422 protein-coding genes, 2 tRNA genes, 3 rRNA genes, 4 pseudogenes and 2 riboswitches (2 of these 433 cut by a window edge) are annotated in these 457,981 nt (G+C 69.3%); of the genes and pseudogenes, 279 read left to right on the forward strand and 152 right to left on the reverse strand.

The window, feature by feature from the left end; translation table 11 throughout:
• Positions 1 to 375 carry the 5' end (the start) of a bifunctional diaminohydroxyphosphoribosylaminopyrimidine deaminase/5-amino-6-(5-phosphoribosylamino)uracil reductase RibD gene (ribD, locus tag QNO11_RS03310; protein ID WP_285169690.1) on the reverse strand. Its footprint begins 696 nt before the window's first position, so only the first 375 of its 1,071 coding nucleotides appear in the window; the start codon lies at positions 373 to 375; its stop codon lies off the left edge, out of view.
• Between the two features lie 60 nt (positions 376 to 435).
• Positions 436 to 578, reverse strand: a riboswitch (FMN riboswitch).
• A 127-nt stretch (positions 579 to 705) separates the two neighbouring features.
• On the opposite strand from ribD, the gene QNO11_RS03315 reads away from it, so the two are divergent.
• Complete coding sequence (locus QNO11_RS03315) at positions 706 to 2,430, forward strand: glycerol-3-phosphate dehydrogenase/oxidase (RefSeq protein WP_257509311.1); 1,725 nt, start codon at positions 706 to 708, stop codon at positions 2,428 to 2,430.
• Positions 2,415 to 3,953, forward strand: a complete 1,539-nt coding sequence (glpK, locus tag QNO11_RS03320) for a glycerol kinase GlpK (protein WP_257509312.1) — start codon at positions 2,415 to 2,417, stop codon at positions 3,951 to 3,953. Before QNO11_RS03315 ends, glpK begins: the two co-directional genes overlap by 16 nt.
• A 5-nt stretch (positions 3,954 to 3,958) precedes the next feature.
• On the opposite strand, the gene QNO11_RS03325 is transcribed toward glpK, so the two are convergent.
• Both QNO11_RS03325 and QNO11_RS03330 read right to left on the reverse strand, forming a co-directional pair.
• On the reverse strand, positions 3,959 to 4,834 hold the full coding sequence (locus QNO11_RS03325) for an Fpg/Nei family DNA glycosylase (protein ID WP_257509313.1): 876 nt from the start codon (positions 4,832 to 4,834) through the stop codon (positions 3,959 to 3,961).
• Between the two features lie 39 nt (positions 4,835 to 4,873).
• Positions 4,874 to 5,440, reverse strand: a complete 567-nt coding sequence (locus QNO11_RS03330; protein ID WP_257509314.1) for a GNAT family N-acetyltransferase — start codon at positions 5,438 to 5,440, stop codon at positions 4,874 to 4,876.
• A gap of 310 nt (positions 5,441 to 5,750) precedes the next feature.
• Here QNO11_RS03330 and QNO11_RS03335 point away from each other — a divergent pair, with 310 nt between their 5' ends.
• A complete protein-coding gene (locus QNO11_RS03335) occupies positions 5,751 to 6,605 on the forward strand; it encodes a type IV toxin-antitoxin system AbiEi family antitoxin domain-containing protein (protein WP_257509315.1) in 855 nt (284 codons plus the stop codon).
• Between the two features lie 69 nt (positions 6,606 to 6,674).
• Here QNO11_RS03335 and trpS read toward each other — a convergent pair whose 3' ends face one another.
• The 7 genes from trpS to sdhC all read right to left on the reverse strand — a co-directional run bounded on the left by trpS (position 6,675) and on the right by sdhC (position 13,427).
• On the reverse strand, positions 6,675 to 7,679 hold the full coding sequence (gene trpS / locus QNO11_RS03340; RefSeq protein ID WP_257509316.1) for a tryptophan--tRNA ligase: 1,005 nt from the start codon (positions 7,677 to 7,679) through the stop codon (positions 6,675 to 6,677).
• Positions 7,680 to 7,725: 46 nt separating this feature from the next.
• On the reverse strand, positions 7,726 to 8,574 hold the full coding sequence (locus QNO11_RS03345; protein ID WP_257509317.1) for an exodeoxyribonuclease III: 849 nt from the start codon (positions 8,572 to 8,574) through the stop codon (positions 7,726 to 7,728).
• Between the two features lie 54 nt (positions 8,575 to 8,628).
• Positions 8,629 to 9,852, reverse strand: a complete 1,224-nt coding sequence (locus QNO11_RS03350) for a YihY/virulence factor BrkB family protein (RefSeq protein WP_257509318.1) — start codon at positions 9,850 to 9,852, stop codon at positions 8,629 to 8,631.
• 65 nt (positions 9,853 to 9,917) lie between these two features.
• Positions 9,918 to 10,688: a succinate dehydrogenase iron-sulfur subunit gene (locus tag QNO11_RS03355; RefSeq protein ID WP_257509319.1), complete on the reverse strand. Its 771-nt coding sequence runs from the start codon at positions 10,686 to 10,688 to the stop codon at positions 9,918 to 9,920.
• Positions 10,689 to 10,690: 2 nt separating this feature from the next.
• A complete protein-coding gene (sdhA, locus tag QNO11_RS03360; RefSeq protein ID WP_257509320.1) occupies positions 10,691 to 12,496 on the reverse strand; it encodes a succinate dehydrogenase flavoprotein subunit in 1,806 nt (601 codons plus the stop codon).
• Positions 12,497 to 12,537: 41 nt separating this feature from the next.
• On the reverse strand, positions 12,538 to 12,993 hold the full coding sequence (locus QNO11_RS03365) for a succinate dehydrogenase hydrophobic membrane anchor subunit (protein WP_257509321.1): 456 nt from the start codon (positions 12,991 to 12,993) through the stop codon (positions 12,538 to 12,540).
• The gene (gene sdhC, locus QNO11_RS03370; RefSeq protein WP_257509322.1) at positions 12,993 to 13,427 is read right to left on the reverse strand and encodes a succinate dehydrogenase, cytochrome b556 subunit; all 435 of its coding nucleotides are present in this window, start codon (positions 13,425 to 13,427) and stop codon (positions 12,993 to 12,995) included. Before sdhC ends, QNO11_RS03365 begins: the two co-directional genes overlap by 1 nt.
• A gap of 182 nt (positions 13,428 to 13,609) precedes the next feature.
• Here sdhC and QNO11_RS03375 point away from each other — a divergent pair, with 182 nt between their 5' ends.
• The 9 genes from QNO11_RS03375 (at position 13,610) to QNO11_RS03415 (ending at position 23,848) form a co-directional block, all read left to right on the forward strand.
• On the forward strand, positions 13,610 to 14,725 hold the full coding sequence (locus tag QNO11_RS03375; protein ID WP_257509323.1) for a mannose-1-phosphate guanylyltransferase: 1,116 nt from the start codon (positions 13,610 to 13,612) through the stop codon (positions 14,723 to 14,725).
• Positions 14,726 to 14,863: 138 nt separating this feature from the next.
• Positions 14,864 to 15,979 carry a BMP family lipoprotein gene (locus QNO11_RS03380; protein ID WP_257509324.1) on the forward strand — a complete coding sequence of 372 codons (1,116 nt, stop codon included), beginning with the start codon at positions 14,864 to 14,866 and terminating at the stop codon, positions 15,977 to 15,979.
• Between the two features lie 118 nt (positions 15,980 to 16,097).
• A complete protein-coding gene (locus QNO11_RS03385; protein ID WP_257509325.1) occupies positions 16,098 to 17,612 on the forward strand; it encodes an ABC transporter ATP-binding protein in 1,515 nt (504 codons plus the stop codon).
• Positions 17,609 to 18,925, forward strand: coding sequence for an ABC transporter permease (locus tag QNO11_RS03390; RefSeq protein ID WP_257509326.1), 1,317 nt, complete (start codon positions 17,609 to 17,611; stop codon positions 18,923 to 18,925). Before QNO11_RS03385 ends, QNO11_RS03390 begins: the two co-directional genes overlap by 4 nt.
• Entirely contained in the window at positions 18,922 to 20,205 is a 1,284-nt protein-coding gene (locus tag QNO11_RS03395) for an ABC transporter permease (protein ID WP_257509327.1), read from the forward strand. Before QNO11_RS03390 ends, QNO11_RS03395 begins: the two co-directional genes overlap by 4 nt.
• Positions 20,206 to 20,207: 2 nt before the next feature.
• Positions 20,208 to 20,609 (forward strand): cytidine deaminase, encoded by a 402-nt coding sequence (locus QNO11_RS03400; protein WP_257509328.1) that lies wholly within the window; start codon positions 20,208 to 20,210, stop codon positions 20,607 to 20,609.
• Entirely contained in the window at positions 20,606 to 21,904 is a 1,299-nt protein-coding gene (locus tag QNO11_RS03405; protein ID WP_257509329.1) for a thymidine phosphorylase, read from the forward strand. Before QNO11_RS03400 ends, QNO11_RS03405 begins: the two co-directional genes overlap by 4 nt.
• Before the next feature lie 27 nt (positions 21,905 to 21,931).
• A complete protein-coding gene (locus tag QNO11_RS03410) occupies positions 21,932 to 23,047 on the forward strand; it encodes an adenosine deaminase (protein ID WP_257509330.1) in 1,116 nt (371 codons plus the stop codon).
• 360 nt (positions 23,048 to 23,407) lie between these two features.
• A complete protein-coding gene (locus QNO11_RS03415) occupies positions 23,408 to 23,848 on the forward strand; it encodes a hypothetical protein (protein WP_257509331.1) in 441 nt (146 codons plus the stop codon).
• Between the two features lie 27 nt (positions 23,849 to 23,875).
• On the opposite strand, the gene QNO11_RS03420 is transcribed toward QNO11_RS03415, so the two are convergent.
• The 9 genes from QNO11_RS03420 to QNO11_RS03460 form a co-directional block, all read right to left on the reverse strand.
• Positions 23,876 to 24,850, reverse strand: coding sequence for an SDR family oxidoreductase (locus QNO11_RS03420; RefSeq protein ID WP_257509332.1), 975 nt, complete (start codon positions 24,848 to 24,850; stop codon positions 23,876 to 23,878).
• Complete coding sequence (locus QNO11_RS03425; protein WP_257509333.1) at positions 24,847 to 25,812, reverse strand: bile acid:sodium symporter family protein; 966 nt, start codon at positions 25,810 to 25,812, stop codon at positions 24,847 to 24,849. The genes QNO11_RS03420 and QNO11_RS03425 overlap by 4 nt, the downstream gene beginning before the upstream one ends.
• Entirely contained in the window at positions 25,809 to 27,149 is a 1,341-nt protein-coding gene (locus tag QNO11_RS03430; protein WP_257509334.1) for a flavin-containing monooxygenase, read from the reverse strand. The genes QNO11_RS03425 and QNO11_RS03430 overlap by 4 nt, the downstream gene beginning before the upstream one ends.
• 134 nt (positions 27,150 to 27,283) lie before the next feature.
• Positions 27,284 to 28,435 carry a mannitol-1-phosphate 5-dehydrogenase gene (locus tag QNO11_RS03435; RefSeq protein ID WP_257509335.1) on the reverse strand — a complete coding sequence of 384 codons (1,152 nt, stop codon included), beginning with the start codon at positions 28,433 to 28,435 and terminating at the stop codon, positions 27,284 to 27,286.
• Positions 28,432 to 28,872 carry a PTS mannitol transporter subunit IIA gene (locus QNO11_RS03440; RefSeq protein WP_257509336.1) on the reverse strand — a complete coding sequence of 147 codons (441 nt, stop codon included), beginning with the start codon at positions 28,870 to 28,872 and terminating at the stop codon, positions 28,432 to 28,434. The genes QNO11_RS03435 and QNO11_RS03440 overlap by 4 nt, the downstream gene beginning before the upstream one ends.
• Before the next feature lie 169 nt (positions 28,873 to 29,041).
• Positions 29,042 to 30,601 carry a PTS mannitol transporter subunit IIBC gene (locus QNO11_RS03445; protein ID WP_257509337.1) on the reverse strand — a complete coding sequence of 520 codons (1,560 nt, stop codon included), beginning with the start codon at positions 30,599 to 30,601 and terminating at the stop codon, positions 29,042 to 29,044.
• A complete protein-coding gene (ptsP, locus tag QNO11_RS03450) occupies positions 30,598 to 32,271 on the reverse strand; it encodes a phosphoenolpyruvate--protein phosphotransferase (RefSeq protein WP_257509338.1) in 1,674 nt (557 codons plus the stop codon). The genes QNO11_RS03445 and ptsP overlap by 4 nt, the downstream gene beginning before the upstream one ends.
• Before the next feature lie 17 nt (positions 32,272 to 32,288).
• The gene (locus QNO11_RS03455) at positions 32,289 to 32,564 is read right to left on the reverse strand and encodes an HPr family phosphocarrier protein (protein WP_257509339.1); all 276 of its coding nucleotides are present in this window, start codon (positions 32,562 to 32,564) and stop codon (positions 32,289 to 32,291) included.
• On the reverse strand, positions 32,561 to 32,878 hold the full coding sequence (locus QNO11_RS03460) for a PTS sugar transporter subunit IIB (protein WP_257509340.1): 318 nt from the start codon (positions 32,876 to 32,878) through the stop codon (positions 32,561 to 32,563). The genes QNO11_RS03455 and QNO11_RS03460 overlap by 4 nt, the downstream gene beginning before the upstream one ends.
• 143 nt (positions 32,879 to 33,021) lie before the next feature.
• Here QNO11_RS03460 and QNO11_RS03465 point away from each other — a divergent pair, with 143 nt between their 5' ends.
• Entirely contained in the window at positions 33,022 to 34,935 is a 1,914-nt protein-coding gene (locus tag QNO11_RS03465; RefSeq protein ID WP_257509341.1) for a BglG family transcription antiterminator, read from the forward strand.
• A gap of 172 nt (positions 34,936 to 35,107) precedes the next feature.
• Here the strand turns inward: QNO11_RS03465 and QNO11_RS03470 are convergent, their stop codons facing one another.
• On the reverse strand, positions 35,108 to 36,061 hold the full coding sequence (locus tag QNO11_RS03470) for a hypothetical protein (RefSeq protein ID WP_257509342.1): 954 nt from the start codon (positions 36,059 to 36,061) through the stop codon (positions 35,108 to 35,110).
• Positions 36,062 to 36,342: 281 nt separating this feature from the next.
• Positions 36,343 to 36,921: a GNAT family N-acetyltransferase gene (locus QNO11_RS03475; RefSeq protein ID WP_257509343.1), complete on the reverse strand. Its 579-nt coding sequence runs from the start codon at positions 36,919 to 36,921 to the stop codon at positions 36,343 to 36,345.
• A 133-nt stretch (positions 36,922 to 37,054) separates the two neighbouring features.
• Between QNO11_RS03475 and QNO11_RS03480 the strand changes: the two genes are divergently transcribed.
• From QNO11_RS03480 to QNO11_RS03500, 5 genes are all read left to right on the forward strand, one after another.
• Entirely contained in the window at positions 37,055 to 38,623 is a 1,569-nt protein-coding gene (locus QNO11_RS03480) for an ABC transporter substrate-binding protein (RefSeq protein WP_257509344.1), read from the forward strand.
• An 86-nt stretch (positions 38,624 to 38,709) separates the two neighbouring features.
• Positions 38,710 to 39,669 (forward strand): ABC transporter permease, encoded by a 960-nt coding sequence (locus QNO11_RS03485; protein WP_257509345.1) that lies wholly within the window; start codon positions 38,710 to 38,712, stop codon positions 39,667 to 39,669.
• Complete coding sequence (locus QNO11_RS03490; protein ID WP_257509346.1) at positions 39,666 to 40,511, forward strand: ABC transporter permease; 846 nt, start codon at positions 39,666 to 39,668, stop codon at positions 40,509 to 40,511. Before QNO11_RS03485 ends, QNO11_RS03490 begins: the two co-directional genes overlap by 4 nt.
• Complete coding sequence (locus QNO11_RS03495; RefSeq protein WP_257509347.1) at positions 40,508 to 41,320, forward strand: ABC transporter ATP-binding protein; 813 nt, start codon at positions 40,508 to 40,510, stop codon at positions 41,318 to 41,320. The genes QNO11_RS03490 and QNO11_RS03495 overlap by 4 nt, the downstream gene beginning before the upstream one ends.
• A complete protein-coding gene (locus QNO11_RS03500; RefSeq protein WP_257509348.1) occupies positions 41,313 to 42,206 on the forward strand; it encodes an ATP-binding cassette domain-containing protein in 894 nt (297 codons plus the stop codon). Before QNO11_RS03495 ends, QNO11_RS03500 begins: the two co-directional genes overlap by 8 nt.
• Positions 42,207 to 42,209: 3 nt before the next feature.
• Here QNO11_RS03500 and QNO11_RS03505 read toward each other — a convergent pair whose 3' ends face one another.
• From QNO11_RS03505 to QNO11_RS03515, 3 genes are all read right to left on the reverse strand, one after another.
• Positions 42,210 to 43,607, reverse strand: a complete 1,398-nt coding sequence (locus tag QNO11_RS03505; RefSeq protein WP_257509349.1) for an MFS transporter — start codon at positions 43,605 to 43,607, stop codon at positions 42,210 to 42,212.
• 61 nt (positions 43,608 to 43,668) lie between these two features.
• Positions 43,669 to 45,345: a phospho-sugar mutase gene (locus QNO11_RS03510; RefSeq protein ID WP_257509350.1), complete on the reverse strand. Its 1,677-nt coding sequence runs from the start codon at positions 45,343 to 45,345 to the stop codon at positions 43,669 to 43,671.
• Complete coding sequence (locus tag QNO11_RS03515) at positions 45,342 to 46,175, reverse strand: purine-nucleoside phosphorylase (RefSeq protein WP_257509351.1); 834 nt, start codon at positions 46,173 to 46,175, stop codon at positions 45,342 to 45,344. Before QNO11_RS03515 ends, QNO11_RS03510 begins: the two co-directional genes overlap by 4 nt.
• 80 nt (positions 46,176 to 46,255) lie before the next feature.
• On the opposite strand from QNO11_RS03515, the gene QNO11_RS03520 reads away from it, so the two are divergent.
• Positions 46,256 to 47,707 (forward strand): NAD(P)H-quinone dehydrogenase, encoded by a 1,452-nt coding sequence (locus QNO11_RS03520; RefSeq protein ID WP_257509352.1) that lies wholly within the window; start codon positions 46,256 to 46,258, stop codon positions 47,705 to 47,707.
• A gap of 179 nt (positions 47,708 to 47,886) precedes the next feature.
• Here the strand turns inward: QNO11_RS03520 and QNO11_RS03525 are convergent, their stop codons facing one another.
• Both QNO11_RS03525 and QNO11_RS03530 read right to left on the reverse strand, forming a co-directional pair.
• Positions 47,887 to 49,650, reverse strand: coding sequence for an acetyl/propionyl/methylcrotonyl-CoA carboxylase subunit alpha (locus tag QNO11_RS03525; protein ID WP_257509353.1), 1,764 nt, complete (start codon positions 49,648 to 49,650; stop codon positions 47,887 to 47,889).
• Positions 49,651 to 49,728: 78 nt separating this feature from the next.
• Positions 49,729 to 50,370 carry a Maf family protein gene (locus tag QNO11_RS03530; protein ID WP_257509354.1) on the reverse strand — a complete coding sequence of 214 codons (642 nt, stop codon included), beginning with the start codon at positions 50,368 to 50,370 and terminating at the stop codon, positions 49,729 to 49,731.
• A 47-nt stretch (positions 50,371 to 50,417) separates the two neighbouring features.
• Between QNO11_RS03530 and QNO11_RS03535 the strand changes: the two genes are divergently transcribed.
• From QNO11_RS03535 to QNO11_RS03550, 4 genes are read left to right on the forward strand one after another with little or no spacing between them, the layout of a single operon-like run.
• Positions 50,418 to 51,779, forward strand: coding sequence for a class I SAM-dependent RNA methyltransferase (locus QNO11_RS03535; protein ID WP_257509355.1), 1,362 nt, complete (start codon positions 50,418 to 50,420; stop codon positions 51,777 to 51,779).
• Between the two features lie 10 nt (positions 51,780 to 51,789).
• Entirely contained in the window at positions 51,790 to 52,455 is a 666-nt protein-coding gene (locus QNO11_RS03540; RefSeq protein WP_257509356.1) for a response regulator transcription factor, read from the forward strand.
• Positions 52,445 to 53,695: an ATP-binding protein gene (locus tag QNO11_RS03545; RefSeq protein ID WP_257509357.1), complete on the forward strand. Its 1,251-nt coding sequence runs from the start codon at positions 52,445 to 52,447 to the stop codon at positions 53,693 to 53,695. Before QNO11_RS03540 ends, QNO11_RS03545 begins: the two co-directional genes overlap by 11 nt.
• Positions 53,692 to 54,768, forward strand: coding sequence for a hypothetical protein (locus tag QNO11_RS03550; protein ID WP_257509358.1), 1,077 nt, complete (start codon positions 53,692 to 53,694; stop codon positions 54,766 to 54,768). Before QNO11_RS03545 ends, QNO11_RS03550 begins: the two co-directional genes overlap by 4 nt.
• A 205-nt stretch (positions 54,769 to 54,973) precedes the next feature.
• Here the strand turns inward: QNO11_RS03550 and QNO11_RS03555 are convergent, their stop codons facing one another.
• Both QNO11_RS03555 and QNO11_RS03560 read right to left on the reverse strand, forming a co-directional pair.
• Positions 54,974 to 55,204: an acyl-CoA carboxylase epsilon subunit gene (locus QNO11_RS03555; protein ID WP_257509359.1), complete on the reverse strand. Its 231-nt coding sequence runs from the start codon at positions 55,202 to 55,204 to the stop codon at positions 54,974 to 54,976.
• Positions 55,201 to 56,790, reverse strand: coding sequence for an acyl-CoA carboxylase subunit beta (locus QNO11_RS03560; RefSeq protein WP_257509360.1), 1,590 nt, complete (start codon positions 56,788 to 56,790; stop codon positions 55,201 to 55,203). Before QNO11_RS03560 ends, QNO11_RS03555 begins: the two co-directional genes overlap by 4 nt.
• A 99-nt stretch (positions 56,791 to 56,889) precedes the next feature.
• Here QNO11_RS03560 and QNO11_RS03565 point away from each other — a divergent pair, with 99 nt between their 5' ends.
• From QNO11_RS03565 to QNO11_RS03590, 6 genes are all read left to right on the forward strand, one after another.
• Positions 56,890 to 57,684 (forward strand): biotin--[acetyl-CoA-carboxylase] ligase, encoded by a 795-nt coding sequence (locus QNO11_RS03565; RefSeq protein ID WP_257509361.1) that lies wholly within the window; start codon positions 56,890 to 56,892, stop codon positions 57,682 to 57,684.
• A gap of 57 nt (positions 57,685 to 57,741) precedes the next feature.
• Positions 57,742 to 58,323: a PH domain-containing protein gene (locus tag QNO11_RS03570; RefSeq protein WP_257509362.1), complete on the forward strand. Its 582-nt coding sequence runs from the start codon at positions 57,742 to 57,744 to the stop codon at positions 58,321 to 58,323.
• A 56-nt stretch (positions 58,324 to 58,379) separates the two neighbouring features.
• Positions 58,380 to 59,516 (forward strand): 5-(carboxyamino)imidazole ribonucleotide synthase, encoded by a 1,137-nt coding sequence (locus tag QNO11_RS03575; protein WP_257509363.1) that lies wholly within the window; start codon positions 58,380 to 58,382, stop codon positions 59,514 to 59,516.
• Positions 59,517 to 59,708: 192 nt separating this feature from the next.
• Complete coding sequence (purE, locus tag QNO11_RS03580; RefSeq protein ID WP_257509532.1) at positions 59,709 to 60,176, forward strand: 5-(carboxyamino)imidazole ribonucleotide mutase; 468 nt, start codon at positions 59,709 to 59,711, stop codon at positions 60,174 to 60,176.
• Complete coding sequence (locus QNO11_RS03585) at positions 60,173 to 61,627, forward strand: LCP family protein (protein WP_257509364.1); 1,455 nt, start codon at positions 60,173 to 60,175, stop codon at positions 61,625 to 61,627. Before purE ends, QNO11_RS03585 begins: the two co-directional genes overlap by 4 nt.
• Before the next feature lie 3 nt (positions 61,628 to 61,630).
• A complete protein-coding gene (locus QNO11_RS03590) occupies positions 61,631 to 62,743 on the forward strand; it encodes a glycosyltransferase (RefSeq protein WP_257509365.1) in 1,113 nt (370 codons plus the stop codon).
• Positions 62,744 to 62,778: 35 nt separating this feature from the next.
• Here QNO11_RS03590 and QNO11_RS03595 read toward each other — a convergent pair whose 3' ends face one another.
• The 4 genes and pseudogenes from QNO11_RS03595 to rfbB all read right to left on the reverse strand — a co-directional run bounded on the left by QNO11_RS03595 (position 62,779) and on the right by rfbB (position 67,062).
• Complete coding sequence (locus QNO11_RS03595; protein ID WP_257509366.1) at positions 62,779 to 64,899, reverse strand: LGFP repeat-containing protein; 2,121 nt, start codon at positions 64,897 to 64,899, stop codon at positions 62,779 to 62,781.
• Positions 64,896 to 65,420, reverse strand: a complete 525-nt coding sequence (locus QNO11_RS03600; protein WP_257509367.1) for a hypothetical protein — start codon at positions 65,418 to 65,420, stop codon at positions 64,896 to 64,898. The genes QNO11_RS03595 and QNO11_RS03600 overlap by 4 nt, the downstream gene beginning before the upstream one ends.
• A 92-nt stretch (positions 65,421 to 65,512) precedes the next feature.
• Positions 65,513 to 66,061: pseudogene (locus QNO11_RS03605) on the reverse strand (dTDP-4-dehydrorhamnose 3,5-epimerase family protein); the annotation flags it as partial.
• A 2-nt stretch (positions 66,062 to 66,063) separates the two neighbouring features.
• Complete coding sequence (rfbB, locus tag QNO11_RS03610) at positions 66,064 to 67,062, reverse strand: dTDP-glucose 4,6-dehydratase (RefSeq protein ID WP_257509368.1); 999 nt, start codon at positions 67,060 to 67,062, stop codon at positions 66,064 to 66,066.
• 91 nt (positions 67,063 to 67,153) lie between these two features.
• On the opposite strand from rfbB, the gene rfbA reads away from it, so the two are divergent.
• The 4 genes from rfbA to QNO11_RS03630 are packed head-to-tail and all read left to right on the forward strand — an operon-like array spanning position 67,154 to position 72,402.
• Positions 67,154 to 68,020, forward strand: a complete 867-nt coding sequence (gene rfbA / locus QNO11_RS03615; RefSeq protein ID WP_257509369.1) for a glucose-1-phosphate thymidylyltransferase RfbA — start codon at positions 67,154 to 67,156, stop codon at positions 68,018 to 68,020.
• Positions 68,021 to 68,055: 35 nt separating this feature from the next.
• The gene (locus tag QNO11_RS03620) at positions 68,056 to 70,005 is read left to right on the forward strand and encodes a rhamnan synthesis F family protein (RefSeq protein WP_257509370.1); all 1,950 of its coding nucleotides are present in this window, start codon (positions 68,056 to 68,058) and stop codon (positions 70,003 to 70,005) included.
• A complete protein-coding gene (locus QNO11_RS03625; RefSeq protein WP_257509371.1) occupies positions 69,998 to 71,200 on the forward strand; it encodes an acyltransferase family protein in 1,203 nt (400 codons plus the stop codon). Before QNO11_RS03620 ends, QNO11_RS03625 begins: the two co-directional genes overlap by 8 nt.
• The gene (locus tag QNO11_RS03630) at positions 71,197 to 72,402 is read left to right on the forward strand and encodes an alginate O-acetyltransferase AlgX-related protein (protein ID WP_257509372.1); all 1,206 of its coding nucleotides are present in this window, start codon (positions 71,197 to 71,199) and stop codon (positions 72,400 to 72,402) included. Before QNO11_RS03625 ends, QNO11_RS03630 begins: the two co-directional genes overlap by 4 nt.
• Here QNO11_RS03630 and QNO11_RS03635 read toward each other — a convergent pair.
• Positions 72,396 to 73,235, reverse strand: coding sequence for an NAD-dependent epimerase/dehydratase family protein (locus tag QNO11_RS03635; protein WP_257509373.1), 840 nt, complete (start codon positions 73,233 to 73,235; stop codon positions 72,396 to 72,398). The genes QNO11_RS03630 and QNO11_RS03635 overlap by 7 nt on opposite strands.
• Positions 73,236 to 73,406: 171 nt before the next feature.
• Here QNO11_RS03635 and QNO11_RS03640 point away from each other — a divergent pair, with 171 nt between their 5' ends.
• The 3 genes from QNO11_RS03640 to QNO11_RS03650 are packed head-to-tail and all read left to right on the forward strand — an operon-like array spanning position 73,407 to position 76,869.
• The gene (locus QNO11_RS03640; RefSeq protein WP_257509374.1) at positions 73,407 to 74,318 is read left to right on the forward strand and encodes an ABC transporter permease; all 912 of its coding nucleotides are present in this window, start codon (positions 73,407 to 73,409) and stop codon (positions 74,316 to 74,318) included.
• 2 nt (positions 74,319 to 74,320) lie between these two features.
• Positions 74,321 to 75,520, forward strand: coding sequence for an ABC transporter ATP-binding protein (locus QNO11_RS03645; protein WP_257509375.1), 1,200 nt, complete (start codon positions 74,321 to 74,323; stop codon positions 75,518 to 75,520).
• A complete protein-coding gene (locus QNO11_RS03650; protein WP_257509376.1) occupies positions 75,517 to 76,869 on the forward strand; it encodes a hypothetical protein in 1,353 nt (450 codons plus the stop codon). The genes QNO11_RS03645 and QNO11_RS03650 overlap by 4 nt, the downstream gene beginning before the upstream one ends.
• Positions 76,870 to 76,872: 3 nt before the next feature.
• On the opposite strand, the gene QNO11_RS03655 is transcribed toward QNO11_RS03650, so the two are convergent.
• From QNO11_RS03655 to QNO11_RS03665, 3 genes are all read right to left on the reverse strand, one after another.
• Positions 76,873 to 77,616: a polyprenol monophosphomannose synthase gene (locus QNO11_RS03655; protein WP_257509377.1), complete on the reverse strand. Its 744-nt coding sequence runs from the start codon at positions 77,614 to 77,616 to the stop codon at positions 76,873 to 76,875.
• A gap of 63 nt (positions 77,617 to 77,679) precedes the next feature.
• Positions 77,680 to 78,738: a lysylphosphatidylglycerol synthase transmembrane domain-containing protein gene (locus QNO11_RS03660; protein WP_257509378.1), complete on the reverse strand. Its 1,059-nt coding sequence runs from the start codon at positions 78,736 to 78,738 to the stop codon at positions 77,680 to 77,682.
• Positions 78,735 to 81,041: a glycosyltransferase gene (locus QNO11_RS03665; RefSeq protein WP_257509379.1), complete on the reverse strand. Its 2,307-nt coding sequence runs from the start codon at positions 81,039 to 81,041 to the stop codon at positions 78,735 to 78,737. Before QNO11_RS03665 ends, QNO11_RS03660 begins: the two co-directional genes overlap by 4 nt.
• A gap of 61 nt (positions 81,042 to 81,102) precedes the next feature.
• Between QNO11_RS03665 and QNO11_RS03670 the strand changes: the two genes are divergently transcribed.
• The 6 genes from QNO11_RS03670 (at position 81,103) to QNO11_RS03695 (ending at position 88,646) form a co-directional block, all read left to right on the forward strand.
• On the forward strand, positions 81,103 to 82,008 hold the full coding sequence (locus QNO11_RS03670; protein WP_257509380.1) for a glycosyltransferase family 2 protein: 906 nt from the start codon (positions 81,103 to 81,105) through the stop codon (positions 82,006 to 82,008).
• Positions 82,008 to 83,855 (forward strand): glycosyltransferase, encoded by a 1,848-nt coding sequence (locus QNO11_RS03675; RefSeq protein ID WP_257509381.1) that lies wholly within the window; start codon positions 82,008 to 82,010, stop codon positions 83,853 to 83,855. Before QNO11_RS03670 ends, QNO11_RS03675 begins: the two co-directional genes overlap by 1 nt.
• Positions 83,856 to 83,929: 74 nt before the next feature.
• Entirely contained in the window at positions 83,930 to 85,066 is a 1,137-nt protein-coding gene (glf, locus tag QNO11_RS03680; protein WP_257509382.1) for a UDP-galactopyranose mutase, read from the forward strand.
• Position 85,067: 1 nt separating this feature from the next.
• Positions 85,068 to 87,101, forward strand: coding sequence for a DUF6541 family protein (locus QNO11_RS03685; RefSeq protein WP_257509383.1), 2,034 nt, complete (start codon positions 85,068 to 85,070; stop codon positions 87,099 to 87,101).
• A gap of 10 nt (positions 87,102 to 87,111) precedes the next feature.
• Positions 87,112 to 87,903 (forward strand): ABC transporter permease, encoded by a 792-nt coding sequence (locus tag QNO11_RS03690; protein ID WP_257509384.1) that lies wholly within the window; start codon positions 87,112 to 87,114, stop codon positions 87,901 to 87,903.
• Positions 87,903 to 88,646: an ABC transporter ATP-binding protein gene (locus tag QNO11_RS03695; RefSeq protein WP_257509385.1), complete on the forward strand. Its 744-nt coding sequence runs from the start codon at positions 87,903 to 87,905 to the stop codon at positions 88,644 to 88,646. Before QNO11_RS03690 ends, QNO11_RS03695 begins: the two co-directional genes overlap by 1 nt.
• Before the next feature lie 16 nt (positions 88,647 to 88,662).
• On the opposite strand, the gene QNO11_RS03700 is transcribed toward QNO11_RS03695, so the two are convergent.
• The 4 genes from QNO11_RS03700 to QNO11_RS03715 all read right to left on the reverse strand — a co-directional run bounded on the left by QNO11_RS03700 (position 88,663) and on the right by QNO11_RS03715 (position 93,659).
• Positions 88,663 to 89,799 carry an NAD-dependent epimerase/dehydratase family protein gene (locus tag QNO11_RS03700; protein ID WP_257509386.1) on the reverse strand — a complete coding sequence of 379 codons (1,137 nt, stop codon included), beginning with the start codon at positions 89,797 to 89,799 and terminating at the stop codon, positions 88,663 to 88,665.
• 111 nt (positions 89,800 to 89,910) lie between these two features.
• Positions 89,911 to 90,909: a glycosyltransferase family 2 protein gene (locus QNO11_RS03705; RefSeq protein ID WP_257509387.1), complete on the reverse strand. Its 999-nt coding sequence runs from the start codon at positions 90,907 to 90,909 to the stop codon at positions 89,911 to 89,913.
• A 12-nt stretch (positions 90,910 to 90,921) separates the two neighbouring features.
• A complete protein-coding gene (locus tag QNO11_RS03710) occupies positions 90,922 to 92,259 on the reverse strand; it encodes an O-antigen ligase family protein (protein WP_257509388.1) in 1,338 nt (445 codons plus the stop codon).
• Positions 92,256 to 93,659, reverse strand: coding sequence for an O-antigen ligase family protein (locus QNO11_RS03715; RefSeq protein WP_257509389.1), 1,404 nt, complete (start codon positions 93,657 to 93,659; stop codon positions 92,256 to 92,258). Before QNO11_RS03715 ends, QNO11_RS03710 begins: the two co-directional genes overlap by 4 nt.
• A 61-nt stretch (positions 93,660 to 93,720) precedes the next feature.
• Between QNO11_RS03715 and manA the strand changes: the two genes are divergently transcribed.
• From manA to ahcY, 7 genes are all read left to right on the forward strand, one after another.
• Positions 93,721 to 94,860, forward strand: a complete 1,140-nt coding sequence (gene manA / locus QNO11_RS03720; protein ID WP_257509390.1) for a mannose-6-phosphate isomerase, class I — start codon at positions 93,721 to 93,723, stop codon at positions 94,858 to 94,860.
• A 166-nt stretch (positions 94,861 to 95,026) separates the two neighbouring features.
• Entirely contained in the window at positions 95,027 to 95,350 is a 324-nt protein-coding gene (locus QNO11_RS03725) for a WhiB family transcriptional regulator (protein WP_257509533.1), read from the forward strand.
• 68 nt (positions 95,351 to 95,418) lie between these two features.
• Positions 95,419 to 98,268 carry a glycosyltransferase gene (locus tag QNO11_RS03730; protein WP_257509391.1) on the forward strand — a complete coding sequence of 950 codons (2,850 nt, stop codon included), beginning with the start codon at positions 95,419 to 95,421 and terminating at the stop codon, positions 98,266 to 98,268.
• Positions 98,265 to 99,662, forward strand: coding sequence for a DUF5719 family protein (locus QNO11_RS03735; RefSeq protein ID WP_257509392.1), 1,398 nt, complete (start codon positions 98,265 to 98,267; stop codon positions 99,660 to 99,662). The genes QNO11_RS03730 and QNO11_RS03735 overlap by 4 nt, the downstream gene beginning before the upstream one ends.
• Positions 99,663 to 99,699: 37 nt before the next feature.
• Entirely contained in the window at positions 99,700 to 100,140 is a 441-nt protein-coding gene (locus QNO11_RS03740; RefSeq protein ID WP_257509393.1) for a metallopeptidase family protein, read from the forward strand.
• A gap of 55 nt (positions 100,141 to 100,195) precedes the next feature.
• Positions 100,196 to 100,402, forward strand: a complete 207-nt coding sequence (locus tag QNO11_RS03745; RefSeq protein ID WP_257509394.1) for a DUF3499 family protein — start codon at positions 100,196 to 100,198, stop codon at positions 100,400 to 100,402.
• A 39-nt stretch (positions 100,403 to 100,441) separates the two neighbouring features.
• On the forward strand, positions 100,442 to 101,899 hold the full coding sequence (gene ahcY / locus QNO11_RS03750) for an adenosylhomocysteinase (RefSeq protein ID WP_257509395.1): 1,458 nt from the start codon (positions 100,442 to 100,444) through the stop codon (positions 101,897 to 101,899).
• Positions 101,900 to 101,905: 6 nt separating this feature from the next.
• Here the strand turns inward: ahcY and QNO11_RS03755 are convergent, their stop codons facing one another.
• A complete protein-coding gene (locus tag QNO11_RS03755) occupies positions 101,906 to 102,748 on the reverse strand; it encodes an RDD family protein (protein WP_257509396.1) in 843 nt (280 codons plus the stop codon).
• 16 nt (positions 102,749 to 102,764) lie between these two features.
• On the opposite strand from QNO11_RS03755, the gene QNO11_RS03760 reads away from it, so the two are divergent.
• From QNO11_RS03760 to katG, 3 genes are all read left to right on the forward strand, one after another.
• On the forward strand, positions 102,765 to 103,760 hold the full coding sequence (locus QNO11_RS03760) for a stage II sporulation protein M (protein ID WP_257509397.1): 996 nt from the start codon (positions 102,765 to 102,767) through the stop codon (positions 103,758 to 103,760).
• 48 nt (positions 103,761 to 103,808) lie between these two features.
• The gene (locus QNO11_RS03765; protein ID WP_257509398.1) at positions 103,809 to 104,240 is read left to right on the forward strand and encodes a Fur family transcriptional regulator; all 432 of its coding nucleotides are present in this window, start codon (positions 103,809 to 103,811) and stop codon (positions 104,238 to 104,240) included.
• 62 nt (positions 104,241 to 104,302) lie between these two features.
• Positions 104,303 to 106,579, forward strand: coding sequence for a catalase/peroxidase HPI (gene katG / locus QNO11_RS03770; protein WP_257509399.1), 2,277 nt, complete (start codon positions 104,303 to 104,305; stop codon positions 106,577 to 106,579).
• 57 nt (positions 106,580 to 106,636) lie between these two features.
• On the opposite strand, the gene aqpZ is transcribed toward katG, so the two are convergent.
• The 6 genes from aqpZ to QNO11_RS03800 form a co-directional block, all read right to left on the reverse strand.
• Positions 106,637 to 107,365, reverse strand: a complete 729-nt coding sequence (aqpZ, locus tag QNO11_RS03775; protein ID WP_257509534.1) for an aquaporin Z — start codon at positions 107,363 to 107,365, stop codon at positions 106,637 to 106,639.
• A 158-nt stretch (positions 107,366 to 107,523) separates the two neighbouring features.
• Complete coding sequence (locus QNO11_RS03780) at positions 107,524 to 108,840, reverse strand: DUF58 domain-containing protein (RefSeq protein ID WP_257509400.1); 1,317 nt, start codon at positions 108,838 to 108,840, stop codon at positions 107,524 to 107,526.
• Between the two features lie 89 nt (positions 108,841 to 108,929).
• Positions 108,930 to 109,859: an AAA family ATPase gene (locus QNO11_RS03785; protein ID WP_257509535.1), complete on the reverse strand. Its 930-nt coding sequence runs from the start codon at positions 109,857 to 109,859 to the stop codon at positions 108,930 to 108,932.
• 59 nt (positions 109,860 to 109,918) lie between these two features.
• Positions 109,919 to 111,091, reverse strand: a complete 1,173-nt coding sequence (locus QNO11_RS03790; protein ID WP_257509401.1) for a DUF4350 domain-containing protein — start codon at positions 111,089 to 111,091, stop codon at positions 109,919 to 109,921.
• Entirely contained in the window at positions 111,088 to 111,747 is a 660-nt protein-coding gene (locus QNO11_RS03795; protein WP_257509402.1) for a DUF4129 domain-containing protein, read from the reverse strand. Before QNO11_RS03795 ends, QNO11_RS03790 begins: the two co-directional genes overlap by 4 nt.
• Complete coding sequence (locus QNO11_RS03800) at positions 111,732 to 113,000, reverse strand: glycerophosphoryl diester phosphodiesterase membrane domain-containing protein (protein WP_257509403.1); 1,269 nt, start codon at positions 112,998 to 113,000, stop codon at positions 111,732 to 111,734. The genes QNO11_RS03795 and QNO11_RS03800 overlap by 16 nt, the downstream gene beginning before the upstream one ends.
• 165 nt (positions 113,001 to 113,165) lie before the next feature.
• Between QNO11_RS03800 and mtrA the strand changes: the two genes are divergently transcribed.
• From mtrA to hpf, 5 genes are all read left to right on the forward strand, one after another.
• On the forward strand, positions 113,166 to 113,846 hold the full coding sequence (gene mtrA, locus QNO11_RS03805) for an MtrAB system response regulator MtrA (protein ID WP_257509404.1): 681 nt from the start codon (positions 113,166 to 113,168) through the stop codon (positions 113,844 to 113,846).
• A gap of 38 nt (positions 113,847 to 113,884) precedes the next feature.
• Positions 113,885 to 115,522, forward strand: coding sequence for an MtrAB system histidine kinase MtrB (mtrB, locus tag QNO11_RS03810; RefSeq protein WP_285169722.1), 1,638 nt, complete (start codon positions 113,885 to 113,887; stop codon positions 115,520 to 115,522).
• Positions 115,519 to 117,204 (forward strand): LpqB family beta-propeller domain-containing protein, encoded by a 1,686-nt coding sequence (locus QNO11_RS03815; RefSeq protein ID WP_257509406.1) that lies wholly within the window; start codon positions 115,519 to 115,521, stop codon positions 117,202 to 117,204. The genes mtrB and QNO11_RS03815 overlap by 4 nt, the downstream gene beginning before the upstream one ends.
• Before the next feature lie 92 nt (positions 117,205 to 117,296).
• Positions 117,297 to 117,944, forward strand: a complete 648-nt coding sequence (locus tag QNO11_RS03820) for a ComF family protein (RefSeq protein WP_257509407.1) — start codon at positions 117,297 to 117,299, stop codon at positions 117,942 to 117,944.
• An 88-nt stretch (positions 117,945 to 118,032) separates the two neighbouring features.
• On the forward strand, positions 118,033 to 118,695 hold the full coding sequence (gene hpf, locus QNO11_RS03825) for a ribosome hibernation-promoting factor, HPF/YfiA family (protein WP_257509408.1): 663 nt from the start codon (positions 118,033 to 118,035) through the stop codon (positions 118,693 to 118,695).
• 78 nt (positions 118,696 to 118,773) lie between these two features.
• On the opposite strand, the gene QNO11_RS03830 is transcribed toward hpf, so the two are convergent.
• On the reverse strand, positions 118,774 to 120,105 hold the full coding sequence (locus QNO11_RS03830) for a hypothetical protein (protein WP_257509409.1): 1,332 nt from the start codon (positions 120,103 to 120,105) through the stop codon (positions 118,774 to 118,776).
• 177 nt (positions 120,106 to 120,282) lie between these two features.
• Between QNO11_RS03830 and secA the strand changes: the two genes are divergently transcribed.
• From secA to QNO11_RS03845, 3 genes are all read left to right on the forward strand, one after another.
• Complete coding sequence (gene secA / locus QNO11_RS03835) at positions 120,283 to 123,087, forward strand: preprotein translocase subunit SecA (RefSeq protein WP_257509410.1); 2,805 nt, start codon at positions 120,283 to 120,285, stop codon at positions 123,085 to 123,087.
• Between the two features lie 169 nt (positions 123,088 to 123,256).
• On the forward strand, positions 123,257 to 124,483 hold the full coding sequence (locus QNO11_RS03840; protein WP_257509411.1) for a pyridoxal phosphate-dependent aminotransferase: 1,227 nt from the start codon (positions 123,257 to 123,259) through the stop codon (positions 124,481 to 124,483).
• 33 nt (positions 124,484 to 124,516) lie between these two features.
• Entirely contained in the window at positions 124,517 to 124,870 is a 354-nt protein-coding gene (locus QNO11_RS03845; protein ID WP_257509412.1) for a hypothetical protein, read from the forward strand.
• Between the two features lie 3 nt (positions 124,871 to 124,873).
• On the opposite strand, the gene QNO11_RS03850 is transcribed toward QNO11_RS03845, so the two are convergent.
• Positions 124,874 to 125,305, reverse strand: a complete 432-nt coding sequence (locus QNO11_RS03850) for an Rv3235 family protein (RefSeq protein WP_257509413.1) — start codon at positions 125,303 to 125,305, stop codon at positions 124,874 to 124,876.
• A gap of 127 nt (positions 125,306 to 125,432) precedes the next feature.
• Here QNO11_RS03850 and QNO11_RS03855 point away from each other — a divergent pair, with 127 nt between their 5' ends.
• Positions 125,433 to 126,029, forward strand: a complete 597-nt coding sequence (locus QNO11_RS03855; RefSeq protein ID WP_257509414.1) for a hypothetical protein — start codon at positions 125,433 to 125,435, stop codon at positions 126,027 to 126,029.
• A 4-nt stretch (positions 126,030 to 126,033) separates the two neighbouring features.
• Here the strand turns inward: QNO11_RS03855 and QNO11_RS03860 are convergent, their stop codons facing one another.
• Positions 126,034 to 126,315 (reverse strand): helix-turn-helix domain-containing protein, encoded by a 282-nt coding sequence (locus tag QNO11_RS03860; protein WP_257509415.1) that lies wholly within the window; start codon positions 126,313 to 126,315, stop codon positions 126,034 to 126,036.
• 97 nt (positions 126,316 to 126,412) lie between these two features.
• On the opposite strand from QNO11_RS03860, the gene QNO11_RS03865 reads away from it, so the two are divergent.
• Genes QNO11_RS03865 through QNO11_RS03875 form a run of 3 tightly spaced genes read left to right on the forward strand, consistent with a single transcriptional unit; the run spans position 126,413 to position 129,831 of the window.
• Positions 126,413 to 127,042, forward strand: coding sequence for a CpaB family protein (locus QNO11_RS03865; RefSeq protein ID WP_257509416.1), 630 nt, complete (start codon positions 126,413 to 126,415; stop codon positions 127,040 to 127,042).
• Positions 127,039 to 128,313 carry a CpaE/TadZ family protein gene (locus QNO11_RS03870; RefSeq protein WP_257509417.1) on the forward strand — a complete coding sequence of 425 codons (1,275 nt, stop codon included), beginning with the start codon at positions 127,039 to 127,041 and terminating at the stop codon, positions 128,311 to 128,313. Before QNO11_RS03865 ends, QNO11_RS03870 begins: the two co-directional genes overlap by 4 nt.
• Positions 128,314 to 128,337: 24 nt before the next feature.
• Positions 128,338 to 129,831 (forward strand): sensor histidine kinase, encoded by a 1,494-nt coding sequence (locus QNO11_RS03875; RefSeq protein ID WP_257509418.1) that lies wholly within the window; start codon positions 128,338 to 128,340, stop codon positions 129,829 to 129,831.
• Positions 129,832 to 129,913: 82 nt separating this feature from the next.
• Here the strand turns inward: QNO11_RS03875 and QNO11_RS03880 are convergent, their stop codons facing one another.
• Positions 129,914 to 130,162 (reverse strand): WhiB family transcriptional regulator, encoded by a 249-nt coding sequence (locus QNO11_RS03880; protein WP_191718336.1) that lies wholly within the window; start codon positions 130,160 to 130,162, stop codon positions 129,914 to 129,916.
• 257 nt (positions 130,163 to 130,419) lie between these two features.
• On the opposite strand from QNO11_RS03880, the gene QNO11_RS03885 reads away from it, so the two are divergent.
• Entirely contained in the window at positions 130,420 to 130,827 is a 408-nt protein-coding gene (locus QNO11_RS03885; protein ID WP_257509419.1) for a histidine kinase, read from the forward strand.
• A gap of 9 nt (positions 130,828 to 130,836) precedes the next feature.
• Here the strand turns inward: QNO11_RS03885 and bcp are convergent, their stop codons facing one another.
• From bcp to aroA, 3 genes are read right to left on the reverse strand one after another with little or no spacing between them, the layout of a single operon-like run.
• Positions 130,837 to 131,304 (reverse strand): thioredoxin-dependent thiol peroxidase, encoded by a 468-nt coding sequence (gene bcp / locus QNO11_RS03890; RefSeq protein ID WP_257509420.1) that lies wholly within the window; start codon positions 131,302 to 131,304, stop codon positions 130,837 to 130,839.
• A 35-nt stretch (positions 131,305 to 131,339) separates the two neighbouring features.
• Positions 131,340 to 132,389 carry a ribosome small subunit-dependent GTPase A gene (gene rsgA, locus QNO11_RS03895; RefSeq protein ID WP_257509421.1) on the reverse strand — a complete coding sequence of 350 codons (1,050 nt, stop codon included), beginning with the start codon at positions 132,387 to 132,389 and terminating at the stop codon, positions 131,340 to 131,342.
• Between the two features lie 22 nt (positions 132,390 to 132,411).
• Complete coding sequence (aroA, locus tag QNO11_RS03900) at positions 132,412 to 133,761, reverse strand: 3-phosphoshikimate 1-carboxyvinyltransferase (RefSeq protein ID WP_257509422.1); 1,350 nt, start codon at positions 133,759 to 133,761, stop codon at positions 132,412 to 132,414.
• 109 nt (positions 133,762 to 133,870) lie between these two features.
• On the opposite strand from aroA, the gene QNO11_RS03905 reads away from it, so the two are divergent.
• Both QNO11_RS03905 and QNO11_RS03910 read left to right on the forward strand, forming a co-directional pair.
• Complete coding sequence (locus QNO11_RS03905) at positions 133,871 to 134,470, forward strand: sigma-70 family RNA polymerase sigma factor (RefSeq protein WP_257509423.1); 600 nt, start codon at positions 133,871 to 133,873, stop codon at positions 134,468 to 134,470.
• Positions 134,467 to 134,709, forward strand: coding sequence for an alpha-ketoglutarate decarboxylase (locus QNO11_RS03910; RefSeq protein ID WP_257509424.1), 243 nt, complete (start codon positions 134,467 to 134,469; stop codon positions 134,707 to 134,709). The genes QNO11_RS03905 and QNO11_RS03910 overlap by 4 nt, the downstream gene beginning before the upstream one ends.
• Before the next feature lie 68 nt (positions 134,710 to 134,777).
• On the opposite strand, the gene QNO11_RS03915 is transcribed toward QNO11_RS03910, so the two are convergent.
• Positions 134,778 to 138,470 (reverse strand): multifunctional oxoglutarate decarboxylase/oxoglutarate dehydrogenase thiamine pyrophosphate-binding subunit/dihydrolipoyllysine-residue succinyltransferase subunit, encoded by a 3,693-nt coding sequence (locus QNO11_RS03915; RefSeq protein ID WP_257509425.1) that lies wholly within the window; start codon positions 138,468 to 138,470, stop codon positions 134,778 to 134,780.
• Between the two features lie 174 nt (positions 138,471 to 138,644).
• Between QNO11_RS03915 and guaB1 the strand changes: the two genes are divergently transcribed.
• The 3 genes from guaB1 to QNO11_RS03930 all read left to right on the forward strand — a co-directional run bounded on the left by guaB1 (position 138,645) and on the right by QNO11_RS03930 (position 142,761).
• Positions 138,645 to 140,114 (forward strand): GMP reductase, encoded by a 1,470-nt coding sequence (gene guaB1 / locus QNO11_RS03920; protein WP_257509426.1) that lies wholly within the window; start codon positions 138,645 to 138,647, stop codon positions 140,112 to 140,114.
• Between the two features lie 273 nt (positions 140,115 to 140,387).
• Positions 140,388 to 141,713 (forward strand): hemolysin family protein, encoded by a 1,326-nt coding sequence (locus tag QNO11_RS03925; protein WP_257509536.1) that lies wholly within the window; start codon positions 140,388 to 140,390, stop codon positions 141,711 to 141,713.
• Positions 141,706 to 142,761: a hemolysin family protein gene (locus QNO11_RS03930; RefSeq protein WP_257509427.1), complete on the forward strand. Its 1,056-nt coding sequence runs from the start codon at positions 141,706 to 141,708 to the stop codon at positions 142,759 to 142,761. Before QNO11_RS03925 ends, QNO11_RS03930 begins: the two co-directional genes overlap by 8 nt.
• 50 nt (positions 142,762 to 142,811) lie before the next feature.
• On the opposite strand, the gene QNO11_RS03935 is transcribed toward QNO11_RS03930, so the two are convergent.
• Positions 142,812 to 143,894 (reverse strand): NADH:flavin oxidoreductase/NADH oxidase, encoded by a 1,083-nt coding sequence (locus QNO11_RS03935; protein ID WP_257509428.1) that lies wholly within the window; start codon positions 143,892 to 143,894, stop codon positions 142,812 to 142,814.
• A gap of 30 nt (positions 143,895 to 143,924) precedes the next feature.
• Here QNO11_RS03935 and QNO11_RS03940 point away from each other — a divergent pair, with 30 nt between their 5' ends.
• The 4 genes from QNO11_RS03940 to QNO11_RS03955 are packed head-to-tail and all read left to right on the forward strand — an operon-like array spanning position 143,925 to position 147,064.
• Positions 143,925 to 144,764, forward strand: a complete 840-nt coding sequence (locus QNO11_RS03940) for an ADP-dependent NAD(P)H-hydrate dehydratase (RefSeq protein WP_257509429.1) — start codon at positions 143,925 to 143,927, stop codon at positions 144,762 to 144,764.
• A gap of 43 nt (positions 144,765 to 144,807) precedes the next feature.
• Positions 144,808 to 146,064: a glycosyltransferase 87 family protein gene (locus QNO11_RS03945; protein WP_257509430.1), complete on the forward strand. Its 1,257-nt coding sequence runs from the start codon at positions 144,808 to 144,810 to the stop codon at positions 146,062 to 146,064.
• A gap of 15 nt (positions 146,065 to 146,079) precedes the next feature.
• Positions 146,080 to 146,388 (forward strand): thiamine-binding protein, encoded by a 309-nt coding sequence (locus tag QNO11_RS03950; RefSeq protein WP_257509431.1) that lies wholly within the window; start codon positions 146,080 to 146,082, stop codon positions 146,386 to 146,388.
• Positions 146,375 to 147,064, forward strand: a complete 690-nt coding sequence (locus QNO11_RS03955; protein WP_257509432.1) for an NUDIX hydrolase — start codon at positions 146,375 to 146,377, stop codon at positions 147,062 to 147,064. Before QNO11_RS03950 ends, QNO11_RS03955 begins: the two co-directional genes overlap by 14 nt.
• A gap of 1 nt (position 147,065) precedes the next feature.
• Here the strand turns inward: QNO11_RS03955 and metX are convergent, their stop codons facing one another.
• Positions 147,066 to 148,271 (reverse strand): homoserine O-acetyltransferase MetX, encoded by a 1,206-nt coding sequence (gene metX, locus QNO11_RS03960; RefSeq protein ID WP_257509433.1) that lies wholly within the window; start codon positions 148,269 to 148,271, stop codon positions 147,066 to 147,068.
• A 71-nt stretch (positions 148,272 to 148,342) separates the two neighbouring features.
• Between metX and QNO11_RS03965 the strand changes: the two genes are divergently transcribed.
• A complete protein-coding gene (locus QNO11_RS03965; RefSeq protein ID WP_257509434.1) occupies positions 148,343 to 149,284 on the forward strand; it encodes a hypothetical protein in 942 nt (313 codons plus the stop codon).
• A gap of 8 nt (positions 149,285 to 149,292) precedes the next feature.
• Here the strand turns inward: QNO11_RS03965 and QNO11_RS03970 are convergent, their stop codons facing one another.
• Positions 149,293 to 150,291 carry a DUF2332 domain-containing protein gene (locus QNO11_RS03970; RefSeq protein WP_257509435.1) on the reverse strand — a complete coding sequence of 333 codons (999 nt, stop codon included), beginning with the start codon at positions 150,289 to 150,291 and terminating at the stop codon, positions 149,293 to 149,295.
• A gap of 17 nt (positions 150,292 to 150,308) precedes the next feature.
• Positions 150,309 to 151,631: a bifunctional o-acetylhomoserine/o-acetylserine sulfhydrylase gene (locus tag QNO11_RS03975; RefSeq protein WP_257509436.1), complete on the reverse strand. Its 1,323-nt coding sequence runs from the start codon at positions 151,629 to 151,631 to the stop codon at positions 150,309 to 150,311.
• A gap of 121 nt (positions 151,632 to 151,752) precedes the next feature.
• On the opposite strand from QNO11_RS03975, the gene QNO11_RS03980 reads away from it, so the two are divergent.
• Positions 151,753 to 152,535 carry an SDR family oxidoreductase gene (locus QNO11_RS03980; protein WP_257509437.1) on the forward strand — a complete coding sequence of 261 codons (783 nt, stop codon included), beginning with the start codon at positions 151,753 to 151,755 and terminating at the stop codon, positions 152,533 to 152,535.
• Between the two features lie 31 nt (positions 152,536 to 152,566).
• Here QNO11_RS03980 and QNO11_RS03985 read toward each other — a convergent pair whose 3' ends face one another.
• On the reverse strand, positions 152,567 to 153,928 hold the full coding sequence (locus tag QNO11_RS03985; protein ID WP_257509438.1) for an HNH endonuclease signature motif containing protein: 1,362 nt from the start codon (positions 153,926 to 153,928) through the stop codon (positions 152,567 to 152,569).
• 264 nt (positions 153,929 to 154,192) lie between these two features.
• Between QNO11_RS03985 and QNO11_RS03990 the strand changes: the two genes are divergently transcribed.
• Positions 154,193 to 154,900 (forward strand): uracil-DNA glycosylase, encoded by a 708-nt coding sequence (locus QNO11_RS03990; RefSeq protein ID WP_257509537.1) that lies wholly within the window; start codon positions 154,193 to 154,195, stop codon positions 154,898 to 154,900.
• A 5-nt stretch (positions 154,901 to 154,905) separates the two neighbouring features.
• On the forward strand, positions 154,906 to 155,529 hold the full coding sequence (locus QNO11_RS03995; protein WP_257509439.1) for a GNAT family N-acetyltransferase: 624 nt from the start codon (positions 154,906 to 154,908) through the stop codon (positions 155,527 to 155,529).
• Here QNO11_RS03995 and QNO11_RS04000 read toward each other — a convergent pair.
• From QNO11_RS04000 to QNO11_RS04030, 7 genes are read right to left on the reverse strand one after another with little or no spacing between them, the layout of a single operon-like run.
• On the reverse strand, positions 155,489 to 155,824 hold the full coding sequence (locus tag QNO11_RS04000; protein ID WP_257509440.1) for a protealysin inhibitor emfourin: 336 nt from the start codon (positions 155,822 to 155,824) through the stop codon (positions 155,489 to 155,491). The two genes, QNO11_RS03995 and QNO11_RS04000, sit on opposite strands and share 41 nt — an antisense overlap.
• Complete coding sequence (locus tag QNO11_RS04005; protein WP_257509441.1) at positions 155,808 to 156,869, reverse strand: M4 family metallopeptidase; 1,062 nt, start codon at positions 156,867 to 156,869, stop codon at positions 155,808 to 155,810. Before QNO11_RS04005 ends, QNO11_RS04000 begins: the two co-directional genes overlap by 17 nt.
• Before the next feature lie 9 nt (positions 156,870 to 156,878).
• Positions 156,879 to 157,700 carry an ATP-binding cassette domain-containing protein gene (locus QNO11_RS04010; RefSeq protein ID WP_257509442.1) on the reverse strand — a complete coding sequence of 274 codons (822 nt, stop codon included), beginning with the start codon at positions 157,698 to 157,700 and terminating at the stop codon, positions 156,879 to 156,881.
• Positions 157,697 to 158,485 (reverse strand): ATP-binding cassette domain-containing protein, encoded by a 789-nt coding sequence (locus QNO11_RS04015; RefSeq protein WP_257509443.1) that lies wholly within the window; start codon positions 158,483 to 158,485, stop codon positions 157,697 to 157,699. Before QNO11_RS04015 ends, QNO11_RS04010 begins: the two co-directional genes overlap by 4 nt.
• On the reverse strand, positions 158,482 to 159,399 hold the full coding sequence (locus tag QNO11_RS04020; RefSeq protein ID WP_257509444.1) for an ABC transporter permease: 918 nt from the start codon (positions 159,397 to 159,399) through the stop codon (positions 158,482 to 158,484). Before QNO11_RS04020 ends, QNO11_RS04015 begins: the two co-directional genes overlap by 4 nt.
• Complete coding sequence (locus tag QNO11_RS04025; RefSeq protein ID WP_257509445.1) at positions 159,396 to 160,346, reverse strand: ABC transporter permease; 951 nt, start codon at positions 160,344 to 160,346, stop codon at positions 159,396 to 159,398. The genes QNO11_RS04020 and QNO11_RS04025 overlap by 4 nt, the downstream gene beginning before the upstream one ends.
• Complete coding sequence (locus QNO11_RS04030; RefSeq protein ID WP_257509446.1) at positions 160,343 to 161,851, reverse strand: ABC transporter substrate-binding protein; 1,509 nt, start codon at positions 161,849 to 161,851, stop codon at positions 160,343 to 160,345. The genes QNO11_RS04025 and QNO11_RS04030 overlap by 4 nt, the downstream gene beginning before the upstream one ends.
• Positions 161,852 to 162,008: 157 nt before the next feature.
• Here QNO11_RS04030 and QNO11_RS04035 point away from each other — a divergent pair, with 157 nt between their 5' ends.
• The 3 genes from QNO11_RS04035 to QNO11_RS04045 are packed head-to-tail and all read left to right on the forward strand — an operon-like array spanning position 162,009 to position 163,717.
• Entirely contained in the window at positions 162,009 to 162,485 is a 477-nt protein-coding gene (locus tag QNO11_RS04035; RefSeq protein WP_257509447.1) for a carboxymuconolactone decarboxylase family protein, read from the forward strand.
• On the forward strand, positions 162,482 to 163,207 hold the full coding sequence (locus tag QNO11_RS04040) for a tyrosine-protein phosphatase (protein ID WP_257509448.1): 726 nt from the start codon (positions 162,482 to 162,484) through the stop codon (positions 163,205 to 163,207). Before QNO11_RS04035 ends, QNO11_RS04040 begins: the two co-directional genes overlap by 4 nt.
• Positions 163,208 to 163,255: 48 nt before the next feature.
• Entirely contained in the window at positions 163,256 to 163,717 is a 462-nt protein-coding gene (locus QNO11_RS04045) for an SIP domain-containing protein (RefSeq protein WP_257509449.1), read from the forward strand.
• A 6-nt stretch (positions 163,718 to 163,723) separates the two neighbouring features.
• On the opposite strand, the gene QNO11_RS04050 is transcribed toward QNO11_RS04045, so the two are convergent.
• The 4 genes from QNO11_RS04050 to QNO11_RS04065 form a co-directional block, all read right to left on the reverse strand.
• On the reverse strand, positions 163,724 to 164,179 hold the full coding sequence (locus QNO11_RS04050) for a Fe-S oxidoreductase (protein ID WP_257509450.1): 456 nt from the start codon (positions 164,177 to 164,179) through the stop codon (positions 163,724 to 163,726).
• Positions 164,176 to 164,991, reverse strand: coding sequence for an arginase family protein (locus QNO11_RS04055; RefSeq protein WP_257509451.1), 816 nt, complete (start codon positions 164,989 to 164,991; stop codon positions 164,176 to 164,178). Before QNO11_RS04055 ends, QNO11_RS04050 begins: the two co-directional genes overlap by 4 nt.
• A 125-nt stretch (positions 164,992 to 165,116) precedes the next feature.
• Positions 165,117 to 165,857 (reverse strand): PspA/IM30 family protein, encoded by a 741-nt coding sequence (locus QNO11_RS04060; protein WP_257509452.1) that lies wholly within the window; start codon positions 165,855 to 165,857, stop codon positions 165,117 to 165,119.
• Between the two features lie 68 nt (positions 165,858 to 165,925).
• Positions 165,926 to 167,935, reverse strand: coding sequence for a TPM domain-containing protein (locus QNO11_RS04065; protein ID WP_257509453.1), 2,010 nt, complete (start codon positions 167,933 to 167,935; stop codon positions 165,926 to 165,928).
• A 174-nt stretch (positions 167,936 to 168,109) separates the two neighbouring features.
• Here QNO11_RS04065 and QNO11_RS04070 point away from each other — a divergent pair, with 174 nt between their 5' ends.
• The 8 genes from QNO11_RS04070 (at position 168,110) to QNO11_RS04105 (ending at position 175,727) form a co-directional block, all read left to right on the forward strand.
• Positions 168,110 to 168,946: a DUF3097 domain-containing protein gene (locus tag QNO11_RS04070; RefSeq protein ID WP_257509454.1), complete on the forward strand. Its 837-nt coding sequence runs from the start codon at positions 168,110 to 168,112 to the stop codon at positions 168,944 to 168,946.
• A gap of 53 nt (positions 168,947 to 168,999) precedes the next feature.
• Positions 169,000 to 169,761, forward strand: coding sequence for a tRNA (guanosine(46)-N7)-methyltransferase TrmB (gene trmB / locus QNO11_RS04075; RefSeq protein ID WP_257509455.1), 762 nt, complete (start codon positions 169,000 to 169,002; stop codon positions 169,759 to 169,761).
• Positions 169,758 to 170,630 (forward strand): CPBP family intramembrane glutamic endopeptidase, encoded by an 873-nt coding sequence (locus QNO11_RS04080; protein WP_257509456.1) that lies wholly within the window; start codon positions 169,758 to 169,760, stop codon positions 170,628 to 170,630. The genes trmB and QNO11_RS04080 overlap by 4 nt, the downstream gene beginning before the upstream one ends.
• A 57-nt stretch (positions 170,631 to 170,687) precedes the next feature.
• A riboswitch (guanidine-III (ykkC-III) riboswitch) is annotated at positions 170,688 to 170,750 on the forward strand.
• A 10-nt stretch (positions 170,751 to 170,760) separates the two neighbouring features.
• On the forward strand, positions 170,761 to 171,081 hold the full coding sequence (locus QNO11_RS04085) for a DMT family transporter (RefSeq protein ID WP_257509457.1): 321 nt from the start codon (positions 170,761 to 170,763) through the stop codon (positions 171,079 to 171,081).
• 244 nt (positions 171,082 to 171,325) lie between these two features.
• Positions 171,326 to 171,401: transfer RNA gene (locus QNO11_RS04090), tRNA-Arg, on the forward strand.
• 225 nt (positions 171,402 to 171,626) lie between these two features.
• Positions 171,627 to 171,749: a hypothetical protein gene (locus QNO11_RS04095; protein WP_257509458.1), complete on the forward strand. Its 123-nt coding sequence runs from the start codon at positions 171,627 to 171,629 to the stop codon at positions 171,747 to 171,749.
• 51 nt (positions 171,750 to 171,800) lie between these two features.
• The gene (locus tag QNO11_RS04100) at positions 171,801 to 174,743 is read left to right on the forward strand and encodes a DEAD/DEAH box helicase family protein (protein WP_257509459.1); all 2,943 of its coding nucleotides are present in this window, start codon (positions 171,801 to 171,803) and stop codon (positions 174,741 to 174,743) included.
• Positions 174,744 to 174,908: 165 nt separating this feature from the next.
• Positions 174,909 to 175,727 (forward strand): hypothetical protein, encoded by an 819-nt coding sequence (locus QNO11_RS04105; RefSeq protein WP_257509460.1) that lies wholly within the window; start codon positions 174,909 to 174,911, stop codon positions 175,725 to 175,727.
• A 96-nt stretch (positions 175,728 to 175,823) separates the two neighbouring features.
• On the opposite strand, the gene QNO11_RS04110 is transcribed toward QNO11_RS04105, so the two are convergent.
• From QNO11_RS04110 to QNO11_RS04125, 4 genes are all read right to left on the reverse strand, one after another.
• Positions 175,824 to 176,315 carry a hypothetical protein gene (locus QNO11_RS04110; RefSeq protein ID WP_257509461.1) on the reverse strand — a complete coding sequence of 164 codons (492 nt, stop codon included), beginning with the start codon at positions 176,313 to 176,315 and terminating at the stop codon, positions 175,824 to 175,826.
• Between the two features lie 24 nt (positions 176,316 to 176,339).
• Positions 176,340 to 176,774, reverse strand: coding sequence for a DUF7144 family membrane protein (locus QNO11_RS04115; protein ID WP_257509462.1), 435 nt, complete (start codon positions 176,772 to 176,774; stop codon positions 176,340 to 176,342).
• 53 nt (positions 176,775 to 176,827) lie between these two features.
• Positions 176,828 to 178,213: a hypothetical protein gene (locus QNO11_RS04120; protein ID WP_257509463.1), complete on the reverse strand. Its 1,386-nt coding sequence runs from the start codon at positions 178,211 to 178,213 to the stop codon at positions 176,828 to 176,830.
• 95 nt (positions 178,214 to 178,308) lie between these two features.
• The gene (locus tag QNO11_RS04125; RefSeq protein WP_257509464.1) at positions 178,309 to 180,894 is read right to left on the reverse strand and encodes a winged helix-turn-helix domain-containing protein; all 2,586 of its coding nucleotides are present in this window, start codon (positions 180,892 to 180,894) and stop codon (positions 178,309 to 178,311) included.
• 132 nt (positions 180,895 to 181,026) lie between these two features.
• Between QNO11_RS04125 and QNO11_RS04130 the strand changes: the two genes are divergently transcribed.
• A complete protein-coding gene (locus tag QNO11_RS04130; protein WP_257509465.1) occupies positions 181,027 to 181,242 on the forward strand; it encodes a DUF8691 family protein in 216 nt (71 codons plus the stop codon).
• A gap of 83 nt (positions 181,243 to 181,325) precedes the next feature.
• Here the strand turns inward: QNO11_RS04130 and QNO11_RS04135 are convergent, their stop codons facing one another.
• The 4 genes from QNO11_RS04135 to QNO11_RS04150 all read right to left on the reverse strand — a co-directional run bounded on the left by QNO11_RS04135 (position 181,326) and on the right by QNO11_RS04150 (position 183,712).
• The gene (locus QNO11_RS04135; protein WP_257509466.1) at positions 181,326 to 181,484 is read right to left on the reverse strand and encodes a hypothetical protein; all 159 of its coding nucleotides are present in this window, start codon (positions 181,482 to 181,484) and stop codon (positions 181,326 to 181,328) included.
• 72 nt (positions 181,485 to 181,556) lie between these two features.
• A complete protein-coding gene (locus tag QNO11_RS04140; protein WP_257509467.1) occupies positions 181,557 to 181,988 on the reverse strand; it encodes a glucose-6-phosphate dehydrogenase in 432 nt (143 codons plus the stop codon).
• Between the two features lie 40 nt (positions 181,989 to 182,028).
• Complete coding sequence (locus tag QNO11_RS04145; protein ID WP_257509468.1) at positions 182,029 to 182,832, reverse strand: SDR family oxidoreductase; 804 nt, start codon at positions 182,830 to 182,832, stop codon at positions 182,029 to 182,031.
• A gap of 79 nt (positions 182,833 to 182,911) precedes the next feature.
• Positions 182,912 to 183,712, reverse strand: a complete 801-nt coding sequence (locus QNO11_RS04150; protein ID WP_257509538.1) for an SGNH/GDSL hydrolase family protein — start codon at positions 183,710 to 183,712, stop codon at positions 182,912 to 182,914.
• A 107-nt stretch (positions 183,713 to 183,819) separates the two neighbouring features.
• Between QNO11_RS04150 and QNO11_RS04155 the strand changes: the two genes are divergently transcribed.
• The 11 genes from QNO11_RS04155 to QNO11_RS04205 all read left to right on the forward strand — a co-directional run bounded on the left by QNO11_RS04155 (position 183,820) and on the right by QNO11_RS04205 (position 197,617).
• The gene (locus QNO11_RS04155) at positions 183,820 to 184,656 is read left to right on the forward strand and encodes a transglutaminase-like domain-containing protein (RefSeq protein ID WP_257509469.1); all 837 of its coding nucleotides are present in this window, start codon (positions 183,820 to 183,822) and stop codon (positions 184,654 to 184,656) included.
• 38 nt (positions 184,657 to 184,694) lie between these two features.
• Complete coding sequence (gene argS / locus QNO11_RS04160) at positions 184,695 to 186,362, forward strand: arginine--tRNA ligase (protein WP_257509470.1); 1,668 nt, start codon at positions 184,695 to 184,697, stop codon at positions 186,360 to 186,362.
• A gap of 1 nt (position 186,363) precedes the next feature.
• Complete coding sequence (locus tag QNO11_RS04165) at positions 186,364 to 187,200, forward strand: LmeA family phospholipid-binding protein (protein WP_257509471.1); 837 nt, start codon at positions 186,364 to 186,366, stop codon at positions 187,198 to 187,200.
• A 154-nt stretch (positions 187,201 to 187,354) separates the two neighbouring features.
• On the forward strand, positions 187,355 to 188,767 hold the full coding sequence (lysA, locus tag QNO11_RS04170) for a diaminopimelate decarboxylase (protein ID WP_257509472.1): 1,413 nt from the start codon (positions 187,355 to 187,357) through the stop codon (positions 188,765 to 188,767).
• A complete protein-coding gene (locus QNO11_RS04175) occupies positions 188,764 to 190,113 on the forward strand; it encodes a homoserine dehydrogenase (protein ID WP_257509473.1) in 1,350 nt (449 codons plus the stop codon). Before lysA ends, QNO11_RS04175 begins: the two co-directional genes overlap by 4 nt.
• A gap of 1 nt (position 190,114) precedes the next feature.
• Positions 190,115 to 191,200 carry a threonine synthase gene (gene thrC / locus QNO11_RS04180; protein WP_257509474.1) on the forward strand — a complete coding sequence of 362 codons (1,086 nt, stop codon included), beginning with the start codon at positions 190,115 to 190,117 and terminating at the stop codon, positions 191,198 to 191,200.
• The gene (gene thrB / locus QNO11_RS04185; RefSeq protein ID WP_257509475.1) at positions 191,197 to 192,165 is read left to right on the forward strand and encodes a homoserine kinase; all 969 of its coding nucleotides are present in this window, start codon (positions 191,197 to 191,199) and stop codon (positions 192,163 to 192,165) included. Before thrC ends, thrB begins: the two co-directional genes overlap by 4 nt.
• 167 nt (positions 192,166 to 192,332) lie before the next feature.
• Positions 192,333 to 194,513 carry a transcription termination factor Rho gene (gene rho, locus QNO11_RS04190; protein WP_441338259.1) on the forward strand — a complete coding sequence of 727 codons (2,181 nt, stop codon included), beginning with the start codon at positions 192,333 to 192,335 and terminating at the stop codon, positions 194,511 to 194,513.
• A 26-nt stretch (positions 194,514 to 194,539) separates the two neighbouring features.
• The gene (gene prfA / locus QNO11_RS04195; RefSeq protein ID WP_257509477.1) at positions 194,540 to 195,619 is read left to right on the forward strand and encodes a peptide chain release factor 1; all 1,080 of its coding nucleotides are present in this window, start codon (positions 194,540 to 194,542) and stop codon (positions 195,617 to 195,619) included.
• Positions 195,620 to 195,646: 27 nt separating this feature from the next.
• The gene (locus QNO11_RS04200; protein WP_257509478.1) at positions 195,647 to 196,057 is read left to right on the forward strand and encodes a hypothetical protein; all 411 of its coding nucleotides are present in this window, start codon (positions 195,647 to 195,649) and stop codon (positions 196,055 to 196,057) included.
• 216 nt (positions 196,058 to 196,273) lie between these two features.
• Positions 196,274 to 197,617 (forward strand): HNH endonuclease signature motif containing protein, encoded by a 1,344-nt coding sequence (locus QNO11_RS04205; RefSeq protein WP_285169734.1) that lies wholly within the window; start codon positions 196,274 to 196,276, stop codon positions 197,615 to 197,617.
• 34 nt (positions 197,618 to 197,651) lie between these two features.
• On the opposite strand, the gene epsC is transcribed toward QNO11_RS04205, so the two are convergent.
• The 3 genes from epsC to cysK (QNO11_RS04220) form a co-directional block, all read right to left on the reverse strand.
• Positions 197,652 to 198,245: a serine O-acetyltransferase EpsC gene (epsC, locus tag QNO11_RS04210; protein ID WP_285169735.1), complete on the reverse strand. Its 594-nt coding sequence runs from the start codon at positions 198,243 to 198,245 to the stop codon at positions 197,652 to 197,654.
• Positions 198,242 to 199,195 (reverse strand): cysteine synthase A, encoded by a 954-nt coding sequence (gene cysK / locus QNO11_RS04215; RefSeq protein WP_257509479.1) that lies wholly within the window; start codon positions 199,193 to 199,195, stop codon positions 198,242 to 198,244. Before cysK (QNO11_RS04215) ends, epsC begins: the two co-directional genes overlap by 4 nt.
• A 62-nt stretch (positions 199,196 to 199,257) precedes the next feature.
• Positions 199,258 to 200,196, reverse strand: coding sequence for a cysteine synthase A (gene cysK / locus QNO11_RS04220; protein ID WP_257509480.1), 939 nt, complete (start codon positions 200,194 to 200,196; stop codon positions 199,258 to 199,260).
• 148 nt (positions 200,197 to 200,344) lie between these two features.
• Here cysK (QNO11_RS04220) and prmC point away from each other — a divergent pair, with 148 nt between their 5' ends.
• The 13 genes from prmC to QNO11_RS04285 all read left to right on the forward strand — a co-directional run bounded on the left by prmC (position 200,345) and on the right by QNO11_RS04285 (position 211,387).
• Positions 200,345 to 201,232: a peptide chain release factor N(5)-glutamine methyltransferase gene (prmC, locus tag QNO11_RS04225; protein WP_257509481.1), complete on the forward strand. Its 888-nt coding sequence runs from the start codon at positions 200,345 to 200,347 to the stop codon at positions 201,230 to 201,232.
• 38 nt (positions 201,233 to 201,270) lie between these two features.
• The gene (locus QNO11_RS04230) at positions 201,271 to 201,981 is read left to right on the forward strand and encodes an L-threonylcarbamoyladenylate synthase (RefSeq protein ID WP_257509482.1); all 711 of its coding nucleotides are present in this window, start codon (positions 201,271 to 201,273) and stop codon (positions 201,979 to 201,981) included.
• The gene (locus tag QNO11_RS04235; protein ID WP_257509483.1) at positions 201,978 to 203,132 is read left to right on the forward strand and encodes an MraY family glycosyltransferase; all 1,155 of its coding nucleotides are present in this window, start codon (positions 201,978 to 201,980) and stop codon (positions 203,130 to 203,132) included. The genes QNO11_RS04230 and QNO11_RS04235 overlap by 4 nt, the downstream gene beginning before the upstream one ends.
• Entirely contained in the window at positions 203,129 to 203,617 is a 489-nt protein-coding gene (locus QNO11_RS04240; protein ID WP_257509484.1) for a Cg1360 family ATP-synthase-associated protein, read from the forward strand. Before QNO11_RS04235 ends, QNO11_RS04240 begins: the two co-directional genes overlap by 4 nt.
• A 125-nt stretch (positions 203,618 to 203,742) precedes the next feature.
• A complete protein-coding gene (gene atpB / locus QNO11_RS04245; protein WP_257509539.1) occupies positions 203,743 to 204,549 on the forward strand; it encodes a F0F1 ATP synthase subunit A in 807 nt (268 codons plus the stop codon).
• 43 nt (positions 204,550 to 204,592) lie between these two features.
• Positions 204,593 to 204,829 (forward strand): ATP synthase F0 subunit C, encoded by a 237-nt coding sequence (gene atpE / locus QNO11_RS04250; protein ID WP_019181238.1) that lies wholly within the window; start codon positions 204,593 to 204,595, stop codon positions 204,827 to 204,829.
• 28 nt (positions 204,830 to 204,857) lie between these two features.
• On the forward strand, positions 204,858 to 205,409 hold the full coding sequence (locus QNO11_RS04255; RefSeq protein ID WP_257509485.1) for a F0F1 ATP synthase subunit B: 552 nt from the start codon (positions 204,858 to 204,860) through the stop codon (positions 205,407 to 205,409).
• The gene (locus tag QNO11_RS04260; RefSeq protein ID WP_257509486.1) at positions 205,409 to 206,200 is read left to right on the forward strand and encodes a F0F1 ATP synthase subunit delta; all 792 of its coding nucleotides are present in this window, start codon (positions 205,409 to 205,411) and stop codon (positions 206,198 to 206,200) included. The genes QNO11_RS04255 and QNO11_RS04260 overlap by 1 nt, the downstream gene beginning before the upstream one ends.
• A 63-nt stretch (positions 206,201 to 206,263) precedes the next feature.
• Entirely contained in the window at positions 206,264 to 207,904 is a 1,641-nt protein-coding gene (atpA, locus tag QNO11_RS04265) for a F0F1 ATP synthase subunit alpha (protein WP_257509487.1), read from the forward strand.
• Between the two features lie 20 nt (positions 207,905 to 207,924).
• Positions 207,925 to 208,827, forward strand: coding sequence for a F0F1 ATP synthase subunit gamma (locus QNO11_RS04270; RefSeq protein ID WP_257509488.1), 903 nt, complete (start codon positions 207,925 to 207,927; stop codon positions 208,825 to 208,827).
• Positions 208,828 to 208,847: 20 nt separating this feature from the next.
• On the forward strand, positions 208,848 to 210,293 hold the full coding sequence (atpD, locus tag QNO11_RS04275) for a F0F1 ATP synthase subunit beta (RefSeq protein WP_257509489.1): 1,446 nt from the start codon (positions 208,848 to 208,850) through the stop codon (positions 210,291 to 210,293).
• 1 nt (position 210,294) lies between these two features.
• On the forward strand, positions 210,295 to 210,555 hold the full coding sequence (locus QNO11_RS04280; protein WP_257509490.1) for a F0F1 ATP synthase subunit epsilon: 261 nt from the start codon (positions 210,295 to 210,297) through the stop codon (positions 210,553 to 210,555).
• A 79-nt stretch (positions 210,556 to 210,634) separates the two neighbouring features.
• On the forward strand, positions 210,635 to 211,387 hold the full coding sequence (locus tag QNO11_RS04285) for a YaaA family protein (protein ID WP_257509491.1): 753 nt from the start codon (positions 210,635 to 210,637) through the stop codon (positions 211,385 to 211,387).
• Here the strand turns inward: QNO11_RS04285 and QNO11_RS04290 are convergent.
• Complete coding sequence (locus QNO11_RS04290) at positions 211,384 to 211,884, reverse strand: DUF4282 domain-containing protein (RefSeq protein WP_257509492.1); 501 nt, start codon at positions 211,882 to 211,884, stop codon at positions 211,384 to 211,386. The genes QNO11_RS04285 and QNO11_RS04290 overlap by 4 nt on opposite strands.
• Positions 211,885 to 212,022: 138 nt before the next feature.
• On the opposite strand from QNO11_RS04290, the gene QNO11_RS04295 reads away from it, so the two are divergent.
• The 8 genes from QNO11_RS04295 (at position 212,023) to QNO11_RS04330 (ending at position 224,340) form a co-directional block, all read left to right on the forward strand.
• Positions 212,023 to 212,844 carry a large exoprotein gene (locus QNO11_RS04295; protein ID WP_257509493.1) on the forward strand — a complete coding sequence of 274 codons (822 nt, stop codon included), beginning with the start codon at positions 212,023 to 212,025 and terminating at the stop codon, positions 212,842 to 212,844.
• A gap of 64 nt (positions 212,845 to 212,908) precedes the next feature.
• Positions 212,909 to 213,898, forward strand: a complete 990-nt coding sequence (locus tag QNO11_RS04300; protein WP_257509494.1) for an aldo/keto reductase — start codon at positions 212,909 to 212,911, stop codon at positions 213,896 to 213,898.
• Between the two features lie 110 nt (positions 213,899 to 214,008).
• A complete protein-coding gene (locus tag QNO11_RS04305; RefSeq protein ID WP_257509495.1) occupies positions 214,009 to 215,739 on the forward strand; it encodes an ABC transporter ATP-binding protein in 1,731 nt (576 codons plus the stop codon).
• The gene (locus QNO11_RS04310) at positions 215,736 to 217,724 is read left to right on the forward strand and encodes an ABC transporter ATP-binding protein (RefSeq protein ID WP_257509496.1); all 1,989 of its coding nucleotides are present in this window, start codon (positions 215,736 to 215,738) and stop codon (positions 217,722 to 217,724) included. The genes QNO11_RS04305 and QNO11_RS04310 overlap by 4 nt, the downstream gene beginning before the upstream one ends.
• A 57-nt stretch (positions 217,725 to 217,781) precedes the next feature.
• Positions 217,782 to 218,666 (forward strand): PP2C family protein-serine/threonine phosphatase, encoded by an 885-nt coding sequence (locus QNO11_RS04315; protein WP_257509497.1) that lies wholly within the window; start codon positions 217,782 to 217,784, stop codon positions 218,664 to 218,666.
• Between the two features lie 66 nt (positions 218,667 to 218,732).
• A complete protein-coding gene (locus QNO11_RS04320) occupies positions 218,733 to 221,504 on the forward strand; it encodes an FtsK/SpoIIIE domain-containing protein (protein WP_257509498.1) in 2,772 nt (923 codons plus the stop codon).
• A gap of 48 nt (positions 221,505 to 221,552) precedes the next feature.
• Positions 221,553 to 223,112: an APC family permease gene (locus tag QNO11_RS04325; protein WP_257509499.1), complete on the forward strand. Its 1,560-nt coding sequence runs from the start codon at positions 221,553 to 221,555 to the stop codon at positions 223,110 to 223,112.
• A gap of 7 nt (positions 223,113 to 223,119) precedes the next feature.
• Positions 223,120 to 224,340 carry a saccharopine dehydrogenase family protein gene (locus tag QNO11_RS04330; RefSeq protein ID WP_257509540.1) on the forward strand — a complete coding sequence of 407 codons (1,221 nt, stop codon included), beginning with the start codon at positions 223,120 to 223,122 and terminating at the stop codon, positions 224,338 to 224,340.
• A gap of 70 nt (positions 224,341 to 224,410) precedes the next feature.
• Here QNO11_RS04330 and ald read toward each other — a convergent pair whose 3' ends face one another.
• Together ald and QNO11_RS04340 are read right to left on the reverse strand one after the other, a co-directional pair.
• Positions 224,411 to 225,526 (reverse strand): alanine dehydrogenase, encoded by a 1,116-nt coding sequence (ald, locus tag QNO11_RS04335; RefSeq protein WP_257509500.1) that lies wholly within the window; start codon positions 225,524 to 225,526, stop codon positions 224,411 to 224,413.
• Positions 225,527 to 225,563: 37 nt separating this feature from the next.
• A complete protein-coding gene (locus QNO11_RS04340) occupies positions 225,564 to 226,553 on the reverse strand; it encodes an asparaginase (protein WP_257509501.1) in 990 nt (329 codons plus the stop codon).
• Between the two features lie 52 nt (positions 226,554 to 226,605).
• On the opposite strand from QNO11_RS04340, the gene QNO11_RS04345 reads away from it, so the two are divergent.
• Positions 226,606 to 227,079 carry an OsmC family protein gene (locus tag QNO11_RS04345; RefSeq protein ID WP_257509502.1) on the forward strand — a complete coding sequence of 158 codons (474 nt, stop codon included), beginning with the start codon at positions 226,606 to 226,608 and terminating at the stop codon, positions 227,077 to 227,079.
• 14 nt (positions 227,080 to 227,093) lie between these two features.
• On the opposite strand, the gene QNO11_RS04350 is transcribed toward QNO11_RS04345, so the two are convergent.
• Positions 227,094 to 227,765 (reverse strand): lysophospholipid acyltransferase family protein, encoded by a 672-nt coding sequence (locus QNO11_RS04350; protein ID WP_257509541.1) that lies wholly within the window; start codon positions 227,763 to 227,765, stop codon positions 227,094 to 227,096.
• 228 nt (positions 227,766 to 227,993) lie between these two features.
• On the opposite strand from QNO11_RS04350, the gene QNO11_RS04355 reads away from it, so the two are divergent.
• Together QNO11_RS04355 and dxr are read left to right on the forward strand one after the other, a co-directional pair.
• Positions 227,994 to 228,953 carry an FKBP-type peptidyl-prolyl cis-trans isomerase gene (locus QNO11_RS04355; protein WP_257509503.1) on the forward strand — a complete coding sequence of 320 codons (960 nt, stop codon included), beginning with the start codon at positions 227,994 to 227,996 and terminating at the stop codon, positions 228,951 to 228,953.
• Positions 228,954 to 228,969: 16 nt separating this feature from the next.
• A complete protein-coding gene (gene dxr, locus QNO11_RS04360; protein WP_257509504.1) occupies positions 228,970 to 230,055 on the forward strand; it encodes a 1-deoxy-D-xylulose-5-phosphate reductoisomerase in 1,086 nt (361 codons plus the stop codon).
• On the opposite strand, the gene pflA is transcribed toward dxr, so the two are convergent.
• From pflA to QNO11_RS04395, 7 genes are all read right to left on the reverse strand, one after another.
• A complete protein-coding gene (gene pflA, locus QNO11_RS04365) occupies positions 230,045 to 230,848 on the reverse strand; it encodes a pyruvate formate-lyase-activating protein (RefSeq protein WP_257509542.1) in 804 nt (267 codons plus the stop codon). The two genes, dxr and pflA, sit on opposite strands and share 11 nt — an antisense overlap.
• Before the next feature lie 14 nt (positions 230,849 to 230,862).
• Complete coding sequence (pflB, locus tag QNO11_RS04370) at positions 230,863 to 233,133, reverse strand: formate C-acetyltransferase (RefSeq protein WP_257509505.1); 2,271 nt, start codon at positions 233,131 to 233,133, stop codon at positions 230,863 to 230,865.
• Positions 233,134 to 233,554: 421 nt separating this feature from the next.
• Positions 233,555 to 235,174, reverse strand: coding sequence for a Mur ligase family protein (locus tag QNO11_RS04375; protein WP_257509506.1), 1,620 nt, complete (start codon positions 235,172 to 235,174; stop codon positions 233,555 to 233,557).
• A gap of 101 nt (positions 235,175 to 235,275) precedes the next feature.
• The gene (gadC, locus tag QNO11_RS04380) at positions 235,276 to 236,847 is read right to left on the reverse strand and encodes a glutamate/gamma-aminobutyrate antiporter GadC (protein WP_257509507.1); all 1,572 of its coding nucleotides are present in this window, start codon (positions 236,845 to 236,847) and stop codon (positions 235,276 to 235,278) included.
• Between the two features lie 8 nt (positions 236,848 to 236,855).
• Complete coding sequence (gad, locus tag QNO11_RS04385; RefSeq protein ID WP_257509508.1) at positions 236,856 to 238,232, reverse strand: glutamate decarboxylase; 1,377 nt, start codon at positions 238,230 to 238,232, stop codon at positions 236,856 to 236,858.
• 216 nt (positions 238,233 to 238,448) lie between these two features.
• Entirely contained in the window at positions 238,449 to 239,135 is a 687-nt protein-coding gene (locus tag QNO11_RS04390; protein ID WP_257509509.1) for a YcnI family copper-binding membrane protein, read from the reverse strand.
• Between the two features lie 75 nt (positions 239,136 to 239,210).
• On the reverse strand, positions 239,211 to 239,783 hold the full coding sequence (locus QNO11_RS04395; protein WP_257509510.1) for a hypothetical protein: 573 nt from the start codon (positions 239,781 to 239,783) through the stop codon (positions 239,211 to 239,213).
• Positions 239,784 to 239,859: 76 nt separating this feature from the next.
• Between QNO11_RS04395 and QNO11_RS04400 the strand changes: the two genes are divergently transcribed.
• Positions 239,860 to 241,164, forward strand: a complete 1,305-nt coding sequence (locus tag QNO11_RS04400; protein ID WP_257509511.1) for a M50 family metallopeptidase — start codon at positions 239,860 to 239,862, stop codon at positions 241,162 to 241,164.
• A gap of 31 nt (positions 241,165 to 241,195) precedes the next feature.
• Here the strand turns inward: QNO11_RS04400 and QNO11_RS04405 are convergent, their stop codons facing one another.
• Entirely contained in the window at positions 241,196 to 243,157 is a 1,962-nt protein-coding gene (locus QNO11_RS04405; RefSeq protein WP_257509512.1) for an anthranilate synthase family protein, read from the reverse strand.
• A 200-nt stretch (positions 243,158 to 243,357) separates the two neighbouring features.
• Between QNO11_RS04405 and ispG the strand changes: the two genes are divergently transcribed.
• Positions 243,358 to 244,509, forward strand: coding sequence for a flavodoxin-dependent (E)-4-hydroxy-3-methylbut-2-enyl-diphosphate synthase (gene ispG / locus QNO11_RS04410; RefSeq protein ID WP_257509513.1), 1,152 nt, complete (start codon positions 243,358 to 243,360; stop codon positions 244,507 to 244,509).
• Between the two features lie 94 nt (positions 244,510 to 244,603).
• Here ispG and QNO11_RS04415 read toward each other — a convergent pair whose 3' ends face one another.
• From QNO11_RS04415 to QNO11_RS04465, 11 genes are read right to left on the reverse strand one after another with little or no spacing between them, the layout of a single operon-like run.
• Positions 244,604 to 245,656 (reverse strand): acyltransferase family protein, encoded by a 1,053-nt coding sequence (locus QNO11_RS04415; protein ID WP_257509514.1) that lies wholly within the window; start codon positions 245,654 to 245,656, stop codon positions 244,604 to 244,606.
• 49 nt (positions 245,657 to 245,705) lie between these two features.
• Positions 245,706 to 246,266: an acyltransferase gene (locus QNO11_RS04420; protein WP_285169753.1), complete on the reverse strand. Its 561-nt coding sequence runs from the start codon at positions 246,264 to 246,266 to the stop codon at positions 245,706 to 245,708.
• The gene (locus tag QNO11_RS04425) at positions 246,263 to 247,162 is read right to left on the reverse strand and encodes a glycoside hydrolase family 16 protein (protein WP_257509515.1); all 900 of its coding nucleotides are present in this window, start codon (positions 247,160 to 247,162) and stop codon (positions 246,263 to 246,265) included. The genes QNO11_RS04420 and QNO11_RS04425 overlap by 4 nt, the downstream gene beginning before the upstream one ends.
• Positions 247,159 to 248,400 (reverse strand): hypothetical protein, encoded by a 1,242-nt coding sequence (locus QNO11_RS04430; protein ID WP_257509516.1) that lies wholly within the window; start codon positions 248,398 to 248,400, stop codon positions 247,159 to 247,161. Before QNO11_RS04430 ends, QNO11_RS04425 begins: the two co-directional genes overlap by 4 nt.
• An 8-nt stretch (positions 248,401 to 248,408) precedes the next feature.
• Positions 248,409 to 249,392: a polysaccharide pyruvyl transferase family protein gene (locus tag QNO11_RS04435; protein WP_257509517.1), complete on the reverse strand. Its 984-nt coding sequence runs from the start codon at positions 249,390 to 249,392 to the stop codon at positions 248,409 to 248,411.
• Positions 249,389 to 250,975, reverse strand: coding sequence for an oligosaccharide flippase family protein (locus QNO11_RS04440; RefSeq protein ID WP_257509518.1), 1,587 nt, complete (start codon positions 250,973 to 250,975; stop codon positions 249,389 to 249,391). The genes QNO11_RS04435 and QNO11_RS04440 overlap by 4 nt, the downstream gene beginning before the upstream one ends.
• A 3-nt stretch (positions 250,976 to 250,978) precedes the next feature.
• Positions 250,979 to 252,751, reverse strand: coding sequence for a hypothetical protein (locus tag QNO11_RS04445; protein ID WP_257509519.1), 1,773 nt, complete (start codon positions 252,749 to 252,751; stop codon positions 250,979 to 250,981).
• The gene (locus QNO11_RS04450; protein ID WP_257509520.1) at positions 252,748 to 254,352 is read right to left on the reverse strand and encodes a glycosyltransferase family 2 protein; all 1,605 of its coding nucleotides are present in this window, start codon (positions 254,350 to 254,352) and stop codon (positions 252,748 to 252,750) included. The genes QNO11_RS04445 and QNO11_RS04450 overlap by 4 nt, the downstream gene beginning before the upstream one ends.
• The gene (locus tag QNO11_RS04455) at positions 254,349 to 255,674 is read right to left on the reverse strand and encodes a polysaccharide biosynthesis protein (RefSeq protein WP_257509521.1); all 1,326 of its coding nucleotides are present in this window, start codon (positions 255,672 to 255,674) and stop codon (positions 254,349 to 254,351) included. Before QNO11_RS04455 ends, QNO11_RS04450 begins: the two co-directional genes overlap by 4 nt.
• The gene (locus tag QNO11_RS04460) at positions 255,671 to 256,615 is read right to left on the reverse strand and encodes a glycosyltransferase family 2 protein (RefSeq protein WP_257509522.1); all 945 of its coding nucleotides are present in this window, start codon (positions 256,613 to 256,615) and stop codon (positions 255,671 to 255,673) included. Before QNO11_RS04460 ends, QNO11_RS04455 begins: the two co-directional genes overlap by 4 nt.
• On the reverse strand, positions 256,615 to 257,433 hold the full coding sequence (locus QNO11_RS04465) for a glycosyltransferase family 2 protein (protein WP_257509523.1): 819 nt from the start codon (positions 257,431 to 257,433) through the stop codon (positions 256,615 to 256,617). Before QNO11_RS04465 ends, QNO11_RS04460 begins: the two co-directional genes overlap by 1 nt.
• A gap of 440 nt (positions 257,434 to 257,873) precedes the next feature.
• Here QNO11_RS04465 and QNO11_RS04470 point away from each other — a divergent pair, with 440 nt between their 5' ends.
• Together QNO11_RS04470 and QNO11_RS04475 are read left to right on the forward strand one after the other, a co-directional pair.
• Positions 257,874 to 258,044 (forward strand): hypothetical protein, encoded by a 171-nt coding sequence (locus QNO11_RS04470; RefSeq protein WP_285169758.1) that lies wholly within the window; start codon positions 257,874 to 257,876, stop codon positions 258,042 to 258,044.
• A gap of 58 nt (positions 258,045 to 258,102) precedes the next feature.
• Positions 258,103 to 259,857 carry a proline--tRNA ligase gene (locus QNO11_RS04475; protein ID WP_257509524.1) on the forward strand — a complete coding sequence of 585 codons (1,755 nt, stop codon included), beginning with the start codon at positions 258,103 to 258,105 and terminating at the stop codon, positions 259,855 to 259,857.
• Between the two features lie 6 nt (positions 259,858 to 259,863).
• On the opposite strand, the gene QNO11_RS04480 is transcribed toward QNO11_RS04475, so the two are convergent.
• Positions 259,864 to 260,685 carry a DUF1206 domain-containing protein gene (locus QNO11_RS04480; RefSeq protein ID WP_257509525.1) on the reverse strand — a complete coding sequence of 274 codons (822 nt, stop codon included), beginning with the start codon at positions 260,683 to 260,685 and terminating at the stop codon, positions 259,864 to 259,866.
• Positions 260,686 to 260,743: 58 nt separating this feature from the next.
• Here QNO11_RS04480 and QNO11_RS04485 point away from each other — a divergent pair, with 58 nt between their 5' ends.
• From QNO11_RS04485 to rbfA, 5 genes are all read left to right on the forward strand, one after another.
• Positions 260,744 to 262,600 (forward strand): lipase family protein, encoded by a 1,857-nt coding sequence (locus QNO11_RS04485; RefSeq protein ID WP_257509526.1) that lies wholly within the window; start codon positions 260,744 to 260,746, stop codon positions 262,598 to 262,600.
• 101 nt (positions 262,601 to 262,701) lie between these two features.
• Positions 262,702 to 263,691, forward strand: a complete 990-nt coding sequence (gene nusA, locus QNO11_RS04490) for a transcription termination factor NusA (RefSeq protein WP_257509527.1) — start codon at positions 262,702 to 262,704, stop codon at positions 263,689 to 263,691.
• A gap of 54 nt (positions 263,692 to 263,745) precedes the next feature.
• Complete coding sequence (locus tag QNO11_RS04495; protein WP_257509528.1) at positions 263,746 to 263,997, forward strand: YlxR family protein; 252 nt, start codon at positions 263,746 to 263,748, stop codon at positions 263,995 to 263,997.
• Positions 263,998 to 264,090: 93 nt separating this feature from the next.
• Positions 264,091 to 266,877, forward strand: a complete 2,787-nt coding sequence (gene infB, locus QNO11_RS04500) for a translation initiation factor IF-2 (RefSeq protein WP_257509529.1) — start codon at positions 264,091 to 264,093, stop codon at positions 266,875 to 266,877.
• A 57-nt stretch (positions 266,878 to 266,934) separates the two neighbouring features.
• Complete coding sequence (rbfA, locus tag QNO11_RS04505; RefSeq protein WP_257510212.1) at positions 266,935 to 267,366, forward strand: 30S ribosome-binding factor RbfA; 432 nt, start codon at positions 266,935 to 266,937, stop codon at positions 267,364 to 267,366.
• Positions 267,367 to 267,430: 64 nt separating this feature from the next.
• Here the strand turns inward: rbfA and QNO11_RS04510 are convergent, their stop codons facing one another.
• The gene (locus tag QNO11_RS04510) at positions 267,431 to 268,297 is read right to left on the reverse strand and encodes an iron-sulfur binding domain-containing protein (protein ID WP_257510211.1); all 867 of its coding nucleotides are present in this window, start codon (positions 268,295 to 268,297) and stop codon (positions 267,431 to 267,433) included.
• Positions 268,298 to 268,391: 94 nt separating this feature from the next.
• On the opposite strand from QNO11_RS04510, the gene QNO11_RS04515 reads away from it, so the two are divergent.
• From QNO11_RS04515 to QNO11_RS04535, 5 genes are read left to right on the forward strand one after another with little or no spacing between them, the layout of a single operon-like run.
• Positions 268,392 to 269,045, forward strand: coding sequence for a nucleoside/nucleotide kinase family protein (locus tag QNO11_RS04515; protein ID WP_257510210.1), 654 nt, complete (start codon positions 268,392 to 268,394; stop codon positions 269,043 to 269,045).
• Complete coding sequence (truB, locus tag QNO11_RS04520; protein WP_257510209.1) at positions 269,045 to 269,932, forward strand: tRNA pseudouridine(55) synthase TruB; 888 nt, start codon at positions 269,045 to 269,047, stop codon at positions 269,930 to 269,932. Before QNO11_RS04515 ends, truB begins: the two co-directional genes overlap by 1 nt.
• Positions 269,929 to 270,297 (forward strand): hypothetical protein, encoded by a 369-nt coding sequence (locus QNO11_RS04525; RefSeq protein WP_257510208.1) that lies wholly within the window; start codon positions 269,929 to 269,931, stop codon positions 270,295 to 270,297. Before truB ends, QNO11_RS04525 begins: the two co-directional genes overlap by 4 nt.
• Positions 270,298 to 270,335: 38 nt before the next feature.
• A complete protein-coding gene (locus QNO11_RS04530; protein WP_257510207.1) occupies positions 270,336 to 270,779 on the forward strand; it encodes a hypothetical protein in 444 nt (147 codons plus the stop codon).
• On the forward strand, positions 270,776 to 271,753 hold the full coding sequence (locus QNO11_RS04535) for a bifunctional riboflavin kinase/FAD synthetase (protein WP_257510206.1): 978 nt from the start codon (positions 270,776 to 270,778) through the stop codon (positions 271,751 to 271,753). Before QNO11_RS04530 ends, QNO11_RS04535 begins: the two co-directional genes overlap by 4 nt.
• 3 nt (positions 271,754 to 271,756) lie before the next feature.
• Here the strand turns inward: QNO11_RS04535 and deoC are convergent, their stop codons facing one another.
• Positions 271,757 to 272,473, reverse strand: coding sequence for a deoxyribose-phosphate aldolase (gene deoC / locus QNO11_RS04540; protein ID WP_257510205.1), 717 nt, complete (start codon positions 272,471 to 272,473; stop codon positions 271,757 to 271,759).
• A 125-nt stretch (positions 272,474 to 272,598) separates the two neighbouring features.
• Here deoC and QNO11_RS04545 point away from each other — a divergent pair, with 125 nt between their 5' ends.
• From QNO11_RS04545 to QNO11_RS04560, 4 genes are all read left to right on the forward strand, one after another.
• A complete protein-coding gene (locus tag QNO11_RS04545) occupies positions 272,599 to 273,498 on the forward strand; it encodes a glycerophosphodiester phosphodiesterase (RefSeq protein WP_257510204.1) in 900 nt (299 codons plus the stop codon).
• Positions 273,499 to 273,864: 366 nt separating this feature from the next.
• The gene (locus QNO11_RS04550) at positions 273,865 to 276,018 is read left to right on the forward strand and encodes a DEAD/DEAH box helicase (RefSeq protein WP_257510203.1); all 2,154 of its coding nucleotides are present in this window, start codon (positions 273,865 to 273,867) and stop codon (positions 276,016 to 276,018) included.
• Positions 276,019 to 276,118: 100 nt separating this feature from the next.
• Positions 276,119 to 277,147: a 6-phosphofructokinase gene (locus tag QNO11_RS04555; RefSeq protein ID WP_257510202.1), complete on the forward strand. Its 1,029-nt coding sequence runs from the start codon at positions 276,119 to 276,121 to the stop codon at positions 277,145 to 277,147.
• Positions 277,148 to 277,506: 359 nt separating this feature from the next.
• The gene (locus QNO11_RS04560) at positions 277,507 to 278,343 is read left to right on the forward strand and encodes an endonuclease domain-containing protein (RefSeq protein ID WP_257510201.1); all 837 of its coding nucleotides are present in this window, start codon (positions 277,507 to 277,509) and stop codon (positions 278,341 to 278,343) included.
• Between the two features lie 144 nt (positions 278,344 to 278,487).
• Here QNO11_RS04560 and QNO11_RS04565 read toward each other — a convergent pair whose 3' ends face one another.
• Positions 278,488 to 280,623 carry a S9 family peptidase gene (locus QNO11_RS04565; RefSeq protein WP_257510200.1) on the reverse strand — a complete coding sequence of 712 codons (2,136 nt, stop codon included), beginning with the start codon at positions 280,621 to 280,623 and terminating at the stop codon, positions 278,488 to 278,490.
• A 194-nt stretch (positions 280,624 to 280,817) separates the two neighbouring features.
• Between QNO11_RS04565 and QNO11_RS04570 the strand changes: the two genes are divergently transcribed.
• From QNO11_RS04570 to QNO11_RS04590, 5 genes are all read left to right on the forward strand, one after another.
• Positions 280,818 to 282,086, forward strand: a complete 1,269-nt coding sequence (locus QNO11_RS04570; protein ID WP_257510199.1) for an inorganic phosphate transporter — start codon at positions 280,818 to 280,820, stop codon at positions 282,084 to 282,086.
• Positions 282,083 to 282,418 carry a peptidase gene (locus QNO11_RS04575; protein WP_257510198.1) on the forward strand — a complete coding sequence of 112 codons (336 nt, stop codon included), beginning with the start codon at positions 282,083 to 282,085 and terminating at the stop codon, positions 282,416 to 282,418. The genes QNO11_RS04570 and QNO11_RS04575 overlap by 4 nt, the downstream gene beginning before the upstream one ends.
• Before the next feature lie 50 nt (positions 282,419 to 282,468).
• On the forward strand, positions 282,469 to 283,374 hold the full coding sequence (locus tag QNO11_RS04580; RefSeq protein ID WP_257510197.1) for a metallophosphoesterase: 906 nt from the start codon (positions 282,469 to 282,471) through the stop codon (positions 283,372 to 283,374).
• An 86-nt stretch (positions 283,375 to 283,460) separates the two neighbouring features.
• Complete coding sequence (locus QNO11_RS04585) at positions 283,461 to 284,924, forward strand: aspartate ammonia-lyase (RefSeq protein ID WP_257510196.1); 1,464 nt, start codon at positions 283,461 to 283,463, stop codon at positions 284,922 to 284,924.
• A gap of 80 nt (positions 284,925 to 285,004) precedes the next feature.
• Entirely contained in the window at positions 285,005 to 285,475 is a 471-nt protein-coding gene (locus tag QNO11_RS04590; RefSeq protein ID WP_257510195.1) for a serine incorporator domain-containing protein, read from the forward strand.
• 53 nt (positions 285,476 to 285,528) lie between these two features.
• Here the strand turns inward: QNO11_RS04590 and QNO11_RS04595 are convergent, their stop codons facing one another.
• Positions 285,529 to 286,395 (reverse strand): fumarylacetoacetate hydrolase family protein, encoded by an 867-nt coding sequence (locus QNO11_RS04595; protein ID WP_257510194.1) that lies wholly within the window; start codon positions 286,393 to 286,395, stop codon positions 285,529 to 285,531.
• A gap of 54 nt (positions 286,396 to 286,449) precedes the next feature.
• On the opposite strand from QNO11_RS04595, the gene QNO11_RS04600 reads away from it, so the two are divergent.
• From QNO11_RS04600 to QNO11_RS04615, 4 genes are all read left to right on the forward strand, one after another.
• Entirely contained in the window at positions 286,450 to 287,631 is a 1,182-nt protein-coding gene (locus QNO11_RS04600) for a PrsW family intramembrane metalloprotease (protein WP_257510193.1), read from the forward strand.
• Between the two features lie 166 nt (positions 287,632 to 287,797).
• Positions 287,798 to 288,166, forward strand: a complete 369-nt coding sequence (locus QNO11_RS04605; RefSeq protein WP_257510192.1) for an FKBP-type peptidyl-prolyl cis-trans isomerase — start codon at positions 287,798 to 287,800, stop codon at positions 288,164 to 288,166.
• Positions 288,167 to 288,321: 155 nt separating this feature from the next.
• Positions 288,322 to 289,374, forward strand: coding sequence for a DUF2776 family protein (locus tag QNO11_RS04610; RefSeq protein WP_257510191.1), 1,053 nt, complete (start codon positions 288,322 to 288,324; stop codon positions 289,372 to 289,374).
• Between the two features lie 122 nt (positions 289,375 to 289,496).
• Positions 289,497 to 290,066: a YceI family protein gene (locus QNO11_RS04615; RefSeq protein ID WP_257510190.1), complete on the forward strand. Its 570-nt coding sequence runs from the start codon at positions 289,497 to 289,499 to the stop codon at positions 290,064 to 290,066.
• A gap of 29 nt (positions 290,067 to 290,095) precedes the next feature.
• On the opposite strand, the gene QNO11_RS04620 is transcribed toward QNO11_RS04615, so the two are convergent.
• Complete coding sequence (locus QNO11_RS04620; RefSeq protein ID WP_374113827.1) at positions 290,096 to 291,067, reverse strand: DMT family transporter; 972 nt, start codon at positions 291,065 to 291,067, stop codon at positions 290,096 to 290,098.
• 218 nt (positions 291,068 to 291,285) lie between these two features.
• Between QNO11_RS04620 and rpsO the strand changes: the two genes are divergently transcribed.
• Positions 291,286 to 291,555, forward strand: coding sequence for a 30S ribosomal protein S15 (gene rpsO / locus QNO11_RS04625; RefSeq protein WP_257510189.1), 270 nt, complete (start codon positions 291,286 to 291,288; stop codon positions 291,553 to 291,555).
• Positions 291,556 to 291,679: 124 nt separating this feature from the next.
• On the opposite strand, the gene QNO11_RS04630 is transcribed toward rpsO, so the two are convergent.
• On the reverse strand, positions 291,680 to 292,870 hold the full coding sequence (locus QNO11_RS04630; RefSeq protein ID WP_257510188.1) for an acyltransferase family protein: 1,191 nt from the start codon (positions 292,868 to 292,870) through the stop codon (positions 291,680 to 291,682).
• A 161-nt stretch (positions 292,871 to 293,031) separates the two neighbouring features.
• On the opposite strand from QNO11_RS04630, the gene QNO11_RS04635 reads away from it, so the two are divergent.
• From QNO11_RS04635 to QNO11_RS04645, 3 genes are all read left to right on the forward strand, one after another.
• Positions 293,032 to 294,231, forward strand: coding sequence for an LLM class flavin-dependent oxidoreductase (locus QNO11_RS04635; RefSeq protein WP_257510216.1), 1,200 nt, complete (start codon positions 293,032 to 293,034; stop codon positions 294,229 to 294,231).
• A complete protein-coding gene (locus tag QNO11_RS04640) occupies positions 294,228 to 294,890 on the forward strand; it encodes an FMN reductase (protein ID WP_257510187.1) in 663 nt (220 codons plus the stop codon). The genes QNO11_RS04635 and QNO11_RS04640 overlap by 4 nt, the downstream gene beginning before the upstream one ends.
• Before the next feature lie 79 nt (positions 294,891 to 294,969).
• Positions 294,970 to 296,121, forward strand: a complete 1,152-nt coding sequence (locus QNO11_RS04645; protein WP_257510186.1) for a N(5)-(carboxyethyl)ornithine synthase — start codon at positions 294,970 to 294,972, stop codon at positions 296,119 to 296,121.
• A gap of 30 nt (positions 296,122 to 296,151) precedes the next feature.
• On the opposite strand, the gene QNO11_RS04650 is transcribed toward QNO11_RS04645, so the two are convergent.
• The gene (locus QNO11_RS04650; protein ID WP_257510185.1) at positions 296,152 to 296,337 is read right to left on the reverse strand and encodes a DUF5302 domain-containing protein; all 186 of its coding nucleotides are present in this window, start codon (positions 296,335 to 296,337) and stop codon (positions 296,152 to 296,154) included.
• 310 nt (positions 296,338 to 296,647) lie between these two features.
• Between QNO11_RS04650 and QNO11_RS04655 the strand changes: the two genes are divergently transcribed.
• The 7 genes from QNO11_RS04655 to QNO11_RS04685 all read left to right on the forward strand — a co-directional run bounded on the left by QNO11_RS04655 (position 296,648) and on the right by QNO11_RS04685 (position 305,558).
• Positions 296,648 to 298,918: a polyribonucleotide nucleotidyltransferase gene (locus QNO11_RS04655; protein ID WP_257510184.1), complete on the forward strand. Its 2,271-nt coding sequence runs from the start codon at positions 296,648 to 296,650 to the stop codon at positions 298,916 to 298,918.
• A gap of 253 nt (positions 298,919 to 299,171) precedes the next feature.
• Positions 299,172 to 300,206, forward strand: a complete 1,035-nt coding sequence (locus QNO11_RS04660; RefSeq protein WP_257510183.1) for an aldo/keto reductase — start codon at positions 299,172 to 299,174, stop codon at positions 300,204 to 300,206.
• Positions 300,207 to 300,272: 66 nt separating this feature from the next.
• Positions 300,273 to 300,872: a histidine phosphatase family protein gene (locus QNO11_RS04665; protein ID WP_257510182.1), complete on the forward strand. Its 600-nt coding sequence runs from the start codon at positions 300,273 to 300,275 to the stop codon at positions 300,870 to 300,872.
• Between the two features lie 110 nt (positions 300,873 to 300,982).
• Positions 300,983 to 301,954 carry a hypothetical protein gene (locus QNO11_RS04670; RefSeq protein WP_257510181.1) on the forward strand — a complete coding sequence of 324 codons (972 nt, stop codon included), beginning with the start codon at positions 300,983 to 300,985 and terminating at the stop codon, positions 301,952 to 301,954.
• A complete protein-coding gene (locus QNO11_RS04675; RefSeq protein ID WP_257510180.1) occupies positions 301,955 to 303,586 on the forward strand; it encodes an efflux RND transporter periplasmic adaptor subunit in 1,632 nt (543 codons plus the stop codon).
• Entirely contained in the window at positions 303,583 to 304,260 is a 678-nt protein-coding gene (locus QNO11_RS04680) for an ABC transporter ATP-binding protein (RefSeq protein ID WP_257510179.1), read from the forward strand. The genes QNO11_RS04675 and QNO11_RS04680 overlap by 4 nt, the downstream gene beginning before the upstream one ends.
• Positions 304,260 to 305,558, forward strand: a complete 1,299-nt coding sequence (locus QNO11_RS04685) for an ABC transporter permease (protein WP_257510178.1) — start codon at positions 304,260 to 304,262, stop codon at positions 305,556 to 305,558. Before QNO11_RS04680 ends, QNO11_RS04685 begins: the two co-directional genes overlap by 1 nt.
• A 94-nt stretch (positions 305,559 to 305,652) precedes the next feature.
• Here QNO11_RS04685 and QNO11_RS04690 read toward each other — a convergent pair whose 3' ends face one another.
• Entirely contained in the window at positions 305,653 to 306,120 is a 468-nt protein-coding gene (locus QNO11_RS04690; RefSeq protein WP_257510177.1) for a GNAT family N-acetyltransferase, read from the reverse strand.
• Positions 306,121 to 306,151: 31 nt separating this feature from the next.
• Between QNO11_RS04690 and dapB the strand changes: the two genes are divergently transcribed.
• A complete protein-coding gene (gene dapB, locus QNO11_RS04695; protein WP_257510176.1) occupies positions 306,152 to 306,967 on the forward strand; it encodes a 4-hydroxy-tetrahydrodipicolinate reductase in 816 nt (271 codons plus the stop codon).
• Entirely contained in the window at positions 306,964 to 307,446 is a 483-nt protein-coding gene (locus QNO11_RS04700) for a hypothetical protein (protein ID WP_257510175.1), read from the forward strand. The genes dapB and QNO11_RS04700 overlap by 4 nt, the downstream gene beginning before the upstream one ends.
• On the opposite strand, the gene QNO11_RS04705 is transcribed toward QNO11_RS04700, so the two are convergent.
• The 4 genes from QNO11_RS04705 to QNO11_RS04720 form a co-directional block, all read right to left on the reverse strand.
• A complete protein-coding gene (locus tag QNO11_RS04705) occupies positions 307,443 to 308,354 on the reverse strand; it encodes a TIGR01777 family oxidoreductase (RefSeq protein WP_257510174.1) in 912 nt (303 codons plus the stop codon). The genes QNO11_RS04700 and QNO11_RS04705 overlap by 4 nt on opposite strands.
• Complete coding sequence (locus QNO11_RS04710; protein WP_257510173.1) at positions 308,354 to 308,779, reverse strand: OsmC family peroxiredoxin; 426 nt, start codon at positions 308,777 to 308,779, stop codon at positions 308,354 to 308,356. Before QNO11_RS04710 ends, QNO11_RS04705 begins: the two co-directional genes overlap by 1 nt.
• A gap of 85 nt (positions 308,780 to 308,864) precedes the next feature.
• Positions 308,865 to 309,452 (reverse strand): DUF4395 domain-containing protein, encoded by a 588-nt coding sequence (locus QNO11_RS04715; RefSeq protein WP_257510172.1) that lies wholly within the window; start codon positions 309,450 to 309,452, stop codon positions 308,865 to 308,867.
• Positions 309,445 to 309,882, reverse strand: coding sequence for a TlpA family protein disulfide reductase (locus QNO11_RS04720; protein WP_257528611.1), 438 nt, complete (start codon positions 309,880 to 309,882; stop codon positions 309,445 to 309,447). The genes QNO11_RS04715 and QNO11_RS04720 overlap by 8 nt, the downstream gene beginning before the upstream one ends.
• A 118-nt stretch (positions 309,883 to 310,000) precedes the next feature.
• Here QNO11_RS04720 and QNO11_RS04725 point away from each other — a divergent pair, with 118 nt between their 5' ends.
• From QNO11_RS04725 to QNO11_RS04735, 3 genes are read left to right on the forward strand one after another with little or no spacing between them, the layout of a single operon-like run.
• Positions 310,001 to 310,810 (forward strand): thymidylate synthase, encoded by an 810-nt coding sequence (locus QNO11_RS04725; protein WP_257510170.1) that lies wholly within the window; start codon positions 310,001 to 310,003, stop codon positions 310,808 to 310,810.
• Positions 310,807 to 311,316, forward strand: a complete 510-nt coding sequence (locus tag QNO11_RS04730; protein WP_257510169.1) for a dihydrofolate reductase — start codon at positions 310,807 to 310,809, stop codon at positions 311,314 to 311,316. Before QNO11_RS04725 ends, QNO11_RS04730 begins: the two co-directional genes overlap by 4 nt.
• 9 nt (positions 311,317 to 311,325) lie before the next feature.
• Complete coding sequence (locus QNO11_RS04735; RefSeq protein WP_257510168.1) at positions 311,326 to 312,090, forward strand: SDR family NAD(P)-dependent oxidoreductase; 765 nt, start codon at positions 311,326 to 311,328, stop codon at positions 312,088 to 312,090.
• Here QNO11_RS04735 and QNO11_RS04740 read toward each other — a convergent pair whose 3' ends face one another.
• Positions 312,091 to 312,630, reverse strand: coding sequence for an NUDIX domain-containing protein (locus QNO11_RS04740; RefSeq protein WP_257510167.1), 540 nt, complete (start codon positions 312,628 to 312,630; stop codon positions 312,091 to 312,093).
• A 47-nt stretch (positions 312,631 to 312,677) separates the two neighbouring features.
• Between QNO11_RS04740 and dapA the strand changes: the two genes are divergently transcribed.
• From dapA to dapF, 13 genes are all read left to right on the forward strand, one after another.
• Positions 312,678 to 313,655 (forward strand): 4-hydroxy-tetrahydrodipicolinate synthase, encoded by a 978-nt coding sequence (dapA, locus tag QNO11_RS04745; protein WP_257510166.1) that lies wholly within the window; start codon positions 312,678 to 312,680, stop codon positions 313,653 to 313,655.
• Positions 313,652 to 315,331 carry a ribonuclease J gene (locus tag QNO11_RS04750; RefSeq protein ID WP_257510165.1) on the forward strand — a complete coding sequence of 560 codons (1,680 nt, stop codon included), beginning with the start codon at positions 313,652 to 313,654 and terminating at the stop codon, positions 315,329 to 315,331. Before dapA ends, QNO11_RS04750 begins: the two co-directional genes overlap by 4 nt.
• A 276-nt stretch (positions 315,332 to 315,607) precedes the next feature.
• Positions 315,608 to 318,259: an FtsK/SpoIIIE family DNA translocase gene (locus QNO11_RS04755; RefSeq protein ID WP_257510164.1), complete on the forward strand. Its 2,652-nt coding sequence runs from the start codon at positions 315,608 to 315,610 to the stop codon at positions 318,257 to 318,259.
• Positions 318,260 to 318,283: 24 nt separating this feature from the next.
• Positions 318,284 to 318,862, forward strand: a complete 579-nt coding sequence (pgsA, locus tag QNO11_RS04760) for a CDP-diacylglycerol--glycerol-3-phosphate 3-phosphatidyltransferase (RefSeq protein WP_257510163.1) — start codon at positions 318,284 to 318,286, stop codon at positions 318,860 to 318,862.
• Positions 318,859 to 319,410 (forward strand): CinA family protein, encoded by a 552-nt coding sequence (locus QNO11_RS04765; protein ID WP_374113826.1) that lies wholly within the window; start codon positions 318,859 to 318,861, stop codon positions 319,408 to 319,410. The genes pgsA and QNO11_RS04765 overlap by 4 nt, the downstream gene beginning before the upstream one ends.
• Before the next feature lie 138 nt (positions 319,411 to 319,548).
• Positions 319,549 to 319,863: a helix-turn-helix domain-containing protein gene (locus QNO11_RS04770; RefSeq protein WP_257510162.1), complete on the forward strand. Its 315-nt coding sequence runs from the start codon at positions 319,549 to 319,551 to the stop codon at positions 319,861 to 319,863.
• Positions 319,864 to 319,870: 7 nt separating this feature from the next.
• Positions 319,871 to 320,095, forward strand: a complete 225-nt coding sequence (locus QNO11_RS04775; protein WP_257510161.1) for a DUF3046 domain-containing protein — start codon at positions 319,871 to 319,873, stop codon at positions 320,093 to 320,095.
• Between the two features lie 276 nt (positions 320,096 to 320,371).
• Positions 320,372 to 321,424, forward strand: coding sequence for a recombinase RecA (gene recA / locus QNO11_RS04780; RefSeq protein WP_257510160.1), 1,053 nt, complete (start codon positions 320,372 to 320,374; stop codon positions 321,422 to 321,424).
• Positions 321,424 to 322,206 carry a regulatory protein RecX gene (locus tag QNO11_RS04785; protein WP_257510159.1) on the forward strand — a complete coding sequence of 261 codons (783 nt, stop codon included), beginning with the start codon at positions 321,424 to 321,426 and terminating at the stop codon, positions 322,204 to 322,206. Before recA ends, QNO11_RS04785 begins: the two co-directional genes overlap by 1 nt.
• 201 nt (positions 322,207 to 322,407) lie before the next feature.
• Positions 322,408 to 323,958 carry a tRNA (N6-isopentenyl adenosine(37)-C2)-methylthiotransferase MiaB gene (miaB, locus tag QNO11_RS04790; protein WP_257510158.1) on the forward strand — a complete coding sequence of 517 codons (1,551 nt, stop codon included), beginning with the start codon at positions 322,408 to 322,410 and terminating at the stop codon, positions 323,956 to 323,958.
• Positions 323,951 to 324,868 carry a tRNA (adenosine(37)-N6)-dimethylallyltransferase MiaA gene (gene miaA, locus QNO11_RS04795; protein WP_257510157.1) on the forward strand — a complete coding sequence of 306 codons (918 nt, stop codon included), beginning with the start codon at positions 323,951 to 323,953 and terminating at the stop codon, positions 324,866 to 324,868. The genes miaB and miaA overlap by 8 nt, the downstream gene beginning before the upstream one ends.
• Complete coding sequence (locus tag QNO11_RS04800) at positions 324,865 to 325,290, forward strand: GNAT family acetyltransferase (RefSeq protein WP_257510156.1); 426 nt, start codon at positions 324,865 to 324,867, stop codon at positions 325,288 to 325,290. The genes miaA and QNO11_RS04800 overlap by 4 nt, the downstream gene beginning before the upstream one ends.
• A 48-nt stretch (positions 325,291 to 325,338) precedes the next feature.
• Positions 325,339 to 326,214 (forward strand): diaminopimelate epimerase, encoded by an 876-nt coding sequence (gene dapF / locus QNO11_RS04805; RefSeq protein WP_257510155.1) that lies wholly within the window; start codon positions 325,339 to 325,341, stop codon positions 326,212 to 326,214.
• Between the two features lie 53 nt (positions 326,215 to 326,267).
• On the opposite strand, the gene QNO11_RS04810 is transcribed toward dapF, so the two are convergent.
• Positions 326,268 to 326,909: a class I SAM-dependent methyltransferase gene (locus QNO11_RS04810; protein ID WP_257510154.1), complete on the reverse strand. Its 642-nt coding sequence runs from the start codon at positions 326,907 to 326,909 to the stop codon at positions 326,268 to 326,270.
• 84 nt (positions 326,910 to 326,993) lie between these two features.
• Here QNO11_RS04810 and hflX point away from each other — a divergent pair, with 84 nt between their 5' ends.
• Positions 326,994 to 328,544: a GTPase HflX gene (gene hflX, locus QNO11_RS04815; RefSeq protein WP_257510153.1), complete on the forward strand. Its 1,551-nt coding sequence runs from the start codon at positions 326,994 to 326,996 to the stop codon at positions 328,542 to 328,544.
• 74 nt (positions 328,545 to 328,618) lie between these two features.
• Here the strand turns inward: hflX and QNO11_RS04820 are convergent, their stop codons facing one another.
• On the reverse strand, positions 328,619 to 330,526 hold the full coding sequence (locus tag QNO11_RS04820; RefSeq protein ID WP_257510152.1) for a S9 family peptidase: 1,908 nt from the start codon (positions 330,524 to 330,526) through the stop codon (positions 328,619 to 328,621).
• Between the two features lie 149 nt (positions 330,527 to 330,675).
• Positions 330,676 to 331,374, reverse strand: a complete 699-nt coding sequence (lexA, locus tag QNO11_RS04825) for a transcriptional repressor LexA (protein ID WP_257510151.1) — start codon at positions 331,372 to 331,374, stop codon at positions 330,676 to 330,678.
• A gap of 256 nt (positions 331,375 to 331,630) precedes the next feature.
• Between lexA and QNO11_RS04830 the strand changes: the two genes are divergently transcribed.
• The 6 genes from QNO11_RS04830 to QNO11_RS04855 are packed head-to-tail and all read left to right on the forward strand — an operon-like array spanning position 331,631 to position 335,942.
• Entirely contained in the window at positions 331,631 to 331,990 is a 360-nt protein-coding gene (locus QNO11_RS04830) for a LysM peptidoglycan-binding domain-containing protein (protein WP_257510150.1), read from the forward strand.
• A gap of 28 nt (positions 331,991 to 332,018) precedes the next feature.
• Positions 332,019 to 333,104 (forward strand): histidinol-phosphate transaminase, encoded by a 1,086-nt coding sequence (locus QNO11_RS04835; RefSeq protein ID WP_257510149.1) that lies wholly within the window; start codon positions 332,019 to 332,021, stop codon positions 333,102 to 333,104.
• Positions 333,101 to 333,712: an imidazoleglycerol-phosphate dehydratase HisB gene (hisB, locus tag QNO11_RS04840; RefSeq protein WP_257510148.1), complete on the forward strand. Its 612-nt coding sequence runs from the start codon at positions 333,101 to 333,103 to the stop codon at positions 333,710 to 333,712. Before QNO11_RS04835 ends, hisB begins: the two co-directional genes overlap by 4 nt.
• Positions 333,709 to 334,371, forward strand: a complete 663-nt coding sequence (hisH, locus tag QNO11_RS04845; protein ID WP_257510147.1) for an imidazole glycerol phosphate synthase subunit HisH — start codon at positions 333,709 to 333,711, stop codon at positions 334,369 to 334,371. The genes hisB and hisH overlap by 4 nt, the downstream gene beginning before the upstream one ends.
• Positions 334,372 to 334,426: 55 nt before the next feature.
• Complete coding sequence (gene priA, locus QNO11_RS04850) at positions 334,427 to 335,173, forward strand: bifunctional 1-(5-phosphoribosyl)-5-((5-phosphoribosylamino)methylideneamino)imidazole-4-carboxamide isomerase/phosphoribosylanthranilate isomerase PriA (RefSeq protein ID WP_257510146.1); 747 nt, start codon at positions 334,427 to 334,429, stop codon at positions 335,171 to 335,173.
• The gene (locus QNO11_RS04855) at positions 335,157 to 335,942 is read left to right on the forward strand and encodes an SseB family protein (protein WP_257510145.1); all 786 of its coding nucleotides are present in this window, start codon (positions 335,157 to 335,159) and stop codon (positions 335,940 to 335,942) included. Before priA ends, QNO11_RS04855 begins: the two co-directional genes overlap by 17 nt.
• 156 nt (positions 335,943 to 336,098) lie before the next feature.
• Here QNO11_RS04855 and QNO11_RS04860 read toward each other — a convergent pair whose 3' ends face one another.
• A complete protein-coding gene (locus tag QNO11_RS04860) occupies positions 336,099 to 336,509 on the reverse strand; it encodes a DUF1844 domain-containing protein (protein ID WP_257510214.1) in 411 nt (136 codons plus the stop codon).
• A gap of 297 nt (positions 336,510 to 336,806) precedes the next feature.
• Between QNO11_RS04860 and infC the strand changes: the two genes are divergently transcribed.
• From infC to pheT, 10 genes are all read left to right on the forward strand, one after another.
• Positions 336,807 to 337,796, forward strand: coding sequence for a translation initiation factor IF-3 (gene infC, locus QNO11_RS16290; protein WP_502883236.1), 990 nt, complete (start codon positions 336,807 to 336,809; stop codon positions 337,794 to 337,796).
• Between the two features lie 71 nt (positions 337,797 to 337,867).
• Entirely contained in the window at positions 337,868 to 338,062 is a 195-nt protein-coding gene (gene rpmI, locus QNO11_RS04870; protein WP_257510144.1) for a 50S ribosomal protein L35, read from the forward strand.
• A 30-nt stretch (positions 338,063 to 338,092) separates the two neighbouring features.
• Positions 338,093 to 338,473: a 50S ribosomal protein L20 gene (gene rplT, locus QNO11_RS04875; RefSeq protein WP_257510143.1), complete on the forward strand. Its 381-nt coding sequence runs from the start codon at positions 338,093 to 338,095 to the stop codon at positions 338,471 to 338,473.
• Between the two features lie 110 nt (positions 338,474 to 338,583).
• Positions 338,584 to 339,384 (forward strand): TrmH family RNA methyltransferase, encoded by an 801-nt coding sequence (locus QNO11_RS04880; RefSeq protein WP_257510142.1) that lies wholly within the window; start codon positions 338,584 to 338,586, stop codon positions 339,382 to 339,384.
• 85 nt (positions 339,385 to 339,469) lie between these two features.
• On the forward strand, positions 339,470 to 340,264 hold the full coding sequence (locus QNO11_RS04885; protein ID WP_257510141.1) for an amino acid ABC transporter ATP-binding protein: 795 nt from the start codon (positions 339,470 to 339,472) through the stop codon (positions 340,262 to 340,264).
• Positions 340,265 to 340,322: 58 nt separating this feature from the next.
• Complete coding sequence (locus QNO11_RS04890) at positions 340,323 to 341,237, forward strand: glutamate ABC transporter substrate-binding protein (protein WP_257510140.1); 915 nt, start codon at positions 340,323 to 340,325, stop codon at positions 341,235 to 341,237.
• Positions 341,238 to 341,313: 76 nt separating this feature from the next.
• Positions 341,314 to 341,961 carry an amino acid ABC transporter permease gene (locus QNO11_RS04895; protein ID WP_257510139.1) on the forward strand — a complete coding sequence of 216 codons (648 nt, stop codon included), beginning with the start codon at positions 341,314 to 341,316 and terminating at the stop codon, positions 341,959 to 341,961.
• A complete protein-coding gene (locus tag QNO11_RS04900) occupies positions 341,958 to 342,866 on the forward strand; it encodes an amino acid ABC transporter permease (RefSeq protein WP_257510138.1) in 909 nt (302 codons plus the stop codon). Before QNO11_RS04895 ends, QNO11_RS04900 begins: the two co-directional genes overlap by 4 nt.
• Before the next feature lie 60 nt (positions 342,867 to 342,926).
• Entirely contained in the window at positions 342,927 to 343,967 is a 1,041-nt protein-coding gene (gene pheS / locus QNO11_RS04905; RefSeq protein ID WP_257510137.1) for a phenylalanine--tRNA ligase subunit alpha, read from the forward strand.
• Positions 343,967 to 346,477 carry a phenylalanine--tRNA ligase subunit beta gene (gene pheT, locus QNO11_RS04910; protein WP_257510136.1) on the forward strand — a complete coding sequence of 837 codons (2,511 nt, stop codon included), beginning with the start codon at positions 343,967 to 343,969 and terminating at the stop codon, positions 346,475 to 346,477. The genes pheS and pheT overlap by 1 nt, the downstream gene beginning before the upstream one ends.
• A 169-nt stretch (positions 346,478 to 346,646) precedes the next feature.
• On the opposite strand, the gene QNO11_RS04915 is transcribed toward pheT, so the two are convergent.
• Positions 346,647 to 347,771 carry an AAA family ATPase gene (locus QNO11_RS04915; protein ID WP_257510135.1) on the reverse strand — a complete coding sequence of 375 codons (1,125 nt, stop codon included), beginning with the start codon at positions 347,769 to 347,771 and terminating at the stop codon, positions 346,647 to 346,649.
• A gap of 131 nt (positions 347,772 to 347,902) precedes the next feature.
• On the opposite strand from QNO11_RS04915, the gene QNO11_RS04920 reads away from it, so the two are divergent.
• The 30 genes from QNO11_RS04920 to der all read left to right on the forward strand — a co-directional run bounded on the left by QNO11_RS04920 (position 347,903) and on the right by der (position 381,020).
• The gene (locus tag QNO11_RS04920; RefSeq protein WP_257510134.1) at positions 347,903 to 348,880 is read left to right on the forward strand and encodes an NAD-dependent epimerase/dehydratase family protein; all 978 of its coding nucleotides are present in this window, start codon (positions 347,903 to 347,905) and stop codon (positions 348,878 to 348,880) included.
• 294 nt (positions 348,881 to 349,174) lie between these two features.
• Positions 349,175 to 350,245 carry an N-acetyl-gamma-glutamyl-phosphate reductase gene (argC, locus tag QNO11_RS04925; RefSeq protein WP_257510133.1) on the forward strand — a complete coding sequence of 357 codons (1,071 nt, stop codon included), beginning with the start codon at positions 349,175 to 349,177 and terminating at the stop codon, positions 350,243 to 350,245.
• On the forward strand, positions 350,242 to 351,399 hold the full coding sequence (argJ, locus tag QNO11_RS04930) for a bifunctional glutamate N-acetyltransferase/amino-acid acetyltransferase ArgJ (protein WP_257510132.1): 1,158 nt from the start codon (positions 350,242 to 350,244) through the stop codon (positions 351,397 to 351,399). The genes argC and argJ overlap by 4 nt, the downstream gene beginning before the upstream one ends.
• Positions 351,396 to 352,295: an acetylglutamate kinase gene (gene argB, locus QNO11_RS04935; protein ID WP_257510131.1), complete on the forward strand. Its 900-nt coding sequence runs from the start codon at positions 351,396 to 351,398 to the stop codon at positions 352,293 to 352,295. The genes argJ and argB overlap by 4 nt, the downstream gene beginning before the upstream one ends.
• Positions 352,292 to 353,524 (forward strand): acetylornithine transaminase, encoded by a 1,233-nt coding sequence (locus QNO11_RS04940; protein WP_257510130.1) that lies wholly within the window; start codon positions 352,292 to 352,294, stop codon positions 353,522 to 353,524. Before argB ends, QNO11_RS04940 begins: the two co-directional genes overlap by 4 nt.
• Positions 353,521 to 354,444: an ornithine carbamoyltransferase gene (gene argF / locus QNO11_RS04945; RefSeq protein WP_257510129.1), complete on the forward strand. Its 924-nt coding sequence runs from the start codon at positions 353,521 to 353,523 to the stop codon at positions 354,442 to 354,444. Before QNO11_RS04940 ends, argF begins: the two co-directional genes overlap by 4 nt.
• Positions 354,423 to 355,520 carry a heparan-alpha-glucosaminide N-acetyltransferase domain-containing protein gene (locus QNO11_RS04950; protein WP_257510128.1) on the forward strand — a complete coding sequence of 366 codons (1,098 nt, stop codon included), beginning with the start codon at positions 354,423 to 354,425 and terminating at the stop codon, positions 355,518 to 355,520. The genes argF and QNO11_RS04950 overlap by 22 nt, the downstream gene beginning before the upstream one ends.
• 9 nt (positions 355,521 to 355,529) lie before the next feature.
• Entirely contained in the window at positions 355,530 to 356,963 is a 1,434-nt protein-coding gene (gene argH / locus QNO11_RS04955) for an argininosuccinate lyase (RefSeq protein WP_257510127.1), read from the forward strand.
• A gap of 48 nt (positions 356,964 to 357,011) precedes the next feature.
• Entirely contained in the window at positions 357,012 to 357,656 is a 645-nt protein-coding gene (locus tag QNO11_RS04960; protein WP_257510126.1) for a SatD family protein, read from the forward strand.
• Positions 357,657 to 358,127: 471 nt separating this feature from the next.
• Positions 358,128 to 359,649, forward strand: a 16S ribosomal RNA gene (locus tag QNO11_RS04965).
• Between the two features lie 424 nt (positions 359,650 to 360,073).
• Positions 360,074 to 363,177 (forward strand): 23S ribosomal RNA (locus tag QNO11_RS04970).
• A 104-nt stretch (positions 363,178 to 363,281) separates the two neighbouring features.
• Positions 363,282 to 363,398: ribosomal RNA gene (gene rrf, locus QNO11_RS04975) — 5S ribosomal RNA — on the forward strand.
• Together the 16S, 23S and 5S rRNA genes form the textbook arrangement of a ribosomal RNA operon.
• A gap of 163 nt (positions 363,399 to 363,561) precedes the next feature.
• On the forward strand, positions 363,562 to 365,106 hold the full coding sequence (locus QNO11_RS04980; RefSeq protein WP_285169771.1) for a primosomal protein: 1,545 nt from the start codon (positions 363,562 to 363,564) through the stop codon (positions 365,104 to 365,106).
• Positions 365,106 to 366,149: an HAD-IIA family hydrolase gene (locus tag QNO11_RS04985; protein ID WP_257510218.1), complete on the forward strand. Its 1,044-nt coding sequence runs from the start codon at positions 365,106 to 365,108 to the stop codon at positions 366,147 to 366,149. The genes QNO11_RS04980 and QNO11_RS04985 overlap by 1 nt, the downstream gene beginning before the upstream one ends.
• Before the next feature lie 29 nt (positions 366,150 to 366,178).
• Positions 366,179 to 366,364, forward strand: coding sequence for a hypothetical protein (locus QNO11_RS04990; RefSeq protein WP_374113828.1), 186 nt, complete (start codon positions 366,179 to 366,181; stop codon positions 366,362 to 366,364).
• On the forward strand, positions 366,361 to 367,161 hold the full coding sequence (locus QNO11_RS04995) for a TlyA family RNA methyltransferase (protein WP_257510219.1): 801 nt from the start codon (positions 366,361 to 366,363) through the stop codon (positions 367,159 to 367,161). Before QNO11_RS04990 ends, QNO11_RS04995 begins: the two co-directional genes overlap by 4 nt.
• Positions 367,158 to 368,087, forward strand: coding sequence for an NAD kinase (locus tag QNO11_RS05000; protein WP_257510220.1), 930 nt, complete (start codon positions 367,158 to 367,160; stop codon positions 368,085 to 368,087). Before QNO11_RS04995 ends, QNO11_RS05000 begins: the two co-directional genes overlap by 4 nt.
• A gap of 28 nt (positions 368,088 to 368,115) precedes the next feature.
• On the forward strand, positions 368,116 to 369,819 hold the full coding sequence (gene recN, locus QNO11_RS05005) for a DNA repair protein RecN (RefSeq protein ID WP_257510247.1): 1,704 nt from the start codon (positions 368,116 to 368,118) through the stop codon (positions 369,817 to 369,819).
• Positions 369,820 to 369,825: 6 nt separating this feature from the next.
• Entirely contained in the window at positions 369,826 to 371,520 is a 1,695-nt protein-coding gene (pyrG, locus tag QNO11_RS05010) for a CTP synthase (RefSeq protein WP_257510221.1), read from the forward strand.
• Positions 371,513 to 372,127, forward strand: a complete 615-nt coding sequence (locus QNO11_RS05015) for an NUDIX domain-containing protein (RefSeq protein WP_257510222.1) — start codon at positions 371,513 to 371,515, stop codon at positions 372,125 to 372,127. Before pyrG ends, QNO11_RS05015 begins: the two co-directional genes overlap by 8 nt.
• 1 nt (position 372,128) lies before the next feature.
• Positions 372,129 to 373,052, forward strand: coding sequence for a site-specific tyrosine recombinase XerD (gene xerD / locus QNO11_RS05020; RefSeq protein ID WP_257510223.1), 924 nt, complete (start codon positions 372,129 to 372,131; stop codon positions 373,050 to 373,052).
• Between the two features lie 172 nt (positions 373,053 to 373,224).
• Positions 373,225 to 373,824, forward strand: coding sequence for a vitamin K epoxide reductase family protein (locus tag QNO11_RS05025; protein WP_257510224.1), 600 nt, complete (start codon positions 373,225 to 373,227; stop codon positions 373,822 to 373,824).
• 98 nt (positions 373,825 to 373,922) lie between these two features.
• Positions 373,923 to 374,444, forward strand: coding sequence for a septum formation family protein (locus tag QNO11_RS05030; protein WP_257510225.1), 522 nt, complete (start codon positions 373,923 to 373,925; stop codon positions 374,442 to 374,444).
• A gap of 97 nt (positions 374,445 to 374,541) precedes the next feature.
• Positions 374,542 to 375,423, forward strand: a complete 882-nt coding sequence (locus tag QNO11_RS05035) for a ParA family protein (RefSeq protein WP_257510226.1) — start codon at positions 374,542 to 374,544, stop codon at positions 375,421 to 375,423.
• Between the two features lie 67 nt (positions 375,424 to 375,490).
• Entirely contained in the window at positions 375,491 to 376,285 is a 795-nt protein-coding gene (locus tag QNO11_RS05040; RefSeq protein ID WP_257510248.1) for a segregation and condensation protein A, read from the forward strand.
• Complete coding sequence (scpB, locus tag QNO11_RS05045; protein WP_257510227.1) at positions 376,275 to 376,913, forward strand: SMC-Scp complex subunit ScpB; 639 nt, start codon at positions 376,275 to 376,277, stop codon at positions 376,911 to 376,913. Before QNO11_RS05040 ends, scpB begins: the two co-directional genes overlap by 11 nt.
• Positions 376,910 to 377,722 carry a pseudouridine synthase gene (locus tag QNO11_RS05050; RefSeq protein WP_257510228.1) on the forward strand — a complete coding sequence of 271 codons (813 nt, stop codon included), beginning with the start codon at positions 376,910 to 376,912 and terminating at the stop codon, positions 377,720 to 377,722. The genes scpB and QNO11_RS05050 overlap by 4 nt, the downstream gene beginning before the upstream one ends.
• The gene (locus QNO11_RS05055; protein ID WP_257510229.1) at positions 377,719 to 378,831 is read left to right on the forward strand and encodes a prephenate dehydrogenase; all 1,113 of its coding nucleotides are present in this window, start codon (positions 377,719 to 377,721) and stop codon (positions 378,829 to 378,831) included. The genes QNO11_RS05050 and QNO11_RS05055 overlap by 4 nt, the downstream gene beginning before the upstream one ends.
• Positions 378,824 to 379,507 (forward strand): (d)CMP kinase, encoded by a 684-nt coding sequence (cmk, locus tag QNO11_RS05060; RefSeq protein WP_257510230.1) that lies wholly within the window; start codon positions 378,824 to 378,826, stop codon positions 379,505 to 379,507. Before QNO11_RS05055 ends, cmk begins: the two co-directional genes overlap by 8 nt.
• Positions 379,497 to 381,020: a ribosome biogenesis GTPase Der gene (gene der / locus QNO11_RS05065; RefSeq protein ID WP_257510231.1), complete on the forward strand. Its 1,524-nt coding sequence runs from the start codon at positions 379,497 to 379,499 to the stop codon at positions 381,018 to 381,020. Before cmk ends, der begins: the two co-directional genes overlap by 11 nt.
• A gap of 116 nt (positions 381,021 to 381,136) precedes the next feature.
• On the opposite strand, the gene QNO11_RS05070 is transcribed toward der, so the two are convergent.
• Together QNO11_RS05070 and QNO11_RS05075 are read right to left on the reverse strand one after the other, a co-directional pair.
• Positions 381,137 to 381,865 (reverse strand): anaerobic ribonucleoside-triphosphate reductase activating protein, encoded by a 729-nt coding sequence (locus QNO11_RS05070; protein ID WP_257510232.1) that lies wholly within the window; start codon positions 381,863 to 381,865, stop codon positions 381,137 to 381,139.
• Positions 381,855 to 383,699, reverse strand: a complete 1,845-nt coding sequence (locus QNO11_RS05075) for a ribonucleoside triphosphate reductase (RefSeq protein ID WP_257510233.1) — start codon at positions 383,697 to 383,699, stop codon at positions 381,855 to 381,857. Before QNO11_RS05075 ends, QNO11_RS05070 begins: the two co-directional genes overlap by 11 nt.
• A 235-nt stretch (positions 383,700 to 383,934) precedes the next feature.
• Between QNO11_RS05075 and QNO11_RS05080 the strand changes: the two genes are divergently transcribed.
• Entirely contained in the window at positions 383,935 to 384,843 is a 909-nt protein-coding gene (locus QNO11_RS05080) for an NUDIX domain-containing protein (RefSeq protein WP_257510234.1), read from the forward strand.
• Positions 384,844 to 384,902: 59 nt separating this feature from the next.
• Here the strand turns inward: QNO11_RS05080 and QNO11_RS05085 are convergent, their stop codons facing one another.
• Entirely contained in the window at positions 384,903 to 386,396 is a 1,494-nt protein-coding gene (locus tag QNO11_RS05085; RefSeq protein WP_257510235.1) for an MDR family MFS transporter, read from the reverse strand.
• Positions 386,397 to 386,551: 155 nt separating this feature from the next.
• On the opposite strand from QNO11_RS05085, the gene QNO11_RS05090 reads away from it, so the two are divergent.
• Both QNO11_RS05090 and QNO11_RS05095 read left to right on the forward strand, forming a co-directional pair.
• Positions 386,552 to 387,211, forward strand: coding sequence for a TetR family transcriptional regulator (locus tag QNO11_RS05090; protein ID WP_257510236.1), 660 nt, complete (start codon positions 386,552 to 386,554; stop codon positions 387,209 to 387,211).
• Between the two features lie 105 nt (positions 387,212 to 387,316).
• Positions 387,317 to 388,663, forward strand: coding sequence for an HNH endonuclease signature motif containing protein (locus QNO11_RS05095; RefSeq protein WP_257510237.1), 1,347 nt, complete (start codon positions 387,317 to 387,319; stop codon positions 388,661 to 388,663).
• 7 nt (positions 388,664 to 388,670) lie between these two features.
• Here QNO11_RS05095 and QNO11_RS05100 read toward each other — a convergent pair whose 3' ends face one another.
• From QNO11_RS05100 to QNO11_RS05110, 3 genes are read right to left on the reverse strand one after another with little or no spacing between them, the layout of a single operon-like run.
• Positions 388,671 to 389,054, reverse strand: a complete 384-nt coding sequence (locus QNO11_RS05100; protein ID WP_257510238.1) for an RNA-binding S4 domain-containing protein — start codon at positions 389,052 to 389,054, stop codon at positions 388,671 to 388,673.
• On the reverse strand, positions 389,051 to 389,782 hold the full coding sequence (locus QNO11_RS05105) for a lysoplasmalogenase (protein WP_257510239.1): 732 nt from the start codon (positions 389,780 to 389,782) through the stop codon (positions 389,051 to 389,053). Before QNO11_RS05105 ends, QNO11_RS05100 begins: the two co-directional genes overlap by 4 nt.
• Before the next feature lie 24 nt (positions 389,783 to 389,806).
• Entirely contained in the window at positions 389,807 to 390,388 is a 582-nt protein-coding gene (locus QNO11_RS05110) for a GNAT family N-acetyltransferase (RefSeq protein WP_257510240.1), read from the reverse strand.
• Positions 390,389 to 390,539: 151 nt separating this feature from the next.
• Between QNO11_RS05110 and QNO11_RS05115 the strand changes: the two genes are divergently transcribed.
• The 4 genes from QNO11_RS05115 to QNO11_RS05130 all read left to right on the forward strand — a co-directional run bounded on the left by QNO11_RS05115 (position 390,540) and on the right by QNO11_RS05130 (position 391,819).
• Positions 390,540 to 390,613: transfer RNA gene (locus tag QNO11_RS05115), tRNA-Pro, on the forward strand.
• A 182-nt stretch (positions 390,614 to 390,795) separates the two neighbouring features.
• A complete protein-coding gene (locus QNO11_RS05120) occupies positions 390,796 to 391,035 on the forward strand; it encodes a helix-turn-helix transcriptional regulator (RefSeq protein ID WP_257510241.1) in 240 nt (79 codons plus the stop codon).
• Between the two features lie 77 nt (positions 391,036 to 391,112).
• Positions 391,113 to 391,520 carry a site-specific integrase gene (locus QNO11_RS05125; RefSeq protein ID WP_257510242.1) on the forward strand — a complete coding sequence of 136 codons (408 nt, stop codon included), beginning with the start codon at positions 391,113 to 391,115 and terminating at the stop codon, positions 391,518 to 391,520.
• A gap of 137 nt (positions 391,521 to 391,657) precedes the next feature.
• Positions 391,658 to 391,819 carry a 2-oxo acid dehydrogenase subunit E2 gene (locus tag QNO11_RS05130; RefSeq protein WP_257510243.1) on the forward strand — a complete coding sequence of 54 codons (162 nt, stop codon included), beginning with the start codon at positions 391,658 to 391,660 and terminating at the stop codon, positions 391,817 to 391,819.
• A 41-nt stretch (positions 391,820 to 391,860) separates the two neighbouring features.
• On the opposite strand, the gene QNO11_RS05135 is transcribed toward QNO11_RS05130, so the two are convergent.
• Both QNO11_RS05135 and QNO11_RS05140 read right to left on the reverse strand, forming a co-directional pair.
• Positions 391,861 to 392,922: a COG1470 family protein gene (locus QNO11_RS05135; RefSeq protein ID WP_257510244.1), complete on the reverse strand. Its 1,062-nt coding sequence runs from the start codon at positions 392,920 to 392,922 to the stop codon at positions 391,861 to 391,863.
• Between the two features lie 134 nt (positions 392,923 to 393,056).
• Positions 393,057 to 394,907: an alpha/beta hydrolase gene (locus QNO11_RS05140; protein ID WP_285169778.1), complete on the reverse strand. Its 1,851-nt coding sequence runs from the start codon at positions 394,905 to 394,907 to the stop codon at positions 393,057 to 393,059.
• Positions 394,908 to 395,149: 242 nt separating this feature from the next.
• Here QNO11_RS05140 and QNO11_RS05145 point away from each other — a divergent pair, with 242 nt between their 5' ends.
• The 10 genes and pseudogenes from QNO11_RS05145 to QNO11_RS05190 all read left to right on the forward strand — a co-directional run.
• Positions 395,150 to 397,066, forward strand: coding sequence for a hypothetical protein (locus QNO11_RS05145; protein WP_285169779.1), 1,917 nt, complete (start codon positions 395,150 to 395,152; stop codon positions 397,064 to 397,066).
• 199 nt (positions 397,067 to 397,265) lie between these two features.
• Positions 397,266 to 398,174 carry a transporter substrate-binding domain-containing protein gene (locus tag QNO11_RS05150; protein ID WP_257510270.1) on the forward strand — a complete coding sequence of 303 codons (909 nt, stop codon included), beginning with the start codon at positions 397,266 to 397,268 and terminating at the stop codon, positions 398,172 to 398,174.
• 23 nt (positions 398,175 to 398,197) lie between these two features.
• Positions 398,198 to 399,121, forward strand: coding sequence for an amino acid ABC transporter permease (locus QNO11_RS05155; RefSeq protein ID WP_257510269.1), 924 nt, complete (start codon positions 398,198 to 398,200; stop codon positions 399,119 to 399,121).
• Complete coding sequence (locus tag QNO11_RS05160) at positions 399,118 to 399,939, forward strand: amino acid ABC transporter ATP-binding protein (RefSeq protein ID WP_285169781.1); 822 nt, start codon at positions 399,118 to 399,120, stop codon at positions 399,937 to 399,939. The genes QNO11_RS05155 and QNO11_RS05160 overlap by 4 nt, the downstream gene beginning before the upstream one ends.
• Positions 399,936 to 401,072, forward strand: coding sequence for a CapA family protein (locus tag QNO11_RS05165; protein WP_257510268.1), 1,137 nt, complete (start codon positions 399,936 to 399,938; stop codon positions 401,070 to 401,072). Before QNO11_RS05160 ends, QNO11_RS05165 begins: the two co-directional genes overlap by 4 nt.
• Positions 401,069 to 402,310, forward strand: coding sequence for a CaiB/BaiF CoA transferase family protein (locus QNO11_RS05170; RefSeq protein WP_257510271.1), 1,242 nt, complete (start codon positions 401,069 to 401,071; stop codon positions 402,308 to 402,310). The genes QNO11_RS05165 and QNO11_RS05170 overlap by 4 nt, the downstream gene beginning before the upstream one ends.
• Complete coding sequence (locus QNO11_RS05175) at positions 402,307 to 403,347, forward strand: 2-hydroxyacyl-CoA dehydratase family protein (RefSeq protein WP_257510267.1); 1,041 nt, start codon at positions 402,307 to 402,309, stop codon at positions 403,345 to 403,347. Before QNO11_RS05170 ends, QNO11_RS05175 begins: the two co-directional genes overlap by 4 nt.
• On the forward strand, positions 403,344 to 404,597 hold the full coding sequence (locus QNO11_RS05180; protein ID WP_257510266.1) for a 2-hydroxyacyl-CoA dehydratase family protein: 1,254 nt from the start codon (positions 403,344 to 403,346) through the stop codon (positions 404,595 to 404,597). The genes QNO11_RS05175 and QNO11_RS05180 overlap by 4 nt, the downstream gene beginning before the upstream one ends.
• Before the next feature lies 1 nt (position 404,598).
• Positions 404,599 to 405,792 (forward strand): MFS transporter, encoded by a 1,194-nt coding sequence (locus tag QNO11_RS05185; RefSeq protein WP_257510265.1) that lies wholly within the window; start codon positions 404,599 to 404,601, stop codon positions 405,790 to 405,792.
• A 114-nt stretch (positions 405,793 to 405,906) separates the two neighbouring features.
• A pseudogene (locus QNO11_RS05190) lies at positions 405,907 to 406,507 on the forward strand (integrase core domain-containing protein); the annotation flags it as partial.
• A 13-nt stretch (positions 406,508 to 406,520) separates the two neighbouring features.
• Here QNO11_RS05190 and QNO11_RS05195 read toward each other — a convergent pair.
• The 3 genes and pseudogenes from QNO11_RS05195 to QNO11_RS05205 all read right to left on the reverse strand — a co-directional run.
• The gene (locus QNO11_RS05195) at positions 406,521 to 407,057 is read right to left on the reverse strand and encodes a MarR family winged helix-turn-helix transcriptional regulator (protein ID WP_257510264.1); all 537 of its coding nucleotides are present in this window, start codon (positions 407,055 to 407,057) and stop codon (positions 406,521 to 406,523) included.
• Positions 407,058 to 407,324: 267 nt separating this feature from the next.
• Positions 407,325 to 407,468 carry a hypothetical protein gene (locus tag QNO11_RS05200; protein ID WP_257510273.1) on the reverse strand — a complete coding sequence of 48 codons (144 nt, stop codon included), beginning with the start codon at positions 407,466 to 407,468 and terminating at the stop codon, positions 407,325 to 407,327.
• A 61-nt stretch (positions 407,469 to 407,529) separates the two neighbouring features.
• Positions 407,530 to 407,661: pseudogene (locus QNO11_RS05205) on the reverse strand (hypothetical protein); the annotation flags it as partial.
• A 427-nt stretch (positions 407,662 to 408,088) separates the two neighbouring features.
• Here QNO11_RS05205 and QNO11_RS05210 point away from each other — a divergent pair.
• A complete protein-coding gene (locus QNO11_RS05210) occupies positions 408,089 to 408,409 on the forward strand; it encodes a hypothetical protein (RefSeq protein WP_285169782.1) in 321 nt (106 codons plus the stop codon).
• Between the two features lie 55 nt (positions 408,410 to 408,464).
• Here QNO11_RS05210 and QNO11_RS05215 read toward each other — a convergent pair whose 3' ends face one another.
• The 3 genes from QNO11_RS05215 to QNO11_RS05225 form a co-directional block, all read right to left on the reverse strand.
• Entirely contained in the window at positions 408,465 to 408,803 is a 339-nt protein-coding gene (locus QNO11_RS05215) for an immunity protein CdiI family protein (RefSeq protein ID WP_257510279.1), read from the reverse strand.
• A gap of 488 nt (positions 408,804 to 409,291) precedes the next feature.
• Positions 409,292 to 411,082 (reverse strand): patatin-like phospholipase family protein, encoded by a 1,791-nt coding sequence (locus tag QNO11_RS05220; protein WP_257510278.1) that lies wholly within the window; start codon positions 411,080 to 411,082, stop codon positions 409,292 to 409,294.
• Between the two features lie 335 nt (positions 411,083 to 411,417).
• Entirely contained in the window at positions 411,418 to 412,086 is a 669-nt protein-coding gene (locus QNO11_RS05225) for a VOC family protein (RefSeq protein WP_257510277.1), read from the reverse strand.
• Positions 412,087 to 412,194: 108 nt separating this feature from the next.
• On the opposite strand from QNO11_RS05225, the gene QNO11_RS05230 reads away from it, so the two are divergent.
• From QNO11_RS05230 to QNO11_RS05245, 4 genes are all read left to right on the forward strand, one after another.
• Complete coding sequence (locus QNO11_RS05230; RefSeq protein ID WP_257510257.1) at positions 412,195 to 412,422, forward strand: hypothetical protein; 228 nt, start codon at positions 412,195 to 412,197, stop codon at positions 412,420 to 412,422.
• A gap of 119 nt (positions 412,423 to 412,541) precedes the next feature.
• Positions 412,542 to 412,922 carry a hypothetical protein gene (locus tag QNO11_RS05235; RefSeq protein ID WP_257510260.1) on the forward strand — a complete coding sequence of 127 codons (381 nt, stop codon included), beginning with the start codon at positions 412,542 to 412,544 and terminating at the stop codon, positions 412,920 to 412,922.
• A gap of 130 nt (positions 412,923 to 413,052) precedes the next feature.
• On the forward strand, positions 413,053 to 413,421 hold the full coding sequence (locus QNO11_RS05240; RefSeq protein ID WP_257510276.1) for a VOC family protein: 369 nt from the start codon (positions 413,053 to 413,055) through the stop codon (positions 413,419 to 413,421).
• A gap of 74 nt (positions 413,422 to 413,495) precedes the next feature.
• On the forward strand, positions 413,496 to 413,891 hold the full coding sequence (locus tag QNO11_RS05245; RefSeq protein WP_257510275.1) for a hypothetical protein: 396 nt from the start codon (positions 413,496 to 413,498) through the stop codon (positions 413,889 to 413,891).
• A gap of 293 nt (positions 413,892 to 414,184) precedes the next feature.
• On the opposite strand, the gene QNO11_RS05250 is transcribed toward QNO11_RS05245, so the two are convergent.
• Entirely contained in the window at positions 414,185 to 414,307 is a 123-nt protein-coding gene (locus QNO11_RS05250) for a hypothetical protein (RefSeq protein WP_257510274.1), read from the reverse strand.
• A gap of 116 nt (positions 414,308 to 414,423) precedes the next feature.
• Here QNO11_RS05250 and QNO11_RS05255 point away from each other — a divergent pair, with 116 nt between their 5' ends.
• Complete coding sequence (locus QNO11_RS05255; RefSeq protein WP_285169783.1) at positions 414,424 to 414,849, forward strand: hypothetical protein; 426 nt, start codon at positions 414,424 to 414,426, stop codon at positions 414,847 to 414,849.
• A gap of 353 nt (positions 414,850 to 415,202) precedes the next feature.
• On the opposite strand, the gene QNO11_RS05260 is transcribed toward QNO11_RS05255, so the two are convergent.
• A complete protein-coding gene (locus QNO11_RS05260) occupies positions 415,203 to 416,003 on the reverse strand; it encodes a class I SAM-dependent methyltransferase (RefSeq protein ID WP_257510263.1) in 801 nt (266 codons plus the stop codon).
• Positions 416,004 to 416,140: 137 nt separating this feature from the next.
• Between QNO11_RS05260 and QNO11_RS05265 the strand changes: the two genes are divergently transcribed.
• The 4 genes from QNO11_RS05265 (at position 416,141) to QNO11_RS05280 (ending at position 418,433) form a co-directional block, all read left to right on the forward strand.
• Positions 416,141 to 416,920, forward strand: coding sequence for a helix-turn-helix transcriptional regulator (locus tag QNO11_RS05265; RefSeq protein WP_257510262.1), 780 nt, complete (start codon positions 416,141 to 416,143; stop codon positions 416,918 to 416,920).
• 99 nt (positions 416,921 to 417,019) lie between these two features.
• Positions 417,020 to 417,448: a hypothetical protein gene (locus tag QNO11_RS05270; protein ID WP_257510261.1), complete on the forward strand. Its 429-nt coding sequence runs from the start codon at positions 417,020 to 417,022 to the stop codon at positions 417,446 to 417,448.
• A 105-nt stretch (positions 417,449 to 417,553) separates the two neighbouring features.
• Positions 417,554 to 417,934, forward strand: a complete 381-nt coding sequence (locus tag QNO11_RS05275) for a hypothetical protein (protein ID WP_257510260.1) — start codon at positions 417,554 to 417,556, stop codon at positions 417,932 to 417,934.
• Between the two features lie 130 nt (positions 417,935 to 418,064).
• A complete protein-coding gene (locus QNO11_RS05280; RefSeq protein ID WP_257510259.1) occupies positions 418,065 to 418,433 on the forward strand; it encodes a VOC family protein in 369 nt (122 codons plus the stop codon).
• A gap of 116 nt (positions 418,434 to 418,549) precedes the next feature.
• Here QNO11_RS05280 and QNO11_RS05285 read toward each other — a convergent pair whose 3' ends face one another.
• Positions 418,550 to 418,672 (reverse strand): hypothetical protein, encoded by a 123-nt coding sequence (locus QNO11_RS05285; protein ID WP_257510258.1) that lies wholly within the window; start codon positions 418,670 to 418,672, stop codon positions 418,550 to 418,552.
• A gap of 121 nt (positions 418,673 to 418,793) precedes the next feature.
• Between QNO11_RS05285 and QNO11_RS05290 the strand changes: the two genes are divergently transcribed.
• From QNO11_RS05290 to QNO11_RS05310, 5 genes are all read left to right on the forward strand, one after another.
• Positions 418,794 to 419,021, forward strand: a complete 228-nt coding sequence (locus QNO11_RS05290) for a hypothetical protein (protein WP_257510257.1) — start codon at positions 418,794 to 418,796, stop codon at positions 419,019 to 419,021.
• A gap of 294 nt (positions 419,022 to 419,315) precedes the next feature.
• A complete protein-coding gene (locus QNO11_RS05295) occupies positions 419,316 to 419,543 on the forward strand; it encodes a DUF1653 domain-containing protein (protein WP_135117471.1) in 228 nt (75 codons plus the stop codon).
• A 136-nt stretch (positions 419,544 to 419,679) separates the two neighbouring features.
• On the forward strand, positions 419,680 to 420,228 hold the full coding sequence (locus QNO11_RS05300) for a hypothetical protein (RefSeq protein WP_257510256.1): 549 nt from the start codon (positions 419,680 to 419,682) through the stop codon (positions 420,226 to 420,228).
• 181 nt (positions 420,229 to 420,409) lie between these two features.
• Positions 420,410 to 420,787: a PH domain-containing protein gene (locus QNO11_RS05305; protein WP_257510255.1), complete on the forward strand. Its 378-nt coding sequence runs from the start codon at positions 420,410 to 420,412 to the stop codon at positions 420,785 to 420,787.
• A 446-nt stretch (positions 420,788 to 421,233) separates the two neighbouring features.
• A complete protein-coding gene (locus tag QNO11_RS05310; protein WP_257510254.1) occupies positions 421,234 to 421,758 on the forward strand; it encodes a hypothetical protein in 525 nt (174 codons plus the stop codon).
• A 416-nt stretch (positions 421,759 to 422,174) separates the two neighbouring features.
• Here QNO11_RS05310 and QNO11_RS05315 read toward each other — a convergent pair whose 3' ends face one another.
• Positions 422,175 to 423,680 carry a M81 family metallopeptidase gene (locus tag QNO11_RS05315; RefSeq protein WP_257510253.1) on the reverse strand — a complete coding sequence of 502 codons (1,506 nt, stop codon included), beginning with the start codon at positions 423,678 to 423,680 and terminating at the stop codon, positions 422,175 to 422,177.
• Positions 423,681 to 424,001: 321 nt separating this feature from the next.
• Here QNO11_RS05315 and QNO11_RS05320 point away from each other — a divergent pair, with 321 nt between their 5' ends.
• Complete coding sequence (locus tag QNO11_RS05320) at positions 424,002 to 424,802, forward strand: SDR family NAD(P)-dependent oxidoreductase (protein ID WP_257510252.1); 801 nt, start codon at positions 424,002 to 424,004, stop codon at positions 424,800 to 424,802.
• 98 nt (positions 424,803 to 424,900) lie between these two features.
• Positions 424,901 to 426,001 carry a CaiB/BaiF CoA transferase family protein gene (locus tag QNO11_RS05325; RefSeq protein WP_257510251.1) on the forward strand — a complete coding sequence of 367 codons (1,101 nt, stop codon included), beginning with the start codon at positions 424,901 to 424,903 and terminating at the stop codon, positions 425,999 to 426,001.
• A gap of 74 nt (positions 426,002 to 426,075) precedes the next feature.
• On the opposite strand, the gene QNO11_RS05330 is transcribed toward QNO11_RS05325, so the two are convergent.
• On the reverse strand, positions 426,076 to 428,685 hold the full coding sequence (locus tag QNO11_RS05330; RefSeq protein WP_257510250.1) for a CaiB/BaiF CoA transferase family protein: 2,610 nt from the start codon (positions 428,683 to 428,685) through the stop codon (positions 426,076 to 426,078).
• 265 nt (positions 428,686 to 428,950) lie between these two features.
• Here QNO11_RS05330 and QNO11_RS05335 point away from each other — a divergent pair, with 265 nt between their 5' ends.
• The 14 genes from QNO11_RS05335 (at position 428,951) to QNO11_RS05400 (ending at position 445,738) form a co-directional block, all read left to right on the forward strand.
• On the forward strand, positions 428,951 to 429,991 hold the full coding sequence (locus QNO11_RS05335; protein ID WP_257510249.1) for a LacI family DNA-binding transcriptional regulator: 1,041 nt from the start codon (positions 428,951 to 428,953) through the stop codon (positions 429,989 to 429,991).
• Between the two features lie 341 nt (positions 429,992 to 430,332).
• The gene (locus tag QNO11_RS05340; RefSeq protein WP_285169784.1) at positions 430,333 to 431,892 is read left to right on the forward strand and encodes an ABC transporter substrate-binding protein; all 1,560 of its coding nucleotides are present in this window, start codon (positions 430,333 to 430,335) and stop codon (positions 431,890 to 431,892) included.
• Between the two features lie 35 nt (positions 431,893 to 431,927).
• Entirely contained in the window at positions 431,928 to 432,857 is a 930-nt protein-coding gene (locus QNO11_RS05345) for an ABC transporter permease (protein ID WP_257510116.1), read from the forward strand.
• A 17-nt stretch (positions 432,858 to 432,874) separates the two neighbouring features.
• Entirely contained in the window at positions 432,875 to 433,735 is an 861-nt protein-coding gene (locus QNO11_RS05350) for an ABC transporter permease (protein WP_257510115.1), read from the forward strand.
• 5 nt (positions 433,736 to 433,740) lie between these two features.
• Positions 433,741 to 434,754, forward strand: coding sequence for an ABC transporter ATP-binding protein (locus QNO11_RS05355; RefSeq protein ID WP_257510114.1), 1,014 nt, complete (start codon positions 433,741 to 433,743; stop codon positions 434,752 to 434,754).
• A 14-nt stretch (positions 434,755 to 434,768) separates the two neighbouring features.
• A complete protein-coding gene (locus QNO11_RS05360; protein WP_257510113.1) occupies positions 434,769 to 435,779 on the forward strand; it encodes an ABC transporter ATP-binding protein in 1,011 nt (336 codons plus the stop codon).
• On the forward strand, positions 435,776 to 436,705 hold the full coding sequence (locus tag QNO11_RS05365; protein ID WP_257510112.1) for a hypothetical protein: 930 nt from the start codon (positions 435,776 to 435,778) through the stop codon (positions 436,703 to 436,705). Before QNO11_RS05360 ends, QNO11_RS05365 begins: the two co-directional genes overlap by 4 nt.
• 75 nt (positions 436,706 to 436,780) lie before the next feature.
• On the forward strand, positions 436,781 to 437,632 hold the full coding sequence (locus QNO11_RS05370) for an enoyl-CoA hydratase-related protein (RefSeq protein ID WP_257510111.1): 852 nt from the start codon (positions 436,781 to 436,783) through the stop codon (positions 437,630 to 437,632).
• 202 nt (positions 437,633 to 437,834) lie between these two features.
• A complete protein-coding gene (locus QNO11_RS05375; RefSeq protein WP_257510110.1) occupies positions 437,835 to 439,136 on the forward strand; it encodes a CaiB/BaiF CoA transferase family protein in 1,302 nt (433 codons plus the stop codon).
• Between the two features lie 12 nt (positions 439,137 to 439,148).
• Complete coding sequence (locus QNO11_RS05380; protein WP_257510109.1) at positions 439,149 to 440,708, forward strand: ABC transporter substrate-binding protein; 1,560 nt, start codon at positions 439,149 to 439,151, stop codon at positions 440,706 to 440,708.
• An 8-nt stretch (positions 440,709 to 440,716) separates the two neighbouring features.
• Complete coding sequence (locus QNO11_RS05385; RefSeq protein ID WP_257510108.1) at positions 440,717 to 441,775, forward strand: SDR family oxidoreductase; 1,059 nt, start codon at positions 440,717 to 440,719, stop codon at positions 441,773 to 441,775.
• A 25-nt stretch (positions 441,776 to 441,800) separates the two neighbouring features.
• Positions 441,801 to 442,205, forward strand: coding sequence for a Zn-ribbon domain-containing OB-fold protein (locus tag QNO11_RS05390; RefSeq protein ID WP_257510107.1), 405 nt, complete (start codon positions 441,801 to 441,803; stop codon positions 442,203 to 442,205).
• The gene (locus tag QNO11_RS05395) at positions 442,205 to 443,359 is read left to right on the forward strand and encodes a thiolase C-terminal domain-containing protein (protein WP_257510106.1); all 1,155 of its coding nucleotides are present in this window, start codon (positions 442,205 to 442,207) and stop codon (positions 443,357 to 443,359) included. The genes QNO11_RS05390 and QNO11_RS05395 overlap by 1 nt, the downstream gene beginning before the upstream one ends.
• An 81-nt stretch (positions 443,360 to 443,440) precedes the next feature.
• Positions 443,441 to 445,738 (forward strand): CaiB/BaiF CoA transferase family protein, encoded by a 2,298-nt coding sequence (locus QNO11_RS05400; RefSeq protein WP_257510105.1) that lies wholly within the window; start codon positions 443,441 to 443,443, stop codon positions 445,736 to 445,738.
• Positions 445,739 to 446,041: 303 nt separating this feature from the next.
• Here the strand turns inward: QNO11_RS05400 and QNO11_RS05405 are convergent, their stop codons facing one another.
• Entirely contained in the window at positions 446,042 to 447,529 is a 1,488-nt protein-coding gene (locus QNO11_RS05405) for a CoA-acylating methylmalonate-semialdehyde dehydrogenase (protein ID WP_257510104.1), read from the reverse strand.
• A gap of 376 nt (positions 447,530 to 447,905) precedes the next feature.
• On the opposite strand from QNO11_RS05405, the pseudogene QNO11_RS16295 reads away from it, so the two are divergent.
• Positions 447,906 to 448,004: pseudogene (locus QNO11_RS16295) on the forward strand (ABC transporter ATP-binding protein); the annotation flags it as partial.
• A 44-nt stretch (positions 448,005 to 448,048) separates the two neighbouring features.
• On the opposite strand, the gene QNO11_RS05410 reads toward QNO11_RS16295, so the two are convergent.
• Positions 448,049 to 448,909, reverse strand: coding sequence for an alpha/beta fold hydrolase (locus QNO11_RS05410; protein ID WP_257510103.1), 861 nt, complete (start codon positions 448,907 to 448,909; stop codon positions 448,049 to 448,051).
• Positions 448,910 to 449,002: 93 nt separating this feature from the next.
• The gene (locus QNO11_RS05415) at positions 449,003 to 450,115 is read right to left on the reverse strand and encodes an NAD(P)-binding domain-containing protein (protein WP_257510102.1); all 1,113 of its coding nucleotides are present in this window, start codon (positions 450,113 to 450,115) and stop codon (positions 449,003 to 449,005) included.
• Positions 450,116 to 450,392: 277 nt separating this feature from the next.
• On the opposite strand from QNO11_RS05415, the gene QNO11_RS05420 reads away from it, so the two are divergent.
• Positions 450,393 to 451,235, forward strand: coding sequence for an alpha/beta fold hydrolase (locus QNO11_RS05420; RefSeq protein WP_257510101.1), 843 nt, complete (start codon positions 450,393 to 450,395; stop codon positions 451,233 to 451,235).
• A gap of 36 nt (positions 451,236 to 451,271) precedes the next feature.
• Here the strand turns inward: QNO11_RS05420 and QNO11_RS05425 are convergent, their stop codons facing one another.
• From QNO11_RS05425 to QNO11_RS05450, 6 genes are all read right to left on the reverse strand, one after another.
• Positions 451,272 to 452,132 (reverse strand): alpha/beta fold hydrolase, encoded by an 861-nt coding sequence (locus QNO11_RS05425; protein ID WP_257510100.1) that lies wholly within the window; start codon positions 452,130 to 452,132, stop codon positions 451,272 to 451,274.
• A gap of 158 nt (positions 452,133 to 452,290) precedes the next feature.
• On the reverse strand, positions 452,291 to 453,778 hold the full coding sequence (locus tag QNO11_RS05430; RefSeq protein ID WP_257510099.1) for an asparaginase domain-containing protein: 1,488 nt from the start codon (positions 453,776 to 453,778) through the stop codon (positions 452,291 to 452,293).
• Between the two features lie 238 nt (positions 453,779 to 454,016).
• Positions 454,017 to 454,718 (reverse strand): TetR/AcrR family transcriptional regulator, encoded by a 702-nt coding sequence (locus tag QNO11_RS05435; protein WP_257510098.1) that lies wholly within the window; start codon positions 454,716 to 454,718, stop codon positions 454,017 to 454,019.
• Positions 454,715 to 455,647, reverse strand: a complete 933-nt coding sequence (locus QNO11_RS05440; protein ID WP_257510097.1) for a shikimate dehydrogenase — start codon at positions 455,645 to 455,647, stop codon at positions 454,715 to 454,717. Before QNO11_RS05440 ends, QNO11_RS05435 begins: the two co-directional genes overlap by 4 nt.
• Entirely contained in the window at positions 455,644 to 455,946 is a 303-nt protein-coding gene (locus QNO11_RS05445) for a Dabb family protein (protein WP_257510096.1), read from the reverse strand. Before QNO11_RS05445 ends, QNO11_RS05440 begins: the two co-directional genes overlap by 4 nt.
• Complete coding sequence (locus QNO11_RS05450; protein WP_306817458.1) at positions 455,943 to 457,817, reverse strand: bifunctional sugar phosphate isomerase/epimerase/4-hydroxyphenylpyruvate dioxygenase family protein; 1,875 nt, start codon at positions 457,815 to 457,817, stop codon at positions 455,943 to 455,945. Before QNO11_RS05450 ends, QNO11_RS05445 begins: the two co-directional genes overlap by 4 nt.
• A 105-nt stretch (positions 457,818 to 457,922) precedes the next feature.
• Here QNO11_RS05450 and QNO11_RS05455 point away from each other — a divergent pair, with 105 nt between their 5' ends.
• Positions 457,923 to 457,981, forward strand: partial view of an IclR family transcriptional regulator gene (locus tag QNO11_RS05455; protein ID WP_257510095.1) — the start only. The gene runs 700 nt beyond the window's last position; only the first 59 of its 759 coding nucleotides appear in the window; the start codon lies at positions 457,923 to 457,925; its stop codon lies off the right edge, out of view.

Below are 457,981 nucleotides of genomic sequence, written 5' to 3' on the forward strand. Positions count from 1 at the left end.
GACCTCGACGCCGGCCGCGGCCAGGCGCGCGGCGCCACCGGAGGATGCCTCGCCGGGGTCGGCGACGGCGTAGACGACGCGGGCGACGCCCGCGGCGATGAGGGCCGCGGCGCACGGCCCGGTGCGACCGGTGTGGTTGCAGGGCTCCAGCGTGACCACGGCGGTCGCGCCCCGGGCGGCGCCGGGGGCGAGTTTGCGCAGCGCATCCACCTCGGCGTGGTCTGTGCCGGCGCCGCGGTGCCAGCCTTCGGCCAGCACCGTCCCGTCGGGGGACAGCAGCACGGCGCCCACCTGCGGGTTCACCCCGCGGGGGCCGCGCACGGCCAGCGCCAGCGCACGGCGCATGGCGTCGCGTTCGCGGTCTGTCGCGGTCATCCGTCGTCCTCCGGTAAGAACTCCGGGGGTGGACTGCCGTCGACGACGCGCGTGGCGTCGTTCGTGCTGCCTCCCATCCGGACTAGCGACATCTGTCGCATCACCGTCGGTCCCGGAATTTCACCGGGTCAACCCTTGCCGTAAGGCGCGGGCTCGCGGACTGTCACCGCCGGTTCGGATTCTCACCGACCCCGGAGCACGTAATTGCTCTCGAGTCTAGTCAAACGCGGCATCCGGTGGATCATTCCCGTGCATATTTCTCGCTTGAGTCGTGTCTGCGGCCGGAGCATGACAGGGTGGAATCAGCGAACGCGAGGGAGAGCCGCACGGATGCCGACTGCCGACGAGAACCCCGGATTTGCGGCGCTCGCCGCCCGAGCACATGCGGATGTCCTCATCCTGGGCGGTGGCATCAACGGCCTCGCGGCGTTCCGGGACCTCGCGATGCAGGGCGTCGATGTCGCCCTGGTCGAGCGCGCCGACTATGTCAGCGGCGCCTCGGCGGCCTCCTCGCACATGATCCATGGCGGGGTGCGCTACCTCGAGAACGGGGAGTTCCGCCTGGTGCATGAGGCGGTCACCGAGCGCAACGCGCTGCTGAAGGATGCACCGCACTACGTGCGACCGCTGCAGACGACGATCCCGATCTTCTCCACCTTCTCGGGGCTCCTCTCGGCGCCGCTGCGTTTCCTGCGCCACGGCAAGGGCAAGCCGCGGGAGCGCGGGGCCGCGCTGATCAAGATCGGCCTGGTCATCTACGACTCGTTCTCGCGTGGCGGGGGGCAGGTTCCCCGGCACACCTTCTACGGTCGCAAGCGGTCACTTCGACAGCTGCCCGAGCTGAACCCGCGGGTGAAGTACACCGCCACGTACTGGGATGCCTCGGTGCACGACCCGGAACGACTCGCGATCGACGTGCTGCGCGACGGCATCAGCGCCGGCGGTGACCGTGCCCGCGCGGCCAATTACACCGCCGCGGTGGGAGCCGCCGGCGGCGGCATCGTGCTGCGCGACGAGGGGAGCGGGGCGGAGACGGTCTTCACGGCATCCGTCGTCGTCAACGCCACCGGCCCCTGGGTGGATCTCACGAACGCCGCGCTGGGGGACCGGGCACCGCGGATGGGCGGTACCAAGGGCTCGCACATCGTCGTCGACAGCCCCGAGTTGCTGGCGGCCACCGGCGGCCGGGAGCTTTTCTTCGAGAACGAGGACGGCCGCATCGTCCTGATCTACCCGTTGCAGGGTCGGGTGCTCATCGGCACCACCGACCTCGAGCACGACATGCGCGAACCTGCCGTGTGTACCGAGGCGGAGGTGGACTACTTCATCGATCTCGTGGCCCAGGTGCTCCCGAGCGTCCGCGTCGACCGCTCGCACATCGTCTACCGCTTCTCCGGCGTGCGACCGCTGCCCCGCCACGACGAAGTCGCGCCCGGATTCGTCTCCCGCGACTACCGCATCGACGCCACTCGCATCGACGGGACCCCGGCAGTGGTGCTCAGCCTCGTCGGCGGCAAGTGGACCACATTCCGCGCCTCCGCCGAGCGCCTCGCCGACACCGTGCTGACCCACCTCGGCGTCCCGCGGCGGCGCTCCACCAAGAGCGTTGCGATCGGGGGTGGCCAGGGGTTCCCGGCGACCCAGCGCGCCCGCGTGCAGTGGGTCGCCGACCACACCGGGGCGCTGCCGACCGCGCGGGTGGATAGGCTGCTCTCCCGCTACGGCACCGTCGCGACGGAGGTGATCGCCGCCATCGTCGGCGACCCGGGCGACGCACCGCTCACCTTGGCGCCGCAGTACAGTTCGGCGGAACTGCGCCATGTGGCCGCCACCGAGCACGTGCGTCACCTGGACGACGTGCTGATGCGCCGCACGAGCCTGGCGTTCATCGGCGCCGTCACACCGGACGCGGCGCGCGAAGTGGCCGAGGTCATCGCCCCGGTCCTCGGGTGGGACGATGCACGTGTGCGGCACGAGATCGACCGGGGACTGCGCGCCGTGCGCGCGGCAGAGCCGGCACCCGAGAACGAGGAGACGCCGTGGCCGACCACGTGATCGCGATCGACCAGGGAACGACGTCCACCCGGGCCATCGTGTTCGACTCGACGGGCAGCATCGTCACGACAGCGCAGCGCGAACACGCGCAGATCTTCCCGCGTGCCGGGTGGGTCGAGCACGACCCGATGGAGATCTGGACCAACACCGAGTGGGTGCTGTCTTCGACGATGTCGCGTGCCGGCCTGAGCGCCGGGGACATCGCCGCGATCGGCATCACGAATCAGCGCGAGACCGCGATGCTGTGGGATCGCCGCACCGGCCGCCCCGTCGCCAACGCGATCGTGTGGCAGGACACCCGCACACAGCCGCGCATCGACCAGCTGGCGGCGCAGTCGGACGCCGGCAGCCAGCGCTTCGCGGAGCAGACCGGGCTGCCGCTGGCGACCTATTTCTCGGCGTCGAAGATCGCCTGGATCCTCGACAACGTCCCCGGGGTGCGCGCCGCCGCGGAAGCCGGCGACGTGATGTTCGGCACCCCGGACACCTGGCTCATCTGGAACCTCACCGGCGGCAGCCGGGGCGGCATCCACGTCACCGACGTCACCAACGCCAGCCGCACCCTGCTGATGGACCTGCGCACGCTCGACTGGTCCGACGAACTGCTGGCGGTGTGGGACATCCCGCGTGGCATCCTCCCCGAGATCCGCTCGTCGTCCGAAGTGGTCGGCGAGGTCTCGGTGCCCGGGATCGCCCGTGGCGTGCGCATCGCCGGCATCCTCGGCGACCAGCAGGCGGCGACCTTCGGGCAGGCCGCGTTCGACGCGGGGGAGTCGAAGAACACCTACGGCACCGGCAACTTCCTGCTGGTGAACACCGGCACCGAGCTGGTCCGATCGCAGCACGGCCTCATCACCACCGTCGCCTACCGGTGCGGGGAGGAACCCGCGCGGTACGCGCTGGAGGGCTCCATCGCGGTGACGGGGTCGCTCGTGCAGTGGCTGCGCGACAACCTCGGCCTCATCCAGCGGTCCAAGGACATCGAGGCGCTCGCGGCATCCGTCGACGACAACGGCGGGGCGTATTTCGTGCCCGCCTTCTCGGGGCTGTTCGCCCCGTATTGGCGGCCCGACGCGCGCGGCGCCCTGGTCGGAATGACCCGCTACGTCACGCGAGGGCACATCGCCCGGGCCGCGCTGGAATCCACCGCGTTCCAGACCCGTGACATCGTCGAGGCCGTCGCCGCCGACACCGGGGTCGCCCCGGACGAGTTGCGGGTGGACGGCGGCATGACCCGCAACGACTTGCTGATGCAGTTCCAGGCCGACATCCTGGGCATCCCGGTGGTGCGTCCGCGGGTCGTGGAGACCACCGCGCTGGGTGCGGCGTACGCGGCAGGGCTCGCCACCGGCGTGTGGACGGGGCGCGACCGGCTGCGGGAGCACTGGCGCGAAGACGTGCGCTTCGAGCCGCGGATGGAGCCCGACGAGCGCGAGCGCCGCTATCGGCTCTGGCGCAAAGCGGTGACGAAGTCGTTCGACTGGGTCGACGACGACGCGCGCATCCTCATGGACACCGTGTAGCGGCGCTACTTCAGCAGTCGGGAGAGCCGGCGATCGGCGAGGATCTTGCCGCCGGTCTGGCAGGTGGGGCAGTACTCCAGCGAGTTGTCGGCGAAGAACACCGACCGCACCTCGTCGCCGCACACCGGGCAGGCTTCGCCCCGCCGGCCGTGCACCTGCATGCCGCGGCGTTTGGCGTCCTTCAGATCGGCGGGGGGCTTGCCGGATGCCGTCGCGACGGCATCCGCGATCGTCTCCCGCAGCGCAGTGTAGAGCCGGTCGATCTCGGCGTCGTCGAGGCCTGCGGCCAGGGCGTACGGCGAGATGTGAGCGGCGTGCAGGATCTCGTCGGAGTAGGCGTTGCCCACGCCCGCGATGATCGACTGGTCGCGCAGCACGCCCTTGATCTGGGTGCGCCGGCCGGCGAGCAGGGCGGCGAACGCGTCGCGGTCGAAACCGCGGCCGAGCGGGTCGGGCCCCAGCCGGGCGATGCCGGGAACATCGTCGGGGGTGCGGACGACGTACACCGCGAGGGACTTCTTGGTGCCGGCCTCGGTGAGGTCGAAACCGGAGCCGTCATCGAAGGCGACGCGCAGCGCGATCGGGGTGCGGCCGGGCTTGATGACGGTCGCCGGCAGCGCGTCGTACCAGCGCAACCAGCCGGCCTTGGCCAGGTGGAACACCAGGTGCAGCGGGTCGCCGGCCTCGGTGCGGGCGGTGAGGTCGACGAACTTGCCGTGGCGGCGGGCGTCGAGGATCTGAGCGCCCTTGAGCGCCTCCACCGGCGGGTCGTACGTCTTCAGGGCAGCGATGTTCGCGACCGTCGCACGGGTGATGTGCAGCGCCGCGGCGCGCGCATCGAGGAAGTCGACGAGTCCCTGTACCTCGGGCATCTCCGGCATACCGGCATCCTGGCACGAACCGGCGACCTCGGGGTCAGGTCAGACCGAGAGGATCGGCCAATCCGCGGGGGAGCGGTCGTCGGTGGGCAGCAGACCGGCGACCCAGCCGTCGTCCCGCCCGCGCGGGTTCACCAGCTTCTGGCGCATCGTGCCCTCGTAGCGGAAGCCGAGGGTGCGCGCCGTGCGGGCCGAGGGGATGTTGCCGACAATCGCCTGCCACTCGATGCGCTTGAGATCCAGCGGTTCCGCGGCGAACGCGAAGTCGATCACGGCGCGGGCTGCCTCAGTCAGGTAGCCGTTCGCGCGTGCGTGCGCGGCCAGCCAGAACCCGATCTCGGCGTCGCCGCCGACGTGCAGGTGCTGCAGGCCGATCATCCCGATCCACGCGCCGTCGAGTCGGATGGCCCAGGTCAGCTCGGTCTCGGCAGCCCACCACTGCGCGGCCTTGGCGATGAAGTCATCGGCGTGCGCGCGCTCGTACGGGAAGGGCAGCGTCGTCCACCGCGGGACCTCAGGGTCCTGCGCGGCGGCCGTGATCGCGTCGGCATCCGCCTCCGTCGGGATCGACAGCTCGAGCCGAGCCGTGCGGAGGGTCACAGTTTGCATCCCTCGAGCCTAACCGCGCCCCGTCCCTACCCCCGCCCCACCCCCGCCGTGCACAACGTCGGCAATTCACCCCGTCCCCGCCTCGAGCATGCCGTTCCGGAGAGTCTCAGGGCCGGTTTAGCGACGTTGTGCACGCGCCGGGCGGGAGACCCCAGCATCCCGGCGCCTCCTCCCCAGCCAGGGACACGCGGGGATTGTCCCCGATCCGGCAGTTCGGCACGCCCATCGTCGCCCGGACCGGTCCACCATCGGGACGATGTACAACCACCGTCTTGCAGCCGCAGAGTCCCCACCCGCCCCACCGTCAGATGTGGCTGTCACCATCCGATACGCGGAACTGCGCGCGCAGGGCGCCACGCACCGCCGGATCGAAGCCGCCGTCGCCGCCGGCGACTTGATCCGCGTGCGTCGCGGGGTCTACGTCGGCGCGCTCTGCCCACCCGCCGCCCTGGCCGCTGCGCGCCACGGCGGACGGGTCGACTGCCTCACGCTGTTGGCGAGTCTGCGAATCTTCGTCCTGGCGAACCGGGTCCTCCACGTGCAGATGGACTACGGATCCACGCGTGTCCCCGCGCGTAGCGATCGTGTCGTGCGGCACTGGCGCTCCACCGTCGCGCACCCGGCCGCGCTCATGGCCCCGATGATCGAGGCGCTGGCTCAGGCGTGCCGGTGCCAATCGCCGAGGGCGGCCATCGCCACACTCGACAGTGCCTGGCACTTGGGGTTCGTGGACGAAGCGGGGATCGCTGAGGTCTTCCGACTTCTGCCGCATCGGTTCGCCGTCCTGCGTGCGCTGGTGGACCGACGTTCCGAGTCGGGCCCGGAGACGTTCATGCGCCTGCTGCTGCGTGCACAGGGTTGGCATGTGGATGTGCAGGTCCAGATCCGCGGGGTGGGGCGGGTGGACCTCGTCGTCAACGGGTGGCTCATCATCGAGTGCGACAGCGAAGCATTCCACGGCGACTGGGAGACGGGAAAGCGGGATCGTCGACGCGATCTGCAGGCAGCGCGACAGGGCTATGTCACGCTGCGCCCCATCGCTGAGGACATCCTGTTCCGAACCGACGAGGTGCTCGCGGCCATCCGCGACGCCGTTGCCCACCATGACCAGCGCGTGCACAACGTCGCCAATCCGCTGCGCCGCGGCGGCAACGGCATCCGCTGAGGCTCACTACCGCGCCGATTGGCGACGTTGTGCACGCTCGCGGCGGCGCCAGGCGCCGGGCGCGCGGGGTCAGACGCGGCGGAGCAGGCCCATCTTGTCGTACACGTCGCCGAGGGTGCGGTCGGCGACCTCGTCAGCACGCGCGGCGTTGGCGGCGAGCACGCGGTCCAGCTCGGCCGGGTCGTCCAGCAGCTCCAGGGCGCGCTCGCGCACCGGAGCGAACTCGGCGACCACGGCCTCGGCGAGACCCTTCTTGAAGTCGCCGTATCCGCGCCCGGCGTACTCGTCCTCGATCGAGGGGATCTGGCGACCGGTCACGGCGGCGTAGATGACCAGCAGGTTCGACACTCCCGGCTTGCTCTCGCGGTCGAAGCGCACCGAGCCCTCACTGTCGGTGACGGCGCGCATGACCTTCTTCACGGTGACCGCCGGGTCATCCAGCAGCCACAGCACACCGGCATCGGACTCCGCCGACTTCGACATCTTGGCGGTCGGGTTCTGCAGATCGAAGATGCGCGCGGTGTCCTTCTGGATGACCGGCATCGGCACCTGGAACGTCTGGCCGTAGCGCGAATTGAACCGCTCCGCGAGATCGCGCGTCAGCTCGACGTGCTGCTTCTGGTCATCGCCGACCGGCACGATGTTGGTCTGGTACAGGAGGATGTCCGCGGCCATCAGCACCGGGTAGGTGAACAGGCCGACCGAGGTCGCATCGGCGCCGTAGCGCTGCGACTTGTCCTTGAACTGCGTCATGCGACCGGCCTCGCCGAAGCCGGTGATGGTGGACAGGATCCACGCCAGCTCGGTGTGCGCCCGCACGTGCGACTGCACGTACAGGGTCGATCGCGACGGCTCGATGCCGGCGGCGATGTACTGCGCCGCGGTGCGACGGGTCTTCTCGCGCAGCTCCGCGGGGTCGTTCGGCTGGGTCAGCGCGTGCAGGTCCACGACGGAGAAGAACGCCTCATACGACTCCTGCAGGTCGCGCCACTGCATGAGCGCCCCGATGTAGTTGCCGATCTGAAGGGAGTCGGCGGAGGGCTGCATTCCGGAGTAGAGACGGGGTCTGGTCACCCGTCCAGTCTATTGAGCGGATGCCGCGGCCCCCGCCGCGCCCGCATCACGCCCCGATCGTGTAATCAGCGATGACCGGCGCGTGGTCGCTCCAGCGCGTGTCCCACGACGGCGCCCGCACCACGCGGTAGTCCACGACCCGTCCGCCCAGGGCAGGGGAGGCGAGGTGATAGTCGATGCGCCAGCCGGTGTCGGTGTCGAAAGCCTTGCCGCGGTTGGACCACCACGTGTAGGGCCCGTCGACTTCGCCGTGGAACGTGCGCCCCACGTCGACCCAGCCGAGGCCCGTGCCGGTGGAGCCGTCGACGCACGTCACGGTCTGGCCCGCCCCTGCGGTGAACCGGTCGAAGTACGCCCGCTCGCGGGGGAGGAACCCGGCCTTCTTGATGTTGCCCTTCCAGTTGCGGATGTCCAGCTCGCGGTGCCCGACGTTGAGATCACCGGTGATGACAGCGAGCGATCCATCGGATGCCAGCTGCGGCATACGAGCCTCCATCGCGTCGAGGAAGGCATACTTGGCCACCTGCTTGTCGGTGTCGGCCGCGCCGGTGAAGACGTACGCGCTGACGACGGTGACCTGCTCGCCGTCGACGTCGATCTCCGCCTCGACCCAGCGTCCCTGGGAATCCAGCGTGTCGTCGCCCAGGTCGGTACGCCACACCTCCAGCGGGGAGCGGGCGGCGATGGCCACCCCCGCGCGGCCCTTGGCGAGGGCTTCGTCGTTGACGACGTGCCAGCCGGGCAGGGCGGCGGCGAGATCGGATGCCTCGGCGCGCACCTCCTGCAGCGTCAGGATGTCGACGCCGGCCGATTCCAGCCAGGGTTGCATGCCCTTTCGGGCGGCGGCACGGATGCCATTGACGTTGACGGAGGCGATGCGAAGCGTTCGGGGCACGACGAAAAGCCTAACCAGCGCCGCCGACGCCGAACGCGCGACCGACCCCCGGCGTCAGCCCAGCCGCCGCCCGCCCGCGCGCGCCGCAGTAAGCCCCGCCTGCGCGTCGTCCAGCGCCTGCTCCGCCTCGCGCACCTCCCGCTCGGCGCGCCAGGCGCGCCACACCTGCCACCACCGCGCCCGTTCGCGTTCGGCCAGGGCCGCGCGCAGTCGCTGCTCCGCCCCCACCACGAGGGCGTGGGCCTCGGCGACGCGGCGTTCGTGCTCCGAGGCGGGGCCCAGCGGAATGTCGCGATCGGCGGCGACGACGGCGATCCACGACGCCGCCACCAGGATCACGATCGCAATCAGACGGAACCACACCAGGAACGCGATGAACACCGAGAACGTCGCCAGCAGTGGGTTGGACGGGGTGTACACCAGCAGCAGCCCGGCGCTGATCTGCAACACGCCGATGGCCGCCCCGCCCAGCAGGGCGCCGGGCCAGATCGTCGGCCACGGAGCGGCCGCACCGGCGAGGAAGCGGAACAGCAGCGCCAGCGCGGTGGAGTTGATCGCGAACGCGACGAGGATCGACAGCACCCGCCCCAGCACGTACAGCCACTCCGACGAGTCGGCCCAGCCGAGCAGGTGGAACAGCAGGTCGACGGCGCCGGATGCCACCGCGCCCAGCCCCGCGCCCAGCAGCAGTGCGATGCCGAACAGCACCGCCGCGACGAAGTCACGCGCCTTCAGCAGCACGTACCCGCGGCCGTCGAAGGGGAGCCCGAAGATATCGCGCACGGCCCGGCGGGTGAAGGTCACGAACCCGATCGCCGTCCACACCGCGACCAGGAATGCCGCTGCGCCGGTGACGGCCAGCGCGCCGGTGCTGGACTGGGCGACGTCGGTGACCTCCTTCGGTGAGATCGGGCCGGTGTCGGAGATGAGGTCGGGGATGTAGGAGTTGACGACCGAGATGACGGCCTGGACAGCCTCGGTGCTGCCGCCGAGCCAGACCCCGGCGATCGCGAACGCGACGTACACCACCGCGAACATCGCGAACAGCGACTGGTAGCTGATGCTCGCCGCCAGCAGGAATCCGTTGCTGCGCAGGAAGTGCCGCCACACCCGCACCGGGAACCACGCCATCGTGCGCCGGGTCAGCGCCGTGGCGTGCTCGATCGGCTCGTCGAAGCGTTGCCGCAGCGATGACTGCGTGCTCTCCCAGCGTGCGCGCCAGTTCTCGTCCGGCTCGCGCGCGGCGCCCGGAGGCGGATCGGGACGGTCGACGCTCACGCGTCAACAGTAGCGAGGGGGATGCCGCGACTGGCGGCATCCCCCGTCACACTGTCACTCGGGTGCTACTTGCGCAGGATCGCCTGCTTGACCTCGGCGATGGCCTTGGTGACCTCGATGCCACGAGGGCACGCCTCGGTGCAGTTGAAGGTGGTGCGGCAGCGCCACACGCCTTCCTTGTCGTTGAGGATGTCCAGACGCGCGTCGCCGGCGTCGTCGCGGGAGTCGAAGATGAACCGGTGCGCGTTGACGATCGCGGCGGGGCCGAAGTACTGCCCGTCGGTCCAGAACACCGGGCACGACGAGGTGCACGCGGCGCACAGGATGCACTTGGTGGTGTCGTCGAAGATCTCCCGCTTGGCGATCGACTGGATGCGCTCTTTGCCCGGCTCCGGCTTGGAACCGGCGATCAGGAACGGCTGCACCTCGCGGTAGGAGGCGAAGAACGGCTCCATGTCGACGACGAGGTCCTTCTCCAGCGGCAGGCCCTTGATGGCCTCCACGTAGATGGGCTTCGAGATGTCGAGGTCCTTGATGAGGGTCTTGCACGCGAGCCGGTTGCGGCCGTTGATGCGCATCGCGTCGGACCCGCAGATGCCGTGCGCGCAGGAGCGGCGGAAGGTCAGTGACCCGTCGACCTCCCACTTGATCTTGTGGAGGGCATCGAGCACACGGTCGGTGGAGTACAGCTCCACGTCGTAGTCGACCCAGCGCGGCTCGGCATCCTGTTCGGGATCGAAGCGCCGGATGATGAACGTGACGAGGAACGACTGGATGCCGGTGTCGTTGCTCGGCGCGGCGGCGAGAGCCTCGGCCGGGGCGATCGCAGTGGCCATGCCTAGTACTTCCTCTCCATCGGCTGGTACCGGGTGATGACGACGGGCTTCCAGTCCAGCCGGATGTGGTCCTCGGGGTGCGAGGACTGCGCGTCACCCGACAGGTAGGCCATCGTGTGCTTCATGTAGTTCTCATCGTCGCGCTTGGGGTAGTCGTCGCGCATGTGGCCGCCGCGGCTCTCCTTGCGGTTGCGGGCGGTGACGACGACGACCTCGGCCAGGTCCAGCAGGAAGCCGAGCTCGACCGCCTCGAGCAGGTCGGTGTTGAACCGCTTGCCCTTGTCGTCGACGTGGACGTTGCGGTAGCGCTCGCGCAGGTCCGCGATGACGTCCATCACTTCGGAGAGCGACTCGTCGGTGCGGAAGACCTGGGCCTTGCGGTCCATCTCGTCCTGCAGCGTCTTGCGCAGCACCGCGATGCGCTCGGTGCCGGGGTTGTGGCGCAGCGTCTCGAGCATGTCCCGCACATCCTTTGCGGGGTCCTCCGGCAGCGGCACGAAGTCGGCGGTCTGCACGTACTCGACGGCGTTGCGGCCGGCGCGCTTGCCGAACACGTTGATGTCCAGCAGCGAGTTGGTGCCGAGGCGGTTCGAGCCGTGCACCGACACGCACGCGCATTCGCCGGCGGCGTACAGTCCCGGCACGACGGTGGTGTTGTCGCTGAGGACCTCGGCGTTGACGTTGGTGGGGATGCCGCCCATCGCGTAGTGCGCGGTGGGCATGACCGGCACCGGCTCCACCACCGGGTCCACGCCCAGGTAGGTGCGGGCGAACTCGGTGATGTCGGGGAGCTTGGTCTCCAGCACCTCGGCGCCCAGGTGCGTGCAGTCGAGGAAGACGTAGTCCTTGTCGGGTCCGCCGCCGCGACCCTCGGCCACTTCCTGCACCATGCAGCGGCTGACGATGTCGCGCGGGGCGAGGTCCTTGATCGTGGGCGCGTAGCGCTCCATGAACCGCTCGCCGGAGGCGTTGCGCAGGATCGCGCCTTCGCCTCGGGCGCCTTCGGTGAGCAGGATGCCGAGACCGGCCAGGCCGGTGGGGTGGAACTGGAAGAACTCCATGTCCTCCAGCGGCAGCCCCTTGCGCCAGATGACGCCGACGCCGTCACCGGTGAGGGTGTGGGCGTTGGAGGTGGTCTTGAAGATCTTGCCGAAGCCACCCGTGGCGAAGATGACCGCCTTGGACTGGAACACGTGCAGGTCACCGGTGGCCAGCTCGTACGCCACGACACCGGCGACCTGGGTGGAGCCGTCCTCGGCGGTGACCGTGACGAGGTCCAGCACGTAGAACTCGTTGAAGAAGTTGATGCCGAGTCGGACGCAGTTCTGGAACAGCGTCTGCAGGATCATGTGGCCGGTGCGGTCGGCGGCGTAGCAGGCGCGACGCACCGGGGTCTTGCCGTGATCGGCGGTGTGGCCGCCGAAACGCCGCTGGTCGATCTTGCCCTCAGGGGTGCGGTTGAACGGCAGCCCCATGTTCTCGAGGTCGATAACGGCGTCGATCGCTTCGCGGGCGAGGATCTCCGCGGCATCCTGATCGACGAGGTAGTCGCCGCCCTTGACGGTGTCGAACGTGTGCCACTCCCACGAGTCCTCTTCGACGTTGGCCAGCGCCGCCGCCATCCCGCCCTGCGCCGCACCGGTGTGCGACCGGGTGGGGTACAGCTTCGTGATCACGGCGGTCCGCGCGCCGGGTCCGGCTTCGATCGCCGCCCGCATGCCGGCGCCACCGGCGCCGACGATCACGATGTCGAACTGGTGGTAGTGGACGCCGTCCTTGACGACGGTGCCTGTGGTGTCGGTACTCACGTGTCAGATGCCTTCGTTCTCTGCGCCGTCGCGCGACGTCACTACGCCGCGCACTTTTCGATCAGCCACTCGGTCGTGCTGTTCTCGATCCCGAGGCAGGGATCGAAGGTGAACACGACCAGTGTGCCGAGGACGATCATCAACCCGGCCGACAGCCACAGCGCCCACACCAGCACGCGGCGCGCGGTGGCGCCGGCGACGTAGTCGTTGACGATCGTGCGCATGCCGTTGGCGCCGTGGATGAAGGCCAGCCACAGCATCAGCACGTCCCACCACTGCCAGAACGGCGAGGCGAACTTGCCGGCGACGAACGCGAAGTCGATGCCGTGGATGCCGTCGCCCAGCATGAGGTTGACGAAGAGGTGACCGAAGATCAGGACGACCAGCAGCACGCCGGAGGCGCGCATGTAGATCCAGCCCCACTTCTCCAGGTTCGCGCCGCGCTTGCGGGGCGTGGTGTGGGGAGTGCGGGGGGCGGCGAGGGTGTCGGCGGTCATCAGTGGCCCCCTCCCATCTCGGAGAAGACGTTCATGAGGTGGCGCGGTGTGAAGCCGAGCATCGTCACGGCCCACAGGCCAATGACCCCCCACCACAGCTGTCGCTGGTAGCGGGCGCCCTTGGCCCAGAAGTCCACGAGGATGATGCGCAGCCCGTTGTAGGCGTGGTAGGCGATCGCGGCGACCAGCACCACCTCACCGAGCCCCATGATCGGGTTCTTGTAGGTGCTCATCACCGCGTCGTAGGCCTCGGGGGCCACGCGGATGAGTGCCGTGTCGAGCACGTGCACCAGCAGGAAGAAAAAGATCGCAACGCCGGTGATGCGATGCAGAACCCACGACCACATACCCTCGTTGCCGCGGTACAGCGTGCCGCGCGGGGTCTTGGAAGTGGTTTCGGTCGCCGAGGGCGTGACGCGTGCAGCGGCTGCCACTATCGTCCTCCATGGTCGAATCGTCAGGCGGGCCGCACACACGAGGGGCGGCGTCCGCAGTGCGTCACAGGGGCGCAACCTCCATCCTATTCCGGCGAATCGGAGGTGGGCGACACGAGCACCCGTCGACCCGTCGGCGGGGGCGTCGGGGGAGGGCTGTCGCGAGTGGATAGCCTGGGGGCATGGACGATACCCTCCCGGATTTCTACGCCGTCATCCCCGCGGGGGGCATCGGCAGCCGTCTGTGGCCGCTGTCGCGGGCCGATGCGCCGAAGTTCCTGCACGACCTGACCGGATCCGGTCAGACCCTGCTGCGCGACACGTGGGACCGACTGGAGACGCTCGCCGGCGCGGATCGGATCGCTGTGGTCACCGGCCGCGCGCACCGGTCTGCGGTGGAGGAGCAGCTGCCGGCCATCCCCGACCGCAACGTCATCCTCGAGTCGGAGCCGCGTGAATCCGCCGCCGCGATCGGTCTGGCCGCCGCGATCCTGGTGCGCCGCGAACCGGACGTGATCATCGGCTCGTTCGCGGCCGACCACGTCATCCGCGGCACCCGCACGTTCGAGTTCGCGGTGCAGCAGGCCGTCGCCGTGGCGCGAGCCGGGTACATCTGCACGATCGGCATCCAGCCGTCGGAGCCGTCGGTGGGCTTCGGCTACATGAAGAAGGACGGCGAGCTGATCGTCGACGGCGCCCCGGAGGCGGCCCTGGTCGAGCGGTTCGTGGAGAAGCCCGATCTCGAAACCGCGAAGGAGTACTTCGCCGACCGGTCGTATCTGTGGAACGCGGGCATGTTCATCTCGCGCGCCGACGTGCTGCTGGCCGAGATCGCCGAGAACGCCCCCGAGCTGCACGCCGGGCTCATCGAACTGGCCGAGGCGTGGGACGACCGCGATCGCCGCGGGCCGGTCGTTGACCGCGTGTGGCCGGGTCTGCCGAAGATCGCCATCGACTACGTGGTGGCCGAGCCTGCGGCCGAGAAGGGCCGTCTGGCCGTGATCCCGGGCCACTTCGACTGGGACGACGTGGGCGATTTCGCGAGCCTGGCCAAGCTCAACTCGCACGGCCGCAAGAACGATCTGGCGATCCTCGGCGAGAATGCACGAGTGCTGTCGGATGCCGCCAGCGGCATCGTGGTGAGTCAGACCAAGCGGGTCATCAGCCTCATCGGAGTGAAGGACATCGTCGTGGTCGACACCGAGGATGCGCTCCTGGTGACCACGAGCGAGCACGCCCAGCGGGTGAAGGGCGTCGTGGACGCGCTCAAGCTCAACGGGCGCGGCGACGTGTTGTGACCTGCTGCGTGACGGGTTGATTGCGTCTTTGTAACCATTCCCGCGTGGGGACCCTGGGAGCGTGCACAGCCGTCGTCATCATCGGTAACGTCGGTCTTATATCGCGAAATTCGCGAGGTCATCAACGTGGAGGCTGCATTGCCCATCTCGACCACCAAGAAGGTCCTCGGCGTCACCGGGGCAGCGGCGCTGCTCGTGGCACTCGCCGGCTGCGGTTCGGCACCCGAGGAAGACACAGCCGGCAGTGCGGCCCCCGAACCCGCTGACGACTTCCTCCCCTGCCTGATCTCGGACGAAGGCGGCTGGAACGACCGCTCGTTCAACCAGGCGGCCAAGGAGGGCATGGATCGCGCGCTCGAAGAGCTCGACATCGAGGGCATCGAAATGGAGTCGACGACTCCGAACGACTACGCCCCGAACCTGGAGACGCTCGTCTCGGAGGGTTGCACGTTCATCGTCTCCGTCGGCTTCAACCTGTCGCCGGCGACGGTGGAGTCGGCTCTGGCAAACCCTGAGATCGACTACGCGATCATCGACGACTGGGCCGACAATGACTTCGACGGCGCCACCGACGCCCCGAACATCAAGCCCCTCGTGTTCGACACCGCCGGCGCGGCCTTCCTCGGTGGCTACGCGGCCGCCGCCTGGTCCGACCAGAGCGGTGTGAACAAGGTCGGCACCTTCGGCGGCATGCAGATCCCGTCCGTCGCCGTGTTCATGGACGGCTTCCAGCTCGGCGTTGAGAAGTTCAACGAGGACAAGGGCGCAGCCGTCGAGGTCTTCGGTTGGGATTCCGCCTCTCAGGAGGGGCTGTTCACCGGTGGCTTCACCGCGAACGACACCGCCAAGCAGACCGCGCAGAGCGTGCTCGACCAGGGTGTGGACGTCATCCTCCCCGTGGGCGGTCCCATCTACCAGAGCGCCGCGGCGGCCATCGCCGACAGCGGTGCCGAGGTGGTCATGCTCGGTGTCGACAAGGACCTCGCGGTCGCCGACGACACCGTCACCGACATCACGCTGGTGTCGATCATGAAGGCGATCGACGTCGCCGTCTACGAAGCGACGCTCGAGGCCGCTGCCGGTGACTTCGATGTCGCCCCGTACGTCGGCACGCTGGAGAACGAGGGCGTCAAGCTCTCGGAGTTCCACGACTTCGAGTCGCAGCTTCCGGAGGGCCTGGCCGACGAGCTGGCCGCACTGCAGGAGCAGATCATCGCCGGTGACATCGTGGTGGAGTCCCCGAACTCCCCGTGATCTGAAGGCAGTCACGCTCGGGGCGGGCAACGGATCACCGTTGCCCGCCCCGAGCCGTTCCGAACAACTCGCACCCGCGCGGCCCACCAGCGCCGGGGTGCTGGATTAGGGTGCAGTTATGAAGCTCGAGCTCCGCGGGATCACAAAACGATTCGGCAGCCTCACTGCAAACAACAACATCGACCTCACGGTCGAGGCAGGGGAGATTCACGCTCTCCTGGGGGAGAACGGCGCCGGCAAATCGACGCTGATGAACGTCCTCTACGGGCTGTATCAGGCCGATGAAGGCGAGATCGTTCTCGACGGTGCCGTGCAGCACTTCCGTGGCCCGGGGGATGCGATGGCCGCAGGCATCGGCATGGTGCACCAGCACTTCATGCTGATCCCGGTCTTCACGGTGGCAGAAAACGTCATGCTCGGTCACGAGTCGACGAAGGGGCTCGGCGTGCTGGACCTGGCCGCAGCCCGCACTCACGTGCGGGCCGTCGCCGACCGGTTCGGCTTCGACATCGATCCGGATGCCATCGTCGGCGAACTGCCGGTGGGGGTGCAGCAGCGCGTGGAGATCATCAAGGCGCTGTCCCGCGACGCGCAGGTGCTCGTCTTCGACGAGCCCACCGCGGTGCTGACGCCGCAGGAGACCGACGAGCTGATGGCCATCATGCGCCAGCTGCGCGATGAAGGCACCTCCATCGTCTTCATCACCCACAAGCTGCGCGAAGTGCGCGAAGTGGCCGACCGGATCACCGTCATCCGCCTGGGCGCCGTGGTCGGCGAAGCATCGCCCACAGCCACCAACGCCGAGCTCGCCTCTCTCATGGTGGGGCGCGCGGTCGAACTCACCGTGCAGAAGCAGTCGCCTCGCGTCGGTGCGGGCGGGCTCGAGGTGCGTGACCTGCGCGTGCTCACTCCCGCCGGGGCCATCGTCGTCGACAGCGTCAACTTCGACGTGCGGCCCGGGGAGGTCGTGGCGATCGCCGGAGTCCAGGGCAACGGCCAGACCGAACTCGTCGAGGCGATCGTGGGCCTGGCCGCGCGGGTGGAGGGCTCCATTCGCCTGGGCGGTACCGAACTGGTCGGCAAGAGCGTCCGCGGCATCCTCGACGAAGGCGTCGGTTTCGTCCCCGAGGACCGCACCGAGGACGGCCTGGTCGGCGGGTTCTCCGTCGCCGAGAACCTCATCCTGGACCGTTCCAGCGACCGGCAATTCGTGCGGATGGGCACCATCATGCGGCAGACCCTCGATGCGTTCGCCCGTGAGCGCATCGAAGAGTACGACATCCGCACGCGCGGTCCCGAGTCGGTGGCGGCCACCCTCTCCGGCGGTAACCAGCAGAAGGTCGTCATCGCGCGCGAACTCAGCCGCGAGCTGCGGCTGCTCGTGGCCGCCCAGCCGACCCGTGGCGTCGATGTCGGCTCCATCGAGTTCATCCACAAGCGGATCATCGAGACACGGGATGCCGGCGTGCCGGTGGTCGTCGTCTCGACCGAGCTCGACGAGGTCACCGCCCTCGCCGATCGCATCGCGGTCATGTATCGCGGATCGATCGTCGGGGTCGTCCCCGGCAACACCCCACGTGACATCCTCGGCCTCATGATGGCCGGAGCCAGCGACCCGGAGGTAGCAGCATGACCGGCACGACGCCCGGTGCCGACGATGCCAGGACGGGGCTGCCGCCCGAGCAGCTCCCTCCCGTCAAGGGACCGCTCACCGGTGAGCCGGCCGTTCCACCGCCCCCGCGCGCCAACGTCCTCGTCAAGGAACTGATGCGCGGCAGCGCGGTGACCACGATCCTCGCGATTGTGCTCGCGATGGTCGTGGGCGGCATCCTCATCGCCCTGACCGACGACGACGTGCAGGAATCGGCCGTTTACTTCTTCGCGCGCCCCGGCGACACGTTCGCGGCCATCTGGAGCTCGGTGTACGGCGGGTACGAGGCACTGTTCCGCGGTGCGGTGTTCAACCCGCGCGGCGCGGATTTCGCGGCGCAGATCCGCCCGCTGACCAACTCCCTCGGATTCGCCGCCCCGCTGATCGCCGCCGGTCTCGGCGTCGCGCTGGCGTTCCGCGTCGGCCTGTTCAACATCGGTGCCCGCGGCCAGATGCTCGTCGGCGCGATCTTCGCGGCGTTCTTCGCCTTCAACCTCGACATGCCGATGTGGGCGCACCTGCCGTTGACGCTGCTGGCCGGCATCATCGGCGGAGCGATCTGGGGCGGCATCGTCGGCATCCTGAAGGCCCGTACCGGCGCGCACGAGGTGATCCTGACGATCATGCTCAACTACGTGGCGTACTACCTGCTGCTGTGGATGATCCGCACCCCGGGTCTGCTGCAGAAGCCGGGCACCAACCAGCCGGTCACGGCCGCGACGCCCGAGACCGCACAGTTCCCCGAACTGTTCGGCCCCTCGTTCCCGCTGCTGGACTGGGGCTTCATCGTCGTGATCCTCGCGACGGTAGCGGTGTGGTGGGTCGTGGAGTTCTCCAGCCTCGGCATGCGCATGCGCGCCGTCGGGGAAAACCCGTTCGCCGCCCGTGCGGCGGGCATCAGCGTGAAGCGCATCTACGTCTACGCGATGCTCTTCGCCGGGGGCCTGGCGGGCCTGGCGGCCATGAATCAGATCCAGGGGTCGGTCACCACCGGCTTCACCGGCACGATCGACGCCGGCATCGGCTTCGATGCCATCACGGTGGCGCTGCTCGGCCGCAGCCGCGCGTGGGGAACGTTCGCCGCCGGCATCCTGTTCGGCGCACTCAAGGCCGGGTCGTTCTCGATGCAGGCGCAGGGGATCCCGGTGGATATCGTGCTGGTCGTCCAGGCGCTGATCGTGCTGTTCATCGCGGCGCCGCCGCTGCTGCGCACGATCTTCTTCCTGCCCAAGACCGATGCGGAGAGGGCGGCGAAGGCGCGAGCCAAAGCCGCCAAGAAGGCGGTGACGGCATGAGCGCGCTCGCCCCCTCGGCACCCGCTGCTCCCATCCAGCTCGGCACGGTCAAGGAGCGGCACCTGAAGGTGCCGATCGTGCTGGCCGGGGTGACGGTGCTGCTGGCCCTGCTGTTCTTCTTCGCGCCCCGCGACGGCATCAGCACCTTCCGCCTCGGCGACGCCGCCTCGGCGATCGTGCTGCCGACCGTGGAGCTTCCCACCGCGACCACGAGTTGGCTCCTCCTGGTTTTGCTCGTGCTGATCACGGCATGGGCGGCATGGGATGCCTGGTCGTACCGTCGTCCCCCGCTGTGGCTCGTGATCGTCTTCAGCGTGCTCGGGGTGTTCGCTTTCCTCGTCTGGGCGGCAGCGGGCGGCCTCGTACCGGTCACCGGACTGCTGTTCGGCGCGATCTCACTGTCGGTGCCGCTCGTATTCGGCGCGTTGGGTGGCGTCATCGGCGAACGCGTGGGCGTGGTCAACGTCGCCATCGAGGGCCAGCTGCTGCTGGGTGCCTTCTCCGCGGCACTGTTGTCCTCCATCACCGGGAACCCCTTCATCGGGCTGATCGGCGCGATGATCGGCGGCGTGCTGGTGGCGTTCGTGCTGGCGGCATTCGCGATCAAGTACCTCGTCGACCAGGTCATCGTCGGCGTCGTGCTGAACGTGCTGGTCACCGGACTGACCGGCTTCCTGTACGGGGCACTGCTGGTGCCCAACGAGGAGCAGCTGAACCGCCCCGTCCGCTTCACTCGGCTGGAGATCCCGCTGCTCAGCGACATCCCCCTCATCGGCCCGGTGCTGTTCAACCAGACGTTCCTGGTGTACCTGATGTACATCACCGTCGCCGTCGTCGCGTGGGCGCTGTACCGCACCCGCTGGGGGCTGCGCCTGCGCGCGGTCGGCGAGCACCCGCAGGCCGCGGACACCGTCGGCATCAAGGTCAACATGTCCCGGTTCTGGAACGTGTCGCTGGCCGGCGCGATCGCGGGTATCGGCGGGGCGTACTTCACGCTGGTCTCGGTGCCGCAGTTCACCAAGGAGATGACCGCCGGACTCGGCTTCATCGCCCTGGCCGCCGTGATCTTGGGTCGGTGGGATCCGCTGCGCGCGGCTCTGGCGGCGCTGCTGTTCGGATTCGCCACGAACCTGCAGAACCTGCTGACGGTGCTGCAGACGCCGATCCCCAGTGAATTCATGCTGATGCTGCCGTACCTGGTCACCATCATCGCCGTCGCCGGATTCGTGGGCCAGATACGCGGCCCCGCGGCAGCCGGCAAGCCGTATATCAAGGGTTGACAATGACAGACATCGATTGGGATCAGCTCCGCGCCGTCGCGACGGAGGCCATGCAGCGGGCGTATGCCCCCTACTCCCGTTACCGGGTGGGTGCCGCCGCGCTCGTGACCGACGGGCGCATCGTGGCCGGCTGCAACGTGGAGAACGCCTCGTACGGGGTTGGACTGTGCGCGGAGTGTGCGCTGGTCGGCGACCTGCAGATGTCCGGAGGCGGGCAGCTGGTCGCCTTCGTGTGCGTCAACAACGACGGCCAGACGATCATGCCGTGCGGCCGCTGCCGCCAACTGCTCAACGAATTCGCCCTGCCGGGCATGCTGCTGGAGACCGTCTCCGGCATCCGCACGATCGATGAGGTGCTGCCCGACGCGTTCGGTCCCCGCGACCTCGAGGAGGCCGCCCGATGAGCACCGACAACATGGAGCCCTTCGACGCCGTAGACGTCATCCGCGCCAAACGCGACGGCGGCGTCGTCCCCGACGAGGCCCTCCGGTGGATGGTCGACGCGTATACGCGCGGCTACGTCGCCGACGCGCAGATGGCCTCGTTCGCCATGGCGGTGCTGCTCAACGGCATGGAACGCCGTGAGATCCGCGTCCTCACCGACGCGATGATCGCCTCGGGCGAGCGGATGAGCTTCGCGAAGCTGGGCAAGCCCACCGTCGACAAGCACTCCACCGGGGGTGTCGGCGACAAGATCACGCTGCCGCTCGCGCCGCTGGTGGCATCCTTCGGCGTTGCCGTGCCCCAGCTGTCCGGTCGCGGCCTCGGGCACACCGGCGGGACGCTGGACAAGCTCGAGTCGATCCCCGGCTGGCGCGCCGCGCTGACCAACGAGGAGCTGTTCGCGCAGCTGCGCGACATCGGCGCCGTCATCTGCGCGGCCGGGTCGGGACTTGCCCCGGCCGACAAGAAGCTCTATGCCCTGCGCGATGTCACCGGCACCGTCGAGGCGATCCCGCTCATCGCCTCGAGCATCATGTCCAAGAAGATCGCGGAGGGCACCGATGCGCTCGTGCTCGACGTGAAGTTCGGCGCCGGCGCGTTCATGCGCGACGTCGACAAGGCCCGGGAGCTGGCGCGCACGATGGTCGCGCTCGGCACCGACTCGGGGGTTGCCACCACGGCGCTGCTGACCGACATGAACACCCCACTTGGCCTGGCGATCGGCAACGCCAACGAGGTGCGCGAATCGGTCGAGGTGCTCGCCGGCGGCGGACCCGCCGACGTGGTCGAACTCACCATCGCCCTCGCGCGCGAGATGCTCGCACTGGCCGGTCACCCCGATGCCGACGTCGAAGCGGCGCTGCGCGACGGCCGTGCCATGGACACCTGGCGCGCCATGATCATCGCGCAGGACGGCGAGCCGGATGCCGCATTGCCGGTTCCCCGCGAAACGCACACCGTCACGGCTCCCACTGCCGGAGTCCTCACCCGCCTGGACGCGCTGCCCTTCGGCATCGCCGCGTGGCGCCTGGGAGCCGGCCGCGCCCGGGCGCAGGACCCCGTGCTGCACGCCGCCGGCATCGATCTGCACGTCAAACCCGGCGATGCCGTCACCGAAGGTCAGCCGCTGTTCACCTTGCTCGCAGATGATGACAAGCGGTTCGGCCGCGCCCTCGATGCCCTCCACGATTCGTGGGAGATCGGCGACACGGCTCCGGCCGCCACGCCGCTCGTGCTCGAGCGCATCACCGCCTGACCGACCGCACCAAACGAAGGAACCCCCATGGCCATCGATCAGTACGACGACGCCCGAGTGCAGGGAGTGTCCGTTCGCGAGCTGCCCAAGGTCTCGCTGCACGACCACCTCGACGGCGCGTTGCGCCCGGCGACCATCATCGAACTGGCCGACGCGGCCGGTGTCGACGTCCCCGAGACCGACCCCGAAGCCCTCGCCGACTGGTTCGAGGACCGCAGCGACTCCGGGTCGCTCGTGGAGTACCTGAAGACCTTCGACCTGACCACCGCGGTCATGCAGACCCGCGAGGGCCTGACCCGGGTGGCACGGGAGTTCGTCGAGGACATCGCCGCCGACGGCGTCGTGTACGGCGAGGTGCGCTGGGCGCCCGAGCAGCACCTGCAGGGCGGGCTGTCGCTGGAAGAAGCGGTCGAAGCCGTACAGGAGGGCATCGAAGAGGGTGAGGACGCCGTCGAGGCCGCCGGTCGCGATATCCGCGTCGGCCAGCTGATCACCGCGATGCGCCACACCGACCGTTCGCTGCAGATCGCGGAGCTGGCGGTCGCATTCCGCAGCCGCGGCGCCGTCGGATTCGACATCGCCGGGCCCGAGGACGGCTTCCCGGCATCCCACCACCGCGTGGCGTTCGACTACCTCGCGTCGCAGTTCTTCCCCGTCACCGTGCACGCCGGCGAGGCGGCCGGGCTCGACTCGATCCGCTCCGCCCTCATCGACGGCCGCGCGCTGCGCCTCGGTCACGGCGTGCGCATCGCCGAGGACCTCGAGGTCGTCTCGCGCGAGGGCGAAGAGGTCTACGTGCAGATGGGCGACCTCGCCCGCTGGGTGCGCGACCGCGAGATCCCGCTGGAGCTGTCGCCGTCGTCGAACCTGCAGACCGGCGCCATTCAGGCGTGGGGCAAGGAGCTGGTCGACCACCCGTTCGACCTGCTCTACCAGCTCGGGTTCGCCGTCACGGTCAACGTGGACAACCGCACGCAGAGCCGCACGTCGCTCACCCGCGAGCTCGCGCTGCTGGCGGAGACGTTCGAGTACGACCTCGGCGACCTCGAAGCGTTCCAGCTGAACGCGGCGGCGGCGGCCTTCCTCTCGGTTGAGGAGCGCGAGGAGCTCATCGAGCTGATCGCGGAGGGCTTCGCCCGCTGATGCTGCAGCGCTGCCGGATCGTGTTGGCAACATGCACCATAACGCTCCTGGAATGGCCATCATAGGAGCATGCGGCACCGTACATATCGCGCGGGGGTCCTCCCCCTCAGCGTGCTCCTGGTCTCTCTGCTCTCCCTGACGGGGTGCGCCGGGACGACCTCCCCCGTAGGCAACGCATCCAGTGGCACGGGAAGTCCACACTCGGACCTGGAGAGTGCGCCCGCGAACCCTCAGGCGACCGTTTCCCCCACCCCGACCACCGAGCCCGGGGCGGTATCCGACAGTGGAGCGCCCCTCACCGACAGCGTTGCGCCGCAGCCCGTCGTGCCGCCCGCCAGGACATACGCTCACGGCGATGTCGTGGACAGCCGGTATACCCCGGGCGTCGACTGGTCGGTCTACCGTGATTACCAGACCTTGGACAACCGCGTCGTCGTCGTGGACCCGGCGCTGCCGGTGCCGGATGCTGTCCGATCCGACCTGCAGGTGCGGCTCGACGCGATGGGTCCCGATGACGGCCGTCCAGAGATGGTCGACGGCAATGGGATCACGCCGTCGAACGACCTTCGGTACCGGCTGGGCCACATCGGCAAGCAGCTGATCACAGTCAGACTGCGGGCCACGGCGACAGCGGGGGTCTTCACCTGGCACGCGGTCGCCGGTTTCGGCCTGACGACGGTGTCGGGGACCGACCGGAACGCGGTCCTCCGCGATGTCGAGACCTGGGTAGCCTCGCAGAAGGACCCGAATGCATGGGTCGTCGTCGCGGCCACCGGACCGGTGTCGGCGCCCACTGGCTGACGAGCCGCGAGGCGATGCCGCGACGAGTCAGCGGCGCGCCACGCCCGGGTGCGTCGCGAGATACGCGTCGAAGGCTTCGGCACTGGTTTTCGACGGAACGAACCCGAAGTCCTTCTTCAGCGCGTCGTTGGCGAGCACGGGCCGATACTGCAGGAACCCGACCTGCTCGGGCCCGTGCACGGTCAGCCGCAGGGCGCGGCCGACGCGCAGGGCCAGCGCCAGCGCCCACGCGGGGATCGTCAGCACGGGCTTGCCGAGGCGCGCGGCGATCTCGTGCACCGTGAGCCGCCCGTCGCCCGCGACGTTGTAGATGCCGGCGGGCCCGTCGGTCGCGGCCCGGGCCATGGCCGCGGCGATGTCGTCGACCCAGACGAAGACGAACGGCGATTCCGAACCGCGCACCGCGAGGACGCGGCGCCCGTCCCACAGGGCGGTGATCTGATTCGAGACGGTCGGTCCGAGAATCGTGCCGATGCGGAACACGACCTGCTGCAATTCGGGATGCTCCGCTCGGTATGACGCGAGCATCTCCTCGACGAGGCGCTTGTGCAGCGAGTAGGCGAATTCGTCGCTGCCGCGCACAGGGTCGCTCTCGCGCAGCCACTCCGGGTTGTCGGCGTGATACCCGTATGCCGCGCCGGACGACGACACCACGATGCGGCGCACCCGGGCTGCCAGGCACGCCTCCAGGACGTGGCGGGTGCCGCCGACGTCGACGCGGTATTCCATCGCGTGGTCGCGGCCGGGACTCACGATCGCCGCGAGATGCACCACGACGTCGATGCCGTGACGTTCGAGGATCGGGGCCACGCCATCGGGCAGGGTGACATCGAGCGACTCGTACACGACGCCGGGAACGGGCTCCACCGGTGAGCGGACGTCGCCGGCGACAACCAGCGCGACATCCGGCTTGGCCACCAGCGCCCGCGCGACGTGCGTGCCGAGGAATCCGCCGCCGCCCGTGACCAGCACCCGCGCGCCGCCGGCATCCGCCCCGCTCATGCCGTGCCCCCGGCACCGTCCGCCGCAACCGCATGCCGCGACGCGTCTCCCGTGGCCGACCCGGTGCGCCGCCGGGTGTGCCGTGCCCAGAGGGCGGCGACCAGCAGCCCCGCGATGATGTCCCAGATGCCCCACCAGCCCGCGACGATCGCCATGCCGCCCAGGCCCCCGAAGAAGGTGAACACCAGTCCCAACCCGAGACCGGCGTTGCGGATGCCGACCTCGAACGTCATCGCCTTGCGCTCCCGGGTGCCCAGGCCCCCCACGACCGCGGTGCCGTAGCCGATCCCGAGGGCGACGGCGTCGTGGATCGTCACGACCACGACGATGACCCCGAGGAACGCCACGAAATACGCCCAGTTGCCCGCGAGCGCCGCGACGATGAATCCCACCAGCGCCAGCAGCGAGAACCACTTCACGAAGGGCTGCACCCGCGCGGCGACACGGGGAAGCTTCTCGCGCACCGCGAGGCCCACGACGAAGGGCACCCCGATGATCAGGAGGATCTCCAGCAGCATCTGCCAGCCGTTGAGCGACACCGCCGACAGCAGGTCGCGGGTGTCGGTCCGCAGCGACCCCCAGAACGCGATGCTGAAGGGCAGCGCCACGATGTAGAGCAGGTTGCCGACGGCGGTCATCGACACCGACAGGGCGACGTTGCCGCCGGAGCGGTGCGTGAGCACCTGCGAGATGTTGCCGGGCGGGCAGCACGCCACCAGGATCATGCCGAGCGCCATCGAGGCGCTCACCGGCAGCAGCAGCGTGAGCCCGAGCGTGACGGCGGGCAGCACGAGCAGCTGCGCGAGGATCGCGATGGCGAAGGGCTTCGGCTTGCGGGCCACCACGCGGAAGTCGTCGAGCGAGGTGTCCAGCGCGATGCCGAGCATGATGAGAGCCAGCACGACGTTGAGGATCATGAGCGTGCCTGGGGTGAAGTTGAGCACCACTTCGTCGGGATTCATGCCGACCCTGCCTTCCGCGACGAGCGCCCGCCGCCGCGACGCGCGCCGGGCTGGGTGGCCTGCAGTGATTCGACCGCCTCGCGCACGGCGCGGCGGTAGGCGTCCTTGTTGACGTAGTACGACATCCGCTCCAACCCCAGGTACCGGTAGCCGCCGGTGAGGTCGGGCCAGGGGTCCGCGGCCAGCCGGCGGCGAAACTCCAGCTGTCGCTCGGCGGGTGCCGACAGATACGCCGCGATGAGCTCGGCCTGCTCGTACCGGCCCTGCCAGCCGATGCCGGACGCCTCGATCATCCCCATCACGAACAGGCCCCGGATCTGCGGCGGGAAGATGTTGAGGAACAGGTGGGGCGACCAGCCTGTCCAGTTCAGCTCCGCCCGGTCGACGAACGGGTAGTCCAGCGTGTAGCCGGTGGCCAGCAGCACGGTGTCGTACTCGCCCGTCGTGCCGTCGCGGAAGTGCACCGTGCTCCCGTCGAAGCGCGCGACGTCGGGCCGGATCCGCAGGTCCCCCTGACCCACGTGGTTCAGCAGCAGCGTGTTGACGATGGGGTGTGATTCGTAGATGCGGTAGTCGGGCTTCGGAAACCCGAACCGGGACGGGTCACCGGTGAACGCGCGCAGCACCCGGGTGTCGATGAACTGCTTGATTCGCGCCGGCAGCGGCCGCCCCTGGTTGAGGGTGTCGGCGGGCCGGCCGAACAGGTAGCGGGGGACGAAGTAGTACCCGCGGCGCACGCTCATGTCGACGGATGCCGCGTGGTGCACGGCATCCACAGCGATGTCGCAGCCGGAGTTGCCGGCGCCGATGATCAGCACGCGCTTGCCGGCGAGCGAGTTCGCGCGCTTGTAGGCGCTGGTGTGCAGCAGGTCGCCGTCGAACGTGCCGGGGAAGCGGGGGACGTTCGGCTCGGCGAGGGTGCCGTTGGCGAGGATCACCCCGGCATAGGTCTCGGTCGTGCTGCCGTGCGGACCCGTCGCCGTCATCGTCCACGACCCGTCGCCCCGGCGCTCGATCCCGGTGACCCTGGTGTCGAACTGGAACCTCGCGGTCAGCCCGAACCGCTCGGCGTAGGCGCGGAAATACTGCAGCAGCGTGCGGTGCCCCGGGTAGTCGACATCGGTCGCCATCGGGAACTCGGCGAACTGCGTCGTCGTGCGCGAGGAGATGAGGTGCGCCGACTCGTACATCGTCGAGCGCGGATTGTCGATGTCCCAGAGCCCGCCGACGCCCGCGGCGGCTTCGTAGCCGACGAACTCCAGCCCCGCCCGTGACAGGGCACGGGCCGCGGCCAGGCCGGATGGACCCGCACCGATGACGGCATACTGCGCGTGCATGTTCTCCCCAGACGTCGTTGTCCAGGCTCGATGTTAGCGCTTGTTAACCGAGGCCCGCGTCGGCGTCCGGCGCGGGGCGCGAAAGAGGCGGGCGGGGGACCGATCCGACCCCCCGCCCGCCTCTGCCACAGTCCTCAGGCCAGCGCGCCCTGGCGTGTCTGCACGACGGCCAGGACGGCAGGGAACAGCGGGTGGTCGGACTCGAGCCCGGTGACGGATGCCGTGAACGTCGCGGCATCCTGTTCGCGCAGCAGCCGCTGCAGGTCGACCGACTGCGGGTCTTCGGCGTCGTCGAATTCCAGCGCCGCGCCCATGGCCGCCACCAGTCCCGCGACCGGCAGACCGCGTTCGGCTGCTTCGGCCGCGGGGCCGACGAAGCGCTCGTGACGCGACAGCTTGCGCAGCGGCTGGCGGCCCACCCGCCACACCGTGTCGGGCAGGGCGGGGTTGGCGAAGCGGCGCAGGATCGTGGCGCGGTACTCGGCCATGTCCCCCGGGTCCAGCGCGTGCTTGGCCACCAGCAGCGCGGAGGTCTCCTCCAGCGCGGTCGCGACGTCGGCGGCGATGGTCGGATCCGACAGCGCCGCGGCGATGGTGTCGACCCCGGCGCGGGCACCGAAGTACGCCGTGGCGGCGTGGCCGGTGTTCACCGTGAAGAGCTTGCGCTCGATGTACGGCGCGAGGTCCTCGACGAAGTGGGCACCCGGGATCGAGGGCAGGTTGCCGCTGAACGGGGGAGCCTCGATCGCCCACTCGAAGAACGGCTCCACCGTGACGTCGACACCCTCGCCCGGCGCCTGGGCCGGCACGATGCGGTCGACGGCGGTGTTGGCGAAGATCGCGCTGCCGGCGATCGCATCCCACGCGCCCTCGGCCTGCGCGCGGATCTCGTCGCGCAGCAGGTCCGTGGCGTTGATGGCGTTCTCGCACGCCATGATCGTCAGCGGCGGCAGCGAGGGGTCACGCGTGGCGAGACCGGCGACGATGTGCGGGGCGACGAAACGCAGGATGGTGGGCCCGACGGCCGTGGTGACGATGTCGGCCGTGGCGATCTCGTCGATGACGGCCTGCGGGTCGGTCTGGCTGTTGATCGCGCGGAAGCCGGTGACGACCTTGTCGACACCGCCCTCGCCGACCTCGTGCACGGTGTACTCGTCGGCGGCGTTGATCGCATCGACCAGGGGAGCGGCAACGTCGGAGAAGACGAGTTCGTAGCCGCCTTCGTGCAGCAGCAGCCCGACGAACCCGCGCCCGATGTTGCCGGCGCCGAAGTGGACGGCCTTCATGATGCGTTGACCGCGGACAGCAGGGCGTACAGCTCTTCGGGGGTCTGGGCCTGCTTGAGCTTGGCCACCTCGTCGTCGTCGGAGAACAGCAGGGCGATCTGCGACAGGATCTCGAGGTGCTCGTCGCCCTTGCCGGCGATGCCCACCACGAACGTCACCGGGTTGCCGTCCCAGTCCACGCCGCCGTCATAGCGCACGAACGACAGTGCCGAGTCGAGGATGGTCGCCTTCGTCTCGTTCGTGCCGTGCGGGATCGCCAGCTCGTTGCCCATGTAGGTCGAGACCGTCTCCTCGCGCTGCTGCATCGCGTCGAAGTACGCGTTCGTGACGGCCCCGGCGGCCTGCAGGATGTCAGCGGCCTCCCTCATCGCGTCCTCACGGCTCACCGAGCCGGAGTGGATGCGGACCTGTCCCACGTTGAGGACGTCACGTGCCATGTCTTTCCCCTTTCATCGGACGGATGCCGCAGCATCCGCCGTTCACTGTTGCAGGTCGTGCGCAGCCCCGGCAGGGGTTGCGCACTGCGCCTCGGCCGGGGTAACGGCCGTGCGCCGAGAAAGGCCGCGGGGCCGGGGGCATCACGCCGCCCGGCCCCGCAGCGGTCGGTCAGGCCCCGTCGTGCTGCGCGCGCACCAGGTCCACGACCTCTTCGTACTTCGGAGAGTTCATGAAGTTGTCCACCGACACGTGAACCGCGTTCGGCGTCTTCTGCCGTGCCCGGTCGGTCAGCTGGTTCTGCGTGATGACCAGGTCGGCGCTGGAGTCGAGGTTCGCGATCGCCTTGTTGACGACCGTGACATCCTCGATGCCTGCCTTCTTGATCTTGTTGCGCAGGACGCTGGCGCCCATCGCCGAGGAACCCATGCCCGCGTCGCACGCGAACACGATGTTCTTGATCTCGCGCTCGGTCATGACGGCCGGCTCGATGCCGCCGCCGGCTTCGGTCGCCGCGCCGCCGCGCAGGCCGCTGAGCGCGTCGGACGACTTGCCCTTGGCCGCCTCGGTCTGCGTGATCGCCGCGCCGAACGCGTCGTCGGTCGCCGCCATCGCCGCGAGGTCCCGCTTGCGCGAGGCTCGCAGGATCACCGAGGCGATGAGGAACGTGACCGCGGCCGAGAGGATCACCGAGAGGATCACGGCGAAGTAGGAGCCGACCGCTGTCTGCGCCAGCACCGCGATGATGCTGCCCGGTGCTGCCGGGGCACGCAGCGCGCCGCCGAGGAGCATGTTGGTGGTGACACCGGTCATGCCGCCACCGATGAGGGCGACGATGAGGACCGGCTTCATGAGGGCGTACGGGAAGTACACCTCGTGGATGCCACCGACGAACTGGATGAGCGCAGCGCCCGGGGCCGAGGCGCGCGCGGCGCCGAGACCGAAGAACGCGAACGCCAGCAGCAGGCCCAGGCCGGGGCCGGGGTTGGCCTCGAGGAGGAACAGGATCGACGAGCCCTCATCGGCTGCCTGCTGGATGCCCAGCGGGGTGAGCACGCCGTGGTTGATGGCGTTGTTGAGGAACAGCACCTTGGCGGGCTCGATCAGGATGCTCGTCAGCGGCAGCAGGTTCAGCTCGACCAGCCACTCCACCGCGTTGCTGAGCGTGCTCATCAGGCCGTTCACGAGCCAGGCGATCGGGTAGAACCCGACGATGGCCATGACGAAGCCCCAGATGCCGGCGGAGAACATGTTGACGAGCATCTCGAAGCCCGCCTTGATCTTGCCCTCCCACAGGCTGTCGAGCCACTTCATCGTGTAGGCCGCCAGCGGCGCCATGATCATCGCGCCGATGAACATGTGCACCTGGCCGAGCTGGTCGGCGCCCTCCGGCAGGCCCGCGTTGAAGTTGGCGATGAGCAGGTCGGAACCGGCGATCGCACCCATCGTCGCGATGGCGGCGACGACACCGCCGCGCACGCCGTAGACGATGTTTCCACCGGTGTAGGCGATCAGCAGGGGGAGCAGGTAGTGGATGAACGGGCCGACGATCGTCTCAAGGTCGGCGTTGGGGGTGAACCCCGCCGCGATGAAGAACGCCGTGAAGATGCCCCAGGCGATGAGCGCCGGGATGTTGGGCATGATCATGCCGGAGAGGTAGGTGCCGAAGCGCTGAACCCCGACGCGCGCTTTGTTCCCCCCCTGCTTTGAGGTGGCTGACGTCGATGTCATGATTGTGTCTCCTTCTCTCGGGTTGCGGCCTGCTGGGCCGCGATTCGGGCTCCCCCCGCGTCATCCGCGGTGAGGGCGGCTTCGGCGATGCGCTTGGCATCGTCGAGGGTGTACATGAGCAAACTGGCGCGCACATCGGCGATCGCCGTCGGCGCCATCGACAGCGTGGTGGCGCCGAGCCCGACGAGCACGACGGCCAGCAGCGGGTCTGCTGCCGCCTCGCCGCAGATGCCGACCGGTTTGCCGTTGGCGATGCCGGCGGCGCCCACCTCGCGGATGAGGCGCAGCACGGCGGGGTGCCACGGGTCCTGGAAGGCGGCGACCGAGCCCAGCAGCCGGTCGGCGGCGAGGGTGTACTGCGTCAGGTCGTTCGTGCCGATCGAGGCGAAGTCGGCGATGGCGAGCACCTTGTCGGCGAGCAACGCCGAGGAGGGCACCTCGACCATGACTCCGGCGGTCTTGACGCCGTAGTCGCGGGCGATCTCGGTGAAGTACCGGGTCTCCTCGACGGTGGACACCATCGGCGCCATGACCCACAGGTCCGCCTCGGTGGCGTCATCCGCCTGCGCCAGCGCGGTCAGCTGCTCACGCAGGATGTCCTCGCTCGCGCGCAGGGCGCGCAGGCCCCGCAGGCCCAGTGCCGGGTTCTCCTCGTGGGCGTCGTTGAGGAACGCCAGCGGCTTGTCGGCGCCGGCGTCCAGCACTCGTACGACCACTTTCTGACCCGGGAACGCGGCCAGCAGCTTCGTATACGCCTCGCGCTGCTGCTCGACGGTGGGCGCCGAGGCGGAGCTGAGGAACAGGAACTCGGTACGGAAGAGTCCTACGCCCTCCGCGCCCAGTTCGACGGCCTCGGCGGCGCCTTCCGGCTTGCCGAGGTTGGCCAGCAGTGGCACGCGGGTGCCGTCGGCGAGGGCGCCCGGGGTGATCGGGGCGGTTGCCGCCGATGCCCGGGCGGCCGCGCGATTCTCGGCGCGGGACAGGTCCTCCTGGCTGGGGGAGGTGGTCACGACACCGGCAGCGGCGTCGACGATCACGGTCTCACCCTCGAGGAGGTCCTTCGCGCCGACGGCGCCCACGACGGCGACGATCGACTTCTCGCGCGCGAGGATCGCGGTGTGCGAGGTGGGTCCGCCTTCCGTGGTGACCAGCGCCAGCACCTTGTCCAGATCCAGCAGCGCCGTATCGGCGGGGGCGAGGTCCTTGGCGACGAGCACGAACGGGTGGCCGGGGTCGGGCACGCCGGGGGCCGGGACGCCGCGCAGGTGCGCGATGACGCGCTGTGCGACATCGTCGAGGTCGGCGGCACGCTCGCCGAGGTATCCGCCCATGGCCGTCAGCTGCTCGCGGAACCGTACGAACGCGTCGAACACGGCGAACTCCGCGGTCTTGCCCTGGGCGATCCGCCCGTCGACCTCGTCCAGCAGCGACGGGTCCTCGGCCATCATGGCCTGCGCTTCCAGCACATCCCGCGCCGCGCCGCCGGCCTTGGCGCCGCGCTGTTCGAGCTCACGGGCGACGGCGGTCACTGCCGCGCGGGCGCGCTCGCGCTCCTGTTCGGGCTCCTGCTCGCTGGCCGTATCGGCGGGCGCGGGCAGGGGCTCGGACATGCGCGCGACCGGTCCTTGGGCAACGCCCAGGCCGATTCCCACTCCGCGCAGTTCAGTCATCATGTCTCCTTCGTCGGTCATTCGGAGTCGAAGTCGGTCGCCAGCAGTTCGGCAAGGGCATCGAGTGCTGCTTCGGCGCCGTCGCCGTCGGCGGTCAGTGTCACGTAGTCGCCACGCTCGACGCCGAGCGCGATGACGCCGAGGATGCTCGCCGCATTCGTGGGCGTTCCGGCATCCTTGGAGATCGTGATGGGGATGCCGGCGTTCTTGGCCGCCTGCGCGAACAGTTTCGCGGGGCGGGCGTGGAGGCCGTGTGACGAGCCGACGCGGACCGTGCGGGTGAGCTGGGTCATGAGGCTTCCCTTTCCTTCAGAGCGGTCTGGACGAAGTCGAGAGTCCGCGTGCCGTCGCGGTCGCTGAAGATGTCGGCGGGAAGGAGCACCACCGCAGTTCCCCGCAACTGGGCCTCATACCGGATGCGATCCAGCGCATGAGTCAGGTGCGGGCCGACCAGCACGATGTCGGCACCGTCCAGGTCGATGGGAAGCGACTGTTCGGTGCCGGCGAAGGCGGCGTATGGAAGGCCCCGGTCGTGTGCTGCATGGCGCACGCGTTGCGCGACGAACGTGCTGGATGCACCAGCTCCGCACACGACGAGGATCCTCATCGACTTCCTCCCTGCTGTTTCTATTCTTCCGACATCACTGGGACCGGACAACCAGGGTTGCTTCCGCGGGGGCGGAAGCGATAAGCCGACCTTCAGCCACGCATGGTTGACTGGGCGCAACATTCGCGCCACCAGGGGATCATGTGACCAGAGCCAGGCAGGACCGCCTCCTGACGCTGCTCACCCGCGAAGGCGACTGGCTGACGGCCGCCACGATGGCCGACGCGCTGGGGGTGACCCCCCGCAGCGTCCGCAGCTACGTCACCGCGGTCAACGCGCGCGTGCCCGGCACCGCGATCGAATCCGGTCCGCAGGGCTACCGGGCGGGACCGGACGCCACGGCGGCGCTCCGCGCCGGAAACGAGGCGGCCACCCCCCGCGACCGCCTGCACACCCTCGTGCGGACGCTCCTGGACGAAGACGACGGCATCGACGTGTTCGAGACCGCCGAGCGCCTGTACGTCAGTCCCGCCACGATCGACGCGGACCTGGCGCGCGTACGAGGGCTGCTCGGCGGCACCGAGCTGACGCTGGAGCGCTCCGCCGCGCGAGCGCGCCTGCGCGGCACCGAAGCCGCCCAGCGGCGGCTGCTCAGCCGCCTCGCCCACGACGAGATGGAAGCCGGGTCGTTCGACCTCGAGGCGCTGCGCCGGACGCTGGGCACGCAGTCGGTCGGGGCGCAGGCGTTCGGGCCGTTCAAGACCGAGCTGGTGGCGGGGCTGGGAGAGCTCGGCTACTTCGTCAACGAGCTCGGCATCGCCGACGTCGTCATGCACATCGCCATCGCCGCCGACCGCGTCTCACGGGACCGCGCACTGGACGGCGGCGGCACCGACGACGACCCGGCGCGCGCCGAGATCAGTGCGCTGATCGACCGGCTGAGCGTCGCGCACCTGGGGGTCAGCCTCGGCGCGGGCGACCTCGCGCACCTCGCGACGCTCATCCTCACCCGCATCGTGGCCCCCGGTGAGGGGCCCGCCGATCGGGCGCGGGACCGACTCGACCCCGAGGTGGAGCGGGTCGTGCGCGAGATGGTGGAGTCGGCGGCATCCGAATTCCTCGTCGACATCGCCCACGAGGACTTCGTGCTGCGCCTGGCGCTGCACGTGCAGAACCTGATGCACCGTGCCCGTGAACAGGCCTGGTCGCGCAATCCGCTCACCCGCTCGCTCAAGTCGACCTATCCGATGATCTTCGAAGTCGCCGTGTTCATCGCCAGCGGGCTGGCCGATCGCCTCGGCATCCCGCTCATGGACGACGAGATCGCCTACATCGCGATGCACGTCGGCGGGCGCCTGGAGCGCAGCCGCCGCGCCGATCAGCTGCTGACGGCGACGATCGTGTGCCCCGGCTACTACGAGCTGCATGAACTGCTGCGCTCGAGCATCGACCGCTCACTCGGGCAGGCCGTGGAGGTCGTGGGTGTCGAGACGCGGGCGGACCCCGATTGGGCCGGCATCCAGACCGACCTCGTGCTCACCACGATCGACCCGCCGACGCCGAACGACCGCTTCGTGCGCATCCAGCCGTTCCTCACCGACGGCGACGTGGAGCGCGTCCAGGCCGCGGCGGGGCGGGTGCGTCGCGGTCGCAGGCTGGCGCGGCTGCGCGCGGAGCTGGAGCGCTACTTCTCACCGGCGGCGTTCATCCGCGGCCTGGACGGCGGTGACGAGGAAGCCGTCATCCGCAGGCTCGGCGGGCTGCTGGTGGCCGAGGGGGTCATCGACGAGGACTACGTGCAGCGCACGATCGAGCGGGAGCGGTTGTCGTCGACGGCGTTCACCGACGCGCTGGCGGTGCCACACGCCATCGGGATGACCGCGACGCGCACTGCCATTGCGATCGGCATCGCCGAACCCTCCATCGCGTGGGGGGAGGGGCGCGTACAGGTCGTCGCGTTCACGGCGTTCTCGGAGAGCGACCGTGCCGCGTTCCAGACCGTGTTCGAGCAGTTCGTCGAGGTGTTCAGCGAGCGGGAGAGCGTGCAGCGAATCGTCCGCCGCGGCACCGACTTCGCCGCGTTCCTGGACGAGCTGGTCGCCGTCATCGACGGCTGACCCCCACCCCGTCTCTTCTCCCGGGTTTGGGGCGCGTATCGGTCCCCGAACCCCGCATTCGGTGGGTTTGGGGCGCGTATCGGTCCCCGAACCCCGCTTCTCCCGGGTTTGGGGCGCGTATCGGTCCCCGAACCCCGGTGCTGCCGGGTTTGGGGTGCGTATCGGAAGGGGATCACCGCGGGGGATGGATGCCGAACGCCGCGAGCCGCTCGCCGAGCGCGGGTGCTGTGTGCAGGTGCGGCCAGCCCCATCGCCCGTGGCGGCGTTGCGTCGTGCCGCGGATCCAGTCCTCCCGTTGCTTCTCGGCATCGAAGACGTCCGCGCGGGAGCGGCCGTCCAGCATCCGGCCGTCGAAGTACTTGATCGAGCCGTCGAATTCTCCGAAGGCATCGGCGTCATCGAGCCCGAAGTCGAGGAAGAAGTAACCGCCCGATGGCGCGGGGACAGCCACCTGCAGCCGGATCCGGCGGAACCCGACTTGGACGAGCCGAATGCGGCTGATCGTCTCGCCGGGCAGATGCGCCCGCCCGTCGGCGAAGTCCAGCACGCGGTCCGCGCGGCTGATGCCGTGAGCGCTCACGCGCACGATCCGGCGCACGGTTTCACGGAATTCCTGCGCGCCCACGAGGTCGTACATGCCATCGCGAGGGGCGAACAGCGTGTGCAGGGCCGCATCGGCCGACGTGACCGCCTGCTCGAAGGTGCCGGTGCGGGCCATGTCAGCCACCGAGCGCGCCAGGCTGGTGCACAGCAAGCCGTCGATCTCGATCACATCGCCGGTCACCTCGCCGCGGTGACGCACGACTCCGTGCGCGGGGCCGGGCCGACCGGCGTCCGCGATGACGTGCACGCGATCGTCGCGCGCCCGATACAGCGGCTGGCGCTGCAGCGCCAACGCCGTCTCGTAGGCGAACACGGGTCGCGTCGCGGACACCGCTGCCAGCGCGTGGGCTCGGGCCACGATGCGCCCCTCGGCACGAGCGTCGCGCCAGTCGTTGGCGTTGACGTAGATCCCGCGTCGCAGGCGCACGAGTTCACCACCCGCCGCGGCCGCCGCGATCTGACGCCCCGCCCTGCCTTGAGCGCGCAGCTGTTCGAGGGTCAGGAGTCGGACCGGCTCGGCCATGCTCCGAGCATCGGGGTACCGGCGCCGGCAGTGGGGCGCGAATAGGCGCATCTGGGGATGACACCCCGCCCCGCCTCACCTGTGGAGGAGGCCACGTCGGACGGGCCCGGTGTCCGCGCCGCGCGTCCACCCCACCGCGTTTGGGGCGCGTATCGGTCCCCGAACCCGGGATTCGGGGGGTTTGGGGCGCGTATCGGTCCCCGAACCCGGGATTCGGAGGGTTTGGGGCGCGTATCGGTCCCCGAATCCCGCGACGAACGCGACGAACGCGACCCCCCGGCTCAGCCGCGCCGCAACCGCTCTTGCAGCCCGAGCCGGACCGCCGGCCACTCGTGCGGGAGGATCGAGAACACGACGGTGTCGCGCAGGGTGCCGTCCGGTCCCAGCCGGTGGTTGCGCAGCACGCCGTCCTGCTTCGCGCCCAGCCGTGCGATCGCCGTGCGCGACTGCTGGTTGTGCCAGTGGGTGCGCAGCTCCACCGCGATCGCGTCGCACTCCTCGAACGCGTGACCCAGCAGCAGCAGCTTCGCCGCGGTGTTCACCTCGGTGCGCTGGGCCGACAGGCCCAGCCAGGTGTAGCCGATCTCGACGTGCCGGTTCGGCTGGTCGATGGCGCAGAACGTCGTCATCCCCACCGCGACGCCGTCGCGCAGCACCGCCCAGGGGTTCATCGTCCCGGCATCGCGCATCGCCAGCCGCCGCGCGATCTCGGCCGGCACGTCCCCCGGCGCGGGCACCGAGGTGTACCAGACGTGGTCCATCCCGACGGATGCCGCGGCGAGGTCGAACGCGTGCTTGACGTCCAGCGGCTCCAGGCGGACGTGAGCGTTTTCCAGGGTGACGGGGTCGGTCAGCAGCACAGCACGAGGCTATCGGGCGCAACAGTAGGACATGAACGGCGGCGGCCGCGCCGTGCCGGTTTCCCGCGCCCATAGGCTGTGCGATGCCCACCATCATCGGCGTTCACCACCATCGAGGGAAGACAGCGCTCACATGACCAGACGATCGACCGCCGCCGCGGCACTCCTTCTCACCGGAGCGTTCGCTCTCGCCGCCTGCGCGCCTGCCGGCGGCGACGACCCCGAGTCCGGCGGGTCCGAGGCGACCGGCGAGTTCAGCTACATCATCGCCGGCGACCCCACCTCGCTGAACCCGATCAACGTCAGCGACCGCTGGGGGCTGACGGTGACGAACCTGGTCTACTCGCCGCTCGCGCGCGTCGAAGCCGACGGCTCCGTGCGCAACGAGCTCGCCGAATCGATCGAGCCCGCCGCAGACGGCCTGTCGGTCACAGTGACCCTCAAGGAGGGACTCACCTGGTCCGACGGCGAGCCGCTCACCGCCGACGACGTCGTCTTCACCTACACGCAGAAGGCGATCCGCGAAAACGGCAACGCCGACCTGCTGTGGATCGGCGACGCCCCGATCACCGCCGCGGCCGCGGATGAGCGCACCGTCGTGTTCACGCTGCCGTCGGTCAGCGCCGCCGCGCTGAGCAACATCGCCACCGAGACCTACATCATCCCCGAGCACGTCTACGGCGACGTGACGGACTTCTCCGGCGCGGAGCTGGACCCCGTCGCCGTCGGGTCAGGGCCCTACGTCCTCACCGAGTACGAGCGTGGCCAGTACTTGACCTTCGAGGCCAACCCGGAGTTCTACGGCGAGGCGCCGAACATCGAGGACGTCACGCTGCGGATCGTGGCCAACGCCGACACCGTCAACACGGCGCTGCAGACCGGCGAGGCCGACGCCTCCTTCGCGACCCCCGAACAGATCGACCAGCTGGAGGCATCCGGCCTGGACATCTACCCGTACGCCGAGGGCCGGGTCGCCTACCTGGGACTCAACCTGGCGACCCCGGAGTTGACCGACCAGCGGGTGCGGCAGGCGATCTTCTCTGCGCTGGACCGCGAGGAGATCAACACCGCCACCTGGCTGAGCGACGAGTACTACGACAGCGCCTACACGTTCCTTCCGCCGGGCAACCCGTTCGCAACGGACGACGTGGAGACGTACGACACCGACGTGGACGCCGCTAAGGCGCTGCTGGCCGAGGCGGGAGCAGAGGACCTCACCCTCACGATCGCCTACGCCGCGGCGGACCCGGCGCAGACGACGCAGGCCACCCTCATCCAGCAGCAGCTGCAGGATGCCGGCATCACGGTGGAGCTGGCAGGGGTGGAGCCGGCCGCGGTGTACACCGAGATCGAGAAGGGCGCCGAGTCCGCCTACCACGCGTTCCTCGGCGGCTACATCATGGGCCAGGACCCCGACGCGTACAGCCTGCTCTTCCGCTCCGGCGCCTCGGCGAACTACTTCCACTACGCCAGCCCCACCGCCGACGCGCTGTTCGACGAAGGCGCGGCACAGCTCGATCCCGATGCGCGCGCCGAGGTCTACGCCCGCCTGCAGGCTCAGATCGCGGAGGATGCCGTCATCTACCCGCTCGCCGACAACCTGAAGATCCTGGCGGTCAACAGCCGCATCGGCGGCGTCGAGGACGCCACCCCGGTGCCGATCTACACGCTGGAGAACTTCGGGCTGCTCACCGAGCGCTGATCCACCCATGTCGCGGGCGCGCCGCAGGGCGCGCCCGTGACATCGTTGGGTGGGTGCGCGGGTGCGCTCGCGGGAAGGAATGACGGATGCTGGCCTACGTCGGGCGTCGACTGGCGCAGGTCGTGCCGATGCTGCTCCTGCTGTCGTTCGTCGTGTTCGCACTGCTGCACCTGGCCCCCTACGACGTCGTCGACGCGGTGACCACGCCGCAGATGTCGGCGGAGACGGTCGCGCTGATCCGCGAGCGGTACGGCCTGGACCAGCCCTTCCTCGTGCAGTACGGGCTGTGGCTGTCCAACGTGCTGCAGGGGGACCTCGGCTACTCGCTGGTGAGCCGTCACGCGATCGCCGACGACCTCGCCGCGCGCATCCCCGCCACGGTCCTGCTGGTGGCACCGGCCTACATCGCCGCGCTCCTCCTGGCGATGGTGCTGGGTCTGGTGGCGGCCGCCCGGCGCGGCACCTGGACCGACCGCGCCATCGACGCGCTGTGCGGCATCGGCATCGCCACCCCCTCGTTCTGGTTCGCGCTGCTGGTGATCTACGTCTTCGGATATCACTTGCGCTGGTTCCCGATCATCGGCATGCATTCGGTGGGCAAGCAGGGCGACCCGGTCGACTTCCTACTGCACTTCGTCATGCCGTTCCTGGTGCTCACGGTCGCATTCTTCCCTGACATCGCCCGTTACGTGCGCTCGGCGGCCATCTCGCAACTGGATCAGGACTACGTCCTCGTGCAGCGCGCCTTCGGCGCCACCCGCGGCGAGGTCTTCGCCCGCCACGTCAGCCGCAACGTGCTGCTGCCGATCATCACGCAGCTGGGGCTGGCCCTGCCGCTGCTGGTCACCGGCGCCATCGTCACGGAATCCATCTTCGGGTGGCCGGGCGTCGGGCCGTACTTCCTCACCGCCACCCGCAGCCTCGATTACCCCGTCATCCTCGCGGTGCTGCTGCTGTCGGCGACCCTCGTCATCATCGGCAACCTCATCGCCGACATCCTCTACGTCCTCGCCGACCCCCGCATCCGGATCGGAGCCGCCCGATGACCGCCCTCGAGGTCGCGATCACGCAGGCCCGGCGCCGCAGCTTCGCCTCCGTCACCACCTGGCTGGCCGTCGCCTTCCTCGCGGCGGCGGCCCTCATCGCGGTGCTCACCCCGCTGCTCCCGCTGGATCCGACGACGACCGACCTGGCCGCACGGTGGCAGCCGCCTGGGCCGGCGCATCTGCTGGGAACGGACGAACTGGGACGCGACTACCTGGCGCGCGTGGTCTACGGCGGGCGCGTCTCGCTCACCGTCGGCGTCCTCGCGATGGTCGCCGCCACCATCATCGGCGTGGTCGTCGGAGTGCTGTCCGGCTACGTCGGCGGACGGCTCGACGACGCGCTCATGCGTTTCGTCGACTTCCTCTCGTCCATCCCCTGGATGGTGCTGGTGATCGTCGCGAGCGTCTTCCTCAAACCGGGGCTGTGGACGATCATCATCGTGATCGGTGCCTTCTCCTGGATGGCCACCGCGCGCCTGGTCCGCGCCGAGACGCTGTCGCTGCGGGAGCGGGTGTACGTCGGCTACGCGGGCTATATCGGGGAGCGGATGCCGCGCATCATCGCGCGCCACATCCTGCCGGACGCGGCGCCCACCATCATCGTCGCGGCCACCGCGAGCATCTCGGTGGCGATCCTCACCGAGTCGTCGCTGAGCTTTCTGGGGCTGGGCATCCAGCCGCCGATGGCCTCGTGGGGGAGCCTGCTGGAAACCGCGCAGGGGAGCCTGCAGACCGCTCCCCACCTCGCCCTCATCCCGGGGCTGCTCATCACCGCGACGGTGCTGTCGTTCAACGCCCTCGGCAATGCCCTGCGCGAGCTGGTCGCGGAGCGGGCGTCATGACCCCGCCGCCGCTGCTGAGCATCCGCGGTCTCACCGTCGACATCGGGAGCCCAGGCGCCAAGACCGCCCCGGTGCGCGTGCTGCACGACATCGACCTCGACGTGCCCCGCGGCGGGATCGTAGGGATCGTGGGGGAATCAGGCTCGGGCAAGACGATGCTGCTGCGCGCCCTCATGGACATCCTCCCGGAGCGCACCAGCCGCACCTGGTCGATCTCCTTCGACGGCCGCGACGTCACGGCGGGGTTCGGCAGGCCGCGCCTGCCGGTGGCGATGGTCTTCCAAGACCCGATGACCTCGTTCGACCCGCTCACCCGCATCGGCGCACACCTGGTCGAGGTGGCCCGCCGCTCCCAGGGCGTCGGCCGCCGTGAGGGTCGTGCGCGCGCGCTGGACGCGCTCGCCGCGGTGCGACTGCCCCGCCCGGAGCGCGTGTTCGATCAGTATCCGCACGAACTTTCCGGCGGCATGCGGCAGCGCGCGATGGTGGCGATGGCGCTGCTGGCGGACCCGCAGCTGCTCGTCGCCGACGAGCCGACGACGGCACTGGATGCCACCATCCAGATCGAACTGCTGGCGCTGCTGCGCCGGCTGCAGGCCGAGCGCGACCTGACCGTGCTGATCGTCACGCACGACCTGGGGGTCGTGGCGGCGCTGTGCGACGACGTCGTGGTGATGAAGGACGGCCGGATCGTGGAGCGCGCCGCCGCCGTCGACCTGTTCGCCCGTCCCGGCCACGCCTATACGCGGGCGCTGCTGGCCGATGCGCCCGGCGGCCGGGTGTCGAGGGACGAGGTGGCGGATGCCTGACGTGCTCCTGCGCGCCGAAGCGCTCACGAAGACCTTCCAGGTGCGCAACGCCTGGGGCAGGCGCCTGGCCGACGTGCGCGCCCTGGACGGCGTCGATCTGGAGATCCGTCGCGGCGAGACCCTCGCTGTGGTGGGCGAATCCGGCAGCGGCAAGTCGACGCTCGGCCGCTGCCTGCTGCAGATGCAGCAGCCCTCCAGCGGCACGATCCGCTACGAGGACACCGACCTGACCGCCCTCTCCCGCCGGCAGCGGCTGCCGTTCCACCGCTTCATGCAGGTGGTCTTCCAGGATCCCTTCACATCGCTCAATCCGCACCGCACCGCGCTGCAGAACGTCGCGGAGCCGATCCGCGTGCTCACCCCCGACCGTGATGCGGACGCGGCGGCACGCGAGGCGCTCAAGGAGGTCGGCATCACCGGCGACGACGTGCACAAGCGTCCCCGCGCCTTCAGCGGCGGGCAGCGGCAGCGCATCGGGATCGCCCGGGCCATCGGCGTGCGGCCGGAATTCATCGTGTGCGACGAACCCGTCTCCGCTCTGGATGTGTCCATCCAGGCGCAGGTGACGGCACTGCTCGCGCGTCTGCAGCGCGATCACGACCTGACCTACCTGTTCATCTCGCACGACCTCGGCGTCGTGCGCGAGATCGCCACCCGTACCGCCGTCATGCGCGCCGGGCGGATCCTGGAGATCGGGCCGACGGCATCCGTCTTCGACTCTCCCCAACACCCCTACACCCGCACGCTGCTGGATGCCGCTCTCGTGGCCGATCCCGCCGTCGCCCGCCGCCGCCTCGCCCGGGTGGCTGCCGACGGCCACGAGGCCGATCCCGAGTCCGAGGGCGCCCTGGTCGAGCAGACGAGCGGGCACTTCGTCCGCCGCTGAGGCTCAGCCCTCCCGCAGCGCCTTCTCGTGCATCGCCGCGTCGGCTGCCGCCGCGGCGGCGGCAGGATCGCTCACGCGCGACGCCTCCCGCGCGGCGTGCACCGCGCGACGGCCGACGGGCAGCCACACCGCTGCTCCCACCACGACGAAGGTGAGGATGCCGGTGGCGATCAGCAGCACCTCGATCGCGATGATGTCGGCCAGCGGCCCGAGCACCGCCATGCCCAGCGGCATCGCCACGGCCATGACGATCCCCACGAACCCGAACACGCGTCCCTGACGCTCCGGCTCGACGGTCTCCTGCAACAGGGTGAACGCCGGCGTGGAGAAGAACGGCACGGCGAGCCCCACCAGGAACATGAACCCGAAGAAGATCCAGACGGTGGGGGACAGGCCCATGCCCAGCGTCAGCAGGCCGAAGACCAGCGACGAGGCGATGATCATGCCGATGCGGCTGCGCCGCGCGAACAGCGACGCCACCACGATGCCGCCCAGCATCATCCCCACGCTGAAGGCGACCTCCAGCACCGCGAGGTTGACGATGTTCTGCTGCTCACCGGCGTCGAACGAGCGCACCAGCATGAGCGGGGTGAGGTTGGAGGGGGCGACGGTCAGCAGGAACACGATCGCAAACAGTGCCAGCAGCCAGCGCAGGAATGCGTGGCCGGTCACATAGCGCACCCCCTCGACGAGGTCGGCGAAGTAGCCGGTCGTCGTGTCGGTGCGCTGCACCGTCGTGACCGGGACGAGCGCCAGCAGCACGATGCCGATCACCGCGGTGACCACGTCGATGAAGAAGATCGGGATGAGCGCCGCCGCCGACCCGCCCCAGACCGTCGCCGCCCATGCGAACAGCGCGCCGGCGGCCGCCGGGGCCAGCAGCGCCATGGCGGACTGGATCGAGCCGTTGATGCCGTTGACGCGCATCAGGTTGCGCATCGGGGTGATCTGCGGGATCAGCGCCGACACCGCCGGGGTCTGGATGCCGGCACCAGCGGAGCGGATCGCGAGGGTCAGGAAGATGAGCCACACCCCGTCGTACCCGGTCATCATGACCAGCGCGAGGGTCAGGGTCGTGAGGGCGATGCCGGCATCCGCGGCGATGATGAGGTACTTGCGGTTGTGGCGATCCGCCCACACCCCGCCGAAGATCGACACGATCGCCTGCGGGAGAAAGCCGAACACCGCGGCGAGGGCCATGATGTCGCCGCGCTGGTAGGTCAGCGTCAGGTACCAGAACACCGTGTACTGCACGAGCATCGACCCGAACAGGCTCGCCGTCTGTCCGCTGAGGAACAGGATCACGTGGCGCAGCCAGTGCGGCGGATCGGATGCCGCGGCCGTCACCGCGGCATCCGTCTCGGCCGTCGTCTCGGCCGTCGTTTCGTCGTCGTCGCGCATCGTCCTACCCTCTGATCACCGCATTCGTCGCGGCCCGGAGATTAGCACGCCCCTCGGACGCTCAGGGTGCCGCGACGAGCTCCCGCGCCCCGGCCTCGAGCGCGGTCAGCCGCGCGCGCGCGTCGGCGGCGGACTCGCCCCGCACGTCGAGGTACGCCTTGAGCTTGGGTTCGGTGCCGCTCGGGCGCACGATCACACGCGAGCCGTCGACCAGCCACAGGCGCAGCACGTCGGCGGGCGGCAGGTCGTCGATTCCGCCCTGCAGGTCGTCGATGCGCTCCACCGCGACAGCGCCGACCGTGAGCGGCGGTTCCGCGCGCAGCCGCGCCATGATGCGGCCGATGACGGCGACATCCTGCACCCGCAGCGACACCTGCGCGCTGGTGAAGAAGCCGAACTCCGCCTGGAACTCGGTCAGCAGCTGCGCGGCCGTCGCCCCGCGCCGCCGGGCCTCGGCGACGAGGCCGAGCATGGCCACGGCCGCCGAGATGCCGTCCTTGTCGCGGACCGTCTCGGGATTGACGAGGTAGCCCAGCGCCTCCTCGAACCCGTAGACGATGCCGGGGGCGCGGGAGATCCACTTGAAACCGGTCAGGGTGGCGTGCGAGCTCAGCCCGTACCGCTCGGCGACCACCGCGAGCCCCGGTGACGAGACCAGCGAGCAGGCGAGCGACGCCTCCCGGCCGGCGCGGGCGTCCGCCGCCAGCCGTGCCGCGCGCCAGCCGAGCAGCAGGCCGACCTCGTTGCCGGTCAGCGCGCGCCAGCCGCCGGCGACGTCGGCGTCGGGCACGGCGACGGCCAGGCGGTCGGCGTCCGGGTCGTTGGCGAGGATGAACTCCGCACCGACCTCGCGCGCGGTCTGGAATGCCAGGTCCATCGCACCGGGCTCTTCCGGGTTGGGGAAGGCGACCGTGGGGAAGGTGCCATCGGGCTCGATCTGCGCCGTCACCACGGCGGGGGCGGGGTAGCCCGCGCGCTGCAGGATGCGCGAGAGCGTCTCCCAACCCACGCCGTGCATCGCGGTGTACACCCAGGTCATGTCCGGGGTGCCGTCCGGGGCGGGCGAGACGGCGGCCGTCGCGGCGATGTACGCCTCGACCACAGCCTCCGAGGCGGTCTCGTAGCCCGGCGACCGGGGCAGGGAGCCGAGGTCACCGGCATCGGCCACCCGCTGGATGTGCGCGGCGATCTCGGCATCCGCCGGTGGCACGATCTGCGCGCCGTCGTCGGCGCCGCCGAGATACACCTTGTAGCCGTTGTCATCGGGCGGGTTGTGGCTGGCGGTGACCATGACCCCGGCATCCGCGCCGAGATGGCGCACCGCGAAGGCCAGCACCGGGGTGGGCAGCAGCCGCGGCAGCAGGATGGCGCGCAGCCCGGCACCGGCGAACACCTCGGCGCTGTCGCGGGCGAACACGTCGGAGTTGCGCCTGCCGTCGTAGCCGATCACGACGGTGGGCGGACCGTCGGGGCCGGGCTTTTCCAGCAGGTAGGCGGCAAGGCCGGCGGCGGCCTGCATGACCAGCATCCGGTTCATGCGGTTGCTGCCGGCGCCCAGGCGCCCACGCAGCCCGGCGGTGCCGAAAGCGAGCCGGGTGGCGAAGCGGTCGGTGAGGTCGGCGGCTGCCGCGGCGTCGCCGGCGTCGGCGGCGGCGAGCAGCTGCTCGAGCTCGGCGCGGGTGACCGGGTCGGGGTCCTGGGCGAGCCAGGTGCGGGCGGCCGCGGTCGCGTCGATCACAGCGACCCGATCACACGGGCCAGCAGCGACGAGATGACCGGCTCGGCGGTCTTCCCCGCCTCGAGAACCTCGGTGTGGCTGAGCGGGGTGGTCTGGATGCCGGCGGCCATGTTGGTGATGAGTGAGAAGCCGAGGATCTCCATGCCCGCCTGGCGGGCGGCGATGGCCTCGAGCGCGGTGGACATGCCGACGATGTCGCCGCCGATGGTGGCGGCCATGCGCACCTCGGCGGGGGTCTCGTACTGCGGGCCGCGGAACTGGCAGTACACGCCCTCGTCCAGCGACGGGTCGATCTGCCGGGCGAGGTCGCGCAGCCGCTCGGAGTACAGGTCGGTGAGGTCGATGAACGTGGCGCCTTCGAGCGGCGACGCACCGGTGAGGTTGATGTGGTCGCTGATGAGCACCGGCTGACCGGGCTTCCAGGTGCGGCGCATGCCGCCGGCGCCGTTGGTCAGCACCATGATGCGGGCGCCGGTCGCGGCGGCGGTGCGCACGCTGTGCACCACGCGGCGCACGCCGTGGCCCTCGTAGAAGTGCGTGCGGGCGCCGATGACCAGCACGTTCTTGCCCTGCTCGGTGCGGACGCTGCGCAGCGTCCCGACGTGTCCCTCCAGGGCGGGCTTACTGAACCCGGTCACTTCCGTCGCCGGGAACACGGCGGTGGTCTCGCCGATCAGCTCCGCGGCCTTGCCCCAGCCGCTGCCGAGGGTGAGGGCGATGTCGTGACGCGGCACTCCCGTGATGCGGGCGATGTCGGCGGCGGCTTCGGCGGCCACGCCGAACGGGTCGGCAGCGGGGTCGTCGAGGGGATGGGAGGTCGTGTGGGACATGTCCCTACTTTAGGAACTCGGATGCCTCCCGGCCAGCAACGCGGCACCGACTCCCGAGCGCGCCCTGAGAGAATGGGGGAATGTCCTTGAGTTTCGAGCGCACTCAGTCCGTTGCCATCCTCGGCGGAGGCCCCGGCGGCTATGAAGCAGCGCTCGCCGGAGTGCAGCTCGGCGCCGAAGTCACCCTCATCGAACGCGCCGGCGTGGGCGGGGCAGCGGTGATGACCGACGTCGTGCCGTCCAAGAGCCTCATCGCGACGGCCGACGCCGCCGTCGCCATCTCGCAGGCCGGTGACCTGGGCGTGCAGCTGTTCGCCCGGGGCGGCGACGGCAAGCCGCTCAAGCCCGAGATCGCCATCAACCTCGCCGCCGTGAACAAGCGGCTGCTCGCCCTTGCCCGGCAGCAGTCCGATGACATGCGGGCGACGCTGGTGGAAGCCGGAGTGCGCATCGTCTCCGGCCATGGACGCCTGGAGGGCCACCACGCCGTCATCGTGTCCACCGGACCCGACGGCACGGACTTCGACCGCATCGAGGCGGACACCCTCGTGGTCTCCGTCGGTGCGTCGCCGCGGGAGCTGCCCAGCGCCAAGCCCGACGGCAAGCGCATTCTCACCTGGACGCAGCTGTATGACATGCCCTCCCTCCCCGAGCACCTCATCGTGGTCGGGTCTGGGGTCACCGGTGCGGAGTTCGCCGGCGCCTACATGAACCTCGGCGCGAAGGTGACCCTCGTCTCCAGCCGTGACCACGTGCTGCCCGGTGAGGACCCGGATGCCGCGGCGGTGCTGGAGCGGGTGTTCAAACGAGGCGGCATGCAGGTGCTGAACAAGGCCCGCGCGCAGAAGGTGGAGCGCTCCGGCGACGGCGTCGTGGTCACCCTCGCCGACGGTCGCACGGTGGAAGGCAGCCACTGCCTCATGGCGGTCGGCTCGGTCCCCAACACCTCCGGCGTGGGCCTGGAGGAGGCGGGGGTTCAGCTGACGGACTCCGGTCACATCCGCGTCAACCGCGTCGCCCGCACGTCGGTGCCCAACATCTACGCCGCCGGCGACTGCACGAGCTTCATGCCGCTGGCCTCGGTCGCCTCAATGCAGGGACGCATGGCGGTGTTCCACGCTCTCGGTGACGTCGTGATCCCGCTGGAGCGCCGCCGCATCACGGCGAACATCTTCACCGCCCCCGAGATCGCCACCGTCGGCTGGCAGCAGGCCGACATCGAGGCCGGGCGTATCAACGGCGTCGTGCACACGCTGCCGCTGGCGGCGAACCCGCGCGCGAAGATGATGGGCGTGCGCGACGGGTTCGTCAAGCTCCTCGCGCGTCAGGGCAGCGGCGAAGTGCTCGGCGGCGTCATCGTGGCCCCGCGCGCCTCGGAGCTGATCTACCCCATCGCGATCGCCGCCGAGCGGCGGCTGACCGTCGACCAGGTCTCCCGCGTCTTCGCGGTGTACCCGTCACTGTCGGGCTCGATCACCGATGCCGCCCGCGCGATGCACATCGTCGACCGCACGACCGACGTCGAGGCGTAGTCCGCCGGGCGCGTTCGGTCGACGCATCCGTCCCCGCGGGGCGCGTTGCGGGGCCGTTCGTGACGACCGAGCGCGGCGCGGCATCCTTCGGGCGTCGCATCCGTCCCCGCGGCGCGCGTTGCGGGGCCGTTCGTGACGACCGAGGGTGTGGTCCGGATGCCGCGGGGTGAGGGCCCGGGTCAGGTGATGGTCAGCAGCAGGTGACCGGCCGAGACGGTGTTGCCCGGCTGCGCGTCGATGCCGCCGATGACGCCGTCCTTGTGCGCCTGGATCGGCTGCTCCATCTTCATCGCCTCGAGCACGACCACGAGGTCGCCCTTGACGACCTGCTGGCCGTCGATCACGGCGACCTTCACGATCGTCGCCTGCATCGGCGAGGTCACCGCGTCACCCGATGCGCCGGCCATGACCGTCGTGGCGTGCGTGCGGCGCGACGGCGGTACGGCCACCGGCCGCCCGACCTTCGTGGCCGCGACGACACGGTCGGGCAGGCTCACTTCCAGGCGCCGCCCGGCCACCTCCACCACGACGGTGTGGCGGCTCTCTTCGGGCTCGGGGACGTGTGCTTCGCCGTCCCACGGCGGGATGTCGTTGTCGAACTCGGTCTCGATCCACCGCGTGTGCACGCCGAACCGGCCGTCCTCGGCGGTGAAGGCGGGGTCCCGCACGACGCGACGGTGAAACGGCAGCACGGTGGGCATGCCGGCGACCTCGAACTCGTCCAGCGCCCGGCGTGCCCGCTCCAGCGCCTCGGCGCGGTCGCGGCCGGTGACGATGATCTTGCCCAGCAGCGAGTCGAACGCGCCCGAGACGGCGTCGCCGGCGGTGACGCCGGAGTCGAGCCGGATGCCGGGTCCGCCGAAGGTCTTGAACACGTGGATGCGTCCCGGCTGGGGGAGGAACCCGCGACCGGGATCCTCGCCGTTGATGCGGAACTCGATCGAGTGGCCGACCGGCTGCGGGTCCACGTCTTCGAGCAGGCCGCCCTCGGCGAGGCGGAACTGCTCGCGCACCAGGTCGATACCGGTGACTTCCTCCGACACCGGGTGCTCGACCTGCAGGCGGGTGTTGACCTCGAGGAAGGAGATGGTCCCGTCCGCGCCGATGAGGAACTCGCACGTCCCCGCCCCGACGTAGCCGACGTCCTTGAGGATCGCCTTGGACGAGGTGTACAGCACCTCGTTCTGCTCCGGGGTGAGGAAAGGCGCCGGCGCCTCCTCGACGAGTTTCTGGTGACGGCGCTGCAGCGAGCAGTCACGGGTGGATACGACGATCACGGTGCCGGCGGCATCGGCCAGGCACTGCGTCTCGACGTGACGCGGCTTGTCGAGGTACTTCTCCACGAAGCACTCGCCCCGGCCGAACGCCGTGATCGCCTCGCGGGTGGCCGATTCGAACTGTTCGGCGATCTCGTCGTACTCCCGGGCGACCTTCAGGCCCCGGCCGCCGCCGCCGTACGCGGCCTTGATGGCGATGGGCAGCCCGTGCTCCTGGGCGAACGCGATGACCTCGTCGGCGCTGGAGACCGGGCCGGGGGTGCCGGGGGCCAGTGGCGCGCCCACCTTGTCCGCGACGTGGCGCGCGGTGACCTTGTCGCCCAGCGCCTCGATGGCCTCGGGCGACGGCCCGATCCAGACCAGCCCCGCGGCGATCACGGCGCGGGCGAACTCGGCGTTCTCGGCGAGGAAGCCGTAGCCGGGGTGCACCGCGTCGGCGCCGCTGCGACGGGCGACGGAGAGGATCTTGTCGATCGAGAGGTAGGTCTCGGCGCTCGTGGTGCCTTCTAGCGCGTAGGCCTCGTCGGCGAGGCGGGCGTGGAGGCAGTCGCGGTCCTGGTCGGCGTACACGGCCACCGACGCTTTGCCGCTGTCGCGCGCCGCGCGGATGATGCGAACGGCGATCTCGCCGCGGTTTGCGATGAGAACCTTGGCGATTGCGGGCATGGGTGTCAGCCTATCGAGGCTGCGAACGGCTTCTTTGGATCTCCCGCACAAGAAACTCCGGCGATCGTCTGTAGATGTCTACGAGCGGTTCCACAGCGAGGGCCAGCTGACGCCCAGCTCCCGCGCCAGACGGCGCACCGTCGGCAGCGACATTCCGACCACCGTGGACGGATCCCCGTGGACGCTGTCGATGAACGGGCCGCCGAGGCTGTCGATGGTGAACGCCCCTGCCACGTGCAGCGGTTCGCCGGTGGCGACGTACGCGGCGATCTCGTCGTCGGTGATGTCGGCGGCGAAGGTCACGGCGGCCTCCGCCACCGCGTGAGCCTCGCGCGGCGGCTGTCCCTGCTCCACCCGCACGACGCTGTGGCCGGAGTGCAGGATGCCGGTGCGCCCCCGCATCGACTGCCACCGGGCGGTGGCAGCCTCGGGGGTGTAGGGCTTCCCGAGAATCTCACCGTCGATCTCGAACATCGAGTCGCCCCCGATCACGAGGCCGTCGAATCCGACCGAGGCGACCCGCTCGGCGATGTCGGCGGCCTTGCGGCGCGCCAGCAGCAGCACGTGCTCCGCGGCATCCAGTGTGCGCGCCTCAGCCTGCTGCACGGCGGCGATGACGGCGTCCTCATCGACGTCGGGGGAGGCCGTCTCCGGCTCGATGCCGGCTTGCCGCAGCAGCATCAGACGGGCGGGGGAGGTGGATGCCAGGCACACGCGCATCGCCTAAGCGTAAGGGTGCGCACAGCCGGGTGTGCGAGCATCAAAGGATGGCTATACCCTTGGGCTCTTCAGACGCCCTCATCGATCTCGACGTCACCGATGTCGCCCACGGCGGCGTGTTCGTCGGCCGTCACGAGGGGCGCGTCGTCTTCGTCCCCGACGCTTTGCCCGGAGAGCGGGCGCGCGTGCGGCTGACCGACGTCGGCAAGGCCTCGTTCTGGCGCGGTGAAGTCCTCGAGGTCCTCGACGCATCGCCGCACCGGCGCCGGCACGTCTGGCGGCAGGCTGATGTCGACGTCGCCCCCGAGCAGCGCCCCGGCGGCGCCGACTTCGGTCACATCGAGCTCTCCCACCAGCGCGCCCTCAAGCAGCACGTCCTCACCGACGCCCTGCAGCGGTTCGGCGGCATCACGATGCCGGTGACGGTCGCACCGGTGGGCGCTGACGGCGTGGACCGCTCCGCCGCGCCGACCGATGACGACGGCACCGGGTGGCGCACCCGGCTGAGCCTGCACGTGGATGCCGAGGGCCGCGTCGGCCCGTATGCCGCCCGCAGCCACCGCGTCGTCACAGTGGAGGATCACCCCCTCGCCGCACCAGACATCGAGCGGGTGGCCCTCGAGCTGCCCAGCGGCGAGCCGGGCAGGATCGACCTCGTGCTCCCGGCCGACGGCCGCGTGCGGATCCTGCCGCGTCCGGAGCACCACCACCGTGCCGGCGGACGTCGCCTGCGCGGTGGCAGCGCCGCGAAGCACCCCGCGGCGAAGAACTCCAACCCGATGCGCGAGGTCGTCACCGAGCGGGTCGGGGAGCGGGAGTTCCGCGTCGACGCCGGCGGGTTCTGGCAGGTGCACCGGTTCGCCGCGAACGCGCTGACCCAGCTGGTCACCGAGCACCTCGGTCAGGCGTATCCCGATGGCCTGGACCCCGAGGCGCTGCACCTGGACCTGTACGGCGGCGTCGGTCTGTTCGCCGCCGCGCTGGGCGACCTCGGCGGGCCCCGCAGTCGCGTGATCAGCGTCGAGTCCGACTCGCGCGCCACTGAGCACGCCGGCGAGAACCTCGCCGAGTGGGCCGGCGCCCGCGCCGAGACCGGTCGCGTGGACCGCTGGCTCGCGCACTGGGGCAAGGACGCATCGGCCAAGGACCTGGCCCGCCTGGCACAGGGCGCGGTCGTCCTCGATCCGCCCCGCTCGGGAGCAGGCGGCGAGGTCGTCTCGGCCATCGCCGCACTCGCGCCGCAGACGATCGTCTACGTCGCCTGCGACCCGGTCGCGCTCGCCCGGGACCTGGCGACCTTCCGGGAAGCCGGCTACACGGCATCCCGCATCGACGGTCTGGACCTGTTCCCCCACTCGCACCACGTCGAGGCGGTCGCCACGCTCAACCGTGATCAGCCGCAGCGATAGCATGACCACCATGATCCGGGTGGCACTCATCGACGACCACGAGTCCGTGCGACTCGGGCTGGAAGCGGCGTGCCTACGCACCGAGACCAAGGACGTCGTCTTCTCCGGAAGCACCGTCACGGAGTACCTGGACTGGCGGATGTACAGCCGCGGCGCACCGGCCGACGTGGTCGTGCTGGATCTGACCCTCGGTGACGGGACCACGGTGACCGAGAATGTCTCGCGGCTGGTCAGCGACGGCTCCAGCGTCATCATCCACAGCGTCGCGGACCGGCCGGCGATCGTGCGCGAAGCGCTGTCGGCGGGCGCGGCCGGCGTGATCAGCAAAGCCAGCCGCATCGATGAGGTCGTCGACGCGATCCACACGGTCGCCAGCGGCCATCCGCTGGACAACGTCGAATGGGCAAGCGCGGTGGAAGGCGACCGCGCCTTCGCCGACGCGCAGCTGTCGGCGCGGGAACGCGATGTGCTGCGGCTGTACGCCGCGGGCCTGCCGTTGAAGGTCGTCGCCGACCGCCTCGGCGTGGCGTACTCGACGGCCAAGGAGAACATCACCCGGGTGCGCTACAAGTACGTCGAGGTGGGTCGTCCCGCCCCGACGAAGGTGGATCTCGCGCGCCGCGCGATGGAAGACGGACTGCTCACGAGACCCACCGAGACTCCCGGTGCCCACTGAGACCAGTCGCCGTGTGCTCGCCGAGGCGCACGGCACGTTCGGGCATACGGCGGACACCGCAGCCGGGATGGCCACCTTCACGCGCGCCCGCGTCGCCCGCTTCACCACCCTCGCGGTCGGGGCCGGCTGCATCATGCTCGGCGCCCACGCGCTGCTGACGGCCCTCGCGTCGACCGAGGAGCAGCCCGACTGGCACACCGCGCTGATGATCGTGGTGTTCGTTCCGCTGGCGGCCATGATCATCGCGTGTCTCATCGGGCGCGGCGTGCACCTGGCGGCGGGCGTGTTCGCCGTGGCGTACCCCCTCGCCCTCCTGGCGTGGCCGCTGGCCACGGCGGGCTCGCCGCCCTCCCCGGACAGCGGCCCGTGGATCTGGCTGCTGCTGAATGTGGCGACGGTGGCCGCTGTCCTGTCGTTCCCGCTGCCGCTGCAGGTGGCCTGGATCGTGCTGGTCCCCGTGCAGTACGGCGTGGTGCGGCTGGCTCAGGCCGGGTTCGCCGGGGAGTTCTGGGGCCCCGTCATCCTGGACGTCATCTACGCGATCATCCTCGGCGCGGTGCTGCTGACGCTGGACCGGGTGTACCGTGCCGTGGCGACCCGCGTCGACCAGGCCCGGGTTGAAGCCGTCGCGTCCTATGCCGCTGCCGCCGCCGCGGACGCCGCGGAGCGCGAACGCGTGGCCGTGGCCGCGCTCATGCACGACAGCGTGCTGGCCGCCCTGATCGCCGCCGAACGCGCTGACTCGCCGCGCGAACACGCCCTCGCCGTCGCGATGGCGCGGGAAGCCCTGACGCGACTGGCCAACGCCGAGCAGGACGTCGGGGAGGGCCCCGACGCCCCCGTGGGGATGCGCGAGCTCGTGGACGCCCTGGAACGGGGTTCGCGCGAAGTGGGCGTCGAATTGCACGTGGCTCGCTCGCTCGCCGACGAGAACCTCACCGTCCCCGGCCGCGTCGGACGCGCGCTGGTGCTGGCAGCGACCCAGGCGGTGGCCAACGCCGTCGAGCACGCGGCGGCGGCCGGCTTGGAAGTCACCCTCACCGACACCGCGCAGCCCGGTGGCATGGTCATCGTCGTGCACGACCACGGTCCCGGGTTCGACCTCGCCACCGTCCCCGACGACCGGCTGGGAATCCGCGCCTCCATCAACGCGCGGGTGGCGGCCGTGGGCGGCCAGGCACGTGTCGTCCCGACCGCGGACGGCACCAGCGTCACACTCGAGTGGAGCCCGTCGGCATGAGACTGAATCCACGCGTCGTGCTGTCCTCGCTCGGGGTGGCGTTCACGGCCTACCTCGGGCTGGGGTGGCCCTGGTGGGATGACGGCGTCTCGCAGCACTGGGCGACCACCGCCGGTGTCGTGGGGCTGTACCTGGCCACGTCGTGGCTGTGCATCTTCTGGGAGCCGCGCGCGGTCCCCGTCGCGGTTCCCGACGAAGGCGACGGCACCGGCGGTTCGTTCATGACCGGCGGTGCCAGCGGGCCGACCTTCCTGCCGGCATGGGCGGCCGCCCTGGCGCTGGCGACCGCGGTGATCGTGCCCACCGTGATGTGGGCGAGCGTGGACGCCGCAGCACGGCAGGAGCCCTACGCGACCTGGACCATCGGGGCCATCGGCGCGCTCATGGTGATCGTGGTGGTGCGCCGCAGGCCCATCTTCGCGTGCATCGGGATCGTGGCGCTCACCGTGCAGGGGGTGCTGTGGATCGGTCTGCTGCCCACGCTGTCGCTGGGGCTCGTCGGCTCGGTCATGTGGACGGCCATGGCGCAGCTGCTGATGTGGTCGACCGACCGCGCGTCCCGCGAAAGCGCGCAGCTGGCACGACTGCAGCGCGCGGCATCCGAATGGCTGGCTTCGCAGGCCGGACGTCAGCGCGAGCGGCGCATCCAGGTGCAGCGCGCTCTCGCGGTCGCCGGCCCGGTGCTGACCCGCACGATCGCCGCCGGCGGGGATCTTCCTCCCCACGAGCGTGAGATGGCCAGGCTGGCAGAAGGCCGGCTGCGCGACGAATTGCGAGGGCGCCGACTGCTCGACGACGACGTGCGCGCCGTCCTGGAGGCTGCCCGCCAGCGGGGCGCGAACGTGACCGTGCTCGACGAGGGCGGTCTGGACGGCGTCGGCGAGGCGGGGCTGCGCGTCGTGCGCGCGGAACTTGCGGACGTGCTGCGCAATGCGCGGTCCGAACGCATCTACATCCGCACCGCACCCCACGACACGATCGCCGTCACCGTCGTCGGGCGCAGTCGCACCGACGGCGAGGACACCGTGGATCTGTGGCAGGAGATCGCCCTGCCCGCCGCAGCCGAACGCTGAGAAGGTGGGCGAGGGGCGGCGAAGCCGCCCACCCCTCGCCGTGCGGAGTGGTTACCCGAAAACCTCTCCGCGGGTGGGTCGATTCCCGGGTTCGAAGAACGAAGCGGGTCGACCGACGCAGAATTGCGTTCAGCACACTCAGTATCCGCCGGCGCCGCCGCGGCTGTCTGTAGGTATTTTGGGGGACACGCCGGGCGGGAGCCCCTCAGCGGTAGGAGTTTCCCCAGCCGGCTGCGCGATCCAGCGGCCGCCGCAGGCCGCGAGCGGCCAGCTCCCACCCGTGACGCACCGGCGCGTCCTCGACGACCGCAGCGGCCGCTTCACGTTCGTACGCCTCGGAGACGACGGCGACCACCGCAGCCAGCTCCAGGTCGCTGGGAGCGCCGCGCGACAGGTCGACGCGGATCCCCGCCGGTTCGATGGCCGGGGCGCTCATAGCGGGATGTTCCCGTGCTTCTTGGGCGGCAGGCTCGCACGTTTGCCGCGGAGCGACCGCAGCGCCTTCGCGATCGACACCCGGGTCTGGGCCGGCTCGATGATGCCGTCCAGCTCGCCGCGTTCGGCCGCGAGGAAGGGGGAGGCGACGTTGTAGGTGTATTCGGTGGCCAGGCGCGTGCGCACCGCGGCGACGTCTTCGCCTGCTTGCTCGGCACGCTTGATCTCGCCTCGGTAGAGGATGTTCACCGCGCCCTGACCGCCCATCACCGCGATCTCGGCGGTGGGCCAGGCCAGGTTCACGTCGGCGCCCAGCTGCTTGGAGCCCATCACGATGTATGCCCCGCCGTAGGCCTTGCGCAGGATCACGGTCACCAGCGGCACCGTCGCCTCGGCATACGCGTACAGCAGCTTCGCGCCGCGGCGGATGACGCCGGTCCACTCCTGGTCGGTGCCGGGGAGGTAGCCTGGCACGTCCACGAGGGTCACGATCGGGATCGAGAACGCATCGCAGAACCGTACGAAGCGGCTCGCCTTTTCGCCCGCCTCGATGTTCAGCGTCCCGGCCATCTGCGACGGCTGGTTGGCGATGATGCCGACGGTGCGCCCCTCCATCCGGCCGAAGCCGATGACGATGTTAGGGGCGAACAGCGGCTGCACCTCGAGGAAGTCGCCGCCGTCGACCAGGTGGGAGATGACCTGGTGGATGTCGTACGGCTGGTTCGCGGAATCCGGGATGATCGTGTTCAGCGACCGGTCGGCATCCGTCGTCTCCCACTCGAACCCGTTCTCGTACACCGGGAGCTCGGCCATGTTGTTGTCGGGGAGGTAGCCGATGAGCGTCCGGGCGTAGTCGAGGGCGTCGTCCTCGTCTTCGGCGAGGTAGTGCGCCACGCCCGAGCGGGTGTTGTGGGTGTAGGCGCCGCCGAGCTCTTCCATCCCGACGTCTTCGCCGGTGACGGTCTTGATCACGTCGGGGCCGGTGACGAACATCTGGCTGGTCTTGTCGACCATGATGACGAAGTCGGTCAGGGCGGGGGAGTACACCGCACCGCCGGCGGCCGGGCCCATGATGAGGGAGATCTGCGGGATGACTCCGGATGCCGCGGTGTTCAGGCGGAAGATCTCGCCGTACTTGCCCAGGGCCACGACGCCCTCCTGAATGCGCGCGCCGCCGGAATCGAGCATGCCGATGATGGGCATGCCGCCGCGGAGGGCGAACTGCATCACCTTGATGATCTTGTCGCCGGCCACCTCGCCCAGCGACCCGCCGAAGGTCGAGAAGTCCTGCGCGTACACCGCGACGGTGCGGCCGTGGATCGTGCCGGTGCCGGTGACGACGGAGTCGCCGTACGGCCGCGAGCGGTCCATGCCGAACGCCGTGGTGCGGTGGCGCACGTACTCATCGAGCTCGACGAAGGAGCCGGGGTCCACCAGCAGTTCGATGCGCTCCCGCGCGGTCAGCTTGCCCTTGGCGTGCTGCTTCTCGCGCGCGGCGGATTCCGCGTCGAGGACCGCCTCCTGGTAGCGATTGCGCAGGTCGGCGATTTTGCCGGCGGTCGTCGATAGGTCGGGTTGATCCGTCACTGTTCCACCCTAGCGACCACACCCCCGCGGGCCTTGGAGGGTGCGCACAAGGGGTTGCCTGATCCGCTGTGCGATCGGGCCTGCGCGTAGGGTGTCGCCATGACGCTCCCCACTGAAGGCTTCCCGCTGGCCGCGGCCGTCTCGCCGCGGTTGCAGATCGTCGAATCCACCGGCTCCACCAACGCCGACCTCGTCCGCGATGTCGAACGCGACCCCGCCGGGCACCCGCATCTGTCGGTGCTGCTCACCGACGACCAGCGCGCCGGGCGCGGCCGCCTGGACCGGTCCTGGACCACTCCGGCGGGCACCGCGCTGGCGGTGTCGGTGCTCGTGCGGGTGGCGGGGCTGCCGGCGCACGCCCGTGGCTGGATCCCCCTCATCGCCGGGGCGGCGATGACGCGCGCGGTGACCCAGGTGCTGCGCGGCCAGTCGCACGAGGTACGGCTGAAGTGGCCGAACGACGTGCTGCTGAACGGCGGCAAGGTGTGCGGCATCCTCGCCGAGGTGGTCCCCGGCGACCCGGCCGCGGTCGTCATCGGCGCCGGCGTGAACACCACGATGCAGCCGGTCGATCTGCCGGTGCCCACGGCGACGTCGTTCGCGGCGGTCGGGGTCACCGTCGACGTCGACGATCTGCTGGCGCGCTACCTGCGCGGACTCGACGAGCACCTGCAGAAACTGCTGATCGCGGGCGGCGACGCTGCGGCATCCGGATTGCGTGCAGAGATCGAGCAGCTGTGCGAGACGATCGGCCACGATGTGTCGGTGGGCATGCCCGACGGTGGCGTGCTGGTGGGGAAAGCGGTGCGCCTGGACGGCGACGGACGCCTTGTGGTCGAGGTCGCGGGGGTGGAGACGGTGGTCTCGGCCGGGGACGTCGTGCACGTGCGCTGACCGGCGCTTCGGGCGCGCCGGAGCGCCGAGGTCGTCGGGGGCGGTCACAATGGTCCTGTGACCCAGCCGATCAGCTTCGCCGGACGCCCGCTCACGCCGGCGCCCGGTGCGCCGACCCCTGAACTGAAGGTGGCGCGGCTGCGAGGGCACGCCCGCCGCCTGTTCTGGTCCGCGCTCGTGCTCATCGCCGTCGCCGGTGCAGTGGGCTACTTCTACGGCAACGTGCCCGTGCCGTTCGAAGAGTGGATGCTGCCGACCGCCGCCGCCGCGCTCGTGCTGCTGCTGGTGGTGCTGCCGTTCCTGGTCTGGTTCTCCCGCACGTACACGATCACCACCAGGCGCGTCATCGCCCGATCGGGACTGCTCACGACCCACCGCAACGAACTGGCCCACGCCCGCGGCTACACGATCCGCGAGCGCCGCGGTCCGCTGCAGCGGCTGTGGGGGGCGGGCACGCTCATCCTGTCCAACGGGGTGGATGCGCCGCTGGTGATGAAGAACGTGCCGGCGGTGTCGCTGGTGCACGAAGTCCTCGCCGACCAGGTCGAGGTGAGCCAGATCCTCGCGCACCGCGACTCGCACGCCATCCCTACCGTCACCCAGGCGCCCGGTCCGCCGCCGCCGCTCCCCGGCCGCTGAGCCGACCTCGCGCGCTCGAGCGATGCGCGAAGATGAAGGGGACGGAAGGAGCTTGCATGACGCTGCGAGTCGGAGTGGTAGGCGGGGGCCAGTTGGCCCGCATGATGATCGCGCCGGCGGTCGAACTCGGCATCGAATTGCGCGTCCTCGCCGAACAGCCGGAGATGGCAGCCGCGCTGGCGGCCACGGCGGTGGGCGACTACCGCGACGCCGACACGGTGCTGGCCTTCGCCCGCGACGTGGACGTGGTCACGTTCGACCACGAGCACGTGCCACAGCCGGTGCTCCATGCGCTCGTCGACGCCGGGGTCGCAGTGCACCCCGGACCCGACGCCCTGCTGTACGCGCAGGACAAGCTGCTCATGCGCGCGCGCCTGGACGAGCTCGGGATGCCGCAGCCGGACTGGGCCGCCGTCACCGACACGGCACAGCTGCAGCAGTTCCTCGACGATCACGGCGGCCGGGCGGTCGTCAAGACGCCGCGCGGCGGCTACGACGGCAAGGGCGTGCGGGTCGTGTCTGCCGCGACCGAGGCGGAGGACTGGTTCACCGCGCTGGCAGAAGATGCGCGCGGTGGGGCGCTGCTGGTCGAGGAACTGGTCGATTTCACGCGGGAGCTGGCCCAGCAGGTGGCACGCAGCCCCTCCGGCGCGATGCGGTCCTACCCGGTCGTGGAGACCGTGCAGCGCGACGGCGTGTGCGCCGAAGTCATCGCGCCGGCCCCTCATGCCGCTGACCGGCTGTCCGAGGTGGCACGAGGAATCGGCGAGGCGATCGCCGCGGGGCTGGGAGTGACCGGCATCCTGGCGGTCGAGCTGTTCGAGACCAGCGACGAGCGGGTGCTCGTCAACGAACTCGCGATGCGCCCGCACAACAGCGGCCACTGGAGCCAGGACGGCGCCGTGACGAGCCAGTTCGAGCAGCACCTGCGCGCGGTGCTGGACCTGCCGCTGGGCGACCCGTCGCCGCGGGCGCCGTGGTCGGTCATGGTCAACATCCTCGGTGGGCCGGCCGCCGGCGGGCTCGATGAGCGCTTCGCCGCGGCGATGGCCGAGCATCCCGATGCGAAGATCCACACCTACGGCAAGGCCCCGCGCCCCGGCCGCAAGGTGGGTCACGTCACCGTCGTCGGCCCCGATCTCGACGAAACGGTCTACGAAGCACGCGCCGCCGCCGCCCACTTCGACGCCTGACAGACGCTGAAACGACACCTGGTCGCCGACACGGTGGGAACTTCCCATCGTTTCGGCGACCAGCTGTGGTCTCACCGGTCGGGCGGGGACGGGTCGTGCGCGCCGTTGCGGGCAACTTGCAGGCGCGCGGCCTAGCCTTGACAGGTGACCCGGCCGCTGCATTCCTCCGAAGAACCCCTCGTCGGTGTCGTCATGGGCTCCGACTCCGACTGGCGCGTCATGAGCGATGCCTCCCAGGTGCTGAGCGAATTCGCCGTGCCGCACGAGGTCGAGGTCGTCTCGGCCCACCGCACGCCCGACAAGCTGATCCGGTACGGCCGTGAGGCGCGGGGGCGGGGCCTGAAGGTCATCATCGCCGGCGCCGGCGGCGCAGCCCACCTACCAGGCATGCTCGCCTCCGTCACCGGGCTCCCCGTCATCGGCGTGCCCGTGCAGCTGGCCACCCTCGACGGCCTCGACTCGCTGCTGAGTATCGTGCAGATGCCCGCCGGCATCCCGGTGGCCACCGTCTCGATCAACGGCGCCCGCAACGCCGGACTGCTCGCCGCGCGCATCCTCGCGACCGGCGACAGCCGGCTCGCCGACCGGATCGATGGCTTCGCCCTGGACCTCGAACGTCAGGTCGAGGAGAAGAACCGGCGGCTGAAGGACTCGCTGTGAGCGTGAGCAGCCCGCCGCGCGCCAGCGCCGGCAGGCCGACGTCGGCGCGGTCCGCACTCGTGCAGGACCGACCGATGCGGCATCCGGATGCCGCATCGCCCGACGTGATGACCCGCCGCGCCTGGTGGCTCGTGGTGCTCAACTTCCTGCTGCCGGGGTCGGCACAGGTGGTGGCGGGCAACCGCCGGCTGGGCCGCGTGGGACTTGCGGCCACCCTCGCGATGTGGGTCCTGCTCGCGCTCACCGTGCTTTCGGCCCTGCTGTGGCGCGCACCGATCGGCTGGATCGGCACCAACTGGTTCGCGCTCACCCTGGTCCAGCTCATCCTTTTCGCGTACGTGGTGCTGTGGGTGGTGCTGACCGTCGACACCCTGCGACTCGTGCGCCTGGTGCGCGTGCGAAAGGCGGCCAGGTTCGGGGTGGCGGCGCTCGCCGTCGCGCTGCTCGTGGTCGCCGGTGGGACCACGGCCTACGCCGCTGTCTCGGTGGGCACCGCGCGGGACACGCTCGGCAGTCTCTTCGGACAGAGCGGCCCCACCGTGCCGCCCTCGGACGGCCACTACAACATCCTCCTGCTCGGTGCCGACAGCGGCGACGGCCGCGACTCGATGCGGTTCGACAGCATCTCCGTCGTGTCGATCAACGCCGACACCGGCGCGGTCACGATCACCGGCATCCCGCGCGACATCCAGAACCCGCCGTTCTCGGCAGGCCCCATGCAGGACCTGTATCCCGACGGCTTCGAGGGTCACAGCGACCCCACCTGCGGGTGGAGCGCCGGCATCAACCAGCTCATGAACGCCGTCGAGGTGTGCCGCGACGGCACCGGTCTCTACCCGGACGCCGAGGACAACGGCTCCTCGCCGGCCGTGGAGGCGACCAAGGATGCCGCAGAGGGCATCCTCGGCATCGAGATCCCGTACTACGTCTTCGTCGACATGCACGGCTTCGCCGACCTCATCGACGCGCTGGGCGGGGTGGACATCACGGTCGCCGAGCGGCTGCCCAAGGGCGGCGGTCCCGCCTACGAGGGTCAGCCGGTCGATGACTGGGCGACCGGCTGGATCGAGGCGGGCGAGCAGCACATGGACGGCGACACCGCTCAGTGGTATGCCCGCTCCCGCTACACCACCAGCGACTGGGATCGCATGCAGCGCCAGCGGCAGTTGCAGCAGGCGATGCTCGCCCAGCTCGATCCGGTGACGGTGCTCACGCGCATCAACGAGATCCTGGGCGCCGGTCAGCACCTCATCGAGACCGACCTGCCGCAGTCGATGCTGCCCTACTTCGCCGAGCTGGCGCTGAAGGCGAAGGAGCAGCCGATGACGTCGCTCGAACTCACCCCCGAGGGGGTGGGTATCGACCCGGAGGAACCCGACTACGACTACATCCGCGAGATCATGCAGTCCACGCTCCACCCGCTGACACCCACCCCGGCTCCGGAGGGCTGAGCGATGACGACGACACTGCGAGTGGTGCTGGACGCCCTCGTCCAGCCGGCCGGCGACCTCGCCGAGGCGTCGCGCGAGCTCACGACAGCACTGGTGCGCACCGCGCCGTCCGGTTGCGAGGTCGCCGCTCTCGTGCCGGCGGCGCCGGACGGGGCGGTCGCCGAGCTGCGGGGTCAGCTCCCGGGCATCGCCCGCATCGACACCGCCCCCCTCGGGCGCCGCGAGCTCGCGGCATCCTGGCAGCTGGGCATCGCCACGGGAGCCGGCGGCGGCATGATCCACTCGCCGAGCCTCATGGCGCCGCTCGTGCGTCACGACCGTGCGTATGACCACGACCAGACCGTCGTGACGGTGTGGGACCTCACCCCGTGGGAGGCGCCGGACGAGCTGCCGCGCGCGACGGCGATGTGGCACAGATCGATGCTCAAGCGCGCGGTCAAGCACGCCGACGCCGTCGTGGTGCCTACGCACGCGCACGCCCAGCGCCTGGCGGAGTTCGCGAAGCTCGGCGACCGGATCCGCGTGATCGCCGGCGCTGCCCCGGCCGGCTTCGCCGTGCCGACGGATGAGGTCGGGCGCCGCCGTGCGCTGGAGCTTCCCGCGCAGTACGTGCTGATCGACGGCGGGCGGCGCGATGGGCTCGACGCTGCGTTCGCCGCAGCCGCACGTGCCGGCGGCGACCTCGCCGTCGTGGTCACCGACGTGACCGAGGAGGGCGCCGCGGCGGTAGCCGACATCGCGAGCGCGGCGGGCCTGCCCGAAGCGCACCTTCACGTGCGAGGGCGGCTCGATGCCGCCGACCGCGCCGCAGTGCTGGGAGGCGCCGCGACCGTGCTGGCCTCTTCGACCCTCACGGTGTTCCCGTGGCTCGTCGTCGAGGCCCTCGCTGTCGGTGCCCCGGTCGTCGCGGCCGCCTGCGAGGTGCACCGTGAGGTGATCGTCGACGGGGGACTGCTCGTCGACGCGTCGGGCGACGCTCTCGCCGCGGGCCTGGCGCAGGCCCTCGGCTCGGATGCCGCGCGGGCGCGACTGGCGGTGCTGGCAGGCGACCGCGGCCGGGCGTTCTCATGGCTCGGAGCTGCGGAGCGGGTCTGGCAGTTGCACGCCGAGTTGTAGCCCCGTCTCGGAAGATCGCCGCGCCTCAGGCGCTGCTATTCGCGTGTGAACGAAACGTAACCGCGCTGGTCCGACCGAGCCACCCCGTGCTGGAACTGCTGCGTGCAGCCGTTCGCATCGCACGTCTGTGCTGCGGCGGGCCACCCCAGCCAGGTGATCTCGCCGCCGTAGGTGTACCACATTGACAGGATCGCGCCGTACTGCGTGAAGACAGGCTGTCCGCTCGAGTTCTGCGTGAGGATCCCGGCGCCGTAGTGCTGGATCCACCCTCCGCCGTTGGCGTCGGAGTAACGGATGCTGTTCAGTGCCGGACCGAAAGTGGCGAGTCCGCCGCCGTTGCGCCACGACGAGGCGATGGAGCCGAACACCCCGTAGGTGCCCCACGCGGGAGACTCGGTGATCACTCCGCCGTCGAACTCCTGAGCGCAGTCTCCGGATGCCGTGCATGAACGTTCCGTGCGCGGCCAGCCGTACGGCCCCGCCTCGGAACCGCTCGATGACCACAAGCGCTGTCCCGCGCCGTACGGGATCGCGCGGACCCCCGAGGTGCCCTGGGCGAGTATCCCCGCTGCGAAGTTCTGGACCCAGCCCCCGCCTCCGGCGCTGACCGTACGCATGTCGTTGAATGCGGGTCCCATGGACGACAGGCCGCCGCGTCCCAGCCAGTCCGCGGCGATGGAGCCGCTCAGGATATGGGCACCCCACGTCGGGTCAACCGTCACGACGCCGCCCGCGAATGTCTGTGCGCAACGGTCCGCGACGCAGGAGTAGTCGGTCGTCGGCCAGCCGACCCAGCCGCTGGCACCGCCGGTGCTCATCCACTCGTCCAGCAACGCGCCGTACGGCGTGAGGTGGAAGCCGCTGGCGCTCTGAGCAAGCACGCCGCGTTCGAAGTGCTGTATCCAGGCAACGCCGTCGGGACGCTCGAGATAGGCCATGTCGTTCAGTGCAGCGCCGAGCGAGCCGTCTGTCGCGCCGGAAGCCCGCCAATGATCGTTGACTCCGCCCCAGATCGCGTGGGCGCCGTACGCGGCAGTCGAGGAGATCGACCCCGCGACGAAGGACTGCGCACAGCGGGACCCGCTGGAACAGGCGATCGGGGCGTTGGGGAAGCCGAGGCCACCCGTGGCACCGCCCTGTCTGTTGTACTCCGTCAGCGTCGCCCCGTTCGCGATGAACACCGTTCCGCCCCAGAAGCTGCCGTAGAGCGTGCCTCGCTCGAAGCGCTGGTACCACCCCTCGCCGTTGTTCTCGACGTAGACCGCGTACGACACGGGCGCGCCCATGCTGCCGCCGGCGCCGCCCTGCGCGTTCCAGTAGTCCGCGAATCCGGGGTGCACGGTGAAGCTGCGGGGGTCGCCGAACCAGTCCGTGAAGAGGCGCCAGAAGTTGCGGTTGCCGTACGCCGAGCAGCCGTCGCCGGTGCCGTAGAGGTTGCGCAGTGCGGCGTCGTTGGGCGTATACGGCGTGTAGATGTACAGCGCTGCGGTCGCCTGGTTGTGGATGTACACCGGCTTCGTGCCACAGGACACCGTGGGCGAGTAGAGGATGTTGTTGGTGCGGCCGGCGCGGTAGCCCCACGAATTGGGTGTGGCGCGGTAAATCTGGAACTGGCGAGCGGCGTAGTACACCTGGTAGAAGAAGCCGGCGGTATTCGGGTCGCACGGTGCGGTGTCGGGACAGCCCTGGCCGGTCGCGGCCTGATAGCTCCACGCCGACGGCCGGGTGGCCGTGATCAGACTCTGCTCCTTCTCAAGCAACACCAGCAGCACGCGCTGGTTGATGCCGCACGAACGGGCGACGTTGTCGATGATCTGAGCCGCGGTCTCGCGAGGATTGCCGACATACCCCCTGCAGTGGGAGTCGGCCGCGACAGTGGGGGTGGACTGGGCGTAGGACTTCAGGCACGTGTATCCGTCGGCGCACGTGCGCACTTTCCCGTTCAGGAACGTCTGGACGTCGGTCGCGGTCATCCCGTTCGAGTCGTAGAAGACCTGATCATCGATGATGTGCCCAGCGTCCCAGTCCGACGCATCGGCCGCAGCCGCCGGCTCGCTCGGGAGCGGAACGAGGAGGCCGATCGTTGCGATGAAGGCGACCAGCAGCGACATGATCCTGATGTGCCGCCGCGGGGCGGGATGCTCTCTGACGCTCACGGGACGCTCACTTCGCTGTCGGCACGACCGTAAGAGGTCGGGGAGGTGTAGGTGAGCGTCAGGTCCCAAGTCCCCGGCGACAACACGCTCGCCGGAATGGTCATGACGCCGCAGAAGTTGGTCTGAGGCCCGCTGGTGGCGTCGATCGCCGCCGTGTGAGACGTGTCGTCGCGTCGTACCTCGAGCGTGCACGTCCCGCCTGCCTCCGGCGCGGCGCCGACGATACCGGTCGCTTCGATGGCGCCGTCGATGACGTCCACAGTCGTGAGGACAACGTCAACGGGCGCGAGCCCGGCCGGAGCAGTGGGGGAAGCTGTGACCGGCGGCGGAGCCGCGGTCTCACCGGGCTGCGCGGGTGCCGCCGACGTCGGTGAGGCGGACTGCGCCGGCGGGATGGGAGTGCTGCTCCCGGTCGCACCGGGGGCGGGTTCAGCGGCGCACCCCACGAAGCCGGCACACAGCACGACAGCGACCGCCGACAGGGAGTATCGGCGAACCCGATGCCGCGCGGCAGTATTCATCCCACCAGGCTATACAGCGCGCACCCCCGTGCGGTGGACCGGCGCACGGTGTCTTGCGGCGCGCAAGGAGATGGCGGCCCGGCTCAGGGGCGCATCGGCCGCACGTCGGCAAGCCGAGGGTGCAGGCGGTCCTTGTCCGACAGTTCCGCGCGGTCGAGCGGGACCGGCCAGGGCACGGCAACCGTCTCGTCCGCCAGGTTGAGGAAGGTGTAGTCGGCGTCGGGACGCCAATGCGCGTTCACCAGGTAGCTGTAGGCGGTGTCGTCCTCGATCGTCTGGAAGGCGTTGCCGACACCGCGCGGAACGAAGATCCCTCGGGACGCGTCGATGACGCTCGTGAAGAGGCGACCGAAGCTGGGCCCCTCCCGCAGATCCACCCATGCGCCGAAGACGGAGCCGGTGGCCACCGAGATGTACTTGTCCCATGGCTCGGCGTGGATGCCTCGCGTGGTGCCGGCGGCGCGATTGAACGAGATGTTGTTCTGCACCGGCTGGAAGTCGGGCAGCCCGACCGAACGCATCTTCTCCTGCTGCCAGTTCTCCTTGAACCAGCCCCGGTTGTCGCCATGGACGGGAAGGTCGAAGAGGATCAGCCCCGGAATGGAGGTTTCCTGGGCGGCAAGGGATTTCCCGTATTCCATCGTCACTGCCCCGTTGTCCGGTATTTCGCTTCGGTTGCTTCCTTCTCGGGGCGCCACCAGTCCTCGTTGTCCCGATACCAGCGGATCGTGTCGGCAAGCCCGGCTTCGAAGTCCGTGTATGTGGGAGACCATCCCAGTTCGGTGCGGAGCTTCGTGGAGTCGATCGCGTACCGCTTGTCGTGGCCGGGACGGTCGGTGACCAGGTCGTATGCGTCCGAGGGCAGGCCCATCTCGCGGAGAATCACCTCGACCACTTGGCGGTTGGAGCGTTCGCCGTCCGCGCCGATCAAGTAGGTCTGCCCGATCTCGCCGGACTCGAGGATCGTCAGGACGGCGGACGAGTGGTCGTCAGCGTGGATCCAGTCGCGCACGTTCCGCCCGTCTCCGTAGAGTCTCGGCCGGACACCGTCGATCACATTCGTGATCTGCCGCGGGATGAACTTCTCGATGTGCTGACGCGGACCGTAGTTGTTCGAGCAGTTGCTGATGGTCGCGCGCACACCGAACGAGCGCACCCAGGCGTTCACAAGAAGGTCCGAGCCGGCCTTCGTCGAGGAGTAAGGGCTCGAGGGGTTGTACTTCGTGTCTTCCGTGAACCGCGTCGGCTCATCGAGCTCGAGATCCCCGTACACCTCATCGGTCGAGATGTGGTGGTAGCGGATGCCCGTCCGGCGGGCTGCTTCGAGCAACGTGAACGTGCCGACGAGGTTGGTGTGGATGAACGGCGAGGGATCGGACAGGGAGTTGTCGTTGTGCGATTCCGCTGCGAAGTGCACGACGGCATCGTGCGTGTCGAACAGTGAGTCGACGAGTGCGCGGTCCGCGATGTCGCCCCGAACGAGACGCATGCGATCCTCTGGCAACCCCGCGAGGGACGCCGCGTTGGCCGCATAGGTCATGCTGTCGAGCACGGTGACGTTGTCGTCGGTGTTGCTGAGGACGTGGTGCACGAAGTTGGAGCCGATGAAACCGGCGCCACCCGTAACGAGAAGGTTCCGCATTGCTCCAGATTAGTGGGCACGCCGCCGAGAGACCGCTGTGCCTCGCCCCGGCGATTGGCGAGCGCGCCTCCGATCGGCGAGACTGGACAGCATGCGCGGGATCATACTGGCCGGAGGAACCGGCTCACGGCTCCACCCCATCACCCTCGGGGTGTCGAAGCAACTGGTACCGGTTTACGACAAGCCGATGATCTACTACCCACTGTCGACGCTGATCCTCGCGGGAATTCGCGACATCCTCGTGGTGACGACGCCGCACGATGCGGATCAGTTCGAACGCCTCCTCGGGGACGGCACCCGCTTCGGTGTCTCGATCACCTACGCGCAGCAGCCCTCCCCGGACGGCCTGGCGCAGGCTTTCGTCCTGGGGGAGCAGCACATCGGCTCCGAGTCGGTCGCGCTCGTGCTCGGGGACAACATCTTCTACGGTCAGGGGCTGGGCACCCGTCTTCGCCAGTTCGCATCGCCTGACGGTGGCGTGATCTTCGGGTATTGGGTCGACGACCCCACGGCCTACGGTGTTGTGGAGTTCGGAGAGGACATGCGCGTCGCCTCGATCGAGGAGAAGCCGGCCCATCCCAAGAGCAGTTATGCCGTGCCGGGGCTTTACTTCTACGACAACGACGTCGTGGAGATCGCCAAGACGCTCAAGCCGTCGCCGCGGGGCGAGCTCGAGATCACCGACGTCAATCGCCGATACCTGGAAGAAGGACGGCTGCGCGTCGAACTGCTGCCGCGCGGAACCGCCTGGCTCGACACCGGCACGTTCGACTCCCTCAGCGAGGCGACCGAGTTCGTGCGCACCGTGCAGAAGCGCCAAGGGCTCTCACTGGGGTGCCCCGAGGAGGTCGCATGGCGACTCGGGTTCCTCAGTGACGATGAACTGCGCGAAAGGGCGGCCCCGCTCGTGAAGAGCGGTTACGGCGCCTACCTCCTCAACCTCTTGGACGCACGATGAGACGGCGCGCTGCAGAAGACGAGACAAGGAACACGGTGCCCACGTTCGACATCGGACCGCGCGAAGGCGCACCCGCCACTCGCTTCCCCGACGGCGGGAAGCGGGTGATCTTCTACCTCTTCTTCGATCACGAGGGGGTGGTGGACGACTACGTCCCGTACAAGCTCGAGAGGCTGCGGCCCTTCGCCGAGCACATCTTCGTCATCGTGAACGGCTCCGTGAATGCTGAAGGCAAGGCGAAGCTCGACGCGGTCGCCGACACCGTCTGGGAACGGGAGAACACCGGCTTCGACGTCGGCGGGTACAAGGCCGCGCTCGCCGAATTCGGTGAGGAACGGCTCGCCGAGTACGACGAGCTCATCCTCATGAACTACACCTGGTACGGGCCCGTGCGCCCGTTCGAGCCGGTCTTCGAGCGGATGGACGCTGAGGACGTCGACTTCTGGGGGCTCACCACCCACGGGTCGATCAAGCCGAATCCGTTCACTCATCACGGTGAGCTCAAGGCGCACATCCAGTCGCACTGGATCGCGGTCCGGAAGTCGATGTTCCAGAGCCAGGACTGGCGCGACTACTGGGCGAACATGCCCGCGATGACCACCTACCTCGACTCCGTCCTGAAGCACGAATCCGTCTTCACCGACCACTTCGCCACACGCGGCTGGTACTGGGACACCGCCTTCTCGCACGAGGCGTACAGCGATGCCCACCCGACCTTCCAGTTCGCCGGGCAGCTGCTGGACGAAGGATGCCCGCTGCTGAAGCGGCGCCCCTTCTTCCACACTCCCGTCTTCCAGGACCGCCACTCGATCGTCCCGCGCTGGTTCCTGGACAAAGCGGAGTCCTATGGGTACTCGCGCGACCTCATCCTGCCGAACCTGGCTCGCACCAGCGAACCGCGCGCGCTGTACACCAACGCGGCCCTGCTGGAGGTCCTGCCGGACGGCCACTCGGATTACGACGAAGGCAAGCCGCAGCGCATCGTGGCGATCGTGCACATCTTCTACGTCGACATGACGGAGGAGCTGCTCGGATTCCTCTCCAACCTTCCCAGCGGGTTCGATTTGATCGTCACCACGACCGACGAGGGGCGTGCGCGCGAGATCCGCACCATCATCGACCGGCGCGCGGACCCCAAGGTCCAGAAGTACGAGGTGCGGGTGCTGCCCTCCAACCGCGGGAGGGACCTGTCGGCGTTCTTCATCGGTGCGAAGGACGTGCTGCGTAGCGACGACTACGACCTCGTCGTCAAGATCCACTCGAAGAAGACGGTCCAGAACCTCGTCAACAACGGGTATTACTTCAAGCGGCAGCAGGTGGAGAACCTGCTGGGAACCTCGGCGTTCGCTTCGAACGTCGTCGCGCTGTTCCAGAAGGAGAGCAAGCTCGGCGTCGTCTTCCCGCCTCTCGTTCACGTGGGGCTCGCGACGATGGGGCGTGGCTGGTACGGCAACAAGCCCGGCGCCAAGGCCCTCGCCAAGAAGCTGGGTATCAATGTGCCGCTCGACGACACCGCGCCGGTCGCTCCCTATGGGGCGATGTTCATCGCGCGGCCCGAGGCCCTGCGCAAGATGACCGACGTCGATTGGCGCTACAGCATGTACTCGCCGCCCTCGGATCACACCGACGGCTCACTCGCTCACGTGCAGGAGCGTCTCATTGCCTATGCTGCGGGCTCACACGGTTACTACGTGAAGTCGACGCTCACGCCCGAACACGCAGCGATCAGCTATACGTCGCTCGAATACAAGCTCAACGTCGTGGGGCCTTATGTGCCCCCGTATGCGGTGGATCAGGCGCACCTGCTTCCGATCATGGGTGAGTGGGGGCTGGGCGGGGGTCTGGGTCTGCTGAAGATCTTCTTCACCGTCTACCACCCGCGTGTGGGACGTTTCGTGCTCGGGCTGTACCGTCCGGCGCGGACGGTGTACCGGGCGCTGCGCAAGCTCGTGCGCCGGGACCGGGGTGCAGTGGCGGATGCGTAGCCTCGCAGACTCCTTCAACCCGCGGAGTAACAGCATCGGGTTCCTGCGATGGCTGATGGCCTTCATGGTCATCTTCAGCCATGCCGGCCCTCTCGCGGGATTCTACGGGGGTCGTGATCTGGGGACTCAGTGGAGCGAAGAGCAGTCCCTCGGTGGCGTCGCGGTCGCCGGGTTCTTCTTCCTCTCGGGCTTCCTCATCACACGCAGCAAGATGGGCAGATCGTCGACGCCGCGCTTCTTCTGGCGGCGCATCATGCGCATCTATCCCGCGTGGTTCCTCATCCTGCTGGTGACGGCGTTCGTGCTGGCTCCGATCGCCTGGATCCGTGAGCAGGGGAGCATCGACGGGTTCTGGACGGCGACGGTGGACTCGCCGTTGACCTACTTCTCCAACAACATGTGGCTCCCGCTCGTCCAGCACGGCATTGCCGGCATGGGCACGTCGATCCCGTTCTTCACCGATCACGGCGGATTCGAATGGAACGGCTCCGCATGGACATTGGCCTTTGAGTTCGGGGCCTACATCCTGGTGGGTGTCCTGGGCGTGGTGGGTGCGCTCGCGCACCGCATGATCGGTGGCCTGATCGCGTTCTTCATCATCGCCCTGGCCATGATGCAGTGGTTCCGAATCGGGGATCTCGCCGCGTTCACCCCCGCGCTGGGCGACTTCAGGGTACTGCTCCTGCTCGCGCCGTTCGCCTTCGGCATCCTCTTCGCGCTGTACGGCGACCGGATCCCGATCGACGACAGGCTCGCGATCGCATGCGCGCTCATCGCGGCTTTCACCTACGCCAAGGGTGGCTGGCTGGTGTTCGGCCAGTACGCTTTCTGCTACGTGCTGATCTGGTTCGCCATCCGCGTCCAGAAGCTCAAGAACTGGGACAAGCACGGTGACTTCTCCTACGGGATCTACATCGTCGCCTGGCCGCTCATGCAGTTCGTCGCTTACTTCGGGCTCCAGGACCACGGGTGGTTCATCTACCACCTCGTGATCGTCGCGGGATGCCATGCATATGCGTACTTGTCCTGGCATCTCGTGGAGCGGCCCGCACTCCAACTGAAGGACTGGACGCCGCGATGGCTCCTGCGCTTCCTGGACGTGAGTCGACCTCAACGCCAGCGGCTCACCGGGTGGATCAATCGCCCCGAGCCGGTCTCCGGCAAGGAGCCGATGGTGGCGGGGGGCGTTCGATGACAGGCGCGGGTCCCGATGTCGTCCACGGAGCTCAGGTCCCCTCGCCCAAGTGGTGGCGCCCGTTCCGCAACGTACCCCTCATCACCCTGGGGATCCTCTCTCTGCTCGCCGCGCTCGTGGGCTGGGTCACGCAGTATCGAATCGACCAGGCCGAGGCGGCACCGGCACCCACCGCGGCGACGCAACCCACTCCCTCGACCGGTGCCGTCGACGACGTGTGCCGACCGCCCGTCGAAGGCACCGGAGAGGAGCCCTGGATCGATTCGGACGGGCAAGCCGAAGCGCGTTGGGAGCAGCACGCGGCCGATCTGTCCGGCCCCGTGGTGCTCGGCCGAGACGGATGGGCGTTCTACAACGACCAGATCGAGGAGAACTTCTCACAATCGATCGGCAGGCGGTACCTGTCGGCAGCCGAAGCCGGTGCCTGGCACGACTACTTCGAATCGGTCTCGACCGCCCTGGCGGATCGTGGGATCTCGTTGACCATTCAGGTGACCCCCTCCGCGGGCAGCGTGTATCCGCAGCAGCTGCCGGAGTGGACCGACGGCATCGTCGGGTCCACGCCGCTGGATCAGTTCCTCGCGTCGTCCCCCGATCTGCCGATCGTGGATTTCCGACAGGATCTGCGCGAGGCGAGCCAGGGCAACGCCGTGTACTCGCCCGTCAACAGCCACTGGACCGACTGGGGCGGCTACATCGGCTGGCAGACCTTCGCTGACTGCAACGCCGTTCTCCACCCCGAGGACGATCCCATCCAGGTGCCGCCCGTGGAGGGGGTCCAGATCGTCGGCGAGTTCAACGAATACGCGCCCTACGGCGTCCCTGGGCTGGGCCAGGACTGGACCGCCCCCGTGTTCGCAGAACAGCTGCCGGAGGTGGAGATCACCGACAACACCGGCGAGGTCACGATCGCACCCGGTGGTTCCGCGCTCGACCTTAACCGCTTGCCTGCGTCGACGCTCAACTCGCAGGCGCCTTCGTCGCAGAAGGCTCTGATCCTCCGCGACTCCATGGGAAACGCGCTCTCGCCGTTCTGGCAGCAACAGTACGCGCAGACCTGGCAGGTGCAGCATCGGTTCGACAACTGGTCGACCCCGCCGAATTTCAACGACCTCGTCGAGCAGTATCAGCCGGACGTGGTCATCGTTCAGCTGGCGGAGCGTCATCTGGTCAACGCCCCGGCGGTGCCCAGCGGCTACTGAGCAGCGTCACCGCTCATGATCTGTCGGATGACCGTGGCATCTCCCCAGACGGCGGGCGAGTCGTAGGGGCGGTCGGGGAAAGCGCCGTACTCCAGCGAGATGGGCAAAGCGTTCTCCGTGATGAACTCCTCGACCTTGTCTGCGAGGGATACCGGGACGCCGCTGGAGCAATTGACCACACCGGTGACGTCCGAGTGCGTGACAGCGGCGATCTGTCGGCCGAGTTCCTCCACCCGGATGAAGTCGTACTTGCTTCGGCCGGTTGTGAACGGAAGCGTTGACCGGCCTGCGTCGACGGCCTCGAGCAGACGAGCGAAGATCGATCTGTTGCGCCGGTCGTCACCGTAGATGTAGTAGCACCGCAGCCATGCGAGCGAGGTGCCGGTGTCCGCCAATGCAAGGGGAAGGGACCGTCGCAGCGCATCCTTGGCGATTCCGTACTGCGACAACGGGTCGGTGGGGGTGGCGGCATCGATCGGTCCCTCCCAGTACCCGACCTCGTGCATCGTCCCCAGCGCTGCGATCCTCGGCACGCCGGCCTGCGCCGCTCCCGTCAAGAACCGGAAGTGCGCCGACAGCTGACCCATGTGGGCGGAGGAGTTGTGGGCGAAGCCGTCCTTCCATGCGAGGTGGACCAGGGCGTCGGGATTTCCGAAGAAACCCAGATCCAGATCTTCCGCCAGGACGTCGGCATGCACGACCGTCGCGTCGGGATGAAGCGGGGCGGTCGAACCTGGGCGCAGCACCGCTACGACGTCGTCGCCGCGAGCCACGTGCGCGGCCACCACGTGCGGTCCGATGTATCCGCCTGCTCCTGTGACGACGACTCTCATGCTGTGCTCTCCATCGGTTTGGGGCCACTGCGCGACGAGACCGCGCGGTGAACCATTCCTTGTGCTGCCCAACAGAAGTCCAGGCGCCGCTCAAGCCTACCCACGGCAGGTCACACACATCCGGCCCGGCTATAGTCGAGGGGGCCATCGAAAGACGCGTTGAGTGGGGCAGTGGACAGTACACAGAGATTTACTCGCCTGAGCGAGGAACCGTTCGCGACCATTGAATCGCGCGGACTGCGCACGGATCGGCGCGGGGGGAAGCTGGCCGAGATCTTCGCTCATCGCGAGTTGCTCGGCCTTCTCGTCCGGCGAGACCTGCAGGCCCGCTACCGCGACAGCTTCCTGGGATTCCTGTGGACGCTGATCAAGCCGATCATCCAGTTCATGATGTACTTCGTCGTGCTGGGACAGTTCCTGCGTGCTGCCGAGGGTATCCCCGACTTCGCGGTCTACCTGTTCGCCGGTCTCGTCCTTTACACGTTCTTCTCCGACATGGTGTTCGGGTCGACGACCTCGATCCTGGCCAACTCCGGCCTCGTGAAGAAGATCTACCTGCCTCGCGAGGTGTTCCCCCTGGCGAGCGTGGGAGCCGCGAGCTTCATGTTCGCCGTTCAGGTGGTCGTGCTCCTGGTGGCGGCGATCGGATTCCAGGCCCTGCCCCAACCCGTCGAGATGCTCTGGTTCTTCCCGTCGGTGCTCCTCGTGCTGGTGTACGGTCTCGCGATCGGACTGCTGCTCTCCGCTCTGAACGTCTACCTGCGGGACGTCCAGTACCTCACGGAGGTCGTGATGATGCTCGCGATGTGGGGGTCGCCGATCGTCTACTCCTGGAGCATGGTGAAGAACGTCTTCGCGCAGTTCAACCTGCCCGACTGGTTGCTCGAGGTCTACATCAACAACCCCATCACTCTCGGGGTGCTGGGGTTCCATCGCGCGTTCTGGGGCGCGGGCACGGCCGCCGACTATCCGGAAGGCCTGGGGATGCGGATGCTCATCGCCGGCGTGTTGGGACTGATCCTGCTGGTCATCTCGCACCGGGTGTTCACCCGGCTGCAGGGCAATTTCGCACAGGAGCTGTGACCGTGGAACAAGCAGTAAGCGCTCCCGAAGTGGTGCGCGTCGACGGAGTCTCCAAGCGATTCATCGTCCGCAAGGACAACACGCTCAAGGAGCGTGTCATCCACCTGGGCGCCATGGGTCGCAAGCACCGGAAGGTCTACACCGCCGTAGACGACGTATCCATCAGTATCACCGCCGGAACCACCGTCGGGCTGCTCGGGCCCAACGGATCGGGTAAGAGCACCCTGCTGAAGCTCATCGGCGGCATCGTGTCCCCGTCGACCGGCACGGTGCAGACGCGAGGGCGCATGGCGGCGCTGCTGGAGTTGGGCGCCGGATTCCACCCGGATCTGAGCGGGCGGGAGAACGTGTTCCTCAACGCCTCGATCCTGGGCATGACGCGCGCCGAGACCGAGCGGCAGTTCGATTCGATCGTTGAATTCAGCGGCATCGGCGACTTCATCGACACCCAGGTGAAGTTCTACAGTTCCGGCATGTTCGTCCGGCTGGCGTTCGCGGTCGCGATCCACACCGACCCTGACGTTCTGCTGGTGGATGAGGTGCTGGCTGTCGGTGACGAGGCATTCCAGCGCAAGTGCATGGACAAGGTCGTGCAGTTCCAGGCGGAGGGGCGCACGATCATCATCGTCAGCCACTCGGCGGGGCAGATCGCCGAACTCTGCGACCGGGCGATCGTGCTCGATGAGGGGCGTGTCATCTTCGATGGCGCGGCCGACGAGGGCATCTCGGTCCTGCGGGAGGCGCTGGAGGGGCGCCGCACCGGGACAGCCGTACGCGAGGAGGTGGAGCCGTCGGTGGAGGTGGCCTCGATCCGTGCGCTCGACCCGCACGACGGAACACCACTGAAGTCCCTCACGCCAGGCGATCCACTCGAATTCGAGGTCGCGCTGACGGTGCGCTCTCCCGTCACGGTATGGGAGACGGGGTTCAGCATCGACACCCCGCAGGGCCAAGTCGTCCTCTCGACGAACAACGTGCGGCTGGCGCGGGAACTCCCGCCGCTGTCGCCCGGCGAGCGACTCGTCCGTTACCGCATCTCCGACACGCATCTGGGTTCGGGACAGTACTACCTCAACGCCTACGTGCTGGATGGCGACGGCCACAATCACGCTCTCGGCCAGGGCGCTTTCTTCGCGGTGTCCAAGGTCGATGAGAACCTCGGGACGGTGTGGGCAGACGTGTCGATCGTGGAGGTCGAGTGAGCGGTCGCCAGTCGCCCGAGGGTGATGTCACGACGAGACCCGTCTCTCGAGGTGTCGAGTACGGGCTCCTGATCGCCCTGGTCGTCGCCGGTGCCATCATCACGTGGTTCCGCGTGCCCGATGGCCACCACGACCGCGTCTGGGCTGAGGACTCGAACATCTTCCTGGGGGAGGCCCTCGACCAGGGGCCGTGGGCCGTACTGCTGCAGGGATACGCGGGCTACCAGCACTTCGTCCCGCGCCTGGTCATCGCGCTGATGATGCCGGTGTTGGATCTGCAGTACTACGCGGTGACGGTCTTCGCGATCTGCGCCGTGCTCACCGGTCTGGTCGCAGGCGCCGTCTTCTGGCTGTCGCGCGACCTCGTGCCCTGGATCCCGGCGCGGGTGACGATCGCCTTGATCACGGTGATCATCCCGCTCGCCACACAGGAGACCGTCGGGAACCTCGCCGACCTGCACACGTACGCCATGTGGCTCGCCCCCTGGCTGCTGCTGTATCGCCCGCGCACCTGGTGGTCCTCCGCAGGGTGGGCGGTCATCTTGTGGGCCACGGTGATGACGGAGATACAGGCCGTGTTCTTCGTCTTCCTGATCTTCTTCCGCCTGCGTCGCCGAGATCGGCGCTCGTGGCCGCTTGTGGCGGCCTTCGTGGTGGCCTCCGCTGCGCAACTGCTCACCGCAGTCACCGGCGAGCGTCAGACCAGCAACGGGCCGTTGAGCATTCCGTCCACCGTCATCGGGTGGATGATCAACACGGTGATGCCGCTCATCACCGCCGACCCGGTCCTCATCCGAGCGTGGGTCCTCGAATCCGGCGTCTTGGTTGCCGTTGCGATCCTCGTGCCGATCGTCGTGGCTGCTGTCGTTGCACTCGTGTGGGGAAGCGGCGAGCAGCGGCTCCTCGTGGTGTCGCTGCTGTTGGGGTCTGCTGCCATCTACACGGGCAGCGCGTGGGCGAACAGCGACGTATGGTTCATGTATGCCGAAGAAGGCCTCGACACCATCGGCGCCCTCGTCGTCAACATCCGCTACGGCGTCGCGTCCGGCATGATGCTCGTCGCGGTCATCCCCATCGCCGCCGCAGTCGTGCTGAGACGCTGGGGCGATGCGCTCTGGTCGAAGGTGGCTGCGTGGGCCGCCTGTGTGGTCGTCGTCGCCGCGCTCGGCTACGGGAGCACCATGACGATCTCGCTGCGTGATTGGGTCGGCGCGTGGTCTCCTGCCGTCGCGCAGGCTGTGGAGGAATGCTCGACATCGGCGCCGTCCGATGTCGTGACCCTGCCTGTGGCACCGGACCGGTCGGTGGACCTCGTGTGCGAGGACGTCCTCGCACACACCGGCCGGTGACCGTCAGCGGCGGAACACGCGTGCCAGACCCCACTGGGTGACACGGGTCATGGCTTCGAGGACGATGGGCCCACTCATCTTGGATTCGCCGATCTCCCGTTCCCGGAACTCGATCGGAATCTCCACGAGCGTGTAGCCGGCGGCGAACACGCGCCGGGTCAGGTCGATCTGGAAGCAGTATCCTCGCGATTCCACTTCGTCCAGGCCGATCAGGTCGAGGATGTCGGCACGGTAGACGCGGTAGCCGGCGGTGACGTCGCGCACAGGCAGCCCGAGCATGGTCCGGGCATACCAGCTCCCACCGCGGCTGATCACCCGGCGCGCCCACGGCCAGTCCACGACGGACCCGCCCGCGACCCAGCGCGAGCCGATCGAGCCCGCGACGGTGCCCGAGGAGTCGGTGTCGACCGCTGCGATCAACGCAGGCAGGCGCTCAGGCGGATGCGAGCCGTCAGCATCCAGCTCGACCAGCAGGGCGTAGCCACGCTGACGTCCCCAGGCGAATCCCGCCAGGTAGGCCGCACCTAGGCCGTTCTTCTCGGTGCGGTGCATCACGTGCACTCGACCGTCGGTGCGGCTCAGTTCGTCGGCGACGGCGCCGGTCCCGTCCGGGCTGCCGTCGTCGACGACCAGGATGTGTACGTCGGGCGCGGCTGCCAGCGTGCGACCGATGATGGATTGCAGGTTCTCACGCTCGTTGTACGTGGGGATGATCACGAGCGTGCGGGTGCTGTCAGCGGCTACCACGGTGGTTTCAGGCCTAACGTCGGGGGAACTGTACGGGGTTGGATCGGCGAGACGCACTGCGTCCTATGCGTCTGAGACATCCGCATATTCGGTCGTCGCGGCGTCCACTTTGTGAAGCCGTCGGCGCAGGGCGTACGCCGCCCCCGCTGCGAGCCCGGCTGTGAGGAGGTCCCCGGCGGTGAACATCGCACGCGAGACGAGCGAGATGGCGGAGGCCTCGCCGACAGCCATGACCAACCCGAGCAGGCCGATCAGCACGGCTTCGCGCACGCCGACGCCGGACGGCAGCAGGAACGCGAACAGACCGGCGGTGAACCCGAGGCTCAGAGCGGCGGCCATGAGAAGCAAATCCGCGAGCGGCACCGTCCCGTCGGTGAGAAGCCACAGGTGCACGCCGTAGGTCAGGTACGATCCGAGCGACCAGGCGAGTGCGCCCAGGGTCGTGCGCAGCCGTACCCGGTGCCCCAGCGGCGGTCGGCGGAAGATCTTCAGCATCAAGTTCGCCAGAGCAGTCATGACCCACGGGTGCAAGCAGGCCAGACCGACCGGGAGCAGCAGGAAGAGCCAGAGCAACTCCGGGTGGCCCTGCGCGATCTGAGGCAGGGCGATGGTGCCGAGGATGAGCGATGCGACGACGCCGATACCGGCCGCGTACAGGGAGGTCACGAGCACTCGTGCGCGGGCGACGCCATACTGTCGACCTATCTCCATCTGCAACAGATAGGCCCAGGCGGAGCCTGGCACGTACTTGCCGAGCTGGCCGACGAGCATGATCTGCGCGCTGCGGACGAACGGGACCTCGTGGCCGAGCCCATGCAGGAGCGTCGTCCAGGCGAGGACATTCATCGCCATGCCGATCAGCAGAACCAGCGCAGATGCAGCGACCCACCACGGATTCATCCGCTCAAGGGCGGGCAGGACGGAGTCCCACATGGTGGAGAAGTACCAGATGGTGAAGCCGACGACCGCGAGGATCAGGAGGTAGCGGACGACATGCATGGCCCGCGCAAACCGCGACGAGGGCTTGGCCTCCTGCGGCGGCGAGGGCTCGGCCTCCCGCGGCGGCGAGGCTAACTCTTCAGACCCGATATCGCCCGCACCCTCGGGTCCATTTGCACTCATCCGCTCCATGTTACCGGGCCCGGCTGGGAGGTCCCGTGGCCGACGGTCAGCGCGGCATCCAGGAGCGCGGCGGCCCGGGCGTCGAAGGAATCCCGCGCGCGGATCCCGTCGGATATCTCCCGAAGCCGCTCGTCCGCGGGGAAGAGCGAGTCGAGGTCGCCGCGGAGGATCTCGATGAGCTCATCGGTGTCGCGGTAGGTCACCACCGCGCCCGAGAACTCCTCCTCGATCCCCGCCACATGATCGCTGATCACTCGTCCCCCCGCGGCGACAACGTCGTATGGCCTGTTCGAGATGAACCCCGCGGCTTGCATCGCCGGCCAGTGGTCGTTGAGGACGACACGCGCCGTTTCGTAGCGCGCGGGAAGCAGGGCGTTGTCGATGGCGGTGTCGGCGATCGCCGATGCGGGGATGAAGCCGCGCCAGTCGGGACCGTAGACGTGCACCGGGATACCTGCACGGATCGGGCCCACCACCGAGGGACGTGCGATTCCACGGGCGGTCCCCACGAACACGATGTCGTCAGTGCGGGCCAGCCCGTGCGGACGGAACCGTTCGGCGTCGGTGCACTGGAGCAGGGGGTCGACCGGCATGCGCCATCGGGCGCTCGCCTGCGACGCCCACGAGCGCGACGCCGCGAAGACGTGATCGAAGCGGGTGATCTCCTCCGCGGTGATCTCGTCGGGGTGGCTGATGATCCACAGCAAGGAGATGCCGTGCACGGAGGGGAGGATGCGATGCGGGCCGCGCAGGACCAGGGTGACGTCGTCGAGGTAGGTCGACCGCCGGTGGCGCGCTTCGAAGGCGTCGATGACGACCTCTTGCCCCAGCCGCCGCAACGCGTCCGCCACACCTCTGGCGAAGTGCGTGTCGCCCCAGGCTTCGCCGCGCGGGCCGGCGGGTGCTGCGGTGCGAATCGCCCACCGCAAGCGCGGCACCGTCCGCCCGTCAGGGCGGCGGGCGGGCGCACGGGGGACAGTGACGAGGGAGTTGCCGCCGGCCGCCATGGCGAACCCCGCGCGGGCGAGCGCTTCGGCGACGCCGTCCTCCTGCCCCGCGGGTGACTCCGAAGACACAGGCGGGCCATCGGTGCTGTCGGGGACGGGGGTGTGCGCGGCGGCTGTCACACCGGTGAGCACTCCCGTGGGGACGCCTGCCGCGCGAGCGTGTGACGCCACCGCGGCCATGACGCCGTCGGGACGGGTGAGCGAACGCAACGCGTTTTCGACGACGCGCGCCGGACCGGCACCGGTGTCGCCCAACGGGGCGCGGAGGGGGATGAGGCCACTGTCGTCCGCTGCCCTGATCGCGTCTTCGCGGGGGTGCGCAGCGAAGAGCCGGACGTAGCCGCCGTCGTGGCGGACGGTGCCGAGCCCGACGACGGTCCCGTCGGAATTGAGCCACAACGGCGCGACGACTGCGGTCGCACCGTGTCGCAGGAGTGAGAGGAGTCCGGCCGCGCTCATCTGGACGCCGGGGGCGCGCCACGCGACCACGCGGATCCGATCGGGCAGGGCGGCCGCCAAGCGACGGAGGGCGTCGTGCAACGGGGACGGCGCGGACAGGGAGACCTCCGAGTTCGGGGCCCACAACGTCATCAGCGCGGTCTGGAGGCGGATGCCGGCGGATTCGGCGGTGACGGCCACCCGAACCTGCGCCACCCGCGGTGCGACCGCGGCAATGGCGGCGATGGCGAGGTCGTAGTCGACGTCGCTGTCATCGACGACGGCCAGCAGTGCCTCGTGGGTCGCCTCGCTCTCAGAGACGGTGCCACCGATGGTGGTGTCCGCCGGCGCGACCGCAGACAAGGAGATGGCGCGCATGTGGTCCCACGCCACCTCGGCGGTCGACCCGCCGTGGCCCAGGCGGATCGTGGCCCCCTGTTCACGTCGGCGCCAGAGATAGCCGAGGATGCCCGCGGGGTCGTCCTGGGCGTCGGGATTCTCGGCCAGCCGCGCGCGGGCATCCCAGTTGGGGCTGACATCGATTCTCGTCTTGTCGGCGACGAGGTACGCGTAAAGCGCCGGCACGCGCTCGGAATCCGGGAGTTGGCGACTTGCGGTCGCCTCGCAGAAGAGGGGATTGAGCACGAGCCCCTGTCGGAAACCGCCGCGGACATAGCGGCGCACGGCGGCCGCGGCAGAGGTCGGCCGGCCCAGCTGCGCCGTCACGAGTTCGACGTCGACGATGTCGGCCCGCCGGATCACCCGCGCCCACCACAGTCGGTCAGCGACGGCAAGCACGTTTCCCAACAGCGGGATGCGCCGGGCCCCGCGCCAGAGTGTGCGCAGATGGCCGATCACTTGCACGAGTATAGACAGATGCGGATGGTATCGTCGTCCGTTGATCTCAGGAGGCCGAGCGGTGACCGAGCCCAGCACGCGACCGCGCGTGGGAGTAGTTCTCAGAACCAAGAATCGGCCGTATTTCCTGCGTCGGGCGATCCGGGACATCCTCGCGCAGGAATACGACGATTGGCAGACGGTCATCGTCAACGACGGGGGCGACGAGCGCGACGTGCAGGCAGCGTTGGCGACGGTGGCGGATACGCATCGGCACCGATTCACCGTGCTCGATGCCCGCCCGGCGCTCGGCCGATCGGGAGCCGCCAACGCGGGGATCCGGGCGGTGGATTGCGAGTATGTCGTCCTGCACGACGACGACGATCTCTGGGACCCGCGATTCCTTCGCAGCACTGTCGAGTGGTTGGAGCAGCATCCGGAGGATGCCGGCGTCATGGTGCGCACGGAGATCATCTACGAGCGAGCGGAGGGGGACGGGTTCGTCGAGAGCGGGCGGGCGCCCTACTGGCCCGGGATGACGGACATCTCCTATTCGGATCTGCTTCAGGTCAACCGTGCTGTGCCGATCTCCTTCCTCTACCGCGCCGCCCTTCATTCCGCCGTCGGGCCGTACCGTGAAGACCTCCACGCCGTCGAGGACTGGGAGTTCTACCTGCGGGTGACGCTCGGGGCTCACGTCGCCTTCCTCGACGGCCCGCCGCTCGCGTTCTGGATGCAGCGAGTGGGAGTGGGAGGCGATCTCGGGAACAGCATGTTCGCGCTCGCGACGGAGCACGACCGCTACGACCGCCTCGTCCGTGATGAAGCGCTTCGGTCGTTCGTGCGTGAGTGGGGCCCCGGGTTGCCGCTCTACCTCGCCCGCTACATCCAGGACGAGGTGGGCCGTCAACTCGATGAGCGAGCGGGGCTGGGCGTCCGACTCTGGCGTCGCGCTCGTGCCCTCCGTCATCGCGGGCGGACCCGATGATGGCCGTTGACCGTCTGCTGCAGCGCGTGGTCTTCCCGCAGCAGAACGCCCCCGCGCCGCTCCCGCTGTACGTGGCGACGGATGACCTCTCGCATCTCCCCCCGTGGAGTCGCACCACATTCTCGGTGGCGGCACGATCGCGGCAGTCGTTCGCCGCGTATTTCTCCGCATTCCCGGCGGCGTGGTGGCGTGAGTCGACGGTCGTGGACCGGGTGCGACTCCAGCTGAATGTGAGCGGGACGGCGCGGGTCAGCGTCGTCGCCTCGGACAGGTCCGGAGCATCTGCCGTGGTCGCGGAACGCGAGATCCACGGACAGGCATCCTTCGACATCGACCTCCCCGAGGACGTCGGCTGGGTGTGGTTCGACGTGACGGCCGGAGCCACCGGCGTGGTCGTTGAGGACGCCGCATGGCACGCGGTCGTCGACGCCCCGCGGCCGGTGTCGGCGGCCGTGTGCATCACCACGATCAATCGGCACGACGACTGCCTGGGGCTTCTCGACGCGCTCGCCGAGGATCCTGTCGTCTGGGGGCGTCTGGGCCGGGTCATCGTGGTGGACCAGGGCAGCCTGCCCCTCCGCGAGGCACCAGGGTTCGCCGAGGTCCGCTCGGCGCTCGGCGACCGGCTCATCGTGGTCGAGCAGCGCAACCTCGGCGGCAGCGGTGGCTTCAGCCGGGGAATGCTGACCGCGGTCGGGTCCGGGGCGACCCACGCGCTGCTTCTCGACGACGACGTGCGGTTGGAGAGTGACAGCGTCGTGCGCGCCTGCGCCTTCTCCGCCTACGCTCGCGAGGAGGTCGTCGTCGGTGGCCAGATGCTCAATCTGCGTGAACCGAGTCGGCTGCACACGATGGGTGAGCTCGTCGACAGGACCGCCTTCTGGTGGCGTCCTGTGGACCCCGACCTCGCGGACGTCGATCTCGAGCAATTGCCGCTGGCCGATTCGGCAGCGCTGCACGCGCCGCGGCGCGTGGATTTCAACGGGTGGTGGTTCTGCATGATCCCGCTCCCGTTGGTTCAGCGTGCCGGCGCGGCGATGCCGATGTTCATCAAGTGGGATGATGCCGAGTTCGGGCTGCGGGCCGCGGCTGCCGGTGTGGACACGGTCACGGTGCCGGGGATCGCGCTGTGGCACATGCCGTGGACAGGTAAGGATGACGGGCTGGACTGGCAGGCGTATTTCCAGCTCCGCAATCGGTTGATCACGGCGCTGCTGCATTCGACGAACCGACGACCCGGTCGTCTGCTGGCCGGGACGCTCGCTCAGGACGTCAACCACGTCCTGTGCCTGCAGTACGGTTCCTCGGCGCTGCGGATCAAGGCCATGAGGGATGCGCTTCGAGGACCGGAGTCCCTTCGCGACCCGGCGAACTTCCTTCCGGCCGACGGCATCGCGATCTTGACGGCCGAGCATCAGATCCCGGTCGAGGAAGCTCTCCTTCCGGGTGTGGACGATTCCCGTCCGGCGCACGTCGGCCCCCCTCGCGGTCCCGTCGGATCCCTCGCGAGGCTCGTGCGGGTTGCGGCGCATCAGGTCAGGCGGCCGCGGTCGCAGGACGAGGTCCAGATGATCCTCGATCGCCGCGACGGCCGCTGGTGGCGAGTCGGTCTGCTCGATGCCGTTGCGGTGCGCAGCGCCACGGGCGAGGGGGCTTTCGTCGGCCGTCGCGATCGTCAGCACGCGGTCTCGCTGCTACTCGGTTCGGTCGTCGCGCATGCCAGGCTCTGGTGGGCGTGGCCGCGCCTTGCCGCCCGCTATCGGGCGGCAGCGGCAGATCTCGCGTCGCTGCGCACGTGGGAGACGGCGTTCTCCGTCGACCCTGGTGAGTCCTCGTCCGGCAGGTAGTACCGCCGGTCGCCGCTAGACTGCCACGGGGCAGGACTGGCGCCGATCTCTTCATCGCGCTCAGAAAGGAACGTATGGATCTCCTCGTCGTCGGCTCCGGATTCTTCGGACTCACGATCGCCGAACGGGCAGCTGCGGCCGGCCGCAAGGTCACCGTCATCGATCGCCGCCACCACATCGGCGGCAACGCGTTCAGCGAGGATGAGGCGACGACGGGTATCGAAGTGCATCGGTACGGCGCGCATCTGTTCCACACCTCGAACGCGACGGTCTGGGAGTACGTGAACCAGTTCACGGACTTCACGAACTACCAGCATCGGGTGTACACCAACCACAAGGGCGTGGTGTACCCGCTGCCGATCAACCTCGGCACGATCAATCAGTTCTTCCAAGCCGCATATTCCCCCGACCAGGCACGTGACCTCATTCAGGAGCTGGCGGGGGAGTTCGACCCGAAGCACGCCGCGAACCTCGAGGAGCGCGCGATCGGCCTCATCGGCCGTCCGCTGTACGAGGCGTTCATCCGTGACTACACCGCGAAGCAGTGGCAGACCGACCCCAAGGACCTGCCCTCGGAGGTGATCAGCCGCCTGCCGGTGCGATACAACTACGACAACCGCTACTTCAGCGACACCTGGGAGGGCCTGCCCGTCGACGGCTACACGAGGTGGCTGGAACGCATGGCCGATCACTCCAACATCGACGTGCGGGTGGGGGTCGATTTCTTCGACACCGACCAGCCCATCAACAAGAAGGCCACGGTCGGGCAGCTTCCCATCGTGTACACCGGCCCGGTCGACCGGTACTTCGACAGCGTGGCGGGGGAGCTCTCCTGGCGCACGCTCGACTTCGAGGAGGAGGTGCTGGAGGTCGGCGACTTCCAGGGCACCCCCGTGATGAACTATGCCGATGCCGAGGTGCCCTACACCCGCATCCACGAGTTCAAGCACTTCCACCCCGAGCGCGCCGACCGCTACCCCACGGACAAGACGGTCATCATGCGTGAGTACTCCCGCTTCGCCATGCCCGAGGACGAGCCCTACTACCCGGTGAACACTGCGGCAGACCGCGCAAAGCTGCTGGCCTACCGCGACCTGGCCAAGGGCGAGCAGGACGTGCACTTCGGGGGACGGCTCGGGACCTACCAGTACCTCGACATGCACATGGCCATCGGTTCGGCGCTGTCGATGTGGAACAACGACCTGGCCTGACGTGACGGACCTCGGATGGCTCGCCGCCGGCGTACCCCTGCTGGCGGCGGTCGCGGTACTGCTCGTGCCGGGCCTGGTCACGCTCGCGCCGCTGCGCATGGGACCGATGGCCCGCGGGGCACTGGCCGGTCCGCTGTCGCTCGTCTCGATCGGCATCGCCGGCATCGTCTGCGGCGCCGCTGACCTGGCGTTCGCGCCTTGGCAGCCGCTGCTGGTGGCCGCTCTCGGGTGTCTCGTCGCGTGGGGGGCCCGCCGAAGCGGCATCCGCCTGCCGCTTCGGCCGGGCAAGGCATGGCCCCTCGTGGTGACGTGGCTGCTGTCGGCTGGGGTCATCGCTGCCGTCGCCTTCGCAGCTGTGCCCCGACCCGACGCGGTGAGCCAGACCTACGACAACGTCTTCCACCTGTCGGCGATCGCGTCGATCCTCGAAACCGGGGACGCGTCTTCGCTGTCTCTGCGGACGATGATCGAGACGGATCGAACCTGGTCCTTCTACCCTGCAGGCTGGCATTCGCTCGTCGTCCTGGTCGTGCAACTCAGCGGCGCTGCCGTACCGGTCGCGGTCAACGCGGCGTGGATCGCCGCGGCCGCAGTGCTGTGGCTGCCGGGCGTTGCCTGGCTGTCGCAGGTGGTGCTGCCCCGGTACGCCGCTTCGACGGTGGGGCTGGTTGCGCTTCCCCTGGGGGCGGCGTTCGGTGCGATGCCCTACGCCCTGCTGACCTGGGGCACCCTGTACCCGACGTTCCTGGCCACGGCTGTGCTGCCCGCGGCCGTCGCCGTGCCGGTTCTCGCCTGGCGGGCATGGCACGGATGCCGCCCCGCCCTGCGCCCGCGCATCCTCGCCTGGGGGACCGCCGCCACGGCACTGACGGTTGCCGCCGTTGCCTTCGCGCAACCTCGTGTGCTCGCCACCTGGGCGCTGCTGCTTGCGGTTCCCGTCGTGGGCGTCGTGGGCGCGTGGTTCGTGCGCGGCTGGCGGACCGGGGGCGTCGCTCGCAGCCGCGTGCTGTGGGTGGGGGTGTCAGGCGCGCTGGCGGTCGTCGCCGCGGCAGCGGTGGGCTTGTGGTACCTGGTGACCAGGCTCGAGCTGTTCGAGCGCCCCCTCGACGACCGGCTGGGCGGGCCGCAGGCGCAGGCCGTGCAGTCCGTCGGTGACGGCATCTGGCAGGTTCTCGCGCAGGCGTGGTTGACCGGGGTGGGAACGATTCCCACGCTGCCCGCCCTGCTGCTGGCGGCATCCGTCCTGGTCGGCGCCGTCGTCGCCTGGCGTCACCGCCGCCTCCGCTGGCTCGTTCTGGCCTATCTGCTGGTGGCTGCGCTGTTCATCCTCGCGGCCGGATCCGACGACGTGGTCACCAAGCTCGCGACGGCACTGTGGTACAAGGACAAGTACCGTCTCAGTTCCGCCCTGCCCGTGATCGGCGTGGTGCTGGCCTCGCTCGGCGTGATCGCGACGTCACGGTGGATCGCCCGGCGACGCGCCCGGGTGGCTCGGCCTGTGCCGGTCGCGCTCACCTGGCTGGTCGCCGCGTCGTCCGCGCTCGCGATCGGCTGTAGCGGAGTGACCGCGTCGGTGGCACATGTCTTCCGCATGCCTGACGCCGCGACGTCCGGCGAGGTCGTCTCGCGCGATCAGATCGCGTTCTTCGCCGGCCTGAGCGACACCGTGCCCGCGGGCCAGCGCACGCTGGGCGACCCCTGGGACGGTTCTGCCTGGACACAGGTGTTCGGGGGGCCGGAACCGGTGTTCCCGCATGTCAACGGCCAGTGGGATGCCGACCGGCAGGCGCTGGCGTGGCGGTTGACCGACATCGAAACCGATCCCGAGGTGTGTGCCGCGCTCGACCGGCTCGGCGTCCGGTACGTCACGTATGCGCCGCGGGCTTTCGGCGGCGGCGACCCGGCAGGCAACCACTTCCCGGGCCCGCACGCGGCCGTCGAGGCGGGGTTGTTCACGCTCGTGGACACCGACGGCGAGACGAGCCTGTACCGGATCGACCAGTGCGGCCCGCTCGCTGCGGCCCCGACAACCTAGGATCGACATTGTGACATCTGCCACAGTGGGCGCGCCCGGGTCCCCACGGCGCTACGTGCATTCGCTCTGGCTGCTGTCGGCGCGGGACCTGAAGGTGCGCTACGCGACCAGTGCGCTGGGGTACCTCTGGTCGGTGCTGGACCCGCTCGTGATGGCCGCGATCTACTGGTTCGTCTTCACTCAGGTGTTCGGGCGTGGCGTGGGTGCCGAACCCTACATCGTCTTCCTCATCACCGCGCTGTTGCCCTGGGTGTGGTTCAACTCGGCGGTGTCGGATTTCACCCGCGCCTTCAACAAGGATGCGCGCCTCGTGCGGTCCACCGCCATCCCGCGCTCGATCTGGGTCAACCGGATCGTGCTGAGCAAGGGGGTCGAGTTCCTCTGCTCACTGCCCGTCCTGGCGGTGTTCGCGGTCTTCTCCGGAGCCCAGGTCGGCTGGGGGATCCTCTGGTTCCCGCTGGCTGTCCTGCTGCAGACGATGCTGCTGGTGGGCCTGGGCCTGCTGGTCGCGCCGCTGTGCGTGCTGTGGACGGACCTGGAGCGGACGACGCGGCTCATCCTGCGGGCGCTGTTCTACGCGTCACCGGTGATCTACGGAGTGGCGGATCTGCCCGGCGCGTTTCGCGAGCTCGCCGCTTTCAACCCGCTGGCTGGGATCTTCACCCTGTACCGCGTCGGATTCTTCCCCGATCAGTGGGACACGCTGTCGGTGGTGATGGCGGCCGTGATGAGCGTGGTGTTCCTGCTTCTCGGGCTCGTGGTGTTCCGCCGGCTCGAGAACGCCGTGCTGAAGGAGTTGTGATGGCATCGGAGTTCGCGATCGAGGCGACCGACCTCGGCGTCCGATTCCGGCGGGGTCGCCGGGGCCGTCGCAGCATCAAGGACCTTTTCGGGGGAGCTGCCCGGCGCACGCGTCCCGATGAGTTCTGGGCGCTGCGCGCCGTGTCGTTCACGGTGCGCCCCGGCGAGGCGATCGGCGTGGTGGGGCGCAACGGTCAGGGAAAGTCCACGCTGCTCAAACTCGTCGCTGGCGTCCTGCTGCCCGATGAGGGCCAGGTGCGGGTGAACGGCGGCGTCGCCCCTCTCATCGAGATCACCGGCGGGTTCGTCGGCGACCTCACGGTGCGGGAGAACGTCCGGCTCACGGCGGGGCTGCACGGGATGCCGCGGGCCGAGGTCGCCCGCCGGTTCGACAGCATCATCGACTTCGCCGAACTACGAGACTCGATCGACACCCCCTACAAGCACCTGTCCAGCGGCATGAAGGTGCGTCTGGCCTTCGCGGTGGTCTCGCAACTGGAGGAACCCATCCTGCTGGTGGACGAGGTGCTCGCCGTCGGCGACAAGGCCTTCCGCGAGAAGTGTTACCGCCGCATCGACGAACTGCTCTCCGAGGGGCGCACGATGTTCTTCGTCAGCCACAACGAGCGGGACCTCCGCCGGTTCTGCACACGAGGGTTGTACCTCGACAAGGGGTCGCTCGTGCTGGACGCGCCCCTGGGTGAGGTCCTGGACCGGTATAACGCGGACTACAACGCCGGCTGATCGCCGCCGGCTCGGATTACCTCAGCAGCTTCCGCGTGACCATCTCATCAAGGGATTGCTGATAAGCCGCGCTCTCTACGGGTTCCCTCATCGCCCAGTCGGCAAACGCGCGCACGCCGTCGAGGAAGGGTACCGACGCGGCGAAGCCGAGGGTCTCGCGTAGGCGCCGGGTGTCGGCGACGTTGTGTCGGATGTCACCCAGCCGATAGCGGCCGGATATCCGCGTAGGGACTGTCGTCCCGTAGGCGGTGAAGAGGGCGTCGACGACTTCCAGCACGGTGGTGGCAGTCCCGGACCCGACGTTGAACACACCGCCCGCCGCCTCGGGACGCGTAGCCGCGAGGAACGTGGCTTCGACGACGTCGTCTATATACACGAAGTCGCGCGACTCGAGCCCATCCTCAAAGATGTTCACCTCCGTCCCCTGACGAATCAGGGTGGAGAAGATCGAGAGGATGCCGGTGTACGGGTTCCTCAGCGATTGTCCCGGCCCGTACACATTCTGATAGCGCAGCGACACCGGCTCGATCCCCACGGTGGGACACACGGTCATCACGAGGGATTCCTGCATCTGCTTGGTGATGCCGTACACGCTGGACGGGTGGAGCTTGGCATCCTCATCCGTCGCGATCGTCTCGAGTGGACCCTCATCGGGCATCCGGACGTCGAAGTGGCCGGCCGCCAGATCCGCCTCGTTCCGGTGCGGTGGGTACACGACCCGACCGTCCTCGGTGCGGTACGCACCTTCGCCATAGATGGCGCGGGAAGATGCGACGACAACCCGCCGCACGTCGTGTGTGCTGTTGGCCAGGAGATCCAGCAGCTTCGCCGTGCCGCCGATGTTGGTCTGCGTGTAGCGATCGATCTCGTACATGGACTGACCGGTCCCGGTCTCGGCCGCGAGGTGCACGACGACCGACGCGCCCTCGAGCGCCCGGCGGAGGTCGTCGGTCGACGTCACGGTGCCTGGGATCACTTCGGCCACGCCGCCCAAAGCGCGCAGCAGCGGCGAGGTCGTGGCAGGATCATCGCCGTGCACCTGCGGGATCAGGGCATCCAGAACGGTGACCGTGTCGCCCCCCGCGCGGAATCGGCGGGCGAGATGCGAGCCGATGAAGCCCGCACCGCCTGTGATCAGAACGTGCTGGACCATGCGCTCCTCTCGCACTCGCGAACACCTCGCTCGGGAGAGCCAGGTGTTCCGTCAGGCATCAGTGTGACGGGACGATCCTACGGGTGGCGGCGCCCCGCAGGGTCTGGACCACTACAACGCGGGCTGATCCGCGGTGGCCACCAGCGGCGGCATCGGCTTCCACGACGCGTCCCGGGCGATCTTGTGCCCATCGCGGATGCCGCGGAACAGGTGGGAGGTGCCGCGGACGGTGCGCTCCACGAGCAGCAGCCGGATGACCTCCTTGACGAAGGTGAGCGCCGTGCCGGCACCGAACAGCACCGGTTTGTACACCCCGAGCGCGCGGTAATACCGCTTGATGTACCCGCGGTTGCGCATGATGTAGTACCGGTAGGCGTTGCTGGAAGCGTTCATGTGGCGAATGCCCATGTCCCACTGCTTGATCTCGCGGGTGCGGCGGAGCACGAACTCGTCGACGATGACCGAGGTGGTGTGACGCGAGGCGAGCCAGCCGTACATCTGGTCGTCCCAGTAGATGAAGAACCGGGGGTCGGGCAGTCCGATCTGCGCGACGATGTCGCGGTGGATGAACATCCCCTCGAAGCAGCCGGAGTTCATCTCCTTGTAACCGGATTCGTCGAAGCCGGCGGGCGCGAACGGGATCGGGATCGCGAGCGGCTCGGCGATGCGGTACTGCCAGTAGAACTCGCTGCCGTCGTAGTCGTAGCGGCGGCCCTGGATCGACTTGAAGCGCGGTGCCCACGCACCCATCCGGGCAAGGCCGTCCGGGAGGACCTCGACATCGTCGTCCATGAGCCAGATCCAGGCGGACCCGAGCTCGTAGGCGATGCGCATGCCCTCGCTGAAGCCGCCGGAGCCTCCGGTGTTGGTCTCCAGGCGGCGGTAGACGATCTCGGTGCCGATGCGGTCGCGGAAGGACTCCACGACCTCGGTGGTGTCGTCGGTCGACGCGTTGTCGACGATCACGACATGCCCTGGTTTGGGGTCCATCGCCACAATGCTCTCCAGCAGCCGGGTCAGCAGCGCGGAGCGGTTGAAGGTGACCACGGCGATCGTCGCCGATGCGGGGTTGAAGGGCGCGGTGGCGGGGGAGTCAGCGGGAAGCGGCATAGCCCGTCGATCTTACCCCGGCCGCCTGTCCGATCCCCACGGCAGGTCGCCGACGGGCGGCAGATCGGTGCCCTGTGTGGCCTCGTCGATGCGCTCGCGCCATGACCGGGATTGTCCGGCGCGCAGTGCGCACAGCACGAGCATGAGCCACCCGTATCCGGCGAGGGTGAAGCTCTCGAAGACCGAATCGACCAGCAGCGCGACGAGGATCAGCGGCGTCCAGGCGTAGACGATGGAGCGGCGTTCGCTCGCGACCAGCCAGGAGCGCACGAAGGCCAGCCCCACGAAGATCGCGAAGAGGATCAGCCCGACCCATCCCACCTGCAGCAGCACGTCGAAGTAGGCGTTCAGCGCCGAGCGGTGGGTCTCCCGCAGGATGTAGTTGAGGGTGCCGAACGGGAACTCCTCGCTCCAGCTGCCGCTCCACCCCCACCCCTGGATCGGACGGGCGCGCACGAACACGACGATCTGCGCCCACAGATCCGCGCGGGTGGAGAAGTCCCGTGCCGCACCGATCCAGCCGATGATCGTATGCCGTGCGGTGTAGGCGATCCCGATGCCCAGCACCAGCCCGCCGCCGAGGATCCACTGCAGTGTGCGGCGGCGCACCGGCGAGGTGCGGCGCACCAGGGCCAGTGCGGCGGTGGCGGCGGCCACAGCGACGGCCAGCACGAGCACGGTGGGGGAGTCCGACAGTGCGGCCAGGGTGCCGGCGAGCACCGCCGAATACAGCGACACGCCGGGCCGCACCGACATCGTGCGGTACTCGATGAGGAATGTGATGAGGGCGAGCACCGCGATGAACCCGAGCGCGTTGCGGGTGCCGAAGATGCCCTGGATGGGACCGAGCAGGGCGATGTTGCCCTGCACGCCCAGGAAGCGCAGCGGCATGTCGAGCAGGATGCCGGAGAGAACCTCGACCGCGAGCGACACCGTGAGCAGCACGCGCATGACGTCGCCGAGGGCGCGCGCGGTCTGCAGCGTGTCGCGGACATGCCCGATCACGACGGCGAGGAACGCCAGCCCCACCAGCCCCGCCCAGCCGGCCAGGGTGGCGGTGGCATCCTGGCTCCACGTGACGCTCACCAGCAGCCACAGCAGGAAGACGACGAGCGTCGAGGGGACCAGCCGCAGCGCCGAGATCTCCCGTCGACGCGCGGTGAGCATGGCCGCCCCCACGACGCACAGTCCCAGGACGACGGTGACGTATGTCGTGCGGCTGGTCAGCCGCTCGATCGCGAACCCGGCGAACACCGCGCCCAGCGCCGCGTAGGTGAAGGCGCTGGCCATGGCCGCCGACGACAGGATCGCGGTGAACCCCCGGTCGCGGGGCTCGTGCGGCGCGGTCATGCCGCCCGCTCGGGGCGCTCGCCGCGCTCCAGCGCCAGCGTCTGCTCGGCGGGACCGACGCCCACCAGCGGTGCCTGCTTGATCTTGAAGGCGAACATCACCACCGCAAGCCACCCCCACAGCAGCAGCGGGCCCGATTCGGCCAGCCCCTGCACGAGCAGTATCGCCCCGGTCAGTGCCGGCAGCAGTGTCAGCGGCGAATAAGGACGATCGGCGCGCAGGTCCCACCGCGGCCGGTCGACGGCGAAGAACCAGGACCGCCAGACGAACGCGAGATAGGTCATCGCCATCAGCACCACGCCGATGATCCCCAGCTGCAGGAAGACGTCGATCCACATGTTGTGCGCCTGCATGACGGTCTGGCCGTGGTCTACGATCCAGCGGTCGAACGCCGGATCCCACGGCATCCAGGGGCTCGCGAAGCCCCACCCGGCCACCGGGCGCTCGCTCGCCTTCTCGAGCACGGTGCCCCAGATCCGCTCCCGCCCGGTCAGATCCGCCGAGCGCCCGAGCATCCCGAAGATCCGGTCCCGCAGCAGCCACGCCGCCGTCAGACCGCCGACGGCCACGACGGCGTACCCGATGTAGTAGCGGGTGCGTTCACCGGGGCGTCGTGCGGTGCGCATCAGCAGGATCGTGACGAGCACGACGACGACCATGCCAGCGGCGAGGAACGCCGTCGCCGACCCGGCGCGGACGAACAGGAACAGCGCCGCGACCATCCAGGCCACCAGGAGCGGGCGGTGCGGTGCGCGCGCGGCGAACCGGATCGCGAAGACGATGAGCGCCAGCAGCGCGGCATACGCCAGCAGGTTCGCGTTGCCGAAGATGCCCTGGATGCGTCCGTCGTCGAGGAGGTTGTTGCGCGACCAGTACACGATCGGGTCCGGCGCCTTCTCGGCCGGCACCACGAAGCGGGGCAGGATCGGTCCGCCGATGGCGACGGTCACCCACACCTCGAACGCGATCGACAGCGCGACGACCCACTTGCACGCCGACGCGATCGCGCGCACCAGCTCGTGCCACGTGAGCACGGCCGCCACGAAGAAACCCTGCAGGGTCGTGATGAGCAGCAGAAGCAGCGTGACCGCGGTGGTGGCCGGCCACGCGGTCCACAGCAGCGACGCCGTCGCGAACGCGACGTACGCCAGCGCGAACCAGGGCAGCCGCCGCCACTGCACCGGGGGCTTGAGCACGATCCACAGGACCGCCGAGACGACGCCGGAACCGATCGCGATCACGGTCGTCGGGATCTCGCCCACGGCGAGCACCCAGGCGGCGCCGGCCATCGTGGTGAAAAGCACGAAGATGCACCACGCCCGCAACAGCAGCACCCCGGTCCGCTCGCGCACCGGGGCCGCCGGCGGCGCGGAAACCGGGTGCTTAGTGTGGACGGCCATGGTGAGATCAGGCTACCGCCCGACTTCGCATGCACGCCCTGCCGCGCTCTAGGCTGGCAGCGTGCTGGTACCGCTCTCCAACAGCCCGCGCGATTACGCGTGGGGCTCGTCCACACTGCTGGCTGACCTCACCGGACGCATCCCGTCAGGTGACCCCGAGGCGGAGATCTGGTTCGGCGATCACCCCGGGTGCCCGAGCATCGTCGAAGACGGCTCCGGCCGCACGCTCGATGTGTGGCTGCGGGAACAGGATGCCGCGCCGCTGCCGTACCTGGTCAAGCTCCTCGCCGCCGGGTCCTCGCTGTCGATCCAGGCCCACCCCTCGAAAGCCGAAGCGGTCCTGGGCTTCGCGCGGGAGGAGGCGGCAGGCATCCCGCGCGATGCCCCCGAGCGCCTCTACCGCGACGACAACCACAAGCCCGAGATCATCGTCGCCGTCAGCGACACGTTCCGCGCTCTGGTGGGCCTGCGGCCGCTGGCGCAGACGCGCCGGCTGGTCGCCGCGCTCGGCCCGTCCGCGGGCCCTGCCGCGTTGACGGTACGCCTCGAGGGCGCCGACGAGGCCGCCGTGCTGCGGGCGACGCTGGCGTGGCTGCTCTCCGGCGACGCGCAGGCCGACGTCGACGACATCATCGTCGCCGTGCGCGGCGCGGTGGATGCCGAGTTCGCGGCCGAGCTGACCACACTCCGCCGCATCGCCGACGATTTCCCGGGGGACCCGGGCGTCGTGGTGGCGCTGCTGATGAACCACGTCGAGCTGCGGCAGGGGGAGGGGCTGTTCGCGCCGGCAGGAGCACTGCACGCCTACCAGGACGGCCTCGGCCTGGAGCTGATGGCGGCGAGTGACAACGTGCTCCGCGGCGGACTCACCCCGAAGCACATCGATGTCGCCGAACTGCTGCGGATCGTGGACACCACGCCCGGGCCCGCACCCATCGTCGTGCCGCGTGACGGCATGTTCGACGTCGGCATCCCGGACTTCGCCCTCACCCGCCTGCTGGTGGACCGCGAGACGCGAGTCCGCCTCACCGGACCGGCGATCGTGGTCGCCGTGCGCGGCGCCGTCGAGGTCGCGGGGGAGCAGTCGGGCACGGTCGGCTCGCTGGGCCCGGGCGCCGCGGCGTACGCGGGCGCCGAGGAGCGGGAGCTGGCGTTCACCGGCTCCGGAGAAGTGTTCATCGCGCAGCCCGGGCGCCGCTGACGTCACCACGGCGCCCTTTCGACCGCGCGACACGCCGCAAAACACGCGGTGAACGTTGAAGTCGCGGTTGAGGGTTTACGATCTGCGACTTGACCGCGAGGAATCACACCGGTGTAATTAGGCATACGCACACACCGTGCAGACATTCAGTAAGGCGGGAGACGAGATGACTGGATCGCAGTATCGCTCGGGCGTTCCCGACAACTGGTTCGTCGATCCGGTTCAACTCGGAGTTCCCGGTGTGCGTCGTCACGTCGAGGACGACGACGGTCAACTGGCTTGGCAGACCGACGCATTGTGCTCGCAGACCGATCCGGAAGCGTTCTTCCCGGAGAAGGGCGGCTCGACCCGCGACGCCAAGCGCATCTGCACCTCGTGCGACGTGCGCAGCGAATGCCTCGAGTATGCGCTCAACAACGATGAGCGTTTCGGGATCTGGGGCGGGCTCAGCGAGCGCGAGCGCCGCAAGCTCAAGCGTCAGGCGTCCTGAACCGGATTCGGCCGACCCGCGCGCATGAGCGCGGGTTGCCGCCGACGCGCCCATAGGCTGTCCCCGCCATGCCCGCCCGAGTCCACGCCATCCTCGTCGTGCGCCCCGACGGCCGCACGCCCGCCGCGTTTCATCTGCGACGCACGCTTGCGGCACTCGAAGCGCAGACCCGCCCCCTCGACGCCCTGACGATCGTGCTGTGCGGGGAAGACGACAATCTCCGCCAGCTCGCCGCCGACTCCCGTGCCGAGGGCGTGATCTCCGCACCCCGGACGACGGGGTACGCCGAGGCCACGGCGCTGGCGACCCACCGGCTGCAGGGCGACGTGGTGTGGCTGCTGGCACAGGACACCGCCCCCGAACCCGACGCGCTGGCACGGCTCGCCGGCGCACTGGAGCTGGCACCCTCGGTCGCCTTCGCCGCCCCGAAGCTGGTGCGTTGGGATGATCGCGGCGAGATCGTCTCGCTCGGGGTGTCGATGACCACCCTCGGGCGCACCGTGGGGCTCGCCGACGGCGAACTGGACCAGGGCCAGCACGACGCCGGGCAGGACGTGCTGGCCGCGGACGTGCGCGGCGTGCTGGTGCGGGCCGAGGTGTGGCGCCACCTGCGGGGGCTCGACCGGGGACTGTCCGGCGCCGACGAGGGCCTGGACCTCGGCGTGCGCGCGCGGCTCGCCGGCGCCAGGGTCACCCTCGTCCCCGCCGCCCGTGTCGCCGTCGCCGGCGATGGCGTGGCGGGACTGCCCGACACGTACGGCTCGCGGCGGCGGATGCGGCGCGTCTTCGCCACCCGCACCGCGCAGCTGCATCGGCGGCTCGTGTACGCCCCGGCGGCCATGCTTGCGCTGCAATGGCTCGCCATCCTGCCGATCGCGCTGTGGCGCACCATCGTTCACCTCGTTGCGAAGCGTCCGGGACAGATCTGGCCGGAGTGGGCCGCTGCCGCGACCGCCATGGTGCGCATCCGCGCCATCACCCGGGCGCGTGCCGGCATCCGCCGCACCCGCACCGTCTCCTGGCAGTCGCTCGCGCCGCTGCGTGTGGGCCGGGCGGATCTGCGCACCAACCTCGCCCTCACCGACGAGTCCGACCGGCTCGCGGACGTGCGCCGCTCCGAGCTGCGCTTCTTCAGCGGCGGCGGTGCCTGGGCGGTGCTGGCTGCCCTCGTGGTGTCGGTCGTCGCATTCCCGGCACTCCTGGCCTGGCCCGCCCTGGGCGGCGGCGCCCTGGCACCCCTTCGCGACACGGTGGCGCAGCTGTGGGCGGATGCCTCCTACGGACAGCGGCAGCTGGGGCTCGATGCGGTCGGCGCGGCGGACCCCTTCGCCACGATCGTGGCCGTCATCGGCAGCTTCTCGCCCGCCGCGCCGTCGCAGGCGATGGTCGTGCTGTGGGTGCTGGCCCTGCCGATGGCAGTGCTGGGCGGCTGGTTCGCCGCCACCCGCGTGACCGACCGTTCGCTGCTGCGCATCACCGGCGCCGTCGCGTGGGCGCTGGCGCCGACATTCCTCGCTGCGCTCGTGCAACCCCGGCCCGCCGCGATGATCGCGCACCTGCTGCTGCCGTGGCTGTTCTTCGCCGGCTCCGTCGCCCACCGCTCCTGGGCCGCCGCCGGGGTGGCATCCCTCGTGCTGGCCGCTGTCGCGGCGTGCGCGCCGTCGATCGTGCCGGCGCTGCTGGCGCTGTGGCTGGTCGCTCTCGTGATCGCCGGGGTGCGTGGCGGCAGCCGCAGCGTCGGGCGCATCGCGTGGCTGGTGGTGCCCACGGCAGCGATCGCCGCTCCGCTGGTGTGGCAGCAACTGGCATCCGGCAACCCCTGGGGTCTGCTCGCGGACCCCGGCGTGACCTGGGACGGACCGGTGGCGACGGCGGATCCCGCCGGCAGAGCCCTGCTGGCCGCCGGCTTCCCCACCCCCGATCCGGGCGGCTGGGGGCAGCTGCTCGGCGGCGCTCCCATCTGGTGGGTGCCGCTGCTGCTGGCGCTGCCGGCCCTGCTGGCCCTCCTGGCCCCGCTGACGGTGCGTTGGGCCGCCGGTGTGGTGCTGCTGTCGGTCGCCGCCCTCGGCCTCGCCACCGCCTTCGCCGCCGTGGCCATCACGGTGGCCGTCACCGCCGCGACCCCCGTCCCGATCTGGCCCGGCGCCGGCCTGAGCCTCGCGTGGATCGGGGTGATCGGGGCGGCTCTGATCACCCTCGACGTCGTCCCGACGGTCCCCGTCGCCCGGGCTCTGGCCGCGACCGCCGTGATGGTCGTGCTCGCCGTCAGCGCCGTGCCGGCGCTGACGGCACAGTCGCGGCAGGCCAGTGCACTGACCGACGGCCCCACCAGCACGTTGCCGGCCTACGTCGCCGCCGAGGGGCGCGGATCGGTGGCGCTGGGCACCATCGTGCTCACCCCGCTGGACGACGGCTCGATCGCCGCCGAGGTCGTGTGGGGCGCCAGTGAGACGCTCGGTGGTCAGAGCACTGCGAGGGCGACGCGGCTGGAGGCCACCCCGGCCGACCGGGAGACGGCCGACCTGGTGGCAGACCTCGTGACGGATGCCGCCGACGATCCGGTCGGACCGCTCGCGGACCGCGGTATCGCATTCGTGCTGCTCGCTCCCACGCCGGAGCCCGCCACCGAGGCCGCGCAGGCTTTGCGCCGCACCGCGGCGATCGCCCTCGACCAGCGCGACCGGCTCGAATCGGTGGGCGAGGAGACCGCGCGCGGATCGCTCTGGCTCGTCTCCGGCGAGATCTCCGCCCGCGCCGGCGAGACGCCCGCCGTCGCTGCGACCGCCCGCGGCATCGCGATCGGCCAGCTCGTGGTGCTGACCATTGCGCTGCTGCTGGCCATCCCGACGGCACAGACCCGACGTGACGCGCGGCGCGCACCGCGCATCGTGGGGCTTCGCGCTGAGGAGGGACGATGACCACGAGATCCCGCTGGGCCACCACCAGTGCCCGACTGGTCGGCGGCACCGTCGCCGCCGTCACGCTGGTAGCCGGCACCGTCACCGCGGTCGCCCTCACGTGGCCGACCCACCACCACGCACCCGTCTCGGTCGTCGCGACCCCCGCACCATCCGAATCCGTCGCCTCCTGCCCCGGCGGGCTGCTGGCCATCGGCCGCGATGCGAGCGTCGCCGCCGGGATCACTCTCGCCGCCGAGGCCGCGGTGACCTCCGGTACCGGGACCGGTCAGGCGGCGGCATCCGACCTCGCGCTCGTGGTGCCGGGAGTGGACGGCCTGGCACCGGCGGCGTTCATCGCGCCGCCCGCCCGCGACGCCCGCACCGACCTCGCCGCCGCGTCTTCGGCGGCCGTCGCGGCCGATGACCTCGCCGGCTTCGCCGCGGCGTCGTGCGTGCCGCCGCTGCTTGAATCCTGGATCGTCGGCGGGGCCACCACGACGGGGTCCTCCGGGCTGCTACTGCTGGCCAACCCCGGCGACGTGCCGGCGGAGGTGCAGGTCACCGTCTACGGCGCTACGGGCGCGCTGAACCCGCCGGCGGGAACCCTCGTGGTCGCGCCGGGCAGCCAGCGCATCGTACCCCTGGCCGCCCTGGCGCGCGGCGAGCAGAGCCCGATCCTGCACATCACCTCGTCCGGCGCGCCGGTGCAGGCTGCCCTGCAGGCGAGCATCACCCGCACCCTCGCGCCCGGCGGCGTCGACCAGGTGGGCGCGATCATCGCTCCCGAGACCGAGCAGGTCCTCCCCGGCGTGGCGGTCACCGCCGCACCAGGGGTCGAGGGCGCGTCCGATCCGGCCACGATCGTGCGGCTGCTGGCGCCCGGCACCACGACCACCGCGACGGTGACCGTGCGCAGCGGCTCTCAGGCGGTCGAGACCCGCGAGGTGCCGCTGGAGGCCGGACTTCCGCTGGAACTGGACCTGGGCCGGCTCCCGATCGGCACCTACAGCGTGCACGTACAAGCCGACGCCGCGATCGTGGCCGGCCTGTGGACGGCGACCGGCTTCGCCCAGGGCGACGACTTCGCCTGGCATGCTGCCGCCCCGCGCATCGACGCCGCATCGCTCGTGGCGATCGCCGCAGGACCGTCGCCAACGCTGGCCATCGCCAACCCCGGGGACGAGGACGTGACCGTGACGCTGACCCCGGATGCCGGTGGCGGCACCGCAGAGGAGCTCACGGTGCCGGCACAGGGGACCGTCCGCGTCTCGGTCACCGCCGATGCACTGTACCGGCTCGAAGCCAGCGGCCCGGTGCACGCCGCCGTCGGCTACAGCGGACCCGGCGCGCTGGCGTCCTACGCGGTGTGGCCCGCCGACGCCGCCGCCGCCCCTCTCGTCGTCCACCCCTGACCGGGCCGGGCGCGGCGGGGCGGCCTAGGATGGGCATATGATCCGGCGTCGTACCCGCAGCGCCACGGCCGCACGTCCCCGGCCGTCGCGCCACGGCCGGCACGGTCGCGAGGGCCGCAGCCCCGTGGTGCGTCCGCCGCTGCCGCCGCTGGACACCCGGGCGGAGCGATTCGACCTCGCCGTGGGCACCGCAGCGGAGTTCCTGCGCAGCGCGTGGGAGGACCTGCGGGACGTGCGCTTCGAGGTGGGCGAGATGCCCGAGGACACCGATGCCGACGGCATCCCGCGGTGGACCGTGCTGCCCGACCAGAAGCGGATCATCCTGTACCGCCTGCCGATCGAGCGGCTCAGCCGCCCCCACCGGGAAGACGAGCTGCACCGGCGGATGATCATCGAAAGCTGCGTGTTCCGTGCCGCCGCAGAGTACCTCGACAAGGATCCCTGGGATCTGGGCCCGGAGCGGTTCCGCTTCTTCTGAGCGGTCACCGCGCGGCATCCGCCCGCACGGCCTCGGCGCGGATAGCGTGGTGCCGATGCGCGAGAGACTGTGTTCCAAGGTCGGGTGCGCCCGCGAGGCCGTGACGACGCTCACGTTCGACTACGGGGACCAGATGGCCGCCCTCGGACCCCTGGGCGGTGGCAACGATCCGCACGCCCACGACCTGTGTGCGATCCACACCGATCGGCTGTCGGTGCCGAAGGGCTGGGTCGTCGTGCGCCACGAGACGCTGCGCGTCTGACACCTCGCCGCTGCCACTGAGCAGTGCGACAATGTCGGGATGCCGACCCAGACTCCCGCCATCGCCCACGCCGTCGCCGATCTGTCGCTCGCCGAGGCTGGTCGCCATCAACTGCGTCTGGCCGAGAACGAGATGCCGGGATTGATGTCGCTGCGCGAGGAGTTCGGCCCGTCGCAGCCGCTCGCCGGCGCGCGCATCGCCGGGTCGCTGCACATGACGGTGCAGACCGCGGTGCTCATCGAGACGCTCGTGGCGCTCGGCGCGCAGGTGCGCTGGGCCAGCTGCAACATCTTCTCCACTCAGGACGAGGCCGCCGCGGCCGTCGTGGTCGGGCCCGACGGCACCGTCGATCAGCCGCGCGGCGTGCCGGTGTTCGCGTGGAAGGGCGAGACGCTCCAGGAGTACTGGGACCTGGCCGACCGCATCTTCGACTGGAGCGACGAGGGCTTCGACGGCCCGAACCTCATCCTCGACGACGGCGGGGATGCGACCATGCTCGTCCACAAGGGCGTCGAGTTCGAAAAGGCCGGCGGCGTGCCGGATGCCGCGCCCGACGACCCCGCGGAGTACCGCGTCGTCCTGGATCTGCTGCGGCGCAGCCTCGCCCGCGACCCCGAGCGCTTCACCCGCATCGCCGCCGAGCTGATCGGGGTCACCGAGGAGACCACGACCGGCGTGCACCGGCTGTACGAGCTCGCGGCAGCCGGTGACCTGCTCTTCCCCGCCATCAACGTCAACGACTCGGTGACGAAGTCGAAGTTCGACAACAAGTACGGCATCCGTCATTCGCTCCCCGACGGCATCAACCGCGCCACCGACGTGCTGATGGGCGGCAAGGTCGCATTCGTGTGCGGCTACGGCGACGTGGGCAAGGGCGCCGCCGAGGCGCTGCGCGGCCAGGGTGCACGCGTCATCGTGAGCGAAGTGGACCCCATCTGCGCGCTGCAGGCCGCGATGGACGGCTACCAGGTCGCGCGGCTGGCCGATGTCGCAGGCCAGGTCGACATCCTCATCACGGGCACCGGCAACAAGGACGTCGTCACCGTGGACGACCTGCTGGCGCTGAAGCACCTCGCGATCGTCGGCAACGTCGGACACTTCGACAATGAGATCGACATGGCGGGGCTGGAGTCGTTGCCGGGCGCCGAGCGGGTGGAGATCAAGCCGCAGGTGCACGAGTGGCGCCTGCCGACCGGGCGCAGCGTGCTCGTGCTGAGCGAAGGGCGGCTGCTGAACCTGGGCAACGCCACCGGTCACCCGTCGTTCGTGATGAGCGCATCGTTCACCAACCAGGTGCTCGCGCAGATCGAGCTGTTCACCAAGCGGGATGAGTACCCGACCGCGGTGTACACGCTGCCCAAGCACCTCGATGAGAAGGTCGCCCGGCTGCACCTGGATGCGCTCGGCGTGCAGCTGACGACGCTCACTCCCGCACAGGCGGCCTACATCGGCGTCCCCGTCGAGGGCCCCTACAAGCTGGACCAGTACAGGTACTGAGCTTCCCTAGCGCTCCGGGAACCCGCGCGGCGCCACGCCGACGCCGGCGGTGAGCGCCGCGGTGCGCTCGTCCTCGCCCTGCAGGGCGCGCAGCTCCCGCTCACGGCGCACCGCGACCACGCCGAGCAGGAGTGTCTCCGGATCCACCGGCGGCACGGGGGAGACGAACTCGCGCGCCTCGTCGGCCAGGCGCATCGCGGTGCGGATCCGGGCGGCGGGGTCGAGGTCGCCGGCCTGGCGCACGAACTGCGCGATGCGCCGCGCGAGGCGGTCGGGCAGCCGCCCGACATCGGCGATCGTGGCCCAGCCGGTCAGCGCCGCCGGGACCCCCGGGGGTGCGGGGGGCAGCTTCGGGGTGCGGGTGCGTTCGCTGTAGGTGCCGGCGAGCAGATCGCCCAGGCGCTCGGATCGGGGCGTGAACGCGCCGACGATGCCGGCGACCGCGCCGGCGGTGAACCACAGCTCGAACACCCCCACGAGCGCCCGGATGAGCGCCTGCCGGAACCCCGACGCCCCGCCGTCGACGCGCACGATGCGGGCGCCGATGGCGAGTTTGCCCAGGCTCCGGCCGCGCGTGGCGGTCTCCACCGCGGTGGGGATGACGACCATCACCATCACCATCACCACGATCGTGAACACCCCGGTCAGCTCGCCACCCAGGACATTCTCCCAGGTTGCCCAGGAGACCACGAGCGCCAGCAGCACGAACAGCAGGACGCCGGCGACCATGTCGATGAGCACGCCCACCGCCCGCAGGAAGTAGCCGATGGGCTGTACGTCCAGGGCCACGGCCTCACCGGTGAGGATCTCGTCCTGGCGGATCTCCACGGCGGGACCGGGCGTCGGCATGGCTACAGTGAATCACATGGATGCCGACGCCCTCACCGCCGCCCGGCGGGAGGAATGGGCCCGGTTGGACGAGCTGGGCCGTCGCCGCCGCCTCGACGGCAGACAAGCCGACGAACTGGTCACCCGCTACCGCGCGGCATCCGCAGACCTGGCGGAGCTGAAGACCTCCGCCGGCCGCACCCGTGAGGGCGACTACCTGTCGACGCTGCTCTCCCGCGCCCGGCTGCGCCTGACCGGCACACAGGACAACGTGCTGCGGCAGATCCCGCGCTTCTTCGTGCTGCAGCTGCCGGCGGCCCTGTACCGGCTGCGCTACACGACCCTCGTCATCGCCGCCCTGTTCGTCGTGGTCGCCGCCCTCGTGGCGACCTGGGTCGCCGGCGACCCGGCGGCCCTGGCTGCGATGGGCAGCGCCGCGCAGCTGGAGCACTACGCCGAGAACGAGTTCACCCAGTACTACAGCGAGAACCCGGCGGCGGTGTTCGCGGGGACGGTGTGGACCAACAACGCCTGGATCGCCGCGCAGTGTGTGATGTTCGGCATCACCGGGCTGTGGCCGGTGATGGTGCTGATGCAGAACGCGATCGGGGTGGGAACGGCCGCGGCGGTGCTGTTCGCGCACGGCCGCGGTGACGTGTTCCTGCTCTACATCGCCCCGCACGGCCTGCTGGAGCTGACGAGCATCTTCGTCGCGGGAGCCGCGGGCCTGCACATCTTCTGGGCGTGGGTCGCCCCCGGCGCCCGGGGGAGAGGCGAAGCCCTCGCCGCGGCCGGCCGGTCGCTGGCCACCGTCGCGATCGGGCTGGTGTTCGCCCTGGCGCTGTCGGGACTGATCGAGGGGTTCGTCACGGCGCAGCCCTGGCCATGGGCGCTGAAGATCGGCATCGGGGCCGCCGCGCTGGCCGCGTTCCTGGCCTACATGCTCCTCCTCGGCCGGCGGGCGCAGCGCCGGGGGGAGACGGGCGATCTCACCGAGTACGAGAGCGGCACGCCCCGGCTGGTCGCCGGCTGAGCGTGCGGCGTTGTTTTGGCTCAGTCAAAACAACGCTATGCTCGAGGAATGACGCAGCAGCAGAGCACCCCGGATGCCGCTGCAGCGATCCGCGCCGCCGGGCTGCGGGTCACCGAGTCCCGTCGGGCGGTCTATGAGGCGCTCGCCGGACACCCGCACGCCAGCGCCGACGACATCCACGCCCAGGTCGCCCCGGTCATCCCCCGCGCCAACCGGCAATCGGTCTACAACGCCCTCGGCGATTTCGCCGACGCGGGCCTGGTCCGCCGCATCGAGCCGGCCGGCCAGCCCATGCTCTTCGAGCTGCGCGTGGCCGACAACCACCACCACCTCGTCTGCACCTCGTGCGGCCGCGTCGCCGACGTCGAATGCGCCGTCGGTCACGCACCGTGCCTGCAGCCCTCCGAGACCCACGGCTTCGCCGTCACCACCGCCGAAGTGACGTACTGGGGTGTGTGCGCCGAGTGCGCCGCCGCCTGACTTCCCCCGATCTTTCCCTGCCCCCTTTCTGTAACCCGAACCCTGCATTGGATGGACCCCACATGACCGACGACACGATCCCCGCGATCGGTGAAGACGCGACCGACATCGACCAGTCCGTCACCGTCACCGACACCGACGAGGCGTTTGCCGAGCAGGCCGGCGGCTGCCCCGTCGTGCACAGCCAGCCGCACCCCACGACGGGCTCCGCCAACAACGTGTGGTGGCCCAACCAGCTGAACCTGCGCATCCTGAAGAAGAACCCCGCCGTCGGCAACCCGCTCGGCGATGATTTCGACTACGCCGCGGCCTTCGCCTCGCTGGACCTGGCCGCGGTCAAGGCGGACATCGCAGCGACCCTCACCACGTCGCAGGCCTGGTGGCCTGCGGACTTCGGCAACTACGGCCCGCTCATCATCCGCATGGCGTGGCACAGTGCCGGCACCTACCGCGCCACCGACGGGCGCGGCGGCGGCGGGGCAGGTCAGCAGCGCTTCGCACCGCTGAACAGCTGGCCCGACAACGTCAACCTCGACAAGGCCCGGCGGCTGCTGTGGCCGGTGAAGAAGAAGTACGGCCAGTCGCTGTCGTGGGCCGACCTGATGATCCTCGCCGGCAACGTGGCGCTGGAGTCCATGGGCTTTGCCACGTTCGGCTTCGGCGGCGGACGTGCCGACGTCTGGGAGCCCGACGACGACGTGTACTGGGGCCCCGAGACCACCTGGCTCGGCGACCAGCGCTACAGCGGCGACCGTGACCTGGAGAAGCCGCTCGCAGCCGTGCAGATGGGTCTCATCTACGTCAATCCCGAGGGCCCGGCCGGCAACCCCGACCCGCTCGGCTCCGCGCGCGACATCCGTGACACCTTCGGCCGCATGGGCATGAACGATGAGGAGACCGTCGCCCTCATCGCCGGTGGTCACACCTTCGGCAAGACCCACGGCGCTGCTCCCGACTCGAACCTCGAGGACAACCCCGAGGCGGCGGGCCTGGAGATGCAGGGCATGGGCTGGAAGAACAACCACGCCTCCGGCAAGGGCGATGACACCATCACCTCCGGCCTCGAGGTGACGTGGACCTACCACCCCACCCGCTGGGACAACGAGTTCTTCCACATCCTGTACGCCTACGAGTGGGAGCTGATGAAGAGCCCCGCAGGCGCGCACCAGTGGCGGCCGAAGCACGGCGCCGGCGCCGACATGGTGCCGATGGCCCACGATGCGACCAAGCGTCGCGAGCCTCGCATGCTCACCAGCGACCTCGCGCTGCGCGTTGATCCGGAGTACGACAAGATCTCGCGTCGGTTCGCCGAGGACCCGGTGGCATTCGGCGACGCGTTCGCCCGTGCCTGGTTCAAGCTGACCCACCGCGACATGGGCCCCATCGACCGGTACCTCGGCCCCGAGGTCCCCACCGAGCAGCTCCTGTGGCAGGACCCGGTCCCGGCCGTGGACCACGTGCTCATCGACGCCGCCGATGTGGCCGCGCTCAAGCAGCAGATCCTCGCCACCGGCCTGACCACCGCGCAGCTGGTGTCCACGGCGTGGGCGGCAGCATCGTCGTTCCGCGGCAGCGACTTCCGCGGCGGCACCAACGGCGCCCGCATCCGCCTGGCACCGCAGAAGGACTGGCAGGTCAACAACCCGCCGCAGCTGAAGCTCGTGCTCGACAAGCTCCAAGCAGTCCAGGCCGCGTTCAACGACGGCCGCACCGACGGCAAGAAGGTGTCGCTGGCCGACCTCATCGTGCTCGCCGGCAACGCGGCGGTCGAGAAGGCGGCGCACGCTGCCGGTGTCGACGCCGAGGTGGTCTTCCACCCGGGCCGCACCGACGCGACGCAGGAGCAGACGGATGCCGACTCGTTCGGCTACCTCGAGCCTGCGGCCGACGGATTCCGCAACTACTACGGACGCAACGCGGTGCTTCCTCAGGAGCACCACCTCATCGACAAGGCGAACCTGCTCACGGTCAGCGCCCCCGAGATGACGGTGCTCGTCGGTGGCCTGCGGGTGCTCGGGGCCAACTGGGACGGCTCGGAGTACGGCGTGTTCACGACGCGTCCCGGCGTGCTGACGAACGACTTCTTCGTGAATCTGCTCGACCTCGGCACCACCTGGACGCCGCTGGACCCGGGCTCCCAGGCGTTCGAGGGTATGAAGGACGGCTCCGGCGAGCGTGTCGGTCGCGGCACCCGCGTCGACCTGCTGTTCGGCTCGAACTCCGAGCTGCGGGCGCTGGCGGAGGTCTACGCCAGCGACGATGCGAACGAGAAGTTCGTGCGCGACTTCGTCGCCGCGTGGGGCAAGGTCTCGGAGCTGGACCGCTTCGACCTGCGCTGAGCCACATACGAAGAACGGCCCGTCCCCTCAGGGGGCGGGCCGTTGCTCGTGTCAGGTTCAGCCGAACTCGCGCCCTTCGAACAGCGCGCGATTGGCGAATCCGGCGATCAGCGCCCCGACGATCGGGAACACGATGAACACCCACAGCTGCAGCAGCGCATCGCCGCCGCCGTAGATCGCCGTCGCGATGGAGCGGGCGGGGTTGACCGACGTGTTGTCGATCGGGATGGATGCCAGGTGGATGAGGGTCAGCGTCAACCCGATCACCAGGCCCGCGAACTTCGTGCCGCGGGTGGGGTGGGTCACCCCGAGGATGACGAAGAGGAAGATCGCGGTGAACAGGATCTCCGCCACGATCGCCGCACCCAGCCCGAATCCGCCGGGGGACTGCTCGCCGAAGCCGTTGCTGGCGAAACCGCCGTCCTGCGCCGAGCGCAGCCAGCCGTCGGGCCCGAACAGGCCGATCAGCACGATCAGGGTGGTGCCGATCGCGCCGCCGATGATCTGCGCGACGATGTAGCCGATGCTGTCCTTCCAGGGGAAGCGGCCGGCGGCGGCCAGGCCCAGCGTCACGGCGGGGTTGAAGTGACCTCCGGAGATCGGCCCCCACGCGTATGCACCGGCCACGATGGTCAGCCCGAACGCGAGGGCGACGCCGACGAATCCGATCCCCAACGACGACCCGTTCGGGCCGACGCCGAAATCGGAGGCGAACAGTGCGGCGCTGATCGAACCGAACACCAGCAGGAACGTCCCCATCGCCTCGGCCGACAGCCGCAGGGCCATCGACGGGCCGGAGGCGGCGGGGGTGTGGTCGAGGGGAGTGGGGGCGACGGGCTGTTCTGGACGAGGATCGTTGCTCATGGTGACAGCTCCTTTCGCCGCTCACAGTAGCCCCACGTGTGGCGCGCCGGAAGCGGCCCAGCGGTGCGGCCGAGGCCGGCTCAGAGCCGGCCGGCCGCCTTGAGGGCCAGGTAGCGGTCCGCGATCCGCGGCGGCAGATCGTCGGCCGAGGCCGTCAGCGCGTCGCCCCCGGCGCGGACGACGGCGGCGGCGACCCGTGCGGAATCGCGCGCGGTGCGCTCGAGGGATGCCGCGTGGTAGACGTCGTCGGCGGTGCGCCGCCGCCCTGCTGCCGGCGCCGCGTCGTCGGGCGGTGTGTCGGTGGCGGTGCCGACGAGAACATGGGCGTGTCGGGTCACAGCCCCCAGCGACCCCAGGAACCCACGGGAGGCCTCGGGGGCGTCCTGCGCGGTCAGCAGCACGACCAGGGACGGCCGGGAGGTCACCGCGCGCACCTGTGCGAACGCGGCATCCCAGTCGGTGTCGATCAGCTGGGCCTGCACCGGCGCCATCGCATCCACCATCGCGGGCAGCAGCGCCACACCGTCCACACCGGTCACGCGGGCGCGCAGCGCCCGGTCGAACATCACCAGGTGCACGTGGTCGCCCGCGCGGCTCGCCAGCGCGGCCAGCAGCAGCGCGGCCTCCATGCCGGCATCCAACCGCACCCCGTCGCCGACGCGGGCCGCGGCCGTGCGGCCGGTGTCGACGACGATCACCACGTGCCGATCGCGCTCGGGCCGCCAGGTGCGCAGCATGGTGGTGCCTGCCCGGGCGGTGGCGCGCCAGTCGATCGCGCGCACGTCGTCGCCGCGGACGTACTCGCGCAGGCTGTCGAACTCGGTGCCCTGCCCCCGCACCTGCACGCTGGTGTTGCCGTCCAGTTCGCGCAGCCGCGCCAGGCGAGAGGGGAGGTGACGGCGAGAGGTGAAGGCGGGGAGCACCCGGACCGCGCCGGGGGCCTCGAGGCGGGCCTGCCGGCCGGCGAACCCCAGCGTGCCGGCGGAGCGGACCACGACGAATTCGCTGCGCAGCTCGCCGCGTCGGCGCGGCTGCAGCGGCACCGCGATCACGCGACGCTCACCCGCCGGCACGTCCAGGTCGGCCCGCCGCTGCGGCGCACCGGCGGTGGGCTGCCACGCGTCGCGCAGCCGCCCGCGCAGGCGCCTGGTGCCGACGTTGTCGACGACCACCTGCGTGTCGATCCGCTCGCCCAGGCGGGTGCGCGCCGGGCCGCTGCGGGACACCCGCAGCGTCCGCGGGTCCGCGGCGATGGCGGCATCCACGGCGATCACGACGACGCACAGCAGCAGCCACCCTGCGACGACCGGCCAGGGCGGGATGCCCGCCGCGCCGAGCAGCACGACCGGCACGACGCCGAGGGCGACGAGCAGGGGGAGACGGCCGGTGACGTACATGGATCCTTCGGGGTTTCGATACGCGCCGCTACTCAACCTAGACACGCAGCCGCGTCAACGCCGCTGCGCGGCATTGATCCGGCTCGTGTCTATTTCGGAACCGGGGTCTGCTGCTGCACCGCGGTGAGGATCGCTTCGACGGAGACGCCTTCGATCTCGGCCTCGGGGCGCAGGCGCAGCCGGTGACGCCACGCCGGCACCACCATCGCCTGCACGTGGTCGGGGGTGATCGCGGGGTAGCCGCCGAGCCACGCCCACACCTTGGCCGCGGCCAGCAGCGCGGTCGCCGCCCGGGGGCTCGCCCCCAGCTGCACCGACGGTGCCTGACGGGTCGCGCGGGCCAGATCCACCACGTACGCCAGTACGTCGTCGGCGACGGCGACGGATGCCGCGGCGTGCTGCGCTGCGCGGATCTCGGCCGGACCGACGACGGCGGTCAGGCCCGCGGCGGCCAGATCACCGGGGGTGAAACCGCCGGCGTGGCGACGCAGCACCGCCAGCTCCGCGTCGCGGGAGGGCACGTCGATGACGAGCTTGAGCAGGAACCGGTCCAGCTGGGCCTCGGGCAGCGAGTAGGTGCCTTCATGTTCGACGGGGTTCTGCGTCGCGGCGACGAGGAACGGGTCCGGCAGCGGCCGGGTCACGCCGTCGGCGGAGACCTGGCGCTCTTCCATCGCCTCCAGGAGCGCGGCCTGCGTCTTGGGCGGGGTGCGGTTGATCTCGTCAGCGAGCAGCACGTTGGTGAACACCGGCCCCTGCCGGAATTCGAACTCCCCGGAGCGGGCGTCGTAGACCAGCGAACCAGAGACGTCGCCGGGCATGAGGTCGGGGGTGAACTGCACGCGCTTGGTGTCCAGGCCGATCGCGCGGCTGAATGAGCGCACCAGCAGCGTCTTGGCGACCCCCGGTACCCCCTCCAGCAGCACGTGGCCGCGGGCCAGCAGGGCGATGAGCAGACCGGTCACGGCGCCGTCCTGCCCGACGACCGCCTTGCCCACCTCCAGGCGCACCCGGTTCATCGCCTCGCGCAGCGCGGCGTCGTCGGCGGGGATGGTGGGGGACGGGGTTTCGACGTCGGTCACTGTGGGTTCCTCCCGGGTCGGACGGCGAGACGGACAGCCGTCTCGAGTTGCTGCAGGGCATCGGCGAGCGCCACGAGCTCGGCGTCGGTGGCGGGCAGGTCCTCGAGCAGGATGCCGCGCACCCGCGCCCGGTCGGTGTGCAGGCGCGCCGCCGCGACGTCGGCGATCTCGTGCGCGGCAGCCGAGGGGCCCAGCCCCAGCGTGCGTGTGAGCCGATCCAGCGCACCGTGTCGCAGCTGGTCTGCGACGTGGACGGTGTCGCGGGAGCGCGCATACAGGCGCGCCCGCCCCTCGGTCGTCTCGGCCGCCCGCACGATGACGGGAAGATCCTCCGTCACCAGCGGGCCGAACCTGCGGCCGCGCCACACCATCGCGGCGACGGCGGACACGCCCAGCAGCGCGAGCGCCGGGGTGACCCAATCAGGGGTCAGCTCGCCCAGCGTGGGCATCGTGTCGGGCAGCACGCCGTCGCCCAGCGCCGGGAGGTACCAGACCACCCGGGGGAGCCGGCCCAGCAGGTTGGCCGCCAGCGCCGCGTTGCCGTTGTCGGCGAGGTGCGCGTTGGTGAACAGCTCGCGGGCGTCGAGGGCGGCAAGGCGCCCCTCATCCCGCCCATGGACGAGCAGGGCGTGGCCGTCACCGGAGGGGTAGCACGAGGTGATCCCGTCGGCGCCGGTGAACACCGCGCCGGGGACGATGGGGCCGGCCCGCTCCGCGTCGGGCAGACCGCATTCCGGGACGGTGAGGGCGTCGTCGCCGAAGCCCGCGGCCCGCGAGTCGGCGAACAGCACACGGACATCGCGGGTGTGCGGGTCCAGGAGCACGACGTCATCGGCCAGTTGCGCGACCCGCTCCAGCGTCGCATCATCCAGCGGAGCGGTGTCGGTGATCACGAGGGTGGCAGGTCCTGCCATGACCGCTCGTTCGGCCGCGTCCAGATCCCGCGCCACCTCGACCGTGAGTCCCTGTGCCCGCATCACTTCGACCAGCGCACGGGTTCCGGTAGGTCCGGCGGAGGCCGGGTCCAGGACATCGCGCGGGTTCCAATCGGCGAGCGAGAGCAGCGCCGCAGAACCGACGCCGATGAGCACGAACGCGGCGGCGATGCCGACCCACCCCCCCGTGCGACGGCGGCGAGTCGCCGGATCGACCGGCGCCGGGGCGGTCATGGGGTGGCCACGACGAGGTCGGGGCGGTGCGGGGCGGTGGTGATCACGGCATCGTCGACGCTCGCCACGGTGCGGTACAGCTCGGCCGTTCCCGGCCGGCGGAGGTAGCGGACGTCGTCGAACGCCGCCGCGGCGCGCTCGAGATCGTCCGCCAGGGCGGGGAAGGCGGCCGCGGCGTCGCGGGCGAAGGCGTGGACGGTGGCGCCGGGGGCGCCGTCCACGATGGCGCGTTCGCCCAGGCCCCGGGCGAGGGCGCGGAAGCGCTCGGCCACCGCGGCATCCCACTCCTGTCGTGCCGCGAGCTGTTCGGCGGCGGTGCGCAGTTGGGCGGCGGTGCGCTGTTCGCGCTCCCCGAACAACTCGGTCGCGGCGCGAGAGCGGGCCGAGGTGCGCGGCATGCCCCACACCACGAGCGCCACGACCACCACCGCGACGATGAGCACCGTGACCAGTACCGCCATCCACGGACCCCACCCGTCGGGCAGGTCCGCGTTGAACAGGTCGAGGAAGAACTGCGCGACCTCGTGCGCGAAGCGGTCCAGCGGGGTCGGTTCGGCGATCGTGTAGGCGGGGTCGGCGAGTTCGCGTTCGGCCCATTCCCGCGCTTCATCCCCATCGGGGATCAGCGGTGCGGCGGCGGTCAGGGCTGGACCCATGGGGTCGCTCGCTCGGCCGGCGCTGCCGGCGCTGCCGGCGCGGGGGAGCCCGCAGGCGCCGCGGCGGCGTACGGCGGCCGCTGCGGATACCCCTGCGCCTGCGGGTACGGCGGCTGCTGCGGGTACCCCGGCTGGCCGCCGTAACCCGGCTGGCCGCCGTAACCCGGGTATCCGTACCCCGGGTGCCCGGTATGGGCCGGCGGGTGCGGTGCGAGGATCCGGCCGATGTGCAGGCTGTACGGATCGGCGAGGTCGCCTGCCCCTGCATCCCGACGCTCCACGTACGCGAGCAGGTCCTGGTCGAGGCCCTCCCGGCGCATGCGGCAGTCGACGTAGATGAGCGACGTCGCGGTGGACTGCACGATCAGCGCGACGGCCTGGATGAGCACGGTGATGATCTGCGTCAGGCCACCGCCGACGATGATCGTGACGATCGCGGTGGTATCGGGGTCGCCGGTCGGGGCGAACACCGTCGAGAGGGCGGTGGTGGCGAACGAGAACGGTATGGTCACCACCTGCGCGATCGTGCCGAACACGATGGAGATGATGACGACGATGCCCAGCGCCGGCCAGAACCGCCCGACGGTGAGACGCCACGAGCGAGCGACGGCGCGGGGAATCGTTGCCTGCTCCAGGATGATGACGGGGGCGACCAGCAGCAGCTTCACCGTCAACCACAGCGTGAGCGGGATCGCCGCCAGCACCAGCAGGACGGCCAACGCGATCCCGCCGCCCGGGTTCGCCAACGCCAGCACGACGACCCCTGCCACGACGAGGCCGATGACGGTGAGGACGGCGAGGGTCAGCAGCAGGGTGTAGCCGATCAGGCGCCAGGCGACCGGCTTGACGCGGCGCCACAGCGCGCCGAGCGTCAACTTCTCTGCCACGACGGCGTGGGCCACTTCGCTCACCACGACGCCCTGTACCAGCACGCCCAAGGCGCCGAGGGCAAGGCTGATGAGGATCGCCGCGATCGAGCTGATCGCGATCGAACCCGCCAGCACCTCGTCGAACTCCGCGGTGCCCGGGCGCAGGGTGTCCAAGCGCAGGAACGTCGACAGCGTCACCGCGACGATCGCTCCGGAACCGACGAAGGTCGCGATCGACTGCACTGCGACGGCGAACCCGAGCAGGACCCGCGGGTTCTGCCGGAGCGCGGCGAAGGAGCGGCCGAGGATCACACCGAACGACAGCGGTCGCAGCGGAATGATGCCCGGGCGGGCGGCAGGTGTCCAGGCCGGATATGCGGTCATGACTCTCCCTGGGCGGCTGGGGTGGTCCCTATCGTGTCATACAGCGCGGATGCCGCGGCGCGGCGTGCCCGCCGGTGCGCCCCGCCCCCGGCGGCGTCGGTTACTCTGGGGCAAGCCCGCTCCCTCGCGCGTGGGCTGGGGAACCCGGAGGACGAGCACGCAAACATGACCTCACGCATCCTGGTGGTCGACGACGACACTGCGCTGGCCGAGATGATCGGCATCGTGCTGCGCACCGAAGGGTTCGACACCGTCTTCTGCGCCGACGGCGCCGCCGCGGTCGACGCGTGGCGCACGCACCGGCCCGATCTGGTCCTGCTCGACCTGATGCTTCCCGGCGTGGACGGCATCGAGATCTGCACGCGGATCCGTGCCGAATCCGGTGTGCCCATCATCATGCTCACCGCCCGCACCGACACCGCCGACGTCGTTCGGGGGCTGGAATCCGGTGCCGACGACTACATCGTCAAGCCGTTCAACCCGAAGGAACTGGTCGCCCGCATCCGCACGCGGCTGCGCCCGGCCGCGCAGCAGACGGGGGACACGCTGCGCATCGGCGACCTGAGCGTGGACGTCGCCGCGCATGAAGTGCGCCGCGCGGACGACGTGATCGGGCTGACGCCGCTGGAGTTCGAACTGCTCGTCGCGCTCGCCGCCAAGCCGCAGCACGTCTTCTCCCGCGAGATGCTGCTCGAGCAGGTGTGGGGCTACCACTACAAGGCCGACACCCGCCTGGTGAATGTGCACGTGCAGCGACTGCGCGCGAAGGTGGAACTCGACCCGGACAACCCGAAGATCGTCACGACGGTGCGCGGCGTCGGCTACCGCGCCGGCGCGGTGGTCTGAGGCAGCCTTTGTCCACTGCGAGCGCGTCGCGACGCGTGATGTCCCGCCTGCGCGACTGGCGCCGCTGGCCGGACGAGGTCAGGTACGCGTGGCGGCGGTCGCTGCGGTTCCGCACCGTCCTGCTCACGCTCGGGCTCACCGCGTTCGCGGTGCTCGCGGCGTTCGTCTTCATGGCGCTGGCGATCCAGAACGACCTGTTCCAGTCGCGGTTGGAGCAGGTGCTCGCCGACGCCGCCCGCACGGCGCAGACGGCGCAGGCGACCCTGGATTCGGCGGAGGTCGAAGGCGACGCGGTGGCCGTGGAGAACCTCATGGTCAACGTCAGCACCGTCGCCCGCCAAGCAGCCACGGAGATGACCGCGGCGTTGCGCAGCGACCCGACTGCGCCGCTCGCGCCGCAGGGATTCACCACCGGCGGCCTCACCGAGAACCTCCTCTCCGACGGGCTGCGCAGCTCGGTGCAGGAAGCAGGCGACCTGCAGTGGTGGCAGTCGGTCGCCCTCCCCGACGGCAACGGCGGCACCGTCCCGGGCATCATCGTGGGTCAGCAGCTGCAGGTGCCCGAAGCGGGCACGTACGAGCTGTACTTCGGCTACGACCTGGCCGACGCGGCGCAGACGCTCGGCTTCGTGCAGGCCACGCTGTGGATCGTGGGGGCTGCGCTGGTGCTGCTGATCGGCGCCATCTCGTGGGTCGTGCTGCGGTCGGTGACCAGCCCCATCGCGCAGGCCGCCGAGACCAGCGCCCGGCTCGCCAACGGTGAACTGGGCGTGCGGCTGCAGGTGCGTGGCGACGACGAACTGGCAACGCTCGCGCGCTCCTTCAACGCGATGGCCGACAGCATCGAGTCTCAGATTAAGGACCTCGCCGACCTCTCCCTCGTGCAGCAGCGGTTCGTCTCGGACGTCTCGCATGAACTGCGCACCCCGCTGACGACGATCCGGCTCGCCTCCGACATGCTCAACGATCAGCGCGCCGCGTTCGACCCCACCACCGCGCGGGCCGCCGAGCTGCTGCACGCGCAGGTGCAGCGGTTCGAAACGCCCCTGACAGACCTGCTGGAGATCAGCCGCTACGACGCCGGCTCGGTGCAACTGGAGAGCGAACCGACGAGTATGACCCAGCTCGCCGAAGACGTCATCGCCTCGATGCAGCAGCTGGCCGACCAGCACGGCACCGACGTGCGCCTCATCGCACCGGGCGGCTACTCCCCGGTGGACATGGACCCGCGGCGGGTGCGCCGCATCGTGCGCAACCTGCTCGGCAACGCGATCGAGCACGGCGAGGGCCGCCCCATCGTGGTGACCGTCGACAGCGATCAGCACGCGGTCGCCCTCGGGGTGCGCGACTACGGTCTCGGGATGACCGCCGCCGATGCCGAGCGGGTGTTCGACCGGTTCTGGCGCGCCGACCCGTCGCGCCGCCGCACCATCGGGGGCACGGGTCTGGGCCTGTCGATCGCACTCGGCGACGCCCGACTGCACGGCGGGAGCCTGGCGGTGTGGTCGGAGCTGGGCCGGGGGACGAACTTCGTTCTGACCATCCCGCGGCACGGCGCCCAGTTCGACGGGCACTCGCCGATCCCGGCGGACCCGGGCGATGACGGCGCCTTGGACTCGCTCGGTCTCACCCAGCCGATCGAGATCCCGCCGGCAGACTGGAGAGATCAGCGATGAGACGACCGTTCCGCTTCGTCGCCGTCGCAGTCGCGGCGGCATCCGCGATGATCCTGTCCGCCTGCGCGGGCCTGCCCACCAGCGGCCCCGTCAATCCCGGCCTGGAGCGCGACCGCGATGCGCGGCCGCCGGACATCACGTTCGTCGCCGACCCGCCGCAGCCGGGTGCGACGCCCCGCGAGATCGTCGAGGGCTTCATCCGGGCAGGGTCGGGCACGCGCGGCGAGTGGGCCACCGCCCGCGAGTACCTCACCGAGGGCGCACGCGAGGTGTGGAACCCGTTTGCCGGGGTGACCATCGACGACTTCGCCGACCGCGAGTACGTCGAGGTCGCCGAAGACGAGATCATGCTCAACGTCACCGCCGAGGCGACGGTCGATCAGAGCGGTGCCTACCATGACGTCGGCGGGGAAGGGCAGGACCTGCCGTTCCGCCTGGCTCAGGAGGACGGACAGTGGCGCATCAGCGAGGCGCCGAACGGCATCGTGCTGGACGACGCCCGGTTCGAAGACGTCTTCCGCAGCTACCCGCTGGCTTACTTCGACCCCTCCTGGAACTACCTGGTGCCCGATGTGCGGTGGTTCACCACCACGAACCCCGCCACCAGTATCGCCAGCGCGCTGCTGGAGGGCGGGCCCAGCCCGTGGCTGGAGGGGGCCGTGGCCACCGCCGTGACCGGCGACGTCCTCCTCGCCGCCCGCACGGTCCCGGTGCAGGACGACGGCACCGCGCAGATCGAACTGACCGCCGGGGCGCTGGATCTGGACCGCACCACACTGGACCGACTGCAGACGCAGCTGGTCGAAAGTCTCGCCGGGGCCGGGGTCAGCCAGGTCCAGCTGACCGTGGACGGTCAGCCCCTGGCCGCGTCGGTCGTCGCGACCACGCCGACGCGGGTGCCGCAACAGCCGCTCGTGCTCGCCGACGAGGGCTTCGGGTTCCTCGCCGGGGACACGCTGGAACCGCTCGCACTGTCGGATGCGGTCGTGGATGCCGCACCCGTCGCCGTCCAGGTCGCGGCGGACCACGAAGCTGCCGCACTCCTACGCGGCACCGGGACCGTCGCCCGCGTGGACACCGCTGCAGGCTGGGCGGATGTGGACACCCGCGCGGGTCTCATCGCCCCCACCATCGACACCGCTGGTTGGGTGTGGAGCGTTCCGCGCTCGGTCCCCGGCGCGCTGCAGGCGTTCGGTCCGGAGGGCGAGATCGTGCAGGTGGCCGGCGCCTGGCCCGATGCCACCGGCGTCACCGCGATGGCAGTGTCGCGGGACGGGACCCGGGTCGCCGCGCTCGTGCAAGGCAGCGGCGGTCCGGCGGTCTGGGTGGCCGGCATCATCCGTGAGGGTGCGGTGCCGGTGCGGCTGGGGGAGCCGCACGCACTGGCGAGCCTGGCCGGCACGGGCGTGGCCGTCGCCTGGCTCGATGCGACCCACCTGGGCATCGTCGTCGACGTCGCGGGCGATTCGCAGTTGGTCGAGCAGATCGTCGGCGGCGCCGGCACCGCGCTGACCGCGCCGGCCGGGGTCACCACGATCGCCCCGACCAACCAGGCCTCGGTCCCGCGGTTGCTGGACGCCCAGGGCAACCTCTACGTGCTGCGGGGCACGAACTGGGGCAAGTTCGTCACCGGTGTCCCCGGCATCCGGGTACTGGCCACCGCGCAGGGCATGCCGCGCTGACGATTCCTCCCCAGCCGCGGGAGGCTCGACCGGATCCCCGGATCCGGTCTCGGCACCGACGCGTGCGACGCCCGGCGGCGCACACTGACGGCATGTCCGGTTCTGCTCATCCGGTGCGCGACGCGCTCGCCGAGGCGCTGTCGCTGGCGTTTCCCACGTGGTGCGCCGGCTGCGACCTGCCCGACGTCGCGCTCTGCCCGACGTGCCGTGCGGCGCTTGCTCCGGTGACCCAGCGCCGCCGCCTGGACTCCCTCGACGTCTGCAGCGGCCTCGCCTTCGACGGCGTGACGGCGCGCGTCATCCGGGCGTTCAAGGAGGACGGGCGCACGTCGCTGGCGGCTTCCCTCGCCCCGGCGCTGACCGCGGCTCTGGCCGGCATCGGGGGTGGCCTGGTGGTGCCGGTGCCCGCGTCGGGCGGTGCGATGCGGCGACGCGGTTACCGGCCGGTGGAGCTGGTCGCCCGGCGTGCCGGTGTCCACCCCCAGCGGCTGCTGCGGGTCGTGCGGGCCACCGCAGACCAGCGGGGGCTGCACCGCGACCAACGAGCGCAGAACGTCGCGCTGAGCATGCGCGCGCACGACGTCGCGGGGCTGTCGGTCGTGCTGGTGGACGATGTCGTCACCACCGGTGCGACCCTGACCGAGGCGGCACGTGCACTGCGCGCGGCGGGGGCCGTGGTGGTGGGGGCGGCCACGGTGGCGGCGACGGCGAACCGCCGACATACGGCACCTTCGAAGTGACAGGGGCACCCGGGCGCAGTAGCGTTGAAGGGACAAGGCGACTGATGGTCCGCCCTTGACCGGGCGGACCGGACCAAGGAGGTCAAGGATGGATACCAGCATCGTCGGCGTGGGCGTGGGAATCACCGATCGATTCCGCACCGTTGTCGAAGAGAAGGCCCTCCGTGTAGAACACCTCGCTCCCCGAGCCCAGCGGCTCGATGTCAAGGTGACCCACCGGGCGTACCACAACGGTCGAGTCGAGGACGAGACCGTGGAATTGACGCTCACCGGTAAGGGTCCGCTCGTGCGGGCCGAGGCCACCGACGGTGACAAGTTCACCGCGTTGGATCTGGCGGTCGACAAGCTCGCTGAACAGTTGCGCCGGGCCAAGGAGAAGCGTCTGGACGCCCGCAACCACCCGCGGGGGGCGACGTTCAAGAAGGAGAACGGCGCACTCGAGGGAATCGACGTGCAGCCGGCGTCGCTGGACGTCCTGGAAGCCGTCGCGACCGGCAACATCCCCGTGCAGACGGGCACCACGGAGGAGCCGGAGTACACCCCGGTGGTCATCCGGACGAAGAACTTCGAAGCGGAGTGGATGACCGTCGAAGAGGCGGTCGACCGCATGGAGCTGGTCGGCCACGACTTCTTCCTCTTCATCGACGCCCGGTCCGACCAGCCCAGCGTCGTGTACCGGCGCAAGGGCTGGGACTACGGCGTAATCTCGCTCGCGGCCACGGCGCCGCCCGAGGCCAAGCTGGCGTCGTAGCCATCGCATGAACAAGCGGATGCCGCGTGGACCAATCCACGCGGCATCCGCTTTTCGTCGTGCTCGGGTCGTGCCGGGTCAGTCGAACATGCCGTCGAAAAGGCTGCCGATCACGAGGCCGCCCAGCAGACCGCCCATGATGTTGTTGCCACCGAGACCACCGCGACCGTAGCCGCCCTGCGGGCCGCCCCAGCCGGGATCCTGCGGGCGGGACGAGTCGATGTCGCGCTGGGCGTACTGCAGCGCCTCGGAGGCGAGCAGGCCGCAGCGGCGGGCGTCGGCGAGGGCCTTCTCCCGATCGTCCTCCGGGATGGTGGTGCCGGTGATGATGGGTGCGAGGTCGAGTCGCAGGCTCTCCGCCTCGGCCAGGCGGGTGCGAGCGTCGGCGCCGATCCAGCCGCGGTGACCGGCGATGACCGAGCGGGCCACCGCCAGCTGGCGGTCGGCGTCGTCGACGGCGTGGCGCACGTGCGCCTCGGCGGGAACGGGTCGGGCGGCGCGCTCGCGGGCCTTGGCGATCACGGTGTCCAGTGCGGCGTTCTTCTCACGCAGCACCGTCAGCTCGGCGAACGGGTCCGCCTTGCCGCCGGCGGGGGACAGGCTCGCCAGCGCGCGTTCCAACTCGGCGACGGCGGTGGTCACCGCCGGCACCTGCGGCGCGTTGCGCGCGGCGACGATGTCTTCACGGGAGTCGGCCACGACCGCGGCGAGCGTCGACTGGGCGCGCAGCGCCTCGACCTCGAAGTCGTCGACGGCATCCAGCAGCGTCGCGGCGCGGCGTACCGCCTCGGTCGCCGTCTCCAGCGCCAGGTTGGCAGGTCCCCGCTCCCCGGCGTCGCGGCGCCGTTCGGCGACCTCGGCGCCGTGTGCGGCGAACTCCAGCAGGCCGGCGGCCTCGTCGGGGTTGCCGGCGATGCGCTGCAGAGCTTCGGGGGCGTACCGACGGCTGACCCGTTCGACGACCGTGCGTGCCGCCGGGAGCCGATCGGTCAGGCGCTGGACCTCCGAGCGGACGCCGGCGAGGATCTCGGGTGCGCGCCGGGCGCGTTCGATGCGCTCCGCGAGGGCGCCGGTGCGGTCATCGAGCAGATCGTCGGCCCACTCGCACAGCTGCACGATCCGGGCGTTGCGGGTGCGCAGCTCCTCGAGCGTGTCGGGGATGTCGTCGTGGTTGAGCTGGTTGAGGTGGAACGCCTCGCCCAGGTGGTGCCGCACCGCGGTGAGCGCTTCGCGCAGCTCGGCGGTGGACTCCGCGCCCAGCTCGGCCTCCGCGAAGACCAGTTCGTCGGTGGTGACCCGGAGCCGTTCGTCGGTCGCGACCAGCGCCGCGCCGGCGCGGCGGGCAAGATCGGCGTCCTGCCCCTGCAGTTCCTGCTGTTCCCGCTTGCGTTTGCCCCAGAATCCGGCCATGTCACGATCCTAGAGCCGTGGCCGCGGCGCAGTGGCCGGTTCGCTCAGGGCGAGAGGTCCGGATGCGTCTGCAGGCGACGTCAAGGTCACGGCCCGATAACATGGCGGTGTATGCCCGTGCGCCCGAGCGCGAGGGCGCAGGCACATCCGTGCCGACCCGACAGATGGAGATGCCCCGTGGCCAACCCTCTCGAGAAACTGCTCCGCGCCGGCGAGGGACGGGTGCTGCGGCGCCTGCAGCAGGTCGTCAAGGCAGTCGGCGCCCTCGAAGAGGACTACGCGCAGCTGACCGACGAGGAGCTGCGCGGCGAGACCGCGGAGCTGCGTGCCCGGTACGAAGCGGGCGAGACGCTGGACCACCTCATGCCCGAGGCGTTCGCCGCGGTGCGCGAGGCAGCCAAGCGCACCCTCGGCCAGCGCCCCTACGACGTGCAGGTGATGGGTGGGGCAGCGCTCCACCTCGGCAACATCGCCGAGATGAAGACCGGTGAGGGCAAGACCTTGACCGCCGCACTCCCGGTGTACCTCAACGCCATCGCAGGCAAGGGCGTGCACGTCATCACCGTCAACGACTACCTCGCCTCGTACCAGGCAGACCTGATGGGCCGCGTCTACCGCGCCCTCGGCATGACGTACGGCACGATCATCGCCGGGCAGAACCCCGAGGTGCGCCGCCAGCAGTACAACGCCGACATCACCTACGGCACCAACAACGAGTTCGGGTTCGACTACCTGCGCGACAACATGGCCTGGCGCAAGGACGACCTCGTCCAGCGGGGTCACTTCTACGCCATCGTCGACGAGGTGGACTCCATCCTCATCGACGAGGCGCGCACGCCGCTGATCATCTCCGGTCCGTCATCGGGCGAGGCCAACCGCTGGTTCGTCGAGTTCGCGAAGATCGCCAAGACCCTCGAGCCCGGCGTCGACTACGAAGTCGACGAGAAGAAGCGCACCATCGGCGTGCTCGAGCCCGGTATCGAAAAGGTCGAGGACTACCTCGGCATCGACAACCTGTACGAGTCGGCCAACACCCCGCTCATCTCGTTCCTCAACAACTCGATCAAGGCCCTCGCGCTGTTCAAGCGCGACTCCGACTACGTCGTGATGAACGACGAGGTCATGATCGTCGACGAGCACACCGGCCGCATCCTGGTCGGGCGGCGCTACAACGAAGGCATCCACCAGGCGATCGAGGCCAAGGAGGGCGTGCCGGTCAAGGCGGAGAACCAGACACTGGCCACCGTCACGCTGCAGAACTACTTCCGCCTGTACGACAAGCTCGCCGGCATGACCGGTACCGCCGAGACCGAGGCGGCGGAGTTCATGTCGACCTACAAGCTCGGTGTGGTCCCGATCCCCACCAACAAGCCGATGATCCGCAAGGACCAGCCGGATCTGGTCTACAAGAACGAGCAGGCCAAATTCGCCCAGGTCGTCGAGGACATCGCCGAGCGCCACGCCGCCGGGCAACCGGTGCTCGTGGGTACCGTCAGCGTCGAGAAGAGCGAGTACCTCTCGCGACTGCTGGCCAAGAAGGGTGTCAAGCACGAGGTCCTCAACGCCAAGAACCACGCACGTGAGGCCGAGATCGTCGCCCGCGCCGGGCGCCTGGGCGCCGTGACGGTGGCCACCAACATGGCCGGTCGCGGTACCGACATCATGCTCGGCGGCAACGCCGAGTTCCTCGCGGTGCAGGAGATGAAGGCCAAGGGCCTGGATCCCGTCGAGACCCCCGAAGAGTACGAGTCGGAGTGGGATGCCGTCTACGAGGCGGTGCGCGACACCGTCGCCGAAGAGGCCGTCAAGGTCGTCGAGGCCGGTGGCCTGTACGTGCTCGGCACCGAGCGGCACGAGTCCCGCCGCATCGACAACCAGCTGCGCGGCCGCTCCGGCCGTCAGGGCGACCCCGGTGAGAGCCGCTTCTACCTGTCGCTGACCGACGACCTGATGCGGCTGTTCCAGTCGGGCGCCGCCGAGGCGATCCTGGCGCGCACCAACTTCCCCGACGACGTCGCGATCGAATCGACCATGGTGTCCCGGGCCATCAAGAGCGCCCAGACCCAGGTCGAGGCGCGCAACGCCGAGATCCGCAAGAACGTCCTGAAGTACGACGACGTCCTCAACCGCCAGCGCGAGGCGATCTACGCCGACCGCCGGCACATGCTGGAGGGTGACGACCTCTCCGACCGGGTGGCGCACTTCATCGAAGACGCCATCGGGTCGGTCATCGACGACCACACCTCCTCGGGTCACACCGAGAGCTGGGACTTCGATGCGCTGTGGACCGAGCTCAAGACGCTCTACCCGGTGGGGGTGACCATCGACGAGGTCGTCTCCGAAGCGGGCAACAAGGGCCGCATCACCCCGGAGGTGCTCAAGCGCGAGATCCTCTCCGACGCGAAGATCGCCTACGCCCGCCGTGAGGAGACCCTCGGCTCTCCCGCCATGCGTGAGCTGGAACGGCGCGTCGTGCTGCAGGTGCTGGACCGCCGCTGGCGCGAACACCTCTACGAGATGGACTACCTCAAGGACGGCATCGGCCTGCGCGCCATGGCCCAGCGCGACCCGCTCATCGAGTACCAGCGCGAGGGGTACCAGATGTTCCAGGCGATGATGGGGCAGATCAAGGAGGAGTCGGTCGGATTCCTCTACAACCTCGAGGTCGAGGTGCGCCGCGCCGAGGGTCAGGAGGCGCAGGTCGAGGCGAAGGGGCTCGTCGCCCCCGAGCAGCAGGGCCTGGAGTACTCCGCCCCCAGCGACTCCGGCGACGTGGAGGTGCGCAACGCCCGCGGCCAGGTGCAGCAGGCGGCCACCGCCAAGGCACGGCAGGCCCGCACGGCTCCCGCCCCGGCGGCCACCGTGACCGAAGAGGCGCCCCGCGGCGCCTTCGGCCAGCGCACCGACTCCGCAGCCGAGGCCGGCCCGGCATCCGCTCCACAGAACCGCGCACAGCGCCGCGCCACCGGCAAGAAGAAGTAGCGGCAGGCACTGTCCCGCATCACCGGGACAGGAAGACTCACCGACACAGGACGAATCCGGCTGGAATCTCCTGTGTCGGGGAGTTCTCCTGCGCCGGGGAGTGGATGCCGCCGGGGGGCCGGGCCACGGATGGGTCATTGGCCGGTGGCGCCGGCGATATCCTGAGCCGATGAGTCCGCTGCGCAATCTCGACCAGTCGAGCAAGCTGAAGAACGTCCTCTACGAGATCCGTGGCCAGGCGCTGGCCGAGGCCGACCGTCTCGAGGACGACGGACACACGATCCTCAAGCTCAACACCGGCAACCCGGCCATCTTCGGCTTCGAGGCGCCGTTCCAGATCGTGCGCGACATGATCGAGGCGGTCCCGCACGCCCACGGCTACAGCGACAGCCGCGGCATCATGTCGGCGCGCCGCGCCGTGGTGTCCCGGTACGAGGAGACGCCCGGGTTCCCGTCATTCGACCCCGACGACGTCTATCTCGGCAACGGCGTGTCCGAGCTGATCACGATGACGATGCAGGCGCTGCTGGACGAGGGCGACGAAGTGCTCATCCCGGCGCCGGACTATCCGCTGTGGACGGCGATGACGAGCCTGGCCGACGGCACGCCGGTGCACTACCGCTGCGACAACGCCAACGGCTGGCAGCCCGATCTCGAGGACATCCGCGCGAAGGTCACGCCCCGCACCAAGGCGATCGTCGTGATCAACCCCAACAACCCCACCGGCGCGGTCTACACCCGCGAGGTGCTGCAGGGGATCGTCGAGATCGCCCGCGAGAACTCGCTGCTGCTGCTGTCGGATGAGATCTACGACCGCATCCTCTTCGACGACGCGCTGCACATCCCGCTGGCGACCCTCGCCCCGGACCTGCTGTGCCTCACCTTCAACGGCCTGTCCAAGACGTACCGCGTCGCCGGATTCCGCTCCGGGTGGATGGTCATCACCGGTCCCAAGAAGCACGCCGCCGGCTTCCTGGAGGGTATTCAGCTGCTGGCATCCACACGCCTGTGCCCCAACGTGCCGGCCCAGTACGCCGTGCAGGCGGCGCTGTCCGGCGTGCAGTCGATCGAGGCGCTCATCGCCCCGACCGGGCGGCTGCACGAGCAGCGGGATGCCGCGTGGGAGGGCCTGGAGGCCATTCCCGGTGTCTCGTGCTTGAAGCCGCAGGGGGCGCTGTACGCATTCCCGCGGCTGGATCCCGAGGTGCACGACATCCGCGACGACGGCAAGCTCGTGTACGACTTCCTGGTCGCCGAGCACGTGCTGCTCGTGCCGGGGACGGGGTTCAACTGGCCCACTCCCGATCACCTGCGCATCGTGACGCTGCCCGAGGCCCGGGTGCTCAGCGAGGCGATCGAGCGCCTGGGCAACTTCCTGGCGTCGTACAAGCAGTAGCGCTCTCACGAGGCCCACTCGTATCGTCGGGTCATGTCCATCGAACTGAACCGGCCCGCCCTGCGCCACGCGCGCGCCCTCATCCGCGACGGCAAGGTCGTGCGTGACGACCGCGATGCCTGGTCCGAGGCCGCCCCCGGCGCGGACGAGGAGAACGCATTCATCGAACGGGCGGGGTGGACCGAGTACGCGCACTGGCACCTGGGCGTGGACCGCGACCAGAACCGCCACACCAAGCAGGCCTACACGTTCCCGTTCGGCGATTTCCGCCGTGTGCACCGCTCGGGGATCATCTCCGCCGAGAGCCGCGCCGGTCAGCACGATCACGCCGAGATCCGTGACGCGTTGAAGTCGCTCCTGGAGCTGATCGACGCCGACGCTCCGTAGCGGCTAGAGGAGCGCCAGCGACGTCGCCCGCCAGCGCCGGTCCATGCCCTCGAGGCGGATCGCGACGGCGCGGGTGCGTGCCGGTCCGGAGACCACCACGACCGCCTCGATGACCCCGTCGGCGGGGGAGGACTGGATGATGGTGCCGATCACGTGCACCGGGCGGGTGGCGGCGACACCGCGGGCGCTGCGGGCGCGGGCGCGCAGGTTCGCCCGGGTGACCAGCGCATGGAACGGCTCCTCGGTGAACCAACGCGCGAGCTGGTCGACCTCCCGCACGCCGGCGAGCACTTCCAGCACCCCGCGGGTGAGGTTGCGCAGCAGCGGCTCGGGATCGGGCAGCTCGCTGGTGGACGTGCGCTGCGGGGCGAGGAAGTCGTCCACGGCGACGGAGGAGGGGGCGGGACGCGGTGCCGGTGAGGGTGTCGGGACCATGCGTCGTCCAATCTCTCGACGAGGAACTGGCACGAGTGAACCACAGCGGGTCAGCCCTCGGGGTGAGAATCCTCCAACCTGTGGACAGTGCTTCGGCGTCGCCCGGACGGGGCGCTACATTCGCGGGATGCGCTGGGATCGCCTGTTCGAGGACCTCGAGGACCAGCTCGCGTCCGAATGGGAGGCCGAACGGGCGGCGCTGGACACCGAGGCGGAGCGGCTGCGGGTGTCCCGCCTGCCGCTGCGGGAGCGGCTGCGGGCTCTGCTGGGCACGGATGCCGCGGTCTCGGTGGAACTCATCGACGGCACCGGCGCTGCCGGCAGGGTATCGGCGGTAGGCGCCGACTGGTTCGCGCTGACCCTCGCGACCCGCCGCGGCGGCGCGCTGCTGGTGCCGTTCACGGGGGCGGCGACGATCGGGATGCCGCACGCGGAACTGCTGCGAACCGCGCGCGCCGAGGCAGCCGCAGCGCGGCTGGCCGACCGCATGACGCTGGGATTCGTGTTGCGGGACCTGTCGCGCCGACGCATCCCGGTGACGGCGGGACTGGCCGGCGGGCGAATGCTGTCGGGCACGATCGACCGCGCCGGTGCCGACCACGTCGATCTGGCCCTGCACGACCATGACCAGCCGCGCCGGGCGGACGCCGTCAGCGGGCACCGGATGGTGCCGATGGCCTCGCTGCTGTGGGTGCGGCTGGAATCCGCCGCAGCCCTCGGGTGAGGGCTCAGTCGGGCCGGCGGACCGTGCCGCGGCCCCACAGCTCCGGGAAGCTCGCGGCGTTGGACTGCCGCCACAGCGCCATGCGCCGCGCCTCTTCGGCCTGGTCGTCGAGGTAGCCCGCCACGCTGTCCGGCTCGATCCGCCACTGCGCCGGTGAGCCCACCTTCATCCCCCGCAAGCGCCCGTCCAGCACCAGGGCGACCACCTCGTCGACCGACACGCCCAGCAGCTCGGCGACCTGCGCGGGCGCGAGCAGCGGCGCATCGGGGGGCGGGGTGGCCGGCATCCCCCCATTATCGGGGGCACCACCCCCACCGGGCCGACGCGCGCCGGGCTGTGGATAAACCTCCGCCCGCCCGGCGCGGTTCGGTCACCATGGGTGCATGATCGCACCGGACTCCCCGCCCGCGCGCACGCGCGCGTTCTGGGCGGACATGCGGTTCGTGCTGGGCATCGTGCTCATCGTCGCCTCGGTCGCGGGCGTGTGGTTCGTGGTCACGGCGGCGCGCCAGACGGTGCCGGTGTTCGCCGCGGCCCGCACGATCGTGCCGGGGGAGGAGGTGGATGCCGGCTCGCTCCAGGTCGTCGACGTCGCCCTGGGTCAGGTGGGCGACGCGTACGCCGCGCCGGGGCTGCTGGAGCCGGGCACGATCGCGACGCGCACGATCACCAAGGGCGAACTGGTGCCGCTCAGCGCGGTCGGGGCTGCGTCGGCGAGTGACCTCACCTCGGTGGTGCTGCGCTCCGCGACCGACGTGCCCGCCGCAGTGACGCCCGGTGCGAGCGTGGAGATCTGGGCGGCGGCGGCCCTGGAGCACGGCCGGTTCGAGCAGCCGCGCATCCTGGTGCCCGACGCGACGGTGGCCACCGTCACCCGGGACGACTCGGTGATGGGCAGCGACAGCGCCGCGCTGGAGCTGATCATCCCGCGCGCCGATGTCGCGGCGACCCTCGCGGCGATCGCCGGAGGGGCCGCGCTGTCGGTCGTACCCGTCGCGGGCGGTACCCGGTGACCAGCGCCGTCGTCGCTGTCGACGCCGCCGCAGCCTCGGACATCGCGCTCGCGCTCGAGCGCGATGGGGTGCAGGCGGTGGCCGCAGTGGCCGCCGCAGCGCCCGCCCGCGCCGCTGCCGACGCGCTGCTGGGCGACGAGGGCCGCGACCTGCTGGCGGCGGTCACCGCGGCCGACCTGCTGCTGCTGGAGCTGCGCCGCGACACGATCGGTCCCGCGTTGGTGTCGCTGTGCGACCGCCACGGGGTGCGGATCGTCCCGCTGTGCGACACGCAGGGCGACGAGCGGCTGGCCGAGCTGTATGGGCTGCCGGCCCCGCTGGCGCTGGCCGACGGCCGCGGAATCTCCGCAGCATTGGCATCGGGACCGCCGCAGCCGCAGACCCCGCCGACGCGTGCGGGCCGCGTGATCGCGGTGTGGGGACCTACCGGAGCGCCCGGCCGCAGCACCGTCGCGGTGGAACTGGCGGTGGAGCTCGCCCGCGACGGCAGGCGAGTGGGACTGGTGGATGCCGACACCCACGCGCCGTCGCTGGCGCTGGCGCTGGGCCTGGCAGACGAGGGCCCGGGGTTCGCCGCGGCGTGCCGGCAGGCCGATCACGACGCGCTGACCCCCGCCGAACTGAGCCGCATCAGCGTGCCGCTGGGCCGCGGCGTCGAAGTGCTCACCGGGCTCAATCGCCCGGGTCGCTGGCCGGAGCTGAGCGCGCAGCGCGTGACAGCGGCGCTGCAGGTGTGCCGCGCCTGGACGGACGAGACGATCGTCGATGTGGCCGCCTCGCTCGAGCGGGACGAGGAGATCGTCAGCGACCTCGCCGGCCCCCGGCGCAACGCCGCAGCCCTCGCGGCGGTGCGCGCGGCCGACCTCATCGTGGCCGTCGCATCGGCAGACCCGGTCGGTATGGCCCGTTTCGTCCGCGGTCACGCTGAACTGCGCGCCACGATCGGGGCGACCCCGGTGATCGTGGTGGTCAACCGCATGCGAGGGGGAGTGCTGGGGGTGGACCCCCGCGGGCAGGTGCGCGCCACACTGGACCGGTTCTGCGGCATCCGGGACGTGTGGTTCCTGCCGTACGACCTGAAGGCGACGGATGCCGCGATGCTCGCCGCCCGACCGGTACTGGAGGTGGCAGGGCGCAGCGCCCTGTCGGCTGCCGTGCGCAGGCTCGTGGGGGAGGCGGTCGCCCCCGTCGCGTCCGCGCCGCCCGCCGCCGCCCGCTCACGCCGGGCGCGACCCGGCCGCGGCAAGGGGGTCTTCGCGCGGACCGCCTGAACCACACCCGGTTAGGGTGAAAGGGTGTCCACGCTCAGCGATCTCGTCTATGCCCAGGGGCGGTCATCCGCCGAAGACGTGGAGTGGCTGCACCGCCTCGCCGGTGACGGCCAGCTGCTGGCGGACCTCGCCTTCGCGGACATCGTGGTGTGGGTGCCCACTTCCGACGACTCGTTCATCGCCGTCGCGCACACCCGTCCGAGCGGATCGGCCACCCTGTTCTATCGCGACATCGTGGGCGACCGGGTGCGGCCGCAGTGGCGCACCCAGGTGCGGGACGCCTTCACCGGCGCGCGCATCGTCGACTCGGCGTCGCCCGATTGGTTCGAGGAGACCCCGACGCGGGTGCGCGCCGTGCCGATCGTGCGCGAACGCGCCCACGGCGACGTTGCCCCGCACGTCATCGGCGTGCTCACCCGCCACACCAATCTGGGGGAGACGCGCACACCGTCGCGGCAGCAGATCACCTTCAACGACTGCGCCGACGACCTGTTCTCGATGGTGGCATCCGCCGACTTCCCCGATCTGAACGCCCCCACCTCTCCCCGTCGCGGCGCGCCGCGCGCCTCCGACGGCCTCATCCGCCTCGACCCCGACGGCATCACGACCTTCGCCAGCCCCAACGCGCTGTCGGCGTTCAACCGCCTCGGCTTCGAAGAGGAGCTGGAGGGGGAGTCGCTTGTGGAGGTGACCACCGGCATCCTCCCCGCCAACCGCCAGTTCGACGAGTCGCTGCCGGTCGTGGTGACCGGCCGTGCGCCGTGGCGGGCGGACGTGGAGGCGCGGGGGGTCACCGTGTCGCTGCGGACGATTCCGCTGCGCGACCATGACAAGCGCATCGGCGCGATCGTGCTGTGCCGCGATGTGACGGAGATCCGCCATCAGGAGCAGGAGCTCATCACGAAGGATGCCACGATCCGTGAGATCCACCACCGGGTGAAGAACAACCTGCAGACGGTCGCGTCGCTGCTGCGCATCCAGGCGCGCCGCACGCACTCCGACGAAGCCCGCGAGGCGCTGACGCAGGCGATGCGGCGCGTGTCGGCCATCGCGGTGGTGCACGACACGCTGTCGGAGGGACTGGCGCAGAACGTCGCCTTCGACGAGGTGTTCGCGCGGGTGCTCAAACTGGTCGCCGAAGTCGCCGCCGCACCCAACACCCGGGCTCGCACGCGCACCACCGGTCAGTTCGGCACGCTGCCGAGCGAATACGCGACGCCCCTGGCCCTGGCGCTGACGGAACTGGTCACCAACGCCGTCGAACACGGCCTGGCCGGCAAGGAGGGCGATGTGGAGATCGCCGCCGAGCGCAGCGACGAGCGGTTGCAGGTCATCGTCCGCGACACCGGCAGCGGCCTGCCCGAAGGTCAGGTGGGCCGGGGCCTGGGTACCCAGATCGTCCGCACGCTCATTCAGGGCGAGCTGGGCGGCACCATCGACTGGCACACCATCACCGGCAGCGGCACCGAGGTGACCATCGACATTCCGCTGCGCTACATCGAGCGCAGCGCCGGCTGAGCCCCGCACGCACGAACGACGCGCGCACCGCCGGAGCGGTGCGCGCGTCGTTTGCGTGTGGGGGCCGATGCGCCCCGCCGTGTCAGCTGGCGCGGCGGGCGCGAGCGGCGCGGCGCTTGAGCGCGCGCCGTTCGTCTTCGGACAATCCTCCCCACACGCCCGAGTCCTGGCCGGTCTCGAGGGCGTACTGCAAGCAGATCTCAGTGACGGTGCAACGAGCGCACACCGCCTTCGCTTTCTCGATCTGCTCCACTGCCGGGCCGGTGTTGCCCACAGGGAAGAACAGTTCGGGGTCGACAGTGAGGCAGGCGGATTTGTCGCGCCAATCCATATTGGGGTGCTCCTTGATGGGGGGAAACGTTCACGTGCGGTTCAGAGTGCGGATACGGGTTTCCGGTACTCTGGGGATGTGCGAGCCTCTTGCTCGCCCCACTTCGCTGTGGGAGCACACAACTTGTCAATGGTTTCACAGTGCGGCGAGTCCCGGCAAGGGTTTATTCCTGCGTGTTCGGCAGAACTGGCTGAGGATCTGCCCAATGCCCTGGAGGATTCGCACAAAGCCGCCCGAACTCGGAAGCTGATTTCAGGATGCCGACCACCCCCGCGCCCACTCCCATCGCACGACTCGGCGGCGCGCTGCTCGCGCTCGAGGCGCTGGGGGTCGCCGCCCTCGTCGGCTGGCAGGTCGTCGCTCTGGCCGGCGGCGACACCGGATCGATGTCCAGTGCCATCGCGCTGATGGTGCTCACCGCCGTCACGGCGGTGGCCGTCGCGGCATTCTCGGTCGCGGTCTTCCGCGGTCAGTCGTGGGGGCGCTCGGGCGGCATCGTCGTGCAGCTGCTGCTGCTGGCGGTCGCACTCGGCGCCGTCACCGGCACCTTCGCCGACCCGACGGTCGCCCTGTTGCTGGCGGGTCCAGCACTGCTGACACTGGTGCTGCTCGTGCTCGGCGTGCGTGAGGCGGCGCCGCGCTCGGAAGACCGCGACGCCGCCTGAGCCGAGCGCTCAGCCGACCTTCAGGAGCGTGCGCAGCCGCGCCACGTGACCGGTGGCCTTGACGTTGCGCAGGGCATGCTCGATCACGCCGTCGGCGTCGATCACGAACGTGGAGCGGATGACGCCCTCGACGACCTTGCCGTAGTTCATCTTCTCGCCCCACGCGCCGTACGCCTCGTGGACGGCGTGGTCGGGGTCGCTCAGCAGGTCGAAGCTGAGCGCGTCCCGCTCGCGGAACGCGCGCAGCTTCGCCGGGTCGTCCCGGGAGACTCCGAGCACCGTGTAGCCGGCCGCCTGCAGCGCGGGGAAGCTGTCGCGGAAGTCGCAGGCCTGGGTCGTGCACCCGGGGGTCATCGCCGCGGGGTAGAAGTACATGATGACCCGCTGGCCGCGCAGCGATGACAGCGAGACCTGCCGGCCGTCCTGGTCGGTGAGGGTGAAATCGGGTGCGGCGGTGCCGGCCTGCGGGGAAGTCATCCCTCCAGCCTAAAGACGTCGGCGCGGTGCCAGGCTCACTTATCGGCGAAGGTGGTGAGGAGTCGATGCAACGAATCCAATCGTGCCGGGCCGTTGGGGCCGAGCTTGCCCTCCGCCACTGCTTCGGCGATGGCGCAATCGGGTGCGTCGGGGCGGTGCGTGCACCCGCGGGGGCATTCCGCGGCGACCGCGGCGAGGTCGGTGAACGCCGCCAGGATGTTCGCCGGGTCCACGTGCCCGAGGCCGAACGAGCGCACGCCCGGGGTGTCGATGACCCAGCCGTTGCCGTTCTCGCCGTGGTAGCGCAGTGTCACCGTGGAGCTGGAGGTGTGGCGGCCGCGGCCGGTCACCTGGTTCACGACGCCGGTGGCGCGGTGCGCGTCGGGGACCAGTTCGTTCACGAGCGTCGACTTGCCCACACCGGAATGGCCGACGAACACGGTGGAGTGGCCGGACAGGTGGCGGCCGATCTCGGCGGTCGGCATCGCGCCGCGGGCGCTGGTGAACACCTGCAGCCCTTCGACGCCGTCGAAGTGGGACAGGAACGCCGTGGGGTCGGCCAGATCGGTTTTGGTGACCACCAGCAGCGGGCGGATGCCGGCATCCAGCGCCGCGATGAGGTAACGGTCCACCAGACGCTCCCGGGGTTCCGGGTCGGCGGCGGCGACGACGATGAGCATCTGGTCGGCGTTGGCCACGACGATGCGCTCGACCTGGTCGGTGTCGTCGGCGGAGCGGCGCAGCAGCGAGGTGCGCTCCTGCAGGCCCACGATGCGCGACAGTGTCCCGTCGCCTCCCGACGTGTCGCCGACGACTCGGGCGAGGTCGCCGTTGACGATGGGCGTCTTGCGCAGCTCGCGGGCGCGCACTGCCAGCGCGGTGTGCTCGTCGGGGGTGTCCTCGTCCATCAGCACGGTGTAGCGACCGCGGTCCACTCCCAGCACCCGCGCAATGCGGGCGTCGGCGTGCGCGGGACGGCGCTTGGTGCGCGGCCGGTTCGCCTTCGGGTTCGGGCGCATGCGGATGTTCGCCTCATCGAACTCCGGGGCGTCGTCGGGGCCGTCGGTGTCGTCGAGCCAGCTCACTGCGCGCCCCGCCCGTGGATCGTCACTGGGCGTCGCCCACGCCGGCGCGGCGCACCAGATAAGCCCACAGCTGCGGGAACTCCGGCATGGTCTTCGCGGTCGAGCCGATGTCGTCGACGACGACACCGGGCACCGCCAGCCCGATGAGGGCGCCGGCCGTGGCGATGCGATGGTCGTGGTGGGCTCGCCACATCCCCCCGGTGAGGGGGCGCGGCACGATGCGGATGCCGTCGGACAGTTCTTCGGCCTCACCGCCGAGGGCCCGCAGGTTGCCGATGAGGGCGGTGATGCGGTTGGTCTCGTGGCCGCGGATGTGGCCGATCCCGGTGAAGGTCGACGGGCCGTCGGCGAAGGCGGCCAGCGCGAACAGGGTGGGGGTCAGCTCGCTCGCCGCCGACAGGTCCAGATCAACGCCGTGGATGCCGGTGGGCCCGGATGTGACGGTGAGGGCACCGCCGCGACGCTGGGTGCGTGCCCCCATCACCTGGAGGATCTCGGTCAGCAGGGCACCTGGCTGCGTCGAGTGGGCGGGCCAGCCCGCCACCGAAACGCGGCCGCCGGCGATCATCGCGGCCGCCAGGAACGGTGCGGCATTGGACAGGTCCGGCTCGATCGCCACGTCCTTCGCGCGCACCGGGCCTGCCGGCACGATCCACTCGTTCGGCGTCGGCCGCTCCACGTGCACGCCGCGCCGGCCGAGCGCCTCGACGGTCATGTCGATGTGAGGAACGCTCGGCAGTCGGCTGCCGACGTGTCGCAGCGTCAGTCCCACGTCGAACCGGGGAGCGGCCAGCAGCAGCCCCGACACGAACTGGCTCGACCCGCTGGCGTCGATCTCCACCTCGCCGCCGCGGACGTGACCGTGGCCGCGGACGATGAACGGAAGCGACCAGGTGCCCTCGTCGTCGATGTCCGAACCCACGGCGCGGAGCGCCTTGATCATCTCGCCCATCGGGCGGTGCAGCGCCGTCTCATGGGCGGTCAGCGTGACTTCCCCCGAGGCGAGCCCCGCGATCGCGGCGACGAATCGCATGACGGTGCCGGCCTGACCGCAGTCGACCACGGCGTCGCCGGCGAGCGGCGACGCGGGGGTGACCACCAGGTCGGGTCCGAAGACGCCGGTGCCGGCGACCTCCTGCACGTCCACCCCGAGCATGCGCAGCGCCTCGATCATGCGCGCGGAGTCGTCGGAATGCAGCGGCGAAATGAGCCGTCCGGGTCCGTCGGCGATGGCGGCCAGGACGAGTTCCCGGTTCGTCAGCGACTTCGAACCGGGCACGGCCACCGCGACGTCAAGAGACCCCGCGACGGTGGGGGCGGGCCATCCGCCGTCGGGCGTGGCATGACTGGGGGAATACTCTGCGATGCTCATCGCGTTCTACCCTAACGAACCGCGCCTTTTGCGCGACTGAAGGAGACGAATGATCACGCTTGACGCTCCACTGCGGGGTGTGGACGGGGCGGACGTAGACTTGCGCGTGATGAGCGACCAGGTCGATTCCGCATCCGACGCACGCACCCAGTTCGAGGAGCAAGCGCTGCCGTTCATGGACCAGCTGTACGCAGCTGCCATGCGGATGACGCGCAATCCTGCCGACGCGGCCGATCTCGTTCAGGAGACCTTCGTGAAGGCGTTCGCCTCGTGGGCGTCGTTCACGCAGGGGACCAACCTCAAGGCGTGGTTGTACCGCATCCTCACGAACACCTACATCAACACCTACCGCAAGAAGCAGCGCGAGCCTTATCAGGGCACGATCGATGACCTCGAGGACTGGCAGCTGGGCGGTGCGGAGTCCACGACGGCCTCCAGCGCCCGGTCGGCGGAGGCGGAGGCCATCGACCGGATGCCGGCATCCGTCGTCAAGGATGCACTGCAATCCATCCCCGAGGATTTCCGCCTCGCGGTCTACTTCGCAGATGTCGAAGGGTTCGCGTATCAGGAGATCGCGGACATCATGAAAACCCCCATCGGCACCGTGATGAGCCGGCTGCACCGCGGCAGACGGCTGCTGCGCGAGCTGCTCGCCGACTATGCGAACGAACGCGGGATCGACACGACCGCGACAAGGAGTGCGAAATGACTGACTGCGGCTGCGAGAAGGCCCGCCGCGACCTCGAGGAGTATCTGCGCCACGAGGTGTGCAAGACGGAGCATTCGGATATCGCCGAGCACCTGGACCATTGCGCCGCGTGCCGGGACGAGGCCCTCGTGGCCACGACCCTCACCGAGGTCGTGGCGCGAGCGTGCAAGGAGACGGCACCGGAGGAGTTGCGCGACCAGGTGCTGGCCCGACTGCGAGCGGTGCAGGCGGCGCACTGAGCCGTCCGCGTACGTGAAGAGGGGTGGATGCCATGGCATCCACCCCTCTGTCGTTACGCGGTCCCCGATTACAGCGTCAGCGCGGCCTTCATGATCGCGGCCTGCTCCAACGCGTGCACCTTGCTCGACCCGGTGGCCGTCGACGCGGCAGCGGCGCGCGACACGCGGGAGATGGTGCGTCCGTGCAGGTGCTTGACGATCTCCAGTGCGATGAACGGCCAGGCCCCCTGGTTCTCCGGCTCATCCTGCACCCACACCAGTTCGGCGTTGGGGTAGCTGTCGACGACGGCGTTGAGCTCTTCCACGGGCGAGGGGTAGAACTGCTCGAGGCGCACCAGCGCGATCTCATCGTTCGGGTTCTTGTCCAGCTCCGCGCGCAGATCCCAGTGGATCTTGCCGGCGTGCAGGAGCACCCGCTTCACCGCGCCCCGGTCGAGGGTGCGTGCGTCATCGAGCACGGGTTCGAACTTGCCGGTGAGGAAATCCTCGACCGGGCTGGTCGCACCGCGCAGGCGCAGCATCGACTTCGGCGTGAACACCACCAGCGGACGGCGGGGGCGGGCGTAGGCCTGGCGACGCAGCAGGTGGAAGTACGACGCCGGGGTCGACGGGCGGGCGACGGTCATGTTGTCCTGCGCGCACATCTGCAGGTAACGCTCGATGCGTGCCGACGAGTGGTCGGGACCCTGACCTTCGAAGCCGTGCGGCAGCAGCAGCACCACGCTGGACTGCTGGCCCCACTTCTGGTCCGCCGCCGACAGGTAGGTGTCGATGACGGTCTGGGCGCCGTCGGCGAAGTCGCCGAACTGCGCCTCCCACAGCACCAGCGCGTCGGGACGCTCCACCGAGTAGCCGTACTCGAAGGCCATCGCCGCGTACTCGCTCAGCAGCGAGTCATACGCCCAGAACCGGCCCTGGTTGTCGGACAGGTTCGTCAGGGGCAGCCACTCCTGGCCGTTCGCGCGGTCGTGGAACACCGAGTGGCGCTGCACGAACGTGCCGCGGCGGGCGTCCTGCCCGGCCAGGCGCACGTTGGTGCCCTCCAGCAGCAGCGAGCCGAACGCCAGCAGTTCGCCGAACGCCCAGTCGATGCTGCCGTTGCGGCTCATCTCGAGGCGCTTGTCCAGCAGCTGCTGGAGCTTGTTGTGCACGGTGAAACCGTCGGGCTTGTTGACGAAGGCGTCACCGATCAGGTGGACCACCTCGCGGGAGACTCCCGTCGTCTCCGGTTCGCCGGCGGCGGGCTCCACCGCGACGGCATCCGCATCGATGATGGGGTTGGACCCGGTCTCGGCGGCGTGCGTCTCGGCGAAGGCGATCTCCAGACGGGTCTGGAAGTCGCGCTTGGCCTGCTCGTACTCTTCCTCGGTGATGTCGCCGCGACCGACCAGCGCCTCGGTGTACAGGCGCCGGACCGACCGCTTCGCCTCGATGAGGTTCGTCATCAGCGGCTGCGTCATCGAGGGGTCATCGCCCTCGTTGTGCCCGCGGCGGCGGTAGCAGACCAGGTCGATCACGACGTCGCGGTGGAACTCTTCGCGGTAGCGGAAGGCCAGCTCGGCGACCCGGACGACCGCCTCGGGGTCATCGCCGTTGACGTGGAAGACCGGGGCCTGAATGGTCTTGGCGACGTCGGTGGCGTACACCGACGTGCGGGCGTCCTGGGGGAGGGTGGTGAAGCCCACCTGGTTGTTGACTACGATGTGCACGGTGCCGCCGGTGCGGTAGCCGCGCAGCTGCGACATCTGCAGCGTCTCGGCGACCACACCCTGACCGGCGAACGCGGCATCGCCGTGCACCAGGATCGGCAGCCAGGAGAAGGTGCCGATGGGCTTGCGGTCCTGCTTGGCGCGGACGATGCCCTCCAGCACGCCGTCGACCGTCTCCAGGTGCGACGGGTTGGCCGCCAGCACGACAGGCAGTTCCTTGCCGCCTTCGGCGACGAAGGTGCCCTCGGTGCCGAGGTGGTACTTCACGTCGCCCGAGCCGCTCTTGGAGCCGATCGCGACCGAACCCTCGAACTCGCGGAACACCTGGCCGTAGGTCTTGCCGGCGACGTTGCTCAGCACGTTGAGGCGGCCGCGGTGGGCCATGCCGATCGCGGCGCCGTCGAGCCCTGCATCCGCGGCTCCCCGCAGCACCTGATCCAGCAGGGGGATGAGAGATTCGCCGCCTTCCAGGCTGAAGCGCTTCTGCCCGACGTACTTCGTCTGCAGGAACGTTTCGAACGCCTCTGCCTCGTTGAGCTTGCTGAGGACGCGGAGTTGTTCGTCGTGCGTCGGCTTCTGGTACTTCGCCTCGACGTTGTCCTGGAACCACTTGCGCTGGGTGGGGTCCTGGATGTGCATGTACTCGATGCCGAGCGTGCGGCAGTACGAGTCGCGCAGCACCCCGAGGATGTCGCGCAGCTTCATGACGCGCTTGCCGCCGAACCCGCCGGTGACGAACTCGCGGTCCAGGTCCCAGAAGGTCAGCCCGTGACTTTCGATCTCGAGGTCGGGGTGCGTGCGCTGCACGTACTCCAGCGGGTCGATGTCGGCCATGAGGTGACCGCGGACGCGGAAGGAGTTGATGAGCTCCTGCACGCGCGCGGTCTTGTCGACGCGCTCGGCCAGGTCGACGTTGATGTCGTTTGCCCAGTGGATGGGGGCGTAGGGGATGCGCAGCGCCGCGAAGATGTCGGTGTAGAAGTCCCGGCGACCGGTGAGCATCTCATGGACGATCTTGAGGAATTCGCCCGAGCCGGCACCCTGGATGACGCGGTGGTCGTAGGTGCTGGTCAGCGTGATCGTCTTGCCGATGCCGAGGCCGACGAGGGTCTTCTCGCTCGAACCCTGGAACTCGGCGGGGTACTCCAGCGCGCCGGCGCCGACGATGCAGCCCTGGCCCTTCATGAGGCGGGGGACCGAGTGCACGGTGCCGATGCCGCCGGGGTTGGTCAGCGAGACCGTCGTGCCCTGGAAGTCCGCAGCGGTGAGCTTGTTGGCGCGGGCGCGGGAGACGAGGTCCTCGTACGCGACGAGGTACTCCCCGAACGTGAGCGTCTCGGCGCGCTTGATGCTCGGCACCATGAGGGCACGCGTGCCGTCGGGCTTGGGGATGTCGATCGCGATGCCGAAGTTGATGTGTGCCGGCGCGACGACGGCGGGCTTGCCGTCGATTTCGGCATAGAACACGTTCTGGCTCGGGAAGGCCTTCAGCGCCTGGATGATCGCCCAGCCGATGACGTGCGTGAAGCTGACCTTGCCGCCGCGGGTGCGGGACATGTGGTTGTTGATCACGATGCGGTTGTCGATCAGCAGCTTGGCGGGGACCGTCCGCACGCTCGTGGCGGTGGGGACGGTCAGCGACTCGTCCATGTTCGCCGCGAGCGTCTTGGTCATGCCGCGCAGCGGCGTGATGACGTCTTCGCCTGCTTCGGTGGATTCCCGAGGCGCGCGGTCCTGCGCCTGCGCCGGGATCGGCTGCGGGGCCGCGGGCTTGGCGGTTGTGCGCGCCACCGGCTGCGTACCGATCACGGGGATCGGGGCGGTCACCGGGTGCGGCTCCGACGCTTGACCCGATCCGGATGGCGGTGGGGCTGCGGGGGTCGCCGCTGGTGCGGCATCCTCCGGGTGATAGGCCTCGAGAACAGGCCACCACGCCTTGTCCACGGAGTTCTTGTCGGCTTTGAACTGCTCGTAGAGCTCGTCAACGAGCCACGCGTTCGCTCCGAACTCGCCTTCGCTCGAGGTTCCGACGCCGGTCACCTGGCTGGACACGCTGGATCGCCTGCTTTCTTCGGTGAAAATTCGATCGCACGCGGCATCGTCATTGCCTGCGCACACACAGCTATCTAGCGTAACGCCTTTTACGCGGCAAGCTCGGGTTGCAACCTCAGCATTCCGTGATCCCGCTCTTATCCAACCCGGGGGAAGCGCGGCTACCGTGGAAGCATGCGATTCTCCGGTGAGCAGCCCACGGTGGATTTGACGTACTCCGATGTATTCCTGGTGCCGCGTCGTTCGGCGGTTCGCAGCCGGCTCGAGGTCGATCTCTCCCCGGGGGACGGGACCCCCGCGACCATTCCGGTGGTGTCGGCGAACATGAACTCGGTCACCGGGGCGCGGCTGGCCTCGGTGCTCGCGCGGCGCGGCGGGCTCGGCGTGTTGCCGCAGGACATGCCGCTGCAGGAACTGGATGCCGCGATCCGCTGGGTCAAGGATCAGCCGGTGCCGTGGGACACGCCGCTGGTGCTGCCGCCGGAGGCGACCGTCGCCGACGCGCTGCGGCTGCTGCCGGCCACCGAGGGCCACGGCATCGTCGTTGCTCCGACTCCGGGGACGGGACCGTCGGGACGCATCGCGCACGACGACGTGCTGGGAGTGGTGCCCGCCACCCGGCTGGGCACCGCGCTGCCGGACGCACGGCTGGGGGACCTCGTGCGCGGGCGCGCCGCCGCGATCGACGCCGATGACGTCGAGACGCCTCGCCATGCCTTCGACCTCATCGTGGCCGCCGAGGCCGACATCGTCTGCGTGCTGCACCACGGCATGCTCGTGGGTACGCTCTCGCGCCGCAGCGCGCTGCGCTCGGCGCTGTACCAGCCCGCCGTCGATGCGGACGGGCGTCTGATCGTCGCGGCGGCTGTGGGCATCAACGGGGACGTCGCCGCCAAGGCGCAGGCGCTGGCCGCGGCCGGGGTCGACGTGCTCGTGCTCGACACCGCCCACGGCCACCAGGAGGGGATGCTGCAGGCGCTGCACGCGGTATCGGCGCTGGATCTGGGAATCCCGATCGCCGCAGGCAACATCGTCACCGCCGACGGCGTCGCCGATCTCGTGGCGATGGGCGCGACGATCCTCAAGGTCGGGGTGGGGCCGGGCGCGATGTGCACGACGCGCATGATGACCGCCGTGGGCCGGCCGCAGTTCTCCGCCGTGCTGGAGACCGCCCAGGCCGCGGCCGAACAGGGCGCGCACGTGTGGGCCGACGGCGGAGTGCGCTACCCGAGGGACGTCGCGCTCGCGCTCGCTGCCGGCGCGGCATCCGTCATGATCGGCTCGTGGTTCGCCGGGACGATCGAAGCCCCCGGCGAGGTGCAGACCGACGCAGCGGGGCGCGCGTACAAGGAGTCGTGGGGGATGGCCTCCACCAAGGCCGTGCACGACCGGTTCGGGCGGCTGGACCCGTATGAACTGGCCCGCAAGGAGCTGTTCGCCGAGGGGATCTCGTCGTCGAAGATCTACCTGGACCCGCTGCGCCCGGGCATCGAGGACCTCCTCGACATGATCACCTCCGGGGTGCGCTCGTCGTTCACGTACGCGGGAGCGGCCACCGTGCCGGAGTTCCACGAGCGGGCCATGGTGGGCCTGCAGTCCGCCGCCGGCTACGAAGAGGGCAAGGCGCTCCCCGTCAGCTGGTGACCCGGGCGCGTCGCTTTGCCGGGGCGAGGGGATCTGCCCGGGTGAGGGCCGTGGGCGCGGGAGCATCCGCATTCCGGCAGATCACCGCATCTCGGGCGGTCGACGGACCGGGGGAGAGCGCACTGCGAAGGCGAAGAATGGATGCCGGGCTGTGAGAACACCCGGGACCGCGCCCAGGGCGTGCCGTAGAATCTTGCGCACGATGGACGACCCTCCCAGTAGTAGACGATCGCCCCACCGACCTCCCTCCCGTTCGATCGGGGGTGATGCGTGATGGATTACGTCATGTTGGGCGTGGGGCTGCTTCTGACAGTGGGCACCGGCCTGTTCGTCGCCAGCGAATTCGCGCTCGTGAACCTCGACCGCGCGGACCTGGAGTCGCGGCAAGCTTCCGGCGAGTCGCGGTTGGCGCTGACGATCGCGGCGCTGCGCATCACCTCGACGCACCTGTCCAGCGCGCAGTTGGGCATCACGCTCACGACGCTGCTGACCGGTTACACGATGGAGCCGGCCATCTCGAACCTGCTGTCCCCGGTCTTTTCCGCGTGGGGCTGGTCCGAGGCGGTCTCCCGTCCCATCGCCGCCATCGTGGGGGTGTCGATCGCGACGCTGTTCTCCATGATCGTCGGCGAGCTCGTGCCGAAGAACTTCGCCCTGGCGATTCCGCGGCAGACCGCCAAGCTCGTGATGCCGTTCCAGGTGGGCTTCACCACGGTGTTCAAGCCGGCGATCTGGCTGCTCAACGGCAGCGCCAACGGCGTCCTCCGTGCCATGGGCGTCGAGCCGAAGGAGGAGCTGTCGGGGGCGCGCACCGCCGAGGAACTGTCGAGCCTGGTGCGCCGGTCGGCCCTCGCGGGTGTGCTCGAGCAGGACACCGCGTCGCTGCTGCACCGCTCGCTCACGTTCGCCCGGCTCACCGCCGCCGACGTCATGACCCCCCGCCCGAGCGTGCACGCCGTCGCCGCGTCGGATTCGGTGGAGGACGTCATCCAGCTCGCCCGCCGCACCGGGCACAGTCGCTTCCCGGTGTACGACGAATCGATGGATGACATCACCGGCGTCGTGCACCTCAAGGCAGCCGTCAGCGTGCCGCGCGACCGGCGCGGCGAGGTGCCTGCTGCGGCGATCGCCCAGGAGCCGCTGCGGGTCCCAGAAGCGGTGCACCTCGACGCCCTCATCTCGGAGCTGCGCGCTCGCGGCTATCAGATGGCCATCGTCGTCGACGAGTACGGCGGCACCGCCGGTGTCGTCACGCTCGAGGACCTGGTCGAGGAGATCGTCGGCGAGGTGCTCGACGAGCACGACCGCAGCCGGGCAGGCATCGTGCGGACGGCGGATGCCGTGACGTTCCCTGCGGAACTCCGCCCCGACGAGGTGCGCGACCGCACCGGCATCCGCGTCCCGGAGGGTGACGTCTACGACACCGTCGGCGGCTACATCATGAGCGTGCTCGAGCGCATCCCGGTGGCAGGCGACCAGGTCGACCTGGAAGAGGGCACCCTCACGGTGCAACGCATGGACGGGCGCCGGGTGGGGAGGGTGAAGTTCACTCCTCATCCGCTCTCGGATGCCACGACTGAGGGGGCACGCGATGAGTGACTGGGCCGGAATCGCATGGCTCGTCGTGCTGCTGGGGTTCAACGCGTTCTTCGTCGGCGCCGAGTTCGCCGTCATCTCCGCACGCCGCTCGCAGATCGAGCCGCTGGCGGAGAAGGGGTCACGCGCGGCGAAGACCGCGCTGTGGGCGATGGAGCACGCCACCCTCATGCTCGCGACCTGTCAGCTGGGCATCACGATCTGCTCGCTGCTGATCCTGAACGTCTCCGAGCCGGCGATCCACCACCTGCTGGCGGTGCCGCTGGGCCTGACCGGCTGGGGCGAAGGCGCCGTGGACGTCATCGCGTTCGTCATCACGCTGCTGCTCGTGTCGTATCTGCACGTCGTGTTCGGCGAAATGGTGCCGAAGAACCTGGCGTTCTCGCTGCCCGACCGTGCCGTGCTCATGCTCGCCACCCCGCTGGTGTGGGTGTCGAGGCTGTTCCACCCGATCATCGTCACGCTCAACTGGATCGCCAATCACGTGGTGCGGCTGTTCCGCGTCGAGCCGAAGGACGAGGCAGCCTCGACGTTCACGCTCGAGGAGGTCGTGACGATCGTGAACCAGTCGCGGATGGAGGGCGTCCTGGACGACACCTCCGGCGCCGTCGCGGCGGCGGTGGAATTCACCGACAAGAAGGCCAAGGACGTCGCCGTGCCGCTGTCGGCGCTGGTGACCCTGCCGGAGTCGACGACACCCGACGAGATCGAGCGGGCGGTCGCCAAACACGGCTTCTCGCGCTACGTGATCGTGGATGCCGATGGAGCGCCGCTGGGGTACGTGCACCTGAAGGACGTGCTGCGCGAGGCCGAGGGCCCGGACGGCGCGGTCGTGGTGAGCGAGCCGGTCAAGCCCAAGCGCATCCACCACATGGTCCCGGTGTCGGAGACCACCGATCTCGAGGACGCCCTGGCGATCATGCGCCGCTCCAGCCGTCACCTCGCCCAGGTACGCGACGCCTCCGGCCAGACCACCGCGGTGCTGTTCCTCGAGGACATCCTGGAAGAGCTGGTCGGCGAGGTGCAGGACGCCACTCGGCGCCTGCGCTGACCCGCTGAACGAGAACGCGGACGGGGCCGTTACGGTCCCCGTCCGCGTTTTCATCGCCGGCGCGCTCGCACGTACTGCGGTGGCCAGTAGCCGATGTCCTCGCCCAGCTCCGCGGCGGCACGCAGCGCGAAGTGCGGGTCGCGCAGCCATTCCCGGCCGGCCATGATCACATCCGCCTCACCCGCCGCGAGGATCGCCTCGGCCTGCGCGGCATCCGAGATCTCGCCGACCGCGCTCACCGGCACGGTAACGGCCTCGTGCACCCGGGCGGCGAAGGGCACCTGGTAGCCGGGACCTGCGACGATCTTCTGGTGGGCGACGAGCCCGCCGCTGGAGACGTCGATGAGCGAGATGCCGCGGCTCTCGACCCACTGGGCGACCGTGGTGGTGTCGGCGACGTCCCAGCCGCCGTCGGCCCAGTCGGTGGCCGAGAACCGTGCGATCACCGGCACGCCCGGTGCCGCCTCCCGCACCGCGTCGCAGACCCGCAGCAGCAGTCGGGCCCGGTTCTCCAGCGACCCGCCGTACGCGTCGTCACGCTGGTTCGACAGCGGGGAGAGGAACTCGTGCAGCAGGTAGCCGTGCGCGGCGTGCACCTCCAGCACCTCGAATCCGGCCGCCACGGCGCGCACTGCGGCCGCCGCGAACGCGTGGACGATGCGGTCGATGCCGGCGACGTCCAGCGCCTCCGGTGCCGCGAACCCCTCGAACGCGATCGGGGAGGGGGCGACCGTGGTCCAGCCGCCCTCGATCAGGGGCACGCTGCCGCGGCGCCCGGCGAACGGCGACCACGTGGAGGCCTTCCGGCCCGCATGCGCCAGCTGGATCGCGGGCACCGCGCCGCGGCTGCGGATGGCCGCGGCGATCGGGGCCCAGGCGTCGCGCTGGGTGTCGTTGTACAGCCCGGTGTCTTCGGGGGAGATGCGCCCCTCCGCCGTCACCGCGGTGGCCTCGGCGACGACCACGCCGGCGCCGCCCGATGCGAACTGGGCCAGATGCACGTGGTGCCACTCGCCCGGAACCCCCGCCACCGCCGAGTACTGGCACATCGGAGCGACCCAGAGCCGGTTGCGCGCGGTGACCGCGCCACCGGTGTCGCCACCGATCGTCAGAGGGGTGAAGAGCAGACTCATAGTGACTCCAGCACGGGTAGGGTGGCGCGCATGATTGCTGCAGGCGCGTGGACTCGGGACGACGTCGCCGAATCCCTGCGGATGCCGACCGACGCCGACTACAAGTATTCCCGTGGTGTGGTGGGCGTTCGCACCGGGTCTGATCTGTACCCGGGCGCGGCGGTGCTGAGCGTCGAAGCGGCGTGGCGCACCGGCATCGGCATGGTGCGCTACCTCGGCCCGGCCGGTGCGGCCGCAGCCGTGCTGCAGCGCCGGCCCGAGACGGTGACGGCACCCGGCGCGGTGCAGGCCTGGCTGATCGGCTCGGGGACGGATGCCGCGACGCGGACGGATGCCGAGACGGCAGCGCTGCGCGACGTGCTGGCCGGCGCTCAGCCCGTCGTCGTCGACGCCGGCGCGCTCGATCTCGCGCCCGCGGCGACCGCGCCGGTGATCGTCACCCCGCACGAGCGCGAGCATTCGCTGTTGCGCGGCCGGCTCGGACTCGTCGCCGACGCGGACGACCGGGCCTACGCCGCAGCCGAAACCGCCGCGGCGCTGGGGGCCGTGGTGCTGCTCAAGGGCGCGGAGACGATCGTCGCCGGCCCCGATGGCGCCCTCGTGCGCGTGCGTGCCGGCACGCCGTGGCTGGCCACCGCCGGCACCGGCGATGTGCTCGGCGGGGTCATCGCCGCGCTGGTGGCCGGGGCCGCCACCGCCGACGACGTGGACCACGCGCTCCTGCTGCGGTGCGCGGCGTCGGCCGCGTGGTTGCACGGCCGGGCTGGTGCACTCGCCGCCCGCGACGTCGGCGGTGGGCCCATCACGGCGCTGGATGTCGCCGCGGTCCTGCCGCGCGTGGTCGGCGACGTGCTCGCCGGGCGCGGATGACCGCGGCTGCGCCAAGGATCACCCCGTCCGTAGGATGAGGAGCGTGTCGAGGCGGGTGGTGCTGTGGGTGGCCTTCGCCATCGTGCACGTCGCGATCGCGAGGCTCGGATTCGTCCTGCCCAACGACCCGATGGGCGACGTGTACCGGGTGTACCAGCCGTGGTCGGCCTGCGCGCTGTGGGGCGGGGTCGAGGGGTTCTGCCCCGCGGGCCGCGAGATCATGGGCATCACCGTGCCGTGGGTGTACCCGCAGCTGGCGCTCGTGCCGATGGTGCTGGCGTGGCTGTTCGCCTGGACCGGCAGCTACACCGTCGGCTGGGTCGTGATGGTCGTCCTCGCCAACGCCGGCGCGTTCGCCCTGCTGGTCGGCCGGGGTCGCTCCCGCGGGCGGAGCGGCGCAGCGTGGTTCTGGCTCGCGTCGATCGCGCTGCTCGGCCCGGTGGGACTGTACCGGCTCGACGGGTTCACCGCAGCCCTCGCCGTCGCAGGATGCCTGTGGTTGGCGGGCCGGCCGTTCGTGGCATCCGCGCTGCTGGCGATCGCGACCTGGATCAAGGTCTGGCCGGCGGCGCTGCTGGCGGCCGCGGTGATCACCGGGCGGCGCCGGGGACCGGTCGTGATCGGTGCGCTCGTCGTGTCGGCGGTGACGCTCATCGTCGTGGTGGCCGGCGGTGGGGGCGCCTACGCCTTCGGGTTCGTGCAGGGCCAGACCGACCGTGGACTGCAGATCGAGGCGCCGGTGAGCACGTTCTATCTGTGGCGGGCGGTGCTGGGGCTGCCTGGTTCGCAGGTGTTCTACGACGGCGGGCTGCTGACGTTCCAGGTGACCGGTCCCCAGGTGGACGCGCTCATCGCGATCATGACCCCGCTGCTGGCGTTCGCGATGATCGCGGTCGTGGCCATCGGCGCCCGCAAGGCCTGGCTCGGGGCGCGGTACGCGGTGCTGTTCCCACCCCTTGCCCTGACGGTCGTGATGACCTTCATCGTCGTGAACAAGGTGGGCTCCCCGCAGTTCGCCAGCTGGATCGCCGCGCCGCTGGTGCTGGGTCTTGTGCTCGACCGTCGCCGGTGGCGGGGGCCGGCGTCGCTCGCGCTGGTCACCGTGCTGCTCACGCAGCTGGTGTACCCCCTGCTCTACGCCGGCGTGCTGACCACGGCGCCGTTGCCGATCGCCGTGCTGACCGTGCGCAATGCGCTGTACCTCGCGCTGCTGGTGTGGGCACTGGTGCGCCTGGTGCGCGTACCGGTGCGCCCAGGCATCCCTCGCTCTGCACCATCCGCCCTCACCACCTCGATCTGACCTGCGGAGGTCCCCATGCTCATCGCCTTCTCCGTCGCACCCAGCGGCACCGGCCGCGCCGACGGCTCGGTGCACGACGCCGTTGCCGCTGCCGTCGCGGTCGTGCGCTCTTCGGGGCTGCCGCATCGCACGACCTCGATGTTCACCGAGGTGGAGGGGGAGTGGGACGAGGTCTTCGACGTCGTCAAACGCGCCACCGAGGCGGTGCTGCCCTTCGGCTCCCGGGTCTCGCTCGTGCTCAAAGCCGACATCCGCCCCGGTTACAGCGGCGAGCTGGACGGCAAGGTCGAGCGGCTCGAGCAGGCGCTGGATGCTGACCAGTGACGCCGTGACCCCGGGCGACGCGGAGCCGGACCTCCCGGTTGCCGCGACCGTCGTCCTGCTGCGCGACGGCGCCGCCGGGGTGGAGGTGCTGCTGCTGCAGCGCCCGGACCGCGGCTCGTTCGCGGGGGCGTGGGTCTTCCCCGGCGGCATGATCGAGGACGGCGATCATCCCGGCCCGGACACCGCGGACGAGGACGTCGCCCGCCGGGCCGGTGTGCGGGAGACCGCCGAAGAGGTGGGACTGGTGGTCGATCCGGACGTGCTGGTGCCGCTGGCGCTGTGGGTCCCTCCGGTGAACGTCGCCCTGCGGATCCGCACCTGGTTCTTCGTGGCCCGAGTGCCGAGCGGCCCGCTGCAGCCGGCGCCGGCGGAGGTCGTCCAGACGCAGTGGACCACTCCGGCCGACGCGCTCGCCGCCCACGGCCGCGGCGAGCTGCGGCTCTACCCGCCGACGTGGGTCACGCTGCACGGGCTGATCGGTCACGACGACGTGGACAGTGCGCTCGCCGCGGCGCGGCTGCGCGGCATCCACCGGTTCGAAACGCGTGCTCGTGAGGATGCCGGGGTGATGCTGTGGCAGGAGGACGGCGAATACGAACCGGATGCCGGCTCCGACTCGCGGCACCGGCTGGAGGTCGCCACGCTGCCCTGGCGCTACACCCGCTCGGCGTCCTGACTCACGTCGCGAGCAGGCGGCCCAGGTGCCCCCCGACGGCCCCCGTCTCGATGAGGAAACCGTCGTGGCCGTAGTCGCTGGAGAGCACCACCGCCTGGTCACCGTCGAGGGTCGTGGGGATGCCGCGGGCGATGCGGTGCTGGCCGTCGATCGGGAACAGCCGGTCGCTGTCGATGCCGAGCACGAGCGCCGTGGCCGTCACGCGTGACAGTGCGTCCTCGATGCCGCCGCGGTCGCGGCCCACGTCGTGGGAGTCCATCGCCTCCACCAGCACGAGGTAGCTGTTGGCGTCGAAGCGCCGCGTGAACTTGTTGCCGTGGAAGTCGAGGTAGGACTCCACGGCGAAGCGGCCGCCGTGGCCCAGCGGGCTCTTGCCCGACTGCCAGGAGCGCTGGAACCGCTGGTTGAGCTCGGTGGGGCTGCGGTAGTTCAGCAGCGCCATCCGCCGCGCCAGCGCCAGGCCGCGGTGCGGCCCGTCGCCGTCGCCGGAGTCGTAGTACTCCCCGCCCTGGAAGCGCGGGTCGATCTGGATCGCCTCCAGCTGCACCGAGTTCAGCGCGATCTGGTCGGCGGTGTTGGCCGGGGGAGCGGAGAGGATCGCGACGCGCTGCAGCCGGTCCGGCAGTGCGACTGCCCATTCCAGGGCGTGCATGCCGCCCATCGAGCCGCCGATGACGGCGGCCCACACGTCGATGCCGAGGGCGTCGGCCAGGCGGGCCTGTGCGGCGACCTGGTCGCGGATCGTGAGGTACGGGAAGCGCGAGGCCCACTCGTAGCCGTCGGGGGCGATGCTGGCAGGTCCGGTGGATCCCTGGCATCCACCCAGCATGTTCGGCGCCACGACGAACCAGCGGTCGGTGTCGATGGGGGCGCCGGGTCCGACGATGGCGTCCCACCAGCCGGCGGTGGGATGTCCCGGGGTTGCGGGTCCACGGACGTGGCTGTCGCCGGTGAGGGCGTGGAGGATGAGCACCGCGTTGTCGCGCGCCGGGTTCAGCGCGCCCCACGTCTCGTACGCCAGTCGCAGCGCAGGCAGCTCCCGCCCGCTCTCGGTTCCGAACGCGCCGAACGCTGCGAACCGGCGCTCGCCGTCGGGGTCGCCGTCACGCCATGCGCCGGTGGCGGGCGGGCGGCCCAGCAGCAGGCGCGCGTCGGCCTCGGTCACCGGCGCGGAGGGCACGGTGTCTTCGGAGGTCTGCCAGTCCACCTCCCCATTGTCGGGGGTCATAGCCGTCGTGGCGTGCGTGTTACGCGCCGCGATCGCGGTATCGTCCGGCCATGAGCGCGATCGACTACCTCCTGGACTCCGACCCGGCCATCCGCTGGCAGGTTCTGCGGGATCTGACGGATGCCGCGCCGGCAGAGGTGGCCGCCGAACGTGGCCGGGTGGCCACCGAGGGGTGGGGTGCACGGCTACTCGCCGAGCAGGGCGAGGACGGACTGTGGGACGGGGGCACCTATCGGCCCGGCTGGGTGGACGAGAGCCGCCCGTTCTACGACGCCTGGTCCGCCACGCACCCGTCGCTGGAGCTGCTGCGCGCGTTCGGCCCCGACCCGGCGGCGCCGGAGGTGGTGCGCGCGATCACCCGGGTCCGCGAGAACGTCCGCTGGGAGAACGAGGGACAGCCGTACTTCGCGGGCGAGGTCGAGCCGTGCATCAACGGCGGTGCGCTGGCCAATGCCGCCTTCTTCGGGCAGGACGGTCGCTCGATCGTCGAGACGCTGCTGTCCGGTCAGCTGGCCGATGGCGGCTGGAACTGCTGGGACGAGGACGGCACGAGCCGTTCGTCCTTCCACTCCACGATCTGCGCGCTCGAAGGTCTGTGGGCGTGGGAGCAGGCGGGCGCCGGATCGGGCGCCGCGACCGCTGCCCGGCTGCGCGGCGAGGAGTACCTGCTGGAGCGTCGCCTCCTGCGACGCGTCTCCACCGGGGAGCTCATCGACCCCCGCTTCGCGATGCCGTCCTTCCCCACCCGCTGGTACTACGACGTGCTGCGGGCTCTCGACTACTTGCGGTCGGCACGGCCGGATCGCGACGACCGCTGTGCGGAGGCGATCGACCTGGTCCGTGCGAAGATGCTCCCCTTCGGGATGTGGAAGCTCGAGCTGATCCATCAGGGCCCCACGCTGTTCGATCTCGACGACGAGAACGAGGGATTCCCGAGCCGCTGGGTGACGCTGCGCGCGCTACGGGTGCTGCGGTGGTGGGACGGCGCCTGAGTCGCGGACTATGCGGCGCCGAACGGGCGCACCTCGTAGGTCGCGCCGTGCTGGCCGGCCAGGGCCATCGGAGCACCGTCGACGGACTGCACGAAGCGCCGATCGGTCTCGAGCGCGGGCGGCACGAAGGCGTCGACGGAGGGCAGCGTCCCCGACGACTCGTTCGAGATCCACACGACACCGCCGCCGCGGACGGCGCGCACCTCGTCCACCAACTCGACGAAGCGCCGTCTCTCGTCAACGTCGAGGTACAGCAGCACGGCGCTGTGGAAGATCACCAGGGTGGCATCCGCCGGCGCCGAGGCCGCCACCTCGGGCAGTGTCTCCAGCAGATTCCCGCGGACGATTCCGGGCGGATCGGCCGCCGCGATCTCTGCCGCTGCGCGGAGTCGCGCGACGCGGCCGGCGTGGTCGGGACCGGGCCACACCAGGGTCGCGAGCCAGCCGATCGCGTCGGGATCGGCGGCATCGATAGGCGCCAGATCGATGCCGCGGCGCCAGATGACGTCGGGGAGGCGCTCGGGGACGGCCGCGGCGTCGTCAATGCGACAGGGAACCACGACCGGGGAGTCGCCGAGCCGATGCGCGCCATCCGGTGCGGTGTACTCGTAGGCGTAGCGGTCGGGGAACAGGCACAGCCCGGCGGCGGTGCCGACCTCGAGCAGGGCGAGGGGGCCGGGGATCGCGGCCAGTTGCGGCAGCAGGGTCGCACACCGGGCCGGTTCGTTCGCCTGGGTGGTGCGCACCGCTGCCACCTCGACCACGCGATCCCAGTTCGCTGCGAGCCACTCCCGCCACTGCGGATACCCGGTGAGGGGGCTGCCAGCCCGGCGCGCGGCCGCGAAGATGCGGTTGGGTTGCCGCACCGGTGCGGGAAGCGCGGCGAGGCGGGCCAGGACCTCTCGGTCGCCCGCAATGCCGGTCGACCACTCCTCGTACAGCGGTGAGGTGCCGTGCGCCCAGCGTCGCCCGAAATCGTCGTAGGCGGCAGCGATGCGTTCGGTCACGCAGACCAGCGTATGGCTCAGGCGCGCGCGGCCTCCGACAGGCGGCGGGCGGCGGCCAGCGCCTGCGCCAGGTCGGCCTTGAGGTCCTCGACGCTCTCGATGCCGACCGACAGACGCACCAGGCCCGGCGTGACGCCGGACGTGAGCTGCTGCTCCGGCGTGAGCTGCGAGTGCGTGGTGGATGCCGGGTGGATCACGAGCGAGCGCACATCGCCGATGTTGGCGAGGTGGCTGAACAGTTCCAGCGAGTTGACGAACTCGCGCCCCGCCGCAACGCCCCCCTTGAGCTCGAACGACAGCACCGCGCCGACGCCCTTGGGCGCGTAGGTGTTCGCGGCGGCGTACCAGGGGGAGGTGGGAAGGCCGGAGTAGAACACTGCGGCCACGTCGTCCTGACTCTCCAGCCACTCCGCGATCTCCTGCGCGTTCTGCACGTGGCGTTCGATGCGCAGCGACAGCGTCTCGATGCCCTGCAGCAGCAGCCACGCGCTGATCGGCGAGATCGCCGCACCCAGGTCGCGCAGCAGCTGCACGCGGGCCTTGATGATGTAGGCCAGCCCATCGCCGACGGCGGTCGTGTAGGAGGCGCCGTGGTAGGACGGGTCCGGTTCGGTCAGCCCGGGGAACTTCTCGACGTTCTTGGACCATTCGAAGCGCCCGCCGTCGACGATGATGCCGCCGATGGTGGTGCCGTGGCCGCCGAGGAACTTGGTGGCGGAGTGCACGATGATGTCGGCGCCGTGCTCGAACGGACGGATCAGATAGGGCGTCGCGATCGTGTTGTCGACGATCAGCGGCACCCCGGCTTCGTGCGCGATGTCGGCGACGGTGCGGATGTCGAGCACGTTGATCTGCGGATTGCCGATCGTCTCGGCGAAGAACAGCTTGGTGTTGGGCCGCACTGCCCGACGCCACTCCTCGGGGTCGTCCTGGTTCTCCACGAAGGTCGTCTCGATGCCGAGCTTGGCCAGGGTGTACTTGAACAGGTTGTAGGTGCCGCCATAGATGGAGCTCGACGAGACGAGGTGGTCGCCGGCCTGGGCGATGTTGAGCACCGCGAAGGTCTCCGCGGCCTGGCCGCTGGCGACCAGCAGCGCGCCGGTGCCACCCTCGAGTGCGGCGACCCGCTGCTCGACGACATCCTGCGTCGGGTTCTGGATGCGGGTGTAGATGTTGCCGAACTCCGCCAGCGCGAACAGGTTCGCGGCGTGATCGGCGCTGTCGAACACGTAGGAGGTCGTCTGGTAGATCGGCGTGGCGCGCGCCTTGGTCACCGGATCCGGCGCGGCGCCGGAGTGGACCTGCTTGGTCTCGAAGCGCCAGTTCTCGGGTGCGGACATGATGACTCCTGAATGTCGGGTGGGCCACGGGTACCACGGCCTGGTCCGAGGTTACGGATAAGTCCCGTTGTCAACAACGACGCGGAAATGTGACGTAACGCGCGGGAGTACGGTGGGAGCCATGACACGACGTGCGGTGGTGACCGGAGCCAGCTCAGGGATCGGGGAGGCCACGGTGCGGGCACTGCGCGCCGCTGGTTGGGATGTCGTCGGCGTGGCCCGGCGTGCGAACCGGCTGGCGGAGGTGGAAGCGCAGACGGGAGCGGCGGTGTACGCCGCCGACCTCACTCGGCAGGCCGACGTCGACGCGCTCGCGGAATGGCTGGAGGAGACCGGCCCCGTACATGCGCTGGTGCAGGTCGCCGGCGGCGCTCGTGGCACCGACCGCGTGGAGGACGGCAGCGCCGACGACTGGCGCTGGATGTTCGAGATCAACGTGGTCGCCGCCCAGATGCTGGTGGCCGCCCTGCTGCCGCAGTTGCGCCTGGCGGCTGGTGCCGACGGACACGCCGACACCGTCTTCGTGACCTCCACCGCCGCCCAGCGGGCCTACCCGGGCGGGGCCGGCTACAACGCGGCCAAGGCGGGGGAGTCGATGCTCGCCGCAGCACTGCGGCTGGAGCTCAACGGCGAGCCGATCCGCGTCGTCGAGATCGCCCCGGGAATGGTCTACACCGAGGAGTTCGCCCTCAACCGCCTGGGCGGCGACCGGTCTGCCGCCGAGAAGGTCTACGACGGCGTCGAGCAGCCGCTGGTGGCATCCGATGTCGCCGACGTCATCGCGTACGCCCTCAACGCGCCGGGACATGTCAATCTGGACCTGGTCACGATGCGGCCCGTGGCGCAGTCGGCGCAGCACCTGCTCGCGCGCGGCCCGCTGCGGCCTCGCCTGCCCCTCGAGTGACGCCGGAACGGACCTGCGGGCGCCGCGCTGACTAGAACGGTGCGGGTTCTTCGATGGCGGCGAGGGCCATGAATTCCAGCACCCGGCGGGGGATGTCGGTGTAGACCCGGCCGGTGGGGCTGGTCCATTCCAGGATGCCGTCGGCTTTCTGCACCACGCTCCACGCGGTGCCGTGCTTGACCGGGTGATGTCGCCCCGGGCACAGGTTCGCGAGATTGGTCAGGCAGGTCGGCCCACCCAGCGCCGCGTCGTGGGTGTGGTCGAGGTCGCACTGACGGGCCGGTCTTCGACACCCCAGGAACCGGCAGTGCTCGTCGCGGGCGTCGAGGTGTCTGCGCATCTCCCGGGTCGGCCGGTAAGTGAGGACCTGCTGCACCGCGCCCGTGGTGGGTGAGGTGAACAGCCGTTCCCACACCTCGGCGGTCGCGGCGAGGCGCCTGGCGGTATCGGGGGCGATCGGTCCGTACCCGACCAGCTCGGCCGGCTCGTCGCCGACGCCGATGAGGGTGTGGGCGGGGATGACGATCTGCACCTGCGCGACGATCGGTGTCCCTTCCGGGATGCTCCCGGTTGCACTGGGTGCGGTGGCGTGTCCGGTGAGCAGCAGGTCGGTGAGCACGTCCGCGCGGATCTGATCCATGGTGCGCGTATCGGTCGCGATCACATCCGCGGCGATCACTTCGGCTTCGGCTTCGGCTTCGGCTTCGGCCTCCGCTGCGGCTTTGACTGCGGCACGATGCGCGTCCGCGATCTGGCGGGCGTGCTGGTTCAGCCGGTCCCGCATCGCGTAGATCAACTCCGCCGGCAGCAGCGCGGCCAGTTCGGCCATCCCGTCGTCCAGGTCCCGCACCCACACCCGCCGGCCGGCCGCGGCCTCCTTGTGGCGTTCTTCCAACGGCACCGGGTTGAGTCGCTGCGCGAGCATCAGGATCGTCGGCTTCGCCCGTCCCGGGGTGTCCTGCTCCGCCACGACGAGCGCCGCCTGTTCGAACCGGGCCCGCGCGTCGGGGTCGGTGATCCGGGCGCCGGCGTCCTGGATGAGCCGGACATGAACCCGGTCGATGCGATCCTCCCGCAGCGCCCTGAACGTCGCGGGGAACTCATCCACGAGCACGGTCGCGTCGTGCATCCGGTCGCGCATGCCGTCGTCGGAGCGGCGCAGCACCGCGCCGACTTCCGCGGCCATCGACCGCAATGGCATCTCCCTTTCCCGACCGTCACTGGTGGGGATGCGGGCGGTCTCCGCCTCCGCAACAGCCTCCGCCTGCGACAGGAACCACACCTCGTCGGCATCGGCCTGCGCCCGACGCCGCCGCACCTCCTCCAGCCCGGAGATCACCTGCTCATGCGACAGCACTGCCGTCGGGGCGGTGGTGGTCGGGGAGGTGTTCATACCCCCGATTCTGCCGACCCCCTCCGACATTGCGACCCACCGAAACCGACGCTGATCAGGGGTTGTGGATAACTCACCACATCCCCGCCTGGGGAGGAAACGCGACCGATCCTCCACCCACCGCCCCGGACCATAACTCAGGAAGAACCGGCCACCGGCACCCGCAGGCCCCCACCGGCACCCCGTTCTTCCTGAATTGCGCGCCGGCGTCGGGGAGCACTCGCGCGCCGTCCGTAGGCTGGACCGGTGTGGACGGAGCAGAACATGGCGATGACCCTGCCCGAACTGGCTGATGCCGGGCTGATGGATGCCGGGTGGGCGCAGGCCTTGGCGCCCGTCGCCGACGACATCGCCGCTCTTGGGGAACGGCTGCGAGCCGAGACGGCCGCCGGCCGCGGCTACCTGCCCGCCGGCGAGCGGGTGCTGCGGGCCTTCCAGCGGCCGTTGGCCGACGTGCGGGTGCTGATCGTCGGCCAGGACCCTTATCCGACGCCGGGGCACCCCATCGGGCTGTCGTTCGCGGTGGACGCCGACGTGCGCCCGCTGCCGCGGAGCCTGCGCAACATCTACCGCGAGCTCGAGGACGACCTCGGCATCCCGCCGGCCGAGCACGGCGATCTGTCGGCGTGGAGCGATCAGGGCGTCATGCTGCTCAACCGTGTGCTCACGGTCGCGCCCGGGGTTCCCGCGTCGCACCGCGGCTGGGGATGGGAGAGGGTGACCGAGCACGCGATCCGGGTGCTGGTTGCGCGCGAGCGGCCGCTGGTGGCGATCCTGTGGGGGAGGGATGCCGCAGCTCTCGGTCCGCTCTTGGGGGCGACGCCGCGCGTGGAGTCCGCTCATCCCTCGCCGCTGTCGGCATCCCGCGGATTCTTCGGCTCGAAGCCCTTCTCCCGCGTCGATGCGCTGCTCACGCAGCAGGGCGGGACGGCCGTGGATTGGCGACTTCCCCCCGCCTCGGCCCTAGGCTGACGGTCATGCTGGAGGACGAGTACGATCGCGACCGCAGACGCCTGCCGTGGCATCTGCGCCGCCGGGCGGAGCCGGAGCAGCCGTTCTCCTTCGTCATCCGCGCCGCCGAGGTGGGCGACGTGCCCGACATCCGGGAGATCTACAACCACTACGTCACCAACTCGGTCGTCACGTTCGACGAGAAGAGGTGGTCGATCGCGCAGTGGCGCGACAAGCTGACCCACGCGCAGAAACTGGGGCTGCCGTTCCTGGTGGCCCAGTCGCCGTCGGGGCAGATCCTCGGTTACGCGTACGTCTCGCCGCTGTCCAGCAAATCGGGGTACCGCTACAGCGTGGAGGACTCGATCTACCTCGGTCAGGCGGCCACCGGCAAGGGGCTCGGCCGGGCGTTGCTGGAGGCGCTCATCGAGGCGAGCGAGCAGGCAGGCATCCGGGAAATGGTCGCGATCATCAGTGACCGGGGGGCGGAGGCATCCGTCGCCCTCCACGAGAAGCTCGGCTTCGTCGAGGTGGGCCGCATGGGGCGCGTGGGCCACAAGTTCGGCCGCTGGCTCGGCACGATCTATATGCAGAAGTCGCTGAACCCGGTCAAGAAGCGGGGTCTGTTCGGGCGGTTGCGCGAAGGCTGACCTCGGGCCAGGCTCGCACCGCGTCGATCAGCGCGCGCCACGGCCCCTGCACGTCGGCGTCGGGCAGGTCGGCCTCGTGTTTCGTGGCACCGGCCTCGGCGCTCACCCGCCAGCAGAAGCGATCGGCGCCGGAGGCGTCACCGGGGGATCGGTCCCAGGGGCACTGTTCGATCAGCGTGACCCACTCGCCGGCCTCTTCCCCCACCGGGGCGGCCCGCCACTGCCGGCGCATGCCGGCGATGCCGCCGGTGCGCACCACCGTCACCGTGACAGACGGCTCATCCTGCTGCTTCATCCTCGATCACACCGACGCCCGTCCAGCCGGCGCGGACGGCGGCGACCTCCTCCGAACCCTCACCGTACTCCGCCTGTGCCGCGGCCAGGGTCGCCTGGGCGAACGTGACGAAGTCGGGCGTCGACGACAGCGTGCCCGCGGTGAGGGTGCGGTACCAGATGAGCCCGGCGCGCTCCCAGGCGTTGCCGCCGAGCGCCATCGCGGTGCGGTAGAAGGCGTGGTTGGGGATGCCGGAGTTGATGTGCACTCCGCCGTTGTCCTCGTCGGTGAAGACGTAGCCGTCCATGTGATCCGGTTGCGGGTCCTTGCCGAGCACATCGTCGTCGTAGGCGGTCCCCGGCGCCGCGAGCGAGCGCAGCGCCTCGCCCTCCACGGCATCCGTGAAGATCCCTGCCCCGATGAGCCAGGATGCCTCGGCAGCGCTGTGGCCGAGATGGTGCTGTTCGGCCAGCGCGCCGAAGACGTCGGACATGGACTCGTTGAGCGCCCCGGACTGGCCCTGGTAGACCATGCCGCCGGCGTGTTCGGTGACCCCGTGGGTCAGCTCGTGCGCGATGACGGTGAGCGAGTTGGTGAACCCGGTGAACACCTCGCCGTCGCCGTCGCCGAACACCATGCGCTCGCCGTTCCAGAACGCGTTGTCGTAGTCGACGCCGAAGTGCACGGTCGCCGCGAGCGTGCCGCCGGCGCCGTCGATGCCGACCCGCCCGAACGCATCCCAGAAGAAGTCGAACGTGGCGCCGAGGCCGTCGAACGCCTCGTCGACCGCCTCATCGCCGGTGGGCGGGTCGGCCTCGCCCCGCACCTGCACCCCCGGCAGCACCTCCTGGTTCTGCGCATCGGAGATGACCCGGTCGGGCGCGGGCGCCCCCTCGGCCACGAGCGACCCGGTTTCGTCGATCGACAGCCGCAGGCGCGTGAGGTCGGGGTGGTAGCTGCGTTCGGCCTCAAGCGTGGCACGCGCCGCCTGAGCGGCCCGCGCCAGCTGCGGGTCGTCGCTCGCGGCGATGCGGGCCAGCAGGTAGGGCGGGATGATCGCGTTCATGGGATGAGGCTAGGGGGATGAGCCGACATCCGGAACGGCACCGTCGGGGTCGATCACCGGGATCGACGCCAGGAGGCGCCGCGTGTAGGCGACCTGCGGCGTCAGCAGTACCTTCTCGGTGGGGCCTTCCTCCACGACGCGGCCGTCCTTCATGACGATCACGTCGTCGCACAGGTTCTGCACGACGCCGATGTCGTGCGAGACCAGTACGAGCGCGAGCCCGTCGCGGCGCTGCAGGTCCCGCAGCAGTTCCAGGATCTGGGCGCGCACTGTGACATCCAGCGCTGACAGCGGCTCGTCGCCGACCAGCAGCCGGGGCCGGTGCACGACGGCGCGGGCGATCGCGATGCGCTGCCGCTGCCCGCCGGAGAACTCGTGCGGGAAGCGGTCGGCCATCGCCGGCTCCAGCCCCACATCGGCGAGCACTTCGCGCACGCGGGCGCGGCGGTCGCCGTCGATTCCCAGCGCCCACAGCGGCTCGGCGATGATGCGGCCGACGCTCATGCGCGGATCCAGCGACGCGTAGGGGTCCTGGAAGACGATGCCGGTCTGCCGCCGCAGCCAATGCAGCGAGCGGGCGGGGGCGGATGCCACGACCGGCCGGCCGTCGAACTCCACCGTCCCCGCAGTGGGGGTGTCCAGTCCCAGCAGCAGCCGCACGAGCGTGGATTTGCCCGACCCCGATTCGCCGATGATGCCCAGCGCCGAGTTCTCGGCGACGTCGATGTCGGCATCCTCCAGCGCCGTCGTCCAGCGCCGCGGCTCGAACAGGCCGGCGCGGGGGATCGGGTGGCGGCGGGTGAGTCCGCGACCGCGCAGCAAAGCGGTCATGCGCCGCCTCCCGGCCGCCACAGCGTCGCGGTGGCATCCCGCAGCAGGCCCCGGGTCACGTCCGACGAGGGGGTGGTGAGCAGGTCCGCCACCGGCGCCGACTCCACGACCCGGCCCTGATCGAGCACCACGCCGTGGGTGGCGATCTGCGAGAGCACCGCCAGGTCGTGCGTGATGAACACCAGCGACATGCCGTCGCCGGTGACGAGGTCCCCGAGCAACTGCAGGATCTCGGCCTGGATCGTCACGTCCAGCGCGGTCGTCGGCTCGTCGGCGATGAGCAGGCGCGGGCGGCAAGCCAGCGCCATCGCGATCGCGACGCGCTGGCGCTGACCGCCGGAGAGCTGGTGCGGGTAGCGCGCGATGATCTGCTGCGGATCGGGCAGCGCGACCCGACCGGCCTCCGCGACGGCGCGGGCCTTGGCCTCCCGCCGCGGGATGCGTTCGTGGATGCGCACCGACTCGGCGATCTGCCGCCCGACGGTGCGGATCGGGTTCAGCGCGGTACGCGGCTCCTGGAAGACGATGCCGATCTCGTCGCCGCGCAGCTGGGCCAGTTCCCGGTCGTGCAGTCCGATCAGTTCGCGGCCGTTCCAGCGGATGCTGCCGGTGGTCGTCGCGGTGTCCGGCAGCAGCCCCATGATGGCCAGGGCCGTGAGCGACTTGCCGGACCCCGATTCGCCGATGAGGCCGACGCGGGCCGAGTCGGGGACGTCGAAGGAGACGCCGTCCACGACACGGCGGCCGTTGATCTCGATCGCGAGGTCGCGCACCTCAAGGCTCATGCGACCACCTCCGGAACGTGTGCGCGGGCGGCGTTGCTGCGCCGGGTGAGGGTCGGGTCGGTCGCTTCGCGCAGCCCGTCGCCCAGGAGGTTCAGTCCCAGCACGGTGAGGGTGATCGCCAGCCCTGGCCAGACCACCGACAGCGGATGCACCGTGATGTAGGCCTGCAGGTCGCTCAGCAGCACGCCCCATGACGGCTGAGTCACCGGTGCGCCGAACCCGAGGTAGGACAGTCCCGCCTCGGCGAGCACGGCGACGGCCATGCCCCAGGACAGCTGCACGATGAACACCGGCGCGACGTTGGGCAGCAGGTGACGCAGCAGGTTCTGCACCGGCGTGAGCCCGGCCGCGCGGCCGGCGAGCACGAACTCGCTGTGCAGCACGCGGCGCAGCTCCGGCCGGGTGACCCGGGCGATGTTGACGCCGAAGCCGATGCCGACCGAGAGGATCACCACCCACAGCGACCCGCCCCAGACGGCGGAGATCATCATCGCGATCAGCAGCACCGGGAAGGCGATGAGGATGTCCACGAGGACCGCGACCGACTCCCGCATCCAGCGCGCCGTCAGCGCGCCGAGCGAGGCCAGCACGATGCCGATGAGAGTCGCCACCAGGCCCGCCCCCAGCGCCACCCAGACGGTCGTCTCCGCCCCGGCCATCAGCAGGCTCAGGATGTCCCGACCGGTGCCGTCGGTGCCGAGCAGATGCGGCCAGCCAGGGGGAGCCCAGCGGTTGGCTATATCGACGTGATGCGGGTCGTACGGGGTCCACAACGCCGCGACCAGCGCCGTCAGTCCGACGATCGCGAAGATCGTCAGACCCACGCGGCCGGTGGTCAGCTGCGTCAGTCGGCGCAGCCACGCCCAGCGCCCCGGGTGTGCCGAAGTGGCGGGAGCCGTCTTCGCGTGCCTCATTCCGCCTCCCGCTGCCGAGGGTCGATGACCCGGTGGAAGAGGTCGACGAGGAACCCCACGAGCAGTACGAAGCCGGTGAGCACGAGCAGTTCGCCCTGCACCTTCGGCAGGTCGCGGGCCCCGACATCGGTGACCAGCATGCGGCCGATGCCGGGCAGCGAGAACAGCTGCTCGATGACTACGGCGCCGACGATGATGCCGGCCACCTGCAGCCCCAGCACCGTGATCACCGATAGGCCCACGTTGGGCAGGCCATGGCGCAGCATCGCCTGCGTGCGGGTGAGACCCTTCGCGGCGGCGGTGCGCACGTAGTCCTGGCCGACCGCCTGCAGCGTCGCCGACCGTACGAACCGCAGCAGCATGGCGCCCTCGACGATGCCGATGGTCACGGCCGGCAGTAGCAGCGATCGCAGCGCCGCGGCGGGGTCGTCCCAGCCGGCGCGCGGGAAGCCCTGCGCGGGGAGCCACCCCAGCCACACCGCGAACACCACGACGAGCATCATGCCGGCCCACACCACCGGCACCGCGGCGACGGCCTGCGCCGCGACGGTGATCAGGGTGCCGTCGGCCCGGCCGCGACGCAGCGCCGATGCCACGCCCAGCGGCAGGCTGAACAGCAGGGCGATCAGCAGCGACATGATGCCCAGCGGCACCGTCACCTGCGCCTTCTCGGCCAGTTCGGTCGTCACCGGGGTGCCGGTGAGCAGCGACGTGCCCAGGTCCCCGCGGAAGATCCCCGCGATCCACTCGACGTACTGCACGAACAGCGGCCGGTCCATGCCGAGCCTCGCGCGCACCGCGGCGACCTGCTCGGGGGTGCTGCCGACCCCCGCGACCATCTGCGCGACGTCGCCGGGGAGCACACGAAGGGTCAGGAAGATCAACACGCTGGCAACGACGAGGCCCACCAGCAGCAGGACCAGTCGTGTCAGCGCGTAGCGGATCACCCCTCGCTCTTGGTCAGCTCGGCAAGATTGAGCCGCTCGTTCACATTCACCGTGGGCATACCCGAGATGCTAGCGCCGACCGCGACGACCGACTCGCCGTTGTACAGCCAGTCGGCGGCGTGGTCCTCGGAGACGATGCGCGCCGCCTGCGCGAGCAGCTCGGCGGCCTCGGCCTCGTCGGTGGCGGCCAGCGATTGCGCGAACAGCTCCTGCACCTCGGCGTTGTCGTAGCCGAAGTAGTAGTCGGGGTCCGCCCAGTTCTCGAAGTCGCGCGCCTCGGTGTGCAGCACGAAGCTGAGCTCGTAGTCGTGGTTGGTGTACACGTCGTTGAGCCAGGACGAGAACTCCACCTGGTCGACGTGCAGCGTGACGCCCACGTCGTTCAGGTTCGACACCAGGATCTGCGTCACCGTGGTGCCGTAGAAGGAGGGGATCGTCAGGGTCAGCTCGAGATCCTCTTCCCCCGCCTCGGCCAGCAGTTCGCGAGCGGCCTCGGGGTCGAAGGGGACGACGTCGGACAGGCCCTCGTAACCGGGGTCGAGCTCGGGGATCGGCCCGTACTGGGTCTGGCCGACGCCGAGGGCTTCCACGATGGCGTCGTGGTCGATGGCCTGGCGGATGGCCTGGCGCACCTCCACATCGGCGAGCGGGCCGGTGGTCGAATTCATCGCCAGGGTGCCCTTGTCGGTGGACGCGCCGACCTCGACGGCGAACTCGGCGCCCGCCTCGATCTGCTCGGTGAGGTTGGCGTCGAAGCCGGTGACGACGTCGACCTCGCCGGCCAGCGCGGCGTTCAGCGCCGCCTGCGTCTCGGGGATGTAGGCGAACACCACCTCGGCCACACCCGCCGGGTCGCCCCAGTAGTCACCGAAGCGCTGCAGCGTGACGCTGTCGCCCTGCTTCCAGCTTTCCAGGGTGAACGGCCCGGTGCCGTTGGCCGCGATCTTGCGGTCGGTCGTGTCGCCTTCCTTGAGGATCAGCCCTGCTCGACCGGTGAGGTTCCACAGCAGGCTCGAGTCGGGCTCGGCGAGGGTGAGGGTGATGTCCTGCCCGTCGGCGGCGATGCCGGTGACGCCTGCCAGCCGGGCGGAGTCCCGGTAGGACGCGGTGTCCTTCACCTGGGTGAGCGACCACACCACGTCCTGCGGTGTCAGCGGCTGCCCGTCGTGGAAGAGGACGCCCTCGCGGAGCGTGAAGGTGTAGGTGAGGCCGTCGGGGGAGACCTCGAAGTCGCTGGCCAGCGCGGGCACGATGTCCTGCTCGGCGGTGCGCGAGACCAGGCCCTGGTAGACGTTGTCGATCAGCAGCTGGTCCAGCGCTGCGCCGGCGGTCTCGCGGATGTCGAGGTTGCCGGGTTCGGAAACCAGGCGCAGCGCTACGGAGGCATCCGCATCGGCCACGGCGCTGGTCGTCGGCGACGGTGCCGGGTCGGCGCTGCAGGAGGTCAGCAGCAGCGCGCCGGTGGCGAGCAGGGCCGCGGCGGTCAGGGCGGTGCGGCGGAGCATGTGGGGGGTCCTTTCGCAAGGGCGGGAGGCATCATCGCTGTCCGAGACCTCCTGCGTACTCTGGTGCGCCTACCAGCCTAGGGTCCGCCCGGCAATGGTCGGGCATCCTCGTGCATTCTGCCCGGTTCCGCGGCCATGGCGGGCATAGGGTCGAACCATGACCGACGTTCCGCGCGTACACCTGGCCCGATCAGCCCGCGAGGTGTACACGGCGCTTGATGCGTTCTCGAAGACGGTCGGCTCGTTGGCCGAGGATGCCGGGCTGGAACCGCGCCTGCGGGAACTCGTGCAGATCCACGCATCGCAACTGAACGGCTGTTCCTATTGCGTGCGGCTGCACGCGGACCGGGCGGACGCCCTCGGCGTCACGGCGGACGAGATCGCGCAGCTGGCGGTGTGGCGTGACTCCGGAGTGTTCACCGAGCGGGAGCGTGCCGCTCTCGAGCTGACCGAGGCGCACGTCTTCATCCACGAGGACGGCGTGCCCGACGACGTGTACGACCGCGTCGGCGGCATCCTCTCCGAGAAGGAGTACGTCGCGCTGAGCTGGATCCTGGTGGCGATCAACGCGTTCAACCGCATCGCGGTCGCCGGGCGCTACCCGGTACCGACGCGTCGCGAGGAGCAGGCGTGACCGATGCCGGATGGGTGGTCTCCGGCGCGCTGAACTTCCGGGACGTCGGGGGACTGCCGGCGGGCTCGGGCGTGACGCGCTCGGGGGTGCTGTTCCGCTCCGGCAACCTCGCCCGGCTGGACGAGGGGGGCCGGGCCACCCTGCGCGAACTGGGGCTGCGGCGGGTGATCGACCTGCGGGCCGACGACGAGATCGCCAGGGAGCCGTCGCTGCTGGACGGGCTCAGCGTCCAGACGCTGCGGGTGCCGCTGTTCCTCGGGTCGGCGGCATCCTTCTTCGAGCGCGACGTCGGCCTGGACGATTTCTACCGCACGATGCTGGACGAAGCGGCCGACCGGGTGGTCGACGTCGTGCGCGGAGTGCTCGCCGACCAGCCGGTGCTGGTGCACTGCACCGTGGGCAAGGACCGCACCGGTGTGACGGTGGCCCTCACGCTCGCAGCCGCCGGGGTCGACGAGGAAGCCGTCGTCGCCGACTACGCGCGCACCGAGGTGATGCTGCCGGCGCAGCGCAATGCCCGCGTGCTGGCGTATCTGCGCTCGCAGCATCCCGAGGCTCAGTTCCTGGAGGAGCTGGCGACCAAGTCGCCCGCCGCCGCGATGCGCACCCTGCTGGAGGGGCTGCGCGCGCAGTACGGCGCACCGGTGGAGTTCCTGCGCGCCCACGGACTGACCGACGACGAGATCGCGGAGCTTGCCCGCGTGCTCGTCCGTCGGGACTGAAACTCACTCAGGTTAGGCAACCCTCATAAGTGCTATCGTGAGAGGGCCATGACCTCCCTCGATCACACCGCCGCCGCCTGCCGGGCTGCCAAGCACACGCGTGTGCAGCACCTCATCACGGCCGATGAGCACTCGCTCGCGGACCTCGAGGCGCTCATCGCGACGCTGCCGCTGTGCTCGACCGGTCGCGTGTTCATCGAGGTCCCGGATGGGCAGTGGCCCACCGATCTCGCGGTGCCGCCGCGGATGACGGTGACCTGGCTCGACCGCTCGCGCCGCTCCGGTGCACCCGGGTCCGGTCGCGGTTGCGCGCCCGGCGAGGCGCTGTCGCGCGCGGTATGCGCCTGGGCGGACGAGATGCTGTGCGCCGAAGACCACGCCACGCGGGTGTTCCTGCTGGGCGGCTACCTCGGCACCGCCGACATCGTCGACCACCTCACCGATCGGCTGGGGATTCCCGCCGACGGCATCCGCACTCCTGAGCGGTTCGGCCTGACTACCGCGCGCTGAGCCGGATCAGGCTCCGCGCGGCACGTAGCGGCCGTTTTCCAGACCCGCTTCGATCTCGAAGCGGTTCGTCAGCGGATTGCGCCCCGCAGCGAGGTACAGCAGCGGCATGAGCATGCCGTAACGCTGCCACTGCCGCTTGTGCACGGCTTCGTGGGCGAGCAGGCCAGGCGGAATCCGGCCCTCGCCGGTGAGGAAGCAGCCGCCCACGCACACCCCGCCGCGGCCGTATGTCCACGCCGGCATGCCTCGGAAGATCCACAGTCCGCCGCGGTGCTCCACGCGGCCGGTGGACCAGAGCGTGCCCCAGACCCACCCGACGGTGGTTCCCCACAGGTAGCCGAGTCGGCTGACCGGGGAATCCAGCACGAACCCCGGGATCAACCGGTCCCACCGCCGCTGGCGCGCCGCGGCACGTTCCGCGGCGGCCCGCCAGTCGGCGGGGGGAGTCGGGATCGGGCTCACGCCAGCGCTCCGACCACGCGCAGGATCGCTCCCAGGTCATCGACGGCGGCCAGCGGCGTCGCAGGGGCGAAACCCGACAGGGACGCGCCGACCAGCGGCATCCGCTCCCGCAGCTGTCCGAGTGCCGCGACGAGCTGCGCGACGTCGATCCCGAAGGGAACCGGCAGCCCGACGCCGGTGATCGCCGCCGGGTCGAGCACGTCCAGGTCGACGTGCACGTAGACCGCATCGGCGCCGGTCGCCGCGACCGCGTCGGCGAGGGCGGCCGGGTCGGCGAAGGCCTCGGCGGGCACATGGGTGACAGCGGATGCCTGCAGGAACGCCGCCTCCGCGGCATCCAGTTCCCGCGCTCCGGCCAGCACGACCCGCTCGGGCGGGATCGACGTGGGTGCCGACAGCACGCCGTCGTCGCCCAGCACCGCGCGCAGCGCCATACCGGCGAACGCCCCGGACGGTGAGGAGGCGGAGTCATGCAGGTCGCCGTGGGCGTCGCACCAGAGGACCGCGAGGTTCGGATGCCGCGACGCGGCGTGCGCGATCGCCGGCACCGCCACCGCGCAGTCGCCGCCGACCACGACCACCGGCTCGACATAGGGGGCGAGAGCCTCGGTGACGAGGGACTGGATGCGCGTCAGCGCGCTCAGCCGGTGCACGCCGGTGCCGAGTGCCTCACCGGCCTCCAGCGGCACCTCCACGCGCGTGCAGGATGCCCGCGGCAGGTCACCGGCGATCGCCTCCGCCCCGTCGACGAGGAGCATGGCACGCGCAGAGGGGGAGCCCTGCCATTGCGGCACGACAACGAACCGGGTCATGTCTCCATCTTGGCCTCTCGCGGCCGCCGACGGCGCGTCGAGGCAGGGATTTTCCACCCGCTCACCCGCGGCAACGCGACCGGGCGCCGTCCCCGGAGGGAGCGGCGCCCGGTGGGGCGTGCGGTTCAGGCGCCGGCGTCGATCGCCTTCGCCGGGGCACCCGACTTCAGCGCGGCCAGGCGCGCCTCGACCTCGGTGAGCTCCCCGACGTCCTCGAGCTGGTTGAACTGCGCGTCGAGGGTGGATGCCGCAAGCTCCTGCTTGCCGGTGGCCAGGGCCTCCTGACGGCGCACCTTGTCCTCGAAGCGACCCAGTTCGCTGGTCGGGTCGAGCACGTCGATGGAGCGGACTGCGTCGTGCACCTTGTTCTGGGCCTCGGCGGTCTTGGCGCGGGCCAGCAGCTCGGAGCGCTTCGACTTCAGCTGGTCGAGCTTGCCCTTCATGCCGTTGAGGCCGTCCTTGAGCTTCTCGACGACCTCGGACTGCGTCGCGATGGTCGGGGCGATGGCCCGGGCCTCGTTCTCCTCGCTGATCTGACGCTGCAGGGCGATCTTCGCGAGGTTGTCGAACTTGTCGGCGTCGGCGAGGTTGCCGGCCGTGCGCAGCTCGTCGGCCTTACGGCTGGCCGCGAGTGCCTTGTTGCCCCACTCGGTGGCCGCCTGCACGTCCTCCTGGTGGTCGCGCTCCAGCAGGCGCAGGTTGCCGATCGTCTCGGCGATGGCCGACTCGGCGTCCGCGATGGAGTTGGTGTAGTCGCGCACGAGCTGGTCGAGCATCTTCTGCGGGTCCTCGGCGGAGTCGAGGATCGAGTTGATGTTCGCCTTCATGAGGGTCGAGATGCGACCGAAGATGGACTGCTTTGCCATGGGTGGTGCCTTCCTATCGAGTTGACGTCGAGTGGTCTTGGATGCCGCAGCGCGGCGGGGCCGGAGGATCAGAAGCGCCCCCCTCCGCGGCGGCCGCGGGTGCCGCCGCCGCCGAAACTGCCGGGCCGGAACGAGCCGCCGCCGCTGCGGCCACGGCTGCTGCCGCCGCTGAAGCCGCCGCCGAAGCCGCCGCCGAAGCCGCCGCCCCCGCGGGAACGGCCACCGCCGCCGCCGCTGAGGAGGGAGTTGATGACGATACCGCCGAGCACGGCACCGAACATGCCGTTGCTGCCGCCGCCCCCGCCGCCGAGCATGCCGCCGCCGCCGAAGCCGCCGACGTCGGTCTGCGCGTGGTGGATGGCCTGCGCGGCAAGCTGATTGGCGCGCTGCGCGAGGGGGAGCGCCTGCTCCGGCGCGGTGACGGCGAGCTGGCGCGCCTGCATGAGCGCGGCGCCGGCCTCGGCGAGGCGGGTGCGCGCTTCGGCGCCGACCGCGCCGCGGCGTGCGCTGAGGTAATCCTCCGCTGCGGAGACCTGCGCCTGGGCCTGCGTGAGCTGCTGGTCCAGTACCTGCCGGGCGTGCTGCGCGCGCGCCTGAGCGTCGCGCACGGCGGTGACGACGCCGTCGATGCGGGTGTTGGCCGTTTCCAGCGCCTGCAGGGTCACCAGCGGCCGTTTCGCGGTGGATGCCAGGTTGGTGCGTGCCGTCTCGACCTGCTGGCGCGTCGCCGCGATCGCCGCAGCGATCTGGCCGTCGGCGTCGGGCAGTGCCGAGGCGACCGCGATGTCCTGCTCGAGATCGGCGATGAGCGCGGCGGCATCCCGTTCGCCCTGCGTGAGGTCGGCGGACAGGCGCCCGATGGCGTCTTCGAGCAGCTGTGCCTGGCCGATGGCGTCCTCGGCGGCGCGGATGCCGACGGCGGCGACCCCGCCGTCACCCGCCGCGATCGCGTCGGCGGCATGCGCGAGCTGCTCGTCGGCGAAGGCGAGCCGCTCGCGGGCCTGCTCGGGGTTGTCGGCGATGGTGGCGAGGGCTTCCGGCGCATACGTGCCCTGCAGTGCCTGCAGGGCGGTGGCCGCCGGCGCCAGGCCCTCAGCGACGGTGGTGCGCAGCTGCTGCACGCGGGCGAGGGCCTCGGGGGCGTTCTGCTCGAGTTTGCGCAGCTCGTCGAAGGCCTCGGCCTTCTCGTCCAGGCCCCGGTCGGCCTCTTCGCACAACCGCAGGATCTCGGCGTTCCAGGCGCGGATCTGCTGCTCGGTGTCGGGTTCTTCGTCATCGAGTTGCTGCTTGAGCGTGAACGCCTTGGTGAGGTTCTCCTTGGCGGTGGTCAGCGCCTGCTCGAACTCCACCGTCGCGGCGTCGCCGAACTGGGCGCGGGCGAAGCCGAGCTCCTGCTCACTGGTGCGCACCGCGTCGTCGGCGGCGACGAGCGCCGAGGATGCGCGGCGGGCGAGTTCGACGGTGTCGATCTGCTCCTCGGCCGGTGCGCCACCGGTCGACCCCTTCGCGGTGCGCGAGCGCCGGGAGCGCACGACGAGGAACACCACGACGCCGACGACGGCGATCGCGAGCAGGATCCACAGCCACCACCACCCGCCGCCGGCGCTGGTGAGGTCTTCCTGGAAGCGATCAGCGGCCAGCTGGATCGCGCCGCTGTAGTCCTCATCACGCAGCAGTGGCAGGATCGCCTCTTCGGTGGCGGTCAGCTCGCTGTCGCTGAGCGGGCCGTTGGCGTCGGCGGAGATGTAGTACTGCCGGCCTTCGGTGGCGATCGCCAGCAGGTACTGGTTCTCGCCGAGACCGTTGCCCAGCGCCACGGCATCCGCCCACTCCTGCCGATCGGACGGGTTGGTGAACTCGTCGACGAGGGCGACGTACAGATCGACACCCGTGGCGTCGTAGAGACCGTCGAGTCGTCCCTCGACCGCGCTGGTCTCTCCGCCGTCGAGGACACCGGCCTGGTCGAGCACGTGGGACGCGCCCAACTGCACGGGTTCGGTCGCGGATGCCGTGACGGCACCGGCCGACAGCAGCACCGTGAGAATGGTCGTGAGCACCAAGGCCCAGCGCCTGCGCATCGTGTCCCCTTTCGAGGCCCGTCCGAGCACCTCGCTCCGAGTCTATTCAGAGCCCCCGAACCGGCGGTAGTTCACCGGCTGTGAGGTACCGATGAGACGCCCGCCGGCGGGTTCGCGGCGGGTCGGGGACGGCGCGGGCGGGGCGGCGGGTACGCTCTGGCCCCCGGAGGACTCATGGACGATCGATACGGCGGCGACGTGCTCGCCGCGGGCTGGCGCAACGCCGGACGACGGGTGATCCCGAAGGTGCCGGCCACGCGCGACCTCGTGGTCGAGGTGGCAGGCGACGGGTTCTGCGGCGCCGTCATGGGCATCCAGTCGGGCTTGGTGGAACTCGAGGACCGCGTGGGACGGCGGCGGCAGTTCCCGCTCGGTGCCGGCTTCCTCGTCGACGGCGACCCCGTGCACCTGGTCCCCCCGACCGCCGCGCACAAGCCCCGCACCCGCACGGCGTCCGGGTCGTTCGCCGCACCCGAGGAGCGCGCGCGGGTCGCGAAGGCGAGCCGCATCCTCGTCGAGGGTCGCCACGACGCCGAACTCGTCGAGAAGGTCTGGGGCGCGGACCTACGCGTCGAAGGCGTCGTCGTGGAGTACCTCCAGGGTGTCGACCTGCTCGAGGACACCCTGCGCGCCGAACCGCCTGGTCCGCAGCGGCGCTACGGCGTGCTGGTGGACCACCTCGTCCCCGGCTCCAAGGAGCAGCGCATCGCGGATGCCGTCGCTCGCGGCCCCCACGCCGCGCACGTGCTGGTCGTCGGTCACCCCCACGTGGACGTCTGGGAGTGCGTGACCCCGCGCGCGGTCGGCATCCCGGCGTGGCCGACTGTGCCGCGCGGCACCGACTGGAAGACGGGCGTCTGCAAGGCGCTGGGGTGGCCGGCCGAAGAGCAGGCCGACATCGCGCGGGCATGGCAGCGCATCCTCGGGAGCGTCCACACGTTCCGCGACCTCGACCCGGCACTGCTGGGCCGGGTGGAGCAGTTGATCGACTTCGTCACGCAGGAGGGCTGACCCGGTGGAGATTCGGCGCCGATCCGGGCGGGCGGCCCCGGTAGCCTGGGACGATGCCGGATCCTGACCTCGACGCGGACCCGACCGCCGACTCCGAGGATGCCCCGTTCCGCAAGCGCACCGTCTCGTTCGTGCGCCGCAGCGGCCGCATGTCGGACGCGCAGGAGCGTGCCTGGCGCGACCTCGCGCCGCACTACGCGCTGCCGCTGGAACGCGATGGGGCCACGACCAGCGTGCGCGCCGGGTCGGAGATCGATCCGGCATCCGTCTTCGGGCGCACCGCCCCGCTGATCGTGGAGATCGGCTCCGGTCAGGGCCACGCCATCGTGCGCGCCGCCGCTGCGCGGCCTGACACCGACTTCCTCGCCGTCGAGGTGTTCAAGGCCGGGCTCGCTCGCACGATGCTCGATGCCGACCGCGCCGGTGTGCGCAACCTGCGGGTCGTCGAAGCCAACGCCCCCGAGGTGCTCGAGCACCTGCTGCCGGCGGCGTCGGTGGACGAGGTGTGGGTGTTCTTCCCCGACCCCTGGCACAAGCACAAGCACGTCAAGCGGCGGCTGGTCGCACCGCCCTTCCCCGAGCTCGCGGCGCGCGCACTGCGCGACGGCGGCGTGCTGCGACTGGCGACGGACTGGGAGGACTACGCACTGCAGATGCGGGATGTCATGGCGGATGCAGCGGACTTCGAGCCCGCGTTCGAGGGGGAGTGGGCGCCGCGTTTCGACGGCCGGGTGGTCACCGCCTTCGAACGCAAGGGGACCGCGAAGGGCCGCGACATCCGCGACCTGGCCTACACCCGCAAGGCCCGCTCGTGAAGGCCGTGGTGCCGGGCACCCGGCCGCTCGTGTCGGTGGCGACGCTCCCGGCGCTGCTGGTGTGCCTGGCCGCGCCGGCGTTCTTCGTCCTGCTGCTGCCGTGGCTGGGGTGGGCGCTGCTGGTGGCAGGGCTCGTGCTGGCCGCGGTCGTGGAGCGCCGCCAGGGTGCGCGCACCGAGCCGATGGCATCCGCCGTCCGCCCGCCGTCACTGCTGCGCGACCTGTCGCTCATCGCCCTGGGCCTGGTGATCGTGAGCCTGATCGATCTGAAGGCCGAACTCGACAACGCCGCGATGGTGCGCTTCACCCTCGCACTGGGCGGTGCCGTGGTCGTGCCGTATGTCATCTCGCGCTGGCTCTACCGGGACCGGGCGATCTCCTTCCCGTGGCGCGGGGGAGGGCGCTGGACGACGTTCCAATGGGCGTGGCTGGCGATCGTGCTGGTGCTGGGCTGGCTGATCCTGCCGTTTTACTTCATCACCTCGGGCGTCTACATGAACTGGCCGGTGGTGGACACCCCCGAGCTGATCGCGCGGCTCTTCGTGGGTGTCGGGGCCGTCGGCATCTGGGACGAGCTGTTCTTCATCTGCACCGTGTTCGCGCTGCTGCGCCGGCACTTCGCCGACCTGTCGGCCAACGTGCTGCAGATGATCGTGTTCGTGTCGTTCCTGTGGGAACTGGGCTACCGGGAGTGGGGGCCGGTGCTGACGATCCCGTTCGCGCTGCTGCAGGGCTACATCTTCCTGCGGACGCGCTCGCTCGCGTACGTCGTCACGGTGCATCTGCTCTTCGACGCGGTCGTGTTCGCCGTGCTCGTCCATGCGCACAACCCGGGGCTGCTCGACGCGATCTTCTTCGTCTCGCCGTGAGCGCTCGCCGCGGCAGTGCTGCCCAGGGCGTGCACAGGGGCTCGCGCTAGCATCGGCACCGGATCCTGACCGGATCCCCGGACGACGGTTCAGTACCCGGTGAGCGACAAGACTGGCCATGGAGGCTGTCATGTCGTGGATGGTTCTCGTCGTCTCAGGAGTGCTGGAAGCCGTCTGGGCGACGGCGCTCGGCAAGTCGGAGGGGTTCACCAAGCTCTGGCCCTCGGTGATCTTCGGAGTCGCGCTCGTCGCGAGCATGGGCGGACTCGCCTACGCGATGCGCGAGATCTCCACCGGCACCGCGTATGCGGTGTGGGTGGGCATCGGGGCATCCATCACCGTCGTGTATGCCATGATCACCGGCGACGAGGACTTCTCGGTGGTGAAGTTCCTCCTCATCCTGGGGCTGGTCGGATGCATCGTGGGGCTCAAGCTCGTCAGTGCGGAATAAGCCCTGCTGAGAAGGCGGATCCTTCACCTTCAACGCAAAGGTGAAACGACTTGGCGGAAAAAACTTGACGCCGTCGCGGATCGGAGTAGTTTCAGTTTCGCGAACAGAAAACGGAAACGAAGAAGCCGAAAGGTAACTGGATACGGAGACCGACAAACCGCGAATGATCGCCCCGGGGCTTCGGCCCCGGGGCGATCTTCGTCGTCCAGGGGGATGGCCGTGCGGTGATAGTCTCGTTCGGTACGCCTCCGTAGCTCAGGGGATAGAGCGCCGGTTTCCGGTACCGTAGGTCGCTGGTTCGATTCCAGTCGGGGGCACCAGTAGAGACAAGGGATCGCGGGCCGTTCAGGCCCGGCGGTCCCTTTCTCGTTCCCGGCCTCCTGCCCGCCCGCGGCCTCCCCGCCTCCAACCGGTGAGACCACAGCTGGTCGCCGAAACGATGGGAACCACCCGCTGTCTCGGCGACCGGCTGTGGTCTCAGCGCGGCCCGCGACGTCGCCGAGGCCGAGATCGCCGGCATCCCGACCGATTCGCTTGAATCGGTCGTGCGCTACGTCGTGCTGGGAACGGTGCTTTCCGAGCAAGTGCTGCTGGCCCTGCGCCGCGTCGCGGAGCAGGTCGTGTCGGCCGAGCGGTTCGGCGGCAGCGATGCCCCGGCGGTCGGCTGAACACCAAGACCACGGCGAACAGGGCGCACGCGGCGCTCCTATGCTGAACGGATGCCATCTGCGATTGCGACCGCGCTCGCTTCGTGGCAGTTCACCGGCACCCTGCGGCACTATCAGGCCGATGCGCTCGAGCGGGTCGACACCGATGCGGCATCCGCACTGCACATCGTCGCCCCGCCCGGCTCCGGCAAGACCCTGCTCGGCCTGCTGCTCGCCGCCCGGCGCGGACGCCGCACCGTGGTACTGGCCCCCACCACGACCATCCGCGCGCAGTGGGTGCGTGCGGCGGTGTCCCTCGCCGGTGATCCGGCCGCGGTGTCCGAAGACCCGGGGGACCCCGGCGAACTGACGGCGCTGACCTACCAGGCGCTGAGCGTGCTCGACAGCGGCAACCCCTTCGCGGGACTTGCCCGCGCCCGGTGGCGTGACGAGCTCGAGGCGGATGGGCGCTCGCCGGATGCCGCGACGGGGTGGCTCGACGACCTCGCCGACCGCAATCCCCAGGCGTTCAAGCGCGGCATCGCGAGCAGGTCGCGGACGCTCCGGCGGCAATTGGTGCGGCAGGACCCCGACCTGCTCGCCTCGGCGCTGCATCCGAACGCCCTCGCCCTCATCGACCGCCTCGTCGCGCACGGCGTCGAGACGATCGTGCTCGACGAGTGCCACCATCTGCTCGACCACTGGGCGCTGGTGGTCGCGACCCTCGTCGCCCGGATGCGCGCGGCCGGACGTGAACCGCTGCTCATCGGGCTGACCGCGACGCTGCCGTCGCCGGACGACGCCGACGAGTACGACAACTACACGTCGCTGCTCGGCGAGGTCGACTACGAGGTGCCGGTGCCCGCGGTCGTGCGCGAGGGCAACCTCGCCCCCTATCGAGACTTGGTGCGCTTCGCCGAGCCCACCGCAGCGGAGCTGAAGTTCCTCGCGGCGCACGCCGAGGGCCTCGCAGTGCTGCTGCGGACCACGTTCGCACAGACCCAGGGGCTGCAGTTCCTCGTGGACACACTGCAGCCCGAGCCCGAACAGGTGCCGCCGCGCGACGCGCTGGAGCCGCCCCGGCCGGACGAGGACCCGACCGACGCCGGCCTGGCCGCCGCGTTCGCCGCCGATTTCGCCGGCGCCGAGGCCGCGGCGGCGATGCTCGCGACGGTGGCCCCGCGGCATCCGCTCGTCCCGCGTCTGCCCGACGTCGCTCGTCGCCCGCCCACCACCGAGGAGTCGCTGCGGCTGCTCGCCCGGTACGCGCTGGAGCGCATCCTGCCCAACCCGGCCGAGGAGCGGCTGTGGCACCGGATCCGCCGCACGCTCGCCGACTTCGGCTACGCGCTCAGCGACCGCGGCGTGCGCCGCACCCGCGACCCCGTCGACACGATGCTCGCCTCGTCCCTGGCGAAGGACTACGCCGCGTGCGACATCCTGCGCATCGAGCGTGACGCGTTGGGCGATGAGCGGCTGCGTGCGCTCGTGGTCACCGACTTCGCCCAGCACGGCAACAAGCACGGCGGCTTGGTCCGCGCGGCCGGTGCGCTGCGTACCTTCACGACGCTGGTGGCCGACGCCGCGACCTCCGGTCTGCGGCCGATCCTGGTCACCGGCAACAGCACCCGCGTCGCGACGCGGGATGCCGACGTGCTCGTCCGCGCTCTCGAGGAGGTGCTGGGCACGCCGGTCGCGACCGCCCCGCTGCTGGAGCAGGCCGAGGTATCGGAGGTGCACGCACCGGGAGCGGGCTCCGCAGCGCTGGTGCGTGCGGCATCCGTGCTGCTCACGCGCGGCTCCGTGCAGGTCGTGGTGGGCACGCGGGGACTGTTCGGGGAGGGTTGGGACTGCCCGGCGGTGAACACGCTCATCGACCTGACCGCGGTGGCGACGGCATCGGCGACGCAGCAGCTGCGCGGGCGTACGCTGCGGCTCGACCCGGCGTGGCCGGAGAAGGTCGCGCACAACTGGACGGTCACGACGCTGCTGCCCGCGTCGTTCCCGCTGGAGGCGCAACCCGACGCGGCGCGGCTGCGGCGCAAGCACGCGCGGCTGTGGGGGCTCGACACCGACGAGCCTTCGCGTGTCGTGCGCGGGCTGTCGGTCGCCGTGCCGGCGTCGCAGCGCCGCGGACTGGAGTCGATCGTGGCCAAGGATGCGGCGGCATCCGTCGATGCCCTGAACGAGATGCTCGAGCTTCCCGAGCGATCGGCGACGCGCGCGCAGTGGCGCATCGGCGAGGCGTACCTCGACCGGGAGAGCGTCAGCGCGCTCGTGGCGCGGCGGCCCGAGACGCCGGTGTTCCGCACGAGTCGGCCGGTGTCCCGGGCGCTGGGGCGCGCCTTGGGCGCAGTGACGGCAGGCACCGCGGGCGGCGCTGCGAGCGTGGCGCTGGCGGGAGCGGCCCTCGGCGGGCCCGAGGTCGGGATCGTCGCGGGCCTTGCTGTGCTCGTGGCCGGCGTCGTGCCCGCAGTCGAGCTCGCGCGGGGATGGCGGCAGGCCCGCGCGCAGACCGACGGCGGTGCGGAGCCGTATGCCCGCATCGCGACGCTGGTGTGGGAGGCGCTGCGCACCGCCGGCCGAGTCGCCGACAGCGGGGTGTCGTTGGAGGTGACCGAGGGGGAGCTGCAGGGCGGCGTCGTCCCTGTCGCGATCGAGGTGCCGTCGGCGTCGATCGCCGATCAGCGGACGTTCGCCGCGGCGCTGGGAGAGCTGTTCGGGGCGGTGCGGACGCCGCGCTTCCTGCTCGAGACGGGGCAGGGCGGCTCGCCCGTGGTGCGTGGCGTGCTGCGGCGGACCGCGCGCGAGGGCGGAGGACACTTCCTGCCGGTGCCGTCCCTCATCGGGCGGCGACGCGAGGATGCCGAGGCGTTCGCCGCCGCGTGGCAGCGCGCGGTCGGTCCCTGCGTCCTGCATGCGATGGACCGTCCCGGCCAGCTCGCGCTCATGGCACGCGCTCGCCGCGACGGCGGCGCCCTTCCCGCCCCCGCCCCCCGCACCCAGTGGCGCTAGCCCCCGCCCCGCCCCGCCCCGTCCCGCTTCCCCCGTGAGACCGCAGCTGGTGGCCGAGACAGTGGGAAACAACCACGGTCTCGGCCACCAGTTGCGGTCTCAGCGGGAGAGGGGGGCGTGCGGGGGCCGGTACCATGAGCGCGAACCGAGTGGGGGAAGTGACGGATGACCGAGGCGCCTATGCTCACCGCTCCCGCGGCGGCGGCGTGGCGCCGATCGCTGGTCGCACCCATCCGGTGGGCGACGGCGGCGACCGTGCTCGGCGCGCTGTTCGGGCTCGTGCTCGTCTTCGTCGGCGACGACACGGATGCCGCCATGTGGACCATCGTGCGATTCGGTGCCCTGGGCGGGGCGATTGCGGCGTTGCGCATCACGACCGTCCGCTTCGGAGCCGCCGGTGACCCCCGCATCGGCGGCGACAGCTTCCCCGAGATCTGGGAGGGGTACGCCCGCGCGTTCGCGGACTTCCTGCTCGCCGCGGCACTGTGGCTGGCGGGCGGGATGCTGGTCAGTGCGGTGTTCTTCTTCGTCGAAGGTGCACGCGACGCGACGGCGTTCACCGGTCCGCTGCTGCTCGGCGGAGTGTGGGCCGTCGCGTTCGGCGTCGCGTGGCTCGCGGTCGCGCTGGTGTGGATTCCGGTGTCGATCGTCCGCGAGGCGTGGCGCCGGCGCCGAGCCCCGCGCCCGATGAACCCGTGGTGGTACTACGCCGCGGTCTACCTGATCCTGATGCTGGCGGGCATCGCTGCGGTCGCGAGCGCATTCGTGCTGGTGCCGGAGACCATCCTCGCGCCGGGCCGGGGACTTTCCTCGTTGCTCGCCGCGCTGTACGGCGTCGACACCGGAACGCTCGAGCCGGGAGCGGCGATAACCGTCTGGGCGGCGCGCGTGCTCCTCAGCGCCATGGCCGTGGCGATGGTCGTGACCGCCGGGCTGGTCATCCGCAGGCTGACCCAACTGCAGGATCGGGCATCCGCCTCCTAGAAGTCGGGCTGCGCGCACGGCGAGCTTGCCCACTGCGCCGCCCGCGGAGGGATGGAAAGGCTTCTCCGTCCCCCTGCCACTTGTCGTGGTCGGCGGTCAGTGCAACGCCACCTTGAGCGCGATCATGATCAGTCCGAAGGCTGCCGTGCCGATCGAGCCCAGCAGGCTCATGGTGATCGAGGAGCCACGGTCCCGGAAGACGACGTACCCGATCACGGCGAGCACCCCCACCCCGACCCACAGTGCCACCCACAGTGCGAAGACGTCCGGAATGACCCGGGCAGCACCCAGCAGCAGCACCCCGGTCGGCAGCACGGCGCCCACCAGCAGTCCGGACGAGCGCACCAGGGCGGACCGCAGCGCATCCGGCAAGCTCCCCGCATGCCCGACGCCCGCGCGGTACGAGGCCACGGTGCCGGCGTACACGTGCGCCGCCCAGAAGACCATGACCGTGGCCACCACGGACGCGAAGACCTCCCACACGACGGATGCCGTCGTGCCGCTGACGACGATCATCCCCGACACCAGGATCACGCCGTAGACGGCCTCCTCCGTGATCAGCCGATGGGGGACACGCGGATCGGTCACTGCCTCGCCATCGTGAGGCGCCAATCAGCGCTCGGCCTTGAGTTCGCGACCGTGCACGGTGAGCGCGTAGATGATGAGGATGTCGATCGTGAGCACAATCAGCGACCACCAGGGCTGCACCGGCAGCAGCGTGAGCTGCCCGACGGCGTTGAGCCCGACCAGGATGATCGCGACCACGCGGGCCCACGTCGCACCGCTGAGCAGCGCGACACCGATCACGACGAGGCTGGCTCCGGAGATGAGGTGCCACCAGCCCCAGCCGGCCACGTCCAAGAGGAACAGGTCGCCGGTGGCGGCGATGAAATAGGCACTGTCGGGGCCGATGACCGCCACGAGTCCGTAGATGATGTCGAAGACGCCGGCCAGAATCAGCATGGTCGCGGCGAAGATGGCCCAGGCGGTCCATCCGGTGACGTTCGTGCCTGTGGATTCGCCCCTGTTGCTGGCCGTGGCGGTCATATCGTCCTCGCTTCATCTGGAGTCGGATCGTCAGCGCTGTGACGACACCGACGCTATGAAGCGACGCCGACCGTGTCCTCATCCGCGACGGGTGATTCCGCCCTCGCCTCCGCAGCGGCATCCGCCGGGCTGCGCAGCAGCTCGCAGACCCACCACGCCAGCAGCGCGACGACGAGCACCCCCGCGACGTCTGCGACACCGAGTGGGCGCAGCAGCCACAGCCAGACGACCGCGAGCACGCAGATCACGGCGCGCACGAGCACGCGATAGCGGTCCATCCATCGGCCGAACACACCGGTGGAGAACCCGCGCTCCGCGAGCGAGCCGCGAATGGTGCCGTTGACGGTGCTGACACCGCCGCGCACCACCCCGGCGGAGTGCCAGCGCCCCTGCGACCAGGCCACGACCCCGAGGATGCCGCCCAGCACCATGCCGACGATCGCCGTCTGCCGCATATCCGCGATCACCTGCTCGTACATCGCCGCCAGCGCGGCGCTGGGCAACTGCAGATCGGCGGCGATCACCCCGAGCACGAGGGGCCCGATCGCGATGATCGTGGTGAGGATCGCGCTGCCGATGAACAGACCCACGCCCACCCCCAGGAGGGCGGTGATGCGGCGGCGTGCGATGAGGATGCCGGCGAGGAACAGCACGAGCGTGATGACCGGCAGCCAGGCGCCGACTGCCACCGCTGCAGCGTAGGAGGCGCGCAGCGTCGCCAGCTCCTCGACCTGCCCCACGACGATCGTGCGCTCGACGTCGGGGATCCCCGCCGCGATGCCGACGCCGCGGTCCACCAGACGCTCCTTCACCTCGGCGACGATGGGGCCCAGTTCGATCCCGATGACGCCGGATTGGTCCACGGTCACCGCGCCGGTCTCGCCGCCGCCGGCGGCGGCGATGAGCGTGCGGTGGCTCGCACTCAACGCCCGCTCCCAGATGTCGGCGAACGCATCCGACTCGACCAGCCGGGTGACGGTCTGGTCGATCAGGCTCTGCGCGCCCTGCGCCGCGGGTCCGCGAAGCAGGTCCAGCGCGGTCGCCGCCCGCGACGGCAACCCGAGTTCCGCGATGCCGTCGAACAGGTCATTGGTCACCTGCTCGAGATTCAGCTGCTCCTCGATCGCTGCCGTCGTGTTGTCGATGAGCAGGGCCTGGACGTCGGGGTCCTCGATGATCGGCCCCATGGTCGCCACGAACCGGTCGGCCTCCACCAGTTCGACGCGCACCCACGCGCCGACGATCGACACGGGAACCAGGATCGTCGCCACCACAATGCACAGGGCCGACACGATGGCGCGCCAGGTGTGACGGCGCGGCGGCCGCGCACCGCCCTCAGGGGGGAGCGCGGCCGCCGTCGCCGCCAGCCGCGCGTTCTCGGCCTCGAGCTCATCCACCCGCGCCTGCAGAGCAGCAGTCGTGTCCAGATCGGCCGGCATCTTCGCCTCACTCTCCTCGCATGCCGACGGTATAAGGCGCGCGGGGCGAGGCGTCATCCGTGTGGGGTGATTTCCGCCACGGCGATCGGCCGGGGTCACCCCACGTGCGCCACATCCGGGGTCTCCAGCAGGCCGAGCTCCCTCGCCCGGACGATGGCGGCATCCCGTCCCGTTGCGTCGAGCTTCCGGTAGATGTGCGCCATGTGGGTCTTCACCGTGTTCACCGAGACGAAGCACAGCGCGGCCAGTTCGGCGTTGGTCATCCTGCTCGGAAGATAGGCCAGCAGGTCCAGCTCGCGCGGCGTGAGCGGCTCCGCCAACCCGTCTCGGGCGCCGCGCCGGGACGCGCGTGACAGGGTGAGGACCTGCAGCCGGAAGCCGCGGGGTGCGCCGGGAAGCGCATCGATCAGGTCGGACACCGCGGTCCCGGCTCGGATGAACGGGTGGATCAGATGCTCGGCCGCGGCGGTGTCGACAGCGAGCTGCAGATGCTCTCTCACACTGGTCGGGCGACCCTGCCGGGACTCCAGCCACGCGCGCAGAAGGTTCACCTCCACGACCGTTGCCGGAGCCGACCCATCGGGTAAGGTCACCGCGTCCAGCCGGGTGCGAGCCGCCTGCAGGTCACCTTCGGCGAGGAGCCCGGCGATGTCCTCGAACACCGTGGCCGCCCACCTGGTGCCCCGGCCGCCGCGGGTGGGGTGTCCTGCCTCTCGTGCCATCCGGCGGGTGATCGCGGCGAGGACGTCCTCGACGATCGGGGGTGGGGCGCCCGGCGGCGCGATCGCGGCCGCGTCGATGTTCTGCGGGTCGACCAGCCGCGACTGCGCGTGGGCGATCCACATGAGTTGAGTCCGCCGGTTCGCGGCCGCGCGAACGTATCCCTCGTGCAGGGCAACCGCACCCGATTCCGGTTCGCCGCGCTGGATCGCCACCAGGGCACGGGCGAGATAGGCATCCGCCGAGCTCGGATGCGTGAGCAGGCTCAGGTCCCGCGCCAGCTCGAGCCCCTCGTCCGACAGCGCCGCCGCCGAGCGCAACCGACCCGACCACCCGCGGCTGAGGGCGAGGCTCCCGAGCAGGTGGACGCGGTACGCCCCGTAGTGTGAGCCGTCCAGCTCCAGCGCGTCCCGCAGCGTGCGCTCCGATCCGGCCAGGTCGCCCAGCAGGAACTGAGCCCGTCCGATGGAGACCTTCGCCACCGCCTCCAGCAGCGGCAGCGAGGTCAAGCGCAGCAGATCCGGGATGGCCACGCCCGAAGAGGACTCGGCCTCCTCGAGGAACCGGCGCCCCTCGGCGAGATAGATCTCGGGATGCGGGCGGAACTGCACGCACGCCGACAGGAACGCCCGCGCCACCAGCGCGACCCCGCGCTCGGTACCCGGCGCGTCGATGGTTCCCCGGAGGATCTCCTCCCCGAGGGCCGCCTGCCCGGACATCCCCTCGAGGATGCCGTAGAGCACGTTCGCTTCGGCACGCTCGGATCGGATGCCGCTGGGAACCAGCGACAGCCACCGCGCCACCGTCGCGGTGTCACCTCGTTCGTAGACATCCCGCCCGCGCGCGACGATGTGATCCATGGCCTGGCTCCACTCCCGGGCGGCCAAGAACGACTCGATGGCGGCTCCCACCTCGCCTCGGCCCAGCTGCCACTGCCCGGCCTTCACCAGCAGGCGCGCTTCGGCCGCGGCGTCGTTCTCACGCAGCCGGTACCGCAGCAGGTCGCGGAAGAGGGGATGGAAGCGGTAGCGGTCGAGGGTGCCCGGCACTGAGACGACGAACAGCGACTCGCGTTCCAGGGCCTTGAGGAACGCGCCCCCGTCGGAGAGGTCGGCCACGGCTTCGACCAGCCCGGGGGACAGCTCGTCGAGGACCGACAACTGCAGCAGCGCCCGCGTGCGGTCGGGGGCGAGGCCGTCGAGCACCTCTTCGCTCAGATAGTCGATCGCGAGCCGGTCGCTGTCGGCGAGGGCGGCGACGACCTCGTCCGCTCGGGTGCGGAACCGCAGGCTCAGGCCGGTCAGCTGCACCCCCGCGGCCCACCCCTCGGTCCGCGCGACCACGGCCGCGGCGGTTGCGGCATCCACCGGCACGCGGCAGATGCGCTCGAGTACCCGCGCCGTGGTGGCGGTGTCGAATGCCAGCTCGCTCTGACGCAGTTCCACGATCCCGTGCTGCAGGCGATGTCGGCTCCACCCGAGCTTGAGGTCCGATCGGGAGGAGAAGACGAAATGCACCTTCGCCGGGAGCATGTCGACTAGGCGCCACAGGTCGGTGACGATCTCGGAGTTGGTCACCCGATGCAGGTCATCGAAGATCACGATGATCGGGCGCACCAGGTCGGCGAACGCGGCAGCGAGCGCCTCGAGCATGGGGTCGCCCAGGCCTGCACCGGCGTTGCCCAGCGGGGCGTCGAGCTCTCCGAGAGCGGGGTCCACGGATGCCAGCTCGGCGACCAGGCGTCTGGCGAACATCACGGCGTCATCGTCCGACGGTGACATGTCCAGCCACGCCACCCGACCACCCTCGATGGATGCTGCCCACTGTGCCAGCAGCACGGTCTTGCCCGAACCCGCCGACGCCACGACCAGCGTCAGCGGCGCGCCGACGCCGGCATCCAGTCGGGACCCCAGTTCAGGTCGCTCGACCGCGTGGGGGGGAACCGCTCGTGAGAACGTCATCGATCGCGGCTTTCTGCGCTGGCCGGCAGCGCGGCAGCAGAATCATCCCACAGGGGTGAGGGGAACTCGATAGACCCCGACGCACCATGTCGCCTAGCAGGGGCAGTCGCATTCGCAGGCGAGGAGGACGTGATGCCCACCCACGCACATCTGACGGCGATCGTCGTGCGTGGCAGGCTCAGTTCGTCCTTGGTCGCCGCTCTCGACGGCTACCGCATCGAGGCACTGCCGGGCGGCATGACGAGGGTCGTCGGTCCCGTCGCTGATCAATCGATGCTGTTCGGCCTGCTCGGGATGTTCGACGGACTCAACATCGAGGTGGTGTCCGTCAACCAGGTGGACCCATGACCGGTGCCCGGACGCCAGTGACGGGGGTGCTCCTGGAGTCGACCTCCACGAGCACCCCCGTCACTGGCGCGGCGAGCGCGAGCTCAGGTCTGACGACGGACGAACCGCATGAGCCACGCGATGATCGCGATGACGATGAGGATGATTCCGACGTAGAGCAGGAACTGCACCGCGTTGATGAATACGCCCAGCAGAAGCAGGACGATTCCGACGATGAGGAGGATTACAGCAAGTCCGGTCATTTGTCCGAGTCTGCTCGCGGCACGCACCCGCATGCCAGCACTTGACATCGGCGGGGCCGAGCCGTACGCGTGTTACGCGACCTGCGAGCCGCACATTCCGCAGATGCCCAGCGCGGAGACCTCGACGTAGCAGTCGGGGCACATCGCCCGCGGCGCCTCGTCGACCAGCGCGGCGCGTCGCACCGCGGGGGTCCGCACCTGGCGGGCCGGGGTGGTGCGCGTCGCGGCCCGGGTCTTGCGCGCCGGTGCCTTGGCGGCGGGGGCGGCAGGTGCCGGCTCCTCGGCCGCGGCGGGCACGTGCTCGGCGCAGTAGAACCGCACGAAACCGTCGTGATGCTTCGGGTGCCGGTGCTTGACCGCCCACAGTTCGGTGCGCTCACGCAGTTCGGACTCGCTCCCGCAGATCACGCAGTGCGCGGGGTCGCCTGGGGCGATCTCGTTCACCACGACCGGGGTCTCGAACGGTACGGCGTCTCGCCAGTCGGCTGATGCGACGATCTTCATTTTCGGCTGCTTCCCACCCTTTGAGACTACGCGGCTCCCGTCACCCTCGGCGCCACCGGTCATTGTCGAGGTGGGATCCGGCCTGCGGGCCCATCTGCAGCATGCCGCCGTCGACGACCCAGCTCGCGCCGGTGACGTAGGATGCCGCGGGCGATGCGAGGAAGGCCACCACCGCCGCGATCTCCTCCGGGCGACCCGGCCGCCCGAGCGGGATGCCGGGGCGGTGCACGCGCTTGGCATCCTCGGACTGCATGTCGTTCATCGGCGTGGCGATCTCGCCCGGTGCGACGGCGTTGACGGTGATCCGGTCGGCACCCAGCTCCTGGGCCATGGTAGCCACGAGCCCGCCGAGCCCGTGCTTGGCGGCGACGTACGCCGCCGACCCCACGCGCGGCTGGTGCTCGTGCACGCTCGTGATGGCCACGATGCGCCCGCCGTGGCGAGCGGCCGCCATGCGGCGGGCGGCCCACTGCATCCCCACGAACGCCCCGTCGAGATTGAGTGCGATCGTCTGCCGCCACTGGTCCAGCGACAGGTCGAGCACCGGTGTGCCCCCGCCCCCGCCGGCATTGTTGACGAAGACGTCAACGCCGCCGAGGTCGTCGGCCAAGCGGTCCAGGACGGCCGCCGCACCGGTCAGGTCGGTGGCGTCGAACCGCTCCACGACGGCGCGCGACCCGCGGGCGCGCACCGCCTCGGCGGTCTGTTCCGCGCCTTCCCGATCGGTGTGCCAGGTGATCCCGACGTCGAGGCCGGCCTCGGCCAGGGCGATCGCGGTCGCGGCACCGATGCCGGAGTCGGAGGCGGTGACGATGGCGTGGCTGGGGGAGAAGGTCGCGTCCATGCCTTCACGCTAGGCAGTGGCAGCCCCGGCTGCACCGGGGTTTACACGCGGATGCCGCTGCGTTAGGGCGCGGTGGTCGTCAGGGGACGAGCGGGGCGATGGTGGGGGCCGCTGCGGCGTCCGTCGTCGCCGAGATGGCCGCGAGCGCCTCGGCCAGCCGCGACGCGAGATAGGCGTGCCCGGCGGTGGAGGGATGGTCGTTGCCGATGTCGGAGGTGTCGATCACGTCGAGGTAGTCGGCGGGGGTGATCCAGCCGTCGGCGACGGGGGAGAGGTACCACCAGCCGCGAGCGCCGGCAAGCTCCCGCAGGTCGCCGTCGATGCGGGCGGTGGCAGCCTCGACCGGCAGCACCTGGGGTGCGGGGCCGAGGATCACGATCCGGGCGTCGGGATAGGTCGCCGCGAGCCGGTCCCACGCGGCGGTGACGGCGTCGCGGTAGCCCGCGGCGTCGAGCTTGCGATCGTTGATCGAGCCCTGCACGATCACCAGATCAGGGTGCAGCTGCGGGTCGAGTTCGGCGATCCGCTCTCCGAACGTGCCGCCGTCCAGTCCCGGCTTGAGGTAGCCGCTGCCGCGGACACCGGCCACGACGACGTCCCAGTCCAGCTTCTCGCCGATCACGTACGCGTAGCCCAGCGTGGGATCGGTGGCAGCGGAACCGTACGTCCACGAGTCGCCGAACACCAGCACCCGCGGTGTCGCGGGGAGGGCGAGGGCTGCGGGGGCGACCACGGCGGGGGCTCCGGCCGCTCCGGCGGACGGTGCCGAGGTGGTCTGCCAGGGCCGCCAGATCGTCAGGATGCACACGGCGGCGACCGCTGCGGCGAGCACGACGATCGGCCACGCCGTGCGGCGGGTTCGCGTGCGCGCGTGAAGCATCACGCTTTGAGGGTAGATCACTGTGAGCCACTGCCAGAACGCGACTTCGCGGCGGCGCCCGTGCGCGCCGGTCCAACGCGCCCGCGATGGCATGCGAGGATAGCTCGGTGCAGCGCAAAGTGACCGCCGAACTCGACCTGGAACTGGGGTCTTCGGTGGACCTCATCCTTCAGATCGCGGTGGCCCGCGTGGTGCCCATCGTGCACGAGCGGCTGAGCTTCACCCAGGGCGATCAGGTGCGCACCGCCACCGAGATCCTCGACCCGGCCGGCAGCCGGCTGCACCGCCTGCAGGGCGAGGCCGGTCCGCTGCACGTGCGGTACGAGGCGGTCGTGGCCGACGCGGCCCCGACCGGGCCGGCCAGCGAACTGGAGACGATCGCGTATCTGCGGCCGAGCCGCTACTGCCAGTCCGACGAGGTGTTCGCCCAGGCGCGGCGGCAGTTCCGCGGGCTCTCCGGACGCGAGCTCCTCGCCGCCGTCGATGACTTCGTCGCCACGAGCACGACCTATACCCTGGGCCTCAGCCAGGGGACCGACTCAGCCGTCACCACCCTCAACACCGGTCAGGGCGTCTGCCGGGACTACGCCCACCTGGTGATCGCGCTGCTGCGCGCCATGGATGTGCCGGCCCGCTACACCGCCTGCTACGCACCGGGGCTCCGGCCGATGGACTTCCACGCCGTCGCTGAGGCCTACCTCGACGGCGCCTGGTACGTCGTGGACGCCACCCGCCTGGCCAATCGACGCTCGCTGGTGCGGATCGCGTCGGGGCGGGATGCCGCCGACTGCGCATTCCTCAGCTTCTACGGCGGCTACGTCGGGCTCGACCGCATGCAGGTGGACGCCTGGGTGCTCTCCGAGGACCCCGCCGATACCGCCGCGGCAGCCGCGGCATCCGACCCCGCCGTGGAGGACCCGTCGCTGCTGCTGCAGTTGGCTTGACCGGGCTCACACAGGGCCGCCCGTAGACTTGACGGGCTATGGATCCTGAAGCCCTCTCCACCCTGCTGCTCGACGTCGTCCGCCCGCTTGCCGAGGCGCGACGCCAGGGCGCCACCGAGGGGCTGACGCCGGCGGATCTGCCGCTGGACCGGCCGAAGAACCGCGACCACGGTGACTGGGCCTCCAATGCCGCGCTGAAGCTGGCCAAGGCCGTGGGCGCGAACCCCCGCGAGTTCGCCGCCGAGATCGCCGACGCACTGCGCTGCGCCCCCGGCATCGCGTCGGTAGAAGTCGCCGGACCCGGCTTCATCAACATCCGGCTGGATGCCGCCACCGCCGGTGCCCTGGCCCGGACCATCGTCGACGCCGGTGCCGCCTTCGGCAGCAACGACAGCCAACACGGCAACACGATCAACCTCGAGTTCGTCAGCGCCAACCCCACCGGCCCCCTGCACATCGGTCACACCCGCTGGGCCGCCCTGGGCGACGCGATCGCCCGCCTGCTGCTGGCCAGCGGGGCGACCCTGGTGCGCGAGTTCTACATCAACGACGCCGGCGCCCAGATGGACCGCTTCGGCCACTCTGTGCTCGCCGGGATCAAGGGGGAGCCGACACCGGACGGCGGCTACGCCGGTGCCTACATCGACGAACTCGCCCGCCGCGTCCACGCCGCCGAACCCGGCATCTTGGACCTTCCTGCCGACGAGCAGCTGGTGACGGCGCGCGACCGCGCCTATGAGCTGCAGCTGGGCGAGCTGCAGGCGTCGCTGGCGGCATTCAACGTGCACTTCGACGTGTTCTTCAGCGAGCGGGTGCTGCACGCCGCCGGCAGCGACGGTCGGCCGAGCCTGGTCGAAGAGGCGGTGGACCGCCTTCGGGCCCAGGGTCACGTGTTCGACGAGGAAGGCGCGGTGTGGGTGCGCACCACCGACTTCGGCGACGACAAGGACCGCGTCATCCGCCGCTCCAACGGCGAGTTCACGTACTTCGCCGCCGATGCGGCGTACTACCTCAACAAGAGCGACCGCGGCTTCAAGCACAAGATCTACCTGCTCGGCGCCGACCACCACGGCTACGTGCATCGCCTCAAGGCGCTCGCCGGTGCCGCCGGGGACGACCCCGAGAAGGACATCGAGGTGCTCATCGGCCAGTTGGTGTCGATCAACGGCGCCCGGCTGTCCAAGCGCGCCGGCAACATCATCGAGCTCGACGACCTGCGGGAGTGGCTCGGCACCGACGCGCTGCGGTACTCGCTGGCGCGCTACCCGGCCGACTCGCCGCTGACGCTGGACCCCGAGATCCTGCGCAAGCGCACCAACGACAACCCGGTGTTCTACGTGCAGTACGCCCACGCCCGCACCCACAACGTGGCCCGCAACGCCGCCGATTCGGGCGTGGACCGCTCGGCGTTCGCGCCGGAGCTGCTCGACCATGAGACCGAGTCGGCGCTGCTGGGGGCGCTGCAGGAGTTCCCCCGCACGGTGGCGTTCGCGGCGGAGGTGCGCGAGCCCCACCGCGTGGCCCGCTACCTCGAGGAGCTGGCGAGCCTGTACCACCGCTGGTACGACAACTGCCGTGTCATCCCGCTCGGCGACGACCCGGTGACCGATCTGCACCGCACGCGCCTGTGGCTCAACGACGCCACCGGGCAGGTGCTGCGAAACGGTCTGGATCTGCTCGGCGTGAGCGCGCCCGAGCGGATGTGACGTGACCGGCGACACGCACCCCACCCAGCCGCTGCCCGACCCGGCAGCGCAGTGGGTGCTGTCGCAGCCCGATGCCGCGCCGCGCCGCCGGCGCCGCTGGCTGCCGTGGCTGATCGCCGGGGTGATCGTGGTGGTCCTGGCGATCGTCGCGTGGTTCGCCGCCGAGGCGATCGCCCGCAACCTGGTCGTGACCACGGTGCGCCAGCAGATCATCTCGACACTGTCGCTGCCGGAGGACCAGCAGATCGACGTTCAACTCACCGGCGCGGTGATCCCGCAGCTCATCGGCGGGTCACTGAGCAGCATCCGCATCGCCACGGACGACGTCGAGCTCGGCCAGTTCGCCGGTGACGTCGCCGTCGAAGCACACGACGTGCCGGTGCGCGGCGACGGCCCGATATCGGCTGGACGGGCGACCGTGACGGTCGACCAGGCCCAGCTGCAGCGCCTGATGACGGCCGTCGACGGGTTTCCGGTCGACTCGCTCGGCATCGCCGAGCCCGACATCACCGCCTCGATGGACCTGATGCTGTTCGGCGCGACGATCCCGGTGGGGCTGTCGCTGACGCCCAGCGCCGACGAGGGTCAGCTCGTGCTGACGCCGTCGGGGATCCGGATCGCCGGCTCGGACATCACCGCCGACGAACTGCGCCGCCAGTTCGGCATCGTCTCCAATGCCGTGCTGCGCGACTGGCCGGTGTGCATCGCCGAGCACCTGCCGGCCGGGCTCACTCTCACCGATGTCACGGTCGACGGCGACGTGCTGCGCGCCCGGTTCGACATCGCCGACGCGATCCTGGTCGATCCTGCGCTGCAGGCGGACGGCACGTGCGCCTGAGCGGCATCCGCACCCGCGCCGACATGCGCACGATCTGCCGCGAGGTGGTGGCCTAGACTGCTTGCAACGTCGGCTCGTGAGTGATCCGCCCGACGTCCTGCCGCTGATCCGCCAGGGTCGGTTCCCCTGCAACCCCACCCGATTGGTCCGCTGAGTGTCCGCCTCACCCGCCCGCCCGTCCGTTCCCGAGTGGCTCGTGAAACCGGATGCCGCCGATGCGCTCATCGACGGGCTGTGGCCCGCCTCCGCCGCCCGCGGCGATGACGGCGTGGTGCGGATCGCCGGTGTGCCGGTGACGCAGCTGCAGGAGCAGTTCGGCACCCCGCTGTACGTCTTCGACGAGGCCGAGGTGCGCGCCCGCGCGCGCCGCGCCCGCGCCGCGTTCGACGCGGCGGCCGCCGCTCATGGCACCACCGCCCACGTCTACTTCGCGGGCAAGGCGTTCCTGTCCACCGAGGTGGTGCGCTGGGTGACCCAGGAGGGGCTCGGCGTGGACGTGGCCACCGGCGGCGAACTGGCCGTCGCTCTCGCCGGCGGTGCGGACCCGAAGCGCATCGGGTTCCACGGCAACAACAAGAGCACCGCCGAGATCGCCCGCGCCGTCGAGGTCGGCGTCGGATCGATCATCGTCGACAGCGACATCGAGATCACCCGGGTCGCTGCAGCCGCCGCCGCGCGCGGCGTCGTGCAGCCGGTGCGGGTGCGGGTCAACAGCGGCGTGCACGCCGAGACGCATGACTTCCTCGCCACGGCGCACGAGGACCAGAAATTCGGCTTCCCGCTCGGGCGCGCCGCCGACGTCGTCGCGCGCATCCGCGAATTGCCGAGCCTGGACTTCGGCGGGCTGCACTGCCACATCGGCTCCCAGATCTTCGGGACGGCGGGCTTCCGCGAATCAGCCGCGCGCCTGGTCGAGGTGCACGCGCAGCTGCTGGCCGGTGGCGCGGTGCCCGAGCTCAACCTCGGCGGCGGCTTCGGCATCGCCTACACCGCAGCAGATGACCCCACGCCCATCGAAGAGCTGGCCGACGGCATCGTCACCGCCGTCGCGGACGAGTGCGCCGCACGCGGCATCCCGATCCCGGTCGTCGCCTTCGAACCGGGCCGCGCGATCGTCGGCACCGCGGGCATCACCCTCTACGAGGTCGGCACGGTCAAGCCGGTGCAGGCCAGCGAGGAACTGCAGCGGCTGTACGTCAGCGTCGACGGCGGCATGAGCGACAACGCCCGGCCCGCGCTGTACGGCGCGCACTATTCCGCCCGTGTCGTCTCCCGCAGCAGCGCTGCCGACCCGATCCTCGCGCGCGTCGTGGGCAAGCACTGCGAATCAGGCGACGTCGTCGTCGATGCCGAGTATCTGCCGGCAGACGTCGCCCCGGGTGACCTGCTGGCCGTCCCGGCGACGGGCGCCTACTGCTTCTCGCTCGCGAGCAACTACAACTACGTGCCCCGCCCGCCCGTGGTGGCAGTCGCCGACGGCTCGGCCCGCGTGATCGTGCGCGGCGAGACGATCGACGACCTGCTGTCGCGCGATGCGGGGGTCACACCGACGGAGGGAACTGCATGACCGACTACCGCCGCCTGCGCGTTGCACTGCTGGGAGCGGGCGCTGTGGGCTCGCAGGTCGCCGGCCTGCTGCTCAAGCACGGCGACGAACTCGCCGACCGCGCCGGTGCCTCGCTGGAGCTGGCGGGCATCGCCGTGCGCGACCTGGACGCGCAGCGCGACGTCGATCTGCCGCGGGAGCTGTTCACCACCGACCCGGAGTCGCTCATCGTCAGCAGCGACATCGTCATCGAACTGATCGGCGGCATCGAGCCCGCCCGCACGCACATCCTGCAGGCGATCAACTCGGGCGCCGACGTCGTCACGGGCAACAAGGCACTGCTGGCCACACACGGTCCGGAGATCTTCGACACCGCGGACCAGGTGGGCGCGTCGGTGTACTACGAGGCCGCCGTCGCCGGTGCCATCCCGATCATCCGGCCGCTGCGCGACTCCCTCGCCGGCGACCGAGTGCACCGCATCATGGGCATCGTCAACGGCACCACCAACTACATCCTCGACCGGATGGACACCGAGGGCGCCGAGTTCGAGGACGTGCTCGCCCAGGCGCAGGCGCTCGGCTACGCCGAAGCCGACCCGACCGCCGACATCGAGGGCTACGACGCCGCCCAGAAGGCCGCGATCCTCGCCAGCCTGGCGTTTCACACCGCCGTCCCACTGGACGCGGTGCACCGCGAGGGCATCGTCGGCATCGACAAGCCGATGATGGATGCCGCCCGCCACGCGGGCTACGTCATCAAGATGCTCGCGGTGTGCGAGCGTCTGGAGGGCGAGGCCGACGCATCGCCGACCGGCGAAGCCATCTCGGTGCGGGTGTACCCGGCACTGGTGCCTCGCACGCATCCGCTGGCGACCGTGCACGGGGCGAACAACGCCGTGTTCGTGCAGGCCGAGGCCGCCGGGGACCTCATGTTCTACGGCGCCGGCGCCGGCGGCGTGCAGACCGCATCCGCCGTGCTCGGCGACGTCGTCTCTGCCGCCCGCCGTCACATCGCCGGCGGCGTCGGGGTGGGGGAGTCCACCCGCGCGAACCTCCCGGTCGTGGCGATCGGCCGGGTCACCACCCGCTACCAAATCACCCTCGAGGTCGACGACCTGCCGGGTGTGCTGGCGACCATCGCCGGCATCCTCAGCGAAGGCCGCGTATCGATCGCGACCGTCGAGCAGAACATCCTCACCGGGGCCGACCCAGCCGTCCCCGGAGCGGAACACGAGACCGGCGTCGCCCGTCTCGTCATCGGAACTCACACGGCACGTGAGCAGGACCTGAGCGAGACGGTCGACCGCCTCGCTGCGAGCGGCGTGGTCGAACGCGTCGTGTCCGTGCTGCGCGTGGAAGGAGACTGACATGGCACACCTCTGGCGCGGAGTACTCCGCGAATACGCCGACCGCCTCGGGGTCACCGACGCCTCGACGGTGGTCACCCTCGGTGAGGGCGGCACGCCGCTGCTGCCCGCTCCGGCGCTGTCGCAGATGACCGGCGCGGACGTCTGGGTGAAGTACGAGGGCATGAACCCGACCGGGTCGTTCAAAGACCGCGGCATGACCGTCGCGCTCTCGCGAGCGGTCGAGCACGGCGCGAAAGCGGTCATCTGCGCGTCGACGGGCAACACCTCCGCCTCCGCCGCCGCCTACGCCGCGCACGCCGGCATCACCGCCGCCGTGCTGGTGCCCGAGGGCAAGATCGCGATGGGCAAGCTCAGCCAGGCCGTCGCGCACAACGGGCGGCTCATCCAGATCCGCGGCAACTTCGACGACTGCCTCGAGATCGCCCGGGAGCTGGCAGACCACTACCCGGTGCACCTGGTCAACTCGGTCAACCCCGACCGCATCGACGGGCAGAAGACCGCCGCGTACGAGATCGTCTCGCAGCTGGGCGATGCGCCCGATTTCCACTTCATCCCGGTCGGCAACGCCGGCAACTACACCGCCTACTCGCGCGGCTACCGGGAGGAGGCCGCGCGCGGCGCGTCCACCCGCGTGCCCCGCATGTTCGGCTTCCAGGCCGAAGGCTCCGCACCACTGGTGCGAGGTGAGATCGTGAAGAACCCCGAGACGGTGGCCAGCGCCATCCGCATCGGCAACCCGGCATCGTGGGAGCTCGCCCTCGAGGCGCGCGAAGCGACCGACGGCTGGTTCGGTGCCATCGACGACGAGCGGATCCTGGCGGCGCAGAAGCTGCTGGCATCCACTGTCGGCGTCTTCGTCGAGCCCGCCTCCGCGATCAGCGTCGCCGGGCTCCTCGACCGCGCCGCCGCCGGGGTCGTCCCCGCCGGCGCTCGCGTCGTGCTCACCGTGACCGGCCACGGCCTGAAGGACCCGCAGTGGGCGCTGCGGGCCGCCGACGGCTCGCAGGTCACCCCGACCGTCGTGGACGCGACCACGAGCGAGGTGGCGTCGGTGCTGGGCCTGGCGGTAGGGGCCACCGCGTGACCACACCTTCACCGACCGGGGCGTCGGCTTCCCCGTCGGGGGAGTCGCGCACCGTCGCCGTGCGGGTGCCGGCCACCAGCGCCAACCTCGGACCGGGCTTCGACACGCTCGGGCTCGCGCTCAGTGTCTACGACGAACTGACCGTGACGGCGCTGCCTGCCGGTGAGCTGGACATCGAGGTGACCGGCGCGGGTGCCGAAGACGTGCCGCGCGACGGCTCGCACCTGGTCATCCGCGCCATGGCGTATGCGTACGAAGCGTGCGGACGGCGGATGCCGGGCGTGCGGCTGCGCGCCCACAACGTCATTCCGCACGGCCGCGGGATGGGTTCCTCCGGCGCTGCGGTCGTGGCGGGCCTGCTCTCGGCGAAGGGACTGCTCGCCGGCGACGTCGAGCTCGGCCCCGACACCCTGCTGCGCCTGGCGACCGAGCTCGAGGGTCACCCCGACAACGTCGCGCCGGCCCTGTTCGGCGGCCTGACGATCGCGTGGCTGGACGAGTCGGGTCCGCAGCACAAGAAGCTGATCGTGCACCGGGGCGTGGCGCCCCTCGTCCTTGTGCCGGAGTTCACCATGTCGACCTCGCTGGCACGCAGCCTGCAGCCGCTGCAGGTGCCGCGAGAGGATGCCGTCTTCAATGTGTCGCGCTCGGCGCTGCTGATCGCGGCGCTCACGCAGAGCCCCGAGCTGATGCTGGCAGCCACTGAGGACAAGCTGCACCAGTCGTACCGGGCGCAGGCCATGCCCGAGACCGATCGGCTCGTGCGGGCGCTGCGCGCCGAGGGGTTCGCTGCCGTCGTATCGGGTGCGGGGCCCAGTGTGCTCGTGCTCGCAGACGGCCCGGGTGGGCGTCTGCAGGCCGCCGATATCGCCGCCCGCGCGACGGACACTCCGTGGGAGCCCCTCATGCTCGCCGTCGATGTCAAGGGTGGTACAGTGAGGGACCATACGGAGGGTTCCACGTAACCCGTGAATCTGGCCTCCGTCGCAATTCTGCGAACTGCCGCATCCATCCCGATCTGATCGCGCTGCGCCGGTCCCCGAGCCCATCGAGGGGAACGGACGCCCGAACGCGACGATCGAACGCGATCCGGCATATCCATTCACACGCAAAGGGAGAACTCGTGGAGTCCATCTCCGAGATCCACACCGACGGCGACACCGAGCGCGACAACGCGCCGGTCGACGAGACCGTCACCACAGCATCCGCCGCGGCGGACGCTCCGGACGAGGCGCCCGTCGCCGAGGACGCGGCGGCCGACGAGTCGGCCGAGGCGCCCCCGGAGGGCGAGCCCGCGCCGAGCGAACAGACGCCTGCCGAGGCCGAGATCGCCGCTGTCGTCGATTCCATCGCCGCCACCGAGGCACCAGCCGCCGAGGCCGTCGCAGAGAAGCCGGTCAAAGCGCCGCGCAAGCGCGCACCTCGCCGGGCAAAGAGCTCCGACATCGTCGAGAAGCCCGCTGAGGCGCCGGTCGAGGCTGCCGCTGAGGCGCCGGTCGAGGCATCCGCTGATGCACCGGTCGAGGCTGCCGCTGACGCACCGGTCGAGGCTGCCGCTGACGCACCGGTCGAGGCACCTGCTGACGCACCGGTCGAGGCATCCGCTGACGCACCGGTCGAGGCATCTGCTGACGCACCGGTCGAGGCGCCTGCCGCCGACGCCGTGAGCGACGACAAGCCCACCACGGGCCGTGGCCGAGGCGCCGGCCGTGGCCGGGGCGCCGGTCGCGACAAGGCTCCCGAGGTCGACAAGACCGCCGAGGCAGACAAGCCCGCCGAGGCCGAGACGGCCGCTGAAGGCGACGCGCAGGGCGAGGGCCGCGGCAACGCCGCCGGTCGTGGCGCTGCCGCCGAGGGCGACGAGTCCGCCGAGGGCGAGACTCCTTCGCGCAGCCGCAGCCGTTCGCGCAGCCGCAGCCGCAACCGCAACAAGGACGGCGCGACGGGCACCCAGGGCGGCCAGAACGCTCAGGCTGTCCAGAGCACGCCGGACGTCGCCGAGAAGCCGCAGCCTGCCGAGTCCGATGACGAGTCGGGCCAGGGCGCCGGCCGTGGCCGCCAGCGCAACAAGCGCCGCCCGCAGGGTGGCACCGGCGACGAGTTCGACACCGAGATCGGCGAGGACGACATCCTCATCCCGATCGCCGGCATCCTCGACGTGCTCGACAACTACGCTTTCGTGCGCACCACCGGTTACCTTCCCGGCACCAGTGACGTCTACGTCTCGCTCGGCCAGGTGAAGAAGTACAACCTGCGCAAGGGTGACGCCGTCGTCGGCGCGATCAAGCAGCCGCGCGAGAACGAGCAGTCCGGTCGCCAGAAGTACAACGCGCTGGTCAAGGTGGATTCGGTCAACGGCCTGTCCGTCGAGGATGCCGCCAACCGTGTCGAGTTCGGCAAGCTCACCCCGCTGTACCCCCAGGAGCGCCTGCGCCTGGAGACTGCGCCGGAGAAGCTGACCCAGCGCATCATCGATCTGGTCGCACCCATCGGCAAGGGCCAGCGCGGCCTGATCGTCGCGCCCCCCAAGGCGGGCAAGACGATCGTGCTGCAGCAGATCGCCAACGCCATCGCGACGAACAACCCCGAAGTGCACCTGATGGTCGTGCTCGTGGACGAGCGGCCCGAAGAGGTCACCGACATGCAGCGCACCGTCAAGGGCGAGGTCATCGCGTCGACCTTCGACCGTCCGGCAGAGGACCACACCACCGTCGCCGAGCTCGCCATCGAGCGTGCCAAGCGCCTCGTGGAGCTCGGTCGCGACGTCGTGGTGCTCTTGGACTCGATCACGCGTCTGGGTCGTGCCTACAACATCACCGCTCCCACATCCGGCCGCGTTCTCACCGGTGGCGTCGACGCGTCGGCGTTGTACCCGCCGAAGCGCTTCTTCGGAGCCGCGCGCAACATCGAAAACGGCGGATCGCTCACGATCCTTGCCACGGCGCTCGTGGAGACCGGGTCCAAGATGGATGAGGTCATCTTCGAGGAGTTCAAGGGCACCGGCAACAGCGAACTGCGCCTGAGCCGCCAGCTGGCGGACAAGCGCATCTTCCCGGCCGTCGACGTCAACGCGTCGAGCACGCGCCGCGAAGAGATGCTGCTCTCGGCCGACGAGGTCAAGATCACGTGGAAGCTGCGCCGCGCCCTCGCCGGGCTCGACACGCAGCAGGCGCTGGAGGTCGTGCTCGGCAAGCTCCGCGAGACGCAGTCCAACGTCGAGTTCCTCGTGCAGATGCAGAAGTCGATGCCCGCGCCCAGCCGTGACGGTAACGCCGCCGGCAACAGCAACGCGCACGACAACAGCATCCGCTGAGCGGGACCCGAGTGTCCGACGCCGGCATGTTCGAGTCCGTCCGCGGGCTGATCGACGAGCACCGCGCGGTGCAGGAGGAACTCTCCGACCCCGCGGTGCACGCCGATGCCGCGCGCGCCAAGCGCGTGAACCGTCGGTATGCCGAGCTTTCGCGCATCGTCGCGGCCCACGATGCGTGGGTCGCGGCGGCGGATGACCTCGAGGCCGCGCGCGAGCTGGCCAAGGAGGACACCGCCTTCGCGGAAGAGGTGCCCGCGCTGGAGGAACAGGTCGCGACCGCTCAGGAGCGGTTGCGGCGCCTGCTCATCCCGCGCGACCCCGACGACGCCCGTGACGTGATCATGGAGATCAAGCAGGGCGAGGGCGGCGCTGAGAGCGCGCTCTTCGCGGCTGATCTGCTGCGGATGTACATGCAGTACGCGGCATCCAAAGGGTGGAAGACCGAGCTGCTGGAGCGCAACGAGTCCGACCTGGGTGGCTACAAGGACGTCCAGGTGGCGATCAAGGGCTCCTCGAGCGACCCCGCGCAGGGCGTCTGGGCGCACCTGAAGTACGAAGGCGGCGTGCACCGCGTGCAGCGGGTGCCGGCGACGGAGTCGCAGGGGCGCATCCACACCTCCACCACCGGCGTGCTGGTGTTCCCCGAGGTCGACGAGCCCGAAGAGATCCACATCGATCCGAACGACCTGAAGATCGACGTGTTCCGCTCCTCGGGCCCCGGCGGCCAGTCGGTCAACACGACCGACTCCGCGGTGCGCATCACGCACGTGCCGACCGGCATCGTCGTGTCGATGCAGAACGAGAAGTCGCAGCTGCAGAACCGGGAAGCCGGCATGCGAGTGCTGCGCGCCCGGCTGCTGGCTCGCCAGCAGGAGGAACGCGACGCCGCGGCATCCGATGCCCGCCGCTCGCAGATCCGCGGCATGGATCGCTCGGAGCGCATCCGCACCTACAACTTCCCCGAGAACCGCATCGCCGACCACCGCACCGGGTACAAGGCCTACAACCTCGACCAGGTGATGGACGGCGCTCTGGAGCCGATCATCGAGTCGGCGATCGCCGCCGACGAAGAAGCGCAGCTGGCGGCCCTCGGCTCCGACGCGTAACGCGTCCTCGCGCGCTATGGTCGGCGCATGATCATGTTCCTGCTGCGCGCGCTGATCTTCCTGGCATCTGCGGCGCTCGGCCTCATCGTCGCCGATCTGATCCTCAGCGGTTTCCAGATCGACTGGTCCGACTGGTGGGGGTTCGTGCTGTGCATCGTGATCTTCGCGATCCTGCAGAGCGTGCTTGCGCCGTGGATCGCCAAGATCGCCCGCCGGTACGCGCCGGCGCTGCTGGGCGGCATCGGCATCATCTCCACGCTCGTGGCGCTGCTGATCGTGGTGCTGCTGCCCATCGGTGGGCTGCGGATCACCAACGCGCTGTCGTGGGTGTTGGCGCCGGTGGTGGTGTGGGTGGTCACGGCGGTAGCGACCGTGTTGCTGCCGATGGTGTTCATCCGGCGGAAGGTCGATGAGCGCCGCGACGAGCGCCGCGCGTAGCGGCCGCCGCGGGCGCGTAACTCAGGAAGAACGGGATCCCGGCCGGGGTTTCAGGATGCCGGGGCTCGGTTCTTCCTGAGTCATCGTCCGGCGCGGTGGGGTGGGGATCGGTGGCGTTTCCTCCCCGGGCGGGGATGTGGTGAGTTATTCACAACCCCAGGTCAGGCGTTGTTTCCGCGGCCGTCAATGTCGGAGGGGGTCGGCAGGATTGGGGGTATGAACACCTCCCCGACCACCACCGCCCCGACGGCTCTGCTGTCGCATGAGCAGGTGATCTCCGGGCTGGAGGAGGTGCGGCGGCGTCGGGCGCAGGCGGATGCCGACGAGGTGTGGTTCCTGTCGCAGGCGGAGGCTGTTGCGGAGGTGGAGACCGCCCGCATCCCGTCCAGTGACGGTCGGGAGCGGGAGATGCCGTTGCGGTCGATGGCGGCGGAAGTCGGCGCGGTGCTGCGTCGCTCGGACCACGGCATGCGCAACCGGATGCACGACGCCACCGTGCTGGTGACCGAGTTCGCTGCCACGTTCACTGCGCTGCGGGAGGATCGCATCGACCGAGTCCACGTCCGGATCATCCAGGATGCTGGCGCCCGGATCACCGACCCCGACGCGCGGGCCCGGTTCGAGCAAGCCGCGCTGGTGGTGTGCGAGAACGACACTCCGGGACGGGCGAAGCCACTCGTGCTGATGCTGGCGCAGCGACTGAACCCGGTGCCGCTGGAAGAGCGGCACAAGGAGGCCGCGGCGGGCCGGCGGGTGTGGGTGCGGGACCTGGACGACGGGATGGCCGAACTCGCGGCCCTGCTGCCGGCGGAGCTGGCGTACGCGATCCGGGACCGGCTGAACCAGCAGGCACGCCAGGTCGCCGACGCCCACCGCGCCGCGGCCGAAGCCGAAGCCGAAGCCGAAGCCGAAGCGATCGCGGCAGAGATCCTCGCGACCGACACCCGCACGATGGACCAGATCCGCGCCGACGTGCTCACCGACCTGCTGCTCACCGGGCACGCCACCGCACCCGAGGCAACCGGGGCGATCCCGGAGGGCACGGCGATCGTCGCGCAGGTCCAGGTGGTGATCCCTGCCAACACGCTCGTCGGGATCGGCGACGAGCCCGCCGAGCTGGTCGGATACGGGCCCATCAGCCGCGACACCGCCAGGCGCCTCGCCGCGACCGCGGAGATCTGGGAGCGGCTGTTCACCTCCCCGGCCAGTGGGGCGGTGGAGCAGGTGCTCACCTACCGGCCGACCCGGGAGATGCGCAGACACCTCGACGCGAGGGACGAGCACTGCCGGTTCCTGGGGTGTCGAAGATCGGCCCGTCAGTGCGACCTCGACCACACCCACGACGCGGCGCTGGGTGGGCCGACCTGCCTCACGAATCTGGCGAATCTGTGCCCGGGTCGACATCATCCGGTCAAGCACGGCACCGCGTGGAGCGTGGTGCAGAAAGCCGACGGCATCCTGGAATGGACCAGCCCCACTGGCCGGGTGTACACCGACATCCCCCGCCGGGTGCTGGAATTCATGGCCCTGGCCGCCATCGAAGAACCCGCACCGTTCTGACAGGTGTCAGCCGGCGGCCCGCGCCGAGACGAAGCTAGATGATGTACTCCGGCGCGGTCAGCGACGCGCGGGTCTCCTCGCCGGTGGCACGCTGACGCGCCTTCGCGGGTACCCCCACCAGCACGCTGTCGCCCGGGGCGTCCTTGGTGACGACGGCATTCGCACCGATCGTCGTGCCGGCGCCGATGCGGATGGGGCCGAGCACCTGGGCGCCCGCGCCGACGACCACGCGGTCCTCGAGGGTGGGATGCCGCTTGCCGCCGCTGCGGGTGCGCCCGCCGAGGGTGACCCCGTGGTACAGCATGACGTCGTCGCCGACCTCGGCGGTCTCACCGATGACCACGCCCATGCCGTGGTCGATGAAGAAGCGGCGCCCGATGACGGCGCCGGGGTGGATCTCGACGCCGGTGAGCCAGCGCGAGATCTGCGAAATGGCGCGGGCGGGGAAGCGTGCCCCCCGCACCCAGAGGGCATGGGCGACGCGGTACGACCACACCGCGTGCAGGCCGGGGTAGAGCAGGGCGATCTCCACGCCGCCGCGCGCGGCGGGATCGCGCAGCTTCGCTGCCGCCACGTCCTCCCGGGCGCGCGAGAAGAGGGTTGCGGCACCACGCAGCACACCGCTCACGCGCGGGGCTCCTCGTCCTCGCGCAGGTGCGCGTACAGGGCCGTGGAAAGGTAGCGCTCACCGGCATCCGGCACGATCACCACGATGCGCTTCCCGGCCGCCTCGGGGCGGGCGGCGATCTGCAGTGCCGCCCATACCGCGGCGCCTGCCGACATGCCGCCGAGGATGCCCTCGTCGGTGGCGAGCGAGCGGGCGGTGCGGATGGCGTCGTCGAACTCGACGTCGAAGATCTCGTCGACCACCGAGCGGTCCAGCACGTCCGGCACGAAGTTCGGTCCGATGCCCTGAATGCGGTGGCCGCCTGCGCGACCCTCGCTGAGCACGGGGGAGTCCTTCGGCTCCACGAGCACCACCTGCACGTCGGGATTGCGTTCCTTCAGCACCTGGCCGACACCGGTGATGGTGCCGCCGGTTCCCGAACCGGCGACGAACCAGTCGACGTGGCCGTCGGTGTCACGCCAGATCTCCTCCGCCGTCGTGCGACGGTGGATCGCCGGGTTCGCCTCGTGCTCGAACTGCCGGGCCAGGATCGCCCCCGGCGTCTCGGCCGCGATGCGCCGTGCGGTCTCGACCGCCTCGGCCATGCCCTTGTGCGGGTCGGTGAGCACGAGCTCGGCGCCGTATGCCTTCAGCAGCAGGCGCCGCTCCTTCGACATCGAGGCGGGCATCGTGAGGATGACCCGGTAACCGCGGGCGGCGCCGATGAGAGCCAGCGAGATGCCGGTGTTGCCGCTGGTGGACTCCACGATCGTGCCGCCCGGCTGCAGTTCACCCGACTCCTCGGCCGCCTCGACAAGGGCGTAGCCGAGCCGGTCCTTCACGCTCGAACCCGGGTTGTAGAACTCGAGCTTGGCGAGCACCTCCGCGGCGAGCCCCGCCGTGAGCGCGTTGAGACGCACGAGCGGGGTCTGGCCGAAGGCGGTGGTGATGTCGGGATGGATGCCGGGCACGCGTATCTGCTTTCTTGGGGGGTGAAAGGCGCAGGCAGCGTGGATCGCCCGCGCCTGGCCGGTCACTCTTCGCGCAGGTGCTCGTACAGCGGCGTCGAAAGGTACCGCTCGCCGAACGACGGGATGATCACGACGATGTTCTTGCCGGCCGCCTCGGGGCGCGCGGCGACCTGCAGGGCGGCCCACAGTGCCGCACCCGACGAGATGCCGGCGAGGATGCCGTCCTTCACGGCGACCTCGCGCGCCGTGGCGATGGCGTCGGGGAACTCCACATCGATGACCTCGTCGATGACGCCGCGGTCGAGGATCGCCGGGATGAAGTTGGGGCCGATGCCCTGGATCTTGTGCGGGCCGGGGGTGCCCTTGGTCAGCAGCGGCGAGTCGGCCGGCTCCACAGCGACGACCGTCGCCGTGGGCACTCGCTCCTTCAGCACCTGGCCGACGCCGGTGATGGTGCCGCCGGTACCGATGCCGGCGACGAAGTAGTCGACCTTGCCGTCGGTGTCGCGCAGGATCTCCTCCGCGGTGGTCTTGCGGTGGATCTCGACGTTCGCCTGGTTCTCGAACTGCCGGGCCAGGATTGCGCCGGGGGTCTGTGCGACCAGCTCCTCGGCCTTCGCGATCGCGCCCTTCATGCCGCCGGCGGGGTCGGTGAGGACCACCTCGGCGCCGTAGGCCTTCAGCAGCAGCCGGCGCTCGATCGACATCGACGACGGCATCGCCAGGACGACCTTGTAGCCGCGGGCAGCGCCGACCATCGCCAGTGCGATGCCGGTGTTGCCGCTGGTGGCCTCGACGATGGTGCCGCCGGGAGGCAGCTCACCGGAGGCCTCGGCGGCGTCGACGATGGCGACACCCAGGCGGTCCTTGACGCTGGAGGCGGGGTTGTAGAACTCGAGTTTGGCGAGCACCGTACCGGGGAGACCCTCGGTGATGCGGTTGAGCTTCACGAGGGGAGTGTTGCCGAATGCGCTCGTGATGTCGGGATGGATGCCGGACATGGTCTGCCTTTCGTGCGGGTCGGAGGACCTCCCGGCTACGCGGGAGATCGTCGCCCCAGCCTATGTCGCCACCGTTGCGGGGTGGCTTTTGTGACGACCTTTGCAGGCGTGCACCCAGCATGCCGGGCGTCTAGGCTGGAGCCCGCTCATGCCCGATTCCCGCCCTGCATCCCAAGCCCGCAGCGTCACCGAGACGCTGCGCGCCGCCACCGCCCTCCTCCAGCGCGCGGGGGTGCCCTCCGCCGACGTCGACGCGGAGCTGCTGCTGGCGCACGTGCTCGACCTGCGACGCGGCGAACTTCACGCCGCTGCGGTGCGCGGGGACGTCGTGACGGATGCCGCTGCATCCGTCTTCGCCGACCTGCTCGCCCGCCGCGCCGCGCGTGAGCCGCTGCAGCACCTGACCGGCCTCGCCCCCTTCCGTCACCTCGAACTGCGGGTCGGACCAGGCGTGTTCGTGCCCCGCCCGGAGACCGAGACCGTCGCGCAGATCGCAATCGACGCGCTCACTGCCGCGGCCGCGGCAGAACCGGTCGCCGTGGACCTCGGCACCGGCAGCGGGGCGCTCGCGCTGGCGATGGCGACCGAGGTGCCCCACGCGCGGGTGTACGCGGCGGAGAACTCCCTCGACGCATTCGTGTGGGCCAAGGAGAACTTCCGCGTCGTGGGCGCGGCGAACGCCCACATCGCGTTCGCCGACCTGGCCGACGCGTTCCCCGAACTCGACGGCACCGTGTCGGTCGTCGTCTCCAACCCGCCCTATGTGCCCGACGCGGCGATCCCGCGCGATCCGGAGGTGCGTGACTGGGATCCGCCGGCAGCGCTGTACGGGGGAGCGGACGGGCTGGATGTCGTACGCGTCATCAGCGGCGTCGCGGCTCGGCTGCTTCATCCGGGCGGAACCCTCGTGCTCGAGCACGGCGAGTGGCAGGGCGAACCCATCCGCGAACTGCTGACCGCAGACGGGTGGCGGGCGGCGGCGACCCATCGGGACCTGACGCTGCGCGACCGCGCGACCACCGCCGTGCGGGCGTAGCCGGGACCTTCCGCCGGCGCCGGTAGACTGGTTCGGTCATGTCCCCTGTTTTCGACAGTCGCGACGATGCCCAGCTGCTGCCCGGACTGCGCCAGGCACGCCAGGCGATCGCCCGCGGTCAGCTCATCGTGCTGCCCACCGACACGGTGTACGGCGTCGCTGCCGACGCCTTCAGCCCGGCCGCCGTCGCGCGGCTGCTGGCGGCGAAGGGCCGTGGCCGCCAGTCGCCGCCACCCGTGCTGGTCCCGGGATTGTCCACCCTGCGTGCCCTCGCGGCGGAGGTCCCGGAGGCAGTGGAACGACTCGTCGAGGAGTTCTGGCCCGGCGGACTGACGATCGTGCTTCCCGCCCAGCCATCGCTGTCGTGGGACCTCGGCGACACATTCGGCACGGTGGCCGTTCGGATGCCCGCGGACCGCATTGCGCTGGAGATGCTCGAGGAGTGCGGCCCGCTTGCGGTGTCCAGCGCCAACCTGACCGGCAAGGCGGCCGCCGTCGCGATCGACGAGGCCATCGACATGCTCGGCGACAGCGTCGCGGTGTATCTGGATGCCGGCACGCGTGAGAACGGCATCCCCTCGACCATCGTCGATGCGACGGGGCTCGTGGGGGAGGGTGAGCCGGTCGTGCGGGTGCTGCGCGAAGGCGTCATCGACCGCGCGCGACTTCGCGCGGTGCTCGGCGACCTGCTGGAAGCGGACCCCGACGAGGCGAACGACCCCGGCGCGGCGGTCGGCGGCACGGCGTGAAGCAGTACATCTTCATCATCATCCTCACCGCGGCTCTCGCATTCGTCTTCACGTGGGCGGTGTGGCGGCTGAGCCTGCGGTTCAAGCTGTATCCCGGCATCCGCGAGCGTGACGTGCACAAGACGCCGACCCCGCGCCTGGGTGGCATCGCGATGTTCCTCGCGATCGTCGTGGCGTTCGCCGTCTCGTCGTTTCACCCGGACCCCCGATTCGCGAGCTTCTGGTCCGATCCCGCGCCGTGGGCGGTGCTCGCCGCGACGACGCTCATCGTGATCGTCGGTGTCGCCGACGACCTGTGGGACCTTGACTGGACCATCAAGCTCGGGGCGCAGTTCCTCGCCGCCGGCATCGTCGCCTGGTTCGGGGAGCTGCAGATCTACACGCTGCCGATCGGCGGCATCACCGGGTTCTCCTCCACCGTCAGCTTCGTGCTCACGATCTTCTCCATCGTGATCGTCATGAACGCGGTCAACTTCATCGACGGACTCGACGGGCTCGTCGCCGGCGTCGCCCTCATCGCCAACGCCGTCTTCTTCGCCTACGCCTACCTGCTCATGCGCGACACCGGCCAGGCGACCTACTTCACGATGGCATCCTTCATCGCGGCGGTGCTCATCGGCGCGTGCATCGGCTTCCTGCCGCTGAACTGGAGTCCGGCGAAGCTGTTCATGGGGGACTCGGGCGCCCTCATGATCGGTCTGCTCATGGCGTGCTCGGCCGTGTCGATCACCGGATCGCTGGACCCCGCGCTGCTGACCGACCCCGACCAGTTCGGCAGGTCGCAGCTGCTGGGTGCGTTCATCCCGATCCTGCTGCCGGTGGTGGTGGTCATGCTGCCGCTGCTCGATTTCGGCATGGCGGTGCTCCGCCGGATGCGCGCTGGAAAGTCCCCGTTCTCACCCGACCGCAAACACCTGCACCACCGCATGCTCGACATGGGCCATTCCGACCGTGACGCCGTCGTCATCTTCTATGCATGGACCGCGGTGGTGAGCCTTTCCGTGCTGCTGATGTACATCGGCACCACCGCGGATTGGCCCGGCCAGTACCTGCCCGGTGTCGTCTTCGGTCTCATCGGCGGCGCGGCCTGCCTCGTCGTCACCCTCACCCCCGCCCGCCGCGTCTCACGCGCGATTCAGGAGTCACCATGACCCCCAGCCCGGTATCCAGCACCCCGCTCCTGCGCACCACCCTGGTGTGGTCCGCGGCCGTCACGGGGGTTCTCGCCGTCATCGGTGCCTTCATCGGCTACGCCGTGGGTGGCGCCGAGGGACTGTGGAGCGCTCTGGGCGGTATCGTCCTGGCGTTCGTCTTCCTCGGCATCACCGGAGCGAGCATCCTCATCGCCAACCGCTGGTACGGCGACGCCCTCTACGTGCCGATCTTCTTCGCCATCGTGCTCGGCGGGTGGATCGTGAAGTTCGGCGTGTTCATCGTGGTGCTGCTGGTGCTGCGGGGCCAGCCGTGGCTGAATCCGACCGTCTTCTTCGTCGCGCTCATCGTCGGAATCATCGCGTCGCTGATCATCGACGTCATCGTGATGTTGCGCATGCGGATCCCGCACGCGAGCGACGTCAGGCTGCCGAATGCCGGTGAGATCGACGACCCGGCCGACGGACCCGCCGAGCGGATTTGAGTCCGCCCTAAGTTTGATAGTGTTGACAAGCGCCCGCCCCGCCCCTCACGGAGTTCTTGCGGAGTGACGCTCATCGACCATCGTCGCACCGGCCCTGTGCCGGCGCCCCGAAGCTGGAGCCCGCGCTGTTCATTCACGCTGCGACACTGATCGCCCCCACCGCTGACGAAGGCGGATTCCACGGACCCTCGATCGACGAGTTCTTCCCGGATGCCGTCTTCCAGTTCGGTGACCTCGTCATCAACCGGATCCACCTGATCCAGTTCCTCGCCACCATCGCGATCGTCCTGATCCTCTGGCTCGGCACCCGTCGCATGACAGTGGTCCCCGGACGGTTCCAGAGCATCGTCGAGATGGGCCTGGACTTCGTTCGCGTCAACATCGCCGAAGACCTGCTGGGCAAGAAGGACGGCCAGCGGTTCCTGCCGATCCTGACCACCATCTTCTTCATGGTGCTGTTCATGAACATCACGGGAATCATCCCGTTCCTGAACATCGCCGGCACCGCCATCGTCGCTGTCCCGATGCTGCTGGCCGTGGTCAGCTACGTGACCTTCATCTACGCCGGCATCAAGAAGAGCCCGAAGAACTTCTTCAAGAACGCCCTCTTCCCCTCCGGCGTGCCGTGGCCGATCTACATCATCGTCACGCCCATCGAGCTGATCTCGACCTTCATCATCCGGCCGGTCACGCTCACGCTCCGACTCCTCATGAACATGATGGTCGGGCACCTGCTGCTGGTGCTGTTCTTCGCAGCGACGCAGTTCTTCCTGCTCGACATGGGTGGCTGGTGGTCGGCACTGGCAGCGGGTTCGCTCGCCTTCGGCTTCGTCTTCACCCTGTTCGAGATCCTGGTGGCTGTCCTCCAGGCCTACGTCTTCGCCCTCCTGACCGCTGTCTACATTCAGCTTGCGGTCGCGGAAGAGCACTAAGCGGGTCGGCTGAGCGCCGCCCATAACCGAAAGGAAAACCCCCGTGGACGCAACTACGGTTCTCGCTGAGCTGAGCGGCAACGTCGCGACGATGGGCTACGGCCTCGCCGCTATCGGTCCCGCCATCGGCGTCGGCATCGTCGTCGGCAAGACGATCGAGGGTGTCGCCCGTCAGCCCGAGCTCGCAGGTCGCCTGCAGGTCCTGATGTGGATCGGTATCGCCTTCACCGAGGCGCTGGCCTTCATCGGCATCGCGACCTACTTCATCTTCACCTCCTGATCGCCCCCACCAGACCTAAGGAGACAGGATGCTGAATGCTCTTGTCGCGTACGCCGCGGAAGAGGGCGCTGCGCCCAACCCTCTCATTCCCGCGTGGTACGACATCATCTGGTCGGCCGTCTGCTTCGTCGTCATCCTCTTCGTCGTGTGGAAGGTCGCCCTTCCCAAGATGAAGACGCTGCTCGATGAGCGTGCTGCCGCGATCGAGGGAAACATCGCCCGTGCGGACGAGGCCCAGCGCAAGGCGGAGGCTGCTCTCGAGCAGTACACCGCTCAGCTGGCCGCGGCCCGCAAGGAAGCCGGCGAGATCCGCGACGCCGCCCGCGAGGACGGCAAGAAGATCGTCGCCGAAGCGAAGGATGCCGCCTCCTCGGAGGCAGCACGGCTGACCGCCGCCGCGCACTCGCAGATCGAGGCAGAGCGCCAGACGGCTCTGGTTTCGCTCCGCAACGAGGTGGGCACTCTCGCCCTCGACCTCGCTGGCGGTGTGATCGGCGAAACGCTGTCCGACGACGCGAAGGCTCAGGCTGTCGTTGACCGCTTCCTGGCCGACCTCGAATCCTCTGAGGCGTCCAAGTAATGGGCAGCGCGACCACTCAGGCCCTCGCGGCGACGACGTCGGCGCTCAGCGCCGCGTCGGCGGTCGACCTGGGCGTGGCCCGCGAGCTGTTCGTCGCGGCGCGCACGCTCGGCGACTCGTCGCAGCTGAGCGGCGCGCTGGCGGACTCCTCCGCGGCACCCGCCGCGCGGGCGAACGTCGTCTCGCACGTGTTCGGGTCGTCGTTCCAGCCCACCACGGTGTCGCTGCTGACCACGGCTGTCCAGCAGCGGTGGTCGTCGGCTTCGGATCTCGTCGACGGGATCGAGGAGCTCGGCATCCGAGCCGCCGCGATCGCGGAGCCGGGCACCGACATCGACGGTGAGCTGTTCGGGGTGTTGCGCACAGTCGCTGCGAACCCCGAACTGGAGCTCGCCCTGGGCAGTCGCCTCGGTGATGCATCGGCGAAGGGCGCGCTCATCGAGACCGTCCTCGCCGGGCACACCAGCGAAGCGACCACCCTCATCGTCTCCGCAGCTGCGCAGCAGCCGCGGGAACGTCGGGTGCGTCAGCTGCTCGGCCGGGCCATGCGCCTGGTGGCGCAGCAGCGGGGGCGCACGGTGGCCACGGTCATCGCGGCACGGCCGCTGGGCGCGGCCCAGACCGAACGACTTTCCGTTGCACTGGCGGGGCGCTACGGCACCGAGGTCTCGCTCAACGTCGTCATCGACCCTTCGGTCGTCGGCGGCGTGCGCATCGAGATCGCGGATGACGTCATCGACGCCAGCGTCGCCAGCCGACTGCACGACCTGCGCCAGAAGCTGGCCGGATAGAGCTTGCCGCTTTTCTAAGCGGAGATTTCGGGGCTGAACGGCCCCATGACACGAAGGAAGACCATGGCAGAACTCTCCATCAGCCCCGACGTCATCCGTGACGCGCTGAAGGACTTCGTCGCCGCGTACGAGCCCACCGGGGCCGCGGCGACCGAGGTCGGCACCGTCATCGACGCCGCCGACGGCATCGCCCACGTCGAGGGACTTCCCGGCGTCATGGCGAACGAGCTCGTCCGCTTCGGCGACGGCACGGCCGGCCTCGCGCTCAACCTCGACGAGCACGAGATCGGTGTCGTCGTCCTCGGCGACTTCTCCGGCATCGAGGCCGGTCAGCAGGTCACCCGTACCGGTGAGGTGCTCTCGGTGCCCGTCGGCGACGGCTACCTCGGCCGCGTCGTCGACCCGCTCGGCAACCCGATCGACGGCCTCGGCGCCGTCGCTGCGGAAGGCCGTCGCGCCCTCGAGCTGCAGGCGCCCGGCGTCATGCAGCGCAAGAGCGTGCACGAGCCGATGCAGACGGGCATCAAGGCGATCGACGCCATGATCCCCGTCGGCCGCGGTCAGCGTCAGCTGATCATCGGTGACCGCCAGACCGGCAAGACGGCCATCGCGATCGATACGATCATCAACCAGAAGGCCAACTGGGAGTCCGGCGACGTCAACAAGCAGGTGCGCTGCATCTACGTCGCCATCGGCCAGAAGGGCTCCACGATCGCCTCTGTGAAGGGCGCGCTCGAGGATGCCGGAGCGATGGAGTACACCACCATCGTCGCCGCACCCGCGTCGGACCCCGCCGGCTTCAAGTACCTCGCCCCGTACACCGGCTCGGCCATCGGCCAGCACTGGATGTACGGCGGCAAGCACGTCCTGATCATCTTCGACGACCTGTCGAAGCAGGCTGAGGCCTACCGCGCCGTTTCGCTGCTGCTGCGCCGCCCGCCGGGCCGTGAGGCTTACCCGGGCGACGTGTTCTACCTGCACTCCCGTCTGCTCGAGCGTTGCGCGAAGCTCTCCGATGAGCTCGGTGCCGGCTCCATGACGGGCCTGCCGATCATCGAGACGAAGGCCAACGACGTGTCGGCCTACATCCCGACCAACGTGATCTCGATCACCGACGGCCAGATCTTCCTGCAGTCGGACCTGTTCAACGCGAACCAGCGTCCGGCCGTGGACGTGGGCATCTCGGTGTCCCGCGTCGGTGGTGATGCCCAGGTGAAGTCGATCAAGAAGGTCTCCGGCACGCTGAAGCTCGAGCTGGCGCAGTACCGCTCGCTCGAGGCGTTCGCGATGTTCGCGTCCGACCTCGACCCGGCTTCGCGTCGTCAGCTGGCCCGCGGTGCGCGCCTGACCGAGCTGCTCAAGCAGCCGCAGTACTCGCCCTACCCCGTCGAGGAGCAGGTCGTCTCGATCTGGGCCGGAACCAAGGGCAAGCTCGACTCCATCGAGGTCGAGGACGTGCTGCGGTTCGAGCGCGACCTGCTCGATTACCTCAAGCGCAACACGTCGATCCTCGACACCCTGCGCGAAACCAACGTCCTCGACGACGACACGGCGGCTGAGCTCGAAAAGCTCACCGACGCGTTCGTGCTCGAGTTCCAGTCCGGCAAGGGCCTGGCGATCGACCACCCGGGTCACGAGGAGTTCGCTGCTGCGGACGCCGAAGACGTGAACCAGGAGAAGATCGTCAAGGGTCGCCGGGGCTGACGACTCAGTAGGGATAGCCAATGGGCGCACAACTGCGGGTCTACAAGCAGAAGATCGGTTCTGCTCAGACGACCAAGAAGATCACGAAGGCGATGGAGCTCATCGCGGCTTCGCGCATCCAGAAGGCGATGGCGCGCGTGCGCGCGTCGGCGCCCTTCGCGCGAGCCGTCACGCGCGCCGTCTCCGCGGTCGCGACGCACTCCAACGTGCACCACCCCCTCACCACGGAGCGTCCGGTGATCCGCCGCTCGGCGGTGGTCATCTTCGCCTCCGACCGGGGCCTGGCCGGCGCCTTCAACTCCCAGATCCTGCGCGAAGGGCTCGAGCTCGCCGAGCTCCTGCGCTCGCAGGGCAAGGAAGTGTCGTACTTCCTCATCGGTCGCCGGGCGGTGGGCTACTTCCAGTTCCGCCGCATGGAGGCCGCAGGGGAGTGGACCGGTGACACCGACACTCCGCACTTCAACACCGCGGAACTGATCGCGGGCGCCCTGCTGGACGCCTACGACCGCGGCGGCGAAGACGGTGGCGTGGATGAGATCCACCTCGTATACAACCGTTTCGTCAGCATGATGACTCAGACCCCCGAGCGCGTGCGACTGCTCCCGCTCGAGGTCGTGGAGGCAGCCGAAGAAGCGGTGCCCTCCGGTCAGGTGTACCCCCTGTACGAATTCGAGCCGAGCCCGGAGGTCGTCCTGGACGCCCTCCTGCCGGTGTACGTCCAGAGCCGCGTCTTCAACGCCCTCCTGCAGTCGTCGGCGGCCAAGCACGCCGCGACGCAGAAGGCGATGAAGTCGGCCAGTGACAACGCCGACAAGCTCATCACCGACTACACCCGCCTGCGCAACAACGCGCGACAGGCAGAGATCACGCAGCAGATCGCCGAGATCGTCGGCGGCGCCGACGCTCTGGCGTCGGGCAAGTAATTCCACCGAAAGAGAAGACAATGACTCTCACCGCACCCGAGGCCACCACGGTCACCGGCCGCGTCGCGCGCGTCACCGGCCCGGTCGTGGACATCGAGTTCCCGCACGACTCGATTCCGCCGGTCTACAACATGCTGAAGACCACGATCACGATCGGCGACGAATCGAACGAGATCACGCTCGAGGTCGCTCAGCACCTCGGCGACGACCTGATTCGCGCCATCGCCCTCAAGCCCACCGACGGCCTCGTCCGCGGCCAGGAGGTGCGCGACACCGGCGGGCCCATCACGGTCCCCGTCGGCGACGTCACCAAGGGCAAGGTCTTCAACGTCACCGGTGACGTGCTCAACGGCGCACCCGGCGAGAAGATCGAGGTCACCGAGCGCTGGGGCATCCACCGCAAGGCGCCGAACTTCGACCAGCTCGAGTCGAAGACCACGATGTTCGAGACCGGCATCAAGGTCATCGACCTGCTCACCCCGTATGTGCTGGGTGGAAAGATCGGCCTGTTCGGCGGCGCCGGTGTCGGCAAGACCGTCCTCATCCAGGAGATGATCCAGCGCGTCGCGCAGGACCACGGCGGTGTGTCGGTGTTCGCCGGTGTCGGCGAGCGCACCCGTGAGGGCAACGACCTCATCCACGAGATGGAAGAAGCCGGCGTCTTCGAGAAGACCGCCCTCGTGTTCGGCCAGATGGACGAGCCGCCGGGGACGCGTCTGCGCGTGGCCCTGTCCGCGCTGACGATGGCGGAGTACTTCCGCGACGTGCAGAAGCAGGACGTGCTGTTGTTCATCGACAACATCTTCCGCTTCACGCAGGCCGGCTCCGAGGTCTCCACGCTGCTGGGCCGTATGCCCTCGGCAGTCGGCTACCAGCCGAACCTCGCCGATGAGATGGGTGTGCTCCAGGAGCGCATCACCTCCACGCGCGGTCACTCGATCACCTCGCTCCAGGCGATCTACGTCCCCGCCGACGACTACACCGACCCGGCCCCGGCGACGACCTTCGCCCACCTGGACGCGACGACCGAGCTGTCGCGTGAGATCGCGTCGAAGGGTCTGTACCCCGCCGTCGACCCGCTCACCTCGACCAGCCGCATCCTCGACCCCCGCTACATCGGGGACGAGCACTACCGCGTGGCCACGGCGGTCAAGCAGATCCTCCAGAAGAACAAGGAACTGCAGGAGATCATCGCGATCCTCGGTGTCGACGAGCTGTCGGAAGAGGACAAGGTGGTCGTCTCGCGCGCCCGCCGCATCCAGCAGTTCCTCTCGCAGAACACCTACATGGCCAAGAAGTTCACCGGCGTCGAGGGCTCCACGGTCCCGATCAAGGAGACCATCGAGTCGTTCGGCGCGATCGTCAAGGGCGACTTCGACCACGTGGCCGAGCAGGCCTTCTTCAACGTCGGCGGCATCTCCGACGTCGAAGAGAAGTGGGCGCAGATCCAGAAGGAGAACGGCTGACATGGCGCTGACCGTCAGTCTCGTCTCCGCTGAGGCGGAGGTCTGGGCAGGTGAGGCGAGCCTCGTCGTGGCCAAGACCGTCGAGGGTGAGATCGGCTTCATGACCGGCCACGAGCCCGTGCTCGCGATGCTGGCCGAAGGCCAGGTGCGCATCACGACCGTCGATGGAACCAAGATCGTCGTTGACGCGCGCGAGGGCTTCCTCTCGATGGAGGGCGACGACCTTTCGATCGTGGCCGGCCACGCCGCAATGGTCTCCTGACCGCTGTCACCGCACGAATGCACCGAATGAGCATGCTCTTCGGTGCATTCGTGCGTTCTCCCGCGGATCGGGCCGCCGCATGCTGATCCTGCTGCCACCCTCGGAGACCAAGCGGGCAGGCGGCGACGGTGCGCCGATGGAGGCCGCCACGCTCGCCCTGCCGCAGCTGGCACCCCAGCGCGCTGCGGTGGCCGATGCGCTCATCGCCCTGTCGGCCGACGAGGACACCGCGGCGCGCGTGCTCAAGCTCAGCGCGAGGCAGCGCGGCGAGGTGGCCGTCAACGCCGGCCTGTGCACCTCTGCGGCCATGCCCGCGATCGACCGTTACACCGGCGTGCTGTACGACGCACTCGATGCGGCATCCCTCGACGGACCCGCCCGGCGCTGGCTGGGCGCACACGTGCTCATCCACTCGGCACCCTTCGGCCCGGTTTCCGCGCTGGACCCGATCCCCGCCTACCGGCTGGGTGCGCAGGCCTCGCTCCCCGGGCTGCCGGCGCTGCGGCGCGTGTGGGCGGTGCCGGTGTCGGCCGCGCTCGCGGATGCCGCGCCGTCGTTCGTGCTCGATCTGCGGTCCGAGGCCTACGTCGCGCTCGGTCCGGTGCCCGCCGGGGTCGACAGCGCGTACGTGCGTGTCGTCTCCGCCGGCGCTGACGGCACCGTGCGGGCGCTGAACCACTTCAACAAGCGTGCGAAGGGCGACCTCGTCCGCCGCCTCGCGCTGGACCGGCCGCGGATCGCCTCCCGCGCGGGTTTCCTGCGCTGGGCGCAGGACGCGGGACTTCGGACAACAGCCGGCGGCGGCACCGGCGAGCTGGAGCTGTTCGCCTAACGCCCCAGGTGCTCCGCGGTGCGCTGGGTGTTCTCCGCGATCGCGATGAGTGCGACGACCGCCTCGATTGCGAACCGCAGCACGACGACGGCCAGGAACGCGGCGATCGGCACCACGATCAGCGTGGAGACGATCAGCGCCACGCCGCCGCCGACGTTGACGAACGGCGGCACGAGCATGCCGATGCCGAGGATCAGGCCGCTGAGGAAGTAGTACACGAAGCCGATCGCGATGGCGATCAGCCCCACCACGTAGAACGCGCTTGCGAGCCGGCGCGTGATGAACGTGCGGAACGAGATGTCGAACAGGGCGCGAAGGAAGCCGCGGCCCGCGTCGGCGGGGGCTGCGGCGGACGTCGGCACGCCGGTGTCGTCGGGGTCGGCTGCCGGGTCGTAGCCTGCCGTGCCGGTCGGCCTGGTGGATGCTTGAGCCGCCGCCGCAGCGGCGGCGGGCTGGGTGGGGCGCGGGGGCACGGGTGGCAGTTCGGCGTCGCTCATCGGGCTCTCCTGGTTCGTCGGTGGCTGGCGCCAGGCTAGCGCGGCGTCGCATGGGGGGGCGCGCGCCTCGCTAGCATGTGACCGCAGGACACTTGTCCCGCTGGCGCCGTAGGCGCCACATCTCGACGGAGGTCGACCATGAGTCCCTACGACACAGACGGCGGTATGCTCGCGCTCATCGCCGTATTCGGCTTCATCTGGCTGCTGTTCGGCATCGCCGGCTACGTCCTGACGTCGCTGTTCATGATGAAGCTGTTCGACAAGGCAGGGGTTCAGGGCAAGTGGCGCGCCTGGGTGCCCGTCTACAACACCATGATCTTCGCCAAGCTGGGCGATCTGAACCCGTGGTGGCTGCTGATCGCCTGGGTCGCCGGTGGCGTGCTGTCCGGCGTCGGCATCGGCTGGCTGTTCCTGGTCGCCGCCAGCGTCTACACCGTGCTCGCGGCCTACCGCGTCGGTCTCAAGCTGCAGAAGGAGCCGGTCTGGCTCGTGCTGTACATCTTCCTGACGATCGTGTGGTTCGGCATCGTCGCCTTCGACAAGTCCCGTTGGAACCTCGCCGTCCCGCCGGCGCCCTGGGCGAACTCGTTCCTCAAGGACACCACCGTGTGGGCGGGGATCCCGGCGCAGACCGCGGTCGGCGGTTACCCGGCAGCCCCCGGCTACCCGGGCTACCCGCAGCAGCCGACCGGCTACCAGCCGCCGGCAGCTCCCGCCGGCTACCAGCCGCCGGCAGCTCCGGCCGGCTACCAGCCGCCGGCACCGCCGGCTGGCTACCAGCCGCCCGCGGCTTACCAGCCGCCCGCCGGCTACCAGCCGCCCGCGGCCACTCAGCCGCCGCCCTACCAGCCGCCGGCAGCGCCCACCACGCCGCCCACGGAGCCGCCTGCCGCTCCCCAGCCGCCGACCGAGCCGCCGACGACCGAGCCGCCTGCTGCCACGGAGCCTCCGAAGCAGTAGTCACACGACCACAAGAGCCCTCCGCCCGCGCGGGGGGCTCTTGTGTGCGCGCTAGCGTGGGGGCATGACCGCTCTCGCATCGCGCCGCGTCGGCTCGTCCGGCCTCGTCGTCTCCGCTGCCGGCCTCGGCTGCAACAACTTCGGGCGGGTAGGCACCGCCACCGAGACGCTGAAGGGAACGCGTGCGGTGCTGGATGCCGCGATCGACGCGGGCATCACGTTCCTGGACACCGCGGACATGTACGGCAAGCAACCCGGCCTGTCCGAGACGCTGATGGGGCAGGCGCTGGGTTCCCGCCGCGATGAGGTGGTGCTGGCGACCAAGTTCGGCCATGCCGGCTTCGCGATGACGGGGCTGCCGGCGGACGCGAAGGGGTCCCGCTCCTACATCCGCCGGGCCGTTGAGGGGTCGCTGCGGCGGCTGCAGACCGACTGGATCGATCTGTACCAACTGCACACCCCCGATCCCGGCACGCCGATCGAGGAGACCCTCGATGCGCTCGGCGACCTCGTCCGCGAGGGCAAGGTGCGCTACATCGGGCACTCCAACCTGACCGGCTGGCAGATCGCCGAGGCCGACTTCGTCGCGCGCGGGCGCCACGGCGTGCCGTTCATCTCGGCGCAGAACCATTACAGCCTGCTGGCCCGCGCCGCCGAGCGCGACGTGCTGCCGGCGGTCGAGCGCTTCGGGCTGGGGTTCTTCCCGTACTTCCCGCTTCACAACGGGCTGCTCACCGGCAAGTTCTCCCGCGACGCTGCGCCCACCGACACCCGCATCATGCGGCAGCGCCGGCACGTGTACGACGACGCCCCGTGGGACGCGCTGGAGGAATACCGGGCGTTCTGCGACGCACGCGGCATCACGATGCTCGAGGCCACATACGGCTGGCTGCTGGCCCGGCCCGCGCTGTCCAGCGTCATCGCCGGCGCAACGACCCCCGAGCAGGTGCGCGCCAACGCAGCGGCAGCCAGCGCCTGGTCGCCGAGTGCCGACGACCTCGCCGCGATCGACGCGCTGTTCCCGCTGGTCGAGGACCCCGCTGCGCGCGTGTGAGGCGCGTTCGCCGAGGGCGCACCGGGCGCTCGTCGGCTCTCTGGCAGAGGATGTGACGCTGGCGTAGCGTCGGATCCCGTGCGTCGTGCTCGGCGCAGAAAGGAACGCCCGTGCTCGGGAAGCTTCTGGTGCGGTACGCCACGCCGATGTGGCCGCTCATCGTCGCCGTCGTGGTGTTCCAGCTGGCGCAGTCGGTGGCATCCCTCATGCTGCCCACCCTCAACGCCGACATCATCGACAAGGGCGTGGTCACCGGCGACATCGAGGTGATCTGGTCCACCGGCGGCATCATGCTCGTGGCCAGCGCCGTGCAGATCGTGTGCGCCATCATCGCCGTCTGGTTCGGGTCGCGCCTGGCCACCGCCGTCGGGCGCGACCTGCGCGCCGACCTGTTCCACCGCGTCGTGGCCTTCTCGCAGCGCGAAGTGGGGCAGTTCGGGGCGCCGTCGCTCATCACCCGCAACACCAACGACGTCCAGCAGGTGCAGATGCTGGTGCAGGTGTCGGCCACGCTGATGATCTCCGCCCCCATGCTCGCCATCGGCGGGGTGGTCATGGCGGTCCGCCAGGATGCCGGGCTGTCCTGGCTGATGGCGGTGTCGGTGCCGCTGCTGCTGGTGATCGTGGGGCTCATCGTCGTGCGCATGGTGCCGGCGTTCACGCAGATGCAGCAGCGTATCGACCGCGTCAACCAGATCCTGCGCGAACAGCTCACCGGCATCCGCGTCATCCGCGCGTTCGTGCGCGAACGCCAGGAGCACGACCGGTTCTCCCGCGCCAGCGAAGACGTCATGGACACGGGGCTGCGAGCCGGAAACCTCATGGCGCTGATGTTCCCCGCCGTCATGCTGGTGATGAACCTGTCCAGCGTCGCGGTGATCTGGTTCGGCGCCGGGCAGGTGCAGGATGCCGGAGTGCAGGTCGGCACGCTGTTCGCATTCTTGAACTACATGATGCAGATCCTCATGGGCGTCATGATGGCCACCTTCATGTTCGTGATGATCCCGCGAGCCGCCGTGTGCGCGACCCGCATCGGCGACGTGCTCGACGCGGAACCGTCGGTGAAGGCGCCCGCCGCCGCGGCCCCGGTGCCGCCGGCGTCGGGGCGGATCGACTTCGACCACGTCGACTTCGCCTACCCGGGCGCGGATGAGGCGGTGCTGCACGACCTCACCTTCACCGTCGCCCCCGGTACGACGACGGCGATCATCGGATCGACCGGATCGGGCAAATCCACCCTCGTCGGCCTCGTCCCGCGGCTGTTCGATGCCACCGGCGGCGCAGTCAGGGTCGATGGGGTCGACGTGCGTGCGTACGATCCCGACGACCTGTGGAAACGGATCGGGCTCGTGCCGCAGCGGGCGTTCCTGTTCTCCGGGACCGTCGCGTCCAACCTGCGCTACGGCAACGCCGAGGCCACCGAAGACGAACTGTGGCAGGCGCTGGAACTGGCGCAGGCGAGGGACTTCGTGCAGGCCATGCCCGAGCAGCTCGCCGCCCCCATCGCACAGGGCGGCACCAACGTCTCCGGCGGGCAGCGCCAGCGCTTGGCGATAGCGCGGGCACTGGTGAAGAACCCCAGCATCCAGATCTTCGACGACTCGTTCTCGGCGCTGGATCTGCGCACCGATGCGGCGCTGCGTCGGGCGCTGGACGAGCAGCTCCCCGACACGACCCGGCTGGTCGTCGCACAGCGGGTCTCCACGATCCAGGGCGCCGATCAGATCATCGTGCTCGAACACGGCCGCATCGTCGGCATCGGCAGGCATGACGAACTCCTCGAGACGTGCCAGACGTACCGCGAGATCGTCGGTTCCCAGCTCGCAGCGGAGGCGGCATGAGCGGCCCCGGTCCCCGCGGCCCCGGCGGCATGAGCGGCCCCGGCCCGCGCGGCCCCGGCGCAGTCGCCCTGCCCGTGCAGAAGGCGCAGAACTTCGGCCCCAGCGCGAAGCGCCTGTTCGGGATGCTGCGGGTGGACATGCCGCAGCTGATCGCCGTGCTGCTGCTGGGAGTGCTGAGTGTCGCGCTGTCGGTGACCGGCCCGAAGATACTCGGCGAGGGCACGAACGTCGTCTTCGCGGGATTCATCTCACTGCAGGCACCCGCCGGTGCCACCCAGCAGCAGGTGGTTGACGGCCTCATCGCGGCCGGCGACCAGGAGCAGGCCGACATGCTCGCCGCGATGGACTTCGTGCCGGGGGCGGGAATCGATTTCGACCGTCTCGCGTGGATCCTGGCCGCAGTGCTGGCGGTGTACCTGTTCTCGGCTGTCTTCGGCTGGCTGCAGGCGCGGATCCTCAACGGCATCGTGCAGCGGGCGATGCATCGGCTGCGCATGCAGGTCGAGGACAAGATCCACCGCCTGCCGCTGTCGTACTTCGACCGGGTGCAACGAGGCGAACTGCTCAGCCGGGTGACCAACGACGTCGACAACATCGGCCAGACCATGCAGCAGACGCTGTCCCAGGTGATCGTGTCGCTGCTGACGGTCGTGGGCGTGCTGATCATGATGTTCGTCATCTCGCCGCTGCTCGCGCTGATCGCGCTGGTGACGATTCCGCTCACGATCGTCATCACGGTGCTCATCGCCCGTCGCTCGCAGCGGCTCTTCGTCGCGCAGTGGACGGCCACCGGCGTGCTCAACGCGCGCGTCGAGGAGACGTTCTCCGGCCACTCGATCGTGAAGGTGTTCGGTCACCAGCGAGAGGTGGAGGAGGACTTCCGAGCCGAGAACGAGGAGGTGTACCGAGCCACCTTCGGCGCACAGTTCCTCTCCGGCATCATCATGCCCGCGATGATGTTCGTCGGAAACCTCGTGTACGTCGGCATCGCCGTCGTCGGCGGACTGCAGGTGGCAGGGGGGCGGCTGTCCATCGGCGACGTGCAGGCCTTCATCCAGTACTCGCGCCAGTTCACCCAGCCGCTGAGTCAGCTGGGGTCGATGGCGAACCTGCTGCAATCGGGCGTCGCCAGCGCCGAGCGGGTGTTCGAGCTGCTCGACGAGCAGGAGCAGAGCCCCGACCCCGATCCGGCCCAGACCGTGGACGAGCAGGCCAGCGACCTCGACTTCGAGGCGGTGTCGTTCCGCTACACCGCCGACAAGCCGCTCATCGAGGGCCTCGACCTGTCGGCGCGGCCCGGGAGCACCGTCGCCATCGTCGGGCCGACCGGGGCGGGCAAGACGACGCTGGTGAACCTCATCATGCGCTTCTACGACATCGACGCCGGCCGGATCACGCTGGACGGGCTCGACATCCGGGCGATGACGCGCGACGATCTGCGGTCGCGCACCGGAATGGTGCTGCAGGACACGTGGCTGTTCGCCGGCACGGTCCGCGAGAACATCCTCTACGGCCGCCCCGACGCCAGCGAGCAGGAGATGGTGGATGCCGCCTCCGCGGCGTACGTGGACCGGTTCGTGCACGCCCTCCCGGACGGCTATGACACCCTGCTGGACGATGAGGCGACGAACCTCAGCGTGGGGGAGCGGCAGCTGGTGACGATCGCACGGGCATTCCTGGCCGACCCGCGACTGCTGATTCTCGACGAGGCCACGAGTTCGGTGGACACCCGCACCGAGTTGCTCATCCAGCGGGCCATGTCGCGGCTGCGCCAGGACCGCACCTCGTTCGTCATCGCGCACCGGCTCTCCACGATCCGCGACGCCGACCTCATCCTCGTCATGGAGCAGGGCGCGATCGTCGAACAGGGGACCCACGACGAGCTGCTGGCGGCCAAGAACGCCTACTGGCGGCTGTACAACGCGCAGTTCGAGGCGCCGCTGGACGATGACGGCGCACCGAGCGGTGTCGAGGCTGTCCACTAGGATGTGAAACGCGTTCCTTTTCCGGAGCGCATCCGCTGACACGGGAAGGCTGCAAGCGTGCCCGAGGCCACCACCCAGACGCGCGTCGTCGCGGTGCCCGGTGGGGAACTGACGCTGTCGTGGGCCGCGGTCACCGACGTCGGCCGCCGCCGTGAGGTCAACCAGGACGCGCTGCTCGCCCACTACCCGCTGTTCATCGTCGCCGACGGCATGGGCGGTCACATCGGCGGCGAGATCGCCAGTGCGCGGACGATTGAGCGACTGACCACCGTGGCCGAGAAGGACACCGTCTCGACCAAGGCCATCGAGAAGGCCCTCTCCCGCGCCGTCGAGGACATCGCCAAGCATCCCGGAGCCACCGACGATGGCACCGGCACGACGGTGACCGGCGTGTTCCTGGACGTCTCCGGCGACGAGGCCACCTGGGTCACGCTCAACATCGGCGACTCGCGGGTGTATCTCATGCGCGACGAGAGCCTCATGCAGATCACGACGGACCACTCGGTCGTGCAGGAACTCGTCTCCGCGGGCCGGCTGAGCCCGGAAGAGGCCGAGAACCACCCCTACGGCAACGTCATCACCCGGGCCGTCGGCCCCACCGAGAGCGTCACGCCCGATTACGTGCGCCTGGACATCGTCGACGGCGACCGCTTCGTCATCTGCAGCGACGGGCTCACCAAGGAACTGACCGACTACGGCATCCTGCACTTCCTCCTGGAGCACGCCGACCCCGCCGAGGCGGTGGATGCCATGCTGCGCGCTGCCGTCGAGAACGGCGGTCGCGACAACATCTCGATCATCGTGCTCACCTCGGAGCTGTTCGTCGACGACATCGACGGCGATACCGCCGAACGGCCGCAGACCGCCGCGACCCACGTGATCCAGACGGTGCCGCCGCAGGACGACGCGAACGGCGCAGCGTCCTCCACAGCCTCCGACTGACTCGCAGCATCCGCACTGGGCCGATCCGGCGCTGCGGGCAGGCGGCGGGTGCGGTGTGCTGGGAGCATGGCCGCCACCGACCCCGTCGCCGACGAACCGCTGACGCTGCCGGTTGCCGCGGAGCCCGCGCCGCGGCCGGCACTGCCTGTGGTCTCGGCACTGCTGCCCGTCGCGGCAGCGGTCGGGTTGTGGGCGGTTACCGGGTCGGTGTTCTCGCTGTGGTTCGCCGCGCTCGGACCGCTGCTGGCGGGGGGTGCGGCGCTGGACGGCCTGCGCTCGGCCCGCCGCGACCGCCGCCGCGCACGGCAGCGCCATGAACGCGCCCGCGCCGAGACGATCGACGCCCTCGAGGCCCGTCACGCCGGAGAGCGGGCGCGGCTGCACGGCATCCACCCCGACGTGGCCGCCTACCTCGCGGCGCCGCAGGAGATCTGGCGCACCGTGCCGGGGCGGCCGGGCCACCTCGTGGTCGGCGTGGGGGAGCGGACCAGCGCGGTGCGTGTCGGCGGCGGCACCACCCGCGCCGATGCGGCGCTGCGGGCACGAGCGGCCGTGCTCGCCGACGCGCCGCTGACGGTGCCCGCCGCCGCCGGCATCGCCGTCGTGGGCCCGCCGGTCGCCGCGGCGGCCGTCGCACGCGGGCTCGTGCTGCAGCTGTGTCTGACGTCCCCACCAGGCGATGTGCGCGTCGTGGGTGCCGCCGCCACGGACGGCGGCTGGAGCGCCGCTCTGCCGCATCGGCAGGCGCTGACCGGCATCGCGGTGCAGCTGCGCACTCCCGGAGAGGCGATCGAGCGCGGGGTCGACGCCCTCGTCGCCGTCGTGGCGCCGGGGACCCCGCCACCGCCGCGCTGCGCGGCCGTGCTCACCCTCACCGGCCTGACCACCGCGCGGCTGGACCACGGGGGTCTTGCCCGCGACGTGACGGTGGAGCCGGTGGGGAGGGCACAGGCGGCCGCGATCGCCGATGCGCTCGACACCCGCGCCGGCCAGGTGGCCGGCGGCGCCCCCACCCCGTCGGGGGACCTGGCCGACCTGCTCCCGCTGGTGCCCGCGGCCGCACCGGGCACCCTTCCGGCGATCATCGGGCGCGACGGCGGCGAACCGGTCGTGGTGGATCTCGTCGTGGACGGCCCGCATGCGGTGGTCACCGGCGTCACGGGAGCAGGGAAGAGCGAGCTGCTCGCCACGTGGATCGCGGGACTGTGCGCCACGCACACGACCGCCCAGGTGGCGTTCCTCCTCGCCGACTTCAAGGGCGGCCGCGCCTTTGACCGGCTGGCCACGCTGCCGCACGTCACCGGTGTGCTCACGGACCTCGACGAGGCGACCGCGCACCGCGCGATCGAGAGCCTTCGGGCGGAGCTGCGCCATCGGGAGCGGGTGCTCGCCGACCGCGGCGCGCGCGACGTCGATGAGGCGGCGGGCGCGCTGCCCAGGCTCGTGATCGTCGTGGACGAATACGCCGCCCTGGTGGGGACGCAGCCGGGTCTGCACGACGTGTTCGCCGACATCGCCGCGCGCGGGCGCGCCCTGGGCATGCACCTGATCCTGGCCGGACAGCGCGCCGGCGGGGTGTTCCGTGACGCGTTGCTGGCGAACTGTCCGCTGCGCATCTGCCTGCGGGTGACGGATGCCGCCGACTCGCGATTGGTCATCGGCACCGACGACGCGGCGTCGCTACCAGGCGACCCGGCCGCCCGCGGGCTCGCGCTGGTGCGCCGGGCCGCCGACCGCGTCCCGCGCACCGTGCGCGTCGCGGTGTGTGCGCCGCCGACCCTCGCCGCTCTCGCCGCCGCCGACGCCGGCCCGCCGCCGCGACGGCCCTGGTTGCCGGAACTGCCGGCCGTGCTGCCGCTGGCGTCGCTGACCGCGTCGGCGGACCCGGGCGGGGGCACGCTCCTGCTCGGCCTCGCGGATGAGCCGCAGCGGCAGCGGCAGCGGGCAGTCGCGCTGCTGCCCGCCGATCGCGGCCTGCTCGTGGTGGGAGGACCTGCGTCGGGCAAGACCGGCGTGCTGTGGGCGGCGGCCGCGCAGCACGACCCGGCACGCACCGTCACCGTGCCGCGTGACCCGGAAGCCGCCTGGGACACGATCGACGCATTCAGCGACCTGCCGCCGGGAACGCTCGTGCTGCTGGACGACGTCGACGCCCTGGTGGCTCCGTTCGGACCCGACCACCAGGCGTTGATCGTCGACCGCGTCGAAGCCCTCGCACGTGACTGCGGCCGGCGCGGCATCCGCGTCATCGCCACCGCGCAACGCCCCACCGGCCTCGCCGGCCGCCTGGCGCCGCTGCTGCCCCGGCGGGCGCTGCTGGCACTGCCCACCCGCGCGGATCACGTCGCGGCGGGCGGGGAGGCATCGGCGCACCGCCGTGACCTGCCGCCGGGGCGCGGCACTCTGGACGGCGTCACGGTGCAGTTCGCGCTCGCCGCAGGCCCCGCCGAGCCCCCGCCGCCACCGGTGCCGCTGTTCGAACCGGCGGGGCTCACCGCTGTGGTGGCGCCCGCCTCGCCCGCCGCCCGTGCGGTGCGTGTGCGATGGGCCGCCGCGGGCATCGACGTGCGCGAGCTCGGACAGCATGCCGGCTCCGGATCCCCGGTGCCCGAAGCCGGGCCGACGGTGCTGTGGGGCGAGGCGGAGGTCTGGCTGCGCGAATGGCGCACCCTGCAGGCGGTGCGCGGTTCGGGGACGCTCGTCATCGACGCCGCCTGCGCCGGCGAGGTGCGTGCGGTGACCGGGTCGCGCACGCTGCCGCCCTATGCGGCACCGGCCCGCGCGCGGGCGTGGGTGTGGGACGCCACATCGGCCGCCCGGCGCGTGCGTCTGGAATGAGCGGGCCGCGACTTGACGCGACCGGTCGGCAGGCATACTTTCGGCTCTGTGACGACGACGCCCATCGATCTCAGCCGACCCGACGGCAAGGGCCTCGCAGCAGGAACACTCGGTCTGTGGGGCTCAACGGTCATCGGACTGGCCTCCACCGCGCCCGTCTACTCGCTGGTGGCGACCCTCGGCTGGGTCGTGCTCGCGGTGGGCGGGCAAGCGCCGATCGCCTTCGTGCTCGCGTTCATCCCGATGCTGTTCATCGCCTTCGCCTACCGCGAGCTCAACAACGCCGTACCCGACTGCGGCACCACGTTCACGTGGGGGACGAAGGCCTTCGGCCCCTGGGTGGGGTGGATGGGCGGGTGGGGTGTCGCCGTGGCCGGGATGGTCGTGCTCGCCAATCTCGCCCAGATCGCGTCGATCTACTTCTGGTCGCTGCTGGGTCTGGAGTTCGAGAACAACGACTGGCGCATCATGCTGATGGCCGTGGCGTTCATCGCCGCGATGACCTGGGTCAGCTGGCGGGGTGTGGAGATCGGCGAACGCATCCAGAACGTGCTGCTGGGGCTGCAGTACCTCGTGCTGGCGATCTTCGTCGTCGCGGCGCTGTGGCACTACTTCGCCGGCACCGCGCCGGCGCCGACCGCGTTCGACTGGGCCTGGTTCAACCCGCTCGCGTTCGTCACCGACACCGGCGCGTTCAACGAATCCGGCTTCGCCGAGGCGGTGCTGCTGGCACTGTTCATCTACTGGGGCTGGGACACCTGCCTGGCGCTGAACGAGGAGACCAAGGACCCCAAGCACATCCCGGGCCGGGCCGCGCTGCTGACCACCGTCATCCTGCTGGTGACTTACGTCGGTGTCACCGTCGCCGCCATGATGTACGCCGGCATCGGGGAGGCCGGGTCGGGCCTGGGTAACGAGGCCAACGCCGACGACTTCTTCCTTGCGATCAAGGACGGCCTGCTCGGGCCCGTCGGTTGGCTGCTCGTGGTCGCCGTGCTGGTCTCGGCCGTCTCCTCCACCCAGACCACGATCCTGCCCACCGCCCGCGGCACCCTCGCGATGGCCGCCTACAAGGCGCTGCCGCGCCGGTTCGCTGCCGTGCACCCGACCTACAAGACGCCGTCCTTCTCCACCCTGGTGATGGGGGTCGTCGCGTCCGTCTACTACGTGTGCATGTCGCTGATCAGCGACAACATCCTGCAGGACTCGATCCTCTCCCTCGGGCTCGCGATCGCGTTCTACTACGCCATCACCGGGTACTCGTGCGTCTGGTACTTCCGCCGCGAGCTGTTCACGTCGGCGCGCTCGTTCTTCTACCGAGGGCTCCTGCCCCTGCTGGGTGCCGCCATGCTCACGTGGGCGTTCGTCCGCTCCGCAATCGACATGTGGGATGTCGACTACGGCTACACCGTGGTGTGGGGCATCGGCGGGACGTTCGTGATCGGCGTGGGCTCGCTGGCGTTCGGTATCGTGCTCATGCTGATCTGGTACGCCTTCCCCCGCGCCAAGCCCTTCTTCCGCGGTGAGAGCCTCAATCGCGACACGCCCGTCCTGGTCCCTGAGGATCCCGCCGACTATGGCCGCTCGGTCGACGGCGGACTGGCCTGATCGCATCATGCGCATCCTCATCATCGGCGCCGGCGGTGTCGGCTCCGCCGCCGCCCGCATCGCGGTGCGCCGGGACTTCTTCGACGCCCTCGTCATCGCCGATTACGACCCCGCCCGGCCGCAGGGGCTGGTGGACGACCTGGGCGATGACCGCCTCGCGGCGGCGCAGGTCGACGCTTCGGATGCCGACTCGGTGGCATCCCTCATCCGCACCCACGGCGCGACCCACGTGCTCAACGCGGTTGATCCGCGGTTCGTCATGCCGATCTTCGACGGCTGCTTCGCGGCGGGGGCCACCTACCTCGACATGGCCATGAGCCTGTCGCGGCCCCACGCCGATAAGCCCCACGAGCTGCCGGGGGTCAAGCTCGGCGACGAGCAGTTCGCGCAGGAGCAGCGCTGGGCCGACGCCGGGCTGCTGGCGCTGGTGGGCATCGGCGTGGAGCCGGGGCTGTCCGATGTCTTCGCCCGTTACGCCGAGGACGAGCTGTTCGACGAGATCGACGAGTTGGGCGTGCGGGATGGCGCGAACCTCGTCGTGGCGGGGTACGACTTCGCGCCGTCGTTCTCGATCTGGACCACGATCGAGGAATGCCTGAACCCGCCGGTGATCTTCGAGCGCGACCGCGGCTGGTACACCACGGCACCGTTCAGCGAGCCGGAGGTGTTCGACTTTCCCGAGGGCATCGGCCCGGTGGAGTGCGTCAACGTCGAGCACGAGGAAGTGCTGCTGATGCCGCGGTGGACCAAGGCGAAGCGGGTGACGTTCAAGTACGGACTGGGGGACGAGTTCATCCAGGTGCTGCAGGTACTGCACAAGGTGGGACTGGACCGCACCGAGCCGATCGCGGTGAAGGGCGTGCAGGTGTCCCCGCGCGATGTCGTGGCCGCGGCCCTGCCTGACCCGGCGACCCTCGGCGACAGGATGACGGGAAAGACCTGCGCCGGGGTGTGGGTCACCGGTACCGGCAAGGACGGGCAGCCGCGGTCGACGTATCTGTACCACGTAGCCGACAACGAGCAGACGATGCGGGAGTACAACTCGCAGGCCGTGGTGTGGCAGACCGCGCTGAACCCGGTGATCGCCCTGGAACTGCTCGCCGCGGGCGTGTGGTCCGGTGCCGGGGTGCGGGGGCCGGAGTCGTTCGACGCCCGCCCGTTCCTCGACCTGCTCGCCGCGCCCGCGCCCGGCGGCTACGGCTCGCCCTGGGGCATCAAGGAACTCTGAAGCCGGGCATCCGTCGGCATCCGTCCTCTCCTGTCGCCAGGAGGCCGGCGCCCGCCGCCCGCCGGAGCGGTCAGGCCAGGGCGCCTGCCAGCGGTGCGAGTGGCAGGGCATGCGCGGTGGCCACCCCGGCGTTGACGACGGCGCCGGCGTGGGTGTTCAGCCCCTCCGCGAGCGCGGAATCGGCGCGCATGGCCTCCTGCCAGCCCAGTGCCACGATGCGGCGGATATAAGGCATGGTGGCGTTGGTCAGTGCCGACGTCGAGGTGTTCGGTACGGCTCCCGGCATGTTCGCGACGCAGTAGAAGACGCTGCCGTGCACCGTGAAGGTGGGATCGGCGTGGGTCGTGGGACGGGTGTCCTCGAAGCAGCCGCCCTGGTCGACGGCGATGTCCACGAGCACCGACCCGGGCCGCATCCGCGCGACCATCGCATTGGTCACCAGCTTGGGCGCCTTCGCCCCCGGGATGAGCACCGACCCGATCACCAGATCGGACGACACCACGGCGGCATCGAGGTCAAGCGGGTTGGATGCCGCGGTCTTCACCCGGCCCTGGAAGTGGTCGTCGAGGAACCGCAGCCGTTGCACGTTGGTGTCGAAGATCGTGACGTCCGCGCCCATGCCGGCCGACAGGTACGCCGCGTTGGCGCCGGCGACCCCGCCGCCGATGATCGTGACCCGGGCGGGCCGGGTGCCGGGCACCCCGGACATCAGCAACCCGAGACCACCCGCCGAGCGCATCAGCGTCGACGATCCCACCATCGGCGCCAGGCGCCCGGCGACCTCGCTCATGGGCGCCAGCAGCGGCAGCGTGCCGCTGGGCAGCTGCACCGTCTCATAGGCGATCGCCGTCACCCCGGCGGCGACGAGCCGCTCGGTCAGTGGCCGGTCCGCGGCCAGGTGCAGGTAGGTGAACAGCACCAGGTCCTCGCGGAAGTACCCGTATTCGCTGGCGATCGGCTCCTTCACCTTCAGCAGCAGCTCGGCCCGGGCCCACACCTCCGCCGGGTCGTCGAGAAGCGTCGCACCGGCGGCGAGGTATTCGGCATCCGTCATCGATGATCCGTTGCCGGCGCCGGTCTGCACGAACACCTCGTGTCCGGAGGCGACGAGGTCGTGCACCCCGGCGGGGGTCAACGCCACCCGGTACTCGTTGTTCTTGACCTCGGCTGGTACGCAGATCCTCACTGATCGCTCCTTTTCCGCGCCCGGGGTGTGGGCGCCGCTACACCGTCGGGCGGATGGCTCCGACGTCTTTGCCGCCGCCGCTGACTGTCAGCGGGAGCGCACCGAGCACCTGCGCGACCTGCCCCGCGGGCAGGGCGCCGGCACGCACCAGCAGTGTGAGGGCGACGACGGTCGCCGCCCGCGAGCTGCCGTCGAGCACTTTCAGCGCCACGGTCGTGCCGTCGGGGGCGGCCATGACCAGTACGCCTTCGGCGCCGGTCTTGGCGAACACGTCGAGTTTGTCGATGACGACGGAGTCGGGTCGCCCCTCGCCGTCGATCGTCCACGGGTTCTCCTTCACCGCGCGGACGAGCGTGGCCGCGTGGCGGTGCAGGGCGAAGGGGGAGCGTTCGGACGAGGTGACGATGCGCTGGATGCCGCGCGCGAGCGCCGCCAGGGTCATGCCGTAGACGGGAGCCCCGCACCCGTCGACCGCGGTGATGGACACCTTCGTGCCGCTGAGGCGTTCGATGACCTCGCGGATGTGCATCTGCAGCGGGTGGTTCACGTCGAGGTACGTCGCGGTGTCCCACCCGTTGACGGCGCACGCCAGCATCATCGCGGCGTGCTTGCCGGAGCAGTTCATGCGGATGCGCGAGGGCGCGCCCAGTTCCCGGACGAGCTCATCGCGCGTCGCGGTGTCGCCGGGCCACGCGGGCGGGCAGCCGAGGTCGTCCTCGCCGACACCGGCGCGGTGCAGGATGCCGCGGACGACGTCGACGTGGCGGTCGGTGCCGGCGTGGCTCGCGGTGGCAAGACCCAGGCTCTCGCCGTCGAGGTCGGCTCCGGCGGTGAGGCACGCAAGTGCCTGCAGCGGCTTCAGGGTGGAGCGGGGGAGGATCGCGGTGTCGATGTCTCCCAGCGCGGTGCGCACCGAGCCATCGGGGGCGAGCACCACGGCGCTGCCGGTGTGTCGCGACTCGACGAAGCCACTGCGCTCGACGACAGCGAGCTCCACGGCATCCTTGGCGGAGAACGTCTGCGGCACGCCTCCAGCCTACCGGCGCTCAGCCCCGCAGCCCGCGTGCCAGACTGACGGCATGTTCGGCGAGCACACCTACCAGGTGCAGACGCAGTGGACCGGCGACCGCGGCACCGGCACCAGCGGGTACCGCGACTACGACCGGTCGGTCACGATCACGATCGACGGGAAACCGGCGCTGGCAGCATCCGCCGACAAGCCCTTCCGTGGCGACCGGGACAAGTGGAACCCGGAGGATCTGCTCGTTGCGGCGCTGTCGGAGTGCCATCTGCTGTCGTACCTGCACGCCTGCGTCCAGGCGGGGGTCATCGTCACCGGTTACCGCGACGCGGCGACCGGGGTCATGGTGGAGGACGGCCGTGGCGGGGGAGCGTTCCGCGAGGTCGTGCTGCGACCGCAGGTGACCGTCGCGGATGCGTCGATGGTGGATGCCGCGCGCGAGGCGCACACGCAGGCGCACCAGTGGTGCTTCATCGCGAACTCGGTGAACTTCCCGGTGCGGCACGAGCCGGTCATCGACGTCGCAGGCTGACGCGGCGGCCCGCTTCAGCGGCGCTCGTGCGGCAGGACCTGCTTGATGCGCTCGACGGGGTTCTGCGCCGGCGCCTCGTTGTAGGCGTTCGCGAGCTCCTGACCGGACAGCGCATGGATGGCCGCCATGATCTCGTCCGTGGCGAGCCGTCGCGCGCGGCCTGAGGTCGCCGGGCCGTGGTGGGACAGGTCGATCGGCTCGCCGAAGCGCACGGTCACGCGCGGGCGCAGCCGCGGGAACTTCGCGCCCACCGGCATGATCTCGTTCGTGCCGACCAGGCCCACCGGGACCACGGGGGCGCCGGTCTGCAGTGCGAGGAAGGCCACGCCGGTGCGTCCCTTGTACAGGCGTCCGTCCAGCGAACGGGTGCCTTCGGGGTACAGCGCCGTTGCCGCGCCGGCCTCGAGCATGCGCTTCTGCTGGTCCAGGGCGTCCAATGCCGCCTGGCCGGCACCTCGCTGGACCGGGAAGGCGCCGAGGGCGTAGAAGAACTCGCGGGAGAACCAGCCCTTGATGCCCTTGCCGTCGAAGTAGCTGGCCTTGGCCAGGAATCGCACTGCACGGGGGGATGCCATCGGGATCACGAACGAGTCGATGAACGACAGGTGATTGCTCGCGAGGATCACCGGGCCCTTGCGCGGCACATTCTTTCGTCCCTCGATCCGGGGGCGGTAGAACATGCGCATGAGCGGAGCGAGCACCCACCGCCCGATGACGTAGGCGGCTCCGATGCCCGGTACGGGTGCGGAGTCGCTCGTCTGCTCGTCGGGCGCGGGCTGCTGGACAGTCACTCAACGAGGTTACTCCCGTTCGCATGCGTGCCCGGGCATGGCGGTATGGGCCCGTTCCCAGGCGCCCGGGAGCGGAGTGCGACAAGATGGGGGAGTCCGTTGTCACCCGCCGTGAGGATCCCCGTGCGCTTCCGCCCACTCGTCGCCCTGTCCGCTGCCGCCGTTTCGGTGGTCCTGTTCGCCGGTTGCACCGGCTCGCCGCAGCCCACGGACACCACGGACACCGCCTCTCCCAGCGCCGGTGAACTCTGCGATGCGAAGCTGCCCTCGGGCGCGGCATCGGACGCGGTGACGGCCGATGGTGCAGTGGGCGAGGCGCCCAAGGTCACCTTCTCCGCCCCGCTGGAGATCGAAGGGATCCAGAGTTCGGTGCTGGTCGAAGGCGACGGCGACGAGGTCGCCGAGGGTGACTTCGCGCACGTTGCGTTCGTGGGCGTGGATGCCGAGACCGCCACAGAACTCGGTGCAGTCGGCTACGCCGAGGCGGAGATCCTGCCGCAGCAGATCGGTGCCGGCACAGGTCTCGGCCAGTTCCTCGGCTGCGCCACCGTCGGCACTCGCGTCGCCGTCACCCTGCCCGCCGACCAGGCAAGCGGCACCGGGGCGCAGGTGTACGTGCTCGACCTGCTCGACGTCGCGCCCGGCGCCGCATGGGGCGACGAGCAGGAACCCGTCGACGGGATGCCTGCCGTGGAGCTCGCCGACGACGGTGCCCCCACGGTGACGATCCCCGAAGCCACCGCGCCGACAGACCTGCAGATCTCGGTGTTGAAGAAGGGTGACGGCCCCGCCGTCGCCGCCGGTGACACCACGCTGCTGCACTACTACGGCGTCGACTGGGAGACCGGCGAGTCGTTCGACTCGTCGTGGAGCCGCGGCGCCCCCTACTCCATCCCCGGCAACCAGTTCGTCGAGGGGTTCGTGCAGGCGCTGGCGGGTCAGCCGGTCGGCTCACAGGTTCTCGTCGTGATCCCGCCGGCGCTCGGCTATGGCGAGGCCGGCAGCAGCGACCACGAACTGGCGGGGAAGACCCTCGTCTTCGTCATCGACATCCTGGCCACGCAGCACGCCCCCGCGGCGTGACCGTAGGCTGAGTCGCGTGCGTCGCGTCCTCATTCTCGGTTCCACCGGCTCCATCGGCACCCAGGCGCTGGACGTCATCCGCGCCAACCCCGGTCGGTTCGAGGTCGTCGGCCTGTCGGCCGGGTCCCAGCGCGATGCGCTGGACCGGCAGGCGGCGGAGTTCCACGTCGAGCACACCGCGCTGGGCGCGGTCGAAGCCGAGCAGCTCGTGCGCGACGTCGAAGCCGATGTGGTGCTCAACGGCATCACCGGATCGGTAGGCCTCGGCCCCACGATCGCCGCGCTGGAAGCGGGCCGCACGCTGGCGCTGGCCAACAAGGAATCGCTGATCGTCGGCGGCGACCTCGTCACCGCGCTGGCGGCTCCCGGTCAGATCGTCCCGGTGGACTCCGAGCACTCTGCGATCGCGCAGGCGCTGCGCTCGGGGGAGCCAGGGGAGGTGCGCCGGCTGGTCCTGACCGCGTCGGGCGGACCGTTCCGGGGTCGCACCCGCGACCAGCTGGCATCCGTCACCCCGGCCGAGGCGCTCGCCCACCCCACCTGGGACATGGGCCGGATGGTCACCACCAACTCCGCCACGCTCGTGAACAAGGGCCTGGAGGTCATCGAGGCGCACCTGCTGTTCGGTGTCGACTACGCCGACATCGACGTCGTGGTGCACCCGCAGTCGATCGTGCACTCGATGGTGGAGTTCGTCGATGGATCCACCATCGCGCAAGCATCGCCGCCGGACATGCGGCTTCCGATCTCACTGGGGCTCGATTGGCCGCATCGGATCTCCGGGGTCGGCCGTCCGCTGGATTGGACGACCGCGTCGACGTGGACGTTCGAGCCGCTGGACGAGCAGGCGTTCCCCGCGGTCGCGCTGGCCAAGCAGGTGGGCAGGGCGCGCGGGACCTACCCGGCGGTGTTCAATGCCGCCAACGAGCAGGCCGTCGACGCGTTCCACGACGGAGCGCTCGGGTTCACCGGCATCCTGGACACCGTGCAGCGCGTCGTGGACGCGCACGAGGCGCCGGACACCCTCACCCGCGAGAGCCTCGCGGAGGCCGAAGAATGGGCGCGCCGCACGGCAGACCGGATGATCGCGCTCAGTAGGTGACCAGGCCCCGGGCGCGGAAGTGCTCGCGGGCCGCCTCGACGGCATCCGCCTCGGGCGGCTGGGTGTCCGCCAGCGGATAGGGGATGTCCAGGCGCTCCCACTTGGACGTGCCCATCTGGTGGAAGGGCAGCACCTCGACGCGGGCGACGTTCGGCCAGCGCGAGACGATCTCGGCGACCGCCTCGATGTTCTCGGGGGAGTCGGTGAGCCCTGGTACCAGCACGAAGCGGATCCACACCGGCACCCCGTGGGCGGCCAGCCGGTCGCCGAAGTCGAGCGTCGGCTTGAGCTCCCGCCCGGTGACCTCGCGGTAGAGGTCGGGCAGGCCCGACTTCACGTCCAGCAGCACCAGGTCCAGATCCTTCAGCAGGGCGTCGGAGGCGTTGCGCCCGAGGTTGCCGGAGGTGTCGAGAGCGACATGGATGCCGAGCTTCGACGCCTCCGCGGCCAGTCGCGTCACGAATGCCGGCTGCTGCATGGGCTCGCCGCCGGAGATGGTGAGTCCACCTCCGGTGGCCTGGAACACCGGCAGGTACCGGCGCAGGCGAGCGAGGATGTCGTCGATGTCGGTCTTGGCGCCGTCGCGCTGCTGCCAGGTGTCGGGGTTGTGGCAGTACTGGCAGCGCAGCGGACAGCCGGCGAGGAAGAGCGTCATCCTGGTGCCGGGACCGTCCACGGAAGTGACGAGCTCCCAGGAATGCACGCTCGCGACGCGACCCGTCCGCATGGCTTCGAGGCGGGCGTGATGTCCGTCGGAGTCAGGGCGTGTGACGTTCGGTGCCGGCACCAGGATGTCGGACACGGGAGTCAGATTCCCGTGTGGAACGTGCGGCTGATCACGTCGAGCTGCTGCTCGCGGGTCAGGCGCACGAAGTTGACCGCGTATCCGGAGACACGGATGGTCAGCTGGGGGTAGTCCTCCGGGTGCGCCATGGCATCCTCGAGCGTCTCGCGCGTGAGCACGTTGACGTTGAGGTGGAAGCCGCCGGAGATCATCTGGGCATCGAGCAGACCGACCAGGCTCTGCACACGCTCGGACTCGGTGCGTCCGAGACCCGACGGCACGACCGTGGTGGTGAGCGAGATGCCGTCCTGCGCCTGCTCGAAGGGGAGCTTGGCGACGGACAGCGCCGCGGCCAGCATGCCGTGGGTGTCTCGTCCGTTCATCGGGTTGGCGCCCGGGGCGAACGGCTGACCGGCACGGCGGCCGTCGGGGGTGTTGCCCGTCTTCTTGCCGTACACGACGTTGGACGTGATCGTCAGCACCGACTGCGTGTGCACGGCGCCGCGGTACGTCTCGTGCCGGCGGAGCATCTCCATGAACTCGGTGACGAGCTCCCGGGCGATGTCGTCGACGCGGTCGTCGTCGTTGCCGAAGCAGGGGTACTCGCCTTCGACGGTGTAGTCGACCACGAGGCCGGTCTCGTCGCGCACGGGGTGGACCGTGGCGTACTTGATCGCCGACAGCGAGTCGGCCGCGACCGAGAGCCCGGCGATGCCGCAGGCCATGGTGCGCAGGACATCCCGGTCGTGCAGCGCCATCTCGAGACGCTCGTAGGCGTACTTGTCGTGCATGTAGTGGATGCAGTTGAGCGCATCGACGTACGTCTCGGCGAGCCACTCCATCATGACGCGGAACTTGGCCCGCACGTCGGCGTAGTCCAGCACGTCACCGGCCACGGCGGGCATGACCGGCGCGATCTGCTTGCCGCTCACCTCGTCGCGGCCACCGTTGACGGCGTACAGCAGGGTCTTGGCGAGGTTGACGCGGGCGCCGAAGAACTGCATCTGCTTGCCGACGGTCATGGGGGACACGCAGCACGCGATGGCCGCGTCGTCGCCGCAGAGCGAGCGGATGTGGGCGTCGGATTCGTACTGGATCGACGAGGTGTCGATCGACACGCGGGCGCAGAACTCCTTGAACCCCTGGGGCAGGTCGTTGCTCCACAGCACCGTCAGGTTCGGCTCCGGCGCGGGACCGAGGTTGTAGAGGGTCTGCAGGAAGCGGAAGGCAGTCTTGGTGACCAGCGTGCGTCCGTCTTCGCCGGTGCCGCCGATCGACTCGGTGACCCAGGTGGGGTCGCCGGAGAACAGCGCGTCGTACTCGGGGGTACGCAGGAACCGAACGATCCGCAGCTTGATGACGAGGTCGTCGATGAGCTCCTGCACGTCCTCTTCGGCCAGGATGCCGCGGGCGAGGTCGCGCTCGATGAAGATGTCCAGGAACGCGGTGTTGCGCCCGAAGCTCATCGCCGCGCCGTTCTGCTCCTTCACCGCGCCGAGGTAGGCGAAGTAGAGCCACTGCACGGCCTCGCGGGCCGTCGAGGCGGGGCGGGTGATGTCGTAGCCGTAGCTCGCTGCCATCTGGGCGAGCTCCTGCAGCGCCCGGATCTGCTCGGCGTTCTCCTCGCGCTGGCGGATGATGTCCTCCGTCGAGAAGTGCATGTCCAGCTCGGCGCGCTCGGTCTTCTTCGCGGCGATGAGGCCGTCGGTGCCGTACAGCGCGACGCGGCGGTAGTCGCCGATGATGCGGCCGCGACCATAGGCATCCGGAAGCCCCGTGATGATGTGGCTGCTGCGTGCGCGGCGGACCGCCGGCGGGTACACGTCGAAGACGCCGTCGTTGTGGGTCTTGCGGTACGTCGTGAAGATCTTCTCCAGGTCCGGGTCGACGTCGTACCCGTAGGTCTCCAGCGCGCCCTTGACCATGCGCCACCCGCCGTACGGCATGATCGCGCGCTTGAGGGGAGCGTCGGTCTGCAGGCCCACGATCAGCTCGTCGTCCTCGGCGATGTAGCCGGGGGCGTGGGCGGTGATGCCGGCGGGGGTGAGGGCGTCGACGTCGTAGACGCCGCGTTCGCGCTCGGCCGGGAACATGTCGACGATCCGCTGCCACACTCGCTTGGTGCGCTCGGTGGGGCCGGCGAGGAAGCCGGCGTCACCGGTGTAGGGCGTGTAGTTGGCCTGGATGAACCCGCGGACGTCGATGCCGTCCTGCCACGGGCCGGGGGTGAAACCGTCCCAGGCGTCGGGCATCGCGTCGGGGCCGGTGAGAGGGGAGGGGAACAGAACGGTCATGGTCGCTTCCTTACGTCGTCGCGATTGCGTCGCTGCCGGGGGAGGTCTCGTCCAGGCCTCTCGGGGCGTATTTGTTCGTGACGCTAGTCCCGTGCACGGCGCCCGCACGGATCGTGCACGGGAGGTCACAACAGGTGGTCGGACCACGGCACATCTTTGTGGTCTGACCACAAAAGGATACAACAACGGCAGACAGGAGGCGCGGTCCGTTGCGAGGGGATCTGCCGGGCTGCGGTCCTGTGGGGGGATCGGGGCCGCATGCGGGCAGATCTCCGCATTTTCGGGGGACGAATGCCGGCGGGTGGGCCGCGCACGGGTGCGGGGCGGGTGCCGGGTGCGGGTGCGCCGCCCGGGCGGATGCTGGGTGCGGGTGCTCCGTCCGGGCGGATGCCGGGGAGAACGGACGCGGGAACCCGGCGGGTCAGTCCGGGTAGGGAACCGGCCAGCTGGGCTCGGGCACGGGCCAGCCGGCGTCGCGCAGCGCGCGGCGGGCGAGTTCGCGGGCCGAGTACGGCGTGCGCTGCCCGCGGATGTCGCGGTAGTCCTGGTGCCCCGGTCCCGCCCACAGGATCGCGTCGCCCTCGCCGACGAGCTTCACCGCTTCGACGATGGCCCGCTCCGGCGGCGAATACTCGTGGATCTCGGCATCCGGCCGCGCCCGCCGGGCGCCCTCGATGAGCGTCGCCCGGATCGAATCGGGGTCCTCGAAGCGCGGGTGGTGGTCGGTCACGACGAGGATGTCGCTGCCGAGCACGGCGGTACGCCCCATGTCGTGGCGCTTGGTGGCATCGCGGTCGCCGTCAGCGCCGAACAGCATGAGCACCTTGCCGGGGGTGACGCGCCGCACCGCGGCGAGGGTCTTCTCGAACGCGTCGGGGGAGTGGCCGAAGTCCACGAACACCGCGGGACCCTGTTCGCCCGAGACGCGCTGGGTGCGACCGGGGAGGTGAGCCCGGATGCCGCCGTCGCGCTGGAGCGCCGCGACGATGGTGTCCCAGGCGTAGCCGCCCTCGAGCATCATGACGATCGCGAGCCCCGCGTTGGCGGCCATGTGTCGACCGATGACGGGCACGACGGTCTGCAGCGACTGCCCGTCGGGTCCGGTGAGGCGGAACTCGGTGCCGGACTGTCGCTCGTCGACGATGTCGACGATCCAGTCCGCACCGGCGGCGACGGCGGGGTCGGCGGCGATGTCGGGTGTCCCGACCGTCGTGACGGGGACTTCGGAGCGCGCGACGACCTCCAGCCCCGGCCCGGAGTCCAGCGAGACGACCGCGCGACGCGACCGGTCGGCGCGGAACAGCGGCAGCTTCGCCTCGAAGTACTCGCGCATGTCGGCGTAGTCGTCGAGGTGATCGTGGGTGAGGTTCGTGAACGCGGCCACGTCGAACACGATGCCGTCGACGCGGTGCCGAGACAGCGCCTGCGCGGACACCTCCACGGCGACCGCCTCGACACCCCGCTCGCGCATCAGGGCGAGGAGGGCGTGGAACTCGGATGCCTCGGGCGTGGTCAGCCGCGACACGATCACGTGCCCGGCGATGTGCCGCTCGGCGGTCGAGGACAGCCCGGTGACGGCGCCGACCTGCTCGAGGATGCCCTCCAGCAGGTGCGAGACGCTCGTCTTGCCGTTGGTGCCGGTGGTGGCAAGCAGCAGTGGCAGGTCGTCGCCCGGCCCGGTGCCGTACACCCAGGCCGACAGGTCGCCCAGCCGTGCCCGGGGGTCGTCGACGACCACGATCGGCACGCCGGCGTCGGCGGCGATGTCGGCCCCGGCGGCATCGGTGATGACGGCGACGGCGCCCTTGTCCGCGGCGGCCCGGGCGAACTCGGCCCCGTGGCGCACGGCGCCGCGGATGGCGACGAACGCTTCGCCGGCGCGCAGGTCCGCGGTGGCCAGCGTGATGCCCGATAGCGTCACGCCGGCGACATCGCCGCGCACGTCGGTGCCGAACCGGCGGGCGAGTTCGTCCAGCGCGCGCACGGGCGGCCGCTCGGGTCGCAGGACGGGCGGGAGGTTGGTGGGGGCATCAGTGGGCATAGCGCTCCCATCCTCTCATCCAGCGTGGTCGAGACCTCCACCCCGCACACAGATCTGCGGTCGCGGCGCCGATGCGCCGCGACCGCAGATCACTGCCGGACTCACGCCGGTGGCGGCGCCGATCCGCTCGCCGGCGGCGCCGATCGCCGCGGCGGTGCCGACCCGGCCGCGGGAGCCGCGGCCTCATCTTCGTCGTGCGTACCGTGCATGGCCTTCTCCGCCGCACTGCGGCGATCCCAGCCGGGTTTGCGCAGCGCATAGAAGATCAGGGGAGGCGCCCCGAGCACGACGATGACGAGGCCCACGATCCACGGATACGCCGCGACCGGGAACGCCGTGAACCCGTCAGGCGGGACGAAGGTCAGGACGAACGCCGCAAGGCAGGCGAGGAAGCCGATCCCGGCGACGAAGTTCAACGCCGGCACCCGGTAGGTGCGCTTGACGTTCGGCTCCTTGCGTCGCAGCATGATCGCCGCTGCGAACATCAGCATGTACATGATGAGGTACAGCGCTGCCGCCATGTCGATGAGCGCGACGAACGCCGCGCTCACGTTCGGCACGATCACGAAGATCGCCGCCAGGATCGTCACGATGGTGCCCTGCAGCATCAGAATCCCCGACTGCACGCCCGCCTTGTTCCGCTTCTGCAGGGCAGGCGGCAGCAGTCCGGTCTCGGCTGCGGCGAGCAGGCCCTTCGACGGGCCGGCGATCCAGGTGATCACCGAGGCGAGCGCACCGGCGGCGATGAGCGCCGACACCACCGCCGTCGCCCACCCCAGACCCCACTTGTCGAAGTAGGCCTGGAAAGCGAGCATGATGCCGTTGGTGAGCCCGAGATCCTTCTCCGGCACGGCGAGCGCGATCGCGATCGTGGGCAGGATGAACACGAGCAGGATCAGGATCGACGCCAGCAGCACCGACCGCGGATACCCGCGCCCGGGGTCCTTCATCTGGTTCACGTGCACCGCGTTGACCTCCATGCCCGCGTAGGCGAGCACGTTCGAGACGATCAGCACGATGGAGGCGATACCGGTGAACGGCGGGATGACGGTGGACGGATCCAGGGAGGTCTCGCTCCTCTCCCCGGTGCCGAGCCAGATGAACCCGAACACGATGAGCAGCACCGCCGGCAAGAGGGTGCCGAGGATCCCTCCCCACGACCCGAGCTTGGCGAAGAGGTTGCCGCCGCGCAGCGTGATGAGCGTGGAGCCCCAGTAGAGCACCAGGATCACGATGGCCGTGTACAACCCGGAGTTGGACAGCGTGGGATCGAGGAAGACGAACGCGAGAGCCGCCGCGATGAAGGCCATCTGCAGCGGGTACCACACCACGTTCTGGATCCACTGCAGCCAGACCGCCGTGAACCCCCATCTGTTGCCGAACGCCTCACGCACCCAGACGTAGACGCCGCCCTTCCATCCCGTCGCCAGCTCCGCGGCGACCAGCGCCGTGGGGATGAGGAACAAGATGGCCGGGATGATGTAGAGCGTGATGCTGCCGAGGCCGTACACCGCCATGGCTGGCAGCGAGCGCAGGCTCGCGACCACCACGAGGGTCAGCATCGCGAGCTGGCCGACTCCGAGGAAGCTCGTCACGGCCTTGCGTGACGTTAGCGGATGATTGGACGCCGCCTTTGCGGCATCCGCCGCCTGATTCGATGTGTTGGTCGACATGTCTCCCCCTAGTGGTGGAACCCGGCGTGCTGGCCCTCGACCGGCATGGCCGATTCGAGCGCGTCGAGGTAGGCCGTCTCGGTCTCGATGTCGGCCAGGAGTTCAGCGGCGAGGTCCATGCTGAGGCCGTTGCGCACCACGATGCGCTGCACGGTGAGGTTCGCGAGGTCATCGGGCATGGGATACGCCGGGACGAGCCAGCCCTTCATGCGCAGCCGGTCCTGCAGGTGGTAGAGGTTCCAGTTCTTGGTGTGCCCCTCCTTCAGGTACCACGCGAAGACCGGGATGTCGCTGCCGTCGTTCCACAGCTCGAACGCGTCGAGCTTCCCGATGCCGGCCGACAGATACTTCGCGACATCCTGCGACGCCTGCTGCACAGCGCGGTATCCCTCGAACCCGAGCCTGAGGAACATGTAGTACTGCAGCAGCACCTGCGCGCCGGGGCGTGAGAAGTTCAGCGCGAACGTCGGCATCTCCCCGCCCAGGTAGCTCACCTTGAACACGAGGTCCTCGGGCAGCCACTGCGTGTTGCGCCAGACGACCCAGCCCAGGCCCGGGTAGACCAGGCCGTACTTGTGCCCCGAGGTGCTGATGGAGTGCACCCGTTCGAGCCGGAAATCCCACACCAGATCGGGTTGCAGGAACGGTGCGATCATGGCACCGGAGGCGCCGTCGACGTGGATCGGGATGTCCAGTCCCGTCTTGGCCTGGATCTCATCCAGTGCCTTCGCGATCTTCGCGACGGGTTCGTACATGCCGGTGTAGGTGACGCCCAGGATCGCGACGACCCCGATCGTGTTCTCGTCGACGTACTTCTCGAGGTCGTACCCGTCGAGCGTCTTGTGCTCGAGGCTGATGGGCACGAAGCGAGGCTCGACGTCGAAGTAGTTGCAGAACTTCTCCCAGCACACCTGGACCGCTGAGGACATCACGAGGTTCGGCTTGGACGTGTCCTTGCCCGCGACGCGACGGGACTGCTGCCAGCGCCGCTTGAAGGCGAGGCCGCCGAGCATGCAGGCCTCCGAGGACCCGATCGTCGACGTGCCGATGCTCTGCGAGGCCTCCGGCGCGTTCCACAGATTCGCCAGCATGTGCCAGCAGTTGTCCTCGATCGCAGCGGTCTGGGGGTATTCGTCCTTGTCGATCATGTTCTTGTCGAAGGAGGCCTCATAGACCTGCTTGGCGTCCTCGTCCATCCACGTCCCCACGAAGGTCGCCAGGTTCAACCGCGAGTTGCCATCGAGCATCGTCTCGTCGTCGACGATCTGCTTGGCGGTGTCCGGCAGGGACTCCTGCTGGGGGATGACATGTCGTGCGGCGACGGTCGCCTCGCCTCGCCGTGCGAATCGTGGCGTCAGTTCGTCGTCGGCGTTCGCTGCGTTCATCAGCTTCTCCCGGTCCTCGTTGAAATCTGGCGCCCGCCTTGCGCGAGGCGCCGATGCTCTGGCGCGACGCGCGAGGCGCGCCGGCATGCATCTGGGGGGAAGCTACGTCGGTACGCGAGGCACTCACAAGGGGTCTTGACGGAGACTGTCGCAGGTGCAACCGTCGCCGGGCACCACGGCGCGGGGGCGCCGCCGTCGTGACGGCGCCCCGTCGGCTCAGCTGCGGCGCGTGCGGCGCAGGGCGACGAGACCTGCTGCCAGACCCGCGGCACCGAGGGCGAGACCACCGGCACCGAGCACGATCGGGAGCACCGTGCTGTCGGTGCTCCCGGTGGCGTCCTGCGCTGCACCATCGGCATCGTCGTGGTGATCGCCGCCGTGTGCGTCATCCGCCGGTTCGCCCACGGTCACCAGCGGCGCGGGGGAGTCGAGGTCGTGCGGGTCCTCACCCTCGTCGGCGATCTGGGACCAGTCGGTCGAGGCGTCGACGCATTCCTGCAGCACCGGGAAGGCGACCTGCTCGCCGGCGAGGTCGTCGGCGAAGGTGACCTGCATCGAGACGGTCGTCAGCAGCCCAGACTCAATCGGCTCGTCGGCGGAGAACACCACCTGCGTCGGCACGCCCGCGTCGGCGCCGACCCGCTCGATCGTCCAGCCTGCCTGAGCGTGCGGCGCGATGCCGGCGATGCCCTCGGGGATGTCGATCGTGAAGCCCGTGGTCGGCGACGCGTCGCAGCCGTGGCTGGAGGAGAAGGTCAGCACGGTCGTGCCGCCTGCGGCGGCATCGGACGGGTCGACATGGACGTGTGCCGATGCCATCGCCGGGACGGCGACGAGGGCGATGCCGGCGACGACGCCGGCGGTCAGACGCGCGCGGCGGCGCGCGGAAACAGTTGTGGTCATGGAAGCTCTCTCGATCGGGGGACGGCTCGTGCCGTCGGAGAAGGGCGCGGACGCGCCGGGTGACGAAGTGTCGTGTCAGCCGGCGAGCACCGGCGGACCCCGGCGGGAGAGAGCGCAGTCGAGGAGGAGCGAGCGGCGCACCGGTGCCACACGCACGGTGAGCGACGGCCGGCGCACGAGCGGAGCGGGCGGCGCCGCGGCGGTGCGCGCGGCGAGGTGGCGGATGCCGCGCCCCAGCCGCTGCAGCAGCTGCTCGCCATGGCGGACGGCCAGGATCGTCACGAGCGCGGCGATGACGTGGCCGACGATCATCACCGGATCGATGTCCGTCGAGGCTGTGACGGTGCCCGCCGGCCGCTGAGGTGACAGGTGGGCGTGGCCCGCCGAGAGGGGGAGAGCGTCGCCGGCGAAGGCGAACGCGCCGTGGAACAGCGCCTGGGCGCCGGTCACCACGAGCGCGGTGCGCCACCACGCGGGCCTGCGCCCGGTCAGCCACACCGCCAGGGGGGCGGCCAGCGCGGCGACCGAGACCACCAGGAGCGGATGAGGGGCGCCGCCACCGGAGAGCGTGTGAGCGGTCGCTGCCACGAGCGTCGCGATCACCGCCGCCGCGGTGCCCCGCAGCGCGCGCACCTGCCGTGTGGCCACCGCGCACCTCCCCGATCTCAGCCTAGAGTGCCACGCCTCGGCGAATTCAAAGCCGATGACGGTAGCCTGACCCGCTGTGACCGTCATCGCCTTCATCGTCGGGGTGGTCGTCCTCGTCGTAGGACTGGCCGTCTCGATCGCACTGCACGAACTGGGGCACCTCCTGCCCGCGAAGAAGTTCGGCGTGCACGTCGGCCAGTACATGATCGGGTTCGGCCCGACGCTGTGGTCGCGCCGGCGCGGCGAGACGGAGTACGGCTTCAAGGCGATCCCGCTCGGGGGCTACATCTCGATGTCGGGCATGTACCCGCCCTCACCCACGCGCGGTGACCGCAGCGGTCGTGCCGGCGGCGGCTTCTTCGCCACGATGGTGCAGGACGCGCGCACCGCCAACGCCGAGACGATGGCTGACGTCGACGAGAACCGGCTGTTCTACAACCTGCCGGTGTTCAAGCGCATCATCATCATGCTCGGCGGTCCGGTGATGAACCTGCTGCTGGCGATCGTGCTGTTCACGATCATGCTCAGCGGCATCGGCGTGCAGACGGCGACGACGACGGTCGCGAGCGTCAGCGAGTGCATCGTCTCCGGCACCGCCGCGCAGACCGACTGCACCGAGGCTGACCCGGCCTCTCCCGCCGCCGCCGGCGGCATCCGGCCCGGTGACGTACTGATCTCCGTCGACGGCACCGAGGTGGCCACCTTCGCCGAGGCATCCGAGATCATCCAGGACTCTCCCGGGCAGCAGCTGCCCATCGTGGTCGAGCGCGACGGCGTGCAGCAGACCCTGCAGGTGACGCCCGTGCTCGCCGAACGCGAGATCGTGGATGCCGAGGGCGAGGTCACCACCGCCGAGGTCGGCATGGTCGGCATGACCGCGCAGTCCGAATACGTGCCGCAACCGCTGTGGGCGGGCCCCGAGATGACCCTCGAGAGCCTCGAGCGGGTCGTGGGCGTCGTGGTGCAGCTGCCGGTGCGGGTCTATGACACCGCGGTGAGCCTCTTCACCGGGACCGAACGCGATCCCAACGGACCGCTGTCGGTCGTCGGTGCCGGCCGGATCGCGGGTGAAGTGGCATCCGTCGACGCCCCCGTCCTCAACCGCGTCGCGGGGCTGGTGGGGCTGCTTGCCTCGCTGAACCTCGCGCTGTTCGTCTTCAACCTGATCCCGCTGCTGCCGCTGGACGGCGGACACGTGGCGGTGGCGCTGTGGGACGGGATCAAACGGGCATGGGCGAAGATCTTCCGCCGACCGCCGCCACGCCCGGTGGACACCGCGCGGCTGGTGCCGGCGACCTTCGTGGTCGTGGTGCTGCTGATCGGCATGGGCGGCATCCTGATCCTCGCGGACCTGTTCAACCCCATTTCCGTCTTCGGCTGACAGCCGGGCGCCGGACGCGCCGCGCCCCGCGTCAGGACAGCGCGTGGGCGACCAGTCGCTCCAGGGTGCGCATGCCGTCGCGCGACAGGATCGACTCCAGGTGACCCTGCACCGAGGCGAACCCGGGGCCGCGGAGGGCGTACACATCGCCCGATTCCGGATCCGCGGCGACCTGCGCCTCGCCCACGCGGTCGGTGCCCGGTGCGACGCGTGCGGTGAAGGTGTTGTAGAAGCCGATCGAGGCGCGCTCGCCGAAGACGTCCACCGTCCGCTGCAGCCCCTGATGCGGGGACGCCAGTGGCGCCAGGTCGATGCCGAGCGCATCGGCGAGGATCTGGTGGCTGAGACACACCGCCAGCAGGGGTCGTCCGTCGGCCAGCCGGTGCTGCACGACGTCACGCATTCGCCGCAGGCGGGCACTGTCGGGGTCGCGGGGGTCGCCCGGTCCGGGGCCCGCCACGACCAGGTCGACGCCGTCCAGCTGCGCGTCCGACACCTCGGACCACGGCGCGATGGTGACGTCCAGGCCGAGGTGGCGCAGCTGGTGCGCGAGCATCGTGGTGAAGCGGTCCTCCGCGTCGACCACGAGCGCCGAGCGCCCGGCGAACGGGCCGGCGACGGCTTCGGTCGGCTGCGGGTTCAGCCAGAACTCCGCCAGTCGCCCGTTGCGCGAGGCCAGCAGCGCGGCGATCTGCGGATCGTCGGCGAGACTGCGAGACACCGATGCCGGGGCGTCGGTGTCCTGCTCCCCGCCGACGGCCACGCCCACGTGCGCGTCCGCGGCGTCCGCCGCTTCCGCGGCGAGGTCACGGGGGATCGCCCCGATCGCGCCGAGCACGCCCGCAGCCTTGCCGTGGGTCTCGCCCACCTCGCCGGCGGGGTCGGAGTGGCGCACGAGGGTCGCGCCCACCGGGACGCGCAGCCGGCCGTCCACGAGATACGCGGTGCGGATGAGGATCGGTGCGTCCAGGTCGTGGGTCGTGCCGGCACCGGCATCCGCGTCCTTCGCGGCATCCGTGTCGCCGTTCGGGGTGAACAGCGCCGCCACGCCGGAGTAGTAGCCGCGGGGGGTCGTCTCGTGCCGGGCGATGACGGTGCACGCGTTCTGCATGGGGGAGCCGGTGACGGTGGGGGCGAACATCGTCTCGCGCAGGATGTCGCGCGGATCCAGCCGACTGCGACCGCGCAGCACGTACTCGGTGTGGGTCAGCCGCGACATCTCCTTCAGATGCGGGCCGGTGATGCGCCCGCCGTCGGAGCAGACGGCGCTCATCATCTTGAGCTCCTCGTCGACGACCATGAACAGTTCCTCGGTCTCCTTCGTCGACTCGAGGAACGCGCTGAGGGTCTCGGCGGTGGCACCGCCCGCGGGGTGGCGGAAGGTGCCGGAGATCGGGTTCATCGTGACGACCCCGCCCTGCGCGCTGACGTGGGCCTCGGGGCTCGCGCCGACGGCGATGTGACCGGGGGTGACGATCGCGAACGTCCAGTAGGCGCCCCGTTCGTGCTCCAACAGGGCGCGAAACCAGGTCAGCGCCGCGACGCGGGGATCCGCGTCGACACCGGCGGTGAAGTCCCGCCGGATCACGAAGTTGGCGCCCTCGCCGCGGCCGATCTCCTCGGCGATGACGCGGCGCACGATGGCGGCGTAGTCGTCGTCGGCGATGTCGAACCCGGCATCCGTCAGTGCGATCGGGTCGACGGGCAGCTCGGCGAGGACCTGTGCACGCGGCAGGGCGGTGTGGGAATCCACCACCAGGCAGCGCAGCGGCGCGCCGTCGTCGTGGCAGGCGAAACCGCGTTCCCGCACCTGGCGGTACGGCACCAGCGCGAGCACTTCGCGCGGTGTGCCGTCCGCGTCGGTCAGCGGGATGTCGGCGAGCAGGTCGACGTCGACGACGTCGCCGGTGAGCAGCTCGACGGTGTCGGCATCGCGCGCGATGAGGGCGAACGCCGGCAGGTCGGCCAGCGTGGCGGGAAGTGACGCGGTCATGGTCGGTCTTTCGTCAAGGGAGCGGCCAACCCAACAAAAAAGACCGCCCCGGGGGCGGTCTGTCGTCACACGAACACACCGCCTATGCGGTGAGCCACCAGGTGAGGTTCGCGGACATGGGCCGAAACTACCACACCGCACCGCCGCGCGCGGAGTCCGTGCACAGCCCGCCCGCAGGCCCCCCGGCGTAGGCTGGGGGTGTGCCAGCAGTCAATATCGGGATGCCGCGTGTGCCGGAGGTTCTCGCCCCTCGTCGCAAGACCCGTCAGATCAAGGTCGGCAAGGTCCTCGTCGGTGGTGGCGCTCCTGTCAGCGTCCAGTCGATGACGACCACCAAGACCACCGACATCAATGCCACCCTTCAGCAGATCGCCGAGCTGACGGCATCCGGTTGCGAGATCGTGCGCGTGGCGGTGCCGTCGCAGGACGACGCCGATGTGCTGCACATCATCGCCAAGAAGAGCCAGATCCCCGTCATCGCCGACATCCACTTCCAGCCGAAGTACGTCTTCCAGGCCATCGACGCCGGCTGCGCTGCGGTGCGTGTCAACCCGGGCAACATCCGCCAGTTCGACGACAAGGTCGGCGAGATCGCGAAGGCGGCCAAGGATGCCGGGGTGTCGCTGCGCATCGGCGTGAACGCGGGGTCGCTGGATCGCAGGCTCCTGGAGAAGTACGGCAAGGCGACCCCGGAGGCACTCATGGAGAGCGCCGTCTGGGAGGCCTCGCTGTTCGAGGAGCACGATTTCCACGACTTCAAGATCTCGGTCAAGCACAACGACCCGATCGTGATGGTCAAGGCGTACCGGCTGTTGTCCGAGCGGGGCGATTGGCCGCTGCACCTCGGGGTCACCGAGGCAGGGCCCTCGTTCCAGGGGACCATCAAGAGCGCCACCGCGTTCGGCATCCTGCTGTCTGAGGGCATCGGCGACACCATCCGCGTCTCGCTGTCGGCGCCGCCGGCCGAAGAGGTCAAGGTCGGCCACCAGATCCTGCAGTCGCTGAACCTGCGGGAACGCAAGCTCGAGATCGTCTCCTGCCCGTCGTGCGGGCGCGCGCAGGTCGACGTCTACACCCTCGCCGACGACGTGACCGAGGGGCTCAAGGACATGACCGTGCCGCTGCGGGTGGCCGTGATGGGCTGTGTCGTCAACGGCCCGGGCGAGGCCCGCGAGGCCGACCTCGGCGTGGCATCCGGAAACGGCAAGGGGCAGATCTTCGTCAAGGGCGAGGTCGTCAAGACCGTGCCCGAGGCCGACATCGTCAAGACGCTGATCGAAGAGGCCAACCGCATCGCCGCCGAGATGGGCCCCAGCGCACCGCTGGGCACCGCGCAGGTCATCACCGCCTGACCCGCCTCCCCGACACAGGCGATCTCACCGGTACAGGACGTTTACCGGCGAATCGTCCTGTTCTCGGGAGTCTTCCTGTTTCCGGGAGTCGGCCTCAGCCGCGAGCAGCCGCGGCCCGGTCGCGCGACAGCCACGCGGGGGCGACGTACAGCAGCCGCAGCACCGGCACCCGCGCGGCGCCCGCAGCGATCAGCAGGCTCAGCGGGATCGCGATCGCCGTCATGAGGATCGGCATCACCGGCCGCAGCCCCGCGAGGGCGGGCGCGTCGGCGAACGGCATCAGGATGCTGGTCATGGTCGACAGCAGCAGGATGTGCGTGACATACACCTGCAGGGTGCGCTGCCCGAGGTGCTCCAGCGGCCGCGACAGCGGGGTGCGCCCCAGATTGCGCGCCAGGCACAGCCCGAAGCCGACGGCGATCAGCCCGACCGGGATCGCGGTGACGGCGTCCACGAGCCAACCCGTCGCGCCGCGCAGCACGATGAATGCCGCGGATGCCACCAGCAGCGCCGCCGTGGCCAGCCACCGGCGGCGGTGCACGAAGCGCACGATGTCCTCGCGGAAGTACAGACCGATGAGGAAGAACACGAAGTACCGCACGATGCCGTCGTAGGCGACGTTGTCGAAGGTCCCGCCGCCGTACATGACGGCGGATGCCACGGCGGTGATCCCCACGGCGACCCACCGGTTCACCCTGCCGTGGAGCGCCTTCGCGGCGATGAGGAACAGCGCGAGTGCGAAGAGGAACCACAGCCCATTTGAGGGGCGGACGACGGACAGGACGAAGTCCCCCCAGCTGGACTGGTTGAGATCGATCGGCTCCGGGATCACCTGGTAGTAGGCGAAGCGCAGCACCGTCCACACCAGGAACACCCACACCAGCACCGCCAGCCGCGTGCGCCACAGCGTCGGCCACGAACGCTCGACCGCTCCGACGGCGAGCATGCCCGCAACGAGGAAGAACAGCGGCATGCGCATGAGGGCGAAGACGAGATTGAGCGAATCCCACCAGGGCGACGCGAGCCCGGTGGGGACGGTGAACATGCCGGCGTGGAAGAGCACGACGAGCACGATCGCGATGCCGCGGGCGCCGTCGATCCAAGTCAGGCGGCCATAGCCGGGTGCGGCGGGAGGAGGGGTCTGCATGAGGTTCCTTGTGGGCGAGTCGGAAGAGACGGATCGGGCCGCGAGCGCTTCAGTCGGGAAGCGCGGCCGGCTCCTCCGCCAGCGTGCGGATCAGCCGGGCGGGCACGCCGCCGTACACCGCGCCGCCGGGCAGGTCGCGGGTGACCACGGCGCCCGCGGCGACCACGACGTCATCGCCGATCGTCACACCGGGGAGCACCGTGACGTTCGCGCCCAGCCAGCAGCGGTCGCCGATGGTGACACCGGCGCTGTCGCGGTCCTTGGACACGCCCGCCGGCCCCACGTCGTGGAAGCTCGTGACGACGGTGACGAACATCGCCAGCTGGCAGTCCCGGCCGATCCGGATCGGGGCGACGGCCTCGAAGTAGCATCCGACGTTGACGAACGTGCCCTCGCCGATGCGGATGTCCCGGCTGCCGGTGAAGGTGCACTTCGGGGAGAGGTTCGCGGTGCGCACGTCGAAACCGCGCACCCGGAGGATGCCGTAGCGCACCGCCCGAGGGCAGAGCACGGATCCGGCGACGCTGTTGGTGACGAACGACCGCCACCCCCACGACGCGTCCTCGGCGAGGCTGCGCAGCAGCGCGCCGACACGGCCCGGCCCGCTCACGGCACGATGCTCTCGGTCTGGTCGGCGGGGGTGTACGCGAGCCAGTCGATGACCATCTCGTTGACCTCGGGGGTGGTGGCATCCGGGTCCCCGGGCCAGTTTCCGCCGACGGCGAGGCTGAAGAGGGCATGGGTCGGCTGGTCGAACACCCAGCGACCGGTCAGCGGCACGTCCCACTCCTCGACGTCCATTACGACCTGGTCGTCGATCGCGAGGATGATCCGGCCAGGCTGCTTCTCGACGGTGTAGATGTGGAAATCGTCGGCCAGCGGCGCAGGCATGTCCACGCCTTCGTTGATGGCCCAGTGCTCGGTCCACCCGATCGGCCCGTGCAGGTGATGCCGGCTGCGGGACGTGTCGTTGGGCGTCTCGATGATGTCGATCTCGCCCGCGTTCGGCCAACCGACCCGGTCGATGTCATCGCCGAGCAGCCAGAATGCCGGCAGCAGTCCCTGGCCCTCGGGCAGCTTCACCCGTGCCGAAAGCTGACCGAACTCGAACGACCACTTGTTGTGGGTCGTGATGCGGCCGGAGGTGGGGGTGCCCCCGTCTGCCGGCACGGTCGCGGTGATGACCAGGTTGCCCTCGCCGTCCAGCGCGACGGCGTCCTCGGTGTACTCCTGCAGCTCGTTGTTGCCCCAGCCGCCGCCACCGGTCTGGATGCTCCAGAACGCGGGATTGGGTTTGGCGCCGGCCGTGCCGTCGAAGTCGTCGAAGAGGGCCTGTTTGTCGTCGTAGCGGGGCATGAGGAAGGAGAAGCCGGTGAACCACCACACGCCACCGACCGCCAGCAGGATCACGAGGATGCCGGCGGGGATGCCGAGGGTGAGCCAGCGCCGCCGGCGCTTGCGGCGGGGCGGGGTGGCCTCGGTGGGGGGTGGGGCGGTGGTGGTCACGGCAGCAGTCCTTCCGGGTCGCGGCAGAGCAGTTCGCAGGCGGCGGCGATGGTGTCGCGGTCGTACAGCGAGCCGTCGAAGCTCACCGAGATGTTGAGGCGGCGTTTGAGTACCGCCGTGAGTGCGGTGATCCCGTTGCGGCCGGCCGGATCCACCGACACGCGCACGACGCCCTCGCCGGACCAGGGGAGTGGCTCGAGGGCGCGCAGGAACCCCATGTCGCTCACGATCGCCTTCGCGGCGGCGGGCACCTCCGCGGGCGCCGGTCGGCGCCAGCCACGGGTGAGCAGCCCCGTCGTGAGGGCGGCCAGCGGGCGTCCGACGTGCAGGTCGCGGCTGAACCGCGCGCCGGCGGCATCCAGCCCGTCGCCTGCGGCGATCGGGTGGCCCACCACGAAGTTCGCCAGCGTCGACCGACCCGACGGGAGGTAGCGCCGCAGGTCGACGAGGATGGAGCCTTCGTCCATCACCGGAACCCCGACCTGACGAAGCGCGGCGCTCAGCGCGAACATCATCGCCAGCGTCGGGGGGACCCGGCCGCGACTCCACGCCGCCACCGACCGGTAGGTGTCGGGGTCCATCCTGCCGGTGACGAGGTCGAGCGAGCCGCGCTCGGCCGAGACGGTGGGCCCCCCGGCGTGCGTGGTATTGCGCTCGCCCAGGCGGTCCCGCACGACGTCGACCGCCCGTCGGGGATGACGCAAGAACGTCGTGGCCAGCGCCGCCCGCAGCGGATCGGTGTCGCGGGTGGAGCCGAACACGGACGGGGCCGGCCTGCCGGTCAGCGTCCCGGCGGTCAGCATCACGCCGAGGAAGCCGTCGCCGAGCCGGTGATCGATGCACAGCGACGCACGATCCTCGCCCAGGAACACCGTGAAGGGCAGGTCGGGGTCGACGGCCTCGCGCAGCCGCGGCAGACCTTCGTCGCCGATGTACTGGACCGGGAGTGCGCGCACCATCCGCTCTGCCTGCTCGTCCAGCGTGTCGGGGTCGTATCGCCACCGCGCGCCGTCGAACGTGCGGCCCGCGCGGGCGGATGCGCCCATGCCGATGAGCTCGCGCACCGCGCCGACCACCGTGGCGCGGTCGGGCACGTTCAGGGGGGACAGCTCGACGCTGATGTACACCCCTGCCGACAGCAGATCGCGATCGAGCACCCGGCCCGATGCCGCCGCGACGCTCGCAGTGGTCGTTGCGTGCCCGCGCACGTCGGTACCGGTCCGCTCGCGGCCTGCCATGACCATCCTCAGACCATCTCCGCAGCGGTCGGCAGGTCGGCGGCGAAAGCGAGGGGCAGGTCGAGGTCCTCGAGCCAGGTGCCGGCGTAGCTGGTGAGCTTGCCGTTCGCGTTGTCGATCGCGATGACGCGACGGCCCATCTGCAGGCCGATCAGCATCGCGTGCAGGCGATCGGTGACGATCGTCTCGCCGGGGGAGAGCAGCGCCACCCCGGTGGCCAGCCGCTTCGCGGCATCCGCGAACCACCGCTCGGTGGACCGGTTCATCGTGCGGGTCACCGCCCCCTCGAAGAACGTCCGGCGCAGCCGCTGCGCGAGCCGGTCGGCGAAGGTCATGGCCGGCCAGTCAACGGCGGCCGCACCGGTCCCCGGTGGCAGCGCGCTCTCGTCGTCGCGCCGCAGCAGGTACACCGCCTCGCGTGTGGGCGCCGCCGATTCCAGGCGGCCCAGCATGTGCACGCTGTCCGGCGCGAGCGTGACGTCGGCGACGAGGTCGCGCACTTCGGCGAGCGACGCGGTGTCGCGCACCGCGAGACGCAGCTGAGGGCGAGAGGCCATGCGCCGGGCGAACTGGCCGCGGTCGGACTCGGAGGCGAAGTGCACCGACTGCGGCTCCTGGATCAGCAGTGTGTCGGGGCGCAGGCGCTCGGCGAGCCGGTAGCGGTGCTCGCTGTGCTGCGGGTAGAGCCCGCCGAAGTTGCCGCCGCCCTGGATCGCCACGGTCGTGGCCGAGTCGTACACGGCCGGGGCGATCGTGCCCCAGGAGTAGGTGGCCTCCACCTGGATGCCGGCACGGCGCCAGAACTCGGCCTGGCCGAGCGCGATGACCGAGTCGCCGATGTTCGCGTAATCGGGGAAGTCGGTGAGCACGAGCGACTCCACACCGCTGTGCAGCTGCGTCAGCGCATCGAACGAGCGACGCTGCAGCTCGTCGATGAAGTCCGACCCGGCGCGCGGCAGCGGCTCACGGGTGTTGTCGATAGGGATGGTCACGGGGATTCCTCCAAGGCGTGGCCGGCGCGGGACCGGGTGGGAAGGGCAGACCTCAGCTGGGCACGCGAGGTCTTGTCGAGGGCGAGGAAGTAATACACCGTCAGCGCCGCGGCGACCCACAGCAGGGTCACCAGCACGATGAGCGGCAGCGACAGGTCGAGCAGGCTCACGGCGATCAAGCCCGCGGCCAGCGGCGCGACCGTGCCGAACGGCAGCAGCAGGCAGCGGATCGCGAAGTCGCGCACCGACAGGTCCAGCCGGCGCAGCGCGACGGCGATGTAGATGGGCTCGAGCAGCACGATCGGCACCGCCAGGCCCAGCGCGATGCCGGCCAGACCCATCGAGCTGCCCAGCGCCACGGCCAGCAGCGTGCCGGAGACGGCCCAGATCGTGTGCAGGACCGCGAACCCCCGCAGCGACCCCTGGGCGGTGAGGATGGGGACGGCGAGCAGGTGGTTGTTGTTGGCGAACATCGACAGCACGAGGATCTGCGCCACGACGGCCGCGCCCGCAGCCGCTCCGGTACCGGCTTCTCCGACCCACAGCTGCATGATCTGGGGCATGAAGATCACCACCGGCACCAGTACGAGGGTCATCAGCATGTTCGCCAGGCTCGTGCCCCGCAGGTACATCTGACCGATCGGTGCCCCCGCGGCGCCGCCGTGGCGCATCGATGCCGTCGGCAGCACGGCGACGGCGAGCGACCCGGTCACTTCCTTCACCAGCAGGTAGATGCGCTGTCCGGCGGCGTACATCGCGGTGAACCCGATCGGCAGCAGCAGGGCGGTGAGGATGCCGCCGACCTGCATGATCACGACCCCGGCGATGCCGAGCACCATGAGCTGCGAGCTCACGTGGAACAGCTCCCGGAACACATCCCAGCGGAAGTCGGCGAACCGCGCGGTGATCTGCGGGGCGCGCAGCCGCCGCAGCACGTACGTGGCGATGCCGAAACCGAGGATGCCGACGACGTCCACCATCGCGACCGCGACGATTCCCAGATCCGCCCAGCAGACGAGCAGCGTGAACACGACGCGGAACGCCGCGAGGCCGATCAGCAGGTAGTTGACCTCACCGAGACGGCCGACGCCCGCCAGCACCTGACGGTTGGCGGAGAACACCAGCAGCAGGAAAACGTTCGCCACGCCCAGGATCGCCAGCGCCCACGCCGTCGAGGTGAGGTGCGCACCGAAGTCGGCGTTGGGCACGGTGAATGCGAACGCGATCGCCGTCGCCGAGGCCAGCAGGAGTGCCGCGGCGAGGTAGAACACGTTGCTCGCCGAGGCGACGCTGCGCATGCGGGCGATGTCGCCGGAGGGCCGTGCCACACCGATGAAGCGGGTGGTGGCATCCCCGATTCCCAAATCCTGCTGGAACAGCGCCCCGAGCGCGACGGTGAGCATGTACAGGCCGTACTGCTCGGCCCCGAAGGCGCTGAGCACGAACGGCAGCAGCACGACGTACGCGATCATCGAGGACAGCCGGGCCAGGTAGGTCGTGATCACCGCGCCGGTGATCCCGCCTTTGGCTGGGGCCGACGCGCGCCGCTGCTGCGGCGGCGCCGGAGAGGTCGCGGTCGCCATGGGTCAGCCCTGCCTCGACGTGCCGAGATCCAGCCGGTACACCAGGGTGTCCTCGGATTCGTGGTCCAGCACCCAGCGGGGGTCGTCCTCGAGAATGCTCTCGAACCGGTCCAGCGCACCGTCGGGGAGCGTGCCGTAGTAGGTGCTGTAGTCGCGCATCTGCTGCGTGATCACGACCAGGGCCGGTCGCTGCTCCCACACCAGGCTGTCGGTCAGGCGTGTGACCCGCCGGGGGTCGGCGAACTGCTCGGTCTCCCACCCGGGCCACGACGTCAGCCACATGTCGATACCGGAGTCGAACAGTTCGTCGGCCTGCACGAAGTCGACGTACTCCGCCACGAGGCGGCCCGGCGCGCCGGGTGCGACACCGATGGTCAGCGTCGAGGGGTCCTCTTCCTGCAGGACCCGGGTGGTCAGCTGCACCGACTCCGGGGTGACGAGGTTGGCGAACCAGCCGCCGTAGTACGCCTGCATCGAGGCGAGGGCGGTGAGGGACGCGATGGCGGTGACGCCGATCTGAGCGGCGCGGCGTGCCCGGAGCACCTCACCGCGCAGCAGCCGGGTCAGCCCCGGGGCGAGGATCAGCATGCAGCCGGGGATCGAATACAGGAACACCCGGAACAGCGCCTCGCCGCCGTATCCCTGAGCCACCAGGATGAGAGCAGGTGAGAACGCCACGACGGCGGGCACGAGCGTGTTGCGCCACTGGTCGCGGTGCCGCAGCAGCCGCACCAGCGTGACGATGCCGGCCGAGATCCACACCAGCAGCGTGACGCCACGCGCGGCCCAGGAGTTCACGACCTGCCCGACGCTGGGGTTACCCAGCGTCTCGTTGCGTGCCGACGGCGTCATGATGTTGCTCAGGAAGTCGAAATTCAGCAGCCGCCCGAACTGACTGAGCACGTTCATGTGCAGCAGCATGTAGCCGATGGCGATCGCGGCGAAGACGACGATGAGGTACTTCGGCCGAACTCGGCCCAGCACGGTCAGCAGGAACACCGCGGCGAGCAGCCAATAGGGGGTGAGCTGGTGGGTCACCACGATCGCGGTGAAGATCGGGACCGCCACCCACGCGGCAGCTCTTGTGCGCACCGATGCCAGCACGAGCGCGACGACCACGATGGCCAGCGCGAATCCGATCGCCTGCGGGGAGAGGTAGTCCTGGGCGACCCAGTTGACCGCGTGCGCGCAGAACGCCGCCACGAGCGCCGTCGCGGTGGACTGGCCGTAGGTGCGGGCCAGGAAGAACACCGCAGCGGCGACGGCCAGCTGCGAACCCACCGCGAACCACTGCGCGATGGCGAGCGTCTCGGTGCCGGTCACGGTGTTCAGCCAGGCGATGAACGAGAACGCCCCGGGCCAGTTGTGGTAGATGTCGATGTCCACATCGACCGCGCCGAAGCGCTGGATGTAGTCGATCGGACCGAAGTGCTTGTAGGTCCACGAGTACAGCGGAGCGTCGGTGGAGATGGCGGTGGGGAGCCTCATCATGAGGATCGTCGACACCAGCGCGATACCGGCGGTACGGGTCGCGCGCAGCGCGATGGCCAGGCAGAACGCGATCGTGGCGAGCACGACCGAAACCGGGAAGAGCGGGCTTGCCGCGGCGAGGAGCCCGAACAGGTTCCACGGCGCATCGCGCAGCGACGGCAGTGCCACCGCCCAGGCGACGGCGGCGAGCACGAGGATGATCGCCGGTGTCAGCCACCGGCGCGCGGGGAGGGCCTTGTCGGGTCGGGCGGGGGAGGCCTGAGTGCGTGCAGCGGTGATGGTCATGCCGTCCTCCTGATGGTGAAGGTCGCCACCGCGCCGAGGCAGGTGACGACGGCGAGGATGAGCAACCACAACAAGGGGTTCCACAGCTGCGCATACACGATGGCGGTGGTCAGCAGCAGCATCACCGAGATCCCGATGGCGGGGATGACGATGGGTGCGAAGTTCGGTGGCAGCACCACCCACGCCCGCACCAGCGCGCCGGGTCCGATGAGGATGAACAGCGCCACGAACGCCAGCGAGAGTCCGGCCGGCAGCGGCAGCATCGCGAGCAGACCGAAGACGCCTCCGACGGCAGCCAGCGTCGCCCAGCAGCGGCGTTCCATCGCCGGACCGCGCGATGGCGGACCGGCGAGGGTGCCTGCTTCCCGCTGTGCGCGCCGCTCGGCGAAGTAACTCGCCGGGCCGCCGAAGATGCTGCCCAGCTCGACCCGTCCCACTCGCTTGGACTCCTTCGACAGGGTCGAGGATGCCGGCGAGTCGTCCACCGTGGACATCGGCTTGTTCAGCAGTCGCGCGATGGCGCGCGGGGAGCGTGCCACCGCGGCGCCGAGCATGCGCGGATCCAGCGCGACGGTGGTCGCCCACGCGCCGAACCCCCGCCCGTAGCCCACGGCCTGTGCGGTGAGGGCTTCGAGGTCGGCCCGGTGGCGATGCCACACCAGGGCAGACGGTTCGACGACGATCGCCTGGCCGTCGTAGAGCACGCGCATGAACATGTCGAGGTCCTCCCCGCCCTTGGTGCGCGTGCCGGCACCCAGGGCAGTGTCGAAGCCGCCGAGGGCGACCATGTGGTCGCGGCGGATGGCGAAGTTCGCGCCGGTGCCGAATTCGCCGACGCAGAACGGGAACATCGGCAGGTCGGCGGGCGGGTCGCTCAGGCGGAAGACCCGCGAGGCGGTGAGCTTGGACCAGCTGACGCGGGCGTCGAAGTACGCCTGGACTTCGTTGCGCAGCTCGCCGGTGGGCACGACTCCGCTGACGCAGCCGACGTCGTCGGCTCGCGAGAAGCCGGACGCGATAGCCCACAGCCACTGCGGGTCGACGATCACGTCGTCGTCGGTGAACGCGACGATGCTCGCGGTGGCCGCGTGCAGCCCCGCGTTGCGGGCGTGGGAGAGCCCCGCGGCATCCTCCCGCACATAGCGGAACTCCGGGTACTCCGTCCGCAGCAGGTCGTGCGTGTCGGTGGTGGCGGGGGCGTTGTCGACCACGACGACCTCGAACGACGGATAGTCGATCGCGCGGATCGCGTCCAGCGCCTCCCGCAGCAGGTCGGCACGGTCCCGGGTGCACACCACGACGCTCACGGGAGTGGGCGCGGGGCGGGCGGCCGCCGGTACCGGCGGCAGTGCGGCCACGGCGTCGATGAGGGCCTCTGCATCCAGAGCGCCTGCGACGACGGGCAGGGTCACGTAACCGCGGACGGTACCGTGATCGCGCACCAGCAGGCGTGCCCGGTCGAACGCATCACCGGATGCCAGTGCGATCCGATCCGGCGTCGTGGCGATGTCGTCGGCCTCGATCAGGCCGACCCAGATCGCCTCGCGGCGATCGACGTCGCCGTGCAGCGGCATGGCCAGGGGGAGGGTAAGTGTCGTCATGCGGCAACACCTTTCGAGTCGAAGGCGCGTGCGGGAAGGTCACGCACGCGGCGGAGTCCGACGGCGCCCACGGCGGCGAGCGCGCAGACCCCGCAGACCATGGCGAGTGCGGCTCCGAGGGCCCCCAGGGTGGGGACGAGCAGCAGCACGACGCCGAACAGGATGGATACGTAGAGCAGGTTGCTCCACAGGACCGGACGCACCCGGTGCCGCGCGCGGGAGAGCGCGGACCAGATGTCGTAGCCGGGACGGATGAGGCTCGCCAGTGCCAGGGCGCCCACGACGGCCATGCCGTACAGGGGCGAGTAGTCCTGGCCGGCGATGAGGAACAGCACCGGGGTGGCGACCGTGGCGGCGACACCGAGCGCACCGACCACCAGGAACACCGTGCGCGTGTAGGCGCCGGCGAGCCCGGCACTCGGGTCGAAGTCGGCAGCGGCGCTCTTGGCCAGCGCGGTGGCGACGCTGACGCCCACCAGGTCCAGCGCGACGCTGAACTGGTAGGCGATGGCGAATACCGCGCCCTCCGCGGGGGAGGACAGCGCGGTCACGATGAACGACAGCGACAGGCCGGCGCACATCACCACGCCCACCGCGACGGCGTTCTGCACTGTGAACAGGCCGAACGCGCGGGCCGTCGGGGCGTCCCAGGTGCGGGTGCTGGGTCGCAGCGCCTGTTCCCGGCGCAGCGCCCGGGGCACCAACGCGAACGCGCCGACGGCGATGGCCATGGCGGCGGGGACGATCGTCGCGGTCACCAGCGGGTGCGGCATGCCGGGCACGGCAAGCGCCAGCAGCGCCAGCAGGGCGAGCTTGACCAGGTTCGCCGAACCGTTGACGAGCAGCGTGCCGCGGGCGTCGGCGGCGCCGGCCAGCGCCTGCGTCTGCACGTTGAACAGCGCCCACGCGACAGTGCACACCATCACACCGACGACGGTGACCACGCCCGGCAGCCCGGGGCGCAGCACGACGGCGACCAGCCCGCCCGCCGCCAGGCCCGCCGCCGCGCCGAGCGCCGCCGTCACCGCGTAGGCGCGACGCAGCACCGACCACGCGGCCGGGCCGCCCATCGGCAGCATGACCACCAGTGCGCTGCCGGGGCCATTGGATGCCAGTGCAGCGGCGGCCATGATGATCGACAGTGCCGAGGCCTCCAGGCCCAACTGCGTCTGCGGGATCCACACCGCGGCGAGCATCCAGAAGACGAACCCCGACAGTGAGGTGACGGCATACCCCGACGACAGCCACAGCGAGTCGCGCGTGATGCGTCGCCCCACCGCGGCGGTGTGGTCGGATACAGCGCTGCGGGGGGCCGCAGTCATACAGCCGCCTTCTGGGTCAGCGACCCGCGGGTGCCGCCGGTGCGCACCTGGGCGAACCGGCCGCGTACGTAGCCGGCGCCGGCCAGGCCCAGCGAGAGCACGATCGCCGTGACGGCGACGAGACCCTGCGGTCCGCGGCGCAGTTCCCGCCACACCGCGGCGGGGAGCACTCTGGTGGCGTAGGCGGACTCGGCCGACAGGGCGTCCTGGCGGCCGACGGTGCGGGCGATGCCCGCCTTGGAAAGCCCCTCACACCAGCTGCGGTGCGCGACGTAGGCCATGCGCACGCGATCGGCGCTGACGTGGTGACGCACGCGGGCCGACGGCTCATAGTGCACGACGTGGGCCGGGTCGACCTGGCGGAGCTTGATGCACACTTCGGTCTCCTCGCATCCGATCGGGAGCTTCCCGACGCGACCGGTGTCGGCGTTGAACCCGCCGATGGCCAGCAGCGGTTCCCGGCGGAAGGCCATCGAGCACCCCATCACGTTGCGCACCGGACCGGGTTCGGTGGGAAGGCCGCGGTAGCTGCATCCGACGATCCACAGCAGTTCGTCGGGCAGCACGGCAGGCGCTTCGCCCGGCCAGATAGGCACGGCGCTGCCGCCCACGGCGACCACCGACGTGTCGGTGAAGCCGCCGATCAGCGTGTCGAGCCAGCCGGGGTCGGCGACCGCGTCGTCGTCCAGGAAGGCGACGATGTCACCGACGGCGACGCGCAGCGCAGTGTTTCGGCCGGAGGACAGGCCACGCGGGCCCTCGTTGGCCATCACGCGAGCCTCGGGCCACCGGGCGCGGGCGCGCTCGAGCAACTCGTCGTTGTGGTCGACGACGAGGATCGTTTCGTCTGCGCTGCCCTGGGCGGACACCGACGCCATGGCCAGCGCGAGCTGATCCCAGCGGTCGAGTGTGTAGGCGCAGATTACGACACTGACCGTCATCACCGGCCGATCGACTCCACGCGCTCCTCGGCGCGCAGCGGCGCGGGTGCCGCTGCGGCGGCGATGAGGCCTGCGCCTCGCTTTGATCCCCACCGCTTGGCACGCTCGTCGAGCACGGTGCGCAGCACCCGCAGCCCGTCGGTGATGGCGTTGAGGTTGCTCTCGCCGTGGATGCGGGGCAGCTCGACGCTCGGCACCTCGACCACGCGAAGCCGGTTCTCCGCCATGCGGCAGGTCAGCAGCGTCTCGATTTCGAAGCCGTCGCCCCACACCATCTGCCCCTGGGCGCCGGGGATGTTCGCGGCGGGGAGCTGGAGGCCGGGGAGGATCCGGCGCCAGAAGGCGTTGTAGCCGTAGCAGAGGTCGGAGTGACGGGTGCCGAGCAGGATGTTCGTCAGCAGGTTCAGGCCGCGGTTGCCGAGGTTCCGGTGGAAGGTGATGTCCTCGCTCGCGCCACCGGCCATGTAGCGGCTGCCCTTGCTGACATCGGCGCCGCGCAGGAGCGCGTCGACGAAGCGGGGGATCTCGTCGGCGTCGGCCGAGCCGTCGGCGTCGAACATGACGATGATGTCGCCGGTGGCGTGCTCGAACCCGCACACCAGCGCGTTGCCCTTGCCCTTGCGGGTCTGGGTGATGACCTCGACGCCCGGGCGGACGCGGCGGGCGACATCGGCGGTGCCGTCGACGGAGTGGCCGTCGACGACGATGATCTCGTGGACGTCGGGAAGCAGCGGCAGCACGATCTCCAGGTTCCTCGCCTCGTTTCGGGCGGGAACGATGATCGATACGCGGGGCGCGGGGTGCTGGGGTGAAGTCACAGTGAGTCGCCTTTTCCTTTGGGGGAGCACAAACGGATGGGGGTTGTCGGTGATGGCACGGACACGGGGCTGGTTTGCGCGTGTTGCGCGTCTCGGCGCCGGCGGTGTCGTGTCTCTTATGGAGACCCCCGGCGGCGCTCTGATAGTCCGCTGTCGATGGTTCGAGCGTTCCGGCCGGGTGTTACATCCGTGTGAACGCTACCGATGAGTCGCGTAACGGAAGGGCCGAAACCTGTCCCCTCTTCGGTGGACAGAGCCGTTTTTTCGCGGTTTTTCGTCCCCCTTTCGGGGGACAGCGGCCCACTTCCGGCGCGTCACGTCCCCCATTCGGTGGACAATCAGGAAAACCGGTCCACAATGGAATCAAGCGGCTGTCTGGGAGGACAGGGACCCCCGGAGATCGACCGGGGAAGCCCCGTTGGCCGAGGGAGGCCTGGCACATGCGAAAGACACCGAAGGTGACGGCGTTGCCGACCGATATGTGCGCGTGCGGTCACCTCCGCGAAGCACACGAGCATTACCGTCGCGGCACCGAATGCGCCATCTGTGACGTGCAGTCGTGCTCGTCCTTCACCGTGGTCACCGTGCCGGAGTACTCGCGCACGCGCTGACCCGGTTCCCGCGCGTGACGGCCACGCCGGGGGCGTGGCATCCGTAGACTGACTCCTCGTGGTCACCCGTCTGTCGCACTTCTTCCTCCGTACCCTCCGTGAAGACCCCGCCGATGCGGAGGTCACGAGCCATCGGCTGCTCGTGCGCGCCGGCTACATCCGCCGCCAGGCGCCGGGCGTGTTCGCCTGGTTGCCGCTGGGGTTGCGGGTCAAGGGCAAGATCGAGCAGATCGTGCGCGAAGAGATGGCCGCAGCCGGCGCTTACGAGGTGCACTTCCCGGCGCTGCTGCCGCGTGAGCCCTACGAGGTCACCGGCCGGTGGGAGGAGTACGGCGATGCGCTGTTCCGCCTGCAGGACCGCAAGGGTGCCGACTACCTGCTGGCCCCCACCCACGAAGAGGTCTTCACGCTGCTGGTGAAGGACCTGTACTCGTCGTACAAGGACCTGCCGCTGACGATCTATCAGATCCAGGACAAGTACCGCGACGAGGCGCGCCCCCGTGCCGGGCTCCTGCGCGGACGCGAATTCACGATGAAGGACGCCTACTCCTTCGACTACACCGACGCGGGACTGGATGCCTCTTACGAGGCGCAGCGCGACGCGTACGAGCGCATCTTCCAGCGGCTGGGGCTGGAGTACGTCATCGTGCAGGCGGATGCCGGCGCGATGGGCGGCTCCCGCTCCGAGGAGTTCCTGCACCCCACCCCGGTGGGGGAGGACACGTTCGTGCGCTCCGCGGGTGGCTACGCCGCGAACGTCGAGGCCTTCACGACGGTCGTCCCGGAGTCCATCCCGTTCGACGGTCTGCCGCAGCCGGTGATCTTCGACTCGCCGGACACTCCCACGATCGACACGCTCGTGGCGCACTGCAACGCACAGCTGCCCGGCGACTACACCGCAGCGGACACGCTGAAGAATGTGGTGCTGGCGCTGCGCCACCTTGACGGCACGCGGGAACTGGTCGTCATCGGCCTCCCAGGCGACCGCGATATCGACGACAAGCGGGTCGAGGTCGCCTTCGCCCCCGCCGAGGTGGAGCAGGCGACCGAGGCGGACTTCGCCGGCCAGCCGCTGCTGGTGAAGGGCTACATCGGACCGTGGTCCGAGAAGGGCCCGATCCTCGGCGAGGAGTCGGCCACCGGCATCCGCTATCTGCTGGATCCCCGTGTGGTGGACGGCACGTCGTGGATCACCGGCGCGAACATCGACCAGAAACACGTGCACTCGCTTGTGGCGGGACGCGACTTCACCGCCGATGGGTTCATCGAGATCGCCACCGTGCGCGCGGGCGACCCCGCCCCCGACGGCTCCGGCCCGGTGGAGCTCGCGCGCGGCATGGAGATCGGTCACGTCTTCCAGCTCGGCCGTAAGTACGCCGACGCCCTGGGGCTGAAGGTGCTCGACGAGAACGGCAAGCTCGTCACCGTCACGATGGGCTCCTACGGCATCGGCATCACGCGCATCCTCGCGATCATCGCCGAGCTCAACAACGACGACAAGGGCCTGATCTGGCCGGCGTCGGTCGCGCCCTTCGACGTGCACGTGGTGGCCACCGGTCGGGATGCTCTCGCGTTCGAGCTGGCCGAGAAGCTCTCCGCCGACCTGGATGCCGCGGGGCTGGACGTGCTCTTCGACGACCGGCCGAAGGTGTCGCCGGGAGTGAAGTTCGGCGACGCCGAGCTGGTCGGCGTGCCGCAGATCGTCATCGTGGGCCGCGGCGCCGCCGACGGTCAGGTGGAGCTGTGGGACCGACGCACCGGCGAGCGCGATGTGGTCGCCGCGACGGAGGTCGTCGCCCGACTCACTCGCTGAGCCGGATCACAGGGCCGCGTAGCGCGCGCGGAATCCGCAGAACACGCCGTACGCGATGAACCCGATGCCCACCGCGCCCACCGCGGCGGTGCCCAGCGGCATGCCCAGCAGTGCCTGCAGGGCGCCGTCGAGACCGCCGGCCGCCGAGGCGTCCGCCGTGGTGGCGGCTACGAGCAGCAGGATGCCGATGATCACCAGGGCGATGCCCTTGGCGATGAACCCGGCCACCCCCAGCGTCGTCACGGCGTTGCCGAGGCGGGTGTCGGGGATGTCCATCTTGTTGTGGAAGCTGTGCCGCACCCCCATCACCACGAAGACGATGCCGCCGATGCCGACCCCGAGTCCCACGAGCCCCAGCACGTAGGGTCCGCCGGGGATCGTCAGCACGCCGCGGCTGGCGTCCTCGGCGGCGGCCTCGGCATCGGGCTTGGCGCCCAGCGCGACGGCTGCCGCGATGATCCCCAGCGCAAGGAACACCACCGCCTGCCCCCACTCGGACACGCGCACCCCCCACTTCTTGGCGAGTCCCTTCGCATCACCCCGCGGGTCGCGCACGATCACGCCTTCGGCCAGATGCCAGGTGGCCAGCGCCCACAGTGCGACCGCCAGCACCCACAGGGCGGCAAAGCCCAGCGGTGCGCCTCCGATGGCCTTGAAGGCGCCGGTCTGGTCGCCGTCGCCGTCGCCGCCGAACGCGATGATCAGCGCGATGACGCCGATGAGCGCATGCACGATGCCGTTGGCGGCGTACCCGGCTCGCGCGCCGATCCGTGTCGCGGGGTGGTGCGCGATCTCGCGGGCGGCGCGCTTGGGTGCAGCTTCGGTCACCGCCACAGCCTAGGGCTCACGCAGGGTTTGCCGAGGCGGCCGCCGGTACGATTCCGGGGTGAACAGCCAAGGGCGCGGATTCAAGGCCCGGTGGGCCTCGCTGCCGCGACTCATCGGGCGGGCGCCCGCCCCGGTGCTGCTGGTCGTGGGTCTCATCGTCGTGGCGCTGGGCCTGCTCATCGTGTTCCGCCCTCTCACGTCGCTGCTGCTGCTGGCGGTGTACATCGGGGCCAGCGCGATCGTCGCCGGCGCAGTGGAGCTGCTCTCGCCGCATCGCTCCAGCTGGTGGAACCGGGCGTTCGGCGTGGTGTGGATCGTCGGCGGGCTCGCGGTGGCCATCTGGTTCGGTCCCCGGCTCGATCTGCTCCCTGCAGCCCTCGCGGTGCTGCTGATGGTCGCCGGTGTCGCCTCGGTCGGCGACGCGCTGCGAAAGGGCACGGTCAGCCAGCGCGTGCTGGACTTGACCTGGGGCGGGGCGCAGATCGTCTTCGGCGTGCTGGCGCTGACCTGGCCGGACGTCAGCGTGCTCGTCGTGGCGGTGCTCTTCGGTGCGCGCACGGTCGTCTTCGGGGCGCAGCTGATCGCGCGCGGCGTGCGCGCGATCGTGGCGGACGGGCGTGCGGATGCCGCGCCGGAACGGCCTGCGCCCAGCCGCCGCCGACGCGCCTGGGCGGCCGCGGGCCGCTACGCCGTCGCGCTGCTGCTGGTGGCGACGGCCGCCGGCGGGTCCTGGCTCAACTCCTGGCTGGCCGACGGCGCGCCCGTCATCGACGCGTTCTACGAGCCGCCCGCTGAGCTGCCCGACGGCCACGGCCGGCTGATCCGCTCCGACGACTACATGGGCGCCGCCCCCGCCGGGGCCAGCGTGCGGCGCATGCTGTACACGACCCGCTCCGCCCTCGGCGACCCCGCGGTGGGCAGTGCCCTGGTGATCATTCCGAATGAGCCGTCCGACGAGCCCCGACCCGTCGTCATCTGGAACCACGGCACCACCGGCGTCGCCCGTGGGTGCGCACCGAGCCTGGCCGGAGGGACGGCGACCCGGTGGGCGATCCCCGATGTCGACCGTGCCGTCGCCAACGGCTGGGTCGTGGTCGCCCCCGATTACAGCGGGCAGGGGGCGCCGGGGGACTTCCCGTATCTGATCGGTCGGGGCGAGGCCCGCTCCGCGCTGGACGCGGTGCTGGCCGCGGGTGAGTTCGATGATCTGGTGTTGTCTCCGCGCACCCTCGTGTGGGGGCATTCGCAGGGTGGTCACGCGGCGCTGTGGACCACCCAGATCGCGCCGGAGTACACCCCGGGAATAGACGTGCGGGGGACGGCGTTGCTCGCCCCGGCGGCCGACCCGCTTGCGCTGGCCGAGGAGCTCGCCCGGCCCGGGGCGGGGGCGCTGCTGACGGTGATGGTCTCGTGGGTGCTGGTGCCGTACGCGGAGACGTACGCCGATGTGAAGCTGGAGGATTACGTCGCCTCCGGTGCCCGCCAGGTGGTCCGTGAAATGGCGCAGCGGTGTCTGAGCGAACCGGGTGTCGTCGTATCAGCGCTGACCGCGCTGGGCCTGTCCGAGGACGACCCGATCGACGTGGCGGACCTCACGACCGGGGCGCTGGGCAAGCGGCTCGCCGAGAACGTCCCGGAGGGACCATGGGGGACGCCGATCTTCGTGGGCTGGGGCTCTGACGACGAGGTGCTGCCCACGGTGCTGCAGCGCCAGCTGGTGACCCGGCTGTGCGGCAGCGGGGAGCGTGTGTTCCGCTGGGTGGTGCCCGGCGGGCATCACCAGGACATCCTGCAGCCGCGGTCACACGCTCTGCCGTTGATGCTGCAGTGGAGCGAGACCGTGATGGATGCCGAGATCGACACCGAGGCGCAGGCTCTGCGCGCCGACCGTGTGCTCGACTCCTGCCCGAGGTGAACGCGGGCCGCTCCCAGGGTCTGGACACACGGCATCCGGTAAGGTATTGGGGATGCGGCTGCGCTTCTGCGCGCCGCGACAAGCTGAATAGGGAGGACACCGTGGACATCGATCTCGGACTGTTGAAGACGATCGAGCGCGAGAAGGAGATCCCGTTCGATGAGCTCGTGCGCATCATCGAGCAGGCGATCCTCACCGCCTACGGAAAGCACACCTCCGCGACCGACGAGGTGCCGGCAGGCACGCGGGTCGAGCTGGACCGCAAGACCGGTCATGTCGCCATCTACGTGCCGCTGATCGACGACGAGGGTGCCGTGGTCGGCGAGGAGGAGACGACGCCCGAGGACTTCGGCCGCATCGGCGCCTTCGCTGCCAAGCAGGTCATCAGCCAGCGCCTGCGCGACATCGCCGACGAAGCCGTGCTGGGGGAGTTCCGCGGCAAGGAGGGCGACATCGTCGCCGGCATCGTCCAGCAGGGCCCCAATCCCCGCATGGTGCACGTCGACCTCGGCACCGTCGAGGCGATCCTGCCCCCGGAGGAGCAGGTGGCGGGGGAGACCTACCCGCACGGCTCTCGCCTGCGCGTCTACGTCACGAGCGTGTCGAAGGGTCTGAAGGGCCCCCAGATCACCGTTTCGCGCACCCACCCCGGACTGGTGCGCAAGCTCTTCGCCCTCGAGGTGCCCGAGATCGCATCCGGTCTCGTGGAGATCGTCTCGCTCGCGCGCGAAGCCGGCCACCGCACCAAGGTCGCCGTCTCCACCACCGACCCGTCGATCAACGCCAAGGGCGCCTGCATCGGCGAACTCGGCCGTCGCGTGCGCGCGGTGACCGAGGAGCTCGGCGGAGAGAAGATCGACATCGTCGACTACCACCCGGAGCTGGCCGCGTTCGTCGCGAACGCCCTCTCGCCGGCGAAGGTCACGTCGAGCTTCATCCTCGACGCGTCCACGAAGGCCGTGCGCGCCCTCGTCCCCGACTACCAGCTGTCGCTGGCGATCGGCAAGGAGGGTCAGAACGCCCGTCTGGCCGCCAAGCTCACCGGCGCGAAGATCGACATCCAGCCCGACAGCATCCTCGAGGAGAGCTGATCCCTCCGGTTCACCGGAGGGATGGCATCCGCTGCGGATCCAGGAGGGGGTAGGATGGAACCCGTTCGAACGTGCGTGGGGTGCCGCGCACGTGCCCCCCGGGCCACGCTCACCAGAGTCGTGGCCTTCGATACGCAGCTCGTCCTCGACGAGAGCGCATCGATGCCGGGACGGGGTGCGTGGGTACACGGCACGCGTGAATGCGTGGATGCCGCCATCAGGCGCCGTGCCTTCGGACGAGCATTGCGTGTGTCAGGTTCGCTTGACACGCAGACCCTTCAGAACCACTTCCAGCGAAACGGCTGAACGGCTATGGACTCAAAGTGAACGGCTCGAAATGAGACCCGTCCGCAACTAGCGGTCTGCCCTGTCTGGGGCAGGCCTTCAGACAGGAGAATTGTGGCAAAACCACGCGTGCACGAGATCGCTTCCGAGCTCGGCGTCGACAGCAAGGTCGCGCTTGCGAAGCTGAAGGAGCTCGGCGAATTCGTCAAGAGCCCTTCCTCGACCATTGAGCCCCCGGTGGCTCGCAAGCTCCGTCAGGCCCTGCAGGCCGACGGTGCCAAGCCCGCCGCCGGCGCACCCGCCCCGGGCGCGTCCGCGCGTCCTGCCGGCCGTCCCGGCCCGGCTCGTCCGGCAGCGCCCGCCGCACCGGCCCCCGCCGCCCCGGCAGCAGCTCCGGCGCCCGCACCGGCACCGGCAGCCCCCGCGGCTCCGGCAGCGCCTGCGGCACCCGCCGCGGAGCCTGCCGCTCCCGCGGCACCCGCCGCCGCAACGCCGGCTCCGGCCCAGCCCGAGACCGCCAAGCCCGCTGAGGGTGGCGCCGCAGCCGGCGCGCCCACCCCGGGTGCTCCGCGTCCCGGTGGTGCTCCGCGCCCCGGCAACAACCCCTTCGCTTCCGCGCAGGGCATGGGTCAGCGCCCCGCAGGTCCCCGTCCGGGCAACAACCCGTTCGCATCGACTCAGGGCATGGGCCAGCGGCCCAGCCCGGGCAACATCCCGCGTCCGCAGGCACCGCGTCCCGGCGCACCCCGTCCGGGCGCACCGCGTCCCGGTGGCGCCGGTCGCCCCGGTGGCGGCGGTCGTCCCGGCGCTCCGTTCCAGCAGCGTCCCGGCGGTCCCGGCCGTCCCGGTGGTGCTACCGGCGGTCCCGGTCGTCCCGGTGGCGGTCCCCCCGCAGGTGGTTTCGCCGGTCGTCCCGGTGGCGGCGGTGGCCGTGGTCGTGGACCCGGCGGTGGCACCGCAGGTGCCTTCGGTAAGGGTGGCGGCAAGTCCAAGCAGCGCAAGTCGCGTCGGGCGAAGCGGCAGGAATTCGAAATGCGGTCGGCGCCGGTCGTCGGCGGCATCAACGTCTCGCGCGGTAACGGCGAGATCATCCGCATGCGCCGCGGCGCATCGATCGCCGACTTCGCCGACAAGATCGAGGCCATCACCGGTTACACGGTGCAGCCCGGCACGCTCGTGACGATCCTGTTCAACCTCGGCGAGATGGCCACGGCCACCGAGTCGCTGGATGAGGCGACGTTCGAGGTGCTCGGTGCCGAGCTCGGCTACAAGATCCAGATGGTCTCGCCCGAGGATGAGGACAAGGAGCTCCTCGAGGGCTTCGGTCTGGACCTCGAGGCGGAGCTGGAAGCCGAGAGCGAAGACGACCTCGAGATCCGTCCGCCCGTCGTGACCGTCATGGGTCACGTCGACCACGGTAAGACGCGACTGCTCGACGCGATCCGTCAGACCAACGTGGTCGCCGGTGAAGCCGGTGGCATCACGCAGCACATCGGTGCCTACCAGGTGTGGACCGAGCACGAGGGCATCGAACGGGCCATCACCTTCATCGACACCCCCGGTCACGAGGCGTTCACCGCCATGCGTGCCCGAGGTGCGCAGGTCACCGACCTCGCGATCCTCGTGGTCGCCGCCGATGACGGCATCATGCCGCAGACGGTGGAGGCGCTGAACCACGCGCAGGCGGCCGGCGTGCCGATCGTCGTCGCGGTCAACAAGGTGGACAAGCCCGACGCCAACCCGGGCAAGGTGCGCCAGCAGCTGACCGAGTACGGCCTGGTCGCCGAGGAGTATGGCGGCGACGTCATGTTCGTCGACGTGTCGGCGCGTGAGGGCACCAACATCCAGGCTCTCCTGGATGCGGTCCTGCTGACCGCCGACGCCGGGCTGGACCTCACGGCCAACCCGAACAAGGCTGCTCGTGGTGTCGCGATCGAAGCGAAGCTCGACAAGGGCCGCGGTTCCATCGCCACCGTGCTGATCCAGTCCGGAACGCTGCGCATCGGTGACGCGATCGTCGCCGGCACGGCATACGGCCGTGTCCGTGCGATGGTCGACGAGAACGGCGACGCGGTCGAAGAGGCTTACCCCTCGCGTCCCGTGCAGGTGCAGGGTCTGAACTCCGTGCCCCGAGCCGGTGACACGTTCATCGTCACCGAGGAGGATCGCCTCGCCCGTCAGATCGCTGAGAAGCGTGAAGCGGCCGAGCGCAACGCCCAGCTGGCCAAGGCCCGCAAGCGCATCTCGCTCGAGGACTTCACCCGTGCTCTCCAGGAGGGCAAGGTCGAGTCGCTCAACCTCATCATCAAGGGTGACGTCTCCGGTGCCGTTGAGGCGCTGGAGGAGTCGCTGCTGAAGATCGAGGTCGACGAATCAGTGCAGCTGCGGATCATCCACCGCGGTGTGGGTGCTGTGACCGAGTCCGACGTGAACCTCGCGACGATCGACAACGCGATCGTCATCGGGTTCAACGTCCGCCCCGACGCCAAGGCACGTGAGCGTGCTCAGCGTGAGGGTGTGGACATCCGGTTCTACTCGGTCATCTACAACGCGATCGACGATGTCGAGCAGTCGCTCAAGGGCCTGCTCAAGCCGGAGTACGAAGAGGTCCGGTCGGGCGTCGCCGAGATCCGCGAGGTGTTCCGCTCCTCCAAGTTCGGCAACATCGCCGGTGTCATCGTCCGCTCCGGCACGATCACCCGCAACGCCAAGGCGCGAGTCATTCGCGACGGCGTTGTCATCGCGGACGGCCTGGCGATCGAATCGCTGCGTCGCTTCAAGGATGACGTCACCGAGGTGCGTACGGACTACGAAGCCGGTATCGGCCTCGGCAAGTTCAACGACATCCAGATCGGTGACGAGATCGAAACCACCGAGATGGTCGAGAAGCCGCGAGGCTGATCGATCGGCGGGGGGCGCCGACCGGCGCCCCCCGCTTCCACCTCCAGGGAGAGAACCATGTCTTCAGAGCGTCAGGCCAGACTGGCCGATCGCATCCGCGTGCTCATCGCGGAGCGGCTCGAAAAGGGTCTTCGCGACCCCCGTTTGGGCTTCACGACGATCACCGACGTGAAAGTCACCGGTGACCTGCAGCACGCCTCCGTCTTCTACACGGTGCTGGGCACCGAGAAGGAGCGCAACGACTCGGCCGAGGCCCTCAAGGCCGCGACCGGGATGCTGCGCAGCGAAGTGGGCCGCCAGCTCAGCATCCGGCTCACCCCGACCCTCGAGTTCATCCCCGACGCGATCCCCGAGAACGCCGGGCACATCGAGGATCTGCTGCGCGAAGCACGCGAGCGCGACGCCGCCGTGGCGGGGCTCGCGACCGGCGCCGTGTACGCCGGCGAGCCCGACCCCTACGTCAAGCCCCGCACCGCCGAAGACGAGTGAGTATTCCCGCTCGCGAGTGAGTATTCATGCTCGCGAGTGAGTATTCACGTCGTCGAGTGAGTATTCAGCGGGGGAGCGCGAGCATCCCGTCGGATGCCTCGGCGAGGCCGTCCGCGATGAGCGAGTCGATCGCACGGTCCCGCTGCCGCTGATCCGGCCAGTCCGCGATCACCGCGTCGAGGGCGACCGCGTGCGCGTCGGCATCCCGCAGCACCCGCAGCACCGCACCCCGCGCCTGCCGGTCGCTGCCTTCGTAGCGTGCCTGCCGGCGCCGCTCGTCGCCGGTGTCCGGGTACCCGGCCGCGCGCCACGCGCACACCCGGGCGAGCGGGCACACCTCACACCGGGGTGACCGGGCTGTGCAGACCACCGCCCCCAGCTCCATCGTCGCGGCGTTGACGGCCGCCGCCTCCGCATCGTCGGCCGGCAGCACCGCCGCCATCGCCGCCAGGTCCCGCTTGGCGGGGGAGCCCGGCTGCGATCGGCCGTCGATGGCGCGGGCGAGCACTCGGCGTGTGTTGGTGTCGACGACCGGATGCCGGTGACCGTACGCGAATGCGGCCACGGCGCGTGCCGTGTAGTCGCCGATCCCGGTCAATGCCAGCAACTGGTCGACATCCGACGGCACCTGCCCGTCGTGCCGGTCGCGGATCTGGACCGCCGCGCGGTGGAGCCACAGCGCCCGCCGCGGATACCCGAGGTTCGCCCACTGCCGCACCGCCTCTGCCGGGGCATCCCCGGCGAGATCCGCCGGCGTCGGCCACCGCTCCAGCCACGCGGTCAGGTGCGGCACCACTCGGGCGACCGGCGTCTGCTGCAGCATGAACTCGCTGACCAGCACGCCCCACGCCCCGAACCCGGGGCGGCGCCACGGCAGGTCCCGCGCGTTGTCCCGGTACCACGCGATGAGCGGGGTGGCGATGTCGGGCACCGGATCAGCCTACGTGGCGGCCAGGTGCCCAGGCGCCCGGGCGGTGAGGGCACCTGCGCCCGGCCGCACACCGCACGCGTCGTAGGCTGGAGGGATGCCGCAGCCCACCGCCCCCGCCCTGTGGCGTGACCTGCACGACGAGGTGCGCCAGCACCTGCCGCGCGGACGCGTGATCATCGCCGTCGACGGGATCGACGGCGCAGGCAAGACCTGGTTCGCCGACGGCCTGGCGACCGCGTTCACCGGACCGGTGCTGCGCGCCTCCGTCGACGGCTTCCACCGCCCGCGCGCCGAGCGCTACGCCCGCGGGCGCACCTCGCCCGAGGGTTTCTACCGCGACTCCTACGACTACGACACGTTCCGCCGCACCCTGATCGACCCCTTCCGCGCCGGAGCACCGTTGCGCACCGCGGTGTGGGACGTCGACCGCGACGAGCCCGTCGACGTGCCGCCGCAGACCGCGCCGGAAGATGCCGTCCTCATCGTCGACGGCATCTTCCTGCACCGCCCGGAACTGCGGGGACTGTGGAACTGGTCGCTCTGGCTGGACGTCCCCGTCGACGTCGCGTTCGCGCGGATGGCCGAGCGCGACGGCACGGACCCCGACCCGTCGGCGGCGTCGAATCGGCGTTACCGCCAGGGCCAGGAGCTGTACCTGCGCGAAGCCGACCCGCGCCAGGCGGCATCCGCCATCATCGACAACACCGACTGGGACCACCCGCAGCGCACGTACCGGGACTTCTGCTGATGGCCGGCATCCTGCTGGTGGACAAACCCGGCGGCATCACGAGCCACGACGTCGTCTCCCGCGCCCGCAAGGCGCTGGGCACCCGCAAGATCGGGCACGCCGGCACGCTCGACCCGATGGCGACGGGCCTGCTCGTGCTCGGAGTGGACAGCGCGACCAGGCTGCTGACCTACATGGTCGGGCTCGACAAGACCTACGAGGCGACGATCCGCCTGGGCGTCGCCACCGATTCCGACGACGCCGACGGCGCGGTGACGGCGACGGCGGATGCCGCGGCGATCGCGGCCGTCGCGCCGGAGGCGATCGCCCGCGGCATCGCCGAGCTCACCGGCGACATCTCCCAGGTGCCCAGCCGCGTGTCGGCGATCAAAGTCAACGGCAAGCGCGCGTATGACCTCGTGCGTGCCGGGGAAGACGTGCAGCTTGCCTCGCGCGCCGTCACGGTGTCGCGTTTCGACGTGGTCACGACCCGACGCAGCGAGACCGCGATCGACCTGGACGTCGTCGTCGATTGCACCAGCGGCACCTACATCCGCGCCCTGGCCCGCGACCTCGGCGGCGCACTCGGGGTCGGCGGGCACCTCACCGCACTGCGTCGCACCCGCATCGGACCGTTTTCGGTGACCGATGCCGTCGCGATCGACGACATCGACGCGTCGCGGCTGGTGCCGCAGGCGCAGGCCGCCGCCGGCGTGCTGGGCACCTTCCCGGTCACCGCCGATGAGGCACGGGATCTGCGCCAGGGCAAGCGCCTGACCGGTGCCGCTGAACGGCTGCACGGGCCGCACATGGCCGCGATCGACCCCGACGGCCGCCTGGTCGGCGTGGTGGAGCGCCGCGGCGCGGATGTGAAGAGCGCCATGAACATCCCCGAGGATGCCGCATGATCCTGTGGTTCGCGTACGTGCAGGTCGCCGTCGCCACTGTCGCCGGGCTGTTGTGCCTCACGCTGGGACTGGCAGGACGCCGCCCCAGCGACCTCACGGTGGGCGGGCTGGCGCTGGTGGAGCTGCTGCTGCTGGCGCAGGTGGTCATCGGCATCGTCGCGCCCCTGGCGGGCAACCCGCCGTCGGGCAGTCTGCTGGAATTCTGGGTCTACCTCGTCTCGGCGGTGCTGCTGCCGCCGGCCGCGGTGGCGTGGGCGCTCATCGAGCGCAGCCGCTGGAGCACCGTGATCATGGGGGTGGCGGCGCTGTCGGTGGCCGTGATGGTGTGGCGGATGCAGGTCATCTGGACGGTTCAGGTCGCGTGAGCCGCCCGCCGGCCACCACGCCTACACTGGAGCGCGATATGTCTTCCCGCCCGCGCATGACCGGCGTCGGCCGTGTGCTCGTGGTCGTCTACGCGATCATGGCCCTCGCCGCGACCGGGCGCTCCTTCGTGCAGATCGTCGAGAGGTTCGACGAGGCGCCGCTCGCCTACGGTCTGTCGGCGGCTGCTGCGGTGGTCTACATCGTCGCCACGCTCGCCCTGGTGTTCGCCGGCAACCGCTTCTGGTACGTCGTGGCGTGGGTTGCGATCTGCTTCGAGCTGACCGGGGTGATCGTCGTCGGCACGCTGACCTTCGTCATGCCCGCGCTGTTCGACCACCCCACGGTGTGGTCGTGGTACGGCGAGGGGTACCTCTTCATCCCGCTCGCGCTGCCCTTCCTGGGGCTGTGGTGGCTCGCGAGCAACCGCCCCGGCGCAGCCGCCGTGGCACCCGAACCCGTCGCCGAGAGGTCGTCCTGGTGATCACGTTCCACGATCCCGCAGAGGTCCCCGCCGGCTTCGGCCCATCGGTGGTCGTGATCGGCAAGTTCGACGGTGTGCACACCGGCCATCGTGCCGGCATCGACCGCGCCCGCGTCGAGGCCGCCGCCGAGCGCGCCCGCGTCGTCGCGGTGACCTTCGACCGCAACCCGCTGCGTCTGCTGCGCCCGCAGGCGTGCCCGGAGGACCTCGTCAGCCTCGACCAGAAGCTCGCGCTGCTCGCCGACACGGGGGTGGATGCCACGCTCGTGCTGCGCTTCGACCGGGCGATGGCGGACCTCCCGGCCGATGAGTTCGTGCGCACCGTGCTGGTGGACGCGATCGGCGCGGTCACGGTGTTCGTGGGCCGCGACTTCCGCTTCGGCCGCGGGGGAGCGGGAAACCCGCAGCTGCTGGCTGAGCTCGGCCGCGAGTACGGGTTCCGCGTCGAGGTCATCGACGACATCCGCGCGCACGACGACGGCCGCCGGGTCTCGTCCACCTGGATCCGCAACCTGCTCGACGCCGGCGACGTCGAGACCGCCGCCCGCCTGCTCGGACGCCCTCCCGCGGTGCGCGGCGTGGTGGTGCACGGCCTCAAACGCGGCCGCGAACTCGGCTTCCCCACCGCCAACCTGTCGCCGCAGACCGAGGGGTTCGTCCCGGCGGACGGCGTCTACGCCGGCTGGCTCGTCGACGAGGGCGCGATCGACCGGGCGGATGCCGCGCCCAACCCGCACGCGACCACTCGCTATCCGGCCGCGATCTCGGTGGGCGTCAATCCCACGTTCGACGACGTCACACTGCGTCAGGTCGAGGCTTATGTGCTCGACGAGACCGACCTCGACCTGTACGGCCACCGCGTGGAGGTGCACTTCACCCGGCGCATCCGCGGCATGGTCGCCTTCGAGGGGATCGACGCACTCATCGCGCAGATGGGCGACGACGTGCAGCGCGTGCGGGCCGCGCTGCGGTAGGCGTCAGTACGACGACTCGTCGACGGCGCCCGCGGACTGCTCGCCGGCGAGGACCGCGCGCAGTCCGCCGAGGATCGTCGCGCTCGCGCTCGTGCCCAGGCGGGTGGCGCCGGCATCGAGCATCGCCAGCGCGGTGTCCAGGCTCCGCACCCCGCCGGAGGCCTTCACCTGCACGCGGGAGCCGACCGTGGCGCGCATGAGGCGCACGTGCTCGACGGTCGCGCCGCCGCCGGCGAACCCGGTGGAGGTCTTCACGAAGTCGGCGCCGCCGGCTTCGGTCAGCCGGCTGCCGCGGGCGATCTGCTCGTCGTCGAGCAGGCTCGTCTCGAGGATCACCTTGGTCACGAGACCTCCGGCAGCATCCACCACGGCACGGATGTCGCTGGTGACCTCGTCGTCGAAGCCGGACCGCAGCGCGCCGATGTTGATCACCATGTCGAACTCGGTTGCGCCGTCTTCGAGGGCGCGGATGGTCTCGGCGACCTTCGCGGTGGTCGAGGTGGTGCCGTGCGGGAAGCCGATGACGGTGCCCACCGCGACGCCGGTGCCGTCGAGGCGCCGCACCGCGTAGGGAATGTCGGAGGGGCGCACGCAGACGCTGAACACGCCCCACTGCGCCGCGGTGTCCAGCTCCGCGTCGACGTCGGAGCGGGTGAAATCGGGCTTCAGGATCGCGTGATCGATCGTGGCGGCCAGTTCGCGTTCGGTGATGCGGGGCATGGATCAAGCGTAGCCGCGCACGCTCGCGACGACTCGCGCCGGCCGGAGGTAACGAAAAGGTAACGCCGTGTGTAGAGTCAACCAACGCGTCGACGACGACGCACTGGGGAAGAAGGACCCGCTCGATGCCCGATGCCACCGTGCGCGCACCCGGATCAGACCGTGTCGCCGCTCTCGCCATCGTCTGCGTGCTCGCCGTCGCGAGCGTCGTCATCGCCGTCCTCGGTGCGGGGCCCGATCGGGTGAGCGCGCGGGAACTGCTGGGTGACGCGCGCACCCCCGGCGATCGAGCGTTCATCGCAAGCCACCGCGGCGGCGCCGCTGCGGCGCCGGAGAACACCCTGCCCGCAGTGCAGGCGGCGCTGGACGCCGGGTTCGACTACGTCGAGGTGGACTTCGCGCTGACCGCGGACCGTCAGATCGTGCTCATGCACGACGCCACCGTGGATCGCACCACCGATGGGCACGGCAGGCTCGCCCAGCTGACCCTCGCACAGGTGCGTGAGCTCGACGCCGGCTCCTGGTTCGACGCGTCCTTCGCCGGCACCCCGGTGCCGACCGCAGCGGAGTTCCTCGACGTGCTGGCGGCGTCGGGGCGCCGCGCGATCGTCGAGTTGAAGGGGGAGTGGGATGCCGCCTCGGCGGCCGCCTTCGTCGCCGAGGTGGCTGCCCGGTCACTGGACCAGCAGATCATCGTCGCGAGCTTCGATGCGCGCACCCTGGCCGCCGTCGAATCCGCCGGCACGCACCTGCCGCTGCTGATCATCCTCAAGCGACTCCCGGCCGATGTGGTCGCGGCGGCCCGGCAGTTCTCGGCGCAGGGCATCCTGGTCGCTCGTCGTGCGGTGCTCGAGCAGCCTCACATCGTCGACGAGCTGCATCATGCGGGGTTGCGGATAGTGGTGTACACCCTCAACTCCGATGAGCAGTGGGATGCCGCGACCGCCCTGGGCGTCGACGGCATCGTCACCGACGACCCCGCGCTGCTGGCCACCTGGCAGCAGCAGGTGCTCGCCGACGACTGACGATGCCTTCCACCTCAGCTACGACGACACCGTCTCGGAGAAGGGCGAATCGCACTTCTTCCGCGGCAACGGGTGGATCACCTCCGTGTGGCTGAACTACGATCCCGGGGCATACACCGAAGACGTCGCATCGATGGTCTGGGAGTAACCAGTCCACATGCTCTAGACTGAGCGCCGGGGAACAGACGCTTCATCGCCGCAGTCGGCCGCCATCGGCCGCAACCGGCCGCAGGAATGCCCGCGGTGAGTTGCGCGTCATGCCCCGACCCGCGGTCGTCCCGGCAACCGAGCCGCACGCGGTGACACGCAGATCCATCCCGTCTCGGGAGAGCCCGAGGCATCCGGCATCCACGCCCCAGGAGGAGCATGCCGACCACGGCACCTGCCGCACAGTCCACGTCGCGGCGCAGGAAGAACACGTCGTCTCGACGCGATGACGAAGCCCCCATCATCCCGATCCTCGCCCGCAAGGTGCGCGAGGTCGAGGCCAAGGCCCAACGCGGCAAGCTCGGCCCCACCAACCGGGTCAAGTTCCAGGTCATCGCCTTCCTGGTGCGCGAAGAGCGCGCTCGGGTCAAGGCCGACACCACCGTCACCGACGCGGCGCGCGCCGAACTGCTCAAGCGCCTCGACGGCGTCGCGACCATCCTGGCTAAGACCGCCGCACGCGACACCTCGCTCATCCAGCTGCTCGAGGTCGACCAGGCGACGTCGCCGGTCGCCCGGCGCATGCGCCGTGACTGGCTGCTGGAATCGGGCGCCGAGCTCGCGCCGGACGAACTGATCATCACCGACAGCGCGCCGGCGGTCACCTCCGGGGTGCCCGCAGCCGTCTCCGCGCGCCAGGTGATTCCGCCGCAGGTCGAAGCCCGCCGCGAGGCGAACCCGTTCCTGCCCCCCGATCTCGACCACCGCGTCCCCACCGCCACGCCCCGCAGGCGCCTGGACGGCTGGGAACTGATGGGGCCGCTGTACAAGGCGTTCGAATCCGGTGCCGGTGGCGCCGTTGCTTCGATGGACCTGCCCCCTGTCCCCGAGTTCGATCGCCTGTCGCCCAAGGGCCTGGCGATCATGCCGCACCAGTCGCGCTTCCTCGAAGCAGTGCGCCAGGGCCACCGCAGCTTCCTGCTGGCCGATGAGCCGGGTCTGGGCAAGACGGCGGAGTCCGTGCTCGCGGCATCCGTCGCCGACGCCTACCCGCTGCTGGCGGTCGTGCCCAACGTCGTGAAGATGAACTGGGCGCGCGAAGTGGAGCGGTGGACCCCGCAGCGTCGGGCGACGGTCATCCACGGCGACGGCGAGAACCTCGACGCGTTCGCGGATGTGTTCATCGTCAACTACGAGATCCTCGACCGGCACCTGGCGTGGCTCGCCTCGATCGGCCTGAAGGGCATGGTCGTGGACGAGGCCCACTTCATCAAGAACCTCTCCTCGCAGCGCTCGCAGAACGTGCTGGCGCTGGGCGCCCGCCTGCGTGATCAGGTGCACGACCCGCTCATGCTCGCCCTCACCGGCACGCCGCTGATCAACGACGTCGAGGACTTCGACGCGATCTGGCGGTTCCTGGGCTGGACCAACGGTGAGAAGCCGGGTCCCGAGCTCATGGAGAAGCTGGATGCCACGGGGCTGACCCCTGCGGACAAGGCGTTCTACCCCGAGGCGCGCAACGCCGTCATCTCGATGGGCATCGTCCGTCGCAAGAAGAAGGATGTCGCCGCAGACCTGCCCGACAAGCTCATCGCCGACCTCCCCGTGGAGCTCGACGACGACTTCGGCCGGTCGATCCGCGACGCCGAGCGCGAGCTCGGCGGACGCCTGGCGGCGAAGTACCGCCGCATCCTCGAGGCGCGAGGCGACCGGATCTTCCTGGGCGACTTCGACGAGGACATCGTGCGCCTGGTGGCCAACACCGAGCTGGAAGAGTCCAAGGCGGCCGGTACCGGCGCCGAGAACGTCTTCACGATGGTGCGTCGCATCGGCCAGGCCAAGGCCGTGCTCGCGGCCGACTACACCGTGCAGCTGCAGCGGTCGGTGGGCAAGGTCGTGTTCTTCGCCAAGCACATCGACGTCATGGATGCCGCAGAGGCGCACTTCGCTTCGGCGGGGCTTCGCACCGTGTCCATCCGCGGCGACCAGACCACCCCGGCTCGTCAGGACGCCATCGACGCGTTCAACAACGATCCCGGTGTGGGCGTCGCGGTGTGTTCGCTGACGGCGGCCGGCGTGGGTCTGAACATGCAGGCGGCATCCAACGTGGTGCTCGCCGAACTGTCGTGGACCGCCGCCGAGCAGACCCAGGCGATCGACCGCGTGCACCGCATCGGTCAGGGCGAGCCGGTCACCGCATGGCGGATCATCGCCGCGCACACGATCGACACGAAGATCGCGGAGCTCATCGATTCCAAGCAGGGCCTGGCGGCCCGCGCCCTGGACGGCGAGGCAGCCGAGGCCGCTTCGACCGACTCGGTGCAGCTGTCGGCGCTCATGCACCTGCTGCGCCGCTCGCTCGGCGGGGACTGATTTACCCCGGCCGGGCCGTGTGGCAGGCGCTGCCCTCCGACGATAGTGTCGTCGGAGGCAGCGTGGCCGGCACCATCACCTGACAGCAAGGATCTCCCCCATGAAGATCGGCATCCTCACCAGCGGCGGCGACTGCCCGGGCCTGAACGCGGTCATCCGCGGGGTCGTGCTCAAGGGCACGACGACCTACAACCTCGAGTTCGTGGGAATCCGCGACGGTTGGCGCGGCGTCGTCGACGGCGACTTCTTCCCCCTCACCCGCCACGAGGTGAAGGGCCTGTCGAAGGTCGGTGGCACGATCCTCGGCACCAGCCGCACCAACCCCTACGAGGGTCCGCGCGGCGGCGCCGAGAACATCGCCAAGACGCTGTACGGCCACCGCATCGACGGCATCATCGCCATCGGCGGCGAGGGGACCCTCGCGGCGGCGAACCGCCTCGCGAAGGACGGCATCAACGTCCTGGGCGTCCCCAAGACGATCGACAACGATCTGCGCGCAACGGACTACTCGTTCGGCTTCGACACGGCCGTCAACATCGCCACCGATGCGATGGATCGCCTGCGTACCACCGGCGACTCGCACCAGCGCTGCATGGTCGCCGAGGTCATGGGCCGCCACGTCGGCTGGATCGCGCTGCACGCCGGTATCGCGGCGGGGGCGCACGTCATCTGCATCCCCGAAGTGCCGATGTCGATCGACGACGTCTGCGAGCAGGTCTCCAAGGCCCACGACCGCGGCCGTGCGCCGCTGGTCGTCGTCTCGGAGGGCTTCACCCTCACCGGCATGGACGAGGCCTACAGCGACAAGGGCCTCGACGCCTTCAACCGGCCGCGGCTGGGTGGCATCGGCGAGATGCTCGCGCCCGAGATCGAGCGCATCACCGGCATCGAGACCCGCGCCACGGTGCTCGGCCACATCCAGCGCGGCGGATCGCCCTCGGCGTTCGACCGTGTGCTGGCGACTCGGCTGGGCCTGCACGCCGCCGACGCGATCATGGACGGCGCCTGGGGCCAGATGGTCTCGCTCAAGGGCACCGACATCGTGCGCGTCTCCTTCGAGGAGGCCCTCGGTGAGCTGAACACGGTGCCGGTGTACCGCTACGACGAGGCAGCCGCGCTCTTCGGCTGACCCCCGGTCGTCGCGCCGTCTCGCCGGTCTTCCCGGTGCAGGCGATCTCGCCGGTACAGGACGTTTCCGCTGGAATCCTCCTGTGTCGGTGAGTCTTCCTGTTGTGGGGAGACGGCCGGATGCCGGGCCGGATTGCGCGGGCGATTGTGGCATCCGTCTCCCCGGTGCAGGCGATCTCACCGGTACAGGACGTTTCCGGCGGAATCCTCCTGTGTCGGTGAGTCTTCCTGTGGTGGGGAGACGGCCGGATGCTGTGTGGGCCGGCCGCGCCTCCTCCACAGGCCCCGGTTCGGTCGGTTCATCCCCGGATGGCGCCCGACCGCGGCCACGCGCGCCGCCCAGCGGACCATCATGACGGCATGCGCTCGACGACCGAACTCACCCACTGGCTGGCGGCTCAGGGTGGCGGCGCCCATTCCACCGCGCTGAAGGCCGCCGGATTCTCCACGCACGCGATCCGCGTCGCGGTGCAGCGGGGCGCCGTGGCGCGCGTACGACGCAGCTGGCTGGTCGCCGGCGACTGCACACCCGACGTGCGGCGTGCGGCGGAAGCGGGCGGCCGCCTCACCTGCGTGACTGCCGCAGCACGCGCGAACCTCTGGACGCCGTCGCACGAGGGCATCCACATCGCGGTGGCGCCGACGGCCTCCCGGGTCACTGCCGAGGGCGTGCACCTGCACTGGGCGCAAGGGCCGGCGCCGGTCGGCAAGGCCTCCCTGGTCGATCCGCTGGTGAACGTGCTGTTCCAGGTCGCCCGCTGTCTGCCGATGGCCGAAGCGCTCTGCGTCTGGGAGTCGGCGATCCGGCAGAAGTCGGTCCAGCCCGCCGTGCTCGCCCGCATCCAGTGGCGCGGTGAGGCGGCGCGGGCGATCGCGGCTGCGGCATCCGACCTGTCCGACTCCGGCGTCGAGACCCGGTTCGTGCTGCTGATGCGCTCGATCGGTGTCGCCGTGCGCCAGCAGGTGTGGATCGACGGGCACCCGGTCGACGGATTGATCGGGGAGCACCTCGTCGTGCAGATCGACGGCTTCGCCCACCATCAGGGGCGCGACCGCCGCCGCGACCTCGCGGCCGATGCGCGGCTCGTGTTGCTGGGCTACACCGTGCTGCGCTTCGACTACTACCAGGTGCTGTTCCAGCCCGAGCAGGTCATCGCCGTCATCTCGGCCGCCATCGCACAGGGCCTGCACCGCTGACCGTCTCCCCGGCACAGGAGAACTCACCGGCACAGGACGAAATTAGCAGGATCGTCCTGTAACGGTGAGATCTCCTGTTGTCGGGAGAATCAGGCGACGGATGCCGCTGCGCGCCGGCGAATACTCACTCGACAGCGCGAATACTCACTCGGCGGCGGCGAGGCCCAGCACGTCCAGGAGCCACGCGAGCTCGAAGGCACGTTCCTTCCACGAGTTGTAGCGACCCGAGACCCCGCCGTGACCGGCGACCATCTCGCACTTCAGCAGCGCGTCCGCGCCCACCTCGCGCAGCCGCGCGACCCATTTCGCCGGCTCCACGTACATCACGCGCGTGTCGTTGAGTGAGGTGACGGCCAGGATCCGGGGATACCTCACGCCCTCGCGCACGTTCTCGTACGGCGTGTACGACTTCATGTACGCGTACACCTCGGGGTCGTGCAGGGGGTCGCCCCACTCGTCCCACTCGATGACCGTCAGCGGCAGCGACGGGTCGAGGATCGTCGTCAGGGCATCCACGAACGGCACCTCCGCCAGCACGCCGGCGAACAGATCAGGGGCGAGGTTCGCCACGGCGCCCATCAACAGCCCACCCGCGGAGCCGCCCTCGGCGACCATCCGGTCCGGCGAGGTGTACCCCGCCTCGACGAGGTGGCGGGCGGCGTCGACGAAGTCGGTGAAGGTGTTGCGCTTGTGCAGCATCTTGCCGTCTTCGTACCACTGCCGGCCCATCTCACCGCCGCCGCGCACATGGGCGACAGCGAAGACCACGCCGCGATCAAGCAGCGACAGGCGCGCGACCGAGAACCCGGGGTCGATCGAGTGCTCGTACGACCCGTAGCCGTACAGGTGCAGCGGCCGGGGGTCACCGGCATCCGGGGCGCCGAACGAGCGCTTCCACACCAGCGACACCGGCACCTGCGTGCCGTCCTGCGCGGTGGCCCACACCCGCTCCTGGGCGTAGTCCGCCGCGTCGTAGCCGCCCAGTACCGGCTGGCGCTTGCGCAGCAGCAGCTCGCCGGTGGCCACGACGTAGTCGTAGACGGTGCCCGGCGTGACGAACGAGCCGTAGCCCAGCCGCAGCAGGGGAGGAGCCCACTCCGGGTTCCCCGACAGTCCCACGCTGTACAGCGGCTCGTCGAAGGCGAGTTCGTCCACGCCGCCGGTGGCGTAGTCGAGCATGCCCAGCCGCTCCACCCCGTCGCGGCGGTAGCCGACGACCGCCCAGTCGCGGAAGGTCGACACGCCCAGCAGGCGACGGCCCGGCTCGTGGGCGATGATCGTCTCGCGGGCGCCGGAGGGGTCGGATGCCGCAACGCGCACGAGTTCGAAGTCGAGCGCGCCGTCGTTGTGCAGGAGGTACAGCACGTCCTGGCCGTCGACGACGGCATGCTCGGAGTCGTACTCGATTCCCTCCCGACGCGGCCACACCACGCGGGGTGTGCCGCGCAGGTCGTCGGCATCCAGCAGCCACTCCTCGGAGGTGATCGACGAGCCGAGCTCGATCATCAGGAACCGCTCGCTGTGGGTGAAGCCTGCGCCCACCCAGTACCGCTCGTCCGGTTCGTGGAACAGCTTCGCGTCCTCGGACACCGGCGTTCCCAGCTCGTGCAGCCACACCGTGTCCGGCCGCCAGGCATCGTCGACGGTCGTGTAGACGATGAACCGGCCGTCGGGGGAGAACGTCGCCCCGGCGAAGGTGCCGGGGATCTCGTCGGGCAGCATCTGCCCGGTCCGCAGGTCTCGCACGCGCACCGTGTAGCGTTCGTCGCCCTCGACATCCACGCCGTACAGCAGCACGTTGCCGTCGTTGCTGACCTCGAAGCTTCCCAGCGAGAAGAACTCGTGCCCCTCGGCTTCGACGTTGCCGTCCAGCAGCACCTGTTCCCCGGGGACGGCGACATCGGGAGACAGCACCGGGGGAGTCCAGTCCTCGGGGGAGGCAAGCGGAGCGCGGCACTGGATGCCGTACTGGCTGCCTGCCACGGTGCGACCGTAATACCACCACTGGCCGCGGCGGGTGGGTACGGACAGGTCGGTCTCGAGCGTGCGGCCCTTGATCTCCTGGAAGATGCGCTCGCGCAGCGGCTCCAAATGCGCCGTTCGCGCGGCCGTGTATGCGTTCTCCGCCTCCAGGTGCGCGGTGACTTCGATGTCGTCCTTCGCGCGCAGCCACTCGTACGGGTCGGTCACGGCGTCGCCGTGATGCGTCCGGGTGATGGGGCGCTGCGGGGCGACGGGAGGAGCTGGGGAGGCCTGGGGCGTCTGCGCGGTGACGGTCACCCCACCACGCTAGCCGCACGGCGGGCGCGCGCCTGTGTGTCCGGGCTGAACCTGTGGGAACGGTTCACGACGCGCTTGCGGATGTGCGAGGATTTTCTCGGCTCGGTAAACGGAGCATGAATCCCCGCTGAACTGTTCGTTCGCACGCCGATATCGTCGGCACCCTCCACACATCTCCTGACGGAAAGCGAACGGTGGAAACCGCAGCCCTCATCGTCGTGCTGGTCATCGTACTGGCACTGTTCTTCGACTTCACCAACGGTTTCCACGACACCGCCAACGCGATGGCGACACCCATCGCCACCGGTGCGCTGAAGCCGAAAACCGCCGTCCTCCTCGCGGCCGTGCTCAATCTCGTGGGCGCGTTCCTGTCCACCGAGGTCGCCAAGACCATCTCCGGCGGCATCATCCGCGAAGACGAGATCTCGGCGGCCATCTTCCCGGCGATCATCTTCGCCGGGCTGATCGGCGCGATCACGTGGAACATGCTCACCTGGCTGCTGGGTCTTCCCTCCAGCTCGTCGCACGCCCTGTTCGGCGGGCTCATCGGAGCCACCCTGGTCGGTGCCAGCGCGTCGGCCATCGACATGGGCGTGGTGCTGTCGAAGGTCGTGCTGCCGGCGCTCATCGCCCCGCTCACCGCCGGCATCATCGCCTTCACCGTCACCAAGCTGGCCTACGCCCTCACCCGCCGCTACGACTCCAAGCCGGACGGCCGCGACGGGTTCCGCTGGGGCCAGATCTTCACGTCGTCGCTCGTCGCGCTCGCGCACGGCACCAACGACGCGCAGAAGACCATGGGCGTCATCACGCTCGCGCTGATCACCGTCGGCTGGCAGTCCAGTGCCCACCACGAGCCGCAGCTGTGGGTCGTCATCGCGTGCGCGGTGACCATCGCGCTGGGAACGTACATGGGCGGCTGGCGCATCATCCGTACCCTCGGCAAGGGCCTCACCGACGTCAAGCCGGCGCAGGGGTTCGCAGCCGAGGCATCCACCGCCTCGACGATCCTCGCCTCCAGCGCGCTCGGGTTCGCCCTGTCGACCACCCAGGTCGCCTCCGGGTCGGTCATCGGCTCCGGGCTGGGACGACGCGGCTCCAAGGTGCGTTGGCGCACCGCCGGCCGCATCATGATCGGCTGGCTGCTGACCTTGCCCGCAGCGGGCATCGTCGGCGCGCTCGCAGCTCTCCTGGTCGTGTGGCTGGGACAGGTCATCGGGGTGCTGGTGGGTGCGGCGATCGCCGCCGTCATCGTGCTGGCGATCTTCATCCGCTCACGCCGCGACGAAGTGACCTCCGCCAACGCGATGAGCGACGTCGCCGAGTCCGGCCGCGCCGTCAAGGTCAAGCGCAATCCGCCGCCCACTCGCCGTCAGCGCACGCGCCTGCATGCCGATGCCCAGGCGAAGACGGATGCCGCGGCCGCTCACGTGAGCACCGACAGTGGGGAGGCCGGCAAATGACCGTCGCAATCGACTGGCTCGCCTTCGTCCAGGTGTTCGCTGCGGCGCTGGTGGGTTCCGTGGTGGTCGTCACCTTCTACGCCATCGGGCTGCGGCTGCTCGTCCGCTCGGGACGGGCTCCCGTCGTGACTCCTGCGGAGTTCACCGACGCCATCACGGTCATCACCGAGAAGCAGGCACGCCGCGGCGCCAAGGCCGCAGCGAAGGCAGCCTCGCGCAGCCCGCTGAGCGACGCGCAGAAGCAGCTCGCGCTGCTGGGGGCATTCGCGTCGTTCGCGGTCTCCGCACTGGCCGTGCTGGGCGCTCTCATGCTCATCGTCTTCGGCCACTGAGGCCGTTCCCCCGGCAAGGAGCGTCTCCGGCCTCGCCTAGACTCAGCCGCATGGAGCCCCCGCAGTTCGGCAGCCATCCGCCGGCCCGTCGTGTCCTGGTGCATCTCAGCGACACGCACCTGCTCGGCGGCGACGGCAGGCTCGGCGGGCGGTTCGACGTCCTGGCGAACCTGACCGAGACCCTCGCGGCCGTGGAGCGGCTCGGCATCCGCCCCGACGCCCTGGTGTTCACCGGGGACCTCACCGATCTCGGCGAGCCGGAGGCCTACCGCGCCCTGCGGGCGGCCGTCGAACCGGTCGCGGCACGGCTGGGCGCGCCGGTCGTGTGGGTGGCGGGCAACCACGACGAGCGGCCCGAACTGCGACGCGACCTTCTGGGGCTGGAAGCCTCCGAAGAGCCGGTCACCGGCGTGTGGGACCTCGGCGGTCTGCGACTGATCGCCCTGGACACGAGCGTGCCCGGCTGGCACCACGGCGACCTCGACCCCGCCCAGCTGGAGTGGCTGCGCGGCATCCTGCGCGAGCCGGCACCGCTGGGGACGCTGCTGGCGCTGCACCACCCGCCGCTGCCGAGCCACATCCCGCTGTTCGACATCCTGGAACTGCGCCATCAGGACGCCCTCGCCGACGTGATCGCGGGCACCGACGTGCGCGGCATCCTCGCCGGTCACCTGCACTACTCCACCCACGGCACGTTCGCGGGCGTCCCGGTCAGCGTGGCCGCCGCCACCTGTTACACGATGAACCTGCAGCGCCCGCCGGTGGAGGTCAACGGCATGGATGCCGGGCAATCGTTCCACCTCGTGCACGTCTACGAGGACAGCGTGACCCACGCCGTCGTGCCGGTGGTCGACGCGCCGACGGGTGACTTCTTCTCCGCGGAGTGGGTGGCCGAGATGTCCCGGCTGACGCCCGAACAGCGCCTCGAGGTGTTCTCCCGCAAGCCCGCGCGCTGACCCCGTCGGCCGGTGGCATGCCGCGTGCGCGGGTAGGCTGAACGCATCGCCCTCACGACGCTGTGAGCACCCCACAAGGACGCGCCATGCCACTGCACCACACCCCGACCACCCGTACCGAGACCGATTCGCTGGGGTCGTTGCAGATCCCCGGCGACGCGTACTGGGGGATCCACACCGCACGGGCCCTGGAGAACTTCCCGATCTCGCAACGGCCGATCTCGGTCTACCGGGATCTGGTCTGCGCGCTGGCGATGGTCAAGCAGGCATCCGCCCGAGCCAACCTCGAGATCGGCGTGCTCGACGCCGAACGGGCCGATCTGATCGACCGCGCATCGCAGCTGGTGATCGAGGGCGAGTTCCACGACCAGTTCGTCGTCGGCGTCGTGCAGGGCGGCGCCGGGACGTCGACCAACATGAACGCGAACGAGGTCATCACCAACATCGCGCTGGAGCTGGCCGGTCGTCCCAAGGGCGACTACGACTACCTCTCGCCGATCGACCACACCAACCGCAGCCAGTCGACCAACGACGTCTACCCCACCGCCATCAAGGTGGGCCTGGGGCTGGATCTGCGCACGCTGCTGGAGGAGCTGGACCTGCTGCGGCAGTCGTTCCTGGCCAAGGCCGTGGAATTCCATGACGTGCTCAAGGTGGGGCGCACCCAGTTGCAGGATGCCGTGCCGATGACGCTCGGGCAGGAGTTCCACGGGTTCGCGACCACCCTGGGCGAGGACTACTCGCGGTTGAACGAGAACGCGTCGCTGCTCTACGAGATCAACATGGGCGCGACCGCGATCGGCACCGGCATCACGACCCACCACGAGTACGCCGCCGCGGTGTGCCGCCATCTGCGCGGGATCACCGGTCTGGACCTGGAGACCGCCGTCGACCTCGTCGAGTCGACCAGCGACACCGGCTCGTTCATGTCGTTCTCCTCCTCCCTCAAGCGCAACGCGATCAAGCTGTCGAAGATCAGCAACGACCTGCGGCTGCTCTCCAGCGGCCCGCAGGCCGGCTTCGGGGAGATCAACCTGCCGCCGCGCCAGGCGGGGTCCAGCATCATGCCCGGAAAGGTCAACCCGGTCATCCCGGAGGTCGTCAACCAGGTCGCCTTCGCCGTCGCCGGTGCCGACCTCACCATCACGATGGCGGTGGAGGGGGGACAGCTGCAGCTGAACGCGTTCGAGCCGATCATCGCGCATTCGCTGTTCCAATCGATCACCTGGATGCGGCGTGCGATGCGCACCCTGCGGGTGAACTGCGTCGACGGCATCACCGCCAACCGGGAACGATTGGGTGCGATGGTGGGGGCCTCGGTGGGGGTCATCACCGCGCTCACGCCGTTCCTCGGGTACGCGGCGTCCGCCGCGCTGGCCAAGGCCGCGCTGCTGACCGGCCACAACGTGGGCGATCTCGTCGTGGAGGCGGGGCTCATGAGTCGCGAGGACGTCGACAAGCAGCTGTCCCCGGCGCGCCTGTCGGGGCTGGAGGCGATCACCGCCGCCATCCCGATCGTGCCCAGCCCCGATATCACGGTTGAGCGCTGAGCGCACCGCTTTGTCGTGCGCGGACCCCGCCCACTAGCGTCGGAGTGAACCGGGACAGGCCCGCGTATCGAGGAGCAGACATGTCCGACCCGCAGAACCCCACCCCGCCCGCGGCCCCGCCCGCCGGCGGCGAGCCCACCTACCAGCCGCCCAGCGCCCCGTCGGCACCGCCCGCGTACGGCGCCGCGCCGGCATACGACCCCAACGCGCCCGCGGGTACCCAGGCCCCTTACGGTGCACCGGCCCCTTACGGCGCTCCGGACGCGCCGGTCCCCGGCAAGACGCTCGGCATCGTCGCGTTCGTCGCGTCGTTCTTCTTCGCGCTGCTGGGCCTGATCCTCGGCATCGTCGCGTTCGTGCAGAGCAAGAAGGCCGGCGTCAAGAACGGCTGGGCGCTGGCCGCGATCATCGTCAGCATCGTGCTGATGGTCATCGGCATCATCGTCGGCATCGTGTTCTTCTCCACCCTGTTCCCGCTCATCAGCGCGTGCGCCGAGCTCGGCCCCGGCGAATGGCAGCTCAGCAACGGGCAGATCATCGACTGCAACTGACCATCGACTGACCATCACATCGACTGACCCCCGCGTGCTCCGGCACGCGGGGGTCAGTCGTTGATGCGGCAGTGCGTGGTCAGTGAGCCGATCCCGTCGATGCCGACGGTGACGGTGGACCGGTCGCGCAGGAAGATCTGCGGGTCGCGGGAGTAGCCGGCACCGCCCGGGCTGCCCGTGGAGATGAGGGTGCCCGGCAGCAGCGTGGCCGATGACGACAGGTGCGACACCAGGGTGGCCACCGATCGGATCATCTGGCCCGTCGTGGCATCCTGCACCGTCTGACCGTCCACGATCGCCCAGATGTGCAGGTCCTGCGGGTCGGCGATCTCGTCTGCGGTCACCACGAAGGGCCCCGTGGGGGTGAAGCCGTCGAAGGACTTGCACCGCGACCACTGCGCTTCGGAGAACTGGATGTCCCGGGCGGTGATGTCGTTGACGACGGTGTAGCCCCAGACGTGGTCCAGCGCGTCGTCGACGGCGACGTTCTTCGCGGGACGCCCGATGATGACACCCAGCTCGGCCTCGTAGTCGACGGATTCGCTGAGCGAACGCGGCCAGCTCGTGGTGGCCTCGTGGGCGGCCAGCGAATTCGGCCACAGCACGAACACCGTGGGGGCGGTGTCGGCCTTCAGCCCCAGTTCGCTGGAGTGCGCGGCGTAGTTCAACCCGATCGCGAGCACCACGGGGGGATCGAGCACGGCCGACGCGAACGACACCGCGGACAGCGGATGCCACCCGGTGGCGGTTTCGCTGGCCTCGCGCACCCGCGCGAGCAGCTCGTCACCCCCGTCGATGAGCTGCGCCAGGCGGTGTGGCGCGCCGGGGAAGAGGTTTTCGGCGACGAGGGCGTGATCGTCGCGGATGACGGCCAGTCGGGGAGGGCTGCCCGCGGCAGTGCTCACGTGGGCAAAGCGCATCCGTTCAGGCTATCGGGATCGCGGGTGGTGAATTCGCCGCGAATGGGCAGCCATATGCTGAAGCTCGTGTCGTACACCTCCGCGCTGTCCCAGCCGCACCCCGGTCGCCCAGCGATCATCGCCCCCGCTCCGGCATCGCCGCCGGTGCTGCCGGTCCCGCCGCGGAAGGGACGCACCGCGCCGATCTGGATCGCGGGCGTGCTCGTCGTGCTGCTGGTGGCGCTGGCGGCATATCTGCTGACCTTCCTCGGCGCCGCGGCCTCATTGATCGGCATGCTGCTGGCCCTCGTGCCGTTCGTCGGGGTGCTCTTGGCGGTGCGCATCGCCGACCGGTGGGAGCCGGAGCCACGGTCGCTGGTCGCCCTCGCCGTGGCGTGGGGGGCGATCGCGGCGGTCGTGATCACCCTGGCGATCGATCTGGTGCTGACACTCGTCATCGGCGACGACGGGTCGGCCGCGCGCGATGCGTTCTCGTCGGTCATCCAGGCTCCCATCGTGGAGGAGCTGGCCAAGGGGCTCGGGCTCCTGATCATCTTCGTCGTGGGGCGTCGGGCGTTCGACGGTCCCATAGACGGCGTCGTGTACGGCGCGCTGGTGGGCGCCGGGTTCGCATTCACCGAGAACATCCTCTACTTCGCCACGAGCCTCATCGAAGGCGGTGTGGCCGAGACGACCGTGACCTTCTTCCTCCGCGGCATCCTCTCGCCCTTCGCCCACGTCATGTTCACCGCCGTCACCGGATACGCGCTGGGCCGGGTCGCCCGAGACGGCGCGCCGGTGGGGCGTGTGATGCGGGCGTGGCTGGTGGGCATGCTCGGTGCGGCGGTGCTGCACGCACTGTGGAACGGGTCGGCCGTCTTCGCCAACTTCTTCTCGCTGTACGTGTCGCTGCAGGTGCCGCTGTTCGCGCTGTTCATCGTGGGGGTGCTGCTGCTGCTGCGGGAAGAGGCACGGCTCACCGAGGCGCGGCTGGGGGAGTACGCCGCAGCCGGCTGGTTCAGCAAGGGTGAGGTCGCCATGCTCGCCACCGGTGCCGGCCGGCGCCGCGCGATGGCGTGGGCCCGCACGCTGCCCGGTGGACGCGCCGGTGCGATGAAGGCATTCATCGCGGATGCCACCGCGCTCGCCGCCGCCCGACAGCGCGCACTGTCCGGCCGGGACGCGAACGCGGCAGAGGATGAACGCATCTTCCTGGCGCGGGCGGTCGCGGCCCGAGCTGCGGTGTTCGGGCAGTAACGGGGGACATGACCCGGATCTACAACTCAGCGCTCGGTGCCGCGGCGATGCCTGCGTGACTCCCGAGCGCTGAGTTGATTAACTCCCATCATCCTCTCGCCCGCCGCGGGGTGTCAAGGATGGCGCTCGCGTTGACCGCACCGGGCGGCTCGGGTTTGATGGAACCATGACTGACAACCGCACCAAGCCCGAATTCGACGCTCCGACCGGGCCCGCCCCCTCCGAACTCGTCATCCGCGACATCATCGTGGGCGACGGTGCCGAGGCCAAGCCCGGCGACACCGTGACGGTCCACTACGCCGGCGTCGAATACGACACCGGTGAAGAGTTCGACTCGTCGTGGAGCCGCGGCGAGAGCATCCAGTTTCCGCTCCGCGGCCTGATCCAGGGCTGGCAGGACGGCATCCCCGGCATGAAGGTCGGCGGCCGCCGCGAGCTCGTGATCCCGCCGCACCTGGCCTACGGCCCCGCCGGCGGTCATTTCCTCGGGGGCAAGACCCTGGTGTTCATCATCGACCTCATCGCGGTCGGCTGACACGACGCACTCACGGAGGGGCGGATGCTGCGGCATCCGCCCCTCCGGCGTTCGCAGCGGACGCCGCCCTCGGACCTTGAGAACCCGACGGTCCGCGGATACCGTTCCTGCTACGCCCGCCGTCACGCCGACGGGTCCGTCAGGGAGTGGTCACCATGAACTACGGCATCAGCATCCTGTTCCGGGCGATCCCCCTCCTCATGGGGGCCGTGTGTCTGGGATTCGGGCTGTATGTCCTCGGCGGTGGCACGGATGCCGGCCACTTCGTCGCCGGTCACGTGCTCATCGCACTCACCGCGATCTGCATCGCCCTGTTCACCACGGCGGCGATGATCATCCGCCAGATCACGGGGACCTTCGCGCCCGCGTGGCGGTACATCCTTCCGGCCATCGGGTACGGCGTCGCCGTGGCGACCATGGCATGGGGGCTGTGGATCCGCGCGACGGGCACGGCTGCGGACTCGTTCGTGGCAGGTCATGTGGTGTTCGGCGTCGGACTCATCGCCGCGTGCGTATCGACCGTCGCGACGGCATCGAGCGCGTTCACGCTGATCTCCCAGAACTCCGCGGGACGTCACGAGGACGGCGTGCCCGCAGGTGCGTACGCGAAGCCCGCGGCTGCGGTGCTGATCGGTGTGCCTGCTGTGGCCGCGCTGGTCGCCGGGGTGTGGGCGGTGGTGCTCCTGACTGGGGCTGCGCAACCAGATCACTATGTCGCGGGGCACGTCATGCTGGGGCTGGCGGCGATCTGCTCGAGCCTGATCTCGCTCGTGGCCACGGTGGTGCGCCAGGTGCGCAATCAGTTCGATGAAACCGAGCGCTGGTACTGGACGCTGTGGGTCGCAGTCATGGGCTCGGCGACGGTGATCTGGGGCTTGTTCGTGCTCTTGGGGTCGGATCGACCCGAACGCATCGCACCGGGCTGCGTTCTGCTGGGTCTGGGCATGATCTGCTTCAGCATCATCTCGAAGGTCTTCCTGCTCGCATCGGTGTGGCGGCGCCGATTCCCGCTGGCGAACCGGGTGCCGCTCATCCCGGTGTTCACGTGCTTGCTCTGCCTGTTCTTCGCCGCATTCCTCGCCGAAGCGGCGATCACCGACGCATCCTTCTTCATCCCGGCGCGCGTTCTCACGGGGCTCGGCGCGGTCTGTTTCACGCTGTTCTCCATCGTGTCCATCCTTGAGGCGGGGACGTCACAGAAGTCCTGAGCGGATCTCCGCATCGGGGCGACGGCGCCTCGATACCCGATTTACATTCACGGGAATACACCGTGCTCGAGCGCGTTGTCTCCACAGTGCGCCGGATCCCCCGGCCCGATTTGGAGGACGACATGACCGAAGCTACGAGCGCTGCCCCGACCGAGATCTCCGGCTACAAGCCCGGCACCTGGGTGCTCGACCCCTCGCACAGCGAGGTGTCCTTCAGCGTGCGCCACATGATGATCTCGAAGGTGCGCGGCACGTTCGACGTCAAGAGCGGCACGATCTACGCGCCCGAGAACCCTCTCGAAGCCCGCGTCGAGGCAACCGCTGACGTCGCTTCGATCAACACGAAGGACGAAGGCCGCGACGCGCACCTGCGCTCCGCCGAGTTCTTCGACGCCGAGACCCATCCCACACTCACCTTCGTCTCCACCGGCGTGCGCCTGGACAACGGCGACTTCCTCGTCGACGGCGACCTCACCATCCGCGGCATCACCAAGCCCGCGACCTTCGAACTCGAGTTCGGCGGCTTCGGCGTCGACCCGTGGGGCAACTACAAGGCGGGCGCGACGGCGAAGTCGGTCATCAACCGCGAGGACTTCGGTCTCAACTGGAACGCCGCCCTCGAGACCGGCGGCGTGCTGGTCGGCAAGGACGTCGCCATCACGCTCGACCTGCAGGGCGCACTGCAGGCCTGACGCTTCGGGTGGATGCCGCGGAGCTCAGCTCACGCGGCATCCGCCCGCCGTCGATTTCGTCGCAGGCGATTCTGCGCGAGCAGGATGCCGAGGAACACCAGCAGCGCACCGACGGGTTCGTTCCAGCTGAGCGTCTCGCCCAGCAGCACGATTCCCAGCATCACTCCCACGACCGGAGTGATGTAGGTGACCGTCGAGGCGCGCGTGGGCCCCCATGCGCGCAGCACGTTCTGGTTCCAGATGTAGGCGACGCCCGTGCCCAGGCACCCCAGCGTGATGAGGCTGAGGACGATCCAGACATCCAGCCGCACCGGGGTCAGCGCGATGACCGGGGTGAGCAGCAGTATGACCAGTGCGGCGATGCCGATGTTGAGGAACGAGAACATCAGGGCGCTCATGCCCGAGTCCGACACGAACCGCCGCATGTAGGCGAGGCTGAAGCCGTAGCATGCGGTCGCCCCGAGGATCGCGAGCTGCGCGACGAGGCTCTGGGAAAGATCCAGGCCCTGCCACGGCGCGATGATCACCATCACCCCGGCCACGCCGATGAGGATGCCGGCGATCTGGGCGGGCTTGAGCTTCTCGACGCGGAACACCGCCCATGCCATGACCGCGGTCATGATCGGCGTCGTGGCGTTGTAGATGCTCGCCAGCCCCGACGTGACGAACTGCTGCGCCCACGAGAACAGCAGGAACGGCACGACGCAGAACGACAGCGCGAGCACGGTCATGTGCCCCCAGATGCGGATGCTGCGCGGCAGCCGGTCGCGCCGCAGCACGACGAACAGACCGAGGGTCAGCGCGCCCAGCACGAGGCGCGACCACACCACCTGGGCGGGGGAGACGCCCTCGAGCGCGACCTTCATGAACAGAAAGCTCGAGCCCCAGATGATGCCCGTCAGGACGAACTGCAGGGTGAGCACGGCTGCCGCCGGCTGCGGCGCCGGAGCGGGGACGACTGACGGTTCCGGCGTCGCGGTCGGGACGGGAGCGGTGTTCACGCCGTGACTCTAACGCCGGGTGCAGACGCCGGGCATGGGATGCGGATGCAACGGCCGGAATCCGCCGTCGAACGGCCGGATGGCTACGTCGGAGGTGGGTCGCCTGTGCGGGAAGGGGACTGGTAGACTTTCCAGGTTGCCGTTCGATCGGCCGCGGAGAAAGAGAGCCCACGCATCAGGCGTCGGGCGCCGCGCAACGAGGAGAGAGGGGATCACCTATGGCACTGGAAGCAGAAGTCAAGAAGGCGATCATCGAAGAGTACGCGACGCACCCCGGTGACACCGGATCCCCCGAGGTGCAGGTCGCGATGCTGACGCAGCGCATCAAGGACCTGACCGAGCACCTCAAGGAGCACAAGCACGACCACCACTCGCGTCGTGGCCTGTTCCTGCTCGTCGGTCAGCGCCGTCGTCTGCTCGGCTACCTCCAGGACATCGACATCGCGCGTTACCGCACGCTGATCGAGCGTCTCGGGCTCCGCCGCTAAGGCATCGCAGCCAGCGTTCAATCGCACAAAACTTCTTGAGGGCCGCCCCACGGTGTGGGGCGGCCCTCGTCGTTCGTGCGCCGCGGAGTCTCCGAGCGTCGACCCGTGCGGGCGACCGGACGCGTCAGCGCTGCGTGCTGCGGCGGGGTGGGTTCACGCGCGGGTGGGACGGCTCGGGCGTGCGCCGCGATCCGGTCGGGTCGCTGCCGCGGCCCTCGCGCCGGGCCAGGGTCGGGTCGGCGAACAACCACTGCGGGCGCGGCTCGATGAGGTGGCGGAACACCGTGCGCACCGGCTTGGTCGCCAGCCCCAGTGCGATGGCCACCGACAGCGCCGTGACCATCGGCAGCCAGAACCAGGTGGGGTCGAGGGCGCGCATCACACCGGATTCGCGGAACGGGTACAGCACGAACGAGTGGAGCAGGTAGACGTACATCGTGTACTGGCCGAAGTGCGTCCACCACCGGTCGCGACGCGGTAGCAGTGTGAAGAAGGCGGCCGAGAGGATGAGGGCGATCGCCATGATCACCAGGCGCACGCCGCCCGCCCACCAGGTGTTCGCACCGAGCGCGGCGTAGGCGTCGTCGTAGAACAGCCATCCGCCGAGGTCCATCGCCAGCCAGGTGTCGATGTAGAACCACGCCGCCCAGCCCGCGACCGCGAGCACCCCGGCGGCGCAGAGCACGACCCACCAGGACCGTGAGCGCAGCAGGTCGAAGCGGGCGACGATGTCGCGGTCGCGCAGCCACCAGCCGAGGGTGAAGAAGAACAGCAGGCCCAGGGTGCGCGACAGCGAGAAGGTGGAGTCGAGGTTCGTCAGGTATCCGGCGCCGATCGAGATCGCCAGCGTCCACAGCAGCGGCCGCTTCAGCAGCGCCAGATACGGCAGGATCAGCCGGAAGATCCCCAGCGCCAACAGGAACCACAGGGTCCACGACGGTTCGGTGGGGTTGGGGTTGGCCGAGCCCTCCACGAGCCACTTGGTCAGCGTCCACAGCCCCTCGAAGATGAGGTAGGGCACGATGATGTCGGTGATCACGCGCGCCATCTGCCGCTGGTTGGGCGTCCCCGACTTGGAGAAATACCCGGAGATGATCGCGAACGCCGGCATGTGGAACGCGTAGATGAGGAAGTACACCGCCTGGGCGATGTCGGAGTCATAGGTGAGCCGCTGCACGGCGTGGCCCAGCACCACCAGGACGATGCACGCGAACCGCGCGTTGTCCCAGAACGGCACGCGCGGCTTGGGGCGCGCGACCGCCCCTGTCCGGGGAGCGCGAGCCGCGTTCGGTTCCGCCGGTGCCGCCTCGTTCATCCTCGCCACCCTACCCGCGCAGGGTGGGTGAGCTCTGCGTGGGTGCGGGAATAACCTGAGGCGACACGCGTTTCACCGGATACATTCATTTGCATAGAAACGGATGCCGTGGCATCCGGGATCGGAGAGCGACCGTGGACCAGACGCCCACCTGGCCGGGGATGCAGTTCGGCATCTTCACCGTCAGCGACATCACGCAGGACCCGACGACGGGACAGACCCCGAGCGAGGCGGAGCGCATCCGCGCGACGATCACGATCGCCGAGCACGCCGAGCAGGTCGGCCTCGACGTCTTCGCGCTCGGCGAGCACCACAACCCGCCGTTCTGGTCCTCGTCGCCCACCACGACGCTGGCCTACATCGCCGCCCGCACCGAACGGCTCATCCTGTCGACGGCGACCACGCTGATCACCACGAACGACCCGGTGAAGATCGCCGAGGACTTCGCGATGCTGCAGCACGTCTCAGGCGGCCGCACCGACCTCATGCTCGGCCGCGGAAACACCGGACCGGTGTACCCCTGGTTCGGCAAGGACATCCGCCAGGGCCTGCCGCTGGCCGTGGAGAACTACGCACTGCTGCACAAGCTGTGGCGGGAGGACGTGGTCGACTGGGAAGGCGAATTCCGCACCCCGCTGCAGGGTTTCACCTCCACCCCGCGGCCGCTGGACGGTGTGGCGCCGTTCGTGTGGCACGGCTCGATCCGCACCCCCGAGATCGCCGAGCAGGCCGCCTACTACGGTGACGGGTTCTTCGCCAACAACATCTTCTGGCCCGCCGAGCACTATCAGCGGCTCATCGCCCTGTACCGGCAGCGCTACGCGCACTACGGTCACGGCACCCCCGAGCAGGCGATCGTGGGGCTGGGCGGCCAGGCGTTCATGGCGAAGAACTCGCAGGATGCCGTGGCGCAGTTCCGTCCCTATTTCGACAACGCCCCCGTCTACGGGCACGGCCCGTCGCTGGAGGACTTCAGTGAGATGACCCCGCTCACCGTGGGCTCGCCGCAGCAGGTCATCGACCGGTACGCCGGGATGCGGGACATGTTCGGCGACTACCAGCGTCAGCTGTTCCTGATGGACCATGCCGGGCTGCCGCTGAAGACCGTGCTGGAGCAGCTGGACTTCCTCGGCGGCGAGGTGGTGCCGGTGCTGCGCAAGGAACTCGCGCAGCACCGCCCCGCCGAGGTGCCCGACGCCCCGACGCACGCCGCCCGCGTCGCCGCAGCTTACGGCGACGCCGCCCCGCGTGCCGCGCGGCCCCGGGCCAACCGCGGCGACAACCTCAGCGGACCCTCGCCCTATCAGGACGCCCCGGCGCCGGCAGGCGCGGCATTCGGCCTGAACGACGGTGCGCGATGACCGCGCGTCGCATCGCCGTCGTCTCGGCGGGACTGTCCAACCCCTCCTCGACGCGCATGCTCGCCGACCGGCTGGCCGCGGCCACCGTGCGCGCGCTCGCGCAGGAGCAGGGTCCCGATGGGCAGGGCATCTCAGCGGAGGTCGACGTGTTCGAGTTGCGCGATCACGCGCACGACATCACCAACAACCTGCTCACCGGTTTCGCGCCGCCGGCGCTGGAGCGTGTCGTCAACGCAGTCATCTCCGCGGACGCGCTCATCGCCGTCACGCCGATCTTCTCCACGAGCTACTCGGGGCTGTTCAAGTCGTTCATCGACGTGCTCGACCCCGACGCGCTCACCGGGATGCCGGTGCTGATCGGTGCGAACGCCGGCACGCCGAGGCACTCGCTCGCGATCGACTACGCGATCCGGCCGTTGTTCGCGTATCTGCACGCCGCCCCCGTCTCCACGGGAGTGTTCGCGGCATCCAGTGACTGGGGTGCCCATCCCGACGACGTCGCGCCACTGGCGTCCCGCATCGACCGCGGCGCGCGCGAACTGGCCGCGGCGATCGCGCGCCGAGAGCCGTCGGTGGCGGTGGACAGCTTCGACCCGGCGCAGTACCTGGGCGAGGGTCGGTCGTTCGGGCACCTGCTGGGCGGCCTGGCGGGGGAGTAGCCGGTCCCGGCGTCCGCGGTGCACTGATACCGTCGGGGCACGGAGTCCACCGGGCCCCCGCAACGGGATGAGGACGACCATGACCGCTCAGCATCCACTCACCCTCGGTGTCGTCGGCGCTTCACTCAAGCCGGACGAGCGACGGGTGCCGCTGCATCCAGGCCACCTGGAGCGCATCCCCGACCAGCTGCGCCCGCATGTGCTGCTGGAAACGGGCTACGGCGAGCGTTTCGGCGTCTCGGACGATCAGTTGCGCCCGCTCGTGGGCGGCGTGCTCGACCGTGCGGAGCTGTTCGCAGCCGCGGACGTGCTGCTGCTGCCCAAGCCGCAGCACGACGACCTGCGGCAGATGCGTGACGGCCAGATCCTCTGGGGCTGGCCGCACCTGGTGCAGGACGAGCTCATGACCCAGCTCGCGCTGGACAAGTCCCTCACGGTGATCGCGTTCGAGGCGATGAACCACTGGGGCAGCGACGGCACCTTCGGGCTGCACGTGTTCCACATGAACAACGAGATCGCCGGGTACTCTTCGGTGCTCCATGCCCTGCAGCTGTGCGGCTCCACCGGCGACTACGGGCGCCGGCTCACGGCGGTGGTGATCGGCTTCGGCGCCACCGCACGTGGCGCCGTCACAGCGCTGCGGGCGCACGGCGTGCACGACGTGCGGGTCCTCACCAACCGCGCGGCCGCGTCGGTGGCCGCGCCCATCCATGCCACGCAGATCATCCAGTTCGACCACGACGGGCCGTACGTGAGCGAAGTCATCACCGATGAGGGCCGGCTGCCGCTGGCGCCCTTCCTCGCGGAGAGCGACATCGTGGTCAACTGCACGCTGCAGGATCCCAACCGGCCGCTGCTGTACCTGCGGACCGAGGACCTCGCGGCGTTCCGCGCCGGAAGCCTGATCGTCGACGTGTCCTGCGACGAGGGCATGGGCTTCGAGTGGGCGCGGCCGACCGGTTTCGCCGACCCGATGTTCACCGTCGGCGGCAACGTCAACTACTACGCGGTCGACCACAGCCCGTCGTACCTGTGGAACTCCGCGAGCTGGGAGATCAGCGAAGCGCTGCTCGGCTTCCTTCCCACCGTGATGGCCGGTCCGCACGCGTGGGCGCAGGACGAGACCATCTCGCGGGCGATCGAAGTCAGCGGCGGCGACGTGCGCAACCCTGCGATCCTTCAGTTCCAGCACCGGCTCACCGAGAAGCCGTACGCCGTCCAGCCCCGCTAGGGGGAGTCACCCCCGCTAGCGGGTCGCGGGTCACCCGCTCTTGCGGCGGAACTCGCGCTTCATCGAGGCGGGGCCGTGCGTGTCGTGCACGGCGGAATCGGCGTCGAGGTGAGCCTCGCCCTTGCGGTGCTGGGAGTTCTTCTTGTCCAGCGCCTCCTTGAACTTGCGCTTCATCTCCTCGGATGCCGCGTCGGGGGTCTTGTCAGGGGTACTCATGGGCTCCACCCTAAGCCGGGAATCCCGCCCTGGACCAGGCGTGTATGCGCACAGGGCGGCCTGGTAGGCTCGTGCAGGGTGCCCGTGTGGCATCCGCTCAATCGAATACTGAGCTGTGGAGCAGACCGGGCAGAGAGCTGGTCCCCTGTGGTGGGTTCCCGTCCGACGGACGGTGACCTTCGACTGGTGGCCAGCGTAGGCGGTCCTTGCGGATCATCATCCGCGCGCCCATATCTGCCTGTTCCTGCTCCTTCGATCGATCTCGTGCGCGAAACGCGCGTGCGAGTCTAAACAAAGAAGGAGAGACCTCTTGGAAGGTCCTGAAATCACTGCCGCCGAAGCCGTCCTCGACAATGGACGCTTCGGCACCCGCACCATCCGGTTCGAAACCGGCCGCCTCGCCCAGCAGGCGCAGGGCGCCGTCGCCGCCTACCTCGACGAGGAGACGATGCTCCTGTCGGCCACCAGCGCCGGCAAGCACCCTCGTGAGGGCTTCGACTTCTTCCCGCTGACCGTCGATGTCGAAGAGCGTTCGTATGCCGCGGGCAAGATCCCCGGCTCGTTCTTCCGCCGTGAGGGTCGCCCCTCCACCGACGCGATCCTCGTGTGCCGTCTCATCGACCGCCCGCTGCGTCCTTCGTTCGTCGAGGGCCTCCGCAATGAGGTGCAGATCGTCATCACGGTGCTCTCGATCGCCCCGGGCGAGTTCTACGACGCACTCGCGATCAACGCGGCATCCCTGTCGACCCAGATCTCGGGCCTGCCGTTCTCCGGCCCGATCGCCGGTGTCCGTCTCGCGCTCATGCCCGGTCACGGTGAGCACGGCGACCAGTGGATCGCGTTCCCCAAGGCCGAGCAGCTCGAAGAGGCCGTGTTCGACCTCATCGTCGCCGGCCGCGTGCTGCCCGACGGCGACGTCGCGATCATGATGGTCGAGGCCGAGGCCACCGAGAACAGCTGGAACCTCATCAAGGCCGGCGCCACCAAGCCCAGCGAAGAGGTCGTCGCGCAGGGTCTGGAGGCTTCGAAGCCCTTCATCAAGGAGCTCGTCGCCGCGCAGAACGTCGTGGCGAACACCGCCGCGAAGGAGATCAAGCAGTTCCCGGTCTTCCTGCCCTACAGCCAGGAGACCTACGACTTCGTCGCCGGTCGCGCCTACGACTCGCTCGTCCCGATCTACCAGATCGCCGACAAGCAGGAGCGTCAGAACGCCGACGACGAGCTGAAGGACCGCGTCAAGGCGGAACTGATCGCCGCGACCGAGGCGGGCGAGCTGCCCGCAGCTGCTCCGCTGGAGTTCTCGGCCGCGTACAAGTCGGTCACCAAGGCCATCGTTCGTGGCCGCATCCTCGCCGAGGGTGTGCGCATGGACGGCCGCGGTCTTGCCGACATCCGTCCGCTCGACGCGGAGGTGCAGGTCATCCCCCGCGTGCACGGTTCGGCGATCTTCCAGCGCGGCGAGACCCAGATCCTGGGTGTCACCACGCTGAACATGCTCAAGCTGGAGCAGCAGATCGACTCGCTGTCGCCCACGACGAGCAAGCGCTACATGCACCACTACAACTTCCCGCCCTACTCGACCGGTGAGACCGGCCGAGTCGGCAGCCCGAAGCGTCGCGAGATCGGGCACGGCTTCCTCGCCGAGCGCGCCCTCGCGCCGGTGCTGCCCAGCCGCGAGGAGTTCCCGTACGCGATCCGTCAGGTCTCCGAGGCGCTGAGCTCCAACGGCTCGACGTCGATGGGTTCGGTGTGTGCGTCCACGCTGTCGCTGCTGAACGCCGGTGTGCCGCTGCGTGCTCCCGTCGCCGGTATCGCGATGGGGCTCGTGACCGACCAGGTCGACGGTCAGACCCGCTACGCGGCGCTGACCGACATCCTCGGTGCCGAGGACGCCCTCGGTGACATGGACTTCAAGGTCGCCGGCACGAGCGAGTTCGTCACGGCGATCCAGCTCGACACGAAGCTCGACGGCATCCCGTCGTCGGTGCTCTCGGCCGCGCTGCAGCAGGCCAAGGACGCGCGTCTGACGATCCTGAACGTGCTCAACGCTGCGATCGACGGTCCGGACGAGATGGCCCCGACCGCCCCGCGCGTGATCAGCGTGCAGATCCCGGTCGACAAGATCGGCGAGCTGATCGGCCCGAAGGGCAAGACGATCAACGCGATCCAGGACGAGACCGGCGCGCAGATCTCCATCGAGGAGGACGGCACCGTCTACATCGGCGCAACCGACGGCCCCGCGGCCGAGGCTGCCCGTGCCCAGGTGAACGCGATCGCCAACCCCACCAACCCTGAGGTCGGCGAGCAGTTCCTCGGCACCGTCGTGAAGCTCGCCGCCTTCGGCGCCTTCATCTCGCTGCTTCCGGGCAAGGACGGTCTGCTGCACATCAGTGAGGTGCGCAAGCTCGCCGGTGGCAAGCGTGTCGAGAACGTCGAGGACGTGCTGGGTGTCGGGCAAAAGCTGCTCGTGCGCATCACGAAGATCGACGATCGCGGCAAGCTGTCCCTCGAGCCCGTCGTCGAGGAGGGCGCCGAGCAGGCTGCTCCCGCCGACGACGCCGAGGTCACGGTCGAAAGCTGAACCGCCGCTCGGTGATACCGAGCGCGTCGTCCGGATGCCCGTTCCCCCTTGTGGGGAGCGGGCATCCGCCGTTTGTCCCCCGAACGGTGGACACCCCGCCTACGGCGTGACCAGAACGTTATGGAAAGTTCACTCTCCGTGCACGGCGATGGCCGGTGGTGTCGGTGGCCTGCCTTAGCCTCGGAGGTAAGCGCCGGGGGCGTGGAAAAAATGGCTCGGCATCCGCTCTGCGGATCGCCTGAGGGGGTGCGTCATGGGTTTGTTCAGCGTCGGCTCGGCGAGTGCATCGCCGCGCCTTGCCAGCGAGCCTCGCGCACCCCATCCCTCAGCGCCGATCCCGGTGCAGGGCCCGCCGCTGGGGCGGGGCGTGCGTACCGTGCTCGGCGAATCCGGGCTGTCGGTGTTCCCGCTCATCGTCGGCGGCGCCGAGTTCGGGTGGCACGTCGACCTGGAATCCAGCCACGCGATCCTCGACGCCTACGTCGAGCTCGGTGGAAACGCCGTGCACACCTCCGACGCGCACTCCAGCGGTCGCAGTGAGCACATCATCGGGCAGTGGATCCACTCCCGCGGTTTGCGCGACGATCTCGTCGTCGCGGTGCGGATCGGCGCCCACCCCGACCACCCGGGACTCGGACCGGTCAACCTGGTGCGCGCGGTGGAATCCTCGCTTACGCGACTGCGCACCGATCGCATCGACATGCTCTACCTCGACGGCGACGCCGACGGCGGCGGCACCGCGCTGGAGGACGCGCTGGCGACGGTGGAGTGGCTGATCGAAGCAGGCAAGGTGCGCGCCCTCGGCGTCTTCGGGTTCACCGCACCCCAGCTGGTCGAGGCACGCATCCTGTCATCGGCGGGCCTGCCGCGCGTGACCGCACTCGATGTGCCGTACAACCTGCTGCGTCGCGACGAGTTCGAGGGGGACCTGCGCCTGGTCGCCGGAGCCCAGGGCATCGCGGTGACCCCGTCGCAGGCGCTGGCCCACGGATTCCTCTCCGGGCGTCACCGCTCGCGGGCGCGCGCCGGAGCCTCGGTGCGCGGTGCACAGCTGGCCGCAAGCATGAACCGGCGCGGCACCCGGATGCTGCGGGCGGTCGACGCGCTGGGCACCGAACTGGGCGTATCGGATGCCGCGGTGGCGCTGGCGTGGCTGCTCGCACAGAAGACCGTGGTCGCGCCCATCGTCAACGTCTACTCGCCGACCCACGTCGAGGAGCTGGTGCAGGGCGTCGGGGTCAAACTCGGCCGTAGCCAGCTGGCAGAACTTGCTCGCGCCGCCGGGTGATCCGGGCCCTTGACATAGGCTGGGGCGGTGCGCCCCGGCACGGACCCCCGATGAAGTGAGCCCAGTGTGACGCAGTATCTGTACCTCGTGCGGCACGGAGAGCATCTCGATGCCGAACACGGCATCGATGACGGACCGCTGTCCCCGCGCGGCCAGCGGCAGGCGGCGCTATTGGCGGACCGGCTCTCCGGCGTGCCGCTGACCGCGGTGTGGCACTCGCCGCTCGAGCGGGCCGCCGAAACCGCCCGTGCCGTCGCCGACCGGCTGCCGGCAGTCTCGCCGCGGCCCAACGCGCTGCTGTTCGACTGCGTCCCCACCGGCATGTCCGACGACACCCCGGCGGTGTACGAATCGTTCTTCGGCGCGTACACCGAGGCCGAGATCGAGGCGGGCAGCGCGCAGATGGCCGACGCCGTGGGTGAGTTCCTCCGCCGCAAGCCCGGTGCGCACGAGCTGATCATCACCCATAACTTCGTCATCGCGTGGTTCGTGCGCGAAGTGCTGCAGATGCCGCAGTGGCGCTGGCTCACCCTGAACCAGGCGCATTGCGGGCTCACGGTGGTCGCGCAGCGCCCCGGACGGCCGTGGACCCTCATCTCGCACAACGACCTCGGTCACCTGCCGGTGGAACTGCGCACCGGTCTGCCGGAGCTGCCCCCGGTCTGACCCGACACGCCGGCGGAATCATCCTCCCGGTGGATGCGGCGGTTCACAGGTATCCCATAGCCTGACCGGATAAGGGCGGTCGTCGGCCGCGTCGGAGTCTGGGGAGGACCATGAACCGCCACACTGTGGGCGCCGCCGTCGGTGCCGCCGTCCTGCTGGTCGCACTCACGGGGTGCAGCGGTCCCGAAGCAGACCCGGGCGCGGACGAGGAGCTGTCACCGCTGAACGCGTACCTCGCCGCTGCCTGGGGCGGGGATCTCAGCGAAGAAGAGCAACAGGAACGCTTCGAGAAGGAGCACGTCCAGCGCGAGGAGCTCGTGGCGCAGTGCATGACCGAGGACGGGTTCGAGTACATCCCCGCCCCCAACACCGGCTCCATCTCCTTTGAGTCGGACATGGTCTGGGAGCCCGACTCGCGGGAGTGGGTCGCGCAGTACGGCTACGGGATGATCACTTACCCCGGCCAGGATCAGCCGGCCGAACCGGACGAGGAGTACGTCGACCCCAACCAGGACTACGTCATGAGTCTGTCGGAGTCGGAGCAGGCTGCGTATTACGAGGCGTTGTACGGCCCCGGGGTGCCCGAAGAGGAGATGGCCGAGGACGGGTCGTACGAGTGGGACTGGACGACGGCCGGATGCCACGGCTGGGCGCAGCACGAGATTGACGGGGAGAACCCGACCACCTCCGACGAGCACCAGCCGCTGATGGATGCCATCAACGAGTTCTACACCGACATGCAGAACGACCCCGCACTGGCAGACCTCAACGCCGAGTGGGCCGCGTGCATGGATGAGGGGGGATACCCGGGGTTCACCGCGCAGACCGATGCGCAGACATCGATCAGCGACGAGCTGAACGCCTACTACGAGGGTCAGACCGAGTGGATCGAGGACGACCCGAAGCTCGCCGAACTGGGCGAGCGCGAGATCGAGCTGGCGCTGGTCGACCTGGACTGCCGGGAGAAGACCGACTTCCGGGACAAGCAGACCAAGATCAATGCGACGCTGGAGGAAGAGTTCATCGCCGATCACCAGGCAGAACTGGACGCGTTCAAGGCCGCAGCCGAGCAGGGGCGATAGGTGACCCGCCGCGACGCGCGGGTCTTCGACGAGCTACTTCCCGCCGGCGACGCGGAAGCGTCGACCGATCCCGTCGCGGGGGCAGCGCCGGAGCCGGCGGTAGAGACCGCTGCCCTCAGCCGGGTGCAGGGCTGGCGGCGCGTGTTCCGCACCAACCGCGTGCTGTGGATCATCGCCGCGGCGGCGGTCGTGAGCCTGGTCGCGGGACTGCTGGTCGGCCGGTTCGTGCTGTCGCCGGCCGATGCGGCGTCGCTGACCGACCCGCCCGCGCCCGGTCTGATCACCGTGGCCATGGAGCGCGGCATCCTGAGCAACGACGTCACCATTCGCGGGGACGTGGGTTACGCCGACTCGGTCGAGGTCACGATCGACACCGCCGCGCTCGGTGGTCCCGCCGTGGTCACCGGCAGCGTGCCCGAGCCAGGCGCGACGCTCACGCCGCTGTCGGTGGCGCTGGAGGTCGCCGGCCGGCCGGTCATCGTGCTGCCGGGCGACCTGCCCGCCTATCGCACGCTCGTGTACGGCCTCACCGGTCCCGACGTGGTGCAGTTCAAGGAGGCGATGCGCCAGGTGGGCATCGACGCCGGCGACCCCGCATCGGACCGCTTCGACGAGACCGCTGCGGCTGCCGTGACCGCGCTGTACACCCAGATCGGCTACCCCGCGCCGGCGGCGGATCCCGGTGCGGCCGACGCGGTGCGTGCCGCGCAGGAAGGCGTGAGCGCCGCGGAGCAGGCGCTCGCCGCCGCGCGGGCCGATCTCGGGCAGGCCGCCGGCGGCGCCTCCGCGGTCGAGATCCGCGCCGCCGACAACGCCGTCAACAGCGCTCAGCGTGCGCTCGACGTACGACGAGGCCAGCCCCCCGGAGATCCCGCAGAGGTGCCGGCGTGGCAGGCCGAGCTTTCCGACCTGCAGGACGCACTGGAGCTGCGGCAGCTGGAACGGCGCCAGCTGGATGCCGCTCCCGACACCAGCGGGCAGCGCGGAGCCGTCGAAGCGGCCAACCGCCAACTCGCCGACGCGCGCGACGGCCTCGCCCGGGCGCGGGAACAGGCGCTGCCGGCGCTCCCGGCAGGCGAGGTGCTGTATCTGGGGGATCTGCCCCGTCGCGTCGATGCCGTCAACGTGACGCGCGGCCAGGTGCTGCAGGGTGCGGCGATGATCGTGTCGGGTGCGACGATCACCGTGAGCGGCAGCGCGGCCCCCGCGGACGCGGCGTTGCTGACCGTCGGGGGCGAGGCGACATTCGAGCTGCCCGACGGCACCCCGCACCGCGCGGTGATCTCCGCCCTCACACCCGGGCCGACCCAGGGCGACCGCTGGGAGATCGCCCTGCAGCCCGACGAGCTCACGACCGAGCAGGCGATGCAACTGCAGGGCAGCAATGTGCGCGTGTCGCTGCCGGTGGGTGCGACCGCCGGCGAGGTGCTGTTCGCCCCGCTCGCCGCGCTCACTGCGGGCCCGGGCGGTGAGGCCCGCGTCGAGGTCGTCGAGGGCGATCCCCGCGACGGCGCCGACGCGGTCACCCGGCTGGTGGCCGTGGAGACCGGACTGGCAGCCGGGGGATCGGTGGAGATCGTGTCGGCCGACGGCGCACTGAGCGAGGGCGACCTCGTGGTGGTCGGCCGGTGACCCAGGCGCTGCTCGAACTGCACGATGTCACGCGGTCGTTCCCCGGGCCTCCGGAGGTGCAGGCGCTGAAGGGCGTGAACCTGCGGGTGGACCGCGGCGACTACGTGTCGATCGTCGGTTCCAGCGGCTCGGGCAAGTCGACGATGCTCAACATCCTGGGGTTGCTGGACCGCCCGAGCGTCGGGGAGTACCGCATCGATGGCGTCGTCACCGGCACGCTCACGGAGAACGAGCGCGCCGCCGTGCGCGCTCGCCGCATCGGTTTCGTCTTCCAGTCCTTCCACCTCATGCCCAGGCGCACCGTGCTGGACAACGTGCTCATGCCGATGCTGTACAGCGGGGTACCCCGCGGCGAACGGGAACACCGCGCCCGCCGCACGCTGGAGCGGGTGGGGTTGAGTCACCGCACGGAGTTCCTGCCCACGACCCTTTCGGGCGGGGAGCGGCAGCGCGTCGCCGTCGCGAGGGCCGTGGTGAGCACGCCCAGTGTGCTGTTGGCAGACGAACCCACCGGGAACCTCGATGCCGCGACGTCGGAAGAGGTCATGGCGCTGTTCGACGACCTCCGCGCCGACGGGCTCACGCTCGTGGTGATCACCCACGATGCCGCGGTGGCAGCCCTCGCCGACCGTCGCGTGCGCATCGCGGACGGCCGCCTGACGGAGGAAGCCTGATGGTCCGCTGGTTCCGGCGGCGCCGCGCCGCGGCATCCGACCCCATCGCAACCCACATTCTCGTGACGCAGGTGCCGCGGGCCGACCGGTACACGGCGGCGGATCTGCTGGTCGAGGCCACCGCCGATATCGGGTCGCGTCCCGGACGGCTCGCCATGACCCTCGTGGGAACCGTGCTCGGCATCGGCGCGCTGGTCGCCACGATCGGCTTCTCGCAGACCGCCGCACACCAGATCGCCCGGCAGTTCGACGCCGTCAAGGCGACGCAGGTCGTCGTCGCCCCCGGTGAGGCGCGTACCTCCTCCGGCGGCAGCGCGGCGACCACACGGCTGCCGTGGGACGGTGTGGACCGCGTCGTGCGGCTGGTCGGAGTGGAGGCGGCCACCCTCATCGCCGACGTGTCGCTGGGCACCGACACCATCACGGCCGTGCCGGTCAACGACCCGTCGGCGCCGGCGACGGCCTCGCCGGATCTCATCGCCTCGACACCCGGTCTGCTCGACGTGTTGGGCGGACATCTCGTCACCGGGCGGATGTTCGACGCCGGCCATGACGAGCGCGCGGACCGCGTCGTCGTGCTCGGCGCCGGTGCCGCCGAACGGCTCGGCATCAACCGGGTCGACAGTCAGCCGTCGGTGTTCATCGGCGGGGTGCCCTACGCCGTGCTCGGCGTGTTCGACGGCGTCCAGGCGCGCGGCGACCTGCTCGACGCGGTCGTCGTCCCCATGCGCACCGCCCGCCACGAGCGCGCGCTGGGCGCACCCGGCCAGATGCAGATCCGCATCGTCATGGGCACCGGCCCGCAGGTCGGGGAGCAGTCGGCGATCGCGCTGTCGCCGGATGCGCCGGAGAACCTCGAGGTCTCCGCGCCTTCGGCCCGCTCCGACCTCGGCGATTCGGTCAGCGCCGACGTCAACGTGGTGTTCCTCGTCCTCGGGGGCATCGTGCTCCTGGCCGGCGCGCTGGGCATCGCGAACGTCACCATGCTCAACGTCATCGAGCGGGTGCCGGAGATCGGGCTGCGCCGCGCGCTGGGGTCGACCGGGCGTCAGATCGCGTCGCAGTTCGTCGTGGAGTCGATCATCATCGGGTTGCTGGGCGGGCTGCTGGGCGCCGCCCTGGCGGTGCTGTCGGTCGTGGGTTTCGCCGCGGTGCAGCAGTGGACGCCGGTGATCAACCCTTGGATCGCGGTGGGCGGCGCGGTGCTCGGCGCCGTGGTGGGGCTGGTCGCCGGTTGGTTCCCGGCGCGACGGGCGTCGCGGATCGAGCCGGTTACCGCGCTGCGCGGCGGGAGCTGAGCCTGCGCCGCTGCCGCCGAGTGAGTATTCGTCGCGCCGAGTGAGTATTCGTCACGCCGAGTGAGTACCGGGAGTCCTCCTGTGCCGGGAAGGCCTACAGCACCTTGCCGTACCAGCGTGTCGCGTTGGGGTTGTCGTTGTAGGGCTCGATCGCCTCGAAACCGGATGCCGCGTACAGCCGTCCCGCGGCTTGGAGCGTGTGGTGGGTGTCGAGGACGAGTTCGCCCGCTCCCCACTCCCGCGCCCTCGCCTCGAGCCCGGCCAGCAGCACCCGCCCCCAGCCGCGGCCACGCGTCTCGGGTCGCAGGAACAGGTGCTTCACCTCATAGCGCCGGCCGTGGGGACCGTCGGGGATGAGACGGATGCCACCGCAGCCGACCGCTCGACCGTCGTCGTCCAGCGCCAGCAGGAAAACGCCAGCCGGCGGGGTGAACGTATTCACTTCGGGGAATACGGTGCGATACGCCTGCTCGGGGAAGCCCTCGGCCCGCATCCCGAAGTACTCGGTCAGCAGCTCTCGCGCGGTGGGATCGTCGACGGGCGCGGGACGCAGGCTCACCATGGCTTCGAGCGTAGCCCCGTAGGCTGGAGCCATGACGACACGCGTGGCCATCGTGGGCGGGACCGGCAAGCTCGGCAGCATCGTCCGCGACGTGGTGGCCGACCTGGACGACTTCGAACTGGTGGCTTCACTGTCGTCGTCGAGCGATCTGGCCGAGATGGATGCCGCCGACCTGGTCGTTGACACCTCGACCCCGGCCGTCTCGATCGACGCCGTGCGCCACGCCATCGAGCAGGGCAAGCAGCTGCTGATCGGCACCTCGGGCTGGTCGGCCGAGCGCATCGCACTGGTGCGCCCGCTCGTGCAGCAAGCCGGCACCGGCGCGGTGTTCATCCCGAACTTCTCGCTCGGCTCCGTGCTCGGCTCGGCGCTGGCGGCGGCATCGGCCCCGTTCTTCCCCTCGATCGAGATCATCGAGGCGCACCGCGAGACCAAGGTCGACTCGCCCAGCGGCACCGCAGTGCGTACCGCCGAGCTCATCGCCGCCGGCCGCGCCGCCGTCGGCCCGGTCGAGTCTCCCTACGTCGACCAGCGGGCGCGCGGTCAGCAGGTCGCGAGCGTGCCGATCCATTCGCTGCGCCGCCCCGGCGTGGTCGCCCGTCAGGAGACGATCCTGTCGGGTCCGGGGGAGTCGCTGTCGATCGTGCACGACACGATCGATCCGGCGCGCGCCTACGCCCCCGGCATCCGGCTGGCGCTGCAGGCTGCCCGTGACGCCCGCGGTGTCACGGTGGGGCTGGACAGCTTCCTCGACATCGGGTTGCGTGTCCCTGGGACCGAGTCGACCGGCAAGCCGGTCGACGAGGGCGGCGTACCGGGCCAGGTCGCTCGCACCACCGGCGCATGAGCACCCGCATCGGCGTCGCCGTGATGGCGACGATGCTCGCGCTGTACATCGCGCTGGTCGCCCACCGCGGCTGGCTACTGCTGACCAGCGGCGAGCCGGTGGGCATCGCCATGGGCGTCGCGCTGTTCGTGCTGCCGCTCCTGGCGGCATGGGCGCTGGGGCGTGAACTGTGGTTCGGCATCCGCGCGCAGCAGGTGGGGCGGCGGCTCGAGGCCGAAGGCGCCATCCCGACCGAGGCCGTCGCGACCCGTCCCAGCGGTCGTCCGCTGCGGGAGGATGCCGATGCCCTCTTCCCCGCGTACCGCGCCGCCGTGGAGGCCGCTCCCGACGACTGGCGTGCCTGGTACCGGCTGGGTCTGGCCTACGACGGTGCCGGCGACCGCCGTCGCGCCCGTGGCGCGGTGCGGCGGGCTATCGCGCTGGAGCGCAGGGACCGCAGGGACCGCAGGGAGCGCGCCGAGCGGGCCGAGCAGGGCTAAACCGCCAGCGCCGCCGCGACCGCCGCCTCGACGGTGGGGTGGTCGAAGGTGAATCCGGTGCGCTGCAGCACCTCGGGCACGACGTGCGCATCGGTCGTCAGCAGCGCCTCGGTCGCGTCGCGGCCCAGCACCAGCCGCAGCGCCCAGACCGGCGCGCGCAGCACGTAGGGGCGGTTCAGCTGCACCGCCAGGGCGAAGCCGAGGTCGTTCGCCGTGGCCCGCTGCGGGCCGACCAGGTTGACCGGTCCCTCGATGTCGCCGGTGATGACGTGCCTGATCGCGCGCACCTGATCGTCCAGGGAGATCCACGGCCACACCTGCGTGCCGCGGCCGATGGGGCCGGCCAGCCCCGCCCGGGTGAGCAGAATGAGGGGCTTCAGGACCCCGTCGCGGTGGACCACCGGTGCGGTGCGCAGGACGGCGACGCGCGCGCGGTCGCCGGCGGCGAACGCCGCGGACTCCCACTCGCCGCACAGGTCCGCCAGGAACGTTTCGCCGCGGCCGGAATGCTCGGTCAGCGGTGTGCCGGGCGCCGAGCCGTAGTACCCGACCGCCGATGCCGACACGAACGCCGGTGCGTCGTCGCCGAGGGCGCGCACGGCCGAAGCGAGGGCCTGCGTCGGGGTGATGCGCGACCACAGCAGTTCGTGCCGGTACGACGCCGTCCAGGGGAACCGGCCGATGCTCGCGCCGTTGAGACCCACGACGGCGTCCGCGCCCGCGAGCACCGCGGGATCCAGCGGCCGGTCGTCACGGAGCCAGGTCACCTCATCGGGTGCGGTCGGCTCGTGCCGCACGAGCGTGGTGACACCGATGCCGTCGGCGCGCAGCGATCGGGCGAGGGCGCGGCCGATCAGGCCGGAGGCGCCGGCGAGCACCACACGCCGCGGAATCGGTTGGTCCGTCATCAGGCGAGGGTCGCCTCGAGGGTGATCTCGATGCCGGCGAGGGCCGCCGAGACGGGGCAGCCGGTCTTGGCTTCTTCGGCCAGCCGGGCGAAGTCCTCCGGAGACAGGCCCGGCACGGTGGCGTTGACGTTGAGGTGGCTGCCGGTGATGCCCTTGCCGGGGACGAACGTGACCGACGCGGTCGTCTCGATCTGCTCCGGCGGGGTGCCGTTCTCGGCGAGGGCCAGGGAGAAGGCCATGCTGAAGCACGCCGAATGCGCGGCGGCGATGAGCTCCTCCGGTGTCGTCACCGACGACGATCCTTCGCTGCGGGCCTTCCAGTTCACTGCGAACGGGCCCTGGTTGGAGCTTTCCAGTGCGGTCTCGCCGGAGCCTTCGAACAGGCTGCCCTTCCACGTGGTGCTGGCTTCGCTCGTGACGCTCATGCTGGTCCTCCCGGTCCGGGGCGCGGGTGCGCTTCCGGTGCGAGCCTAACCGGGTGGATGCCGCGGCGAAACGCCGCAGGCCCGCTCAGGCCGCGGTGGGGCGGGCGCGACCGACCAGGCCGATCCGCTGCAGCAGCAGGTATAGCCGGCACCCGAGGCACAGCCCGAACACGGCGTTGAGGAAGGCCGCCATGAACGCCATCGCCGCCGCGATCGGCAGCGCCCAGGGGACCCCTGCCAGGTGCAGCGCGAGCCCGACGACGCTGACGAACAGGCCGACGCCCTGCGCGAACCGGGGCGGGCGGGGGTCTTCCAGGTCGGTCGGCGGCGCCAGTCGAGCCTGGATGAACCGGCGGTACAGCACGCCCCAGGGTGCGGTGCGCGGGGAGAGCACGCCCCACAGGAACAGCAATGCCACGACGAGCAGGGCGAGGAAGCCGGGGTCGAGGGCGCGCTGCGCGAGCGAGGCGGAGGAGACGGTCCAGCCCTGGGGCAGGAACACCTCGTCGGCGAGCGGCTGATAGGCGAACCAGCCGAAGGGGCCGCGCGCCGTGGAGATGCCGACCAGGCTCAGCAGCACCGTCCCCAGCAGCAGCACGGAGGTGATGCCGGCGCCAAACCGGGGGCCGCGCGGGTCGATGCCGCGCGGCGCGGCATCCGGCTGTTCAGGCACGCGCCGACGATCCGGTCAGCCGAGCCAGTTCCAGCTCGACCACGCGGCGGTTGGGAACCCCGCCGAAACGGGTCTGGATGACCCCGTCGCCGTCGAGGATGAGGGTCGTCGGGGTCTGCAGGATCTGGAAGTGCTTGGCGATGTCGGGCCGGTGCGTGAGATCGACATCCAGGTGCAGCACGCCGTCGCGGTCTTCGGCGAGGGCGGACAGCACCCGGTGCACGCCGGGGCAGCGCGCGCACAGCTCGGTGCTGAACTGCAGCAGCGTCGCGGTGTCGCCCAGCCGCTCGGCGCCGAGGCGCTGCGGATCGACGACTTCGTTGGGAATCTGCCGCTGCGGCCGGCCCTGTCGCCACCGTGCGAAAGCGCCAACGCCCAGCGTCACCGCGAGCAGCGCGGTGAGCACATAGACAGCATCGACGAGGTTCACCACGGCCCAGGCTAACGGGTGGCTCTGGACGAAGAGCAACAATGACGATTGTGACGGCGCGGCGACGCACCCTGCGGGCCCGCGGCCGGTGGGGTCGGCCGCGGGTATCGTGGCAGCCGTGACCACGGCGATCCCTACCCCTTACGAGGACCTCCTACGCGACGTGCTGGCCCACGGCACGCACAAGGATGACCGCACCGGCACCGGGACGACGAGCGTGTTCGGCCGTCAAATCCGGTTCGATCTGGCCGAGGGGTTCCCCCTCATCACCACCAAGCGCGTGCACTTCAAGTCGATCGCCTATGAGTTGCTGTGGTTCCTGCGCGGCGAATCGAGCGTGACCTGGCTGCAGGATCACGGCGTGACGATCTGGGACGAGTGGGCGGATGCCGCCGGTGAGCTTGGCCCGGTCTACGGCGTGCAGTGGCGGTCGTGGCCGACCCCCGATGGCGGTCACATCGACCAGATCTCGCAGATCATCGAGCAGATCCGCACCAACCCCGACTCGCGGCGCCTGATCGTGTCGGCCTGGAACGTCGCCGACATCCCGAACATGGCCCTCGCGCCCTGCCACGCGCTGTTCCAGTTCTACGTCGCCGACGGCAAGCTGTCCTGCCAGCTGTACCAGCGCAGCGCCGACATGTTCCTGGGGGTGCCGTTCAACATCGCCTCGTACGCGCTGCTCACGCTCATGGTCGCGCAGCAGGCGGGCCTGGAGCCGGGCGACTTCGTCTGGACCGGCGGGGACTGCCACATCTACGACAACCACCTCGACCAGGTGCGGCAGCAGCTGGACCGCGCGCCCTACCCGTATCCGACGCTGCGCTTCGCCCGCACGCCGGAGTCGATCTTCGACTACCGGTTCGAGGACTTCGTCGTCGAGGACTACCAGCATCACCCCGCGATCCGCGGGGCGGTCGCGGTATGACCGCACCCATCGGCCTCGTCTGGGCCGAGGCCGAGGGCGGGGTGATCGGCGCCGACGGCGGCATGCCCTGGTACGTGCCCGAAGACCTCGCGCACTTCAAGGCCGTCACCGCCGGCGCCCCCGTCGTGATGGGGCGCCGGACGTGGGAGTCGTTTCCGGCGCGGTTCCGGCCGCTGCCCGGGCGCCGCAACATCGTGATCACGGGCAACGAGCAGTGGTCTGCCGATGGTGCGGAGCGGGCAGCGTCGCTTGACGCGGCGCTGCAGCTCGCGCAGGCCGCTGAGCCGGAGCGCATCTGGGTCATCGGCGGCGGCCGACTGTTCCGTGAGGCGATCGGGCGGGCCGACCGGCTCGAGGTCACCGAACTGGACACCCGCGTCGACGGCGACACCTTCGCCCCCGACCGCGACGGGTGGCAGGTCGTGGCCGCGGAACCGGACGCCGGGTGGTCCACCTCGCGTGAGGGCATCCGGTATCGCTTCCTCCGGCTCGAACGCGCGTCGTAGGGTCACCTCATGGCCAAGACGGCACTGATCACCGGCGCGAGCTCGGGCCTCGGCGCGGAATTCGCCCGGCAACTCGCCGCGCGCGGCATGGACCTGGTGCTCGTCGCCCGCGATCGCGACGCCCTCGACGCCCTGTGCCGGCGCCTGCGCGACGAGCACGGCGTGCATGCCGAGGCGCTCGCCGCGGACCTGCTGGACCCGGCCCAGCTCGCCGACGTCGTGGCCCGGCTGCGCGACGGCGAGCACCCCGTGGACATGCTGGTCAACAACGCCGGGTTCGGGCTGCCGTTGGCGTTCGAGCGCAATGACATCGAGGACGAGCAGCGGCACCTCGACCTGCACGTGGCGGTGCCGATGCGCCTCATGCACGCCGTACTGCCGGGGATGCTGGAGCGCCGTCGCGGCCGCATCGTCAACGTGGCATCCGTCGCCGCTTTCACCCCGCGATCGACGTACGGCGCCGTCAAGGGCTGGCTCATCAGCTTCAGCCGGTGGGCGAACGTGGCCTACGGCCCCCGGGGCGTGACGGTCACGGCGGTGTGTCCCGGGTTCACGCACACCAACTTCCACGAGCGGATGGGCATGGCCCTCGGCCGCGAGGGCGTGCCTGGCTGGATGTGGCTCAACGCCGGTGACGTCGTCGCGGCGGCGCTGCGCGACGTCGCACGGGGCAAGAGCGTGTCGGTGCCGTCGCTGCGTTACAAGGTGCTCGTGGGCCTCACCCGCGTCCTCCCGGACCGGCTGGTCGTGGCGACCGCATCGCGGGGCCGCTGATCAGGCGAACCGCCCCAGCCGGATGCCGGCGTAGGCGAGCGCGGCCACCGTCTCCCCGTCCGAGATCGTCCCGTCCGCGATCATGGCGACCACCTCGCCGAACGGCACCCACCGCACCGCGCGGATGCCCTCCTCGGCCTGCGTGTGCGCGGCATCCGCCACCGCCGCGATGCCGCGGGCGAGGAAGACGTGCTCTGCGGCCACCGCGACGCCGTTGAGCGCGTTCATCGCGCCGATCGCCTGCCAACCGGATGCCGTGACGCCGGCTTCCTCGGCCAGCTCGCGCTGCGCCGCGACCAGCGGGTCCTCGCCGTCGGAGCCACCGGCGGGCACCTCGAGCGAGACGCCGACGGTGTACCGGTCGACTTCGACCAGGCACACGCGGTCCGCTTCGTCGATCGCGACGACGAAGACGGCCGGATGCCGCATCTCGACGACGCCGTAGATGCCGTCCCCGGCGGGGCCGCTGACGGTGTCCTCCCGGACGCGGATCCACCGGTTGCCGTACACCTCGCGGCTCGTGCGCGTCTGCCAGGTCATGCCGCGACCCTATCGGGGCAGTGCGAACGAACCGATACCCTGGGAGCATGACGCATCAGGCCAACCCGTTCGGACAGGTCCTCGTCGCGCTGGTCACTCCGATGACCGCCGACGGCGAAGTCGACTGGCCCGCGGTCGAGAAGCACATCGACGACGTCATCACCGCCGGGGCCGACGGCATCGTCGTCACCGGCACGACGGGGGAGACCAGCACGCTCACCGACCCCGAGAAGATCCGCCTGGTGGAGGTGGGCCGGGACGTCGCGGCCGGACGCGCCAAGATCATCACCGGCGGCGGCTCGAACGAGACCGCCCACGCGATCGAGCTCTACAAGGCCAGCGAGAAGGTCGGTGCCGACGGCATCATGATCGTCACGCCGTACTACAACAAGCCCACGCAGGCGGGCATCCTCACGCACTTCCGGCTGGTGGCCGATGCCACCGACCTGCCGGTCATCCTGTACGACATCCCGGGGCGCACCGGCGTCCCGATCAAGTACGAGACGATCCTCCGTCTCGCCAAGCACCCGAACATCCTCGCGATCAAAGACGCCAAGGGCGACTTCAGCGAGGTCAGCCGGGTGCTGAACCAAACCGATCTGATGTACTTCTCGGGCGACGACGCGAACGCGTTGCCGCACCTCGCCATCGGCGCGACGGGACTCATCGGCGTGACCGCGAACATCGCGGCTGCGCCGTACCGCGTGATGATCGACGCCGTGAACCGGGGCGACCTCGCCGCGGCCACGGCGGCGCACCAGCAGCTGGAACCGCTGGTGCGGGCGGTCATGACCCACGTCCCGGGCACCGTGAGCGCGAAGTACATCCTGCACGGCCTCGGTCGCATCTCCAGCCCCCGCGTCCGCCTGCCCCTGGTGGGGCCGGAGGAGTGGGAAGCGGCGATGATCGAGGATGAGCTTGCCCTGGTGACCGACGTCGTCGGCGCTGATTTCTCCAATTTCCGTCCCGACCGCAATGCGGCAGCAGGCGGCGCACTCCCGAAGGTCCACGGCACCACACGATGAGCCCCAACGCGATCACTTCGCCCCCCACCCTCGCCCCCGGAACCCTCCGCGTCACGCCTCTCGGCGGACTCGGGGAGATCGGGCGCAACATGACCGTCTTCGAGTACGAGGGCAAGCTCCTCATCGTCGACTGCGGCGTGCTGTTCCCCGAGGAGCACCAGCCGGGGGTGGACCTGATCCTGCCCGACTTCGAGCCGATCAAGCACCGCCTCAATGACATCGTCGGGGTCGTGCTCACGCACGGTCACGAAGACCACATCGGCGCCGTGCCCTACCTGCTGCGCCTCAAGCGCGACATCCCGCTGATCGGCTCAGGGCTGACCCTCGCCCTGGTCGAGGCGAAGCTCAAAGAGCACCGCATCAAGCCGTACTCGCTCACCGTGAAAGAGGGCCAGGACGAGCGGGTCGGCCCGTTCGACCTCGAGTTCGTCGCGGTGAACCACTCCATCCCGGACGCGCTCGCCGTCGCGATCAAGACCCCGGCGGGCACGGTGCTGGCCACCGGCGACTTCAAGATGGACCAGTTGCCGCTGGACGGCCGCCTGACCGACCTGCGCGCCTTCGCCCGTCTCGGTGAGGAGGGCGTCGACCTGTTCCTCGTCGACTCCACCAACGCCGACGTCCCCGGCTTCACCCCGCTGGAGCGGTCGATCGGCCCGGTCCTTGACCAGGTCATCGGCAAGGCCCCGCGCCGCGTGATCGTCGCGAGCTTCTCCAGCCACGTGCACCGCGTGCAGCAGGTGCTGGATGCCGCACACGCCAACGGCCGCCGCGTGGCACTGCTGGGCCGCAGCATGCTGCGCAACATGACGATCGCCGCGGACCTCGGCTACCTCACCGTGCCCGAGGGCGTGCTGATCGACTACAAGAAGGCCCAGGACCTGCCCGACGACAAGATCGTCTTCATGTCCACCGGGTCGCAGGGCGAGCCGATGGCCGTGCTCAGCCGCATGGCCAACCTCGACCACGCGATCGAGCCGGGCCCGGGTGACACCGTGATCCTCGCCTCCAGCCTCATCCCGGGCAACGAGAACGCCGTCTACCGCGTCATCGACGGTCTCACCAAGCTCGGCGCCACCGTCGTGCACAAGGGCAACGCCAAGGTGCACGTCTCCGGTCACGCCGCCGCGGGCGAGCTGCTGTACTGCTACAACATCCTCAAGCCCAAGAACGTGCTGCCCGTGCACGGCGAGTACCGCCACCTCATGGCCAACGCGAAGCTGGCACAGGACACCGGCATCCCCGCCGAGCGCACCATCATCGGCGAGAACGGCACCGTGGTCGACCTCAAGGACGGCATCGCGACCGTCGTCGGTCAGCTCGACATCGGCTTCGTCTACGTCGACGGCTCGACCGTCGGCGAGATCACCGACGCCGACCTCAAGGACCGCCGCATCCTCGGCGAAGAGGGCTTCATCTCGGTGATCGTGGTGGTGGATGCCGCCACCGGCCGCGTCATCACCGGCCCCGAGATCCACGCCCGCGGTTTCGCCGAGGACGACTCGGTGTTCGACGACGTCAAGCCGAAGATCGCCGCCGCGCTGGCCGACGCCGCGAAGTCGGGGGTGCGTGACTCGCACGCGCTGTCGCAGATCGTGCGTCGCACCATCGGCCGCTGGGTCAACCAGCGACTGCGCCGGCGTCCCATGATCGTGCCGCTGGTCATCGAGGCCTGACCCGCTTCTGCGCAACGCCCGCGAGCCGCTCACTGCGGCCCGCGGGCGTTCTGCGTCCGCGGCCGCGGTCACACCCTTCGGCTCAGTCGTCGCGAACGGCCCTGTGCCGCCCCCGCGAGGGGCGGATGCGACGACCGAACCCCCGCGGGAGGGACGGGTGTGACCACCGAACGCGGGTGCGCACGGGTGTGCCACGGCGGTGAACGCGGCTTCCGGGGGAATGAAGGGGTCGCGTCGTTCCGGGCAATGTCGGTGGTACCGACGTACCGTGGATGAATGGCCAGGAGCAGCAATCCGACCACGAGCGGGCGCGCGCCCGCGAAGGGTCCCGCGAAGGGGGCGTCTCCGCGCGCCCGAAAGCCCGCTCCCGCCCCGAAACGCTACGTCGATGAGGCGGAGAAACCGCCGCTGATCTCGCGCGCCTGGATGGGTCTGGCCCACGCGACCGGCGGGCTGTTCCGCGCGTTCGGCCCGGAGAACCTCGAAAAGGACCAGCGCCGCGACGGCTTCCCGTTCCTGCTGGTGCTGATGGCGGTCGCCGGGTCGGTCGTGGAGTGGTTCTTCATCGGCACCGAGCTGGCGGGCACCATCAGCGCCTACACCGCGGGCGGGATCATCGGGCGCGTGGCGTTCATCCTCCCGGTGCTGCTGCTGTGGCTGGCCGGCTGGCTCTTCCGGCATCCGCCCTCGGTGCACGACAACGGGCGCATCGGCATCGGCTTCGGCCTGCTGGTGCTCACGATCGCGGGGTTCTGCCACGTGCTCGGCGGGCGTCCGCAGCCCAACGCCGGGCTTCCCGCGCTGAGCACGGGTGGCGGGTTGTTCGGCTGGATGGTCGGCGAACCGCTGACCTTCCTCACGCAGATCGGTGCGTGCGTCGTGCTGGGCCTGTTCGCCGCGCTCAGTGTGCTGATCCTCACCAAGACCCCGCCGAACCGCATCGGCCACCGCCTCGGCGACCTGTACGCCTGGATGTTCGACGCCGAGCGCGTCGAGAAGCCCGCCGCAGCGCCGGCGGAGACCTCCGACGACTCCGACGGGCTGCCGTGGTGGCGTCGCAACAAGTCTGGCCGCGAAGAGGACCCGCACGACGGGCTCGGTTCGCAGGACCTCACCTCCCTGCTGTCGCCCTCCGGCGACACCGGCGGGTTCGAGCAGGCCATCGCACCGGTCTCGCCCCCGCCGCCGCTGCCGGACGCACCCACCGAGGTCATCAGCCCCGGCGTCGTGGAGGCCGTGCGCAGGGGCGCCCGCCGTGTTGACACCGGCATCCGCGAAGATGCCACCGAGGTGCTCGATGACGGTGAGCTGCCCGGCCTGTCCGGACTGGGTGGCGACGGCGACGGCTTGCCGCCCAGCGCGGTCTACCGCCTGCCCTCCGCCGCGGCGCTGGCAGCCGGCACGCCGCACAAGGCGCGCTCCGAGGCCAACGACGCCATGGTGAAGGCCATCACGAGCGTGTTCTCGCAGTTCTCCGTCGACGCGACGGTCACCGGATTCTCGCGCGGCCCGACGGTCACGCAGTACGAGATCGAGGTCGGCTCGGGCGTGAAGGTCGAGCGCATCACGGCGCTGACCAACAACATCGCCTACGCCGTCGCCTCCAACGAGGTGCGCATCCTCGCCCCGATCCCCGGCAAGAGCGCCATCGGCGTGGAGATCCCCAACACCGACCGCGAGATCGTGACCCTCGGCGATGTGCTGCGCTCCCCGGCATCCACCAACTCGGTGCACCCGATGACGATCGGCGTCGGCAAGGACGTCGGCGGCGGCTACGTCGTGGCCAACCTGGCCAAGATGCCCCACCTGCTGGTGGCCGGCTCCACCGGCTCGGGAAAGTCCAGCTTCGTGAACTCGATGATCACGAGCCTGCTGATGCGCGCCAAGCCCACCGAAGTGCGCATGGTGCTCATCGACCCCAAGCGCGTGGAACTGACCTCCTACGCGGGCGTTCCGCATCTCATCACCCCCATCATCACGAACCCCAAGAAGGCCGCCGAGGCGCTGCAGTGGGTCGTGAAGGAGATGGACATGCGGTACGACGACCTCGCGTCGTTCGGCTACCGGCACATCGACGACTTCAACCGCGCTGTCGTCGCCGGCGAGGTCAAGCTCCCCGCCGGCAGCGAGCGCGTGCTCAAGCCCTACCCGTACCTGCTGGTGGTCGTCGACGAGCTCGCCGACCTCATGATGGTCGCCCCGCGCGACGTCGAGGACTCCATCGTCCGCATCACCCAGCTGGCGCGAGCCAGCGGCATCCACCTGGTGCTTGCCACGCAGCGCCCGTCTGTCGACGTCGTCACCGGTCTGATCAAGGCCAACGTGCCCTCGCGGCTCGCGTTCGCCGTCACCAGCGTCACCGACTCGCGCGTCATCCTCGACCAACCAGGCGCCGACCGCCTGATCGGTCAGGGCGATGCCCTGTTCCTGCCGATGGGCACGTCCAAGGCCATCCGGGTGCAGGGCGCCTGGGTGAGTGAGAGCGAGATCGAGAAGGTCGTCGCGCACGTCACGCAGCAGGCCCGCCCGGAGTACCGCAAGGACGTCGCGGCCGTCGTGGAGAAGAAGGAGGTCGACGCCGACATCGGAGACGACCTCGAGCTGCTGCTGGCCGCCGCCGAGCTGGTCGTCTCGACGCAGTTCGGCTCGACCTCGATGCTGCAGCGCAAGCTCCGCGTGGGCTTCGCGAAGGCGGGACGCCTCATGGACCTGCTGGAATCCCGCGAGATCGTGGGCGCTTCCGAAGGCTCCAAAGCGCGCGACGTGCTGGTCACGGTGGAGCAGCTGCCCGGTGTGCTGGCGCGGCTGCGCGGCGAGGACGACCCCGACGAGAAGGACGACGATCCCGTCGATGAGCAGTTCGCCGGCTACGAAGTGGTCGAGGAAAGCGGCGAGGACGAGGATGCCTGGGGCCTGACCGGCCGCTGAGGCGTGCAGCACTAGGCTCGAACCGTGGCGATTCCGAGGCAGCTTCCCAACGCGATCACGATCGTGCGGATCCTCTGCGCACCGGTGTTCCTGTGGATGCTGCTGGCGGACGGCGGGGCCGACGGGCCGCTGCGGTGGTGGGCTGCGGTGCTGTTCATCGTCGCGATCGCCACCGACGGCATCGACGGCTACCTCGCCCGGCGGCACAACATCGTCACCGACCTCGGCAAGCTGCTGGACCCCATCGCCGACAAGGTGCTCACCGGCTGCGCGTTCGTTGGTCTGTCGATCCTCGTCGAACTGCCCTGGTGGGTGACGATCCTCGTGCTGGTGCGTGAGATCGGCGTCACCGTGCACCGCCTCGTCGTGGCGAGCAACCACGTCGTGGCTGCGGCCTGGATGGGCAAGGTCAAGACCGTGGCTCAGGCGGTTGCCCTCTCGCTCGCGCTGCTGCCGCTGTGGACGGTCGTGGGGGAGTGGATCCACTGGGTCAACACCGTCACGATGACCATCGCCGTGCTGCTGACGGTGGCCAGCGGCATCGACTACATCCTCACCGAGGTGCGCGGCGCCCGGCGGCTGCGCCGTGAGGAAGCGTCGTGAGTCCGTTCCGCCCCGCACCCGACCCCGACCTTCCCGACGAGGCCGAGCAGACGCTGGTCTCCAGCGGACGCCGCAGCGAGGCTGAGGTGCTCGTGGAGCGCCTGCGGGAGCTGGGGTGGACCGTCGGGGTGGCCGAGTCTCTCACCGGCGGCCTGGTCGTGGCCTCCCTCGTCGCAGTCCCCGGTGCCTCCGCCGTCGTCCGGGGCGGCATCGTCGCGTACGCCACGGAGCTGAAGGCGACACTGCTCGGCGTGGACCAGGTGCTGCTGGATGCCCACGGTCCGGTGAACGAGCGGGTCGCCCGGCAGATGGCCCGCGGCGCCCGGCGCGCGCTGGGCGCGCCCGACCGTCCCGCCGACATCGGCATCGCCACCACCGGCATCGCCGGACCCGACTCGCCCGACGGTCAGCCGGTGGGCACCGTTCACATCGCGGTGTCGACCTCCCTGGGCTCGCGGGTGGAGTCGCTCCAGTTGGAGGGCGACCGGGAGCAGATCCGCACCGCCGCCGCGGTGCGCGCGATCTCGTTCGCACTGGAAGCGCTGTGACGGGAACAACGCGCTCCGGGCGTGCGTTGTCCGTTACATGATTCCCATGGGACGCACAACAACCGGGATTACAGTGACACCGTTCGGTGTTGTACTGTTGTGCACCCAATGGGCATGGATAGCGAGAGGGGGCCCGAAATGATCCTGGTTCGTCAAGAGATCGGCGAAGTCCTACGTGACTTCCGTCTGCAGAAGGGGCGCACCCTCCGTCAGGTGGCGGGTCGCGCCAGCGTGGCCTTGGGCTACCTGAGCGAGGTGGAGCGCGGTCAGAAGGAAGCCTCCAGCGAGATTCTCGCCGCCGTCGCCGACGCGCTCGATGTACCCATCTCCGCCGTCATGCGCGAAGTGGGCGACCGCATCTCGGTCCTCGAGGGCATGCACACCTTCCCCGATGTCGTCCCCGACGACCTCGTGGCTTCGGTCGAGGCCGAGCCCGCACTGTCGCTGCGCTGACCGCGGAATGCGTCGAAGCGAATTCGACCGCGCCGTGACCGACGAGTTCGGCACTCGCGGCTCTGCCCTCGTGGCCGACCTGGTGCTCACGCGCGTCGGCGGGCTCACCGCCCGGGAGGCGCTGGCTGCCGGAACTCCGGCTCGCGAGGTGTGGGTCGCGCTGTGCATCGAGGCAGATGTGCCCGACGACCGCCGGTATGGCGTGGGTCGGCTCGACGCCCGTCGACGCTGACGCGTCCCCGCCCGCCGGATCCGGCGTTCGTCGGTACCGCCGAATCGCGTTCGGCGTGTCGTCGAAGATCTGTTCGATGCGGTCGTAGGCTCCTGTACAGAGGTGTCGAGGGCGTATCCGTCCACATTTCCGGGAGGCGATCGATTCAATGTCGGAGGCCATCCGTAGCGTGGACCACGTCATCGCACACCACACGCCTTGTCGCAGCATCCGTCCCAGCCGGGGCGGAGCGCGTCAGCCTACAGGCGACCGACCGCGAGCAGAGAAGAGCACGTCATGCCATCACCCGCTGACCGCGAGAAGGCCCTCGAATCGGCCCTCGCCCAGATCGACCGGCAGTTCGGAAAGGGCTCGGTCATGCGACTGGGCAGCGACGAGCGCGCTCCGGTCGCCGTGATCTCCACCGGCTCCATCGCCCTCGACGTCGCGCTCGGCGTCGGCGGTCTGCCGCGCGGCCGCATCATCGAGATCTACGGTCCGGAGTCGTCGGGTAAGACGACTCTCACCCTGCACGCCATCGCCAATGCACAGCGCGCCGGCGGCATCGCCGCCTTCATCGACGCCGAGCACGCGCTGGACCCCGACTACGCGCAGAAGCTCGGCGTCGACATCGACCAGTTGCTCGTGTCGCAGCCCGACACCGGCGAGCAAGCCCTGGAGATCGCGGACATGCTCGTGCGCTCCGGTGCCATCGACCTCATCGTCATCGACTCCGTCGCCGCTCTCGTGCCCAAGGCCGAGATCGAGGGCGAGATGGGCGATTCGCACGTCGGTCTGCAGGCGCGACTGATGTCGCAGGCACTGCGCAAGCTCACCGGTGGCCTGAGCCAGACCAACACCACCATGATCTTCATCAACCAGCTGCGCGAGAAGATCGGTGTCTTCTTCGGCTCGCCCGAGACCACCGCCGGTGGCAAGGCGCTGAAGTTCTACGCGTCGGTGCGCCTGGACATCCGCCGTATCGAGACGCTGAAGGACGGCACCGACGCAGTCGGTAACCGCACCCGCGTCAAGGTCGTCAAGAACAAGATGGCCCCGCCGTTCAAGCAGGCCGAGTTCGACATCCTCTATGGCACCGGCATCTCCCGCGAGGGCAGCCTCATCGACTTCGGTGTCGAGCACGCACTCGTGAAGAAGTCGGGCGCCTGGTACACCTACGAGGGCGATCAGCTCGGTCAGGGCAAGGAGAACGCCCGCAACTTCCTGCTGCGCAATCCCGACATCGCCAACGACATCGAGACGAAGATCAAGCAGAAGCTCGGCGTCGGTCAGCCGAAGGTCGTCGAGGAACCCGCGGGCGACGAGCTGGCCGCACGCCGGCCCGCCTGATGGTCCGGTTCTCCAGTGACGGGGGCGTCCCCTCGGACGCCGAGGGGATCGCCCCCGTCATCCCGCTGTTCGGCGGGCGCCGTGTGGCCGCCGAACCGGCGCGGGCCAGGGCCGCTGCCGTTGCGCCCGGTCGCGCGGCCGTCGGGGACGCAGACCCCGTCGCCGAGGCTGCCGATGCCCTCGCCCGCCTCGGGCGACGCTCGCCCGCCGAATCCAGCGAGCGGCCGCCGCAGTGGCGCACCGGGTGGGCTCAGGAAGCAGCGCCCGTCGAGGAGGAGTCCGACGAGGAGCTCGCCGACCGGGTCGCCGCTGCCGAGCGCATTCTTCTGAAGAAACTCCGCTCCCGGCAGCTGTCGGTCTCCGAGGCCCGCGCGGCCGCCGCCGAGCACGACCTCCCCGCTGACGATCTCGAAGCCCTGCTCGACTCGTTCGCACGACTGGGCTACCTCGACGACGCGCGGCTGGCGGAACAGCTGATCCATGCCGGCACCCACCGCAAGGCACAGGGGCGGCGCGCGATCGCGCAGACGCTCTCATCGCGCGGCATCCCTCGGGAGATCGCCGACGAGGCGTTGGACGAAGAGCCCGACGACGAGGCGCAGCGGGCGCTGGAGTTCGCGCGCACCAAGGCGCGCCAGCTGGACAGTGTCGATCAGGAGACCGCGATGCGCCGGCTGATGGGACAGCTGTCCCGGCGGGGCTACTCCGGTTCGGTCGCGGCCACCGCGGCCCGCACGGCGCTGACGGAGAAGCGCGCCCCCGGCGGCGTGCGCTTCAGCTGACGCTCCCACGCCACAGAACGCCGAGCCTTCGGGCTCGGCGTTCTGTGGCGGCGCGCGTGGCGGCATCCGCCGGCGGTGTGGCCATTCGGTCGTCGCACCCGTCCCCGTCCCGCTGAATCTGGGGGCGTTCGTGACGACCGAGCGTGAGTCCACCGGTGCCCGACCACACCGCTCGCATCGGAATCTACAATGGGGAACATCATGACCTTCCCGTCCGCCATTCCCACGCTCATCGCCCCGTCATCGGCGGCGCACACGGTCGACGGTCGCGCGCGCACCTACGAGGTGCGCACGTTCGGCTGCCAGATGAACGTGCACGACTCCGAGCGTCTGTCCGGCTCGCTCGAGAGCGCCGGATACGTGCCGGCCACAACGGGCGAGGACGCCGACGTCATCGTCATCAACACCTGCGCGGTGCGCGACAACGCCGCCGGCAAGCTCTACGGCACGCTCGGGTACCTGAAGTCCCGCAAGGACAAGCACGAAGGCATGCAGATCGCCGTCGGCGGCTGCCTCGCGCAGATGGACAAGGAGACCGTGCAGCGCAAGGCCCCCTGGGTCGACGTCGTCTTCGGCACCCACAACATGGGGTCCCTCCCCAGCCTGCTCGAACGCGCCCGTCACAACGGCGAAGCCGAACTGGAGATCCTCGAGTCGCTCGAGGTGTTCCCCTCGACGCTGCCCACCAAGCGCGACGCCGTGCACAGCGGGTGGGTTTCCATCTCGGTCGGCTGCAACAACACCTGCACCTTCTGCATCGTGCCGAGTCTGCGCGGCAAGGAGAAGGACCGTCGCCCCGGCGACATCCTGAACGAGATCCGCCTCCTCGTCGACGACGGGGCGATCGAGGTGACCCTGCTGGGACAGAACGTCAACTCGTACGGCGTCGAGTTCGGCGACCGCGCCGCGTTCGGCAAGCTGCTGCGCGCGGCGGGCGAGATCCCCGGCCTGGAGCGCATCCGGTTCACCAGCCCTCACCCGGCGGCCTTCACCGACGACGTCATCGCCGCCATGGCGGAGACCCCCGCCGTCATGCCGCAGCTGCACATGCCGCTGCAGTCCGGCAGCGACCGCATCCTCAGGGCGATGCGCCGCTCCTACCGGTCGGAGCGTTTCCTCGGCATCCTCGATCGGGTGCGCCAGCGGATGCCGAACGCCGCGATCTCCACCGACATCATCGTCGGCTTCCCCGGCGAGACCGAGGCGGACTTCGAAGACACGATGCGGGTCGTGGCGGCAGCGCGGTTCGCGACTGCCTTCACGTTCCAGTACTCCATCCGCGAGGGTACCCCGGCGGCGACCATGCCCGACCAGGTGCCCAAGCACATCGTGCAGGAGCGCTACGAGCGCCTCACCGCGCTGCAGGAGCGCATCTGCCTCGAGGAGAACCAGAAGCAGGTCGGCCGCGAGGTGCAGGTCCTGGTGTCCACAGGTGAGGGCAAGAAGGATGCCGAGACGCACCGGCTCACCGGCCGCGCCGAGGACAACCGGCTCGTGCACTTCGAAGTGCCCGCCGGATCGGCCCTGCCGCGGCCGGGCGATGTGGTCACGACGGTGATCACACACGCCGCGCCGTTCCATCTGCTGGCCGACGCTCCCGATGGCGCGCCGCTGCGAATCCGCCGTACGCGCGCCGGCGACGCGTGGGACCGGACGCAGGCGGAGTCCTGCGGCGTCCCGGCTCCGGCCGCTGAGTCCGGTGCGCCCCGGGCCGTCTCGCTCGGGCTTCCCACACTCCGCATCGGTGTCTGAGCCGTCCCTGTGGGCCGTCGTCGGCGCCACGGGCACCGGTAAGACCGCGCTGTCACTCGACCTCGCCGAAGCGTTGGGGTCACGCGGACGGGCCGCGGAGATCGTCAACGCCGATGCGATGCAGCTGTACCGCGGTATGGACATCGGCACCGCGAAGCTGCCCGAAAGCGAACGCCGCGGCATCCCGCACCACCTGTTCGACGTGCTCGATCCCGCCGATGACGCCGCCGTCGCCTGGTACCAGCAAGCGGCCCGCGCCGCGATCACCGCGATCCACGGCCGGGGCGCCGACGCGATCCTGGTGGGCGGCTCCGGGCTGTACGTGTCCAGCGTCCTGTACGACTTCCGGTTTCCGCCCCGCGACGCCGAGCTGCGCGCGCGCCTGGAGCGGGAGCTCGACGACCTCGGCCCCGGCGCGCTGTTCGCTCGGCTGCGCGAGCTGGATCCGGCGACGGCCGAGCGCGTCGACCCGCGCAACGGGCGACGGATCGTCCGGGCGCTCGAGGTGCTCGCCCAGGGCGAGGCGACGCACGGCGCGGCGCTGCCCGACGCCCCGGTGCTGTGGCACACCCCGACACGCATCGTGGGAGTGGCGGTGCCGCGCGACGAACTGGTCGCCCGCCTCGACGCGCGCGTGGATGCCATGTGGCGCGACGGCCTGCTGGACGAGGTCGCCGCGCTGCGCGCGCAGGGACTGGAGGACGGAGTCACCGCGCGCCGCGCGATCGGCTACGCCCAGGCCCTCGCGCAGCTGGACGGGCAGCTGACGCAGCAGGACGCGATCGCCCAGACCCAGGCGTTGACGCGGCGGTACGCCAGGCGCCAGGTGTCGTGGTTCCGCCGCTACGCCGATGTCACCTGGGTGGCGTCCGGGGCGGATGCCGCCGCGCTGGCAGAATCCCTCGTATGACCGTCGCGCTTCGACCGTTCGCCGTCGCGGACACCGAACAGGTGGTCGCCCTGTGGGAAGCGGCGGGACTCACGCGGCCGTGGAACGACCCGCGGGCCGACATCGCCCGCAAGCTCACGGTGCAGCCGGAACTGTTCCTCGTCGCCGTCGACGGCAGCGGTGTCGTCGGCAGCGTCATGGCCGGGTACGACGGGCACCGCGGCTGGCTGCACTACCTCGCCACCGCGCCGGGGAGACGCTCCCAGGGCATCGGGCGGGCGCTGGTGGCCGAGGCCGAGGCGCGGCTGCTCGCACTCGGATGCCCCAAGGTGCAGCTCATGGTGCGTCCGGACAACCCCGGCGCCCGCGGTTTCTACCGAGAGCTGGGGTTTGAGCCGTTCGAGATCTGGGCGACGGGGAAGCGGCTGATCGCCGACGACTGAGGCCACCGGACTCGGCATCCGCGTCATGCGCGCCGATACACTGGAGGGATGCCGCAGACCCTCCCGTTCACCAAAGGTCACGGCACCGGCAATGACTTCGTGATCTTCGCCGACCCGGACGGCGCGATCGACCTCTCCGACGACCAGGTCGCCGTGCTCTGCGATCGACGCTTCGGCATCGGCGCCGACGGCATCCTGCGCGTGGTGCGCTCCGCAGCGCTGCCGGACGGACTGGACGCGGCCGCAGCCGGTGCGGAGTGGTTCATGGACTACCGCAACGCCGACGGTTCCGTCGCGGAGATGTGCGGCAACGGCATCCGCGCCTACACCCGCTACCTCGTCGACCGGGGTCTGGCCGACCTCCCCGAAGGCGGCCACCTCGACATCGGCACCCGCGCCGGCGTGAAGCGGGTCACCCGCTCCGACGACGGGTTCGAAGTGGACCTCGGCCTGTGGCGGGCGGAGGCCGCGGACGTCCTGGTACGAGCGCGCGGACTCGACGTGGCCCGCCCCGGGCAGGGCATCGACGTCGGCAACCCGCACGTCGTCGTTGCGCTTCCCACCCACCTGGAGCTGGACGGACTCGACCTCACGGTGCAGCCGATCCTAGACCCGGCCCCGCGTCACGGCGCGAACATCGAGTTCGTCGTGCCGGCCGATCCGCTCGTGCGGGACGGCATCGGCGCGATCACGATGCGCGTATTCGAGCGCGGCGTCGGCGAAACGCTCAGCTGCGGCACCGGGGTGGCCGCCGCCGCCCTCGCGGTGCGGTACTGGGCAGGACCGGCGGCACCCAATCAGTGGCGCGTCGACGTGCCAGGCGGCACGCTCGGCGTGCGGGTGCGCATCGACGACGACGGCGAGCACGTGCTGCTGTCGGGACCGGCGACCCTCGTCTTCAGCGGCGAGGTCGCGTTGGCCTGAGCGCCGGCGCCGGCGCGCAGGCGCGCAGCCGCAGCCGCAGCCGTGCGGCCTCGTCAGGGGAGGGTGATCTCGGCCGTCGGCGTCGACCCGTGCCGGCGCACCTTGATGACCCGGAATCCGCGGCCGGTCGCCGCCCGGTGCACGCTGTAGCCGTCGGCGAACGTGGCATCCAGCCAGCGCTGCAGCGAATCGGACCCCAGGTTGCGCTGCACCACGAGCCACGCGTCGCTGCGTTCGCCCAAGCGCGGGATCCAGTGCTGCAGCAGGCCGTGCAGCACGTTCTTGCCGACCCGGATGGGCGGGTTCGAGCGAATGGTGCGGAACATCACGTCGTCGGGAACATCGTCGGGAAGCACGGCGTTGACGTTGTCGAGCCCCAACGTCTCGGCGTTGCGGCGCACGAGATCCAGGGCGCGCTCGTTGACATCGACGGCCCACACGGTCGCGTGCGGCGCATCGATGGCGAGAGACAGCGCGATGGGGCCCCAGCCGCAGCCGAGATCGAGCAGATGCCCGCCCGGTGGTGGCGGCGGGGTATTGGCCAACAGCACTTCGGTGCCCGAATCCACGTGCCCCGGACTGAATACCCCGCCCGCTGTGGTGACCTCCACATCGCGTCCGGCAAGGGTCACCCGGACACGGCGAAGATCATCGGAGCTGGACGGGGACGCACTGAAGTAGTGATCATTCCCCATGCTGCGAGCGTAGCGGAGGCCGCCAGCAGGGCGGAAAGCTAGAGTTTATGGATGCCGCCTCGCGCGGCGTCCCGGAAGGACTACATGACAGACACCACCATTCCCGAGAACGCCGATTCGACACCGATCGATCCGGTCGACCGGGTGCTGGCGCGCGCTGAGGCGCGCCGGAACGTGCGGGTGAGCAGCTTCGCCGACGCCCAGACCCACAGGCTGGGTGCGGCGCAGGCGCTGCAGGACGAAGCCACCGCCTATGGCGACAGCGACGGCGAGCAGTGGGAGCGCGAGGAACGTGCCGCGCTGCGGCGCGTGCCTGGCCTGTCCACCGAGCTCGAGGATGTCACCGAGGTCGAGTACCGCCAGCTGCGGCTGGAGAACGTGGTGCTCGTCGGGGTGTACCCGCAGGGCTCCCAGGAGGATGCCGAGAACTCGCTGCGCGAGCTGGCGGCGCTGGCCGAGACGGCCGGCGCGGTCGTGCTCGACGGCGTGCTGCAGCGGCGCCCCCACCCGGACCCGGCGACGTATGTGGGGCGCGGCAAGGCCCAGGAGCTGCGCGACATCGTCGTGTCGGTCGGGGCGGATACCGTCATCGCCGACACGGAGCTGGCGCCGAGCCAGCGGCGTGCCCTCGAGGACGTCGTCAAGGTCAAGGTCATCGACCGCACCACGGTCATCCTCGACATCTTCAGCCAGCACGCCAAGAGCCGCGAGGGCAAGGCGCAGGTCGAGCTGGCGCAGCTGGAGTACCTGATGCCGCGGCTGCGCGGCTGGGGTGACTCCATGAGCCGTCAGGCCGGTGGCCAGGTGGGCGCCGGCGGAGCGGGTATGGGTTCGCGCGGCCCCGGTGAGACCAAGATCGAGCTCGACCGCCGCCGCATCCGCACGCGCATGGCGCTGCTGCGCCGCCAGATCCGCGATTTCGCGCCGGCACGGGACGCCAAGCGCGCCGAGCGCCGACGCAACACGATCCCCTCGGTGGCGATCGCCGGGTACACCAACGCCGGCAAATCCAGCCTGCTCAACCGCCTCACCAGCGCCGGCGTGCTCGTGGAGAACGCGCTGTTCGCGACGCTGGATGCCACCGTGCGACGCGCCGAGACCGCCGACGGGCGCGTGTTCACCCTCACCGACACCGTGGGGTTCGTCCGCAACCTGCCGCACCAGCTGGTGGAGGCGTTCCGTTCGACCCTGGAAGAGGTGGCGGCCTCGGACGTCATCGTCCACGTCGTGGATGCTTCGCACCCCGACCCGGCGAGCCAGCTGGCGACGGTGCGCGATGTGATCGGGGACGTCGGCGCGCGCGATATCCGCGAGATCGTCGTGTTCAACAAGGCCGACCTCGTCGACGAGGACACCCGGCTGGTGCTGCGTGGCCTGGAGCCGGACGCCATGTTCGTCTCTTCGCGCACCGGTGAGGGGATCGCGCAGCTGCGGGAGGTCGTCGAGGCGGCGTTGCCGCTGCCGGCGGTCGAGGTGCGAGCGCTCGTGCCGTACGACCGCGGCGATCTGGTGTCGGCCGCCCACGAGACGGGGCACATCGTGGCCCAGTCCCACGAGGAGGAGGGCACCGCGCTGCACGCGCACGTGTCACCGCGACTGGCCGCCGAGCTGGAGCGCTTCCGCACCGACGCCTGACCCGCGACGTTCGGTCGTCGCATCCGTCCCTGTGCTGAGTGTGCGCGGGGCCGGACGCGTCGACCGAACGCGGGTCAGCCGGCGGGGGAGAGCTCGACCGGCGCGACGCCCGGAGTGTCGAAGCCGAACACCTGGCCCAGGAACGCCAGCTCCGACTCCAGCGCGTGCACGACGGTCTCGGCGCGGCGGAAGCCGTGGCCCTCGCCCTCGTACAGCACGTACGCGTGCGGCACGCCGCGCGCGGCGAGGGCGTCACGGATCGCTTCGGCCTGTGACGGCGGCACCACCTCGTCCTCGGCGCCCTGCAGCAGCAGCACCGGGACGCGGAAGCGCTCCGGGCGGCTGAGCGGGGAGCGCTCGGTGTAGACCGCGTCGGCTTCCGGCAGCGGGCCGATGAGCCCGTCGAGGTACCGGGCCTCGAAGTCGTGGGTGTCCTCGGCGAGGGTGCGGGCGTCCCCGACGCCGTAGCGGGAGATCCCCGCCGCGAAGACGTCGGTGCGCACGAGCGCCGACAGCACCGTCCAGCCGCCGGCGGAGCCGCCCTCGATCGCCAGCCGCGCGGCATCCGCCCGGCCCTCGGCGGCAAGCCCAGATGCGGCAGCGGCGACGTCGTCGACGTCCGCGATGCCCCACTGCCCCCGCAGCCGTTCCCGGTAGGTACGGCCGTAGCCGCTGGAGCCGGCGTAATTGACGTCGAGCACCCCGATGCCCCGGCTGGTGAAGTAGGCGATCTTGCCGGATGCCGCCGCCGCCACGTGAGCGGTGGGGCCGCCGTGGACGAACACGACGTACGGCGGCAGTTCGCCCTCGGGTGCGGTGGCGTCGGGGTTGGTCGGCGGGTAGTCGTAGGCGTGCACCGGGCCGTGGGGACCGTCGACGGTGAACTCTCGCGGCCGCGGCAGCCACGCGGCATCCCACGGCGACTGGCCGCCCACGAGCGGCTGCGCCTCGCCGGGGCGGTCGACATCGACGAGCCACAGGCCCGCGGGGTGCTGGACACCGGCACCGGTGAGCAGCACCCGTGACCCGGCGGCATCCTCGATCGACACGCCCGCGGTGGTGGGAAGCCCCAGTGCGCGCGCCTGCCCGTCGCGGGAGATCAGCACCACTTCGTCGTTGCCGTTGGTGCGCACCGCGACGATGCGGCCGTCCGCGAGGGTGGCGAACCAGCGCTGGCCCAGCACCCACAGCGGTCCGCCGGTGTCGGCGTCGGCGGGGGACACCGCGACCGGTTCGCCGTCCGGAAGCGAGACCCGCCACAGGTTCCAGCGGCCGGTGGGGTCGTCGGCGTAGACGAGGCGGTCATCGCCCTGCCACTGCGGCTGCAACGGCGAGGTCACGCCGGAGGAGATCACCGTCGGCTGCGCGACCCGGCCCGCCTCCAGCCGTCCGACGAGCAGGCGCGCGCGGTCCCACGCCATGTCGGGGTGATCCCACGCGATCCACGCCAGGTGGCGGCCGTCGGGGGAGAGGGCGGGGTGGGCGACGAAATCGCTGCCACCGGCGACCTCGACCACGCCGGCGGTCCCGATCGACACGATGTGGCGCACCGGGCGCTCGCCGCGGGTGTGGTCCTCGCGCACCGCCAGCAGGGTGCCCGCCTGCCAGGTCAGCCCGCCGTAGCGCACATCCCCGGCAGCGGGCGTCAGCGCCACGGGCTCTGCGCCGGGACGCTGGACGTAGACGCGCTGATCGGCCTTCTCGACGAAGTACAGCCGGCCCTCGGGCGAGGCCGTCCACGCGCCGCCGCCGTATTCGTGCACGCGGGAGCGGACGTTCCAGCCTGCCGGCAGCACGTCCGACACCGTGCCGTCGGGCCGTCGCCGCCGCACCGTCGTGCGCCCGCCTTCCGCAGGCACCGTCTGCCCCCACCACACCTCGTCGCCGACGAAGCGGGCGCCTTCCAGCCGAGGCGAGGCCTCGGACACGTCGGCCGCAGACAGCGGGGAGGGCCAGGAACCGTACGGAAGGACGTCGACCATACATCCCACGTTACGCGGGGACACAGATCGTCACATCCGACCGCGGCCGCCGGTCGCGTGGCTACCGTGGGGGCATGACGCGGCAATGCGAAGGGGGGATGCCGCGGTCGTAGCGGCATCCCCCTCCGTCGTCGTCGACGGTGCGTCGATCAGATCGCGCGCAGTACCGCCACGACCTTGCCCAGCACCACGGCCTCGTCGCCGACGATCGGTTCGAACGCACTGTTGCGGGGGAGCAGCCAGGTGTGACCGTCGCGCTGGCGGAAGGTCTTCACCGTCGCCTCACCATCGAGCATGGCCGCGACGATCTCGCCGTTGTCGGCGGTGGCCTGAGAGCGCACGACGACCCAGTCGCCGTCGCAGATGGCGGCGTCGATCATCGACTCGCCGCTGACCTTCAGCATGAACAGGTCGCCCTTGCCGACCAGCTGGCGCGGCAGCGGGAAGATCTCCTCCACCTGCTGATCCGCCGTGATCGGCACGCCGGCGGCGATGCGGCCCACCAGCGGCACCAGGGCGGCGTCGCCCACAGCGGGGGAGGCATCGGCCGGGTTCTCGGCGGCACTGCCGGGGAGGTCGATCAGCACCTCCATCGCGCGCGTCTTGCCTGCGTCGCGACGGAGGTACCCGCTCAGTTCGAGCTGGTTGAGCTGGTGGGTCACGCTCGACAGCGACTTGAGCCCGACCGCATCCCCGATCTCGCGCATGCTCGGCGGGTAGCCGTGGCGGGCGATCGACCGCTGGATCACTTCGAGGATGGCGAGCTGCTTGTCGCTCAGGCTCTTGCGGCGGCGCGTCTGCGGTTTCTCCTGCGCGCGCTCGCGGCCGCCCGGTGTCGTGTCGGTCATCTCGCCCTCTCCCGTCTCGCCGCACGGGGCAGCGGTCTTCGAATGTCGGAGGTCCGTGGTGGGGTGCTCCTATCGAAACCGTATCCGGTGACGGATGCCACGGCGACGAGGTGTACGCGTGTCGCGTGCGATTCGATCTCCGAGCAGGTTTCGTACTTGACACCCTAGAACATCGAAGATAACTTCGGAAGAGAACTTCGCATCCGGCTCTCCCGGCCGAGGGCCGGATGCGAAGATCGTCACAGAGGAGGACCCCATGACCACCATCGAGATCGCAGGCACCGCACCGTCCACGACGCGACTGCGGATCACCCCGCGCGGTCGCCGCGTGCTCGCCGGCATCGCCGCACTCCCGGCGGTCGCTGCCCTCGGCTTCGGTATCCTCAGCGGCGGCGGTGCCCTCGCAACGATGGATGCTCCGGCTCCCGCCGGCACGTTCGAGACCGTCACGGTGACCGCCGGCGAATCGCTGTGGGGGATCGCCGAAGAGGTCGCGCCCCAGGCGGACCCGCGCGATGTGATCGACGCGATCGTGCGTCTGAATGCGCTGGAGTCGTCGAACCTCGCCGCAGGCCAGCGCCTGTCGATCCCCCTGGAGTACGTCGCCGGCCACTGAGCCTCCCATGCGCTCTAGCATTGGAGGGGTGATCGTGAGTCTTGACGACCTGCCCCTCCGCGCCGACCTGCGCGGCCAGACCCCCTATGGCGCCCCGCAGGCACCCCTGCCGGTGGCCCTCAACGTCAACGAGAACACCCATCCCATCCCAGATGAGGTCGCCGGTGACATTCTCGACTCCGTCGCCCGGGCGCTGCGTGACATCAACCGCTACCCGGACCGCGAGTTCACCGCGTTGCGCGAGGGCTTCGCCGACTACCTCGGCCACGGCCTGACGGCCGACCAGATCTGGGCGGCCAACGGCTCCAACGAGGTGCTGCAGCACGTGCTGCAGGCCTTCGCCGGACCCGGCCGCACCGCGTTCACCTTCGCGCCGAGCTACTCGATGTACCCGCTGCTCACGCGGGGTACCGGCGCCACCTGGGTCGCCGGCCACCGCGCCCATGACTACACGCTGAGCCCGGCTGATGCGGCATCCCAGGTCGCCGACGCGTCGCCCGACGTCATCTTCCTCTGCGCCCCGAACAACCCCACCGGCACGCCCATGTCGCTGGATGTGATCGAGGCGGTGTACGAGGCCAGCCACGGCATTGTGATCGTCGATGAGGCCTATGCCGAGTTCGCCCCGCACGAGGAGCGCACCGCGCTGTCGCTGCTGCCGGGGCGGGAACGCCTGGTGGTCTCGCGCACCATGAGTAAGGCGTTCGCGTTCGCCGGCGCCCGCGTCGGCTACCTCGCCGCCGACCCCGCGGTCATCGACGCACTGCGCCTGGTGCGTCTGCCCTACCACCTCAGCGCCCTCACGCAGGCCGCCGCGACCGCCGCGCTGCGGCACGCCCCCGTCATGCTGCGCATGGTCGACGACATCGTCGCGCAGCGCGACCGCATCTCGGCCACGCTCGAAGCGCTCGGCTACGAGCCCCACGAGTCCTGGACCAACTTCGTGCTCTTCGGCGGGGTGGACGACCCCGCCGCGACCTGGCAGGCGCTGTACGACCGCGGCATCCTGATCCGCGACGTCGGCATCCCCGGTCACCTGCGGGTGACGGCGGGCACCGAGGCGGAGACCACAGCGTTCCTCGACGCGCTGGCCTCGGTAGACTCGAAGTCATGACCCGTCCCGAGGCTCGCACCGCATCCGTGCGCCGTGCGACCAGCGAATCCACCGTCGAACTCGAGCTCGACCTCGACGGCACCGGACGCAGCCACATCGACACCAGCGTGCCGTTCTTCAACCACCTGCTGACGGCGTTCGCCAAGCACTCGCTGACCGATCTCACCGTGCGCGCTTCCGGTGACACCGACATCGACGCGCACCACACCGTGGAGGACGTCGCGATCGTCCTCGGCCAGGCGATCCGCGAGGCGCTCGGTGACAAGACCGGCATCTCCCGCTACGGCGACGCGCTCGTCCCGCTCGACGAGGCGCTCGCGCAGGCGGTCGTCGACATCAGCGGCCGGCCCTACCTCGTACACACGGGGGAGCCGGTGGGCTTCGAGCACCACCTCATCGGCGGCCACTTCACCGGATCGCTCGTGCGCCACACGTTCGAGGCGATCGCGTTCAACGCGGGCCTCACCGTGCACGTCACGGTGCTCGGCGGCCGCGACCCCCACCACATCGCCGAAGCCGAGTACAAGGCCTTCGCGCGCGCATTCCGCCAGGCGAAGTCCCTCGACCCGCTCGTGCAGGGCGTACCCAGCACGAAGGGTGCTCTGTGACCGGCATCAACGGAGATCGGCCCGTCGTCGCGGTTCTGGACTACGGATCGGGCAACGTCCACTCTGCCGTCAAGGCGCTGGTCGCGGCGGGTGCCGACGCACGGCTGACGTCCGATCGCGGTCTGGTCCGCGAGGCGGACGGCCTGGTGGTGCCCGGAGTGGGCGCGTTCCGCGCCGTGATGGACGCCCTCCGCGCCAGCCGCGCCGATGAGCTGATCGACCGCCGCCTTGCCGGCGGCCGGCCGGTGCTCGGCATCTGCGTCGGGATGCAGGTGCTGTTCGAGCACGGCGTCGAACGCGGCGTCGACACCGAGGGCCTGGGCGAATGGCCCGGCGCCGTCACCGAACTCGACGCCCCGGTGCTGCCCCACATGGGCTGGAACACCGTCGAGGCGGGGGAGGGCTCGGTACTCTTCCGCGGCATCGAGCAGGAACGGTTCTACTTCGTCCACTCCTACGCCGCCCAGTCATGGACCCTCGATGTCATGCCGCCGTTCCCGAGCCCCGCGCTGACCTGGAGCCGCCACGGTGCGCCGTTCCTGGCCGCGGTCGAGAACGGGCCGCTGTCGGCGACCCAGTTCCACCCGGAGAAGTCGGGCGAAGCCGGCATCCGCCTGTTGTCCAATTGGATCGGCGCCTTGCCCCGGACTACGCTCTGACATCGTGTCGTCGCGGCCCTCGCCGCGCCACCGAACCTGTACCACCCCTGGAGCCATGAACGATTTCGCGTCCACCCCCGAGCTGATCCTCCTCCCCGCCATCGACGTCGCCGACGGCAAGGCCGTGCGCCTGACGCAGGGGGAGGCCGGGTCGGAGACCAGCTACGGCGACCCTGTCGAGGCCGCGCAGTTGTGGGCCCGCCAGGGCGCGAAGTGGATCCACCTGGTCGACCTCGACGCGGCGTTCGGCCGCGGCAACAACACCAGCGTGCTGCGCAAGGTGATCAAGCACGTCAAGGGCGTGCAGGTGGAGCTGTCCGGCGGCATCCGCGATGACCGGACGCTGGATGCCGCGCTGGAAAGCGGCGCCACCCGCATCAACCTCGGCACGGCGGCGCTGGAGAACCCGGAATGGGCCTCCGACGTCATCGCCCGCTACGGCGACGCGATCGCCGTCGGGCTCGACGTGCGGGGCACGACCCTGGCTGCGCGCGGCTGGACCCGCGAGGGCGGGGACCTCTGGGAGGTCATGGACCGACTCGAGCAGGCCGGCTGCCGCCGCTACGTCGTCACCGACGTCACGAAGGACGGGACGCTGCGCGGACCCAACCTGCAGCTGCTGCGCGACGTGACCGCGCGCACGACGAAGCCGGTCGTCGCCTCCGGAGGCATCTCGAGCCTTGACGACATCGCGGCGCTGCGCGAACTCGTGCCGCTGGGCGTCGAGGGAGCGATCGTCGGCAAGGCGCTGTACGCGAAGGCCTTCACCCTCGCCGAGGCGCTGGATGTCGCCGGATCCTGAGCCCGGCTGCGCGCACACCGGCGACTCCGCCGGGGTGCCGTGGGAGGGCCGCAGCTTCCAGTCAAACCCGCATGCTGGCGATGACGGCTCCGCCGATCCCTCGTTGCTCGCGGCGCTGCAGGCATTCCGCGCCGGCACCGGTGACCAGACCGCTGTCGTCGAGGCGTACCGCACCGCGCGGCTGCTGATTCCGCTCGTCGCCGAGAAGGGCGACGAGGGCGTCGGGCCGACCGGGCTGGTCGTCGACAAGACGCAGGAACTGTCGATCGTGACGGTGGCCGCGCCGGACGGGCGACGGGTGCTCCCGGTGTTCAGCTCGGTCGCGGCGATGCAGCGGTGGGATGCCACCGCGCGCCCCGTGCCTGCCGACGGTGTGCGCACCGCGGTGGCCGCCGCGCACGATGACACCGACCTGATCGTGATCGATCCGACGAGTGAGACCGAGTTCGTGCTGCGCCGGCCCGCCGTCTGGGCGATCGGTCAGGGCCACGAGTGGGAGCCGAGCTTCGCGTCCCCGGAGGTGTACCGCGGACTGCAGGAGAGCATCGGGGGAGAGCTGGCGGTGCTCGATCTGTCGATGGAGCCCGGCGATCCCGACGCGCGGCTGCGCGGGCCCGAGCTGTTGGTGCGGCTGCAGCTGGTCGCCGGCCTGGAGCAGGCCGAGCTCGACGCCGTGCTGCAGCGGCTCGCCGCGCGCTGGGCCGCCGATGACCGTATCGCGGTGCTGGTCGATTCCCTGACCGTGAAGCTCACCCGCCCCGCCGAGTGAGTATTCCCGCCGCCGAGTGAGTATTCGTACTGCCGAGTGAGTATTGCGGCCGCCGAGTGAGTACTCACGCCGACGCGAATACTCGCTCGCGGGCTCGAATACTCACTCGAGGACGCGAATACTCACTCGCGGGCTCGAATACTCACTCGCGGGCGCTCAGGTGACGGGGCCCGTCAGCTTCTCGCCGGGGCCTTTACCGATCGGGTCGGGGACGACGGATGCCTCGCGGAACGCAAGTTGCAGCGACCGCAGGCCGTCCCGGAGCGACCGGGCGTGCATGTCGCTGATCTCGGGGGCACCGGCGGTGATCAGGCCGGCCAGCGCGTTGATGAGCTTGCGCGCCTCATCGAGGTCGGTCTGCGTCTGCGGGTCGTCGGCGAGCCCGACCTTCACTGCGGCGGCGCTCATCAAGTGCACCGCGGTCGTGGTGATCACCTCGACCGCCGGCACGTCGGCGATGTCCCGGGTCGCGGAGTTGGCGGCGCGATCCTGCTCCTCCCAGCGGGCCTCGGTTGCGGCATCCGGGGCACTCCCGGAGGTCGGCTGATCGTCGTGCCCAAGGGGAATCGTGTTCACATCACACTTTCTGCTAGACTTTCGCGGGCACCGGGGGGTTCTCCCCCGGATCGAAAGAGGATCACATCCCACCCGCGCTTGCCGCTCAAGGCTACCGGGTCCACGCACTCCGCTCCGTCTCGTACGGAGTAGCCAGGGTGCACAAGCTCGGCGCAGGTGCGCTGTGCGGGTGGAACGTGCGAATCTTCCGCCCGCGAGGGACCGCTGAAATGCGGATCGTCGCGGTGGCCGGTCCTATTCGTTACGTAAGAGGAGCTCCGCATCAGCGATCCCCGCACCAATGACCGCATCCGCGTCCCCGAGGTCCGCCTCGTCGGCCCCGCGGGTGAGCAGGTCGGCGTCGTCCGCATCGAGGTGGCGCTGCGCCTGGCCCAGGAGGCCGAACTCGACCTGGTCGAGGTGGCCCCGAACTCGAAGCCGCCCGTGGTCAAGATCATGGACTACGGCAAGTTCAAGTACGAGGCGGCGCAGAAGGCCAAGGAAGCGCGGCGCAATCAGGCGAACACGGTCCTCAAGGAGGTCCGATTCCGACTGAAGATCGAGGCGCACGACTACATAACCAAGCTCAAGCGCGCCGAGGGCTTCCTGCAGGCCGGCGACAAGGTCAAGGCCATGATCCTGTTCCGCGGTCGCGAGCAGTCGCGCCCCGAACAGGGTGTGCGTCTCCTGCGCAAGTTCGCCGAGGACGTGGCGGAGTTCGGCACGGTCGAATCCAGCCCCACGATCGACGGTCGCAACATGGTCATGGTGGTCGCTCCCCACAAGAACAAGTCCGAGGTCAAGACCGAGCAGAACGCCGCGCGCGCTGCCAACAAGGAAGCGGCCCGTCAGGCCCGCTCCGGCGGTCCCGACGACGACCACTACGACGACCACGACGACGACGACCTCGACGAGCAGATCGACGAGCAGGAAGAGCAGCCCGTCGAGAAGCCGGTCGAGCAGCCTGTTGCCGAGCCCGTCGAAGAGCCTGCTGCGCAGCCTGTCGCCGAGCCGGTCGAGGAGCCTGTCGCCGCGCCGGTCGAGGAGCCTGCAGCCAAGCCCGTCGCAGCGCCCGTCGAGCAGCCCGCCGCAGCACCGGCCGCAGCACCCGCTGCCAAGCCGGCCGCAGCACCGGCCGCCAAGCCTGCTGCCAAGCCGGCCGCAAAGCCCGCCGAGCAGCCTGCGGACAAGCCGGCCGCAAAGCCGGTCGCAAAGCCGGCTGCCAAGCCCACCCCCAGGCCGGCGGCAAAGCCCACCCCGAAGCCGGCTGCCAAGCCCGCCGAACAGACGGCCGAATAGGCCCCCACATACTCCCGCACCGCGGGGTACCGACTCCCGCCTGCGCGGGACGTGAACGAAGGAAGAAAGAGATGCCGAAGCAGAAGACCCACTCGGGTGCCAAGAAGCGCTTCAAGCTCACCGGAAGCGGCAAGCTCATGAAGCAGCAGGCCGGCATGCGCCACAACCTCGAGGGCAAGTCGAGCCGTCGTACCCGCCGCCTCAACCAGGAGCAGGTTCTGGCCCCGGGCGACGCCAAGGTCGCCAAGAAGCTGCTCGGTCGCTGAGCCTCCACGCACGTTAGAAAGTAGAAGAAAATGGCAAGAGTCAAGCGGGCTGTAAACGCCCACAAGAAGCGTCGCGTCATCCTCGAGCGCGCGTCCGGTTACCGCGGTCAGCGCTCGCGTCTGTACCGCAAGGCGAAGGAGCAGGTCACCCACTCGCTCGTCTACGCGTACCGGGACCGCCGCAAGCGCAAGGGCAACTTCCGTCGCCTCTGGATCCAGCGCATCAACGCCGCTGCCCGTCAGAACGGCATCACGTACAACCGCTTCATCCAGGGTCTGGGTATCGCGGGTGTGCAGGTCGACCGTCGCATGCTGGCCGAGCTGGCTGTGCACGAGCCGGCCGTCTTCGCCTCGCTCGTCCAGACGGCAAAGACCGCGCTGCCGGCCGACGTCAACGCTCCCAAGGCCTGAATCGACCTGATTCCGTCAGCGCCTGGCGCTCATCGGAAAGGGGCGTCCTCCTCGGAGGGCGCCCCTTCGTCGTACCCGGACGGCGCACATTCGCCGCTTAGGATGGGACTGTGCTCGAGAATCCGCGTTCGCCTCGTGTGCGTGCTGTCGCCAAACTGACCAAGCGCAGTGCCCGCCAGGAGACCGGCCTCTTCCTCCTCGAGGGACCGCAGGCCGCGCGTGAAGCGCTGGCGCACCGCCCCGACACGCTCGTCGAGCTGTTCGCGACCCCCAGTGCGCTGGAACGCCACGCCGACGTGCGTGAGGCGGCGCAGGATGCCGGCATCGACGTCATCTTCACCACCGAAGCGGTCCTCGACGCCATGGCCGACACGGTCACCCCGCAGGGCATCGTCGCCGTCGCCCGGCAGGCGCCCACTTCGGTGCGCGACGTGTTCGCCGCCGGTCCCAAGCTCATCGCGATCTGCGAAGAAGTGCGCGACCCGGGCAACCTCGGCACCATCATCCGGGCAGCGGATGCCGCCGGCGCCGACGCCGTCATCCTCACTGGGCGCACCGTGGATCTGTACAACCCCAAGGTCGTGCGTGCCACGACCGGCTCGCTCTTCCACATCCCGGTCGCCGTGGGCGCCGACCTGGAGACCACGGCCGCACGCGCACGCGCCGCAGGGATGCAGGTGGTCGCCGCCGACGTCGGGGGAGAGGACTTCCTGGCCCGGCGGAGCCTGTTGGCCCAGCCCACCGCGTGGCTGTTCGGCAACGAGGCGCGCGGGCTCGATGACGCCGCGCTCGCCCACGCCGACATCGCGCTGCGCCTGCCGATCTACGGTGGCGCCGAGTCGCTCAACCTCGCCACCGCCGCGAGCGTGTGCCTGTACGAGAGCGCTTTCGCGCAGCGAACCGAGGACTGACCGCTCGCGTCGGTTTTGTTTCAGAACGGTAAAGGTCGCGTCAAGCGCCCTACTCCGTGCCGCAACGCATGAATAGGGTGTCCCCATGGCGATTCCAGACCCGCAGGCTGCTCCGCGCACCTCGAACATCGATGTCCAGCGTGGGCAGCCCCTCGTGGTGGTCTCCGATGTGCAGAAGCACTACGGCGACTTCCAGGCGCTCAAGGACATCAACCTGACGGTCAACCGCGGCGAGGTCGTCGTGGTGATCGGCCCCTCGGGCTCGGGCAAGTCGACGCTGTGCCGCACGATCAACCGCCTCGAGACCATCACCAGCGGCACGATCACGATCGACGGCAAGGAGCTGCCCAAGGAGGGCAAGGCCCTCGCCGCGCTGCGCGCGGACGTCGGGATGGTCTTCCAGTCCTTCAACCTCTTCTCCCACCTCACCATCCTCGAGAACGTCACGCTGGGTCCGATCCGGGTCAAGAAGATGAAGAAGGCGGATGCCGAGTCGGAGGCGCGGATCCTGCTGGAGCGCGTCGGGGTGGCCCAGCAGGCGGAGAAGCTGCCCGCACAGCTGTCCGGTGGTCAGCAGCAGCGCGTCGCGATCGCGCGGGCGCTGGCGATGAAGCCGAAGGTGATGCTCTTCGACGAGCCCACCAGCGCCCTGGACCCGGAGATGATCAACGAGGTGCTCGACGTCATGGTCGGCCTCGCCCAGGATGGCATGACCATGATCGTCGTCACCCACGAGATGGGCTTCGCCCGCAAGGCCGCCGACCGTGTCGTCTTCATGGCGGACGGGCAGATCGTCGAGGCGGCGACTCCGGACGAGTTCTTCACCAAGCCCAAGAGCGAGCGGGCCAAAGACTTCCTCTCCAAACTCATCACCCACTGAATACGTCGCGCCCTGCACCGGCGCGGAGACCGAAGATACCCACGACCAGGAGGATCACATGCGAATCAATCGGATTGGCGGAGCGTTCGCGGCCGTCGCGATCGCCGCGCTCGCACTGACCGGCTGCAACAGCGGCACCCCCGGTGGCACGGAGACCCCCGCCGACGCCGCCGAGGAAACCACGAGCGGCACCCCCTGGGAGGTCGCCGAGGACGTCACGCTCGAAGGCAGCCCCACGTTCGACGCCATGACCGAGCGCGGCAACGTGGTCGTGGGCGTCAAGGAGGACCAGCCCGGCCTGGGCTTCCTCGACCCCACGACCGGAGAGCGCACCGGCTTCGACATCGACATCGCCCGCTGGATCGCGGCGTCGCTGGGCTTCGATGAGGAAGACATCGAGTTCGTCGCCATCCCCTCCACGAACCGCGAGCAGGCGATCGTGAACGGCGACATCGACTACTACGTCGGCACCTACTCGATCACCGACAAGCGCAAGCTGGACATCGACTTCGCCGGTCCGTACTTCGTCACCGGCCAGGGCCTTCTGGTCGCGGCGGACAATGATGAGATCACCGATGTCGATTCGCTGACGGCCGACGACATCGTCTGCTCGGCGACCGGGTCGACCTCGATCCAGCGGATCAAGGACGAGACCCCGGCACAGACGAAGGAGTACGACACGTACTCCACGTGCGTCGAGGACCTGAAGAACAACCAGGTCGACGCCGTCACCACCGACGAGGCCATCCTCATCGGCTACGCCGCGCAGGACCCTGACAACCTGAAGGTCGTCGGCGACGTGTTCAGCGAGGAGCGCTACGGCGTGGGCCTGACCAAGGGGGATGCCGCGCTGCAGGAGCACATCAACACGCTGTTCACCGACGGCGGCGAGGTGTGGGATGTCATCTTCGAGAACAACCTGGGTGCATCCGGCGTGAGCGCCGAGCAGCCCGAGGTCGACGCAGTCGAGTAACACCGTTCCGGCGGCGGCGCGCCCGCGCCGCCGCCGGAGTGTCTCTGCTGGACTGTGAACTACGAGAGGCGGATCGATGGGCGTCATCACCGACAACCTCGACCTGTGGGGCGAAGCGATCACCGGCACCCTGGTGCTGTTCTTCGGCGGCGGCGTGATCGCGCTGGTGCTGGGTCTCATCGTGGGGGCGATGCGGGTCTCACCCGTCCCGATCGCCCGCGCGGTCGGCACGGTGTACGTCAACTGGATCCGCAACACCCCGCTGACCCTGGTGATGTTCTTCTTCGCCTTCTGCCTGCCGATCCTGCTGCAGGAGCGTATTGACGCGATTCTGCTGGCCACGGTCGCGCTGGGCATCTACACCGCCACCTATGTCGCCGAGACCATTCGCTCGGGCGTCAACACCGTCCCGGTGGGCCAGGCAGAAGCTGCCCGCGCCGTCGGCCTCACGTTCAGCCAGGTGATGACGCTCGTGGTGCTGCCGCAGGCCACTCGGTCGGTCATCCCGCCGATGATGAGCGTGTTCATCGCCCTGCTGAAGAACACCACGGTGGCTGCGGGCTTCTCTGTACTCAACCTCGGCTCGGTGCGCTCCTGGCTCAGCGAGCGCGGTGAGAACCAGCTCGTCGTGCTGCTGTGGGTGATGGTCATCTTCGTCGTCCTCGTGCTGCTGATGGCCTGGCTGCAGCGGGCGATTGAGAACAAGTGGAGGGTCGCGCGATGAGCTCCGTCCTGTACGACGTCCCCGGGCCCAAGGCCATCGTCCGCAACCGCATCATCGGAGTCGCCACGATCCTCGTGGTCCTCGCCATCTTCGGGTGGGTCATCTGGCGCTTCGCCGAGACCGGCCAGTTCAGCGCCCAGAAGTGGGAGCTGTTCGGCTACGCGAGCATCTGGATGCTCTTCCTCGAGGCCACCGGCAACACCCTCGCCGCCTTCGGGGTCGCCGCCGTCGGCGCCCTCGTGCTCGGTTTCGTCCTCGCCATCGGCCGTATGTCCGACCATGCCTGGATCCGCGTCCCGGTCGGCTGGATCGTCGAGGTGCTGCGGGCCATCCCGGTCCTGGTGTTCATGACCCTGCTCTACTACGGTCTGCCGGTCATCGACGTCAAGATGGAGCCCTACTGGGCCGTGGTCATCGCCCTCATCGCGTACAACGGTTCGGTGCTGGCAGAAGTGCTGCGCGCCGGCGTCGAGTCGCTCCCGCGCGGGCAGCGGGAAGCCGGCTACGCAATCGGCCTGCGCAAGGCGGGCGTGATGCGCCTGGTGCTCCTGCCGCAGGCGATCCGCGCCATGATGCCGGTCATCGTCGCCCAGCTCGTCGTGACTCTGAAGGACACCGCGCTGGGCTTCATCATCACCTACCCCGAGTTGCTGTACCTGGTGAAGCTGCTGGGCTCCAACGCCGTCTACGGTTCGCCGCTGATCCCCGCCGCCCTCGTCGGCGGTGCGATCTACATCGTGCTGTGCCTCGTACTGTCCTACATCGCGCACGTGCTGCAGAATCGCGTGCGCCGTTCGCCCCGGGTGTTCGTCGACCAGACGCACCATCCCGTCGCCGAGACGACCGACACCGAGGTGATCTCGATGCAGCTGGGCGCCGGCAAGTACGACAGCAGGGGCGAGTAGTCGTCGTCGGTTCACCCCGTCGCCAGGTTCGCCCTGCAGCGGTCGGTAGACTCGTTCCTCGTGTCTGACTCTCCCGAGATCACCCCTGAAGCGGTGGATGCCGCGGTCGACGCGGCGCTGGCCGCGATCGCCGCCGCCGCCACCACGGCCGAGCTGAAGGCGGCGCGCTCCGCGCACTCCGCCGAGGGTTCGCCGCTGGCCGCCCTCAACGCGCAGCTGCGTTCCGTGCCCAACGAGCGCAAGGCGGAATTCGGCAAGCTCGTCGGCCAGGCGCGCGGTCGCGTGAACCAGGCGCTGGCCGCGCGGGAGGCGGAGCTGGCCGCGGCGGAGACCGCCGCCCAGCTCGAGGCGGAGCGCGTGGACATCACCGCGCTCGCGCAGCGTGCGCGCACCGGTGCGAGGCATCCGCTGAGCCTGCTGCAGGAGCAGATCGCGGACCTGTTCGTCGGCATGGGCTGGGAGATCGCCGAAGGCCCCGAGCTCGAGCACGAGTGGTTCAACTTCGACGCCCTGAACTTCGACGTCGACCACCCGGCACGCCAGATGCAGGACACCTTCTACGTCGACCCGGTGCAGCGACACCTCGTCATGCGCACGCACACCAGCCCCGTGCAGGTGCGCAGCATGCTTGAACGCGACCTGCCGATCTACATCCTCGCGCCCGGCCGGGTGTACCGCACCGACGAGTTCGATGCCACGCACCTGCCGGTGTTCAGCCAGTTCGAAGGTCTCGTCGTCGACAAGGGCATCACGATGGCGCATCTGAAGGGCACGCTCGACCATGTTGCGCGCACCCTCTTCGGCGCCGAGGCGAAGACGCGCATGCGCGCCAACTACTTCCCCTTCACCGAGCCGTCCGCCGAGTTCGACCTGTGGCATCCCACCTTCAAGGGCGGGGCGCGCTGGATCGAGTGGGGCGGCTGCGGAATGGTCAACCCCAATGTGCTGCGCGCGGCCGGGATCGACCCCGAGGTCTACTCCGGCTTCGCGTTCGGCATGGGATTCGAGCGGACTCTCATGTTCCGCAGCGATGTCCAGGACATGCGCGACATGGCCGAAGGCGATGTCCGCTTCAGCGAGCAGTTTGGAATGGTGGTCTGATGCGCGTTCCGCTCTCGTGGTTGCGTGAATACGTCGACGTTCCGGCGGACGCGACGCCCGACGACGTCCTTGCGGCCCTCGTGTCGGTGGGGTTCGAAGAGGAGGACGTGCACGGCTTCGACCTGCAGGGCCCCATCGTCGTGGGCCGGGTCGTGGAGTTCGTCGAGGAGCCGCAGTCCAACGGCAAGACGATCCGCTGGTGCCAGGTCGACGTCGGCGAGGCCAACGGCGGGGTACGCGGCATCGTGTGCGGCGCCCGCAACTTCTTCCCCGGCGACAAGGTCGTGGTGACCCTTCCCGGGGCCGTGCTGCCCGGTCCCTTCCCGATCGCGGCGCGCAAGACCTACGGCCACGTCTCGGACGGCATGATCGCCTCCGCCAAGGAACTGGGCCTCGGCGACGAGCACAGCGGCATCCTGCGTCTGGTGGAGCTGGGCCTGGACCCCGAGGTGGGGACGGATGCCATCGCCCTGCTGGGCCTGGACGACGTCGCCGTCGAGATCAACGTCACCCCCGACCGCGGCTACGCGCTGTCGATCCGCGGCGTCGCCCGCGAATACGCCCATGCCACCGGCGCGGACTTCCGCGACCCGGGGGAGCGCACCTGGGGCGAGCTGCAGCAGCCCGTCGAGGGCTTCGCCGTCGCGGTGGACGATCGGGCGCCCATCCGCGGGCGTGTCGGTGCGAGCGAGTTCGTCGTGCGCATCGTGCGCGACGTCGACCCGACCAAGCCCACGCCGCCGTGGATGATCGCGCGGCTGACGCTCGCCGGCATCCGCTCGCTCGGCATCCTGATCGACATCACCAATTACGTGATGCTTGAGCTCGGAAACCCGATCCACGGGTACGACCTCGACAAGCTGCAGGGCGGCATCACGGTGCGTCGCGCGCAGGAGGGGGAGAAGCTCACGACCCTCGACGGCAAGGAGCGCACGCTCAGCGGCGAGGACCTGCTCATCACCGACGAGTCCGGCCCCATCGGCCTGGCCGGCGTCATGGGCGGCGGCCCCACCGAGATGACCGACGCCACCCGTAACGTGCTCATCGAGGCCGCGATCTTCGACACCGTCTCGATCGCCCGCACCGCCCGGCGGCACAAGCTGCCCAGCGAGGCATCGCGCCGCTTCGAGCGCGGCGTGGACCCGCTGATCCCGTTCGTCGCGGCGCGGCGCGTGGCCGACCTGATGGTCGAGTACGCGGGCGGCACGCTGGACACCGAGGTCGGCGGCGCCCTGTTCGCCGACGTGCACATCGCGGGCATCGACCTGTCGCGGGAGTTCGTGCCCGGGCTCATCGGCGTGGACTACAGCGATGCGGACATCGTCGGCGCTCTGGAGACGATCGGCTGCGAGGTCACCGAGACCGGTGCCGGCTGGGTCGTGATCCCGCCGTCGTGGCGACCGGACCTCACCGACAAGTGGACCCTCGCCGAGGAGGTCGCCCGCATCAACGGGTACGACCGCATCCCCTCGGTGCTGCCGGTGCCGCCGTCGGGCCGCGGGCTCACCCCTGCGCAGGCGGGGCGTCGCCGCGTGGCCAACGCACTCGCGGCCGCCGGGTACACCGAGACCCCGTCGTTCCCCTTCACGACGGCGGATCAGAACGACCTGCACGGCTCGACCTCCGGAGAGCACCTGTCCAGCGTCAAGCTCGCCAATCCGCTGGACGGCCAGGCGCCGTTCCTGCGGCGTTCGCTCGTGCCGGGCCTGCTGCAGGTCGCGCACCGCAACCTCGCCCGCGGGTTCGGCGACCTCGCGCTGTTCGAGACCGGCACGGTGTTCCTGCCCGAGCCGGGCGTCGCGTACGGCACCGACCAGGTGCCGCCGCTGGCCGTGCGGCCGGATGCCGCGACGCTCGCGGCGCTGGACGCGTCGATCCCGCCGCAGCCGCGTCACGTCGCCGTGCTGCTGACCGGTCACCGCGTCGCGAAGCAGCCGGGGCAGGCCGCCGAAGCGTTCGACCTCGGCGACGCGCTGGACGCCGTCCGCACGATCGCGGTGGCCGCGGGCGTCGAGATCTCCGTCGCGCAGGGGGAGCGCGCCGCGCTGCACCCCGGGCGCACCGGCGTGCTGACGGTCGGCGACACCGAGGTGGGGTACGTCGGCGAGGTGCTCCCCGCCGTCTCGGAGGCCGCAGATCTGCCCGGTCGCGTCATCGTCGCCGAGCTGGACCTCGACCTCGTGCTGTCCCTCGCCGGCGACCGGGTCGTCGTCGCGTCGCTGTCGGGATACCCCGCCGCGACGCAGGACGTCTCGCTCGTCGTGCCGCGCGGGACGCCGGCATCCGCCGTGCGCGCCGCGCTCGTCGACGGTGCGGGGGAGTTGCTGGAGTCACTGCGTCTCGTGGACGACTACCGCGGCCCGGGCCTGCCCGACGACGCGAAGAGCCTCACGTTCGCGCTGCGCTTCCGCGCCCCCGACCGCACGCTGACCGCCGCCGAGGCGACCGAGGCGAAGCTCGCCGGCGTCGCCGTGGCCGCCGAGCGCCTCGGAGCCGCCATCCGCGACTGACCTCGCTGTCGAGTGAGTATTCGCGCTGTCGAGTGAGTATTCGCGCTGTCGAGTGAGTATTCGCGCTGTCGAGTGAGTATTCGCGCTGTCGAGTGAGTATTCGCGCTGCCGAGTGAGTATTCGGCGGCGCGGCGCGTGTGGGAAGCGCTCGGTCACCGCCGCGTCGCGATCAGCGCGATCCCCAGTTCCAGGCAGGGGCGTCGAGCATGCCCTGGCCGGCGACGACCGTGCCGTCCGCAGTGCGCTGCAACTCGACCTGTACGGCATCCGACAGTCCCTCGGCCAGCTGCGTGGCATGCGTCACCACGAGCAGCTGGGTACGGTCGGATGCCGCGGCGATGAGCCCGGCCAGTGGCTCGAGCAGGTCCGAGTGCAGGCTCGCCTCGGGCTCGTTGAGAACGATCAGCGGGGCGGGGCGCGCCGGCAGCAGGGCCGCGCACAGGAGCAGGTACCGGAGGGTGCCGTCCGAGAGCTCGGCGGCCTGCAGCGGGCGCAACAATCCCGGCAGCCGCAGGGCGAGTGAGAACAGTCCGTCGGCGCCGGTGACCTGCACCTTCGCCCCGGGGAACGCCGCGTCGACGGCGCGGTCGAGGGGATCGCCGAATCCGGCATCCTGGATCGTCGCCCACACCGCCGCGAGGTTCTCGCCGCCATGATCGAGCGTGTGGGACCGAGTGCCCACCTGGGGGCGACGAGCGGGGGCTTCGGCGTCGACGCGGAAGTGGTCATAGAAGCGCCAAGAGCCGAGCATGCGCCGCAGCGTCAGGAGTTCGGGTGCGGTGTCGCCATCGGCGAGGTCGGTGACGATGCTCTCGAACGGGGCGAGCGGCTGGTTGAGCGTGGTCCAGCCCCCGTCGCGAACGCGCGTGGCGCCGCGCAGTCGGTCGATGAGCAGGGTCGCGGGTTTGGCGAGCGGGCCGGCGAAGACCTGCTCTCGTTTGACCTCGGGGTCGCGGGCGAAGACGCTGGCCGGGTCGACCTGGGGGATGCCTAGGTCGACGAGGTAGCCGAGCTCGTCGCTGGCGAAGCCGAGTTGCACGGCGACCGGTCCTCTCCGCTGTGTGCCTTGTCCGCCGCCGTTCTCGGGACCCGCCCAGAGCACCGAGGGGAGCCCGCCCTCGCGCGCGACGGCCGCGATGAGCGAGCCGCTGGCGGTGGACGCGAGCAATCGGAGCGCCCGGTACAGGTTGGACTTTCCCGAGCCGTTGGCACCCGTGACGACGGTGAGCGGTGCGAGCGGCACGACGACGTCGCGCAGCGACCGGTAGCCGGAGACGGCAAGCGTGGTGAGCATGGCTCGATCCTGGCAGTTGCCTCCGACCCCGTTCGCACCGCCGAGTGAGTATTCGCGCTGCCGAGTGAGTATTCGTCGCGCCGAGTGAGTATTCGTCGCAGCTGCGGCCCCGCGTCCGGTTGAATCGACCCATGACAGACGTATTGATCCTCGGTGGCACCGGGTGGCTGGGATCCCGCATCGCCGATCAATGGCTCGCCCGGGGAGCGAAGGTCACATGTCTGGCACGCGGCGGGCGTCCCGCGCCCGACGGCGCCCGGCTGATCGCCGCCGACCGCGCCGCTCCCGACGCCTACGCCGCGGTGGCGGACCGGGAGTGGGATGAGATCGTCGACCTGTCGTCGGATGCCGCAGCCGTGGCATCCGCCGTTGTCGCGCTGGCATCCACGACGCGGCATTGGACCTTCGTCTCGACCGTCTCGGTGTATGCCGACGACGACGTCACCGGCGCCGACGAGTCCGCACCGGTGGTGGCACCGCTGGCGGAGGGCGAGGAATCGGACTATCCGCATGAGAAGGCGGCGGCCGAGGCGTCCGTGCGGGAGGCCCTCGGGCACCGCGCCGCGATCGTGCGCCCCGGGCTGATCGCGGGGCCGGAGGATCCGAGCGATCGATTCGGCTACTGGGTGGCGCGGTTCGCGCTCGCCGAGGATGCCGCGGTGCTCGTTCCTCCCACCGAGGGGCGCGGTGCCGCGGTGATCGACGTCGACGACCTCGCCGATTTCGTCGTGGCGATCGGTGATGCGCGCTGGACCGGTGTCGTCAACGCGGTGGGGGATCCGCACCCGCTCGGCGAGGTGCTCGCCGAGGCGCGCGAGGTGGCCGGGCACACCGGTGCGCTGGTCGAGGCGTCGGACGAGTGGTTGCAGGCTCACGGCGTGGCGTATTGGTCGGGCCCGCGGTCGCTGCCGCTGTGGCTGCCACCGGGGCACACCGGGATGTGGTCGCGCTCGCACGTGGCATACACGATCCTCGGTGGGCGGCTGCGGCCGTTGCGGATGACACTGGAGCGCACCCTCGAAGCAGAGCGGCGGGCCGGTCTCGAGCGCGAGCGCCGTTCCGGCCTCACCCGCGCCGAGGAATTGGCCCTTCTCACTGATCTCGAGTGAGGAGCCGCGGTGGATGCCGGTGGCGCCCACCGCGAATACTCACTCGGCACCGCGAATACTCACTCGGCAGCGTGAATACTCACTCGGCAGCGCCCGGGGATTTGCGGGCGGGGGGACGGTGCGGCTATCGTCGCGGCATGTCTTCGGCCGCGCACGGTGTCTCGCTCATCATGAGCGTCGCTGTCGCGCGCCGGCGTCTGGACGGCCGCCGACTCTAGGCGGCCCTGCGCGCGACGACCCGTCGCGTCGGAGTCGCCGTCTCTGGCCCCGTTTCCCAGACAATAAGGTTGAACCATGACCTATTCGGTCGCCGTATCCGGCGCTTCCGGCTATGCGGGCGGCGAGATCCTGCGCCTGCTCGCCGCTCACCCCGACATCGAGATCCGCACCGTCACGGCGCATTCGAACGCCGGACAGCCCCTCATCGACCACCAGCCGCACCTGCGCTCGCTCGCGCACCTGCAGCTGCAGGACACCACCGCCGAGGTCCTCCGCGGCCACGACATCGTGTTCCTCGCGCTGCCACACGGCCAGTCCGGCCAGTACACCGACGCGCTCGCGGACACCCCACTCGTCATCGACGCGGGGGCCGACCACCGGCTGACGTCGGCGGATGCCTGGGAGCAGTTCTACGGCGGACACTTCCACGAGTCGTGGACCTACGGCGTGCCCGAGCTTCCCATCGCCGGCGGTAAACAGCGGGACCGTCTTGTCGGCGCCACCCGCATCGCCGCCCCCGGATGCAACGCCTCCACCGTGAGCTTGAGTCTCGCCCCCGGCGTCGCCGCTGGCGTCATCGAGCCCGGCGACATCGTCACTGTGCTCGCCGTCGGTCCCTCCGGCGCGGGCAAGAGCCTCAAGCCGAACCTGCTCGCCGCCGAAGTCCTCGGCACCGCGAACCCGTATGCCGTCGGCGGCAGTCACCGGCACATCCCCGAGATCCGCCAGGCGCTCGCCGAAGCCGCGAGCAAGCAAACCGACTCCGCCGGCAGGGCGGCCGCCATCGGCATCTCCTTCACCCCCGTGATCGTGCCGATGTCCCGTGGCATCCTCGCCACGAGCACCGCGCCGATCGCAGCCGGAGCGACGGATGCCGACATCCGCCGCGCCTGGGAAGACGCCTACCGCGACGAGACCTTCGTGCAACTGCTGCCGGAAGGCCGCTTCCCGCGCACCGCAGACGTGCTCGGCGCCAACACCGCCCTGATGGGACTGGCTATCGACCGCGCCGCGAACCGCGTCGTCGTCGTCACCGCCGTGGACAACCTCGTCAAGGGCACCGCGGGTGCGGCGATCCAATCGATGAACATCGCCCTGGGCCTGAACGAGGCCGCAGGCTTGACCGTGAACGGAGTAGCACCGTGAGCGTCACGGCAGCACAGGGATTCGAAGCCGCAGGGGTCGCGGTGGGCTTGAAGTCCAGCGGCAACGCCGACGTCGCCGTCGTGGTCAACCGGGGGCCCCGCAAGGTGGGGGCCGCCGTCTTCACGAGCAACCGGGCCAAGGCCAACCCGATCCTGTGGTCGCAGCAGGCGATCGCCGACGGCGTGGTCGAGGCGGTCGTGATCAATTCCGGCGGCGCCAACTGCTTCACCGGCTCGTTCGGCTTCCAGACCACCCACCAGACGGCGGAGAAGGCGGCGCAGCTGCTCGGGGTCAGCCCGGGGGACATCCTCGTCTGCTCCACGGGCCTCATCGGCACCGGCGACGAGGTGTTCCGCGGCAAGGTGCTCGACGGCGTCGAGCAGGGGATCGCGGCGCTGAGCCCCGACGGGGGAGAAGCGGCATCCGAAGCCATCATGACCACCGACTCCGTGCCCAAGCGCAGCGCCTACCGCGGCGAGGGCTGGACCATCGGCGGCATGGCCAAGGGCGCCGGCATGCTCGCCCCGGGCCTTGCCACCATGCTGGTGGTGATCACGACGGATGCCGTGCTCGATGCCGCCCAGGCCGACGCGCACCTGCGCGAGGCCACCCGCGTCAGCTTCGACCGGCTCGACTCCGACGGGTGCATGTCCACCAACGACCAGGTGACGCTCATGGCCAGCGGCGCGAGCGATGTCGTCCCCGACCCGCACGCCTTCCGCACCGCGCTCATCGCGGTGTGCAGCGACCTGGCCCGCCAGCTGCAGGGCGATGCCGAGGGCGCGAGCCACGACATCACGATCCAGGTCACGAACGCCGCGACCGAAGCCGACGCCGTCACGGTGGGGCGCTCGGTGGCCCGCAACAACCTGTTCAAAGCCGCGATCTTCGGCAACGACCCCAACTGGGGTCGCGTGCTGGCGGCGATCGGCACGACGGATGCCGCCTTCGACCCGTACGACGTGGATGTGTGGATGAACGACGTGCGCGTGTGCACTGCCGGCGGCCCCGACCGCCCCCGCGAGGAGGTCGACCTCACGCCCCGCGCCACGCGCGTGCTCATCGATCTGAAGTCGGGCACCGAGACGGCGAGCATCCTCACCAACGACCTCACCCACGATTACGTCCACGAGAACAGCGCGTACGCCTCATGACCGACATCCAGCAGACCACGCCCGAAGAGGCGGCGATCAAAGCCGGCGTCCTCATCGAGTCGCTCCCGTGGCTCAAGCGTTTCAGTGAGCAGATCATCGTGATCAAGTTCGGTGGCAACGCGATGGTGTCCGAGGAGCTGCAGAACGCCTTCGCCGAGGACATCGCCTACCTGCGCTTCGTGGGAGTGCACCCCGTCGTCGTGCACGGCGGCGGCCCGCAGATCTCGAAAATGCTCGACCGCCTCGCGATCCCGAGTGAGTTCAAGGGCGGCTACCGGGTGACTTCCACCGAGGCGATCTCGGTGGTGCGCATGGTGCTCACCGGCCAGATCAACCCGCAGCTGGTCAGCCGCATCAACACGCACGGCCCGTTCGCCAGCGGATTGTCCGGTGAGGATGCCGGGCTGTTCGGCGGCCGCCGCCGCGGCGTGCACATCGACGGCGTCGAGCACGACCTCGGCAACGTCGGCGACGTGGTCGAGGTAGACCCGCAGCCCGTGCTCGATCAGCTGGCGGCAGGCCGCATCCCCGTGGTCTCCAGCATCGCTCCCGACCTGGACAACCCCGGCCAGTCGCTCAACGTCAATGCGGATGCCGCGGCGGCGGCGCTGGCCGTGGCGCTGGGCGCCACCAAGCTCATCGTCCTCACCGACGTCCCCGGCCTCTACGCCGATTGGCCCGACCGCAGCTCGCTGGTCTCGCACCTGACCTCGACCGAGCTGCGCGCCATGCTGCCGCGCTTGGAATCGGGCATGATCCCGAAGATGCAGGCGTGCTTGGATGCGGTGGACGGCGGCGTGGACACCGCCGCGATCATCGACGGACGCCAGCCGCATTCGCTGCTGGTGGAGATCTTCACAGCGCAGGGCGTCGGCACGGAGGTGGTGGCGGGATGACCGCAGACAACTGGCAGGAAGACGCGCAACGGGACCTGGTGCGCAACGTCGGCGACCGTTCGGCGCTGTTCGTGCGGGGGGAGGGTGCGGCGCTGTGGGATGCCGACGGGCGCCGCTACCTGGATTTCCTCGCCGGCATCGCGGTGAACTCCCTCGGCCACGCCCACCCCGCGTTCGTCGAAGCCATCTCCGCCCAGGCGGCGACGCTCGCGCACGTGTCCAACCTGTTCGCAACGCCCTGGCAGCTGCAACTGGCCGCGCAGCTGAAACGGCTGGCCGGCACCGGTGATACCGGCCGGGTGTACTTCGGCAACTCCGGCGCCGAGGCCAACGAGGCGGCGTTCAAGCTCGCCCGGCTGCACGGCGGAGCCGATCGCCCGCGCATCCTGGCGTTGAAGGACGCCTTCCACGGCCGCACCATGGGGACGCTCGCGCTGACCGGCAAGCCCTACATGCAGGAGCCGTTCCTGCCCATGGTGCCCGGTGTCGAGACGATCGAGTCCACCATCGAAGCGCTCGAGGCGGCGATCGACGATCGCGTCGCGGCGCTGTTCGTCGAGCCCATCAAGGGCGAGGCGGGCGTGGTCGAGCTCCCCGAGGGTTACCTCCAGGCGGCGCGGGAGATCACCGAACGCCACGGTGCACTCCTCATCATCGACGAGATCCAGACCGGCGCCGGCCGCACCGGCGCCTGGTTCGCGTTCCAGCACGCCGGCATCACCCCCGACGCCATCACCGTGGCCAAGGGCATCGGCGGCGGCTTCCCGATCGGCGCGCTCATCACCTTCGGTGCCGCGGCGGAGCTGTTCTACCCCGGCACCCACGGTTCTACGTTCGGCGGCAACGCCCTCGGCACCGCGGTCGCCGCGGCGGTCCTCGCCGAGATCGAGAGCGCCGACCTCGTCGGCAACGCCGCCGTCCGCGGGCCCCAGATCCGCGAGGCGATCGCCGCGATCGACTCGTCCCTGGTGGAAGGATGCCGCGGGCAGGGACTGCTGATCGGTGTCGCGCTGCGGCATCCGGTCGCCGGTGCCGTCGTCGCCGCCGCGCACGAACACGGTCTCATCATCAACGCCGCCAACGACAGCACCGTGCGGCTGGCGCCGCCGCTGACGATCGGCGACGTCGAGATCGACGAGTTCGCCGAACTGTTCGCGCGCGCCCTCTCCACCGTCGAGCAGGCACTCCTGCTCGATGTCCCTGCCGATACCGAGGAGGCATCCGAGTGACCCGTCACCTGCTGCGCGATGACGACCTGACCGCCGCCGAACAGGCCGAGATCATCGAGCTCGCGATCGACCTGAAGAAGGACCGCTGGAAGACCAAGCCGCTCGCCGGCCCGCAGACGGTCGCGGTGATCTTCGACAAGTCATCCACGCGCACCCGCGTCTCCTTCGCCGTCGGCATCGCCGACCTGGGCGGTTCGCCGCTGGTGATCTCCACCGCCAGCAGTCAGCTGGGCGGCAAGGAGACCCCTGCCGACACCGCCCGGGTGCTGGAACGCCAGGTCGCCGCGATCGTGTGGCGCACCTACGCGCAGGCCGGGCTCGAGCAGATGGCGGCCGGCACCACCGTGCCGGTGGTCAACGCCCTGAGCGACGACTTCCACCCCTGTCAGTTGCTGGCCGACCTGCTGACGATCCGTGAGCACAAGGGCGAGCTCAAGGGCCTGACGCTGACGTTCTTCGGCGACGGATGCAGCAACATGAGCCACTCCTACGCCCTTGCCGGCGTCACGGCGGGTATGCACGTGCGCATCGCGTCGCCCGAGGCGTATGCGCCGCGCGCGGACGTCGTCGCCGACGCCGACCGTCGCGCCGCCGAGACCGGTGGATCGCTGACGCTGTACACCGACCCGATCGAGGCGGCCGCCGGTGCCGACGTCATCGTCACCGACACGTGGGTGTCGATGGGCAAGGAGGAGGAGAAGATCGCGCGCCTGCGCGACCTCGGCGCCTACAAGGTGACCTCCGAAACGATGACGCTGGCCGACCCCGGGGCGATCTTCATCCACTGTCTGCCCGCAGACCGCGGCTACGAGGTCGACGCGGAGGTCATCGACGGCCCGCAAAGCGTCGTGTGGGATGAGGCCGAGAACCGGCTGCACGCGCAGAAGGCCTTGCTGGTGTGGCTGCTGCGGCAGCAGTAGGCGGCCTCAACTCGCCCGGCCGGCTGGCCGGGATCGATCTCGCGCGCGGTCTGGCGATCGTCGGTATGCTCGCCGCCCACCTGCTGGACGGCGTCGAGTGGAGCTGGACCGACCCGGCGACGTGGACGGCGATCGCCGACGGCCGTTCGTCGATCCTGTTCGCCACCCTCGCGGGAGTGTCGATCGGCATCATCACCGGGGGAGCGGCACCGCTGACCGGTGACCCGCTGCGCGTCGCCCGGGGGCGACTCGCGGTGCGCGCCGGCATCCTCTACCTGCTCGGTGTCGCGCTGATCGCCACCGGGGTCCCGGTCTACGTGATCCTGCCGGCGTATGCGGTGCTGTTCGTCCTCGGCATCCCGTTCACCGGGCTCGGAGCGCGGCCGCTGCTCATCACCGCCGCGGCAGTCGCGGTGACCATGCCCATCGTGCAGGCCTGGCTGGATCGTTGGGAGTTCTGGGAGACTCCTGCCGGCGGGGACCTCGCCCTGCTGCTGGGCTGGCACTACCCGTTCTTGGTGTGGCTCGCGTTCATCCTGGCGGGGATGGGGCTGGCGCGCACGAACCTGCGGGATCTGGAGACGCAGTTGCGGATGCTCCTGGTCGGGGTGGCGCTGGCGATGATCGGCTACGGCCTGGATGCCGCGTCCGGGGCAGAGGAGTTCGCCGAGGCGGAGTCTCTCGCGGGGGCGGTGTGGACGGCGCGGCCGCATTCCAGCGGCATCCTCGAGGTCATCGGCTCGGGAGGCTTCGCGATCGCGGCGATCGCGGTGTGCCTGCTGCTGTGCCGCACGCCGCTGGCCTGGGTCGTGCTGCCGCTGCGCGCGGCCGGTGCGATGCCGTTGACGGCGTACGTCGCGCAACTGGTGGTCTGGGTGGTCTGGGCGCTCGCGGCGCTCGGGCGCACTGAGGATCTCACCGGGTTCCGAGCCCTCGAGCCGTTCTGGCCGATCACACTGGGGCTCCTCGCCGGCTGTACGCTCTGGGCGCTGCTGCTGGGCCGCGGTCCGCTGGAGCGGCTGGTGGCGCTGCTGTGCCGGGTCGCCGTACCCGGGCGGACCGCCGCGCCCCGGTAGGCTGGGCGGGTGAGTGGATCCAAGAGCGAAGGCACGAATGCGGGCGCACTGTGGGGCGGCCGATTCAGTTCCGGCCCCTCGCCCGAACTGGTGGCGCTGAGCCGCTCGACGCATTTCGACTGGGCGCTCGCCCGGTACGACCTGGCCGGCTCGCATGCCCACGCGAAGGCGCTCGCCGCTGCCGGCTACCTCACTGCCGACGAAGAGGCCCGAATGCATGCGGGCCTGGATGCGCTGGCCGTCGCGGTGCAGGACGGAACCCTCGCCGCCGACCCCGCAGACGAGGACGTGCACGGGGCGCTGGAGGCGGCACTCATCGTTGAGGTCGGCGCGGATCTGGGCGGCAAACTCCGTGCGGGGCGCAGTCGCAACGATCAGATCGCCACGCTGGTGCGCCTGTACCTGCTGGACCATGCGCGCACGATCGCGCACGAGATCCTGCAGGTCATCGACGCGATCGTGGCGCAAGCCGAGGCGCACCCGACCGCCATCATGCCCGGACGCACCCACCTGCAGCATGCGCAGCCGATCCTGCTGGCGCACCATCTGCAGGCCCACGCCTGGCCGCTGGTGCGCGATCTGGAAAGACTGCGCGACTGGACGGCGCGCGCCAGCGTCTCGCCGTACGGCGGCGGGGCCCTGGCGGGGGCGACCCTGGGACTTGATCCGCAGCTGGTGGCCACCGAACTGGGGCTTGCCCGCCCGGCGGAGAACTCCCTCGACGGCACCGCCGCGCGTGACGTGGTGGCGGAGTTCGCGTTCATCACGGCGATGATCGGCGTCGACGTGTCCCGGTTCGCCGAGGACATCGTCATCTGGAACACCCGCGAGTTCGGCTTCGTCACCCTCGATGACGGCTACTCGACGGGGTCGAGCATCATGCCGCAGAAGAAGAACCCCGACATCGCCGAGCTGGCGCGCGGCAAGGCGGGGCGCCTGATCGGCAACTTGACCGGGCTCCTCGCCACGCTCAAGGGACTGCCGCTGGCGTACAACCGGGACCTGCAAGAGGACAAGGAACCGGTCTTCGACTCGGTCACGACCCTCGAAGTCGTGCTGCCCGCGTTCGCGGGGATGGTGGCGACGCTGCGATTCCACACCGAGCGCATGGCGCAGCTGGCACCGCAGGGTTTCTCACTGGCCACCGATGTGGCGGACTGGCTGGTCAGGCGCGGCGTCCCGTTCCGGGATGCGCACGAGATCTCCGGTGCGCTCGTGCAGGCGTGCGAGGAGCGGGGGATCGACCTGGACGAGGCAGATGACGACATGCTCGCCGCCGTCTCATCGCAACTCACTCCCGATGTCCGCAGTGTGCTGACGATCGAGGGATCGGTGGCGAGCCGCGACGGCGTAGGGGGCACCGCGCCGGTGCGGGTCACCGAGCAGCGGGCCGAACTCGTGGCGCGTGCGCAGGCCGCAGCCCATGCGGTCGGCATCCGCTAGATAAGCCCAGTACTGATATTTCGCGAAGATAAGCGTTAGGCTTATCTCATGAATGCCGCGGTGATCGCCGACATCGTCGGCTCCCGTCGCCTGGAGGACCGCGCCGCGGCCCAGCGCGACCTCGACGACACGATCGCTCGCGTCGAGTCAGACTTCCCGCTCGCGGTGCGGGCGCTGCGTCCGATCGTCGGTGATGAGCTGCAGGGGGTCTATCCCTCGCTGGTCGCGGCGTCGGCGTCGCTGCTACTGCTGCGCCTGGCGCTTCCCGACGGCATCGAGTGCCGGTTCGGCATCGGCGTCGGGCCGCTTGCGGATGTCCCGTCGATCACCGTCGGCACGATCTCCGAGGGGCCCGCGTGGTGGGCGGCGCGCGCGGCGATCGAGATCGTGCACCGCAAGCAGAGCCGGTCGTTGTCGAACGCGCGTACGTGGGCGGTCGCCGCTGCGGGGGAGGGAGCCGGCGACGGCGCCGCGGTTCGACTGGCGAACTCGTCGTTCCTCACGCGGGACCAGCTGGTGGGGGGGATGACTGAGCGCACTCGGCGCATCACGTACAGCCGGTGCCTCGGGGCCACCCAGCGGGAGATCGCCGCCGCCGAGCAGATCACGCAGTCGGCGGTGTCCCAGGCGCTGGCAGCCTCGGGCGGCGCCGTGCTCGCCGATGGCTTGAGCACGCTGCTCGCCGCGGAATGACGCGCGACACTCCCGGGATCCCAGCTGGATTTGCCGAGTCCCTGGGATCCACGTAAAGTCTTCTCTGTTGGCCCCACAGGGACAGCGGAGAGGCCCTAGGCCCCGCACCCCTCAAGCGGCCACAAACCATCCTCTCGGTCCCCGGATCGAAGGTCTTCTGACCTGGATGGACTTGCCCATCTCACCGGCGTGTCGATTTGACAAGCCAAGCGAGATGGTTAAGATAGAGAAGTTGCCCTGCAGGGCAGGCCGTGAGGCCGGCCGGCAGGAGCATCCGATCCTTGAGAACTCAACAGCGTGCACTTGTCAAATGCCAAATAACCTCGTCCCAGCTTTGGCTGGGTGAGATTCCTTTGGATCAAAGTCCGATTCCCTTTGGGGGTCGGCAACGGATAAGTCAGTAATGACATCCATTTGGTCAGTTCAAACTCGCTGCTTCGGCCTTTTTCCGGCTGTTGTATGCATTTTTCTTTTACGGAGAGTTTGATCCTGGCTCAGGATGAACGCTGGCGGCGTGCTTAACACATGCAAGTCGAACGGTGAAGCAGAGCTTGCTCTGTGGATCAGTGGCGAACGGGTGAGTAACACGTGAGCAACCTGCCCCGGACTCTGGGATAAGCGCTGGAAACGGCGTCTAATACTGGATACGAGCTGCGACCGCATGGTCAGCAGTTGGAAAGAATTTCGGTCTGGGATGGGCTCGCGGCCTATCAGCTTGTTGGTGAGGTAATGGCTCACCAAGGCGTCGACGGGTAGCCGGCCTGAGAGGGTGACCGGCCACACTGGGACTGAGACACGGCCCAGACTCCTACGGGAGGCAGCAGTGGGGAATATTGCACAATGGGCGAAAGCCTGATGCAGCAACGCCGCGTGAGGGACGACGGCCTTCGGGTTGTAAACCTCTTTTAGCAGGGAAGAAGCGAAAGTGACGGTACCTGCAGAAAAAGCGCCGGCTAACTACGTGCCAGCAGCCGCGGTAATACGTAGGGCGCAAGCGTTATCCGGAATTATTGGGCGTAAAGAGCTCGTAGGCGGTTTGTCGCGTCTGCTGTGAAATCTGGGGGCTCAACCCCCAGCCTGCAGTGGGTACGGGCAGACTAGAGTGCGGTAGGGGAGATTGGAATTCCTGGTGTAGCGGTGGAATGCGCAGATATCAGGAGGAACACCGATGGCGAAGGCAGATCTCTGGGCCGTAACTGACGCTGAGGAGCGAAAGGGTGGGGAGCAAACAGGCTTAGATACCCTGGTAGTCCACCCCGTAAACGTTGGGAACTAGTTGTGGGGTCCATTCCACGGATTCCGTGACGCAGCTAACGCATTAAGTTCCCCGCCTGGGGAGTACGGCCGCAAGGCTAAAACTCAAAGGAATTGACGGGGACCCGCACAAGCGGCGGAGCATGCGGATTAATTCGATGCAACGCGAAGAACCTTACCAAGGCTTGACATATACGAGAACGCTGCAGAAATGTAGAACTCTTTGGACACTCGTAAACAGGTGGTGCATGGTTGTCGTCAGCTCGTGTCGTGAGATGTTGGGTTAAGTCCCGCAACGAGCGCAACCCTCGTTCTATGTTGCCAGCACGTAATGGTGGGAACTCATGGGATACTGCCGGGGTCAACTCGGAGGAAGGTGGGGATGACGTCAAATCATCATGCCCCTTATGTCTTGGGCTTCACGCATGCTACAATGGCCGGTACAAAGGGCTGCAATACCGTAAGGTGGAGCGAATCCCAAAAAGCCGGTCCCAGTTCGGATTGAGGTCTGCAACTCGACCTCATGAAGTCGGAGTCGCTAGTAATCGCAGATCAGCAACGCTGCGGTGAATACGTTCCCGGGTCTTGTACACACCGCCCGTCAAGTCATGAAAGTCGGTAACACCTGAAGCCGGTGGCCCAACCCTTGTGGAGGGAGCCGTCGAAGGTGGGATCGGTAATTAGGACTAAGTCGTAACAAGGTAGCCGTACCGGAAGGTGCGGCTGGATCACCTCCTTTCTAAGGAGCATCTGGCACCCTCGGGTGTCCAGGCGCCAGATTCGAGACATACGTTCTCGACTGGTAGCTCATGGGTGGAACATTTGACTTGGTGCCGGGGAGTGATCTTCGAACTCAGTACGCTGCTTGCAGCTGGAACGGTTGGGGGTGAGTGATACGGCACATGCACGCTGTTGGGTCCTGAGGGACCGGATGCGCACTGACCTTCGGGTTGGGTGCAGACGAACCTCAGGACCTGCTTTTCGTTTCCGGCTTTTGCTGGTTGCGGGAGTGGGTACCGCCCGTACTTTGAGAACTACACAGTGGACGCGAGCATCTTCGAGACGATTTATCGTCTCGATCGATGATCTTAAAGATCATTAGTCAATTTCTGATCCAAGCCTTTATGGCTTGGGTTGCGAGTTTTGATTCAAACTCATGTGATTTTCAAGTCTTTAAGAGCAAACGGTGAATGCCTTGGCATCTGGAGCCGAAGAAGGACGTAGCAATCTGCGATAAGCCTCGGGGAGTGGATAAGCACACTTTGATCCGAGGGTGTCCGAATGGGGAAACCCCGCTGGGCGGCGTGCCGACCTAGTGACTCCCGCCTGAATATATAGGGCGGGTAGAGGGAACGTGGGGAAGTGAAACATCTCAGTACCCACAGGAAGAGAAAGCAACCGCGATTCCGTTAGTAGTGGCGAGCGAAACCGGAACAGGCTAAACCGAGTACGTGTGATATCCGGCAGGAGTTGCGTATTCGGGGTTGTGGGACTTTTCTGGCTGGTCTGCCGATCAGCCGGCGTTACAAGAAGGTATAGACGAACCGCATGGAAAGGCGGGTCATAGAGGGTGACAACCCCGTAGTCGAAATGCCTCTCTTGACGCGAAGAGTATCCCAAGTAGCACGGGGCCCGAGAAATCCCGTGTGAATCTGTCAGGACCACCTGATAAGCCTAAATACTCCCAGATGACCGATAGCGGACAAGTACCGTGAGGGAAAGGTGAAAAGTACCCCGGGAGGGGAGTGAAATAGTACCTGAAACCGTTTGCTTACAAACCGTTGGAGCCTCCTTAGTAGGGGTGACAGCGTGCCTTTTGAAGAATGAGCCTGCGAGTTAGCGATATGTGGCGAGGTTAACCCGTGAGGGGTAGCCGTAGCGAAAGCGAGTCTGAATAGGGCGATTCAGTCGCATGTCCTAGACCCGAAGCGAAGTGATCTATCCATGGCCAGGTTGAAGCGACGGTAAGACGTCGTGGAGGACCGAACCCACTTAGGTTGAAAACTGAGGGGATGAGCTGTGGATAGGGGTGAAAGGCCAATCAAACTTCGTGATAGCTGGTTCTCTCCGAAATGCATTTAGGTGCAGCGTTGCGTGTTTCTTGCCGGAGGTAGAGCTACTGGATGGCCGATGGGCCCTACAAGGTTACTGACGTCAGCCAAACTCCGAATGCCGGTAAGTGAGAGCGCAGCAGTGAGACTGTGGGGGATAAGCTTCATAGTCGAGAGGGAAACAACCCAGACCACCATCTAAGGTCCCAAAGCGCGTGCTAAGTGGGAAAGGATGTGGAGTTGCTTAGACAACCAGGAGGTTGGCTTAGAAGCAGCCACCCTTGAAAGAGTGCGTAATAGCTCACTGGTCAAGTGATTCCGCGCCGACAATGTAACGGGGCTCAAGCACGCCACCGAAGTTGTGGCATTGATATTATTGGTAGGCCTTCGTGGTCCAGCCGTATTGATGGGTAGGAGAGCGTCGTGTGGCCAGCGAAGCGGCGGTGTGAACCAGCCGTGGAGGCTACACGAGTGAGAATGCAGGCATGAGTAGCGAAAGACGTGTGAGAAACACGTCCTCCGAAAGACCAAGGGTTCCAGGGTCAAGCTAATCTTCCCTGGGTAAGTCGGGACCTAAGGCGAGGCCGACAGGCGTAGTCGATGGACAACGGGTTGATATTCCCGTACCGGCGAAGAACCGCCCAAACTAATCCAGTAGTGCTAAGTATCTGAATCCCAGTGACGGATCCCTTCGGGGTGAAGCGTTGGGCCTAGCGTACGACCCCATTCTGGTGCGGTTAGCGTATTAACAGGTGTGACGCAGGAAGGTAGCCCAACCCGGGCGATGGTTGTCCCGGGGCAAGTGCGTAGGCCGAGTGATAGGCAAATCCGTCACTCATACAGGCTGAGACACGATGCGGATAAAAAGTGGGTGATCCTATGCTGCCAAGAAAAGCATCGACGCGAGGTTCAAGCCGCCCGTACCCCAAACCGACTCAGGTGGTCAGGTAGAGAATACCAAGGAGATCGAGAGAATCGTGGTTAAGGAACTCGGCAAAATGCCCCCGTAACTTCGGGAGAAGGGGGGCCTTCGACGTATTAGGACTTGCTCCGAAAGCGTTTGGAGGCCGCAGAGACTAGTGGGTAGCGACTGTTTACTAAAAACACAGGTCCGTGCCAAGTCGCAAGACGATGTATACGGACTGACGCCTGCCCGGTGCTGGAAGGTTAAGAGGACCGGTTAGCCGCAAGGCGAAGCTGAGAATTTAAGCCCCAGTAAACGGCGGTGGTAACTATAACCATCCTAAGGTAGCGAAATTCCTTGTCGGGTAAGTTCCGACCTGCACGAATGGCGTAACGACTTCCCAACTGTCTCAACCGCGAACTCGGCGAAATTGCACTACGAGTAAAGATGCTCGTTACGCGCAGCAGGACGGAAAGACCCCGTGACCTTTACTACAGCTTGGTATTGGTGTTCGGTGTGGCTTGTGTAGGATAGGTGGGAGACTTTGAAGCATGGACGCCAGTTCATGTGGAGTCATTGTTGAAATACCACTCTGGTCACTCTGGATATCTAACTTCGAACCGTAATCCGGTTCAGGGACAGTGCCTGGTGGGTAGTTTAACTGGGGCGGTTGCCTCCCAAAAAGTAACGGAGGCGCCCAAAGGTTCCCTCAACCTGGTTGGCAATCAGGTGTCGAGTGTAAGTGCACAAGGGAGCTTGACTGTGAGACTGACAGGTCGAGCAGGGACGAAAGTCGGGACTAGTGATCCGGCAGTGGCTTGTGGAAGCGCTGTCGCTCAACGGATAAAAGGTACCTCGGGGATAACAGGCTGATCTTGCCCAAGAGTCCATATCGACGGCATGGTTTGGCACCTCGATGTCGGCTCGTCGCATCCTGGGGCTGGAGTAGGTCCCAAGGGTTGGGCTGTTCGCCCATTAAAGCGGTACGCGAGCTGGGTTTAGAACGTCGTGAGACAGTTCGGTCCCTATCCGCTGCGCGCGTAGGAAGTTTGAGAGGATCTGACCCTAGTACGAGAGGACCGGGTTGGACGAACCTCTGGTGTGTCAGTTGTTCCGCCAGGAGCACCGCTGATTAGCTACGTTCGGGATGGATAACCGCTGAAAGCATCTAAGCGGGAAGCCGGCCTCAAGATGAGACTTCCATGCCTTCGGGCGAGAGGCTCCCAGCCAGACTACTGGGTTGATAGGCCAGATGTGGAAGTGCAGCAATGCATGCAGCTGACTGGTACTAATAAGCCGATGACTTGATAACACACCCGTTTGAGGTGCTACGCGTCCACTGAGTGGTTCTCGATGTACGGTCGAGAACCGCACCAACAATTTTTGTTGTGTGCATGACTGAAACATCAATAGTGTTTCGGCGGCCATAGCGAGAGGGAAACGCCCGGATCCATACCGAACCCGGAAGCTAAGCCTCTCAGCGCCGATGGTACTGCAGGGGGGACCCTGTGGGAGAGTAGGACACCGCCGGACTTCTTTCGTGAAATGGCCACCCGCTGAAGGGTGGCCATTTCTCGTTAACGCGATCGAGAAGGATGCCGAGATGACGGACCAGCAGCGACCTAATGATGACGCGCGCCGGCGCCCGAACGATGCATCTGCGGACCGTCGCAGCGGTGGCGAGCGCAAGCCGTTCGTGAAGCGTGATGGCGACCGCAAGCCCTACACGCCTCGTGAAGGCGGTGACCGGAAGCCCTACACGCCTCGTGAGGGCGGTGACCGGAAGCCCTACACGCCTCGTGAGGGCGGTGACCGGAAGCCCTACACGCCTCGTGAGGGCGGTGACCGCAAGCCCTACACGCCCGGCGGGGACCGCAAGCCGTACGTGAAGCGCGACGGGGACCGCAAGCCTTACACCCCTCGGGATGGTGGCGACCGCAAGCCTTACACGCCCCGCGATGGTGGCGATCGTAAGCCTTATTCGCCTCGCGATGGTGGGGACCGCAAGCCTTACACCCCTCGGGATGGTGGCGACCGCAAGCCCTACACCCCTCGGGATGGTGGCGATCGTAAGCCCTACACGCCCCGCGATGGTGGCGACCGCAAGCCCTATACCCCCCGTGAGGGCGGGGACCGTAAGCCGTATTCGCCGCGTGATGGTGGCGACCGTAAGCCGTACGCCAAGCGCGACGGCGGCGGGCGCCCCTTCGACTCGCGTGACGATGGGCGCACATCGCGGCCGCCGCAGGAGCAGCGCGAGGCGGGTCCGCAGATTCCCGATGAGGTCACCGCTCGGGACCTGCATCCTTCGGCGCGCAATGAACTGAAGACGCTGAGCAAGGAGAACGCGGAGCAGGTCGGCCGTCACCTCGCGATGGCGGCCCAGCTCATCGACGACGATCCGCAGCTCGCGCACGAGCACGCGCTGGCGGCGGTCCGCCGCGCCGGTCGCATCGCTGTGGCTCGGGAGACCGCCGCGATCACGGCATACGCGATCGGCGACTTCGCCCTGGCGCTGCGGGAACTGCGCACGTATCGGCGAATCTCCGGCCGCGATGACCAGATCGCGCTGATGGTCGACAGTGAGCGCGGCGTCGGCCGCCCCGACCGTGCGCTCGAGGTCGGCCGCGCCGTCGACCGGGCGACGCTGCCCACCCCCGCGCGGGTGGAACTGGCGATCGCCATGTCGGGAGCGCGACTGGACCTCGGCGAGCCCGAGCGTGCGCTGTCCGAACTGGACATCCCGGAGCTTGACCCCGATCGCGCCTTCGAGTGGAGCCCTGCCCTGTTCTCCGCGCGCGCCACCGTGCTCGAGGAACTCGGCCGCACCGACGAGGCCGCCGAATGGCAGCGTCGCGCCGTCGTGGCCGCCGAGGCCATCGACGCGTCGCTGGGCCTGACCGGAGACGATGAGTTCCAGGTCGTCGATGAGGTCGAGGAGATCGCGATCGACGACGAGCCGGTCGAGGTCGCTGAGGCGCCGGCCGCCGTCGAGGCAGATTCGGAGCCCGAGCAGGCCGTCGCAGCAGAGCCCGAGCCCGAGCCTGAGTCGACGACCGACGCCGAGCCCAAGAAGGCCAAGAAGAAGGCCAAGAACGAGGCGAAGGCACAGGCCAAGGAGTCCAAGAAGAAGGACAAGGCGAAGGCCAAGGCCAAGAAGGACAAGAAGGACAAGAAGTCGAAGAAGGACAAGAAGGCCGACACGGCCACCGCCGCGACCTCCGAGGACTCGGACAAGTAGTGGGACTGTTCAGCCGCAGCACGACGCCGACGCCGACCCCGCTGGATGGCGTCGACGTCGTGCTCGCCGACCTCGACGGAGTCGTCTACGCCGGCCCCGGACCGCTGCCGCACGCGATCGAGAGCCTCACTCGCGCGGGTCACGGCCGGCGCCTGGCGTACATCACCAACAACGCCTCCCGCACCGACGCGACCGTCGCCGCTCACCTGCGGGAACTCGGCTTGACCGAGACTCGGCCCGACGACGTCGTGACCAGTCCGCAGGCGGCCATGCGGCTGCTGCGGGAACGAGTCGCGCCCGGCGCCCGCATCCTCGTCGTCGGCGGCGACGGGCTGACGGTGGAGGTCGAAAAGGCCGGTTACGCCGTCACGCGAAGCGCCGACGATTCGCCCGCCGCCGTCGTGCAGGGCTTCGCTCCCGATGTCGGCTGGCAGCACCTGGCCGAGGCGGCGTACGCGCTGGCCCTGCCCGAAGACGAAGGCGGCATCCCCTGGATCGCCACCAACACCGACTGGACGATCCCGCAGGAGCGTGGCATCGCACCAGGCAACGGCACGCTCGTGTCCGCCGTGCACACCGCCGTCGGGAGGCTGGCGGTGGTCGCCGGCAAGCCCGAACGACCCATCTTCGATGAGGCCGTCGCCCGCTTCGGCGCCGCCAGCCCGCTGTTCATCGGCGACCGTCTCGACACCGACATCGCCGGCGCGCAAGCCGCCGGCATCCCTTCGGTGCTCGTGCTCACCGGCGTCGACCGGCCCAAGCACGTGCTGGCCGCACCGGCACACTCGCGCCCGACGTACATCGTGGGGGACCTGCGGGAACTCCACGAGCCCTACCCCGAGGTGAAGACCGACGGCGACACGACCACCGTGCGTGACGCGGTCGTGCGCATCGACGGTCCCGACATCCACATCGTCTCGGAGGGGTCCCGCCCCATCGACCTCGTCCGGGCCGGTGCCGCCGCGATCTGGGCGACGGGTCGGGGCATTTTCGGGTTCCGTGTGCCGGAGCGTCTTTACGCCGACCCGTTCCACCGCCCCTGACTTCTCGCAGCAGCGCCTATCCTGGTGGCATGTCGATGGATGCCGCGCCCGAGCACCCCGACCCTGAGCAGCCGCAGCCCCGCGAGGACCTGCTGTCGGCTCTCGAGGTGATCGAGGACCAGCCGCTGGACGAGCGCGCCCAGGGATACGCGGCCCTGCACGACGAACTGGCACGGCGCCTGCAGTCCGGACCCGCCGACCCGTCGTCGGTATGACGGAGCGACTGGACGCCGCCGTCGCCGCGCGTGGCCTGGCCCGCTCCCGCACGCACGCCGCGCAGCTCATCACGGCAGGGCTGGTCAGCGTCGACGGCCACCCGGTCGTCAAGCCGTCTGCCCGCGCCGGCGAGGACGCAGTGATCACCGTCGCCGGGTCCGACCACTACGTCAGCCGCGCCGCGCACAAACTCATCGCCGCGCTCGACGCATTCGCCCTCGACGTGCACGGCCGCGTCGCGCTGGACATGGGGGCCTCCACCGGTGGCTTCACCCAGGTGCTGCGCGAACGCGGCGCCGACCCGGTGCTCGCCGTGGATGTCGGCCATGGTCAGCTCGCGGCAGCCATCGCCGCCGACCCCGGTGTGCGAGCGGTCGAGGGCTTCAACGTGCGTCACATGACGCGCGAGAACTTAGCTCACGCCGCCGGCATCGACGAGGCACCGTCGGTGGTCACTGGAGATCTGTCCTTCATCTCCCTGGACCACGTGCTGCCCGCCGTCGCGGGCGTCTGTGCGCCGGGCGGCGATGTCGTGCTGCTGATCAAGCCGCAGTTCGAAGTCGGACGCACCGGAGTGCGCGAGGGGGTCGTGCGCAACGCCGGCCTGCGCGCGGATGCCACGGCCGCCGTGCTCTGGTCGGCCTGGGACGCAGGACTGGGCACCTGCGGCCTTATCGCCTCGCCCATCGCCGGCACCCACGGCAACGCCGAATACCTCGTGCATCTGCGCCCGGGCGTCGACGGCAATCCGACAGAATGGTTGAGCACTGTGAATCGACTGGCGGAGACCGTATGACGCAGCCTCAGCGACGCATCCTCGTCGTCGTACACGCCCACCGCGGCGACAACGCCGACGCCGCGCGCCGGGTGTTCCAGGCGCTGCGCGCCGCCGACGCCCAGCCGGTGCTCGCGCCCGATGACCGCGCCGACCTCGATGCGCTCGACCTCGAGGGCGTGGCGACCCTCGGCGTCGACGTCACCGTCGACGACATCGAGCTGGCCATCGTGCTGGGCGGAGACGGCACGATCCTGCGCGCCGCAGAACTCGTCCGCGAGGGCACCGCACCGGTGCTGGGCGTGAACATGGGCCACGTCGGCTTTCTCGCCGAGATCGAGCGCGACGACATGGACGACGCGGTGCGCCGCGTCATCGCGCGCGACTACGAGGTCGAAGAGCGCATGGCGCTCTCGGTGCGCGTGAAGGATGCCACCAACACCGTGATCTACGAGACCTGGGCCCTGAACGAGGCCACGGTCGAGAAGGCGAGCCGCGAGCGCATGCTCGAGGTCGTGATCGAGATCGACGGCCGGCCTCTGTCGAGCTTCGGATGCGACGGCGTCGTCGTGTCCACTCCCACCGGCTCCACGGCATACAACTTCTCCGGCGGCGGCCCCGTGGTGTGGCCGACGGTGGAGGCGATCTGCGTCGTCCCGCTGTCGGCGCATGCGCTGTTCGCCCGGCCGCTGGTGGTCGGGCCGGAAGCGGCGGTGGCGATCGAGGTGCTCGACCGCACCAACGGCGTGGGGATTCTCTGGTGCGACGGCCGTCGCTCCCACGACCTGCCGCCCGGTGCGCGCGTCGTCGTGCGGCGTTCGGTCGACCCGGTGCGGCTGGCGCGCCTGCATCCGGCGGCGTTCACCGACCGGCTGGTGCGCAAGTTCCGCCTCCCCGTCGGCGGCTGGCGTGGACCGGCAGGCCCGCTGGACGTGGAGGCACCGTGAGCTGCCCGCCGACGAGGGGGGCGACGCCGTGATCGAGGAGATCCGCCTGCGCGACCTCGGGGTCATCGCCCAGGCGACCCTGCCGATGGGCCGCGGATTCACCGCTATCACCGGTGAGACCGGCGCGGGCAAGACGATGGTCGTCACCGGGCTCGGACTGCTGCTGGGCCAGCGGGCCGACTCCGGCGCCGTGCGGTCGGGTGCTCCTCAGGCATCCGTCGAGGGCACCTGGATCGTGCCGGAGACCGGCGCCGTCGCCGAGCGCGTGCGGGAAGCCGGGGGAGACCTGGAGCCCATCGGGGGTGGCGACGCCGAGCTGTACCTCGCCAGGACGCTCTCCAGCGAGGGCCGCAGCCGCGCCACCGTCGGCGGGCGTACTGCCCCGGCCGGCGTGCTCGCCGACCTCGCCGACCAGCTGGTGGTCGTGCACGGGCAGTCCGACCAGCTGCGGCTGCGCTCCGCCGTCGCCCAGCGCGACGCGCTGGACCGATTCGCGGGGGCACCGGTGGCGACCGCGCTGGCGGATTACCGCGACGCGTACGAACGCTGGCGTGCACTCGAGCGCGAACTGACCGGACTCACCGGCGACCGCGACGCCCGTGCCCGCGAGGCAGAAGACCTGCGGCAACTGCTCGCCGACATCGAACGCGTCGACCCGCAGCCGGGGGAAGACGACGACCTGGCCCGCCGCGCCGAGCGCCTCGCGCACGCCGAGGACCTGCGCGTCGCCGCCGCGCTGGCACACGCCACACTGTCCTCGGACGAGGATGCTCCCGATGTCGTCACCCTCGCGGCGGAGGCCCGACGCGCCCTGGAACGGGCCGCCGAACGCGACGACACCCTCGCGCCGCTGGCCGAACAGGCCGCCGACATCGGCTACCGCGCCACCGATCTCGCTCAGGCGCTGTCGGGGTACCTCGCCGACCTGGACGAGACCGGCCCGCAGGAGCTGGCCGCGACGCTGGAGCGTCGCGCCGAACTGGCGACCCTGTCCCGCGTGCACGGCACGGTGGATGCCGCGATCGCGCTGCTGCAGACCGGTTCGGCGCGCCTGGCCGAACTCGACGACGACGGTGACCGCATCGGACGCCTCGCCGAGGAACGCGACGCCGCGGCATCCGTCCTCGACGACGCCGCCACCGCCCTCACCGCCGCCCGTACCGCCGCCGCCGAACGCCTCGGCGCCGCGGTGACCGAGGAACTGCACGCCCTCGCGCTGCCGGACGCGCGACTGGTGGTCGATGTGACCGCGGGTGTGGCGTCGGCCAGCGGCCGCGACGACGTGACCATCCTGCTCGCCCCGCACCCCGGCGCGGAGCCGCGGCCGGTGGCGAAGGGCGCGTCCGGCGGCGAGCTCAGCCGCGTGATGCTGGCGCTGGAGGTCGTGATCGCCTCCTCTGACCCGGTGCCGACGTTCGTGTTCGACGAGGTGGATGCCGGTATCGGCGGTGCCGCCGCCATCGAGGTGGGCCGGCGCCTGGCGCGCCTGGCCGAATCGTCGCAGGTGGTCGTGGTGACCCACCTCGCGCAGGTGGCCGCGTTCGCGGGCAACCACCTGTCCGTCGTGAAGGCCAACGACGGCTCGGTGACAGCCTCCAGCGTGCGCCGGCTGGAGGGCACCGAGCGGGAAGCGGAGATGGCTCGGCTGCTGTCGGGAATGGCCGATTCCGATGCGGCGTTGACACATGCACGCGAGCTGCTGAACCTCGGCGCTGCAGGACTGATAGGATAAAAGCCCGTGACGGAAACTTCTAACTCGGGCCTTTTTTCCAGCGACACCACTAGGCACATCTTCGTGACCGGCGGTGTCGTTTCTTCGTTGGGGAAGGGCCTGACCGCCGCGAGCCTCGGCAATCTGCTCACCGCCCGCGGCCTGCGTGTGGTCATGCAGAAGCTCGATCCCTACCTCAACGTCGACCCCGGGACGATGAACCCGTTCCAGCACGGCGAGGTGTTCGTCACCGACGACGGCGCCGAGACCGACCTCGACATCGGCCACTACGAGCGCTTCCTCGACATCGAGTTGAGCCAGGCCGCCAACGTCACGACCGGCCAGATCTACTCGCAGGTGATCGCCAAGGAGCGCCGCGGTGAGTACCTGGGCGACACCGTGCAGGTCATCCCGCACATCACCGATGAGATCAAGCGCCGCATGCGGCTGCAGGCGAGCGAAGAGCCCCGCCCCGACGTGATCATCACCGAGATCGGCGGCACCGTCGGCGACATCGAGTCGCAGCCGTTCATCGAGGCGGCGCGGCAGATCCGTCACGAACTGGGCCGCGGCAACGTGTTCTTCGTGCACGTCTCGCTGGTGCCCTTCATGGGTGCGTCCGGCGAGCAGAAGACCAAGCCGACCCAGCACTCGGTCGCAGCCCTCCGTTCCATCGGCATCCAGCCCGACGCCCTCGTGCTGCGCAGCGACCGACCCGTCACCGAGTCGAACAAGCGCAAGATCGCCCTCATGTGCGACGTCGACGAGTCAGCCGTCGTCAACGCGGTGGACGTGCCGAGCATCTACGACATCCCGACCATGCTCAACGAGCAGGGCCTGGACGACTACATCGTGCGTGCACTGGACCTGTCCACGGCGGCCGAGGTCGACTGGACCCGCTGGAACACGGTGCTGCAGGCAGTGCACAACCCCAAGCACGAGGTCACGATCGGCCTGGTCGGCAAGTACATCGACCTGCCGGATGCCTATCTGTCGGTGACCGAGGCGCTCAAGGCCGGTGGCTTCGGCCAGGAGACCAAGGTGCAGATCACCTGGATCCCCTCCGACCTCTGCGAGACGCCGGAGGGGGCAGCGAAGGCGCTCGCCAGCGTCGACGGGATCGTGGTGCCCGGCGGGTTCGGCATCCGCGGCATCGAGGGCAAGCTCGGCGCGCTGCGCTTCGCGCGTGAGCAGGGCATCCCCACGCTCGGCATCTGCCTCGGCCTGCAGTGCATGGTCATCGAGTACGCCCGCAACGTCGTCGGCCTCGAAGGTGCCTCCTCGAGCGAGTTCGACCCCGACACGCAGTTCCCCGTGATCGCCACGATGGCCGAGCAGGTCGACATCCTCGCCGGCGGCGACCTGGGCGGCACCATGCGGCTCGGGATCTACCCCGCGCAGTTGTCGGAAGGCTCGCTCGCCGCGGAGCTGTACGGCGCCGACGTCGCCCACGAGCGTCACCGTCACCGCTACGAGGTCAACAACCGCTACCGCGACCAGATCGCCGATGCGGGCATGGTGTTCTCCGGCGTGAACCCCGACCTGGGGCTGGTGGAGTACGTGGAGCTGCCCCGCGATGTGCACCCGTACTACATCGCCACGCAGGCCCACCCCGAGCTGCGCTCGCGTCCCACCGCGCCGCACCCGCTGTTCCGCGGCCTCATCGCCGCGGCGGTGGAGCGGCACCGCGCCAGCGAGCTGTTCGACGTCGAGAATGCCTGACCTCGCCGGCGCGGAGCTGCGTGACGAACCGGTCACGTACGAGGTCACCCGCAGCGACGTCGTCTATGAGGGCCACGTGTGGGACGTCCGCCGCGACAGCGTGCGCTACGGCGACGGCGAGATCGTGCGCGACTACGTCGTGCACACCGGCGCGGTGGCCGTCGTGGCGCTGGACGAGGAGGGGCGGATGCTGCTGATCCAGCAGTACCGGCATCCGATCCGCACCCGCGACTGGGAGATCCCGGCAGGGCTGCTCGACGTCGAGGGCGAACCGCCCGCGGAGACCGCCAAACGGGAGCTGGCCGAAGAGGCCGATCTCGTCGCGGCCGAGTGGGAGCCGCTGCTGAGCTTCCACTCGTCGCCGGGCGGCAGTGACGAGGTGCTGCACGTCTTCCTCGCGCGGGGACTGTCGGCCGCCGCCGAGGTGCATGCCCGCGGCGAGGAGGAGCGCGACATCGAACTGGCCTGGGTGCCGGTGGACGACGTCCTCACCGGAGTGCTCGAGGGGCGGCTGCGCAACGGCCCGCTCGCGATCGGCGCCTTCGCTGCCGCGGAGAGCCTGCGTCGTGCCGGCACCGCGCCGGCAGCGGGAGCCGCCGGGGCCTGACATGCGAGTGGATCGCGCGATCGACGCCTACCTGCGACACGTGGCGATCGAGCGCGGACTGTCCGAGCACACCAGCGCGGCCTACCGGCGGGATCTCGCCGGCTACGCGCAGTGGCTCGACGAACACGACGTCGGCGACACCGACGCGGTGACCGCCGATGTCGTGTCGTCGTTCATCGCCGACCGCGCCGCCGCCGATCCGCCGCCGGCGGCATCGAGCCTGGCGCGGCTGCAGTCCGCGGTGCGGTCGTTTCACCGCTTCCTCGCCCGAGAGCAGATCGCCGGCGACGACCCCACCGGGCGGCTGCGGCCGCCGAAGGCCGCGCGCCGGCTGCCGAAGGCGCTGACGATCGACCAGGTGGAGGCGCTGTTGGATGCCTCGGGCCCGGCGGCATCCGATGCGGCCCCCGGCGACCTGGTCGGGATGCGCGATCGTGCGCTGCTGGAGCTGTTGTACGCCACGGGGGCGCGCATCTCCGAGATCGTGCAGCTGGACGTCGACGACCTCGCGCACGGCGACGTGCTGCGCGTGCGGGGCAAGGGCGACAAGGAGCGCATCGTGCCGATCGGCTCCTACGCCCGCGCCGCCGTCGATGCCTACCTCACGCGGGTGCGCCCGGAGCTGTCGCGCCGCGGTGCCGCGACGCCGCGGCTGTTCCTGGGGGTGCGCGGGGCGCCGCTGTCACGGCAGAGTGCGTGGGCGGTGATCCGGCAGGCCGCCGAGCGCGCGCAGCTGGCCGCGCACGTGTCGCCGCATACGCTGCGGCATTCGTTCGCCACGCACCTGCTGCAGGGCGGTGCGGATGTGCGCGTCGTGCAGGAGTTGCTGGGTCACGCCTCGGTCGCGACGACCCAGATCTACACCTACGTGTCGCCCGACGCGCTGCGCGACGTCTACGCCACCTCCCACCCCCGCGCCCGCTGACCCCGCCCCCTTCCCTGGCCCCGCCCCGCCCCATTCGCTGAGACCACAGCTGGTCGCCGAGACCGTGGGAACCTCCCATCGTTTCGGCGACCAGCTGTGGTCTCACGGTCCGGGGAGTTTTTACGGCGGGGTGAGAAGCGGGGGAGGGGCGGATGCCGACAGACTGTGGGGCATGTCGAACACCACCGCGGTCCTCGTGCGCCCGCCCCGGGCGCTCGCGATCTTCTGGATCGTCGCGGCCCTCGCCGGGTGGATCGTCTCGTTCCTGCTGTACCAGGAGTACATCGGCCAGCTCACCGGCGCCGACGCGCTCTTCTCGTGCCAGATCAGCGTGCTGGTCACCTGCGGGCCGAACCTGCTGTCGGCCGGCGGCAACCTCCTCGGGTTCACCAACTCGATCATCGGCATCACGCTGTTCCTCGGGCCGATCTACGCCGGAGTGAGCGCACTGGCCGCCCCGCACGGGCTGCGGCTGTGGTTCTGGCGCGTGTTCACGGTGTTCCTGCTCGCCGGGTTCCTGCTCGTGCACTTCTTCGCCTACCGGAGCGTGTTCGAATACGGGTCGCTCTGCCCGTGGTGCATGGTGGTGTGGCTCGTGACCATTCCGCTCTTCTGGTTCTCGCTCGGCTGGGCGCTGCGCGACGGGGTGTGGGGACGGATGCCGCGGATCGGCCAGACGCTGCTGACCTGGGCGCCGCTGATCACCGTGCTCAACTACGCCGTGATCGCCATCGTGGCGCAAGTGCGACTGGACGTGCTCGGCAGCCTCTGACCCGCCGATTGGCGCGCTGGCGCTCCCTCCTGCCAATGTAAGTGGTTGGACCTCCTCGAGGCCCTTGCACCCACGTACGAAACAGAGAGACACACGCTATGAAGCTTGCTCACCCCAAACTCGCTGCTGCCGCCGTCGTCGCGATCGGCATGATGGCCCTGAGCGGCTGCGGGTCGGCCCAGTTCCCCACCCAGGGCGCAGAACCCGAGCGCGACGAATCCAGCGGAGAGATCACCGAGAGCAACGACAGCGTCGATGTCTTCTCGATCCGCGTCGGTGACTGCCTGAACACGTCCGAACTCACCGGCGAGACCGAAGTCGAGAGCGTCCCGGTCGTTCCCTGCGACGAGGAGCACGAGGACGAGGTCTACTACGGCTTCGATACCACCACTGCCGGGTCGGAGTTCCCGGGCGAGGAAGCTCTCGCCGCCGAGGCCGATGAGACGTGCATCGCGGAGTTCGCCGGCTTCGTCGGTGTGAGCTACGAGGAATCCGCGCTCGAATACTGGCCGATGTACCCCAGCGAGGGCTCATGGGCCGGCGATGACCGCGAGATCCTCTGCATGGTCTACGACCCGGCAGGCATGGTCACCGGCACCCTGGCCGGCGCAGCGCGCTGACCCGCCGGCGCCGGAGGGCGTGTCACCGCGCGCCCTCCGGCGTTCCCGCCGGTGATGACTACAATCGATGCAGGGGAACGCAGAGGTAGGAGCATCGGTGGCGGGTAAGGCAAAGGCAGCGCAGGCTGCAGCGGGGGACACTCCGATCGGTCCCACCGGTCGCCCCTATCGGGGATTCCCGACTCCACCGAAGCTCGACGGACACGGTCCCGCCCGCATCATCTCCCTCTGCAACCAGAAGGGCGGTGTCGGCAAGACGACGTCCACGATCAACCTGGCTGCGTCCCTCGCCGAATACGGTCGCCGCGTGCTGGCCGTCGACTTCGACCCGCAGGGTGCGCTGTCGGCCGGTCTCGGCATCGCGACGCACGAGATCCCGACGATCTACGACCTGCTGCTGGATCCCAAGCGCGACCCGCATGAGGTCATCGTCAAGACCGCCGTCGAGGGCCTGGATCTCATCCCCGCCAACATCGACCTGTCTGCCGCCGAAGTGCACCTGGTCAACGAGGTCGCCCGCGAGACGATCCTCGCCCGGGTCCTGCGCAAGGTCGCGGGGGAGTACGACGTCATCCTGGTGGACTGCCAGCCGTCGCTCGGACTGCTGACGGTGAACGCGCTGACGGCCAGCCACGGCGTGCTCATTCCGCTGGAATGCGAGTTCTTTGCGCTCCGCGGCGTCGCACTGCTCATCGAGACCATCGACAAGGTGCGCGATCGCCTGAACCCCTCGATCGAACTCGACGGCGTGCTCGCGACGATGTACGACCCTCGTACGCTGCACTCGCGCGAGGTGCTGGAGCGGGTCGTCGACGCATTCGGTGACGACGTGCTCGAGACCGTCATCGGCCGCACCGTGAAGTTCCCCGACGCCTCGGTGTCGGGCGTTCCCATCATCGAGTTCGCACCGGAGCACCCGGCTGCCCAGGCTTACCTGCGGCTGGCGCGGGAGCTGGTCGCCCGTGGCGCCGTCGCCTGACGACGAGCTGTCTCCCGTCGTCGACGCCCCGGAAAACTCCGGCACCGAGGTAAGCGCGGATGCCGATATGGATGCCGCCGCCACCGGGTTCCGCGTATCGCTGGACGTCTTCGACGGCCCGTTCGACCTGCTGCTCACGCTGATCTCCAAACACGAGCTCGACATCACCGAGGTTGCCCTCAGCCGGGTGACCGACGAGTTCATCGCCTACCTGCGGTCGGCCGAGACCGCCGAGCAGCTCGAGGAGGCATCCGAGTTCCTCGTCGTGGCGGTGACGCTGCTGGACATGAAGGTCGCAGGTCTCCTGCCGCAGGGCGAACTGGTGGATGCCGAATCGGTGGCGCTGCTGGAAGCGCGGGATCTGCTGTTCGCGCGGCTGCTGCAGTACCGCGCGTTCAAGGAAGTGTCCGGCTGGTTCGCGCAGCGGCTGCAGGCCGAGGATCGCCGGCACACCCGCTCGGTGCGGCTCGAGGAGAAGTACCGTCGCGCCGTGCCGGAACTGGTGTGGACGCTCTCGCTCGACGACTTCGCGGCGCTGGCCGTACTGGCGATGACGCCGAAGGAGATCCCGCACATCGGGCTGGACCACCTGCACGCGCCGCTGGTGAGCATCCGCGAGCAGGCGGCGGTGGTCGTGACACTGCTGCGCGCCGCCGGCTCCCTCAACTTCCGGGACCTCATCGCCGGGGTGAACCAGACCGGCATCGTCGTGGCCCGGTTCCTCGCCGTGCTCGAGCTCTACCGCCACGCCGCCCTCTCGTTCGAGCAGCTTGAGCCGCTCGGCGAACTCACCCTTCGCTGGACCGCCGAACGCTGGTCGGACGACAGCCTCGCCTCTTTGGGAGCCGACTATGACAGATGACCGTTCGACACCGTCCCCGACCGAGTCGGTCCCCGTGACCGATGTCGAGCCGGTCCAGCGTCCGCAGGACACCGGATCGGTCGCCCAGCGGCTGGAAGCGATTCTGCTGATCGTCGACGAGCCGCAGTCGCTGGTGAGCCTCGCGGCCGCCGTCGGTGCGCCCGTCGCCGCGGTGCGCCAGGCGATCGAGACGCTTGTAGCCGACTACGACGGCGAGGCAGCCGGTCCCCGCCGCGGATTCGAACTGCGCGAAGTCGGAGGCGGCTGGCGCTTCTACGTGCGCGCTGAGCACGACGGTCTCGTCTCGGAGTTCGTCAACTCGCAGGCACCCTCCCGGCTGTCGCAGGCGGCGCTGGAGACCCTCGCCGTCATCGCGTACAAGCAGCCGGTCACGCGCAGCCAGGTGGCATCCATCCGCGCCGTCAACGTCGACTCCGTGGTGCGCACGCTCGTGGCGAGAGGGCTCATCACCGAGCTGTTCACCGACCCCGAGACCGGCGCCATCAACTACGGCACGACCGACGCGCTGCTGGTGAACCTCGGCATCAACTCGCTCGACGAACTGCCGCACATCTCGCCACTGCTCGATGACGGTGCCGACGGATTCGACGTGGAGGGTGTGCGATGAACGCGCGACAGGAACAGGGACCGGACGAGGACAGGACGCTGGACACCGAGGGCGTGCGGCTGCAGAAGGCGCTCGCGAACGCGGGGGTGGCCTCCCGCCGCGTGTCGGAGAACCTGATCGTCGAAGGCCGGGTGCGGGTGAACGGCCAGGTCATCACGGAACTGGGCTCGCGCATCGATCCCGAGGTCGACCTCATCGACGTCGACGGCACCGTGATCCAGCTGGACCAGTCCAAGCGCTACGTCATGCTCAACAAGCCCACCGGTGTCGTCAGCTCCATGAAGGACGACCAGGGGCGCCAGGATCTGCGCAGCTTCACCCAGGACTGGCCGGAGCGGCTGTACAACGTCGGACGATTGGATGCCGAGACGAGTGGGCTGCTGGTGCTCACCAACGACGGCGACCTGGCGCACGTGCTGGCGCACCCCTCGTTCGGCGTGACCAAGGTGTACATCGCCAAGGTGACCGGCCGCGTCACAGCGCAGACGATCGCACGGCTGACCCGGGGCATCGAGCTGGAAGACGGCCCGATCGCGGCCGACAAGGCGCGACTGCTGGACACCTCGGGGGAGACCAGCCTGGTCGAACTCACGCTGCACTCCGGCCGCAACCGCATCGTGCGTCGCATGATGTCGGAGGTCGGGCACCCCGTCATCGAGCTGGTGCGCCGCCAGTTCGGACCGCTCCACCTGGGAACGCTCCCGGCTGGGCGGGCACGTGAGTTGACTACAGTGGAACGCGGCGCGCTGCTGACTTTGGCGCGCGAAGCGACGCAGGGGGCGTCGCCGGGCGACCAGGAGACGCAGTGACCGATTCGACACCAGGGCCGCTCGCCGCGCGCGTGCAGGGCCCGGTTCGCATCGTGGGTGCCGGGCTGCTGGGATCCAGCATCGGCCACGCACTTGTTGCGCTCGGAATCGACGTCGTGCTGCACGACACCTCGCCCGCACAGCTGCGCCTGGCCATCGACTACGGTGCCGGCCGGGCCGAGCGCGACGGCGACCAGCCGGTGCTCGTGGTCGTGGCGGTACCTCCGGATGTCACCGCCGATGTGATCGAGCGCGAACTGGCAGCCTTCCCCGGCGCCGTCGTGACCGACGTCGCCAGCGTCAAGCTCGCACCCCTGCGTCAACTGCGCGAACGCGGCGTCGACCTCACCCGCTACATCGGCTCGCACCCGCTCGCCGGTCGTGAGCGCGGTGGCGCGATCGCCGCGCGCGCCGACATCTTCACCGGTCGGCCGTGGGTGGTCTGCCGTGACGGCGAGACCCGGCCCAGCGACTTGGCCCTCGTCGAAGCGCTGGCATTGGACCTCGGCGCCACCCCGATCGAAATGAGCCCCGAGGAGCACGACCGCGCCGTCGCGCTGACGTCCCACGTGCCGCAGCTGGTCGCGAGCCTGCTCGCCGGCCGGTTCGTCGACGCCCCCGACGGCTCGCTACGCCTGGCAGGTCAAGGGGTGCGCGACACCACGCGCATCGCCGCATCGGCTCCAGAGCTGTGGGTGCAGATCCTCGGCGCCAACGCCGCACCCGTCGTCGACGTGCTCGACGCGCTTGCCGGTGACCTCACCGCCGTCGCCGCGGCACTGCGTGCCCCGGAGGCACCGGGTGCCCGCCGCGACGTGGCCGACATGATCCGCCGTGGCAACGACGGGGTGGAACGTCTCCCCGGCAAGCACGGCCAGAACCGCCGGTTCGAGCCGGTCGTGGTGATGGTCGATGACCGGCCGGGCCAGCTCGGCCGCCTCTTCGGCGACCTCGGCGAACTCGACGTCAACGTCGAGGACCTGCGCCTGGAGCACTCTCCGGGCGCCCAGTTCGGTCTCGCCGAGGTCAGTGTCCTCCCCGCCGCAGTACGGCGCACGGTCGAGGGCCTCACCGAGCGCGGATGGAAGATTGCGAGCACCAATGACTGAGCCGATCGTCGTCGCCATCGACGGCCCCGCCGGCAGCGGCAAGTCGAGCGTGTCCAAGCAGGCCGCACGACGCCTGCACTTCGGCTACCTCGACACCGGGGCCGCGTATCGCGCCTTGGCGTGGCACGCCCTGCAGCACGGCATCGATACCTCGGACGCCATCGCGGTGCTCGACGCCGCCGGAGACTTCGACTACGCGATTTCGCTTGACCCCGACGACTACTGGGTGCGGGTGGGTGACACCGACGTGACCGACGCGATCCGCGATCCGCGGGTCACTGCCGCCGTCAGCGGTGTGGCCCGGGTGCCGGCGGTGCGTCAGGCGGTCAACGCGCTGTTCCGCGCGCTCGTGGCATCCTCCGGCCGCCCCGGTGTGGTCGTCGAGGGTCGCGACATCACGACCGTCGTCGCCCCGGACGCGCCGGTGCGGATCCTCCTCACCGCCGCGCCCGAGGTTCGGGCGGCGCGCCGCAGCGCCGAGGTGGCGACGCAGGATGCCGCCGCCGTCGCGGCCGCACTGCATCGCCGCGATGCTGCAGACGCGCAGGTCGTGGATTTTTTGACCGCCGCGCCGGGAGTCACAGTCATCGACTCGACGGCATTGGATTTCGAACAGACTGTGGGCGCCGTTCTCGACGTCGTCCGCGCAGAGACGGGAGCGCATCATGGGCGCTGAAGAAGAATACGAAGGCGGACCTGACAATCTCGCCGAGAAGCTCGCCGACATGGACGAGGAGCTCGCCGAACAGCGCGCGGCGACACTGCGCGCCTCGCTGTCGGACTACGAGCTCGACGACGAGGATGCCGACCTGCTGCACGGCGTTGAGCTGGGTGAGGACGGCATCGTATACACGCCGGCCCTGCCGGTGGTGGCGATCGTCGGCCGGCCGAACGTCGGCAAGTCCGCGCTGGTCAACCGTATCCTCGGCCGCCGTGAGGCCGTCGTGGAGGACACCCCCGGGGTGACCCGTGACCGCGTCACCTACAAGGCGGAGTGGATGGACCGCCAGTTCACCGTCGTCGACACCGGTGGCTGGGAGCCCGACGCCCGCGGCATCGACCGCTCGGTGGCGCTCCAGGCCGAGATCGCGATCGAGCTGTGCGACGTCGTGATCTTCGTCGTGGACGCGATGGTCGGCGCGACCTCCACCGACGAGCACGTCGTGCGGTTGCTGCGCAAGAGCGGCAAGCCCGTCTTCCTCGTCGCGAACAAGATCGACGACCAGCGGCACGAGCCGGAAGCGGCGGCGCTGTGGAACCTGGGACTGGGGATGCCGTACCCGGTGTCGGCCATCCACGGCCGCGGCGTGGCCGACCTGCTCGACGAGATCATGAAGGTGCTGCCGGAGGTTTCGGCAGTGGCCAAGCAGGAGATCGGCGGGCCGCGACGCGTTGCGATCCTTGGCCGACCGAACGTGGGCAAGTCGTCGCTGCTGAACAAGGCCGCGGGCGAAGAGCGCGTCGTCGTCAACGAGCTCGCCGGGACCACCCGCGACCCCGTCGACGAGGTCGTGGAGCTGGGCGGCAAGTTGTGGCGCCTGGTCGACACCGCCGGCATCCGTCGCCGCGTGCACCTGCAGCAGGGTGCCGACTTCTACGCGTCGCTGCGCACGTCGGCGGCGCTGGAGAAGGCCGAAGTGGCCGTGGTCGTGCTCGATGTCAGCCAGCCGCTGAGCGAGCAGGACGTGCGCATCATCGACCTCGTGATCGAATCCGGCCGTGCGCTCGTGCTGGCGTTCAACAAGTGGGATCGCCTCACCGATGACGACATGGAGAACATCGACCGGCGCCGCTACCTGGAGCGCGAGATCGAGAAGGACCTCGCCCACGTGGCGTGGGCGCCGCGGGTGAACATCTCCGCCCGCACCGGCCGTCACCTCGACAAGCTCGTCCCCGCTCTGGAGACGTCGCTGGCGTCGTGGGATCAGCGCATCCCGACCGGCAAGTTCAATGCGTTCCTGTCCGAGCTGGTCGCCGAGCACCCGCACCCGCTGCGCGGCGGCAAGCAGCCCCGCATCCTGTTCGGCACGCAGGCGTCCACCCGCCCGCCGACGTTCGTGCTGTTCACGACCGGCTTCCTCGACCCCGGCTACCGCCGGTTCATCCAGCGACGACTGCGGGAGATCTACGGCTTCGAGGGAACCCCGATCGTGACCAACATGCGCGTGCGGGAGCGCCGCCAGCGCTGACCTTGCGTCCCCGGTTCCGGCGCCGCCGGCATCCGTGAGAAACCAACTTCGGGCTGAGACATCGCGCATTGCGTGGTTTCTCAGCCCGAAAGTGGTTTGTCGAGGGCGCGGGGTGGTTAGCGCACCATGAAGCGCGCGAACCGGGCGGTGGGGATGCCGGCGAGGGAGACCTCGCGCGACGGCCCCGCCGCGCGGGGGAGCGGCGTGCGGGTTCCGGTCTCCCGGAACCGCTGCACCGCCCACGACTGCACCCCCGCGTCGGCGAGCCGGCAGCCGAGGTCGGCCAGCCCCGATTCGTCGATCGCGGTGGAGTGCACCGTGGTGCGCACCTCGTAGTCCAGCGGCCGGTCGGTGCCCATGCGCAGCGCGTGCTGAGCGAGCACGAGTTCCAGCGACCGCCAGGCGCGCTCGCTCGCGCCGGTGCTGCCGGTGACAGCCGCGTAGTTCCCGGCCGTCGCCTTGATGTCCAGCCCGACCCAGTCCACCAGCGGCAGGATGCGCGCCAGCTGCCGCGGATACGCGCCTCCGGTGTGCAGCCCGACGGCGAAGCCGCGCTCGCGCACCTCGACCATCGCGGGCCGCAGCGCCGCCTGCATCGTCGGTTCGCCGCCCGAGAAGACCACCGCGTCCAGCAGCCCGACGCGGGTGTCGAGAAAGGCGGCGACCTCGCCCCAGCTCATCGCCGCCGCCGCACGCGGCGGGATGAGCGCGGGGTTGTGGCAGTAGAAGCAGTCCCACGGGCAGCCCTGCAGGAACACCGTCGCGGCCAGTTTGTCGGGCCAGTCCACGGTCGACAGGCGAGTGAGGCCCGCGATGCGCAGGCCCTCGGGTGAGTCACTCCTCACGCGGTGCTCCGACGGGCTGCAGCGTGGCATCCTGCTTCTCCTGGTCGAAGTACACCCGCTCGGCCGCTTCGCCCTTCTTGCCGATGTTGAACGACGACACGGGACGGAAGTACCCCATGACGCGCGTCCACACCTCGCACTCGGCGCCGCATCGCGGGCAGCTGGGCAGGTCGCCCGACAGGTAGCCGTGGGCGGGGCAGATCGAGAACGTGGGCGTGATGGTGATGTAGGGCAGTCGGAACCGTTCCAGCGAACGGCGCACGAGCGCCTTGCACGCCTGTGCGGATGCCACGGCCTCGCCCATGTACAGGTGCAGCACGGTGCCGCCGGTGTACTTGCCCTGCAGCCCCTCCTGCAGCGCCATCGCCTCGAAGGCGTCGTCGGTGTACCCCACGGGCAGCTGCGACGAGTTCGTGTAGTAGGGGTTGGCGTCGGTACCGGCGTGGATGATGCCCTCGTAGCGGGCGATGTCCTCCTTGGCGAAGCGGTACGTCGCGCCCTCGGCGGGGCTGGCCTCCAGGTTGTACATGTGGCCGGTCGCCTCCTGGAACTCCACCATGCGCGCGCGCACGTGGTCCAGCAGCCGGCTCGCCAGCGCGATGCCCGACTCGGTGGTGATGTCGTCGGTGTCGCGGGTGAAGTTGCGGACGAACTCGTTCAGGCCGTTGACGCCGATCGTGGAGAAGTGGTTGTCCAGCGAGCCGAGGTAGCGCTTGGTGTACGGGAAGAGCCCGCCTCTGATGTGCGTGTCGATGACGATGCGTTTGGCCTCGAGGGTGTCGCGGGAGATCTCGAGCAGTTCGTCCAGCCGGGCGATGGCGGCAGCTTCGTCGCCGGAGTGCACGAACCCGAGGCGAGCGCAGTTGATCGTCACGACGCCGAGCGACCCCGTCTGCTCCGCCGAGCCGAACAGGCCGTTGCCTCGCTTGAGCAGCTCGGTCAGATCCAGCTGCAGGCGGCAGCACATGGACCGGATCATGTGGGGGTCGAGGTCGGAGTTGATGAAGTTCTGGAAGTAGGGCAGGCCGTACTTGGCGGTCATCGCGAACAGCGCGTCGACTGCCGGGTCCTCCCACTGGAAGTCCTTCGTGATGTTGTAGGTGGGGATCGGGAAGGTGAAGGCGCGGCCGTCCTCGTCGCCCTCGGCTAAGACGTCGATGAATGCCTGGTTGATCAGGGCCATCTCCACGGTCAGCTCGCCGTAGGAGAAGTCGCACACCTCGCCGCCGATGAGCGGGCGCTGCTCAGCGAGGTCGTCGGGCACGGTCCAGTCGAAGGTGAGGTTGGTGAACGGCGTCTGGGTGCCCCACCGCGACGGCACGTTGAGATTGAACACGAACTCCTGGATCGCCTGGCGTACTTCGGCGTACGTGAGCTGGTCGAGGCGGACGAACGGGGCGAGGTAGGTGTCGAACGAGCTGAACGCCTGCGCGCCCGCCCATTCGTTCTGCAGCGTGCCGAAGAAGTTGACCATCTGACCGAGGGCGCTGGTGAGGTGCTTCGGCGGGCGGGAGGAGATCTTTCCCGGCACGCCGTTGAAGCCCTGTTCCAGGAGGGTGCGCAGCGACCATCCGGCGCAGTAGCCGGCGAACATGTCGAGGTCGTGGATGTGCAGGTCGCCGTTGCGGTGGGCGGTGCCGGCCTCGGGGGCGTAGACCTCGTCGAGCCAGTAGTTGGCGATGAGCTTGCCGGAGGTGTTGAGGATGAGCCCGCCGAGCGAGTAGCCCTGGTTCGCGTTGGCGTTGACCCGCCAGTCGGCGCGGGAGAGGTACTCGTTGATGGTCGTACCGACCGCGACGGAGCGGGGTGCGGACGGGGCGGAATCGGTGCTCATCTGGGTTCCTCTGGAGGGTGGGTGCTCGACGGGATGCCGCGGATGCGGTGCTCGGGATCACCACTATATATATGTGGTCAGACCTCACCATTAACCTATATGTAGTGTCCACAGCGGATGCCGCGGTGAGCGCGATCGCGATTGTGGGGCCGCACAGCGGCGCGCGCCGCTGCCGGATCCGCGCGGACCCCGGGTGTATAGTGGCCCGTCTCGTCAGGTATGCCAGGGTGGGAGGGTGACGATCGTCCCTCCCGCTCCGGATGAGCCGCGTCGGCCCGACGGCCCGCGCAACCCCGGCGATGCCTGGGTCGTCACCGACGACGGCACGCGCTACTGGGGGCGGTTCGGCGCGGCGGGGCTGCTCGCGCTGGATGCCGAACGCGGCATCCTGATGCAGCATCGCGTGTCGTGGAGTCACTTCGGCGACACATGGGCGCTGCCGGGAGGCGCGCGCCACGAGCACGAGAGTGCGGCCGATGCGGCGCTGCGGGAGTCGGCGGAGGAAGCGGGGGTCCCGCCCACCGCCGTGCGGCCGCGGCTGCTGAGTACGCTCGACCTCGGCGTCTGGACGTACGGCACGCTGCTGGCCGACGTGGTGGAGCCGTTCGAGCCCGTCATCAGCGACCCGGAGAGCCGGGAGCTGGCGTGGGTGCCGGTGGACGAGGTCGACCGCCACCCGCTGCATCCGGGGTTCGCCGATTCCTGGCCGGCGCTGCGTGATCTGCTGCAGGTGCGTCCCGCGATCGTGGTCGACGCGGCGAACGTGGTCGGCTCGGTGCCCGACGGGTGGTGGCGAGACCGCTCGGGGGCGGCATCGCGGTTGCTCGCGCGGCTCGCGGAGTGGGCGCGCGGCGGCATCGACGGTGCCGGGCTGGATCTGCCCGACGCGCGGTGGTATCCCGAGGTGTCGGTGGTGCTGGAGGGCGCGGCTCGCGACGCACCCGATGAGCCCGGTCTCCACGTCGTGCGTGCCGAGGCCGCCGGCGACGACACGATCGTCGCGGAGGCCGCGCGCCTCGTGACCGCCGGCCGCACCGTCACCGTCGTTACCGCCGACCGAGAGCTCTCGGTTCGCGTCGCGGATGCCGGAGCCGCAGTGCGGGGACCTGGGTGGCTGCTGGACCGGATGCCGGGGCGCGCGTAGCCCGGCGGAAACGACGAAGGGCCGGCAGCCGAAGCTGCCGACCCTTCGCAAGGACGTGATCAGTGACCGACGGGAAGCGCCTCGCCGTGCGGGGCGTCCTCGGTCGTGGCGGGCTTGCGCACGAAGCACGCGAGCACCACGGCCGCCGAGGCGACGATCGCCCCGGTGAGGAACGCGACGTGCACACCCGAGGCCGTAGCGGCGATGACGCCCGCACCCTCGGACATGGCGGCCGCGGCCTGCACCGACATCAGGGTGACGAACACCGCGGTGCCGGCGGCGCCGGCGACCTGCTGGATGGTGCCCATGATCGCGCTGCCGTGCGGGTACAGCCGCCGCGGCAGCGAGCCCAGTGCCGAGGTCAGCAGGGGAGTGAAGACGAAGCCGAGCCCCAGGTTGAGGGTCATGTGCACCGCGATGATCCAGCCGATGGAGGTGCCGGCGTCGTAGGTGGTCATGCCCCACAGGGCGGCCGCGGCGACGATCATGCCCGGGATGACCAGCGGCGTGGGGCCGTACTTGTCGAACAGTGAGCCGACGATGGGCGCGATGACGCCCATCAGCACGCCGCCGGGGAGCAGCATCAGGCCGATGGTGATCGTCTTGAGCTCGAGTACCGTCGACAGGTACATCGGCAGCAGCACGAGCGAGCCGAACAGCGCCGCCATGACGATCACGACGAGCGTGATGGCCAGGCTGAAGGACTTGGACTGGAACACGCGCAGGTCCAGCAGGGCGTTGTCGCTCTTCTGCAGGTGCAGCTGGCGGGCGACGAAGGCCGCCAGTCCCAGCGCGCCGATGACGAGCGGAACCCAGAACGGCACGACCTCGTTGTCCGATGCGGCCTCACCGATCGAGCTGAGACCGAAGATCAGGCCGCCAAAGCCGAGGGCTGAGAACAGCACGCTGATCGCGTCGAAGCGCGCGTGGGTGGTCTCGGTGACGTTGCGCACCCAGAGAGCGCCGAGCGTGGCGGCGATGAGGGCGATCGGCAGGACGAGCCAGAACAGCCAGCGCCAGTCGAACGCTGACAGGATGACGCCGGAGACGGTCGGGCCGACGGCCGGAGCCACCGCGATGACGATGGAGATGACACCCATCATGCGGCCGCGGTGGGAGGGGGCCACGATGGACAGCACCGTGGTGAACAGCAGCGGCATCATGATGGCCGTGCCGGATGCCTGCACGACGCGGCCGAGCATCAGCACGCCGAAGCCCGGTGCAAGTGCGGCGATGAGCGTGCCGACGATGAACAGGCTCATCGCGGTGAGGTACACACCGCGCAGCGGGAAGCGGGCCAGCAGGTAGCCGGTGAGTGGGATCACCACGGCCATTGTCAGCAGGAAGCCGGTGGTGAGCCACTGCGCGGTGCTGGCGGTGATGCCGAGGTCGTCCATCAGGCTCGGCAGGGCGACGCTCATGATCGTCTCATTGAGGATGACGACGAAGGCCGACACCACCAGGAGGGCAATCACGACGCCGGGCCGGGGAACAGGGGATGGAGCAAGGGTGGGCTGAGTGCCCGTGTCGGTCGGGGTCTTCTCGAGGGTCATGCGGTCTTTCCGATAGGGGCGCGCGCAGCGTCCGGCGAGCGGAAGCTTGCCGATGCGTTGGCACGCGGAGACCGGCGCGTTCGTCAGGGCGCGCCGAAGAGCGACGTCAATCATGGCAGAGAGTGCCATCTTGGCGCAAACTGTATGATCATCGCATGCAGACCGCTGCCCCTACCCCCACGGATGCCGGCGAAGAGCCGCTCGGTCTTCGTGAGCGGCGCCGTCGGGAGACGCTGCGCGAGGTGTCGGATGCCGCTCTGGACCTCTTCGAGCGCAAGGGCGTGCACGCGACGACGGTCGATGAGATCGCCAAGGCCGCTGGGGTGTCGCCGCGGACGTTCTTCCGGTATTTCCCGACGAAAGAGGACGCGGCCTTCATCACCGATGTCGAGCCGTCGCCGATTCACCGCTGCACGGTCGATGCCATCCGGGCCGGCGCGCCGGTGGCGCGAGCGCTCGAGGCGGGCTGGATGCAGGTGTTCGGCGAGTTCGACGTCGACCCCGACGCGCGGGCACGGATGCTGCGGCTGCGTCAGCTGGTGCAACACGAACCTGCGCTGCTGGCAGTGGCGCTGCGCAACGATGCCGAGAGCGCCGATGCGCTGACGGATGCCGCGGTGGATGCCGCCGGTGCCGACGCCGACGTGCTGACGGCGCGGGCTCTGGTCACCACGGTTGCCGGCACTGTGCGGCTGGCCTTCGATGAATGGGCCCGGCGTGCCGAGCTCGGTCAGGAGGCGTCGGTTCGCGACATCTACCTGGAGTTGCGGCGCGGTCTGGCGCGCTACGTGGAGCAGTTGGGGGATCCGGTCTAGTCACGCTTCCTCCCCAGATGCGGATCTGTGGAGTTATCCACAAGCCCAGGTCAGGCGTTGTTTCGGGGCCCTTCAATGTCGGAGGGGGTCGGCAGGATTGGGGGTATGAACACCTCCCCGACCACCACCGCCGCACGGACGGCCGTGCTGTCGCATGAGCAGGTGATCTCCGGGCTGGAAGGGGCGCGGCGGCGTCGCGCGGAGGCGGATGCCGACGAGTTGTGGTTCCTGTCGCAGGCGGAGGCGGTCGCCGAGGCGCAGACCGCCCGCATCCCCACCAGTGACGGTCGGGAGCGGGAGATGCCGTTGCGGTCGATGGCGGCGGAAGTCGGCGCGGTGCTGCGTCGCTCGGATCACGGCATGCGCGACAGGATGCACGACGCGACCGTGCTGGTGGACGAGTTCCCCGCCACATTCACGGCGCTGCGAGAGGACCGGATCGACCGGCAGCATGTGCGGCTCATCCAGGATGCCGGCGCCCGCATCGCCGACCCCGACGCGCGTGCCCGGTTCGAACAAGCCGCGCTGGTGGCGTGCGAGAACGACACTCCGGGACGGGCGAAGCCACTCGTGCTGATGCTGGCGCAGCGACTCAACCCGGTGCCGTTGGAAGAGCGGCACAAGGAGGCCGCGGCCGGCCGGCGGGTGTGGGTGCGGGACCTCGACGACGGGATGGCGGAGTTGGCCGCGCTGCTGCCGGCGGAGTTGGTATACGCGATGCGGGACCGGCTGAACCAGCACGCCCGCCAGATCGCGGACGCCCACCGCGCCGCGGCCAAAGCCGCTGCCGAGGCCGAAGCCGAAGCGATCGCCGCGGATGTGATCGCGACCGACACCCGGACGATGGATCAAATCCGCGCGGACGTGCTCACCGACCTGGTCCTCACCGGACACGCCAGCGCACCCGAGGCAACCGGGAGCATCCCGGAAGGGACACCGATCGTCGCGCAAGTGCAGATCGTCATCCCCGCCCACACGCTCGTCGGCATCGGCGATGAGCCGGCCGAGCTGGTCGGGTACGGGCCGATCGCCCCCGATACCGCCAGGCGCCTCGCCGCGACCGCCGAGGTGTGGGAACGACTGTTCACCTCACCCACCACGGGCGCGGTGCAGCAGGTGCTCACCTACCGGCCGACCCGGGAGATGCGCAGACACCTCGATGCCCGCGATGAGCACTGCCGGTTCCTGGGGTGTCGAAGACCGGCCCGCCAGTGCGACCTCGACCACACCCATGACGCTGCCCTGGGTGGGCCTACCTGCCTCGCCAATCTCGCGAACCTGTGCCCGGGTCGACATCACCCGGTCAAGCACGGCACCGCGTGGAGCGTGGTGCAGAAAGCCGACGGCATCCTGGAATGGACCAGCCCCACCGGCCGGGTCTACACCGACATCCCCCGACGGGTGCTGGAGTTCATGGCCTTGGCCGCCATCGAGGAGCCCGCACCGTTCTGAACGGGGACTACAGCGTCTCGCGCCCGCGCAGCCGGTCGGTCTCGCGCCGTTCCCGCTTGGTGGGCCGGCCGGTGCCGCGGTCGCGCATCGGCACGAACGCGGTCTCCTCCCGCGGCGGCGGCGGAGGCGTACGGTCTTCGACCGCTGCGGCCGCGAGTGCCGCGCCGACCCGTTTGGTGATGGTCTGGCGCACCACGAGGATGCGGTCGAACCCGGCGACGCGTACCCGAAGCTCGTCGCCCGGTCGCACCGGCTGCGCGGCTTTCGCCCGCTCGCCGTTCACGCGCACGTGTCCGGCGCGGCATGCGGTGGTCGCGGCCGAGCGGGTCTTGTACACGCGTACCGCCCACAGCCAGGCATCCACGCGCGCGGAGCTCACGGCATCCGTCATCGACTGGCCTTCGCCCGCAGGTAGCGCACGACGCCGAGCGCGATGAGGCCCTGTCCGATCGTGTATGTGACCATGACCGCGACGCCGAGCAAGTCGGGAGGGTTCGGAGTGAACCGGTCGAACGCGAGCATGGTGTCGGATGCCAGGAAGAACACGGCGCCCACCAGCACCGCCGGATTGCAGCGTGTCGCGGCGACGGCGGTGGCGCCCAGCAGCAAGCCGTAGATCGCCACTGCGATGGCCAGGCCGCCGAGCAGGGGCCACAACACGACCACAAGCACGACCCACCAGACGGCGTATACGGCCGACCACCAGGGCAGGCGCCGCTCGCCGACATACCGCCAGAAGAGCCAGACGTAGCAGGCGTGCGCCAGGCCGAAGCACAGCAGCATCATGGGCAGTTCGTCCTCGAAGAACGGGAAGAACGCCGCGGCGCCGTCGCCGAGCCACGAGAACGCGAGGGCCGCGATCAACAGCGTGGCCACGGCGCCCCAGCCCGTGCCGCGCAGTGCCCACATCGCGGCGAGGGCGAGCACCGGCATGAGGGCGAGCTTGCTGGGGTACGTCAGCGGCGAATCCACCGCGAGAAACGCGACATGCGCCAGAGCGATGACGGCGTAGGCGGCGAATCCCCACCACCACGACTGGGTGCGTGCCGGATTGGTCACGGTTGTGCCGGGGGCGAGGTGCACGGCGCTCCTTCGGGCGGACAGGCGGGTGGCTCTCATCGTACGGTCCCGCCGGGAGCGTGGTCAGTCGCCGAGCGGGCGCTGCACGATCGCGATGTGCGGTTTGGGGCGGGCGACTTCGTGGAAGCCGGCGTCCTCGAAGGTCGACAGGGAGCCGTGGTACAGGTCGTTCGTCGACGTCTTCTGCACCGAGACGTCGATGGGGTACGCCTCCACGACGCGGGCGCCTCCGTCGCGGGCGAACGTCACCGCGGCATCCAGCAGCGCAGCGCTGAGCCCCTGGCCGCGGAACTCCCGGCGCACCACGAAACAGCTGACCGCCCAGACCCCGGGGTCATCGAATGGATCGGGGGAGGCGGTGTAATTGCGCGTATGAGCCAGGCGCGGTTGGCGCGCGCGCGGTCCCACCCGCACCCATGCGGCGGGCGCGCCGTCGACGTAGGCGAGCAGGCCCGGCGGGGGACCGGCGGCGATTTCGGCGCGGAACATCTCGGTGCGCGTGTCGACCGTGGTGGCATCCCAGTCCTTGCTGCGCAGCAGCCACCACATGCACTGGCATCCAGCGCCGTCCCCACCATCCGAGAACGCGTGCTGGATGTCGTCGAAACGCTCGGGGGACGCCGTCTCAATGGTGATCTCGCCCATGTCGCGACCGTAGCGGCGGCGTGCGACACCGGCAAGTCAGGGTGTGCGCAGGCGGATGCCGCGGTGCGCCGCGCCCGGCACGGACCGGTTCGCGCGGGCCGCGGCGACCGGCTAGGATAGGGGAGTTGTCCGCTCGCGGACGGCAGAAGACCGGGATGTGGCGCAGCTTGGTAGCGCACTTGACTGGGGGTCAAGGGGTCGCAGGTTCAAATCCTGTCATCCCGACCGGTAAGTCCCGGGAACCTAAGGGTTCCCGGGACTTTTTCGTGGGTGAAACGTGATCACGTCATCGCAATGCCATCACTTTGACCCGTCTCACGCCGTGTCGCGGCGGGGTGCCTCGACTGGCTGGACTTCGCTCCGATTGCCTCCGAGTAGTGGGGCGTCTGGGTGCGCACCTCTTCGGTATGGACGCCGTGGACAGCCTGACGCTCGAGCTCTGGGGTTTGGAGAGACTCCTCAATATCAACGAGCTCGCGGCGTATCTCCGGGTTCCGGTGTCGACCATTTACGAGTGGCGCATGAAGGGGCAGGCGCCTCCCGCGCACCACTACGGCAAGCATCTGACGTTCGCCGCCTCGGATGTGCGGGCTTGGGTGGACGCGCACAAGGAGTCCGAATCTCGAGCGTCGACCGATCCGCGGTGACACGATGAGCCGGCAGCGCCTCGCGATCGGCACGTTCGGCGACATCGGGGTTCCTCCCCGCCGCGCACGGTCGCGTCATGGCCAGGGCGCGCTTCAGGGATTGGGACGGCAGGACCAGGCTCGTGCAGGTGACGGCAGAGACGAAGGTTCTCGCGGAGCGCGCACTGAAGGTGAAGCTCTCGACGCGAGACCTCTTCCAGCCGGCGTCGTCGTCGCTCACACCCGACAGCCCGTTCTCCGCCCTTGTCGACTACTGGCTCGACGACCTCGATCTAGAAGGACGCCTCGCTACGCGCACGCGCCTGCTGTACGAACGCAACATGCGCACGCTCGTGATGCCTGCGCTGGGGAACCTGACATTGCGCGAGATCGGTTTGGCCCGTTGCGATCAGCTCCTCAAGCAACTCAACAGGCAGAGCTACAGTCGAGCCAAGCACGCCCGCGTGGTGCTTATCGATGGAACTTTCGAACATGCGAACTTCTGAAAGTCGGATGTGCCCCTGAGCGTGTTGGCCATGGCCGACCCGGCTGATAGAGGCGTTAGCACCATCGGACTCCGGGCGTGATTCGCGTGATGGGCGCCGTACACAGGCACCGCGATGCCGCGCGACGCCTCGTGAATGTGACCGTCGCAGACTGCCCAGGCGTCGGCGCGATCGTCGCGGGAACGCTCATGACGGTCACACTCCCGGCCGACCACCCCGTCATGGACGGTGCTCTCGCGGCTCAGCTGCCCGCGGCGATCGTCGAGCGCATCGAGCACCCGCTTCGTGCGCTGATCTGAGGCACGGGGGCGCCGCTTCGGGGGGCGAACCCGTCGCGGGATCACATCGGATGCTTCGGATTCACAGTGCGATGCCCGACGGAACCGACTGGGTCTCCCTCCGCACGGTCGACGTTCCCGTCTTGTGCTGTCGCCGAGGCCACGGCGGCATCGATCCTCGCTTGGATGCGAACAGCGGATCGACGCCGGAGTGCGCGAACAAGGAACGCGGCACACAGCACGAGCACGACGAGGGCGAGTTGAGACCAGGGAACGGTCACGACCGTGAACGCTGTACTGGCCGGTGAGAGCGTCGTGTCGGCGGTGTCGGTGCCGACGAGCGACGGATCGGCGGTCAGTGTGCCCGACGTCAATGCGAGGGGCCAGATCACGAGTTCGACTGTCTCGACGGCGGCCTGCCCAGGAAGTATCTCGCGCTGACCCCCGTCGACGGTTGCGGAGGCCAGCCCGAGGGGCCCGTTCATCGAGACTTCGGTCGCCGCACCGAGGCGGAGGTTGCCGCTGTTGGTGATCTCATACTGGACGGTCACCGTCGACGGAGCAAACGGGTTCCATGAGGGAGAGTAGGTCGTGTCGGTCACGACCGGCGTGAGCTGGGCGACGATGTCGCCGGCGACCCGCAGATGGACACGGACTCCCACGCGCGAGGACAGCTCCACGTCGAAGGAGTCACCGACGATCAGCTCAGCGACTATTCCGGCGGGGTGGTCGCCGGGAGTGGCATCGGCAGGTACGCGCACGTCGACCGGCAGCACTACCGTTGTCTCGGCGGGCACCTCGATGGCTATCCCGCCATCGGCTCGTGGCGTGGCGCCATCGATGGCGGGGATCGTGATCCATGAGCCGCCGCCTGTCGCGGCTTCGTCGCCGGGAATCAGGTCGAACGTTCCATCGGCTGTGACGGTCCCGTCGCTGGCATAGACCGCGAAGACGGCCGGGACCGCGCTGTAGTTCGTGAGCGCGACGTGGTCGGAGGCGGTCTCGCCGCCCGCGACAACCTGTCGAAGCGAGACACGCCCGTCCGGACCCTCCTGGCTGGACGGCTGGAGTGACCAAGTGATCCCAGGCGACGAGGGATCCGCCTCCACAGCAGCGATGGCCATCGGGCCAGGTACTGCTGCGAACGCAAATACGAAGGCGAGGGCGGCTATGAAGGGCCGAGAGCGATGAGTCATGGTGTGGTGGGTTGGTGGTCCCGGGTGGCGCAGTGTCAGCGGCTCCACCCGGGACCGGTCTTTTAGTCGACGGGGAAGAGGGATACCGTGACTGCGGCGGTGTAGGCGCCCTCGGGGGTGCCGACGGGGACGTCGAGGAACAGTCCCGCACCGAGCACGCTGGCCCCGCGTCGACCTTCATCGGTAGCGGTGGCAAGGGTCGAGGGAACCGCGAGGCCGTTCCCGCCGTCCATGGCCGTCTCCGATCGGTCTCCGGCAGTCACACCGGGGCGCGAGTCGATCACCCGCGGATCCCACCCGAAGTGATCGGCTCCGACCACATTCGCACCCGAGACGAACGCGGTGGACTGACCGGAAGTGGCCCAGCCGCCACCCGCTGCCTGCGCGGCATTGCGGGAGTCGGTGACCGTGATCGTGGGCAGCTCGCCGGAGAAGCGCCACCGGTCCGGGGCCGTACCGGTGCGCACCAGCTCCACACCCGTACCGAACTCCGCCACTGTCAGCGTCAACGCACCCGACTCGTCCGTCACCTCAGCCGTCACCGGGATCCCCTCGAGGTCCTGATCCAGCGGTGACCGGTTGAACCGATCGGGAGTGTATTCGACGAAGCGAGCCACACCGAGATCGAGGCTCTCAGCGTGTGCATTGAGCGCTTCGACGGTGTCGCGGTCACCCCACGAGCCGGTGTCTAGTCGGTGGAGCAGCAGCTGCGCCGCGGCGACGCGCTCGGCGTCCGTGAAGCCGCAGTGACCCGCGCTGGGCACGAAGGCCTGGCGCAGAAGGTCGCCGTTGCCGGCCTCGCCCACGAGGCGCGCGTACTCTGCCTGCTGTGCGATCGTCGAGATCTGGTCTCCGAGATTGTCGAGCGTCACTACGGGGACCGAAATGTCACCGTTGAACTGCAAACCCTCGGCGAACCGCGCGACGGCTGCCGGATCGGCTGCGATCCGCTCGGTTGCGTTGACCAAGGCGAGCTCGGCCTCGAGCGACAGGCCGGCCTCGGCATACAGCGCTGCTACGGCGGCCTGTGCCTCGGGCGATGCCTTCTCGAGCTGCCGCGCGTAGTCGATTCCGACGTTCCACGACGGGTTGCCACCGGTGAAGATCTCGATGTTCCGACGGCTGCTCATCGCCTGGCCGATGTAGGGGAGGCCGCCACCCGAGAGGGCCCCGTACCATCCAGCCTGGTATGCGTCGAGGTCTGCGGGGTCCGGGAGCGCCGCACCCTGCGCGAACGCCGGCAGCTGGCCGATCGCCGATGCCAGTGCGATGCGCGCCTTGCCTTCGGGGGTCTGCTGCGCCGCGGCGAGCAGACTGCGCCACCCGTTCGTCGACGCGGTGACATCCTGGACGCCGATGACCGGCAGCTCGCCCTCGCGGTCGAGTAGCTGCTTGAGCACGAATACCGTGTCGAGCTTCTGGTTCCACTGCGACACCGTGCCGGACAGGCCGCCGCACATCGCGACGACACCGTCGATGGCATCCGGGTGTCGTTGAGCCACCCCGGCCGCGACGAATCCGCCCTGCGAGGCGCCCATCGCGATTGCGCGGGTCGGCTCCCCGATCTCGGCGCCCAGTCGCTCCAGCGCCTCGACTTGGTTGTCGAGTGCCTGCGCGATGTTCCATCCGGTGACATTGCGCGAAGTCCCGCCATAGGCGGCCCCGCCGTCGATGAGCGCCCGTGCGACCGCCGATGGGTTGCCCGAGCCGTCGAGGTCGACGAACACCGTTCCATTCCAGCCAGCCGGGACGGTGAAACGGAACGGAGTGCTGTCCGCCAGCGTTCCGCTGATGGTGCGTTCGACGGCGTCATCGCCGAACGCCGCCGGGGCGGCGAACTGGAGTCCTGCCGCCAGTAAGGCGCCGCCGGCCAGACCGGCGAGCACCTTCTTCCCTGTCTGAAGATTTCGCATCAGTGATGGTTCCTTCCTCGTGCTTCATTGCGTTCGGAGGTGCCCGCGACGTCGGCCGCGGAATCCAGGCCGGCAGCGCACGGACCGATCGGGTCCGACGCGGAAGACCGTGGCATAACGTCAACTACGTTGATACTCTGGCGACGATACCGCCCCAATCGTGCGGGAGTCAACCACTCCCGAAACGGTTGCGGTGGGAGGCATCCGCCGAACCACGACAATGACGTCTGGAAGGAAAACCCATGCAATGGACAACTGATTCGGTGTCGCCGGGCCGGAGCGCGGCGCCTCGGAGGCACGCCCGCCCGTACCGGCACGTCGGCGTGGCGCTGAGCGCGATCGCGGGACTCGTGCTCGGCCTCTGCGGGGCAGTCGCTGCGCACGCAGAGGACCTCATCGAGGAGCCGATCTCGCTCTCAGGTCAACTCGCGAACGGCACTGCCTATGCGATCACCGTGCCTGCGAACTGGACGGGAACACTCGTCATGGACGCGGACCTGCGGTCGGCCACGAACGCCGAGGGCCGATGGCTCGCTGAGCAGGGCTATGCCGTGGCTTCCCGATCCCGCGACGTCACGGACTGGGATGTGGGCGGAGGCTCGCGCGACCTCATCGAACTGAAGGGGATCTTCGTCGACGCGGTGGGCATCGAACCTGCAACGACCATTGTCACCGGACGCTCGCTTGGAGGGTTGGTCTCACGTGATGCGCTGAACACCTTCGGGGAGGAATTCGACGGAGGCATCCCGATGTGCGGTGGTGGCAGCGGCCTGGTCGGGATGTGGAATCACCGGCTCGACGCATCGTTCGTCCTCGATGTCCTCGTCGGCGGCGGCGGCGCGATAGAACTCGTGCGCATAACGGACCAGTCGGCCGCAGATGCCGCTCTCGGCTCGCTCGTGGATCAGGCGATGGCGACCCCGGAGGGTCGTGCGCGTGTCGCGCTGGCAGGTGCCATCGGCGGCGTCTCCGGGCGGCCCGGCGGCGCGCCGGAGCCTGCAGACGACGACTACGCCACGCGCCTGCAGACGACGGCCTCGACGCTGAAGCTCCTTCTGCTGCGCCGTTCGGTGCTCGAGCAGACTGCGGGTGGGAACATGTCGTGGAATGCCGGCGTCGACTACACGCACCAGTTCGAGACCTCGGGGCAGACGGCGATGGCCGAGGCCCTGTATTCCGAAGCCGGCCTCGACCTCTCCGCCGACCTGGCGACGCTCGCCGGGGCCGAGCGGATCAGCGCCGACGTCGGCGCGGTGGAGTGGGCACGCACGAGTGGTGTCTACGACGGCACGCTTGAGATGCCGGTGCTGAGCGTCTTCACCGACACCGATCCGCGCGCCGCGCTCAGCGAACTGCGCGCCTACGAGGAGACGGTCGCAGCAGCCGGGAGTTCGGAGATGCTGCGCCAGGTCGTCGTCGATCGCTCGGGGCACTGCAGCTTTACCGCCGCCGAGTTCGTCGCCGCACTGGATGCGCTCATGGAGCGGATCGAGACGGGCGAGTGGGGTGACCGTGCTACCCCTGAGGCGCTGAACGCGCGTGCGGCCGCGCTGCAGGCCGAGACAACGATCGTGCTGGGTACGCCCGCGTACTACACGGTGTCGGACATCCCGCCGTTCCCCCGGCTGTTCACCTCGGACATGCTCCTGCCTGGGCTGGATGGGCGTGAGGGGATCCCGGTGACGGCTGAGGTGACGGACGAGTCGGGTGCGTTGACGCTGACAGTGGCGGAGTTCGGTACGGGTGTGGAGCTGGTGCGCACCGGTACGGCCCCGGACCGGTGGCGCTTCTCCGGCGAGCTGCCCACGATCACGGTCACCGACTCCCGCAATGCCGCGCAGGCAGCGGGTGGCGGCTGGGCCACTTCCGGTCAGTCCACCGCGTTCGTCTCGGGTGCGAATGTGGTCGGAGCCGATCACTTCGGGTGGGATCCGCGGGTGATCGACTCGCGCCCCGGTGTGACTGCCGGAGACCGATCGGAGACGGCCATGGACGGCGGGAACGGCCTCGCGGTTCCCTCGACCCTTGCCACCGCTACCGATGAAGGTCGACGCGGGGCCAGCGTGCTCGGTGCGGGACTGTTCCTCGACGTCCCCGTCGGCACCCCCGAGGGCGCCTACACCGCCGCAGTCACGGTATCCCTCTTCCCCGTCGACTGAGCATCGGATCATGTGGGGGACGGAGTCGTCGACTTCGTCCCCCGTGACCGTCTCGTCGAGGATGGGTTGCGCAACCCATGCGTTGCCGCCGAGATTCTTCCCAATAGGGTTGAGGTTCTGGAATATCAACTTTTATGATGTTAGTGTGGTTATCGCCCGATGCCGCTCATGATTTACACAACGATGTGGAGTCTCCGAAATGAAGATGCGACGAGCTGCTGTCCTCCTTCCCCTGCTGGCGATGTTCGCCACGGCAGGATGCGCCTCCGACGGGGCCGTTGTCCCCGATCCGTCCGATGACGCCGCACCGAGCGGCGTGAACACCGATGCACCGCTGTACGACTCACTTCCGGAGGCGATCCAGGAAGCCGGCGTGATCGTCGCCGCGGGCGACACGCACCCGCCCTACCGCGCGATCGAGGAGGGCGGCGAGATCACCGGCATCGACCCCGATATCCAAGCCGCGCTCTCGGAGCAGCTGGGCGTCCCATTCGAGATCGTCACGTCCTCCGGTCTCGATGCGATGCTCACCGGCATGCTGTCCGGGCGATTCGATGCGTTCAACGGTCCCGTCCGGGTCACGCCTGAGCGCCTCGCGGAGTTCGACGGCGTGGTGTGGATGACCACCCGCACGTCCTACATCTTCTTGGCGGAGCGCGAGACGGATCTCGGAACCCCCGAAGCCGTGTGCGGTGCCCGCGTTGCGGGTGTCACCGGCTCGGTCACCGAGAGTCAGCTCGCCCGCTACAACGAGTGGTGCGCCGGCGAAGGGCTTCCTGCCGCCGAGTTCATCGGACTGGAGGACAGCAACCAGACCTTCCTCGCGGTAAATTCGGATCGAGCGGACTTCGCGGGCACGACCCAGTCTGCAGCGATCGATCTGTCCGCGACTGAGCCGGGAGCCTACGGGTACCTCATCCAGTCAGACGACCAAGGCGCGGGCGTCGATCTCCTCGCGATGTTCATGCCGAAGGACAGCGGCCTCGCCGATCCCATGCTGGCCGCGTTCGAGGCGATCTTCGAGAACGGCGAATATGAGCGCATCATGGCGGAGTGGGGCATCAAGGATGCCGCGGTGGACGAGCCGCTACTGAACCCGGCCTCCTGACGCACTCGAAGACGAGGACCGACATGACCGACGTCACCACGCGCCCCTTGCGCAACCCGCACGCCGATCGATCGATCGACGCTGCGAACGCGCGTCGCCGTATCCATCCATGGCGCGTCGTCGCCGGTCTTGCGATCATTCTGGTCACCGCGCAGATCCTCCACTTCCTCATCACGAACGAGCGCTTCGACTGGCCTGTGGTGTGGGAGTACCTCTTCAATCCCAGTGTCCTCATGGGCCTGGGCATGTCAATCATGCTGACGGTGGTGGGCATGGTGCTGGGGTCGATCCTCGGCACCATGCTCGCCGCCGGGCAACTGAGCTCGTTCGCCCCGGTGAAGTGGTTCTGCATCGTGTTCGTCGGGTTCTTCCGCGGCGTGCCGCCGCTCGTCCAGCTCATCTTCTGGTATAACCTGGCGTACCTCCTGCCGCGGATCGCGCTCGGTGTGCCGTTCGGTCCCGAGCTGTTGAGCTGGCCGACGAACGACGTCATCACTCCCCTCACGGCAGCGATTATCGGACTTTCGCTGCACGAGGCCGCATACATGGCTGAGATCGTGCGTGCCGGTATCATTTCGGTCGACTCCGGTCAGCGTGACGCCGCCTCGGCGATGGGCTTCTCGCGCTGGCATGCGTTCAGCCGGGTGGTCCTGCCACAGGCGATGCGCGTCATCATCCCACCGACCGGATCCCAGGTGATCGCGCTCCTGAAGGGAACGTCGTTGGTGAGCGTCATCGCGATGGGCGATCTGCTGCACTCCGTCCAGGTCATCTACAACCGCACCTATGAGGTCGTGCCCATGCTGCTCGTCGCCGTCATCTGGTATCTCGTGGTCGTCACCCTGCTGACGATCGTCCAACGACGGGTGGAGGGCCACTTCAGCCGGGGCATGTCCCGAACCGCCCGCGCACGGCGGACCATTCAGCGGATCGAGGAGCCGGCATGATCGCCGCGCAGGCGCAGGCGCAGGCGCAGGACAAGCCGGTGCTCGAGGTCATCGGGCTGCGCAAGCTGTACGGCGATGACGTCGCGCTCGACGGCGTCGACTTCGAGGTCCGCGTCGGCGAGGTGGTGGCTGTGCTCGGCCCCTCCGGCTCGGGCAAGTCGACGCTTGTACGCTGCATCGACCAGCTGGAGTCCATCGAGGGAGGTGCCATCTTCCTCGACGGCGAGCTCCTCGGCTACGAGCGACACCGCGACGGCATCCGCCCCCTCATGAATGCGGACATCGCCCGTCAGCGCCGTCGCATGGCGATGGTGTTTCAGCAGTTCAACCTCTTCCCGCACTGGACCGTGATGCGCAACATCACCGAGGCACCCATAAAGGTGCACGGTGTCCGCCCCGCCGAGGCGCGCGCTCGCGCGAAGGAGCTGCTCGCCCGAGTGGGTCTCGCCGACAAAGCAGAGGCCCATCCACGACAGCTCTCCGGCGGACAGCAGCAGCGCGTCGCGATCGCACGCGCCGTGGCCACCCAGCCGCGGATCCTCCTGTTCGACGAGCCGACGAGCTCACTCGATCCCGAGCTCATCGACGAGGTGCTGCAGGTGATCAAAGACCTCGCCGAGTCGGGGATGACGATGATCGTCGTGACCCACGAGCTCGAATTCGCGCGCAACGTCGCCGACAGATGTGTCTTCATGGCCGAGGGTGTCGTCATCGAAGACGAGCCATCCGCGAAGTTCTTCACCGATCCGCGCTCGACGCGACTGCGCGCCTTCCTCGGGATGGCACACGAGCAGCCGGCGGCGGAGGCCCGCGGGTGACCACTGTCCACGCCGTCGGTGACCTCGTGCTCGAGCGATCCGACACCAGAGCGCTGCTCGCTGCGAGCAGGGCCGTGTTGCGCCGAGCAGACGTCGTCGTCGGTCACCTCGAGATCCCTCATCTGCGCGAGGCGACCGTGCAGACTACCGATGTGCCCGCCATCCCTGGCCCGCCGGAGGCGCTGGACGGTGTCGCCGACGCCGGGTTCGGCATCCTCACTCTGGCCGGCAATCATGTCTACGACTTCGGCGCGGAGGGCATGCGCGAGACGGTCAGACACGCGACCGACCGCGGCATCGCCACCTGTGGCGTGGGCGAGACCCTCGACGAGGCCTTCGCACCCGCCGTGCGCGTGGTCGGAGACCATCGCGTCGGCGTGCTCAGCGTGAACGCCGTCGGGCCCCGCGAGACGTGGGCGAGCGGCCTCAAACCCGGTGCGGCCTACGTCGAGGTCATCACCCACTACGCAGATCGCGGCGCCAACCCTGGGGGTCCGCCGGGGATCACGACGTGGGTGAGCCCCGCGTCGCTGGAGCGCTTCACCCGAGCGGTGCGCGCTGCCGCGGCAGCGGTCGACCTGCTCATCGTGGCGATCCACAAGGGTCTCGTGCACACCCCGGCAGAGCTCGCGGACTATGAGCGCCCTCTCGCTCATGCTGCGGTGGAAGCCGGTGCCCATGCGGTCATCGGGCATCACGCGCACATCCTCCGCGGCGTGGAGATGTATCGCGGACGGGCCGTCTTCCATGGCCTCGGAAATTTCGCCACGGTGACATCGGCGCTCAACGCCGCATCGAGCGACGCGCCAGAGCGCGCGCGATGGGCCCTCGAGCGGCGACGGCTCTTCGGCTTCGAGCCAGACGCTGGGATGCCCGACTACCCCTTCCATCCGCAGAGCCGCAACACCGCGATCGCGGTGATCTCGCTGGCCGCCGATGGAAAAGTCGCCTACGGCATCATCCCCTGCTGGATCGACGACGCCGCACGCCCGACCCCGACTGGACCTGGGCCTCGGGGCGAGGCGGTCGTGGACTACCTGCGGTCGATCACCTCGAGTGCCGACCTGAACGCGCGCTTCGAGTGGGATGGCGATCGTCTGACCGTTGCCGATGCGCAGAACGGAGAGCTATGAGTACGGTGGGGCCCCTGACAGGCAAGACGATCATCGACCTGACGACGGCGCTCGCGGGCCCGTACGCGACCATGCTGCTCGCGAGCCTCGGCGCGCGCGTGATCAAAGTGGAGAACCCGACACGAGGAGGGGACTCCTCGCGCAACAACTCACCGTACGTGACGGCAGAGGGACTTCGGATGCGCCGGCTCGCCGCCGACGACATGTCCGTCTCCATGATGGCGCGCGGCCGCGGGAAGGAGAGCATCACGCTGAACCTCAAGACCGAGGAAGGACGGAGGATCTTCTTCGATCTGGTGCGCGAGGCGGACATCGTCGTCGAGAACTACAGTGCCGATGTGACGCGCCGACTCGGCATTGACTTCGAGGCGGTCCGCGTGCTTAATCCACGCTTGGTCTACACCTCGATCAGCGGCTACGGCGCGCAGGGAGTCCCGGGAGACGGGAAGGCCATGGATACGATTATCCAGGCTCTCAGCGGCGTGATGATGACAGCCGGCGAGCCGGGGGACGGTCCCGTGCGGTTCGGACTGCCGATCGGTGACCTGGTCGCTCCGCTGTTCGCGGTTATCGGCACTCTGGGTGCGGTGATGCACGCTGATGCGACGGGCGAGGGTCAACATGTCGACGTCTCGATGCTGGGCGCGCTCACGTCGCTGGTGGCCTGCGAGCCGTTCGACGCGCTGGAGTCGGTGGGGTTCCCTCTGCGCACGGGCCGCGTTGTCCCGCGACTCGCCCCGTTCGGCACCTTCGCCTCAGCCGACGGCTGGTTCGCGATCTGCGCGCCCACCGATGCATTCGCCCGGGGAACGCTGATGGCGATTGGGCGCCCGGAACTCGTCACCGACGAGCGGTTCTCCACGCGAGACGCGCGGGTCACCCATGCCGCCGAGATCCATGCGTTGATATCGGAGTGGGCGCGCGACCGATCGAGCATCGAGGTACTCGACGCCTTCGAGCGAAACGGCGTCCCCGCGGCTCCCGTCCGCGATACTGGGACCGCCGTGCGCGACGAGGTTGTGACCAGCCGCGGCGAGGTCGTGCCGCTCGTCCATCCCACCTACGGCCATTTCGATGGGTTATACGGAAGCGGATTGCCGATCGTGTTCTCGCGGTCGGATACGCAACTGGACAAGCCTGCTCCCGGATTGGGCGAGCACACGGATGCCGTGCTCGGCGAGCTCTTGGGGTACAACGCCGATCGGGTCGAGCGTCTGCGGCGCGACGGTGTGCTGTGAGCAGAGCTGATGCTGGCCCGGTGATCACCGTCGTCGGCGGCGACGTTCCTCGGCAGCTCGCGCTCGCGGCAAGCGCGTTGCCGCGTCGACTGTTCGGCTCGTGGGACGGACCGATCGATCCCGAGGCACAGGAGCTTCTCGGCTCTGCTGACGCCGTCGCCGCCCGCATCCTCACCCGACTCCGTGCCGAGCCCGGGTCGGATGCGATCGTGGTGTGCAATGACAGTCAGGCCCACCTGCGCCTGTTTTATGCCCTGCGCGCGATCGGGAGCAGCGTGCCCCTCCATCTGATCGATCTGCCTCGCAGCGACACGCCACCCGCGCGTGCCTTCGCCCGTGCCGCACTCCACCGGTTCGCGACGTTCTGCTCGGAGGTTGCCGGTGCCCGCATCGACAGTGACTCACTGGCCGCTGCGGCTTCGGCCGAGCGGGAGGTCGGCGACGCGTTGCAGAGGCTGCGGGCGCGCCGTCGTGCAGCACGACCCGGATGCACCGGCGCGGCGGCGTTGGACGCCTACGCCGCCGCGGCGACTCTCCCGCCACGTGAAGCAGTGACACGCATCGACGATGCCACCAGCGCGCCGGTCGATCGGCGGCGAGTGCACGTCACCGGATCATCGCATCCGGATGCGACGGTCTACACGATCCTGGAGCGCTCAGGCTGCCTCGTCGTGAGCGAGGATCACGACACGGGCGATGGCGCCCTGCTCGGCAGCGCCGCGGCCGGGGACACACTCGACACGGTGATCGAAGGTCTTCTCGGAATCCACTTCGCCCGGACCGGCGGCTCGGCCACGACCTCCAGCGCCGCGCGCTCGGCGCTCACGCGAGAGACGGTACTCGCCAGCGGCGCGCACTCAGCGGTCGCGCTGATTCGACGAGGCGACGAAGCGCCGCTGTGGGATCTGCCCGAGCAGCGCGCTGAACTGGAATCCCTCGGGCTCGCGCTTCACGTTCAGACAGGAGTAGCAGCGGGCGACGCCGTAGCGGCGGGCGAAGCTCTCTCCGCCTCGCTGCGACTCGAGGAGGTCAGATGATCCGTCCGCATCACGATCGCCTCGCCACCGCTTCAGCGGCCACTGGGTATCAGCGGGAGTGGTTCCGCGAGCTGCGCGAACGCGCAGCCCAAGGAGCACCAATCGCGTTGGTGAACGCGGACGCGCCGCACGAGGTGCTGCGCGCACTGGGAATCCCGTACGTCGTGAATCAGTGGTGGTCGTCGATCATCGCCGCGAAGGGCGCCGGACCACCCAGCCTCGCGACGATCGCCGCTCTGGGGCTTCCCGACGACAGTCGCCAGTACGACGTGCTTCCGCTCGGAGCCCAGCGGCTGTCGCAGGACGACGCACCGTGGGGTGGACTCCCCGAACCTCGATTCGCCGTGGCGGAGCGAGGCGGCGATGTTACACACAAGATCTTCGAGCAGTGGGGGCGCAGCCCAGACACGGAGACGTTCCTTCTTTCGCGCACCGCAGCCGTACCCGCGCCTGAAGGATGGTGGGAGCTCACTCCGCATCGATGGGAGGAGGTTTTCGGGTCGGAGCGCATCGACCTGCTCGCCGGTGAGATCACGCTGCTCGTGGCATGGCTGGAGGAGAGGACAGGCACGACGCTGGATCGCGGCGAGTTCTCCCGAATCCTCGACCTCGCGAACGAGCAGGCCGAATGGAACCGTCGAACCCGCGATCTCCTCGCAGCGGCCCGCCCTTTACCCGTCGAAGTGACCGATTCGATACCGAGTGTCATGATTCCGCAGTGGCATCGCGGGACCGCGTGGGCAGTCGAGGCTGCACGGAACCTGCACGACGAGGTGGCGGAGCGGATCGCGGCCGGTGCCGCAGTGTGTCCCGGGGAGCGCATCCGACTGATGTGGATCGGACGAGGACTCTGGTCGGATCTGGGCATGTACCGCTCGTTCCAGGAGGAGTTCGGCGTGGTCTTCGTTTGGTCGATGTACCTGGCGATCGCCGCAGACGGCTACGCGCGGTACGGTGAAGACCCGATCAGGGCTCTGGCTGCACGCTTCGTCGGCCTCACCGACCTGCTCTACGTGCCGCCGATGTCGACGTCGTGGTATGTCAAGGAAGCCCTCGCGCACGGTGTGGATGCGGTCGTGCATCTCGTCGCCGATGACACTCCCGGGGGTGCCCTGATCACACGGGCGCTGGAGGATCGAGACATTCCGGTGCTCGAGATCCGTGCCAGCAACGCCGACGCGCGCTCGACCGGAGTCGTGCGCGAACGGATCGCCGAGTTCCTGCGGGAACGCGTCGGCTCCACATCATGAGATGAGAGGCCCTGCCGTTCTGACGCCGTTCGCGAACGGCAACTTCTCTGTGTACTTTGCGGGACAGGTGGTCTCGAACACCGGAACGTGGTTCCAGAACCTCGCGCTCTCACTGGTGATCCTGCAGGCGACGGGTAGTGCGGCGTCGCTCAGCGGCGTCACGATCGCCCAGTTCCTCCCGCTGCTGCTGCTCAGCATCCCGGCGGGATGGCTGGCGGACCGCGTCCCTCCCCGCTCGATCCTGCTCGTCACCTCGGTCGTCTCTGCGGCGATCGTCGCCGCGCTCGCGGTCACGGTGTCCGAAGCTGCCCCCGTCCTTCCCGTGATCTACGTGCTCGTCGCAGCGCTGGGCACAACCCATGCGTTCGAGAGGATCGCCGCGCAGGCCATCATCTTCGAGATCGTGGGTCCCGGTGCGCTCACGCGTGCGGTGTCGCTGAGCACCATCGCACTCGCATCGGCGCGGTCGATCGGACCGGGACTGGCGGGGATCGCGTTCCAAGACCTCGGGGCCACGGCGTGCATGCTCGTCAACTCGGCATCCTTCGTGCTGGTCTTCGTCTCGGTGCTTCTGATCCGCCCTGCGCGCCTGCACCATCGTCCGGTGACGACGTCCAAGGCGGGCGCGCCCCCGAAGCCCCGGCTTCGAAGCAACCGCCCGCTCGTGACGCTTCTGGTGGTGAATGTCATCGTCGCTCTGTGCGCGTTGAACCTGCTCCTCGTACTGACCTCGACGGTCACCCTGACGTTCGCGGGCGACGCGACGGCTGTGGGCGCAGTTCACGCGCTGAACGCGATCGGCGCGATCATCGGCGGGCTGATCGCCGCGGGGCGGTCGATCGTGACAGTCCGCTCGCTCGCCGCCGCCTCGGCTGCGCTCGGCGCCGTACTGGTGCTCAACGCCGTCGCACCTACCCTGCCGGTGCTCCTCCTCCTGGGCCCGGTGCTCGGGTTGGGCGTGGGCTACTACCAAGGCATCCTGTACGCCGCGGCGCAGGCGAGTGTGCCACCGGAGATGATCGGGCGCTCCATGTCGCTTGTGACGATGGGCAACTACGGAGTCATGCCGATCGGTGCACTCCTCCTCGGCTGGCTCATAGACGCGTCGTCGGGAAGGGTGGCCCTGCTCGTCGGGGGTATTGGAGCGCTGCTGTGCTCAGTGTTCGTCGCGGTGCGCACCCGGGATCACCAGTGACAGACGACTAGATGTACCCGGCTATGAGGATGGTTCCTGTGCGGGTCTTGTGAAAGGGGAGAACCTCCGGGCTTAGTGGAGATATCTGACGTCTTCACAAACTCGGAGGTTCTCGTGTCCCACCGTAACGCGCGCCTGACCGTACACGGCAGGCTGCTCATCGTTGATCGCGCCCGGGCGGGGTGGAAGCAGGCGCATATCGCTGCGGCGATGGGGGTGTCCCGACGCTGCGTGAAGCGGTGGCTGGACTGCTACCGCGCTGTGGGCGAGGCCGGTCTCCACGACCGCTCCTCACGCCCGCACCGCCTCGCCAACCGCACTCCCGATGCCAGCCCGGCCGCGGTGGTCGCGATCCGGAAGATGGAGCGAGTCGGGCGGGACGAGGTCGCGGCCCGGACCGGGGTGCCGGCACGGCATCACCCGGATCGAGCGTCTAATCACCGACAACGCCTGGGCCTACCGATACTCGCTGCGCGGCGTCTGCAGCGATCACGGCATCCAGCAGAAGTTCATCAAACCGCACTGCCCATGGCAGAACGGCAAGGCGGAGAGGTTCAACCGCACCCTGCAGACCGGGTGGGCATACCGGCAACCATTCACCTCAAACAACGACCGCACCGCCGCCCTTGACCCCTGGCTCGAGCACTACAACACTGAACGACGCCACTCAGCCCTCGGAGGCAACACCCCGATCAGCCGACTGCAATCAACGTCCCGACCCGGTACAACTAGATGGGCGCCAGCTTTGTGCCGCGACTCGGCCGCCGCCGCAACGCGACTGCCTCGCCCTCCGCCTTCTTGTCGCCGAAGTAACCGCCGGCCAGCACCTCGGCGGCGCGGTCCAGGATCTCCGGGAGGGCTGCACCGAGGGTGTCATCGAGCTCGCTGTTCAGCCGTACCTCGCGCGCGATGAGCGCCCGCTCGCATTCGTGTAGCGCCGCCCATCCGCGTTCGGTGAGACGGACCAGTCGCACGCGCCGGTTGGTCGGGTGTTGCACGCGTTCGATCAGCTCGGCGGTGAGCAGCTCACTCGAGACCACGTGCGCCGCCTGCGAGCTGACGAAGGTGCGGCGCGCGATCTGGGCGTTGGAAAGCGGAACGCCTTCGCCGAGGACCTGAAGGATGAGCAGCTGGGGGAGGGTCAGCCCATGCGAGAGCGCGTCGTTCTCCGCGGCGCGGTTGAGTGCCCGCGCCAATCGGTAGGCGGTGTAGTTCAGCCGATCGGTCGCAGGCTTCCCGCGGTCATCTCGAGGCAGTGCCAACACGTTTCCACTGTACGGGGCTCGCGGCGTCGTGGACGGCCGATGCTTCGGCTCGCCGTCCTCGCTCAGTACAAGTGCTTCGGCTCCCTCTGCTCGCTCGGCACACTTGACTCGGGCCCAGGCGCGGGTCAGACCTCGGTGAGCGGCCAGCCCGTGTAGGCCTCGGCGAGGTAGGTCATGCCCGCCTCGGACTCGACGACCGAACCCAGCTCACCGAGCTGACGCACTTGGTCGAAGTCGTCGCATCGGGGGAGGTGTGCAGCATGGAGGTCATCCACCACGAGAACTGCTGAGCCTTGCAGATGCGCGGAGCGCGGCATACGCGAACCTGTCGATGAGCCGCTCTTCGCCCTCGAGGAGCAGTGCCTGCAGCGCGCGGCTCAGCAGGATCACGTCGACGACGACGAGGTTCATGGCCCTTCGCGCCGGTCTGCGGGACGGTGTGCGCGGCGTCTCCGACGATCGCCACGCGACCGCGGCGCAGCTCGTGGGCGACGAAGCTGCGGAACCTCAGCACATCGCGCTGGAAGATTGGCCCCTCAGCGAGGGGCAGCAGCGCACGCGACACACGAGGCGTGCAAGGGGTCGCTGGTTCAAATCCTGTCATCCCGACCGGTAAGTCCCGGGAACCTAAGGGTTCCCGGGACTTTTTCGTGGGTGAAACTTGATCACGTCATCGCAATGCCATCACTTTGACCTGTCCAGCGTCGTGTCGCGGCGGGGTGCCTCGACTGGCTGGACTTCGCTCCGGCGGTAGAGCCGCGCTGACTGATTCGGTGCCCGTCGCGGTGGCGGTCATCGGGCATTTCTGCGGGCGGGCCTTCTGAGGCAGCATCGCCTGAACCTCGGGCTAGCGGTGGCGGTTGGAGTTGTGGGCGGTTATGGGGCCGGTGGGGGAACCGGCGATCGATCTGGATATCGGTAGATTCGCCGGATGGGAGCTTTGCGTGCCGCCATGGTCGGGTTCACCGTTGTTGTGCTTTCGGCCACGTTGTCCGGATGCTCGATCGACTCGGTGATCTGGGGGGCAGACGGTGCCCGTTCAGACGACCGAAGAGCTCGTCGACGATATGTCCACGGGCGAGGCCTCGGGCCTCATCTGCGACGAGTCCGTCGCGGACCTCGGCAAGGCGACGGATTGGGTCGGCCTGTCGGCTGGCGAGCCGGAACACTTCGTGGGCGACTACTGGGAGAAACAGGCGGTACTCGATCCCCAATGGAGCATCAATCTCGAGGGCCTTCCCGAGGGTTTGACACCCGGGTCCACGTACCCGGGTGACGTCTTTTACCGCGAGACGGACGAGGGACTGTGCGTGATCGACATCGCCTGGTCCACTCTCGTCGACGTCGGCTGACCGTTCCACACCGCTCCGCAGGATGCCCGCCTTGGGTGCCCGCTGACGGACCGACTTACGAGCGGTGACTGCCGAACTCGCGTTGCACATCGGCGAACGCCTGAACCTCGTCCTGAAGGCGGTCTGCCAACCACTCTCCGTCGCGAAGCCACTTTTGCAGGTTGGTGTCGGCGTCCCACCCCTCGAACGGGTCGGCGTGCTCCTCGAAGAAGGCCTGCCACCCGGCCAAGTCCTCCGTAAGCTCCTGACTCAGGCCGTAGGTCTCAGGTGTGGTCGTGTACCCGACGTCCCACGTCGGTGTGGAGTTCTCCCAGAGCGGGAAGTCGCGCGAGTAATCGGCGAACATGCGGATGACCCGCCGCTCCGGCGGGAACCGAGGTAGGGGCGGTGGCATGTTGAGACAGTAGCGGACCGGCCTGCGGGCGTCGATCGACGCCCACGCCTGTCCGATCCGGACGCACTGGGATTCCTACTCATCCTTTGCGACGGCAGCACGCGGCGACAGCCCGTGATAGCCCCAATCGGCGCACAGTTCGAGCGGCTCTTGGCGACACTCGGCGATTGCCTCAGCTAGACGACGCCAGCGGGGTCGAGCTCCCGTGAGCGCTGACAACGGCCTCCAGCATGCCAACAGTGCCAAGCCGGACGATGCGAACCCCCGGCATCACAGGCCGAAATCATGGGTGGTCGTGCGGGCATGGGTCACCTTAGGGCTCGATCTCCCCAAAAGTGGAGGTTGAGCCCCGTCTCGCGCAACCCGTTAAAGGTGGGTCTTTTTCAGGTATCCGACTGGCGTCTCAGAACTTCCTCAACGCAGGGAGAATTTCGCACTCGGGAGGCTCGCTCGGCCATCGCGTCTCGGGACCATGCGCCGATCGCGTGTCATGAAATGGGGGAGCCTGTCGGGTGCTCACGGGGGGCACGAGATCGTCTGCGTCCTAGCCAGACAAGGATCGAACCGCCGACGACAAGGCATGCCGCAACAATCAATGCGATGTTGAACGTCACCTGGTCGCCGACGCCCACACGCAGATTCTCCCAAAGGAGGTAAGTGAAGGCCCCGACGAAAATTGACGCCATCAAGCTGAAGTACCCCGCGGCAATGAGTCCGCCCCCTGGGCCCGGAGGCGGGCTAAAGTCCGCAGGTCCCGGAAGCCTAGCCGGGGCCGGGGCCGGCAATTCCGGGCTGGAGGATTCCGCGGGTTCAACTGCGAGAATCTGAGCCACGCGCACGGTTGCGGCCTCGTATGCATTGGAGATTACAGCGCTCCGTTGTTCCGGAGGCAGTTCAAAGTCGGTAGTGCGCACCGCTGGCGAGACAGGTACCACGATGACGTGGTCGCCCGGTCCAGCTCCGGCCCACACCGGCACCTTGACCGCCGCCCCCAGGGAGGCTCCGAGGACTGAGGTGGCGTCGAACAACAGAAATGTCTGGAACCGAAACGTCACGAGAAGGAGACCCGCGACAATCGCGATGGCGGCTGGCAGTGCCAGCATCAGAAAGAAAGTCACGGGGGTCCATAGCCCGGCCAAGGGATCGTCGCCGGCGGGTCGCAACCCAAACAAGTCCCTCAACTCGTGAAGGGCCCAGAGCGACAGCCCAAAGCACAATGCGATCGCGCCGAGCAAGATAACTCGGACCATGCGGCCACCCGCAAGGAAGCCAAGAAAGTCGATCAGCACCGGAAGGATGCTCTTTCTCCCGATGATGAGAAGAGGTAGCGCGACAGCTGCTTGCCAGGCAGCGCCCTCCCATGAATAAAGCGGGTGACCGGCGAACAGTACGCCTAGCATGGCGGCGAACGCTAGTCCAAGGCCGAGCGCCGCGCAGAACCTCTGCAACTTCCCTCCGGGCATCTCGCGCTTGGGTAAGCGGGACTTCACCTCCGTCTCGCCGACGAATTGTCCTGGCCGATCGAGTAGCAGCGCGGGGTCCTCAGAAGCTGCTTTCAGTACAAATCCGACAGTCCGAACTGTGTCAGGGACCGCGTCAAGGTGCCGGAAGGCTCGGAAAGAGGCGTCCGCGAATATGAACCGCGGGTAGTTGGCCCACGCCCCGCCGTCGAAGATTCGACTCTGGCGCCAGTGTTCGCCATCGCCGCCCATCACGAGTGCTTGTTTCGGGAGTGCACCCGGGATCGCAGAAGAAGCCACGACGGCCCAGGAGACTTGTGTCTCCGGGGCGTTGGTGTGATTTAGCACGACGGGTGTCCCGCCGTCGGCATCGAGCACTACGACGAAGAGGTCGATTCCAGTCGCATCGAAGAGTTCAGCAAAAGTTACGTCGGTCTCGATGTCAACCCGGGGGCCACGCAGGCGCGCTACCTGGCCACGGAGGAGCCCCTCCAACCAGTCACGTAAGGCGCTGGTCTCGTAGAGCGGACGATCGGCACCCATGATGGCATCGACGTGATGCCACCAACGCGCTTTACGCAAGCTGGCCAGCCCTTCCGCACTCCGGGCCTCCAGCTCGGCGGGGCTCAGTCCGGCCGCTATCAAGCAGGCGGTGATCGCACCCGCGGACGAGCCCGCGACCGCTTGAAACCAACATCGATGTTCGGCGACTGCTCGCAAAGCGCCGACGTAAGCAACGCCCTTTGCGCCACCACCCTGGAACACCCCATTCCAACGTTCCAGGATCGAGGCCGCTTCCCACCATCTTTCGGTCGTCACAACCCGCAGGCTACGACACGGCCCGTGCGTGCAACAGGTTGCCGATGCGGGAAGCGGGATGACCATCGATTCTGAAGGGCGGCCAACTCGCCAGCGAGGTTAGGCTGCAACTTCTTCGCCGATCGACATCGCGCAGGTATTCGCAGAGCTTGCCGTCGAGGTTTGGATCGGCTCGCGCCGGCACTAACCGACGTCGAGGGTGCGAAGCTTTCCAGAACCCTTGTCGAGACGGTTGCAGGCAGCTTGTCGACCTGTGTCCGCTGAGGGACCGGCAATCGGTCGCATAATTAGTTTCGAAGTCCCGCGCCCTCTATCTGGTTGCGCCGCTGTGGACTTTATGCGGCTTGCTCGGGGCTGGCGGGTTCCGCGCCGTCTGGCCAGGCTGCCAGGCACACCTTGTTTCCCGACCGGTCGGCGAGGATCCATCCGCTGGGCGCCTCGACGGATTCAACCACCCGGCCCCCCGCGGCCACTGCCGCGGCGACGCGAGCCTCGATGTGCTCCTTGGCCAGCGAGACGTCGATGTGCATGGCGTGAGTGAGGGGCTTTGAAGGGTCCAACTCCTGCATCCATACCGTTGATCCCTGACCGAGCGGATCGATGCAGTTGTCCTCGTGCAACGGCGCGTATCCCAGCACCGCTCGCCAGAACCGCAGATCGATCGCGTCGGGCATTGCTGCGACAGCGACCTGCACCTCCTGTACCCGGGCCGTGTCGGCGACCGCACCGTGGTCGCGGGCGATGGTCGAGATCTTCCTAGCCACATCAAGGTGCGACCGTTCGGTTCCCCACATCTCGCGAGTCAGCTTTACCGTGAGACGGTCCGAGACCGCTGTCAGCAACGTGCGCGGGCCGAGCCCTGGGATCTCCGCCACGGCCGCCGCCAGCCGCGCAGCCTCCTGGAGCGAGCCCACCTTGAACACGGCGGTCGGGCCACCATGAAGAATCACCCAGTCATCGACGCCTTCGCCGGTGAGGAACGCACGCCACCCGTCTTCGCTCATGGCGATCACCCTACGCGCGCGGCGCCGCGCGCGGGAGCGCGCCCGCGGGCAGACCGCCCGTTCATCGACCGGGTTTCGGTCGACTCCATCCGGTGCGATGGTGGCCGCATGGAGATCATCGAGTGGTGGCCGAAGCTGGACTCCGACGCCAAAGCGTGGCTCATCGCACACAACGGCGAAGCGGTGTCGCCGGAGGTGATGAGCAAGATCGCGGCGGCCGGCGGCTCCGTGACCTCGAGCGCATGGTGGGTCGGCGAGTCAGGACCCGACGGCTACTTTCTCTCGGACGAAGCAGTCGACTGGATCGAGGCCGCCGCCAATGACGAACCCGACTGATTCGCGCGCGGCGAAGGACCGGTATCCGTGCGTTCGCCGACTGTCGTTGATCGCTCGTCGGTTCCGCGCCGACGAGTGACGCAGTGACTCGCGTGTTGTCTAGTGGATAGGGTCACACCATGACAGCGCAGCCCGTCGTGGAGAAAAACCCGCTGATGAAGCGACCCCGACCGATCAGTCGCGGCACCGTCCTCGCGGTCGGAGTGATCCTGATTCCGATGGCGCTGACTGTAGCGTTCAACAGCTACGGCGCGCTCACAGTCGATGGAGCGCTTCGCATGGCGTTCGCGACCGTTGCCGGCCAGACGATCGCTATTCTCAGCGCGATCACCGCACTTGTCCTCACGGTTAAGCGCAGATATGCCTGGCCGACCACCGTGGCGTTCGCAATCATCACCGCGTTAGTCACTATGTGGGCGTTCGGCAGTATCGCGTCAGCCGGCGAGTCACTGCTAAACCGCTTCGACGTGATCGCCGACGTCAACCAGCTCAACACTTAACATCCCGCCGCCGGTCAAGCAGCGCGGTAGACGGGGGCGCGGAGTAGTCGGTCACCTATTCGATGATGAGCGCGCTCAGCGACCAACTTGCGGCCTCGACAGGAATCCCGCCTGCGACGAGCATGGCCGCATGGAAGTCATCCGCGTTATCGCCGATCTGCACGTCGCTGACATCCCCGCCGCACGGGACTTCTACACGGAGTTTCTCGGACTCAGTGCAGAGGACTTCAACCTGGGCTGGGTCGCGCGATTCTCCGCCCCCGAGCTCAGTACCTACGACCAGACCGTACACATCCAACTGGTCTCACGTGATGCATCTGCTCCGGTGGATCCCGTCGCATCGATCTTGACGCCGGACGTCACCGCGGCCTACGAAGAGGTAAAGCAGCGCGGATACGAGATCGTGTACCCGCTGACTCACGAACCCTGGGGCGTGCATCGATTCTTCGTCCGCGCCCCCGACGGCAATGTCTTCAACATCGTGCACCACGACAAGTGAGAGGCACGCAGGAGGACCGTCATGGGGCCGCCGTGGTCCCGTGGCGGCGGACCGTGTCACGCTACATTGACAGGATGCCTTTCGCGTTGCTCTTCACGTTGACCCTTGCCCTGCTGGCCGTGTTCCAGCTCGCGCTCGTGTTCGGTGCACCGTTGGGGCATTTCGCGTGGGGCGGGCAGCACCGCGTGCTTCCAGCCCGTAAGCGCATTGGGAGCGTCATCTCCATACTGATCTACGGGATCATGGCGGTTGTGGCGTGGGACCGCGTGGGCGCGATTAGCATCTTCCCGGACCAGTTCTCTCAGGTCGCGATGTGGGTGATCTTCGCCTACTCGACGCTCGGGATCCTGATGAACGCGATCTCCCGCAGCAAGCCGGAGCGCTACACGATGGTGCCGGTTGCGGTCGCGCTGTCGGTGCTGTCGTTTCTGATCGCGATGGCCTACGGAGAGATGGCAATGGCGATCTGACCCGCACCTCGAAGATGGCCCACGCCCGGGTGCAGCGGTCGGCACCTGGCTCAAGAGACCCAAAGCCACGGCGCGGCCCCCGGAAACGGGCATTCACAACCTGAGCGCTGTGAGCATCAGATCCGGGAAGACCCCGATCGAACGGCTCCGTCGCCGAGATCCTCCAGCGTGGCAGGATTAGCGCGCTCAGGGACCGATGAAGGTGCACGCCCAGGCCGACCGCCTACGATTCGCGGGCTGTCCGACCCCGGTGACTCGGCGGCCCAGTCGCCATCACAAGATGACCCGAATGATCAGTAGAGGGAAGCGGGGACCTGGGTCGTGACCCGCTTTTCGGCGCAGGTGAGGCGGTCGAGAACTTGAACATCGAGCGCCCGCAGGGCACGCTCGTGCTGGAACTTGACGCCGACGGTCATTTACTCGGAGTCGAGGTACTCGGAGCAAAGGCCCTGCTGACGGCAGAGACTATCGGGGACGCCGACGTGCTCGCGTAGCGACCGGCTATCGATCTGGATATCGGTAGATTCGCCGGATGGGAGCTTTGCGTGCCGCCATGGTCGGGTTCACCGTTGTTGTGCTTTCGGCCACGTTGTCCGGATGCTCGATCGACTCGGTGATCTGGGGGGCAGACGGTGCCCGAGTGATTCAGACGACCGAAGAGCTCGTCGACGATATGTCCACGGGCGAGGCCTCGGGCCTCATCTGCGACGAGTCCGTCGCGGACCTCGGCAAGGCGACGGATTGGGTCGGCCTGTCGGCTGGCGAGCCGGAACACTTCGTGGGCGACTATTGGGAGAAACAGGCAGTACTCGATCCCCAATGGAGCATCAATCTCGAGGGCCTTCCCGAGGGTTTGACACCCGGGTCCACGTACCCGGGTGACGTCTTTTACCGCGAGACGGACGAGGGACTGTGCGTGATCGACATCGCCTGGTCCACTCTCGTCGACGTCGGCTGACCGTTCCACACCGCTCCGCAGGATGCCCGCCTTGGGTGCCCGCTGACGGACCGTCTGCGCCGAGAGCAACGCGAGGTGGCGATCGCCCGACCTCGGCAGGTACAACCCTGCGGCGGTCGTCTACCTGGGGCCATCCTTCGGTCACACCCGATCCAATGGATCATCCCGTATGGCGAGCTGTTGCGACTGGACGGCGCGGACGCTCACCGCGGTGTACTGAATGGCAACATCGTTGCTCCCGGCTAAGAGAACGCTCGAGCGAGTAGCCAACCGCGGGAGGGCGGCACGCGAGCGCCACGCACAGCCCGTTGCCCGTCAGCTCGTGGCTCGCAGTGACGACCTGAAAGGTCGTTCTACTCTTCCGGGATGCGATAGATCAGTTCACCGTGAAGTATCGAGATCCATCCGTCTTCGTCGGCCGCCCACTGTTTCCACGCGTCACTGATCTCGCGAAGCCCGTTGTGGTCGGCGAGTCCGGAATCCGTGAGCTGGCCCGTTATCGCAGAGTTGAGGATGCGATCTGACCACATGCCACCCCACCATTCGCGCTGCTCAGCCGATGCGTAGCACCAAGTGCTCGACGTAACGTCGACGTTAGTGAAGCCTGCCGAATGCGCCCAGGACAGCAAGCGCCGACCGGCATCCGGCTCTCCCCCATTGAGGCGAGCGACATCGCGATAAAGCCTCAGCCAGGAGTCGAGCGCGGGCAGCTCCGGCCACCAGCAGAACCCCGCATAGTCGCTATCTCGGACAGCGACGATCCCACCGGGCTTCGTAACCCGAGCCATCTCACGCAACGCCTGAACGGGATCAGCGACATGCTGGAGCACCTGATGTGCGTGGGTCACATCAAAGCTGGCGTCGTCGAATGGGAGTGCATGGATGTCGGCCGTTCGAAAGTCGATGTTGCTCACGCCCCGCTCCGCAGTTGTCGTCCGCGTCACCGCCAGCTCATCCGGTCCGATCTCAGTCGCGCTCACGGACTGGGCGAGTTGAGCGAGGTCCGCCGTGATGGTCCCGGTGCCGGCACCCACGTCGAGGAGTCGATCGGTGGGCTTGAGCAGCGGCAAAAGATGGGCCGCGGAGTTCTCCGCGGTTCGGGAGCGGTGTGATCGCAACACGGACTCGTGATAGCCGTGGGTGTATTTCGCCATGAGATCTCCATTGAGGCCGGTGCAGGTTGTTCAGCTCAGCCTCGTTCGGTTGATGTGCCATGGGAAGACCGGGTCACTCCTAGGTGTGGCGCACCCCCTTTCCGCAAAGTCGAGGCAGGGTCTGCGAGAGTTTCTGTATGACTCACGAACTCGGCGATTTCCTTCGAGCCCGGCGCGCTGACGCCGCCCTCGAGCCGCAGCCGTCGAGGACGACCCGACGACGAGTCATAGGTCTGCGGCGCGAGGAGGTGGCTGCTGCTTCGGGCGTAAGCATCGACTACTACATTCGCCTCGAACAAGGCCGCGAGAGCAACCCCAGCGATACCGTGTTGAATGCGCTTGCCCGAACACTCCGACTTACCGCCGACGCCACGGAGCACCTCTACCGTCTTCGAAATCGCGGCCCATCGGCGCTGATCGCCGAGCGGAGGGTCGATGATGCGCTGAGAGATCGCATGACCGCGTTGGTCGAAGCCGTCAGTCCGCACCCCGCATATGTGCTCGATCGCTTGAGCTACATGGTCGCAGCAAACGCGGAAGGACTGACCCTCTACGACGGCTTCGCTGGCACACCACCAGCGCAGCGCAACACCTGCCGCTATCTCATGAACGATCCAAGAGCGCGAAGCACCTTCGTCGAATGGGAAGAGCTCGCCCACGGCGCCGTCGCACATCTGAGAGCCGCCAACGCGGATGATCTTCAAGACTCCGAGCTACAGGCGTTCGTTGGCGAACTGAGCGCGACAAACTCGCAGTTCAGAGCGTGGTGGAGCGGACACATCGTCGAGCGTCGGCGCACATCGATTAAGCACCTCCGAACCGACGGCGGCGACGTGGTCGCACTTCGCCATGAAGTCCTTTACCTCCCCGAGGACGGCCTCCGCATGACTCTGTGGCTCGATCCAGAACAGCGCTGACGGACCGGTCGCCTTCAGCGATCTGCTTACGCGACGAAACTGTCGCAGTGGTGGACCGGCTTTCGCACACCGGAACTGGCGCCTGGGTACACTCCAGGCGTGCGGATACGACCGCTGGACCTCGTGGACGTCTTGGCGTATCTCGTAGTGCTGGGACTGTTCATACAGCTGTTCCCGCAGGTGATCTCCGAATCGTTCCTTGTCGCTCTACTCACAGCCGTCGTGCTGAAGGTAGTTCTAGAGCTCGTTCTGTTGGTCAAGAAGCGCATCGTGTCTCGGATCCGTGGAGCACAACGCCGATCGATCCGCATCCTCAACGTGGCTGTCCTTCTCCTGGTTCTCCCGGGAAGCAAGCTTCTTGTTCTTGAGCTCATCGACCTTCTGTTCGGGGACGCTGTGTACCTCGGCGGGTTCTTCCAGGTGAGCGCGCTGATCGTGGCGCTGATGCTGGCGCGGGGCGGAATCCGGCGGCTGATGGCTGACCCCGCCAGGCCCGACGGTGGCGACGATGAATCTGGCGTGCGCTGACCGACCGGTATCCGTGCGTTCGCCGACTGTCGTTGATCGCTCGTCGGTTCCGCGCCGACGAGTGACGCAGTGACTCGCGTGTTGTCTAGTGGATAGGGTCACACCATGACAGCGCAGCCCGTCGTGGAGAAAAACCCGCTGATGAAGCGACCCCGACCGATCAGTCGCGGCACCGTCCTCGCGGTCGGAGTTATCCTGATTCCGATGGCGCTGACTGTAGCGTTCAACAGCTACGGCGCGCTCACAGTCGATGGAGCGCTTCGCATGGCGTTCGCGACCGTTGCCGGCCAGACGATCGCTATTCTCAGCGCGATCACCGCACTTGTCCTCACGGTTAAGCGCAGATATGCCTGGCCGACCACCGTGGCGTTCGCAATCATCACCGCGTTAGTCACTATGTGGGCGTTCGGCAGTATCGCGTCAGCCGGCGAGTCACTGCTGAACCGCTTCGACGTGATCGCCGACGTCAACCAGCTCAACACTTAACATCCCGCCCCCGGTCAAGCAGCGCGGTAGACGGGGGCGCGGAGTAGTCGGTCACCTATGCGATGATGAGCGCGCTCAGCGACCAACTTGCGGCCTCGACAGGAATCCCGCCTGCGACGAGCATGGCCGCATGGAAGTCATCCGCGTTATCGCCGATCTGCACGTCGCTGACATCCCCGCCGCACGGGACTTCTACACGGAGTTTCTCGGACTCCGTGCAGAGGACTTCAACCTGGGCTGGGTCGCGCGATTCTCCGCCCCCGAGCTCAGTACCTACGACCAGACCGTACACATCCAACTGGTCTCACGTGATGCATCTGCTCCGGTGGATCCCGTCGCATCGATCTTGACGCCGGACGTCACCGCGGCCTACGAAGAGGTAAAGCAGCGCGGATACGAGATCGTGTACCCGCTGACTCACGAACCCTGGGGCGTGCATCGATTCTTCGTCCGCGCCCCTGACGGCAATGTCTTCAACATCGTGCACCACGACAAGTGAGAGGCACGCAGGAGGACCGATGAAGGTGCACGCCCAGGCCGACCGCCTACGATTCGCGGGCTGTCCGACGCCGGTGACTCGGCGGCCCAGTCGCCATCACAAGATGACCCGAATGATCAGTAGAGGGAAGCGAGGACCTGGATCGTGACCCGCTTTTCGGCGCAGGTGAGGCGGTCGAGAACTTGAACATCGAGCGCCCGCAGGGCACGCTCGTGCTGGAACTTGACGCCGACGGTCATTTACTCGGAGTCGAGGTACTCGGAGCAAAGGCCCTGCTGACGGCAGAGACTATCGGGGACGCCGACGTGCTCGCGTAGCGACCGGGTTTCGGTCGACTCCATCCGGTGCGATGGTGGCCGCATGGAGATCATCGAGTGGTGGCCGAAGCTGGACTCCGACGCCAAAGCGTGGCTCATCGCACACAACGGCGAAGCGGTGTCGCCGGAGGTGATGAGCAAGATCGCGGCGGCCGGCGGCTCCGTGACCTCGAGCGCGTGGTGGGTCGGCGAGTCAGGACCCGACGGCTACTTTCTCTCGGACGAAGCAGTCGACTGGATCGAGGCCGCCGCCAATGACGAACCCGACTGATTCGCGCGCGGCGAAGGACCGGCAAGCGGTCGAGTGAGTAACGGGTTCAAGTCCCGCACCCCATTCCGTGTCGGCAAGCTCATCGTTCTACCGACCCCCGGCGAGCTTCGCATAACGATCGGGAACAAGAGTTTCTCGGATCAGCGGGGCGTTCCTATGCTGAGGCGATGTCGGGAGCAACGAGGATTGGTGCCGCGCCTCGTCAGCGGTCGCGGATGGGAGGCGGGCAGATTTTAAGCGCTGCGGATGGCACGTCGTCGCACATCGCAATCCCGAGCCCCGTACGATCGCGGAATGCCGTCACCGACACCGACCGCCGTTGAGCCCGGCATTTACCAGCACTTCAAGGGTTCCCGCTACGAGGTGATCGGCGCAGGGCGACATAGCGAGACCGGGGAGCACCTCGTCTTCTACCGCAAGCTCTACGACGATTACAGCTTCTGGGTGCGCCCGCTCGACATGTTCCTCGAGTCCGTCAGCCGCGACGGATACGAAGGCCCGCGGTTTATCCGAATCGCCTGACGACGCGACGGGATGCCCCGCCGCGGCCTTGGCGCCATCGTCCATCACGAGAGCACCTACGCACGAACACCGCTCATACCGGAACCTGCGACCGTTGAAGGACCGGCTAACGGCACGTAGGGTTGGACGGTAACCAGTGCGCGACCAGAACCCGGAAATTATGACGGAAACAACTCGCATCGACCGATTCCAGGTTTCCGTCGGCGGGCTTTCACGCGCCGAATTGAGAAGCGCGCTCACCTCTCGGGGCATCCTTCTCAACGAGCACGCCGAGACACTGCTCGACTCAAAGGTCTTCGGCGGCCAGGTCGCGCGCGTAATTACCGTCGACGAGAGTACGGTCGCCGCCCTCGGCTGCCCGGATGGGGCGACGCTCCCCGAAATCTTCAAGCTTGCACGGGAACAGGGTCTGCTCCTCTGCCCGGCGGACGCGGGCCCGTACCTGCGGTTGGCTCTGAACGATCAAGTGGCATCAGCGGACTCAGTGATGTCTGCGGGCAAGGCGCCGGACGGCGCCGTCACGATCGCGTCCGAACTGCTCAGCGACGACGTCCAGTATCCGAAAGGGTTCTACCTCCGCGTGGTGGACGGGCAAGCGTGGTTGCGCGGGTACCGATGCGACGACGAGTATGTCTTCTCCGCAGCCGACCGGTTCGTGTTCCAGGCGCCCGCACCCTCACCCTGATCGCAACGCACGCCGAAGGACCGGCTTCCGTTCGCCGGGGGCTCTCTGCTTGCCTCGTTGAGCCCGTAGCTCGGGCGCCCACGAGCCACTACTCGAGCCGGAGCGGCGCCGTCCGCGCACGGTAGCCTGAGCGCACTGCGCGGCGTCGGGCCGGCGCTCGAATCACATGGGAGCTCATTTCATGGCCGAAACTGCCGCCATCCTTGCCTGGACACTGCAGAACGAGATCCCGACACCCGCCGACGTGAACGAACTGCTCGTCGAAGGTGAGACTGCCGTTGCGTCCTTCAAGACCTTCCGCGACTCGGCTACCTTCACAACCAAGCGGCTCATCGTCCGCGATGCGCAAGGCATCACTGGGAAGAAGATCGAGATCTACTCGCTGCCCTACAGCTCTATCCACATGTGGTCGACGGAGAACGCCGGCGGCATGCTGGACCGCGACGCTGAGGTGGAGTTGTGGACGAAAGCCGGCCACATCAAGGTGAAGCTCACCAAGGGCGCCGACATCCGACGAATCGACGGCCTCCTCGCCTGGGCAACGCTCCACAGCCACTGAATCAACCCAGAAATGCGCGCACATCGCATCGCCGTCTGGCGGGCCGAAACGCATGCACGCTGATCGACCGACCTCCGTTCGTCGGGGGCTCTCTGCCTGCCTCGTTGAGCCCGTACCGCGGTCGGCCACAAGCCACTACTCGAGCCGGAGCGGCGCCGTCCTCGCACGGTGTCGACGCGGGCTGGCGCCTCCCTATTGATACCCGTACCCTTCCTCAACCCGAACACCCTCGAGGGCGGTTTACCCCGCCGTCGGCATCGCCCTCGTCGGGTGGGGCGTCGTGGCCATGGGCCGACGCCGCGGCGCGGTGCCGACCCAGCTCAGTCCCGGCCGAGTGGCGAGCGCCGCCCGCTGACGCACTGGTTGTCGATCGTCCCGCCGAGTGCCACACTGCTGGCAGCGGCACCCTGGGCCGTGCATGACCCGCTCGCTGCGCTCGAGAATCCATGCCGCATTACGACGAGGTGGTCACGATGCTCTCGACGCGGAAACGACTCGGTGCGGCGGCGATCCTGGTCATCGCACTCACGGCTCTCGCGGTGCCGGCCCCGGCGATCGCGGCAGACCCCACCGTACTCCCGGCAGGTCTGGCCTGCGGTTTCGAGGTGAGCCTGCAAGCAACGACGGAGGCGAACACGGTGACCCGAGAATGGGTCGACAGAGACGGCAACTCCGTGGTCCTGCTGGCCGGCAAAGGTCCGACCTACGTGGTGACCAACACCGACACCGGCGCATCGGTGACACTTCCCGGCAGGGGGTTCACGCAGACCACGACGACCTACGCCGACGGCTCATCCAGCACGCGTGACACCGGCCACAACCTGGTCATCCTCTTTCCGACAGACGACCCGGCGGGTCCCTCGACGACCCTCTACATCGGCGTGGTCGAGCTCACCAACACGGCCGACGGCGTGACGACGCTGGGGCAGAACGTCGGCCGCAGCCGTGATATCTGCGCCGAGTTGAGCTGAACCGTCGCATCGGCGGGTCGGGGGCGGGAAGACCCGCCTCGGCAGGATGGGGGCACGGCCAAGGTCGGGGAACGCCGCGCGCGGAACTTCCGGCGCGACACTCCCGAGCGCGGGCTGGCGGCGATGCAGAACCCGCTACGCGGCGGATCTGATGGCCGCCACCCCGACGAACTCCTGACGGTGGGTGAAAATCTTGCTGTCGCTGTGTTCCCGAAGGAGATCTGGAAACAGATCTGGTTCAAACGATCCCACCGCGAGACTCGGCCAAACTCTGAATCCCACGACTCAGGACCGTGAGATCGGTGTATGCCTGCCCGCCGGCAATCGCGAGGATGGGGGCGCGGTGCGGCTCCCGGCGTTCGTCGTGCACGACGCGGTCTGCTCCGGGCTGACCCCCGCGCGGGAATTCTCGTGCGCTATTGCGCGGTCCACTCCATGTCGGGATCGAGGGGGAAGATCGGGCGGCGCAGGTTCTGGAAGTCCAGGCGTGCCCAGGAGGCGGCCGCGAGGCCCGCGGCATCCACCTCGAAAATCTCGGTCGCGATGGGACCAAAGTCCGCACGGTAGTGCACCGACGACTTCACCACGATGATCTGCCGGCGCGTGGGTTCGATGCCGACGCTACGCAGCATCTGAAGGTCGTGCGGTGAGCGTTGCACGCTCGAACACACCACCTCGATACCGTCGTGACCCCCGATTTCCAGAACAGCGGTCAGCCCCATTCCGGTGCGTGACCCGGTGCTCATGGGGCCGTAGTTGGAGTACCAGCCGTCGGTGATGGTGCGCACGTACGCCTCGATCTCCAGCGGCGCACCGCCGCCGCCGTCGACCTTGCCGCCGATAGTAGTGGTGATGGTCGCGCCCACCCCCGCGCGGACGGCTTCTGCGACCACCCCAGGGTCGTACATGGGCACCAGCACCGCAGAGTTCGCCCCGTGCGCGATCAGAGCGCGCAGGATTTCCGTATCGTCTCCACTCGCCCCAGCGCCGGTATTGTCCGCGACATCCGCGAGGATGATCGGGCCGGGGCTGCTGCTGGCCGCGCGAATGGCGTCATCGACGCTGGTCAGGCGCGGCTGGAACTCGGTGCGTCGCGCCCATGCGAACTCGCTCAGCTCGTTCGCGTACTGGGTGGCAAGCTCGGGCAGGCCGTCTGTCACCACGTACGCGGCCATTCCTACATCCGGAATGTCGGCGTACGGAAAGCCGCCGGTGATCGTAGCCGTGAGCACCCCGGGGCGCGCTTCGATCTCATGGCACAGGGCCAGCCAGTCTGCCATCGGGCCAGACGCGGTGTTTTGCACCGTCATGTGGGCAAGGATCGGTAGCTTTCGGAGCGCGGATGTAGGCGAGATCTCGCCGCGCACGGTACGGGCCACCAGCGTGAGAAGTTCGATGGCGCGGTCATACTGATCCACGTGCGGGTACGTGTCGTAGCCGATCAGGATGTCGGCGAGCTCGGCCATGCGTGGCGAGATGTTCGCGTGCAGGTCCAGTTCGACGCCGATCGGCACATCGGGGCCGACGACCTCGCGCACGCGGGCAAGGTACTCACCTTCGCCATCCTCGATCCCCGCAACCACCATCGCTCCGTGCAGACCGAGCACGATGCCATCCACCCCGTCGGTGCGCAGAGCTTCTCGCAGGTCCTCCAGGGTCAGCGCCATCTGACGCTCGAACTCCTCGCGCACGACCGGACCCGAGGGCTGGGCGAAAGAGCTCACCGTGGAGGTCAATGTGACGTGGTTGGTTTCTGCGGCGGTGAGGAATCCGCCGTACACGGTCCGGGTTCCCCGGAAGCGCTCGAGGATCTCGGCGCCTCTTCCGTAGCGGGTGAGGCGAAATCGGTGTTCATCGGCAGGCACCTTGGAGAACGAATTCGTCTCGTGGTTGATGCCTCCGGTAAAGAAGCGCAGCGTCATTGATAGTCCCGTGGTCTGGGGCGCACGGCGGGCGCGCCCGATGTTTCCATTCAGGTGTCGAGGCGGGAGGTAATCAACATTAAGTTTGCTCTGCCCACGTTTTCCGACCCGCTTTTCGGGCGCCGAGCGTCAAGACTTACTATTGCTTAATTAGGGCGAGGCGATTTAGCGTCAAACCACGGCAAGGGAAGCGACGAGACTGCAGTGGTAAGCCCCGGCTCGCACGCCCGAGCGCAGTCACACAGTGATGTGGGAATGCCCGCTGGAGCAAGGCACCGCTGACGCTCGCCGCAGCATTCCCTGTCCTCTGCGATGTCACACATGCTCGACGGCTCTGCGGAGCCGCACCAGGAAGGAAGTCCCATGCAGTTGAGTCAAGGGTCAGCAATCGTCGTCGGCGGTGCGGGCGGGTTCGGATCGGCAACGGTTCGCCGACTCATCAACGCCGGCGGATACGTGGTGGTGGCCGACTTCGACGAGGAGCGCGGGACTGAACTCGCAGAGAAACTGGGCGAGCGCGCGATCTTTGTGAAGACCGACGTAACCAGTGATGAGTCCATTGACAACCTCGTCGCTCGTGCTGTCGAACTGGCCCCGCTTCGTGCGGCCGTGATCGTGCACGGCGGTAAGCCCGCTGCGCATCGCTTGGTGAACCGGGACGGGGAAACGTATCCCGTGAGCACCTTCTCTCGGACGTTGGACGTGTTCCTTACGGGCACCTTCCGTGTGCTTTCCAAAGCGGCGCAGGCGATGGCTAAGAACGAGCCCCTCGAGTCGGGTCAGCGAGGCGTCATCATCACGACGGCGAGTATCGCCGCTTACGAGGGACGCACCGGGCAGACCGACTACTCCGCAGCAAAGGGCGGAATCATCGGGATGAACCTCACCGCTGCACGCGATCTGGCACCGGTGGGGGTGCGTGTGATGTGCATTTCTCCGGGTGTCGTCAAGACGCCGCTGTGGCGCAACTCCACCGAGGAGCAGATGATGCAGCGTTTCCCGATCCCCAACCCGAAGCGTCCCGGCTACCCCGACGAGTACGCGGCGCTCGCCGAGCACATCATCGCCAACGACTACCTGAACGGCGAAGTGATCCGCCTGGACGCGGCGCTTCGCATGTAAACAGGCGCAAGAAGTTTTCATCCGCCCTCTCCGATGGTTGTGTCGGGGAGAGCGGATGGTTTTTTCTGCCCATTCGCACGGGAAAGACGAGGAATACCATGACGAGCACTCACGGCCCTCTGCACGGCGTCCGCGTTATTGAACTGGCGGGTATTGGCCCGGGCCCGCACGCGGCCATGCTGCTCGCCGACATGGGGGCGGACGTGGTGCGTATCGATCGCCCCGGTCGCCCGTACGCCAGCGACACCGCTCCGCTCTTGCGCGGCAGGCGGCGCATACTGCTGGACGTTCGCCAGCCCGGGGGGCGCGCGGAACTGATGGAATTGATTGAGCACGCGGATGTGCTGATCGAGGGGTATCGCCCCGGCGTCACCGAGCGTTTGGGCATCGGCCCTGACCACTGCCTCGCGCGAAACCCGCGTCTCGTCTACGGACGCGTGACGGGGTGGGGGCAGGACGGCCCCCTGGCGCACACGGCCGGGCACGATATCAACTTCATCTCTGTCACCGGTGTTCTTCACGCCGTGGGCCGGGGTGGGGGAGAGCGTCCGGTACCGCCGCTGAGTATCGTCGGTGACTTCGGCGGAGGCTCGATGCTGCTCGTCGTAGGCGTGCTATCGGCGCTTTTCCATGCCCAGCGCTCCGGTGAGGGCCAGGTCATTGACGCCGCCATGGTGGATGGCGCGAGCCTGCTCGTGCAGATGATGTGGGGCCAGCTCGCCACGGGGGCCTGGGTCGACAAGCCCGGCAGCAACCTCCTCGACGGTGGGGCACCGTTCTACGACACCTACACCTGCGCCGACGGCCGCTTTGTCGCCGTCGGGGCGATCGAAGCGCCGTTCTACGCGGCTCTCCTGCGCGGTCTCGGTGCGGACCGCGGCGACCTTCCAGAGCAGATGGACCGCGAGCGCTGGCCCGAGTTGCGCGCTCGCTTCGCCGAAATCTTCGCCACTAAGACGCGCGACGAATGGTGCGCTGTTTTCGATGGCACGGACGCCTGCGTGACGCCCGTGCTCGCGTTTGGTGAGGTGGTGGAGCACCCGCATGTCGCCGCGCGAGGCACGGTCACCACGGAGACCGGGATCCCCCAAGCAGCTCCCGCGCCACGCTTCTCGCGCACGGGACTGACCTTGCCGTCCGCCTCGACCCTGCTGGAGGAGGAAGGCGTGCGCACGATCCTGTCCGAATGGGCGCGCTAACCGGAGCCGCACCGAAAACATGAGAAGAAAGGCGGCGGGTGCTATACCGCGCTCGCCTCCTTCCTTATGGGCTGTTAGAACACCCCGCGTGCGGTCAGCTCCTCGATCTGCTCGGCGGTCATGCTCAGCAGGTCCCGGTACACGTAGTCGTTATCCTCGCCGTAGTTCGGACCATGGCGGTCGACGATGCCGCCCTGGTAGCCGGGCGTCTCGCTAAACTTTGTCGGGGGTGTCTTCGCCGGCCAGCGACCGATCTCGCTTTGGTTGAACTCGGCAAGCCACCCCAGGTGAGCCAACTGCGGATCCCACTCACACCGGTCCTGAGCGGTCTGGCAAATCCCCGCGGGAACAGCGGCGGCCTGCAAAGCCTGCATGAGCTCGACGCCGTCCCATGGAGCGGTTGACTCTGCCACGAGGGCATCCAATTCGTCTTGGTGTTCCGCGCGCTTTGCCAGCGTTGCAAAGCGCGCATCCTTGCGCCACAGCGGACGCTCGAGCACCTCGGTGAGCGCGTGCCATTCGGCTTCGGTGAAGGCGCTGAGCGCGATCCACCGATCCTTCCCGGCCACCCGGTAGGCCCCGTGAGGCGCGGCGAGCTTGAATGGCGAACGGTTACCGATGCGCTGCCACGAGCGCCCGTTGGCAGAGTAATCCAGTACCGCGGTACCGGTGGCGTAGATGCCCGACTCCACCTGGGACGACTCGATCCAGCACCCCTCACCCGTTGCGCGCTGGCGGAAGAGCCCGGCCACCATCGCGAGTGCGGCCTGATACGCGCCGAACCAGTCCAGGTACGAGTAGCCGATGCCTGCGGGCGGCTGCGGGTCGGGCAGGCCCGACATGTCGCTGATGCCTGACAGCGCTTGCGCGGTGGGGCCGAAGCTGCGCACGCGCCCGTAGGTGCCCTCACCCATGCCCGACTGCTGCACGTACACGAGGGCCGGGTTGAGCTCCTTCAGCACGTCGTAGCCGAGCCCCATGCGCTCGAGCGTGCCCGGCGAGTAGCCCTCAATGAGCACGTCCGAATCAGCGACGAGCTGCTTGAGGATCGCGATCCCCTCTGCAGTCTTCAGATTGAGGCTGATGGCGCGCTTACCGGTGTTATTTTCCATGAACGCCCCACCACGGTTCAGGCTCTCGGTGGGGATGGGCTCGATGGGCCTGGTGGCAGCATCGCGCTCGGCGCGAAGGCCAAGGGGCGCAAGCGCCCCGGCAGGACGCATCATGTCGATCTTCGACGAGTGCTCCACCTTGACGACCTCTGCGCCCAGGGCAGACAGGAACCGCCCGGCACCCGCGCTGGCGAGCAGCCAGCCGAGGTCGAGGACTCGCACGCCACCCAGCGCCCACGGGGTGCCCATCGGGCTCCGCTCGGTTCCCTCAATCGCCCGCGGCGGGGCGCCCACCCAGGTGGGACGCGGCCGGCGAGCCTCGGGGTTCGTGAGGATTTCCTCTGTGTGCTCACCGAGGCGCGGGGCGCGCGGGCCGGTGCGCCAGGGGAGTCCCGGGGCACGCCACTTGGCGCCGATCTCGGTGAAGGTCGCATCGAACTCAGGATGCTCCACCTCGAAGAAGGTGTCGCGCTGGGCCCAGTGAGGGTCGCCGACATTCTCTTCAGGGCGGCGGATCGGTGCCCAGGTGAGGCCTGAGCGCTGGGCATCAAGCCACAGGTCCTCGTCGAAGTCGAGCGACCCCACGAGCTTCGCGATGGCTTTGTCGGCCCGTCGGGCCCCCTCTGCCTGCCGAATGTACGCCGGATCATCGAAGTCGGTGCTGTTGAGCTCACTATCGATGCCGCGCGAGGCGAAGAGGTTGCGCAGCCCAACGACGGGAGAGGTCGAACCGGGCAGGTAGGTGCTGTAGGGCAGAATCCAGCGATCATCCTTGGTCTGGGCGAGCCGCGGCGTGGCGGGAAGGCGTGCCCCGGCGGCGCCCGCAGCCGTCGGGAACGAGTGCCGGCAGGTCAGGCGATTGTGGCTTGCCCGGCGGTAGATCCAGTTGGGTACGTCCATCTCGGTGTTCTTCGAGACGGCCTCGTGCACGGCGGTGCTGAGCAGTTGCCCCCGCGAAGAGTGCAGGCGGTAGTAGAGGGCAGCCACAATCCCGATCGCGGCATTCTCGCCGGTCACGTGATAGGCCTGCCACATCTGCGGAGCTATGGGGGCGGTGTCGTACGTGCCATCGGGGAGCGGGTCGTATCCGCAGTTCATCATGACGCCGCCGAGGGCGAGGTGCACGATATCACTGCCTTTAAAGTCGGACCACGGGCCGTCGTCACCGAACGGGCTGACCCGCGCATAGACGAGTTCCGGGTTGGCCACCCGGAGTTGGTCAAAACCGAGCCCTCGCGCGTCCATGTCGCCGCGGGCGCGGGTGTCGATGATGACATCGCTCGAGCGGGCCAATCGCTCGTAGGAGCGTCGGCCTTCCTCGCTGTCGAGGTCGATGACGACGCTGCGCTTACCGAAGTTATAGTGCCAGAAGTACAGGCTACGCTCAGGGTCGACGACGTCCTCGTAGAACGGGCCGTAGTTGCGAGTTCGCTCGCCGCCGGGCGGCTCAACCTTGATGACGTCGGCGCCAAGACCTGCAAGGACCTTGCCGCAGTACTCGCCGACTTCGTCGGCCAGTTCGAGAACACGAATGCCCGTAAGGAAACTGCCTTCGCTGAAGGACGCCGTCATGATTTTCTCCATTCCAGGCGGTGACTTCGTTGTCGGCGGTGTCTGCGCGCCAGCGGCTGCGCAGTCATCCGGCCGGGAGTCTTGTGGACGACACCAGCAAAACTAGAGCGGCGATCACGGCGTAAGCAATCATAAGTTCCGGGGTGCGCCTGGGTTTGGCGTGCCACAAGATGAACATCTCTCGGCGGGCGGGATTTCTTACTTTTGCTTAATTTCTGGCCGCCCGATAGGGTCATTCCGTTCAACGTATGAGCGAGGTGGCGGTGTGGGCACTTCATCTGACAGTCCGCAGGTTCGGCGTGTCACGGCGGCAGAAATTGCGCGCCGGGCAGGGGTGACCGCGGCGACGGTTTCTTACGTGATGAATGGGCGCCCGGGCGTTTCAGACGCCACGCGCTACAAGATTCTTAATCTTGCCGAGGAACTCGGGTACATCCCCAGCGCCCTCAGTGTGCGGCTACGTTCCAGACATACCCGGGTGATCGGAGCGGTGCTCAACGACATCGCCAAGTCGCCGTTCCACGACACCGAGATTGCCGGCGGGGTGATCGATGCGGCCCGCACGATGGGCTACGAGGTGTTCATCGCGAACACCGGCCGCGACCACAGTCGCCTGAAAGTCGTGCTGCAAGCGATGGCCGATCGCGGCGTCGACGGGATCCTGACGACCATTCTCGAGGAGGGTGATGCCGACCTCATTCGGTCGCTGCGTAAGGCGCATCTGCCCTACGTGCAGATCACGCGCCGCCTGCCTCTGGTGGAGGCGGACTTCGTGGGGACCGATAGCGAGACCGCGGCGACCGACCTCATGGATCACCTCATCGGGGTGCACGGTTACCGCGATTTAGTCCTGATGGGCGGGCCACAGCGGTCGAGCGCGTCCAAAGAGCGTGAAGCAGGTAACCAGCGCGCTGCCGAAACGCATGGGGTGAAGATTGCACCTACCGATCGGTTGAGCTGCGAGCTCAGCGAGGCGGACAGCTATCGCGCCACCATGGAGATGCTCAAGCGGCGGCGGATCCCGCGGGCGATTGTCTGCGGCGCCGATGTGATCGCCTGGGGTGCTCTCGCGGCACTGCGAGACAGGGGCCTCCGTGTCCCCGCGGATGTCGCGGTGACCGGGTTCGGTGGGCGAGAATTCCTCGTCAGTGACGCGTCGCGGTTGACCACTCTTCAGGTGCCGAGGCAGAGCATCGCCGTGCAGGCGGTGAGCTTATTGATTAATCGAATCAGTGGCAACGGCGGGGCCTATCGCAGTGTGCTCCTGCCCAGCCCGCTCAAACTCGGGAACACCTGCGGCTGCTAACGAGGGCCATTATGGTGCTCCGTATTTGCGTGGTCACCAGCCAAAACCGAGGGGTCGGTCCGAGGTGACCCGCGGGCGTTCCCCTAACGAGAGGCGTTGATTCGCCCCCGCCCGGACACCTGTGAGTTCGTCGGAGATGACCGAATCACTTACTGTTGCTTAAGAATCGGTGCCCTTCTTAGGCTCCGATAGGCGGATGAGAGTTTCCGCAGGCTAACGATGGCTGTCGGCTCGTGGTTCGCCTCGAATCTGGTTCATCGCGGAAGCGGGATGTGTGCCTGGCCGTCGACAGAAATTCGACAGCACAGCACATGAATCGCGGTTATTGAAGGGATGATGCGATGAAGCATCTTGGTCGTGGTGGGCGTTCGCGTTTGTTTGCGGGTGTGAAGTTTGCGGGTGTGAGTGTCGTGGTTGCGGCGTTGCTCGCGGGTTGTGCGGGGGGTGGGCCGGCGGAGCCGGCTGCTTCGACGCCGGAGGGCCCGCAGGAGTTGCGTGTTGCGTTGTCGGCGTTGCCGACGTTGAACGTGATGGGCGCGACGGGCGCGGCTTATGGGTCGACGATCACGGTCGCGACGCAGTTGTTTGACACGCTGGTTGTCGAGACGGCGGATGGCGAGTATGCGCCGAGCCTGGCGACGGAGTGGGAGACCGCCGGCGACACGTGGACGTTCACGTTGCGTGATGACGCGGTGTTCCATGATGGGACGCCGGTGACGGCTGCGGACGCGAAGGCGTCGCTGGAGCTGATTATTGCGAACAAGGGAACGTTGGCGAACTTGTTCTCGGGTGTCGCGTCGATCAACGCCCCGGATGAGACGACGTTGGAGATTGTCACGTCGCGTCCGACGCCGGATCTGATTCCGAACCTGACACGTATTTATGTGGGTCCGGGCGATCGTATTGCGGATGAGGCGTTCTGGGCGGCCCCGGTGGGTTCGGGTCCGTTCCAGTTCGAGTCCTACTCGCAGGGTGACCGGGTTGTGTTGACCGGTAACGAGGATTACTGGGGTGGTGCTCCGGAGCTGGATCGTCTGGAGCTGATCCAGATGCTGGAAGCGGCTCCGAAGGTCACTGCTTTGGAAGCGGGCGACATTGATGTGTTGTGGAACATTCCGGTGGACTTGACGGGTCGTTTGAAGACGAACCCGGATGTGGTTTATGACTCGGTCCCGAGCTATAACTACTACTTCATGTGGTTCAACAACAGTCGTGAGCCGTTCACGGACCCGCTGGTGCGTCAGGCGCTGGCTGAGGCTGTGGATGTCGACTCGATTGTGAAGAACGTGCTTGGCGAGTTGGGTAGCCCTGCGGTGTCGGCGATTCCTGCGACGATCCCGGGTGCGGGTGAGAACGAGGACATCCCGTTTGACCCGGAGAACGCGAAGAAGCTGCTCGCTGAGGCGGGGTTCCCGGATGGTTTCTCCACCACGATGGAGATGAACCCGGGTATGGGTATGAGCATTGATCTGATTGCTCGGGCGATGATCTCGGACTGGGCGAAGATCGGTGTCACGGTGGAGCTGTTGGAGAAGGAAGCAGCCGTGTTCAACGAAGACTTCCGTAACAACAACTACGACCTGCACATTCAGCCGAACCAGGTCATCACCGGTGATGCGGCGTATGGGACGGACCGTTTGTATAACTGTGAGCGGGTTGCTGCGTCGATCAACCACTGCTACGAGGAGTTGGACAAGCTGATCAAGGAAGCGCGGGTTGAGATGGACCCGGCTGAGCGCAGCGCGATCTTTGAAGAAGCGAACCAGTTCTTGTGGGAGAACTATGTCGGTATCTACCCGGCTGATGTGAATTATGACTACGCGGTGCGTACCAACGTGCAGGGGTTCGTGATGCCTCCGTCTGCTACCCCGCGTTTCGACCAGGTCTACCTCGCCGGCTAATCGCGAACCCTTCGCGCAATCAATCGGATGTCTAAATGTTGCGATATATAGCGAGCCGAGCACTGTTCGCCGCCGGCGTGGTAGCCGGCGTCCTGGCACTGCTCTTCGTGCTCATCAGACTTGTGCCCGGCGACCCGGTCACTGCTGTTCTTGGTGGCGAAGCCACCGACTTCCAAATTCAACAGGTGCGGGAGCAATTGGGCCTCGATAAGCCCATGATCGTGCAGCTGTTCTTGTACGGCCTTGCCGTGCTGCAGTTGGACTTCGGCAATTCGATCGTGTCGGGTATGGGGGCGATAGATCTTGTGATCCAGCGCGCCCCCACCACGGCAACGCTCGCGGCCGTGTCTATGGCGCTGGCGCTGGCGCTCAGCTTCCCGCTCGGAATTCTCTCCAGCCGCAAGCCCGGCGGGACGCTGGACCGGGCCGTGTCGCTCTTCGTGCTGCTCGGTCAGTCGCTGCCGTCCTTCTGGTTCGGCACCATGCTGATCCTGATCTTCTCGAGGAACCTCGGGCTGCTACCGAGCTTCGGTATCTCGGACTGGCGTTCGTACATCCTTCCTGCGGTGACACTTGCGGTGCCGGTGGCGAGTGTGCTCACCCGAATGGTGCGCAGTGGCCTGCTGGAAGTAACGCAGGAGGACTACATCCGCACGGCACGCTCCAAGGGGCTTCGCTCGGGGCTGATCGTGCGCGATCACGAGGTGCGCAACATGCTCATCCCCGTGCTGACCCTGGCCTCGCTGCAGTTCGGGCACCTGCTCGGTGGCGCGATCGTTGTGGAGTCGGTGTTCTCGATCCCGGGCGTCGGCCGCGTGCTGGTGCAGGGGTTGCTGGATCGTGACTACCCGGTGGTGCAGGCAGCGGTGTTCTTCATCGCCGTCGCCATCGTCCTGCTGAACCTGCTGGTGGATGTGGCCTACGGCGTCATCGACCCCCGAGCGAGTGTGGTGGGAAAGAAATGAGTACAGATACTGTCACCATGGCGTTGAAGCCGCACAAGACGGCACGCAAGCGCCCCAAATCTCTTTTCGCTTTGTTCTGCGCGTTCGTTTTGGGGCTGTACGTCCTCGTCGCGCTGGTCGGTCCGTTCTTCGTTGACTACGATCCGATGGCCGCAGACCTCTACAACCGTCTGCTTCCACCGGGAGCCGTGACCACGGACGGTACCGTTGCCGTCTTCGGCACCGACCAGATGGGTCAGAGCATCCTGGCGCAGGTGATCGTGGGTGCGCGCACCTCGCTGATCGTCAGCCTGCTCGCTGTGCTGATGGCACTGGTCGTCGGATCGATCGTGGGCGTGCTCGCCGGATACGTCGGCGGCAAGCTGGACGCCATCCTGATGCGCATCGTCGACATGCAGATGGCCTTCCCCACGATCCTCCTCGCGATCCTGGTGGCGGGTGTCCTAGGTCAGAGCGTCCTGAACGTCGTGATCGCCCTGGCTGTCGCCAACTGGATCGTGTACGCGCGCGTGCTGCGCAGCCAAGTGCTTACGATCACCGGTCGTGAGTTCGTGGAATCGACCCGAGCGCTCGGAGCCGGTCACTGGCACATTCTCCGTCGTTGCGTTGTGCCGGGATGTACCTCCCCGATCCTCGTGATCGCCACAGTTGACATCGGCTCCATGATCCTGTCGGAGGCGTCGCTGAGCTTCCTTGGCTTGGGTGTTCCCGCGGGAACGGCCAGCTGGGGTCGAACGATCTTCAACGGTCAGAGCTACCTGGATTCGGCCTGGTGGATCTCGGCGATCCCCGGCCTGGCGTTGACCATCGTGGTCGTGGCCCTCGGTTTTGTCGGCGACTATCTGCGTGATCGTACGGACCCTCGGACGGTGAAGTGATGAGTATGAGCAAGACAGCTGACTCGAACGTGAACGCAGCGGGCTCCGTGCTGGTCGTCCAAGACCTCGTGGTGGAGCTCAACTCCAAGCAGGATGTCATCCGCGTCGTTGACGGGGTGTCCTTCGAAGTGGGCGCAGGCGAAACGCTTGCAATCCTCGGCGAGTCCGGGAGCGGCAAGTCCGTCACGGGTATGGCGCTGATGGGGTTGCTCCCCAAACGGGCCACTCACCACGTCGGGGGCTCGGTCACTCTCGACGGACTGGACCTACTGTCGTGCACCCCCGCCCAGGTCCGGGAGCTTCGGGCGCAGGGTATTGCCCTGGTTTTCCAGGATGCCCTCAGTGCGCTGAACCCGACCACGCGTGTCGGCGACCAGATCGGTGAGCTTTTCCGGCGTCGGCGTGGCTACTCTCGTGCGGATTCCCGGGCAGCGGCGGTGGAGCTGATGGAGAAGGTCGGAATCCCCGATGCGCGCACCCGGTCACGTGACTACCCGCACCAGCTCTCCGGGGGTATGCGACAGCGCGTGGTCATCGCCATGGCTGTGGCGCTGAACCCCCGCGTGCTGATCGCCGATGAACCCACCACTGCGCTCGATGTCACCGTGCAGGCGCAGATCATGGACCTGCTCGCTGCCTTGCAGCAGGACTACGGCATGGCCATGCTGCTGGTCAGTCACGACCTGGGAGTGGTGGCCGACGTGGCAGACCGCGTTGCGGTGATGTACGCAGGCAGAATCGTGGAGTACGGGCCATTGCGTGAGGTGTACGACACTCCTGGCCATCCGTACACCCGAGGTTTGCTGGAGAGCATCCCGCGGATGGATGTGAAAGCCGACGTTTTGCCGGCGATCCCTGGCACCCCGCCGTCGCCCATCGCGAAGCCCCCGGGGTGTGCATTTGCCCCGCGTTGCCCGATGGCGACCGACCTGTGTCGCGAAGAAGAACCGGCGCTGCGCGTCGTGACTGAGGGGCACACGAGTGCGTGCCACTTCACTGAGATTGTCCGAGGTCTGTGATGGGGGACAACACGATGACCCAGCCTGCGCTGAACGTGCACGATCTTTCCATCACCTTCCGAGTCGGCGGCCAGGGCAAGCCCCGCGGTGAGGTTCGCGCTGTCGACCGCGTCTCGCTCGCGATCGCTCAGGGGGAGACCCTCGGTCTGGTGGGCGAGTCCGGTTCGGGCAAGTCCACGCTGGCCCGAGCAATCATGGGGCTGAACAAGCCGCGCAACGGTTCTATCCTTTTCGAAGGAAAGGACCTCGCCGCGCTGAGCTCCCGCGAGCGTCGTAAGTACTCGCGGCGGATCCAGATGATCTTTCAGGACCCTTATCGGTCGCTGAACCCGCGGCTGACCGTGGAGCAGCTCATTGCGGAGGTGTGGGAGGTCCACCCGGATCTCCTCCCTGCGAAGCAACGCCGTGGCCGCACGATGGAGCTTCTCGAGAGCGTAGGTCTCGGTGACCAGCATCTGAAGCGGTTCCCGCACGAGCTTTCGGGTGGTCAGTGTCAGCGCATCGCCATTGCGCGCGCTCTGGCGATGGACCCCTCGGTGATCGTGTGCGATGAGGCTGTCTCGGCGCTGGATGTGTCGGTGCAGGCACAGATCCTCAACCTGCTGGCGCGTCTGCAACGCGAAAAGGGGCTGACGTATCTCTTCATTTCTCACGACCTGTCGGTCGTGCAGCACGTGTCGGACCGGATAGCGGTGATGTACCTCGGCCGCATCGTCGAGACCGGGGCGGCAGACGAGATCCTCGAGGCTCCTCGCCACGCGTACACGCAGGCGCTGCTGTCGGCGGTCCCTCACCCGAAGCCCTGGGAGATGCCGGAGCGCGACCGCATCATCCTCACAGGTGAGATCCCCTCGCCCCTGTCGCCCCCGACGGGCTGCGGGTTCCGCACCCGGTGCTGGGCGGCCGAGTCGATCTGCGCCGACAAGCGCCCCGAACTCGAGGGAGAGGGCGGGCACACTGTCGCCTGCCACCTGCCAGAGAAGGTGCTATTCAAGCGCATTCGTGCCACGAGCGAGGCGCCGTGACCTATTACGAACATGTCTCGAAGATCACTCGCGCCGACGGCCTGCTGTCGGGTGAGGTGCGCCGCGCGGCGAACTTCGTGAAGTCGCGCACCGACGACGCCCACGGCGACTCCGTGGCGCAATCTATCGGGTACCGCGGAGGACTCGTCTCGGCACTGATCCACGAGGAGCAGTTCATGCCGCTCGCCCTGGAGGCGTTCGGCCAGGAGTGGTTCCAACGCGGAAGCTACTCGTTTTTCTCGCGCACCGCCACGGTCGATCAAGACGAAGTGCAGGCGTTCATCGTGGATCCGGGCTCTGAGCCGGGAGAAGCGGAGGTGGAGGCCTGGTCGGTCAATGCCGCGGGAGACCGCGTCACGGAGGGCACGATCGGCATGGGCGAGGCGGGGCGGGCATCTGCCCTCCGCCGCCGAATGGAGGCGTACCCCCTGGGTCGATCGGAACTCATCTATGAGGTGGTACCCGGGATGCCCCTCGGGCGCGAGTTGCGCTGGTTTCCTTTTGAAAAGCCGGATGACGCGGACGACACCCGCCCCTACAAGCGGAAGGACTATCCGCGCGGGGAGTCGCAGATGCAGCGACGCGCGGACACAACCGAACCCCTCGATTGGTACTTCGGCGACTCGCCGTGGGGCGGCCCGATTGCGGGGCCGCTCGCGCTCGCACGGCTCGTACGTCCCGCGTTTCGGTGGCTCGACATCCAAGGCGCGCTGAGCATCGTGGGCGGCATGGAGGTGCAGTTCGTCAATGGTCCGCTCTTCCTCGACAAGGACTACGTGGTCAGCGGTCGAATTGTGGGGGCGAGCTCTTCGCCAAAGACCGAAGTGGTGTGGTTTGAGTCCTCCGTGAGGGATCCGCGCACCGGCGTCGAAATTGCCCGAGGCCTCCTGATGGAGCGCTACTTTCCCCAGCCTCCACGCGGCTGATCACTTTGGGGGCCGCTCTGTTGTGCGTCCCGATCCTCAAGAATGTGCGTCCCGATCCTCAAGTAAAGGAACAACATGACTGAAAAACTCGTCATTGTCGACGAGCCGATGCCGCTGGTCCGGCGCATCACGCTCAATCGTCCCGAAAAGCGCAACGCCCTCTCGAACGAGCTGCGCGCCCAGCTGTTCGATGCCATGCGCGAGGCTGACCTCGACGCGGAGGTGCGGGTCATCATCATCCGGGGCGCCGGCCCGAGCTTCTCGTCGGGCTACGACCTGAAGCAGGCGATGGCAGATAACCGTCAGAACCTTCCGCGGCACGCGTCGAACATCGACGGGTATTGGGCACGCCACCTGGTCGAAGGCTGGTTTGAGGTGTGGGATTACACCACGCCGGTCATCGCGCAGGTACACGGATACTGCCTCGCGGGAGGCTCTGAGCTGGCCGCAGCGTGCGACCTTGTCTACGTCGCTGAAGACGCGCAGATCGGCTACCCGCCGGTGCGACTGATGGGCACCCCCGACATGATGTGGCAGCCCTGGCTCATGGGCATGCGTCGCGCCGCCGAGGCGCTCTTCACTGGAGATGCGATCTCTGGTGTGGAAGCAGCACAGATGGGCGTTGCGAACCGTGCCTTCCCGGCTGACCAGCTCGAGGAGAATGTGCTCGCGGTAGCGGAGCGCATCTCAAAGGTGGACCGCGATCTGCTGGCGCTGAACAAGCGTGCCTTGCACCGCTCCATGGAAATTATGGGTATTCGCACGGCATTGCGTGCGAATACCGAGGCTCAGGCACTGAGTCGTGTGGCGGAGGGGCCGCTGAAGCACCGCGCAGAACTGCGGGAGAACGTGAAGGCCGCGTTGGTCAGCCGGGATAGCCAGTTTGGTGACTACACCGGAACGAAGCGTGACACCAACGTGAGCTGAGAATGCGGGCGCGGCGCTGACCGCGTCGCGGACCGGGAGGCCCCGCTGAGGGCTCCACATTCGATCTCTATCGCGGGCTGAGAGGCATGGGTCTCTCAGCTCTCATCAGGGTGCCCTAGCGCTCGGAAAACAACGAAGAAAACTCAGGGATCGGCACCTCGCTTACTGTTGCTTAATATTTGCCACCCTTCTTAGGCTCCGATTGACCCGTTTCTGCGCAGAGCTGCGCTGGGGCATACGAAAGAAAGTCGAAGGTGGTGTGATGGGTGTGAGTACGGGTGCTGGTGTCAGCGATCCGAACGAATCGCGCCGTCCGTTGGCCGGCGTCAATGTCGTGGAGTTCGGGCAGTTCATCGCCGGTCCGGGAGCAGCCGCGCTGCTCGCAGACCTCGGCGCGAGCGTTGTGAAGGTGGAGTCGCTGGGGGGCGATTCCATGCGCTCGTCAGACCCGATTCAGTTCGGGGTCTACAACAAGGGCAAGCGTTCCCTGGCCCTCAACCTTCGGGACCCGCGGTGCGCCGCCGCCGCGGAAGAGTTGGCGCTGTCCGCCGACATCGTCATTCAGAACCTGCGTCCGGGGGCGATGGAAAGGCTGGGGCTCGGCCCCCAGGCGTTGCGCGCAAAGCGCCCGTCGTTGATCTACGGATCGGTCTCGGGATTTGGTGACGCCGGCCCTTCGGCTGGCAAGCCCGGATTCGACATCGCAGCCCAGGCCAAGAGCGGCATGATGGCGATCAACGGTCAGCCCGACGGGCCTCCCACGCGCGTCGGGATCACCATCGTGGATGTCACGACCGCCCACGTACTCGCGCAGGGCGCTCTGGCGGCGCTGCTGCGCCGTGATCGGACGGGCGAGGGCACCACCCTCAACGTTTCGCTCTTGGATGTGGCCCTGCATCTGCAGTCCCCCAAGTTCGCGAACTTCTTCGCATCCGATGTTGAGCCGGTGCCCTACGGTGACGGACAGCAGTCTGGCCAGGCGCCCTCCGGGATCATCCAGACCCGCGACGGCCGTATCGTGATGGCGGCTTACTTGCAGCCGCACTGGGAAAGCTTCTGCAAGGCCATCGGCCGCCCGGAGCTCATCGCCGAGGAGCGCTTCGCCTCGAACGCGCTGCGCTTCCAGCACCGTTCCGAGTTGATGTCAGTGATCCAGCCGTTCTTCTCGTCGCATGCGACGAGTGACGTGGTGGACATCCTCACCAAGGCGAATATCGTGGTTGCCCCGGTCAACGGCTACCGTGACGTCGTCAAGGATGCGGACGTGCTCGCCAGCGGAGCGCTGATTCAGATGCAAGACCTCGACGGGGCACTCATCGGCACGATCGCGAACCCCATCCGCTCTGCGGACTGGGGCACGCCGCCGACCGTCGCAATTGCGCGCGTCGGCCAGCACTCGGAAGAAGTGCTCTCAGAGATCTCCCTGTCATCCCTGGAGGTCCAGGAGATGCTGCAGGACGGTGTCGTCCGGCAGCCGGTATTCGAACCACATGTCGGTTATTGAAGGGATGATGCGATGAAGCATCTTGGTCGTGGTGGGCGTTCGCGTTTGTTTGCGGGTGTGAAGTTTGCGGGTGTGAGTGTCGTGGTTGCGGCGTTGCTCGCGGGTTGTGCGGGGGGTGGGCCGGCGGAGCCGGCTGCTTCGACGCCGGAGGGCCCGCAGGAGTTGCGTGTTGCGTTGTCGGCGTTGCCGACGTTGAACGTGATGGGCGCGACGGGCGCGGCTTATGGGTCGACGATCACGGTCGCGACGCAGTTGTTTGACACGCTGGTTGTCGAGACGGCGGATGGCGAGTATGCGCCGAGCCTGGCGACGGAGTGGGAGACCGTCGGCGACACGTGGACGTTCACGTTGCGTGATGACGCGGTGTTCCATGATGGGACGCCGGTGACGGCTGCGGACGCGAAGGCGTCGCTGGAGCTGATTATTGCGAACAAGGGAACGTTGGCGAACTTGTTCTCGGGTGTCGCGTCGATCAACGCCCCGGATGAGACGACGTTGGAGATTGTCACGTCGCGTCCGACGCCGGATCTGATTCCGAACCTGACGCGTATTTATGTGGGTCCGGGCGATCGTATTGCGGATGAGGCGTTCTGGGCGGCCCCGGTGGGTTCGGGTCCGTTCCAGTTCGAGTCCTACTCGCAGGGTGACCGGGTTGTGTTGACCGGTAACGAGGATTACTGGGGTGGTGCTCCGGAGCTGGATCGTCTGGAGCTGATCCAGATGCTGGAAGCGGCTCCGAAGGTCACTGCTTTGGAAGCGGGCGACATTGATGTGTTGTGGAACATTCCGGTGGACTTGACGGGTCGTTTGAAGACGAACCCGGATGTGGTTTATGACTCGGTCCCGAGCTATAACTACTACTTCATGTGGTTCAACAACAGTCGTGAGCCGTTCACGGACCCGCTGGTGCGTCAGGCGCTGGCTGAGGCTGTGGATGTCGACTCGATTGTGAAGAACGTGCTTGGCGAGTTGGGTAGCCCTGCGGTGTCGGCGATTCCTGCGACGATCCCGGGTGCGGGTGAGAACGAGGACATCCCGTTTGACCCGGAGAACGCGAAGAAGCTGCTCGCTGAGGCGGGGTTCCCGGATGGTTTCTCCACCACGATGGAGATGAACCCGGGTATGGGTATGAGCATTGATCTGATTGCTCGGGCGATGATCTCGGACTGGGCGAAGATCGGTGTCACGGTGGAGCTGTTGGAGAAGGAAGCAGCCGTGTTCAACGAAGACTTCCGTAACAACAACTACGACCTGCACATTCAGCCGAACCAGGTCATCACCGGTGATGCGGCGTATGGGACGGACCGTTTGTATAACTGTGAGCGGGTTGCTGCGTCGATCAACCACTGCTACGAGGAGTTGGACAAGCTGATCAAGGAAGCGCGGGTTGAGATGGACCCGGCTGAGCGCAGCGCGATCTTTGAAGAAGCGAACCAGTTCTTGTGGGAGAACTATGTCGGTATCTACCCGGCTGATGTGAATTATGACTACGCGGTGCGTACCAACGTGCAGGGGTTCGTGATGCCTCCGTCTGCTACCCCGCGTTTCGACCAGGTCTACCTCGCCGGCTAATCGGTGACGTGACCACCGGGCCCGCCGTCGTCGACGGCGGGCCCAATACCCGGACAGCGAGAAAATGGAGCGGCACGCCGACGCGGACCGCTCCTCAACGTCTGATTCGTTGGGCCGTCCGTCGACACGAGTTTTCAAGGAGCAGGAAATTGAGTGGGATTTTGAATGGCCGCGTTGCGATCGTGACGGGCGCAGGTCGAGGAATCGGCCGTGGCCACGCGATCGAGTTCGCGCGTCAGGGAGCCAAGGTCGTGGTCAACGACATCGGCGCTGAGCGCGACGGCAGCGGATCCTCGAACGGACCAGCCGGCGAGGTCGTCGACGAAATTCGCGCGATGGGTGGCCAGGCTGTTGCCAACGGGGACGACGTATCGGACTGGGCCGGTGCTGGCCGTCTGGTCACGTCCGCAATCCAAGAGTTCGGTCAGCTCGACATCATCGTCAACAACGCGGGCATACTGCGTGACCGCATGCTCATCAACATGACTCCGGAGGACTGGGACGCCGTCGTCTCTGTCAACCTCCGTGGTACTGCCGCTGTCACCCACCACGCCGCGGTGTACTGGCGCGCTCGGGCGAAAGCCGGAGAGACCGTCGATGCTCGCGTCATCTCAACCTCCTCCTCGTCGGGCATTTACGGCAACGTCGGCCAGACGAACTACGGTGCCGCCAAGGCCGGTGTGGCCTCCTTCACGGTCATCGCTGCGAAGGAACTCGCCAACTACGGCGTGACAGTCAACGCCATCAACCCCGGTGCACAGACGCGCCTCACGAGCCTGCGCACGACGGTCCCGGAGGGCGAGTTTGACGCTCGCCACCCCGACAACGTGGGGCCCCTCGTCGCCTGGCTCGCCAGCAAGGAATCGGCCGGGATCACCGGACGCGTCTTCAACGTGCGCGGCGGTCACATCAGCGTCGCCGAAGGGTGGGCCATGGGCCCCCGCGTCGACAAGGACGGGCGCTGGGATGCAGCGGAGTTGGGTTCGGTCGTTCCAGACCTCGTTCGCGCGGCGCGCGGCAACGCCGAGATGTCGGGACTCGTTCCCGATGCCGAACTCTCCGAGTAAGCGCACCGGAGCTGAAGGAGTAACGATGAGTCTTCCCCTGCCCACCCCGACGCCGGACACCCAGTTCTTCTGGGACGAAGTCGCCGAGAACCGTCTGAACGTGCAGTACTGCATGGACTGCGCGCGACACTACTTCTACCCCCGCTCGCACTGCCGGTTCTGCGGTTCCGGTGACGTCGAGTGGCGCCTGGCGAGTGGTCGCGCACACCTGGTGTCGTACATCATCAACCGCCGAGTGGCACCCGCATTCGCCGACTACTCGCCGATCATCGCGCTCGTGGAGCTCGAAGAAGGAGTGACCATGATGTCGAACATCGTGGGCGTGGAGGCCGACCCGGCCGCACTCACCCTGGATATGCCGCTGACGGCCGTTTTTGAAGAGCGTGAGGGCCGTGTGCTGCCTGTCTTCACCCCGGCGGAGGCGCGCTGATGGCTTTGCACGATGGCCGTGTTGTTATCGCGGGGGCAGCAGAGACCACCACAGTGGGGGTGCGTCCGGACATCTCGGTGCTGGAATTGCACGCCGAGGCGGCGCGCAACGCGCTGGATGACGCTGGTCTGACCGTTGCCGACATTGACGGTGTGTCCACCACGCGCCCCTCGCCGGTCGAGGTCGCTCATCACCTGGGCATCCAGGCGCGGTGGTTCGACGGCACGGCCATCGGTGGCTGCAGCTACATCGCTCATGTGCGTCACGCCGCCGCCGCTGTCGCCAGCGGTGCCGCGAACGCGGTCCTGGTCGTGCACGGCGAGTCGGGTCGCTCCCGGGTCGGTGCCGAGGTGCGCATGAAGGACACCTCCAGCCCAGCGGGTCAGTTCGAGCACCCGTTCGGTGCGGTGTACCCCTACGCCACCTTCACCCTTCCGGTGATGCGCTTCCTCCACGACCGCGGCTACGACCAGGAGTCGCTTGCCCGGGTGGTCGTTGCTCAGCGCAAGTGGGCGATCGACAACCCCCGCGCGTTCCGTCGTAAGCCCATCACGGTAGAGGACGTCCTCAGCGGCCCCGAGATCGCGTACCCCTTCACCAAGGACATGTGCTGCGTCGTCACAGACGGCGGTGGCGCCCTCATCGTGACAACCGAAGAGCGCGCCCGCGACATGCGTACTGCGAACAACCTCGTGCACATCCTGGGTGCAGGTGAGGCAGCTCAGGCAAGTATGGTGTCGCAGATGGGTGACCCTGGCTCGTTCGGTGCTTTCAAGCGCTCGAGCGCCGAGGCCTTTGCCACGGCGGGGCTCACCCCGAAGGACATCGATCACCTTATGGTGTACGACGCTTTCGCGCACCTGCCGCTGTACGGACTGGAGGACCTCGGCTTCGTCGGGTTCGGTGAGTCCGCCGACTTCATCGCTGCGGGGCACACGGAGCCTGGCGGCAGTCTGCCGATGAACACCAACGGCGGCGGCATGAGCTACACACACACCGGCATGTACGGCATGTTCGCCATGCAGGAGTCGATCCGCCAGTTGCGTGGCGAAGCGGCGGTGCAAGCACCCGACGTCGAGGTGAGCTTTGTGCAGGGCGTCGGGCTGTTCTTCAGCGCGGCGGCGAGTTTGGTTCTCTCCAACGCTCGTCCTTGACGCTCGGTGAGGGCACGCGCGGTGCGTGTGTGCCCTCACCGGCCTCCCGGGACGCAGGAGAGAAATAAGCAAGGAGTGGTCATGTCCCCAATGACGGGGTTTGCGGTAATCGAACTGACAACCGGGATCGCCGGGCCGATGGTGGGAATGCTGCTGTCGGACTTCGGTGCAGATGTCATCAAGGTGGAGCCGCCCGGCGGAGACCCGTTGCGGGGTACCGCTGCCTTCGCAGGTCTCAACAGGGGCAAGTCGAGCCTCGTGCTCGACGCCGACCAGCCGGCCGACGCACGTGTGCTGTGGGAACGCCTGCTCGTAGCAGATGTGTGTCTCATCAAGGACGCCGGGGACCTGTCAGCGTTCGGCATCGATGCCGACGAGTTGCGTCAGGCCGCTCCCCGTCTCGTGCTCGCGGAGATGCCCCCGTACGGATCGGAGGGGGCGACGCCGTGGCAGGGTGGGCACGAGTCGAACGCCCTGTTGGCTGCCTACTCAGGCCTCGCATGGCGCCAGGCGTCCTTTGACGGCACCCCCGTCGAGTGGGTGCGTCCGCAGTTCCTCTACGCGCAGGCCATCTGGGCGACCGCCTGCACGGTGGCCGCCCTCACCGAGCGAGAGCGCTCGGGCTGGGGCCAGCATGTGGAGGTCACCGGCCTGCACGGTGTGATGGTGATGTCGTCTGGTCAGTTCGCGACCTTCACGGATGCACCGGATCCGATCACCGCCGTGGGTGTGGCCGGGCGCCACCCCACCTACAGTCGGTTCCGGGCCTCGGATGGCAAGTGGTTCGTCGTGGGCGGGCTGGGGCCGAAGTTCGAGCCGCTGCTGCTGAACGCGCTCGGCCTCATCGACATCCTCGATGACCCGCGCGTCGGCCACCTCTCGAAGCTGCTGGAACCCAGCAACTACGGGTGGGTCTCCGAGCGGATCCGTGGGGTCTTCGCCACGAAGCCACGCGCCGAGTGGCTTGACATGCTGGAGCGCCTCGGGATTGCCGGAGGTGCCATCGAATCCTCGGACAAGTGGCTGGATCACCCGCAGATCGAAGCGAACGGACTGCACGTCCGGGTGCAGGACCCCACGCTCGGCGAGGTATCGATGCCCGGCATTCCGCTGGTGCTGCACGGCTCGCCCGGAGACATCCGCGGCGCCGCCCCCGCGCTCGGTGAGGACCGCACCTCACCGCGCACGCCGGCCAGCGGGCCGGGGGACATTCCCATGCCTGCTGCAGTCCGACCTGGTCCGCTGAGCGGCTTCACGGTGCTCGACATGGGCACGTTCGTCGCTGGGCCCTACACCGGCAGTCTGCTGGCAGAGCTGGGCGCGGACGTCATCAAGGTGGAGCCCTCTCGCGGTGACCCCTTCCGGCAGAGTGGCTTCACCTACAACCGGGGGATGCGCAGCCTCGCCCTGGATCTGAAGGGTGATGGCGGCGTTGAGGCTCTGCATACGGTGGTGCGGAATGCCGATGCGGTCGTCAGCTCCAACCGCCCCGGCACCGCGGCCGCGCTGGGTGTCGACTACGCGTCGCTGTCGCGCGTCAACCCGAAGATCGTGCTGATGACCCTCTCCGGCTACGGAGAGAAGGGCCCGCTCGCCGGTCAGCCCGGTGTGGACATGGTGCTTCAAGGGATGTCGGGCATGATGACAGGTCAGGGCGGTGACTCCGAACCGGTGTGCAACACGCTCGCCAGCATCGACACCGCATCCGGCGCGATCGGGGCGCTGGGCGTCGCGCTCGCGCTGTTGCACCGGGAGCGCACAGGGGAAGGTCAGCAGGGATCCTTCTCACTGGCAGCCACAGCAACCGCCCTGCAGTTCTGCGAGCTCGTGCGTTTCGAGGGCAAACCCCCCGCCGTGCCCGGGGGCCAGGACTTCAAGGGCGCACGCCCCGACGATCGCTTCTACGCGGCCGCAGACGGTTGGGTCCGGCTGCAGGCCATCGGCGCGCAGAGTGACCTCGACGCTATGGCGGGAACATCGCCTGACGCCTCTTCTGACGACATCCAGGAGGCAATCGCTACGCGGATGAAGACGATGAGCGCTCAGGCCGCGGTGGCGTGGGCGCAATCCCACGGGTTCGCCGCCGTGGTCACCCGAAAGATCTCCCAGGCCCAGCGCGACGAGCAGCTGCTGGAGTCGGAGTTCGTGCACGTGCGGCCTGCCGCTGCCGGGCGCACGATGTTCGCTCCGGGCCGTTTTGCGCGGTTCAGCCGGACCTCTCGGCGCGGACCGATGTCGGTCGCGGGCGTCGGCGAAAGCACGGTCGCGATCCTGCGTGACGCGGGAGTGGCGCGGGAGCAGATCGAGGCGCTGCTGTCGTCGGGCGTCGCGACGCAGGGTGATCCTGCCCCGCAGACCCTCGGCTATATCTATCGCTGAGTAGCAGGCACGAAGGGGGCATACGGCACACGCCGGTTGCCCCCTTTCTCGTCAGAGTAAGCGGGGGAATCTCCGTCGTGGCGCGCCGGCCTACGCGGCGGCGACGTAGCGCCGGATCGAGGGCTCAGCAGATTGGCGCTGAGCGTGCGTTCGGGCTCGAGGATGCTGTCGCGCGGCTGGACACCCCGAAGGTGGCCGCACGGCGCTTGCGCTCCACGAGTGAAAGACACATCCGCACCAACGCGAGCGTCGGTGCGGATGTGTCTTTCACGAGGAAGAAACTGGCGACGTCTGTCGCTCCGATCAGTGGTTGCTGGGGAAGCCGAGGTCGATCTGCGAAGGAGTGTTGTCGGGCCAGCGCGTGGTGACGACCTTCGACTTGGTGTAAAAGTGAATCGACTCCGGGCCGTAGATGTGCGAGTCGCCGAAGAGCGACTTCTTCCAGCCGCCGAACGAGAACGCACCGATCGGCACAGGTACGGGCACGTTGATGCCGACCATGCCGACCTCCACGTCATACTCGAACTGACGGGCCGTACCGCCGTCGCGAGTGAAGATGGCGGTACCGTTGGCGAACGCGTTTGCGTTCACCAGGTTGAGAGCATCCGTGTACGACTCGGCACGCGCGACCGCGAGCACCGGGCCGAAGATCTCCTCGTCATACACGCGCATGCCGGGCTTGACGTGATCGATGAGGCTGACGCCCACGAAGAAGCCGTCGTTGTCGAACTGCTGTGCGGTGCCGTCCACCACGACGGTGGCGCCTTCGCCCGCCGCCCCCGAAACGTAGCTGACTACCTTGTCGCGGTGCTCCCGGGTGATCAGTGGGCCCATGTCGCTCTGCGGATCCGTTCCGGGACCAATGCGCAGGCCCGCCAGACGCTCGGCCACCTTTGCCACCAGCGTGTCAGCGGTCTCGTCGCCCACGGGCACCAGGACCGACACCGCCATGCAGCGCTCACCAGCCGAGCCGTACGCGGCCGAGACGGCCGCGTCGGCTGCGGCGTCGAGGTCGGCGTCCGGCATCACGATCATGTGGTTCTTCGCGCCGCCCAGAGCCTGCACTCGCTTACCCTTGTCGCTCGCGTTGCGGTAGATCGACGCGGCAATCGGAGTCGATCCAACGAAGCTCACGGCCTCGACGTCGGGGGAGTTCAGCAGGGCATCCACGGCTTCCTTGTCGCCGTTGACGACGTTCAAGACGCCTGCCGGGAGGCCGGCCTCTTCGAACAGGCGCACGAGCATGAGCGCGGGGGACGGGTCTTTCTCGCTCGGCTTCAGCACGACGGTGTTGCCGCAGGCGATGGCTGAGGACACCATCCACAGCGGAACCATCAGCGGGAAGTTGAACGGTGTGATCGCGGCCACCACACCTACGGGCTGCTTGACGGAGTGAACGTCCACGCCACGCGCAACCTGCTCAGCGTGCTCACCCTTAAGCAGGTGCACCAGACCGGCAGCGAACTCAACGTTCTCGACCGCGCGGCTGATCTCGCCCTTCGCATCCGAGAGCACCTTGCCGTGCTCGTCGGTGATGAGAGCGGCCAGTTCGTCTTGGCGGTCCATGATCAGCTGGCGCAGGCGGAAGAAGACGCCCGCGCGCTTGATAAGACCGGTGCTCCGCCACCCGGGCAGGGCGGCCTTCGCTACCGCGATAGCACTGTTGACCTCACTCACCGAAGCGAGTGCGACCTGGCGGGCAACCTCGCCGGTGGCCGGGTTGTAAACCGGTGCGGTGCGCTCGGCGCTTCCGATCGGCTCCCCATTGATGTGGTGAAGAACAATGCTCATGTCGGAGCTTTCCTTTCAAGAGGACGGATTGTCCTGCGCTGTCCGAGCCGACGTTCATCGTCAGTCTGCGGACGCTCGCTTCCTCCTATCTCGGAGCCTAAGAAGGGCGCCCAAGCTTAAGCAACAGTAAGCGCGTGGCCTTGGGGAGCGAGCGCGAGCGGCGAAGCCGGATCTCGAACTTACCCTCGAGAACGCGGGTGACGTCCTTGCAGTGATGCGGACGCTGGACAACATGCCGCTGGCGCTTGAGCTTGCCGCGGCGCGCATTCGGTGCTCACCCGGCGACGCTCGTCGAGCGACTTGACCAGGCCGTCGTCGGCGCTCTTCTCGATGCCAGCGCGGTGCACCCCGGGCGCAGCGCCCAGCCATCTCCTCGATGAGCGAGATGGCGCTCACGGCCGACAACCTCATCATCTTCGGCCGTGGACGGATCGTCGCCGACGCCCCGGTGAGCGATATCCTCGCCGGCGCGGGGGAAGATGCGGTCTGAAGCATCGCGATGCGTGAGGAGGGCGTGAGTCAGAACCCGCTGCGCCAATCGCGGATGACCTTCACCACATCGTCAAGGTTCGACTCGAGGAGGAAGTGGCCCCCGTCGAGGAGCTCGACCCGGGCGCTCGGCACGTCGCGACGGAAGGCCTCCGCGCCGGCGGAGGCGAAGATCTCGTCGTTGCGACCCCAGACGGCCAGGACCGGAACCTGCGTTTCGCGCAGCCACTCGTGAAGGCGCGGGTAGAGATCGCGATTGGTGACGTAGTCGCCGAAGAGGTGGAGCTGGGCTCGGTCGACACCCGGCCTGCTCAGGAGGGTGAGGTCATGCTCCCAGGCATCCGGATCGATCGTCGTCGGATCAGGTACGCCGTGGGTGTACTGCCATTCGACGGCTTCCCGCTCGAGCGCCGGGCGGAGCGCGCTCTCGTTCTCGGGCGACGGGTCGGCTCCATACGCCCAGATGGGCGCCCAGAAGTCGTCGACGAAGCCCTCCTCGTAGGCGTTGCCGTTCTGCGAGATGACGCCCTCGACCGCGGTCGGATGCCGCAGCGCCAGGCGCCACGCGATGGGTGCGCCGTAGTCCTGCACGTAGACGGTGTAGCGGGTGACGCCGACCTGCTCGAGGAATCGGGTGGTGACGTCGGCGAGCGCGTCGAAGGTGTAGGGAAACTCGTCGACGGACGGAGCCGATGATCGCCCGAAGCCGATGTGGTCGGGCGCAATGACGTGGTATCGGTCGGCCAGGGCGGGAATGAGGTGACGGAACATGTGCGAGCTCGTCGGGTAGCCGTGCAGCAGGAGAAGCACGGGGGCGTCGGCGGCGCCCGCTTCCCGGTAGAAGACGTCGAGGCCGTCGACGGGGAGGGTGCGGTGGTGGACGGTGGGCATGATTCCCTCTGGGGTCGGTTCGGAACTTCTGAGAGAAGTGGAAACCCTGTTCCTGCAACCGGGTCAAGCCGGCGGTCCGTCGTGTCGCGCTTCTCACCCCGGCGCGGCTGCGGCGTGCAGCCCCGCCGTCAGAGCGCGCACGGCGTCACGCCCCGCGCGGTTCGCGCCCACGGTGGACTGTGAAGGTCCGAACCCGATGAGATGCACACGGGGGTCCGCAGCGACCTGAGTGCCTCGCATCTCGATCCCGCCCCGGGCGTTGCGTAGCGACAGGGGGTCGAGGTGCGCGAGCGCCGGTCGGAACCCCGTCGCCCAGAGGATCGTGTCGACGGGAGTGAATGTGCCGTCCGCTTCTCGCACGCCCGCCGGTTCGATACGCGTGAACATCGGCCGTCGCACCAGGGCGCCGCGTCGCTGCGCGGCGAGCACGTAGGCAGTCCAGGCGAGATCCGTGTACGAGACGACGCTCCCGGCGGGGTTTCCTGCCTCGATGTCGGCTGTCACCTTCGCGATCACCTCGCGTCCCTCCACCTCCGGGGTGAAGCCGCCGTCGCGGAAGACCGGTTCCCGACGCGTGTACCAGGCCACCTGCGCCACCCGCGATATCTCTTCGAGTTGCTGAACGGCTGAGATCCCCCCTCCGACGACTGCGACGCGCTCACCGGTGAAATCGTCCAGAGTCGTGTAGTCACGGGTGTGGAGCTGGCGTCCCGCGAATGTCTCCTGCCCGGGATACGCAGGGATCATCGGATTGGTCCAGGTTCCGGTCGCGTTGATGATCGCTCGCGTGCGCCACGTCCCGGCGGTGGAATGCACCAGGAGATCACCGTCAGGGTCGTCGTCGGCGCGAGTGACCGACGGCACGGCGACGGGACGGAGGATCGGCAGGTGCATGTGCTGCTCGAACGCGGAGAAGTACGCCGGCACCGCCACCCGGGCGGGGTCGGCGGGGTCGGGTGGCGCCTGCCGGAACCCGGGGAGGTCGAAGATGCCGTTGACCGTCGACATCGTCAGGGACTCCCACCGATGCAGCCACGCACCGCCGGGCAACTCTTCGGCATCGAGCATCACGAAGCTGCGCGGGGCATCGGGGTCCTCCACGGCGCTGATGAATCCGCGCCGGGCCAGATGGAACCCGGCGGACAATCCGGCCTGCCCGGCACCGATCACAACCGTGTCTGCTCGGCGGATCTGCGCATCTCCCACGGGCGGACTCCTCTGTGTCTCGGACGCTGACTTCGGGCCGGTCTCGGGTGGCCCAGGTGCGGAACTACGTCAACTCGGGGTTGGGCGGCGCAGCTCCGTGAGGACCGGATATTCACGTGTCAACCAACGCGTGCCCCGTCGTGTTCCTGCCGAGGCGGGCGTCGGCGACGGATTGTGTCGCAGGCCAGCCACTCGACCTTGACCGTGTGCCGACCACAGGGGTTCTCCTTGCCATGAGGGCCCAGCACCGGGCTGGGCGACACGGAAAGGCGAGAACATGGGATACATCACGGTCGGCGACGAGAACAGCACCCCCATCGAGCTGTACTACGAGGACCAGGGCGCGGGACAGCCGGTCGTCCTCATCCATGGCTACCCGCTGAACGGGCACAGCTGGGAGCGTCAGACGCGTGAACTCCTCGCCGCGGGCTACCGGGTGATCACGTACGACCGTCGCGGTTTCGGACTGTCGTCGAAGGTGCACTCCGGCTACGACTACGACACCTTCGCGTCCGATCTGAACACGATTCTGGAGACCCTGGACCTGCGCGATGCCGTGCTGGTCGGCTTCTCGATGGGCACCGGAGAGCTCGCCCGCTATGTGGCACGGTATGGACACGACCGAGTGGCGAAGCTCGCGTTCCTCGCCTCGCTCGAGCCGTTCCTCGTCGCCCGCGACGACAACCCCGACGGCGTACCGCAGGACGTCTTCGACGGCATCACGGCGGAGGCGCGGAATGACCGGTACGCGTGGTTCACGCAGTTCTTCAGGGACTTCTACAACGCGGACGAGAACGTCGGGACGAGGATCAGCCCGGAAGCGGTCGCGGGGAGCTGGAACGCCGCAATCGCCAGCGCTCCCGTCGCGGCGTATGCCGTCGTAGCATCCTGGATCGAGGACTTCCGCGCCGACGTCGAAGCCGTGCGCGCCAGCGGCAAGCCGGCTCTGATCCTGCACGGCACCGAGGACAACATCCTCCCCATCGACGCCACCGCACGGCGCTTCCACGCGGTGTTCCCCGAAGCCGAGTACGTCGAGATCGAGGGCGCACCGCACGGCCTGCTGTGGACGCACGCCGCCGAGGTCAATGCCGCCCTGACGAGCTTCCTCCGCAGCTAGGACAGCGACCGAACCGAAGTAGCGCAGTAGCGACGGTCACCCGGATGCCGGTGGCGCGCTGGGACTGACCGCGCCGAGGATCTCGCGCGCCACCTGCGCGGCAGCGCGTTCGGGCAGCCAGTGATTCTCGTCGAGCTCGACGAACCGGTAGCCGGCGCTGACGTACCGGCGGGTCAACTCCGCCGCGCGGCGACCGAGCGCTTGATCGCGGTTGCCCCACACGTAGACCGTGTCTACCGCGACGGGCTCCCGCGCGGCAACCGCCCCGCGCCGGTCGGGCAGCCACATTCCGCGGTACCAGTTCAGTGCTGATCGCAGCGCCTGCGGCTCAGCGAGGAAACGCTGATACTCCCGCGCGACGGGGGAGGGAAGGCCCATCGCGATGAGCAGGCGAGCGAGGCGGGGCCGGAGCACGGCCTCGGGCAGCCGGGGGAGTTGGAAGAAACCGATGTAGAGCGACCGCAGCGCTTGCGCCGAAGAGAGGAGGGAGCGCAGCAGGGCGCGCGGATGGGGCGTGGAGAGCACCGTCATGCCGGTCAGCCGATGGGGGGCGACCGCAGCCATCCGCCAGGCGACAAACCCGCCCCAGTCGTGCCCGACCAGGTGCACGCGCTCCGCCTCGAGCGCATCGAGCAATGCCAGGACGTCGCCGGTGACGTCGGCGGCGCGGTAATCACGGCGCCGACGGGGCCGGGCCTGCCGCGAGTACCCGCGCTGGTCGAACGCCACGACCCGGGCGCCGCCCGCAACCAGATGGGGTGTGACCGCATCCCAGGTGCGGCGGGAGCCGGGAAAGCCGTGGAGGAGAACGATGACGGGGCCGTCGATCGGGCCGGTATCGGACACGTCGAAACGGAGGCGTCCGCGGTCGAAGTTGTGGATGCGGGTCGTCAGCATGCCCCATTTTGAGTCGGCCGTCGCGGCATGGCGAAGGGGGTTGCGCGGTGCCGGCTGCCGCCACGATGATCTCGCACGGGCCGGCCAACCACCGCCACGGGTACGACGAAGGGCCGGCTCTCACGAACCGGCCCTTCGTCGTTCCCGCGAACCGCGTGTCAGCTCTGGGAGACCACTTCCTGTCCCGTCAACCGGCGACGGTACTGCCAGTACATGGTGCTGCCGATCGCGATGGCGAACGCACCGATGAGGGCTGCGATTCCGCCGCCGCCGGTCCCGCCGGTGAACGGCAGCGATCCGACCAGAGCCGTGGGTGTCTCGGTGGGCGACGGCGTTTCCTCGGTCGGGTCCTCCGGAGTCGCCGGTGCCGAGGGCGATGCCTCCGGCTCGGGCTGCGCCGACGGCTCTGGCTCCGGCTCCGGCTCGGCGGGCGGGTCGGCGACGGGCGTCGGGCTGACGGTGGCGGCGAGCGCCGACGTGTCGAAGGTCGGGGTGCCGAGCGTCTCGAACCAGGTGCGGGCCTGCGCGACGTCACCCGTGAAGGTCCGCGAGAGCATCAGGAGCAGTCGCGCCTTCTGCGGCAGCAGGTCGCCACCGGCGATGGTGTTGCCCGAACCGCCCGAGACCGATCCGCTTCCGGTGCGGGTGGTGCTGGTGAACCACACCCCCTGGTCGCGGGCGGCGGCGGTGCGTGCTCGACCAGCGGCACCGGAGATGCCACCGGCGCCGGTGCCTGCGGTGACGATGCCCTTGACCCCTGCGGCCGCCCACGCGGCGATCGCTTCGCCGCCGACGTCCTGGGCGTTGTAGAAGATCTCGACACGGGGATACGCGTCGCGGGCGACGGTGCGCACATCGAACGGCGTGAACCACTCGTTCGTCTCGCAATCCAGCACACGCGCCGGGGCGCGGTTGATGATCACCTCGGAACCGTCGACCCACCCGAGCACTCCGGACATGCGCGTGACGAACGTGTCGTTGCGCGTTGCGTTGCCCTTGGTCACGTCCCGAGCAGCATGGATCTCGTCGTTGAGTGAGAGCACGGTGCCGAAGCAGTAGGTCTCCTGGCTTGCAGCGAGGCGGATCGACTGCAACAGGTTCGCGGGGCCGTCGGCCCCGAAGACGCCCTCTTGCGACGCGGTGTCCCCGGCCGCCCACGGGCGCATCGCGCCGGTGATGACGACGGGCTTCTTGCTCTGGACGGTGAGGTCGAGCCAGTAGGCGAACTCCTCCATCGTGTCGGTTCCGGTGGTCACGATGACGCCGTCGGCATCCTTCAGGGCGTCCTCCACGGCGATCGTGAGGTCGTGGTACTGCGGGATCGTGTAGCCGCCGGAGCCCGAGTTGCCGAACTGCACCACGCTCACGTCGGCGATGGCGGCGACTTCGGGCTGGAGCACCGCAAGCATGTCCGCCATCGGGTAGGTGCCTGCGCGGTAGTCGGTGAAGGTATCGCGGCCGTCGGCCATGCCGGCGATGGTCCCGCCGGTGGCGACGATGACGATCTTCGGCTTCTCCGCAGCAGCGGCGGGTTCAGTGGTGGGCGGCAGGACGACGAGCCCGGCGCCGGCGAAGGCGGCGGCCGCGAGCGCGGCCAGCCAACGGGTGCGCCGCGAACGAGCAGGCGCAGCAGGAACTGATGACACAGGGGTCCTCTCCAGATTTCGGACACGCCAGAGCGCGCCGAGGGCGATCGGCTGAGATGAGCGAGGGGTCGGCTCCCGCGACACCCTGCCGCCGAGCACCTGCCTCTAGGTCAGGATGGTGGTGCGTCTTTTCGCGTTGCGCTCGTGCTCGTTTCGCGCGTGTTAATTCACCCTCGCGTCGCCGGATGGCGCCGGGTCGCGTCGGAGCAGGGTAGAGTTGTCCTCGATAGGCGAACTCTCATTCGTCTCGCCCCGGCCGCGTGGTAACGGTCGGGGCTTTTTCTTTGCCCGCTGCCGTCATCGTGGACACGACCATGTCGCCGATCAGGCGCCGGTGGGAGTCCTGCAGCTTCGGGTCCAGCATGTCGCGATCGAAGATGGCGGCGAAGGTGTGCCGGTTGGCGACGTGGAAGCACGCGTACGCACTGATGATCATGTGCACGTCGAGCGCGTCGACGTCATCGCGGAACGTGCCCTCGTGCACGCCGCGTTCGATCACCTCCTGCAGGAGCGTGATCGCGGTGACGTTCTCCCGCAGGATCGTGGGGGAGTGGCGCACGTTCTCGGCCCGGTGGATGTTCTCGATGCTCACCAGCTGGATGAACGCCTCGTGCGTGGTGTGATGCACGTAGGTCGCTTCCGCCAGCTTCCGAAGCCCCTCTTCGGGCGACAGCTCGTCGATCTGGATGCCGCGCTCCACGCGCCGGATCTGCGCGTACACGCGCTCCAGAACGGCCAGGTAGAGCCCCTCCTTCGATTCGAAGTAGTAGTAGAGCATGCGCTTGGTGGTGCGGGTGCGCGCGGCGATCTCGTCCACCCGCGCTCCGGCGTATCCGTGCGCGGCGAATTCGGCTGTCGCCACGTCGAGGATGTCCTCCCGCGCCCGCGCGGCGCGGTCCGTTTCCCCGGCGGTGCGCACCTCACGCACCTCATCGGTCATCCCGCTCCTCCCGCGGCACCATCGGCGGCTTCACGGCGGATGAGGTCGGCGAAATGGCGCGCCATCCGCTCTCGGTCGGGCCGCTGCCCGGTGATGATCTCGAGGCTGGCATACGCCTGACCGACAGCCATCCGTCCCCCGTCCAGCACGGCGTGCCCCCGCTGCGCCGCCTGACGCAGCAACTCCGTCTGCAGCGGACGGTACACGACATCGGAGACCCAGGCACTAGGCCGGAGACGGTCCAGGTCGATGGGGACGCCGGGCATGTGGCGCATCCCCATCGGCGTGGCGTGCACGACACCCGTGGCCAGCGCGATCGCCTCGCCGAGCACCTCCGGTGCGACAGTCGCGATCACCTGCGACGGGAAGTGTGCGCGCATGCGCTCCGCCAACTCCTCGGCGCGGGCCGCATCGACATCCGACAGCGCGAGGCGGGCGGTCCCGCAGGACAGGAGGGCGTACGCGGTCGCCGCGCCCGCTCCGCCGCACCCCACCTGCACGACACGTTCGAAGGACGCGCCGGGCAGACCCGCCGCGAGCGCGTCGCGGTATCCCATCCAATCGGTGTTGTAGCCGACGAGACGCCCGTCCCGGAACACCACAAGGTTGACGGCACCGAGCCGTTCGGCATCCGGATCCAACTCGTCGACGACCCCGAGCACCCGCTGTTTGCAGGGGTGCGTGATGTTCATCGCCGCGTAGCCGAGACCGCGCGCTTCGGCGAGGAGCTCGCCGACATCGTCGGCGCTCTTGCCGAGTTCAAGCAGATCGAGGATGCGGTACTCGTAGTCCAGCCCCAGTGCGGCTGCCTCCGCTTCGTGCATCGGCGGAGTGAGTGACGCCGTGATGCCTTCGCCGATCAGCCCGACCAGGTACTCGGCCCGCGGTGCGTGCGCGCGGGGCCTGATGGGTGAGGTGGGTTCGGTCATGAGATGTCGGGAAGCTCGAAGTCGACGGTGGCGAGGGACACCTTGACGGGGGCGGACACTCGGAGCACCTCGGCATGCGCCGGATGCCGGTTATAGGCGGCGAGCCCTTCGAGGTCGTCGAAGTCCGCGACCAGCGCGAGGTCGTGCGAGAACTCGCCACCGAGGACATCCGAGCCCACGGTCAGGGCCCGAAGCTCCGGAATCTGGGCCGGCAGCGCCCGCAGCAGGGACATCCAGTCTTCCCGCTGCTGCGCGGTGAAGGTGGGAACGAATCGGAAGACGGCGACGTGGCGGATCACGCCGGCACCCCCTCCGGCGCGTCACGGCGCTGTTGATACTGGGCGGCCAGTCGCACCGGGGCGTTGAGCGCGCCGTAGCCGGCGTAGTCGTCTCGCCGTTCGACGACTTCGAGGAACACCGTCCCGATCGGATGGGTGTAGAAGTGCAGGAACTCGCCGGATTCGTCGCGGTCGTACATCACGTTCAGCTCCTGCAGGTCGGCGAGCAGCTCAGGGGCGATGTCGAACCGCGCCTGGATGTCGTCGTAGTAGTTGGTCGGGATGTCCAGTGGCCGGAAGCCGCGGTCGCGTGCCGCGCGCGCCAGCGCGAGCACATCGGATGCCGCGAACGCGATGTGCTGCGGCAGGATGGCGTCGGCGTCCGCGGCCGACGGCACCAGGTTCAGCGCGACGCGCAGCACGCCGTCGGCACTGGCCAGAACCTGGCTGCGCACCAGCCCCACGGGGGCGGCGACTTCCATTGACGGCTGCGTATGCAGGTCGAGCACGGAGTGCAGGAACAGCACGCCCGCGTCGAAGTGCTGCCATGGCTGCGCGAGGTTGATGTGGTCGACGCATTCGATGTGGGCGGCATCGCCGCCGGCGGGCGGACCGAACTCGCGCACCCAGCCGGGTTCGCCGGCGCTCTCGGCGCCGAAGAAGACCTCCGAGCCATCCGGGGCGCGCACACCCACCAGGGTCTCGTCGTCCGGGTCCTCCACGCGATACACCCGCGGTGCCAGCAGGTCGGTGGCCCGTCGCAGCGCCGCTTCGGGGTCCCGCACCGACAGCCCCATGCCGGCGACCGTCGGCTGATGCCGGTCGGTCTCGGGGCGTCCCAGCACCATGCGCGCGGCGCCCTGCGACCACAGCTCGACGCTCTTGGTGCGGTGCCGGCCGTGCGCTCGGAAGCCCAGCTGGGTCAGCAGGTCCCGCATCTGATCGATCGCGTCGGTGCGCAGCTCCACGTAGTTCACGTCGGAGGGCGGCGCGACGGCGGGCAGCGCCGCCGTGGACATGCGGGCGGCCCGGCCTCCCGATCCGCCGAGCCAGATGGCCGTCTCGTGCTCGAGCCAGCGCAGCGAGCGTCGGGCGTCGATCGCGGTGTCGCGGGGATCGGACTGGCGGAACGTGTCGTTGAAGATCTCCAGCGAGACCGGGCCGTCGTATCCGGTGCGAACCAGGTGGCCCATGAACGCGCCGAGGGCGAAGCCGCCCTCGCCGGGGAACAACCGGTGATGACGACTCCACGACAGCACGTCCATCGACAGCAGCGGGGCATCGGCCATCTGCACGAAGAAGATCTTCTCGGCCGGGATCGTCTCGATCGCCTCGGGGTTGTGACCCTTCGACAGGATGTGGAAGCTGTCCAGGCACACCCCGATGCGCGGGTGGTCGGCCAGGCGTACGATGCGCGCGGCGACTTCGTAGCTGTCCACGAATCTCCCCCACGCGAGCGCCTCGTAGGCCACGCGGACCCCGTACCGTTCGGCCAGATCTCCGAGCTGGCGCAGCTGGGCGGCGGCCAGCTGCTCATCCCCGCTGCGTGCCGTCGCGACGTTGCTGCACAGCAGCATCGTGTCGATCCCCAGCCGGTTCATGAGTGTGAACTTTGCCTCGGCGCGCCGCAGATTCTGTTCCAGCAGGTCGGGGCCGACGCCTTCGAAGTCGCGGAACGGCTGGTAAAGGTCCAGAGTGAGCCCGAGCTCCTGCGCTCGTGCCCGGATCGCTTCGGGGGAGTGCGGGGAGGCGACCAGGTCCGGCTCGAAGATCTCCACGCCGTCGAAGCCCGCCTCCTTCGCGGCGACGAATTTCTCATCGAGCGTGCCGCTGAGGCAGACCGTGGCGATCGACGTGCGCATGACACCTCCCGCGGCTACCGACGCTGGCATCCGCTTTACTCTCAGATCAGCATTGCAGGAAAACGGACTAACTAGTACGTTCGAACGCACCGGGGCAGTCGATGATGATTCAACCCCGCAAGAAGGGGAACCTCGATGGCGAGTCTCGCCGAATGGAACACACCGGCCGCGGCACCGGGCGGTTCTACCTCTGT

Source organism: Microbacterium sp. zg-B96 (assembly GCF_030246865.1).
Classification (GTDB): Bacteria; Actinomycetota; Actinomycetes; order Actinomycetales; family Microbacteriaceae; genus Microbacterium.

Bases quoted from the DNA above. Each gene is read 5' to 3' on its own strand.
- QNO11_RS03990 (WP_257509537.1), top strand. From the start codon at position 154,193: ATGGCGATGACCCTGCCCGAACTGGCTGATGCCGGGCTGATGGATGCC.
- QNO11_RS03460 (WP_257509340.1), bottom strand. From the start codon at position 32,878: ATGAGGATCCTCGTCGTGTGCGGAGCTGGTGCATCCAGCACGTTCGTC.
- QNO11_RS05285 (WP_257510258.1), bottom strand. From the start codon at position 418,672: ATGACCGTCGGCGTCAAGTTCCAGCACGAGCGTGCCCTGCGGGCGCTC.
- QNO11_RS04635 (WP_257510216.1), top strand. From the start codon at position 293,032: ATGCAGTTCGGCATCTTCACCGTCAGCGACATCACGCAGGACCCGACG.
- QNO11_RS04755 (WP_257510164.1), top strand. From the start codon at position 315,608: ATGGCCAGGAGCAGCAATCCGACCACGAGCGGGCGCGCGCCCGCGAAG.
- QNO11_RS05155 (WP_257510269.1), top strand. From the start codon at position 398,198: ATGACCGACGTCACCACGCGCCCCTTGCGCAACCCGCACGCCGATCGA.
- QNO11_RS04285 (WP_257509491.1), top strand. From the start codon at position 210,635: ATGCTGATCCTGCTGCCACCCTCGGAGACCAAGCGGGCAGGCGGCGAC.
- QNO11_RS04310 (WP_257509496.1), top strand. From the start codon at position 215,736: ATGAGCGGCCCCGGTCCCCGCGGCCCCGGCGGCATGAGCGGCCCCGGC.
- QNO11_RS04375 (WP_257509506.1), bottom strand. From the start codon at position 235,174: ATGCCCACTGATGCCCCCACCAACCTCCCGCCCGTCCTGCGACCCGAG.
- QNO11_RS03955 (WP_257509432.1), top strand. From the start codon at position 146,375: ATGCTGACCAGTGACGCCGTGACCCCGGGCGACGCGGAGCCGGACCTC.
- thrC (WP_257509474.1), top strand. From the start codon at position 190,115: ATGGCACACCTCTGGCGCGGAGTACTCCGCGAATACGCCGACCGCCTC.
- QNO11_RS05315 (WP_257510253.1), bottom strand. From the start codon at position 423,680: ATGACGCTGCGCTTCTTTACCGGAGGCATCAACCACGAGACGAATTCG.
- QNO11_RS05000 (WP_257510220.1), top strand. From the start codon at position 367,158: ATGACGCAGCCTCAGCGACGCATCCTCGTCGTCGTACACGCCCACCGC.
- QNO11_RS04995 (WP_257510219.1), top strand. From the start codon at position 366,361: ATGACGGAGCGACTGGACGCCGCCGTCGCCGCGCGTGGCCTGGCCCGC.
- QNO11_RS03425 (WP_257509333.1), bottom strand. From the start codon at position 25,812: ATGAATCCCGACGAAGTGGTGCTCAACTTCACCCCAGGCACGCTCATG.
- QNO11_RS05405 (WP_257510104.1), bottom strand. From the start codon at position 447,529: ATGAGCATTGTTCTTCACCACATCAATGGGGAGCCGATCGGAAGCGCC.
- QNO11_RS03405 (WP_257509329.1), top strand. From the start codon at position 20,606: ATGAGCACCGACAACATGGAGCCCTTCGACGCCGTAGACGTCATCCGC.
- QNO11_RS03625 (WP_257509371.1), top strand. From the start codon at position 69,998: ATGCGTAGCCTCGCAGACTCCTTCAACCCGCGGAGTAACAGCATCGGG.
- QNO11_RS05140 (WP_285169778.1), bottom strand. From the start codon at position 394,907: ATGCGAAATCTTCAGACAGGGAAGAAGGTGCTCGCCGGTCTGGCCGGC.
- rfbB (WP_257509368.1), bottom strand. From the start codon at position 67,062: ATGCGGAACCTTCTCGTTACGGGTGGCGCCGGTTTCATCGGCTCCAAC.
- QNO11_RS03930 (WP_257509427.1), top strand. From the start codon at position 141,706: ATGAGTGACTGGGCCGGAATCGCATGGCTCGTCGTGCTGCTGGGGTTC.
- QNO11_RS05325 (WP_257510251.1), top strand. From the start codon at position 424,901: ATGACGAGCACTCACGGCCCTCTGCACGGCGTCCGCGTTATTGAACTG.
- recA (WP_257510160.1), top strand. From the start codon at position 320,372: ATGCCATCACCCGCTGACCGCGAGAAGGCCCTCGAATCGGCCCTCGCC.
- QNO11_RS04920 (WP_257510134.1), top strand. From the start codon at position 347,903: ATGACAGACGTATTGATCCTCGGTGGCACCGGGTGGCTGGGATCCCGC.
- QNO11_RS04560 (WP_257510201.1), top strand. From the start codon at position 277,507: ATGCGCTCGACGACCGAACTCACCCACTGGCTGGCGGCTCAGGGTGGC.
- QNO11_RS04685 (WP_257510178.1), top strand. From the start codon at position 304,260: ATGGTCCGCTGGTTCCGGCGGCGCCGCGCCGCGGCATCCGACCCCATC.
- hisB (WP_257510148.1), top strand. From the start codon at position 333,101: ATGACCCGTCCCGAGGCTCGCACCGCATCCGTGCGCCGTGCGACCAGC.
- QNO11_RS03485 (WP_257509345.1), top strand. From the start codon at position 38,710: ATGCTGGCCTACGTCGGGCGTCGACTGGCGCAGGTCGTGCCGATGCTG.
- QNO11_RS05370 (WP_257510111.1), top strand. From the start codon at position 436,781: ATGACTGAAAAACTCGTCATTGTCGACGAGCCGATGCCGCTGGTCCGG.
- QNO11_RS04105 (WP_257509460.1), top strand. From the start codon at position 174,909: ATGACCGAGGCGCCTATGCTCACCGCTCCCGCGGCGGCGGCGTGGCGC.
- QNO11_RS03965 (WP_257509434.1), top strand. From the start codon at position 148,343: ATGAGCGCGATCGACTACCTCCTGGACTCCGACCCGGCCATCCGCTGG.
- QNO11_RS04605 (WP_257510192.1), top strand. From the start codon at position 287,798: ATGACTGACAACCGCACCAAGCCCGAATTCGACGCTCCGACCGGGCCC.
- QNO11_RS03470 (WP_257509342.1), bottom strand. From the start codon at position 36,061: ATGGCCGAGCCGGTCCGACTCCTGACCCTCGAACAGCTGCGCGCTCAA.
- QNO11_RS04445 (WP_257509519.1), bottom strand. From the start codon at position 252,751: ATGACCATCACCGCTGCACGCACTCAGGCCTCCCCCGCCCGACCCGAC.
- QNO11_RS04495 (WP_257509528.1), top strand. From the start codon at position 263,746: ATGGAACCCGTTCGAACGTGCGTGGGGTGCCGCGCACGTGCCCCCCGG.
- QNO11_RS03765 (WP_257509398.1), top strand. From the start codon at position 103,809: ATGACGCAGCAGCAGAGCACCCCGGATGCCGCTGCAGCGATCCGCGCC.
- guaB1 (WP_257509426.1), top strand. From the start codon at position 138,645: ATGCGATTCTCCGGTGAGCAGCCCACGGTGGATTTGACGTACTCCGAT.
- QNO11_RS05255 (WP_285169783.1), top strand. From the start codon at position 414,424: ATGGGAGCTTTGCGTGCCGCCATGGTCGGGTTCACCGTTGTTGTGCTT.
- miaB (WP_257510158.1), top strand. From the start codon at position 322,408: ATGACCTTCCCGTCCGCCATTCCCACGCTCATCGCCCCGTCATCGGCG.
- rbfA (WP_257510212.1), top strand. From the start codon at position 266,935: ATGTCTTCAGAGCGTCAGGCCAGACTGGCCGATCGCATCCGCGTGCTC.
- der (WP_257510231.1), top strand. From the start codon at position 379,497: ATGGGCGCTGAAGAAGAATACGAAGGCGGACCTGACAATCTCGCCGAG.
- QNO11_RS05280 (WP_257510259.1), top strand. From the start codon at position 418,065: ATGGAAGTCATCCGCGTTATCGCCGATCTGCACGTCGCTGACATCCCC.
- QNO11_RS03675 (WP_257509381.1), top strand. From the start codon at position 82,008: ATGGCCGTTGACCGTCTGCTGCAGCGCGTGGTCTTCCCGCAGCAGAAC.
- QNO11_RS03855 (WP_257509414.1), top strand. From the start codon at position 125,433: ATGCGCTGGGATCGCCTGTTCGAGGACCTCGAGGACCAGCTCGCGTCC.
- QNO11_RS03755 (WP_257509396.1), bottom strand. From the start codon at position 102,748: ATGCCGACGCCCGGTCCCGCCGTGGAGATCCGCCAGGACGAGATCCTC.
- QNO11_RS05125 (WP_257510242.1), top strand. From the start codon at position 391,113: ATGGCCAGGGCGCGCTTCAGGGATTGGGACGGCAGGACCAGGCTCGTG.
- QNO11_RS05030 (WP_257510225.1), top strand. From the start codon at position 373,923: ATGAAGCTTGCTCACCCCAAACTCGCTGCTGCCGCCGTCGTCGCGATC.
- QNO11_RS05245 (WP_257510275.1), top strand. From the start codon at position 413,496: ATGCCTTTCGCGTTGCTCTTCACGTTGACCCTTGCCCTGCTGGCCGTG.
- QNO11_RS05110 (WP_257510240.1), bottom strand. From the start codon at position 390,388: ATGGGCGAGATCACCATTGAGACGGCGTCCCCCGAGCGTTTCGACGAC.
- QNO11_RS04885 (WP_257510141.1), top strand. From the start codon at position 339,470: ATGGCGATTCCAGACCCGCAGGCTGCTCCGCGCACCTCGAACATCGAT.
- priA (WP_257510146.1), top strand. From the start codon at position 334,427: ATGAACGATTTCGCGTCCACCCCCGAGCTGATCCTCCTCCCCGCCATC.
- QNO11_RS04150 (WP_257509538.1), bottom strand. From the start codon at position 183,712: ATGCTTCACGCGCGCACGCGAACCCGCCGCACGGCGTGGCCGATCGTC.
- QNO11_RS04430 (WP_257509516.1), bottom strand. From the start codon at position 248,400: ATGGCAGGCCGCGAGCGGACCGGTACCGACGTGCGCGGGCACGCAACG.
- QNO11_RS05350 (WP_257510115.1), top strand. From the start codon at position 432,875: ATGGCGTTGAAGCCGCACAAGACGGCACGCAAGCGCCCCAAATCTCTT.
- QNO11_RS03980 (WP_257509437.1), top strand. From the start codon at position 151,753: ATGACACGACGTGCGGTGGTGACCGGAGCCAGCTCAGGGATCGGGGAG.
- QNO11_RS04330 (WP_257509540.1), top strand. From the start codon at position 223,120: ATGCGCATCCTCATCATCGGCGCCGGCGGTGTCGGCTCCGCCGCCGCC.
- QNO11_RS03785 (WP_257509535.1), bottom strand. From the start codon at position 109,859: ATGAACCGGGTGCGCCTGGAGGTGGGCAAGGCGGTCGTCGGGCAGGAC.
- QNO11_RS03480 (WP_257509344.1), top strand. From the start codon at position 37,055: ATGACCAGACGATCGACCGCCGCCGCGGCACTCCTTCTCACCGGAGCG.
- QNO11_RS05265 (WP_257510262.1), top strand. From the start codon at position 416,141: ATGACTCACGAACTCGGCGATTTCCTTCGAGCCCGGCGCGCTGACGCC.
- QNO11_RS05400 (WP_257510105.1), top strand. From the start codon at position 443,441: ATGTCCCCAATGACGGGGTTTGCGGTAATCGAACTGACAACCGGGATC.
- QNO11_RS03590 (WP_257509365.1), top strand. From the start codon at position 61,631: ATGACGACGACACTGCGAGTGGTGCTGGACGCCCTCGTCCAGCCGGCC.
- QNO11_RS04005 (WP_257509441.1), bottom strand. From the start codon at position 156,869: ATGAACGCGATCATCCCGCCCTACCTGCTGGCCCGCATCGCCGCGAGC.
- QNO11_RS05050 (WP_257510228.1), top strand. From the start codon at position 376,910: ATGAACGCGCGACAGGAACAGGGACCGGACGAGGACAGGACGCTGGAC.
- QNO11_RS04020 (WP_257509444.1), bottom strand. From the start codon at position 159,399: ATGAGGCACGCGAAGACGGCTCCCGCCACTTCGGCACACCCGGGGCGC.
- QNO11_RS03740 (WP_257509393.1), top strand. From the start codon at position 99,700: ATGATCCGGCGTCGTACCCGCAGCGCCACGGCCGCACGTCCCCGGCCG.
- QNO11_RS05355 (WP_257510114.1), top strand. From the start codon at position 433,741: ATGAGCAAGACAGCTGACTCGAACGTGAACGCAGCGGGCTCCGTGCTG.
- QNO11_RS04010 (WP_257509442.1), bottom strand. From the start codon at position 157,700: ATGACCGCTTTGCTGCGCGGTCGCGGACTCACCCGCCGCCACCCGATC.
- QNO11_RS03390 (WP_257509326.1), top strand. From the start codon at position 17,609: ATGACCGGCACGACGCCCGGTGCCGACGATGCCAGGACGGGGCTGCCG.
- QNO11_RS04890 (WP_257510140.1), top strand. From the start codon at position 340,323: ATGCGAATCAATCGGATTGGCGGAGCGTTCGCGGCCGTCGCGATCGCC.
- lexA (WP_257510151.1), bottom strand. From the start codon at position 331,374: ATGACCGACACGACACCGGGCGGCCGCGAGCGCGCGCAGGAGAAACCG.
- QNO11_RS05235 (WP_257510260.1), top strand. From the start codon at position 412,542: ATGACAGCGCAGCCCGTCGTGGAGAAAAACCCGCTGATGAAGCGACCC.
- QNO11_RS03325 (WP_257509313.1), bottom strand. From the start codon at position 4,834: ATGCCGGAGATGCCCGAGGTACAGGGACTCGTCGACTTCCTCGATGCG.
- QNO11_RS03440 (WP_257509336.1), bottom strand. From the start codon at position 28,872: ATGGCACGTGACGTCCTCAACGTGGGACAGGTCCGCATCCACTCCGGC.
- QNO11_RS04585 (WP_257510196.1), top strand. From the start codon at position 283,461: ATGCCACTGCACCACACCCCGACCACCCGTACCGAGACCGATTCGCTG.
- QNO11_RS03565 (WP_257509361.1), top strand. From the start codon at position 56,890: ATGACGCTCCCCACTGAAGGCTTCCCGCTGGCCGCGGCCGTCTCGCCG.
- QNO11_RS04705 (WP_257510174.1), bottom strand. From the start codon at position 308,354: ATGACGGACCAACCGATTCCGCGGCGTGTGGTGCTCGCCGGCGCCTCC.
- QNO11_RS03950 (WP_257509431.1), top strand. From the start codon at position 146,080: ATGCTCATCGCCTTCTCCGTCGCACCCAGCGGCACCGGCCGCGCCGAC.
- QNO11_RS05250 (WP_257510274.1), bottom strand. From the start codon at position 414,307: ATGACCGTCGGCGTCAAGTTCCAGCACGAGCGTGCCCTGCGGGCGCTC.
- rpmI (WP_257510144.1), top strand. From the start codon at position 337,868: ATGCCGAAGCAGAAGACCCACTCGGGTGCCAAGAAGCGCTTCAAGCTC.
- QNO11_RS04660 (WP_257510183.1), top strand. From the start codon at position 299,172: ATGGGTTTGTTCAGCGTCGGCTCGGCGAGTGCATCGCCGCGCCTTGCC.
- QNO11_RS03330 (WP_257509314.1), bottom strand. From the start codon at position 5,440: ATGCAAACTGTGACCCTCCGCACGGCTCGGCTCGAGCTGTCGATCCCG.
- QNO11_RS05380 (WP_257510109.1), top strand. From the start codon at position 439,149: ATGAAGCATCTTGGTCGTGGTGGGCGTTCGCGTTTGTTTGCGGGTGTG.
- QNO11_RS05330 (WP_257510250.1), bottom strand. From the start codon at position 428,685: ATGACGGCGTCCTTCAGCGAAGGCAGTTTCCTTACGGGCATTCGTGTT.
- QNO11_RS03705 (WP_257509387.1), bottom strand. From the start codon at position 90,909: ATGCCGCTTCCCGCTGACTCCCCCGCCACCGCGCCCTTCAACCCCGCA.
- QNO11_RS05215 (WP_257510279.1), bottom strand. From the start codon at position 408,803: ATGCCACCGCCCCTACCTCGGTTCCCGCCGGAGCGGCGGGTCATCCGC.
- QNO11_RS04690 (WP_257510177.1), bottom strand. From the start codon at position 306,120: ATGGTGAGCCTGCGTCCCGCGCCCGTCGACGATCCCACCGCGCGAGAG.
- ptsP (WP_257509338.1), bottom strand. From the start codon at position 32,271: ATGACTGAACTGCGCGGAGTGGGAATCGGCCTGGGCGTTGCCCAAGGA.
- QNO11_RS04830 (WP_257510150.1), top strand. From the start codon at position 331,631: ATGACCACCATCGAGATCGCAGGCACCGCACCGTCCACGACGCGACTG.
- scpB (WP_257510227.1), top strand. From the start codon at position 376,275: ATGACAGATGACCGTTCGACACCGTCCCCGACCGAGTCGGTCCCCGTG.
- mtrB (WP_285169722.1), top strand. From the start codon at position 113,885: ATGTCCCGCCTGCGCGACTGGCGCCGCTGGCCGGACGAGGTCAGGTAC.
- QNO11_RS05295 (WP_135117471.1), top strand. From the start codon at position 419,316: ATGCCGTCACCGACACCGACCGCCGTTGAGCCCGGCATTTACCAGCAC.
- QNO11_RS04595 (WP_257510194.1), bottom strand. From the start codon at position 286,395: ATGCGCTTTGCCCACGTGAGCACTGCCGCGGGCAGCCCTCCCCGACTG.
- prfA (WP_257509477.1), top strand. From the start codon at position 194,540: ATGTTCGAGTCCGTCCGCGGGCTGATCGACGAGCACCGCGCGGTGCAG.
- QNO11_RS04455 (WP_257509521.1), bottom strand. From the start codon at position 255,674: ATGACTGCGGCCCCCCGCAGCGCTGTATCCGACCACACCGCCGCGGTG.
- QNO11_RS04990 (WP_374113828.1), top strand. From the start codon at position 366,179: ATGTCGATGGATGCCGCGCCCGAGCACCCCGACCCTGAGCAGCCGCAG.
- QNO11_RS03550 (WP_257509358.1), top strand. From the start codon at position 53,692: ATGAGACTGAATCCACGCGTCGTGCTGTCCTCGCTCGGGGTGGCGTTC.
- QNO11_RS04415 (WP_257509514.1), bottom strand. From the start codon at position 245,656: ATGCAGACCCCTCCTCCCGCCGCACCCGGCTATGGCCGCCTGACTTGG.
- QNO11_RS05040 (WP_257510248.1), top strand. From the start codon at position 375,491: ATGGATGCCGCCGCCACCGGGTTCCGCGTATCGCTGGACGTCTTCGAC.
- QNO11_RS03520 (WP_257509352.1), top strand. From the start codon at position 46,256: ATGTCCTTGAGTTTCGAGCGCACTCAGTCCGTTGCCATCCTCGGCGGA.
- QNO11_RS05170 (WP_257510271.1), top strand. From the start codon at position 401,069: ATGAGTACGGTGGGGCCCCTGACAGGCAAGACGATCATCGACCTGACG.
- QNO11_RS04855 (WP_257510145.1), top strand. From the start codon at position 335,157: ATGTCGCCGGATCCTGAGCCCGGCTGCGCGCACACCGGCGACTCCGCC.
- gad (WP_257509508.1), bottom strand. From the start codon at position 238,232: ATGAACGCAGCGAACGCCGACGACGAACTGACGCCACGATTCGCACGG.
- QNO11_RS03790 (WP_257509401.1), bottom strand. From the start codon at position 111,091: ATGACCGCCCCGGCGCCGGTCGATCCGGCGACTCGCCGCCGTCGCACG.
- QNO11_RS04240 (WP_257509484.1), top strand. From the start codon at position 203,129: ATGACCCCCAGCCCGGTATCCAGCACCCCGCTCCTGCGCACCACCCTG.
- dapF (WP_257510155.1), top strand. From the start codon at position 325,339: ATGCCGCAGACCCTCCCGTTCACCAAAGGTCACGGCACCGGCAATGAC.
- QNO11_RS03985 (WP_257509438.1), bottom strand. From the start codon at position 153,928: ATGAACACCTCCCCGACCACCACCGCCCCGACGGCAGTGCTGTCGCAT.
- QNO11_RS04200 (WP_257509478.1), top strand. From the start codon at position 195,647: ATGATCATGTTCCTGCTGCGCGCGCTGATCTTCCTGGCATCTGCGGCG.
- QNO11_RS05425 (WP_257510100.1), bottom strand. From the start codon at position 452,132: ATGCTGACGACCCGCATCCACAACTTCGACCGCGGACGCCTCCGTTTC.
- QNO11_RS03400 (WP_257509328.1), top strand. From the start codon at position 20,208: ATGACAGACATCGATTGGGATCAGCTCCGCGCCGTCGCGACGGAGGCC.
- QNO11_RS03905 (WP_257509423.1), top strand. From the start codon at position 133,871: ATGAGCGACCAGGTCGATTCCGCATCCGACGCACGCACCCAGTTCGAG.
- QNO11_RS03555 (WP_257509359.1), bottom strand. From the start codon at position 55,204: ATGAGCGCCCCGGCCATCGAACCGGCGGGGATCCGCGTCGACCTGTCG.
- QNO11_RS05120 (WP_257510241.1), top strand. From the start codon at position 390,796: ATGGACGCCGTGGACAGCCTGACGCTCGAGCTCTGGGGTTTGGAGAGA.
- QNO11_RS03715 (WP_257509389.1), bottom strand. From the start codon at position 93,659: ATGGCCGTCCACACTAAGCACCCGGTTTCCGCGCCGCCGGCGGCCCCG.
- QNO11_RS05360 (WP_257510113.1), top strand. From the start codon at position 434,769: ATGACCCAGCCTGCGCTGAACGTGCACGATCTTTCCATCACCTTCCGA.
- QNO11_RS05290 (WP_257510257.1), top strand. From the start codon at position 418,794: ATGGAGATCATCGAGTGGTGGCCGAAGCTGGACTCCGACGCCAAAGCG.
- QNO11_RS05105 (WP_257510239.1), bottom strand. From the start codon at position 389,782: ATGAGAGCCACCCGCCTGTCCGCCCGAAGGAGCGCCGTGCACCTCGCC.
- QNO11_RS05145 (WP_285169779.1), top strand. From the start codon at position 395,150: ATGCAATGGACAACTGATTCGGTGTCGCCGGGCCGGAGCGCGGCGCCT.
- QNO11_RS03865 (WP_257509416.1), top strand. From the start codon at position 126,413: ATGATCGCACCGGACTCCCCGCCCGCGCGCACGCGCGCGTTCTGGGCG.
- QNO11_RS04590 (WP_257510195.1), top strand. From the start codon at position 285,005: ATGTCCGACCCGCAGAACCCCACCCCGCCCGCGGCCCCGCCCGCCGGC.
- QNO11_RS03935 (WP_257509428.1), bottom strand. From the start codon at position 143,894: ATGAGTCTGCTCTTCACCCCTCTGACGATCGGTGGCGACACCGGTGGC.
- QNO11_RS04630 (WP_257510188.1), bottom strand. From the start codon at position 292,870: ATGAACGAGGCGGCACCGGCGGAACCGAACGCGGCTCGCGCTCCCCGG.
- QNO11_RS03435 (WP_257509335.1), bottom strand. From the start codon at position 28,435: ATGAAGGCCGTCCACTTCGGCGCCGGCAACATCGGGCGCGGGTTCGTC.
- QNO11_RS04015 (WP_257509443.1), bottom strand. From the start codon at position 158,485: ATGAGCCTTGAGGTGCGCGACCTCGCGATCGAGATCAACGGCCGCCGT.
- QNO11_RS03490 (WP_257509346.1), top strand. From the start codon at position 39,666: ATGACCGCCCTCGAGGTCGCGATCACGCAGGCCCGGCGCCGCAGCTTC.
- QNO11_RS03455 (WP_257509339.1), bottom strand. From the start codon at position 32,564: ATGACCCAGCTCACCCGCACGGTCCGCGTCGGCTCGTCACACGGCCTC.
- truB (WP_257510209.1), top strand. From the start codon at position 269,045: ATGGCCGGCATCCTGCTGGTGGACAAACCCGGCGGCATCACGAGCCAC.
- QNO11_RS04895 (WP_257510139.1), top strand. From the start codon at position 341,314: ATGGGCGTCATCACCGACAACCTCGACCTGTGGGGCGAAGCGATCACC.
- ahcY (WP_257509395.1), top strand. From the start codon at position 100,442: ATGCCGACCCAGACTCCCGCCATCGCCCACGCCGTCGCCGATCTGTCG.
- QNO11_RS05160 (WP_285169781.1), top strand. From the start codon at position 399,118: ATGATCGCCGCGCAGGCGCAGGCGCAGGCGCAGGACAAGCCGGTGCTC.
- QNO11_RS04555 (WP_257510202.1), top strand. From the start codon at position 276,119: ATGAAGATCGGCATCCTCACCAGCGGCGGCGACTGCCCGGGCCTGAAC.
- QNO11_RS04650 (WP_257510185.1), bottom strand. From the start codon at position 296,337: ATGAGTACCCCTGACAAGACCCCCGACGCGGCATCCGAGGAGATGAAG.
- QNO11_RS03845 (WP_257509412.1), top strand. From the start codon at position 124,517: ATGTCCATCGAACTGAACCGGCCCGCCCTGCGCCACGCGCGCGCCCTC.
- QNO11_RS04345 (WP_257509502.1), top strand. From the start codon at position 226,606: ATGTTCGGCGAGCACACCTACCAGGTGCAGACGCAGTGGACCGGCGAC.
- QNO11_RS04060 (WP_257509452.1), bottom strand. From the start codon at position 165,857: ATGGCAAAGCAGTCCATCTTCGGTCGCATCTCGACCCTCATGAAGGCG.
- QNO11_RS04730 (WP_257510169.1), top strand. From the start codon at position 310,807: ATGACCGCACCCATCGGCCTCGTCTGGGCCGAGGCCGAGGGCGGGGTG.
- QNO11_RS04460 (WP_257509522.1), bottom strand. From the start codon at position 256,615: ATGACGGTCAGTGTCGTAATCTGCGCCTACACACTCGACCGCTGGGAT.
- QNO11_RS04000 (WP_257509440.1), bottom strand. From the start codon at position 155,824: ATGAAGCAGCAGGATGAGCCGTCTGTCACGGTGACGGTGGTGCGCACC.
- QNO11_RS05135 (WP_257510244.1), bottom strand. From the start codon at position 392,922: ATGGCCATCGCTGCTGTGGAGGCGGATCCCTCGTCGCCTGGGATCACT.
- QNO11_RS04600 (WP_257510193.1), top strand. From the start codon at position 286,450: ATGCTGAAGCTCGTGTCGTACACCTCCGCGCTGTCCCAGCCGCACCCC.
- QNO11_RS04810 (WP_257510154.1), bottom strand. From the start codon at position 326,909: ATGGGGAATGATCACTACTTCAGTGCGTCCCCGTCCAGCTCCGATGAT.
- QNO11_RS05015 (WP_257510222.1), top strand. From the start codon at position 371,513: ATGCCTGACCTCGCCGGCGCGGAGCTGCGTGACGAACCGGTCACGTAC.
- QNO11_RS03695 (WP_257509385.1), top strand. From the start codon at position 87,903: ATGGCATCGGAGTTCGCGATCGAGGCGACCGACCTCGGCGTCCGATTC.
- QNO11_RS03850 (WP_257509413.1), bottom strand. From the start codon at position 125,305: ATGGTCCCGACACCCTCACCGGCACCGCGTCCCGCCCCCTCCTCCGTC.
- QNO11_RS03635 (WP_257509373.1), bottom strand. From the start codon at position 73,235: ATGAGAGTCGTCGTCACAGGAGCAGGCGGATACATCGGACCGCACGTG.
- QNO11_RS04525 (WP_257510208.1), top strand. From the start codon at position 269,929: ATGATCCTGTGGTTCGCGTACGTGCAGGTCGCCGTCGCCACTGTCGCC.
- QNO11_RS03795 (WP_257509402.1), bottom strand. From the start codon at position 111,747: ATGGGTCCAGCCCTGACCGCCGCCGCACCGCTGATCCCCGATGGGGAT.
- hpf (WP_257509408.1), top strand. From the start codon at position 118,033: ATGGATACCAGCATCGTCGGCGTGGGCGTGGGAATCACCGATCGATTC.
- QNO11_RS04070 (WP_257509454.1), top strand. From the start codon at position 168,110: ATGGACGATCGATACGGCGGCGACGTGCTCGCCGCGGGCTGGCGCAAC.
- katG (WP_257509399.1), top strand. From the start codon at position 104,303: ATGACCGACGACACGATCCCCGCGATCGGTGAAGACGCGACCGACATC.
- QNO11_RS04940 (WP_257510130.1), top strand. From the start codon at position 352,292: ATGACCGCAGACAACTGGCAGGAAGACGCGCAACGGGACCTGGTGCGC.
- hflX (WP_257510153.1), top strand. From the start codon at position 326,994: ATGACAGACACCACCATTCCCGAGAACGCCGATTCGACACCGATCGAT.
- QNO11_RS04255 (WP_257509485.1), top strand. From the start codon at position 204,858: ATGCTGAATGCTCTTGTCGCGTACGCCGCGGAAGAGGGCGCTGCGCCC.
- rfbA (WP_257509369.1), top strand. From the start codon at position 67,154: ATGCGCGGGATCATACTGGCCGGAGGAACCGGCTCACGGCTCCACCCC.
- QNO11_RS03420 (WP_257509332.1), bottom strand. From the start codon at position 24,850: ATGAGCGGGGCGGATGCCGGCGGCGCGCGGGTGCTGGTCACGGGCGGC.
- QNO11_RS05185 (WP_257510265.1), top strand. From the start codon at position 404,599: ATGAGAGGCCCTGCCGTTCTGACGCCGTTCGCGAACGGCAACTTCTCT.
- QNO11_RS05240 (WP_257510276.1), top strand. From the start codon at position 413,053: ATGGAAGTCATCCGCGTTATCGCCGATCTGCACGTCGCTGACATCCCC.
- atpD (WP_257509489.1), top strand. From the start codon at position 208,848: ATGACTCTCACCGCACCCGAGGCCACCACGGTCACCGGCCGCGTCGCG.
- QNO11_RS04610 (WP_257510191.1), top strand. From the start codon at position 288,322: ATGAACTACGGCATCAGCATCCTGTTCCGGGCGATCCCCCTCCTCATG.
- QNO11_RS04175 (WP_257509473.1), top strand. From the start codon at position 188,764: ATGACCGACTACCGCCGCCTGCGCGTTGCACTGCTGGGAGCGGGCGCT.
- QNO11_RS04100 (WP_257509459.1), top strand. From the start codon at position 171,801: ATGCCATCTGCGATTGCGACCGCGCTCGCTTCGTGGCAGTTCACCGGC.
- QNO11_RS05450 (WP_306817458.1), bottom strand. From the start codon at position 457,817: ATGCCAGCGTCGGTAGCCGCGGGAGGTGTCATGCGCACGTCGATCGCC.
- aroA (WP_257509422.1), bottom strand. From the start codon at position 133,761: ATGAGCATCGCAGAGTATTCCCCCAGTCATGCCACGCCCGACGGCGGA.
- QNO11_RS05075 (WP_257510233.1), bottom strand. From the start codon at position 383,699: ATGAGCACCGATTCCGCCCCGTCCGCACCCCGCTCCGTCGCGGTCGGT.
- QNO11_RS05420 (WP_257510101.1), top strand. From the start codon at position 450,393: ATGGGATACATCACGGTCGGCGACGAGAACAGCACCCCCATCGAGCTG.
- rplT (WP_257510143.1), top strand. From the start codon at position 338,093: ATGGCAAGAGTCAAGCGGGCTGTAAACGCCCACAAGAAGCGTCGCGTC.
- QNO11_RS03880 (WP_191718336.1), bottom strand. From the start codon at position 130,162: ATGGATTGGCGCGACAAATCCGCCTGCCTCACTGTCGACCCCGAACTG.
- QNO11_RS04530 (WP_257510207.1), top strand. From the start codon at position 270,336: ATGTCTTCCCGCCCGCGCATGACCGGCGTCGGCCGTGTGCTCGTGGTC.
- QNO11_RS03735 (WP_257509392.1), top strand. From the start codon at position 98,265: ATGACCACGAGATCCCGCTGGGCCACCACCAGTGCCCGACTGGTCGGC.
- QNO11_RS04350 (WP_257509541.1), bottom strand. From the start codon at position 227,765: ATGCGCATGTTCTACCGCCCCCGGATCGAGGGACGAAAGAATGTGCCG.
- QNO11_RS04295 (WP_257509493.1), top strand. From the start codon at position 212,023: ATGAGTCCCTACGACACAGACGGCGGTATGCTCGCGCTCATCGCCGTA.
- QNO11_RS04735 (WP_257510168.1), top strand. From the start codon at position 311,326: ATGGCCAAGACGGCACTGATCACCGGCGCGAGCTCGGGCCTCGGCGCG.
- QNO11_RS03395 (WP_257509327.1), top strand. From the start codon at position 18,922: ATGAGCGCGCTCGCCCCCTCGGCACCCGCTGCTCCCATCCAGCTCGGC.
- QNO11_RS05090 (WP_257510236.1), top strand. From the start codon at position 386,552: ATGCAGACCGCTGCCCCTACCCCCACGGATGCCGGCGAAGAGCCGCTC.
- QNO11_RS04615 (WP_257510190.1), top strand. From the start codon at position 289,497: ATGACCGAAGCTACGAGCGCTGCCCCGACCGAGATCTCCGGCTACAAG.
- QNO11_RS04145 (WP_257509468.1), bottom strand. From the start codon at position 182,832: ATGGACGCGACCTTCTCCCCCAGCCACGCCATCGTCACCGCCTCCGAC.
- QNO11_RS04960 (WP_257510126.1), top strand. From the start codon at position 357,012: ATGAATGCCGCGGTGATCGCCGACATCGTCGGCTCCCGTCGCCTGGAG.
- QNO11_RS05100 (WP_257510238.1), bottom strand. From the start codon at position 389,054: ATGACGGATGCCGTGAGCTCCGCGCGCGTGGATGCCTGGCTGTGGGCG.
- QNO11_RS04670 (WP_257510181.1), top strand. From the start codon at position 300,983: ATGAACCGCCACACTGTGGGCGCCGCCGTCGGTGCCGCCGTCCTGCTG.
- QNO11_RS03315 (WP_257509311.1), top strand. From the start codon at position 706: ATGCCGACTGCCGACGAGAACCCCGGATTTGCGGCGCTCGCCGCCCGA.
- QNO11_RS03710 (WP_257509388.1), bottom strand. From the start codon at position 92,259: ATGACCGCGCCGCACGAGCCCCGCGACCGGGGGTTCACCGCGATCCTG.
- QNO11_RS05095 (WP_257510237.1), top strand. From the start codon at position 387,317: ATGAACACCTCCCCGACCACCACCGCCGCACGGACGGCCGTGCTGTCG.
- QNO11_RS03500 (WP_257509348.1), top strand. From the start codon at position 41,313: ATGCCTGACGTGCTCCTGCGCGCCGAAGCGCTCACGAAGACCTTCCAG.
- xerD (WP_257510223.1), top strand. From the start codon at position 372,129: ATGCGAGTGGATCGCGCGATCGACGCCTACCTGCGACACGTGGCGATC.
- QNO11_RS03725 (WP_257509533.1), top strand. From the start codon at position 95,027: ATGACTGGATCGCAGTATCGCTCGGGCGTTCCCGACAACTGGTTCGTC.
- QNO11_RS05180 (WP_257510266.1), top strand. From the start codon at position 403,344: ATGATCCGTCCGCATCACGATCGCCTCGCCACCGCTTCAGCGGCCACT.
- QNO11_RS05085 (WP_257510235.1), bottom strand. From the start codon at position 386,396: ATGACCCTCGAGAAGACCCCGACCGACACGGGCACTCAGCCCACCCTT.
- QNO11_RS03530 (WP_257509354.1), bottom strand. From the start codon at position 50,370: ATGCGCGTGTGCCTGGCATCCACCTCCCCCGCCCGTCTGATGCTGCTG.
- QNO11_RS05200 (WP_257510273.1), bottom strand. From the start codon at position 407,468: ATGAACCTCGTCGTCGTCGACGTGATCCTGCTGAGCCGCGCGCTGCAG.
- purE (WP_257509532.1), top strand. From the start codon at position 59,709: ATGGGCTCCGACTCCGACTGGCGCGTCATGAGCGATGCCTCCCAGGTG.
- QNO11_RS03385 (WP_257509325.1), top strand. From the start codon at position 16,098: ATGAAGCTCGAGCTCCGCGGGATCACAAAACGATTCGGCAGCCTCACT.
- QNO11_RS04405 (WP_257509512.1), bottom strand. From the start codon at position 243,157: ATGACCGCGTCACTTCCCGCCACGCTGGCCGACCTGCCGGCGTTCGCC.
- QNO11_RS03630 (WP_257509372.1), top strand. From the start codon at position 71,197: ATGACAGGCGCGGGTCCCGATGTCGTCCACGGAGCTCAGGTCCCCTCG.
- QNO11_RS03365 (WP_257509321.1), bottom strand. From the start codon at position 12,993: ATGACCGCCGACACCCTCGCCGCCCCCCGCACTCCCCACACCACGCCC.
- QNO11_RS04775 (WP_257510161.1), top strand. From the start codon at position 319,871: ATGCGTCGAAGCGAATTCGACCGCGCCGTGACCGACGAGTTCGGCACT.
- QNO11_RS04740 (WP_257510167.1), bottom strand. From the start codon at position 312,630: ATGACCTGGCAGACGCGCACGAGCCGCGAGGTGTACGGCAACCGGTGG.
- QNO11_RS03760 (WP_257509397.1), top strand. From the start codon at position 102,765: ATGGATGCCGACGCCCTCACCGCCGCCCGGCGGGAGGAATGGGCCCGG.
- dapA (WP_257510166.1), top strand. From the start codon at position 312,678: ATGACGCATCAGGCCAACCCGTTCGGACAGGTCCTCGTCGCGCTGGTC.
- QNO11_RS04270 (WP_257509488.1), top strand. From the start codon at position 207,925: ATGGGCGCACAACTGCGGGTCTACAAGCAGAAGATCGGTTCTGCTCAG.
- QNO11_RS04320 (WP_257509498.1), top strand. From the start codon at position 218,733: ATGGCCGCCACCGACCCCGTCGCCGACGAACCGCTGACGCTGCCGGTT.
- QNO11_RS03860 (WP_257509415.1), bottom strand. From the start codon at position 126,315: ATGCCGGCCACCCCGCCCCCCGATGCGCCGCTGCTCGCGCCCGCGCAG.
- QNO11_RS04645 (WP_257510186.1), top strand. From the start codon at position 294,970: ATGACCGCTCAGCATCCACTCACCCTCGGTGTCGTCGGCGCTTCACTC.
- QNO11_RS04800 (WP_257510156.1), top strand. From the start codon at position 324,865: ATGACCGTCGCGCTTCGACCGTTCGCCGTCGCGGACACCGAACAGGTG.
- QNO11_RS03975 (WP_257509436.1), bottom strand. From the start codon at position 151,631: ATGTCCGCACCCGAGAACTGGCGCTTCGAGACCAAGCAGGTCCACTCC.
- QNO11_RS03730 (WP_257509391.1), top strand. From the start codon at position 95,419: ATGCCCGCCCGAGTCCACGCCATCCTCGTCGTGCGCCCCGACGGCCGC.
- QNO11_RS04440 (WP_257509518.1), bottom strand. From the start codon at position 250,975: ATGGCGACCGCGACCTCTCCGGCGCCGCCGCAGCAGCGGCGCGCGTCG.
- QNO11_RS05440 (WP_257510097.1), bottom strand. From the start codon at position 455,647: ATGACCGAACCCACCTCACCCATCAGGCCCCGCGCGCACGCACCGCGG.
- QNO11_RS03600 (WP_257509367.1), bottom strand. From the start codon at position 65,420: ATGAATACTGCCGCGCGGCATCGGGTTCGCCGATACTCCCTGTCGGCG.
- QNO11_RS03925 (WP_257509536.1), top strand. From the start codon at position 140,388: ATGGATTACGTCATGTTGGGCGTGGGGCTGCTTCTGACAGTGGGCACC.
- QNO11_RS04130 (WP_257509465.1), top strand. From the start codon at position 181,027: ATGCCCACCCACGCACATCTGACGGCGATCGTCGTGCGTGGCAGGCTC.
- QNO11_RS03660 (WP_257509378.1), bottom strand. From the start codon at position 78,738: ATGAGTGCAAATGGACCCGAGGGTGCGGGCGATATCGGGTCTGAAGAG.
- QNO11_RS04710 (WP_257510173.1), bottom strand. From the start codon at position 308,779: ATGAGCGTCACGAGCGAAGCCAGCACCACGTGGAAGGGCAGCCTGTTC.
- argS (WP_257509470.1), top strand. From the start codon at position 184,695: ATGGATCCTGAAGCCCTCTCCACCCTGCTGCTCGACGTCGTCCGCCCG.
- QNO11_RS05230 (WP_257510257.1), top strand. From the start codon at position 412,195: ATGGAGATCATCGAGTGGTGGCCGAAGCTGGACTCCGACGCCAAAGCG.
- QNO11_RS04230 (WP_257509482.1), top strand. From the start codon at position 201,271: ATGTCCCCTGTTTTCGACAGTCGCGACGATGCCCAGCTGCTGCCCGGA.
- atpA (WP_257509487.1), top strand. From the start codon at position 206,264: ATGGCAGAACTCTCCATCAGCCCCGACGTCATCCGTGACGCGCTGAAG.
- QNO11_RS05310 (WP_257510254.1), top strand. From the start codon at position 421,234: ATGCCGCATTACGACGAGGTGGTCACGATGCTCTCGACGCGGAAACGA.
- QNO11_RS05150 (WP_257510270.1), top strand. From the start codon at position 397,266: ATGAAGATGCGACGAGCTGCTGTCCTCCTTCCCCTGCTGGCGATGTTC.
- trmB (WP_257509455.1), top strand. From the start codon at position 169,000: ATGCCGGATCCTGACCTCGACGCGGACCCGACCGCCGACTCCGAGGAT.
- QNO11_RS04135 (WP_257509466.1), bottom strand. From the start codon at position 181,484: ATGACCGGACTTGCTGTAATCCTCCTCATCGTCGGAATCGTCCTGCTT.
- pflB (WP_257509505.1), bottom strand. From the start codon at position 233,133: ATGACCGTTCTGTTCCCCTCCCCTCTCACCGGCCCCGACGCGATGCCC.
- QNO11_RS05435 (WP_257510098.1), bottom strand. From the start codon at position 454,718: ATGACCGATGAGGTGCGTGAGGTGCGCACCGCCGGGGAAACGGACCGC.
- QNO11_RS04030 (WP_257509446.1), bottom strand. From the start codon at position 161,851: ATGCTCCGCCGCACCGCCCTGACCGCCGCGGCCCTGCTCGCCACCGGC.
- deoC (WP_257510205.1), bottom strand. From the start codon at position 272,473: ATGCCCCGCATCACCGAACGCGAACTGGCCGCCACGATCGATCACGCG.
- QNO11_RS04450 (WP_257509520.1), bottom strand. From the start codon at position 254,352: ATGACGACACTTACCCTCCCCCTGGCCATGCCGCTGCACGGCGACGTC.
- QNO11_RS04915 (WP_257510135.1), bottom strand. From the start codon at position 347,771: ATGCTCACCACGCTTGCCGTCTCCGGCTACCGGTCGCTGCGCGACGTC.
- QNO11_RS03885 (WP_257509419.1), top strand. From the start codon at position 130,420: ATGCCGACCACCCCCGCGCCCACTCCCATCGCACGACTCGGCGGCGCG.
- QNO11_RS03575 (WP_257509363.1), top strand. From the start codon at position 58,380: ATGACGCTGCGAGTCGGAGTGGTAGGCGGGGGCCAGTTGGCCCGCATG.
- bcp (WP_257509420.1), bottom strand. From the start codon at position 131,304: ATGACTTCCCCGCAGGCCGGCACCGCCGCACCCGATTTCACCCTCACC.
- QNO11_RS04470 (WP_285169758.1), top strand. From the start codon at position 257,874: ATGCGAAAGACACCGAAGGTGACGGCGTTGCCGACCGATATGTGCGCG.
- QNO11_RS03445 (WP_257509337.1), bottom strand. From the start codon at position 30,601: ATGACATCGACGTCAGCCACCTCAAAGCAGGGGGGGAACAAAGCGCGC.
- QNO11_RS04045 (WP_257509449.1), top strand. From the start codon at position 163,256: ATGACCTCCCTCGATCACACCGCCGCCGCCTGCCGGGCTGCCAAGCAC.
- QNO11_RS04280 (WP_257509490.1), top strand. From the start codon at position 210,295: ATGGCGCTGACCGTCAGTCTCGTCTCCGCTGAGGCGGAGGTCTGGGCA.
- QNO11_RS05340 (WP_285169784.1), top strand. From the start codon at position 430,333: ATGAAGCATCTTGGTCGTGGTGGGCGTTCGCGTTTGTTTGCGGGTGTG.
- QNO11_RS03815 (WP_257509406.1), top strand. From the start codon at position 115,519: ATGAGACGACCGTTCCGCTTCGTCGCCGTCGCAGTCGCGGCGGCATCC.
- QNO11_RS04260 (WP_257509486.1), top strand. From the start codon at position 205,409: ATGGGCAGCGCGACCACTCAGGCCCTCGCGGCGACGACGTCGGCGCTC.
- QNO11_RS03505 (WP_257509349.1), bottom strand. From the start codon at position 43,607: ATGCGCGACGACGACGAAACGACGGCCGAGACGACGGCCGAGACGGAT.
- QNO11_RS03355 (WP_257509319.1), bottom strand. From the start codon at position 10,688: ATGGCCACTGCGATCGCCCCGGCCGAGGCTCTCGCCGCCGCGCCGAGC.
- QNO11_RS03910 (WP_257509424.1), top strand. From the start codon at position 134,467: ATGACTGACTGCGGCTGCGAGAAGGCCCGCCGCGACCTCGAGGAGTAT.
- QNO11_RS04545 (WP_257510204.1), top strand. From the start codon at position 272,599: ATGCCCGATGCCACCGTGCGCGCACCCGGATCAGACCGTGTCGCCGCT.
- QNO11_RS04640 (WP_257510187.1), top strand. From the start codon at position 294,228: ATGACCGCGCGTCGCATCGCCGTCGTCTCGGCGGGACTGTCCAACCCC.
- prmC (WP_257509481.1), top strand. From the start codon at position 200,345: ATGCCCGATTCCCGCCCTGCATCCCAAGCCCGCAGCGTCACCGAGACG.
- QNO11_RS04700 (WP_257510175.1), top strand. From the start codon at position 306,964: ATGAGCACCCGCATCGGCGTCGCCGTGATGGCGACGATGCTCGCGCTG.
- QNO11_RS05390 (WP_257510107.1), top strand. From the start codon at position 441,801: ATGAGTCTTCCCCTGCCCACCCCGACGCCGGACACCCAGTTCTTCTGG.
- QNO11_RS03430 (WP_257509334.1), bottom strand. From the start codon at position 27,149: ATGCACGCGCAGTATGCCGTCATCGGTGCGGGTCCATCCGGCCTGGCC.
- QNO11_RS03745 (WP_257509394.1), top strand. From the start codon at position 100,196: ATGCGCGAGAGACTGTGTTCCAAGGTCGGGTGCGCCCGCGAGGCCGTG.
- QNO11_RS04390 (WP_257509509.1), bottom strand. From the start codon at position 239,135: ATGACCACAACTGTTTCCGCGCGCCGCCGCGCGCGTCTGACCGCCGGC.
- QNO11_RS05225 (WP_257510277.1), bottom strand. From the start codon at position 412,086: ATGAGCGAAGACGGGTGGCGTGCGTTCCTCACCGGCGAAGGCGTCGAT.
- rpsO (WP_257510189.1), top strand. From the start codon at position 291,286: ATGGCACTGGAAGCAGAAGTCAAGAAGGCGATCATCGAAGAGTACGCG.
- QNO11_RS03840 (WP_257509411.1), top strand. From the start codon at position 123,257: ATGAGTCCGCTGCGCAATCTCGACCAGTCGAGCAAGCTGAAGAACGTC.
- QNO11_RS04205 (WP_285169734.1), top strand. From the start codon at position 196,274: ATGAACACCTCCCCGACCACCACCGCCCCGACGGCTCTGCTGTCGCAT.
- QNO11_RS05275 (WP_257510260.1), top strand. From the start codon at position 417,554: ATGACAGCGCAGCCCGTCGTGGAGAAAAACCCGCTGATGAAGCGACCC.
- argB (WP_257510131.1), top strand. From the start codon at position 351,396: ATGACCGACATCCAGCAGACCACGCCCGAAGAGGCGGCGATCAAAGCC.
- QNO11_RS04065 (WP_257509453.1), bottom strand. From the start codon at position 167,935: ATGCGCAGGCGCTGGGCCTTGGTGCTCACGACCATTCTCACGGTGCTG.
- QNO11_RS05320 (WP_257510252.1), top strand. From the start codon at position 424,002: ATGCTCGACGGCTCTGCGGAGCCGCACCAGGAAGGAAGTCCCATGCAG.
- QNO11_RS04035 (WP_257509447.1), top strand. From the start codon at position 162,009: ATGACCGACGTTCCGCGCGTACACCTGGCCCGATCAGCCCGCGAGGTG.
- QNO11_RS05410 (WP_257510103.1), bottom strand. From the start codon at position 448,909: ATGCCCACCGTCCACCACCGCACCCTCCCCGTCGACGGCCTCGACGTC.
- pheT (WP_257510136.1), top strand. From the start codon at position 343,967: ATGCGCGTTCCGCTCTCGTGGTTGCGTGAATACGTCGACGTTCCGGCG.
- QNO11_RS03515 (WP_257509351.1), bottom strand. From the start codon at position 46,175: ATGTCCCACACGACCTCCCATCCCCTCGACGACCCCGCTGCCGACCCG.
- mtrA (WP_257509404.1), top strand. From the start codon at position 113,166: ATGACCTCACGCATCCTGGTGGTCGACGACGACACTGCGCTGGCCGAG.
- dapB (WP_257510176.1), top strand. From the start codon at position 306,152: ATGACGACACGCGTGGCCATCGTGGGCGGGACCGGCAAGCTCGGCAGC.
- QNO11_RS04125 (WP_257509464.1), bottom strand. From the start codon at position 180,894: ATGACGTTCTCACGAGCGGTTCCCCCCCACGCGGTCGAGCGACCTGAA.
- QNO11_RS03800 (WP_257509403.1), bottom strand. From the start codon at position 113,000: ATGACCGCATATCCGGCCTGGACACCTGCCGCCCGCCCGGGCATCATT.
- QNO11_RS04550 (WP_257510203.1), top strand. From the start codon at position 273,865: ATGCCGACCACGGCACCTGCCGCACAGTCCACGTCGCGGCGCAGGAAG.
- QNO11_RS03495 (WP_257509347.1), top strand. From the start codon at position 40,508: ATGACCCCGCCGCCGCTGCTGAGCATCCGCGGTCTCACCGTCGACATC.
- QNO11_RS03995 (WP_257509439.1), top strand. From the start codon at position 154,906: ATGCTGGAGGACGAGTACGATCGCGACCGCAGACGCCTGCCGTGGCAT.
- QNO11_RS03700 (WP_257509386.1), bottom strand. From the start codon at position 89,799: ATGGTCCAGCACGTTCTGATCACAGGCGGTGCGGGCTTCATCGGCTCG.
- QNO11_RS04770 (WP_257510162.1), top strand. From the start codon at position 319,549: ATGATCCTGGTTCGTCAAGAGATCGGCGAAGTCCTACGTGACTTCCGT.
- QNO11_RS04575 (WP_257510198.1), top strand. From the start codon at position 282,083: ATGACCGTCGCAATCGACTGGCTCGCCTTCGTCCAGGTGTTCGCTGCG.
- cysK (WP_257509480.1), bottom strand. From the start codon at position 200,196: ATGTCCGGCATCCATCCCGACATCACGAGCGCATTCGGCAACACTCCC.
- QNO11_RS04140 (WP_257509467.1), bottom strand. From the start codon at position 181,988: ATGAAGATCGTCGCATCAGCCGACTGGCGAGACGCCGTACCGTTCGAG.
- QNO11_RS05305 (WP_257510255.1), top strand. From the start codon at position 420,410: ATGGCCGAAACTGCCGCCATCCTTGCCTGGACACTGCAGAACGAGATC.
- QNO11_RS04290 (WP_257509492.1), bottom strand. From the start codon at position 211,884: ATGAGCGACGCCGAACTGCCACCCGTGCCCCCGCGCCCCACCCAGCCC.
- QNO11_RS04900 (WP_257510138.1), top strand. From the start codon at position 341,958: ATGAGCTCCGTCCTGTACGACGTCCCCGGGCCCAAGGCCATCGTCCGC.
- glf (WP_257509382.1), top strand. From the start codon at position 83,930: ATGGATCTCCTCGTCGTCGGCTCCGGATTCTTCGGACTCACGATCGCC.
- QNO11_RS05395 (WP_257510106.1), top strand. From the start codon at position 442,205: ATGGCTTTGCACGATGGCCGTGTTGTTATCGCGGGGGCAGCAGAGACC.
- QNO11_RS03375 (WP_257509323.1), top strand. From the start codon at position 13,610: ATGGACGATACCCTCCCGGATTTCTACGCCGTCATCCCCGCGGGGGGC.
- QNO11_RS04300 (WP_257509494.1), top strand. From the start codon at position 212,909: ATGACCGCTCTCGCATCGCGCCGCGTCGGCTCGTCCGGCCTCGTCGTC.
- cmk (WP_257510230.1), top strand. From the start codon at position 378,824: ATGACTGAGCCGATCGTCGTCGCCATCGACGGCCCCGCCGGCAGCGGC.
- QNO11_RS04115 (WP_257509462.1), bottom strand. From the start codon at position 176,774: ATGACCGCCACGGCCAGCAACAGGGGCGAATCCACAGGCACGAACGTC.
- QNO11_RS03525 (WP_257509353.1), bottom strand. From the start codon at position 49,650: ATGCCCGCAATCGCCAAGGTTCTCATCGCAAACCGCGGCGAGATCGCC.
- QNO11_RS04785 (WP_257510159.1), top strand. From the start codon at position 321,424: ATGGTCCGGTTCTCCAGTGACGGGGGCGTCCCCTCGGACGCCGAGGGG.
- QNO11_RS04820 (WP_257510152.1), bottom strand. From the start codon at position 330,526: ATGGTCGACGTCCTTCCGTACGGTTCCTGGCCCTCCCCGCTGTCTGCG.
- QNO11_RS04750 (WP_257510165.1), top strand. From the start codon at position 313,652: ATGAGCCCCAACGCGATCACTTCGCCCCCCACCCTCGCCCCCGGAACC.
- QNO11_RS04515 (WP_257510210.1), top strand. From the start codon at position 268,392: ATGCCGCAGCCCACCGCCCCCGCCCTGTGGCGTGACCTGCACGACGAG.
- QNO11_RS03410 (WP_257509330.1), top strand. From the start codon at position 21,932: ATGGCCATCGATCAGTACGACGACGCCCGAGTGCAGGGAGTGTCCGTT.
- QNO11_RS05260 (WP_257510263.1), bottom strand. From the start codon at position 416,003: ATGGCGAAATACACCCACGGCTATCACGAGTCCGTGTTGCGATCACAC.
- QNO11_RS05345 (WP_257510116.1), top strand. From the start codon at position 431,928: ATGTTGCGATATATAGCGAGCCGAGCACTGTTCGCCGCCGGCGTGGTA.
- QNO11_RS05025 (WP_257510224.1), top strand. From the start codon at position 373,225: ATGTCGAACACCACCGCGGTCCTCGTGCGCCCGCCCCGGGCGCTCGCG.
- QNO11_RS04580 (WP_257510197.1), top strand. From the start codon at position 282,469: ATGGAGCCCCCGCAGTTCGGCAGCCATCCGCCGGCCCGTCGTGTCCTG.
- QNO11_RS04085 (WP_257509457.1), top strand. From the start codon at position 170,761: ATGTCGTGGATGGTTCTCGTCGTCTCAGGAGTGCTGGAAGCCGTCTGG.
- QNO11_RS04055 (WP_257509451.1), bottom strand. From the start codon at position 164,991: ATGACCCGGTTCGTTGTCGTGCCGCAATGGCAGGGCTCCCCCTCTGCG.
- QNO11_RS03540 (WP_257509356.1), top strand. From the start codon at position 51,790: ATGATCCGGGTGGCACTCATCGACGACCACGAGTCCGTGCGACTCGGG.
- QNO11_RS03820 (WP_257509407.1), top strand. From the start codon at position 117,297: ATGTCCGGTTCTGCTCATCCGGTGCGCGACGCGCTCGCCGAGGCGCTG.
- QNO11_RS03830 (WP_257509409.1), bottom strand. From the start codon at position 120,105: ATGGCCGGATTCTGGGGCAAACGCAAGCGGGAACAGCAGGAACTGCAG.
- argC (WP_257510133.1), top strand. From the start codon at position 349,175: ATGACCTATTCGGTCGCCGTATCCGGCGCTTCCGGCTATGCGGGCGGC.
- QNO11_RS03780 (WP_257509400.1), bottom strand. From the start codon at position 108,840: ATGTACGTCACCGGCCGTCTCCCCCTGCTCGTCGCCCTCGGCGTCGTG.
- gadC (WP_257509507.1), bottom strand. From the start codon at position 236,847: ATGTCGACCAACACATCGAATCAGGCGGCGGATGCCGCAAAGGCGGCG.
- QNO11_RS03535 (WP_257509355.1), top strand. From the start codon at position 50,418: ATGGCTATACCCTTGGGCTCTTCAGACGCCCTCATCGATCTCGACGTC.
- QNO11_RS04120 (WP_257509463.1), bottom strand. From the start codon at position 178,213: ATGCCGGCCGATCTGGACACGACTGCTGCTCTGCAGGCGCGGGTGGAT.
- aqpZ (WP_257509534.1), bottom strand. From the start codon at position 107,365: ATGGCCCTGCGGCTGTCGGCCGAGGCGATGGGGACGTTCCTGCTGGTG.
- QNO11_RS03940 (WP_257509429.1), top strand. From the start codon at position 143,925: ATGATTGCTGCAGGCGCGTGGACTCGGGACGACGTCGCCGAATCCCTG.